Source organism: Corynebacterium matruchotii (genome assembly GCF_011612265.2).
GTDB lineage: Bacteria > Actinomycetota > Actinomycetes > Mycobacteriales > Mycobacteriaceae > Corynebacterium > Corynebacterium matruchotii.
In genome coordinates, this window is sequence record NZ_CP050134.2 from 1 (window position 1) to 461373 (window position 461373).

The following is a 461373-nucleotide window of genomic DNA, read 5'->3' on the forward strand; positions in this document are numbered from 1 at the left end:
CGCCCGACCCCTCCTCGGAATCGCCTACAGTCCCGATCTGTGCAGCATCATCCTGCGTCCCACCGGATAACCCGCTATCTATATGGGTTGCCATCGCATTGGCGGACGACCTAGCCGCGGATGTCGTACTGGAAATATCGCCACAACCAGCAAGATTCATGACAAGAACGAAACCGGCAATGCCGCCAAGGGGGCTTTATGCCATGTGGATTGATGAATCATCTCATCTCCTCTAGAAAAGCATGCTATAAACATGCGCTAATAAAATAACAAGATTATTTTAAGCATTTTGGGGCATCATTCTTTATGATTTCATATATGATTTGCTGTCTCATTCATGATTTTTACTAGCGTCAGCATGGTGCTTGAGTGAGCCAGCATTGACACTCTTGGTGCCAATTCCTGTGCTGATGCTGATGCAGCTTTCCGTAGCGGATTGCTTGGCGGCGGGCGGTTTCACAGTGGTAATGTCGGTATCAATGCTGCATCCCCCTTTACTTGCCTCCGTTGCCGAAATGTCGGTGGCTTCTTCGCCAAAGCCTCGACATTCCTGGTTTTTGGTTTCGTGGGGGTTGCTGGGGTTCCGGTATAGGCCCAGGCTGGAACCGCCCATATATCTACCGGCACATCCGCTATAAGCGCCACTCGTGTCATATCGCCATTGGTTGACAAGACTTCAGACTACTTACCTCTAATGGGGTTAGTGTCTTGTTGTATCTGTCCCATATCTAGTTGATTAGTTGTGTAGCAGCCCCATATGATTGCATACTGGTGGTTAATGCCATGAATAAAATTGCCCCGAACCGCTCTGATACTTTTTACTGACCCACCAACTAACCCAAATCTTAACTGTACAAACATTCCTACCTTTTCCCGCCACTATTCCTTCCCTTATCGCACCATCGGATAACACACAAGAAACACATCATGGACATAGCCAAACTTCGCACCATAGCATTGTTGATGCTCACGGCGTTTCTTGTGGTATCTTGCAGTAGCGCTGGGAAGAATGACGATCCAGACACAACCACCAGCGCATCTGCGGCGCCGCAGTGCCCAAAGCAGAAGCTTGACTTGGCGGAAACCGCCTTTGGCCTGTGGTTGCAGGGTAGAAAGATCCCGCAGCAGGAGGCAGGCTTGGCGTGGGATTTCGAGGTACTCGACAACCATTTCGACCCGTGCGCCAAGCTGAGCTGGGTGACCTTGCGGGGTGTGAGCCAGACGGTAGGGGGAAGAGCAGCAGTCTGCCTGGGATGATGCCACCCAAACCGTGGTGTTTTTCCACTACGACAAGTTGATTACCGACGTGCACCAGTTGGTGGCGCCGCAGATCGGCAAGATCAAGGTGGAGCCGGACACAATCACGGTGGAGTTCGCCGAGTTTTCCCCTAATTATCCCCGCGAATGGCATGGGGATTGGGAGGCTATCACCTATAAACTCAAGGGCGATAAGCTCGAACAAAAAACCGATCCGATTTTAGACATTCGGGCCCTAGACCTAGACTTCGGCAAGAACCCACCGCCGAGTTCCCACAGTGTGATTAGCCCCTATGGGAATGTGCACCAGAAACCATGGGATTATGAGGTGAAATCCGGGGTGTTGGCGCGGGTGCCTATGGATGATATCCAGATTTTGTGCGACATCGCCCACAACCTAACGAGATTCACTGCCAGAACCAGCAGGAATCCACATGGCCGCTCATCGCCCCACCCAATGATGATGCGGGTGCCGATCGTGGCAATGGTGACACCAACCATGCCCACATTATTTTCGGAACCCCAAACCAGTTCTACACGTCCTTTTCGTTCCCCAGCAATACCACCGCCGGTGAGCTCATTGCCGACGAGGCGGTGACCAAGGTCGGCCAGTACCTGATCGACACCCGGGCGCGACAACGTGAAGATTTCCAATAATGCGTTCACCGTCACCCTTGCCAGCGGCGTCGCGGTCGCCGAGCAGAAACCCCTGGTCAAGCTGGATACTTCCAGGTTCCCCAATAATTTAGCGCCGTGGGAATAGCCTGAAGCTTATCGACGCTCGAAGCGTGGGAAGATCCGCAACTAACAGTATTGTCCGTAGCGCTGTTCCCGTTCGGATTGGTCCAGCCGGGGAATGTCAATGAGCTGGTGGGGGAAGGCATGGGTTTTATTGATGAGCCGATCCTTGACGGTCAACCCGTCCGGGTTTTGGAAATCAATAGAACCGAAAGCCACCCGGTAGGAGTCGATTACTCCGGTGAGAACCCCCATACCCACATCTGCTGATAGTTTGGCGATCATGGTGAGGGTGCCGCAGCGCCCAATGGGTCGGGGGAACTGGGAGCGCCGGGGGAGGTTTCTTGCGCACCAGCACATGGTGCTACCGCCCCGGTGAGGGCGGCGGTGAGTGCGATGATGAAGATGGTTCTGTTTATGCGTGAATTCATGTGGGTCATTCCTTGTGATTGCTGCTTTACCATAAAGGTTAGTAGCTATTGCGGTTACCAATCATTGTCCTCGTCGTAGTCATAGTCATCTTCTTCGTCTTTGCTTGTGGCGGGGCTGGCGTATTCATTGAGGAATTGATCAAGAACCTCCCTACCAGTTTTAGCTTTTTCCCCGGTTTCATAGATTGTCCATTGCCCGGTACAAACCTCTAACACCTCAGCAAGCTCATCCCAAGAACAACCATGATGATAGGCACCGAGGGTTGCGTCAGCGGAGTCCTCGAAATCATCGGTAGTCATGAGATACCTCCGCAACGCGGGTAGAATGTTTTCTACGGGGGTGTTATCAACGAGGGACCAGTCGGTGGGTTGGATGTTGTCGTCGACGATGAATTCGTCGGTGACTTTTTCTTCGGTGTTGGCGTAGGGCATGAGCTCTGGTGGGGTGATAATACAGGTTGGGTCGCCGCTGCCGATCCGGCCAATCCCTCGGATATCAAGTGCTTCACTGCCAGCAAGGTAAGGCATAGGGTGTCGCTGTTCCGGGGGGATGGTGGGGAATGCTGCTAGCCACCATTCATAGAACATTTCAGTCCGGTCAGAAATGTTTAGCTTGGTATAGAAGAGACAATCAGGGCATAGCGGCGGAGTGTCGATAATAAACCCGGTTTCTCGTGCTTCTTGGATTTCTTCTTCGGTGAGTTGAGACCGGAGAGAAACCCTCGCTGGTTGGCGGCTAGTTCTCGGTAATTCATAATATGTTTTCTTAATATTGTAATGGGTAAACGTCGGCTAAATTATTAGGTATATCTTTTAATGGGTAAATTTGGTCTGCCCCGCCAAATATGAAGTGTGGCAGATGATCTATAGAGAGTCAATAGATGGCTTGCATGGGGGTATTGGTAAAATTTTTTCTGTTTGCCGATACATTTATATGTTTGTTGAATTGTTGCTTAATTTTGAGTTAATATGGATTAAATTTTGTAAGATTAGCTAATTTATCATTTGTGCTTTCACCTTTATGGGGTAGCTGTTATGGTGCATGATTTGTAAGATGGGTTGACCCTTGATGTGTTTAACGTCGGGTTTTAGTAAAAATTTACAAATAGTATTTGTTCCTGTCTATGGCCTTATGGGCTGACGTAGTGTAAATATTATCTTATTAGTTCTTGCGCTACTCACTTAGGGCTTCATTCCTGATTGGTGGCATTCGTATGGTTGCATCTCGGCGAAGAGGGTTGCAAGAAGGACTAGAAGACATGGGCCAGGACTTGGGGAAATGGTTCATCTTCTCAACATGCTTCCCAGGAGCAATTGCTCCAGCGTTAGCAGTATCTGATAAACTATCCAAATCTATTTTGGATAGTTTTGGAGCAACATCATCAGATACGTTCATAAAGATGACATCTTTTTCAGATAGCGGAGCTGGCCCGATTCTCATGGCTATTCTCGCAATTGTTGCAATGGCAGGTTCAATCATGCAACTTTTAGCGTTAATTATCAGGGCATTAATTCTACCTATTGCAGTAGGTCTTACTCCATTATTTGCGGCTTTATCTTTTAGTGAAGTGGGCCGGTCTGGATTACATCACTTGGTGTCATATACGATTGCTGCACTGGCGTTTAAACCAGTATGTGCGTTGCTGTATGCAGTGGTGCTATGGAATGTTACCCGACCATCACCAGCAACAGACCCTAATAGTATGTTGCCATTAATTGATGATGTTGTTAACGTTGTCATGATTGCGCTTACTGGATTAATCGCACCAACATTGGTGCGAATGTTGGTGCCGGCGGTCTCTCAGGCAGGGGGTGCAGGTGGGGGACAATTACTTGCTGGTGCAGCCTCCGCAGCTGGTGCTGCTGTTGGTGCTATTGGCGCTATTGCAGGTACAGCAGTTGGTGGTGGTATGGGGTCATTAGTTTCCGGGGCTTCTAATAATGGTGGTGCGAACAAGACTGGTGCCGGTGGTGGAGGTGATATTGCCTCTGCTGGTGCATCAACAGGTGGTTCCGGTGGTAGTGGTGGTTCATCATCCGGTGGATCTTCTGGCGGGGATTCTGGTGCTGTTGCTACAGGTGCTTCCGGTGGTAGTGGTGGTTCATCATCCGGTGGATCTTCTGGCGGGGATTCTGGTGCTGTTGCTACAGGTGCTTCCGGTGGTAGTGGTGGTTCATCATCCGGTGGATCTTCTGGTGCTGGTCAGAAAAAGAAGGGTCGGCTTAGTCGTATCAAAGGTAAATTAGGTAAATTCTCACAACGACCTTTTGATCGGTCATGGACAGGTCGAATTGAAGGTGCTGAACGGGGTGCTACTCGTGGACGCCGATGGGTTTCTCCGGTGTCGGATGCTGCTCGACGATCAGGTGGAGCAATTAGCTCATTTGAGAGTATGTTAGAAGCATCAGCTGGGCATCCAGGTCAAGTCAGAAGATAAGTCATTTTGAGGCGTATCTGGTGCACTGAGCATTGGTATAGGCCCTCACCTATACCGAAAGAATAGAGATTTCTGATTATTGTACCCATAAGAGCTTGAAACTTACTTAGTTGCTGGGGAAATAGGTTCAGGTGGTGGTTGGTAGAACATTATTCTTTGTATCGCGTTGATTGCCCGAATAGTTGTGGTTTGGGGGAGGCTGCAAGGGATTGCCAGGATCCGCTATGCCTTCATGTGGTCTATGGATCGTTTGATCACATACCAGATCTGGTTGATTCTCTTGTTGAATGTTTTCTGCCATTCTAGCAGGGTTTGCCTGGTCTCTTCTTCGGTGTGTCGCATTCTAAACCCACGTAACCTTTGTCTGCGGTGTGATGCCAGGGTGGTATGTGACCGAATAAACCAGTTTCTTACGGTGATGTCATGGGTTGATTCTAGCAATGGTTCGCAAATATAAAATATTTCGTCTGCTTGATCGGTGAGTGTTTTAAGGGTTATGCCCGGCTTTGTGGTGTTTTCCACTATATAAATTCTTAGTGTTCTTCTACCACTAACACAACACGAGGATCCATCGAGTACGTATAACCGTTGAGGGTGAAGATCCTTAGGTTGTGGTGAGGGCAGTAACACTACATTAAGCACTCAGTACATTGTTAATGGCTCTGGAGATGGTTGCCTGGGAGGTTTCAAAAATATTTACTGTCCAGGGTTTGTTACCACGTGTTTTCTTGCGGTTAGAGCATGATGATCTGCACATTAGTGAACACTCCCAAGGATGGTGGGCAGTGATGTGAGATACCTAGAAGCTTATTCAGCGTTCTCAAACATGACTAGTCTCTGTAGGTAAAGAAGACCAAGCTAGATAGCATGTTCTTTCTGATTTTCTGCCTGTTAATGAAGATGAGTTTTCCCAGCGGCTGAATAAGCTTCCTAATGTGGTGATGGGATTAGTTAATATGATGAGGAAGCTTCTTCAGTTGCTGGAAAGATCCATTCGCACTAAAAGATAACAAATCGGAATCGGAAAGAGCACATCATTGCCTTGTTTTTCCTTACTTCTATAGAGTCCACACTGGGGAGCATAAGTTCCCCAGCAACTCAATAAACTTCTACATCGAATAGACCCCGTATTTGACTGGTTTGTGTTGAAGGATGGCAAAGTCTGTAGTTTCGGATAGATTAACGATTAACTTTCCTTTGTACGTTTTCACCATTATCAGCCCTGGAAATTGATGTTCTTCAAGTTGCTTGAGTACGGCTTTGGCTTCTTTGCCCTCTATTTCGAAGGCTTCTCCACAATAATAAAGAGTGGCTCTCATTTCTTTTACCTCTTTTCTATAATCATTAATGAAGGCAAGTAGTATGGTTGTTATAGTTGTCTGCCGTGGTTGTTGTCATCATCGTCATCGTTACCATGATTTTCTTCCTCATCATCATATTGCGTCTCTTGTGTAGCTGCTTCTTCTGAGGATTGTTCTGGTTCTTCCTGATTTTCAGGAAGGAACTCATCAACCGCCACGTCATGTTCAAATCCTTTGCCAAGCATGTAATCCCCCCGCATTTCCTGCAACTTCTCAGGCAAATCCCCTACCTTAGACTTCTTCTCCCATACTCCTAAACCAGCCTCTTCCTCCCCCGGCACCCACATCTGCGGAGTCCTCGCAAACGTCCTTAATTCTTGCCGATAATCAGTTTCTCGCCGATGCGGCTCCATACAGTGAAAACACGGATCCAATAATCTTGACAGCCTCTCAAACACCTTCTTCAATGGATGTACCACCGAGCAATGTTGAATCAACTGCCGCTGCTCAAATCCCTTCCTCTTACGAGTATCCTCAGGCTTCTCCCCTTGAGGGGGCCGTATTCTGTCGGCTACAATATCCTCATTCCGTTGGGCTGCCTCCTTAAGGTCCTTTATTGTTTCTGGGGTGTGGAATGATTTCATATACGGGCGGCTGTTACTATTTGGCCTATGCTCAAATAGGTTATTCAAAGAGTTATGAAGATTCTCCATGTATTTAAGGCCACGTTGAATGGTATTTGAACTGATCGGGACATGAGAGGCCATAATCATTAAATCCCCCAAATCCTTCCACCTGGATGTCTCTCGATAGTTCCCTTTCCCAGTCATTAAACCCCTTAAATTCCTCTTCCATTGTTCTTCTCTATCATCGAGGGGGAATAATGCTGCAATTTTCCCGGCAATATATTTTCCAGGATCAATAAGTTTAATCGTGGTTGAGGCCCGAGATGAGATAAGCGGATCCTGGACTGTTAACGCTTCGGTATCCTGATATTCCTCAGGAACCCCTCGGATCGCATCTATTTTAATCTGGGTGTATTCTTTATCACCATCAAGCACCTGGATGACATAGGTGTCACCGTTTCGGCTTTTTGTTTTTCTAGCTTTGAGGATTTTGTAGGTGAATGGGTCGTCTTTATCCTGTGAGAGGGTTTTTTCAAGCAGGTGTTTCATTTCATGTTGCTTGAGTGAGGTAATAATATCAAGGTCTCTGGAGATCCGGCACCCCGGCACCCGGAACAACAGGGAAGTACCCCCACTGATAACAACCCTGCCTAAATGTTTCTTCCCGTCAGAAGGTTGGTCAGCGTAATGCGAGAGCTGCACCGCAAGATGTTGAGACAACACCTGCTGCCGAATATCATCTCGAAGTATCCTGGCAGCTCTTTCGTCTGTGGGTTGGTATTGCTCAGGGATGCTCGCTTCTATCTGCTCGACGATTTGATCGGCCTTATGCATGATGATCACCAATCATCATCGTCATCATAATCATCTTCTTCATCATCGTCAGCGTCGGTGCTGGGGCTAGCGTATTCATTGAGGAATTGATCAAGAACCTCCCTACCAGTTTTAGCTTTTTCCCCAGTTTCATAGATTGTCCATTGCCCGGTACAAACCTCTAACACCTCAGCAAGCTCATCCCAAGAACAACCCTCATCATAGGCGTCGAGGGTTGCATCAGCGGAGTCCTCGAAATCATCGGTAGTCATGAGGTACTTCCGCAACGCGGGCAAAATATTCTCCACGGGGGTGTTATCAACGAGGGACCAGTCGGTGGGCTGGATATTATCATCAACAATAAACTCGTCGGTGACTTTTTCTTCGATGTTGGCGTAGGGCATGAGCTCTGGTGGGGTAATGACGTACATTGGGTCACCACTGCCGATCCGGCCAATCCCTCGGATTCGAAGTGCTGCGCTACCTGCCATGTATGGCATGGGGTTTCGTTGCTCTGGGGGAATGGTGGGGAATGCTAGTAGCCACAACCAATAGTAAGTATCGCTGGTTGAGGATCCGCTAAGTTGGGTTTCAAAACCTTGCTTGGTATACAATAAATGTTCATTAATGATAAACCCGGTTTCTCGTGCTTCCTTGATTTCCTCTTCGGTGAGTTGAGACCGGAGGAGGAACCCACGCTGCCGAGCAGCTATCTCCCGATACGACATTATTACTTTCCTTATCTCTTCTAGGTCCCCTGATTGGGGATTACTTGTGCGGCTATATGCAGAATTTTTCTTGCGATAAATATGAAGTGTTGCAGATAATTCCGAGAGTGTCAATGACTCATTTCCATTGGGGGTGACGCCATTTTTGATGTTTTACCAGCATTTTTATATTCTCCGAATTATTTACTTAATGCAGAATTAGTACAAAGTAAATTTTGTAAGACTGGTTGAGTTATCGCTTATGCTTCCACCTTTATGGGGTGGTTGTTGTAGTGCGGAATTTACAAAGGGCAAAGGAGTAAATGTATTTGACGTTGTGTTTTAGCAAAAATTTACAAATGATTTTTATTTTTATCTATGGTGTTATGGATTAGGGTCGTGTAAATATAATCTTATTAGTTCTTACGCTACTTTCCTGAGACTTCATGTGTGATAGTTGCAGGTGTTAATAGTGTTTGCCTTCCTGTCATGCAGGTATTTTAGCAGTTGTATTTAATTGTAAGGAGTTATGTAATGGTCAATAAATATTGTTGTGTGTTGAGATGGGACGGTGCGGATAAATAGGTGAAAATGATATTATCTCATTTTCTATATAAATTAGAATCCTATTTTTAGGAGCTGTTACAACCTCCCCAATAAGAGTTGAAAAAGCAGGTAGTTAGCATGTCTGATATCAATGATGATCTTAGTATTCCAGTGCAATATGCTTTGGGAATGCCCTCACGACGCACCGGGTTGGGTGGGCTGTCCGTCCAAGTCACCATAGTGGGTTTTATCGGTGCGTTACTGCTCTTTATCTTTATTGCAAACCAGCAGATTATTCTTGGCATCATAGTTGCTGCGATATTTGGTTTACTTATGGCTGTTATGTCTTTTCGTCGGGCAAATAGGTCACTAGCTCAGTATGGGCAAATGATTTTTCAAGACTGGCAACGTCGACGTAACAAAGCAAACGTATATGTATCAGGGGAATTCTCTCGCGTACCAGGTGGGCATCGAAGGCTTCCTGGATTATTGGCTCGAACTGAAGCTATATCTGGCATTGATAGTAACGGAAGGGAATTTGTTGTGATCCTCGACAGACCTCGTCGTGAAGCGACAGTGCTTTTAGATGTGACTTTTACCGGTCAAATTGCGGTCACGCAAACTGAGCGGAATCTTATGACCGCGGAATGGGCACGTTGGTTGCAAACATTATCTTTAGCGGGAGATATCTTGCAGATGGCTGTGGTCATTGCTACCCGTCCCGGCACAGGTGCTTTAGTCGCTAGAGAGGTGTCACAGATTGTTTCAGATGATGCCCCAGAAATAGCAAAACAGATTATGTATGAAGCGGCACAAACAATCTCAATGACGTTACCTGAAGTAGTAGGACATATTGCCATCACTGTAAAACTATCGGCAGGTGTGATGGCGGATAATGACTTCATGTCCCAGCTAGCAACCCGGGTTCCTTCATGGGCAGCAACACTGGAATATGCCGGGATGGTTGCATTGCCAATGTCGTATGAACAAGCAGTGGCTCGCATTCATAGTTTCTATAATCCAGCAGCCGAAGCTGATTTTGAGGCACTAGATTTAATCAACCAACCACACGAAATGAAGTGGGAAGATGCTGGGCCGTCCATGGCAACTACCCAACCAAAATTCTATGAACATAATGGTGTTCGATCGCTTACCTGGGAAATGTCACAAGCGCCCCGGTCGACCTTTGAGGATAATCTTTTGCAGAATCTCATCGTGCCACATTCTCGGGTCAACAGAAAACGTGTAATGATCTGCTATCGACCATTTTCTGCTGGTGCTGGTGCAAAGAAGGTAGAAGATGAGCATAGAGATGCTATGGTTGCGGCGAATTCCTCAAAAAAGATTCGGTCTGCCAACGCTGAAATTCGTTTGGAACATACCGAAGCAGCCCGACGTGCACAAGCTCGTGGAGCACAATTGGGAAAATACTCACTCTTTGTGACTGCCACCATTGATGAATCCGCTGACATGCGACAAATTACACATGATATTGAACAGTTAGGAGCAGGATCATCAATACAATTGCAACTAATGAGGCGCCAACAAGATGTCGGTTTCCAGGTGACATGTGGTGTTGGTTTGATTCCATGGTCGAAAACCTCAACATCATCATGGTTATCAAGTAACTAGCAGAAAGATAATTTTACCAATGTGGTGGGCATCAAAATCTACAAAGACACATGTACCAATTTTAAAAGGATTAACAATTACGCAAGTGCGTGATGTTGGCGGTTTTGACATAGGTGTGATGTGGCAATCGCAATTTAAGCAAGCATCTGTGCTACTTGAAGGTCCTTTTGATACGGTATCAAATTATGAACTCTTAGAACTATGGCGAACACACATGGCGGAAAAATCTATAGTGGGATCCATATCTACCATCGCGCAACCAATATGCACGGGAATGCCAATGTATGCTCTAATAACATTTCTAACTCCTGGCATGCCCAAGGATGAAGCAGAAACATTGGTTGCAAAGGAAATATCAGATTGTTATGCTCCCTATACAGTAGATATTACATGGAATCCATTATCATTATTGGATGTAGCAGAATATTCATCTACTATTTGGGCGCCGAACACAGAAAATGTTGAGTTTCCGCCATTGGCAGAGCAAGTACAAGAAAGTCTTACGTCAATTACTTGTGATGATGTAACGCGTATTGTATACGATGTACTTGAGGATAATGCTATTAACCAGGAAATCAACTCTTTGGTGTCTACCGGTATACTGCGAGATTTTGAAGAAGTGTATCGGATTGAAGTAAATCGTCTTACAACTGATGCATTTCGTGAATCAGAAAAAACTGCACGATTATTCCGCAGATCTGGGATTCTAGTAATTGAAACCGCAGATGAGAATTCATGCGAACAACTAGCTAGTGAGATTATTGGTGCATTGTCGCCTAAAGCACGGTTACGAATAAGCAGAATGATCGGGCGACAACATTTAGGTGCGCTCTTAGCGGCAGGCATCCCCGCATATGGGTGGCAGTATAACGAACATGTGGCGAGCTAAGGGTTGCAGTCATGGTTAGAAAGAAGAAACAGAAAATAGATTACTTCGAACTGCATGAACAGATTATGCATGGTGATGCTACCCCTCCACCTATTTTCTCTATCAAAGGTTTTGGCTATGCTCGATGGCTGAGCCATAATAAAAAACATGTAGAAGACTCCAAGCATCAATTTAACATGGCTGGTGGTACAGAACCAGTGCGTGGTGAAAAATCATTTTCCAGATCGACGATGCGAGGTTTTTCTGGCCCCTGGTCGGGGCAAGCTGCAGTGGTGTCTGGGCCGCAGGAATGGCAAACCACAACGAATCTAGGTGCAGGTTTTAATCCTAATGTTGCTGGTGCTCCTGCACCAGCAATTGGTACTCCTTTAGGCGTCCATCCTATTACAGGCGCAGAAATATGTTGTGACCCATTGAGCTGGTTTCGTGAAGGAATCATCTCAAACCCATCATGTTTTGTGCTGTCGGTCCCGGGTAAAGGTAAGTCTACGTTAGTGCGCAAAATGTTAATGGGAGATGTAGCCCAAGGACATATTCCCATTATTGCTGGTGACATTAAAGGTGAATATGTAGGCTTTGTTCAACAAGTGGGTGGTCAAGTTATCACTATTGGGCATGGTGCAGGCACACTTAATCCGCTAGATGTTGGGGCGCTAGGGCGAGTGATTCCCCAAATCCGTAACAAATTAACAGAAATGGATAAGACTAAAGATAAAGAAGAATACAAACGTATTGAAGATACATTACATCGGGCCTTGGAGCAGGTGCATGGTCGACAAGTAACAATGGTGGCTACGTTAGTTGGTTTGGGCCGAAAAACTCCTATGAAGGATTGGGAGGCCATGCTTGTTTCGATTGCATTGCGAGAAATATATACACATACCAATATTGATTGGGAGCATCCACCAGTATTAGAAGATCTCATTAATCACCTAGAACAAGGATCTGATGAACTGTTTAAAAAAGGCCGAGCACGCACCCAGGAAGAATGGGATAACCGAATTGATAATTTACTATTGTCCTTAAACTCATTGCTTGATGGGCCAACTGGGCAAATATTTGCTGGTGAAACATCCTCACCCATTCACATTGGTGCAAATGCTGTTTGTATCGATGTATCAGCAATTGACCGTGGTGATGAAGCAATGAAGGCGGCGGTGATGATGGCATGTTGGTCAGCCGCCTTCGGCGCAATCGAGGCAGCACATATGCTTGCTGATGTTGGTCTTGCGAAACAACAGTATTTCTCAGCTACATTAGACGAACTATGGCAGGTGTTGGCAGCGGCTCCTGGTATGGTGCAGCACGTTGATGCGCTCACAAGGTTAAACCGTACTGATGCAACAGTGCTCAATATGATCACGCATACATTCCGTGATTTAGAGGCCTTATCTAATGAAGAAGATCGACAAACTGCTATGGGGTTTATTGAACGTGCAGGCATGGTTATTTGTGGTGGCTTACCTGCGAGCGAGTTAGATATTTTGCAATCTCGTTTAACTTTTACTGCGGCAGAAGCCGCTATGGTAGTGTCATGGTCCCGAGGAGTTCATCCAGGTAGGACTCGAAGTCGTAATGCTCGATCTGGGGCACTAGGCCGCGGTCAATTCATGATTAAACCTGCAAAAGATGGTACTCCGGGAATTCCAGTACAAACGATTTTGACACCAACAGAGGTGAAGCACCGTCTGCATGATACCAATGTTCGATTTGATGAGTATTTCTCCAAAGGCATACTATGAAAATAGTCGTTGGTATTCTTGCTTGTATCGCGGTAGTCTTCTTTCTTATCGTGGTAATATTTAGCGACGACGATTATGATGAGCTTACTAAAAATGGTTTTTCTTCATGTGTTGGGTCCAAACGATCAGGCACTATGGACAGCAGTGTGCCTGAAGGCTCATACAGTTATCCCGAAGCACATGCCTTAGATCACCTGACATCAGGATGGCGTACCCCAGATCGTCCAGATCATCGTGGATTGGATATCGCACAGGGGCCAAGCACCCCAATTCTTGCATTTGCTGATGGTACAGTTGCCCAAGCCGGACCAGCAACAGGTTTTGGGCAATGGATTGTGATTGATCATGAGTTTGGTGGAAAAAAATACTCCACAGTATATGGACATATTTTCCCCGAAGATATTTTGGTTGAGACCGGTGATGAAGTCAAAGCTGGTCAACATATTGCTAACCAAGGCTATAACGGTGAAGTAGTTCCTCCAGGGCCACAAGGGTCACATCTGCATTTTGAAGTGTGGGAGGGTGGTAGGCTTTCTGGTGGACATGACGTCGATCCGCAACCTTGGTTGAATAAAGCAGTAGAACCGAGTACAGGAAAACCAAAAACTGGTGGGAATTCTAAGATTTTCCTCATCGGTGATTCCCTTACTGAAGGCGCCAAATCTGACTTGGAAAAAGTATTGCCAGATGCATCTATTAATGCTAAAGTCGGTCGGCAATTTTCTGAAGGGTTAGATATTCTCAAACACACATCAACTCGTTATGAGGTGGTGATTTTAGCATTAGGCACTAACGGTGAATTCAGCCAAGATCAACTCGATGAAGCCATTGAAGCAACACATGGTGCTCGTGTGGTACTGACGACAGTGGCGGGGGCTAAGGTTTCTTCTGCTGCCAGTGTTAATAAACTGGTGCGAAAGAATGCTGATAAGGCTACTATTGCGGACTGGGAAAAGCGAGTTAAAGATAATTCTGGTCTTATTGGTAACGATGGGGTACATCCAACAACGCAAGGTCGCAAAGAATTCGCCTCTGTATTGGCGGAAGCTGCTAAGAATGCAACAAAAACTAATTCGACCTCGAAAGAGATTGAACTGCCACCTACAAGCAAACTAAAGTCAGAAGAGCACATGCAAAAAGATGCGATTCGGGTAGCTCGGGCTGCGGCAGTGAAATTCCCCAAGATTCAATCCATGGGTGGTTGGCGACCAGGTGATTCCCATCAAGACCATCCTGAAGGACGTGCCGTGGATTTGATGATTCCTCGGTGGGATACTGATGAAGGCAAAAAATTTGGTGACGAAGTACTTGATTATTTCCGTAGTAACGCTAAGCAATTTAATATCGAATACTTTATTTGGCGTCAGCAATTCATTCCAGCAGAGGGTGATGACGGATACACTATGAATGATCGTGGGAGTCCTACTCAAAATCACTACGATCACGTCCACATCACAGTCAAGGGTGGAGGCTACCCGAAGGAAGGCGAAAAATATTCACTTAATGGTGAAAAAGATTCATCACCAACAGGAAGCACTCATCGAACCAGTGATTGTGATAACGATGATGCCCCAGTCCATGTTGATGATGATCTGGATGCTACCGATATTCCACCAGAATATGCAAAGTGGTTTGAACGGTCAGCTGCCCAATGCAAACAGTTGCGTGCCCCGATCTTAGCCGCACTTTATCACCAAGAATCTGGTTTCAAACAAGGACTTGTATCTTCGACAGGAGCCCAAGGTCCAGGACAGTTTATGCCGGAAACATGGGCCGCATGGGGACGTAAGGTGGACGATAAGGGCAATGCTATTGGCCCACCTGGATCTGGTGATGTCAACGACATTGGTGATGCCACGATGGCATCAGGTCGGTTCTTATGCTCCATTGCTGAACAGAATGAGGAATGGAAGGCCGAAGGAAAAATCCATGGTGATGATACTGAACTAATGCTAGCCGGCTATAACGCTGGCCCAGGTGCAGTGCTTAATAATGGTGGAGTTCCACCATTTGAAGAAACTCAGCACTATGTCAAGATTATTCCCGAAAAAGCAAAACAATTTGAGAAGAAAAAGAAATAGGTGGCATGGAGAGATCATTATGGATTATCTCAAGAGATTCAGGTTAGTCATACTGATTACCAGCATGGTAATCATTGCAGTATTAGGAATTACCGTGGCTTTCTTACTAGGAAAAGAGCATAACACCACGGACACTTCACAAGAGCATGTGGGTGCCAGTGATCCAGCAGTTGATGAATTTGATCCACTTAATGATCCTGCTGTAGGTGCGCAATCCTTAGCTGCATCAATACTGTCGTATTCACCTGCGACAGACAAGTCTCCATCAGATGGGGCAAAGCGGGTAAAAGACCGACTCACTGGAAAATATCTTAAGGCTGCCGGAGACGATTCCGCGCCAAAGCCAAAGCAATGGAATACGTGGGCGCATGATAAATCCAAGATCCACACTGTTGTTAAGTTGCTGGATAATGTAGATATTCCTGCTGACGCAACTCAAGCAGTAATTCCGATACAAGCAAAAACATCTGTATGGCATGCTGATGGAGACCAAACCCCTATTAGGAAAAGCAAGATTAACGTTCACATGGTCAAAGAGGGAAACATGTGGAAGCTATCAGATATGGAATATCTCTCGGTATCGGAATAAAACTTATGACAGTGCCATCCCAATCATCTTTGCCAAAGCTACGACAAATCAGTTTAAGTATCTTTGTCGTATTAGGGCTAGTTATTTTATCAGGGTTGCGCTTTCCCATCTTGCATCAAGTATTTCAGGAGTGTCCAAAACTGCATGCTGCTACTGCGACGTTTGTAGCACTCTGCATTGGGGTAATACCGTTTATTCTTCTTGGTTCTATGGCATCAGCAACAGTGGCGATAATGATGACGCCTAGTCGATGGGCTCGAATTATTCCCGCGCACCCATTTGCCGCAATACTGATAGCTGCTTGTTGTGGGATGATAACCCCTAGTTGCGAATGTGCCTCAGTTCCATTGGCTAGACGAATGATGCTTTCTGGTGTGCCAGCAGGGGCTGCAATTACCTTCATGGTAGCGGCTCCATCGTTAAACCCTGTGGTGATATATGCAACTATGACGGCTTTCAACAGTTGGCAGATAGCAATGGCACGGTGGACTGCAGGACTAATGGCTGTTATCGGAGTGGGGATGATCGTAACATTCTTTGGCCATCGCGCTTTTAATAAACTAGTTCCAGTGGATGAGTTAGTATGCCATTCAGTAAGCCGGCAAAGAGTTTCGAAGAAAAATCAATGGTTACAAGCAATGAGCCATGATGCGCTATCCTCATTAACCTTTGTTATCATTGGTGCTGGTTGTGCCGCTATCGCTACAACATTACTACCACGATCATTCATGTCTGTTGTTCAGAACAACATTCTTATGGCGATTTTAGTCATGATGGGTTTAGCCATGATGTTATCTTTATGCTCGTTAGGGGATGCTTTTGTCGCAGCTTCATTTAGTGCATTACCTTTAGCATCACTACTTGTCTTTTTAGTTCTCGGTCCCATCATAGACTTGAAACTAGCAGCTTTAATGGATGGCATGTTGGGGGTGCAAGCAACGAAAGTAATTGCATTAGCAGGGGTATGTATGGCGTTAATATCTACCATTATTGTGGCAGGAATTTGGGGGTGGCTATCATGAAGTATTACCGTCGATATAGCAGTTCTATTCTGTTAGTTTTATTAGGGGTAGGGCTGTGCAGAGCAGTATGGTTGGAGAAATATCAGGCATGGGTATCATTGCCCCCATTGGTATTGATTCTCAGCGGTATCGGATTGTTTGCCCTTGGAATATTTCTTTTGCTATCCCCAACAGAATCATGCTGTGGTGATAATCATAGTATTCCATGGTACACCCCCTGGATGATAGGAGGTTTATGTACAGTGGTTATGGTCATTAGTCCACCCATGTTGTCAACAACCATGGTGCCCACAGCAAACTATGCGGTAGCAACTATGGGAAATCCCAATACATGGGAAGCATTAGGAACAGGAACTCCTGAATTGCCGCTATTTGAGGTTATTGCGAGGTCTCTCAAGCCTGCTGATCTGCGGCTTCAGGGGCGACAAGTGCGGATAAAAGGTCAGATAAGTACCACTAGCCAAAATGTACGCTTATTATCGAGAGTAACAGTAACATGTTGTGCCGCAGATGCACGGGTATATCGAGTTGAGCTTGACGATCCGTTGAAACATCTCCAAGATATCCACGATGGACAGTGGCTCATGAGCACAGTACGTCTCCAACCAGGCACAACCACTGAAAAACGCGAATGGATTCCTTTGGTCACGGTTATTAAAGTGAAGCCAGTGGAGATACAACCATACGATAAGAATAAATTATAGTAGGTGAGGAAAGAATGAAAAGAATGGGGCGCGATAATGCGCGTAATGCAGGAAACATTGGAGCAGATCCTAGAACTATCATGGGGATCGCTCTACTATCCATGTTCATTGTAGTCATTGGGTTGATCAATTTTGGTTTATGGGTATCAGTATCTATGACTGGAAAACCTTCAGCAGCAACAAAGAATCCCATCCGTAACACTATTGATACCCTTACCGGAAAAATCGAGTGGACAGCGGCTGCTACCTGGTCGGTCATCGGACTAATCTCAATCATTGTTCTGCTGGTCATCGTTGGGATTCGGATCTTTAAACCAGGGAAGAAGACTGCGCGTATTGATCATGCATCAAAGCATCTGGCAGCAAAGCGTGATATTGAATCACTATCAAAAAAGGCGGCGACGGCTAAGGCTAGGAAATGGATGCCAGAGAAAGATGCACTCGCACATCCTGGATTACGTTTAGGTAAGCTTCCAGGAACGAAAACTGGGTTGTATTCCACCTGGGAAGATCTGTATTTGGTGATTTTTGGTCCCCGCATGGGTAAAACAACATCACAAGTTATCCCAGCTATTGTGGATGCTCCGGGGGTAGTTCTCACTACATCTAATAAGCGTGACATCATTGATGACACGATTAAAATTACTGCGGCACGAGGCGAAGTATTTGTGTTCGATCCACAGGGAATCGCTCATGGATTTGAACAAGAACCATGGTTTTTCGACCCATTAGATATGGTGCGGCAAGATCCAGAGAAAATGGATGCCAGTGCCATGGCTCTGGCAGATATTTTTAAAACAGCGGAGATGGGTGCCTCATCAGGTAGCGATGATGCATTCTTCTCTACAGGTGGTCGAGATATTTTTGCTCATTTGCTATTAGCTGCGGCAATCTCAAACCGACCTATTTCTGATGTGTTTTTATGGGTATCAGATGATAATGATCGAACCCCTATCGAAATTTTGGCAGAAAATGGCGAGTGGCCACTTGTAACTGATGCGTTAGAGGCTCGGTATAATACCGTAGATGTCACACGGTCTGGGTTGTTTGCCCAAGCGCAACAGATGGCGGCATCACTAGGTCGGCAAGCTGCATCAAAGTGGGTGAATCCACGTTCGGATGCTCGACGGTTTAATCCAGATGAATTTGTGCGTTCTAAGAACAGCACGCTGTATGTTCTTTCAAAAGAGGGTGCAGATAATGCTGCTGCCTTGACGACGGCGCTCACAGCGGCAGTAATGAAAGCAGCAGAGCGTTATGGTGAAGAAAATGGTGGCCGTCTACCTATTCCACTGGTAGCACCACTAGATGAAGCGGCGAACGTTGTACGATGGCCAGAGTTACCGAAGCTTTATTCACACTATGGATCACGCTCAATCATTTTAATGACGATTTTGCAATCATATGCCCAAGGAGTCAGTGTGTGGGGTGAAGAAGGCATGGAAGCTTTATGGTCTGCGACAGCAATTTTGCTGTATGGCGGCGGGGTGCGCGACGAAAAAATGCTGGGTAAAATGGAAGCACTGATTGGTGACTATGAGGAGTGGGTAAAATCAGTGTCTATTTCTCAAGGACAACGCTCTGTGTCTTCACAGAAACAAGAAAAAAAGATCCTTACTGTATCGGAACTAGCTGCACTAGGCAGTAATCGCGCGGTAGTATTTGCGGCTAAACGACGGCCACTCATTGCAGAAATGGAACCTTTCTGGACCCGTGATTATTGGCCGGAAAAGATCCGTGATGCACTACCAAAAGAAAACTAAGTAAGAGGCGTATCATGAAGAACATCGAAGAGACAATATTTGAATCATTGAAGAATGATCTCCTGGACCATGTCAACAAAGAAATTATCGGTCAGACACGACAAATCTGTGAGGAACTTACGGGGGAGCCGCCATTCCTTGATGCCTTGTATGAGCTTGTTGATGCAGCTGAGGAAAGCATCCGTGCTGAGCTATATCCAAAACCGGTAAAACCAGTAAAGCCATCAAAGCCCGCACCTAAAAAATCACCGCGGTTTGCATCAATGTTTCAATTTGCAGAAGAATTTTTACTACCGACATATGGGACAACAAAGTCTCAGTCAATGCGTGTGGCATGGTCGCCAGAATGGTGGTCGCATCCTGAAGCCTTGACACGAATTGAGGCGTTATGGAAGCGATTTGAACAGCTACGGCTTAAAGATCCAGAAACTTATGTTGAAACATTCTTGCGGACTCATTGTGATTACCATATGAAGCGTCTCATGGATCCTAATGGCGTGTTTTCTCAATGCGTGAAAGGTGACTATCCTACTGTTCCGCTCCGTTCCAAGCCAAGAGAATCTGATTCTAAATAAGGAGAACTGATTATGCCCAATCTTGATCATCGTTTTGCTCGACGATTACGGATCCTTCGCCGTGTGGTATCCAAAGTAACAGTTGTGGATTTACATCAACGAACATTTGTTGCTGGGCCAGCATTACTGGAAAGATTTACACTAGGTGTGCTAGCAGCTGAGGGAGTGCGTGCGATAGTGGAGAATAATCATCTTTCCCGTGAGTTGGTGGGAGAAGAATTAAAAAGGCGTGGTTTATCTGAATCTGTGAATGCGTTGATGGCGGATGCGCAATCTTTGGAAACAGTTTCAGATATGTCAAGTGAACAAAAACTGGAGCAATTAGCTGCACAAATAGAAGGTAAAGGGATAACAAACAGTACTTTGGGTCATATTGGTCGTGTTATTGATTCAATTGAACCTGAAACAGGATACATGATTAACCCCACCATGATGTCCTCCCAAGAGCACCTGGATGATTTATATGCTACGAATGCTGATGACAGAGCCATTGACGCATATGTTGCTGGTGTGGAGATTACCAGTGAATCGCCCAGCACTAACCTACTTGCTGTAGATACAGATAATAAAGCTGCTGACGCTGAAACATTAGAACAAGAAGCTGATAGCACCCAGCATCTTACTCTTTAGGAAGTGAGGTGTATATAGTAAACCTGATATATTTCACTTGAAAGTTTGGTGGATCCTGTCTGTTCTTTGCAAACTAACCCTGAAGCAGGACTATCTGGACAATCAAAGAATAATGTTTCACCAACTGTTACCTGACCCCTGTTTTCCTAGTGACTGGAATAAGCTTCATTAATTCCAACAGGTTTGCGGTCAAATGTTGTGGTATGCATGAAGTATGAGTGATATCAACAATAATGAGATGGGCGCTGAAACCCCTAATAGGAATATTGGGTTTGCGGAATTCGATGTCATGAAGGATGCTCTGAGTGCGTTGAAGGCTACCTATATTCATAGGAAGGTTGCTGATGATAGTAGTGCTGCGGAAAAATGGTGGAGTGCTAAGTTTCAGGCTGTTAGGCAGCTTCTCAAAATGGTGGATGATAGTAATCCCGAGGAGATGCTTGCTGTTGCGAGGTTAGCTAATGCGGAAATTGCCATGATGGGTGGCATTGGGCTTCCCCCGGAAGAGCCACAAGATCCATCAGCGGATGAAGTATTATGACTAATCTTACCGCTAAAGATTTTCCAGTATCTGCTGAACAACAACAGCGTATCTTACAAGCATATTTGGAAGAGCTTCTTAAGAATGATGATCTTAAACCTCATGATATACCGCAGGTAGCGTTCATTGGTGGGCAACCTGGCTCGGGGAAGAGTAAGACCATCAATAATGTTCTCACGAACATGGGGGTGGGCTAGTAATAGATTCTGATGAGTTGCGATTACTGCATCCTGATATCAAGCGTATTTCACAATTAGACCCACTTCGAATGGATGTATTATCAAATGGTCCGGTGGGGGAATGGACAAAATCACTCATTACCTACGCTCGGGAACACAGATTCAATGTTATTATCGAAAACACTTTTGCACGTTCAGAGATCATGGCTGCAGAGGCTGAAAATTTTGAGCAGGCAGGATATCAGTGTTCATTTACTGCCCTTGCTGTTTTGGAATCGGTATCACGGTTAGGGATTGTTGACCGTTACCGGGCGGCCGTGCAGGGTGGTAACATTCCCCGGTGGACATCTGAGGTCTCTCACACCAGGAAGCTTATTCAGCGTCCCCAAACATGACTAGTCTCTGTAAGTAAGGAAGACCAAGCTAGATAGCATGTTCTTTCTGATTTTCTACCTGTTGGTGTAGGTGAGTTTTCCCAACTCCTGAATAAGCTTCCTTGTAAAATTTATTTTTCATTAATTTTGTACTAAGTAGCTGTTCGGTGAAATTATAAAGATGCTGGTCAGTTGGATGATTATTATGTCACCCCCTAATGTGGATTGGTTATTGACACTAGATAAAACATCTGCAACACTTCGTATTTAGCACAAGGAAACACTTCTATGTGATATGTAGATAGTTCCTATCAAAAACAATCATGAAAGGATATCTGATTATGTCGTATCGGGAGATAGCTGCTCGGCAGCGTGGGTTTTTACTCCGGTCTCAACTTACCGAAGAGGAAATCCAGGAAGCACGAGAAACCGGGTTTATTATTGAAGAAGATTTGGAAGCTACCTCATTACACTCCGAGCATATTTTCCGCACCCAGCTCAGTGAGTATTCGTACAATGACGGTGATTACTGGTTGTGGCTTTTAGCGTTTCCCACTGTTCCTCCGGAACGGCGAAATCCTATGCCTTATTATGCTGGTGCTAGGGCACTTCAAATCCGGGGGATTGGCCGGATCGGCAGTGGCGACCCAACTCGTATCAGCACTCCACCAGAGCTCATGCCCTACATCAATACGAAAGATTTTGCTGTTGAAAAATTTGTGGTTGATGATAATATCCAGCTCACCGATTGGTCTCTGGTTGATGATATTCCAGTGGAGAATATTCTTCCCGCGTTGCGGAAGTACCTTATGACTACTGATGATTTTGAGGACTCCGCTGATGCAACCCTCGACGCCTATGATGAGGGTTGTTCTTGGGATGAGCTTGCTGAGGTGTTAGAGGTTTGTACCGGGCAATGGACAATCTATGAAACTGGGGAAAAAGCTAAAACTGGTAGGGAGGTTCTTGATCAATTCCTCAATGAATACGCTAGCCCCAGCACCGACGCTGACGATGATGAAGAAGATGATTATGATGACGATGATGATTGGTGATCATCATGCATAAGGCCGATCAAATCGTCGAACAGATAGAAGCGAGCATCCCTGAGCAATACCAACCCACAGACCCGGATGGGATTAGGCAGCTTGAGAAGGATATTCGGCAGCAGGTGTTGTCTCAACATCTTGCGGTGCAGCTCTCGCATTACGCTGACCAACCTTCTGACGGGAAGAAACATTTAGGCAGGGTTGTTATCAGTGGGGGTACTTCCCTGTTGTTCCGGGTGCCGGGGTGCCGGATCTCCAGAGACCTTGATATTATTACCTCACTCAAGCAACATGAAATGAAACACCTGCTTGAGGAAACCCTCTCACAGGATAAAGACGACCCATTCACCTACAAAATCCTCAAAGCTAGAAAAACAAAAAGCCGAAACGGTGACACTTATGTTGTCCAGGTGCTTGATGGTGATAAAGAATACACCCGGATTAAAATGGATGCGATCCGAGGGGTTCCTGAGGAATACGATGATACCGAAGCGTTAGCAGTCCAGGATCCGCTTATCTCGTCTCGGGCCTCAACCACGATTAAACTTATTGATCCGGGGAAATATATTGCCGGGAAGATTGCGGCATTATTCCCCCTCGATTATGAGGGACAACGCAAAGAGACATCCCGGTGGAAGGATTTGGGGGATTTAATGATTATGGCCTCTCATGTCCCGATCAGTCCGGATACCATTCAACGTGGCCTTAAATACATTGAGAATCTTCATAACTCTTTGAATAAACTATTTGGGCATAGGCCGAATAGTGATAGGCCGTATACGAAATCATTCCGCATCCCGGCAGAATTAAACACAATCCGGAATGATGCCCAACGGAATGAGGATATTGTAGCTGACAGAGTGCAACCCCCTCAGGGGGAGAAGCCTGAGGATACTCGTAAGAGGAAGGGGTTTGAGCAGCGGCAGTTGATTCAGCATTGCTCGGTGGTGCATTCGTTGAAGAAGGTGTTTGAGAGGTTGTCAAGGTTATTGGATCCGTGTTTTCATCATATGGAGCCGCATCGGAGGGTAAACAAGTATCGGCAGGAGCTCAGAACGTTTGCGAGGACTCCGCAGATGTGGGTGCCGGGGGAGGAAGAGGCTGGTTTAGGAGTATGGGAGAAGAAGTCTAAGGTAGGGGATTTGCCTGAGAAGTTGCAGGAAATGCGGGGGGATTACATGCTTGGCAAAGGATTTGAAAATAACGTAACAATTAGCAAAAGATCTGAACATGGCATAATAATTAATAATGTTCTGCCCAAAGGGTATGGGACTAGTCAGAAACAGAAAAATGATAGTAAAGATATTAAAATAGATAATAAGAAACATCAGGAGAATGATAAGAAGCAAAACAACGCTCAATCTTTGTTGAATAATTACAATAAGTACAAGGGGGTAGATATGAGTTCATTAGAAAACAAGGTTGATGATCAAGCAGTAGGTGATTCAACGGGGAATCAGGAGCTAAATACTGATGATCAAAAGGAAAAAGGAGAAGTTTGTGAAGGTGAGGATGACTCACCCGAGAACCGTGATGACAACGATGATGATAACAACCAAGGCATGCAACTATAGCAACTACACGACAATATTATGCACTTCCCTGTTAGAAGTAGGAGCAGTGTACCGTTGTATAGCTGAGTAGATGAGTGTTGAAGCGTACCCGCGGTACCCTTAAAGCAGGACAGTGCCGAACCTGAGCTCTGGTGCGTAACGCAATAACACACCCAGCTTGGTCGGCACTCCCGTGACCTGATGCACTCTCATAACGCTTTGGAACAGTGACAATATGCACATCATCGCACACCGTGGCTTCAACGGCCGCTACCCGGAAATGAGCCCGCTCGCCTATGAACAAGCCCTCACACTCCCCATTCATGGCGTGGAATGTGACGTGCGGCTTACCCGCGACGGGCAGGTGGTGTGCACCCACGACCGCACTATGCAGCGGGTTGCCGGCGACCCCATGGTGGTATCGCAGGCAACCGCGGGCCAGTTGAAAAAGCTCAACATCGCCCAAACCTTTGCCCCCAACCCGGAGGCGCCCACCTCCTCCCGGTACCCGGCAGGTTTGCCACCAGCTGGACAGCCCCTGGTCCAGCACCTGCTCACCCTGGATGAGCTGCTCGACATGGTGTTCGCCACCGACGATAAGCACCTGTACATAGAGACCAAACACCCCAGCCGGGCCGGCCGGATGCTGGAGGAACAATTGGTGTTGCGGCTGCGCTACCATAATCTGTTGCAGAGTCGCCGCATTCACGTGATCTCGTTTTCGCACGTGGCGATGCGGCGCATGCGGGCGTTGGCCCCCAAGATTGAGACGTTTTATCTGCGCCGCGACTGGGAGGCCAGGGTGAACCCCAAGGATGTGCGGCTGTCTGCGTCGAAAGGCTTGGGGCTGTCGGTGGCGCGCGGGCACAGCAGCCCATGGCTGATCACCGACAATACTTATATGTGGACGGTGAACGAGCCGGCGGACATGGCGTGGGCCAGGGATCATGGTGTTTCGGTGATGGCCACGGATTTCCCCGACGTTGCCTTGGATGTGGTGGGATCGGGTAAGTTGTAACCCATGGCTAAACGGAAAAAGAATCAGGAGCAGCTGCCCGAGGGCATGAGTCGTCGTCAAGCAAAGTTGGCTGCTCGGGCCGCGGAGCGTGCCGCATTGGCGCGGGACCCGCGACCCTACGGGAACCTGCCGTTTGAGGCGGATTTGATTGCATTGCAGGAGTTCGTCCCGTCCGCAACGGTGAAAGTAGCGGTGCCGGGCGCGGAACGGGATGTGTACCTGTGCACCGTGCTACCCGGCGGTGGTGCGGTATTGGTGCGGGACGACGGCGCCTATGTGGCGTTGCAAACCCGCAACCAGTCGTATAATCCGCATCGGGATCTCACCCGGGCGCTGGAGTGGGCGATCACCGCCCAGCCGGGCGAGGAGTTGGAGTCAGCCGTGGCCGAGAACGTGGAGCCGAAACTCGACAAGCTCATCCCCGCCATGGCCCCCGAGGACATTAGGGTTTTCGACGATTTCACCTGGTGGATTCCCGCCGGCACTGAGGTCAACCCGCAGTATGCGCAGGCCATTAAGGCAGCCAACGATTCCGTGATGCCGTCGCGCCGCATCACCACCGACATCGCCGGTGCCGCCTGGTGGATCGACACCGGCGACAAGGCCCACATCCGGTGGGTGCGCACCGAAAACGAAGACAAGGTGGTTCGCGCCCTGGCCCGGATTGCCGCCCGCGGCGAGCTGAAGTTGGGCGAGGAAACCAAATTCGCCGGCGTGTTCCGCACCCACGGCATTGCCGTGCCGGTGTGGGACCTGGACCCGGATCGGGACTACACCAACTATGCCGCCGAGCTGAAACGGGTAGACAAGGCCATTCTCGCCGAGCTAGATAACGATGCGCAGCTGTCTTCGGAGGAACGCCGGCAATTGGAGAACATTAAGTCTCGTCAGGTGACCATTTAATAAAACAGGTAAAATTATCTAATTTTTCGAGAATTTTAGCGCATAACTAACGTGCTTGCGGAATAATGAACACTATCTTCCACATCGTCCGCTCCGTCACGAATAGGAAAAGTTATGAGCTTCGCCACTATTCTCGATACGCTCACCACTATTATTTGGTCGCCAGCACTGGTGTTTGTGTGCCTGGCCGTGGGGATTTTCTTCACCGTTAGCACGCTGTTCATGCAGATTCGCTGTATTCCCGACATGTTTCAGCAGATGGTGGGCAATGATGATTCCGAATCCGGGGTGTCGTCGTTTAAGGCCCTGATGATCTCCCTGGCCGGCCGGGTCGGCGTCGGTAATATTGCCGGGGTGGCTACCGCCATCGCCTACGGTGGCCCGGGTGCCGTGTTTTGGATGTGGATCGTCGCCATTTTCGGCGCCGCCACATCCTTCATGGAATGCACCCTCGCCCAGATATATAAGGAGAAAGACCAGGATACTGGTGAATATCGGGGTGGGCCGGCCTACTATATCGAAAAGGCTTTCCAGCACACGCGGGCCCGAAAATTCATGCTGGTGTACGCCATTATTTTCGCGGTGTGCATGGTGCTGTCCGGCGGATATTTCCTCCTGGGCATTCAGGCGAACGGGGTGGCCGACGCCATGCGCAACGCGTGGGGGATTAACGTGTGGCTCAGCGCGGCCGTGTCGGCGGTGCTGGTGGGCGTCATCATCATGGGTGGGGTGAAGCGGATCGCTAACTTCGCCTCCCTGGTGGTGCCGTTCATGGCCATCATCTATATCTTGGCCGCAGTCATCATCATGTTCGTCAATTTTCACCATATTGATGACGTGTTTTCCCTGATCTTCCGGTCGGCGTTCGACCGGGAGGCCATGTTCTCGGGGATGTTGGGGTCGGCCATCATGTGGGGCGTGAAGCGCGGCATTTACTCCAACGAGGCTGGTCAGGGCACGGGTCCGCAGTCGGCGGCCGCCGCCGAGGTGTCGCACCCGGCGAAGCAGGGTTTTGTGCAGGCGTTCGCCGTGTATGCGGGCACACTGTTTGTGTGCTCGGCAACCGCGTTCATCATTCTCTCGACTGACATGTATAAGGTGTTCGAAGGCGAAAGCCAGGACGGTCCGGTGCGTTACGCCGGCCAGCTTGCCGACGGCGTAGACGTGGGACCCGGCTTCGTCCAGGAGGGTCTCAATAGCTTCGTGCCCGGCATCGGCGCCGGGTTCGTGGCGTTGGCGATCGTGCTGTTCGCGTTCACCACGGTGCTGGCCTACTACTACATGGCGGAAACCAACCTGGCCTATTTCAACCGGTGGATTCCCAACCATAAGGTGCGGGTGTCGCTGCTCATCGGCCTGCGGGTGTTGGCGGTTGCCTCGGTGGTTATTGGCGCCACCACCACCCCGGGCAATGCGTGGGCCCTGGGCGACATCGGGGTGGGCGTGACCACCTGGCTGAATATCATTGCGATCACCATTGTGCAGATTCCGGCCCACAAGGCCCTGTGGGATTACCACCGGCAAAAGAAGGCTGGGCTCGACCCGGTGTTCGAACCGGAGAAGTTGGGAATCAAGAACGCGGACTTTTGGACGGTCCGGGCGATGGAAGAACGCATCGCGGCGAAGCGTGCGGCCGGCGACAGCGACAGTAACGACGAAATCGACGGTAAGTCCAACCCCCAATAATCGGTTTCTATGTGCCGATAGGTAAGCGCTTCTGTCGGAAATTAGCCCCAGATTAGGGTAATCTGGGGCATTTTTGTGACTTGGGGCTCATTAATGAGGTAGTTCATGCATAATGGGCAGATGTATTCCACATCACAAAGAATGGAGAGGTGCCATGAGTTTTGCTGCACTCCTCGAAACCCTCAATAGTGTTATTTGGTCGCCGGCACTGGTGTTCCTGTGTTTGGCGGTGGGGGTTTATTTCACCCTGACCACGCTGTTTCTTCAGGTTCGGTGCCTGCCCGACATGATGCGGCAGATTGTGAGCAATGAAAAATCCGGTTCCGGGGTGTCCTCCTTTGAATCCCTGATGATCTCCCTGGCTGGCCGGGTTGGCGTGGGGAACATCGCGGGGGTGGCGACCGCTATTGCGTTCGGTGGCCCGGGGGCCGTGTTTTGGATGTGGGCGGTGGCGCTGTTGGGGTCGGCCACGTCGTTTATCGAATGCACGCTCGCCCAGATTTATAAGGAGAAGGACCGGGACACCGGCGAGTATCGGGGCGGGCCCGCCTACTACATTGAGAAAGCGTATAAGCACACCCGGGCGGGGAAGTTCATGCTGGTGTATGCGGTGGTGTTCGCCGTGGCGATGATGCTGGCCACATCGTATTTCCTCCCCGGAATTCAGGCCAATGGGGTGGCTGCCGCCATGCATAATGCTTGGGGAACAGATGTTCGTATTAGTGCGGTGGTGTTGGGGATCCTGCTGGCGGTCATCATCATGGGTGGGGTGCGGCGGATCGCGAACTTCGCCTCCCTGGTAGTGCCGCTCATGGCGGTGGTGTACATCTTGGCGTCGATCGTGATCATGTTTGTGAATTTCGACCGGATTGACGACGTGTTTTCCCTGATCTTCCGGTCCGCATTCGACCAAGAGGCCATGTTCTCCGGGATGCTGGGCGCTGCCATCATGTGGGGCGTGAAGCGCGGCATCTATTCCAACGAGGCCGGTCAAGGCACCGGTCCGCAGTCGGCGGCCGCCGCCGAGGTGTCGCACCCGGCAAAACAAGGGTTCGTGCAGGCGTTTGCCGTGTACGTGGATACGTTGTTTGTGTGCTCGGCGACCGCGTTTATCATCATTTCCACCGACATGTATAAGGTGTTCGAAAACCAGAGTGAGGACGGCGCGGTGCGTTACGCAGGTAAGCTTGCCGACGGCGTGCCCGTGGGGCCCGGCTTCGTTCAGGAAGGCCTCAATAGCTTCACCAGCGGCATCGGCACGAGCTTCGTTGCGGTGGCGATCGGGCTGTTCGCCTTCACCACGGTGCTGGCCTACTACTACATGGCGGAAACTAACCTGGCCTATTTCAACCGGTGGATTCACAGCCGGCGGCTGCGGCTGGCATTCGTGTGGGGGCTTCGGGTGCTGGTGGTGGTGTCGGTTGTGGTGGGCGCCATGACTACCCCGGGCAATGCGTGGGCCCTGGGCGACATCGGGGTGGGCGCCACGGCCTGGCTGAATATCATTGCGATCGTGGTGCTGCAGATCCCGGCTCACAAGGCCCTGTGGGATTACCACCGGCAGAAGAAGGCCGGGCTCGACCCAGTGTTTGACCCAGAAAAACTAGGGATCAAGAACGCGGACTTTTGGGTGCAGGAGCGGAAGACATCCCAGTCACCTGCAGTCACGGCGGAGGCTTAGAATTGTTGCCGTAAGTATCGGTGCGACAAGAAGGGTGACCGCGTGGCGGACGTCGACAAGCTAGTAATAGCCGGGGAGATCGGGCGACAAACCGCCCTCGAATATCTCGAATACACTTTCGAACCTGGTGTGATGTATGCGCTCGCCGGCCGCAACGGTGCGGGCAAATCAACGCTGCTGCTCACCCTTGCCGGGGAGTTGGAACCCGTGTCTGGCGAGGTCACGTTTGGCGGGACGCCGCCCGGGGACGTGACCAACGCCGGCAACATTGTGCGCGTGAGCGACCCGATATTCTTGCCGGATCTATCGCTGGGGGAACACATCGAACTCATGCAACGTAAAACCAAAGTCGACCTGTCTGACGCGCTCGCCACCTGGCAGCTGGAGGAGCTCCTGCCCCTGCCGCCGGCGCAGCTTTCCAGTGGTCAGCGGCAGCGGGCATTCCTCGCCATCCAACTGTACCTGCCCACCCAGGTGCTGCTCATGGACGAGCCCGAACGCTACCTGGACACGCACTGGCAGCAATGTTTGACCACCGAACTGCGGAATCTCGCCAGTGCCGGGCGGATCGTGGTGGTGGCAACACACAGCGCCGACATGCTGGCCGCCTGCGACCATCGCATCGTGGTGGGGCACCATGGGTAAGCTTATCGACGCCCTCTACTACCTGGTGGTCACCGCCCTCATTGGTGGCTTCGTGGTGCAGGGCGCCCTAAAACTCACTCCCACCCTCGAACACACATTCGGCACGGCGGCGGCGCGGGTGCCGGATTCCTGGGCATTCCCCCTGGCAATTATCGGCCTGCTCACCCTTAACCTGCTCCTGGAACGAATCCTCCCACTTCGGGCGCTCTCCGAGGCGCATTGGGTGTATACCGCCCGCCCGGCGCGCCGCATGCCCGGGTTCGACGGGCTGTCGTGGGTGCAGTTGGGGCTGGTCGGCGCGGTTGCGGCCCTCGTCGGGATGGGGCAGGGCATGTGGTGGCAGTATGCGGTGATCGCGGTGCTGTCCCGATTCATGATGGGGATGCGTAACTGGACGCTCGCCCAACTGTTGGCGGCGGGGGTTACCCGGTCGGTGGGGTTGGGTGGCCTGTCCGTGCAGGATTCCGAACTGGTGAGCCAGGCGTTCGCCCAGTGCGCCATCACTAATAACCCGAAGGTGTGGTTGGCCGTGCGGCCGGCCGGAAACCCGTGGCTGCTGGTGGCGCGCAGATATGGGCGCCGGTTTTACCTCCCCCTGCTGGTGGTCATTATTGTGTGCCTGTCGTTGAGCATGGCGCCCACCTGGCCGCAGGTGGCGGCGGTGGTGTTCCTCCTGGCCTGGTCGATCTTGGGGGCGGGGGTGGCCCGGTGCGCCAGGTTTGGGATGTGGGGATCGCCGGAAACTGCGCGGGTGCTGTGGGTTGTGGTGGCAGGGCATGCCCTGGTTGCGGCCATGATTCTGTGGGTCACCTGGCGGGCGGTAAACCCGGCGGCCCTGGTGGCAACCGTGGTGATGGTGGTGTATGTGGGGGTTGTGCGGTCCCGGCCGCGGGCCGCCACCAGCGCGGAGGTTGTTGATTCCGGGTTGGGGGCGATGGTATCCCCCGACCTGATCGGCTACTACGGCAAGGGGCTGGTGGTGGCCCTGGTGGGTGCGGTGATTACCCTGGCGGCTATTTCAGGGAGTTAAATAATTGCTGGGAGCCTTCCTCGTCCCACAGCACCACGGAGCCCACATCATAGTTACCGAACCCACCCACGGGGACGGTTTCCGTGGTGACCCCGCTGCGCATTGCGAGTGCCACCCGGGCCAGGTTCCACACGTGGTCTTTTTCGCCCACGGTGAAGCTGCCGGTCACGGTGGTGATGGTGGGCAGGAGTCGGAATGGGTTTGCCAGGGTTCCGGCGGAGGACACCTTTTTGACGAGGGCGGCGAAGAATTCCCGCTGGCGTTGTACCCGGTCCAGGTCGCCCATGGCGGTGGCGCGGGTGCGCACGTAGCCTAGGGCGGTGGGTCCGTCGACTTTTTGGCAGCCTGCCTGAATGTCCAGGTGGGCGAGCGGGTCTTGGATGGGTTCCTTGGGGCACACTTCGATGCCGCTCACCGCGTCAACAACGTTGGCGAGCCCGCCCATGCCGATTTCCGCATAGTGTTTGATGCGCAGCCCGGTGGCTTCTTCCACGGTTTGGGTGAGGAGTTGCGGGCCGCCGAAGGTGAAGGCCGCATTGATTTTGTCCATGCCGTAGCCGGGAATGTTCACGTAGGAGTCGCGGGGTAGGGACACCAGGGTGGCCTTGCCGGTGAGGGGGATGTGCAGCAGCATGATGGTGTCGGTGCGCATGGACCCAATGTCCCCACCGGTTCCGAGGCGTTGCGCGTCTGCTTCGGACAACCCGGTGCGGGAGTCGGAGCCGACCAGGAGCCAGTTGGTGCCGCTGGTGGCGGCAATGTGCTGGGGTGGGTCGGCGGCCACCCGGTTGAGCCGACTATCGAGCCAGAACGTGCCGGCAACAGCTAGCACGAGCACCACGACCAGGGTCCAGGCCAGGCCGGAGAGGCAGCCGCGGGGTCGGAGTCGGGGTAGCCGGAAATTACCCAAGTTGCCCCAGGGGGATTGGTTTCCGGCCGGCCGGCGGCGTTGTTGCCCCTGTTGGGGGCGTCGCTGGGGTGCGCGTTGGCCAGAGTGTTGTTGGGGGTTTCGCCGTCCCTGCCCTTGCCGTTGGCCTTGCCCGGTGGTTCGGGGTCGACGCTGCCCCTGCCCCTGACTTTGCCGTCGTTGGCCCATGGGCGCACCATCCCGACCTAATTGTTGCGTCTCATAGTATTGCTGGGATTCGGCCGGGTCCGGAATGTATTGCTGTGGCCTGCCGCTTTGGCGTGGCTGCCCCTGCCGGGGTTGCTGCCCACCACCGGTTTGGCGAGGTTGCCGCGCCGGCTGTTGCTGCGGTCGTTGCGGCCGTTGTCCTCGCGGCGTGGTCCCCTCGCGGCCTCGGATGGGCCGACCATAACGATCTACCATGACAACCCCACCTGTACGATGTGCGATAGCATTGTGGTCACCTTTCTCGGATCCATAGGCCCAACAATAACGGGACACCAGCGAAAAATAGAACATTTGACGCTGGTCTTACCTGAATTATTCTTTAAGAATACCGTAACAGGGGTGGGTTAGAGTCCCAGGAAGCTCAAATGCCCTCGTAAGAGTGAGTAGCCCACGAACGCCACCGCGTCGATAAGAAAATGCCCAAGAATGAGCGGCCAGACTCGGCGAGTCTTCAAATAGTATGCGCCGAATATGAGCCCCATGATGATGTTCCCCAGGCCGGCTGACCAGCCCTGATACAGGTGGTAGCTGCCCCGCAGCACCGCGGAGAGCAGCAGGGCCACCCACGGGGGGATCCGCAATTGTTCCAGCCGGGTGATGAGCCACATCACCACAACGATTTCTTCGCTGAAGGCGTTCGCCGCCGACCAGATGAGCAACACGATGATCTCCCACCAGGCGTCGTCAAGCGTGCTGGGAACCACCTGCTTGCTGAACCCAAAATGCACCGCGGAAAGGTAGAACACCAGGCCGGGGATACCGATGAGCGCCGCCAAGCCCGCGCCTTCCAGGATTGCTTTGGGCTGCCACCGGGAAAATATCGACTCGCGCAGCAGGTACAGGGCTAGAAACCCCCAGCTAAACAGCATTGCTGAGCTACATAGCTGCATGGCCAGGTCAATCCAGGATGTGTCCGATTGGTGTTCCGCCAGCGTGGTTTGTTGCTGGTTGAGCGGCACCGGCTGCATGAGATCGCTGAGCAGTCGCAGGGCGGCCCGCATGCCGCTCAGTCCGAACGTCACCACCAGCACGATCGCAATCTCTTGCCGAATCCGCCTGGTGTCGGCCGGCTGGTCGGTTGCGGGGTTATTAGAAATAGTAATCATAGTGTTATTCGCCTATCAGAGTCACCATATAACGTAGCCGCAACCCCAAATAATTGGGCCGGCGACACCCGCAACGCGCCCACATGAATAGGCGTACGAATATTCTCAAACGGGAAAACCAATGCGCCCAAGCCTGCCATATTAAACATGGTTGCCCACGGCGTCCACTGGGTTTGCGCATAGAAATCAGATTCGGGCGACATGGCCCGAAAATACCCGATCGGCGGCGGATCAAACGCCAACATGGGGCTGAGCAGCACATCCACATCCCACGCCCGCAACACCTGCGACTTCACCGACATGAACTCGGTAATCACCGCCTCCTTCCGATGCTCCCCAATCCGGGACCCCCGATCCCGCAGCCACGACACCAACGGCGAGGCCTCACCCGTCACCTTCACCGACCGCAACGACAAAATATCGTGAAACGCCGCAAACGGGGCATCCCCATACGGCCGCCGCACCATCATCACATCATGCCCGGCCTTACTCAACGCCGACGCCGCCCGATCCACCGCCGAAAGCATGTGCTCCGAAACCTCAACCTCCGCATGCACCGGCTCGATCAGCACCCCCACCCGCAGCCGCGGCACCCGCGCCGGGACGGTGACATTATTCACATACGCCGAGTCGGTGAGCGTGCCGGCAAGAAACCCCTGCGCCACCGGGTTTGCGTTCCCCGTGTCGTGCGGCGGCTTATAGCCCACAATGCCCGTGCACGCTGCCGGAATCCGAATCGACCCCCCACCATCCGATGCGTGGGCCGCCCGCACCAACCCCCGCGCCACCATGACCGCGGCACCACCCGACGACCCGCCCGGCGTGTGCCCCGGCAGCGTGGGATTATCCGGGTGCGGCAACCCCACCGGTTCGGTGTAGGCGGTGAGTCCCAGCTCGGGGGCCAAAGTTTTCCCCGGAATAATGGCGCCCTGCCGCAGACAGCGGAGAAGAAACGGATCCGTTTCCGTCGCCATATACGTCCGACTCCGGTTTCCCAACGTGGTGGGCATGCCCGCAACATCCGATAAGTCTTTCGCCGGAATAATCCACCCAGAGAGCCGACCATACCCCCGCGACCGCCGGAGCTTTTGGGACCGTTGCGCTCGATGCTGTTGTGCTTGCAGCTGCGCTCGGGCGGCATCCGGGTCGAAATATGCGAAACCATGCTCCCGTGGGCTCAAAGCGGCCACGAGTGAGCTCAAACGACGAAGGGACTCAGGCATGTAGGTAGCGTACCTATTCATTACCGTAAGATAATAGTTATGAGTGTAACTGTGGCATATTTAGGACCCGCCGGTACGTTCACCGAGGCGGCGCTATGGGAATTCGCCCACCGCGGCTACCTGACCACCCCAGTTACCGACGCAAAAACAATGCTTGTCGACGCCACCCGCGGCGGGGGAGCAGGCTTGGAGGCGGGGGCTGGGGGCGCGCCCGCCGCATCCCCCGCCGATAATGTTATTCCTTTTCCCTGCACCAGCCCCCGGGAGGCCATTTCCGCGCTGCGTGCCGGGGACGCCGATTATGCGGTTGTGGCTATTGAAAACTCGGTGGATGGGTTTGTGACCCCCACCTTTGATGCCCTTGATGCCGATGGGATACAGATTTATGCCGAACTGGATTTACCCATTGCGTTCGCCATGATGATGCGCCCCGGAATGTCATTATCCGAGGTCACCACGGTCACCACCCACCCGGTGGCCTACCAGCAGGTAAAAACCTGGCTTGCCGACACCATTGGGGAGCACACCTTTGTGCCCGCCTCCTCCAATGCGGCCGCGGCGCAAATCGTGGCCGACGGTGGCGCCGACCTTGCGGCGGCTCCGGTCCGGTCGGCGGAGCTGTTTCACTTGACCGTGGTTGCGGAGAACATTGCGGACGTGGCCGGGGCCCGCACCCGGTTTGTGGTGGTGGGGCCGACCGGCATGTCGCCGGCACCTACCGGGGTGGACCGGACCGCGGTGGTGTTTACCCTGCGGAACGAGCCGGGGTCCCTGGTGGCCGCGTTGACGGAGTTCGCGGTGCGGGGCGTCGACCTCTCCCGAATTGAATCGCGTCCAATTGAAAACGGGTTGGGGACGTACCGGTTCCATGTGGATTTGAATGGGCACGTGACTCAACCCATGGTGGCGGAAGCATTGCGCGCACTCTATGTGCGGTGTGAGTCAATAAAGTTTTTAGGTTCGTGGCCGGCGGCCCCCACCGCATCTGAGCGTGAACGGCAACTTCACCACAATAATCGCTTGCTCGCGGAGGCCGAGTCCTGGGTTTCTGCGGCACAAACCGGAAGGATGATGTGACATGGTTGCACGCATGATCCTCATGCGACACGGGCGGACGTATTCGAATGCCCGAAAACACTTGGACACCCGACCCCCGGGTGCGGAGCTAACGGAAATCGGTCGCCAGCAGGCGTTTGATACGGGACGCCGCCTGCGGAACGTGACCTCGGACATTGGGCTGGCAGTGTGCTCGATTGCCATGCGGGCGCAGCAAAGCCTCAACCTGGCGCTGTTGGGCTATGGGGCGATGCCGCTGGATGTGCCGGGCGTGGGCAAGCCCAGTATCCCGGTGGAGGTTATTTTGGGTATCCACGAGATTTTCGTGGGCGCCGACTACGATGACATGGATTCCTCCGAAGCCCACCGCCAGTACAATATTGCGTTCGAAGGCTGGCAGTCCGGGGACTTGTCGGCGGGGCTCCCGGGTGGGGAAACCGCCGGTGAAATGCTGGACCGGTATGTGCCGGCATTGATGGCCGCCTACGAGCGCGCCAACGGCAAAGACCTGTTCGTAGTGACGCACGGTGCCGCGATCCGGGTGCTCTGCATCCACGCCCTTGCCGACCCGAGCATCACCGGCCCGCACATTGATAACGGTTCGTTGACTGTGATCGAACCGGTCGGCGAGTTCGGCCAGTGGCGTTGCCCCATGTGGGCCAGCAACGACTAGCCCGCTTTACGACGCCTAAAGCACCAGGCAGGCACGGGTATTCCATAGTGAGGAAGTAGGTTTGGATGCGTCCTGTTACATGCTTGGTGAAACGCGGTTGCCTCAGCGTTCTTACCCTGGTGGTGTGTCTGATCGTGATGGTCGTGTCTGCTGGGAAATACGCGGCGAATCGTCATTCATTCCCCGAGAACACCGCCAGTTGGGGGCAGTCAGGTAACTATATTATGGGATATGGTCCGGTTCGGGAACCATACCTTGATACAATCAAAAACACGTATCAAGTATTTTCTCCTGATGGAAAATGGCTGGATGAAACAACCCAACAAGGTAGTTATTATCCTATCGCTATCCCGACACGGCAAGGGTCATATCTCTATTTTGCTGATGCTATCAAACAGGCGGGTGAATACACCCATGAGATAAGCATTAATGCCCATGACCCTATCGAATATTCTAGTAATTCTGAGACTGGGACCTTTGGCGTCGCCGCTGTTAACGCTTCTTCAACAGAGTTCGCATACGACATTCTGACCTTGAAGAGTGATGGGAAATCAACCAAATTTTCCACCGATATTGTGCCTATTTCTTTAGCGGTGGGAAAAGATTATGCGCTAGTTGCGGGGTATTTATCGTCAGAAAAGCGGCTCTTATTGGTTGACGACCAAGGTCATGTGACAGAAACTAGTTTCCCCGATGAATACCGGCTTGATTCTCCATATTTCCCTTATTCATATGTTAATTATCTCGGGAATGATCGGTTTGAGATTCTGCAAGCGGATCGAGTGGTAGAAGGCGAGCGTGGTCATACAGTAGATTTCACCTCGTTTGAGGTTGAGTTGAAGAAGAACCATGCCAGCACTAAACATGTGTTATCCGTATCACATTTTACAAAGTCATTGCCTGAAGACTTTGTGTCCACCTATGCTCTTCGGCATGGTGATAGTGGTTATGTGACCGAGGATGGCCGAGTCTATGTTCACGAGCGTTTGAACAATAAGCCAACATTCACTGGGCAGTTAGAGGGATTCTCCAAAGAGAACCACGTTACAAATAATAATTTTATCCCTGTTAATTCTCGGTTCGGTGAACCATCATTTGGGATTCAAAGCAAAGACGCTGTTTCTATTCGATCGTGGTTTGAACCAAATAAGGTAATAGTGACGATTCCCCTCAGTAAGAATGCATGCTTCCTCGATGTTGACGAGGTTTGCAACCTCGCGTCGATAAACAGGGTTCCTTAGAATCCCTTGAAGCGAGGTGCGTCGGGTGTATGCGCTGCCAGAGTGCTGAACCTCATTGTGTAAGATGAAACCTGTTTATTACACCGATTATCAGTGATATGTGATGTGGTTAGACGCCAGGCGCCCGCATTCTTGGTTAGGGCGCCTTACCCCTATCGAGGCTGAAATAGGCAGACGGCTACATGCGGCTTCGCTATCATTAGTGTCATGAGCCAGCCTTTTAATCCACGTAGCCCCCAAAATAATCCCCGTAATCGGGACTATCGTATCGGTGATGCCGAACGTCAGAAGGCAATGGATGACCTAGGCAAACACTTTACCGCTGGTCGGTTGGATATCACCGAATACGATAATCGCCTCACCAACGTTGCAGAAGCAACCATGCGGTCCGATTTGATACCGATCTTCTCGGATCTCCCGGCCATTACTGATACCAACACCTCGGCCGCCATACCGCATGCCACCGGCATCCCTGAAGAAGACAAATTCAGCAGGAGCGAGATAGAAGAAAGCTACCGGTCTGGGAGACGCATCAAGCTGGGCGTTATGATACTCATGTTCATGGCTGCTGTGAGCTCAACCCTTATTCTGCAAGATAAGTTGGTAGCTTTCACAATGATGATGACATTTCTTGCCACGTTTGTTCTGTTGTATGTGATGAAGTTGGGGCCGAAGTCATGGCATCAGCCCAGCCCCCGCGCCTTGGCGCGGCAACGGCGACGGCAAATCGCCCAGGCCCAGGCCATGCAGGTGCAGGCCATGCAGCTCGCCCATGCCCAACAAATGGCGCAGCAGCGACTCGTCCGGCAACAACAGCAGGCGGAAATCACTAATGCTGCCTTGGAAGTGACCAACCAGTACGTCCAACGGCTTCGGAACCGCAACCGCTACCGCCGCTAATAATGGTAATCACAAAGAACAGCCACGTTCCGTTTTCTGCTGGTCAAGGCGTCAGATGAGGCTGAGGGCTCATTGGTAATCAAGTGGTTTTGATCCAGGACTTTGCGGGGAACGCCACGGCTGAGGTGTTTCGATCACATGTGACGGAGTATGTCCAACACAATAATATCGGATCTGAACAGTCCCCAAATCAAACGAATACTGCACATTGCGCTGGCATTATCCACATCAACTGGTGCACAATGATTATGGGGTGGCTACCCCACCTTTAGTAATGACGCGGAGATGATTGTTCGTTACTTTTCAGACCATCCTGGGATATCGCAAAGCCCGAAAATACCGGCGCGACTATGTGGGTTACCTTTTTCAAGACTACGCCCTCATCCCAGACCAAACCGTCTACGACAACATCAACCTAGCCGCCCGACCCAACAAAATCCTCTCCACCAAAGCAATGCTCACCCAGATTGCCCAGGCACTAGACCAGGTGGGGCTGGCCAGATGCGAGCACCGAACTCAGCAGCGGGTCGCCATCGCCCGACTCCTCGTGCGGCCGCCCAAGGTAGTGCTCGCCGATGAACCCACCGGCGCGCTCGACCACGACAACTCCCTGCGGGTCATTGCTCACCTGCGCGACCTTGCCGACGGCGGCGCAAGCGTGGTCGTGGCCACCCACTCCGACCTCGTGGCCGACTCCGCCGACCAACACATTAAGGTCGCATGATGTAGCAGGGGTGAGGCTACTGTCGGGAAGAGGACGGCACCGACTGCTGGCCCTGCCCCTGTTGCCCTTGCGCACCCACGGAATTCGGCACGGCGGCAGCGGGCTCACCAGCGGACACTGCCTCGCTGGTGGAGGCCGGCTTCTCCGGTAAGCTCATGTCGCTGTTCTTCCCATCATGACATTGCGACGTTGAAGCCGGCGACCGCATCACCACATAGGATTGGTCACCAAAATACCGGGCAAGCTTCGCATTCAAAGCGATCTCCACCCACTCCTTCTCCACCGAAGCAATCTGCGGTTCCAGCCATTCCCGCTGGTCATCGCGTCGGGTGTTTCCCTCCCCGTGGCTGACCGCCACCACCTTTGTGCCAATGAGGGTAACGGTAATGAAATGCTCCTGTTTGGCGGAACTATAAATATCTACCGAAGCAGACTGGTTATCCGTCAGGTCACCCCGGTAATGGATGACGGCGCGCACCCCATTCTCGGTGGTTGACAACGCCGCGCCGTCGATAAGCGGCAAATCGGCATTGGTGGCGGCAGAGGCGGGTTGCGAATTCCTACTATCGTCACGTTTTGCCTGGTAGGTGCAGGTTCGGTATAAACCAGGAACGCTTGCTGGGTTGCGGGACTCGCTAGGCGTGTCGATGATCTGCCTATTGCTTTGAGGGCTGCTCTGTGGCTGAACCTGCCGCGTTTCCTGCTCCTGTTTCTCTCGGCCCCCGGTTGTGCTGCATCCGGTGATTAGCAACGCCGCAACGAATATTGCAAGCAATCGTTTCATGGCCACTCCTCTCTTGCTTTTCGACGTTTCTCCTGGTTGAAAGCCCTATTCATTATTATGACACCCAAGGAACCCTCGAATGCTGTCCAACACGACCCACAAGCCTCACGAACCTGTGCGATTAATGTGGGTGACATTTGACAGTATCAATGGTTCTTCTGACGTGGTGCCAGAATCCCATATTTATTGGTTTTGATTATTTTGCCCTCGGTATTTTAAGGGGATACTTTTGTTGGTATTATTTTCGCTGTTGAGGGGACATGGTGAATTAAAATCAACCATGCTGGTGCAAGCCACTATGGGGAAGTGGTCGAAAATATGAGTTTTCCGCAATAATCCTCTCATTACCTAATTCCTTATGAAAATAATCCGTAACTTTATTCTATGGCACTTGCCCGCCCAGTAGGGGAGCGGGGGAGGCTGTCGACAATATGACTGCACAGTTTCTAAGCTAAAGATCGGGTTGGCGCCCAGGCGTTTAGGGTGCTGAGGGTGGGTGTGGTTGCTGTTTTCCGGAGGGCGGCAGCATATTCGATAAGCTTGGATTTCGACCAACAGCACTTCACACTGGCCTGCTGTACAAAGGTTTTCGGGCAGAATATGGGGTGTGGCTCCGCGGGTGCTGCACAAACCTGGCAAATTGTGCTGCACAGTTTCTAAGCTTGGATTCCCCTTGCGGGTGGGGGAGCATCTGGGGTTTTGGGGCATTCATGGTGCCCCGAGAATGGAAACCATGCTTAGGAAATGTGCTGTGTTGCGCTGAGGGGTTTGGGAAAGCTCGGGGTGTGTGGGAGGGGTGGGAGTGCGGTCGGTTTTCTGGGTTTGAGCTGTGTGTTTGCTTTAGCTGGGGTTCTGTTTAGCAGCCTAGGTTTCCTCAGGAAGAAAACTCCCCGAAACCGGAACCCCAGCTAAAGCAAACGCCCTGCCTGTTCTGGTTGGAGGTGTCCTAAGCTTGGGTTCCGTCCTTATGTGCAGTTTTGTAGGGTATCTGAATCGAGAAAGTCAAGCTTAGAGGATATGCAGCCGGATTCATTTAGCTTGGGTTCTGGTTTGTGGTGGGTGTGTTTCCTGGGCTTATGGTCTGGCCGGATGCGGAATCCTAGTTAAAGCGAGTCTAGTGTCAGGTCGGGCTCTGGCTGCATGTCTTCTAAGCTTGGTTTTTATTTGGCGTACCCTGTTGTCCCAGGGAGAATATTGGTTTAAAACTGGAGTCCAAGCTTAGAATACCTGATACCTCCACTCTTGTCCGTCGCAGCATAAGTTCCAAGCTTGGGTTCTGGTTGATAGCGCCCCAAATGCATGCTCTTTGGAGTAGAACTCAAGCTTAGGAGATGTGCAGTAAGGGTTGTGGAGACGTTGGAAAAGACGGCTGGTTTTGTGGTTTGAGCTGTGTGTTTGCTTTAGCTGGGGTTCCGGTTTTCGGGGAGTTTTCTTCCTGGGGAAACCTAGGCCGCCAAACAGAACCCCAGCTAAAGCAAAAGCCCTGCTTGGCGGGCTGCAAGAATGCTAAGCTTGTAGTCTGTGTTTAGGGGGTCTGGATCCATCTATTGGGTGCGGAACTCAAGCTAAAACGAAGCTGGTGCTGGGGCGGGGCTCTGGCTGCATATCTTCTAAGCTTGGTTTTTATTTGGTGCCTCTTGTTTGCCCAGGGTGAATGTTGGCCTGAAATTGAAACCCAAGCTTAGAACAAATGCTGCCGTAAGCAGGGTGGGGATATCAGACGTTCTAAGCTTGGGTTCTGGTTGATAACGCCCCAAATGTGTGCCTTTTGAAGTGGAACCCAAGCTAAAGCAAAAGCCCTGCTTGGTGGGCTGCAAGAACGCTAAGTTTGGGTTCCATGTCTAGGACTAGGGGGATTGGGGTGCTGCCGGATGGAACCCTAGCTCAAGTGCGTGCGGCAGGGTCGGGCCTGGGCTCAAACTCAGGCCTGAGGGTTGGCAAGATGAGATTGGCAAAACAAATCCCTCCGGGTGGTCTGGGTGCCACCGGGAGGGCGTCGTAAAGCGGAGGGAGGGAGAGAGGAGGATTAGCCGTAGCCTAGGCGGTGGAGATCGTCCTCATCCAAGCCAAAATAGTGGCCGATTTCGTGCATCACCGTAATGCGCACCTGTTCTATAAGCTCATCCTCGGACCAACAATAATCCTTCAGGGCCTGGCGGTAAATCGCAATCGTATCGGGCAGAAAACCCGTATGATCGAAAGTGCGTTTAGGCAACGCCACCCCGGTGTACTGGCCCAAGATATAGGGGGAGCGGGGATTATAGTCCTCGATCAGAAACACCACGTTTTTGATGTGCTCGTGCACCTCGTCGGGAATCTGGGCGAGGGCCTGGTCGACAAGCTCCTCGAATCGCTCGTCACTGATCTCCATCATGGGCATTCACCTCTACTGGGGTTTCGGCTGCACGGACTGAAGCGCCTCGGGGTTCACAATGGGGGCACGATCCGGGCGCTCCGCGGGCGGCTGCCCATTGATCGTGAACTGGCCCTTCACCGAGCCAGCCAATGTGCCCAGGTGGCCGTTGTCGTTAAACATGAGGGAACAGTTCACGCTGTGCGAACCGCGATCCCACGAATTTGCCGGAATCGTCGCCCACAGCGGCTGCAACGTGGACTTATAAAGCTGGTCGTCGCCACCAATGTAATCCTTCGCCGCCTGAGTGCACACCGTGCGCAGGTGATTATCCTGGTCCTCAATCGACGGGGTGTTATTGGGGAACACCTGCAACAAATCCACGATCTGGGTGACCTCCAACTGGTGAGGTTGCGCGCAATCAATCTGCTTTTCGGAGTTTGCGCCATCCACGGCCACGCACTCGCCCACCCCGAAAATCCGGGCCTGGTCCTGCTGCGCCACCTTGCCGTTGGTAGTAATCACCTTGCCCGCCTCATCCGTGGCCTGAATGCCACACAACAAGGTTCGGTCACCCGCATTCCAGGCGGCCTGCGGTGGCAAAATCGACGCCACCGAATACCGCCCCAATGGGTCGAACGTGCCCCCCAAATACTTCATCGTGGGGTCCATGCACAATTCCTCCCGCAATTGGGCCTGCCGGGTTGTATTCGGCATCGCGGCTTTCGCCCCAAACTCGGAGCTGGGGTAGGTGGATAAATCTTCCCGGGAGGAAACCTCAAACCGGTGGGGGCCGCCGCAGTCCGTTTGTTCGAAAGCGGTAATGGTGGTGCCGCTATCTTGCCAGGTAAGGCAAGATCCCGCATCCGCAGAAGTGAAGGATGCTACACCTGGTTTCGTGGATTTGCCGTCATCGGCCTTACTGGCGTGTGTGGTCTTCCCGTCACTGTTTTTTGTGGGGGACATCAGGTAGTAGCCTCCGAACGCCGCGGCGGCTGCTAATACTGCCACAATGAGAATGCGAAGGACATCCGTGGTACGCCAAGTTTTTTTCATAGTCCTTCTATTATGCTTTAGTAATCAGCGTGTGCAAAGCATAACGGTCGGTACGATACAGCGAGGAGCACCATTCGATGGGTTTCAGATTCGACCGGGAGAACCGCACCACCTTCAGGAGGGGGGTTCCCTTATCCACTTGCAGGAATTCTGAATCATCGCTGCCCGCTGCGATAGCGCTCACAATTTGTTCGGCGTCGGTGATAGGTACGTGATATTGGGCATCCAAAATGGCGTACACGGACTTGTATACGTCATTTTCCAGTAGGTCGGGGGCGAAAAGCGAGTTATACCAACCGTCATCAATGGAGAATGGTTTCCCATTGCCCAGCCGGAGGCGTCGTAGATGCGTGTGCGGCTTGGTCAACGGTGAATTGAAGAAAATCCGAATTTCTTCCGGGGCCGTTGTCCATGCCGAGAGCAAAATCTTTGATGAAGAGGTAATGTTTTGCGCCGCCATCTCGTCGGAAAAGCTGGCGAGATGTACTCGCGCCACCAGCGGCGAATGCGCAACGAATGTTCCTTTGCCGCGGGCGCGCCGCAGCTTACCGCTGGCCACAAGGTCGCCAATCGCCCGGCGCACGGTGATACGAGAAACGCCATATTGTTCCTCTAGCACTCGCTCACCCGGCAACATGTCGCCCGGGTTTAAGTAGTTAATGCATACGTCTTCGAGGATCTCCCTGAGTTGTTGATGTTTTGGAGCGTCACTCTCATCAGTCAGGGTCCTGATGGGTAGCTCCACAGGAGGATCAGTCATACCCTAATACTACTCCTAGCGGTCATAACCAGTACAGACCCCCCATAATTATGGGGCTACTTTTTGTTCATTTTCTTCCCCCCATAAGGTTGTTTCTAGGGGCTATGCTCCGACACCTTTACAACGACTTTACAACAAGTTCCGGGGGATCATCCATAACAGATAGACTAAAATGCATGATTGACCTGAAATTCCTCCGTGAGAATCCCGACCTTGTACGTGACTCCCAACGCACCCGCGGCGCTAACCCCATTTTGGTGGATCAACTCATTGCTGCCGACGAATCCCGGCGCGCTGCCATCAAAGCTGCCGACGAGCTCAAGGCCGAGCAGAACGCTTTTGGTAAGAAAATCGGCCAGGCTGCTCCCGAGGATCGCCCGGCACTGCTCGCTGGCGCAAATGAACTAAAGGCGAAGGTCAAGGCTGCAGAAGACGCGCGGAAAGAAGCCGAGGCGGCTGTGACCGATCTGCAGATGCGGATCGATAATATTGTTGAGGGGGCGCCGGCCGGCGGTGAAGACGACTTTGTTGTGCTCGAACATGTGGGCGAACCGCGTAGTTTTGACTTCACGCCTAAGGATCATTTGGATCTAGGAATCTCGCTCGGTCTCATCGATATGGATCGGGGCGCGAAGGTGTCCGGCGCCAGGTTTTATTATCTCACTGGCGACGGCGCGTTCCTACAACTCGCCATGTTGACTCTTGCCGCACAGAAGGCTCGGACTGCCGGATTCAAACTTATGATTCCCCCCGTTTTGGTGCGTCCCGAGGTTATGTCCGGTACGGGATTTTTGGGCGAACACGCGGAAGAAATCTATTATCTTGAACGAGATGACTTATATTTGGTGGGTACATCCGAGGTGGCTCTTGCTGGATATCACCAGGATGAGATCATTGATTTGAGTAATGGGCCGCGGAAGTATGCGGGGTGGTCGTCGTGTTTCCGTCGGGAGGCTGGCAGCTATGGGAAGGACACTCGCGGCATTATCCGGGTTCACCAATTTGACAAACTGGAAATGTTTGTCTATTGCAAGCCGGAGGAGGCTGCCGCCCAGCATCAGGAGTTGCTGGGGATGGAGCGCGACATGCTCTCCGCCATTGAGGTGCCCTACCGGGTTATTGATGTTGCCGGTGGTGACCTGGGATCTTCCGCCGCACGCAAGTTTGATACCGAAGCATGGGTTCCGACCCAGAATACGTATCGGGAGTTGACGTCTACTTCGAACTGCACGACGTATCAGGCCCGCCGGCTGCGTACCCGGTATCGTGATGAAGCTGGTAAGGCGCATATTGCGGCCACCTTGAATGGGACGCTCGCTACCACGCGGTGGCTTGTTGCCATTTTGGAGAATCATCAGCAGGCTGATGGGTCCGTGGTGGTGCCGGAGGCGTTGCGGCCGTTTGTGGGCAAGGAAGTGTTTGAGCCGATCCGCTAGGCGGCCTGTAGGTGGCGGGCTGTGGCCGGCCGGGAGGGGCGTCGACAAGCTTGATAAGTTCCAAAAAATGTGGGTAGGAAAACTGAAGTAGAAAGATTGTGCGATTTATGAAGGTACGTGCGGGTTGGCAGAAGCACGGAAGTTGGTATTGGGTGCGCCCCGGGTTCCGGCCCACTGCGCTCAATAAAGCCGAAAATCGGGAGATTTTCTATAACCAGATCGTCATCCGATTGATGAAAACTATGCTTCGGTTTCAGGGTATCCAAATGTCGGTTGCGGGAAGTGAGAATCTTCCCGACACGGGTGGTGCGCTCTTGGCCTTGAATCACACCGGCTATTTTGATTTTATTTTCGGGGGCACGGCTGCGAATCTGCACGGTCGCCGGCTGGTGCGGTTTATGGCCAAAAAAGAGGTGTTTGACGTGCCGGTGGTGGGGGCGTTGATGCGCAAAATGAAGCACATTCCCGTCGACCGGTCGGCCGGTGCTGGCACCAGTGCGCTTGATGCGGCGGTCACAAGTTTGCGGGCCGGTAACCTGGTGGGGATTTTTCCCGAGGCCACGATTTCCCGCAGCTTTGAGATCAAAGACATTAAGACGGGGGCGGCGCGGATCGCCAAGGAGGCGGGGGTGCCGTTGATTCCGGTGGTGTTGTGGGGTTCGCAGCGGGTGTGGACCAAGGGCCATAAGAAGCGTCTGGGTCGGCATCATTTTCCCGTGTGGGTGCAGGTGGGGGAGCCGCTGGCGCTCACCGGGGTGGTGGAGGACGATACCGCAAAGTTGCGGGAAACCATGAAGATCATGCTTGATAGGCTTCGTAGCGAATACGAAACTGAATACGGCCCCTTTCCCGGGGGCGAATATTGGCGGCCAGCAGCTCTTGGTGGAGGTGCCCCCGCTTTGGAGTAGGGCTTGGGAATACCGCCCTGGAATAGGAAAATACTCATTATGCCCACGCATCTTATAGTCAGTGACATTGACGGCACGTTCATCACCAGCGCGGAGCGGGTGACTCCCCGGCTGCGGGATGCGGTGACCCATGCCGCCACCAAGGACGCCGAGCTGGTGCTTGCCACCGGTCGTCCGCCGCGCTGGATCTACCCGGTGCTCGACCAGCTTCCCATCCGCCCCATCTGCATTTGCGTGAATGGCGCGGTGCTCTACGATTCCGACACCGATCGGGTGGTGACCGCCCGCACCCTGCCGCCGGCCACGCTGACCAGAATCATGCAGCTTATCGACGACGTGTTGCCGGTCAGCTACGCCGTGGAGCGGGTTGGGGCGTCGGCCTTCGATAAGTGTGAGGAATTATTCCTGGTCACCCCGGATTTTCTGCACCTGTGGGATTCGGAGGAGCATACGGTGGTGGATAAGACCGAGCTGGCGGCCAAATCCGCCGTGAAGCTTTTGGTGCGTAACGATCGTAAGACCGCATGGGACCTGTATCACCTGATTAAGCTGGTGGTGCCGCCCGAGTTGGCCCATATAACCTTCTCCACGGATGAGGGGCTATTGGAAATATCCGCGCCACAGGTGACGAAAGCCGCCGGTCTCATGGCGGTGGCCCAGTTTTATGGGGTGCCGGCTTCGGACGTGGTGGCGTTTGGCGATATGCCGAACGACATTGAAATGTTGCAGTGGGCGGGCCTGGGGGTGGCCATGGGGAATGCGGACGAGCGGGTGAAGGTGGCCGCCGATGAGATCACCACCAGCAATGATGATTTCGGGGTGGCCCGCGTGTTGGAGCGGCTGTTCCCATAGATTCCCATAGGGGCCTATAGGGCTTATAGGACCCCGGAGGTGCGCAAAAGCCCAACCCGTTAGGCTAGAGGACGGGTTGGGCTTTTGGCGGTTGTTGCTCGTTATATCGGAGACAACAAGTTTTTATTCTTCGGTTGTAACCGGGATATCGGCGTCGGTAGGTTCGGCGTTACCGGCGGCGGCACCGGTAGCACCGGTGGTCGCGTGGGCTGCGGCTTCTTCGCCGGCGGCCTCGCTGCCCGTGGCGGTAGCGGCCGCGGTGGGGGTTGCAGAGGTGGCGCTGTTGGCGCTGCTGGCTGCGGCGGCAATGTCGCTATCACCGGCGGTCGTCCCGGCCTGGACCGCATTATTGCGGGCGTTGCCCTTCTCGTTGGTCTTCACGTCGACTTTGCCGGTGGCGGAATCGTAGGTGGCGTACCCGCCCTCGAAATCGACGCGCACGAGTTCGCCATTAGCCTCTTCCTCGCTGACCGGCAACCCGAGCGGGCCCATGTCGAAGCCTTGCGCGGCCCAGGTGTCACCGATGGGGCCCCACAAAGCGTGGGTGCCGGTGGTGGGGGTGCCGACCACGATACCGTTCTCGAAGAAGGTGTAGGTGACCTCCTGGTCGTAACCGTTGGTGTAGGTCACCTCCTTGGTGCGAGCCTCGCCCAAGGAAGGATAGTTGGTATTGGCGGTGCGGAAAATCTGATTATTGCTCGATAGGGGTGCGAGCTTTTGGGCCAGGGAAATGATCTTGCCCAGGTCCAGGCCATTGATGATTTTGATGGTGCCCAGCTTGCTGAGCGTGCCGATCAGGCCACCGTTGGCGGACAGCACCTTGAGAATCAGTCCCACCAGCGAGTTGGAGTTATTGGTGTCGGACTTGTTATCCGACTTGCCTTGGCGTTGCAGCCCCTGCACCAGGGAGGCGGCATTATCGGCGCTCTTCTGGTTGTTATTGCTGACGCCCCGATTATTGGTGCCGGTGCCGGCATTGCTGCCACCGCTGTTATTGCTGTTATTGGAGGCGCCGTTGTTGTCGCCGGTGATGTCCTGGTCGATGGACTTGCCGCCCAGGGAATCGAACTTGGCCTTGGCGATTTGTCGAATCTGGTCCATCTTGGCGTAGGCGTAGTCACCGGGGCATTCGGTATTGCCGACGTCGCGGTGGGCGAAAATATTGGGTAATTCCACCTTGGTGCCATAGGGGTAGAACGTGAATTCGGTGCCCTCGGAGGTGTGGGTGCCCTTCCCTAGCGGGTCGATGCCCGCTACCTTGGCCCGCCAGCCGGCCAGCTCACCAACGCTTTTTATCATGACGTCGGTGGGTTCTTCCTCCTGGTAGTTGCCGAGCATGGAGATCGCCCAGGTGTTCTCATTGAAGCCGCCGGTGTGGGCGCCAATGACGGACTTATTCATGCCGCCGTAATGGCCCTCGTAGAGGTTGCCGAATTTATCGGCCAGGCTGTGGTAGCCAATGTCACACCAACCCAACTGTTGGGCGTGGTACTTGTAGATGCCGCGCACAATGCCGGCGGCCTCGTCCTCGCTGTAGTTATTCGACCCTGCGGTGTGGTGGATGACAATGGCAGACGTGTGGTCCGTGTATTCGGGTTCCTCACACCTGAGGGATTCGTCGGCGCCCCACTCGGCGCGGGAAATAACTTTGGGCAGGCCGTCGGAGTCGGCGGCGAGTTTAATGCCAGAGTCGGTGGGGGTGGATTTGCCGCCGTCGATAAAGACCGCGTTGAGGTCTTTGGCGGTTTTGTCTTTGAGCAGGTCAACGCCGGCTATAGACACCTGGACGGTGTTGGTGGGCTCGATGTAAATGAGGTCGGTGCCCTTGCGTTCGAAGGGTTTGGAGGACCCGTAGTCGAGGGGGTCGGTGTCGAACCATGGGGTCCAGGTTCCGTCGGCTCGTTGGCCGCGGACGAAGGCGGCGATGTCTTTTTTGCCGTCCCAGGTGAGGCCGAATTGGGAGAATGCCTCGTCGCGTTTAAATTCTTTGACGGTGCGGTTGGTGTTGCCATCGCCTTGTTTGCTGATGGCAGGGTCGTTGACGACGACGTTTTTGCCATCCGCCAGGCTGGCGGTGGTCATGGTTGGGTCGATGGGTTTAATGCCGTCTTCCTTGGTTTTTAGGATATTGGTGGCGGTTATTCCCACGGCGGCGCTGGCGAGTAATGCGACAGCCATAATGGTGGCTGTGACTGGCCGCGATTTCGCTGCTATGAGGCGGCGTCGTTGTTTCACTGTGGTCTCCCTGAGTTCGCGGATAACTTTAAATGTTTAGTTTAAGGTTAGTGACTCTAGTTAACAATAGTGCATTTATGTGAATAATGAAGCTAATGTTAAGGATGTTACTAATGCGAAATAGGGGGCGACCTGCGGAAAGCTGCCGAAAAAATTTTTTCCCAGGCGTGTCTCCCGCACAAAAATGTGACCAAGATAAAAATGTTTCCCAATTGTGGCTTTTCGACGCACGGTGCGGCGTCGAAAAGCAAGGTGATACGCTTAAGCACCATGAATACCTATGATCTGATTGTCGTCGGCTCCGGTTTCTTCGGCCTCACCATCGCCGAACAAGCCGCCTCGCAGCTCGGGAAGCGCGTCCTCATCATCGAACGTAGGAGCCACATTGGCGGCAACGCCTATTCCGAAGCCGAACCCGAAACCGGCATCGAAATCCACAAATACGGAGCTCACCTTTTCCACACTTCGAACAAACGTGTGTGGGACTATGTCAATCAGTTCACCTCATTCACCGGCTACCAACACCGTGTGTTTGCCATGCACAACGGCAGTGCCTACCAATTCCCCATGGGGCTCGGCCTCATTAACCAATTCTTCGGCCGCTACTATTCGCCCGACGAGGCCCGGGAGCTCATCCGCGAACAAGCCGCCGAAATCGACAGTGACGACGCCACCAACCTGGAAGAAAAAGCCATCTCCCTCATTGGCCGGCCCCTTTACGAGGCCTTCATCCGGGACTACACCGCCAAACAATGGCAAACCGACCCCCGCGAACTGCCCGCCGGCAATATCACCCGACTGCCTGTGCGCTACAACTTCAATAACCGCTACTTCAACGACACCTACGAAGGCCTCCCCGTCGACGGCTACACCGCCTGGCTGGAAAACATGGCCAACCACCCCAACATTGAAGTACGACTCGACACCGACTGGTTCGACGTCCGCGAAACACTACGCGCCGCTAGCCCCAAAGCGCCCGTAGTGTACACCGGTCCACTCGACCGATATTTCGAATACTCTGCCGGACACCTCGGCTGGCGCACCCTCGACTTTGAAACCGAAGTGCTCCCCACCGGTGACTTCCAAGGCACCCCAGTCATGAACTACAACGATGCCGAATATCCCTACACCCGCATCCACGAATTCCGGCACTTCCACCCCGAACGTGACGACCGCTACCCCAAAGACAAAACCGTCATCATGAAGGAATACTCCCGCTTCGCGGAAGAAGGCGACGAACCCTACTATCCCATCAACACCCCCGAAGATCGGGCCAAACTCCTCAAATACCGGCAGCTAGCCGAGGCCGAAACCGAAACCAACCGTGTCTACTTTGGCGGCCGCCTCGGCACCTACCAATACCTTGACATGCACATGGCCATCGCCTCCGCGCTGAGCATGTTCGACAACAAACTCAAGGCCGAACTCGAAACCAACTAACCTGGACTACTAGTGGATCAGACGGTTCTCGACTTCTTTGTCACCCGCCGCACCGGCGCCATAACCCATATCCTCATTGGGTTATCGGTCATATTCCGACCAGCGCTGGTGCTGATTTGGGCGTCGATCATCAGTGCGAAACTTTGGGGCATGCGCTACGCATTACTGCCATTATTCACCGCAGTCGCAACTAACATCATCTCCCCAATAACCAAACACATTGTGCACCGACCCCGGCCGCCCCTGAACCTCCAACTAGCCCCAGAATATAATTACTCCATGCCTTCCGGGCATGCCATGACTATCATCGCCGTTGCTACCGCCATCAGCCTCATCCCCCACAAACCCCGCTGGGCCACCAGGCTGGCCGGAGTCACCTGGGCAATCGCCATCATGGTCTGCGTCGCCCGCCTCTACCTCGGCGTGCACTGGCTCACCGACGTCCTAGCCGGCGGACTCATCGGTGCCGCAACCACCCTCGCCCTCCGATGGGGATACTCACAGAGAGCACAACCATAATGAGCAACCCCTGGCACCTCGCCCTCGACTACGGCACCATCACCACCGTCGCCGCCCACACCACCGGACCCACCGGTGCCATCGCAACATTACTGGTCACTCCCTCCGCAACATACGTCTCCGAAGACGGCACCATCATCACCGGCGACGCCGCCCACACCAACCGGCAAAACCACCCCGCCCGGTTCATCCCCTACCCCAAACGCTATATCGAACACGAATTCGTCCCCGTTGCCGGCGCCACCATGCCGCTCGCCACTATCATCGGCGCCACCTTCCGAAGCGCCCTTGATGCCGGCCGCGCCCAGCACGCCGGCCACCCACCCACCACCGTCACCATCACCCACCCCGAACCGTGGACCATCCCCGAGGTGATGACGCTCGTCGAAGCGGCGTCGACAAGCGGCATCAACCGCGACACCATCCGCATCATCTCCGAACCCCGGGCCGCAGCAATCCACAGCGCATCCGGCCCGCAAATAGCAATATGCGACTTCGGCGGCGGCACCCTCGATATCACCACCCTCCAGGCCGAACCCGCCGGCGACGTGCGCGTCACCGCAGCCACCGGCGACAGCAGCCTCGGCGGGCTCACCATTGACAACCTGCTCTACCAATGGTTCATCAGCCGCCTCGAACGCGACCACCCACACCTCGCCGCCGAGCTTCACGCGGCACCACCCCAAATCATGCGGGCCGTCGAGCAATCCATCCACAACGCCAAAGAACAACTCTCCACCGACACCGAAACCACCATCACCATTGCCATCCGGCGCCACCGCCACGACATCCACCTCACCCGCGCCGAATTCGAACACATTATCGCCAGTGTGATTGGGCGTGTCGCCGACCTCGCCCGCCCCCTCCTCAACTTCGGCACCCCCCTCTACCTCACCGGTGGCTCCGCCCGCATCCCCTGCCTGCGTACCCGACTCGAAAAAATCGCCTCCGTCACGCTTGTCGACGACCCCAGCACCGCAGTCGCCCACGGGGCAATCGCCGCCACCCAACTAGGCCTCACCACCCCCATCCGCGACCTCCACCACCGACGCCGTCACAGCGGCACCGAAGCATTCCCCGCCGTCAAACCCGCCACCCCACCAGAGCCGGCCGAAACCGAGGCCAAGGCTGAGGTCAAGGAACCCGCGGCGACCCCGACGGCTACCCCGGCGAATCAGGTTGAGCCGATAGCCCCACCCGAACTCCCCAACCCACCGGAGCCGGCTGCCCCCACAAAATCGAAGCCCAAAAAACGCCGCTACCTGCTGACAACCATCCTCGCCCTCATCTGCGTGGGCGTCCTCGCTGCCGCCGGATATTTCATCCTCACCCAGAAAAAGCCCGACAACACCGCGGCCCCAGCCCCCGCGGCGGCCACTTCCAAGCCGGCCCCCACCTCCACACTCGCATCCGCCGGAGTCACCACAACCCAACCAACCACATCCCCACACCCCACAGTTAGCAAGGTAGCCGCAGTCAACACCGAAAACGGTGACGCCGAAATCCCCCTCATCGAACGCTACAACACCGTCAACCAATTCCTGCCGGCAAAATTCGTCAACGCCTCCCAGAAATGCACCGGAAAAGCCGACGAACATGACAAATACATGCCCGTCCCCGTCTACAAATGCACCCTGGCAGAAGACCCCGACGCCCCCAAACTCGACCACGACGTGAGCGTCGGCAACTACTACTGGGTGCCCGGCGAACACGCCAAAGTCGCCCGAGACGAACTCGAATCCGGCAGGTCCACCCTGGCGAGCGACCTCAACACCCTCACCAGGATGCACATTCAAAAAGCCGACGGGGCCAAACCCGAAATCGGTGCGGCCTTCCCCAAATCCGACTGGGGATACATTTACGTCTACTATCCCAAAGACAACTTCACCATGTACTTCTGGCGCAACGGTATCCCCACCCGGGAACAGGTCGATGCCTACCTGAAATACATGGACATCACCCAGTAGACAGGTTTAGTAGGGGAGGAGGGCGATGGCTGGGTTGCCGGGTGGTTGTAGGCGGCCAGTGGTTGGTGTGTGGTCGGGTGGTCGGTGGCGGGTTTCCGCCCCGAGCGTTAGCTTGGGTTCCGACTTTTCTGGGATGTTTCCGGCTGATTGTGGGAGGTTTCCCAGCTAACGCTCAAACCGGGAAACTCCAGGAGGAAGCGTCGAAGAGGTGTTCAGGGAATCAGACCATCACCACGATTGCTAACAGCTGGGGTTCGCTCCAGGATGGTCAGAAATTAAGGACTTTGAACGCCAGTTTGTCGGAACCCCAGCTAACGCTTAAAACCATGACCGAGACAAACCCCGAGGAGACATCCGATCGCACGCCCGGCCTGCGTTAGCTTGGGTTCCCCACCTGGCGGGGTGATTTCGGGCCGCTCCAGGGAAGTTTCCCAGCTAACGCAGGAACCAAAAACCAGAAGAAACTTGTCAAAGTTGGTGTGCCCTCATTGTGTTGCCGGACCCTACCGAACGCGCGCACCATGTTGAGCCTCCCCAGCGCGTTAGCTGGGAAACCCCTTCAGATGGGCCAAAAATGAAGTGGCAAGAGCAGAAACCCAGCTAACGCGCGGGGCGGAACAGGGCGAAAGTAGGGAGATGTGGAACAAGGTAGGGTGTGCGGGGCGATGGGCTGGTGGCGGGAATCGGTTAGCTGGGATTCCCACCACGCCAGGCCAAAATGAGGCGTCGTTGAGACGAAACCCAGCTAACGCAATGAGGAAATGAAGAGGGGAAACATCCCACTTTGATGGTTCGGTTGAACTGGTTACGCTATAGGCCATCATGAAGAACACAACATTGGTGATGGGGATCCTGGCGGTCCTGGCTACCCTGAGCGGCTGCGGGATCGGCGACGCAGGCAGTGTCGGCGTCGGCGTGGGGAGTGAAGCCGGGTCCTATAATGCTGGGCGGGCGCGCCGGGAAGAGATCGTCACCACCAGGAATGCTATCGGGAGTGGGAGTGGTGAGGATCCGGCGTCGGCCTTTGGGGCGTCGACAAGCGGGGCGATCGTGTACTCACGATGCAGCTACAGCCAGCTCGACGAAGAAACCGGCGTCATGGGGGCGGTGCGACCGATTACCAGCGAGCTTGACGACGGGCTGCCGCTGGTCAGCAGCGCTGCGGTGACGGAATACGCCGGGCAGCAGCTTGGGCTGATTCAATACACCGGGGTGCTGCCGGCTGATCGGACCGTGACGTTTGCGCTGCTCAGCTCGCCGATGCGGGAACAATTTATCACCATCACCATGCGGGACACCGAGGTGCTGGCCGCGGACTATGGTGCCGGCGATCCCTTCGACGCGCAGACTGAGCAGATCGCGCTTGACCTTGCTGACGTGTCAGTCAAACCGGATGGGGTGCTGGTTGCCATGCCCTCGGACATTGCCTCGGCGTTTGGCGAGTCAACGATCGCCCTGTTGTCGTCCGATACTGTCACTTCACAATGCACGCAATAAAAATCGACCCCCGGGAATCCCTGGGGGCCGATATGGATGATGCTAGATTTTAGTTCTTCTTACGACGACCGAAGAAGATCAGTGCACCACCAGCAATCGCAGCAACCGCGGCGATTGCCAGCATAATCAGGATGCCGCTCACACCGGTGTTGGCCAGTGCGGAGTTGCTCTTAGCGGGGCTTGCGCTCTTGACATCCATCTTGGAGGTGTTGGGATCCTTGTGAGCCACACCCTTTTCCTTGGGCTCGGCACCCTTGGTGTTGGAGTTCGTGGCGTTCTTGTTGTTCGGATCACCAGCGGCCGGGGCAGCACCCTTGGTGTCGCTCTTCGGGTCGGCTGCGCCAGCCAGAGGAGCGGGGGCTGCGTTCTTGGCGAGAACGTTGAAGCCAACCGCGGTCAGGACCAAACCACCAACGGCGAGGGCGCCGAGAGCCAGGGCGCCACCGCAGTCAGCGCCGCTGGTGCTGCCAGCCAGAGCGGCGGAACCGTTCTTGTTCTCAGAGTCAGAGCCACCATTAGCGCCGCCGTTGCCTTGGCCCTTGCCTTCGCCGGAAGAGCCAGCGGTGGAGCCGCCGTTACCGTTGCCCTGGCCAGTGCCGTTGCCTTGGCCCTTGCCCTTACCTTCGCCGGAGGAGCCAGAGGTAGAGCCGCCATTGGTGTCGGAGGTGGAGTTAGCGTCAGACCCACTCTTGCCGTCGGAGCCACCTGCACCCTGGCCGTTGCCATTACCCTTGTTGTCCCCGGAGGAGCCAGCGGTGGAGCCCTTCTTGTCCTTATCCTTATCGGAAGAGGAGCCGGTGAGAGCGCCACCAGCGGAACCAGCAACAGCACCAGCATCGGAACCAGTCTTGGTGTCGGAGCCGCCATTGGCACCGCCGTTGCCACCACCATTGCCGTTACCGCCACCGGTGGAACCGCTTGTGGAGCCGTTGTTGTCCTTATTGTCGCCAGTGGAGCCATTTTGGGTGTTGGAGCCACCGTTACCGTTACCGTTGCCACCGTTGGTGGAACCGCCATTGCTGTCGGAACCACCCTTATCCTTGTCCTTATCGCCGCCGAAGAGGCTGGAGGAACCGGCAAACAGGTCACCCAGGGAACCCTTGTTCTTGTCTTCCTTCTTGGAAGAGCCACCGGCTGCGCCGCCGGAGAAGCACTTGGAGGAGCCAGCGAACATGGCACCGGCAGAACCGGTCTTAGCTGCGGAGCTATCGCTACTCATGTCCTGGTATGGCTGGTTGACGTAGATGGTTTGGTTCTCATCGTTGATATCGGCGTGCTTGGCGATGAGCTTTCCGTCGGGGCCATAGGCCTCTTCGAATACAACCAGGGTCTTGCCAGCGTAGCCCTCGGGGATTTCAAGCTCCAGGTGGACCTCGTCCTTTTCCTGGGTGGGTGTGAACTTCTTTTCTGACTTGATGTCGGTTGGAACGGCTTCAACAGTGTCAGTCCCCTCTTTGACTCGCCGCTCGTACAACTGACCCTTCAGGGTATATTCCTTACCGACGATCAGGCCCTCATAAGCCACGATGTCAACGATGGTGCCGCCCTTGGACTTCACCCGCTGCGAATGTTCGTCACCCTTCTTGCGGGCGGTGGTGGAGAGTCGGGCGTTGGTGCCTTTCCACTCAATATAGAGTTCGGCTTCCTTAGTCTTTTCCTTATCGTGGGTGACGATCAGGGTTTGATAATGGTTATTATTAGCGGTCGGGGAAATGATGAGGGCACCATTGACCTCGGAGGAAGCAGCCTTAGCAATTAGCTTGGCGGAACCTGCTTGTTCTTCGGCCTTGAAGTAGAACTCTTGGCCCTTCTTGATCTCATTGGCTGGGAACGCATTGCCATTCTTGTCGACAACCTGACCGGTTTCGGCGGTCACTTCCACGGAATCGGCGTTGGTGTCTAGGGTGAAAGGTCCGAAAGTGCCATTGGCTTGGCGCGTTGCACTGTCCTTGCCCTTGAAGCCGACCTGGAGGTCCACAGAGGTAGACTCCGCACGGCCCACGTTGGCGGGGCCGAGCAAGTATTCGTAGACTTTCTTGGCGTTTTGCTGTTCTTCAGCGGTACCTTGACCGTGGGCAAGACCCTTGTAGTTGAAGCCGGAGCCCAGGTTCCAGATGGCGGCCTGGGTTTGGGCGATCACAGACTGCTTGGAGACCTGAGTGGAGGTTACGCCAGCCTTTTGGAGTACGGTTTCATAACTGACGGCTGGGTAGCTATTGGCAGCGATCCAGTTGACCTTCCGGCGAACGGTTTCGTCCTTCTTAAAATTGTTATTACCGGGGAACTCAGACCACTTAGCAGCATAAGCATCATTGGTTTCGTGGAAGTTCACTTCCAACTCATTGCAGTATGCGAGACGTTTTTCGCTACCAGAAGTAGCGCTGAAGAGTTCGGCGAGGATGGTCTTAGAACCATCTGTAACTTTGTAGCCTTTTTCGTCCTCAGTGATGCTGAACTTGGCGCCGATTTCCTGTGCGCTTGCAGTAGGTGCTACGTGAGCTGCGCCAAAAAATAGTGACAACGCTGCCACTGCGCTGACCAGCCGCTTGGACCGGCCTTTATTGAGACTATGTTGAGAAAGCATTGACCCATCGTTTTCTGGCGACTCCGCTAGACGAGTCACCGATAAGGCGAACTTGATACCTGATAACGGATTCTTAAGGTGATGCGTTCGGCAATAACGCATGGTTCCTTGAACCGTTTCAAGAATTAGATGTTAATTGGAAAACCGATCCAAAAAAACTGCCCCAGAGGGGTGTGATTTGAAACCTAATCATACATATCAGTTATGCTAATCGGGCATTTTATGGGCCCGTAACCCACGAAATATCCCCCCGATGGGGAATTTGGGAAATATCCATATTTTAAGAGTGAAAACTAACTCATTTTCGATCCATTATTCACCAAAACAGCACTTTAACGCATTTATTATATAGGTATTAGGTGTATTAATGTTGTACATATGTTCGATCGTTGTTGTGGTTTTTAAAAACCGGAGGGGGTGATTTATGGGTTGATTAAAATGTTCTCATTTTCTTCATCGAGACCGAACCGTTACCATTTTCACTGGGATTTCTTTATAAAAATATCTCTAATTCTTACCTCAATCTAGGGGTTATGGGGGCAAATACCTACCCCCGTTTGGCGTCTTTGGGTATCGGTAGCTTTTGTGAAGCGATTAACGCCTATAGCCCGGCATAGATAAAATTTGGCGAATATATCGCGGTTATCCAGTAAAAAACCGTCGAACTCTTAGCCGTAGAAAAGGTTCTATTCATTTGGAATAAGAATTATAGAGCCATGGCTAGCAGCAAAAGGCTTACCTGAGAATTTAGGCGTCGAAAAGCGAGAAAGAAACCCGTCTAAATAAGTTTCCAATAATAAACCTACTTAAGGCGAATCATTGCTGGGTAAAACCATAATTACCACCCCAATTACCCACACTGATGTGGGGAGCTTAGCGGCAACCAGCAACTACGCACTACCCTTAGGGAGAAACTCTTATCCTAAGGATCTACCAGGAAGGTAACTTTATGAACGACTATCGGTTGCAGCGCTTCTTACTGCCTCGCGTTGGTGAGCCGCACGATGTGCGCATGTTGTACCTCATCGAATCCGAATACAACAAGCAACGCGCCATGTGGACCGACCGCAGCAGTATCACTATTACCGCCGGTAGCGAGGTCAGCTTTCTTTCCTACTTCAATGCCTTCCCCGCCAGCTATTGGCGACGCTGGTCCCAACTCGATTCCGTTATTCTTAAAGTCAGGGTCACCGGGGCTGCCCGCATCGACGTTTACCGCTCTAAATTCGACGGCGCCCGCATCGGGGTCGAGGGTAAACAGGTGAAAAATGGTGAGGTCGAATTCAACCTTTCCCTCGCCCCCTTCGAAATCGGCGGGTGGCTCTGGTGGGACATCACTGCCGAAACCGACGTGACCGTGGAAGAGGCCGGCTGGTACGCCCCCCACGCGCCCAAAGCGCAGACGCTTCCCGACGGCACCCAAGTTGGTCCTTTCGAACCGCGGGTGACCGTGGGCATTCCCACCTTCAACCGGCCTGACGACGCCGTTGCCGCTCTCGAAGCCCTCGCCCAAGACCCCGAAGTCGATGCCGTCATCGACACGATTATCATGCCCGATCAGGGTAATAAGCACCCCGCCGACCACCCCGGCTACAAAAACGCCGTCGCCCACTTCGGCGACCGATTCCACGAATTCCGCCAAGGCAACCTTGGCGGCTCTGGCGGCTACTCCCGCATCATGTACGAAGCCCTGGGGGACGGGCCGGCCGGCGCCGCCAAATCCCCCTACATTCTTTATATGGATGACGACATCGCTATCGAACCCGACTCCGTGCTGCGTGCCCTGGCCGCCGCCCGCTACGCTAAATCACCCATGCTCATCGGTGGCCAAATGCTTAACCTGCAAGAACGCAGCCACCTGCACACCATGGGCGAAATCATCAACCGGGGCGATTTCATGTGGACCTCCGCACCCCACGTCCACTACGACCACAACTTTGCCGCCCACCCGCTCTCCGACCTTGGCAAACCCGGCGACAAGCCCGATCACCCTAACTCCCGTGACCTGCACCGGCGCATCGACGCCGAATTCAATGGTTGGTGGATGTGCATGATTCCCCGGCTGGTTGCCGAAGAAATCGGCCAGCCCCTCCCGCTCTTTATTAAATGGGACGATGCCGAATACGGGCTGCGCGCCGCCCGCCACGGCTACCCCACCGCCACCTGGCCCGGCATTGCCATTTGGCACATGGCCTGGAGTGATAAAGACGACGCCATCGACTGGCAGGCCTACTTCCACCTGCGCAACCGCCTGGTGGTGGCCGCCATGCACCACGATGGTCCCATCGACGGCATCATCCGCAGCATGCTGAAAGCCACCATCAAACACCTCATGTGCTTGGAATATTCGACAGTGGCCATTCAATTGGAATCAATCAAAGACTTCCTCCAGGGGCCCGACAACCTGTTTGACATCCTGGAATCCTCCCTGCCCCGGATTGCCGCGATTCGGAAAAACTACTCCGACGCCGTCATCCTGCCCTCCGCCGCCGAACTGCCCCGCCCCACCGGCATCCCCGGCGTGCCTATCAAGGACATTGGCGGCCGGCTCGCCCCCCTGAAAAAGGCCGTGTGGCTGGCCAAAGGCATCAAACACTCCCTCAGCCGGGAAAACAAGGCACACCACGAGGTTCCCCAAGCCAACCTCGCCCCGATCGAGGCCCGATGGTTCTCCCTCTCGCGGGTTGACGGCGCCACCGTGGCCACCGCCGACGGTCGGGGAGTGGTCTTCCGGAAACGCGACCTGGCCCAGGCCAAAGACCTTTTCAAGCAGACCCGTGCCCTCCACAAGCAACTCCAAGAACGCTTCGAAGTGCTGCGGGTACAATACCGGGCAGCCCACCCTGATTTGGTGAGCCGGGAAAGTTGGGCGAAAATCTTTGAACCAGAAAAAGCTGGATCGGGAAAAGCCGCAACAGCGAAACCGGAAAAGCTAAACCAAAAAAGCTGAGTGAGAAAGAATAGCGATTAGTGAAAAACGAGTCTGACATCCTGGTGTCCCTCCAAGACCGCTTGGCGACACCCGGCATCTTCCGCATTGCTCGCGGTTTAAGCCACTTTGGGGAGCACTCCTTGGGGTGGTTGGGATTGGGATTTATCGGGGCGTTGGTGGATAAAAACCATCGCGGCCGGTGGTTCAAACTGATGGCGGCGGCGTTTGTGAGCCACGCACTAAGTGTCGTCGTCAAGCGAATTGTGCGACGGAAACGGCCGCACGATCCCCGCATTCAAGTGGGCGTAGGAACCCCCAGCGAGCTGAGTTTCCCCAGTTCACATGCGACATCGACCACGGCGGCGCTTGTGACGTTGGCGAAAATCACTAGGAATCCGTTGCCGCTGCTCGGGGTGCCAGTGATGATGCTATCCCGTATGGTACTTGGTGTTCATTACCCTACCGATGTGCTGGCCGGCGCAATTGTGGGGGCCGTAACCGCGCAGGTTATCGACCGGAAAGTTGCCGGCTGCGGCCAATGTGGGGTTCGTGGGGCGTAACGGAAAGAAGGATAGCTCATGAGCGAGAAGCCAGAGAAGTCAGAATCAGAGGCTGACACACAGGCCGGGTCGCTGCCCGAGGCTGAGGCAGGGTCCGAGGTGGCTGAGGCGGGGGCTGCCGAAGTCGCCGTTGACGACGCGGCGCAACCCCCGGCAACTCCGGCAACCCCGGCGGCGGAGTCAGCCGATGACACTCACGGGAAAAAACCGCCCAAAAATCTAGTAGACGCCATTATCAAAGGCCTGCGCCCCAAACAATGGGTGAAGAACGTGCTGGTCCTGGCGGCGCCGCTTTCCGCCGGCGCGGCTAAACTCTTCGCCACCAGCACACTTGTGGACGTTGCCATTGCCTTTGTGGCTTTCTGCTTCGCGGCATCTTCCATTTACCTTATTAACGATGCCCGCGACATTGAGGCCGACCGGGCGCACCCCACGAAGCGGTTTAGGCCTATTGCCTCCGGGATGCTGCCCCAGAAGCTGGCGTATGTGCTGGCAGTGGTCCTGATTCTTGCTGCGGTGGTGGTGAGCTATCTTGCATCATCCGGCCATGGGCTGGTGATCGTGATGGTGGTGTATATCGTGTTGCAGCTGGGCTATTGCTTCGGGTGGAAGCACCAGCCGGTGATTGATATTGCCCTGGTGAGCTCCGGGTTTATGCTGCGTGCCATGGCGGGCGGTGTAGCCGCGGGCATCTATCTGTCGCAGTGGTTCCTGTTGGTGGCCGCGTTCGGTTCCCTGTTCATGGCCGCAGGCAAGCGGTACGCCGAGATTCTGTTGGCGCAGGAGTCTGGCGCGAAGATCCGCAAGGCCTTGGAGGGGTATACCGTCACATACCTGCGGTTTGTGTGGACTTTGGCCGCCACCTCCGTGGTGATCGCCTACGCCCTATGGGGTTTCGAGATGGCCCGCCAGGCCGCTGGTACCGCCGCCGTGTGGTATCAGGTGTCCATGGTGCCGTTCACGGTTGCGATTCTTCGGTATGCGGCGGATGTTGACCGCGGTGCCGGCGGCGCCCCCGACGAGTTGGCGTTGAGCGACCGGACCCTGCAAATTTTGGCCGTGGCATGGCTGGCTTGTATAGGTGTTGCCGTGTATTTGGTGCCGGTTTTGGGCTAACCCCAGCCCGCTTTTCGACGCCACCTCCCGGCACCAGCCCATTCACCTCTCCCACGGGATCCCTCGCCTCCCGCCTCCCGGGGCCTCCTGCGTTAGCTTGGTTTCCGTCGATTTGGCCCGGTTTTAGCCTGCCTTAGGGAGGTTTCCCAGCTAACGCCCGAGCGGGACGTTTGGGGTGGGGCGAGCTGGCTTCACCTGGTTTCCCTGCGTGAGGTTGAGGAGGCCGGATTCCCGGCGTTGTAGTTTTCCGCTCTTTCCCTGGCCCGAGCGTTAGCTTGGGTTCGCGTTGGGGTGGCTCGGAAACCTGCCTGATTTTTACGATTCCCAGCTAATGGTTTGACGGCTCAACTTTGCGATTTTTCACGCCTAGAGATTCCATCCGGGAGTCTCGGATCTCACCATGGCATCCTCTGCTTCCTTTCTGCGTTAGCTTGGGTTCGCATCAACGCAGGCCGCTGTGCTCGGTTCCAGGGAGGTTTCCCAGCTAACGCTCAAGCTGGGAGCTTTGCCAGGTTTTGACCGGTGTGAAGCGTCAGGTTTGACGGGTCATATTCATTGTCTGTGGTTTTTCGCCCCTTTCCCGGCCCGAGTATTAGCTTGGGTTCGCGTTGGGGCGGCTCGGAAACCGGCCTGATTTTTACGATTCCCAGCTAATGGTTTTGGCAGGTTTGCCAGGCTGCCATGCTTGCCCCTCCTATAGGATTCCTCACCATATCCCCTCCTGCGTTAGCTTGGTTTCCGTTGGTTTGGCCCGGTTTTGGCCTGCCTCAGGGAGGTTTCCCAGCTAACGCTCGGGCCTGCCCGCGTCCGTACCCGCGGTGACCTGTGGCAGCCCACCGCGACGCCCGCCGCCCGGAACCAGCCTCAAGCCCCAACCCTAGGCGTCAAACCTCAAGCTCATTCCGTTGGGGGATGACGGATTCAAACTCGCCGCTTGCTAAGATATCTTCCTATGACCACAGCCCGCTCTCTCACCACGCTCTCCGGTGTTATATCAGCAGTCGTTGTTGCCGCCCTCGGGTTTTACGGCGGCTGGCAGCGCCGTTGGATGAGCGATGATGGGTTGATTGTGTTGCGCACGGTCCGTAATCTTCTCGCTGGGAACGGGCCGGTTTTTAATGCGGGGGAGCGGGTGGAAACAAACACCTCCACCCTATGGCAATACATTATTTATATTGGCGCATTGATAAGTGGTTCCCGGTTGGAGACTATTGCCTTGTGGGCGGCGTTGGTCTTCACCACTGTGGCCCTGTTCATTGCGGCCGTGGCCACTGCGAAACTCTATCAGGGCAATAATCGGCTGCTGCTCCTGCCTTTTGGGGGGATATTGTACATTTCGTTGCCGCCAGCCCGGGATTTCGCCACCTCGGGCCTGGAGTGGGGCCTGTCCCTGCTGTGGATTGCCACGTGGTGGTTCCTCATGGTTCAGTGGGTGGAGGATGCCAGGCTGCGGTGGGGGATTAAGTACAGCTATCTGTTGGCGTTTTGTTCGGGCTTGAGCTGGTTGGTGCGCCCAGAATTGGCATTGTATGGGGGCTTGTCGGGCCTGATGCTGCTGATTATGGATCGGAAAAATTGGTGGAAGATCCTCTTGGCGGCCATCCCGGTGCCGTTGGCCTACCAGGTGTTTCGCATGGGCTATTACGGCCTGTTGGTGCCGCATACCGCGGTGGCGAAGTCGGCGTCGGGGTCGCAGTGGGGTGATGGCTGGTTTTACCTCATGGATTTTGTGACCCCATACCATTTGTGGTTGGGGGTGCTCATTGCTGCGGCGGCTGCCGGGTTGCGGGTGTGGAACGCCACGCGGGAGGCGTCGATAAGCGTGAATCGACGCACCGTGGTCATTGGGTTGACGTGTGGGGCGGCGCTGATTCATTTCCTTTATGTGCTGCGCGTGGGCGGCGATTTCATGCATGGGCGCATGCTGCTGCTGCCGTTGTTCACGCTGCTGCTGCCGGTGAGCGTTGTGGTGATTGATCGGCAGCGGATTCCAACGACCGTGGCGGCTGCTGGGCTGTTTATCGCCGGCATGGGCTGGAGCTTTGCGACGGTCCTAGGTGGGCACCCCTACCAGCTTCCCGAGGGGGACGAAGCCCCGCTGCGCATCGTGGACGAGCGGATTTTCTGGCAGCTGGCCACCTACCGGGACCAGCCCACCCGCTACGCCGAGGACTTCCTCACCGCCCGCAATATGAATAATTTCGTGCCCATGCTGGAGCAGGGACGTGCCGCCCATGATGCCCAACTGTTTCAGATTCGCCTGAGTCAGCATCCTTTGGTGTTGTCGTGGGAGCCGCGGCCGCGCACCACCGAACACACCGACCTGGCCGACATGCCGCTGTCGCTTACCATGATTAATCTGGGCATGACCAGTATGAACGCCCCCCTGGACGTGCGGGTGCTCGACAATATGGGCCTGGCCAACCCCTTGGCTGGCCGCCAACCCCGGGTCGTCAATGGGCGGGTGGGGCACGACAAGAACCTGCCCTTGGAATGGCAGGTGGCGGATTCGGCCGTGCCGCTGGACGCCGTGCCGAGTTGGGTGGACAAAGCATATGTGAAGCGTGCCCGGGAGATTTTGTACACCCCGGAGTACCAAAAACTTTTCGCCTCGTACCGAAGCCCGCTCACCTTCAAACGCTTCCTTGCCAACATCAAATTCAGCCTGGGAGCAGGGCGGACCCTCCAGTTCCAGGAGGACCCGGCCGCCTACCAAGGCCCCCTGCCTGTAGTGGATCCGCTTCCGATAAATTGGCCTCGGGACATCAAATTAGATCCGGTTCGCTAGCGTTGCTAACCTCGATTGGGGGACGGTAGCACGATAGTTAAAAGCGATTCAAAAGTGTGAACGTTACCCAAGATTAGGGAAAGAGTTGCCCCCGGGGTAGCTGAGAACTGCCTTTAATTCGGCTGCGTGATTGTCGAAAAATGCCGGTGAAAATCGACGAAAAATCACCTGAGTTTCTCGCCCTATATACCCCAAGAAATTACCCCTGTAACCCAATATAGGTGTAGTGGGTGATTTTATTATTACTGCTGGTAGTGAATGAATTTGATAGGTCTGCTACCAAAATTTTGTGGATGGTTAGGTAACAAAATAGGTGGACTAATTTATATCCCTGTTATAAAGTTTAGGCATTTAGTTGGCTCTTTGCTGTGAACCACTACAAAACCTAAGAGCAAGAAGTTTCACGAGAAGTGAATTATCTGACCTGAATCATAGGAGAAGCATGAAGTTCATGACACGCGCGATAAAGAAGGTGGCGGCGGCTGTCACCGCAGTTGCCGCTGCTTCCGTTCTGGCGGTGGCGGGCCAGGGCGTAGCTACTGCTGGCCCGCGGGACTGGTTGCGTCCTGACGCCACCGGGGCTTGTGAATGGGATGGGGTTGGCTTCTGGGTTCAGCGTTGTGACGTGTTTTCCCCAGCCATGAACCGGAACATCACCGTGCAAATTCAACCGGCACAACGAGGCGGTAATGCTGGGTTCTATCTGCTTGACGGTGCTCGCGCCACCGAACGAGCAAATGCCTGGACCACCGACTCCAATGCCCCGGAGCTCTACGCTAACCACAACATCACCCTGGTGATGCCCGTTGGTGGTCAGGGTACTTTCTACCAAGACTGGCTACGGCCCGCTAACTACACCGGTGACGGCCCGCTGTTTAAGTGGGAAACCTTCCTCACCAAGGAACTCCCGGCTTACCTGGAGGGCAACTTCGGTGTTGCCAGGAACAACAACTCCATCGCCGGCCTGTCCATGGGTGGTACCGCCGCCCTGAACCTGGCAGCCCGCAACCCGGCAATGTTCAAGCAGGCCATGAGCTGGTCTGGCTACCTCACCATGTCCGGCCCGGGCATGAGCACCCTGGTGCGTCTAGCTATGCTGGACCTGGGCGGCTTCAACGTCAATAACATGTACGGTTCGATGTTCAACCCGAACCGGTACGAGAACGACCCCTTCTGGAACATGGGTGCCCTCAGGGGTAAGGACGTGTATATTTCCGCAGCCAGCGGTTTCTGGAGTGCTGACGACATCATGCGCTACGAAGTGAAGGACCGGATCACCGGCTCCATCCTGGAGGCGTTCAGCCTGTACACCACCACGCTGTGGGAGGCCAAGGCGCGCGCTGAGGGCGTGAATGTGACCGTTAACTATCCGGCAGCAGGCATCCACAACTGGTTGCAGTGGAACTACCAGTTGAACCTCACCAAGAACCGCGTGCTTGACGTCATGCAAGCTTGGTAATCCACACATAACGGAAAGAAGTCACCGGGGTATCGCAATTGTTGGGACTGCGATGCCCCGGTAGCATTTTGTCGGTTTACCGGTGCGCCGCACAGCAAGGCACTATGGCGCCTTTACACTTGGCAGGTAACATTTGTGAGCTTTTCGACGAATATTCCTGTGAGGCCGACAGACCGTTACAATCGCCAGGGCAGGGGAATCCCCGGTGAATCAGCTCAGTACTAAAAACTTGAAGGATTGAACATAATGCGTGTAACTCAACGTCGTTCCTACCAAATAGCCGCCCTTCCGGTGGCCATTGGCTTGGGAGTCTCCCTGCTATTTCCTCCCGCAGCGGTGGCGCAATCAACCACCAGCGCGAAGCCAACTAGCACGAGCACTAGCAAATCCCGTAGCAGTAATTCGTCAAGCTCAGGAAGCCTGGGGAGCTCCTCCCTGAATGGCTTGACCGACTACCTTGATACCAATGCAGTGGAACGCACCCCTATTCGCGTGGACGAGCGGCCCCAAATCAATGGTCTGCCCGATGGGGTGTCGGTGGAGCGTGTCAAGTGGATCACCGATAGGCGCATCGAACTGCAAATTAAGTCCAAGGTCATGCCGAAAGACGTGGTTAAGGTGCAAATGCTGTTGGCCCGCGATTGGCATTCCCAGCCGAATCGGAAATTCCCCGAGGTGTGGGCCCTCGACGGGTTGCGGGCCACCGACATTGAAAGCGGCTGGACTAGCGAAACCAACATTGAACAACTGTTCGCCGACAAGAACGTCAATGTGATCTTGCCTGTTGGTGGCGAATCCTCCTTCTACTCCGACTGGCAGTCCGAAGACAACGGCAAGCACTACATGTGGGAGTCCTTCCTGCTCAATGAGCTTATCCCCGTGCTGAAGAACGGCTATCGGGCCAATGGCGACCGGGCCATCTTCGGTCTGTCCATGGGTGGCACCGCCGCCATGAACCTGGCGGAACGTAATCCCGACCTGTTTAAGTTTGTGGGCTCCTTCTCCGGGTATTTGGACACCACCAGCCCCGGCATGCCCGATGCTATCCGCACCGCCCAACAGGATGCTGGCGGATACCACAGCGAGGCCATGTGGGGGCCGGACGGCTCCCAACAGTGGATCGACCACGACCCCAAGCTGGGCATTAAGGCGTTGAAGGGGATGAAGGTGTATGTGTCGGCCGGCTCCGGCCGGGATGATTTCGGCCAGCCGGGCTCCGTCGCAAAGCATCCGGCGAATGCCGCCGGTATTGGGCTGGAAGTTATTTCGCGCATGACCACCCAAACCTTTGTCGACTTTGCCCGCCGGGATGGGGTGGAAGTTACCTCGGTGTTCCGGCCCTCTGGCGTGCACGACTGGCCCTACTGGCAGTTTGAGATGGGGCAGGCCTGGCCGCACATCGCCGGGGCCCTTAACCTGTCGCAATCCGACCGCGGCGCCGACTGCACCCCCGTCGGGGCCATCGCCGAAGCCACCAAGGGCGGCGTCATCGGCAACTGCGTGAACAACGAATACGACGTGGCCGGCGGCAAGGGCCAGGACTTCACCAACGGTCGCGCCTTCTGGTCCCCGAACACTGGCGCCCAGGCCCTCTACGGCCGCATCGGCACCGTGTACACCGAGCTTGGCGGCCCCGGCTCCTGGCTGGGATTCCCCACCTCCACGGAACGCGGGCTCGCAAACGGTGGCCGGTTCGTCACCTTCGAACACGGCAATATCTACTGGACCCTGCAAACCGACGCCATTGCCGTGCCCACTGACATTGTGAACAAGTGGGGCGACCTCAAGTGGGAGAACGGTGACCTGGGTTACCCAGTGGCCGAAGCTACCGAACACAACGGTGGCCTGGTGCAGAAGTTCCAAAACGGCTACGTCACCCGTAACCCCAAGGGTGCTAATAACTGGGTGCGGGGCGCCATTGCCGCCAAGTACGGTGAGCTGCAAACCGCCAAGTCCAAACTGGGCTACCCCACCTCTGATGAGAAGTCCATCAACGGTGGCGCCTTCCAAGAGTTCGAAAACGGCAACATTTACTGGTCCCCCGCCACCGGCGCTCACGTTATCTACTACGGTGACATTTATAAGGCTTGGGGCGAAAAGGGCTACGAGCAGGGTGAATATGGCTACCCCACCTCCGATCAGGAGTCTGCTAGCGGTTCCATCACCTTCCAGGGTGGTAAAATGAGTCAATCCAATGGCAAAGTCCGCGAGGAGCGAAATTAGTGAAACGCCTGTTAGCGACAGGAATTTTTACCCTGTCCGTCATAACCGCTGGTGCTGGCCTCAGCGCCTGCGGTAGTTCCACCGTGAGCGATGATGCTACGGCATCCACGTCCAAAGCCCCCATCGCGCCCCTGAAGGGCTCCGGTGGTTCGGGTGCAACTTCAGGTGCGGCCGGGGCCTCCGATGGCGCTGGTGCCGGCGCTAGTGGGGCTAACGGGGCTGGTGGCTCCGGTGATGCCGGCGAGAGCGGTAACGCCGCCCCGCCGGCTGATGGGCCAGCCCAAGAAGTATCGTCCATTCCCACGCCGGCCCAACAGTTGAGCGATGCGGACAAGACCTACTTCGACGCCCTCACGGCTGGTGGTATTAAGGTGGAAGGCGCCGAAAACCAAATGATCGGCGCCGCCCAGGTTGTGTGCCAAAACCAATTCCCGCAGGCTGTGCAGGCAGTCGGTGGGCAATTGGTGGAGCAGAAGCGTACCTCGCTGTCGCCCGAAGAGACCGTTTCCCTGATTGAAACGTCGGCACGCAAGGCATATTGCTCTTAACGCCGATCCAAGGAAGTTCATGAAGAAAGTTCTCACCGTTCTTGCCGCGCTTGTGGTGATTGTTGTGGTTGCTGCAGGTGCGCAGCAATGGTTGAGTCAAACCAATAAGGGGGGGCCGGTCGGCCCGCCCGAAACCTCCGAAGCAACCATGGTGACCCAACCCGACCACTGTCCCCGGGTTGAGGTGCTTGTCGCGCCCGGCACGTGGGAATCCTCCAAGACCGATGACCCGTTCAACCCTACAGCGAACCCCAAATCGTTCATGTTGAACATTTCCCGGCCGTTGCAGGAAGCCTATCCGGCCCACGAGGTGAAGGTGTGGACCTTGCCGTACACGGCGCAGTTCAAGAACATTAACTCCCAAAACGAGATGCCGTATGACGAATCCCGGGAGGAAGGCATCGCCACCATGGAGACCGAAATGCGGGACGTGTTCCGGGAATGCCCCCTTACCGATTACATCCTCACCGGGTTCTCCCAGGGTGCGGTCATTGCTGGGGACATTGCCAATAAGATCGGCACCGGCACTGGGGTGGTTCCGGCGGAGCGGATCCGGGGCGTGGCATTGATCGCCGACGGTCGGCGGGAACCCAACGTGGGCCAGCATGTGGGCAACCCGGTCGGTGGTGTGGGTGCGGAAATCGCCCTACAACCCCTCAACCTGTTGGTGCAGCCCGTCGTGCCCGGCGCCACCATGCGGGGTCCCCGGCAGGGCGGCTTCGGCGCCCTGAACGATCGTACGTTCGAAATTTGCGCCCCGAACGATGCCATTTGTGACGCCCCCCGGGAGATCGGCAATGCCCTGGGCCGCGCCACCGAAATGGTGCAGGCCAATGGGGTGCACTCGGTGTACGCCACCAACCCCTATGTGATTCCCGACACCACCGCAAATCAGTGGGTTGTGGAATGGGCAAAGGGGCTCATTAACCGGTAACGATGATGTTTCGGCGACCGTCGAGGTGTTCGTCCCACCGTTCGTAGTAGGCGGTGATGGCGAGCACCTCGTCCCAGTTGAGGGTTCCTCGCTTTTCGACGCGCCGTCGGTGCTCAACCTCATCCGGGAGCACGCATTCGAATTGGATGAGCCTCGCCCGATGCTTTTCGGCCAGATCCCGGAATATGGCTCGGGTGTGGTGCATGGGGTTGACCGCATCAATGATCACGGTGCGGCCCAGTTCTAGGTTGTCGCCCGCCAGGTGGGCGATGGCCTGGTAGCCGTAGTCCTTGAGGTCGTTGTTGTCGGCCATGCGGATGAAGGGTGCCTCCAGGGTGTCGAGGCGGAGGTAGACGGCGCGGAGCGCGTCGGCAAGCGATCGTGCCTGGGTGGTTTTGCCCACGCCTGGTAGACCGGCGAAAACGATGAGTCTGCTCATGCCCCAAGTCTAGGTTGGAATTTGCTGTCAATTTGGGAGAATGAGAGTTCATTTTGCTCTGCAAGTAATACACTGGTGGCTGGTTACGATGGAGTAACCAGAAGCGCAATTTCAATCGATTTTATCGAGGAGACACATGGATTTACATGCGATTATCGGCCAGTTCTTCAACGAGAAAGGTGAGATCACCCTCCAGCCTGAGGTGACGCTCGCCGGCATGTGCGAAGTCCTTTACCAGACGGAGAAGGCGGCTGGCACCACTGGTCGAAAGACCTTGCGATTCTGGGATTTCTCGCAGTCCCGCGATGGGGAAATCGTGGAATACTCCCGTGACCAGATTAATACCCGCATTAAGGCTGTTGCGGCTAGGTTGCAGCAGGTGGGCACCATTGGTGACCGGGTGGCCATCCTTGCCAATAACTCCCCCGAATATGTGTTCGCAATGTTGGGGGCCATGTATGCCGGCATGGTGCCGGTACCTCTGTACGACCCCAATGAGCCCGGTCATGCCGACCACCTCAAGGCGGTGATTTCGGATTCCGCCCCCAAGGCTGTGCTCACCAATGCTCGGTCTGCCGGTGCGGTGCGGACGTTCTTCGCCGACATTCCCGGCCGGGAGCGGCCCCGCGTGCTGTCGGTGGATTCCCTGCCGGACTCCCTGGCTGAAAGCTTTACCAACCCCCTGGAAAACCCGGCCGCCCAGCAATTCCTGGCTGCTAGTGGCAAGCTGCCGGTGGACTTGACCGCCTTCCTGCAATACACTTCCGGCTCCACCCGGGTGCCGGCCGGCGTGGTGTTGACCAACCGGTCCATTCTCACCAACGTGCTGCAGATTTTCACCGCCGCCCAGTTGAAGACCCCCCTCCGACTGGTCACCTGGCTGCCGCTGCACCACGACATGGGCATCGTGCTGGCCACCTTTGTGACCATTCTCGGCCTGAACATGGACCTGATGTCGCCCCGCGACTTCATCCAGCAGCCCGCCCGGTGGGTGAACCAGTTGCACGCGGAGCATGAGGGCGAAAACGTGTATTCGGTTATTCCGAACTTTGCCATGGATTTGGCCATGCGCTACGGGCTGCCCGCCGCCCGCACGGATTTGGATCTGTCCCAGGTGGATGGCCTGATTTTAGGTTCCGAGCCGGTGACCGAAAAGTCCATGGAGGCCTTCATTTCGGCGTTTGCGGAGCATGGGTTGCATCGGGCTGCGGTGCGCCCCTCCTACGGCCTGGCTGAGGCGTCGCTGCTGGTCACGACGCCACAAACCCCGAATCGTCCCCTGATTAACTATTTTGATCGGGAGGCGCTGTCCGAGGGCCGCGGCGTGGTGGTTGCGCGCAATGAGGATTCGGTGTCGTTTGCCTCCAACGGCCAGGTGGTGCGTCCGCAACTTCTTGCGATTGTTGACCCCGAAACCCGCGCCGAGGTTCCCGACGGTACCGTGGGTGAGCTGTGGTGTTATGGCGCTAACATTGCCGCCGGCTACCTGAATCGCCCCGAGGAAACCGAAGAGACGTTCCATAATACCCTGGTGACCCCGTTGGCTGAGAATTCCCGGGCTTCCGGCGCGCCTGCCGACGCCCAATGGTTGGCCACCGGCGACCTGGCTGTCATTGTCGACAACGAGGTCTACATCACCGGCCGGCTCAAGGACCTCATCATCATCGCCGGCCGTAACCACTATCCGCAGGACATCGAGTACACGGTTGCTCACGCCTCGGCCCAAATCCGGCCGGCCGCCGTTGCGGCCTTCGCTGTTGAGGGCGATGATGTGGAACAGCTCATCATCCTTGCGGAGCGTGACCTTGACAAGGTTGAGGCCGATGATGTCGACGCTATTGCCGCCATTCGTGCCGCCGTCACGGAAGCTCATGGCGTGGTCCCTGCCGACATCCGTATCACCGCCCCGGACACCATCATCCGTTCTTCCGCCGGTAAGATTGCTCGCCGGGTGAACAAGAAGCACTATCAGGAGGCTGCCGCCGACTAGCGAAAGCTGTCCTCTCGGTGGGCCGGGTGGACCTGATGGGCCTGGCTTGTGTTTTGGCCAATGTTGCCAACGCTGCGAGCGAGCCAGGCCCTTTTCCACGTCCGGGTGCCTGGCGCCAGGGGCTCCAGGGGTAGTTTGTGATTGTGGTTTGTGTGGTTGGTCCGCTGGCTCGCTGGTCTACTGGTCCGCGTTAGCCCGTTAGCCCGTCAACCCGTCAGCCCGTTAGCTGGGTTTTGCCCTGTTTCGGCCTTGATCTGGCCTGTTTTCTGGGGAAACCCAAGCTAACACAGACTGGGGGGCGTAGGGAGAGGGCAAAACGAAGGTGCTGGGGTTGGTGGTTGGGAGGATCGCCGGTCGCTCACCATTGTTGGTGTTAGCTTAGACGTTCCGGTGGGATCGTGGCCTGTGGTTCTCCGCGGTCCGTTAACTCTTTGGCTGGGTTTTGCCCTGTTTCGGCTCTGATCTGGCCTGTTTTCGGGGAAAACCCAGCTAACGCTGGTGCCGGCGGTCGCAGAGGCAGTCGCTGCTGGCTGCAGCTGGGCGCAGCCAGCCACTTAGCAGGTGTTTGGCAGGCGCAGGTGCGCGCCAGAGGATGCTTCATGATGGGTGTTAGGGCCTCAACTCTCCCTAACTCTCTCTGATTCCTCGATTTCCCCTTTAGGAGGCATGCCAAAAGCCCCCGTCCCGGCTCACGCCACCCCCTTGAGCCCTCCCCCGAAACTTCCTAGGTTACCTTCGGCTCATCCGCTCCTCACGCAATTGCCACCAGGGCGGCGCCACGCTCAGGTTGACCAGCTGGTGTTGGTGGGGGAGCTGGTCATAGTGGATATGGGTGGTGAGATTGTTAATGTGGTTAATGAGCGCCGGCCCAATTTGGGATGGCGCGACCCGAAGAAAATAATATCCGTGCTTGGCAATACTTTGTTCGCGCGCAATTTGTTTTGCATATGTTTCCGCGCGTTGTTCGGGTGTGCCATGGTATTTGATGGCGCCGTCAATTTCAATTATGAGCCAATTATTGACGAGTAGATCCGCTCGATAGTACGTCGTAAAGCTTGGATTTTTGCTGGGGGTACTAAAAATCGCCTGCGCGTCCACAGTCAGCTTGGGTAGCGCGTGCGTGATGGCGTACCGCGCGTAAGTTTCCTGCACCGAATCAATCCCGTAGAGCGCCTGGGCGAGCACTTTGCAAGCTTTACGCGTGCCCCAACGCCCGTGGTGATGGTTCAGGTGTGCCCAAAACTTTTCTTTGCGACGTCCGAATCGGCGGATCGCGGCCTCCAGGAAAGCTAGTCCCTCCACCTCGCCATTCATGGCACAAATGTCTGCGAATGTACGTTCGATCGTGGTGACTCTGGTGCCATTAATTTCGGTGATGTCTTCCTCCGGTAAATCCGCGTACCGATAGTGAACAATGGCCGGCCATTGGGATCTAGAAGGGGGTTTCCGCTGCTCCTGTGGGGTGACGTCCACCAGGGAGCGGTGCGACTCATTGAGGATAGGGATTTTGTGAATCACTGCAGCCGCCATCCCACTGATGACCCCTTTCCGGAGGGATCTACCCACCGCTTCGACATTTGTTTCGAATCTCCGATAGGCTGGCGCTCGCCGGTAGGCCTGTCGATCAACCCACCAGAATCCGGCTAGTCGCATGTGGGTGTTGGTAAATTCGGGGGTGAGTTTTGCGGGCCGGTGCACTAGCTCCAGCGTTCCAGACCCGCATGATGGTGGCATCATTTCTACCATTTCTCCTGGTGAGAGGCGCTTTCTCTTTTAGCTTTACTCCTGTATTGCATACGCTGCAATGTGATGTTCGCCGTTTACCCCCGATCGTTTTCCGGTGGGTTGTCTGACCATTTTTATGGCCTTTGTTAGCTGCCGTATTTCCACCGGGTGCTACTTGTGGTGGGGGTGCTTGTGGTTCCGGGGTGGGTAATGGGGGAGGCAGGCCAGGGGTGAGTTGGGTGCAGCGCATGGTGTGCGGTGTGGCTGTCTGTGCACGCCGCGTTAGCTGGGGTTCCCGCCAAAATGGTCCAAGACAGGGCTGATTCAGGCGGTTTCCCAGCTAACGCGGCGGCGGCTGCCGCTGTGGTTGCTGCAACTGGTGGGTCCGGGCCCGGTGGGACTGGCGGGGTGAACATGTGGGAGCCGCGCCAGGGGAGCGAGCGAGGCGAGCGGTGGTCGTGGGCGTGGTTGTGGCTGTGGTGGAATGGTGTGCTGCCGGAGGTTTAGCTTGGTTTCCCTGGATTTGGGGTGGTTTTAGGCTGGTTTTAGGGAGAAACCCAGCTAACGCAACGAGCAGGGGGCGGCGGGTGCGGCGGGTGAGGGGGAAGGTGAGAGCGGGGCTTCTGGCGTCTGGGGCGGAGGTCCCGGTGGAGCCACCCCTGGCAGGCTCTCCGACGCCGCCGGCGGTGAAGGCCGCGGAGGGAGGGGGCCTAGGGGTTGGGAATTTACCCCCTTGAGGTCACCCCCTTGGGGCGTCGAAAAGCTAGGATCAGTAAACATGCAGCCTCTCAACATTTTGATTGTAGCCCCAGGTAAGCGCTAATGTTGCTCAGTGTTACGTTTACATGGAGTGAACGAGAGTCGATAGGTGAGTTTGAAACATCTAGTATGTTTCACTCGATATAAAATTATACGAATTGTGACTTTTGGGATTAGCTTTCAAGCGCGAGTGAAGGATTACGTTGACTGATCGAAATACGACACAGGAGCAGCCAGTCGGCGCCATGACCGTAGAACAATTACGCGAATGGCTTCGGCAATGGGTTATAAAAACCACCGGTTTGCCCGCCGAAGAGATTACCGATGACAAGCCAATGCAATCCTTTGGGCTATCCTCACGCGACGTGGTGATCCTCTCCGGGGAGTTGGAAAACCTGCTGGACAAGCAGCTCGACGCGACTATTGCCTACCAATATCCCACCATTCAGGCGCTCGCCCAGCAGCTCCTTGCCGGCGGCCCAGGCCTGGGGGCAGGCGCGCAGGGTGAACGCGCCGGCGCCGCCCACAACAGCCGCACCGCTCATGCCACTAGCGCCACCGACCCCAGCGTTCACGATATTGCCGTGGTGGGCATGGCCGCTCGCTACCCGGGTGCCCCCAACCTTACCGAAATGTGGCGACTCCTTGTTGAAGGCAGGGACGGCATTGGCCCGCTGCCCATTGGCCGCTGGTCGGAATACGCTAACGATCCCGTCATGAGCCGCCGCATGGAGGAAGTCAACCTCACCGGCGGCTACCTGGAGGACATTTCCGCGTTTGACGCCGAATTTTTTGGCCTATCACCACTGGAAACCGTGAACGTTGACCCCCAGCAGCGCCTGGTGTTGGAACTCACCTGGGAGGCCCTGGAGAACGCGCGGATTCCCGCTAATACCCTGCGCGGCAAGCCGGTCGGCGTGTATGTGGGTTCCTCTAATAATGATTACGGCATGCTCATTACCGCCGATCCCGCCGAGGCACACCCCTACGCCCTGACCGGCACCGCCAGCTCCATCATCGCTAACCGCGTGTCCTACGTGTACGATTTCCGCGGCCCCTCTATCAGCGTGGATACCGCCTGCTCCTCCTCCCTGGTCTCGGTGCATCAGGCTGTGCGCGATTTACGCGAACATAATGCCGATGTGGCGCTTGCCGGCGGCGTGAATATTTTGGCCGCCCCGTGGGTTTCTACCGCCTTTGGTGAGCTCGGCGTGTTTAGCCCCACCGGCAAGATTCACGCGTTTTCCGACGATGCTGACGGTTTTGTCCGCTCCGACGGCGCCGGCATGCTCGTGCTGAAACGGGTTTCCGACGCGCTTGCCGACGGCGATACGATCCTGGCCGTCATCAAGGGATCCGCCATCAATTCGGACGGGCATTCGAACGGTCTCACCGCCCCCAACCCGGAGGCCCAAGTGGATGTGCTGCAACGCGCCTACGCCGACGCCGGCGTGGACCCATCCCAGGTCGACTACGTAGAAGCCCACGGAACCGGCACCATTCTGGGCGACCCCATCGAGGCCACCGCCCTGGGCGCGGTTTTGGGCGCCAACCGCACCCCGGCCACCCCCACCCTACTTGGCTCCGCGAAAACCAATTTCGGCCACACCGAATCCGCCGCGGGCGCGGCCGGCCTCATCAAGGTGGTGCTGGCCATGCAACACAATGTGCTGCCGCCCTCCCTGAATTTCACGGAACCCAACCGTTATATCAACTTCGACGCCGAACACCTGGAGGTGGTGGCCGACCCCCGCGAATGGCCCAAATACTCCGGCACGAAACTCGCCGGCGTGAGCGGCTTCGGCTTCGGTGGCACCAACGCCCACGTGGTGCTCAGCGACTTCAACCCCGCCGACTATGGCCCCGAGGCGCAGGCCGTCCCCGCCGAGCCCGCCCTGGCCGGCGCCGAGGTTGCCCTGCCGGTGTCCGGCCTGCTGCCGTCCCGGCGCGCCCACCTGGCCGCCACCCTCGCCGATTTCGTCACCACGCTTGATGACACCGACCTGCCGGCATTGGCCCGCTCCGTCACCCGCCGCAACCACGCCCGCTCCCGGGCGGTCGTCCTGGCCGACACGGTGGCGGAGGCCACCAAACGGCTCCGCTATGTGGCCGACGGGAAGGTCGTCCAGGGCGTGGCCCTTGCCGACTCGCCGGCCCCCACCGGCCCGGTGTTTGTGTATTCCGGTTTCGGGTCGCAGCACCGCAAAATGGTCAAAGACCTGTTCGCCCATGCTCCCTTCTTCCGGGATCGGCTCACCGAACTTGACCGCATTGTCGATTTCGAATCCGGCTGGTCGATCCGGGACATCATCCTTGATGACGAACAAACGTACGACACGGAAACCGCCCAGGTGGCCATCACCGCCATCCAAATCGCCCTCACCGACTACCTCGCCACCTTGGGCGCCACCCCGGCGGCCGTGGTTGGTATGTCCATGGGCGAGATCGCCGCCGCCTACGCCGCCGGCGGCCTCAGCGCCGAGGACGCCATGCTCATCGCCTGCCACCGGTCCCGGCTCATGGGGGAGGGGGAAAAGTCCCTGCCCGAGGATCAGCTGGGTGCCATGGCGGTGGTGGAGTTTTCGGTGGAGCAGCTCGACAATTTCATTGCCGAAAACCCCGACTTTGCCGGCATTGAACCCGCCGTTTACGCAGGTCCGGGCATGACCACCGTTGGTGGTCCCCGGCAGGCGGTTCTTGATTTGGTGGCCAAGCTGGAGGCGGAGGAGAAATTCGCCCGGCTTCTTAATGTGAAGGGTGCCGGCCACACCAGCGCGGTTGAGCCTCTCTTGGGGGAGCTTGCCGCCGCCATTGCCGGGATTCAGGCCCACCCGGTGAGGCTGCCCCTGTTTAGCTCCGTGGATCGGGGCCGGGTGTACCAGCCCGGTGAGACCGTGCACGACGCCGACTATTGGGTGCGGTGTACCCGCCAGTCCGTGTGGTTCCAAGACGCTATCGAACAAGCATTCGCCGCCGGCCACACCACGTTGGTGGAGATCGCCCCGAACCCGGTGGCGATCATGGGCATGATGAACACTGCCTTCAGCGTGGGCAAGCCGGACGCCCAACTTCTTTACGCCCTCAAGCGGAAAGTGCCGGACACCCACACCATTCCGGACCTATTGGCCAAGCTGTATGTTGCCGGCGCCCCCATTGATTTCGCCGCCCTTTATGGGGCCGGGCCCATTATTGACGCCCCCACCATGCCGTGGAAGAAGCAGCGCTATTGGACTTCGGCCCGGCCGGCCGCCGGCGGCAGTTCCGGTTCCCTGCTGGGGCAGAAGGTGTCCCTCCCGGATGGCACGTTTGCGTTCCACGCGCTTGCGGACACGGTTCCGTCCCCGATCGCCCTCATGGAGGCGGTCGTCATGGAGCTCGCGCCGGGCGCTACGTTGGTTGCGGTGGAGGAGAAGGCCACGTTGCCGCCGTCGGGTGAGTTGTCGGTGTTGGCTTCCCGGAATTTGGGCGGGTTGACCATTGCGATTCACCAGGTGTTGGGGAACACGGTGATGCTTGTTGCCGAGGGGTTTGCTTCTTCCCTGGGTGGGAATGTGGAGCCGGTGTTGGGCACTCCCGCCGTGGTGGAGAGCCAGGAGGCGTCGGAGCCGCTGAGCGATAATGTGTCGTCGGAGTCGTTGAAGTGGGATCCGAACAGTGGGGAGACGGTGGAGCAGCGCATGCGGCTGATCGTGTCGGAGGCCATGGGCTATGACATTCAGGATTTGCCCGGCGAGTTGCCGCTGATTGACCTGGGGTTGGATTCCCTGATGGGTATGCGGATTAAGAACCGTATTGAGCATGATTTCTCCCTGCCGAGTTTGCAGGTGCAGGCGTTGCGGGATGCGTCGGTTGCGGATGCGGTCCGAATGGTGGAGGAGTTGGTGGCGGTGCAGCATGACACGCCGGCCCCCGAGCCTGTGTCCGCCAAGCCTGTCGACGCCCCCAAGGCGGCCGAGAAGCCCAAGGCCCCTGAGGAGCCTGCGGCTCAGCTGCAGGAGGAAAAGCCCACGGTTGCTGAGCAAGAAACGCAACCGGAGGGCGTCGTCAAGCAAGAAAAGAAAGCAACCCACGGGGTGGGTGTGGCGCCGCGGGACGCGTCGGAACGCCTCGTGTTTGCAACCTGGGCCGGGCTCACCGGGGCTGCGGCCGCCGGCGTCACCTCGGAATTGCCGGACATCACCCGTGATGTTGCCGAAAAAATTGCCGAACGTTTGAACGAACGCGCCAGCACGGAGATCACCGCCGACCAGGTGTTGGCCGCGGAAACTTTGGAGCCGCTCGCTAACCTGGTGCGGGAGGGGCTGGAGTCCGACGTGTCTGGGAACATTCGGGTGCTGCGGGAACGTCCGGCCGGATCCACAGCTCCGAGCGTGTTTTTGTTCCACCCGGCCGGTGGCTCCTCGGTGGTGTACCAGCCGTTGATGCGTCGCCTGCCGAAGGAGGTTCCCGTCTACGGTGTGGAGCGGTTGGAAGGATCCTTGGAGGAACGCGCCGCCGCCTACCTGGACGAAATCGAACGCTATAGCGATGGCCGGCCGGTCATTTTGGGTGGGTGGAGTTTCGGCGGCGTGCTGGCCTATGAGGTGGCACACCAGTTGCGGAACACCAATGTTGAGGTCGCCACCATCGCGTTGCTGGACACGGTACAGCCCGCCCACCCGGCGCCGGACACCATGGAGGAAACCAAGAAACGTTGGGAACGCTATTCCAAGTTCGCTAAGAAAACCTACAACCTGGATTTCCCGGTGCCGTACGAGATTCTCGAAACCGCCGGCGAGGACGCCCTGCTTACCATGATGGCGGAATTCCTGGCCAACACCGACCCGTCGGAGCATGGGTTGAGCGCCGGTGTGCTGGAGCATCAGCGGGCGTCGTTTGTGGACAACCGGATTTTGGATACGGTGGACATGCACCGCTGGCAGGATGTGGATGTGCCGGTCATGCTGTTCCGGTCGGAGCGCATGCATGACGGGGCTATCGAATTAGAGCCGGCCTACGCTGAGATTCATTACGACGGCGGTTGGTCAGCTATCGTAAATGATCTGGAGATTGTTCAACTGGCCGGCGATCACTTGGCCGTGGTGGACGAGCCGGAAATCAGCAAGGTGGGGCGTGCCTTGACCGAGCGTATTTCCCGTATCTCCCACATGTAAGTGCAAACTTTAGAGGTGATGATGAGTCTGGATACCACAGCCGGCAAGCTGGCGGACCTGCGCGCCCGCCTGGAGAAGGCACAAGACCCGGGTAGCGAAAACTCCCGGAAACGCCGCGATGAGGCGGGGCGCACCACTCCCCGCCAGCGCATCAACAGGCTGCTGGATTCCGGTTCGTTTGTGGAGATCGGGGCCCTGGGCCGCACTCCCGACGAGCCGGATGCCCCTTACTCGGATGGGGTTGTTACTGGTTACGGCCGGATTGATGGTCGCCCGGTGGTGGTGTACGCGCACGACAAAACCGTGTACGGCGGTAGCGTGGGTGTGACGTTCGGCCGGAAAGTGTGCGAGGTCATGGACATGGCCATTAAGATCGGCTGTCCAGTCATTGGTATCCAAGACTCCGGTGGGGCCCGCATCCAGGACGCGGTGACGTCGCTGGCCATGTATTCCGAGATTGCCCGCCGCCAGTTGCCGCTCAGCGGCCGCAGCCCCCAGATTTCCATCATGATGGGCAAATCCGCCGGCGGGGCAGTGTATGCGCCGGTGACCACGGATTTCGTCGTTGCGGTTGATGGTGAGGCCGAAATGTACATCACGGGCCCCGCGGTGATTAAAGAGGTCACCGGTGAGGTCATCACGTCCGCCGATTTGGGTGGGGCTCGCCAGCAGGAGCTCAACGGCAATATTTCCTATGTGGCCCACGATGAGGAGGATGCGTTCAACTATGTGCACGATCTTCTCGCCCGCCTGCCCCTGACCTGCCACGACCCGGGCCCGGTGTATGAGTGCCAGCCCGATTCCGAGGTTGCGTACACCCCCGAGTTGGATTCGTTCATGCCTGACGACACGAATGCCGGCTACGACATGCATGAGCTTCTCGCCCAGCTTTTCGACGACGCTGACGTGCAAGAGGTCCAACCGGGATTCGCCCCCAACATCATTACCGCCTTCGCCCAGGTTGATGGCCGATCGGTGGGGGTGGTGGCTAACCAGCCCATCGAATCCGCCGGCTGTATTGATGCCGACGCCGCCGATAAGGCCGCCCGCTTCATTCGCATTTGCGACGCCTACAACATCCCCCTGATCTTCGTCGTGGACACCCCCGGCTACCTGCCCGGGGTGCAGCAGGAAAAGGTGGGTCTGATTCACCGCGGCGCCAAGCTGGCGTTTGCCCTGGTGGAGGCCACGGTGCCGAAGGTTTCCCTGATTGTGCGCAAGGCTTATGGTGGGGCCTACGCGGTCATGGGGTCGAAAAACCTGTCTGGCGACATCAACCTGGCCTGGCCCACCGCCCAAATCGCGGTGATGGGGTCCGCGGCCGCGGTGGTGATGATCCAGGGCAAACAATTGGATGCCGCCCCGCCGGAGCAGCGCGCCTACATGAAGAAAGTCTTCATGGACTTTTACGACCAGAACATGACCAGCCCCTATGTTGCGGCTGAGCGCGGCTATATTGACGCCATGATTGAGCCCAACCAAACCCGCCTGGCCCTCCGGCAGGCCCTGCGCCAGTTGGAGACCAAGGAAGCGCACGACCTGCCGAAGAAGCACACCATTTCCCCCATGTAGGCCAGGGTGGGCGCGTAGGTGCCCGCCGGCGCCCGCCCTTCCCGATTACCCCGACCAGCCCATTTCCGTTAGCTGGGTTTCGGGGTTTTTCGTTTCCCTTGGGCCCCGATTTCCGCGGAACCCCAGCTAACGCTCGGGGGCCACGGGACGCTATACGGGGCTGATTTCCGTGAGCCGCAGCACCATTTGGGAGTCGCCAAAAACGGTGGGGCAATACTCAAACCCATACCGAAACTCGGGGGTTTCCACAGCAACCCCATCAGCGGTATGGGAGGTAGGAATATTCACACCACCCGCAAACAGCAGCACGGTGGTGGCCTCCTGAAGCGCAGACAGTGCGGCATTAATATCCGGTGCCCCATGCACAACCTCAACCTCGGGGATATTAAACTCCGTCATGCCCTGCGTGTAACCAATGGCGGTTTTCCCATCCGAATCCCCATTGAGAAGCACCCACACCTCGGTCATGGGGTGGGGCAGCGCCTGTTTAGCCATGGTGGTGAACAAATCCATGGGAACCAGGTGATCCGCCCCAAACCACATCATCGCAAACGCCGAACGAAACAGCGCACCTATCGACACCAGCATCTGCGACAACAACACCGCCAACCGTGGAGTGTTCCCAGCCGTAGGGCCGTCGGCAGCATTGGCGGTGTTCAGGTGGGTGACATCATCAATCGTCACTATCACATGCATTGCGTGCTGATGATTGAACGGCTCAGCCGCGGGCCACAACGGTGATTGCGGCAAGAGTTCCTCAGTCTGCTCAAACGGCTCCCGCGCGATGCTGCAGGTGATGAGCGCCCTGAAACCGGTGGCTGGTTCCTGATACTCAAACGACAGGCTGTCCGCCTCCCCCTCGGTGAAGACATCAATGTTACGGAACTCGCCTTGCTGCAGCAGTTGCGGCCAATCCTGCGTTATTTGCCGAATGACCGAATCGTATCCACTGGGCGGCTCGCTTTCGTGACAGCATAAGAGTGCGGTGATAGTCATGCTCCCCGATTGTATGCAACCCCCTACTGCCTGAGCCACCCTCCCGGCAGCCAAACCCGCCCGCAATCCGTTAGCTGGGTTTCGCCCAAAACCGGCCCATTTCATCCCCTGCAGGGCGGGTTTCCCAGCTAACGGCCTGGGGTCCAGGGGCCAAACACCGCCAGGGCACAGCACCGCTGGGCACCAGGGTGGGCGGCCGCGTCGGCGAGCGTTAGCTTGGTTTCGCTCCATCGGGCCCTGATTTTGGGCCCATCCTCACCGAAACCCAGCTAACGGAAACCACGGAGATCGTGGAAACCACGGGGATGCCCGCCAAAAAATCGTGACGTCAGTCATGGGTTTTATCCCATTCGCCTTGATAGTGTGAGGCCATGACTGTTGCTGGCCACACGCCGGGCTTCTATCTGGTGGCCTTTTCACTGGTGTCCGTGTTCCTCGTCATTATGGAACGCCTGGTTACCGGCTATCACACATTCCCATATGTTGTTGCCCAAGCCATTGTCGGCTGCATCCTTATCATCATTGCCGCCATCCTCACCCCCCGCTGGGCGAAAAACCCCGACAACACCCCCTTGGCCGTCGCTACCGCCATCGTCAACATTCTGCTCTTCATCATCGGTGACGTCACCATCTCCTCCAGCGTGCTGGCCGTGGCCCTGTGGGTGGTGTACCGCTCATTCAGCATGCGCGCCTGCCTAGGGCTCACTATCGCCTTCATAATCTTTTCGCCCATCCCCTATATATTGAGGCATCTGCCGGCCGAACGGGTCATCCGGGAATTCATTGGCGCCAGCATCCTCTTCATCCTGTACCTGTTCCTCGCCTGGTTTCTGGCATCCCTCGAAGCTGGCGCCGAACGCGAACGTGCCCTAGCAATCGAAGCCGCGGTGAGTAAAGAACAAACCGCCGCCGCCCGCATGCTTCACGACGGCCTAGGCCAGCAATTGGTCGCCATCACCATGTCCTTCAACGTGGCAAAAGCACTCAAACCCACCAACGAGGAAGCGGCCTGGCAAGAACTAGAGCACGCCCGCACTGTGACCAACCAAGCACTCACCGACCTACGACGCTGGGTGAGGGCCCTCGACCCACCAACCACACCCACCCCACACACCACCAACCAACTGGTAGAAATAATGAAATCGCTATCGCAAACCTTTTCGAGCACCGGCCTGGAGTTCCGCATCATCCCGCCATCTGAGGACCAACCCATCCCCACGCCCATAGGGGAAATCCTCCACATCGCCGCCCAGGAAGGCGTCGCCAACGCCCTCCGCCACGGCCACCCCACCGCAATCCACTTTCACCTCAGCACTACCGACGACACCGTCACCCTGATGGTGGAAGACCACGGCGATCCCACGGCCACGGCGTCGACAAGCGAAAAACCGGAAGGGTACGGGCTGCGCTCACTGCGGGAACGCGCGGAACACGCCGGCGGCACCGTGACCGCCACCCCCACACCCACCGGCTTCCAACTCACCACCATCCTGCCACTAAGGGAGGCCTAAACCATGACCGTACTCACTGACTGGGTGGTCGAACACATCCGCGCCGCCCTCCGCACTAGGGCAATGGTGCCCGGCGCCACTTACAGCGGCTACCAGCTCGCCGCCGACCTCGGCATATCCCGCAGCCCCGTCCGCGATGGGCTGCTGCGCCTCGCCGCCACCGGGCTCATCGAATTCACCCCCAACCGGGGCTTTCGCATCATCCAACCCACCGAAACCGACATCGCCGAAATCTACGCTCTTCGCATCGCCATCGAAGTCCCGGCCGCCCGGCGCGCCGCTCGCATACTCGCCAGCCAGCAGGGGCCCACTAGTCCCGTGGGGGACGTGCACGATTTCATCTTCGCCACCATCGGCTCGCGCCAGGGGAGCCGCATTCTCGCCCAACTCCGCGACCAGTTGCTCGCCGCACCCCAAATCCCCGGCCACGGCAGCGCGGACCACCAGGCCATCCGCAGGGCCCTCACCAGCTATAATAGTGAGGCTGCCGGCGAGCTTATGCGTCGCCACCTGGAACACGCCGCCCTGAGCCGGCTCACCATCGTGCTTGACGGCAATCCGGAGGCCGCCGCCAATCTGTGGCAGCGTGTCGAGGCGCCCGAGCCGGCGGGGGATGCCGCTAGGAGGCGGAGTTGTTGAATTCCTGGGCAGCCAACTGCCGCTGCACCTGATCCTTGCACTCTAACAGCACCCGGTGCAGCGCGCCGGGCAGTTCCGTCTCCAGAATTTCTTCGGTTTTGGCCACGGCCGCGGCGGTTTCCGGGTAGAGGCCGCGCACGATCCGGTTGGCGATTTCGATTGGGTATTCGGTCCAGATGTGGTTGAGGTTGGCGAAGAATTCCGCGGCGAAGTCGGGTGTGGCTGGCCGTGGATCGGTGGGGGCCCGGAAGCCGGCGATCAGGGCGTTGACCTCCTCGTTGGAGTAGTCCATGGCATGCAGGAGATCGTCGAAGGCCTGTTGTTTGGCGTGCGGGTAGGAGTACATTGCCTGGAGGTAGGCGGCCTGGCCGTCGAGGGTGTTGTCGGCTTCGCGTTCGGCGAGGAGTTCCTGGGCGGTCACATCGTCGTGGCTGGCCAGGGCCGCGATGATGCGCCACCGAATGTCGGGGGAGAGGACCAGGCCGGCGAGGTGGCCGCCTAAGAGTTCCCGGAGTTTTCGGGCGCTGCCTGGTTTGCGGTCGGCTGCCAGGGCGGTGATGGCGGCCCGGACGAGCACGAGTTGGGTGTCGGATCCGGGTTTTGCCTGGTACATGAGGTCCCAAAGGCTGTACACCAGGTCGGCGATGACGGTGGGGTCGGTGGTGAATTTCGTGGCGGCCACATAAGCATTGGCGAATACTTGTTCGATTATGCTGGGGTTGGGTTCGTTGGCCCCGTGGAGCATCACAATGTCGATGTAGTCTTGGGCGGGAAGTTCGGCGTCGCGGGTGAGATTCCAGAGGGCGGTCCAAATCACGGCGCGGGACACATTGTCGGTAATATTACCGAGCCGGGCTTTGATCGTGTGCAATGAGGTTGGGTCGAAGCCGATTTTTGCATAGGTGTGGTCGTTGTCATTGAGGAGGATGAGGTCGGGGGCGGGGAGGCCGTGGGCTTCGGTGAGTTCGGTGTTTTTGCCAGGGATGCCGGGGAGGCGAACGTCCATGCTGTGGTAGCGTTCGAGCGGGGCGCCGCGGAACAGGGAAACGGTGAGCCGGTGTGGGCGCGTCTGCGGTGAACCATTTTGCACGATGGAAAGCTGTTTGATGGTGTTCCCGGAGGTGGTGACTTCGGGAATGAGCTGGTCGGGCCCGGATGTGCGCAGCCACCGCTTTGGCCAGTCGTGGAGATCCTGGTCGGTGTGGTTGCCCAATGCGGCAATGAGGTCGTCGAAGGTGGCGGTGCCAAATGCGTGCTTGCGGAAGTATTCGCGGGCGGCCGCATAGAAATTATCGCGCCCAACAAAATGCACGAGCTGTTTTAATACGGCGGCGCCTTTGGTGTAGGTGATGCCGTCAAAGTTTTGGCGGGCCGCATCCACGTCGGGAATCTCCGCCTTAATGGGGTGAGTGGTGGGCAATTGATCCTGCACATAGGCCCAGTTCTTGCGGGTGCCGGCGAAGTCCGCCCAGGCATCCGTGAATCGGGTTGCGTGCAATGAGGCGTCGGCGCCCATGAATTCGGCGAAGGACTCCTTGAGCCAGAGGTCATCCCACCATAAGGGGGTAACGAGGTCGCCAAACCACATGTGGCTCATCTCGTGCAAAATGGTGTTGGCGCGGTGTGCGTGCTGCGCATCGGTTGCGGGCGAGCGGAAAATATAGGCCTCGGTGAAGGTGACCAGCCCCGGGTTTTCCATTGCGCCCAGGTTATATTCGGGGACGAAGATGGAATCATACTTGGTCCACGGGTACGGGAAATCGAAATTCTTATCGAAGAAATCCAGCCCCTGCTTGGTGACCTCCAGAATCTCCGAATCCACATGTTCTGCCATGGACGCCCGGGACCATACGCCCAGCTCAATCTCGCGCTTGCCGTCGGGGGAACGCCACGTGTCGCGCTGCGCCACATACGGGCCGGTGGCGAACGCCATGAGATAGGTGGACACCGGCGGCGTGGCCCTAAACGTCACGGTGTCCCCGTGGTCGCCCGCCTCCCGTGTGGTCTCGGGCTGATTGCTGAGCGCCACCCATCCTTGTGGCACCGTCATCCGTACGGTACATTGTGCCTTAAGATCTGGCTGATCAAAGCACGGAAAAATCCTGCGCGCATCGGAGGGCTCGGAATGGGAGTATAGGTAGGTGTTGCCGTCCTGTGGGTCGGTGAACCGGTGCAGCCCCTGCCCACTGCGCGAATACCGACTGTGCGCGCGCACATGGAGTGCGATTGGCCGCCCCACCAGCCCCGCCGGCACGTCAAGAACAATGCGTCCCCCCTTTTGCTCCCAGGGCACCGGGTTCCCATTAATGGTGACGGACTCCACAGACTCCCCCAGGTAGTCGAGGAAAATTTGTTCGCTTTTCGACGTTAATTTCACCCCAACCCCAACCGGGAATGTGGGGCTAGTGGTGGCCTCACCAAGATCAAGCTCAAGCTCGTAGGAATCAATCCGAAGGGAATCGGAACGGAAGGTGGCGTCGTATCGCGTGAGTTTTGCAAAGTCCATAACGTAAGGGTAGAGCAATTTTTTCCAAGCAGGTGACAAATGAAAAACATCTTCACATCAAGCTGGTTCGCGCTCACATTCGCGGCCCGCACCGCACCCCGAACCCTGGGTGCAGTCTTGCTGCTACAGCTGGTGTTGGCGGGTTTCCCGGCGGCCCAGGTGTGGCTGGTGTCGGCCCTGGGTCGGGCCATCGAAACCCGGTCTGCGCACACCTACGTGTTGGCGTTCTGTGTGGCCCTGCTCATTGCCGGATTCCTCTCATTGCAGGACATTTCCTCCCGGCTTGGTGACATTCTTCGGCTGAATATCGCCTGGATGGGGCGCAAAACCGTCGACCACAAGGTGTCCCGCCTACCCCCAGAACGGCTGGCACACACCGAAACCAACAAACAGGTGCGCCAAGCCCTGGAGGTGGTGTCCAACGGGAACCTGTCGGTGCAGGCTACGGCGGTCACATCCGTCATTTTCGCGGTCACGGTTGCGATTTCCTTGTTCGTGTCTATCGTCCAATTCAATGTGTGGACTGCCATGTTTACCATACTGGCGCTTATTCCCTCCCTGGTGGTGAACTTTTATTGCTCCCGCAGGCTGGCCGAACAGTGGGAACAAAACAACGACTACCACCGCCACGCAAACTACCTGTGTGAGCAAATGATCTATAAGGAGCCGGCCACGGAACTCGCCCTCCTCGACGCCCGCGAATGGTTCCGCGCCGAGGCCGAAACCTACCGCGACAAGGTGGCCAGCCTCGACCGCAGCGTGCACACCATGTACATCCGAACGGAGCTCTACAACTCCCTGGCCACAATCGCGTGCTTCGGGTTGGCGCTGCTCGCCTTCGTGCGCACCGACACACTCACCGCGGTGGATGCGACCGCCACCCTGGTGGGCATCTCCAGCGGCCTCTTCGCCATCCATAATGTCGGCTGGTCCGTGGGCATGCTCATGCAAGAAACCACCCCACTGCTCATGCTGCAACGGTTCTTCAACTCGCCCGAGGCGGAGCCGCCCCTTCCCGTAATAGAGACATCCGAACAGTTGCGCGTCGAAAAGCTGTTCGTTACCGATATTCTTTACGACGTCAACCTCACGGCCCGCCAAGGCCAACTCATAGCCATAGTCGGACTCAACGGTGCCGGCAAAACCACCCTCGTATCCGCCCTGGTCGGCACCCGGCCCATAGCCGCCGGCACTGTGACCATCGACGGGCACGACATCACCCACGCATCCTTCGCGGAGAAACACCGCTACTTTGGGATGCTGCCGCAGGACTATTCCCGATTCGGGCTCACCGTCGCCCAAAACCTCCGACTCGGCGGCCCGGGCGACCCCACCGAAGCCCTACGGATCTCCGGGGCGGATGCATTCGTCCACGACCTGGACCAGCAACTGGGCGAACAATGGGGAGGCGTTGGGCTGTCCGGTGGACAATGGCAGCGACTATCGCTGGCCCGACTCCGGCTTCGCAACCCCGGGATTTGGATTCTTGACGAGCCCACCAGCTCTATCGACGCCCACGGTGAGATGGAGATTTTTGCGGAACTGCGGCGCATCAGCGGCAATAAAATCGTGATCGTGGTGTCTCACCGGGCATCCACCCTGCGGATGATGGACAAAATCTATTTCCTGTCGAACGGCCGCATCACCGAATCCGGCACTTTTGACGAACTCTATGCCAAGGGTGGCGAGTTCACGGAATTATTTACCTCCCAAATCGAAGGCGTGGCCGGCGCAGCAGACCCGGCCGGACCGGTGGAAAACGAACAGCCCGCTGACTTGGGGAATCCAAGCGATTCAAGTGATTCGAGCGATTCGGAAGGCTGACCGGCTTCACCCGGTTGACACCGGCTGGTTTTGTGGGGTGAGCTGCGTGTTTGCTTTAGCTGGGGTTCTGGTTTTTGGGAGATTTCTTCCTGGGCGAACCGGGGCGGCTGGTCGGAACCCAAGCTAAAGCAAAACCCCTGCTTGGCAAGCTGCAAGCGTGCTGAGCTTGGGTTCTGATTCCAGTGGGTGGATTCGGGCCGCTGACGGAGGGAATCCCAGCTAAAGCGGGGCTGGTGTCCGGTCGGGGCCTGGTTGGGATCTAGCTGCAGGTGTTCTAAGCTTGGGTTCCGGGTTTTAACGTCCTAAATGCGTGCCCTTTGAAGTGGAATCCAAGCTTAGAGGATATGCGGCAAGGGTCGTGGAGGGTTTGGTCGGTATGGCCGGTTTCCTTGGTTGAGCTGCGTGTTTGCTTTAGCTGGGATTCCGGTTTTGGGGAGATTTCTTCCTGGGTAAACCGGGGCGGCTGGTCGGAATCCCAGCTAAAGCAAAACCCCTGCTTGTTAGGCTGCGTATCTTCTAAGCTTGGGTTCTGTGTGTAGGGAGCCTGAATCCGTCTGTTGGGTGCGGAGCCCAAGCTAAAACAAAGCCGGAGTTAGACCAGGGGTGCGGTCGGACTTTGGCTGCATATCTTCTAAGCTTGGTTTCTGTTTGATGCCGCTTGTTGGTCCAGGGGAATGTTGGTCTGAAATTGAAACCCAAGCTTAGAAGATGTGCGGCAAGGGTCGTGGAGGGTTTGGGCAGTACGGTCGGTTTCCTTGGTTGAGCTGCGTGTTTGCTTTAGCTGGGGTTCCGGTTTTCAGGAGTTTTCTTCCTGGGTAAACCGGAGTTGCCAAACAGAACCCCAGCTAAAGCAAAAGCCCTGCTTGGCGGACTGGGCCAAGCAGGGGTGGGGCAAAACAAATCCCTCCGGGTGGCTGGATCAGAGGCCAGGCCGGCCTTAGCCACCGGGAGGGCGTCGCAAAGCGGGGAGGGGTTAGGGCCGACGGCGAGCAACCAGCCGGCCAGCCGCGCGCCACCCGAGAAGCAGCAGGCCGGACATAGTGGTCGCCACAATAATGAACGAAATGTGGGGAACCGCTGCATGGCGCGCCGCCCAAATCGCCAAGCCGGTGAGCACGGTGACCAGCCACACAATCACACCATAACGGATGGCACCGCCGCCTGCGCCCCGGAGCGCAACCGTGGCAATCCCCGTCCCCACCAGGGAGCCTATGGCAAACGGCCAGAACGTGTCCGCAATCTGGGCGAGCCCCAAACCACCGTGGGCGGCCCGGGCTAGCACCGCAAACACCAGTACCGCAATAATGTCCGTCATCAACGTTTTCATGAACTCATACTTCCTACATGCATGCCACCGCGGGCAACGGAAATAAAATATGTCACCCACCCAATGATCGTAATCAATGCAAAGGAAATAATCCGGTAAACGAACACCACACCAAACGCCGACGAAGCCGTCATGCCCACCGCGACCAGGCTGCCAGTCATGGCCGCCTCCACCGGGCCTAGGCCTGCTGGCGTGATCTGTGCCGTGCCCACGATTTTCGCAGTGACAAACGCCAACACCACACCCAGCACCGTTGTGTTGTTTTCCACCGCCCGAAACCCCGGAAGCACATCCGTTACCGCCCAGACGCAGAGCCAAACCGCCACAATGTCGAACACCCAATTCATGAGCGACAGGAGGGTAACCCAGCTGAATTTGCCGGGAGTGAGCGATACCGCGTCAAGCTGCCCGAAATGCTCGTCAATGCTGTCGAGGATTTTTGTTGGTCGCCGGCGCACAATCCTGCCGGCCCGGATAATGACCGCCACCACAAACCGTTTTGCCGGCTCCGGGTGATTCGTGACCCACCACACCAGCAACGCTAGCCCCAGCATGATTGCCACCGACCCCAACATGGGCCATAGGCTGAAATCCGCTCCGAAGAAAAACACCGAAATCAGCCCCAGCGCAATCAGCCACACCGTGGACAGCGCCGCCGACACCACAATGAACCAGGAGGAAACCAGCACGTTGACCCCCCAATTGCGCATGGTGTGAAATTGGTACACCGCCGACAATGCCGCGCCTCCCGGGAATGTCGCCGACCAGGAGTTCGCAATAAATGTGAGCTGGAGTGTGTCCCGCGAGCGCACGTTGGCGCCGCCGGCATTGAGCAACGTGTGCATCACCTCAGCCATGACCACTATGGAGGCAATCACCGCGAGGAACGCGAGCACCAGACCGGTGGGTTTAGCACTTAAAACTTCCTGGTAGCCGGTGGCGAGGAACGGCATCTTGTCGCGCAGCAGCAGGGCCGCGATCCCCATGATGACCAGTGGTCCGAGGAATCGCACCCAGTTTTTCCAGCTGGCGCCGGTCTTGGGGTTCGCGGGATTTTCGTGGCTGACTGTCAAGAAGATCCTTTCTGTGGTGTTGGCGGTGCTAGTCTTCGGATTCTAAACGCTTGAGCAGTTCCGTGAAGGGCACTTGTTTTGTGTTGCGGCCGGTGGTGGGGGAGAAATGCCGGTGGGTACTGGGGTTGGTTGTGCGAGGCTTATCGAAACGCTGCGGCGGCAAGCTCCCTGTTGCCAACTCTATCGTTTCTTCCCGCCGCGGATGTTGGTTGCTTGGTTGATTGCTTGACGACGCCCGGTCCCGCTCCATTCGAACACTAGCACGGGAGTCTGGTTCGGGAATATTTGTTCGAGGCCGGCGCACTGGCCTGGCCGGCTGTCGTGGCTGGGCCGCCCGCGGCGGTTGAGGTTGGGGTCGGGGCGCCCGTTTTGGCAGTCCTGCCTGCCCCCGACCCCGACCTTGGCCCTGGCCCTGGCCCTGGTTCCGGGAAACTCGGTGCCCCAGCGCCCCGGCCGCGGACTTCACCCATGGGGGCGCCCACCAATTGTCGTCTTGCAGTAGGTGCATGACTGCCGGGACCAGCATCATTCGGATGATGGTGGCGTCGAAAAGCAGGGCGAAGATCATGCCAAAGGCAATGTATTTCATCATGACAATGTCGGAAAACCCGAACGCCCCGCACACCACAATCATGATGATGGCCGCCGCGCTGATAATCCCGCCGGTGTGGGCAGTGCCGAATTTGATGGCAACATCAGTGGCGGCGCGATGCTCGCGTGCCTCCACCATGCGCGACACCAGGAACACCTCATAGTCAGTGGACAGCCCATAAATGATTGCCATAATGAGCACCAGCACCGGACTCATGAGCGGGCCTGGGGTGAAGCCGAACAGGTTTGCGCCCACACCATCGACGAACATCCAGGTGAGTAGCCCAATGGTAGCGCCCATGCCCAACAGCGTCATGATGACTGCCTTTGCCGGCAGCACCAGTGAGCCAAACACCAGGGCCATGAGCACGAAGGTTGCGAGTACAATATAGAAACTCATCAACGGCAGTTTGTCGAACAAAGCCTCGATAGATTCGATTTCCAGGGCCGGGGTGCCGCCAACATATACCTTTACTCCGGGTGGCGGTTCTATCGCCCGGAGCTGGTCGACAACCGACTGGTTATGGGCTCGATCCACGATCCCCGCCGATAGCACCGTGATGCCATCTTTTGTGGCTGAGGTGGGGGTGAATCGTCCGGTTAGGCCCTCTACCTGGGCGGCCTGTTGGTACACCTGTACGAGTTGATCGTTGTCGGCGTTGGTGACCACCAGTTTGATGGGTTCCGTGCGGAATTCGGGAAATTCTCGATCGAATGTGCTTTGCGCCGTGCGCACCTGATTGGTTGGCGGCAAGTAGGTTTCGTTGATGCCACCGAATTCCACGTCGCCGATCGGAAGGGCCAACAACATGAGGCCACCGACAATGGCGCAGGTCACCCATACTGCATGCTGCATCGACCAGTTCGGTAGCCGATACCACCAGGTTTCGCTGAGCTTCTTCGATCCCTTCGACGCTGCGGCTGGCGCGGCTACGGCAGTGCGGGAGTGGGAGTAAGAGCGGGAACGCCCACGCCCCCCAGCGGAACGCTGCCCAGCCTGGCCACTTTGCCTGCCCCGACCCAAGGTGTGCGCAACCATTCCCGTTACCCCCGCCCACCTGGGTCGGCGCACCATGAACTTATCAATATTGTGCCCAAGCAGGCTAAATAATGCCGGTAGCATGGTCACCGACAGGACCGCCGCCAATCCCACGGCGCTGATCGCCCCGTACGCCACCGATTTCAAAAACGCCTGTGGAAACACCAACAACCCGGACAGGGCCACCGCCACCATGGCGGCGGAAAACACCACGGTCTTGCCCGCAGTGCCGGTGGCTCGCCTGACCGCGGTGCGCACATCCTGCCCGCCACCCCGGTTGAGTTCCTCCCGAAACCGGGACACCATAAACAGCCCATAGTCGATGGCTAGCCCCAGCCCCAAGAGGGTCACCACCGAGTGGGCAAACACATTGACCTGCGTGAACCCGGCCAGTATTGATAGCACCCCCAGGGACCCGACGATGGACAGGCCGCCCACAATCAGCGGCATGCAGGCCGCCACCAGGGACCCAAACACAACAAGAAGCAGCAATGCTACGGCTGGTAGCGCGTAGAATTCGGCCCGGCTAATATCCTGGCTCATGCCCTCATCCAGGGCATCCGCCACGGCCGTGGCCCCCGCTATCTGCGTCGATACGCCAGGAAACATCCTGCCGGCCCCCGCGAGTTGGACCTTGATGGCCCGGAAGTCTTTCAGGGTTTGGTCCCCGTCCCCTTTCAACGCGATTGCGGCGAAGGCGGTGCGTTTGTCTTGGCTGATGAGCCGGTCGACCCGCTTGTCGAAATAGCTGGTGATGTGGTCGATCTGGTCGGGGTGGTTGGCCAGAAGGTTGGTCAGGTATTCCTGGATGTGCCCAAACTCTGGTGACTCGTCAATGGTGCCGGTTTCGGCAGTAAACAGCAGGATGACGTCACCATTATTGTCACGGCCGAATGTTCGCGCTTCGATGGCGGCGGCGGTCGTGGAGTCGGAGTTGGGATCATCCCACCCCTCTTGGCTCATGCGGTCCGAAAGCCGCATCCCAAAGGTGAGGTAGAGCAAGATGATGACGGCAACAACTACGAGCGGAATAACACGTCGGTGCTGGTAGGCGAATTCACCCCAGCGAGAAAACATGGTGACAACATCCCTTCTACCGATCGTGCCTGGCTACTTGTCGGACAGCAGCATGGACAGCGGTCGGAATGGCTGCAGCCAGGCCCCGGTCGCTGGCAGATTATCCAGGCTGATGCGCGGCAGCGGCTCCCGGAACACGCCGGGGATTTCCTCCAGGTCCACGAATGTGAAGATTTCGGAGTTCACCGCCCAACTGGTGTGTTCGTGGAATCCCAAGATGGTGACCGGGATGCCTTCGTCGGCAAGCTCGGTGAGGAGTTCCCGGAAGTTTTGCCCATCCGCGCTGGCCACGATGACGCCGCGCAGTACACCTTCGGCGTGACGGTGACGAATGTGCGCCACCATGTCCGGGTCGACGTCGGTGTCCTCGGTGAGCTTGGGCTTGGCGAACACCGCGAACCCGACATTGCGCAGCGCCTCCACCCACGGCCGGATGGCGTCGGTGCCGTTTGGGGCCACATTGGTGAACACGGTGGCTTCGGCGGCGATCCGAACCCCGGTGTGGTGGGCTAATTCGCCCGCGCGGCCCAGCACCCACCTGCCGATGGCGTCAAACCGGGGCCGGTGGGCTGCGGTGGGCCGGGCACCCAAAATGGCGCCCAACCCCATGTCGATATTGGGGGCGTCCCACACCAATAGGAGCGTGTCGTCGCCCATTGGCTCGGGGGTTTCAGCTGTGGATCGTGCCGCGTGGGCGGGGTTCCCGGGATAAAATTCATTCGAACTCATGTACGCCTCCATAGGAATTCGGTGATGGTGTGGTCTTGGTCTAAACCTTTGCCCTCAAACTTAGTGATGACCTGCCGGTCGGTTAATTGTGGGCAGTCCGGCCAGGGCCACCCCATGTATTCCAGCTGTGGTTCCACCTCGGCGAGTTCGGCAATCCATGCAGCATAATCGGCATGATCGGTGGCAACGTGCAATACCCCACCGGGTTTGAGCCTGTTAGCAATGAGGTTTAATACGCCGGATTGAATGATGCGACGTTTGTGGTGTCGAGCCTTGGGCCACGGGTCTGGGAAGAAAATACGGACACCATCCACGGTACCGGGTTCGAACATGCGAGTGAGTACTTCTACGCCGTCGCCGCTAATCATGCGAATGTTGGTGATGTTCTCCCGCACGATGGCGCCGAGGAGTTTCGCCAGCCCAGACTTATATAGCTCTACGGCAATGATATTGGTGTCGGCCTCGTGCGGCGCCATGGCCGCGGTCGAGGTTCCGGTGCCGGAGCCGATTTCCACAATGGTTTTCGCCCCACTACGCCCAAACCAGTCGTCGATGTCGATAATCCGATCGGCGAGCGTGGTGCCGAGCGTGGGCCAATACTCGTCCCAGCGGGCGGCCTGATTATCAGTAAGCGACCCGCGTCGAAAGCTGACGCCGCCGAGTCGGGGGTAGTCCAGGTCGTTATGAAAAAGCTCATTGAAGTCGGTTTGTTGCGGTCTATTCATGCTGGTTTCCTGTCGGTAATCGGTAGGATTCTTAAGAGTAGTGGGGGTGAAGAAATGGCGCTAACTGGCACGCCGGATCGTCACTAAGCTTGTCGACGCCGGACCCTCGCGGTGGGGAAAATGACCGAAAATCACGCCAATTCCCCCCTGTTTAGGGGAATGAAAATGTGCTGTTTCGTGGTTATTGGGCCCCCGAAAGGGGCGAACGTCGATAAGTGAAAAAAGTTATTTCCGCTGGATAGGGCCCATTATGGTATAAATGGTTGTGATAAACCCACGGAATTATGACATTGGTCTCACCAGACCCGCCTACCTGGGGGTGATTTGGTCGCTACTGTTGAAAACGGAACCAAATATGACAGGAGGATTTAATGTCCAAAGTGGAAATCCCGGGACTTGTAGGCGAGGCTCCCACTAAGAATGAAGCATTGTTGCATTGGATTGCTGATGCTGCGAAATTACTCACGCCTGACGAGGTGGTCTTTGCCGACGGCTCACGAGAAGAATGGGACCGTGTTTCCCAAAAGTTAGTGGATTCCGGAACCCTCATTCGTCTGAACGACGAAAAGCGCCCCAATTCGTTCCTGGCCCGCTCCAACCCCTCTGACGTGGCTCGGGTTGAATCACGGACATTCATTTGCTCAGCCACCGAAGAAGGCGCCGGACCCACCAACCACTGGGTCGACCCGGATAAAATGAAAGCGGAAATGACCGAACATTTCCGGGGCAGCATGCGGGGCCGCACCATGTATGTGGTGCCGTTTGGCATGGGGCCGCTTGATAGCGACGACCCCAAGATCGGTGTGCAGCTGACGGACTCCGAATATGTGGTCATGTCCATGCGCATCATGACCCGCATGGGGCAGGCCGCGCTTGACCGTCTGGGCGACGGCGAATTCGTGCGATGCCTCCACTCCGTGGGTCATCCCCTAGAGCCGGGCCAAAAGGATGTGACGTGGCCCTGCAATGACACCAAGTACATCACCCACTTCCCAGAAACCAAAGAGATTTGGTCCTATGGTTCCGGCTATGGCGGCAATGCCATCCTGGCTAAGAAGTGCTTTGCCCTGCGTATCGCCTCCATTATGGCTAAGGAAGAAGGCTGGATGGCGGAGCACATGCTCATCCTGAAGCTCACCTCTCCTGAGGGCAAGAGCTATGGTGTGGCCGCAGCCTTCCCGTCGGCATGCGGCAAGACAAACCTTGCCATGATTACCCCCACTATTCCCGGCTGGAAGGCCGAAGTGGTGGGCGACGATATCGCTTGGATGCACCTGCGGGCGGATGGTTTGTACGCCATTAACCCCGAAAACGGGTTCTTCGGTGTGGCCCCTGGTACGAACTACGATTCGAACCCCATTGCCATGCGCACCATGGAACCGGGCAACACCATGTTCACCAACGTTGCCATGACCGACGATGGCGACATTTGGTGGGAAGGCATGACCAAGGAAAAGCCAGCTCACCTCATCGACTGGCATGGTAATGACTGGACCCCTGAATCCGATACTGATGCCGCTCACCCGAACTCCCGTTATGCGGTTCCGATTGAACAATGCCCGATCGTCGCACCCGAGTTCGAAGACGCTCATGGCATTAAGATCGACGCCATTCTGTTCGGTGGCCGCCGCCCCGACACCGTGCCGCTGGTGACGGAATCCTTCAGCTGGAACCATGGCACCATGATCGGCTCCCTGCTGTCCTCCGGCCAGACGGCTGCCGCCGAAGGCAAGGTTGGTGCCCTGCGCCACGACCCCATGGCCATGCTGCCGTTCATTGGCTACAACGCTGGCGACTACCTTCAGCACTGGGTGGACATGGGCAAGAAGGGCGGCGACAAGATGCCCAAGGTCTTCCTGGTTAACTGGTTCCGTCGCGGTGACGACGGTCGGTTCCTGTGGCCCGGCTTCGGCGACAACAGCCGCGTGCTGAAGTGGATCGTGGACCGCATCGAGGGCAAGGTTGAGGCCAATAAGACCGTGGTCGGCAACACCGCTCGTGCCGAGGACCTGGATTTGAACGGCATTGATTCCCCGCTGGCCGACGTGGAAGAGGCCTTGAGTGCCCCCGCGAAGGATTGGGCGAAAGACCTTGACGACAACGAGGCCTACCTGAAGTTCCTTGGCGACAAGGTGCCGTCCGAGGTTCACGAGGAATTTGCTGCTCTGCGCAAGCGCATTGAGGACGCCCTTTAACCCCTAATCAATCCACCAACCCGGCCCCGTCTGCTTCCCGCGGCGGGGCCGGGTTTTTGGTCTGACAGTTCGGTGGGCTGTTAAGCCGAGTGGTGGTGCCGGTTTTCTGTCGTTGAGCTGCGTGTTTGCTTTAGCTTGGTTTCCGGTTTTCGGGAGTTTTCTTTCTGGGTAAACCGGCGTGGCTGGTTGGAATCCCAGCTAAAGCAAAAGTCCTGCCTGTTCTGGCTGCATGTGTGCTGAGCTTGGGTTCTGGTTTGTGGTGGGGTATTTCCTGGGCTTATGGTCTGGTTAGATGTGGAAGTCAAGTTTAGGGGATGTGTGGCAATAGGTGGGTAGGTTTTCCTGGGTTAGGCTGTCCATTCGCTTAGCTTGGATTCGTCACCCAACAGGTAGAGTCAGGCCGTCAATAGACGGAACCCAAGCTAACGCGAAACTGATGTTAGGCCGGGAGATTGGCCGGGTTCTCTAGCTGCATATCTTCTAAGCTCGGTTTCTATTTGGTGTCGCTTGTTGGCCTAGGGAGAATATTGGCCTGAAATTGAAACCCAAGCTTAGAACAAATGCTGCTGCGGGCAATGGGGGTATCGGTTGTGCTGGAATTGGGCCCTGGTTTGAGGTGAGATATTCCTGGGTAATCTGGTATGGCTGGTTTTCTGGGGTTGAGCTGCGTGTTTGCTTTAGCTTGGGTTCCGGTCGATACCACCCTAAATCTGTGCCTTCCGAAGTGGAACTCAAGCTCAGCAGGTGTGCTGTCCGGCCAAAGTATGGTGGCTGCAAGAATGCTGAGCTGTACTTTCTCGATTCAGATGCTCTGCGCAGTCTTGTTCCCGATTAGAACCCAAGCTCAGCAGCTGAGCGACAGATGATGCGCAAGGAGCGTAGGAATGATACGTTTGTTCCCGGAGAAAACGTGGAAGAAATCTTGCGAGTGAACCAGGTTTTTCAGTATTTATGCAGCCCATAGAGGGCTGCAAACTTGCAGCTATCCATAGGGTGATGGGGGTAGCTCAGGGGTAGGGTCAACAATGCGGTGTTCGGACAAGTTTAAGCCTGTAGTTGACATTCATGGTGTGTACTTTGCAGCCCAGTTTCCTGAGAATCGAAAACCCCCGCGGTTTATACGCGGGGGCCAACGAGAAAGGAGGTGGTATTTATGCAGGTAACCATTATAAATATGGCTTCCCACCAGGTGAATACCGGAAATGAAAACGAATCCTTGATTGGACTCGTTTTTTATTCTAGGACGGAACCATCCCTAACGTCAAGCAATTACGCGGCTTTATTTTTGATTTAAATTGTGCTGGTAAACACAAAAATAAAGTTTTTCGCATATATAGTGGGCTTTTCATTTTATCTGCCCTCATTAGGTGTGGCTTTTTGCAACACAATCACAAGATTACTCACAAAAAATTCTCGGAAAACGGGCATTGAAACGAACCACCATGCCCACTTCGGGTGATAGCGGGGGAATAGGGTCACTACCTTGGTATTGGTCTGTGAAGCCCATCGAATACCGCTCGAACAGGACACGTCGAAAAGCGAAATACCAAATACATTTTTAGGCTTATGCCCATGCTTTTTAGTGTAATTGTCTCTGGCAAAATTTCCGCCAAGATAATGTGCCCAAAAGCCGGTTTCGTGGCCGCCAAAAGGGCCGAGCCACACGGTATAACTTAAAATTACGAGCCCGCCTGGTTTACATACTCGAAGCATTTCCTCCCCCATAACCCAGGGGTGGGGAATATGCTCGGCAACGTTTGATGAATATACAACGTCGAAGGAATTATTCCGAAACGGGAGCGCCATGCCATCGCCCCGTACCGAGTTAGCTACCGTAATCCCGGCCGCTGACATCTCCCCCACATCGGGTTCTAGGCCAATATAATCTGCGCCCTGGGCGGCAAATTCCGCCGCAAAATACCCCGGTCCACCCCCGACGTCTAATACCCGCGTCCCCGAGAGACCACAACCATGCGTGTCTCGATGAAGCGCCGTGACCAGCTCGCATGTGTCTTTTGCCAGGCGGGAATAGAAATAATCTGGGTCGGATTGCTCTTTCCGAACGTCGAGAAGCAATTGAATTGATCGTCGTAATGTGGCCCGTCGGCGAGTATGAAATAACCGAGTGTTCATGATGCATTAGGGTAGATGAAGTTATGAAGATCCTCTTGTTGTGCTGGCGTGATACCACCCACCCCCAAGGTGGTGGCAGCGAGCGATACCTTGAACATGTTGCCCGGTATTTGAGCGACCGCGGACATGAGGTGATTTATCGTACCGCCGCCCACACCGACTGTCGTCGTAAAAGTGTTCGAGATGGAATTACCTTCTATCGGGGGGGTGGAAAGCTGGGGGTGTACCCGCGCGCAGCAATCATGATGCTGTTGGGTCGGTGCGGTATCGGTTCGTTGAAAGACGTTGATGTTGTGGTCGATACGCAGAACGGTATCCCGTTTTTTGGACAGTTTTTTAGCGGGAAACCAACCGTGTTGCTCACGCACCATTGTCACCGCGAGCAGTGGCCGGTTGCGGGAAAACTCCTGGCCAGCCTGGGTTGGTTTCTTGAATCCCGGATTTCGCCGCGGGTGCATCGCAACACTCAGGTGGTGACTGTTTCGGCACCAAGCAAACAGGATCTTATATCGCTGGGGTTTCCCCCGGACAATATAACCATTATCCATAATGGTGTTGACCCCATCCCCGCGACCTTGCCCCAGCTAGAGGACGACGGTCGGATCCATATAGTGACGCTGTCGCGCCTGGTCCCCCATAAACAGATCGAACACGCAATCGATGCGGTGCGGGGTCTGCCCGACAACGTGGTGCTCGACATCATCGGTTCCGGCTGGTGGGAGGATAAACTCCGCGACTATATCGGTGCCGATCCGCGCATCACCCTGCACGGTCAGGTGACCGAGGACTATAAGCATGCGCTCCTCGCCCGCGCCGCCGTCCACCTCATGCCCTCCCGCAAAGAGGGGTGGGGGTTGGCGGTGGTGGAAGCCGCCCAGCATCGCGTGCCCACCGTCGGTTACGCCAGCGCCGGCGGCCTCCGCGATTCTATCGACGACGGGGCGACCGGGTTGCTGGTGTCCGACCCCATCGAACTCCAGGCCGCCCTGCAACGCCTGCTTATCGACGACGCCTTCCGCGCCGCCCTGGGTAGCGCCGCCCAATTGAAAGCCCAGGACTATTCCTGGGAGGAAACCGGCCGCAGGTTTGCCGACACCTTGGAGGCGATGGGGGAGGTGCCATCCCTGGGGAATCAGATGGTGTGATGGAAAATGTGTTTTCCGCCGATTATGCGTTTGCGCAAGACGTCATGGATGAGGTCGAGACCATCGTCGATCGGGTTGGTCCGCTGAGTTTTGTAAAAAACATTTTGCTCTTCTACCTGGAGGATCACGGGATTCACGATGGCGTGGTGTGGGAGTGCGTGGTGAATCTTTCCGAGTCGGCCCACGAGTCCCCTAGTTACCAAAAACACATGGATGCGTTGCTTGCCGAGTACGGTGATGACCGCTATCCCAAAGTTAGGCAGGATTCGGCGAATCTGCAGGCCTGTTTGATTGCGACCGGGTGCATTCTCGCTGGGCTGTCGGTGGCGGAGGCGCCGCTGGAGTTGCCCTACACGGTTTGTGGGCTGATCGTGGATTCGGACTGGGGCTTCGACAAGCTCCATGAGGGCATGATGCAGATGCTACCGCCGCCGGGCCACCACGCCGGCGACAATGGGGATGCACAGCCATGCTGCTAGCAGCCCCAGCCCGGCATAGAACCCACCATGGTGGGCCACCGGCTCATTGCGCAGATCAATGAGTTTTCCGTCGGCCACCACATGGGACACCCCCAACTTTGCCAGCTGGGCCATATCGCGTGCTTTCCACGCTGCCCTGGCGGCCACATACCGCGCTGAGGCGGGATCAACCACCTGGCCATCGACCACCAATTGGCCCGCCTCCACCGAGCCCACGGCCTTATACAGTGGATCAATCACGGTTCGGCCCGTGTAAACCACCAGGCCGGCCGAGTCCATGTTTGCCACATCCCCGGTCGGCTCTGCCGCCTGCACCTCTCGGACAATGGCGGGTTCCGGGAGTGGTCGTAACGCCATGAGTGCCACGGGGGCATCCGGTACCTGAAGTACCGCCAGGAGTGTCACCACCCCCGACACCACCCCGGACCTGAGCCGGGTCGGGCACGCCGCCCCGATCTGGCCCGCCGCAATCACCAGGCCCGGTATCAGGAATAACGCCAATTTTTGTGAGTCACGAAACAGCGCCAACCCCGGTACGTGAGCCACCAACCCCGGCCACCGCCACAGCAAGCAAAACACCAGCACCGCCATGGCAGACACCACCAGCCACCGCCGGGGAACCCACCGCACCAGGAGGGTTGTCAATATCACCCCGGCCACGGCGAACCCCACGTTCCGGGAGATCGGTACGGCCGCGGCGTTCCACATGCCTCCCAATCCCAGAAATGCTCCCAACGTGCCCACAAGCTTCTCCGGTCGGCCCAGAAACGCCGAGGTTCCGGCGGAGGTTGGTGGCGCAATCACACTGGGCACTAGCCATGGGAGAAGGCACAGGGTGCCGAAAACGGCCACGAACCGGCGTCGACAGGCGGAAACGAGGGCCACGATGAGCGCCACGAAGCCGCCGGTGGGGGTGAGGCTGCACACCCATACGGTTGCCACCTGCCAGGTGGGGCGGGTGCGGCACGCCACCACCGCGGGCAGCAACCACGCCACCATCGCCACGGACCACTGGCCCTGAAGCAGCCGCTCCACCACGAACGGATTCCACACAGTAACCGTGATCGCCGCCACCTGACGGAATGCAACGCTGTTCCGCCCAGCCGGCGACCGGGCCAAGGTCGCCAGAGTTGCCGCACCCCACGTACCCGCTGCGGCCGACCCCACCAGCAGCATCCGAACAAACCACGAGGCCGGAATAACCATTCCCACCAGCGCCAAGAGGCCATCCTGGGGTGCGTTTCGGGCCGGCAAATCCCCAAACCCTACCGCGCCGGCATGCAGGGCCGGGTGCCGCAACACCGCCATGTCGCGCAGTAGCAGCACGCCCGGCTGGAAGAGTACACCCAGTAACAGGACAATGAGGAAACCTGCGTAGCCAACGACCAGGTATTTCGCCACCGCAGCGGCCCTGGGTGGGGGTGCGGGACTCATGCTTTCGGTGAAGCTGGTGGCTCCGGCGGTGCGGTGGGCGTCGTCAAGCTAGTATTTTCTGCGCGGCGCACAATCTGGGTGTACCGCCAGAACCCATAAATCAACAGCGTGCCGGCCAGGTATTTCAGCACAAACGCCCCAAACCGCAGCCAATACATAATGCTCACCACCGGTTCCGCCCACGCCTTCGCGGAATCCTTCGTCTCCTGATTCCACGTTGTCGACGTGTGCAGTATAGTGCGATACATGTTCACGCCCTCTTGGGCGGTTTTCTCCGCGTCGGCGGAATCCATGGCGAAGAACAGGTGCATCTCCTCCTGCTCGTCCACAATCACCCCACTGGACGCCTCCACCCACAGGGTGCGGGTTGCCGTGTAAAACGGTGCCAGTGTGACACTGTTGTCGCTCCCCCCAGGATAGAATTTCGACTCCGGACCGGTGAGCAGCATATTTCCGATCTGCTCCCGCTGCTGCTGCGGCAGATCCGATTCGATAATCGTTTCGCCGGGGGCGTCGCTGATGTCGTCGGGGTGGTTGAACGAACGGGCGGCCGCCGATGCCAGATTCATGACCGGTAACTGTTGGTGAAACACAAACACATCACTGTCCGGCACTAAATCATTGTGGCCGCGGCGCTCGGTGCGCACATAATCCAGGGGGAACGCCGCCTGGGCGAACACGTCAAAATAGGAGTAAGAGCGGCGTTCCGTATTGAACGGTAGGAAATACTGCAATCCATCGCGGGCGAAGGTACCAGTGTTGAAGTTCACCCCGAACCCCCCGGTGGTGACCTCCATTTGTGAGGTAGGCAATAATATGGGATGGGCCGAGCCGCGCAATAAATGCAGTTTATCGGTGATATTGACGAGCGGGGACTGCGAATCTGTTCGAATAAGTTTTTGGGTAACGTCGAGTTGGGCGACGTTTTTCATCGGTTTCCCTTTGGTGTCGATCACCTGCCCTTTGGTGCTATTGAGCACTGTGGTCCACTGTGTGGTTGCCTCCGTAATGTAGCAATCGTTCCCATCTGATTCGGAACATGTTAGCGAGGGGTCGTAAAAGATTGTCGGTGCCGGTTCGGTTTGAATGGTTCGGGTAGTGTTAATGGGCAACGGTTTAATCGTGCTAATGACCAGCTCCGGGACGTTTTGCGCAATGATAAACGCAATAATGGCGCTCATAATGGTTACCACGGTGGCCCTAGGCACCCGCCGCTTCGCCTTTCGCTTCTTATCGACGCCCAAGGCTGCGGTAGTGCTGGTTGCTTCGGCCCTGGCCGCGGCGTCAGCGGTGGCCTTATCGCTGGTATCTGATCCCATGTTGGTTATTCCTATTCATTTATCATCTTTGCAAGAGACAACCATGAAGCACAAACCATTATCTCGACAACCTAATTAAGTAAGCTCAACAACAGTGTTTCCATCGTACCCACCATCAGCCCCAACCACATCGTCTTCACCACCCCAGGTGCCAGCGGGATCCCAGCACCGCCGGGGCTTCAAACCCCAGCTGGAGGGCCTCCGCGGGGTGTCCGCCGTGGCGATCATGACAACCCACGTTGCTTTCCAAACCGGCATAGATCCCCACGGTAATATCGGGGCGATTCTGGGCCGATTCGACTATTTCCTGGCGGTGTTCTTCGCCTTCTCGGCATACCTATTGTGGCGAGGAATGGACTTTCATCGGGGCATGTTGGTGACCTATTTTCACCGCCGGTTTTGGCGTGTTGTCCCAGCATACTGGGTATATGTGGTTGTGGTGCTAGCTCTCGTTCCAGAAGCATTTGGTGCCAGCTGGGTGTCTGTTCTCTCCACCTTATCTTTTACTCAAATATATCTGCCGGAAGGTTTTCTTGGTGGGATGACCCACCTGTGGTCCCTGTGCGTGGAGGTGGTGTTTTACCTGGTTATGCCCCTACTTGGTTGGGCGCTTCGGAATGTGGGGCCCGCAAAACGGATCATGGTGTTTTGCGGTTTGGCATTGCTTAGTCTGGGGTGGGCGTTTCTGCCGGTTGTGGCGGATTCTCCCCGTGAGCACGTGCCCAATATGCAGATCTTTTTTCCCGGGTTTTTCTGCTGGTATGCGGTGGGGTTGATCGCGGCCGAGGTGGAGGAGCTACGCCGCCGCCGCGGGGTGATGGACAAACCCGTGAAGGTATTCCAATACCGGTGGGCCTGGTGGCTGGTCGCGTTTTTTGTGATGTGGCTTGCCGGCCAGGAGTTTTTCGGACCGGTCGGGTTGGAGCATCCCTCGGCAGGTGAGTTTGCGTTGCGGGTTATTGCCGGGACGGTGATGTGTGCATGCGTGTTCCTGCCGTATGCGTTTCATTCGGCCCCAAGCTTTTTGGATTGGCGAATCATCTCATACCTTGGCAGGATTAGCTATTCGTTTTTCCTGTGGCATTTGGCGGTGTTGGGGGCAGTGCTGCCACTGTTGGGGATTCGCCCGTTTACCGGCGGTTTCTTGGTTGTGCTGCCGTTGACGTTTATCGGATCTTTCATAGTGGGATCCTGTGGGTATGTCTTGGTGGAATGGCCATTTCGGAGTGCCCGAGCTGCGAAACTCACCTTGCTGCGGATATTTCGTTGATTGTGGAAAACCTGGTGTCACTCTTGCTGAGCTGGGGTTCCGGTTTACCAGGGATTGCGAGGTTGGAATAATGGCGAACCCCAGCTCAGCACACCTGATATCCGGCCTCTTGCGCCCGGCTGCATAAGTTCTAAGCTTGGGTTTCGGGTTTGTGCCGGTGCGCGTCCTGGGCAAACAGGGGCAGCCGAATAGAAAACCATGCTTAGAAGGTTTGCGGCAGGATTATGGGGGGGCTCTGTGGATAGGGCTTCAGGTCTGCTTAGCTTGGTTTCCGTTCCGCGGAGCATGGTTTGAGGGGATATCAGCCGGAACCCAAGCTCAGCGAATGCGGCTTCATTATTGCTGAGCTTGACTTTCCCGATTCAGAAGCTCCACGCGGTTGTGCTTGAAACCGGAACTCCAGCTCAGCACACCTACTATTCCCTTTCCCGCCATGGCTGCAAAGGTTCTAAGCTTGGGTTCCGGATTTGGGTCGGTGCGCGTCCTGGGCAAACAGGGGCAGCCGAATAGAAAACCATGCTTAGAACATGTGCTGTAGGACATTGAGGGTTCGGTGTGGTTTCGGATTTGCGTTAGCTGGGGTTCCCACTAATGGTGGCCAAACTGCATGTCCTGTAGCGCCAAACCCAAGCTAAAGGATTGAGCTGTAGTTTGGGTTTTCCTGGACCTCTGGTGAAGCGAAGCGGCCGAAACCTCAGCTCAGTACGTTTGATACCCATCCTGCTGTTCCCGGCTGCATATGTTCTAAGCTTGGGTTCCGGGTTTAGGCCGATGCGTATCCTGGGCAAACGGGGGCAGCCGAATAGAAAACCATGCTTAGAAGGTTTGCGGCAGGATTGTGGGGGCTTTGTGGATAGGGCTTCAGGTCTGCTTAGCTGGGGTTCCGTTCCCGGCGGGTGGATTTGGTTCGGTTATGCGCAGAACCCCAGCTAACGCGAAGGCGCTGCCGCGGGGGTAGTGGTGGGTGATGGTGGGGGTATTTCGGGCCGGGAGGGCGTCGTCAAGCAGGGAAGAAAACGAGCACTGAAACCATAAGTTCAATGACTTGAACTTTTGCTTTGGGGGTGTCTAGAATGAGGATCGTGCAGAAGAAATATTTTGCCGGTATCCTTGCTGCTGCCCTCGCGTTGGCTGGTTGCAGCACTACCCCGACCGGAGCCGCTAACGCCAAAGGCATTCATGCCGTAGCCACCACCACCCAAATCTGTGACTACCTCACCCAGATTGCCAACAACGGCATGAAACTGGTCAAAACCGACTCCGCTGGTCACGAAACCACCAGTGGGGACGGCGACGTCACGTTAAACCTCACCTGTTTGCTCGCCCCCAACGCGTCTGCGCACGAGCACGAAATGACCCCGCAACAGATGAAGGCGCTGGCACAAGCCGATCTGCTCTTTGTTAACGGTGTCGACCTCGAACACTTTCTCGACTCGGCGGTGAAATCCTCCGGCTTTAAGGGAACCATGTCGGTCACCTCAGGGGTGTCCGAAGAGAAGGGCGACGGCTACACCGTTGAACTCGGCGACCAAAAAGTAGACGTCCGGCCGTGGCCGTTTGTCACGCCCGGCGAAAAGCCCGAATTCACCCACGATCCCCACGTGTGGACCGACGTGAAACAGGCCGACGTCCAGGTGTTTAACATCGGCACCGCTCTGGAGAAAACCCAGTCGGACAATCCTGCCGCTGCCGATAGCATTAAGGCCGCTGTCGAAAAATACGAGGCCCAGCTCACCCTCTTGGACCAGTGGGTTCGGGACTCCATTTCCAGCGTGCCGGAAGAAAACCGGGTGCTCTTCACCTCCCACGATGCCTTCGGCTACTTCGCTAACGCCTACGACGTGAAGTTCATTGGTGCCGCCCTCAGCGACTTCAACCACCAGCAAGACGCCACCGCGGAACACATCAACAAGGCCGCGGAAGAGGTCAAAGCATCCGGCGCCAAAGCCCTGTTCGCCGAGAACTCCAATAATTCCAAGTCGATCGAAGCCATCGCCCGGGCCGCAGGTGTGAAAGCCATCACTAACGACGATGCCCTGTACGGCGATTCGCTAGGCCCAGCCGGCAGCCCCGGCGAAACCTACATCGGCTCCATCATCCACAACGTCACCACTCTCGTGACCGCCTGGGACGGCACGCCCGCCCCACTACCACCCGAGATATCCAATAACGCCAAATAACCGCAACGAAGGGCACTACCCATGACACCCATGACCTCGCCCACCCCAGCCTCGACACCCGCCACATCGGCGCCGGCTGCAACGCCGGCTACGAAACCCCCGGTCCTGGTTACCGAAAACCTCGACCTGGGCTACGATGCCACCACCATTTTGGAAAACGTCAACCTCACCGTGGCCCCCGGCGCAGCCCTCGCGCTTATCGGCGCGAATGGTTCTGGCAAATCCACGTTGCTCAAAGGCATCCTGGGCATGTGTCGTACCACTGGTGTCTTGCGTTGTGTCAACAATATTGGGTATGTGCCACAACACCAGGATATTGATCCGAGTTTCCCCGTGACCGCCCAGGGGGTGGTGGCCATGGGACTGTCCGCCACCACCCCCTGGTGGCGCCGGGTTGATTCGAACAAAATTTCGTCGGCGCTTGCTCGGGTGAATTTGGAGCAGAAGGCCACGGAACGATTCGGTAGCCTGTCTGGTGGACAACGGCAGCGGGTACTTATTGCCCGGGCCATTGTCACCAATCCGGCTTTGATGCTGCTTGATGAGCCTTTCAATGGTCTCGACACTACAAGCAGAGATGTGTTGGTGCGGGTACTCACTGAGCTCAAGCAGCAGGGAACCGGGGTGGTGGTGTCCACCCACGACTACAGTCTTGCCGAACAACTATGCGAGCAAACCGCGGTTTTTGCCGATGGTCATGTTGCCATCTACGACACCGCCGACGCCCTGTTGCATCATGTTCGTTGATATTCTCACCCTCCCGTACCTGCAACGCCCTCTCATTTTGTTGCTGATCCTCGGAATCGTGGGCGGCAGCGTGGGGGTGCTCGTTAATTTGCGTGCCATGGAATTCAGTGTGGAGGCTTTGGTGCACTCCGTGTTTCCCGGCATGGTGGTGGGCTTGGCCCTAGGTGGGATTGATGGTATCGTGCCCGGCGCCGCCGTGGTGGCGGCGGTTGCCGCGGCGGCACTCACGTTTGTCACCAGGCGGGCCGCCGCCGAGGCCGGTACTGCCGTGGTGCTCACCAGTTTTTATGGGGTTGGCGTGGTGTTGAGTCTGGCCATTGGGGACTATTCCGGCCAGTTGGATGCGCTCATGTTTGGCCGGCTCTTGGATGTGACGGATACCCGGCTCATTCAGACCGCGGTGTTGAGCACTGCCGCGCTCGTGATATTGCTGGTGACGTGGCGGAAACAGGTGGCGGTGGCGTTTGACCGGAATTTCATGGTGGCGCAGCACATCAATGTGACCCTGATCGATGCTGCCCTCAATGCCGCGATCGCCGCCGTCGTGGTGGTGGCCAGTTCCGCGGTGGGAGTGTTGCTGGTGATCGGATATTTGATTATCCCAGGGGCGGCGGCCCGGCTCTTGGCCCGAACCATTCCGATGATGGTGGGGATTGCGGTTGCTGCCGGCCTGACCGCGGCGGTCATTGGGGTGGTGGCGATGAATGTTGATGTGGGGCATCAGATTAGCCCCCAGGCGGCGGTGAGTTTGTCGCTGGTGGCGGTGTTTGTAATAGCGATAGCCCTCAACACTCTTCGAACTACCGCTCGTTCGGCTTTCCGCAAGGCGGGGGCGGGGGCAAAAGTGGCTAAACCCGCGTCGCAAAGCTTGCAGAGCGAACAAAGCCCGCAGCAGGCACGGACCAAGGAGTAGCGACATGATAGGCATTCTCACCCTCCCCATTGCGGAAGTGGTCGCGGTCGGCGTGCTGCTGGGAATCGTGGGCGCGCTGGCGATCGTGGGCAAGCGGGTGTTTTTCTCCGAATCGCTCTCCCACGGCACGTTTCCGGGTGCGGTGCTGGGCGTGGTGATCGGCCAATTCATGGGGGCATCCAGCAGCAGCCTCAGCCTGTGGCTCTTTGTCGGCGCCGCACTGTTCTGCATCCCACTAGCGTGGTTGATGCGATACCTGGCCAGCCTGGAGGGGATTTCCCCCACCGCCGCCGCTGGGATCGTGCTGACGGTGGGCTATGCGCTGGGCGTGTTTCTGCTGCGCTGGTTCCAACCGCTGCCGCTCAAAGTGGAGGGGTTCCTCACCGGATCCCTCCTGGCCGTATCCCACACGGATGTGCTGTCAGCCGCAGCCATTTTAGTGCTCGCGGTAATAGCATTGGTGACCTGCGGCCGCCGCCTGGCATTTTATTATTTTGACCCCATAGCATTCCGGGTGGCGGTGCGGAATTCCCGCTGGTGGCTGGCCCTCATGGAGGGAATCACACTGGGCTTATTATGCGCAAGCATGGTGGTGGCGATTCCGGCGGTGGGCTCGATCCTGTCGATCGCCATTCTGGTGGCGCCGGCTGCGGGGGTGCAGGTGTTTGCGCGGAACTTCGCAGGGCTCATACTGTGGTCGGGCGTCGCTGGTGTGGGCATTGGGATCACCGGGCTGCTGCTGGCCGTGTGGCAGAGTTTATCGGCCGGCGGCATGGTCGCGGTGGTAGCAGGCCTGTTTTATTTAGGTTGCCGGTCATTAGGATGGATACTGTGCATGTCATGGACTACCCCGAGAAAACCCAAGATTACCTCAAGTGCATTTGGGATATCGTCGAACGAACCGGTGAGCCGGCGTCGTTAAGCGCGATTGCGGGGGCGTTAGCCCAGAAAACCCCGACTGCGAGCGAGGCGGTGAAACGGCTGGCGGCGCAAGGCCTGGTGGAGCATCAACGGTATGCGGGGGTGGTGTTGACGTCGGCGGGCCGGCAGGTGGCGTTGGCGATGGTGCGCCGGCATCGGCTGATTGAAATGTTTCTGGTTCGGGTGTTGGACTACTCCTGGGACGAGGTGCATGACGAGGCGGATTTATTGGAGCATGCGGTGTCCGACCAGTTTTTACGCCGGGTGGACGAAAAGCTGGGGCATCCGACCCGGGACCCGCATGGGGATCCGATCCCGGACGAGTCGGGGAATGTTGCGGAGCTGCCGAAACAGTCGTTGAATTCTATCGCGCCGGGGGAGCAGGTGGTGGTGGAGCAGATCCATGACGGTGATTCGGAGCTGCTGCGTTATTTGGCGGAGAACAGTATCACGCCGGGGGCGGTGCTTGCGGTGGTGCGTCCGCCGGTGGCGGGGCTGGTGCAGGTTCAGGTTCAGGATGAGCAGAGTGAGGACCAGGAGGTGGTGCCGATTTCGGTGTCTTCGGCTGCGGATATTCGGGTGAGCCACGCCGAAGACTGATGCACATGGTGATGACGGCAATAGCGCAGGCGCAGGCGAGCAGCGGCGAGTCGCCGGCATAGTTTGCGGCGGGCCAGGGGGCGCGGGCCAGCCACATGGCGGTCATGGTCATGGTGGCGGTGATGAGCAGCCCGCGGCCGATGAGGGTGTAGCGCAGCACCAGCCATGTGAGCGGTATGAGAATGAGGATGGGCCAGCCGGTGGTGAGCGCGAGCCCCCCGCAAACGATGACGGCGCCGTAGGTGCCACCGGTGATGTGCAGCACTTCGTGGCGAGCTTGTCGACGCCGGACCATGGCGACAGCGCAAAGTAGGGCGGTGATGCCGGCGGTAATGCTGCCGATGATGAGCCCCTGCCGGTAGGGGTGGTCGCCGGCGAAGCTCAGGTGGAATTCTCCACCATGGCCCGGTGGGACGATGAATGCCTGAATGCCGGAGTTGATGGTGGTTGGGGTGAGGGGTGTGCCGTCCAGGGTGCCGATGAGACCATCGTTGGCGGCCCGGTTGGTGATGATGAGGCGTTCACGGGTGGCGGGCTTGAGGTGGGTGAGCGGTGTGGTGGGGGCGCCGGTGGGGTCGAAACCCACCTCGGTCAGCTTCAGTATTTGCGCACCTGTTCGAATCTGGTGGACGCCGGGTGTGAGGGTAATGGTGTCGCCGCACTCGTGGCGGGCGCCGTCAACATAGACGCGTTGCACACAGGCGGACAGGTCTACCCGCACCCGCATGGTTCGGGGGACGGTGAAGCGGCGCTGCAACTGCTCCGTGTAGGAAAATACCTGGTTGAACACGAATTGCCGCACCTGCGGTGAGGTGTCGGGGACCGTGACGTTGCGGGTGATTGGGGCGTGGGCGATGGCGAGTTCGGCAACCCCGATGGGGGCCGCGGCTGCCCCCAGGGTGAGCCGCACCTTGGAGGCCATGCCGCCCGGTATGGGGATTTTTACTCGCTCACCAGTTTTCATGCGTTTGGTTACCTTCCGGTCGTCGGCGGTTACTATGACCTCGGCGCGCACAGGTTTGCTGGCGGTGAGTAATACCTCCAGCACCGGGTCGGCCAGGGGGGTGTCGGGTTGCAGTTCGATCCATTCGCCCCGTTGGGTTCCGGGTCGGGGCCACCAGGCGGTGGTGGCGAGTCCGTCGACCGCAGCGGTCACTGCCCGCCCGGGTCGGGATCCGGCGAAGCTGGTTGCATCCCCCGCCGACGACGAGGCCCGCACCTGCCCCCCGGATTCCACCACCTTGGTGAAGGGGCCAACGGACGGGTAGTCAATGACCCGATTGTGCACATCCTTGGCCTCGGCGGCGTCCGCCAGGGGTGCGGACACCGAGTTCAACGACCCATAGTTGCGGCCCACCAGCAGGGGAGTGTCGGTGACGATGCTTGCCCCCTGGCCCACCAGCCGATACGCCCCCGAACCCAGCAGCGCCAACGATTCCCCGCCGCCGGCAACCGTGGGGATGCGGTCGGAATCGACCACGGTCATGCCCAGGTTACGGTTGAGGATCACCACCTCCACCTCGCCGAATCGGTGGATTTTGGCTTGGGGAAAGAGGCGTTCCGCGGACATGTTTCGGGTGCTGCGCGCCAGGTCGTGTCGGACGATGACCGCCCCGATACCTAGTCGTGCCAGGTTCTCGGGGGTGGGGTAGGCGGATATCCCGTCCAGTCCCCGGATGGCTTCCGGCGTGACTAGGGGGATGGCGTCACGCACTGCCCACGGTACGTCTAACAGGGGCTGGGCCGGTTCGTCCCTGGTCCAACCCCAGGTTTGCCGGGCAAAGGAACTCGCCGGGAGAATAAGTGTTCGAGTGCCTTGGGCTTCGTGGTTGAGGAATTCGGCGGCCTTAGCCCAATAGTTGGGCACGGACCGGTAGGCGCCCAACGGCAGGAGCCGACCCGCCCAGGCCGGGGAGACTGCGGATACGCTGACCAAGAGAATCAGGGCCAGGGCGGCGGCCCGCCGCGGGTGGCGGGGCAGCCAGGCCGCGAAGAATTGCCGCGCCCCCACCGATGCCCCCACCGGTTTCGGCGGCCCGCTGGGGGCGTCGGGTTGGGTGAGTTTGGGGGCGGGAAATAGTTGCCAGAGCTGGGCGAATCCCACCAATAGGGGCAGCCGCACCAGGGGGTCGAATTTGTGGATGTTCCGCAGCGCCACCCCAGCCCCATCTAGAAACCCGGTGACGTGGTGGGCGCCGCCCAGCACGATGAGCCCTATCCCCAGCAGGGTGAACCAGAAACCCCGAAGGTTACGGACCCGGCTTAAGCCATAAAGCCCCAGGCCGGCCACTGCCAGGGTGAAAATAATCAGGTAGGGGTCCGTGGCCAGGGCGTGGCCGGCCTGCCGTTCGGCGTCCACAAACGGCGACCAGCTGGTGGTGCCGCGGAGGATTTCGGCCAAGTTCAACCACCGGGTGACCACGGTGGCGTTTTCAATATAGTCGGTGAATGGGCTGGCGTAGCGGCCCAAAACCAGGAGGGGCAGGATCCACCACAGGCTAATCAGCACCGCCCCCAGGCCCCACATCATGGTGAATCCTATGAGCCGCCACCGGAACGCCACCATGAGCCGCCACAGGAGGAAAATGCCGGCCGGGGTGCAGGCGGCCAGGGTGGCGGTGGCATTCACCGCCCCCATCATGCCAATGGCCAGCACCGACATGACGATGCTGCGCAGGGTGAGCCGGCGGGTGATGAGCGGCCACAACACCCAGGGAGCCAGCATGACCGGCCAGGTTTCCGAAGAAATGGTGGTGAGCGTGCTCAACACCCGGGGGGAAAGAGCATAAAGGAACGCGGCCCCCATGGCGAAGCCGGTGGTGAAGCTGCCGGCAAGCCCCCCCGAGGTGTCGGCTATTCGGCGGAGGAGCAGGAGGAACCCCGAATAGCCGACACCAAGTACCAGCCACCACCACAGGCGTTGGGTGAATGCATCCGGGAAGGCGTCGAAAAGCCAAAAAAACGCGCCGTGGGGAAATAAATAACCATATGCCTGGTTTTGGAGTTGCCCGAGGGTAAACGTGTCAGTCCAGGCGGATTGGGCGCCGGCGAGGAACCTACCGGGGTTGGCCAGTAGGTCGTGTTTCGTGTCGGCGGCGATATAGCCCAGGGGTTGAAAAAAACTTATCAGCCCCAGGAAGATCCAGCCGGTCAGGTGGCTGCCTCGCGGGCTGATAATGGTTGCGGACCGAAACGGTACGCAGTGCAGCAAATGTAATAGTGTTGGTTTAGTTATTGCGGGAACCATACTCCGGGTCGCCCAAAACTGGTCGGTCTATGCCTACCGCACCAGATTCGGGCAGGGAATGCGCTGTTGTGAAAATGGACACCCCCACCACGGCAACAATGCCCAGCGTGACACCAACCACAGCGCTCGCAATGGCTGGACCAAGCGTTCTACGGTTTAACGAGTCAGAGTCATAGGCCATAATTGCAAAGATAGCAGCATTCAAGCTTAGGGAAAATACCTTTGACGATTCTCACCTTAGAACGGGTGGGGTAACCAGGTGGGGTGTGGTGGGGGCATGGCGGAAACCCACCCGTATTATCGGTGGCGGCTAGCCGAACACGGAGGTGCGGCGATAGGTCAGTTCCGGTGGTTGCGGGCTGACCGGTGGGCTTACCTGCGCAGTCTTGGGGGCTTTCTGCCCTTTACGCCGCCGCCTCCCCAACGTTTGGCCGATCGCGGTAATAATCCCGCTCAACATAAACCCGATCGCTAGCCCCAGCAAAATGAGTTCAAATAGGGGCCGAGCCGGGTCCGAAATCCCCATGAGCAGCTGCATTCGGGTGTAAATGTAGCCCAAATACCAGAAATTAAAAAACAGGAAGACACTAAATAATATGAGGTAGGGGGCGGCGAATCGGGTGGCAATGCCCGGCCGGGGATCGCTGGAGGTAATGGTGGTGGCCATGAGCCCCAGCATGCCGCCCCACATGAGCTCGCACCCAATGATCGACATGCTGTATTGCAGCACTGGCGCCATGAGCTCATGTGAATTGGGGCTGATCGCAATGCTGAGGTAGGCGATAAACACGACAAAACCAATGCTCAATGCCACATTGCATGCCGTATATGAAACGCGCATTTGACTAACTTTCTCGCTTTACGACGACCGAAGGTTCCTTCTCTCCCATATTAACCCCCGCACCAGTTGAAACATGCCCAATACAGCCCCACCCAAAAATAACCAGATTGATGCTTCCAACAACGCGTTAATGCCTAACGGCTCCGCATAATACAGGGCATGAGTATTATTCGGTACGGAGGTGGCGAAAAACCCCAATCCCCACATGTTCACAATTGCGAACAGGCCCAACATAAACAGGTAGAACGGTCCGAACCGCTGCAATACCCCCACCGACCCGCCGGTGGGGAGAACACTATTTCGGGTGACCCCGACGGCGATGCTTCCGGTGATCCCGGCCGTCATCAATTCAAACCCCAGCAGCGCCATGACGTGATACCACAATGGCACCGGTGGTGCCGCAGTTTGGCCTATTGCAGTAGTGAAAACCCCATAAATAACAAGCCCAATGACCGTTACTGAACTCGTGATCTTCAACAGGGTGCGCATGGAAACCAACTTTCTGGGGAAAATGTGCATATAGTGTCCGGCCAAATGAAGTTATTGAAATGACAAAATTGCAATCACCTTTAGTTATGAGGTAGTGCGACTTTTATACATTAGCAGTTGTTAGAGGTCAGGGTTCGATGTGGATACCACACTAGTAGTGAAAGTTTTTACTATATATGCTTGGGATATGTTCGATTTCCGCAGGAGGGAAAACTACCCCCAAACTTGTTGAACCGTGGGTGATGCCCCAGGGGCGGGGGTACCAACACACGGGGAATGCGTGTTGAAGATTCCGCTGGTGAAAACGTTTCCAATACTGTAGAGGGCATGAAGAAATTTCCCGTTCTGGCCCTCCTGGTTGCGGTCACGGTAACAACCACCCTGGTGGGCTGCACCGATAATGCAACCGACCAAGCCGCACCAACGAGTGAAATAACCACCACCACGGCCCCGACGTCGACAAGCAGTGTGGCGCCGACAACTACCTCAACCACACCCGCCAACCCCGAACTGCGCACCAAGGTAGCGCAACTCATGATGGTGGGCGTCCGCAATTTCGATGACGCCCTGGCCGCGCTGGAGCAGGGCGCCGGCGGCATTTTTATTGGTTCCGACACCGAAGCCGCCATTCTCACCACGCCCGGGCGTGACATTGCCGAGCTCCACAACCGTGTCGGCCGGCCATTCGCCGTCAGCATCGACTTCGAAGGCGGGCGGGTACTCCGCCACCCCGAGGTGCTGGGAACCTTCCCCTCGCCCCGCACCATGGCCAAGGAGAAGAAACCCGAAGAGGTTCGCGGCATGGCCTACGACATGGCCACCTCGCTGGCCCGCCATGGCATCACCGTTGATTTCGCCCCCGTGGTCGATATTGACGGTGCTGGCCTGGAGGTTGTGGGTGATCGGGCGTTTAGCGACGACCCTGCCGTCGCCGCCGAATACGCCTCGGCCTTCGCCCAGGGCATGCTTGATGGTGGCGTCATGCCCGTCTTCAAGCATTTCCCGGGCCACGGCAGGGCCAGTGGTGACTCCCACCTGGGCACAGTCGTCACTCCGCCGCTGAATGAACTACAAAATTTCGAACTCGTCCCCTATCGCAGCATTCTGGCTACCCCCGGTGTTGGGGTCATGGTGGGGCACATGGCGACGCCAGGATTGGGCGACGGCAAAACCCCATCCTCTATCAACCCTGCTGCATATCAGCTGCTACGGTCGGGTAGTTACGAAGGCGGCCGTCCCTTCGACGGGCCGGTTTTCACCGATGATCTTTCAGGTATGAAAGCTATTAGTAACCAACTAACTCCGCAGGATGCGGCGGCTACCGCTATCATTGCTGGAGCCGACCAAGCCCTCTGGTTGACCACCGATGCGCTCCTGCCAGCGATCGACACCACCATGAAACGGATTGCTGAGGGAGCCTTAAGTGAACAAGATGTGTTCGCAAAAGCTGAGCGCGTAAGCCACTATCAGCGCTAGTGGGGGCAGAATAGATTCGAAAACACTAGGAATTGTCTACTACATTGGTAAGAGTGATCGAACAGGATACTGAGCTGACTTCAGGCAATATGCCGGCCCGATTCTTCGGCGGCATACTGCTTGGGCTTTTTGTGCTTTTGGGCACTGGTTACGGTGTCGATTATTTTCTCAGCCAAGGTACCATGCCCCGCGGCACCATGATCGGTGGCGTGCAGGTCGGCGGCATGAAACGCGCCGAAGCGAAAGAACTCTTGCAAAAAGAGCTTGCCGACGAAATTATCAAGCCCGTCACTATCACAGCAGGTCAACGCACCTCAATCATCGACCCTCGGGCGGCCGGCCTGAGGGTCAACTGGGATAAAACCTTAGATTCTGTGGAATCCCAATCACTCAACCCTATTAAACGGATCCTTGGTTTCTTTAAAGACACCGAGGTTCCTATCGTTTCCGACGCTGATCCGGCCAATTTCCGGCCCGCTGTCGATCGGGTCACCAAGGAGCTCAGCCCCGCACCCGTCGACGCCGGCATCGTGCTCACCGGCGGTCAAGTGAAAGTGGATCCGGCCCCCGCCGACGGCCAAACCGTCGACGCCGAACAGGTGGAAAAATCCATTCTCACCGGCTGGCTGAAACCCGGTGGTGTGAAGGAACACGCCACCATCTCCCACCCGAAATATGGGGAGAAACAGGTGCAGCCCATTGTGGAGGGTCCCGGGAAGAAGGCCGTGTCCGCGCCCCTGGTGCTGCACGGCCGGGACAATATTAATGGTGAAATCCCAGTCGATCGCATGGGTGAGGTGGTGACCTTCCGGCCCGAAAATGACGAGTTCAAGATCGACTTCAACTACGATCGGGCCCGTGAAATCTTCGCCGAAAAACTCATCACCACCGAAAAACCCCGGGTCAACGCCAATATTACGTTCCACGGCTCCGACCGCACGGTCACACCCCACAGCGATGGTGTGCACATCGACTGGGTGAAAACGTTCGACCACATCAACGAGCGCATCATCGCCGACGACCCCCGCACCTGGGACGCCACCTACATTGACGAACCAGCCAGCTTCACCACCGAAATGGCCAACGCCGCCACCTTCGACCAGGTGGTGGGCGAATTCACCACTGGCGGCTACTCCCAGGCGTCCGGCGTGAACATTGCCCGGGTGGCAGAAATGGTGGATGGCGCTATGGTCGCCCCTGGCGACACGTTCAGCCTCAACGGTTACACCGGCCCACGTGGCACCGCCCAGGGCTTCGTGGAATCCGGTATTATCATGAACGGTCACGCGGATAAGGCGGTGGGTGGTGGCATCTCCCAGTTCGCCACCACGCTCTATAATGCGGCCTATTTTGGCGGCATGGAGGACGTGACTCACACACCTCACAGCTACTATATTTCCCGGTACCCGGCCGGCCGTGAGGCAACCGTGTTCGAAGGCGCAATCGACTTGGCGTTTAAGAACACCAGCCAATACCCGGTGCGCATCGTGACCTCTGCTGGCGGCGGCCAGGTGACCGTGAAGCTCATGGGCGTGAAGGTGGTCAATGTGGAGTCCGTGAACGGCGGCCGTTGGGCTACCACACAGCCGAATACGATCAGCCTGTCAGGCAAAGATTGTTCGCCCTCCAGCGGCGCACCCGGGTTTACCACCTCCGATACGCGCATTGTGAAGGACCTCAACGGTAACGAGCTGTCCCGCAAAACCACCACGACGGTGTATAATCCCTCGCCCATTGTGAAGTGCACCTAACTCCTCACGCTTGACGACGGCCGGGCGGTGCCGGGTTTAGCGGTTGCCGGGATCAGACCCCAGCTCGGGTCTTGTGTATGGTCGCGTGCCTGGCTTCGGGGCGGGGAGATTCAAATTCGGTTTTCCTGCTTGATCTGCGCGTTTGCTTTAGCTTGGGTTCCGGCCCAGCGAGCCCTGAAAACTCGGAAATAATCACGAACCCCAGCTAAAGCAAAACCGCAGCTAGATTGGCTGTGAGGGGGTTGAGGGCGGTTGCAGGGAGTGCTATCAACCGGCACCCAGGCTAAAGCGCACGCGGCGCCAGGTCTGCCGCCGCTGCATGTTTGCTGAGCTTGACTTTCTCGATTCAGAAGCGTTGCTCGACTGTGTCTAGGAATGAAACTCTAGCTTAGGGCATGTGCAGCCGCAGTCATGGGTGTAATCATGTTAGGGGAAATACACAACCGGGAGAACCAAGATGCCATTGGACAAGAGCCAATTCTGTCTAGGCTCCAATTATTTCCAGCAAAGCAAGGAAGAACCTCCCTATCCTTGATTTCCAGCTTTTCCTTTTCTGTTCACGCCTATGCCTACGCCTACGCAGACGACTAGCTAGCGACATGTGAAGCTCCCTTCTTTCTGAAATGTTGGAAAAGAAACTATCTTCACGTCGAATATATGCCAGTGCATCACCACAATGCGTAGCGGAAATGATTTGTGTACACCCATGTGGTAGGTGGTGTGACTACCTGGAAATATTTGGGAAATCATTCAAAAAGACCAGGATATTTAAGGTAAACTTCAATATCCTGGTCAGCGTCCAGAACTATGCAGAAAACTCGAAGCCCAGCTATCGACCGGTTGTGGGGCGATAGCTGGGCTGGGCTGGCTGGCTCTCGGGATCCTTCAACATCCTTCAGTTAGGCTGCCAAGAATTCCGGGATGATGTTCTTATGGGGGGTGGGGGTGATCCCCAGGGCGTTGAGGAGTTTCCGCACCCGTGCTTCTACCTCGTCGCACATGGCATGGATGTCTGCCTTGGTGCTGATGTTTTTGGTGATGTTCCAGGTTTTCACGTCGTCACTGACGTGGGCATCGTCATCGAAGATGATGATTTCGTCGATATTGCCCAAGGTGTGAGGGTTGAAGTTCTTGGGTTTGAGGTCGTCGGTAGGGACGCCACGCTCGTTGAGAACTTCAATCACTAATGGATCAACATGATATGCCGGGGTCAAACCAACGGACCGGACGAACACCTGTTCGCCTCCGAGCCATCGGGTGTATGCCGAGGCGATTTGGGTTCGTGCAGCATTATCGTCGGAGACGAAGAGGATCCTGGAGGTCGGCAGGGCGTCGTCAAGCTTGCTGCCGCGGTGCTCATTCAGGGTCTGCTGCATAAATGCGTGCAAGGACTGGGATGGTTCAGTTTCGCCGGTCTCTGCTCGCTTGGATTCACCGGTGCGTTCCTGCGGTGTTTGCAGGAATGTAGTGAAAAGCTGCCCCCACCGAAGAGAGAGCTTTTTAGGCTGAAAATCAAGAATGGTCATGGCCGTTAGGCTCCTTTCTGTAGTGCGCTTTATGAAGTGCTAGATTTTCACTCCAGTCACCTCAATATCAGTAGTAAATAACTTTCAATCAACCTTACACCTAAAAATCGTTGGTAGGAACCAATGATTGTTCGTTTCCCGTGGGTTTATTGAATTGACATGTCCTCTATTGGCTATGAGCTGGTAATATAAAAAAGAAAAAATGTTGAAAATTTTCTAAAAAATATTCCCAAACCAATAGAAAACCATAAATTACTAGCTGTATTACTAGCTGCAAAAGGATTGCGAGTCAGGGGTCTGGCCCGCTGGAATTTTATTGAGCTGTTCAGCATAATCTGTTTGGCTAGTTTTCGCTGAAATCGACTCGCTGGCTGTAGATGGCCCGGCAAGAATAACCACAGGTAGCAGGTATGGCAGTCGTAGTGAAATGGAGTTGGTGCCTCAAAGTGCCATGGTGGTGTAGTGGTTATTACCGCAGGTGGATGCGCTGCTTTGTTGATATAGCATCATGTTGAGTGGCAAAATGCCAAAAAGTGTGAAGTGTGATGCCTGTCTGGAAAGGGGGGAATGTATAATTTTACTCACATTTAAGTAGTTGGTGCAAAAAATGCCCTGTACCAGTTCTGGATGGGGTATAAGGCAACGGAAGTGGAATGGCTAGAACGCCCATGCCTATTTACTTTCCATGGAAAGTATTGTTATGATGTGTCCCATGGAAAGCAAGTTCGTTACGGATGTTTCGTCTAGTTTCTGTTCTGAAATGTTGTTTTCTTCCCTCGTAAATGCACAAATTTGTGCCTGGTCCAAGATTGACAAAGCTGCCAAAATTGTCCCAGGGATGAATGCTGCGCGATACCTTATCCTCCAAAACATTCTTCATCATCCGGAAGGTTTGGGAGTGACTGGGCTTGCGCGGATACAGCGAATTACCGATGGGGCAGCGTCGAAACTGTGTGAACGTCTGGAATCAATTGGTTTGGTTATCCGGAAACGCCTTGAGAAGGACAAGCGTCGACAAGTCATTATGGTGACCCCTGAAGGACGTGCTGCGTTCGAAGAAGCTCGCACACATGTTGACGAGGCAACCACTCAATTCTTTTCTTCACTTACTACCGAAGAACATCTTCAGCTCATCGATATGCTTCGTCGGTTATCTTGTGGCGAAGAAAATATAGATCCCAAAGGAGATAAATAATGATAGCAACGACTAGTAAACAGCTCAGGAAGAGCCTCATTGTAATCATAACGATGGCATTGGGTTTCACCTGCCTAGTGGGGTGTGGACTGAAATCCGATCCTTTAGCAAACAATTCCAACTCGAAGGATAACCCAGGGGATGCGATTGTTGTGGGGAGCCAAGACTACTACTCCAACGAAATCATTGCCGAAATTTATGCGCAGAGCTTGGAGAAAAATGGGTATACGGTGCAGCGCAAATTCCGCATTGGGCAGCGGGAAGCCTACCTTCCAGAAATCGAAAAAGGTGGAATAGACGTATTTCCGGAATACACCGGGAACCTGCTCCAGTATTGGAAAAAAGACACAACAGCCCGTGATGAAACAGCCGTCTATGACGAATTAAAAACCGCTGTTCCTGCCGGCCTTACCGTTCTTAACGACGCTAAAGCCACAGACCAGGATGCCTATGTGGTCCGAGAAGACTTTGCCCATGAACATAATATTCAAAGCCTCGATAATCTTTCCGGGATTGACGAATTAACCCTTGGGGGTAACTCAGAGCTGGAAACACGCCCCTATGGCCCCACCGGGTTGAAAGAAACGTACGGCATTAACACCCGATTCGTGCCGATTGAAGATTCTGGCGGGCCGCTCACAATGAAAGCCCTGAAGGATGGCACCATTAACCTGGCTAAGATCAATACCGCATCACCGGATATTCATACCAATAACCTTGTGGTTCTTTCGGATCCCAAGCATTTGATGCTGGCATCGCATGTTGTGCCACTGGTTTCGGATCGACTCCCGCAGAAAGCCCAAGATGTTATCAACTCTATCCAGCAGAGCCTTACAGCGGAGGATCTTCTTGCCATGAATGTTGATAGTGTTGGGGGTGCAAAAGCCTCAGATATAGCCTCACAGTGGCTTTCCACTCATCAACAAAGCCAGTCGGCACTAACAACCACGTCAGGGGCGGAAGAAGCTCAGTGATTACCTTCGAATCGGTTTCGAAACAATATGGTTCCGCACCCGCAGTAGACAGTTTTTCCCTTGAGGTGCCTTCCCATGCGTGTGTTGCGCTTGTTGGATCCTCCGGTTGCGGTAAAACTACGCTTCTGAAGATGGTAAACCGCATGGTCACCCCGTCGTCAGGCCGCGTACTCATTGATGAGGTTGATGTGGCACAGCAGGATCCCATATCGCTGCGCAGGTCAATCGGTTATGTCATGCAAAGCGGCGGATTGCTGCCCCACCTTACTGTCGAAGCCAACATTAATACCATTCCGCGACTACTTGGTGCACCAGCATCATCGGATCGCATTCACCATTTGATGGAAAGCCTGGAACTGGACCCTGCTCTAGGGCGGAAATACCCCTACCAACTCTCCGGTGGCCAAGCACAACGGGTGGGGGTGGCACGGGCGCTAATTTTTGACCCCAATATTTTATTGATGGACGAGCCGTTTGCTGCGGTAGATCCCATCGTTCGGCATGGGCTGCAAGAAATGGTAGCCCAGTTGCAACGGGACTTTCATAAAACAATTATTCTGGTCACCCATGACTTTAGCGAGGCCTGTTTCCTGGGGGATACTGTTGCTGTTCTTAGCGTTCGCGCCCATATCGAGCAACATGCAACACCTCGTGAGATTCTGACTCACCCGGCAACCCCGTTCGTCGAAAAATTCATTCAAGCTACCAGGCCCTTGAAGGTGGATTAAATGAATTGGGTCATGCAAAATTCCAGCTTTATCGGCCAATTATTTTTGAACCATACTGTGCTGATTGTCCCCCCTCTGATTGTTGCATTCATCTGTGCGGTGCTCGTCGGGGCGCTGGGTGCCCAATATCCACGAGTGCAGGAAATAATCGGGGGAGCCTGTCAGCTGCTCTACACCATTCCCTCACTACCGTTGCTAGTGATAACCCCGATCTTTTTGGGGGTTTCCATTACTTCACCGGTAACTGTCATGGTGGCACTGGGTCTCTATGCTGTGGCGTTACTTGTTCGAACCAGTATCGACGCATTTGCCTCGGTGGATAACACTCATCTTCAGTCGGCAGAAACCTTAGGTTATGGGCCGTGGCGTATCACGTTTGGGGTTCGATGCGTGCTAGCCTTACCAGTCCTCATGGCTGGGCTGCGGGTCGCAACAATGTCAACAGTTTCACTGGCGTCGATTGGGGCATTGGTAGGGGTGTCGTCTTTGGGGACACTACTCACAGATGGTTTCCAACGTTCACTGACCGTCGAAGTTGTCACCGGGATCATAGCAATTGTGGCTATGGCTTTACTCTGTGACGCTATCCTCCGGTTTGCCACAAAGCTACTGACCCCCTGGGCGGAAAGGCTGCCTCAATGATTGCGGATGCCCTGTCGATTCTTATGGACCCACAACGTTGGGGCGGCGACTCCGGGTTCATTATGCGCAGTGAACAGCACATCGTATTAACACTCGTGGTACTCATCATCGGTTCGGTCTTGGCCATTCCCCTCGGAATCTGGTGTGCCCATGTGCGACCGGGGGAAGTGATCGCAAGCATCCTCATGAACAGTGCCCGTGCGCTACCATCCCTGGGGCTTTTGATCCTTTTTGGGCTCTGGTTAGGTGTGGGGGTGCTGGCACCTACCCTCGCGCTCATCGTATTGGTGTTCCCCTCACTGTTCATAGGAGCTTACTCGGGAATAATGGCTATCGACGCCGGGATCATAGAGAGTGCTCGTGCCACCGGCCATAGTTGGTGGCAGCAGGTACGGAAGATAGAAATCCCCTTGGCACTGCCGCTGATTGTGGGGGGCTTCCGGCAGGCTGCCCTCCTGGCAAGCTCAACCGCGACCTTTGTCGCCTACACATCAGATTTTGGATTAGGACGATATATTTTCGCTGGCTTGAAAACCCGCGACTATCCCCTCATGCTGTGTGGCTCACTGCTCGTTATCCTCATCACATTCTTCTTCGACCTCATTTTTGGCAGGCTTCAAGCCTTGACCCATAACCGTCCTTGGAAGGACCACTCATGAAAGCAATTGTTGTGCACCAACCCGGACCACCCGAGGTATTGTGCTATGAAGAAATTCCCACACCTGCTGTACGGCCAGGATGGTCGTTAGTGAAAGTGCAGGCGGTAGGCGTCAACCGGTCGGAAATATTCACACGTCAGGGGCTTTCCCCCACCGTTACCTTCCCGCGAATATTGGGAATTGAATGTGTAGGAGTCGTGGCGGATAGTACCACCCCCACCTTGGTGCCAGGGCAGAAAGTAGCGGCCCTCATGGGCGGCATGGGCCGAGAATTTGATGGGGGATATGCCGAATACGTTCTCCTGCCAAATGATCGGATTTGGCCTATCCACACCTCTTTCACCTGGGAAGAACTCGGTGCAGTGCCGGAAACTTTTGTTACTGCCCTGGGTTCGATGAAACAGTTGCAGCTTCGGGCGGACAGCCGATTGCTGGTGCGGGCAGCAACCTCAGGGGTGGGGGTAGCAACAATCCAGCTGGTCCGGGCGCTTTACCCGAATGCCGTGATTGCTGGAACAACCCGTAACGAATCCAAGTTTGACACTTTAAAAGCGTTAGGATGCGACGGGGTTATCCTGGAGGAAGCACATAATGTTATTCATTCCGATGAAAAATTTGACTGCGTTCTGGACCTGATTGGTCCGTCCGCGATTCGGCACTCATTTGCGGTGCTGAAGCGGGGTGGAATTGTGTGTAATACCGGTTTGCTCGGCGGGCAGTGGACGCTCGAAAACTTCGACCCGATTATTGACACTTGTGGTGGGTATTTGACTGGATACCATTCCGGTGATGCAACCGCCGACCTGCTGCAAGAAGCCATCACGATTATTGAGGACCATGCCATTGATGTGACGCCGCACAAAGTGCTCCCCCTGAAGGAAGCAGCCCAGGCGCATACCCTCATGGAGTCAGGTGCGGGCTATGGTAAATATGTGCTCCTACCAGAACACTAACTGTGTTTGATGCGCCAACGCAACGGCGTGAAAAACCCCATGCAAATCGCATGGGGTTTCTATTAAAGAGCCGATGACGGGAATCGAACCCGCGCCGCCTGCTTGGGAAGCAGGAGTTCTGCCATTGAACTACATCGGCAATAGTGGTTGCTACTTAAGGGCCAGGCCAATAGGCTGACCGGTTCACAACGAAGTACAGTTTAGCACTAAAAAATCCTGCGGGGGCAATTTAGGCAAGAAAAATGGGTATTTCCAGGTCAACGCCAGGTTGCAACCAGGCCATAACCCCAGGCGCTGGCACCCCAGCTGCCACGAGTGCTCCGATACTTCGACGCTTCATCGGCGTTCCTTCCCATTGGTGTGTTGGACTCCTATGCCGGGTTACACTAAAAAGGTGCTTTATTCCGATCGTGACATACGTGCAGCAATCGATGCCGGCGATTTAATTATCGACCCCTTCGACCCGGAACTGGTCCAGCCCTCCAGTGTGGATGTGCGCATGGATCGGCATTTTCGGGTTTTCAATAATTCCAAATACACCCACATTGATCCGAAACAGCAGCAGGATGATCTGACCAGCATGGTTGAGGTCGCCGAGGATGAGCCGTTTGTGCTGCACCCGGGGGAGTTTGTGCTGGGCTCCACACTGGAGCGGTTTGCGTTACCCGCGCACATGGCCGGCCGCCTGGAGGGCAAGAGCTCGCTGGGTCGGCTGGGACTACTCACGCATTCGACCGCCGGGTTTGTAGACCCGGGCTTTTCCGGCCGCATCACCCTGGAGTTGTCGAATGTGGCCAACCTGCCCATCACGTTGTGGCCGGGCATGAAGGTCGGCCAGTTGGCGCTGTTTAAAATGACGAGCCCCGCCGAAATCCCGTATGGTTCCAGCGTGCTGGGTTCGAAGTATCAGGGCCAGGAAGGCCCCACGCCGTCGCGCGCCTATCTGAATTTTTCCTGACTCGCTTATCGACGCCCTCCCGTGGGGGTGATAGGGGTGTAGAAAAGGAGCATTTTTATTGCTGAGTTTATCGCTTGGTAACGCTCAGAAATAGCCGGCAAAACCGGGGTAAAAATACGATTTTTGGCGCATAAAATCTCATAAAGGCTGGTATTTGCATCTAGTTATATTTAGTAAAATCTGGGGAAAATTTTATATTAGGGCTAGATTTGCTGATATGGAATAGTGAACCGGCTTAACGTCTCACGGTTTCCTGTTTAGGCTTACATACATGCGCAACAGTGGATTGAGAACCGGTACACGTCGACAAGCTGCGGTCGTGACCACCGCCGCATTATGCGCCATTATGGCGTTGGGATTGGCACCCCAGCCTGGTCACGCGCAGCAAGCAAACACCACCGGCTCCACCGTTGCTACGCCTGGTGGCGGGAATTCGGTCGGCACCCCGGCGGATGGTACTGGCGCCGGCACGGGCGCCACCGGCAATACCGGCACCACCAGCACGAGCACCACTGCCAGCACCGCGGGCGCGAGTGCGAGCAGCCAACCATCCCAGGAAACGGCCGCCCCGGCGACGGCCGATCCTTCAAAGGTGTCCACAAAAACCGATGATGTCCAGGAGACTAAAGAGGCAGCAAATGGCGCCACCGACCCGCAGAAAGCACCATTGCTAGTTCCGGGTGGTGCGATTGACGGCAAACTGTACCCCAAGCTGTTTCAGGATAAATTCACCGATACCGCCACGGCCCGCGGTCTGCTCCACTGGGATGTGGAGTTGAAGGAGGACGAGCGGCTTGCCTTCAGCTATATTGTGCCCCCCAAGCAGGGGATTCAGCGGATGGATTCAACCCTGCAAATCATCCCATTCATTATCGACCAGGAGGGCCATAATTGTGTGGCTCAAAAGAGCACCGATCAGGAAGATAACACGAATTTTGCCGCCCCATTTACGGGATATATTAGTTCCCCCAGGGTGGGCGGCCAGGACCAGGAGTGTAAGCCGGGCAAATTTAAAGTGTCTTTAGAGCGCCGGGGCGCCATTGAGCCATCCATGGAGATTCCATTCGAATTCATGTTGTGGAAGGTTCCCCGGACGTCGGAAGAACCAACGGCTGCGGCGTCGACAAATGCGACATTAGCCACGGATGATAGTCCCGCGGTGCCGTTGACCATGGCGGATGAGCGCAAGAATGCGAAATTAATAGGATCGGGAAACTATTCCGGCACGCTGGAGCCCAATAAACTGCAATGGTTCAAGGTTTTAGTGTCGGAGGGGCAGCGGTTGCATGTGGATGTGAATGCGTCGCCCATTGAGCTGGAGCGGAATGCGGACACCAGTCAGCCTATTTCGCTGGAGTGGCGGGTGGTGGGCCCTACGTTTAACCCGGTCATGACCACGGGCACGACCGATAGCGTGCCATACGATAATGTGTCGGTGTCGTCCAAGCAGGCCGTGGGGATCGAGACCGTCACCAATCCGATCCAGTGGCCGAACCTGGAGAAGGAGCAGGGCAGTGGTGTGGGCGAGTTCCTGTCTGGGGAGCAGTGGGTGGCGCTTCGGTATTACCGTCCGCAGGCCACGGCAAACACGCAACCGTTGAAGTTCACTATTTCGCTGGCGGTGTCGGGCACACCCTTGTCGGTACCGAAGTTTGTGGATAACCTCACCGGTCAGGCGGCTACAGACGCGAAGCGGCAAGAAGCTGTGGCCGAGGAGTCCCAGTCGAAAACATCACCAAGGTTTATGGTGCGCAGTAATTCCACCCCCGGCCAATTATGGACGTGGGCTATGGTTGCCGCAATAGTGGCAAGCATCGGCGCCGTGGGCGGGGTGGGGATCCTGCGCGGCCGGGGCAAGGAAGTGTCCCTGTTCCACTAGGGGCGCGTGGTACAGTATTGGTGCACCGGTGAGAAACGTAAGGAGGTGCACCTTGGCACAGCGCAATGCTGACCGGCGGATGTGGAAAATGAGCCCAGAACGACTGGAGGCACATCTGCAATTACGCAGCCGGGCGCGACGCGTCCCGGACAAAAAGAAACAAGCAAGCAAAAAGGCCTGCCGCCGAGGAAAGTGGCAGGCCTTTGGCCTCTCTTACGAGCTTATCGACGCCCCTACCGTGGGATTATGCGGTCGTCGGGGCGGGGTCCGCTACGGCCTCTGAATCAGCACCCTCATCGGTGGTGGTGTCGGCCTTGTTGCTGGTGTTCGGCACCGTGTATGCGGCAATCACCGTGGTGATGGGTACGGTCAGCGTGAGGGCGAGTGCACCAATCCCGGAACGCAGCATTTCGGTGGCTACAACGTCGCTGGTGAGGATTTGCACCAGCGGCCGTTCCGACACCGACAGCAGCAGCAGGAGTGGCAAGGATGCACCCGTGTAGGTAAGCACCAGGGTGTACACCATGGAGGCAATATGGTCGCGGCCCACCTTCATGGCCCCCAGGAATAGCCGGGCTGGTGATGCCTGCGGGTCTAGGTCGGCCAGCTCGTTGATGGTGGAAGCCTGGGAGATAGCGACGTCGTTGAGCACGCCCAGGGCACCAATGATGAACCCGCAGAGCATGAGGCCCTTCACGGACACGTCGGGAAGGTTCACAATGATGGACAGGTTATCGCTATTGCCGAGGCCACGAAGCTCGTTATTGTCGATGGCGATGGTGGCCAGCCATGCGGCAATGACGAGTGCTAAGAGGGTGCCACCAAGCGCCGACGCGGATTTCCAATTGAACCCGTGCACCATAAACACCACCAGCAGGAGGATTGCGGCCCCACTGACGACCGCCGCCGAAATTGGGGAGGCGCCCAACAGCAATATTCGGACGGTAAACAGCACCACCACAACCAGAGTGATGCCCAACCCCAGGAGGGCCCGCACGCCGCGGATCAGCGCAAACCCGGCGATCGCCGCCGCGATAATGAGTCCCCACAGCAGCAGCGGGTAAGTGCGTTGGAAGTCGCTAAACCCATACGACATGGCCCCATCGGCTGCCTTGTCCTCGATGAGGAGAATCCGGTCATTCTTGTGCAGCTCGGGCTCGCCGGGGTTGTGCGAATTAATCAATAGGGTGCGTTGCCCCTTGTTGGTGCCCGAGTCGATTTGGGTGATATACCACTGGCAGTTATTATCCGACCCGGGCGATTCCCGCGGCGAAGTGTCGAACACTCGGCCGACTTCCGACGACGTGCATGACCCTGGTTGGGTGAATAATACGGTGCCCTCAACCTGCGCATGACTCATGCTGAATGAGGTATAAAAATTCGGCGAAATATTGGGTTTTTTATCGCCCGGCCACATGGTGTACACGCCGAAAATGGTGCCGCCAACCCAGGCTGCAATAAACGCAACCAGCAGGATGCGCGTAAACGTCCAGGTCCGGGTCTTCGGTTTGCTTTGCTTATCGACGTCTACAGCTGGGCTTTCAGCCTCTGGTTTCCGCTGCGACCGGGGCACCCGGGGCTGCTTCGCCGGCTTGGCTGGTTTAGTTGGCTTCGCCGGCTGCTCCGAAGCCACGGGGGTAGCGGGGGTGGGTTGGGTAGGCTTGGTTCCCTTCGCCGGCCGGGGCTTCCGAACCCGCGGCCCCTTCGGGGTGGCGGGGGCAGCATCAGCAGGCTGTTGGGATACTTTCCGAACCGTCCGTTTGGCCGGGCGACCGGTACCCGCCGACTGCGGCGAGGACGATTGCGCCGCCTTGGTGGGGCGCACAGCTGGCTTTGCCTTTGCGGACTTCGACCCCTTTGCCGGTTGTTGGGCAGCGGGTGTGATGCGCTTCGACCGTCGATTCCGCCGAATCTCCGCTGGCGACTCTGGTTCGTTCTCTGACTCTGATTCTAATTGGTGGTTATGCCTACCCATCGGATCACTCCTACTGCTTGTAGCTGGACAGGAAATTTCCCAGGCGATCAATAGCTTCCGCTAATTCATTGGCCCACGGTAGGGTCACCACCCGGAAATGGTCGGGCTGTGGCCAATTGAAACCAGTCCCATGAACCAACAAAATTTTCTCGGCACGCAACAAGTCCAGCATCAATTGGGAATCATCGTGGATATCGTAATATTCGAGATCCAACTTAGGGAAAGCATACAACGCCCCCTTAGGCTTTACGCAGCTCACACCCGGAATTTCATTGAGTTTTTCCCACGTCACATCACGTTGCCTTGTCAGCCGGCCATGGGCGGAAGTCAAATCATAAATTGACTGCCGACCCCCCAAGGCTACCTGAATTGCATGCTGTGCCGGCACATTGGCGCACAAACGGGTGCTCGATAATAAATCCAATCCCTCAATAAAACCCCGGGCGTGGTCCTTCGGGCCAGTCAATACCATCCACCCGGCACGGTAACCTGCCACCCGATAAGTTTTCGAAAGCCCATTGAAAGTGATACACAGCAGGTCGGGGGCGAGGGAGGCAATGGATGTGTGGGTAGCATCATCGTAGAGAATCCGGTCGTAGATTTCATCGGCCAGGATAAGTAACCCATATTCCCGGGCTATTTCGACAATCTGTTTGAGTGTCTCTGGTGAGTATACTGCGCCGGTAGGGTTATTGGGGTTAATGACCACAATGGCTTTGGTGCGTTCGGTGATTTTGGCCCGCATGTCTGCTATGTCGGGGTTCCAATCGGCGGCCTCGTCGCAGATGTAGTGGACGGGTTTCCCACCGGCCAGGGACACAGCTGCGGTCCATAATGGGTAGTCAGGTGCAGGAATGAGTACCTCATCACCGTCGTTAAGCAAGGCTTGGGTGACCATGGTGATGAGTTCGGACACCCCGTTACCCAGGTAGACGTCGTTAATGCTGAATTTCGGGAACCCGGGTATCACCTCGTAGCGGGTGACCACGGCGCGGCGGGCGGTAATAATGCCTTTAGAGGTCGAATACCCTTGCGAAAATGGGAGGGCGGCGATCATGTCTTGCACGATCACGTCGGGGGCCTCAAACCCGAAAATGGCGGGGTTGCCGGTGTTGAGCTTGAGAATGCGATGCCCGTCAAGCTCTAATCTTTCTGCCTCCTCAGCCACCGGCCCCCGGATTTCGTAGAGCACATTTTTCATTTTCTCCGACTGGTCGAAGATGCGCCGGCGCTGAGGCCGGCGGAGTGGTGTGCGGGTTTCGGTGGGGGTTTCGACAGGCGCTTCAGTTGGGGTGTTGTGGGGTTCCTTGTTATTCATTCGTTAAATTTTGCCACTTTTTGCCCCAGTGCGCACACAGACATGTGCGGGTGAGGCAATGAAACTTATGAACGCCCCCACATGTGACATGCCCATGCTTTGGTGGGCTGACCCTCGGTTAGCGTCAATCGTTGTTATACCGCCATCGGATAACGCTGTACCGTAGTTGTTGTGGGTTGTATTGGTCCGTGGTCACCTGTTGTTGGGTGATTTGGATCTGCTGATATTGCTGGGAGGTTAGTTGTTGGGGATCGATCATTTGTGGCGGCTGTGGTGGTTCCGTGGGCTGCCCCAAAAATTTCACCCCCGCAACGACCAAGCCGACGAGAATCAGTGGGAGCAAGGCAAAGCCCAACAGGTACAGGAATGGGGTGATTGCCATACTGGCCAGCATAAACAGTGGCAGTAACATGAGGAACCGGTATAAGACTTTGGTGCGGTTTTCCGGTTTGTAGCCAGCGTTAGGGGGATAGAGGGGGGCGTTTGTCGTTGCGACTGGTCCTACCGATGGTGGGGGAGTGGGGGAGGGCGAAACTAGTGGGGGGAGGTCCGCGAAGACTGGTGCCAGGTCGGATTGCATGACTGCGTTGGTGATGCTGGCGAGCCGGTTGTCGTATTCGGTGACGTCAAGCCGGCCAGCGGTGAAGTGCTTCCCTAGAGCGTCCATTGCCTCTTGGCGCTCGGCGTCACCAATGCGGTAATCCCGGTTACCTGGGTTGATTGGGGGCACAGGCGATGTCATAGTACTAATAATAGTGAAGTTATTAGCGTGGGCGGCACTAGTATTGTCTGTTTATGTTGTTAAACATGTTTTGAATCTGTTGCTGCTGTTGTTGTCTCCAGCGGTATTGTGCGTATTCTTCGTTTGCCGCCTCATCTAAGAGAGCACGCTGCTGGAGGTTCAACTGGTTACTGAAATTCTGGTATACACGTTTGTATTTATCCACAGTAGCCATAGAAATTACAATAAGTGGTGCGATTAAGATCGGCATGGAAAATACGAATCCTGGAGGACCAGCAACGCCCAGACTGATGAGGAAAATAACGCCCAAAAGTATGGGTAACAGGATTATTACTAACGGGCTCATGGATTGTGCTTTTTGTGCCGCATGGCATGCCTTGAGCAATTGCTTGCCATCGTAGGCGGGGCCAGGCGCCGGAAGGTCGGCGAAGATCGCCACCAGGTGGGACCACATGGTTGCCCCCATGATGCCAACCATCCGGGTTTCATATTCCGTAGGCTGTAGCTTGCCAGCCGCATAATGCTGATCCAACGAGGTTTTCGCATGCCACCGTTCAATGTTCCCAATGGGATAATCCCAGCTAGCGAACTTAGAATTAGAAACAGGATCTCGGGGGTAGGGTGGGAGTGCCTGCGGATTCATACCTATCAATTGTAGTGGTGGGCTCCCGGTTGCCTGACCACACACTCGCACCCCATCACCGGCAGGTTATGAGGGGTGGTGTCGGTTGCGGAGTCGTTGGATGTATTGGTTGGCGACGTCCAGGGCGGCGTCGGTGATTTCTGCTTGTCGCTGTTGCCGGAGGGCTCGTTGTTGTGCCATTTGTTGCGCATTGGCGAGTTGTAGGGCCTGCACCTTCATGGCCTCAGCCTGGGCGATTTGCCGTTGCCGCTGGCGTGCCAGGGTGCGGGGGCTTGGTTGATGCCATGATTTCGGCCCCAGCTTCAGCACGTACAACATGATAACGGTGGCAAGAAAGACCGAGAATGCTATACCGCTTACAAACGTATTTGCAGGCATAGTGGCAAGGAAAGGGAGCAACATGAGCATCGTAATGCCCAGCTTGATGCGTTTCCCAGACCGGTAGTTTTCTTCTATCTCGTTGCTGGTGAATGCGGCCTCGTCGGGGAGTCCTGCGGCATGCGGTATAGTGACCGGGGTATTGGCATCGGTAATGGCTGGAAGATCCGAAAAGATTGGTATCAAATCAGACATCATGGTTGCTTCTGCAACGTTGGTGAGGCGATTATCGTATTCGGTGATGTCTAGCCTGCCGGCAGCAAAGTGTTTGCCTAGGTCATCCATTGCCTTTTGGCGTTCGGCGTCGCCGATACGATAGTCCTGGTTACGGGGATTGATTGGGGGCACAGACGATGTCATAGCACTAATAATAGTGAAGCGATTAGCGGAAGAGTCACCCGCATCAGCTGTTTATATTGTTTAGTCGCTGTTGTTATTGTGAGCATAAACGGATTGCCCGTACCTGTTCCGCAGCATGCAAGAACTCGCGTTGTTGGGGATTGAGCTGTTTGATGAAATTACAGCGTGCAATTCTGCTTGCTACCTCAGCACCTATTGCCATAATCCATGATAGTGCGGGCAATATCATGATTAGTGTGGGGTCACCAGACATGAATACAAATGACGTGAACGGAAGACACACTATGAACAAAAAAATAATCCCCACCATGAACGGTGTATAGCTCGTTTTCTGTGTTCTCCGGCATGCTTTGAATAGTTGGCCACCATCATAAGCGGGGCCAGGTGCGGGTAAGTCGGCAAAGACCGCTACCAGGTGAGACCACATTGTGGCCACCATGATGGCGGACAACCGGTTGTTATAATCCACGGGGTGCAGCCCACCAGCTGCATAATCCCAGCTAGCCAATTTAGAAACGGGATTTTGGGGATAGGGCTGGGTTACCTGCGGGTTCATACCTTCCAATGGTAGTGGTGGCTTTGTAGTTGCCTGACCACGTATCACATTCCTGGTAGATTGCTAGCGGCTGTGGCGGTTCCGGAGCCGTTGGACGTATTGGTTAGTCACTTCCAGGGCAGCGTCGGTGATTTCTGCTTGTCGTTGTTGCCGGAGAGCTCGTTGCTGCGCCATTTGTTGCGCGTTCGCCAGCTCCATGGCCTGTACCTGCATGGCCTGGGCCTGGGCGATTTGCCGTTGCCGCTGGCGTGCCAGGGTGCGGGGGCTTGGTTGATGCCATGATTTCGGCCCCAGCTTCAGGATGTACAACATGATGAATGTGGCAAGAAAAGCTATACCTGTTATACCGCTTATAAGCGTGTTTGTAGGCGGAGCGGCAAGGCAAGGGAGCAACATGAGCAGCATAATCCCCAGCTTGATGCGTTTCCCAGACCGGTAGCTTTCCTCTATTTCGCTGCTGGTGAATGTGACCTCGTCAGGGAGTCCTGCGGCATGCGGTATAGTGACCGGGGTATTGGCATCGGTAATGGCTGGAAGATCCGAAAAAATTGGTATCAAATCGGACCGCATGGTTGCTTCTGCGACATTGGTGAGGCGATTATCGTATTCGGTGATATCCAACCGGCCGGCAGCAAAATGCTTGCCTAAGTCATCCATTGCCTTCTGGCGTTCGGCATCACCGATACGATAGTCCTGGTTACTAGGGTTATTTTGGGGACTAAGCGGATTCAATGGCTGGTTCATGATACTAGCGATAGTGGTGTTTGATGATAGCGAAGCCGCATTTGTTTGCCTTAAAGGGTTGATCTACGATTGCGGCAGTCACATTCACTCGATTACAGACCCTGCCTCTGCATTACCTGGGTTGCCTGTGCCATAGCCATGCCACGTCGTTGCTCCCGCATGATCTTCCGTGGATTCGGATAATTCCACGATGCTGGTCCGAGCTTCATGAGGAACAAAGCGATGGCGACAATGAAGGCCACGCCCAGCATGAAGTTGCCAAGAAATTCGGACATACCAAGCATCATGAAGCTGGCCACGAAGGTTGCGAGCACAATACCAATCTTCATATTCCGACCCTTGCGATACAGCTGCATTGCTTCCACGGACGGCATGGCCGGCGTCTCCATGAGATCAATGGGTTCTGACACGGTGGCCGGAACATTGGCTGGGGTGGAAGGCGCCAACGGTAGGTCGTCGAAAAGCTGGGTGAGTTCGGACTTCATGGTTGCTTCTGCGATGGAAGTGAGGCGGGTGTCATACTCGTTCATGTCGAGGCGCCCGGAGGCAAAGTGCTTGCCCAGCTCGTCCATTGCGTGCTGACGTTCGGTATCGCTGATTCGGTAATCGGAATTGAATGTTTGGCTCATGCTTTTAAGCGTAACGATGCGTACGCCGATTGTCTGTTGGGGTTTGCCCTGAAATTTCCCCTAATAAACACATCGGCGTTTCCGCAGCTCAACGAGCATGAATACCCGGATACCCCTAGAACAGGTCAGGGTTGTTCCTGATCTTTATCAGTATCTTGACTGATGTCTTTGCTAGGCGGTACCATTGGTGGTTTGGCCATCGGCGGCTTCGCTACCGGCGGCTTGGCGACGGGCGGTTGCGCCACCGGGGGTTTTGCCGCGGGAGGCTTTGCGACGGGCGATGCCGCAGGCCTCGACCCAGGGGGCATCGCCCCTGGTGGGGTGGCTGTTGGTGGTTTCGCCACCGGGGGAGCAGCGGCAGGGGGCTTGGCCGTTGGCGGCGTAGGAGCGGGTGGCTTTGCGACGGGTGGACGTGCCGTTCCCGGGATCGTGGCCCCCGGGGCCACGGTTTTCGGCACCGAACCCCCAGGTGCGGCCGGTGCGGTAGGAGCTGTGGCTGCTGGGGGTCGAGCCACAGGAGGTTGCGCCGTTGGGGGTGCCGCCTTCGGAGGTGTTGCTTTCGGCATCGCCGCAGGTGGAACTGCGGATCCAGGTGCTGCTGCGCCGGGCACAGCAACACCTGGGGGAGTGGGTGTTGCCGGCCGGCCCCCAGGTGGTGTGGCCCCCGGAGGCGTCGCCGCTGGTGGGATCGCTGCACCAGGTGCTGCTGGTTTCGCTACCCCAGGCACAGCCGCACCCGGAATCGCCGCGCCGGGTGCGGCCGGCCGGGCTGTTGGTGGCGTTGCCCCCGGAGGCGTTGCTGCTGGTGGCATCGCCCCGCCAGGTATTGCCGCGCCAGGCGCTGGTGGTACCGTCGATCCGGGAATCGCCGCCCCCGGTGCCGCAGCCCCTGGGACTGCTGGCTTCGCCGCCCCAGGTGGGGCAACAACAGGAGAAACGCCAGGCTGTGGGGCCTTCCCCACAGCGGTCGTAGGTGACGCAGGTTTCGCCGGAGATGCCTGTGGTTTTGCGCTCTTTCCTGCCGGCTTCGGCTCCGGTTTCTCCTCCCGCTTCTCCCGGATAGGTGGTTGCAGGAACTGCTTGGGTCGCGGGTCCGGGAGGTGGCCGTCGACAAGCACGGAATCCCGCAACATCTGCGCAACATCTCGCACCGCCGGGGCTGGAGTAGCATCCGCGACCGCCTTCACCCCGGACACCATCATCGTATTGCAAAATGGGCAGCCCACAGCAATCTCCGCCGCGCCCGTCGCAACCGCCTCGGCGGCCCGATTCTCATTAATGCGCGTGCCCAAATTCTCCTCCATGAACATGCGCGCCCCACCCGCACCGCAACAAAAACCCTCGTTACGATTCCGCGGCATCTCCACCAAATCAGCCCCCGTGGCCCCCAACAATTCGCGGGGCGGATCGAACACCTTATTGTGCCGACCCAAGAAACACGGATCATGGTACGTGATCGGCTTCCGGTCCTTCGGACCCCGGGGAATAGGTGTGAGCAACTTATCCCGAACCAACCGGTTGAGTAGCTGCGTATGGTGGAAAACGTCGAAATAGCCGTCAAAATCTGGGTACTCGTTGCGGAACGTATTAAAACAGTGCGGACACGTCGTAATAATCTTACGCTGACCTTTGGGAACCCCAGAAAATACCCCGTTAAGAGTATCAATATTTTCCAGGGCCAATTGCTGGAACAAAAACTCGTTACCTGCACGCCGCGCCGGGTCGCCGGTGCAGCGTTCCGCCTTGCTTAAAACCGCGAACTTCACACCTGCTGTGTGGAGCAGCTCGACGACGGCGCGGGTAGTGCGCTTGCCATCATCATCAAACGCTCCCGCACACCCCACCCAGAACAAGTATTCGATATCATCGAAGCTTTTCGCATCCTCGCCGAACACCGGCACCTCAATGCCGTCACGGCGGGCCTCGGTAATCCACGAGGCGCGCTCCGCATTATTACGCCCCCACGGGTTGCCCTTGACCTCAAGGTTTTTAAACATCCCCACCAATTCGGAGGGGAAATCCGACTCGGCCAGCACTTGGAAGCGGCGCATGTTCACCACATGGTCGATGTGCTCAATGTCGACCGGGCATTGCTCCACGCAGGCGCCACAGTTGGTGCACGACCACAGCACATCCGGGTGGATAACATTGGACTCGCCCACGAGTTTGAGCAGGTCAACATCGGAATATGTGGTGTCGGTGGCAAACGTGTCCGGGTCCTGAAGGTAGGAAGCATTGGCGACGGCCGCATCCCGGATGTCGGTGACAAACAGCTTTGGCGACAGGGGCTTCCCGGTATTCCAGGAGGGGCATTGGGTCTGGCAACGACCGCATTCCGTGCAGGTTGCCGCATCAAGGAGCATCTTCCAGCTGGCGTCTTGGAGATGCCCAATGCCAAGGGAAGAATCCTCCTCAATGGTGTCGATCGTGAGTTCGGTTGTGCCGTCGTAAAGCGGCAGGACCTTACCCAGTGCGGGGGCGCCGTCGGGGTTGCGTTGGAAGAAAATATTGAAGAACGCCAGGAAGCGATGCCAGGCGACACCCCACGTGAGATTACGGGCCACCACCACTAACCACACCATGCCCACAAGCAGTTTGAACAGGGCAAAGACGCTCACCATTATGGGGCTGGCGGGGAGGAACCTGGCCAAGTATTGGGTGAAGAAGTCCGCCCACGGCGAGGCATGACCATAGGTGGCTATCTTCCCGGCCTTCACTAGGAGCATGCCGGCGCCCTCTAGGAAGATCACACTCTCCACAAAGAAAGCCGAAAGCGCGTTCGATCCGTAGAAGCGGGATAACCGCTCCCGCATGCCCGTCGACAAGCGAATGGCAAAGAGGAACCCAATGCCCAGGACGGTGCCGATCGCCAGGACCTCCTCGGCGAAATGATACAGCGACCACTGGGACAGCAGCGGCCACCCGCCAGCCGGGTTGAACGTTTGGATATAGGCTTCAAACCACACCAGCGACCCAATGAGGAAGCCCACCATCACAAACCAGTGGGCCACGGCAATGGCGGGACGCCGTATCAGCTCGGTGTGGAAAAACACCTCCTTGAGCACCTGCACCCCGCGGCGCACCGGCCTGTTTGTGCGGCCGGGTGCGGGTTGACCAGCGGCAATAAACAGATACAGGCGGCGGGCGGCGCGAATGAATAAAACCCACGCGGGCGCTGACAGCACAATGCCGAGCACCCCCATGATGAGCGTTGGTGTGACAGCCGGCATGGGGCAAAACCTCTATGAGTCGTAGCGGAGGGACGCGTAAAGTATATGCGTCTGCCCACACAACTGACCAAGAGGTTCCGCCGGTCTTTTCCGCTACGACGTTGTGAGCTGCACATCGCAGGCAACCCTTCGTTTGAATATATCTGGCACACTGGGGGACATGAAAATTGCTTTCCTAGGAACCGGCCGCATTCGCCAAGCATCTGATCGTCAACAATGATTATGAGGTGCGGGTCTGGAACCGTACGCTGGACAAAACCACTCCGCTTGTCGACGCCGGTGCCACCGCATACTCCACCGCCGCCGAGGTCGTTACCGGCGCTGACGTGGTGATTACGGCCCTGTTCGGGCCGAAAACCGTGCGCAGTGTGGTCATCGCCCCGACCTTATTCCCGCAGGTATTCCCTGGATCGACACCACCACCGTATCCCCTCAAGATGCCGAGGAATTCGCCACCAACGTTCCCACCTACATTGCCTGCCCGGTGGTTGGCACCCTGGGGCCGGCCCGTGCCGGAAAACTTGGTGTGTACGTGGGCAGCCCCGATCCGCAGCTGCGGGAGCTGGCTGCCGGCATTGTATCCCCCTGGGCGGACCCGAGCCGGTTGAAGTTGGTGGACTCCCAGCCCAAGGCTGCTATTGGGAAACTTCTCGCTAACCTGGCCCTAGCGATTAGTGCCGAGGGCATGAAAGAGGCTCTCCTGTTTGGGGACGCCACCGGCCTCACCGCGGCCGAAACCCTGGATCTGCTCGACTCCATTGGCTTGTCGTTTATGGCTAACCTGAAGCGTGATTTTGTGCTTGGTGACCGAAGCACCGACCCGGGTGATTTCACCGTCGACGCCCTGTGCAAGGACAGCAAGCTGATGCTGGACACCGCAGGCCAGGTGCTGCCCGGCATTCAGGCGGCGGTGGAATCCTTTACTATCCAACAGGATCATGGCCGGGGTGACCATGATTTTTCCGCCATTCTGGTGCACCGCTCCGAATAGGTGTGGTGCCGTGATTGGCCGTTGGTTGGGCGTCGACAAGCGTGCGGCTAGCGCAGCGCGGACACCCACCCCTTGCGGCCGTTATGCAGGATCGAACCGCGATAAATCCGGGCGCTCAGCCACAGGGCTGCGCCGGTCGTCGCCGCTAACAACACGTACGACGCCACCAGCTGCACGAGGGACATGTTATTAGCCGCATAGGAGATGGGTGTCAGGGTCGTAGAGAACGGGGGAATCCACGCCAAGACCTGCACAATTGGGCTCGATACGTTGAGGGAGCCGAACACGGCCGCATACATTGTTGCCATCATGAGAATCAGGATGGGCGACTGGGTGGATTGTAAATCCTCGGTGCGCGACACCATCGACCCGGCCGCCGCGTATAGGCTGCCGAAAAACAGCATCCCCAGGATGTAACCCACTATGAGCAGCGGAATCATGCCATAGCTGATGGTCGTGCCCTTGAGCAGGCCGGTGGACTGCACCGCAATCGCGCCGACCGTGATAATGATCGCCGTGCTGAGTGCTCCCATAATCAAACTGCCCAGGAGCTTCCCCGCCAGAAAATTCAGCGGCCGCACACTAGACAGGATGATTTCGATCACCCGAGACGATTTTTCCTCCGTCACCCGGCTGCCCACTATGGCTGCGAACGTCATAATGAATGTCATCATGATGAACACCCCAAGGTAGGTTGTGAACACGTTTGCCGCATCGATGTCCCTGCCCACATTCACCGTGGTGATGGCGGATGGCGGCGTGGCCTGACTGTACTGCTGTTCGGTGATATGAAGCTGCGCCAATGCTCGTTCCTGGGCCATGCGCTGCACTGCTGCGGTGACGGTGGTGACGAGGCTTTCGGAAGGCGCACCATCCGCCAATAAGTCGAACCCCTGATCGGTAGCAACCAATGCCGCATCCTTGCCGTCCCGTACTTGTTGCTCGGCGGCCGCCCGGTCCGGGGCGGTGGTCACGGTCAGATTATTTCCAGCCGCAAACGGTGCGGAGTCAACGCCCACCACCACAAGCTCTGGTAGTTGGTCCTGATTCTTCTGGTACCACGATGTGCCGAATATGGCTGCTATCACCACCACAAGCATGGTCACTACCGTAATCATGATGCCCTTGCTGCGCAGCAGCGCCCGGATCTCTTGACCCGCCACAATCTGAATGGTTTTCATGACACAAACTCCTTAAATAGGTCCACCAAATCGGGCACCCGCCGGGTAAACGAGTGCACCGGCCCCACCGCTAACGCCGCGGCGAGAATATCTTGATCGCTCACATGTTCGGGTTTTTCGATGATCGTCTGGCCAGGCTCCTCGGCGACGATTCGGCACCCCGTCGGGCACCATTCCTGCGCCGGCACGGGGGAGCCCACCTCGTATCGGGCCGGTCCCTGGGTGCGGAGCTCCATGACGGTGCCCTGTGCCCGCATTTCCCCGCCGCTGATGATCCCGACCCGGTCACACAACCGTTGCACCAAATCTAATTGATGGGACGAAAATATCACCGGTGTGCCCTGTTGAGCTCGGGAAATAAGCATGTCGCTCATCACCTGGACGGCGATGGGATCCAGGCCGGAAAACGGCTCGTCAAGCACTAAGACATCGGGATTGTGCACCAGCGACGCCGCCAGCTGCACCCGCTGCTGGTTCCCGAGACTCAGGTCCGTGAGTTGGCTGGTGGTTCGTTCCGCCAAGCCCAGCTGTTCCAAGAGCCCCTGGGCGTTCGTGGTGGCTTCTTGAATGCCAAGCCCGTGCAGCCGGGCCAGAAACACCAGCTGGTCCAGGATTTTCTCCTTCGCATACAGGCCCCGCTCCTCTGGCATGTAGCCGATATTGCGCCGGTTGTCGGCGGTGATGGGTTTGCCGTCCCACAGCACCTCACCGGCGTCAGCGGCGAGCACCCCCAGGATGATGCGCATCGTTGTGGACTTGCCCGCGCCATTGGATCCGACGAACCCGTAAATTTCGCCGGGTTTTACGGTAAGCGACACGTCGGTGAGCGCGGCAACGTCACCAAAATTTTTGCGTAAATTGCGTACTTCTAGAGTGGTCACTGATATCCTCCGTTTCCACTATCTGATTCACTTTCGGTACCTTCGGTGAAGGTGATGGCGTATGCGACCGTTGGTAATGTCATGGTAATGACGATAATGAGTGTGAGCAGGAGCGCGATGGTAAATGTCATCTGGACGGTTATTTCCGGTATGAATAGGGGGATGAACGCCAGCGCGTACACTATGGGAAGCATGAGATAGCCAAGCAATTTCAGCGATATTGACCGCCATGTGGTGATGACGGCGTATTCGTACTCGTCCAAAAAATCGTCGGGTGCCGAGTCTTTGAGCCTGATGCTGAAGCGCAATATCCGCAGCGCCATCATTGCGACCGGGGTGCAGAGCGCCCACACAACCAGCCAGTTCTGCCACCATAGCTGCGCCACGCAACAGGCCAGCATGACTGCTATCGTCAGGTAGTATACGACGATCAATGCTTTACGACGTCGTAACGTGCGCCACGTGAGAAACTTGGTTGCCGACAGGTCGTAGTATTTCTGCCACCGTTCCGCCCGTCGTAATTGGTAGCGATGAGCCCAAACGACCATGCGCTGTGTGAATTCACCCATACATAATCATCCCTGGTTATAGATGTGGGTGGACATGGGCTCAAACTGTTTTCGGCTGAACACCGCCTCGACTGGGAGTTCGAATACCTCGCAGATGCGCATGGCTAAATCCAGGCTGGGGGAGTGGTCGCCGCGTTCCAGGGCGCCAATGGTTTGCGGATTCACATCAACCCGAGCGGCCAATTGTGCACGAGTCATATCTCGTTCTGCGCGTAAAAGCCGCACACGATTAAAAATTGGAATTGTTGGGCGCTTCTTTGGGTTCATATGACCAATTGTTGTATAAACCCAACGCTAAGTCAAGGGTGCTCCACTTATGCCACCTATTATTGGTGGTGAGTCAGGGCTAGCGAAGTTTTTGGGCAAAGCCCCCGGCGGCCATGTGCATGAGCCTCAGGTTGGCAAGAAGGAACACACCAATGACCACCGTCCACACGGCCAACCACAATGGTTGAATCGGTTGCGTCATGATTGCGGCAACAATGATCGCCACCGATGGTACGAACAGTAGCACCGCCGTCCGGCTGCCCGGTGCCCAACCGGGAAAGCGTAGTGCCTCAAACGCATGTGGAATGAGATGCAGAGTAAAGGCAATAAATGGGGCTAACACAATCTCGATGGATCCGACAGCAATGCCGACCAACATGATGATGACGGAGAGTACGAACTCTTCACTGATCATCAGGGCAATGCTCTCTGTCGAGGGGTAATTCTTGTCACCACCTGTGACAAACATTTCGGCGGCGAATTTTTCGTCTTCACGATGCCGTTTGATATACGGCCGGACACAAATAATTTCCTCAAATTCATGCACCATAAACAGCGATATACCAATGAATGCGAGTGTGCCGAGTGCAAACATATTCCTATATATAGCAGAGTGGGGCGAAGACGCAACCATGGTTTTTGCCACATTTTGCCATATTTTGGGTGCGCCTGCCGACCTGGTAGAGCCTGGCCTGGTGCTGGGGATCGGGGCAGAATCGAGCGCTTCGAACTCCAGCTCAGTGAATATGAAGCTGGGGCGGTGGCTTGGCCTTTTCCGTTAGCTTGGGTTCTGGGTGAGAGTGCCCTAAATTCCTGCCTCTGGGGTGGAACCCAAGCTAAAGCAATTCTGGGGTTGTACCTGCTGGAGGTCGTCGGTGTCCTGCTGCATATGTTCTAAGCATGGTTTTCATTTGGTGGCTCTTGTTGACCCAGGAAGAATTTTGGCTAGAAATTGGAAACCATGCTTAGAGGTTATGCTGCGCTCTGGTAGGGCGGTGGGTATTGGATGTGCTGAGCTTGGGTTCTGGGGTTTCTCCAAATCTCTGGTGAGCCGAATTAGTTGGAACCCCAGTTCAGGAAACATGAAGCCGGGGAGGTGGCTTGGCCTTTTCGTTAGCTTGGGTTCTGGTTGAAAGTGCCCCAAATCCTTGCTTCTGGGGTGGAACCCAAGCTAAAGCAATTCTGGTGTTGTATCTGCCGGAGGTTGCCGGTGTCCTGCTGCACATCTTCTAAGCATGGTTTTCAAAATCTGCCGCTCCAAACCCCCAAGAACCGGCATGCCCGCCAGGGAAAGACCATGCTTAGAACATATGCAGTTGAGGCGGAGTAACGGGTATTAAAAGTGCTGAGCTTGGGTTCTGTTCCCTGGCATAATCTTATGGGGTATCTGAATCGAGAAAGTATAGCTCAGTAACTGTGCAGCCGTTTTATTAGGCTTGGGTTCCGAGTGATGACACCTCACCCTGCTTTTTACATGGAATGGAACCCCAGCTTATAAGATGTGCTGAGCTTGGGTTCCGGCTAATACATTCTCAAATCCCTGTCTCTGGAGCGGAACCCAAGCTAAAGCAGTTTCGAGGTCATGCCCAGAGGTCGCCGGTATCCTGCTGCATATGTTCTAAGCATGGTTTTCAAAATCTGCCGCCCCAAACTCCCAAGAGCTGGTATGCCCATCAGGGAAAGACCATGCTTAGAACATATGCAGCAGTTAGGCGCGCGGGTGGGTCAGCCCCTAGCATCTGTTCTAAGCATGGTTTTCATCCACCAGCCCCCGTTGCCCCAGGAAGAATAAGTGCCAACAACCAGAAACCATGCTTAGAACTTGTGCCGCCCCCTGGTCCTCCGGCGGGCATCAGAAGTGCTGAGCTTGAGTTTGCCACCAGCCCAGCCCTATATAGTCCCTAATGAACCAGAACCCCAGCTCAGCAAATATGCTGTTAGCGGAAGAATACCCACGATCTTGTCGAGGGCGTTCTAAGTCCAGGTGTTAGCCGGGAACGTTTAGCTTAGGAGCCAGCAGTTGCGGATTTACTGGTGGATTTACTGGTGTTTGAGCTGGTTTGACCTGGTTCGCTGTCACCCGGCTTCCCTCCAGGTGCGCCAGCCGGGGCACCAGACCTGCCGGGAGCGTCAGATGGCCCACCGTTACCGGAACCCGGCCCACCCGACCCAGCACCCGAACCGCCAGGCCCGCCTGAACCCGATCCACCAGGCCCGCCACCGGTCGGGCCGCTGCTCTTCTGTTGTGTCACGCTGCCTGCGTAATCATTGGTGGGATCCCGGTAGATCGTGTGGATGTGGCCCCACCCGGAGGTCTGCACCCCGGACACGGTGGCCCCGGCGTCGTTATCCTGGCTGGCCAGCTCGATATACACCTTGGGTCCAGAAATCTGGAAGTAAATCCCCTTCCCTTGAGACGTGTCATACACGGTTGCACCCGACCAATTCACATAGGTATCGTCCAGGGTCGCCGAGATCTGATCCATGGTTGCCTGCGTCGTTTCCGAGTCCGCCAGGTTTGTCCAGTTCGCAATCACCTTCAGCAGCAATTGTTTTTGCTCGTCGGTCAGTTCGGAGCCCTTGATCCCGGTGCCGGTGGGATAGTCACAGGTGTCGCTGGGTGCGCAGGTGAGGTTTTTCACCTCTTCACCCTGGTAGAGCTTTTGTTTTTGCTCGTCGGTGAGGGAGTTATAGAAGTCGAAAGCGGTTTGGTACATGTCGCCGAGGGCGGATTGGGTTTGCCCATTGCTGTCGGTGTAGGTGGTGGGCTGGGTGCCAAGGTGTGTGGGTGCGAATGTGATGGCGCCGTTGCTGAATGTGGCGTTGATACCCACGTGGTGGCCGCCGAATTGGATGGACCAGTCATTGGTGGTGCTGGGGCTGCCGAAGAATGCAATATTGTATTGGGTGTTGCCCAAATCGCTGGCGTTGGTGTTGTCTTTCAGGTACTGGTCGCCGGCCATGATGCCGGTGACCTTGGCGTATGCCTCGTCATTCAGCAGCGCCTTGAGTACTTTCAGCGCCGCCGCTCGTTGAGTTTCGCCCAGGTCGCCGAGTTTTATCCCGGAGCGTTCGACGAAGGTGACGGGAAAGTTGGACCAGGAGGTGGATTTGGTTTCGTCGTCGTAGTCGTAAAGGACTTGTTCTTTCTGCTCGTCGCTGAGGGTGCTCAGGAATTCCTCGGCCGCCTTGGCTGTGTCCGAGATGGTTTGGCTCGTGGTACCCTTGCTTGTCGACGTGGTGTCGGCCACCTGCCGGACGATAGAGGTCCCGCCCTGCGCGGTCGCGGTGTCGGTGGTACCGGTGGTGCAGCTGGCGATGGTGAGCCCGCCGGCCAAGATGAGGGAGGCGAGCGGGAAGGACTTTTTCCAGAATTTGTTACTCATGGGGATAACTATGCATTACCATCCTGTAGGTATCCCCTATGAATCACTGGAAGGATTATGCGACTTCGCTTTAAACGCAGACAGGTACGCCTCGGGCAATTTTCAGGGTGTGCCGCCAGTCTGCCAGGCTACGTCCAGTTGGCAGGTCGAGGGCTTCGAGCCATTCGGTGTAGGGGACGCTCTGTTCGTCGAGGTAGTCAGTCACATCGCGGTAGTCGGTGCGGTGCGACGGCCCGAAGACTGCGGTGGATACGGCGAATTGCGCGGCGAAGTCATGGGTGAAATCGGCCACGATAACGGCGTCGTAAAGCGGCCGAAGCTTGTCGACGCTCACCGCAACGTTGCCGAGTACCCGCACCGTTGACTTGGTGCGGCGGGGGCTGCGGTAGTGGAGGTCCAGGCCCAGGGGTGTGGGTGCGGCGTCGATCAGGTCGACGTGCAGTGGGACGGAACAACGCATGAGCAGATCAGAGGTGTAGAGACCGGCAGCGCCGGCGCCGATGACTGCGATACGTAGGTGAGGCATCAGAACCCCTTTCAAAGCTCTAGACTGATTTGTCTAGAATTTAGCACGGATCGGTCTATTTCTCGTCTGTATGGCCTAAACTGCCAGCTCATCACGTGAATAAAATTATAGACACCTTGGTCTACAATGAAACGATGATCCTTTACGTATCCGCCACCCAGGGCGAGGCAGCCCAGGTTCCCAGCGACTACCCACTCATTGTCACCGGCATTGGTATCATTCGCGCCACCTTGACGCTCACGGAGTACCTTGCCCGCGCCGACGAGCTGCCCGAGCGCATTATTAACTTCGGCACCGCCGGTTCCCTGAATGGTAATACCGGGATTTTCGAGATCGACCATGTGTTTCAACACGATTTCGACCACAAGGTGATCGAACAAATAATCGGAAAGCCCTTCCCCAACGGTATTGATCTGCCCACAGTGAGCACGCTTCCGACCGCGCATCTTGCCACCGGCGATAGCTTTGTCAATGACCCCGACACCCGCGCCCGGCTGGTGCAGCAAGCCCAGTTATGCGACATGGAGGGGTACGCCATTGCGTTCGTTGCCCAGCATTTCGGGATTCCCTGCACCCTCATTAAACAGGTGAGCGACAACGCCGATGACGCTGCCGCCGATACCTGGGTGGATGCGGTCGATCGCGGCGCCCAGGATCTCGCGGGGGCGATCCGAACGCTCAATCAAAGGCTCAACCGCCTATGACCGTGAGTGGGCGACCATTTCGTCCCACTCCACCACCTTTTTCCGTTCCCGCCCCTCGGCCGAACCGAGGCTGCGTTCGTGGGCGTCGAGTTTATGCCACCCATCCCAGGTGGTGTAGGGGATTCCCTGGGCCTCTAGGTATTCCGTGATGTCCCCGGTTGCGGTGCGTGGGGTCAGCCGGCCGGCCAGGGCGTCCGCTATCAGCATGTCCGTGGTTTCCTTGGCGTCGGATTTGGTGTTGCCGATGAGTCCGACCGGGCCGCGCTTGATCCACCCGGTGACATACACGCCGGGCACTATCTCCCCGGCCGGGTCCACAACATGCCCGCCATCGTTGGGGATGACCGCCGTGCCATGGTCGAAGGGGACGGCGGTGATTGCTTCGGACCGGTATCCCACGGCCCGGTACACTGCTTGGACTGGCCATTCGGTGAACTTGCCGGTTCCCTGCACATGCCCGGTGCCATCTAGTTCCATGCGTTCGGTGCGGAGCCCAACAACGTTGCCATCCTCGCCCAGGATTTCGACCGGATTTTCGAATAGGTGAATATGAAGGGTGTGCGGGGCATCCTTGGGCTCCCGCATCGCGTATTGCTCCAACGTTTGGCACACCAAGTCCTGGGATTTTGAGGCATGGCGCGCAGCAATGGACGCCTCGTCATAATCAATATCCTCGGGATCCACCACCACGTTGATGCTGGGGGAGTGGTCGAGTTCTTTGAGTTCGAGTGGGGTGAATTTGGCTTGTGCTGGTCCGCGTCGTCCGAAGATGTGGATGTGGGTGGCTTGGTTGGTTTTGAGGGTTTGGTAGACGTTGTCGGGGATTTCGGTGGTGTGGAGTTCGTTGGCGGTTTTGGCGAGGATGCGGGAGATGTCGAGGGCGACGTTGCCGACGCCGATGATGGCAACATGGGTGGCGGTGAGGTTCCAGGTGCGGTGGAATCGGGGGTTGCCGTCGTAGAAGCCTACGAAGTCTGCTGCGCCGTAGGATCCGTTGAGGTTTTCGCCGGGGATGTCGAGGTCGCGGTCAGCAACAGCACCAGTGGCAAGCAGCACGGCATCATAATATTCGTGGAGTTGTGCGATCGTGATGTCTTCCCCAATGTGAATGTTTCCCAGCAGGCGAATGGTGGGGGTATCGAGCACCCGGTGCAGGGACGCAATGATGCCTTTGATGCGGGGATGGTCGGGGGCGACGCCGTAGCGGATGAGGCCAAATGGTGCGGGCATTTGTTCGAATAGGTCGATATTGACGCCTTGTTTGGCTAGCAGGTCAGAGGCGTAGATGCCGGCGGGTCCGGCGCCGATAACTGCGACTCGAAGATCGGTAGGGCTGGTCATAAAATACCTTTCAAAACAATAGACCAATTGATAGACTGCTTGGTCTATAAAATGTAGGCAGTTACCGCGGTAAGCGCAAGAATTAAATTCAATTACACGTCAACAATAATTTTATTCACACTTTTTTAGTTGACGTTCCCCCAGTTCAAGACGGATTTTGTAAACAAAATCTGTCACTTACTGCTCGGTATTCTTGAAATAGACCAATCGGTACGGTTAGGTGGTTACCTAACAACCGTTACCGACGAAAATTAGCGCAATCATGACACCAAGCACCAGTACGAAGACCCGGCCGGCCCGCCAGAAAAAGCCGGAAGGCCAATGGAAAATCGACGGATACGACCCCTTAAATGATGACGAACGCATCAAGCAAGAGGCCGATGGCCTGTCCGCCAAGCAGCGGGTCATTGACATCTATTCCAAACAAGGGTTCGCATCCATACCGGCCGAGGATTTAGCGCCCCGGTTCAAATGGTTGGGGCTATATTCCCAACGCCGGCAAGACCTGGGTGGCGAGTACACCAGCAAGCTCACCACCAGCGAATTGCAGGACGAATATTTTATGATGCGGGTTCGGTTCGACGGTGGCCGCGTCACCCCCGACCAGCTGCGCGTCGTGGGCGAAATTTCCCGGGACTACGCCCGATCCACCGCCGACTTCACCGACCGGCAGAACATTCAACTCCACTGGATCCGCATCGAAGACGTCCCTGCCATTTGGGACAAGCTTGAGGCGCACAACCTGTCCACCCTCATGGGCTGCGGCGATGTGCCCCGCGTGATTCTCGGCTCCCCGGTGGCGGGCATTGCGGCCGACGAAATCATTGACGGCACTCCCGCCATTCAGGAAATCGTCGACAAGCACCTATTCAGCGGCGAATTCGTAAACCTGCCGCGGAAATACAAATCTGCCATCTCCGGCAATGCGCGGCAGGACGTCACCCACGAAATCCAAGACATTGCGTTTATCGGCTCCATCCATCCCGAACACGGCGCCGGTTTCGCCTGCTATGTCGGCGGCGGGCTGTCCACCAACCCCATGCTGTCGCAGGATTTGGGTGTGTGGATTCCCCTCGACCGGGTTGCCGACGTGTGGGCCGCCGTCGGCCGCATCTTCCGCGACTACGGCTATCGACGCCTCCGCAACCGCGCCCGCCTGAAATTCCTGGTCGCCGATTGGGGCGTGGAAAAATTCCGCCACATATTAGAAACGGAATACCTGGATGCGCCGCTTATCGACGGCCCCCCAGTGCCGCAGCACGACGGCTACCGGGACCATATTGGGATTCACCCCCAAAAGGACGGCAAATTTTATTTGGGAGTCAAACCCACCGTCGGCCATGCCAGCGGGGAACAACTCATTGCCATTGCCGACGTCGCCGACCGGTTTGGCATCACCCGCATCCGCACCACCACGGACAAGGAACTCCTCTTCCTCGACGTCGACCAGGCCGACCTGCAACCCCTATCCGACGCCCTGGCCGAAACCGGGTTGTACACCCACCCCTCCGAGTTTCGCCGCGGCATTATTTCCTGCACCGGCCTGGAATTCTGCAAACTCGCCCACGTCACCACCAAGGCCCGGGCCATCGAACTGGTGGACGAGTTAGAGCAGCGGCTGCATGATCTGGATGTTCCCCTGAAAATCTCCCTCAATGGTTGCCCCAACGCCTGCGCCCGCTCCCAAGTCTCCGACATTGGGCTCAAGGGCCAAATCGTCCGGGGTGAGGAAGGCTTCCAAGTGCATCTCGGCGGCGCCCTCGGGCTGAACTGGGGTCGGAAACTTCGGGGCCACAAGGTCACCTCCGCGGAACTCGGCGACTACATTGTGCGGGTCGTCGAAAAGTACAAACAGCAACGCCACGACGGGGAACAATTCCGCGAATGGGTGCTGCGCGCCACCGACGAGGACCTATCATGAGCCTCCGCCGCGCCCCCAACCCCAACCGCAACCATCCCCTGTACTGCCCCTACTGTGCCAGCGAAAACCTATTCCCCGATGTTGAGACCGAATTCGCCTGGAACTGCCGCGAATGCCTCCGCGTTTTCGCCGTCATGTTCTACGGCCAAAACGATCCGGGGCAGCGGCCCAAAGCCAGCCTCTCCACCGCCGACGCACTGAAAGCCTCACTTAACCATGACCTTTATCAACCTCACTAAACCAGCCACGGGCGATACCGACTACCAGGACCCCGACATCAGCCCCGCGGGACCCCGCACCACCACACCGCTCGACCCCGACACGGCCCGCCGCAACCAACAACTCGTCGACCAATACGCCGAACAACTGTACGATGCCCCCGCCGACGCTATTCTCGACTGGGCCCGCACCCACGCCCCCGGCGCGCTCATCGTCACCCTCAGCATGGAAAACACGGTTCTCGCCGAGCTTGCCGCCCACCATCTGCCCGAGGCGGATTTCCTATTCCTCGACACCGAATATCATTTCGCCGAAACCCTCGATGTTGCCCGCCAGGTTGCGGAACGCTACCCCAACCAGCGGCTGATTACGGCGAAAGCCCAGCTCAGCCGCGCCCAGCAGGATAAGGTGTACGGCCCCAGCCTGTATCTGACTCACCCTACCGCCTGTTGCCGCATGCGGAAGGTGGAGCCGCTCGCCGTGGCGCTCAGCCCCTATGTGGGGTGGGTGACTGGGTTGCGGCGCGCCGATGGTCCGACCCGTGCCACCGCCCCGGCGCTCAGCCTGGATCGGACTGGCCGGCTGAAGATTTCCCCGATCATCACCTGGACCCTGGAAGAAACCGAACAGTATATCGAGGCGCATGACCTGATTCGGCATCCGCTCACGTCCCAGGGCTACCCGTCGATTGGGTGCGCGACCTGCACGCTTCCCGTTGCACCGGGGGAGGATCCCCGGGCCGGCAGGTGGGCGGGGAACGCCAAGACCGAATGTGGCCTCCACACCTAAAACTAGAGAAGGAACCCTCAATGAGTGCCTCTGTGAAAACCCAGACACACCTATCACCCCATTTGAAAGCCCTGGAGGATGAGTCTATCCATATTCTCCGGGAGGTTGCCGGCCAATGCGATAATGTGGCCCTCCTGTTTTCTGGGGGTAAGGATTCCGTGGTGGTGTATGAGCTGGCCCGCCGCGCGTTCGCCCCCGCCGCCGTTCCTTTCGAACTGCTCCATATCGACACCGGCCATAATTTTCCCGAGGTCATTGAGTTTCGTGACCAGCTGGTGGCCCGCACCGGTGCCCGCCTCCGGGTCGCCTACGTCCAGGACTGGATTGATCGGGGTGACCTCAGGGAACGGCCCGACCATACCCGTAATCCGTTGCAAACCGTGCCCTTGGTGGAGACCATTGCGGAGCAAAAATATGACGCGGTTTTGGGTGGTGCCCGTCGTGACGAGGAGCGGGCCCGCGCCAAGGAACGGATTTTCTCCGTGCGTGACAGTTTTGGTGGTTGGGACCCGCGTCGGCAGCGCCCCGAGCTGTGGCGGCTGTATAACGCCGCCCACTTGCCCGGTGAGAACATTCGGGTGTTCCCCATTTCGAATTGGACCGAGGCCAATATTTGGCAATACATCAAGGCCCGGCGTATCGAGCTTCCCCCTATTTATTACGCCCACCAGCGGGAGGTGTTTTACCACGATGGCATGTGGCTTACTCCCGGCCCGTGGGGGAGTGGGCCGGTGGAAACCAAGTGGGTTCGCTACCGCACCGTCGGCGACATGAGTTGCACCGGCGCGATTGAATCCACCGCCACCACCATTGACCAGGTGATTGCGGAAATAACCACCACTACCCTCACCGAGCGTGGCGCCACCCGTGCCGATGATCGGCTGAGCGAATCCGCCATGGAAGACCGTAAAAAGGAAGGATATTTCTGACACATGGATACTCTCCGCTTCTGCACCGCCGGCTCCGTCGATGATGGGAAATCCACCTTTGTGGGTCGGCTCCTGCACGACACGAAGTCCGTTCTCGCCGACCAACTCGCCCAGGTGGAGCAGACTTCCGCCCGTCGTGGTTTCGCCGGCCTGGATCTTTCCCTGCTTGTTGACGGTCTGCGTGCCGAGCGGGAGCAGGGCATCACCATTGATGTGGCCTACCGGTATTTTTCCACCCCCAACCGCACGTTTATCCTTGCGGACACGCCCGGCCATGTCCAATACACCCGCAACACGGTTACCGGTATTTCCACCTCCCAGGTTGTGGTGTTGCTTGTCGACGCCCGCCACGGCGTGGTTGACCAAACCCGGAAGCATCTCACCGTCGCCGCCCTCCTCGGTATCCGCACCGTCATTCTTGGTGTGAATAAGATCGACCTGGTCGACTATTCCGAGGATGTGTTTCGCGCGATCGAGGGGGAGTTCCGGGCTGTGGCCGCCGAACTGGGGATCGCCGACCCCCACGCCATCCCGATTTCCGCACTGCACGGCGATAATGTGGTGGATGCGTCGCCTCGTCTGCCCTGGTATTTTGGGCCCACCATCTTGGAGTTGTTAGAAACCATTCCTGTCGACCCCGGCGATAGCAGCCTCGATTTCCGGTTCCCCATCCAATACGTGATCCGGGCCACCGACTACCGTGGCTATGCCGGGCAGGTCGCCACCGGCACCATTGCGGTGGGAGATACCGTCACCACTCCCCACGGTTCCACGACCGTGACCGCCATCGACACCACGGATGGGCCCGCCACCAGCGCGCACGCCGGCGACAGCGTGACGCTCCGACTGGCCGACGACATTGATCTCAGCCGGGGCGACCTGTTGGCCACCAACCGGCCCCCCAATATCCGTAGCTTCGCCGCCACCATCATCGGCCTGGATGACACCCTCGTCACCACCAATACTGTGGTGCATCTCCGCTACGGGACCAGCCTGGTCAAGGCCAGGGTCACCGACCCGGTTGCGGTCAATGATATTGTGCACACCGCCGTGGAGCTGCAGCACGATCTTCCCATCGACTCGTACGCGGCCCGTGGGGCGGTCGGATCGTTCCTGCTCGTCGACAACCACACCGGCAGCACGCTCGCCGCCGGCCTGGTCGCGTGACCCCCGCGTGCCCCGGTGCCGGCGTCCCTGGTGTGATCCTCCTGGCCCACGGCTCCCGGCATCGCCGCGCCGCGGCCGGCATCAACCAGCTTGCCGCGGCCGTTCACCGCCACACCGGCCGGCACACCGTGGCCGCCCACTTGAGTTTCCACGATCACACCTTCGACCATGCCTGCCACCAGCTGCGCAGCCGCGGCCACACCCGGGCCACCGTGGTTCCCCTCCTGTTCACCAACGCCTACCACCACACCATTGATGTTCCGAACACAGTGGCGAAAGAAGACCAACTCGACATCACCATTACCCCGGGGCTCGGCACCGGGCCCGCCGTCGCCGAACTGCTCCGAAGCCAAATCCCGGCCGGTGCCCATCCCATCCTCTACGCGGTCGGATCCTCACGGCCCGAAGCCAACCGGAGCGTCGAAAAGCTCGCCCACACCATCGGCGGCGAACCCCTCTTCGCCACCCGGGGCACCCCCACCGGCCGCACCCTCGACGACATCCGTACCACCCACCACCGAGTCCACATACTCCCCCTCTTCGTCTCCCACGGGCTCCTCCTCGACCAACTACGAACCCACCACCCACCAACCGAACACCTGAGCTATTCCCCGCCGCTCATGGGGAAGCTCGCAACCATCGTGAAACGGCGGTTACAATGCTCATCATCTTCGCAGGCGCATTCGCACAACTAGTCGATGGCGGCATCGGCATGGGCTTCGGCGTCACATCCACCACCATCCTGTTGCTCTCCATGGGGCCCGCCCAAGCATCCGCGGTCGTTCACGCCGCCGAGGTCGGCACCACCCTCGCCTCCGGGCTGAGCCACTGGCGGTTCGGCAACGTCAACTGGCGGGTCGTCCTCACCCTCGGGGTGCCCGGGGCTATCGGCGCCGCCACCGGCGCCACCCTCCTCTCCCACATTGCCACCGATTCCGCGAAACCTATCACCGCCATCATCCTCGCCCTCGTCGGCGTGAACCTCCTGTGGCGGTTCTCCCGTGGCGTTATCGCCCGACACAACACCCCCAAACCCTACCGAACCCCATTCCTCATATTCCTCGGCATTTTCGGCGGCCTGATCGACGCAACCGGTGGTGGCGGCTGGGGACCTATCACCACCTCCACCCTCATGTCGTTAGGGAAGGAGGAACCGCGCCGGGTGGTGGGCACAGTGAATACGGCGGAATTTTTGGTGGCGTCGGCCGCAACAATGGGGTTCACCCTGGGATTGTGGCAGGAATTACAGACCAATGCGGTGGCGGTGCTGTGCCTACTGTTGGGCGGAGTACTCACGGCACCGCTGTCGGCGTGGCTGATTCACCACATGAATCCCATCATCTTGGGTGGGTTTGTGGGGACGGCACTCATCAGCCTGAATATCCCACATAGCTGGCCCTACGCGGTGGTAGCGGGTGTGATTTTGACGTGGCGTGGGGTGCGCCGATCCCGGAAGGCACATGTGGTGATGAGCACCGAGGTGCCATGTGATGAATCTGACGATTTTCCCGCGGCGGGGGCGTCGACAAGCACGCAAACACGTGCGATGCTAGGTGCAGTGAATGGCATAAGCTCCGGCGTGAAGTAGTATTATAAGCTGCACAAACGATACGTACTTATCCCCTATCCGGGGTAGGGGTTTATTATTCGGTTACGTTATCGGGGCATGCTATTTTCGCAATGTTGTATACAGAAAGTTCATTGGATGTCTAGCAGCACGAAGGCAGATTCGCCGCCGCTCAAGGTACCGTCGGATAAGTGGTGGCACTTAAGCTTTGGTGGCCTCCTGGTTATCACCCTCATCACCTTCCTCTTTTGGTCTTTCGACTATGTGGGCCCGGAGGCGAATAAGGTTATTCTCATTACTACCATTGCGTTTGGCGTTTTTATGGCGTTCAACATTGGTGGTAATGACGTTGCTAACTCCTTTGGCACCTCGGTTGGTGCGGGCACGCTGACTATGCGGCAGGCGCTCGTCGTCGCCGCTATTTTTGAGGTGTCGGGTGCAGTGTTGGCCGGCGGTGAGGTGACCGAAACCGTCAAGAGCGGCATTGTGGATTTGGAATCCATCCACCTTGACGCCATGCATTTTGCATTCATCATGATGGCAGCACTATTGGGGGCGGCCGTGTGGCTGCTCATCGCAACCAAACTAGGGCTGCCGGTGTCCACGACGCACTCCATCATTGGTGGCATTGTGGGTGCATCACTCACCCTGGGGTTCTTTTTACACATTGGCGGCCTAGAAATGGTGCAGTGGGGCGAGATTGGTCGCATCGCAGTGTCCTGGGTGCTCTCCCCCGTATTGGGGGGGATTACGGCGTTTATTCTCTTCGGCGCGATCAAGCGCCGCATTTTAGTGTTTAACGACAAAGCGGACGCGGAGCTGCGCCAGATCAAAGAGGAACGCATTAAACTCCACAAAGATTTCAAATCTTCGTTCGAACGCCTCTCCGAGGTCCAGCAGCTTTCCTACACCAATGCCATGACGCGGGATGCCGCGCTGATTGCCGAACGTGATTTCGATCCGGAAGAGCTGGAATCCGACTATTATCGGGACTTGCACCGGCTCAACCAGCGGCGGGATTCGCTTAATACACACCGGGCGTTAGAAACTGGTGTGCCCCTCTTGGCAGCTGGTGGTGCGGTCATCATTGGGGCGATGATGATCTTCAAGGGACTCAAAAACCTCCACTTCGAAATGTCCGGCCTAGGCAATGGTTTGATGCTGGGCATGATCGCGGTCATGGTGTGGATGGCGGTGTTCGTGTTCGCCCGCACGCTGCGCCGGCAGGAGCTGTCCCGGGCAACGTTTACCGTGTTTTCCTGGATGCAGGTGTTTACCGCATCGGCGTTCGCTTTTTCCCACGGTTCGAACGATATTGCGAACGCTATCGGCCCGTTTACCGCGGTGTTGGATGTGCTGCGAACCAATAGTATCGAGGGTGGCGGCACGGTGCCGTCGGCGGCAATGATTATGTGCGGCGTGGCGCTGATCGCCGGTCTGTGGTTCATCGGCCGCTACGTGATCCACACAGTCGGCTCCGGGCTGACAAAAATGCACCCAGCCTCGGGGTTTGCCGCAGAATTGGCAGCCGCACTGGTGGTCATGGCGGCGTCGATGCTGGGCCTGCCGGTGAGCTCGACCCACATCCTGATCGGCGCGATCCTGGGCATCGGCATTGTGAATCGTTCCGCAAACTGGCGGCTCATGAAGCCGATCGCCCTGGCGTGGGTGATTACCCTGCCCGCCGCCGCGCTCATCGCCTCCTGCGCGGCCCTGACCCTGAACTTTATTTGGGGCTAGCCGCTTCTCGCTTGTCGACGCCCACCCGTGGGCGTGGGATTAACCCCTCGTCGCTGGCTCCCACCCCAGCTCCGGCGCCACATGCTGGGCAAAGTTCTCCAGAATCCGGGCGTTGACGGCAACCCCGGCCTGGTTGGGAATAGTGAGCATGAGGGTGTCGGCAGCCATGACCGCCTTATCATTCTTGAGCGCTTCGACAATCTTGTCCGGCGTGTCCACCAGGGTGCGGCCGAAGATTCCCCGCTGGTCGTCAAGCACCCCGATGGAGTCGTGGGATTCGCCACTGCCGGCCGGCCCAAAAATCTGGGCGTCACTGCCGTCGACGATGGGGAAGATCGGACGCGACACCGACACGCGCGGCTCCCAATCGTGCCCGGCCTTCTCCCATTCCCGCCGGTAGCGGGCGATTTGTTCCGCCTGGACATCACCCAACGAAGACCCATTGGTTTCGAACACCAGCGTGGAACTCATGAGGTTGACACCCTTGCGGGCGGCCAACTCCGCGGACGCATGGGTGGCGGCGCCCCACCAGATGCGCCGGTCGGCGCCGGGGGAGTGCGGCAGTACCGGCAGCTGGGTGCCTGAGCGGAACATTTGGGGATATTGCTGCTCAAAGGGGGCGGCGGTGGCCATGCCGTCGCCACGCAGGGCGGCCAGGAACGTGTCAAATTTTTCCGCCGCCAACGCGGCACCCTTGGGATCCTCCCGGGCCAGCTCCGGGCCACCGTAGCCGAAGGCCTCCCAGCCGCGCAGCGCGGTTTCCGGTGACCCGCGGGACACGCCGATGGCGATGCGCTGGTCGGACAGCAGGTCGAGGGCAGCCACCTCTTCGGCCAGGCCCAGGGGATTTTCGTACCGCATGTCGATCACCCCGGTACCAACCTCGATGGTGTTAGTGGTGGCAGCAATGGCGCTGAGCAGCGGGATGGGGGAGGAATACTGTGGGGCAAAGTGATGCACCCTAAAATACGCCCCGTTCACACCAAGCTCGTCGGCAATCTGCCCTAGTTCCACCGCCTGGTTGAGGGCTTCCTGGGCGCCATATTTGCCGGTCTTGTCAGGTTTTAGGCTGTAGTGCCCGAAACTCAAGAATCCGAACCGTTTCACGATGTCATCCTCCAATCATCTTGTTGATATGTCAACAATCTGGGGTAAAAATCCCCATGGCTGTTACCTCTAGGCACCTAGTGTAACCACCACCCCCACGAATTCATTCCCGCCCGGTTCATGCCAGTGCCCCGAACCGCATCCAGGTCCGGGGCACTCGTAGCTGAAGAACTGCCTCTAACTCTTCTCTGGGCTGGTCTTCCCCCACCGGGCCAGCCGCTGTTGGAACGCCTGGAACGCGCGTTGGGTGCTGGTCAGGTTGGCGTCGTCGGGTTGCTGGTCCGCACCATCGCCCTTACCCGACATGGCCTGGCCTTCCTTCGTGGCCATTTCAATATCGTCAATGGTGATCTCGCCGGCGCGTAGCGCCACCAGCTCGAAATGGTACCGGACCAGCACGGATAAGGTGGCGGCCACCGGGACGGCCAGGAATGCGCCAACCACACCAAACATGGTGGAACCAATGGTCACGGACAGCAGCACAATTGCGGCGTGAAGGTTCATGGCCTTGGACTGCAACACCGGCTGCAGAATATGCCCCTCCAACTGTTGCACCGCAATGATGATTGCTAATACCAGGAGTGCATTAGTTACCCCATTGGAAACCAGGGCGATAATAACCGCCAACGCGCCAGCAACCAGAGCACCAACAATGGGAATGAAGCTGGCGAAGAACGTAATCACGGCCAATGCCGGTGCCAGCGGCACGTGCAATATGAGCAGGCCAATGCAGATACAGCTGGCGTCGACAAAGGAAATAATGGCCTGCACCCGGATGAACCCAGAGAGTGTGTTCCAGATCCGGGTCAGCACTTCGGTCAGGTGCCAGCCGACATTATAGCCGGTGGTCCGGCGGATCATGGGCAGGAAGCCCTCGCCGTCTTTCAGGAAGAAGAATGTGAGCACCAGCATGAGCACGAACGTGACCACGATGGAGCCGGCCGTAGAAATGCCGCTGACCACCCGGGATGCAATATCGGTGACCCGGTTTTGCAGGAATGTGGAGATCTGGTCAATGATGTCGTTATAGTGGCCGAGATCAATATTGAGCGGCGGCCCTTGTATCCACTGTTGCAGCTGCTCAATGCCCTTGGTCGCCTGCTCGGCCAAATCCTTGGATTGGGTGGTGATGCTGGGGGCCATGGCGGTGAAAATGCCGCCCAAAATGGCGAAGAAGGTGATGAGGACAATCACCACCGACAGGGCGGAGGGGACCTTGTGCTTTCGCAGCCAGCGCACCGGTGGCCACAGCACGGTGGACACGATAATCGCTAACAGTACTGGTAGCAGACCTTCCCACACGAGTGCGAGGCCCCGCCACAACAGGTAGCCGGCGGCAACCATAATGATGAACCGGAGAGCCCAGCCGGCAGCCCAGCGGCCATCCTGGCCCAAAATAGCGGCTCGGTCGGTCTCGGCAAGTTCCGTGGTGACCTTGGGCTTATCTTCGATGGTGGCGTCGTCTTCCACCACGTTAGTGAGAAATTCCGCAGGATCGTCCGTCGGCGAAGCCGTTGCAGCTTGTCGACGCGCCGAATCCGCCTTATTCGGGGAATTTGGCGAATTTGTTGGTTTAGAGGGCGCATTTTTAGCGCGGCGTTTCTTAGTACTCATTGTGGCTTTAACTCTGCCACAAAAAATCGGCTACGGGAAGAAGAAATTTTTCCGTGTGGCGGTCTTGGTAACCATGGGCGTCGACAAGCCTAGCAGCAAAAACAGTAAAGTTGAGTGAATGTTACTCAATTTTGTTGACAGTGTAGGTGTGCTCTGGTAGGCTGACGTCAGCAAGTTGAGCGTGACAGGATCAACTTAAAGATAAAACTAGAATTACCATCTTACTCAGGAGGAATTTTTCATATGGGACGCGCAGTAGGCATTGACCTCGGCACCACAAACTCGGTCGTTTCCGCTTTGGAAGGCGGCGACGCTACCGTTATCGCTAACTCGGAGGGGTCCCGGACCACCCCGTCCGTCGTGGCCTTCACTAAGAACGGTGAAGTTATTGTCGGCCAGTCGGCCAAGAACCAGGCGGTCACCAACGTCGACCGCACCATTCGCTCCGTGAAGCGGCACATCGGTACCGACTGGAGCGTTGATATTGATGGCAAGAAGTACACGCCGCAGGAAATTTCCGCCCGGACGCTCATGAAGCTCAAGCGCGATGCTGAAGCATACCTGGGCGAAGAAGTTACCGACGCCGTTATTACCGTTCCCGCCTACTTCTCGGACTCCCAGCGGCAAGCCACCAAAGAAGCTGGCACGATCGCCGGCCTGAACGTGCTGCGTATCGTTAACGAGCCCACCGCAGCAGCCCTCGCCTACGGCCTAGAAAAGGGTGAGAAGGAACAAACCATTCTCGTCTTCGACCTCGGCGGCGGCACCTTCGACGTGTCCCTGCTGGAAATCGGCGACGGCGTGGTGGAAGTGCGCGCCACCGCCGGCGACAATAAACTCGGCGGCGACGACTGGGATCAGCGCATCGTCGACTGGTTGGTCGAAAAGTTCAAGGCATCCTCCGGTGTGGACCTGTCCAAGGACAAGATGGCCATGCAGCGGCTGCGCGAGGCCGCAGAGAAGGCCAAGATCGAACTGTCCTCCTCCCAAACCGCCAACATTAACCTGCCCTACATCACCGTCGACGCCGACAAGAACCCGCTGTTCCTGGACGAAAACCTCACCCGGACCGAGTTCCAGCGCATCACCCAGGACCTCCTGGACCGCACCAAGGCACCGTTCAACCAGGTGATTAAGGACGCCGGCATTGCCATCTCCGACATCGACCATGTGGTGCTGGTGGGTGGCTCCACCCGTATGCCAGCGGTCACGGAGATGGTGAAAGAACTCACCGGTGGCCGCGAGCCCAACAAGGGCGTGAACCCCGACGAGGTCGTGGCCGTGGGCGCTGCCCTGCAGGCCGGCGTGCTGCGCGGTGAGGTCAAGGACGTGCTGCTGCTCGACGTCACCCCGCTATCCCTCGGCATCGAAACCAAGGGTGGCGTGATGACTAAACTCATCGAACGTAACACCACCATTCCGACCAAGCGTTCGGAAACCTTCACCACCGCCGAAGACAACCAGCCTTCCGTGCAAATCCAGGTCTTCCAGGGCGAACGCGAAATCGCCCAGCACAACAAGCTGCTCGGCTCTTTCGAACTAGGCGGCATTGCCCCGGCACCACGTGGCGTGCCGCAGATCGAGGTAACCTTCGATATTGACGCCAACGGCATTGTGCACGTGACCGCTAAGGACAAGGGCACCGGCAAGGAAAACACCATCAAGATCCAGGACGGTTCCGGCCTGTCTCAGGAAGAAATCGACCGGATGATTAAGGACGCCGAGGCTCACGCTGAGGAAGACAAGCGGCGCCGTGAGGAGCAGGAAGTCCGCAATGGTGCGGAATCCCAGGCCTACCAAACCCGCAACTTCCTGAGCGATAACAGCGAAAAATTCAGCGATGATCTGAAGGAAAAGATCACTAAGGCAGCCGATGACGTCGACGAAGCCCTCAAGGGCGACGACATTGATGCCATCAAGGTGGCATTGGACAAGCTGAACGAGGCATCCCAAGAAATGGGCAAGGTGCTCTACGAGCAAGAAGCTGCATCCCAGGCCGGTGGCGCCACCGCCGCCGATGCTGGCAGCAAGTCCGGCGACGATAACGTGGTTGACGCTGAAGTTGTTGACGAGGATGGGGACAAGAAGTGACCGATGACAAGCCCGAGGTGGAGCGCGACGAGGATAACACCGACGTTGACGCCAACCCCAAGCTGATCGATCTCAGCTCCGACGCCAAGAAAGCCGCCAAGGATGCCGACCAGGACGCATCCAAGGACGCCGAAGCCACTGCTGATACTGCCGACGATGACGGTGACGCCGACGCCTTGGACGCAGGCATTGACACGGCCGACCTTGCCGAAGTGGCTGCCGCGCTTGATCAGGTGGCAGCTGACGCCGAAGCGGAATCCACCGAGCCCTCCCTTGAGGAGCAACTCGCGGAACGCACCAATGACCTGCAACGATTGGGTGCAGAATACGCCAACTACCGGCGCCGCACCCAGGCGGAACGCGAACAAGTGATCGAAAACGCCAAGGCGCAGGTGGTCATGCGATTCCTGCCCATTGTGGATGATTTCGGTCTTGCGGAACAGCACGGTGACCTGGCCGAAGGCCCGATGAAGGCCTTCCACGACAAGTTCATGAATGTGCTCGATGGTCTGAAATTACAGGCCTTCGGCGATCCCGGGGACGAGTTCGACGCCGAGACCTACGAGGCGGTCCAGGACATGTCCACCGGCGACACCAAGACCGTAGGCACGGTGCTGCGCAAAGGCTACAAGCTCAATGGCCGGTTGTTGCGCACTGCTATGGTGATTATTGCTGACCCACCTGCTGACTCCGAGTCAGAATCCGACGAGAGTTAGCACAACAAGAAAAGCGGGGCTCCATTCCGGGGTCCCGCTTTTCGACGTTCTACAGTGGCTCTATAGTGACCAAACCTTAGCGTGGGTGGCTAGCGTGGGCGCTGTTCACAGCCTACGCCGTCACCATCGTGGTCCAGGTTCCGGTCGTAGCCTGGTTCCCCATTTCGGATGGGTCGGCCCAGCTCATCCCATACCGCCTTGCAGTTGGGATAGTACTTCCCTTGGGGAGCCGGGGCGGGTGCCGGGTTGGGGTTGGGCAACCCCGGCAGGCCCGGGATGTTGATGAGATTTTGTTGGATGGCCCAGAAAATGCCGCCACCAATGAGGCCCAACAGGCTGACGACGCCGGCGATGATGCCAACGGTTCTGAGCGTCGGATTGGAGCTGGCCTTTTGGCTTTGGTTGGTGGTGTCGGCGGTTTGGGTGATTTCGGGCTGGTCGGCTTCCGCATTGGCAGTTTCCGCAACGTCGGACTCAGCGGCCGTGGTTGCCTCAGTCGTGGCTTCGGTGTTATTGGTGGTTGCGGTGTCCGCGGGGGCGGGGGCTGCCTCGGCTTCGGCGACAACCGTGGAGTCGGCGACCTGGGCGGCCGGGCCCGCGGGGGCGGCTTCTTGGGCGTTGGCGACAGTGCCAGATAGGCCCAAACTTATAGCAATTGTGAAGGTGACAAGTGTTTTACGCACACCCAGAGACTAGCAGTATTTTTCTACTATGAAAATAGTTTTTTATGTAAAATCGTGGCGTTCTACCTAATTTTAGGGGTAATTGGATTACCTGAGGGGAACCTGTAATATCAGGTTGGAGGTGGTAGGGTGCTGATCTTTTTAAGGTGGAACTTTTGCTACTAATTGCCGGTGGAATGATGATCTGCGATATTCTCAGACTCAGGCTTTTTAGGGAAATTTAATAAATGCAATGAGTATTTCCAATCTGAATGGTAAGATCAAACCCAGTTGGAGAGAAGATTTTTGTAAGGAGTTCCTATTATGAATGCGCTGAAGCGTCGCACTAAGGTTGCAGTGGTTGCCATGTGTACTGCATTGGCTGCCACCACCGTCACCCCGGCCGTTGCCCAGCCTCAGAATCAGAGCAGCATGGAGCGGATTGTAGCTATGAGTGAGCAAATGGGTGGTTTGTTGAGTACGGGTGTGGTTTTCCTTGTGTGGTATATCTCCTGCACGTTGAAAGATCCCCGGACCTGCTCTTGGTGATTGATCGGTAATTGATCTGCCTGGAACCTTCACTTATCACCATTAAGGAGTTCATTATGAATATGTTGAAGCGTCGCGCCAAGGTCACAGCGGTTGCCATGTGTGCCGTGTTGGCCGCCACCGTTACTCCGGCCACTGCCCAAACCACTGAGGCCACGACCCCGATCACTACCACCCAATCCACGGAGAATACGGCAAACGGGAGCTTGGATCAGCTGACCAAGGTTTTGCAGCTTAGCACTACTGCCGTGGGTGGGCTAGTTGTCCCATTCATCCAGAAGATCCTGGGTGCGTTTGACCGGTTAGGTTGTACCCTACGGGGCGAGTCTCCGTGTGATGTGGGCTTCGCGCGTCAGCAGCAGTAACGCTTACTGGCAGTTATCGGCGTGACCGACGCGCGCCATGTTGTACGCCCCAACCCATCTGATTATGGGTTGGGGTTTTCTTATGAAATAACTGTAGGTAAAAGTGATAAATGTAATGGTCAGGGCCAGTATTTCGGCGTTAGGCTGATGCTTAGTTGGAGAAGGAATTTGTTAATCGAAGGAGTTTATCGTGAATGCTTTGAAGCGTCGCATGAAGGTGACGGCGGTTACCGTGTGCGCGGTGATGGCGGCTGCCACCGTCACCCCGGTTGCTGCTCAAACTACTCAACCACAGCAGCCATCTCATCAGAGCAGCGTGGAGGACAAACTTGCGAGCATTAGCTCTCAAGTGTTCGGTGTATTGGGTACGGGGTTTATGGCCATCCTCTTTTTGCTGACCTGCTTCCGACCGAATAAAGGCCCTGAATGTAGCATCTAAAAACCAATGAAACCCCAACCATCCTTGTTGTGGTTGGGGTTTGTGGTGGAGGTTTGTGGCCCGTTTTGGTTACTCCGCAGGTGCTGGTGCAGCGCTCGAAGTCGGGGCTGGTGCCGGAGCCGGTGCCGGCGGTGCAAACGGGTTAGGAATATTGGTGGGCAGGCCTGGGATGTTCGGCAACTGAATGTTGGGGATCAAGTTTTGCTGAATGGCCCAGAAAATCCCGCCGCCAACAAGCCCTAGAACAGCGGCGATGGCGGCAATAATGCCGAGTGTTGAGCCAACGTTATTGCCCGACTTTTTGTTTTGGCCGGACTTATCCTTGTTGGACTGCTTGTCTTTGTCGGCGGATGGATCCTTGTCGGACTTATTGTCGCCCTTCGGGGGGACCACAGCCGGTGCGGAGGACGATGCCGCAGCTGAGCTTTGTGCCGCAGCGGGAGTGCTGGTCTTAGCTGCGGTTGTTTGATTATTATTTGCGGCTGCGGTGGTGGATGCGGCAGCGGAAGCATTGGTTGCTGGGGCTGCCGGCTGAGCGTTAGCAATAGTGGAGGCTGCGCCCAGGCTTAGGGCAATGGTGAAGGTGACAACTATTTTACGCATAGTCAAAAAGTAGCACTGAACCAATGATCTTCGATAGGTTTTTGTGTGAATTACCTAAGACTGGGGGTGATATAAAGCCTGGTGATTCTCTTCTTGCTTATCGACGTCCGCACGGCGTCGATAAGCGTTAGATATTAGCGAGGACGGCGTTCGCAACCCACGCCGTCACCATCCCGGTCGAGGTGGCGACCATAGCCGGGCTCATTGCTTCGGATCGGGCGACCAAGCTCATTCCACACGGCACGGCAGTTCTTGTAGCGCTTGCCGGAGGCAGCAGGTGCGGGTGCCTGGTGGCGAACCGGCTGAGCCTGGGCTTGGGCCTGTCGGGCTGGCTGATTTTGGGCAGGTGCAGGTGCGGGGGCCGGCTGTGGTGCCGGGGCTGGTGCAGGTGCCGGAGCTGGCTTTGGTGCGAACGGGTTAGGCAGGCCCGGGATGTTGATGAGGTTTTGCTGGAGGGCCCAGAAGATGCCGCCGCCAATGAGCCCTAGCACACCAACGATGCCAGCGATGACGCCAGCAACCCGCAGGGCAGGATTCGAACTAGCTTGCTGACTCTTATTGGCTTCATCAGCGGTTTGCGTGATTCCTGCCGGCTTCTTCTCATCCTTCTTGGAAGACAACGAAGAGCTGTTATCCGAAATTTCGGACTTATCCTCGGTCTTGGTTGCCTTATCCTTGTCTGCGGATTTCTCATCCTTGCTGCTGAGCTTGGAGGAGGACAGCTGATCCTTGATTTGGGAGCCCGGATCCACTTCCGGTTTCTCTGCGACTAGGCCCTCGTCGGAGGTAGTCTCGGCTTCGGCCTCAGAGGCTGCCGGCGCTTCGGGCTTTGTTTCCTGAGAGCTGCTGCTGGATTTGGCTTCGTCGCTGCCGGTCACGGTGGCGTCGGAGGTGGTGTTTTGGGTGGTTTGTTCCGTTTGGGTTACTTCGGCTTCCACGACCGGGGAAAGATCGGTGGTGGTGGTGTCTTGGGCATTAGCAATGGTGGAGGAGAAGCCCAAGCTCATGGCAATCGTGAAGGTGATAAGTGTTTTACGCACAACGAAAAATTAGCATCACGCACTTGCTTCCGCACAGCTTTTTTCATAAGTTCATTATCTCTTACCTAACTTTGGGGGGAATTTATTAATGGTCGCAGTTGTCATGCCCATAAAAATAGGGGCATTATACATTGATATTTCCTGGTAGAACCATTGCTGAACTGCAAATTTGGATTGGAGCGCGGAAGGTCTGCCTCGCAGAGCGTAGTAGGAAATTTGCTGAGCTAGAGTTGTGAATTTTGTTCGTATTTTATCTACCATCTGAATCGAGAAAGTACAGCTTAGAACTTCCGAAGCCCTGATGGTTGGGTCGTGCGTTAGCTGGGGAACGCCAGCAATCCCGCCAAGAATTGGTCGTTTTGTGCTGAACCCAAGCTCATGCTCGTCGGGTTGTCGCCCCAAGGCCTGCGGTCCGCCGCTCACACAGATTTTGGTGTTTGAGCGTCTTGCGCTGCGGTTTTGCTTTAGCTGGGGTTTGGGAAATTTCGCCCCTGTCGTGGTCGCCTGGGGAGGGTTTCCCAGCTAACACAAAACCGCTTGTCGACGGGGTGTTCAGGGGCGTATCTAGCCCAGTAGATGATGGGGATTGTCATGCCAGTGACAAGCCAACTTGGTGACGGGGTACGGCCAGAATGATGACGAAGACCGGCCGGCAATTTGCCAAGCGGAAACGCTAAAATGCCTGTTCAAAGCCTATTTTGATGGGAATGTAATGCATTACAAACGCCGTAACCTAGAACCTAGACCCTAGAACCTAGAAATAGGGGTAAAGGTTGTTGGAAACCTTTAGGTAGTAGGGGGTTATTCTTCGCTCAATTTTTCGCTCGCCTCCAGGCCTATATCCATGCGGCGGGTCACTTCGGCGGCGAGCTGCCTATTGGTTGCATCGCGCAACGCGCTGGAGATGCTGATCTCCTGGGCGTCAGTGGGGGAAAGGTAGCCGGTTTCGATGAGGCCGTCGATGGGGGATTTGCCGAAGGTTTTACAAAGCTTAATCACGTTTTCCGCCGAAATATGATTGCGCTTCAACTGGCGGCTGATGGTGCTGATATCGATGCCGGCAGCGGTGGCCGCTTGAGTGGGCAGGGGGGAGCCCGGCAGGCTTAAAATCCAATCCCTCATATTCATGGATTTCATTATGCTATACGTCCTTGGCCTGCGGAGATCGTGAAGCTTCAACCATTTTCGGGGCTATTATCCTTGATGATTGCTAAATAACTTGTAAAGTTCATGTCAATAGCGAAAAGGAGTTTTCATGTTTACCCGCGTTGATGATCGTCTGCACGACCACCCGAAATTCCTCAAATGCAGTCTGAGCGCCCGGGGACTGTGGATCACCGCTTTGTCCTGGGTGGGGGATAAACTCACCGACGGCTTCGTGCCCCACAGCTGCCTGGGGCGGTTGGGCGCCAGAAAGCGGGACGCTGACCGATTAGTGGAGGCGGGCCTGTGGGAGCGGGGCGAATGTGATGGCGAGCCCGGGTATTGGTTTCATGACTTTGAGGACTGGAACAAGGCCGCAACCCATGCTGAGGTGCGGAAACGCGCCGGCCAAAACCGGTCCCGGGTGTTGAAACACCGCACCCGACGCAGCGTCGTATACAAGCAGAGAACGCCGCAACCTACGGTCACGGGCACGACCCCCGCGGATTGGTCGACGCCGGAGGATCCGCGCTGTCGGGATCATGCGAAACTACCGCGGGAGCATGTACCGGCTTGTCGAGCATGTGGTCAGGCCAGACAGTGGTTCACCCAGCAGGCCATGGCGGAGAAGCAGGCGCGTCACGACGCTATTGCTTCATGTGAATATTGCGATGATCGGGGATTAGCGACCACCCAAGACACCGCCGGGAATGATGTGCTCATTCGATGTTCTCACAATGGTCCGCTGCCGATCATCCCCGCACCCGAGCCGGTTGTGCATAACCCGCCGCCTCCCGAGGTGCGGGCCTGGTTTGATAGGCAACACTCCACTAGACAGCCCGTTGTAGTACATTCTGCGTCAATGGAGTGAGCGTGATTCTTTACCCTAGCTAGAGACTTATTTAGTGGCTAGGAAAATATGATCCAATTATGTTTCTGGGAGGAGAGAAAACAAGTTAGATGTTTATGATTTGATGATTCGCTACCACTAGTACGAGGTTAGATAAGCTCAAATTTCATTGACCATGGACAGGTCTAGAGAGCATCCATAGATTGCTGGAATAGGTATGAGGAATCGAATAGGTAGCTTAATTTCCCCCGGAGTTTTCCCTCTAATTCTGTTGGATCAATGGTTTCACCAACGAGAGCTGTTGGATCGCTGATACTGATACCATATTCCCATGAAGAATAATCGCTTCGATTAACTAAGAAAAGCGAGAAGATGAATGGATCATCAGGCTGGCGACGCCAAGCGTTACTTTCCCATTGTCCATCGAACCACGAATAATCTAAATCACTTCTATTGCTTAGCCACACAGAAATTGGTATTTCATTGTTCTCATCGATCCCTTTGATTAATAGTATGGTGCTACTATTCCAATTCTCTGGGCGTAATCCCTCTTGGTCATTTTGTGGTAATATCGCCCGGTTGACATTCGGGCCTGCCAAAATTTTTAAATCATCCGCATACGTTTTAACTTCAGCAGCATCATTAATGGCTATGAAAGTAGAATCAATATATTGAGAACTGGCTAGATTGATATGTTTCATTAGCTCTTGTGGTACTTTGTTGAGTTCTTCTTCAGCAGTTAAATCACAATTATTTTCATCAATACGTAATACTGCTTGAGTGGATTTTAAACCAAGTGGTTGCCCTTCGCTTATAAGTTGATAATCGCGGACCCTGCTGTATTTATCATTATCTTGTTCGGACCATTCTAGTAGTTTCCATGAGTTATGCCCAGGGGCATAACGTGCGAAACGCTCGGAGCTGAAAAATGGATGTTCCATGACTGGTTGGAGAGTAATAGTGCGATCTTGAAAATAATGCGTATTTCCAAAAATTGAGTCTTTGGGATTGAAATCCTGGTAAACTTCGAGGTTTGCGCTCACACACTCATTATAGGTAAAGCTATAATTAGCATGCGTAGTGCGGGAATCAGGGGATGAACCGGTTTGTTGAATTTGGGTATCTTGTGGTTGCCATTTGCTGGATCTGAGATTATCAATGCACATTAGTCTGGATCCAGAGCTTACATCGTCGTAGTAATGGCCACATTTAAGATCAGTAGTTTCTTGGTAGAACTGCCATGAAGTTGTTAAGTACCCCAAGATAACATTTGTTCCGAGCATGATTCCTACCATATAAAATGATACGATCGGCATATAGAAACGTGATGGGAGAAGAATCATTATGGCCAATACGATGGTTAGAATGATACTTACAATTGTAAAGTTATGCCCCAAGGATTCATTGGTAAAATTGTATAATATTGCCAGAAAAATAAGATATATGCCTAGAGGAATCCATAACTCTTTAGAATTAAGTGCGGATCTCTTTTTTTGTTTATCTGGATCCGACACATCTAAGTAACATAGCCGAAGCAGTATAGCTCCCAATACAAACCCGATGATCATAGTGGTGATCTGGGTTATAGAGAAAGTTGTTATGCTGGCAGGCATATTACTGTATTCATTATAGTATGCTGGTAAAAATAATATGCTAGTAAGGATCGCACTTGTGGCAGCTATGCTTATAGCAGTGTATCTTGATTTTTCATTAGTTTTATCTTGTGCACTTAATACCGCATATTTGATCTGACTGCCAAGTGTAGCAATAATTCTTTCCTTGGCGGTTTTCCGTAATAAGGTTTTATTGCCAGCAGTAGCTAGGGCCAAGTCTACATTGAATGATGATCGTAAATCTCCTATGAGTTGTGAAAACTTACTTGTATCGACCAGAATAATCCACTGAAGTTCATTTGATTCGGCAATGCCACAAAACTGGAAATATAACTCTGATACATAGTCCATATCATTGTTATCAGGTTCTCCTAGAAAATCTGGCCATCTTATCTCTTGTCGTGCTAGGTCTGAAAATGGAATGCCGGGAGAGATAATGCCTCCACCCTCGCCAATTGCTGCAATAAAGATAATATCATTTGGTTCTGCTGAAGGGATCAGCCGTCCAAGTTTAAGGGTTTTAGCTAGCTGAAGAAATTGATTGTCTATGAGAAGTAAATAATAGTTATATTTCATGCTTTATGAAATCCCCTACATAATTCCTGCATAGTAGGTCTGTTGCTAGGATTCTCGTCAGAAGCGTTCTCGATAAGTCGGACAACATCTTTATCGAATGCTCTACGCAGAGGATTTAAATCAGTTGACCATAGGAAAGCTTCGCTAGGATTAACACCTTCATGGTAAAGCCTTATAGCTATAAGAGCTGCTTTATATACATCCGAAGCTTGTGTTTGTACTGATGCCCGTGCTTTCAGCTCTCGAATCCTATTCTCGTTACTATGGTTTTGCGCTAATCTTGCGATTTGGTCATCTAGAGCCTGTTTTTCTGGTGGGATATATGAACCTGTGTGTTTCTGCGGCATTGCGGAACCGCCGTATTGCCAACGATAGCTGTCGGTGTCGATAAAAGCGGGAGCGCAATGTTTTGCTTGACGATGAGGATCAGGAACGTATGCCAGAATATTATTTGCGCTAATGTCACCTATTACCCATCCTAGACGGTGGATGCGCATAAAATATGTGAATAGACGTTGTAGATACCGTTTTTTCCCTAATGAGGTCATCGGCTTGAATCCTTGTTCCGGACCAAGCTTCCGTATTCTTTTTTCGGTTTGGATCCATCTGTCAAGTGGAAATAATTGATTATTAGAGTCTGGTGCAGTTGGGTCAACCATTTGTACAATAACTTTACGCATGAGCAATCCAGTGGCCCCATCTTGGTCAACAACTGTGGCAAGGGGCCAAGCGGCTCGTTGGTCAATGTACGCTTTCTCGTCTCTGGACAGACGCTCATAAGCATTGACCATATAGTCTAATGCAATTTGAACAGCAATTGCTTTTCCATCCTGTTTAACAAAATCGAGATACTCCTTATATACAAATGGTCCTTGTAATCCTCTGATGGAATAATCTTTAGGAAGATCATAGACAGTGCCTTCACCTCCTGCACCGAGTGCATGCTCAATATTTAGCTCATTTCTGTTTATTTTTAGGCCCATACTATAATCATGCTCCGATCATCATGTGATTGAAAAGCAAGATATGATGTTATTTTTATTAACTCATATGCGGGTACAGGTTTAGCTAATTTGTCACACAAGTATACATCTATGCCTAGATCGGGTTTGCTAATGTCGTCACCGATGCCATCAGATGTAATGAATATGGCCTCATTCTTTGATATGGTTACCTGATTAATCAATGGATACTTTGGCCCCGGATCTTTAGGGAGAGCACAAACTTTTTCATTGAGCACAAAATCACCAGAAGGGGTTTCTTTGCCACTGCCTAAAAGGGTCATGGAATCGTTGCTGATGATAAAGGAATAACCATCTCCTGCCAAGGAAGCTCGAATACAGGACACTTGATCATTAATCTTTTTAGAATCAATGATTAAGACCTCAGCAGTTGTTCCAATCACCTTTGCAAGGTGACTATCAAGTTCTTGATCTTGTGCATCCTCAGCAATTTTGAAAGTCCTTTTTCCTCGGGCTCGTAATTCATTACGGACATGGTTTGTGATATCTTCCCAAGGCAGGTCTTCAGGATGAAAACCTTCATCGAGTTTTTTGCGTACGGATTTTACTATCTTTTGTGTCGCGTAATAGGACCCCTTATGTGAGAATTCAGCTTCCGAAACACCATCTGCGATAGAGCCAATAAGATAGCGACCATTAGCTGATACCCCAAATGCTACTGAGTCTTGTCGTACCTTCTTATTTTCTTCATGTGATAGCCCTCGGACGGCGACAATACCTATTGTTAGATTCTCGTGGACGATTACATCTGCAACGCATCCAGGAAAATAAGAATCATCCTTGTTGGACAACACGATCAATGGATCACGATTCGGAGCATTTTTTACATCTCCAAATGATGCAATACCTCGTTTTAATCCCTCAGCGATGATAACGTATCGATTTTTCTTTACAGTTTTCCTTGTTGGATGGTGAGAATTATCCTGGTTTTGGTTGAGTCTTGGACTATGGGTAATTGAACTGAGGCGGTCCTCTGGTCGATGTAAGGGTGATGGTGATGGAACCTCGTTTGTTTCAGAATTATATTGGAGGTTTTTACGGGACCTTGATGATGTATCAGTTGGGGACTGCGTAAATTCTTGCTCATCTGTGTAGCCGTAGGGTCCCTCACTGTCAGTTCTAATACTTTGGCATTCCTCTTTATTTACGGAGTCATCATTATTGGATTGCCATTCATCATGTCTATCATCAGTATCCATTGCTTGGTTGCTCTCCTTTTGGGAAAAGTTCTTCTTAATAATAATCCCCAATAAGCTCAGTAGTACTCCAATTATGAGTAGTATTATCACAATTATGGGAATTGCTATTGTTCCTATGTCAGGATAAGACGTGGAGGATGATGGCCGGGAGAAATTAAACAAATTCATCATCAACTTCCCATTCATCACTGTTGAACGTCTTTGGATCGACTATGATTTTTCCAGTCGGGTTATCACCTGCAGATGAACTCACAATGGAGCTAACAAGTGTGTTAAGGATCTCTTGGAGACGTTGTACAGCCCTTGTAGGATCCTTGGTGGCTGCGGCAAAGCCCGACCCCAATTTAAAAGCCCTAATACCTTCAAGGTTTGCATTTCCCACCCCAAAGGTGAAAAAGTTTGGTCGATAACGGAACCCTTCATCAGATAGTGCTGCCCAGGCGCGTGCACGTTCCTCCACATCTCCGATGTCTTCACCGTCCGTGATGAAAAATACCGTGGGGCGATGGATGCCTATTTCAGGCTTGCGTAGACTTTCAACCGCAACGCCCATTTCATTAAATACTGCCCAGAAAGCAGCAGCGAAGTTTGTGCCACCTTTCGCTACAAGTTGTGGGATGTTTTCAGAAAAAGCATCAATTTCACTTAGTGGGATGACGACTCTGGCTTCGTCGCAGAATTCGATAAGTCCTAACCGAAGTCGTTGATCGAGCACCGAGTATTTTTCACAGGCTTCAACGATGCCAGGTACAAGTTGGTTGGCCGCATCTAGGAGTGTACCGCCTCCTGGCTTCTCTTCTAGCATTGAATAGGACACATCAATAAGGAAGAAAACTGGCAAATAGGTTGCTTTATATTTCTTCATAATTCATTCCAATCATCGTAGGGTAAAAAGATAGGGGCTGCCGTATCAAATTAGCTAGAGTAACTGATTTGATAGAGCTATTATATATCTGGCTTTACCCCCGTGTCAGCCCCGTAAATTGGGGTAATTTTTGTTCTATATTTGAGTAATGGGGTCAATTTGGGGGGCATTAAATTTGATATTATTGGGGAGTAATATGGAAGCTTATTTGGTTTGGCTACTAGGGAAATACGGTTCGGATTCTCAAATTGCTAACACGCATGACCCTCTCTAGAAACAAAAACAGGCTGAATGACGTGCTCTTTCCAATCTGCTATCTATTGGTGTGGATAGATTTTCCCGGTAACTAAATAAGCTTCATGCTTCTGTTAAATCTTTCCATGGGCTAATATTAGTGGATTGAAGCTTGCTCGGCCGCTAGGTGGGAAATGCGATTCAAATTCCCAAAGTTATTAAGATGCAGAATTGTTTTGGGTGATAAAATAAAATGAGATAGATGGTGGATTTTTAGTAGTCTATCATCCAATAACGTGATCTATTTTCACGGAAACTTCTGAATAATATTTAACGATCTGTTGCTGGTAACTGTACCGCTGTGCCTGGGCCAGGTGTGATGCTTCGTTGGATCGCATCCTTCGCCTCAGCCCACGGTGCATAGCCATCCCACATGGCCGAAATGATGGTGGACCAGTGAAAAAGGCCGCGCCGTTTCAATAATTCCTCGTCGGAAAGGACGAACGTGTGAGCCCGACTGTTCGAAAGAGCGAAAAATTTACCGTCATTAGCCACCATGTACGCGAGGATACCACCATCACGAGGCGGTGTCTTGTAGTGTTCTATTGTTTCCAACCCAAGTGGGGTGTGCCGATGGGCCAGGTCAGACCATCGGCACACCCCACTTTCCCTGCCTCAGACTAACCACCGTTTTGCGCTGGTGGAGGCGGCAATGAAATTGCTGAAGGGGCCACCGGCGTCGGCAAGCTCCGGGAAGGTGCCGGATTCTACGATGCCATAACCGTTGGTGGGGTCGTCGTCAAGCTTGCCGAAAACAATGACCTGATCGGCATCCCGAATCGTCGACAGGCGGTGGGCAACCACAATCACGGTGCGACCGCGGGTGAGCTCCTTCATGACGGCGGTGATCGCCGCCTCGTTTTCGCCGTCGAGGGCGGAGGTGATCTCGTCGAGCAGCAGAATGGGGGCATCTTTAATAAAGGCGCGCGCAATGGAAACCCGTTGGCGTTCGCCGCCGGACAGCTTCAAACCACCCTGCCCCACCTGGGTGTCCCACCCGTCCGGCAGGGACGCGATCACTTGGTCGAGGCGGGCGGCACGGGCGGCGGCCTCCAGCTCCGCATCGGTGGCGTCGGGGCGGGCCATGCGCACATTCTCACGAATGGTTGTGTCAAATAGATACACATCCTGGAATACCATGGAAATATTGCGCATGAGTGTTGGGGTGGGAATATTGCGCACGTCCGCGCCGCCGATCTGCACGGAGCCGGAATCCAAGTCCCAAAACCGGGCGATGAGCCGCAGCATCGTTGACTTGCCACAGCCCGAGGGGCCCACCAGCGCCGTCATCGTGCCCTGCCGAGCCGTGAAATTCACATTGTGAACGACTTTCCGTTCCGGCACATAGCCGAAATTCACATCCGTCACGGTGATCGTGGTGGACTCCAGGTTGGTGACAGCCTGCTCCGGGGTCGGCTCGGGGAGCGGCTTAGCGGTGAGAATTTCGTTGACCGTGTGCAATGCCGCCTCTGACGCATGGATTTCCGTACCATACATGACCGACAGGGTGAGCGGCTGCACCACCCGCACGGAAATGACCGCGATCACAATATAGCTGATGGGGTCCAGGTCCATCCGAAGCATAAACACTAAACCTGCGATAATGACCAGGGCAAATGCCGTCTGAATAATGCTGGAATAGGCGATATTCGGCCGACCCTTCGCGCGCAATGATTCGTGGACCGTGTCGTTTTCCCGAGCTAGGGCGTCCTCCAACAATCCCCACCCCCGTTGGGTTACCCCATTGGCACGTAAAATCGGTTGTAGGCGAGCGTATTCAATGAGTCGTCCGGCAGAGTCGGCAGCCGCCTGCGCTTGGACCTCATCCACTTTTACGATGGATTTTTGCATGTACAACCAGCCCCACCGCAGCAATGGGACGCACGCAATCATAATGAGCGCCAGCCGCCAATCCACGATCAACACCGCAATCACGATGACCGCGGGGGTCACAAACTGCTTGACCAGGGCGGGAATAATGATGGAAGCAACATGCGATAAGGTGTCGATCTCCCGGGACATCGCGGACGCGATTTGCGCCTCCCGCTTGGCGTCGAACCAGCCCAGCGGCAGTTGCAAAGTGTGATCCGCAATCTTTTCGATGAGCGCATCGCACACGTCATACACGCTAATCCGGTAAGAACGCATAATGCCATAAAACTCCACCACAAACGACACCACGGCCAGCCCAACGAGCACCCCCAACCAGGTGCCCACCCGGGGTCCGCCGCCCAAAAGTTCCTGCAAAAACGGGATCATCATGGCCAGTGCGACACCCTGCAACACCGCCGACACGCTAAAAATGGCGATAAGCTGGCGCAGGTTTTTATCGTCAACAATGGTTCCTAACAGCCGCCACATTTACTTTGCCACCTCCTGTTGTTTCTCCCACATCGTGCGGTACGTTTCGCTGCGTTCCAGCAGCTCAGCATGCGTTCCCGTTGCCAGCACGCTTGTTTCGCTTGTCGACGCCGTTGGCTCGCCGATCACCGCAATCAGGTCCGCCGCGGCGATGGTTGCCAACCGGTGGGCGATAATAATGACCGTTTTGCCCTTCGCCAGGGCCGCCAGCGCGGCATGAATGTCCCGCTCCGACTGGGGATCCGTCTGGGCGGTCGCCTCATCCAAAATCAGAATGGGCGCGTTATGCAGATAGGCGCGCGCAATGGTAATGCGTTGCTTCTCACCACCAGACAGAAAACCGCCATCACCACCAATGACGGTGTCGTAACCATGTGGAAGCCGCATGATGCGGTCGTGAATGCAGGCGGACTTTGCGGCCTCGACGATCTCATCCCGGCTGGCCTGCGGATTTCCCAACGCAATGTTATTGGCCACGGTGTCATGGGCCAGAGCAATGTCTTGGAACACGATGGCTATTTGGTTGAGCAACCACTGATTGCTCACCTCCCGAACATCCAGGCCATCCACCTTGACCGCTCCGGCGTCCACGTCGTAGAACCTGGCGATTAGTCGGGCGATCGTGGTTTTCCCACCACCCGATGGCCCCACCAGGGCGGTGACCGAGCCTGCCGGAATCCGCAGATTCACGTTGCGTAAAATCGGGTTCTCGGGGTTATAACCAAAGCTCACATCGGTAAGCTCCACTTCACCCGGTTTTGGCCCCGGGCCATCGGTGTGCGGTCCGTCCGGCTGGTGGGGGATGTCCAGCAGGTCCGCCGTGTCCTGGGCCGCCTGGTTGGCGGTAAACAGGTGCTGCATGATTTGGACGAACTGCAAAAAGCCGACCGGCAGGCCCACCCCGACCATGAAGAACGGCAGGGCATAGGCGGGCTCTAACCAGTCTTTCGACACGAACCACACGGTCGGCGGTGCGATCGTCACCAAAATGACGGCTGGCTGGAAGAACGACGAAATGATCGCCATGGGCTTCCCTGACGCTGCCAACCACTGGTAGGAAATTTCCGCAAAATACCGCCTGGCCTTGTCAAACCGGGTGCGAGCGGTTGCTGCGGCCTGAAAGTTCTTGATCTCCTTAATGCCTTCCACCATTTCAACGGTGGCTGCCGACAATTCCGTTTTGGCGCTGGAAAATTGGCTTGTGGACTCGGTAAAACCACGCATCATGGTGCCGGTCACTACCACGAAGATAAGCACCCATACCCCAAGAATCAGCAGGGTAAGCTGCCAATCCACCCACATCAAATACCCGATTCCCACCACCAGGGCGGTGATGGAGTTCATGGCGTCCCCGGCCAGGTGCGCCACCAGCGTGTGAATCGCGGCGGTGTCGTCACACACCATTTTGCGAATAGACCCTGATGAGGTTTGATCTACCCGGCCCAAGGGAATCCGGCCAAACGCCTGAACAAGTCGGCGCCGCAGCTGGTAGCGCAGGTTCGCTTCGGAAATGTGCGTGACCCCCAACCCGATCCCGTACAGTAAACCATTGGCAAACACTGCAACAATGGCCACCCCGACCCACAACCATAGGGTGTCGCTTGGTGACCCGCGGAACCAATTGGCCGCTATCTCCGTGATTGCAATGTATGGCACGATGGCGCAGGTCCCACCAATGCTGGTGATGATCGCCGTGGTAATCATCGACTTCCGTGCTGGGGCAATGAGTTTTTTCACCCCGGGCTCTAGCATGAGTCATCCCCTCACATCAAGAGTATATAGACGTATTAGGTAAGCCTTAGTATACCGGTTTTGCTGGTTTCTAGGTGGGGGATTGGGAGTGGGGGCTCGGCGATGGGATGCGGTCGGTAGGGGACAGAGGCTGGTTGGCGTGGGTGTGGGCGGTGTGGTGGCGTGTGCGTGGTTGCACGGGCGTGGCACGCGTACGGTGGTGTGGTAGCTGCGGCGTGTGTGGCGGTCCCGGTAGTAGGTGTGCTGAGCTGGAGTTCTGGTTGTGGGGCTACGCCTAGCTTGGCGCCGAATCGGGAAAGTATAGCTTAGAACTTGCGCTGCTATTTTGTGGACAGCTTCGGTTGGTGGGTAGCATATTAGATGAGTTTGGGTTTTGGTCCTGGGTCGTCTTGTAAGGGGTTCCCGGATTGGAAACCAAGCTCAGAACAAATGCGGCAGATGCAAACGCTTCTGCTTCATAGGTGCTGAGCTGGAGTTCGTATAAAAAGCTATTCCTGAGTCTGGTAGCAAATTATGAACTCCGGCTTAGTGCTTATATGGCATGGTTGCGGCGAGTTTTGCCTCAGTAAACGATGAGGCTGCAAATCTGGTGGGCTGGGGTTTGTCGGTGTGGCTAGCTTCCAGAGGCAGTATTTCCAGCAAACCCTAGCCCACCAAACTTGAAGCCCGGTGGGGTTGATGGGTATCGGATTTCCTAAGCTGGGGTTTCGGTTTGGGGCGCTGGCGGTTCATGGACATTTGGGTGTAGCACATTCAGAACTCAAGCTCAGCAAATTAGAAGCCCTCGGTCGCGGCGGTCCAAAGCTGGTGCTTCACGTTATCTAAGCTCCACAACCCCGCGAATAGTTGATGCGCAGGCTTCCTGGAGCGGGTTCTGGAGCTTAGAACAAGTGTGGCCAGTTCCCAATGTGTGCTTCATGTCTGCTGAGCCTGGGTTTGGAGCTTGCTGCTAGCCGGTGGCGGATGGTAGTGGGTGTGCTGAGCTGGAGTTCCGGTTTTGCAGCCACTCCCAGCTTGGTACTGAATCGAGAAAGTATAGCTTAGAACAAGTGCAGCTGATGTGATGAGCTTCTGCTTCACGGTTGCTGAGCTGGAGTTCGTGCGAAATCCTGCCCTTGAGGCTAGTAAGAAACCGCGAACTCAAGCTTAGCGAACCAGAAGCCCTTGGCTGCGGCGGGGTAAAGCCGAGCTTCACACTATCTAAGCTCCACTCTCCAGGCTCTCCATCCAGAACCTCTGCACTCCTCCGCCCCCAAACCCCAGCTTAGGCATTCTGAAGTCTGTTACCAGTCTCGATATTTATAGGTTTATAGCATTTATGCCAGATTGTGCCCCCAAGGTAAAACCTGCTTTTTCCAGCCCTTTTCCAAAATTCAGACGTCTTACTTCTGTGACCTGCTTGACATTTTGAAAATTATATAGTATATTTTTCCTATGAATTTGGATACCAGGATGAAGAAATATGAATATGTAACCCGCACGTACCTCACATGCCGAATGCCGGTTATTGTTCGCCTTGATGGCAAGGCTTTCCACACGTTTACCCGCGGCTTGAAAAAGCCCTTTGACCCGGTTTTTAACAGTGCCATGGATGACACCATGCTGTACCTTGCCCAAAACAGTCAGAACTGCATGCTGGCTTATCGGCAGTCTGACGAGATTTCCCTGCTTCTCGTTGACTACGCCACCTTCGAAACCGCGGCATGGTTCGATAACAACATTTCCAAAATCGTGAGCATTACCGCCTCAATGGCAACAGCGGTGTTTAACGAGTCTTTCAAAAAGCACGCATTAGCCCAGCTAGAAACCGAGACGGATCAGAAATACTGCAATGCTTTACGACGCTGTATCGACAACCTTGCCCTCTTCGACAGTCGTGCCTTCAACATCCCCCGTGAAGAAGTAGCCAACTGTTTCTGGTGGCGCCAAAAGGACGCGATTAAAAACAGTATCGCTAGCCTGGGGCAAGCCCATTTCTCCCCGCGCGAGCTTCACGGAAAACACGGCCAGCAAATTCAGGAAATGCTAGAAACCAAGGGCATTAGCTGGGAGGATGCGCCCACGCCCCAGAAGCGGGGCGCCTGTGCTCTTCGGGATGACGAGGGCCAATGGCATGTCGACCATAACATTCCCGTATTCACCGAGGATTGGAACTACATTGACCGATTCGTTGATGTAGACCTGTAATCCCAAGCCTTCTCGCTATTCCCTGAATAGAGTCCCATCAAGACCGGGTCTTGATGGGACTCTTGTCGTTATGCTCGTTGTGGGGAAGCGTAACAATATGTATGTTAGCAGCTAAATAAGCCTTATGGTTCGGGATGCGTAGTTCCGGTTAGCGGATCGAGACCGCCGAGTTTCATTTCAAACTGCTTGTAGTTGGCAAGTGACGCAAAATGTCGGGAATACAGGTCACAGTCTTCGTGAATGTTGTCGTATAAAGTTGGTGCGACATCAACAATGTAGCGGATGGTTACCGCCAACTGGCCTTCCAAACAATCAGCCTTAACTCGTTCCTGGTCTTTCGCTATGCGTTCAACGCGCGCATATGCTTCTTCTTAGGTATCTGCATAGACGATATAAAAATCTTCGCGGAAGAAACTTGGTTGTGCTGCCATTGGGCTTGCTTCTAGCTCAAAGACCACGATGCCAATGTAGGGTCCATATGCGATAGCGTACCAAACCAGCAGCTCCATGGGGTCGAAGGGTATCGATTCTGCTGAGCTGGAGTTCCGGTTTGGGCCACTCTCGGCCCCTGGGCATATGGGTGCAGCAGGTTTGAAACTACAGCTCAGCACCTGTGAAGCATGGCTGTGGCAGGGAGTCGGTTGGCCATGCGCTGGGGCTGCAAGTTTGGTGGGCTTGGGTTTGCTGGTGCGGTTATGCCGTGGAGCTGGTTTTTCTACAAGTCCCAGCCCACCAAACCTGCAGCCTCGTTAGGTATCAGGTTTCCTGAGCTGGAGTTCCGGTTTTGGGCGTTTCCGGTTCCTGGTCCCATGGGTGCAGCATTTTTGAAACTACAGCTCAGCACTTGCGAAGCATGATCGTAGTGGGGGAGCCAGCGCGAAAAATATGATCTATACCACTTGATGTCGGGGTTGTGGGTGTTTGTGCCGGTAGTAGCAATTTTGCATGCGATGGTGGGGGAGAGGGCACACTTGCGGCATATCGAATAACGATATAACATATTGAATAACGATATATCGAAAAACGATATGCGGATGATTGTCGAAAGGAAGGAAATCATGAACATCATGAACGACACAGGTAAGGGTGCAACGGCATTGCGGGCTAGCCTGGGATTCCCCCTGTATGTGAGGCCTCGGTCGCTGCGGGGTCCGTTGCAAAGCTTGGTGCGCAACAGTAGGGGCAACTCGAAAAACAATTGCGCAAAACCAGGCGGGTTGGGTCGCCCCAACCGCCCGTCGTCAGACACTGCGACTCGTCGCGGAAGGACTACTGCCATGAAAGTCGTCAAAACTCTCACCATCATCATTGCGGTGATCGCCGTTCTGGCCGGCGCCATCACCTGGTTCTTTGGGCCAAGCTTGGGGGTCGCGCTGCTCGGCCGGCCGATCCTCATGATTTCCACGCCGCACCGCTACGGACAGGCCGCCATCGACATCGGCCGCAACTTTGCGATCTACGCGGACACTCCACAAGCCACCGCAGCCTACGAGGAAGCCAAAGCAGAAATTGCGAACGTCCATTCGGTTGAGGAAACCTACCCGATCATCAAGAAATACCTCAAGGTGGCTGGCGGGAAGCATTCCAATTTCCTTTCGCCGGAAGACAACGCAAACAGCGATGACTTGGGTAATGACTCCCCAACCGTAACCAAGAACGACAACATTGTTACCGCCATGCTTCCAAGTCTGAATCTTGGGCCGGTCGGACAAAAATATGCGGACATACTTGCGAACGGGTTGGCCGAAAATGTTCCGAATTCCTGTGGTGTCATCCTTGACCTCCGCAAAAACGATGGTGGCGACATGGGCCCCATGCTTGCCGGCGTCAGCGGACTCCTGCCCGATGGGACCCTCCTGAGCTTCAAGAGCAAAAACTCGACCAGCCCGGTCACCCTCAACAACGGCAGCATCTCCGGCGGCGGCACACCCACTACCGTGGGGCCGAAAGACAAGTTCCGGGTGCCGGTTGCCATCCTCACCAGCAACGTTACCGCCAGCTCCGGTGAAGCCACCCTCCTCAGCTTCCGTGGTCTGGAAAACACGCGCACATTTGGGCAGCCCAGCGCCGGCTATGCCAGCGGTAACCTGATTATTGACATGCCCGACGGTGCCGGCTTGATGGTCACTACTGCTAACGACGTGGCCCGCACCGGGGAAGAATTCTCCGAAGACCCGATCGCGCCGGACGTGTCAACCGACCGGCCGGAACAGGCAGCAACCGAGTGGTTGCATTCACAGTGTGGCCAATGACTGGCCTTGCCATTCGCCAATAAACCATCCGAGGCTTATTCACAACGGTGGAAAGTACACCCACACTTCCCACCAATCGAATAAGTCTCGAACTCAATTCACCAACCATGAGGGTAAGAATATTCACGTAGAATGAACATAATCAAGATGAATATATGCCAGTTAGGCAGCTAAAATAATGCGTTTCCAAGCCCAAGGAGGTTCAATAATATGAAATTGGGCAACATTTTCCGAGGACCAAAATGGCCCAGAGACGCCGCTGAATTTATCGCAACACATTTTGCGGACAAGAGCGTGACAGAATTCTTTGACGAACCACGCTTCGAACGATTCCTCTATCTCGCCAAAACCGAAACATGGGTCGAAGCCGCCCGGGAATATCGTGATGTCACGGGCGAAGACATTCAATCAAGCATTATTGCTGCCGAGGTGGCCCGCCGGACGTTCCGGTAGGCGAGAGTGTGGGGGAGGGGGTTTCAAGCTGGGGAGGGGAGCGGGCAAAGCTTGCTGAAATCCGCTGTTGGTGTGGGTTGCGCATGTGGTGGGCTGGGGTTTGAGTAACTTGTGACCTTGTGCGTCCTGATTGCACCGACAAACCCCAGCCCACCAAACTTGAAGCCTTGCAGGTTTGGAGGTAGTGGTTTTGCTGAGCTGGAGTTCTGATTTTGGGCGCTTTGGGTTCCTGGGCGTATGGGGGCAGCAGGTTTGAAACTATAGCTCAGTACTTGTGAAGCGTGGCTGCGGTGGTGAGTTTGTCGGGGCTGCAAACTTGGTGGGCTAGGGTTCGTTGGCGTGTTCATGCCGTGAAGCTGGTTTTTCTGCAAGTCCCAGCCCACCAAACCTGCAGCCCCGTAAAGTATCAGGTTTCCTGAGCTGGAGTTCCGATCTGCAGTCGGTAAGACCAGCAGCAACGAAAAACCAAGCTGTGTTGCCCTGAAGTTGCCCAGGTGCAGCCCTGCAGCCGCCCCTGAAACCGCCCCGAACCACATGGGGGAGGACCCTTGCGGCATATCGAAAAACGATATAACATATTGAATAACGATATATCGAGAAACGATATGCTTCTCGCGCAGATAAGCGGGAATTGCAGGAAGGACAAGGACTACGTCATGGACGTTGACAAAAAAGATCGCAACGAAATCCTCGTCGCCATGATTATCTACACACTGATGCTGGTGCTGCTGGGCCGTCGGCTACTCGATCTCGTGATCTGGCACCGGATTCCCCATTCCTTCGGGGTGCTGCTTGCGGAGCGGGCAGATGAGGGCATGATCCCGCTCTCCCTGGCTGACTCCGTCGCAAAGTCACTGCTCATTAGTGGTTTCCTGCTGTCGCTCCTGGGCATTGTTGTGGTGGCCACGACGCTGATTCTGCTGGCCCGGCAGCTGCTTAAGGGCCAGTTCTTCACCGCATATAATGTGAAATGCTTCACTATTGGGTCGCTGTCGCTTGGTGTCTATTTCCTGGGCGTTTTCGTGCAGAATATGGGGGCCAATGAGATGGCTGCAAAGCTGAATCTGCGCAGCTGGTTTGACTACTCCGAGGCACAAAGCTTGGATTATATTGCTATGTTTCTGTTCGTAGAAACATTGGTGCTGTTAGCGGTAGTGATTCGCCGCGGGATCTCTATGCAAGAAGACCAGGAAGGGTTGATCTGATTGGTAAAGCTACAAAGAGTGGTCTGCCACCTCGACCAACTCCTGGCCGAACGCGAAATGACGCTTGCCGCCCTCGCTGACCAGGTTGGGGTCACCGTCGCTAACCTGTCCGTGCTCAAGAATAACCGCGCCAAAGCCGTACGATTTACCACGCTTGTGGCGCTTTGCGACGCCCTCGACTGCCAACCTGGCGACCTCTTTACCGCCGAATAACCACCACTAATCCAGCTCGCCAAGCTTAACGATCGGTGAAGAAACCCACGGCTAGCGGCTGCGATGCGAGAACCTCGGAACCCAAAACCATAATTAGCACCTCTTCTACTTTTCTATGCTTGTGGCGATAGTAGATAAATTGCTACTAACGAGGGGATATGGGATCCATTGCAACCTTTCGTGCTAGAAAATACTCTAGGTAAATTCATGCAATAGAAATTGAATCTTACTATAAGATATCTGCGCTATTGCTTGCTCATTAGTGCAAATTTGGAGTAGTATTATTCCCTTTAGCGGGGAGTTTTAAACTCAAGTTTAGTAAAATTTAAGGATTTTTAACCCGGTTTCGACCCATCTTGCCGCGGGGTGCTAGCAAAAGTGATACAGCCATAATGTTGTGCTGCACTTCTGCTGATATTGCCGAAAAAAGCCCCCGATAGTATGTGCGCCTGTCAACTACCCCTATATGGTTACCCCTAGTGCTCTGCGAAAAATACCTGCTCAACGGCTTGTAATCGGCCTAAATTACCCCCAAAGATATAGCAGAACTGATATATATCAAATCTGCTATGGACATTGATTGTCACGTTCGTTATTATCGAAATCAGATCAAGAAAACAACAACAGAAACACCGGAAAGGAGCAGATCAGTGCGAAACCTAAGAAAGAATCGCAGAATGATTACCAATACTTCTTGACTAAGATTCAATGAGGTAGGTAATTCCTAAGAAAACTGACAGTCTTCATCCCTCGGCTCGTGGCGCATTGTCAGGCCTGTAAAAAGCGAGCCGTCACGGTCACCAATAGTCGTGACATACAAAAACCATTCACTCCCGAGATACTTGAAGGAATCTCTCATGAACGCCTCCACGGCCGTGCTTGACAGCACAATCCTCGATGAGCTCGACAAAGAGCTCGAAGCCCAAATCATCAAAGAGCTGGAACCGGAAATGTTCGGCCTCAGCCGCCTGCTTGGAAACAACGGGCGCTGGTGCACCATCACCAAAGAGTGCATGCCCTCCTGCAACTAACACAACACCCAAGAAAGAGGTTTTCACTATGAACCAGCAACCCTCCAACCACGATCGTGTCCAGAACTACTCGCAGGATGAGCTGCGAGCCATGATCGAAAACGAAGAAGCCGTCGACGGCGGCACTCACCCCAGCACCCTCATCCCCATTTCCATCGCTTTGTGCCCCACTACCCGGTGCAGCCGGCGGTGCTAAAGAGTAGGCTTGGTGTTCCACGGAAACTGCTGCAATCCTGAGAATCTGAAGGAGAAAAACCATGAAGAAATATACCAAACAAGAATGGGCATACACGACCATTGGCTTGGCGCTTGGCGTCGCGGTTGCTTTGTCCCTCGGCCAAGGCAACTACATGATGGGAGCGCTCTCCGCATTCTTTGGAATCTGCGGCTACTTATTGGCTAGGAAATCTGCCCGCAAGCAGTAGTTTCCTGCTTCGAGGGCGCAAGCCACCACCATTAAGGGCCCAGTTACTTCCGCTCTAGGTAACTGGGCCCTTTTTCTATCCTCAAATACATAACAACAGACTTAAAGGGATTAAGCATGCATTCCGAATTTCCCAATTACTATCATGTGTTGAGTAAATCGTTTAAGAAAACGTTGCTCAACCGCCTTACCTCCGCCGATCTCCCCGTGACCGGTACACTCATTGATGACGCCAATAACTGGTTCCTGTCACGAAGCGCAGAATTCGCCCAGCGTGCGCTTATCGATGCCTTTCACGCATGGCGGGAAACCACAGGTTATCCTGATAATGCCGAATCCAGCGCTGCCTATGATGAATTCAATAGGCTCCTCCTCGACCCCACCCAACGCACCGCCTTGGTGAATGACCGGTTCCCCAAGCTTGGCCAGCTGCAAGAAAGAGTGTTCTCCTATAGCGTCGACGCAGTTGTTGAGGCCGTCAAACGTTTCTATGAGGACCGTCCCCATCTGGCCATGCTGAACGTCAAGGCGGACGACACCATCGTTTCCCTGGGCTTTCATGGCGAAGAAACCCACAACCATGGCCGCACCGCCATCGTCGTCACTACCGACTCGGCTGTGGTCGTGTACAAGCCCCGCAGCGGCATGGGGGAAATCGCCATCGATATGGCATGTCGCCACCTGGGTGCGGCCCCATTCTCTCTGGTAGCGCCGACCATTGACATTGGGGACTACTGTTGGCAGCTCTTCATTAGCCCGCCGGCCACCGGCGTGGTCGATGTCCCCGCCTATATGCGGGCCGCCGGCACGCTGCTGGCCGCCTGCCATATTCTGGGCACTACCGACCTGCACGTCGACAATATTTGCTGCTCCTCGGCCGGGCTTCCTACCATCATTGATGGTGAAACCGCTCTCCAATTTCGGCTTCCAGCCGGCCTGAACCTTGACGCGACCGACGTGTTGGCCTCCGGCATGCTACCCACCGTGCTCTCCCGTAGCGAGTTCTGGCGGCACTTCTCTGGATTAAACTTCTTCCCTCATGAAAAGACCGCGACATGCGTGAAACATGCTGTCACCGATTCCGGCACCGACGCCGTGGCCTTCCTGCGGGTCAGTTACCAGCACCCCCGGCCGCCGATCGTTGCGGATCTGCAAAATATCGATCCGGCTCAGGCCATGGGGATCCTCATCGAAAGCTTCGAAAAGGCTCGGGTGCAGGCAGCATTATCGCCTACCCTGGCTGCCTATGTTCGGGATATGGAACGCGTCTTGCGTTGGCGCCAGGTACTGCGAGCCACCGGCACCTATCAGTCCTTCCTGGAGGCATCACTCATGCCGGCAGCCCTCGCTGGCCTGGATGATCCGCTCACGCTACTGGACAAGGGGCCGCGCGGTATGGTCGACGGTCCCACCATCGGCGTGCAGGAACGACTACAGCTTGCCGATGGCGATGTGCCGTTCTTCCAGATGGATGCCACCGGAAAAGTCTATGACGGTGCTGGACATCACGTGGGCCAGGCCTCCTTCACCGACCGGTTCTCCCTGCCCAGCAGTAGGTTGGCCGACTTCACCAGCATTGCTGGACCGGCCTACGCGCAGGTTCTCGACGCCAACGCCCACGCTCTGACCCTCCACCAGCCACTCGATACGGTTGCGCGAGTCACCGAGCCAGACATGCGACAAGAGATTTTGAAAAAATCAACTGCGCTACCCGACTCTGGGGGTGATCGGTGGCTCTGCTTCGGTATCGGTGACGAAGATCTCACCATTGAGGCTCAGTCCATTTCCTTCCTCATGAGCGACGGCACCTCCTGGGCGCTCAGTGACGCAGACGAGTTACAAAACCGGTGGGAGGAATTCGTGCGGGAAGCCCCCGAAGTCCCAGCAAACTTCGTGGGATTCGGCCCCGGAACCTCGCTGCTTGTCACCCAGAAAGCGGCTGGCGACGCTACGATCGTCGACAAGCTGCCCGGTGTGATGGACTCGATGGGCACCACCACTGATTTCCTCGGCGGCATTGACGCGGCGCTTGCCGCATTGGCGCACGTCACCGCCGATGTGAACCCGCAGCCGATCGTGAAGAGCGCCATGACGTTCATTGGGCACCAGCTGCAAGCCGCCCAACCCGAAACCAATGCCGGCATTGCCCACGGTGCCGCAGGCCTGCTGCTGGGCGCGCACGGGCTCGTGGAATTCAGCAGCGCCCGAAACTTGGTCGTACCCGACACCATTCGGCGCAGCATGGACACTATCGCCGACGGCATCGCCAAAACCGCGCTCACCATGCTTACCGACCCGAATATCACTAATGGCTTGGCCTGGTGCAACGGTGCCTCCGGTATCGCCGGTGCCCTCGCCATCACCGGGTACCTGTCCCACTATCCGGGTCTGGTCGACACTTATTTGACCGCCACCCAGGTGAAAACCACCGAACTCACCAGCGACAATGACCAAGCTGGTATCGACGTGTCCCTCTGCCATGGCCTGGCCGGCGCGCTGAGCACCCTGCAATTATTGCGTGATTTTGGGTACGCCGACCCGAAGACTGTCGACAAATTCCATGCCTATGTGGAGCATATTGCGCTCACCGCCCCCATCTGCTTCGGATACCCCAACAACATCCATGACATGGGGTATCTCAACGGCCTTGGTGGCACCTACCATGCGCTCTACCCCGAAAACCATGGGTCGATTCGGCCGCTCTTTGCCGGAAACTAGAGCCGCGATGAAAGGGAAGAAATTCGTATGAAGTACCAATTATTTCTGCAATCGCGCTCCGCCGAATGCGGCCTGGCGTGCGCCGCAATGATCCTGCGTCGGCTGGGCATCGACACCGACCTGCACCGGCTTCGCACCCAATACGAGGTTGGTCGGGACGGCATGTCCACCACCGCCATCCGGTTCCTCCTGCTCGACTTCAATGTCCCATCCTTCCAACACAAAGGGCGGGTCCGGGTCATCGGTGAGGCCCTCAAACAGGGGAAACAGGTTATGGTTCATGTTGACGGTGACCACTTCTGCCTTGTCGAAAGCGTCGACTCCCGATGGGTGCGGCTCGCCGACCCCGGCCGCGGCCGCGTCAAAATGAGCCGCGAGGATGCGATCCGTAAGATCGGTCGCACCTGGTGGATCATGCCCGACTCCGGCATGAGTACCGCCTTCCGGCGTGCCCGACTCATGTGCCGCGACCTGCGCACCTCCCCCTCGCTGCGCATCGTGAAACGAACCCTTGTTTCTCGGCCCTGGCTGCTGCTGGGTGTTTTCGCCCTCAGCCTCACCCTGCTTGCCGCCTCCGGGGGCGCGCCGCTCGTGATCTCTGCACTGGTCAACTCGCTGCAGGGCAAATCCGCCGCCCCCACCCAGGCCACAGCGCTTATGCTGGCGGCGGCGATCGTCACCTTCATTGGCCTGGCGGTGGGCCGAACACTTGTCGAGGCCCTGCTGCTCAAGGTGACCTCCAGGGAACTCAGCATCGAGGGCATCCGCCGCAATATGGGGGCGAAGCTGGAGTCGTTTTCCACGCACTCACCTGGGGAAATGATGTATTCGTTGGGGTCGGTTTCTATGGTTTCCACCGGACTGTTCACCAACGGCGTCACCACCGCGTTTAATGCGCTCACCGCCATCACCCTCCTGGGGGTGGTCGCCTTCCTCTGGCCGCTCATGGCCCTCGTGCTGGTGTTGGTGTTCTTCCTGCTCATCGGGGTTTTCACCCTTACTGTGGCTAAAATCACCCAATACGGTAGTGAGGAGGCGTCTGCCGGTGGCGCCCTTTCCAGCCAACAGCTGGAAATTATTGTCACTATGACGCCCATTCGGATGACTAATAGCATGGATTCCTTCTTTGACAAATGGTCTGTGGCCAACGAACGCTTCCTCAGCGCCACCACGAAGAAGGCCGTGTGGTCTGGCATCGGCGGCGCCACCACCATGGCGTTGACCGTGTTTGGGCCGCTCATTCCCCTGGTGCTGTCCACCCTGTTCCCCGACTCGGTGTCCGACCTGGGGGCCGTCGTTGCCTCCAGCGGACTGTTCTCGGTGTTCATCTCCGCCATCTCCCAGGTGTTTACCGGGGTCACCGGACTGGCCGGCGTGCAGGCTTCCATCGACCGGGTGGATGACCTGCTGCACATGCAACAAGATCCTATTGGCACCGAGGACCCCGGTTGTGCTACCCCCATCACCACCCACCAGGCCTCCTACCATTATCCAGGGGCGGCAAAGAATTCCCTGGACAAACTGGACTTCAGCATCCGGTGCGGAACCCACAACACCATCGTTGGCGCATCAGGCAGCGGCAAGTCCACGTTTGCCCGACTCATTACGGGGTTGGTGCAACCCTCGTCAGGTAGTATTCGAATCAATGGCATAGATGTTGCTGATATGTCACCAGAAGCGCGTGCTCGTCACATTGGCTTTGCCCCCCAGGAAAACTACCTGGTCTCAGGCACAATCCGGGATAATATCGCCTTTGGTCGAGACATTTCCGACAAAGAAATTTGGGCGGCCCTCAAGATCACCCAAATGGACTCCGTTGTGCGGGAACTCCCCCTCAAATTGAGCACCCCCGTTGGTGACATGGGTAGCGCCTTCTCCGGCGGCCAGCGGCAACGGTTCGCCCTCAGTCGAGCAATCGCCGGCAAACCATCGCTCCTTGTGCTGGATGAGGCCACCAGCGCCGTCGACGTGCCAACGGAACGTGCCATCACCGCTGCTCTCCGCGATTTGAATATGACCCTGATCAGCATTGCGCACCGACCCACTGCGGCTGGACCCGATGACACCGTTCTCCGCTTTACCGAGGACGGCACCATCGTCACCGAGTCTCCCGATTATCTCAAAAACTTGATGGAGAGCCGAGGTTAACAACCTATGACAACTGCAACAACAACTGCAACCAAAATTTCCGTTTCCCATCTGTACAAACGCTACGGATCGCACCAGGTCATTGATGACGTATCATTCGATGTTCAGGAAGGCCAAGTCACCCTGCTTGCCGGGCCAAATGGTGCCGGCAAATCTACCCTCCTGCGCATGATCTGTGGTCTAGACACTATCGACAAGGGCGACATCACCATCATGGGCCGGCACTACAGTCAGCTCTCCGACCCCAAACACACCATTGGGGCGCTTCTCGACGCCACCTGGTTGGATACCGCCCTCACCGCGGAACAAAACCTGCGGGTTCTCGCTGACCTGGCTGGCATCCATCGCCGTAGGGTTGCCAACTGCCTCGAAATGTGTGGGCTCACCAGCGTGGCCGGCCGCAAGGTTTCCGACTTTTCACTGGGCATGCGCCAACGCTGCGGCATTGCTGCTGCCCTGCTGGGGGACCCGGATCTGCTCATCCTGGATGAGCCGGTTAACGGCCTGGACCCGGCCGGCATGCGCTGGCTCAATGACTTGTTGGAATCCCACACTCAGGCCGGGGGGACCACGCTGCTTTCCAGCCATTTTCTTGCCGACTCCGAACTGATTGCCTCCCGGGTAGTCATTTTGGGCAAGGGCAAAACCCTGTGGGAAGGGTCGCTCGCCGAACTCACCGGAGGTGCCCGGCATACTGTGTTTGCTTCCTACGCCAATGATCTCATTGCGTCCCAACTGCATGCGATGTACACGGGCCTGGAGATCACCCCATTGGCCGATGGAAAAGTCCAGGTCAATGTGCCCCCAGAGGATGTGTCTATCGCTGCGCGAATTGCCGAGGTGGATTTGACGCATCTTACGGTTTCCCGTATCACCCTTGCCGAAGCATTCGAACAAATTTCTGAAGGACAGGTTGAATTTCAATGAGCACAACTCACTCTGCCTCCCGCATCACTTCCCGCACCGCCACCCGATCCATTCGCCGATCGTCGGTGCATCCGGCGGCCCACCCAATGCCGCACCCGTCGAAGCCTGCGCATGCCTCGGCATTTGCCGCCACCCAGCCTCCACTGTTGCGTGCCCTGCGTGGAGAATGGTCCCAGCTAAGATTTGATGCCGCCGGCTTCTACATTCTTCTGTTCACCACTGTGATTACGGTGGCTTGGTCGGCGGCCTCAAGTAATTTGGTGATCCGCTATGGTGGTGAGGATGCCGCCCCCTCGGCGCGGGCCGCCATCAGCGGAGTATTCCAATTCGCCATGTACGGCCTGTTCATTTGGATTGCCCGCTACCTGCTGCGTGAGGAACGCACCGGGTTTGCCAAGCTGAAACTGTTAAGCCTGCCCAATAGGTTTGCGATCTGGGTGGCCAAATGGGTGTGGTTAACCATCATTGCTATCGCATCCATGATGGTCATGGCAGTGTTATCCACCGCGGTCACGTTGGGCAGCCTGGCACTTACCGATCAGCCGTGGCAGCGGTTCGTTGGCGCGAGCGCCGCGGAGTACCTGAAGCTGGGCGTGATGATTACGATCATTGCCGTTGGCACTGTTGCGTTCGGGGTTGCGGTGGCCATTTTCACCAATAACTTGTCTTCCGCGCTCACCATGTTGTTCATGTGGGTGTTGGTGATTGAGGGCATGCTGAATGGCGCGGACGAATCCACCCGGATTCTTTATAGCCTGCTTCCGTTCAAGAACGGCACACGGGTGTTCGAAAATCCGCCGATGGAATGGTTCATGTGGAATTCCACCGTAAGCGTTGGGTACTTCTTGGTGGTGACGATTGGCTTGGCAGCGCTGGCTATCGCTTTCAATAAGTCCAAGATGACCCGGGACGAGTAGGGGGCGCGTGGATCATGACTCTCGAACGTGCAATCGCCGATAAGCTCCTTGCTCGCCTGCGGTCCGTCGCCGGGCCAGTACGGGATATTCCCCCAGAACGTTTCGTTTCAGAAGTGCGCAATCGAACGGCGGACTTTTTGACTCAGATTCCTATTGAACTCCGGCGGGCAGCTTCCGATGCCGTGTCCGACTGTTTGGGGCGCATCATTGCTGGCAATCTGTCGCGCGCCGACTTCGCCGCAGCCATGCACGACCAATTGCTGAAAATCGACGAGGTGGGGGAGTGGCCGCAGAGCGAGGTGGTGGCGGATGCCGCAGGCGGGCAATGGCGCAATGTGGTGGCCCAGATTGCCGGCCGCTGGTACAACGACCTAGCAGTCGCCTCCAAATATCGGGTTCGTAGCAATTCGGCGTTGGCGATTCGGCTGGTGATGGCCCACCGGCATGTTGGTGCGGCCGCGGCCCGCCTGGAGCAGCGCATCGCCGAAGAACTGCCGGACACCCCAAACCGGGTGGTTTTAGGATTGGGGGATGCCCATTCGCGGCAGCAGACTGTTGCCCGCGTGGAATTCGCGGATCGTCAGCTCATCTACCGGCCCCACTCCATGGCCACCGACCAGGTTATTGCTGACATTTGTCGGCTGGTGGGTGCGCCCGAACCGCCGCACGCCTTCGACATGGGGGATCATGGGTGGAGCGAGTTTTTGACCGCCGGACCGGGCGTGACCGATGAGGCCGAGTTTTATGCCGCTGTCGGCGCCTGGGCGGCCGTGGGCTATCTGTTTAATGCCAACGACTTGCACAATGAAAACTTCATTACGGTTGGCAACACTCCGCGGCTCATCGACCTGGAAACATTCTTCCAGCCCGAGTTTTCGTTCCTGATGGCGCCCAATAATCGTCGGTGGGCCAACTCGGTGCTGCCGATGGGGGTGCTGCCGTATCGGATCGGCTACGGTCCCGATTCGATTGATGTGGGTCTGGTTCGCAGCCGCCCCACCCCTGGGGCCCGGCATCCGTTCCCCTCGTTTATGGTGCGCACGCTTGACGACGGCTCCCGCACCTTCATCAAGGAGGACACCCTGCCCGCCGACCCGGAGGGCACGGTGTTCCTGGGCACCACCATCCCCGAGATTGATCGGGTGAAAGACCAGGTGAAATCGGCCTTTATCGACACCGCACAGCGAATCGTCGACAAGCTCGATGAGGTGCAGCAGATCGTGGCTGCGGCGCGGGGGATTCGTACCCGGGTGGTGCTCACGCCGACATTCCGGTACGCGCAGGTGCTTGCCACCGCCGGGCATCCTGCCATTGCGGACGACCCGTTCCTGTTCACGCTAGCCTGTGCGCAAATCAGCCTGTGGGGGAACGATGGCGTGTGGCGGTCGGAGTGGGCCGGCCTCATGAACGACGAGATTCCCCTGTTCACCATGGGCATGACGGATACGGAGGTGGTCCTGGGGGACGGTGCGCCGCTGCCGTTCCCCCAGGAAAAACCGGTGGCATCGGCGTCCCCGGCGGCACACCTGGAGTCGAAGCTTGCCGACGCCACCGCCAGTGGGCTAGCCGAACAGTGCCGGTGGCTCGAAACGTCGTTCGTGGGCCGCTACCCGGAGAACCGCATCCACGCTGCTACCGACAGTGCCCGCAACATGTCGCATCCCCGTTCGAAACTCGTGTCCCACATTGTCGACATGGTGTTGCAGGCCGCTGGCGCGAACGATGAGGCCGTGTTCGGCACCGATTTCTTGAGCGCCACGGTGGGGGAGGAATTCGACCGAAACTGGCAGGTCGGGCCGAGCAACGACGACTTCTATGGGGGAAGCGCCGGCACCCTGTACTTCCTGGCGCACCTCATGCAGCACTCCTACCGGCAATGGGTGCCTAGCGACCAAATCGAACAATTACTCGAAAAAGCGGTTGCGGGCATGGTTACTGCCACCACTCCGGAGCCGCCCCGAGCCGACTATCCTACCGGGCTCTGCACCGGCAGCAGCGGTCTGTTGCTGACCGCTGTGGCCTGCGGCGATGCCATTGGTTGGGTGTCCGGCGGGCGGGAACACATTGCCCGCCAGTGCGCCAATGGCGCGATCGCGGTGGCAACCCACGCCCGGAACGCCAACCTGGACGACATCAACGTGGATGCGATCAATGGGCTGGCCAGCCAGCTGCGCGCCTACGCCGAAATCGCCGAATACCTTCCGGAGGTTCGGCCCAACCTGCGGGAACTCGCCCGCGTCACCAGGCGAGTGACCCGAAAATGGTTACGCAACTATCCGGAGTCCCCCGACGATGCCGGCTACGCCCATTCGACCGCCGGCGTCCTTGACGCCTACCTTGCGGCCAGCCACCTGTGTGGGGCCACCGTGGACACAGTCCTGGTCGAGCAGCAGGTTCAGGCTATCCTTGCGGCCATTCATGCCACCGGGAACGTTTCCCAGGGCTGGTGTCACGGTATGGCCGGGTTCGGGTTCCTGGCCGCACACTTGTGCGATCACATCGACACCCGGGCGGCTGGCGAGTCGCTGCTGAGCGCCATTCGGCCTGGACTACTAGCACCAGTCGACCACCTGGGGCTGTCGGTGTGCCATGGGGTTGCCGGCCTCGCCGAATCGCTGATGAGCCTGTACACGGCGACCGGCGATGAGGAAATCTTGGACCGAGCCCGATATCTCATCGACGAGGCAATTCCCGCCGACCTGGTGGAGGACGGGCTGACCAAAGAAAACTATTCCGTCAGCCTCATGTGTGGGGTAGCCGGGGTAGGCCAGCTGCTCCTGTCCGCCCCGATCGTGGCTGCCCCCTGGCACCCCGTCGAACGAATGAATGTTCTATGGCAGAAGACCGCGTGATTTCCGCAAGTGTTACCATCGCTCTGGGCGGCCATGGGTGCGACACCAACCGCACGGTTGACCGTGCCTGGTGTGGCATCCCCGGTTGCCCCGATGATTCATGGGTGTGAAGAGCTCATGACACATCTGAATGAATGACTATGACGCCACTGGTTCCCCATTCCGGTGGCGTCATACTTTTGCGTGGCCGGCCACCGCTTGGGCGTCGATAAGCGAAATGCTAGCGGTAAGGTTGAGCGAATGTATATTCGAAAACTTCGGAATAATTGTTCGCTCATGGCGAACCAATGGTGGTGAATGGCGCGGAATGCGCTAAACTTTAGTCTGTTAGACTCAACTATGATAATAACTGGCAATAATACTGGAGGAAAACTTGGCCGCCAAGAATGAATGGGTAGACAAAGATTACTATGCTGACCTTGGTGTTACATCTAGCGCCTCGGATGCAGACATTAAGAAGGCCTATCGGAAACTCGCGCGCGAAAACCACCCGGATTCCCACCCGGGCGACGCGATCCGGGAGGAGAAATTTAAAAAGGTCGCTGAAGCCTATGACGTCGTGGGCGATCCGACCCGTCGGAAAGAATACGACGAGTTTAAGGAGATGCTGCGTGTCGGCGGTGGGTTTCGCGGCGGCGGCCAATCCTTTCAAGACTTCTCGGATATTTTTGGAGGAGGTCGTTCTACCGGCGGTTTTAGTGACATCTTCGGCGGTTCTTGGGGTGCTACTCGCCGATCGGCTCGGCCGACGCGGGGGTCCGACGTGGAGACGGAAATTACGCTAGATTTCCGCGAGGCAGCCAAAGGCACCACACTACCGGTCCAACTCACCGGCGACGCCCCCTGCGCCGCCTGCCACGGCTCCGGGTCCCGCACCGGTGCCACCAGCGCCTGCAAAAATTGCAACGGCACCGGGTACGTTACCGAAAACCGGGGCGCCTTCGCGTTCTCGGCACCCTGCCCAGACTGCGATGGCACCGGCAAAGTCATCACCGACCCCTGCCCGGATTGCCGCGGCACCGGTACGGTACGACGCTCCCGATCCATCACCGTGCGTATCCCTGCCGGCGTGGTTGATGGGCAGAAAGTACGGCTTGCCGGTCAAGGCGAAGCTGGCCCCCACGGCACGCCCGCCGGCGATCTATTCGTCACAGTTCACGTCCGACCCGACAAAGTATTCACCCGGGACGGCGACAACCTGGAGGTAGAGGTGCCGGTCTCGTTCGGCGAACTAGCGCTCGGCGGCACCGTGAGCGTGCCCACCCTGGAAAAACCGGTGCGGGTACGCATCCCTGCCGGCACCCCCGACGGCCGGGTGCTGCGGGTTCGGGGTCGGGGCGTCCCCAAACGCGATGGTAGCTTCGGCGACCTCTACGTCAAGGTGAAGATACGGGTGCCCAAGGACCTGACCGATGATGCGAAAGATGCACTTCGCAACTACATGGAGGCGGAGAAACACATGGGATTCGACCCCCGTGCCACCTGGGCCGGAAATGAGTCATGACCATGAAAGGCCCATCGAACTAGTAAACATGTGAGGGAGAACAAATCGACAATGTCCAAAAACAAAAACCAAGAGTCTATGGGCGAGGTTTTTGTGATCTCGGTTGCGGCTGAGTTAGCTGGCATGCACGCCCAGACTCTCAGAACATACGATCGAATGGGGTTGGTGACCCCCCAACGAACCAGCGGGGGTGGCCGCCGCTACTCCCGTGAGGATGTCGAGCTGCTCCGCACCGTGCAGCGGCTCAGCCAGGAAGACGGCGTCAACCTCGCTGGCATTAAGGCCATCATCCAACTCAAGAAAGAAAACGAAGAACTCCGCACCAAACTGCAGGAGGCTCGCGCCGAAAACGAGGTACTCAAACACAACCGGCATCGCGGCGAAATTGTGCACGTTCCCCGCTCCACCGCGGTAGTGATGTGGGAGTCTCGGCGGGGGTCGAGGCGCAAAAAGCAAAGCTAGCACCCATAATCTGCTGCGGTTCGCTCCTGCGGAGCCTTCCGCACCCAGTGGCCAATCACCCCGGGAACGGTGGCAGGCCGCGGGCCCAATAGTTCCTGCTGATTCTGGGTCTGCTCCACCCTCCGCAACACCCCTTTGACGGTGGTGCCGCAGGTGGCCTTACGACGCTTACCCCCGCCGCGGGAGCCCCGGCCACCCGGTGGGACCCCACCCATCATGGCGCCACCACCGGCAACGCCACCGCGACCAGTGGTGGCCGCACTCGTGCCGCCCGCGCCCGCGCTACCCATACGACCGCACGATTCTCGAAAGTTTGAGCTAACTCCCCGAGGGCCACCACCGCTGCCAGACGCCCCAATACCCGCGCCGCGCGGTGTAGCAAGCCTTGGCGCGCCGGGTAATCCGCCCAGTCCGCCGATGCCCCCGACCCCGCCATGACCGGTGGGCATCGGCCGACCACTCACACCACCTATCCCCGGAGCCGCGGGGGCCTGCCCACCACCAAGAGGGTTTGTGGAGTGGGCAGCCCCAGCACCTGTGATTTCCGCGGGCGGGGCATAGGCGGCGCGTTCGGTGGCTATTTGGTGAGCGTTTGTAGTTCCCGGACCACCATAGTGGCCGGGTGCCGGATGGTAATGGGGCGATATCCCGCCGCCACCGGGGGATGCGGGCATGTTCGCTGGGCCTATCTGTCCCGGTTGTCCCAATTGTCCCTGGTGGGGCGTGGTTGGGGGTGAACCGTATGCGTGTGGCGTGCGCTGGCCCGCGGGATTGGGGTGATATTGCTGGTGCACTTGCTCTACCCCGGAGGCCATGCTGTGGCGTAGTTGCTGCACCGTGGGGAAGTCCTGCCCCACCTGCTCGGTCATGCCGGCGACCCCACCACCGCCGCCACTGCCGGGGAGCGGCTGGGTGAGGTTTCGGGTTGCCGGTATGGCCGCTTGGATGGCCGGGCCGTACACGCTGTAGAAGTGGGTAAGGGCGAGTTTTTCGGTAGCAGTTTTCTCCACCGGGTCCTGGATGATGTCGGTAGCGGTTTTCATGGCGACCAAGCTGGGGGTGAAAGCGGCGGGAATGGTGGCCAGGTAGGTGACGGTTGCCGCCATGTGGGCGGCGTTTGCCGAGAATTGGGTGGCCACCTGGGCCATGTCGGTGATGACCCGGCAGGCTGCGTCCACGGCGGTACCGTCATTGGTGGCCTGGAGTTGGGCCGCGGTGTTGGTGAGCTGGGTGGCGATGGTGGCTGCTTCCGCAGACATGGTGTTCCACGACTCCCCGGCCTGGGCAGCCTGGCCGGTGTCAGTGCTGGCGAGCTTGGCGATGACGTCGGCAAGTGAGGCGTTCGGGGTGATGGCAGGTGTGGGGAAGCTGAAGTTGCCGAATCCGCCGTCGGGTCGGGCCGTGGCCAGGTCCTTGATGGCGTGGACCGCCCCACCCAGGTCACCGTGGGTGAACGCTTGCGCGAAGCCCAATTCGTGGTTTTCGAAAAGGTCATGGTTGCGCTCTAGATTATAACGGCCCCAGTCTATTTGCTGGGCAAAGTTTTTGAGGATAGTGAGGGCGCTGCCGGCACCGCCGGTGAGCACAGCGCCGTGGGCCGCCCCCAATGCCGACAGCTCCGGCATGCCCGAGTAGCCGGCGCCTAGGGTCGTGCCTTGGGCCAGCGTCGACGAGCGCTCCGTGGCATCGAGTATGCCCTGGAGATTTCCCGCGGCGCTGGTGAGGGAGGCAAAGTCAATGCGTAAATCCATGAAGAAATCCTTTCGTCGAGTAATAGGACTGAATGGGTGGGCATTATGGGGTTATTTCGGCGGTATCCGCAGGTAGCAGCGGTGGCAAGTGCCGCGTTGTAATCACACCAGCCCCAGGGGTTACCGGTGATATGTGGCGAGTTTGTCCCGCATGTGGGCCCGAAAATCCGGGTTGGTCAGATAGTCGTGGCCGCCGGTGCCCGTCCACACCTCCGTCGCACCGAATAGTTTGTCGGTCGGATCCGGGCCGTGCACCCCAAGGTCGGGAGTGTGCAGCATCCGGGCCGGGTCGGCGTCGTTGAGGGAGGAGATCACTTCGGGGTTGCTGCTATTGAGATGAAGGTTCCGCGTCGATCGGGTATTCATCCCGGGACTGCCTGCGTCGATAAGCACATCGGTTTCCAACCCACCCGGTCGTTGTGCCGCGGTGCCGAGCAGCACCGACCCGTAGCTGTGCCCCACGTCCATGAGCTGGGCGTCTGGGTATTTTGCGCGGAGTGCTTTCTTGTAGCTTTGGTAATCGTTGGCGGCCTTGTGCGCGTATCCGGGATGGATGCCGCTGAAGATGCCTTTTGGCGCCGCATAGTCGTACATGACCACCGCCACATCGCCCTTGCCCCGGTTGAGGTCCTCGTAAAAATCCGACACATTGGCCACGTTGGTGACGATCGTGTCCGGGTTGGAGGACGTCACCCCCTGGACCACGGTCACGATCGTTTTCGCCTGGGTGGGGTCGCCGAAAATCAGCGCCGCCTTACCGTTGATAACCTGTATGGCCTGGGGTTTCTTTCTCCCCGTGTGGTCATCCTGGCCAGCAATGTGGGGGTCGTCCACCAATGGGCGCACCTCGGGCCGAATATGTTCGAACGCTTGGGCGTTGAGTTGTTCCGGGGTGAGGCTGAGATCGTCCCCCAGGTACACGCCGTGGGGATCATTATGCTCGACCGCAATACAACCGATCTGGTGGGCGCACGTCTTGTCCAATATCAAACTGATGCCGTGCAGAAACATAAGAATTTGGTAGCAGATTGGAAGCGAGTCGATGGCCTTGTCGCCAAGGATAGCGCCGTGGTGAAGAGCTGCCGATAGCAAGGATCTCGCTCCCTGCCTCACCTTCTCGGCTGCTTTTTCGAGATCCCGTTGGGCGAGCCCCGTCTGGTACAACACCTGGGCCAGGTCGGCCGATTTCTGTGCCTGCGACGCATAGTCCGCCACCAGCGTTCCCAGGGTTCGCCGGCCGGCGTCGAAACCCGGGCCGGACAGGGAGTCGGCAAACACTGCTTCCCACCCCTGCTGTTGACTGTTCATAGCCGTCGTCGCGGCCTGCGCGAACTTCTGGTGCTCCGCTGCTGCGGCAAATAACTCCTCGGATTTCAGCGGGAACATGAGCGCCCGCCCCCAAGGCTCTGGCTGGTGTCGGCGTCGATACGGGTTTGGTCGCTAATGAACCGGTGCAGTTGAGTCAGATGATCCGCCACCGAATCGTCCGTGTGGGTGAGCGCCGACCCGAGCCTGGACTGGAACTGGGTGAGCGCCTGCGCTGTGTGGCTGGCCGATAATCCCGGGGTGGGCAGTGGGGTCGCAGGCTCGTGGGTGAAATGGGCATCGGGGTGAAATGATGTGAACGACATACCTTTATTCCACGCGCCCCATTATGCTGCGGCCACCCCACCTGAATAATTTTCAGGCTTGTGGAAAACCTCGCCGGCGACCTGGGATTTTGTGTCCATTACCGCCACACCGGGTCTGTGGAAAACTATTCGAACACAATAGCTAGACGCTGTCGGGCGGTGCGCTATGGCCCGGCTTTTGGGCTGCTTACGGCGTCGACAAGCGTTTAGTGGAAAACCCTAAATAAAATAGGCGCTCTGATAGTTTTGGGTTTGGATGAGTTCTTCGGGGGTGCCCCGGGTCAGTAGCTTCTTTTTGGTGCGCGCCACCAGCTTTTTCGGCCCCGTAATGATGATCTGGTGGCCCAGCCACGTGCCGAAACTAGCCACAATGGTGCCCACGTCACCCACCTGGGTGAGGTGCAGGCCCCGCGGTGGCTGGGATGATTCGGTAGCGCCCACCCACCAGGCGTCGGATTCGTGGGTGACTACCGGTTGAATAAACAGCCATGGTGCGGTGCTGGCCAGCTGCCACAGGCCTTGCAGCTCATAGAGCTCACCGGGATAGTCCGCGCTCAAAAATAGGTGGGTGTGTGGGGTGCGGCCCTTCATGAGCATGTCCACGATGATTGCGCGGGCCTCCGCCAGGCCAGTGCCGTGCGCAATGAGCAGCATGTCTTGGTCGTAGTCCAGGTTGTAGCCGCCGCCGGCCGCGGCAATGCGGATGCGGTCCCCCTGCCGGGCGGTAGACAGCAGTGACGGCGCGTGTACGTGAAACTCGATCTGGCCAGCATCGTTACAGGGGATGCTGGGGCTTAGATTGGTCCACCGGCCGCCCGAATAGTCGGTGTTGACGCTCAAATACTGGCCGGGCTCGTATTCGATGGGGGTGTCCACGATGAGCCGCACCACCGCAATATTGCGGCAGCGTTTTTCCACCTCGACAATTTGCCCAATGACCGGGTGGAAGGGACATAATGCGGCTGCTTCGTCCATGACCTCGGCGGCCTGTCGCACGGCTCGTTTGATAATGAACACATCGTAGGCGCTGATGTCGAGGCAATACCGATCCAGCACCGGCGAAATCGCATCCGCTAGTGGCCGGTAGCGGCGGAAACCATGGGCAGCTAAAATCTCTGTAACATCGCGCAAGTGTTCGATGGTTTCCGGGTAGAGATTGCCCTCATTATCTGAGCCGTGAAATAGTCCCACTAATGCGTCCCCGAGCGGATAATCAGGGCTTACGATTAATTGGGCATCGGGAACATAGCGGAAATATGTAGTGAATACCTCACGGGAAAAACCGTCGCCGATCAATCGTAGCTGGTCGGCTACTTGGTTTGGTGGGGTAGTTATCGTCACATTTAATATTCTAACCATTTGTAGTGGTTTAAAAAATAATGCGTGACTTTTGGTTCTGAAATAAGCGATAAACTCGAATTTTAAAAAGTAGAAGATTTATTAAAAGGGAACCCGCAAAAAGCATTGTTGTTATTGGAAATAATCATAATGCCAGCGTGCCAGCACTATTGATGGTTTGATGATTTACTGAAAACGGTGTGGGGCATGCGGCAGTCGGTCTGTGATTAATTTGCTTGTCGACGCCGGTTCTGGCCATGGTTGTAATGGGCTATAGAAATCGCATAAATTATAGGTCAGTGAACAAAATATATGCAATATTCATTATATGAACAGGTAGTGGCAGTGAAACCAGTGATTTTTCTGGCGGGCACGATTCACTAATGATAACCTAACTATTACCTAATGGGCTGCATTGATTCGAGAATAATCTAGCAATCGAAGGGCTAGATAGCCGAAAGCGGGGGTAGCTTTTGGGGTAATAAAATAATTGATTTCTGGTTTTCCTATTGAAATGCTTTGTATCTGGGCGGAACTTTGTTAAGTTGAACCCACATAACAATTGCTTGCTCAGGTTTCATTTCTCGTTCTTATGAAATGGGTGTGGGGCAGGGCGGCGCATGGACATATTGGGCATCGTGGTATCGCAACGGAATGGGATTGGCTGCTAATGTCGTCGAAAGCAAACTTAGGCTTTGTCAAAGCGGCTCTTAGGTTTGCCCCGGCCCTGCTGCGGACCCCGGCCTGGCGCCTCTCTGTCGTCTTCTTGACCGTGGTGGTGGCCGCAATCATGACCCTGATTATTAGTGTCACCTCGATGAAACTCAGCCCGGACCAGGAGCGTGAGTATTCCCTGGGGGTTGCCGACTACACAGCAAACATGCCGGACGTGCCAGTCCGCGGCTATAAGAAGCTCGACCTCGACCACCTGTCGACGCTGGGGCGAGTCGAACTCATCACAACCCTGCCGGTTACCGGATTAGGCTTGGTGGCGGAAGAGCACCGGGAACTGCGCGTTTCCGAAACACCGTGGGACGCCTCTCCGTACCCCAAACGGTATTCGCTTGCCGAGGGCCGATACCCATCCGCACCAGGCGAAATAGCTATTTCCACCGCCTTGGCTGCCGGTGGCGCCGTGGGTGGCGACGTGCGGATTGCGGTCCCCGGGGTGGATACCAGCTGGAAAATCACCGGCATTATTGCCGACAAATACCTTGACGATGCCACCATTTATGCGGCACCCGGCACGTTGAGCGATGCGTATCGCCGCATCGAAGACCTGACCGGCATCCCCCAATATCTCAGTGGGAGCCTGTACTGGTCGGCGCCCAGCCCGGAACCGGTATTGGCGCAGCTCAGGGTGCTTAATAGTATCTCTGCGGCGTTGCAGGAGCTGCCGGCCGCCACCAGCGCCCAGGTGCTGCTCAGCGCCGCCGATCTTCACGGTGACCGGCCGGCGCCCGGCGGGAACCCGGTGATTTATGTTTGGCCAGCAGTCCTCATGCCCGCACTGGTGGTGATTATGGCGATTCTGCTCTTGAGCGTCTGGCTGCGGAAACAACAGGTCACACTGGCGGCGATGGGAATCCAGGATTCGGCGCTGATCCTGGCGATCATTGGGGCGCTGATCATCATGGGGCTTGCGGCACTGGCGGTCGCATCCCTCATCGCCCTAGGTATTGGTACTGTTGTTCGAATAATCCTGTCGCGGGTATATGAATTACCGCTGTCCACCTTTGTATTCCCCTGGGGCCTGTTCCCGCTCTTCTGGTTATCCATCGCCGGCGGGATCGCCGCTGGCCTGGCGATCGCTGGGGGTTGGCCAAGACGAAAACGCAAGATAACGGTGGGGGTAGCGGGAACCACCTGGGTCATGGGCGGCATCGGCTGCCTCGGCTTTTTCGTGCTGAGTATACTCTTCCTATTCCCCGACATTCTTGACGACCAGAACCAAATCGTTGGCGCCAGCTTCGTGGTCATGGCCTCGGCACTTATGGCGTTGTGGCTCACAAAAACCCGGCGCCTATGGCCAGATTCCTTAGCCGGCGTGCTCAGTCGCCGCATGAAGGAACGAGACGCATTCAGCGGTGCCATCACCTGGTTACTATGCGGCGCCATCGTCGGCATCCCCCTGATGCTGGTCACCACGGCCGTGACTACCGAAAACACCATGAATCTCACGCAAATTGATAGCGTCCCGCCCAACACAGTCCGGGTCACCATGGCCGATCGATTGGGGAAACCCATGGAAATACCGGAACCACTCCAAGCCCAGGTTGACGCCGAGTTCCCCCAGCAACCCATTCGGATTCGGCGGGTTGCCGAGGAACAATCGGTACCGCCGCAAACCACTGTTCAGGTCGGCTTCGACGCGTTCCGAATGGGACAGCTCTGGGTATTCGAATCCGTGTCCGATATCGACTGGTGGTTGGGTGGGCTGAGCCCGGAGCAGAAAGTAGCTCTCAACAGCGGCGGAATCCTGGGCACCGACGCCCGCGATGGTGTGATCCCGGTGCACGTGTCGTCGCTAGACGGGACGACACGCACCGAAACGGTCACCGCCACCCCGGTGGAGCTGCCGCGCGAATACCTGGTAGGCATGAGTGTTCGAGCAATCGCGCTTCGATCCTTCGCCGAAACCCGCAACCTGCCGCTGGGTCCGGTATTTGTGGAGTACCCGAATCTCGACGAAGCCGCCCAAACACGTGCGGTGCAACAAAAACCGCAGTTTTCCATACTGAGTCTTGCCATTGATGTACACAACGAACTCCACCACATTTCCGTTCCCCCCGACCTGAAGGCATTGGTCCTGGTCAGCACCGTCATCATGGGCGTGTGGATTCTGGTGTTGGCCCTGGGGATCGCCGGGCGACTATCCAAACACCTCGACAGCCTCTTCGCCCTGGGCGTGAACCGTCGGTGGGCCGGGAAAGTATTAGCGCTCTCGCTCTTTCCCACCCTCATCCCGGCCATCCTCACCGGCATGGCCTCAGGATATGTGGGGGTGTGGATCCTGAAACTACGGCCGGTGCAGCAGACGGAGGCGCTGCCGGTCGCCACATCGTGGCCAACCTACGGGTTCGTCGCCCTCGGGCTGGCGGCGGCACTTGCCCTGGCGTTCGGGTTGGCGGTGCTGCGGATCTCCAGCGAAAAACGGAAATGAGGATTACACATGTCGGCAATCACCCTGGATAACGTGTCGAAACGCTACGGCGACGTTCACGCGCTGCGGCCGCTGTCGGTGGAGTTCCCCGCCGGGAAACTCAGCACCATCTTCGGCAAAAGCGGTTCGGGTAAAACCACGCTGCTGTCGGTCATCGCCGGTTTGCTGAAACCCACAACCGGCGCCATTTGGTACCAGGACAAGGATATTGCTGCGCTCACCAAAGACGAGTGTGCGGCGCTGCGTCGAACCGATATCGGGGTGGTGTTCCAAGACCACAACATCATCAACGAACTCACGGTGTTAGAGAACGTGCGGCTGCCGCTCGAAGCAAACGGCATGAGTCGAACCGCGGCAATAACGGCCTCGGAGCAGGCGCTGGCGAAAGTCAGCATCGGCCATCTTGGGCGCCGGTTCCCCGCCGAAATCTCCGGTGGGGAGCGGCAGCGGGTGGGTATCGCCCGGGCCATCGCGGGCACCCGAACCGTGCTGCTCGCTGACGAGCCTAGCGGCGCGCTCGACAGCGAGAACTCCACAAAACTCTTCGAACTGCTCCACCAGCTCACCCAGGAAGGCAGCACAGTGCTGTGTGTCACCCACGACCCGCTGGCGATTCAATACTCCGACCAGGTGTTCAGCATGGATGCCGGGGTCCTCAGCCTGATCAGCCACCACGATATTTCCCAAACCTACGATTTTTTGAGGTAAACATCATGAATTTCACCAAAACATTAGGCGTTGTAAGCCTCGCCTTGATCCTGGCAGCCTGCTCCAAACAGGCGGAAGAACAGCCTACGCCGTTCTTCGCTAACGTCCGGGAAAACTTCCCCAAGCAGGCAGTTTCCCCCGATGCCGCGGCCTGCAGCCAGGCGGTCGGGGTGGACAAGTCAGCGGCCTGCACCAAACTTGCGGACCTCTATGCGAAGCACGGGGTGACCACCGTGACCACTCAACCGCGGGGGTTGGAAACCATGGGCAATGAAACCTGGAATGTTGACATGAATATCGCGTTTGAGGCGAATGGTACCCAGTACTCGGTGCCGGTGAAATTACTGCTGGAAAAGGCCGACACCGAAACCGGTTGGAAAGTGCGAGAAGATGGCATCACCGCGCTGCACGACACGTTAGACATGCTGCTTTCTAAGTAGCCGGGCGCTTTTCGACGCCGCCGCCTGCGGCTAATGAAAACGGTTGTGCGGTAAAAGAGTATTGCCAGGTGATCCCTCCAGAACACATAATTTTTTGGCCCGTAACTGCATGGGCGGTATAGTCGACGGTGGTCATCGACCGTAACTGTCAGTAGTTTTAAGGAGGCTTACTGAAAATGACTTGCCATATCCATGAAAACCATCCTCATGTTCACGGCGAGAACTGCGGCCACGAAGCGGTCAAGCACGGCGATCACGTCGACTATCTTCACGACGGTCACCGTCACCGCGCCCACGAGGGCCACTGGGATGAGTGCGACGGTAAATAATCTAGCCGCTAGCCGCAGGTCCGGTTGTCATACTTGACGACGAACGGGCCTGCGGTTTTTCTATGCCTGCCGGCTGACCGGGGTGAGAACATCGCTCCCGGCGGGGGACATGAGGATCCTCGGGTTTGGGGGTAGGTCCCGTCAGGATAACGTCGTAAAGCCAAAATAACCAGCGAAAACAGAAAGTTGAGCCTAGGGGACTTAACTTTTTTGGAGGAGTGGTGTATGCTAGGAACAAACTTGAGTAATACCCGCTCAACCTTATGGTTGGTCGGACCTAAAATAGTGAGAACTGGTAAACAGGAATACGACAGAAAAGGACAATAATGAGCTCATTTAAACCAACAACAAAAACCCAAGAAGCATTACAAACCGCGTTGCAACAAGCCTCCGCAAACGGCAACCCTGACATTCGGCCCGCCCACCTGCTGGCCGCCATTCTCGGGCAAGAAGACGGCATAGCCGCGCCCGTGCTGCGCGCCACCGGTGTGGACCCCGAAACCGTCCGCAAGGAAGCCGAGGCGCTCGTGAAGGGGTATCCCAAGGCCGAAGGCTCCGGGCTGGCCAACCCCAACTTTAACCGCGACGGCCTCAACGTGCTCAACGCTGCCCAAGAACTCGCCGGTGAACTCGGCGACGAATTCGTCTCCACCGAAGTCCTCCTGGCCGCTATCGCCCGCGGGCAATCCGACGCCGCCGACCTGCTCACCAAACGCGGCGCCACCTACGACGCCATCAAAGGCGTCTTCCCCTCCGTCCGCGGATCGAAAAAAGTAACCACCGAAGACCCCGAGGGCCAATTCCAGGCGCTGGCAAAATACTCCACCGACCTCACCGCCCGCGCCCGCGAAGGCAAAATTGACCCCGTTATCGGCCGCGACTCCGAAATCCGCCGAGTCGTCCAGGTCTTAAGCCGCCGCACCAAAAACAACCCGGTGCTCATCGGCGAACCCGGCGTGGGTAAAACCGCCATCGTCGAAGGCCTCGCCCGCCGCATCGTCGCCGGCGACGTGCCGGAATCCCTCCGTGGTAAAACCCTCATCAGCCTCGACCTGGGCTCCATGGTGGCCGGCGCTAAATACCGGGGCGAATTCGAAGAACGCCTCAAGGCCGTCCTCGACGAAATCAAGGAAGCCGAAGGCGAAATCATTACCTTCATTGACGAACTTCACACCATTGTCGGTGCCGGCGCATCCGGCGACTCCGCAATGGATGCCGGCAACATGATTAAACCCCTGCTGGCCCGCGGCGAACTCCGACTGGTTGGTGCCACCACCCTCGACGAGTACCGCAAATACATTGAAAAAGACGCTGCATTAGAACGCCGGTTCCAACAAGTCTTCGTCGGTGAACCCTCCGTCGAAGACGCAATTGGCATCCTCCGTGGGCTCAAGGAACGCTACGAAGTCCACCACGGCGTGCGCATCCAAGACTCCGCGCTTGTTGCCGCAGCCACCCTGTCCGACCGGTACATCACCTCCCGGTTCCTGCCGGACAAAGCCATCGACCTGGTGGACGAAGCCGCCTCCCGCCTGCGCATGGAAATCGACTCCTCACCACAGGAAATCGACGAATTGGAACGCATCGTCCGCCGCCTCGAAATCGAAGAAATGGCACTGACCAAAGAAACCGACGCCGCCTCCCACGACCGCCTGGTCAAACTGCGGGAAGAACTCGCCGACCAGCGCGAACGCCTGGGCGAACTCAAGGCACGGTGGAATAATGAAAAGGCCGCCATCGACAAGGTGCGGGGTGTGAAAGAAGAACTGGAAAAGATGCGTCAAGCATCCGAAATCGCCGAACGCGACGGCGACTACGGCAAGGTTGCCGAGCTCCGCTATGGCACCATCCCCCAGCTGGAGAAACAGCTGGAGCAGCTGGAACAACAATCCCTGGCGCCCACAATGCTCTCCGAGGAAGTCACCCCCGATACCATCGCCGAGGTCGTGTCCGCCTGGACCGGTATCCCCGCCGGCAAAATGCTTGAAGGCGAAACCGAAAAACTCCTCCACATGGAGGCCGAACTGGGCAAACGGGTGGTCGGCCAACTCGACGCGGTGCAGGCCGTCGCCGATGCGGTTCGGCGTGCCCGCGCCGGGGTTGCGGACCCCAATCGGCCCATGGGTTCCTTCCTGTTCCTCGGCCCCACCGGTGTGGGCAAGACGGAACTCGCTAAATCCTTGGCCGAATTCATGTTCGATGATGAGCGCGCCATGGTTCGCATTGACATGAGCGAATACGCGGAGAAACACGCCGTCGCCCGCCTCGTCGGTGCCCCTCCCGGATACGTTGGCTACGACCAGGGTGGCCAGCTCACCGAGGCCGTCCGCCGCCGCCCCTACACCGTCGTGCTGTTCGACGAGGTGGAAAAGGCCCACCCGGATGTGTTCGACATTCTCCTGCAGGTGCTTGACGACGGCCGCCTCACCGACGGTCAAGGCCGCACGGTGGACTTCCGCAACACCATCCTGATCCTCACCTCCAACCTGGGTGCCGGCGGCACCCCAGAGCAGATGATGGACGCGGTGAAGAAGGCCTTCAAACCCGAATTCATCAACCGCCTCGATGACGTGGTGATCTTCGACCCGCTCAGCAAGGACCAACTCACCAGCATCGTCGACATCCAAATCCGGGATCTGGCCGAACGGCTTGCCAGCCGCCGCCTTACCCTCAAGGTTTCCGATGATGCCAAGGAATGGTTGGCCGACCGCGGCTACGATCCTGCCTACGGCGCCCGGCCGTTGCGTCGGCTCATTCAGCAGGCCATCGGTGATGCCTTGGCCAAGAAACTCCTGGCTGGCGAGATCCGCGACGGTGACACGGTCAACGTTACTGTGAACACCGCCACTGACAGCCTCGCCGTGGGCAAGTAGGAGTGAAATAGCCATATAGCACTGCGGCCCGTCCGGTCGCAGTGAAAAGCGATAAAAATCACCTACGAATTACCCCGGGATGGACATCACACCTATGTTTTGCGGGTGAACATAATCCACCTGGGGTAATGCTGGTTTTTTACCCAAAAACGAAAGCGGATTTCAACACACACGGACGTTATGGCACACCCGGCGCAGCGGGCGTCGAAAAGCCTAGAGTGCATGTTACAGGTTCGGCATCAAGTGCACCCTAAGATCAGTAATTATGACAGCCACCATCATCAGCACCGATGAACTCGAATATCGCGTTCGGACAGGCAAAAAGCAGATTGTCCTAGCTAGTCTATGGGAGCCGGACGAGCACAGTAACTATGAGCATTTCAAGGCGGGGCACATTCCCACCGCCCGGTTCTGCGACACCGCATTGGCACTCGCCGACATTCCCAGCGCATCCAAAGGCCGCAACCCCTTGCCCACCAAAACCATCCTGGAGAGGTGGTTTAAATATTGGGGGCTTGACGACACCCACGAGGTTATTGTTTACGACGACAAGCGGGGGTTTTTCGCTGCCCGCGCCTGGTGGACATTGAAGTGGGCGGGTGTGAGTAATGTGCGCATCCTCGATGGCGGGCAGCAGGAGTGGGTGCGCCGCGACTACCCGATGGCCGCCGGCCCGGGTAATCCTTGCGTCTACGACAATATTGTCCCCAGCTCCGGGCACATGCCCACCGCCACCATTCAGGATGTGAAGGCCCACACCGGGCTGCTCATTGATGCGCGAGAAACCAACCGGTTTGCCGGCCGTAAGGAATATTTGGATTTGAAGGCCGGCCATATTCCGGGTGCCATTAATATTCCCACCCGTTCGGTGATGAACCCGAAGCAGAGTTTTAAACCGGCCGAGGAGCTGCGGGAGATTTTCGCCAACCACGGTGTGACCCGGGATACCATTGCCGATGCCATCATCTACTCGGGTTCCGGCAACCACTCTGCGCAGGTCATTGCCGCTATGAACATTGCCGGCCTGGGCACGCCCCGCCACTATGTTGGCGGCTGGTCACAGTGGTGCGCTAACCGAAATAATCCGGTGGAGCGTGGCGTTTAACCACACGTACCGACAGGTTTTGCCAGGCATATTACCGAAAAACTATCCCACGAAAGCCGCGGTGGTTGGGATAGTTTTGTCATATTTGCCTTAGACTTAAAGGCATGTTTTTTGTACTTGCCGCCATTATTGTCGCCGGTCTCGGCGGCTATTTACTGTATCTTGATGCCCGCCGAAAGCGCGCCCAGGTGGCCGATGATTCCGAGCTTTACGACGATTCCGCTCAGGATTATGGCCCTGATCCTATAGAACCCGCCGGTGATGAGGCGGAAGCATTCGCCGACCACCACGATTTTGATGTGGGGCAGGGCCCGGTACGGGAAACCGATTATGGTCAGCCGGTTTCCCCGAAGCCTGCGGCCCGCCCGGCGCAGCCGGCGTCTCGGCGGGGGTCGGCGTATGGGCCGAATTCTGGGCGGCCGAACCTACCAAACCAGTCAAACCAGTCAAACCAGCCGGGCGGTCAGGTGGGCCAGCAGAACCAGCCAGGTCAGCCGGGGCAGCGGCGCCCGCGGCCGGCGGCACAGCGGCCCACACCACAGTCGGTGCCGCCGCAGCAGCCGGCCGCCCCGGAACGCCAGCCGTTCACCATTACAAAAACCCCGCATATCACCCGCCCCACCGGGGCTCGCGGCACCACCGGCGTCGCGGGTTCCGGCGGGGAGGCGGGTGCCGATCACGATGCCGACTCCCACGACGAGGAGCCTGGCGGTTCGGGGGGATTGGGCGGCGGGGTGGGAGGGCATGAGTCGCCGGACACCACTACCACCACTGGTCAGGCCCAACAACCTGCGGCCCAGTCTGATGCGTCGGTGGTACCGGCTGCGCGGGAGAAGAAAACTGTCGCCCCACCCATGGTGTTGCCTTCCGCCCATGCCCGGTTGCCGAAGTCGGCGTTCACCGGACTGTTGCGGTCCGCTACCCGGGCCCGCCGTAATTGGGCCCAAGAACACGAGTTTGAATACCAGAAGGAAGACCCCTACCTGAGTGACGAGTGGTCGCATGGGTTTGCCTCCAGCAATCTCACCGCCAAGGATGTGGTCAGTGGGTTTGCCGCTGGTTACGAATTATGGCTGGTAGATTTGGGCCAGGTGACGGTGATGGCCATGCGTCGTAAAGCTACCAGCGATGTGGTTATTGACATTCGCCGGATTTTGCAGTCGGACACATATAAGTTCGAAAACCTGGTGTCGGTGACCACGTTCCAGGGTTTCCACGTGTTTTCCAATAATCCCGGCGCGGCGCAGCGGTTCATTGACGACCGGGTGGGGACCGCGTTTGCCACAATGCCGGCGAAGGTGACCGCCATGTGGTTGGAGTCGAGTTGGGTGCTGGCTGCCACACCGAAGGGGAGCGTGGAGGAGGATTGGGACGCCATGATCCAGCCGTTGGCGCTGCTTGCGGATGCCGCCTATGTGTTGCCGCCGGCGCCGGGTGCGATGCCGCCGATCAGCTATCAGGATAGTGATCCGACCCGGGTGTTGCCGCAGGCCCCGGAGCTGCCGGAGGATGAGGATGAGCCGGAGGTGACCCCGCCGATGCCGCAGTTGCGGCCGAAGGAGGAGCCGGTGGTGTTGCCGTCGCGGGTGCGGGAGGAGTCGCGGGGGAGTGTGAATTCTCGGCAGGTGGGTATGGATGATGTGTCGCCGATTGCGGATGGGGGGAAGCCGGCGGATCCGAATGATTATTTTGGGACGCGGGTGATTCGGGACACGTCGCAGGGTCCGTCTATTTTTACCGATGGTAAGCAAAAGGATTAAAGTGGGGATTCATGCTGAATGAATCAACGTCAACCGGGGCGAAGAAACAGGAATTGGCCGAATTGGTGCGGGAGTTGGCCGTGGTGCACGGCAAGGTGATTTTGTCTTCCGGGAAGGAGGCGGATTACTACGTGGATTTACGCCGGGCCACGTTGGAGCATCGGGCGTCCCGGTTGATTGGGGAGTTATTGCGGGAGCTTACTGCTGACTGGGATTATGCCGCGGTGGGGGGGTTGACGTTGGGGGCGGATCCGGTGGCGACCAGCATTATGCATGCCGATGGCCGGCCGATTGATGCGTTTGTGGTGCGTAAGGAGGCGAAGAAGCATGGTATGCAGCGCCGCATTGAGGGCCCGGATGTGGCCGGTAAGCGGGTGTTGGTGGTGGAGGACACTACGACGACGGGGAATTCGCCGTTGACCGCGGTTGCGGCGTTGCGGGAGGCCGGCGCCGAGGTGGTGGGGGTGGCCACTGTGGTGGATCGGAATACTGGTGCTCAGGATGCGATTGCGGCTGCTGGTTTGGAGTACCGGTATGTGTTGGGGTTGGCGGATTTGGGATTGTAGCCGGTTGGGGTTTTGGGCATGAGTGCGAATATGGGTGAGTCGGAGGCGTCGGCGACGCCGGGTCCGACGGAGTGGGGTCAGGGCCAGCATGGTGTGGGCCCGTGGGAGGTCGAGCATCCGGGCGAGCCGGCCCCGGTTGATGATCCGCGTTATGACCCTGAGCTATTGGCTATGGGGGATCGTCGTAATGTGGTGGATGCGTATCGTTACCTGCGGCGGGAGGCGATTGTTGCGGATATTGATACGCGGCGGCATGCGTTGCATATTGCGATTGAGAATTTCGAAAACGACGCCAATATTGGTACTGTTGTGCGAACGGCAAATGCGTTTGCGGTGGATACGGTGCATATTGTGGGTCGGCGCCGGTGGAATCGTCGGGGGGCGATGGTGACGGACCGGTATCAGCATTTGCTGCACCATGACACCACGGATTCGGTGGTGGCGTGGGCTGCGGAGCACGGGTTGACGGTGGTGGCGATTGATAACACTCCGGGGAGTGTGCCGTTAGAGACGGTGGAATTGCCGAAGCGGTGCCTGTTGTTATTCGGCCAGGAGGGTCCGGGGGTGACGGCGGCGGCGCAGGCGGCGGCGGTGATGACGTGTTCCATCGCCCAGTTTGGGTCGACCCGGTCGATTAATGCGGGGGTGGCCGCGGGGATTGCCATGCATGCGTGGATTCGGCAGCATGCCGATTTGTCGTTGGCATGGTGACACGGCGGGGTGGCATATGGTGTGGTTCGGGGGTAGCTAGTTCATCTGAATGATTAGCAATGCATGCGTTATGGTGCGGTTGGTGTGCCGGGTTGTCACACTGGTGGGGGAGGAGTGAAAAATGTTGCAAGAATTGGAATTATGTCCAGCATATCCGTTATCTTTATGTTATATTTTTGAAAGTCCAGCTATATAGTTTATTGAGCTGTTTAACGACATATTTTCTTAAAATTAATTAGGTGACAGAAGCGGAGAATAATCAGTGAATGAAAAATGGCTCCATCGTGCCGACCTCGCTGAATCCGCCATCAACGAGCGTCATGCTAGCCGGGTGTGGGGTCTTCCCAACACGAATTTAGCGGTTGCCGCCTGGCCGCCGCACACGAAGGAAAAACTGTTTTACCGTTGGCATTATTGGTGGCAGGCGCATTATCTTGATTGCTTGGTTGATGCCGCCATTCGTCGCCCCACTAAGGCCCGTAAGCAGCGGATTCAGCAGACTATTACTGGTATTCGGGTGCGTAATTTAGGCCAGTTTACCCGCAATAATTATTATGACGATAAGTTGTGGTTGGCGTTAGCGTTGGGGCGGGCCCATAAGGTGCTGAATCCGCGGCGGACGAAAAAGAAGTCGTTGGTGGCGTTAGAGGAAAACATTTTGGACGGCATCGACCCGGTCATGGCGGTGCTGCCATGGCGGGTGGGGGAAATGTTTTTTAACGTTCCTACGAATGGTCCCGGTGCGATTCTGATGGCGCGCACCGGCCAGGTCGCCAAGGCGCGGTTTTTAGTGGATTGGGTGTTCGACGAGCTTATCGACGATCATGGGTTGGTGATGGATGGCATTCGCATGTCGATGAATGGGCCGGAAGTGGTGAAAAACCTGCACCCCTATTGCCAGGGGGTGATGATGGGTGCCTGTTTGGAATTGACGTTGCGGCTGCGGGAGTCGCCGGAAACCTATGAGGATTCCATGGCCTATCAGGCGCATGTGCGGAGTGTGTTGCATGCGGTGGAGAAAGACATGGCCACACCAACGGGGGTGATTAACTGGGATACCCGTGATGGTGATGGCGGCCTGTTTAAGGGGATTCTGGCCCGGTATTTAGCTGATGTTGCGGTGCGGCTGCCGGACGATAGTGAGGCTAATGTGGCGGCGAAGAAGCTGGCCCGGAAGCTGGTGCTGTCGAGTGCGGAAAGCGTGTGGAATCATCGCCTGGAGGTTGATGGGCTGCCGGTGTTTGCCTCTGACTGGTTGGGTGATGCGAAACTGCCGCATAATTATGGGTTGACGACGAAACCGTTGAGTGATTATGTGCGGTTGGTGCGGATTGATGAGCGGGATTTGTCGGTGCAGCTTTCCGGGTGGATGCTGTTGGAGGCTGCCGCGCGAATTTCGGCTGCTGACCCGGTGGAGGGAGAATAACCAGAGGTTTGTTTCTAACCCCAATCTTTTTCGTGAAAGAGGTTGGGGTGTGAGATTTGCGTCATGGGGGGTGGTGCGGGGGATAGCAGAAACCAGGTATTTTAAATAGGGTTTTAACTGTGGTTTTTTCTGGGTGCCTCAAAGAAGCTTCGGGAATGGCTGTAGCAGTCGAAAGCGGATGTCTGGCATTCAGCTTAAGATGACGAGTGTATCCATAACATCATATCGAGACACCGGATACTTTCTGTGGCTAAGATTTGACGTGTGGGAAACTGGAAGTGATTGGAGATCAACCTCATGACATACCCTTACAACAGCGGTCAGCAACCTGATTCGGTGAATAATCCATTTTTGGGTAGCCAACCGGGTGGTTTGGGGTCGCAGTATGACCCTAATGGTCTTGCCGCTAATCCTTCATATAGTCCCGATCCTGTAGCAGATTATGGTTATAATCCTACGCCTGTGGGGGGCACCGATTGGCAGCAGCCAGCCTCTGGCTATGATTACAGTGCACAATATGGGGTGCCTGTGCCGCAGCAGCAGCCACAATATGGGGTGTTGCCGCAGCAGCAACAGTATTATGCGGCGCCGCTCCAGCAGAACCCGCCGAAAGATAAAGCCATTGCTATCTTATTTTGCCTGTTCTTCGGTGTTTTTGGGGCGCATAATTTCTATACCGGGTTCAATGGGATGGGGGCGGCGCAGCTAGTGCTTTTGCTCGTGGGGTGGTTGTTTTCCTTCCTTCTCATAGGAATACCCTTGTTGATTGCGTTAAGCATTTGGGTATTTGTCGATTTGATTATGATTATCGCCAGCAGCGGACGGTTTGCTTATGTTTTCCGGCCCTGACCAGTAAAATTATTAGAATCCTCGCATGTGTCTTTCATGCGGGGACTACTTTGGGTTTAGGGCCGGAAAACCTATCGGCACATCCCAGGAACCAACTATCAGTTTGAGGAGAATACCGCACATGTCCGCTTCAACCGGCGGTGGCGCTGGCGACCCGTTTAGCAACTCTGCCCCCAGCCAGGCGCACGACCCGTTTTCCCAGGTGGAACCGGTGAAAACTGGGGACACTACTGTCCGAAAAGGCCAGTTCGACCCTTTCGGTACCACCAACCCCAGCACACCGGCTGATACCTTCGGCGACACCGCTGCCCCCGTGGCGCATCGCACTCCGGTGAGTGGGCCGTGGTATTACGTCATTCCGGCATTCGTGGCCGCCATGATTGCCGCGGTGCTCGCTATATTGGCGTTCGCTGTTGGTGGGAGCGCGACCGACACAATGTTCCACAATTATGCTATTTGCGGCTGGGTCATGGCCGGTATTGTGGGTTTCCTCCTGATTGGGATGCATATGCGGGCGGACAATCGTCGACAAGCGGAAAACTTCTATATCGAAAACCCCATGCAATATGTGCTCATGCGGGCCACCATTATCATTGGGTCGCTGGCGGTTGTGGGCACCGCGTTCGAAATCGCCTTGTGGTTATCAAAAACAGTCGGGTAAAAACGGGTAAAAAGGGAACCAATATGAAAAGTTTGACTGCACCACCTCTGTGGCGGATTCTCTCCACGTTCGCCGTTATCGCCATTATCGGCGTACTGGCCCTGCCCGGCGTAGTCCAGGCGGAAGACGCCGAAGTGTCCCCCTCGGGTAGGGAGAACATTAAAAAACTCAACACCTGCATTGACAATAAGAAAAAAGCCGACCTGATTTTCGTGATTGACGAATCGGCGTCGCTCAAGGGGCACGGCGGTAAACCCGCCACCGACCCCAATAACATACGTGTTCCCGCCATGCAGGACCTGGTCACTCAACTAGGAAAATTCGCCCAGGAAAGCAACGCGGACATTAATGTGAAATTGTCCGGGTTCGGTCAGGGCTACCGGTCGCAGCCAGACGTGTACGGTGGTTGGGTCAATGTGCGGGATCATGCGGGGGACCTCACCCCACCCATCCAAGGCTTCGACCAGCGCAATAATGATGTGTTCACCGACTACGGCACCGCCCTCAACGGCGCCATGGCGGACCTGGCCAGCCGACCCGACCCGGAAAGCTGTAAGGCCATCCTGTTTTTCACCGACGGGAAACTCACCGTCCAGGGGGATCAAAAGGCCGACATTGTGGCCCAGAAAGCCATTTGTTCCGCCGACGGGCAGGTGAAAAAACTCCGGGATGCCAACATTCAACTGTTCACCGTGGGCCTGATCCCCTCCGGGGAAGAATCGCCCGAGCAAATCCTGCGATCCATGTCGGAAGGCAACGACTGCGCCATCGACACCGTGCCCAATGGGGCGTTCTTCAACGCCGAATCCAATGCGGCATCGTTGTTTAGCGCCTTCCGATCCATTCTGCCGAACAATGCGGTGGTGGAACACCACGGCAATACAGCAAGTAAGATGCGGTTCATGCTGGACAATTCCATCACCGAGGTGCGAATCTCCGCGGTGCCAAATGAGATTGTCGACAATGATGCGCTCATCCCCGTGCTCATCACCCCCCGAGGCAAGGAAATCCCCCTCAAGGGCAGTTCTGCCTCTAACGATGATGTGAGTATCAAGGTAGAGCGGGGCGACAGCGTGCCCGGCATGGTAGACATCACCATGTCGAAAGACCAGGCCGGCGACTGGGCCGGGGAATGGCTCTTCGGCTACCAGGCCAAGGAGGGCACCAACACCCAATACTCGGCGAAAGCCCAAATCTTCCCCGGCCTCACCACCGTTGCTGAAGAACTCAACGACAAGGAAGTCATTGGGCTCAGCAATAACGAAGTCATCCACGTGGCCTTGGTGAATCGGGATGGGCAACCCCAAAAACTTGAAGGTGAAGCCAAACTGGAGGCAAAATTCGCCCCCGCCGACGGTTCCGAACCCATCAACCTCATTGAACCCACCTCCATCGGTGACGGGTTCCCCGTGGTTGTGCCGCTGAAAGTCATTGACAAGCCGTCGACCGGTGAAATCACCCTGAGCACCGCCATTGTGACCAAGGGCAAGGACAACAAGCCCGGCACCCAACTCACACCCGTGGTGGCCCGCTACCCGGTGGCAATCAGCCCTAGCAACTTCCCGAAGGTAGCTGGTCAGGTTGATATTAAAGTCAACCAGCTGGAAACCCAGGTGTCGGTCCCCGTGGAAGGCCCCGGCAAACTGTGGATTGACGAAAAAGCCACCGGCACGAAAATCACCACCCCGGAGGGAGCAACACCGCTGAAATTCGAAGCACCGAACAACAGCAGCGAAAAAGCCCTCACCCTTCAGGCCGGGCAAAAAGGCTCCCTGCCGCTGATTATCCGCACCGACAAGCTTGTCGACGGGCCAATTGCGGTCAATAGTTTAGTGAAACTGGAAAGCCTGAAAACCGGTGAAGACGGCGAAGTCGCCGTCCAATTCACCGGCACCATGCAGGCACCCGTGAACAAGCCCGTGTTTGCCGGCGTGTTCGTACTCGTGCTCATCCTGGCCATCCTCATCCCACTCATCATCCTCTACCTCATCAAATACCTCACCGGCCTGCTGGTGCAGTCCACCCTGCACGCCAAGAGCATCCCAGTGGCCATCAAGAACGGCCGGCTGGTTCGGGAAGATACTGGCCAAAACCTCACGTTCACTTTCGACGAACTCGTGCTCAACACCCCCGGGGTGAAACCGCAATCCCGCGAAGTCGTGCTCGCCGGCAAGAAAATCCGGGCCCGCTACGGGTTCAACCCGTTCAGCTCCGCATACGCGGCGGCGGAAGACGGTCCCTCCATCGGCAACCTGGGTCGGCAAGTCAAAGGCCGGGCAAAACTGCCGCTCGCCCTGCGCCGCACCTGGGTGCTTTACGCCGACAAATACACCAAGGACAAGGGCCAACTTCTTGTCATCGTCGACCCCAACATTCAACAACCCGACATTGATGCCCTCGCTGCCGAAGCCCAGGCCAAGGCCAAGGACTACTTCGACCGGTTCCCCGAGCCAGCCCCCGCCGACGCTGACGGGGCGGATGGGCCGCACGTCGCAGCGTCGCAAAGCGCGGGTGCGAAACCCGACCCCTTCGGTGGCGCCCCCAGCAAACCGCAACCGCCGCGCACCAGCCGGAACCCCCAGCCCAGCCGGGACGACGACGATGTGCACCGGACAGCGTCACTCGACCGGCCCACCGAAAACGATAGTAACGACCCGTTTGCGTAACCCACGCACCGAACGGAAAACCCCACGGAGGTAAGAGACAATGCGGAAGTTTTTAGTTGTCGGTTGCGGCGGCTCTGGAGCCAAAACCCAGGCCTACATGATGGACCAACTAAAAGCGCTCATGCGCAACATCGAACCCGAACGCACCGAACTGCCAAAATGCTGGCAATTCGTCACCATTGATGTGCCTCTTACCCCCGAAAACGGCCCCAGCAAACTCCCCAACGTCCCCCAGGCCGGGGGCCGCTACATCGGCATCGGATCCGCGCAACGCTACTCCACCTTCGACATTGGGGTTTCCAGCGAACTCGTCAACAATGGGGGCCTGAAAGAAATCGCCACCTGGGCCCCCGCCAACCCCGGCTCCATCGCCACCCCGGTCTCCGACGGCGCCGGCCAATACCGGGCCCTTGGGCGCATGCTCACCATCCCCGCCGTCAAAAAAATCCAGGAAGGACTCAAACTCTCCCTCGACGTCCTCAACAACGCCGAAACCATCAAAGAACTCAACGAACTTAACTACAAAATCACCGGCAAACGCGCCGACGCCAACCTGCAATCCCCCGTCATACTCATCATCTCCTCTATGGCCGGCGGCGCGGGTGCCTCCATGTTCCTCGACGTTTGTCGCATCCTCTCCACCCTCCCCAACTCCAAACCCCAACACACCGGCGTCTTCATGTTCACCCCCGAGGTGTTCTCCGAAATACCCAAAGAAATGATGATGGGCGCCTGGCCTAACTCGCTCGCCATGTTCGGCGAAGCCGTCGCCGCCCAATCCGGGGCCGCCGTCGAATCCGATACCGCACTGTTCTCCGCCCTCGGCATCAACGGCGCCAACGAACCCTTTACCTTCGCACGCATGTTCCCCATAGGCAACCGCATGGGTGACCAAGGCGCAGTCTTTGGTGACGGCAGCTCCAACGGGGTTTACCGCGGGCTGGGCCGCGCCCTCAGTGCCCTCATGTACTCCGAACAAGCATGTGAAAGCTTCGTCGCCTACTCCCTCGGCAACACCGGATCCCCCGACGCTAACCGCAACTATCTTGGTTGGGCCGAACCCAACGGCCTTCCCTGGGACGGCATGCCCTGGGGCACCATGGGTTTTGCTCAACTCTCTATGGGCCGCGACAAATACGCCGAATACGCCGCCCAACGCCTCGCCCGCTCAGCCTTCGACCGGCTCCTCCGCGGCCACCTCGACCCCGTCAACCCCGCCACCGCCGAAGAACAACTCAAAGCCCGACTCGAAGAACGACTCCCCAACGTCTTCACCTCCCTTAAATTCCTCCCCCAAATGCGGACGACCCAACCCACCGGCCACATGATCGGCCAATGGCTCCGCAGTATCTTCGGCCAAGAACTCGCCACCGCCGCCGACACCTGCGTCGCTACCCTTCGCAACAGCCTCCCCCAATACGTCGAAGGCCAACGCGGCCAAGAATGGGCTGCCGCCGTCTACGATCGGCTCGCCCACCCGGCCCTCGCCGCCACTATCACCACCGACCTCAACAATGCCGCCTACACGGCCATCTACGCCTACGCTGACGAACTCATGAACAACCTCATCAGCGTCTGCGAGGTAGAACTGGCAACCATGGGCGTCCCCTTCGTCGAAGCTGTCCTCAACGAAATCACCGACCTCATCCAACAACGCATCCTCCCCGCCCTCAACAACATCAGCCATAAAACCACCAACTACAATCCCCTCGCCAAACCCGGCCAAGTCGACGTCATACTCCAACCCATCAACGGTCGGGGCCGCGCTTACAACCTTGACGAAACCATGGGCGAAATCGCTTACGCCTACCGTGGCCAATTCGAAACCGGGTTCCTGTCCGCCCTCTCCCGCAACCTCATGCCCGTCCTCGACGACTTCCGCGTCTCCGGGCTCAGCCGGCTCGTCCGCGAAATCAACGACGCCCACGCCGACCTCATCGAAGCCGACCGGCGCAAAGATATCAACACTAACCTCGCCGACGTCTCCACCGACGACCCCGTGGCCTGGCCCACCGACCTCGACGAACGCATCAGTGACCGCTTCCACGGCTCCTACAACGAAATACTCATCACCGAAGTCGACTCCTTTCCCCAAGACTACGACTCTCACCTGGTCGAAACCGTTCGAGTCTCCGAACCCACCGTCTTCGACGTCACCCAAGCCTCCCGGCTTGCCGCCCGCTCTGTCATCCTCGGCGATTGGGAAACCACCGATGCCCTCAAAGCACCCAAAAACACCCTCGCCCCCCAACTCCGGCCCGAAGTCAAAGGCAACCGCGCCGGGTGGGTGTGTAAACACCTGCAAAACCCGCCTCTCGGGTCGGGCCTGCCCACCCGGGAATCCAGCCCGGCCGTGTTCCGGGCGCTCATCCGGCCCAAAAACCTCCTGGGCCGGGCCCGCATTTGGATCAACCGGCCCGGCTACCACTTCCAACGCTTCATCGGCATGGACCTGCGCTCCTACATGACCCAAGACCAGTCCGTGAACGATGTAGAATACCACGAGCGCATCAACCGGCTACGGGCCGCATTCGAAGTGGCATTAAGCCAGGCCCGGCCGCTGGCCGCCGTAAACGCCGCCATGGTGAACCTGGTGCACGGCACCGACGTGACCTACCGGTACAGCTTCTCCGAAATCCCCTTCCGGGACCTCAGCGCCGCCGCGGAACTGGGTTCCGTGCTTGACGGGGTGCAGGCGTTGGACAACCACACCAAGGACGTGTTCGAAAAATCCCTGTCGGACACGAAGAAAGTGCAGCACATCGACATTTTTGGTTCCTACCCGAACTATTCGCCGATCGTGTTCAGCTCGCTGCTGCCCCGCATCTCGGACGATTGGGCGTCCCGCATGGACCGGGTCAACGCCTGGAAACTGCGCCGGGCCCGCCCGCTCACCGGCGCCCTGCCGCTGTCAAACGACGAACGCAAGGCCATGGTGGCCGGCTGGATCCTGGGGCTGGCGGTCGGCCGCGTCCTGGTGTACAACCAGGGGGAGAAAGACGCCCGCGCCTACGTGTTTGATGCGAAGCACAACGAATGGTTGAAATTCCCCCACCCGCTACTCACCGAGCCGGGCAATATGCGGAACCCGGTGGACTGGATGCCGGCGGTCATTGAATCGGTGCTCTTGGCCTACGCGGATTCGCATAATAAGAACGGCCACGGCGGGCTGGCCGGGTCGCTCATTCCCTACCGGGTGCTGCGCGGCATTTACGACGACTCCAACTACCAGCCCACCAACAAGGATTCGGGTATCCAACACCCGGCGGTCAAGGTCATGGCGGAGTTTATGCGCACCGGCGTGTTCCCCGCCCGACAAAACGAAATAGTGGGCGAATCGATTGAAGAACGTGCACAATTGATTCGGGCGGCGTTGAATAAAACCAGTGCGGTGGCCAACCAATTCATCCCCAGCACCACGTTCGGGTTCCCGGGCGCGGCGGCGGCCAATAAACCCTGGGCGTTGCCGCCGGATCGGGAGTATGCGGCGAAAATGCCGTTCTATCGAGACTTCGCCCAGGATGTGGTGGAAATGTCGGCCCAATTGCATTCGCTTATCGACGAAGCCCAACGGGTGGCAGAGCAGCCGCAACAAACCCAACCGGTGTTTGATCCCAATCAGCATACTTCGGCGGCGCAGCCAAGCACGAACGCGCCGAAAGAATTCGACTTTGGTGGTGGCATACTATGACATACAACGGAAATGCCAATGTGATAATCCTGGGCCACGGGAGCGTGTTCGAAGAAATTCGATCGCACGTGGCCGACCTGGTGGCCATGAACCAGGTGCGTCGATCGTTTTGGATCGACACCGCCACCGGCCTGTCCGACGCGGCAGTGCGGGTGCTCGAATACCGTGATGGTGGCAGCCAGGCGTTTATCAACCTGGACCAGGCGTTACGGGAAATCACCGGCGTGAAATTGGTGATTGCCCTCGACACCCTGGACGACATATCGGATCGCCAATTCGACGCCCTCGACACGTGGACGTACGCAATTGAAACCCGGGTGTCTGGTCGGGTGTCCAAAGTACGGCTCTTGGTGCCCCGCCTGCCCCTGCCCACCACCCCGGTGGACTGGGATCGGTGGAGCGCCTGGTCCACCATAGCGATCGCCCCGGAGGATTCCGACAGCCCCCACTCATCCGCCAGCCCCATCAACCACGCCGACGACCCATTCACCGTGGCCAAGGTGGTGGCCCCCACCATTGTGAGTCTTGCCGGCCTGTGGAGCAGTTCGACCAGCGTACCCCTGTTGGAGGCCTCCGGGCAGGAAATTTCCTCCGGCCAAAGCGGCTCGTTCCGGCTGGCCCGCGCCTACCACCGCAGCGTGGACGCATCTGAAGTGGAAGAGGAATTACTCAAACGCGTCGTTGACATTAGCGAACAACTGCCGCTCACTAACCTGGCTGACGGCCGGCAGGCCGTGTACATTAACGATGCTGGCCCCGTGAACGAATACGCGGAACGCCTGCTGCACCAACACCACAGCAGTCTATTGAGCGCAATGATGCCGGAGAATAATCAGGGCACTATCCGGCAGGAGGGGTTTGCCGCGGTGCGGTCCTTCCTCAAGGAATTCTTCCTTGCCGTGGTGGGCACCCCCACCATGTGGAAGCAGGCCCTGACCAACACCGTGTCCGAGCGGGTGGCCAAGAACATTCAAAACGGCCTCTACGGGGAGAAATCCGTGGTAGAGGTGGTGATCGGTAACTCCTCCGGCAAGTCTGTGTCCCTGGATAACCTGCAAAACAGTTCGCTCATGATCCAGGAGCGCACCCGCCAACAAGGGTTTGTGGTGGAGCCGCCCCCCAGCCTATCGGTGCTGTGGGAAGGGTACACCAGTGCGGCACTCACCCTGGTGGATGGGGCGGATCGACTGCAAGACGACCTGGCCGGCCCCCGCGACCACAACGGCAACCCGGCAATTGTGCGCAAGGGAAATGATTCCGTGCCGGACGTGACGGAATCCTTCGACGGCTACCATCCGGTGCTGGCCGACATTTCCGGCATGTCCCCGGAGGATTCCCGGGTACTGCCCTTTGATGTGTATGGTGCGCAACGGTTTAAGAGCGAGTTGGATTACGCCCTGTCGCAAACCGCGGATGCCTCCGTGACCCGGGTTAATAATGAGTTTGCGGCCTGGCGGGAGAAAATGTCCACGAGTTTCGCCTGGCGCACTGGGGAAAAACTCCTCGGACTCCTGGATCAGGCCCGGACCAATGCCCGGAACTCCTGGTATCGGCTGGGCGAATTGCAGCACTATCTGAAGGAACTCACCAGCCGGGACTATGATGCCGAAAACCGGAAGCTGGCCAAAACCCTTCGGTATCTCACTTTTACCTGGGTGGTGTTGTTCTTCATCGAGATTTACTGCACCGGCCGTTACTACCAGCCGGATTGGCGGTTCTTCCTGCCCAGTTGGGAAGGCATCGACTGGCGGTGGGCCTTGTTCCTGGTGTTCATCACCACGGTTGTCATCATGGGTATCCAAATGCAGATTTTCATGCGCGCCAGACGCGGCATCATTGATGAGATCGAACGCAAGAAACTGTTGGAAAGCAACCTCACCATTGCGAGCGATAATTATCTCAATGCGAATAATGACGTGGTGCGGATCGCCTCGGCCTACTATCAGTTCTTGTCGTGGAGTACCCTGCTGGGGCGGGTAATATCCCAACCGTTCGGCAAACCCCACAAGGAGGCGTCGGCCCCACCCATCCCCACCGATGGCATGCCCCGCTCCACCCAGTTGGGGCGCGCCGTTGTGGATGATAACGCCATGGTGTCCCTGGTGAATGATGTGCGGTCGAAAATGTTCCAAACCAGTTGGGCAGGCACCGCGCTCACTGCCTTTGTCGATGATGTGTTTACCATCATTAAGCAGAAGGAGGGCATTAACCCGTCCCGCATCAAGGAACTGTATGGGCAGCCGGGGTTCCGCAGCAATTCCACCCTGGACCGGTTGTGCACGTGGGCCATTGGGCCGGAAATGGCGGCCCGGGACCGGATCCACGAAAATTGGGAAACCGCCATTTCCGACCAGTCGGTCATCGCCCACATCAACCAGGCCCTCAACACCGTCGAATACTACGAAAATAATGAGCTGAAGCGGGTTCCGCGGGAACAATTCCTGTTCGCCTTGCAACAGGCGGACGTGTCCCAGTCGCGGTTCTCGAACGCATCGGTATCCCCGGTGGGGGTGAACCGGGGGGCTACAAATGTGGAGCCGGCGTTCTCCCACACGGACGCCAAAGATCCCTCCAGCGCCAACCTCACCCGGTTTGTCACCGTCTCCCAATTCGGTCCGGCGGTACCATTGGGGTACCTGGTGGGCACCGGGAAGGCCCGCACCAGTGGGCCGGTGGAATTCCACGTCCCCGACTCGGCAGACACCCAGACCAACCCGTTTGGCCTGGGGGGAGCTGGTGCACCCAGTTTCAATTTTGATGACTCGGACGGGACGATTTAAGCAAGAGGGTAGATTTATAGTGGCTCAGTACAACACAATTTCCGCGATTCCGTTTCCCGACCTGTTAAAGGTGTCCAGCCTGGTCAACCCCACCCGGGCGAATATTACCGAGGTTCTCCAAGGCTACCCCGATGAGGTCGTCGATAAGCTTGTGGCATTATTAAACGGGCATGCGGACCAGGACGAGTCCGATGAGCTTGTCGACGTCGAACCGGTGGAGCCGCCCGTGGATCACCAACCCGATCACGACACCCAGGAAACCGTGGTGTTTGATCGACCCGACACCATTATCCACAATGCGCAACAGTCCGCCGCCGTGTTCCAGTCGGAGCCTGCCGGCGCCTACCGCAGTGGGACAAAACAGTCGCTGTTCCAGGACTTCGAGGAAACATCCGACCACGACGCGCCAGCACCCCAGGAGGCGGAACCCGCCGACGTGCCCATGAACCCCATACCCTCCGACACCACCCTGGACCAGGACGTGAGTCGGAAAACCACGTCCACGGATGCGCCACACGGCGACCCCGAGCCCGCCGGCGATACCAACCAACCACCGGTGACGCAGGCACCCGACACGCAGCAGACCCCGCCCGCCGCTACTCCGGCCCCGCCGGCCACGCCGCCAGCCCCACCTGCGGCGACCACCGCGTCAACAAGCACCAGCAGAGGTGGTTTTTCGCTCGCCGCCATGCTCAAGGCCGCCAAAGACGCCGAAATAGAGCGGCAGCGCCGGGTCGACCCCAACGATTTTGAAGACATTGATCGTAGCTATTTCGCCGACTACGACTGGAGCACGCAGGAAGTCACCCGCGACACCGTCCACATCATTCCCGAAAACCTGTACAACACCGATGACGGCGCCGACACGCCCCCCACCATGCTCATTTATTGGGATCCTGTCGACGTCCCCGACGACCAGATTGTGCTCTACCTGTTGGTTGGGGATGATTTCGAACAGGAACCCAGCCCCGAAAACGGTCACGAACTTGTGGTAACTCGGGGGACTGCCTTCCGGGAAACCATCAACGAGGATGCCGGCATGCGCCATTACATGGTGTGGGCATATATCGCACCGGAAGCGAATCCAAAGCAGCTGTTGAAGGTTCAGCCCGTGTTCGTCGGTGAAAACGCCATTGCCCTGCCGCCCTCGGATTTGAAGGTGGTGGAATCTGACGGCGTGGTCACCGGCACATGGACGCCGAAACGGGGTCACGCCAACGTCATGGTGTACGTGCGGCAATCTTCGGACCGGCGGCCATTGGACTCACCCGAAAACCGGTTGCGAGACAAGGTGGATGCCCGTGGCTTCAGCTACACCGTGCCTGTTCGCGGCGTCACCTATGATTTCCAACTGTTTCCCGAAATCGTTTTCCGGGGCAACACCATGCGGGGCGTGGGCGGCGAGGTGCGCCAACTGACCATTAGCGCCAACATTCAGCAGATCGAACTGCTCGAAGCCAGCCTCATGGTGCGGGAGGAAGGCACCCGCGGGTCCGGCAATGACACCATCCTGCTCAGCTATATTCATCCCCCCACCGGTGAGGTCAAAATCTACCTCACCAAAACGGAACCCGCCCCCGACCTGATTGGCCAGGAGGTGGACAGCAGCTACCTCGACGACGACGATGCCCTGGGCAACACCGAATGGAGTAAATCCTACGAGGGTGACCCCGGCGAGGAAATGATTAAGGAACTCTCGTGGCCGGCCGGCTGGTCGCAGGTGTATTGCGTGCCCGTCAACGTGGTAGGGGAAAAATCCATGGTGGGCGAGCCCAAGCAGATTCGCCGCGTGGAATCCATTAAAGACTTCGACCTGATCCAACGGGTAGACAGCCAACTCATCACATTCGACTGGCCCAGTGGGGCACAAATGGTGGAGGTACGGCAGGAACAAAAACCCATGCTGGAACTCACCGAGGACGACTACCGGCGGCAGGGCGGCATTCGCCTGCACCTCAACCCGCTGCACGACAAGGTGACCCTGCTGCCCAAAGCCATTCACGAGGGCCGCTACACGAAGGCAGATCATGCCACCAGCAAAGACTACCCCGGCCTGAAACTGTACGCCTACAAGATTGAGGTGCCGCAGGAGCCGGGGGAGGGTGTGCTGCCGAAACTGTGGATTTGGCGTGAGGATTTAGAAGACCGAAACCAGGCCCCCCGATTCTCCCTGGTGTACCGGTCAGATCGTCTGCCACTCTATAACGAGGACGGGGAGGAAGTCATCCGGTGCGCCCTGTCCAACGATCAGCGGGGCGCTCCCGGGGAGCCCGCGCCGTTTTTGAACCCGGATACGTTGGCCCACGGGTTTGACAAGGCAAAATCGTGGGGCGAGTATTGGTTGATTGATTTGCCTTCCGAGGGGCCGAACGCGAAAACCAGTGGGTTTATCCGGCTATTTATCCAGCCGGATTCGGATGATGCGGCAACGGAAAAAGGTGCGTCGCGGGTACTCATTGATGATGAGGCCATTGACTCGTTGAATCTGGATGATGGTAAGTGGTCTGCTTATTTCTACCAGCGAGGTTATTAAAGAGTTAGTGAAGTTAAGGGATGAGTGATAATGGCAGGGGCATTTAGTTTTGCATCGTTTTCTCGTACCGCGGGACGAAATGGTGGTTGGGGCATTGGTGAGCTCAAGGGGGATATCACGCTCGACCAGGCCCATCGGTTACGGGAGTTGATTCCGTCGTCGATTAATGATGGTGTCGACCCGGGGAATTATCCGTCGAAGGAGGTGGTTGCCCAGCTGACCCGGCGGTTTGCGTGGCTGCCCAATGGGGATGCTGGTCCCGGGTTTTCGTTTTATGCGTCGGCGCAGGCGGGGAAGGATTCCACGAACCGCCCCGGCAACGTCTTTACCTTCGTACAGGTGTGCGATGATGATTCGATGGGGGTGTATCAGCCCACGGAGTTTTTATACTCCGAGGAGATTCCCATTCCGTTTGGCAAAAACCAGGTGGATCGCGCCGAGATTCCCGAAAGGTTAATGCTGCCTGGCCCGATCACGCCGGAGGTTTTAGACCATTTCCTTGATGGATGGTCGGGTAGGAGCCCGCTGCCGCTGTATTTTCAGGCGGTGACGCCGGCAGATCGTCGCAGGCTCGCCCAAGCTATTGCCGCAGCTACCGCCATAAAACAGGTGGTGTTGGCCTGTCCGCTGGCGGAGTCTGCCCTGTGGGTGGCGGCGGTGGCGCGCAGCACGGCGTATTCCCGCGACTTTAGCTTTTCGACGTTCGAAACAGCGGACCGTATCGAATACATTCTCCGGGCCGGGTGCAAACTCAGCATCGTGGATGTGGCCCACGCCCACCACGTGGCCCCCAAAGTGGCGGCTATGGATGCCTTGTTTATTAGGTCGGATGACCCGGACTGGGCGGAGCTAGAAAGCTACGAATCGAACGAAAATTCGGATTTATTATCCATGGAGATTCCCAGCCTGGACGCCGGCCCCATGGGTGGTGCTGCCGCCGATCTGGCGGCAGGCGGCGGGCTGCTGCCTGGTGCGGAGCTGTCCACGGTGGATTTGACGAAGCTGCCGGAATTATCGACCCTGTCGGAGCAGTCGGTGCTGGATTACCGGTTGCAGCCAGCATTGGGGGGTGCGACCACGGATTCGTTGCAGCAAAACTTCAACACCCAAACCATGCCCCTCAACAGTAGGGTGATGGGGTTAGAAGAGTTCGAACGGCAGATTATTGAATCCCCGGAAATCTACTCCTACCTGCGTATCCTCAATGAGTTGGACGATAATCTAACGTCGTGGGCGGCAAAACTGGTACGGGTGCACGAGCTGCTCACCCTGGATCCGAACGACGCCACCGGGCTGCATGTGCGCTCGGCGTTTTTGGCGTTGGTGCTGTTGGAGGGGGTGCCGCAGTATTGGTCCGGGGTGCACAGTTTCGTGCATCTTACCGCGGAGGAAAAAACCACCCTGGTGACCACGGCAAAGAATTATGTGGTGCAGCTTCTCATGACGTATCAACTGTCCCGCGATAATTGGGAGCAGCGCATATCCGAAACCAACACGTATTACGATAATCTGGATTTGGTTGGGTTATTGGAGGCGGTGAAAACCCAGGTGCTTGCCGAGTTGAAAACCGAATCAGTCCACCATCATCCCCCGCAATACTAGTTTTAAAGGATCATCGTCATGGCGCCTAACACCATTATCTTGGGCAATAATGAGTCCCACACCATTGCGCTTGGCAGCTTCATTCGCCTCAAGGCCTGGATCATGCCCGATGATCTCAGCGGCATTAAGCTGGAGGTCAGTGGGGATGTGAGTTATAACCGGTCCAATGATGCCCAACTGTATGTGACCGACTGCCGGGGTCGGGTGGAGATCATTGTGAAGCCGGCGTCGGGTGGGGAATTCCCGCCAGACCATTCCGTGATTCTCATGGTGGACCAACCAACCGCGGGGGAGCATATTTGCCTGGAGTTTGAGGAAGCCCGGGTGGATGGGGCCGCGGAACGGGTTCTGGGGGAGATTACCCCGGTGGATGAGGATTTTGTGCTGGTCAAACGTTACCAGTCCGGTGATGGCGGTAACTTGCCCCGGGAGGCAATGACCGTGGTGTCGGCGTTGCGGGCCCAAGGGGTGTCGCACACCAGCACGAAAAGTTTGCAGGTGGTTTTTGATGCCACCGCATCAATGAATGCGTCGGTGGCGCCGGATGACCTGGAGATCGTGAATAATGTGATCCGGGGGATCGCCTACCACCTGGATATTGATGTGGCCGGCGACCTGCAGTCGCAATTGGGGTTGTACCAGGCGGAAGCTCCCTCCCGGGTGGGGTCCCCGACAATGGCGATCAACCCGCAGGTGTCGGTGGCGGTGGTGACTAATTCGCCTAGGCCCTACATGTCGACGTTTCCGGTCCCTACCTTGGTGTTTGTGGTGGGCAACCAGGCCACCCCGGAGGCCTGGGTGTACCAGAAATCCTATGGGGAGAGTCAACCGTTGCACATCATTGTGATTGATGATGCGCAAAAAGAGGCACTACAATCAGGCAATCATGCGGCCTTTCACCATTATGCGACCGTGGTGCAGGCTGCGCTTAATGCGTCGACAAGCGTCGGCGATAACCAGCCCGCTAACCCGTTCGGAGGTAACTAATGTTTGCCAGGTGTCCAGAAACCTATAAGCCTTTAGAGCCAGGTCAAACCACCACCTATAATGGCAACCCATTATTACCGGGTTGGGAGGACTCCGTCACGCATTGCGTGGTCATGGCGGGGGCGCGCGCATCCGGGAAGAGCCTGTATTTGGCGGTGCTCATTAAACAGTTAGAGCTCATGGCATTGCAGCGGTTCACGCGCGTGACCATTAAGGCCGCCGACGAATCTACCCGCCAACGTTATAAGGAGAACTATGAGCGCCCCCTGTATGAGGAAATGAAACACATGGCGCCCACCCCCACCAGTGCCAATGTGGACGCCTACCAGCGGGACCCATTCATTTTTAAGCTCGGCAAATGGCCGGACGCCAATAATGATCTGCGGGAGCACTATTTAGTGATCCGCGACGTGGCGGGCGAAGATTTGGAAAACCCCAACCTGGACCCCAATTCCATGGAGTTTTTTCGCTACGCCGACCTAGTAATTTTCTTGTTCGACCCCACCCGGGTACGCAGCATTGCCCCCTACCTGGAGGGCATGTATGCTCGGCAAAGCCAAACCGGTGGGGAGCCAGAGCGAGTGCTGGATAATATAGCTCGATTGATTGGCGACGAGCGGCCTAAACTCGCGGTGACGATTGCTAAGTTCGACATTTTGCAGTCGCTGGCGAAAAAGAGCGTGCAGGATAATAAGTGGAAAAGCATCATGGCCAATGAGGGGGCGGCGTTTAGCCGCGACACCGGCTGGAGCTACCAGTACCACAACCAGTGGATTCTGCACCTGGAAATCCAGTCCCTGCTGCGGAAATTTGAGGCCCACGAGCTGCTCAATACGATCGAGGAATTATACGCTAACGAGCCCAGCAAATACTCCTATTTCGCGGTGTCCGCGCTGGGTGAAGCCCCGAAAGGCCAGGACTTAGACCGCAAGGGCATCGCCCCCTACCGGGTGTTGGACCCGGTGCGGTGGCATTTGGGCCGGTTTGGGGTGCTCATGGGTAAGGAAGACACATATCAATGAGTCAACAACATCCGTTTGACGACCCCTTCGCCGCCGACCCCGGGCCGGCCACATACGTGCCTTCTGCGGGGCATGATTATTCCCGCTCGGTGGTCAGCCATACCGGCCGCAGTTTCCGCCCTGGGTTTCGCGCCACCTCGGGGTTGAACGCGCCACTGTTATTGTGGGCAGCCAGCGCCTGCTACATGCTGGAATTATGCTATATCCTGTGGCTGGTGTACCGGGTTTACGAGGAATCCCACAGAATTAATTCCATTGCGGGCGCCCTATTATTCCTCCTCATCGCCGGGGTGACGACACTGGTGGTGGGCATGATGAAAGCCCAACTGTGGGGCAGGTGGGGGCTGGTCGCGGTCACCATAGTGGGGATTCTCGTCGTGGTGGTTCCCGACCTGTGGCCGATCACCCTGTTGGGCATCGGCGGGGCGATTCTCGCGTGGCTGCCGAGCAATAAATACTGGTTCGGCTACCGGTAGCTCATGCTTGACGACGCACCAAGGCAGCTGGTCATGAGCTCATGAGAAGGTGTTACTGTGGCACGACGATATAGTCAGATTGATCCGTGGTTCATTCAGCGTGGGTATAAGCGTGTAGGTACCCGCATGTGCTATTACCGGTTGAAGCAGGGTGATTTATTGTTCGAATTGTCTATCACTGCTTCGCCGTCAAAATATGATCATACGAAATGGAGTACACATATCACATATTATGCGTCGTTGCCGAAGTTTGGGAAGCTGCACGTCGAATTACAGAAGAACAGTAGCTTTTCACCTCCACCGACAGGGCCTAACAGTAGTTTTAAGGGATTGTTTGCGACGTCTAGGAATTATGTACCAGGTCAGCGTGGATTTCCGTGGGTGAGGCGTTTTCTTCATCTAGAGAACGAGACGATTGGCCCAACGTGGTGTAGTTTGTTGCGGCAGTTTGATCGTGATTTGCCGATAGCGTGGGCGGATTTAAGTGTTGCCGATGATCTTTACGAGCAGATGTTCCAGAGTAAATATTGGGCTTGGTACGATTTACTCCATGGGCAGTTATTTACATTGCTGCACCAGCAGCGGTGGGATGATGCCCTAGAACACGTCCATTCCTGGACCGAGAAGGACATCAACCCTCAAGGATTCGAAGCAGAACCTGGCAAGTGGACCGCCCAAGAAGAATTGGATAACGCCATTCGGTTGGTAACGGAATACGTCGATAAGCACAGGAAATAGGGGAGGGGAGTGACGCCCGCACCTTGGGGCGTCGACAAGCTCACAATTTATGCTGGGCGCGCAGCTTCAACGCATCATTGAAATAGCCGATCGAATCATATAAATCCGCCGCCTCATTCAAAAGAGTGATGCGCGATCGTTCCTGGCCCGCCTCCTGGCACAACCCCGCCAACTCGATACGCGACAGGATATAATTCACCTGCGACTTCGTATCCAACTGATTAAACGGGAACTCCTTAGGGATCGACAGCAATAGGTCCGCGGCCTGCACCTTATTCTTAAACCACGAACTCAACTGGGAAAAACTACGAGTTGACCACAAAGCCTGGGCAATCACCTCGGTGTAGCCCTGCTTGAGCAGCTCGCGGGAATACCGGTAGGCGTCCTCCGCCGCCGCCAGCGCCGCCACATTATCCCTACTCAATTGTGCCCAACGTATCTTCTTATTGGCGGCATCCAGCGACGTGGTGTAATCCTCCATCCGAGCCGCATACGTCCGCAACAGGTCGAACCTACGCAACGCATCCAACTTATCGCGCCGGGGATCAAACTCCAGGGTTGCGAACTGCTGCAACGCAAAATACGCGGTCCGGTCACTCAAGAGCTCATATATGCCCACCGGCGCCGTGGACAATAGTGCATACCAACCCGCCAGGGCCGCATCATAATCCGAATACTGCTCCTTATTATCAGAGCGGAACAGGCGCTTATTCATACCCGAATCAATATCCCCAAGAAACCGGATACTGGCGGGCCGATTCAACCGCAATTCATTTTGCGCAACCTTAATGATAAGGGGGATGAGCTCCGACACATCTGTTGCACTCATGCCATCGAAATCCTGGATGAAATCGGATGCTGTCACTCCCAATGGGGTTAACGCGAGCCGATTATTCACCAATGCGTCACCAAAATACTTGGCAATATTGACCCCGGTGGTAGCAGTCCGTGATGGCGCCGCCTGCTGTGGTTGCTGCGATGGCGGGGCGGTGTGCTGCTCTGTGGTAGTCGACCCCTTGAGTGGGGTGGCGTCAGGCTCGGCGGCAGCGGCAGTGCGGGTGTCATCGGAATCAGTAGCGTATTCCATTATGTCTTCCGCTAAGCCCCCCTCCCAATCTCGTTGATCGGCGGCCTTCTTGCCCTCCAGGAGCGTCACCAACGCCTCAATATCGACCGGCCAGGTGTCCGTGCGTTCCTGCAACCTATACACGTGTTCGATAATGGCATCGGCCTCCCGGTAATCCCCGGCATCAATCAGGCTGCGAATATGGTGGGCAAAACCCAACAATATTTCCGTTAACGTGTTCGAATACACGCCGTGGGTGATGCGCACCGACCCCATCCAATACAACACCTCTTCGGGGGTGGCCTTCACCGGGAGATATTTGTCCTGCAATATTTGGTTGAGCATGAGCCCATCTTTGCTGCGGCTCTCTAATATCTCGGCCAGATAGTTGAAATGCTCGGGAAAGTATTCCAGCACGTCGGCCGGCAATTGGTGCGGGTCGATAAAAATAAGTGGGGCGAAAGCCAACACCGATTCGGGGTAGGGGCGTTTGAGACACCGATAAAAGTTATTCACCATCAATTCAATATCAGTGTCACCCGTAATGATCGGTGGTGGTTCTACAATCCCTCGCATGGAACATAATTTTAAAAGAAAATCGGGCCCAAAGCCTATCTTGACCCCACAAAGGCCCCACTAGTGTGTCACCGGGTCACGCTACCATCTCCGTGCTGCCACTATGCCACCCACCGGTGTGACGCGGCCCGTCCATCATGTCCATGCCACCCCGCATTCTAGGGGAGGCACAATGTCATGGGTTGCGGGGGATAATCATGAGTGGGTCGCCCGCATTAATATGCCCTGGCAGCGACACCTTGGGTGCCGGCTTAAACGACCGGGATGCCCGATAATTAGTGATGACCACTGGCGAAGAAATGTCTCCACCACCAGCATTATTAATGGCATCCAGGTCGAATTCACACAGCAGATCCCCCGCGGTGACCTGCTCACCCACGCCCACCGCAACCCGGAAATGCTTACTGCTCAACTTCCACGTTTTAATACCAATATGGATGAGGATCGTGACCTCCGGTCCGGCCTCCGCACCCCCAGCACCGTTAGGGTTGAGCGCCTTGATCGTGTACGCATACCCAAACGAATTAATGGCCACCACCGTGCCGGTCACGGGTGCGTACAGGCGGCCCTCGTTCGGCTCCACCGCGTAGCCTTTGCCCACCAGGCCGCGGGCGAAATTATTATCCGACACGTGCGATAGGGGCACCAGTCTGCCACTGAACGGAGAATACACCACCAGGCCCTCCGCGGAGGGTGTTGGTGGGGGCGTCTCTGCGGTTGGTGCGTCGTCCGGGTGTTGGGCGTGATTGTCGAACTCGGCGAAATGCTGCTGCAACACATTCACCTTCGCCACCTCGATGCCATAGGCGTCCTGCACCGCCACAAGATGGTGAAACAGCTGCCGTGCGTGCGCCAACTCCCCACAGCCGGCCAGCCCCATCACCTGGTGCTGATACCCCAAAAGCACCCCGGGTATGTCCGATCGGTACATGGCATGAGTGACGCGAATAACCCCCACCCAGTACAACAATTGCATGGCGGTGAGGTTAAACGGGAACCCATTTTTCAGTCGGGTCTCTAAAAACTTTGAGGCCTTCGAACGGTTGGTGAGCAGCTGGGTGAGCTCCGAATACTTCCCCGGGGCATCCTGAAAAAACTTTGCGGGTAGGTCGCGGGGGTCGATAAAGAGCAGGACGCAAAAATGCGTCAAACTTGGCGACTGCTCATAGTCCGCCAACGCTTGAGCAACCTTCCGGGGGTTAGTTGCGCTCGATGCAACGTGATTGAGAACGAAGATTTCACGCATGGATCCAATACTACTTGTCGTCCTTAGTAGAAGCCGTGATTGACCTAGAAGTTATGTTAACCGATTACGTGGTTATCATGATAAGCGGGTCGCCGGCATTAATCTGTTTCGTCGAACTAAAACTAGGGATGGGTCGGATAGTGCCGTTGCCCGCATAATTCTTAATCACCACCGGCGAACTACTGTTATGGTCATCGTTGCTGTTCATGGCCTCCATGTCGAACTCGCAGAGGGTTTGTTTGGCGGCCACCTGCGCCCCGTCGCGCACCGCCACCTGAAAATAATCGTTACTCAGATCCCACGGGTGGGCACTAATATGGATGAGCACCTCAACATCCGCCCCCAGCGGGTCCACGGTTTTCAGCCGATATGCCCCACCATGCGACGTAATCGCGGTAATCGTCCCCGCCGCCGGTGACTGTAGCGTGCCCTCACTGGGGTAGATCGCATAGCCCTTGCCCGCATATTTCTCCGCAAACGACTCCGAAACCTGCGATAACGGCACCAGCTGCCCGGTAAATGGTGAGTAAATAATGACCGCGTTCGACGCTCGATGCGCCTGCTTATCGACGGTTTCCGCATGGCGAATATAGTGGTCTAATTCCTCTAGCTTCACCACCTCGGCGCCGTATTCTTCCTGCGCCGCGGATAGTTGCTGAAATAGCTCCCGGGCTGCATCACGTTTTCCCCGGCCCACCAGGCCCAGGATCTGTAGTTGATAGCCGGCCAGCACCCACGGTATGTTCGTCTGGTAAATCCCATGGCATACTCTAAGCACCCCAGTCCAATACTGGAGTTGCCACGTGGATAAGGTAAACGGGAAACCCTGGGAGGCGTGATCCTGCAGAAACGTCGCCGTCTGCTCCGAATCCACCAAGAGCTGGGTGAGCTCGGTAAACCGCCCCGGCACGTCGTCAAGCACCGTGGCCGGCAGGTCCGCCGGGGGAATGAACAGCAATGTGCAAAAATTGGTAAGATTCGGTGTGCTTTGATACTCTGCTACTGCTCGTTCCACCATTTCTGGGTCACTATTCCGCGACATGATGTGGCCCAACACAAAGCTTTCATTCATGGGGGATAATACTACTAGTTTTTAGCATCACCGGTTATGCCAACCGGTGCGCTCCGCATACTCCGCCACACACTGCCGATACGGTTTAAACAACCGCTCACCTTGCGTGGCAAGGCTCTTGGCGAGCCGTTCAATCTTCTGATTAGTCTTCTTATCCGTCCACCCCAAAGTCGCGGCGATCTTCTTGACCGGGGGCACTTCCTTGGTGTTGTGCTGAAACTTGGCCAGGATCTTCAGTAGCTGCTCCTGCTCCTCATTAAACCGCTGCGGCAGCACCGTCAAATCCCCAGACACTGCCCGCATTTTCGACGGCCTATTCATCACATGCACCGGAATCAAAACCATCACCGTGTAGCTTCGGGTCTGCGTGGAAAACGTGATTCGGCTTTCACCCGGTGGCAGCGATGTTACCGACTTTGGCCCCATGGTGGTGACCGCATGGGAATGTTGCAGGTTTGGGGTGATAGTAAGCGGAAGATAGCTGCTTTTATTTCCAATCATCCAGGTTGAACCGTTATGCCAGACCACAAACATGACCCGGTGCAGATTCACATCATCGGCCCCAATCCGCACATTACCCTCGCGGCCCACATGTGCTTCCTGGTTTGTACGAAACACCTGCCTGTGGTTACGGGCAACGCTGATAATAAGCTCATCCTGGTGTGATGCGGGCATGGTTTATTTCCTCCTATGTGCATATTGGTAGCTGCTCCAATGTTCGCTTGGCGTTCCGCGCCTGCACCGAAATCGCAAACTCGGACAAATCTTCCTTCGGAAGCAATAACGCCTCATCACCACTGTCGGATAACAGCACCTCAGCATTGCACTTTACGCCGTTCAGCACCCATCGGTTCTCGTTATGGGAAAAATTCGCCATGGCATCCCGATCTTCCTGGGAATTATATCGGTACACCCACACCCGCTGCCGGTAGTTTGCGCAATCCAGCCCCAAACGCTGACTATTCGCCACCGCTTGGCATTTCATGCCATCCCACCCAGTATCATCCGGGCCGGCTGGTAATAACTCGGGAAACACCTTGGCGACCTGCGCCTGCTCCTCCGGCCACGTCGTCGAACTGCGGGACGTTTGCCGGCCAGCATCGGTGGGGTGATGCAATATCATCGTTCCCGCCACCAGCGCCACTGCTATGACGGCTGTCGCCGTGCCCCAAACCCCCACCCGCATCCGATACCGCCGTGGATCCGCGGACTGCAAGGCTCTAATAAAATCCGTTGCCTTCCGGTACCGCCGTGCCGGGATCGTATCCAACGCTCGCGCAAACACCCGCTGAAGCGGCCGCCCCATCAGCCGTAACCCCGGGGGCATGGTCGACCGTATGTTCGGAATCATCCGGTTTGTTGTTTGCCACCCCGTGGTGCTCATCGTATTCCGCACCTTATCCAACGACAGCATCTCATACGCAATCAGCGCCAACGCATAATTATCCCCGGACTCGCTCGGCGTCGAGGTCGGCTGATAAAACTCCGGCGGCACATAATTCGGCGTTCCCAACTGCAAACTCAAATCAGAATAGCTTGTCGTATCCGTCGACAAACTAATCCCGAAATCCGTCAATAAGCTTTTCGACGGGGAATCGCTATCCGCCGGAACTAAAATATTCGCCGGTTTAATATCCCGGTGAATAATCCGAGGATTCGCCTCAAAATGCAAATAATCCAACGCCTCCGCAATAGGCTGCAATAACTCCACCGTCTCCTCGACGGTAAACGGCCTATTCTGCTGTTGCCGTTGGGCAATAAGATGCGCCAGATCCGTGCCCTCTACATAATCCATGACGTAATACAACTGTCCATTGGGTAAGGAACGCCCAGAATGAACTTGTACGATCGCCTGATGCCGCAGTTTCGCTAGATTTTGCATTTCCTTTTTGAACCGGGCGGCCAAATTTAACCCCGAAAGATGGGAGGGCAAGGCCTTAATTGCCACAATTTTTTCCAGGTTGGCGTCCTTTGCCTTATAAACAACCCCCATGCCACCTGCGCCAATGGTCTCTAAAACCTCAAAGTCCTGTTTCACCAGGTGTGCAAAATTGTCTTCTTGCACCATGTTCTCCGATCTTTAACAGCTAAGAGCCGTGGGGAACGTTCCCCAAAAACATACCCTGCTCAAATCTCAAAGTTTATACTAATGTTTGAATCATTACTGCACCTTATCACCTACTTTTGGAAAGAAATATCATGACCTCTTGGCACCCCAACCGCGGCGATGATTCCCCCACGACCACATCGGCAATCTTGGGCGTCGATAAGCAAGACATGATAATGCCTAAACAACGTCGGAATTGGGGGCTTATCATCGCTATCATTGTCAGCGGTGTCCTCCTCGGCGGAATCGGTGCGGCTGGCGTATCCATCTATCAGCACGTCACCAACACCACAACCGCGCTCGGCGGCGTGGCCACAACCACCCCCGCGACCGCCACCAGCGCCGGAAATAATGTCCCCTACGCCGCCCGCAGCGGTCGCAGCGGCAACCCCACCGTCACCGTTACGGCAACCGCAACCCCGGAACCCCAGGCAGAAGCCCGGACCGCCACCCAACTCAGCGGTGCCACCATTCCCTGTGACGGCCGCGGCGTCCTCATTATCCACTCCATCGTCGACACCGGCCAAGATATCGCCGCGGAAGCCAGAAGCGTGCTCACCGCCAACCCCGGCGCTCAACTGCTCCAACCCGGCGCCTGCTCCTCATTGCGGGCATCCCTCGACGGTAATGACGTATACGGCATTGTTATTGACTACGGTTTTGACACCGATAGGTTGTGCCGTGCCGCCGCCAGCATCGGCGGAAACCCCCGCACCATGAATAACAGCGGCGACTTCACGTCCCCCTGCTGATGAAACGAGACACACCATGAGTAACTATTATCAATCACCCAATAATTCCCAACCATTCGGGCCCGCACCCCAACCCCAACAACAACCAGTGATTATGGTTGCCGCAAATAGGAATAGGGCTCTCGGCATCATCATGGTGGTGCTGATGGTTCTGCTCGTGGCGGTCCTGGGACTCATCGGATGGCTGTATTTCAACCGCACCTACCAGGGGCACGCCCCAGTACTGCTCAAAAACCAGGATGAGATTGAAACCACCGCCCCGGTCAATAATGCGGCACCCGCACCCCAAGCGGCAGCACCCGCCGCGCCGGTGACCGTCACTGTGCCTGCCCCCGCCGGAAACAGTGGTGCATCAAATAGTTCCAACTCTGGAAGCAGCAGCTATGATGCGTTAACCATTCCTGCCACCCGATGCAGCAACTACGCTTACGCCGGCACAAACGGAAGCGATTTCGTATCCGTATGCAATGACGGGGGCTACACCTACAAGGCATACGTGAACGACGGCTACCTGGAGCGGCCAGCCAGCGCTGGTGGCTCGGGACGGTTCGTGGTAGACGCCAGCCCCCACACCATTACCGTCTCTGGGGCGGCCGTGTTTGTCCAAGACTCTAGCGGCAATACGGTTCTTACCGTCCCCATGACCAATTGGCGTGGCTAAGACAAAACTACATATATAGGCACATATCCGAAACGAGACACACCAATGAGTAGCGCCATGCCCCACGGTCCCCATCAACCATCCTCCATGATTGTGGTTGCTCCCAACAGGAACCAGTCCATCATGGTTGCCAGCATCATTATCATGACGATCCTCGTGATAGTGACCGTAGGATTGTTGCTGTGGATCCTCGTAAGTGGCAGGGCAGCTACCCACCAGGAGCACGATTCGGTACTGCTCCAAAACCAAGAGATGGCCACTACCTCAGCGGACCAGGCCCCACCACGGACGGTTCCGGTGCCGGCAGCCCCTGTTGAGGTGTCGACAAGCACAAATAGTGGGGGAAACGCGCCGGAACGAAGCTACGACAGTCTCACTGTTGCGGCCACGCGGTGCGGCAGCTACGACTATGCGGGCATGGCGGACTATTACGGCAGCTACGTGTCGGTATGCCGGTCGGGTTCGAAATATCTTTACCGGGCACATACCGAGAACGGTGACTTGGAATTACCTGCCTCCAAAGTCGGTTCCGGCCACTACATAGTAGGCGCTGATCCCCACATGATTACGGTCCATGAGGGGATCGTCACGGTCACGGATTCCAATGGGGACATCGTTCGTACCATCCCCCTTTACGACTGGAAATACGAATACTCAAAATATTCAGGATAGAAAAATAATGAATAACCCATACAACTACTCCAACCCTAACCCCAACCGGCCCCGGCGCCCATACGAACCATTACCCCAACAATCACAGCAACCGCAGCGGCCACAACAACCACAACCCCAGCAGCGCCCGCAACAACCCCGGCCCTGGCCACCACAATATCCACAACAGTCTTGGCCACCCCAACCACCACAACAAGTATGGCGGCCACCGCAAAACCCGCCGCCGCAACGCCAACAACCCCCGCAGCAGGTTCCGCAGCGGCCGCAACAATCACAACCCCCACAGCGGCCGCAACCCTCGCAACGGTCGCAGTCATTACCCCGCCCACAGCAGGCTCCGCAACAGATTCCGCAGCGCCCGCCGCAGCAACCAGCCCAACCGGTTCGTGGGGGCTACCCACTCCAGCCGCAACCCCCGCTGCCCCAAACCCAACAGTTGCAACGACCCCCGGGGCCGCGGCAATCTGCAGGTTTCCAACAACTCATCCAACAGATAGAACACCAGCTTTTACAGGCGAAAGGCCAGCTAGCCCAATGGTTCGTGCGTGGAAAACGCTACCTGTCATCAGATGCGAAACCTAAACTCACCCAACAACTGTCGCGCGGAAAACCCTACCTTGAGCGACAACAACTCCGGGTAAAAACCGCGTGGTCCGCCCTTTCAACCAAACTGCAGGGCATGCTCCGGCCGGCCACCTACGTTGGAGGCGGAATGGTGGCGGCCATGGTGCTACTCATTATCCTTGGGACATTACTAGATAACACACCAAGCAGCTCCACCGCGAAATCATCTGGCTACACCTATGACGACATCACCATCCCCGCCACTTGGTGCGACAACGATAACTATGTTTATGCCGCAACAAACGGCAAGGACTACCTATCTGTGTGCAAAACCGACTCTGGGTATTTATTCCAAGCCCTGTCGGATGATGGTCTCACCGAAGGGGAGGCCAAAAAGGTGGACTCCTCCTATGTGGTCAACACTGAAAACCATGTTGCCGTTTTGGAAAAGGACACCATGACCATTACGGACACCAACGGTAACGTGCAGTCGGTTGTTTCGCTCAACCGTTGGCTCTCCAAATAACGGTCATGCTTTTGACGTGGTCTAGGTGATATACACCACCGCATTAATGCCACCGGTGCAGGTCACATACTGGCTGTTATCGGTGCAGTTCATCTCGTAAAGCTGCCCGGTCACCGGGGAAACAACATGCAGCGTCTGCGTCGTGGACTTAGACAACTGGTATTGGATCAAGAACGACTTCTGTACCTCGGAAGCGAACTCGCTACTGGTGACCGATGAGCCCACATATGCGTTCTCGAATTTTCCGCCTGGCGAATTGCTCCACGCGCTCGCATTCGCCGGAACCGCCCCGGCCGGCAACGCCGGGGATGTTGGCCGATTCACCTTCGTCGGCGCGGTGGTCCGACCCTGATTATCAGGCACCACCCGATTCTGATTCTCCGATGCGCTGTTCGACGTATTCGAACCCAAGAACGGGATATTAATAACCCCCGTGAGATGCAGCACAACAGGAACGCAGATAAGCAGCAGAATTGTCATCACTACCAGGAGTGCAATCAACAACCCGTGTACGGAATTATTGGATTGGGGCGGGGTCATCTGCGCCTGCTGATACTGTGGCTGATACTGTGGCTGCTGATAATCTGGGGAATATTGCTGCATGTTTGGTCCCTGGGAATACTGTTGTTGGAAGTATGGGCCCTGCTGCGGGGGCTGGGTAGGCTGCGACGGGGGGACAGTCATTGCGGAACTGTCCGATACTCTTTCAAACGAATCTGTATGGTACGAACGCTCCACGGATTGCGAATCATCGGCAAAACTATCATCAGCCCCTGCAGCATCATATTCCTCATCCTCAACCCGAGGAAACTGAGTGGTTTCCGCAGCCGATGGTGATGACGGCGTCTGACTGTGAGCCGAAGACGCATCATCAGGGTCTGGCGGGTACTGGCTTGCCGGGCCGGCAAGCGACTGCGACTTTTCTGACATAAAACTGAACCTAACCTATAATTTGGTCGATATTCTTAGGTCATGCCACTAAAGAAGTAACAAGCACCCTCAAGATACCAACGACTCGGGGGTAACAGAAATGGGGTAGTAAAACCACAAGATAGTGTATGTGCTTATTGTGTCACAAAAACTCATGCCTGCAAATACTTAGCCGCCAAACTTAATGCATACTGCCCACTTTGATAATTATCGGCTACCACCATTACCGCAATCCCATATGGCTTTGGCCCCGGCATGAGCCCGAATTGCCGCACTACATAGCCATTTTCTGGCTCCGGGCCCCAGCCGCCCTTAAAGACCGCGCCGGGAATAGTGCCTAGCCCATACCGTTGATCGGCGGCGATATTGCTCATGGCTACGAGTACGTCGCTGCCGCCGGCGATGGTGCTCATGTGTTCCGCGAAACCGGCCTGGTCGATGAGTCGCCATTGTGTTTGACCGAAGGCTGAAAAGCCTGGCCGTAAAACTTGTGACTGCGTGTGGGTCGTAGCGTCCCCACCATCACGTAATACCTGGTCGGTGGCACTTGCCGCGGTAGTGGGGGAGCCCAATGATTCCCATAATGATGCGGCAGCCTGATTATCGCTGGCGGTAATAGCCGCCCACATGTTCGATTGTGTGATAGCAGAATTATTCCGTAACGCCGCGATTGCTACTGGTACCTTTGCCGTGGACCATGCTGGGCCCGTGCTGATTGATCCCGCCGCTTCGGTGCTGGTGGCAATGCCGATCTTAGCGCCCGTTTGCTGTTCCACCTGCGTCACAATTGTTTGCAGCTTATCGACGTTCGGGCTTGTAGGTCCCGGCGCGGGTAATGGCGTATCCGGTTGTGTGACAATCGGCGTGGTAGGGGTTGCAGGTTGCGGTGGGCGTGTGGGCAGGGCGCAACTGGTTACGCCTATCACAATGGTTGGTATGAGCAACACGGTGAGGAGGGCACGACGCATGGCTTAATCATAAACGTGCGGGCGTCGAAAAGCTGGTTAATGACGCTGTTGCGCCAACATCTCGTGGCGGAAATCGTCGATCACCGACGTTAATTCCTCTAGATCATCGCGGGTGAACCGGTAGTTCATTGCCGCATCCTCCTCGTCTGCGGCCATATTCGCCTCCATGACGGTGATATGTCGCCATAACTGCTGGGCCCGTATGTGATCGCCTAGTTTGCGCAAGGCCCCCCACTGCCAGCGGTAGCCGCCTATAACATCGGCATTATTGCCGGTCATGAGCCCGTGTGCCACGCGCCGCACCCCCAAAAAATACTGCATTTGCGCGTGCGACAGCGTGAATGGAAACAGTTCGGGATTCTCCTGCTCGAACAGGTCGTGGGTGCGTTGGTACCCCAAATACACTTTGAGACGCTGCAATTCTGATCCAAAATCGGCCCGCACTCTATGTGGGAGCCGATCCGGGTCAACAAACGCCAAAAACAGTTGCCGACCCACAGGATCATCGGGGTAGTCTGCCCCAGGTAGTGTGGGAAACTCTGTGCCCAAAATGGCATCAAGATGGCTGGTCATGGGTTCAATACTAGAGATTATTTGCTTCGGTGGCCGGGCGGTGGTCACCAATGGGGGTTCGCATTATTGCATGCTCAACCACCGTATGGGGGACTCAATCGTGATATGTAGTGCCCGAATGTGTGGTTTTTCACCCATAAATACTCTAACGCTCGTGGCTTGTTGCTGGCATAATTGAATTCGGTACGTCACTGACCCCCAATATGGGTAGTGACTGTCACAATCAGTTTTCGGTTTCCGCCGAAATAACAATCTCTTTGGAGGATGATATATGCCAATCGCAACCCCTGAGGTCTATAACGAGATGCTCGATAAGGCAAAGAAAGGTGGTTTTGCCTTCCCAGCTATCAACTGCACCTCCTCAGAAACCATTAACGCCGCACTTCGTGGTTTTGCCGAGGCAGAATCCGACGGCATCATTCAATTCTCGACTGGTGGTGCTGAATTCGGCTCCGGCCTTTCGGTGAAGAACAAGGTAGCTGGTGCTTGTGCCCTAGCAGCCTTCGCCTACGAAGCTGCCAAGCACTACAACATTAACATTGCTCTACACACCGACCACTGCCAAAAGCATGTGCTTGATGAGTATGTTCGTCCGCTCATCGCCATTTCCCAAGAGCGAGTCGACCAGGGTTTGCCCCCGCTATTCCAGTCCCACATGTGGGACGGCAGCGCCATTCCGATTGATGAAAACCTGGTCATCGCCCAAGAACTCCTGGAGAAGGCCCACAAGGCCCATATCATCCTCGAAGTGGAAATCGGCGTTGTCGGTGGTGAGGAAGATGGCGTGACTGCTCACGCTGGCGCTAACTTCTACACCTCCCCGAAGGACTTCGAAAAGACCATTGATGCCATCGGCACCGGGGAAAAGGGCCGCTACCTGCTGGCCGCTACTTTCGGTAACGTCCACGGCGTGTATAAGCCCGGCAATGTGAAGCTACGTCCCGAAGTGCTCCTTGAAGGCCAAAAGGTAGGCCGCGCCAAGCTCGGTCTCCCCGACGATGCTCTGCCCTTCGACTTTGTCTTCCACGGCGGCTCCGGCTCCGAGAAGGAGAAGATCGAAGAATCCCTCGGCTATGGTGTCATCAAGATGAACGTGGACACCGACACCCAGTACGCCTTCACCCGGCCCGTCGCCGGCCACATGTTCACCAACTACGATGGTGTGCTCAAGATTGACGGTGAAGTGGGCAATAAGAAGGCCTACGATCCGCGTTCCTACATGAAGCTTGCCGAGCAGGGCATGGCTGACCGTGTGGTCGAAGCCTGCACTGACCTGCACTCCATTGGGAGCACCCTCAACAAGTAACATAATGTGACGGTTTCTGACCAGCACCTTTCGGCGCCACCACACATAGGTTGTGGTGGCGCTTTGATCGTCGATAAGATAATAAAAACCTATACTTTATGTCTTTTTACTGACTCTCACCAGGACCCATGCCGAACCCAGTACCCAAACAAGCCAGCTACGCCAAATCCCGCATCCATGAGGGGTGGATGCGACTGCAAACTAAATGGTTTTACATCCTCCAAGTCGCCATTGCCGCCGGTGCTGCCTACTGGGCTGCCCATGTTGTATTCGGGCACGACATTCCCTTCTTCGCCCCCATGGCCACCATTATTGTGCTCTCCACCACCGGTGGTGAACGCTTTCGACGCTCCGTCGAGCTCGTGGTCGGCGTCAGCCTTGGGGTGGGGCTCGGTGATCTCATCATCGCCAACATTGGTAGTGGGACGTGGCAGATAGCCGTCGCCGTTGGCATCGCCATCGCCCTCGGGACCTTTATCGACCGCAGCGTGCTCCTCGCCAATCAGGCGGGTTTCGCCTCCGTGCTGGTAGCCACCATATCCCCACCCGGCAGTGCGGACGGAATCGAACGCATGACCGACGCCTTTATCGGTGGTGTGGTCGGGCTCATCGTTATCGGACTCTTCCCCGAATCCCCCCTGCGGGCCGGCCGGCGGGAAATCGCCCGACTCATGGGCATTACCTCCAATGTGCTCCGGGATGTGGCCGCTGCCCTCCACAGTGGCGACATCATCGTGATCCGTCATGCTCTCCAGAACGTTCGCGGTACCCAAGGCCGCATCAATAACATGATTGCCGCAACAAAAACGGGGGAAGAAAACCTGTCCGTTAGTCCCATCTTGTGGCGGCAACGCGGCAAGATTCGATCTCTGAAACGCATACTGCACCCCGTTGATAATGCCATCCGTAACACCCGGGTGCTCGCTCGTCGCGCGCTTGTGCTCTCCGAAGACAACGACACGGTTTCCGAAGAACAAATCGCCATCATCTCCGAACTCTCCGACATCGCAGCGGAATTAGAACGCTTGTTTGAGGGTGTGGATCGGGGGCATGAGGTCATGCCACAACTCATTAACCGACTCCGTAAACTGGGCAGCCGCGTTGGCCTAGAAATCGCCGAAGGGCGCGTGCTCTCCGCGCAGGTCATCCTGGGCCAATCCCGATCCATCATCGTGGACCTGCTGCAAATCTGTGGCCTATCGCGGAAATCGGCTGCGGCGGTACTGCGCCCCACCTCGCAGCACCCGGCCCAACCCCCAGAAATCTGGGATATGGATATCGAAGACTAGTCGTTAATACCCAAGGGGCATAGGGCTACCACTGGGAATACTGGTAGCGCCCGGAATATTGGAGATACCTTGGAGCGTCGAATGGATCATGCTCATGAGAAACGCAAACCAGCTGAGGAACGCTATGAACGCGATCACCGCAACAATGACCTGGATGATGATAGCCCATATGCCGAACTTCTTGGCCCGCTGCGCCGTATCAAGGGCACCGTTGTAGTCGCCGACAGCCCACAGAACATCCACCCGTGACGATAAAAGAATTGCGGCGAGGGCCAGCGGGAAAAACCCGAAAATACAGGAGAGCACGGACAACACTAGGTAATCATTCGGTTTGCCCGACATTGGGGCTTGCCGGGAGGCACCCTGGAGCGGGAGGCTTGTCGCACCCGTACCATAGTTGGAGTCGAAACCCGGCTGATAACTGTTGGTCATGAGATCACACTCGCCTTCGAGTAGAAGTTATTGGTCACATGTGAAAGCCATAGGACGAATGATTTGTTCCCGGCCATATTTTTGGTTCACATAGTTCGGATTGTATTCCGTGATACGGACATGAAGAAGCTTATTCAGCCGCTGGGAAAACTCATCCACAGAAACAGGTAGAAAATCAGAAAGAAAATGCTATCTAGCTTGGTTTTCCTTACCTGCAGAGACTAGTCATGTTTGGGAACGTTGAATAAGCTTCTAGATGCGACAGGGATGTTATTACCCCCAATATGATTGAATCATTGACTTCTCAGGTAGCATTTGCCAAACTTCATAAATGTATAGGGGATACCAATTGAATATGAAATAAGAACGTGAGTATTTTTCATGAAATCGCTAAATAAAAAACTAGTTTCGGTTGTCGCATCTGTGGTCATTGCGATGGGGGTGATGGCACCTGCCGCACATGCGCAAGATCCCACCGGATCCACTGGGCGGTGCGGAACATTAATTGTTCTTCCGCGGGTGTTGGCACAGCTAAGCATGGATTATATGTATGCGTTATTTGTCGCTTTTGAGGTTTTAAGTGGTTACAAGAGTTTTTATGATAAAGAAGCTGATTTGCTTCCCGAACAAGCTCGCAATGCTCCCCGTTGGTTCCGGGAAAGCGTAACAACAATACCATTTATGGACGAAGCTACGCGGGAACGCCTCTATAGTCAGTATTGTTTGTAAAACCTTAACCCCAGCTCTCAATAAGTTTCATTTTTCAGAAGATCGGCGTGAGCTTCATTGTTCTTGATCGAAATTTCGATACCTCAGATGGGAGTGTTTCACCATGTCGTGGTTGCCTGTGGGTGATGGTGTTGTTGATGAGCGTGGGGTGTTGGAGTTTTTTGAGGAGGTTGATCCGGAGGATATCCAGGTGAGGGTGGTGATTCCTAAGGGGTTGAAGTGGCCGGTGTCACCGGTGTTAGCTTCGGTGCTTGTGACGTCGTTGAAACTTCTGGTCGAGAACGGGAAAATTGGTTTAGCTAGGGTAATTGAGGATTTTGATCGGGGGGATGTTTTTGATTTTTTAGGTATTGCGCCGCGGGAGTTGAATGCGTATGTGGCGGAGGGGAAGTTACATCGGGCTGCTGATGAAATAGATGATGAAATTTATTTTCGTGAGGAGTTGTTGGTGTTGCGGCGTGAGCGGCTTGTTGAGGTGGCGCCAGTGACGAATCTTCGGGTTTTAAGTGTTTATGCGTCTCGTGGTTTGGGGGCTTATGGTGGGGATGTGGTGGCGTTTGGTCGTGATGTGTTTGAGTGGGTGGTGCTTCCTGCTGATGGTTCGGTGGTGAATATGCCGATTTTGCGGAGGAATATGGAGTATCACGAGGAGCGGTTTGGGGATTGTCGGGTGGAGGTGACGACTCCGCGGGGTGAGGTGCCGATGTCTTCGGTGTTGTGTGAGTGTTTGCGTCGGGTGTTGTGGTCGGTGTTGCGTAATGGGATGGTTGAGGTTGCGGGGGTGCCGCGGTTTGTGGCGATGTTTGATGCGCAGGTGCTTGCTTCGACGACGGAGAAGGGTGTGGAGGAATTGGTTGCTTGTGGTGAGGTGGGGGTGAGGTGGGTTGATGGGAAGCGTCGGTTTGATCGGGAGGATTTGCTTGCGAGTGCTCGTCGGGAGCGGCAACGTCAGCATGATGCGTATGAGCGGTTGCGGCAGTTTGACTTGGATCATCCAGAGGTATGGCAAACGTATTTCAATCCTCAATATGGTGCCGATTCCGAAACCACAGAAGAAACCTAAATCAGGGCTGAACCACCTGAGCATCCCGCAAATGGCGGTAAAACGTGACCCGCTCCACCGGTCGTTTCCGGGACACGCCATCCACCATCACCCGCAACGACTCGCCGCCAGCCTGCAACGCCCGGCCCACCAGCCGGGAGCCTTCGGCAATCGAACCGTACTCGTTTTCGAACCGGCCAAACAAGCCCCGGCGCATCGGCATCACCGGGGTGTCCAACACAAACCCGGCCAACCCGGGCGCATCCACCAATGGCTGCACCCGGGCCCCAAAAACCCCGGTGCGGGGAATCCGCCGACCAGACTGGTGACGAGCTAAAACATCATCATCAACAATGATTTCGGCGGTGAGCTCCCGATTCTCCCAATCCGAAACCGAAGCCCGGCCCGCCACAGCAGTGGCGGCATCATCCCGAATAAGCGGCAGCGGCCGCACTCGGCCAGAGGCCGCACAATCGAACTGCTCTTCGATACTCAGATTGGTAATGCCCCAATAGTCGGCGGTGGGGGAGTCACCAGTGGTGGGGACGAATCCCACCTCCACCCACATTGTGTCGGCCCGCATGAGCCGGGTCAGCACCGCCGACAAGGCCGCATCCGAGCCGACAACAACCACCCGGAGCGGGTCACTAATCGGCTGGGGGGCATATTGGGGGGTACCCAAATGGGCCACATCGGGTTGGGCTGCGATCTCCGCCAAACTGGGGGTCGGGTCCTCCGGCAACACCTCGGCGGCCAGTGAGTCCAGGGCTTTCAACTCCTGGCGAGTGGGTACGGCACCGACGTCGATAAGCTGTGTGGACGGGGAGACCGCAATATCAGTGCCGCAGCGCAGCACCACTAGTCGCATTACTGGGCGAACCGGGTATCGGGGAACTTCTTATCCAGCGACTCAAAGAAACTCATGGAGGTAGCAATACCGCAGTCGAGGGATTGTTTGAGCTGCAAATCGCTGACCCCGTATTCCATGTCAATGTTCAGCTCGGTACGCACCCGCACCGCACCGGCGTCGTCCACCGTGACATAGGTCTTCGGCCACAGCTTATCGCGGTTCCAATCATTACACAGATCCACGAGGCGATCACGCATCTCGATCGGCGCGGTGACCTGCCAAGCACCCCGCACCACCAGGATTTCCCGCTTCTCGCCGGTGGCCAGCAGCACAAACCCATTGCCGTCAAAGTTGATGAACACGTCACCATCATCGTCACGGTTAAACATCAGTTCTTTTGCCCGTAAATAGGCGGCGATCCGGTCGGCCGACAACGGCTGCACAACATCTTCCCCAGAGGTGGGAATGATCCGCTCCACGCGGCCGGAAATGCTGGGGTTGTTTTCGCTCTGGTCGTTTTGGTCAGTCATGTGTAGTCCTTCAAGAGTCTTGTTGTGATTCACCATGGTGCAACAGGAATTTTTACCATGGAGGAGGCGTAATAAATATACCGGAAATATCCCTGATTAATTTTAGGGGAATTTTCCGATAACCGGTATTACGCAAACCCGGTTAAGGGTAAGGATTCCGGGTGAAAGATTGTTCAAACGTACTTTCCAGTGAGACTTTACCCTTCTTTGACTTCACTACCAGTCCCGTCTTCGTGATATCAATCGTGGCATCGTCATTAACAATCTGAAACGTGCCGGTATCGGTGTCGCTGGAGGTCACCTCTTTGCGGTAAATTTCCGGCATATAGTCGTGCGTGTAATACAGCTTGCCGGACTCCGCGGACTCGCAAATGAGAACATGCTTTCCACCGGTCGAAATCGACGCAAACTTCCACTTGTCGTTGGCTAAACAGCCCAGCGAATTAAACCCGGTCGCTTTTAGCCCCGCATCCGACACAAGTTTGCGGTACGCTTCCTCCTCCGCCGATACCGAGGTAGTTGTGGGGGTGGTGCTGCTTGCCGACGTCGAAGTCGAAGAGGTGGTTGTTGCCGATGTTGCGCTCGTGCTTGTCGACGTCGCAACGCTTGTCGACGTTGTTGGCACCGCCACCGGCGTTGGTGGGGCGGCTGCCTGGGTGCGGTGCTGCATCAATAACACCACCACGACGGCGGCCAAGGCCACAATGGTGAGAATCAGAAAAATAATCACCGCAATGAGCGCACCCCGGCCGCGGCGTTTCTTCTTCGGCGAAGGCGGGGGTGTGGGGGGCGCTACCGGCTCAACCGGGATGGTGGGGTCGGGCGGCGGCTGTGACTGTTGCGATTGCTGATAGTGGGCGTGAATCACCGACTCATCAATCTGGCCGAACTCGGCGGTCGGGGGCGTGGATTCCACCGGCTGAACTGGGGGAATCCGACCATCGTCGCCATATCGACCGTAGCGGCTATAAATATCGTCGTAAATGTTTTTAGGCTTATCTCTGTCATCGGACATCTATCAACATCTCTCATGAAAAACTCTGCTACTACTTATGCAGGCTACTGCATTTTCCAGTTTGCCCGTCGAAAAGCAGGTGTAGAACGGGCCAAGCAAGGTAGAATGATGCAACGTCTTCACTGGATATAAGTTAAGGACGTGTTACTTTCATGGCAGCAATTGTCATTGTCGGTGCCCAATGGGGCGACGAGGGTAAAGGGAAAGCCACCGACATCCTCGGCGGCTTAGTCGACTATGTGGTCAAACCCAACGGTGGCAATAACGCCGGGCACACGGTAGTTGTCGGCGGCGAAAAATACGAGCTCAAACTGCTTCCCGCCGGCGTGCTCTCCGAAAACGCCACCCCCATTCTCGGCAACGGTGTGGTCATTAATCTCGAAGCCTTGTTTGCCGAAATTGATGGGCTCACCAGCCGCGGCGCCGACGCCTCCCGGCTGCGGATCTCCGCCAATGCCCACCTGGTTGCCCCCTACCATCAGGTACTCGACCGGGTGCAAGAGCGATTCCTCGGCAAACGCGCCATCGGCACCACTGGCCGCGGCATCGGGCCCGCCTACGCGGACAAAGTATCCCGCGTGGGCATTCGCGTCCAAGACATTTTCGACGAATCCATTCTGCGGCAAAAAATCGAATCCGCCCTGGACGTGAAAAACCAAATCCTGGTGAAACTCTATAACCGGCAGGCCATTGACGTGGAAGAAACCGTCCAATACTTCCTCAGCTACGCCGACCGACTGCGCCCCATGGTCATCGACGCGGAACTCGTACTCAATCAGGCCCTGGACGCTGGGAAACACGTGCTCATGGAGGGCGGCCAAGCCACCATGCTCGACGTGGACCACGGCACCTACCCCTTTGTGACCTCCTCTAACCCGACCGCCGGCGGCGCCTGCGTCGGCTCCGGGGTGGGCCCCACCCGCATCACCAGCTCCCTCGGGATCATGAAGGCCTACACCACCCGGGTGGGGGCCGGCCCATTCCCCACCGAACTCTTCGACAAATGGGGCGAATTCTTGCAGGCCACCGGCGGGGAAATCGGGGTGAACACCGGGCGGAAACGCCGCTGCGGCTGGTACGACTCGGTCATCGCCCGCTACGCATCCCGGGTCAATGGGTTCACCGACCTCTTCCTCACCAAACTGGACGTGCTCACCGGCATTGGGGAAATCCCCATCTGCGTGGCCTATGACGTGGACGGGGTGCGGCACGACGAGATGCCGCTCACCCAATCGGAATTCCACCACGCCGTGCCCATCTACGAAACCATGCCCGCCTGGGACGAAGACATCACCGGGTGCCGCAGCTTCGCGGACCTGCCGGAAAAAGCCCAAGACTACGTGCGGCGCCTCGAAGAACTCTCCGGGTGCCGAATCTCCTACATCGGGGTTGGGCCGGGGCGGGACCAAACAATCGTGCTTCACGACGTCATGGCCTAACCGATTCGCGCGCCGGCGGAGCAGGGCTTCTGGCCGGAGCACTCGACCGGGATCTGGTCGCACTTATCCTACATTAAGCAGCAATTCTGCTGAATAACCTGGGGTGATTCCGGGGGCGAATGGGGTAATAGCTAGGAAAAACCCACGCGGAAAGCTTAAAATTGCAATCAAATATTCAGCTGACTGTAAGAGTGTGGGATTGTGGTTTTAGAAAAGCTTTCCTTAGACCCGGTCATCGTGGGAACCCTATCGGTGGTGGCCGTCGCCGTGCTATGGCTCATGGGGGTGCGCGGCGCCGACCTGGCCGCCGCCGGCATCCTCATTGTGGGGGTGATGACCCTCTTCGGCGATCGCTATCCCATCATGCGAGTCGCGGTCCTCGTCGGATCCGTCGTCGTATTCATAGCAATCATGACCGGGGTCATTCCCAAGACAGTTCCGCCGCTCATACTGTTATCCGCGGTGCTGCCCTGCGTGGTATTGGTATACTCGCGGCCACTCTATTCGAATGAGGATACGGAATCAGCCGACGATATGGAGGAGGCAATTTGGTAAGAACCAGGAAAACATCGCCAAGCAAAAGCTAGAATAGCATGTATGTATACTCCGCAAACGATTGGGACACCACTCACCCAGGGGGCCCTGCGCGTCATGCTATTAGGGTCGGGGGAGCTGGGGAAAGAGGTGGCAATAGCCTTTCAACGACTTGGCGTCGAAGTGCATGCAGTCGACCGATACGAAAACGCCCCCGCCCACCAAGTCGCCCACTTCGCCTATAAAGTTGACCTGACCGACGGAAAAGCCGTTGCGGAGCTTGTGGACTATATTGACCCACATTTCATCGTGCCCGAAATCGAAGAAATCGCCACCGCTACCCTGGTGGAATTAGAAGATTCCGGGCGCACCGTCGTCCCCACCGCCCGAGCCACCCGACTCACAATGAATCGCCAACGCATTCGAAAACTAGCGGCCGTGGAACTGGGATTGCCCGTCGCTGCCTACTGGTTTGCCGACGATTTTGACGATTTCCGGGCCGCTATCCGCCACGCGGGTTTCCCCTGCATAGTCAAACCCATTATGAGCACCTCTGGTAGAGGACAAACCGTAGTCCGCAGCGAAGACGACGTGCTACTGGCCTGGGAAACCGCCCAAACCGGGGGTCGACCCGAACGAGTAATCGTCGAACGCTTTATCGACTTCGACTTCGAAATCACCCTTCTGGTGGTGCGCTCCATTGATCCCACCACCGGCGAACTCGCCACCTGGTTCTGCGAACCCATCGGCCACCGCCAAGACGCCAGCGGCTATGTGGAATCCTGGCAGCCCATGCCGCTCTCACCCGCTGCCCTCGACTCGGCTAGGTCCATCGCCGCCCGCATCACCAATGCCCTCGGCGGCCGCGGCGTATTCGGCGTGGAACTCTTTATCTCCGGGGACGAAGTGTATTTCTCCGAAGTATCCCCCCACCCCCACGACACCGGCATGGTGACATTAAGCACCCAACGGGTCGACGAATTCGCCCTCCATGCGCGGGCAATCCTCGGGCTTCCCATCGACGTGACTTGCATTTCCCCCGGCGCCTCGGCGGTCATCCATGGTGGCACCGACGCGACCGGCCCCCACTACAGCGGGTTGGCGTCGGCGCTTGCGGTGCCGGAAACCGACGTGCGGCTCTTCGGCAAGCCCGAATCGTTCGCCATGCGACGTATGGGGGTGGCGATCTCGACGGCGGAAGACGTGGTCACCGCCCGGAAGCGGGCCACCGAAGCGGCCAGCTATGTGCACGTGTCCGGCCGGCCTGTAGACCGATCCGTCCCCTCCTAGTCGTGGCTTTGGTGGCGGGCGTGGACCACCATGTCCTCCCACTCCACAATCTTCTTCCGCTCCCGGCCCTCGGGGGCGCCCAACTCCCGCTCCGCATTATCCAGGCGATGCCACCCCGCCCACGTGGTGTAGTCCACATCGTGGTCGGTGAGGTAGGTGATGATATCCGATGGGTCGGGGTGTAGCGGTTCCGGCAGGTTGCCGGCATCATAGTCGGCCAGGAGCATTTCGATCGTTTCCTTGGCGTCGGATTTGGTGTTGCCGATGAGCCCGACCGGGCCGCGCTTGATCCACCCGGTGGCATATAGGCCCGGGATGGGGTTGCCGGAGTCGTCGAGAACGTGGCCGCCGTCATTGGGTATAACGGCCTTGGCTTGGTCGAATGGGACCTCTGGGACTGGATCCGACCGGTAGCCCACGGCCCGGTATACCGCCTGGACTGGCCACTCGGTGAATTTGCCGGTGCCGGTGACATTGCCGGTGCCATCTAACTCCATGCGTTCGGTGCGGAGCCCAACAACGTTGCCGTCTTCGCCCAGGATTTCGACCGGGCTTTCTAAGAAGTGGATGGTGAGTTTGTGGGGTGCGCCCTTGGGGTCGCGCATGGCGTATTGTTCCAGGGTTTGGCACACCAGGTCTTGGGATTTTGAGGCACGGCGGGCGTTGATGCTGGCTTCGTCGTAGTCGATGTCTTCCGGGTTGACGATGACTTCAATGGTGCGTGAGTGGTCGAGTTCTTTGAGTTCGAGTGGGGTGAATTTGGCTTGTGCTGGTCCGCGTCGTCCGAAGATGTGGATGTGGGTGGCTTGGTTGGTTTTGAGGGTTTGGTAGACGTTGTCGGGGATTTCGGTGGTGTGGAGTTCGTTGGCGGTTTTGGCGAGGATGCGGGAGATGTCGAGGGCGACGTTGCCGACGCCGATGATGGCAACATGGGTGGCGGTGAGGTTCCAGGTGCGGTGGAATCGGGGGTTGCCGTCGTAGAAGCCTACGAAGTCTGCTGCGCCGTAGGATCCGTTGAGGTTTTCGCCGGGGATGTCGAGGTCGCGGTCAGCAACAGCACCGGTGGCGAAGACGATAGCGTCGTAGTATTCGTGCAGCTTTTCGACGGTGATGGTGGTGCCGATCTCGATATTGCCGAGGAACCTCACGTTGGGTTTCTCCATGACGGCATGGAGGGAATTCACGATTCCTTTAATGCGGGGATGGTCGGGGGCGACGCCGTAGCGGATGAGGCCAAACGGTGCGGGCATCTGCTCAAACAGGTCGATTTCCACGGTGCGGCCGGACTTCATGAGTAAATCAGAGGCATAAATACCAGCAGGGCCAGAACCAATAACGGCTACCCGGAGGGGGCGGGAAGAATTCATCGAGATCCTTACGGGAAACGAGGTGGATGATACGTGTCGGCACTTAACTTTAGCTGGTTGACGAATAGATGATGAATCAAATGTCATTTGGCGCTTTTTCCGTCGCTAGTAGCGTCGAAAAGCAAGCCCGAAACCTGTACACTTATGGGGTGTCTCACAGTTTTTAGCGGAGCTCATTTTTCATCACAATTTCAGAAGGGACTAGCTTGTGACCCAAACAACGCATTCGGTGTTATTGACCGCGATCCGCCGTCGCCTTGACCAGGCAGAAGTGGCGGAATTCGCCGCCGCGTTAGGCCTTGACATCACGCCGCTCGTGCCAGCAGGGCACGATGAACCGACCATTGCGGACGTGCTGAAACATGCGCCGGCTGGTCCCGTTCTTTACACCGGTACCGGCAACCTTAACTTTGATGCGCGGGCCGCTGCGGCGTTGGGTGTGCCACTGGTGCTACAAACCCCGTCGGAATCGTTGTCGACCGCATTGGCGCGCGTTGAGGCCCGCGACCTGGGGGCATCGATCGCGGCAATCATCATGGGCGACCAGCCGCTCACCGCGGCGGTGACGGCGGCGCAAGAAACCCCGGCCGAAATCGTGATGACCGCAGACGTGTTCGAAAACTGGTTGTTGGGTATGGCGAAAAAGCATCGCGCCCACATTGTGCTCCCCGAGGGTGACGACGATCGGATCCTCACCGCGGCCGGCATCCTCTTAGCGGAAGACGCATGTGACCTCACGATTCTTGGTGTGCCTGAGGAAGTGGCCGCCCGGGCCGCGGAACTGGGGGTTACGCTGGATGGCGCCACTCTGGTGAACCCGTGGGCGGATGATGATCCCCACCGAGAAGAATTCGCACAACAATTCTATGAGCTGCGCAAAACTAAGGGGGTGAGCCTGGAGCAGGCGCGGGAAACCATGACGGACATCTCCTATTACGCCACCATGATGATCCACAATGGGCTGGCGGACGGCATGGTGTCTGGCGCATCGCACACCACGGCGCACACCATTAAACCCTCCTTCCAGATCATTAAGACCAAGCCGGGCGTGTCCGTGGTGTCCTCCGTCTTCCTCATGGTCATGCGCGGCCGGCTCTGGGCCTTCGGCGATTGCGCGGTCAACCCCAATCCCACCGCGGAGCAGCTCGCGGAAATTGCGGTGGTGTCCGCGGAAACCGCATCCCAATTCGGCATTGACCCCCGGGTGGCTATTCTCAGCTATTCGACGGGCACCTCCGGCAGTGGGCCAGACGTGGACCGGGCTATGGCTGCCACCCGCATGGCGCAGGCCAAGGCCCCGGAATTGCTGGTGGATGGGCCGTTGCAATTCGATGCGGCCGTCGACCCGGTGGTGGCGGCGAAGAAACTCCCCGAATCGCGGGTGGCTGGGCAGGCCAATGTGTTTATCTTCCCCGACCTAGAGGCTGGTAATATTGGGTATAAGACCGCGCAGCGGACCGGACACGCCCTGGCGGTGGGCCCCATTCTTCAAGGTTTGAACAAGCCGGTCAACGACCTGTCGCGGGGTGCAACCGTGGCGGACATTGTGAATACGGTGGCGATCACCGCCATCCAGGCTGCCAGCAGCAAGGAAGCAGGGGAGGAATAAGAATGTCGCTGGTATTGGTGCTTAACTCTGGATCATCGTCCATTAAATTCCAGCTGGTGGACCCGGACCAACACGCCACGGATGAGCCCTTCGCCTCCGGACTGGTCGAACAAATTGGCGAACCAATGGGGCGGGTGACGCTTAAACATGCGGGCGAAAAGCATGTGGTAGAAGCCCCCATTCCCGACCACACGGTTGGTCTGGACCTGGCGTTCAAACTCATGGCCGAACACGAATGCGGCCCGACCGATGTGGAGCTCGTGGCCGTGGGGCATCGTCTTGTGCACGGTGGCCTGGTGTTCAGTAAACCGGAACTCATCACCGACCAGATCGTCGACCTGGCCCGCAGTCTCATCCCATTGGCCCCACTACATAACCCGGCTAACATTGATGGCATCGAGGTTGCGCGCAAACTCTTGCCCGATGTGCCACACGTGGCGGTGTTTGATACCGGCTTCTTCCACGGCATGCCGCCGGCCGCGGCGCTCTACGCCGTGGACAAAGAGCTGGCGGCCGAAACGGGTGTGCGTCGATACGGCTTCCACGGCACCAGCCACGAATACGTGTCCAACAAGGTTGCCGAACTCATGGAGCTGCCCAAAGCGGCCATCAACCAAATCACCCTCCACCTCGGCAACGGGGCATCCTGCGCCGCTATTAAAGGCGAGCAGCCCATCGACACCTCCATGGGCATGACCCCCCTCGCCGGGCTGGTCATGGGCACCCGGTCCGGCGACGTTGATCCGGGCATTGTCTTCCACCTGCACCGCACCGCGGGCATGCCCATCGACGACATCGACGAACTATTAAACAAAAAATCCGGGGTGAAAGGCATCGCTGGGGTCAACGACTTCCGTGAACTCCGCCGCATGATCGAGGAAGAAAACGAAGACGCCTGGCTGGCGTACAACATCTACATCCACCAGCTGCGCCGCTACATCGGGTCCTACATGATCTCCCTGGGTCGGGTCGACGCCATCACCTTCACGGCCGGCGTGGGCGAAAACGACAGCTTTGTGCGCGCTGACGCCCTGGCCAACCTGGAAATGTATGGCATCAAGATCGACCCCGAACGCAACGCCCTGCCTAACACTGGGCCGCGGCTGATCTCCGCCCACGACTCGGTGATTAAGGTATGGGTGGTGCCCACCAATGAGGAGCTCGCCATCGCCCGCTACGCCAAAGCATTCGCCTAATCGGCAGCTTTACGACGGGGGCAGCATGAGAAAAAATCAGGTGGGTGCCCCCGTCGGCCAAACCCTCATAAGAATAATAGGACTGGGCGGAACAAGGTTTTTGGTCAAGAAATTCGGAAATCTTGACCAAAAATTTACCTAAAAATCCCAAACTGGGATAAGGCCAACAAAACCCTGAAAATCACCTAAGTTCCCTGGTGGCGGGGTGTACCTTTAATGGCATGAGCAGCCTCATTGATGCCTACGCCCGACTAGCGCCCCGCGCTAGCGAGCTCCTGCTCACTATTAAAGAAATCGGCATCAACAAAATCGAGCTGGCCACCCGACTCGACGTGTCCAGTGCCACCGCCAGCCTCATGATCTCCGTGTCCAAAGCCTTCACCCCAGAAGAACTTGGTCAGGGGGTTGGACTCAGCTTCGAAAAATTCCGCATCATTGCCACCAGCGGAAAGAAAATCGCCAACCCCGACATTAATCGGGAACAATTCCGAAACGACCTCATAGAAGCTGCCCACGAACTTAGTGTTGACGAACTCAAAGAACACATCGTCGACAAGCTAGCAGCATTAAACAAAGGGTACAATCGTGCGCGCAAATGGCACCTACGCTACGCCGCCACCGCCGACCCTGACGGCATGAGCCACATGCTCATGAAAATGCCCGCGGAACAAGCCGAACAGCTACGCACCTCACTCACCCCCGAAGCCCGAACCCTCGTGCAGCAAGGTGCCGCAGTCGATGAAGCCGAAGGCCACGCAAAAGCTTTAATACGGCGGGTGCTCCACGGTTATGACCTCACCAAACTCGAACACGTCGAAGACTGGGAAGACCCCAACAATCCCCGAGACCTTCGGCAACGCCCCTGCATCATTATTCCCGACTGGGAGCACACCGCCCACATTGATGGAACCGTTGTCGACACCAATGGTGTTGTCATCCCTATTAAAGACTTGGTTGATCGTCGAATAGCTAAATACGGGTTCGCAGTCACCGTCTATAATGACGCCAACGGTGTTATGCGGCCCCACGACGTCCTCCCCATTAAACGACTCGCCGACGCCGACGACCGGTTCATCAGCATCCTGTCGCACCTCGTCTGCCAACACCCCGACTGCCGGGTGCCGGCCGTGCGCTGCGAAATCCACCACATCCAATCCTTCGCTTCCGGCGGGCCCACCACCCCGGAAAACCTGTGCCCTCTCTGCCGCGTCCACAACCTCCTCAACGATGATAAACCCGACGAAATCCGGCACGGGCGCGTCTTTAATGACCCCAAAACCGGGCTCACCTGGTATGAAATGCCTGACGGACGGATCCGTCGCAACCGAGCCCGCAGCAACGAACGCGGCCTCAGCGCCTACTGCGCCCGCATGTGCAAAGAAGCACTCACCGAACTCCACCGGCCCGGATGGATGCCACCCAGGCCACCCCGAGAATAAGCAGCCAAAACCATTCCTTTAATAGGCCGTGGCCAACAGGGTTACCGGCCCTAAAACCATGTCCGAGGCCGAATCTTATTGCTCGTATCCACCAACTGATACCGGTGAGCCGCCGTTGGAGCGCTTCGCGCCTGTAGCCGCAATGCCCGCTCCAACCCCCGCCGCAGCCCTAACTGGGTAAACGGATAATCAAACAAATCATTCCGGCTCGCCGAAGCCTCAAGCCCCTCCAACCGCAACCAATGCAACGCCGCATTAAGGACCGCGATCTGTACCTGCAAAAACCGCGGCTCATTCGTGGGAATCTCCTCCAACCGGCGGGCAGCCCGACGAATCCGCTGCTCATTAGGCACATCCGACACCAGGTACAACACGCTCGTCAACTCCGCCATCCGCCGATGCATTGACGAAGCCGGTACCTTATCCAACGCCTGCACCGCCACATCCACCTGCCGCTCCGCCATTAACTGCCGCGCCAGGCCAAACCCCGAACTCACCGTCGCCGGATTCGTCGCCCACACCAGCGAATAAAGATAAATCGCCTTATACCGCAACACCGCCGGGTCCTGCGTCAAATGAGTCCACAGCCCAGCCAGTTCATTCACAATCTCACCCTTTAATGAGGCCACCTCAATAGCCGTGGCTGGCTGCAATAATGGTTTATTGTCCATGCCCTTCGACTGCAAAATCAACTCGCACACCGCCGCCCGGGCCAATTTTGGGGCCGCCTCCCCCGGCAAAATATTAAACACCTTATTAAAGGCATCCTGGGCCGGGAGGAAATCGTCGAGAAGCAAACTGGTGATCCCCGAATACCATTGATACCGCCAATCATCGCCCAGCGACGACTCTAGCTTTTTCAACCAATCCTTGCTCTCCGTGGTAAACCCAAGATCTAATAGGGAGCGAATAATGCCCAAGGGGATCTCCTTGCTCTGCGCAAACTTCTCCCGCGCCATGGCCTCCCGCATCGTCTCCAACGCCTCCGACGGCTCAGTGTAACTAGAGCCCGCAATCATTGCCGCGCCCGGATCACTACGGTCTAATAGGGGCACATGCAGGGCAGCCACCACCTCCGGCGGGGTAATACGCACACTCCGCTCAATACCATCAATAAGCTGATCCGTTTTGAACACAATATGCTTCGTGCCAAATGTGGAACGCTGCGGCGAAAACAATGAATGCTGCGCCGGAAACTGCCGACCATCATGCACCGCAAGATATTCCCGTAACACCCCATACAACTGGGTTGTCAACTCCTGCACCGTGGAAAACCGCTGCTTCGGATCTGGGTCCGTGGCCCGCCTTAATAGGCGGTAGTACGACAAATACTGTGCAAACAGCGGCTCCTCGTCCGGGCCAGGCAACCCCGGCGCGTATGCCCCATCCTTCTTCGGCATATTAATGGTCATGGCGGCCAGGGTGCGGCCGACGGTGTAAATATCACTGGCCACACTGGGGCCCTCAGTAGCCACCTCCGGGGCCTGAAACCCCTTCGTGCCGAAAATATAACCAAACGCCCCAATGCCGGTGACCGCACCCAAGTCGATCAGCTTGACTTGGTCTTCTGTCACGATAATGTTGTCCGGTTTGAAATCGTTGTACACTACGCCGCGCGCATGCAAATACTCCAGCGCCGGCAAGGTTTCCAAAATATATCCGATGGCGATGTCGATGGCGAACACCCCGCCAGGTTGCTCTTGACGACGCTTACGCAACGACGGACCCGGCACATACTCCATGACAATAAAACCGGCCGCCACCCGGGGGTCATCAATAAAATTGTAGGCCTTCACAATCACCGGATGGGTGATGTCGGCTAAAAACTCGCGCTCCGCAATGGCCGCCCCAATATCATGCGGATTCCCCGACCCTATTAAACCTTTGAGAACCACAACCCGGCCGGACACATTCTGATCCTGCGCAAGATAAATCCAGCCCATGCCACCATGGGCAACCACCCCTAAAATCTTATATTGGTTAGCAACAATATCGCCTTCCTTTAATAGGGGAGGTTCCAGGTTTGTGGTGGCCGGATCCATGAGGCGGGTTTCTTTAATAGGGACGAAGGGGAGCCGAACCATGCCATTCGCAACTGACCTGCCCTCCCGGGTGGTGCTGCGTCGGGAACGAAACGTGTTTAATGCTTCGGTGCGGGACCTGGCAGATGGGTCGGGGAGGGGATCGTCGTCATCGTCGTCAAAGGGATTGAAGGGTGCGGCCGCCGTATTAAAGGTATCGTCATCGTCGTCGAAGGGGTTGAAGGGGACCGCTGCGGTTTGCGGTTGGGTGTGGTCGGCTGTGCTGTGTGGTTGGGTGTGGTCGGTGTCGGTCATGGGCGTTGTGGGGTTTCTTTGCGGTAGTGGGTGGCCGGTGGGGTTTGGTCGGGAAGGTAGGCGCTAAACCAGTGATTATAATATTTTTGCCAGGTGCCATCACCGTAAATGCGTTCCAGGGTGGCGTTGATTTGCCTAATGAGGCCGTCGGTGTGGTGTCGGTAGCCGGGTTTGGCGGTGGCAATGCCGTAGTTTTCGTTGCTGAGCGAACCGCCCTCGATGGTGGTGAAGGGGTCTTGAGCGGACATGCCGGACAGGATAACGTCGTCAGTGATGACCGCACTGGCCTGGTTTTGCTGCATGACAATGAGGCAGTCTGCCGACGAGCGAACGACGACGAGGTCGCTGGTGGGCGCTAAATTGCGGGCGTAGTGGATGCCGGTGGATTGGCTAGTGACGCACACCGGGCGGCCGCCGATTTCGGAAATTCCTTTAATAGCGGAGGATTTGTGGACCAGGATTTTTGTGGAGCCTTTGAGGTAGGGGGTTGAGAAAAATACTTGGTCTTGGCGGTCACGGGTGATGGAGAGCGTGCGGATGGCCATGTCGATTTGGTGGGATTCGAGGCTGTCGATCCAATTGGCGGAGTCCACATAGCGGAATTCGATTTTGGTGGGATCGCCAAAAATATCGGCGGCGATTTCTTTCGCAATGTCCACTTCGAATCCTTGGAGTTCCCCGGTGATGGTATTGCGGAAGGATAAGAGGTTTTGGGACTGGTCGATGCCAACAATGAGGCGGCCCCGGCTGATGATCTCCGGTACCCGCTCTCCCGGCGACCGATTATCGGGGGCTAAACTCCCTAATAGGTTGGTGGTGATGATCTTATTGGGGGGTTCGGCGCCGGCCCGCTCAATGGTGGCCCCCTGGGGGAGGGGCACGAAAGGGAGGGAGTCGCTGGTGGGGGCGGTGGCGGTACTGGTTTCGGGGGTGCGGGCACAGCCGGCGGTGAGACTGACGATGAGCAGTAGGCAGGTGAGGAGGATGCGGTTGGTCATTAGAGGTATTCCTGCAATCGGGGTCGGATGCCCAACCAGAGGCAAAATACTGAGAGGAGGGACAGCATGAGGACCATGGTGGAGACAAAGGTGGAGGCGGCAATGCCCTGGTTGATGTAGGAACGCATCGTGCCGCGGGTGGCGTCGATAAGCGTGGCGAGCGTGCTATCAAGCTTGGGGTAGGAACTTTCCTCATTGGTTTGCAGGGCCAGGCGTTGGGCGCGCTCGTAATCGCCGGCGTCGAGGGCGGCAATAATGTGGTTATGCGCATCCACCCACCGGCCCAACGCGATTCGGGCGGCATCGGCGGTGGGCCCAGAAAACCCAGCCAAGGTTTTTTCCACACTGTGGGCGGCGGCCTCGAACGTGTTCGTGGAATCCTCTAATGATTGCCGCCACACCAAGGCCAGCATTTCCTGCGTGCGGGCCTGCTGCGCCATCACCCGCGCGTCCGTGAGGGCGTTCAACGGCGCCGCGGCCCGCTCGTAGCCCAAGGATCCGGTGCGCCACGTGATTGCGTTCGCCGTCCCACCCCACAACGTGGCCACCACCATGAGCACCGACGCGCACAACATCCCCCTATTAAGGCGCCGGTTCGTGATGCCGGCCAACCAAATCTGTCCCACAAGCAACGCTATGAGCGCCACAACCAGCCCAGTCAGCGGCACCCACAATGGTTCCGTCAGCGCTTTTTGTTGCTTGTCGACGTTCTGTCCAGTCAAAACATTCAACTGGGAGGCCGCTGGCAACAGATCTTCCCGCATCAGCGTTGACGCCTCCGACATGTAGGCCACCCCCATCGGATTCCCCTGCTGATTATTCGCCCACGCCGTCTCCACCAGCCCCGTGTACACCGGCAGTTTCTGGGACAAGTTCTCTAATAGGGCGAGCTCCGGGTCCCCCGTATTAAAGCCTGTGGCCGCCTGGGCGATCGCCTTCCCCGCCCGCTGGTAGGACCGCGCATAATCCGACCTGGATTGGGAGGAAGCATCCCCCACCAGCACGAAACTGGATGAGGCGGCCGTATCCGCCGCCGACAGGTTCGCGTACAGGCTTTGCGCCACATAGTTCACTGGCTCCGTGTTATTAATGAGTGTGTCAAAACTGGCGCGCCGCTCTGCCGCCATGGTCGACATGGACCAGCCCGCCGAAGTGATAATCACGCTGAGCAGCACCACCATGGTGGTCATTTTGCCGGGCGTGGTGAGTAAAAACCGGATAAACTGTTTCGCCCACCGGCGGGGATAGCGCACATACCCGTACCACAGACGACGTGCAATCGTGCGCCGCCGAGTCACCTGGTCTAACCACTGGTCCTGGGTGACAGGGTGTGGTGGAGTCATTCGGTCAGTGCTCACTACTTGGGCCTCAACAGTTTGAATTGGTATTTGTTTAAAGGATAGAGGATATGCAAAACCGAATGGCTTACGGGTGCGAGGTGGTGTTGTGCGCGGCGACGGTGACGGTTGGGTCGAAACCCCCATTGGCCCCAGGTGGGGACGGTATGGTGCCGCTGGATTACTGCTGTATTCCGTGAATAATGTGGGGGAGATCGTGATTCTGCTACAACACCGGGCGACGTGGGTGGCGCAGGGGGACACGTGGGCGCTGCCCGGCGGCGCACGGGACAGCCACGAAACCCCGACCCAGGCGGCCCTGCGCGAGGCCTGGGAGGAGGCGGGTATCCCGCCGGCAGGGGTGCGCGTCGACAAGCAGAAAACCACGGCGGTGGCTGGGGCTTGGTGCTACACGACCGTGATCGGCTTCATAAAAAATCCTTTAATAGGGGAGGGGAATGCGGAAGCACACGAACACCGGTGGGTACCCATAAACGAAGTAGACACCTATGATCTTTTACCCGGATTTGCTGCTGCATGGCCCGAACTGCATAAATGTGTGCAAGAATTGCTGATATGATTCAAGTGCAAGGCTTATCCAAACAATATGGGCATGTCCGCGCCGTTGACGACCTATCCTTCACCGTACAATCAGGCATTGTTACAGGATTCCTTGGGCCCAACGGCGCCGGTAAATCGACCACCATGCGCATGATCCTCGGGCTGGACACCCCCACATCGGGCACCGCGCTTATCGACGGGGTCCACTACACCAGTATTAAAAAACCCCTCCACAAAGTGGGGGCCCTGCTGGATGCGAAAGCCGTCCACCCCAACCGTAGCGCCTTCGACCACCTCACCTGGATCGCCCAATCTAATGGCATACGCAAATCTAGGGTCATGGAAGTCCTCGACATGGTGGGACTTACCGGGGTCGCTAAGAAAAAGGCCGGTGGGTTCTCCCTCGGCATGGGACAACGCCTTGGCCTAGCCTCTGCACTACTCGGTGACCCGGAAATCCTCATCCTCGACGAACCCGTCAACGGCCTCGACCCGGAGGGCATCCGCTGGGTGCGGGAACTCTTGCGCGCTCTGGCCGCCCAGGGCCGCACCGTGCTGGTCAGCTCTCACCTGCTGAGTGAAATGTCGCAAACTGCCGACCATCTCATTGTTATTGGCCGCGGCAAACTCGTGGCCGACAGCTCCACCTACGACTTCATTAAAAAACACTCGGCCACCACCATTCTGGTGCGCACCACCGACAACAATCGCATGGCCGAAGTGCTCACCGCGGCCGGTATCGAATTCACCAAGGAAGTGGACGAAGAAAACCGGCCCACCCTCCACATCCCCGAACAAGACCCGGCCCACATTGGCCACATTGCCTTCGTGAACAAAATCGAACTGCAACTCTTGGGCGAACGCCACGCCTCCCTGGAGGAAGCATTCATGGAAATCACCGGCCATGCCGTCCAATACCAAGCCAAGGAAGGAAACTAACCCCATGAATACTTTTCTTTCCGAATGGACCAAACTCGTGTCCACCAAGGCCATCTACTGGACCACCGGCCTCTTCCTATTCTTCGGCGTCGGGTTCGCCGCGGTCTACGGCCTGGATGTGCCGGCCGACCCCATGGTCAAACTTTGGACCGGCATGGACATCCGCATTATTAAAGCAACCTCCGTCGTGGCCGCCGTGGCCGCTCTCAGCTTCTTCGTGACCATTGTGCAGGCCACCATGGTGGTCACCAGCGAATACCGCCACAACTACCAGTCCGTAAGCTTCATGGCCACCCCCAACCGGCTCAAGGTGGTCATGGCCAAATGGTTCCTCTACTCCATCTTCATTGCCATCCTCACCTTCGTCACCGTCCTGGCCAGCCTCTACATGACCAAACGAGTGTCCGGTGAGCTTTCCTCCACCCTGCCGGTGTGGTCCGATGAAGGCGCCATCCACGTTCTGTGGGGCTACCCGGTGGCCGCCGTGCTGCTTGTCACCTTCACCCAGGGCGTGTCGTGGCTGCTGCGCCAAACCGCCGGCGCGATATCCATCATGGGCCTGTGGTTCTTCGCCCTGGAAAACCTTTTGGGACTCCTGCCCAAAGTGGGCAAATATATCGTCAAATACGGGCCCATTAATAACTTCAACGCCTTCCTCACCAAAACCTCCATTGATGACATCCAATGGGATTACAACGGCTCTATTGCGTATTTCGGTGTGTGGGCGGTAGTCATCTTTATCGCCGGGGCGATCGTCGTGAGGCAACGCGACGCTTAGAGCTTTTCGACACCCCAGGGTACAATAACGCCCGCTATGTCTGAAAAACCTATCACACTCACTGGCGGCCTTCTGGCCGGCCTGGCCCTGCTCTCCGCCGCAGGGCCGTTTTCTATCGACATGTACTTGCCCGGGCTGCCGCAACTCGGCCGCGACCTGGCCACCACCAACGCCCAGCTCACCCTCAGCGGGTTCATGATCGGCATGGCCACCGGCCAGCTCATCATCGGCGTGCTCTCTGACACCTTTGGCCGGAAACGCTTCATCGTCGGCGGCGCCGCCCTGGCCCTTATCACATCCCTGCTGTGCGCCATCGCCCCAAACATTGGCGTGCTCATCGCCGCCCGCTTTCTCCAGGGGCTCGGATCCGGCGCCTGCGTGGTCCTCGCCCGCTCAATTATCCCCGACATCACCAGCGGTGTCGCTGCCGCGAAAGCGTTTAGCTGGATGGGTATCATCAGCGGCATCGCCCCCGCCGCTGCACCCGTTCTGGGCTCCCTGCTGGTGTCCTCCTTGGGCTGGCGCGGTATCTTCTACGTGCTCGCCGGCATCGCCGCAGCCCAGCTCCTCGTGGCCCTCTTCGTCATCCCGGAAACCCGACCGCCGGCCAACCGCACCCCATTAAGCTTCGGATCGTTCACCGCAGTCATCAAGGAACCCGTGTTTGTCCGATACGCGCTGGTCGTCGGTTTCGGATTCGCATCCATGTTTGCCTACATATCCGCATCCTCCTTTGTGATGCAGGAAATCATGGGGCTCAGCCCCCAAATTTTCGCACTCGTGTTCGGCACCAATGCGCTGGGGCTCATGGTGGGCGGCGCCCTCAACACTCGCCTATTAGACCGGTTCCCCGCCGCCGCCATCCTGAAAATCGCCCTCATTATCATGACGGTGGCAGCCACCATAGTGCTGGTTTGCGCCCTGACTGGCCTGCCCCGAATCCCGTTCTTCCTCGCCCTGTTCTTCGCCGTCATGCCGCTATCCCTCGTCATGGGAAACGCCACCGCCCTGGCGGTAGCGGCGGTGCGAACCCGCGCCGGGTCGGCCTCATCGGTGATGGGGTTTGGGCAGTTCCTCCTGGCTGGCCTGGTGTCCCCACTCGTGGGCATGGTCGGCGGCAGCCAGGCCGTGGGCATGGGGGTCTGCATGGTGGGGGCCGCCGTGGTGGCGGTGATGATGTTTGTGCTAGCCCGCCGCGCCGACTAATAGCATTTCGTGAGGGAGGCCTGGGCCAGGCTGCACACCGCAGATTTTTGCAGCTTCCATTTGCCGTCCAGGTATTGGAAACCGGAGTTGGGGAAGGTCCATGAACCCCAGTTGCCGGGGAATGCGACGGTGATGGTGGCGGTGGCGTGATCGCCGGTCTGCACAATATCGGTGACGTCGAGGCTGGGCTGCCCGGTGGTGTTCCGCATGCGGACTATCTCGCTGAGGGTGGTGCGGGCGGTTTTGCCGTCCGCCGCCCATTCGGCGCGGTCTACCTGGCTGGCGCCGGGGTCGGTGGCGGCGCCAATGGCGTCGAGCAATTGTTCCTCGGTGGCGACGGTGGTTTGCCGGGTTTGCGCGGCGACCTGCCCCGCCCCCGCGGCCTGACCTGTGGCTTGTTGCGGTTGGGTTTGGGCTGCCGTCCCCTGGGCTTGGCCGGCGCGGGCCGTGGGCTCCGGGGTGCAGGCGAGGGCGCTGGCTTGGGCGCGGCTTGTCGACGCGCTTGACGACGTAGCGGCCCGCGAACTGGTGGCGGACGCGCTGGTGGAGGCACCGGTCTTTCGGGTGCTGGTGGCCGCTGTGGTGGTGGTTTTCTTTGCCGCATTTTCTTCCATCACGGCCGCAAGCCGCGCTATTCGGGCCTCGTCACGTTCATTGCCGTATTTGAGGGTGTAGAGGGCCGCCACGGCGGTGATGAGTGAGGCCACCGACATCACTACGGCCGCGATTGTGAGGATGGTGAGTTGTCTAGAATTATTGTTCTCGCTCATAGGTTCTATTCCTTGTACTGTTGCGGGAACAATCGCGCAACAACAGACATGTCATTAGGTGAAAGCCTTAAGAGGTCAGAATAATGTCATCTAAGGTTGCTTATCAAGACGCTAAAAATACCCCTATAATATTTTGCTACCAAAGTGAGTGGGGCATTATGGAAAGGAAGGTAAGGATAAATCAGCGTTTTTGGTGATGACCTGTGGTTAATTCAGAAGAACTATCACCACCCGGCCGGCTACCCCCGAAAGGGTGGCGTCGACAAGCTTATTGCAGCGCCGATGTGAGCCGCATGATGTTATCCACATAGCGTCGGGCATAGCTGCGGTTATTCCACTCATCCAGCGTCAACTCGGTCGAATTGCGCAGGTATTCATTGGTCAAATCGTCGAGCTGCGCAATAATATTGCCGCGGGTTATCATGAGCGAGACCTCATAATTCAGGCCAAAACTGCGCATGTCCATGTTCGACGACCCGACCGCCCCCACCGCATCCGGCGAATCCGGGTCCGCCAGCACATACTTCGAATGCAAAACATAGGGCGCCTTATACAGGTAGATGTGCACCCCGGCCTCTAATAATGCCTGGTAATAGGAGGATTGGGCGTGGCCAACCGCGAACTGGTCCGCCTGTTCGCTCACCAAAAGCTCCACCCGTACCCCGCGGTAGCAGGCCGACGTCACTGCCTCCAGCATGGATTCGTCGGGGATGAAATACGGTGAGCACATCACCAACCGTTCCTTGGCATGGTGAATGATGGAATTAAACATGCGTAGGTTCGGCTCCGTCGAATACCCCGGACCCGACGGCACTAATTGCACCACATTGACCTGATCGTGGTCGATCTCGGGATGCGCCTGGTCTACGATTTCTAAAAGCTCGTCCGACTCCATGAGCCAGTCCACCGCAAAGATCGTATTCATGCTGGCAATGACCGGGCCCGACAGCTCCACCATCACATCAACCCAATGCCGCCCCTCCCGGATATTCTTGGGCATGAGATAGGAAGAATCAATCATATTGAGGGAGCCCAGGAACCCCCGCTCCCCATCAATAATCAGCATTTTCCGGTGGTTGCGCAGGTCTGGGCGGCGCCATCGCCACCGCAGCGGCAACAGGGGCAGCATCAAATACCACTCCACCCCAATGGCGTCCAGCCGGTGGCCCAACTTATGAAACCCCGGGTATTTTCTGGACCCAATATGGTCCAGGAGCAGCCGCACCTTCACACCCCGCTGCACCGCCCGGGCCAGCGCCCGGAAAAACACATCGGTCGTGTTATCCCAGGCCACAATGTAAATCTCCACATGCACATAGTGTTTGGCCTTGTCCACAGCCTGGGCCATTGCGGCAATGGTTTCCTCATAGTTGGAATGCACGCCATGGTTCGTCCCCGTGACCGCCGGCATGGCGGTGAGGGTGCGGTTGAGCTTAATAACGGAAGCCAACTCTGGGTTGAGGTTCACCACCCCCTCCGGGTAGTCCGGCACATTCTTGTGCACGTTAATGATTTGCTGCGTCGCTGCCTCCTGCACCCGGTGCCGCCGCTGATTAATATAGGGAGAACCCATAGATAAAAACAGGGGCAATCCCAGGTATGGCAGGGCTAGAATCACCAAGAGCCACGCATTCGACGATGATGGCCGCCGGTTTTCCGGCACAAACCCAATGGCCACCAGCTTGATGCTGTAATCAATGATGAGACCAATTGTTTGCCATTGACCTAGTTCGATATTGATGTTCATGCGATATCACCACCGGTTTCCGTCGGAGCATCGTGGGAATCCGCGGCTGGGTTCGCAGTTGTGCGTGCCGCCGCGCCAGCACCGGCCGCGGCGCCCGTGACGATGGGTGCGTCGTAGTCGTAATCCACCACCACCGGCGCGTGATCCGAGGCGCCTGTCCCGGAACGCTCCGCCACATCAATGAAACTGCCGGTTGCGTGCAGCCCGCGGGCCAATTGGAAGTCGATGAGCATGCCCTCGTTCTTGGGGAACCGGCCAGCCTTATAATCCCAATAGCTGTAACCGCTGGTGGGGGAGGTGACCGTCAGGCCGGCTTCGATGAGCCCGGCAAACGCCTGCCGTTCCGCCTCGGTGACATGGGTGTGGTCAATGAAAGCGGTGATGTCCCACACATTGGCGTCGGTGGGAGCAATATTGAAATCGCCTCCCAACACCAGCGGTTGGCTGCTTGGCTGCTCCGGGTCGCCCGCCTGGTCTTCCACATGCCGGGCCAGGGCATCAAGCCACCGGAGCTTATAGTCGTAATGCCGATCCGCTATCGCACGTCCGTTCGGAACGTAGAGGGACCAGACTCGCACCCCACCGCAGTCCGCGGAAATGGCCCGGGCCTCCAGGTTTTGCGGCTTCTTGGGGTCTTTAGCAAAACCCGGCTGGTGGGGAAAGGACGTTTGGATGTCGGCAAGCCCCACTCGGGAGAGGATGGCTACCCCATTCCACTGGTTGAGGCCATGGTGCGCAATCTCGTAGCCGGGGAACGCATCGAATGGAAACTGTTTGTCCTTACACTTGGTTTCTTGCACCAATAGCACATCAATATCAAGGCGGGCGAGGGCCGCCACTATTCGATCCACGCGGGTGCGGACGGAGTTTACGTTCCAGTTAGCAATGCGCATGCTTGCTACATTACTAAGAAGTCTCCGGGTTTTTCAGCAGGCCATAACGATGTCGGTGATGTTCCAGAAATCCAAGTTTGGTATACAGATTAATTCCCGCCGTATTCGAAGCAATAACCTGTAAATATGCGGTGTGCGCCTCGTGCGCGAGCCCCCAATTCAGCATGTGGTTTCCCAACTGCGTGCCCAGCCCTTGCCGCCGATACTCCGGCGCCACCTCCACCGCTGAATAGCCCAGGTAGCCGTCGGTGATGGTCCCGCGTGTAATCGCCACGGTCCGCCCGTCGATAAGCAATCGCCCAAACCCCATCTCCCCATCAATTTGGGTACGCAATAATTCCAGCGCCCGGCGGGGGAGCGGCTTGCCCCGAAAATGGTAGAGCCGCAGCCAATCGTCATCGGGTTGGGTGTCGATGCGGAACTCGGCATGCTTTTCGACGCTCACCTCGTCGCCCAACTTCCGCGCCATCACAATAATCTCCGGGCCCAGCCGTTCGACCAGCTTTTCGACGACCCGGCCAATGCGCTCCGGGATCAACACCAGCGGCGGCAACCCATGGCGGGAATAAAACTCGTGAATCTCCGCCACCGGCACCGGATCGAACAGGGCTGATGGCCCCAACGGCGCCGCCGAATTCGACCGTTCGGTAATGCCATCCCCGGCACGCAACAGCCACTGGCCCACCTGCCGGTGTTCGATACCCGGAAATGCTTTCGAATACGCCACCTCCAATTTGCGGATATCAGAGTTGCGGATCGTGCGGGGGCTGAGCTTTTTCACGATCTTAATGTCCGCCGCCGGCACCACAATGCCATTCTTGAACGAGGGCATGCCCCCAATGTCTTGGGGTCGGATAACGGTTTCGGTGGGGGTGACACTCACAATATGGCCGATGATGTCAGAGAATTTATCCTCCATCTCGGGGGCGATGCGGCGCAGCACCACCCGGTCGCCTGGTTGCACCTCGTCGCTGCGGAAAATCCTAGACATCGTCGTGTCCAAACGGGTCGGGGTCAACACCTGGCATCCAGGTGAGGCCGGCATCGGGGGTCCAGCCTTCGCGTTTGATGGCCTTTTTCCCAGCGCGTTTCCACCGGCCTTGGAGCACATCGGCGTAGACGAATCCGTCGAGGTGACCGACCTCGTGTTGGAAGCAGCGGGCCAGAAAACCGGTGCCTTCCTCCGATACTTCTTCCCCGTTTTCGTTGAGCCCGGTGACTTTTGCCCAGGTGGCGCGGCCGGTGGGGAAGCTGAGGCCGGGGAGGGAGAGGCAGCCTTCGTCGTCGGAGCCGTCGACGGCGGGCATGCCTTCGGGTATGTCCGAGGTTTCGAGGACCGGGTTGATGAAGCAGCCGCGGTGGATGACGCCCTCATCGTCGGGGCAGTTATAGACGAAAATGCGTTTTCCCACCCCGATTTGGTTGGCTGCCAAGCCCACACCGTGGGCTTTCTCCATGGTCTCGAACATATCGTCGATGAGTTCGCGGAGAGTGTCGATCGGTTCTGTCACAATCGCAGTTGGTTGATGTAAGACGGGAGTACCGTAAATAACGATGGGACGTACAGTCATGTCATACAGTGTAAACATGCTTGAGCCGATAGATCTGCTTGCCTTTGAAGAAACCGCTCCAAAAAGTATTGGGGCAAAGGAGGACGCCATTCGCACTCAGTTGGGGTTGAGCCCGGTACGCTATTATCAGCGCCTTAATATAGCCATTGATCTACCCGAGGTTATGGCACAATATCCCCAGCTCACTGCGCGGCTACGGCGCATCCGCGACCAGCGCGCCACTGAGCGCACAACCGGCTTAAGTAAGGAAACCGACTATGCCTGATATACAACCCCAGCGTGAACTGCCCTTGCGGGGAGTAGCCATGATTTTGATATCCGTCGCTTTGCTTTTGGCGATGTGGGGAATTTATTCCATGACTGGTGGGAAGTCCGCCAAGGTGCATAATGCCGCCAGTACCGATAGCGCTGCAGCCAGTGTTGCGCCTGCTCAGCCGGCTGCCCCGGCTGGTCCTGTTACTAGCGCTCCCGGTGTACCGGCCCCGAGTTCGGGCGCTCCGGCGCCGGCCTCGGCCCCGGCTGGTGCTGCGGCTTCGGGTGCCGTCGCCCCTGGCGCCCCGAGTGGTGCGACTGCCGGGACTGCTGGCGCTGCGGGGGCGTCGACAAGCGCCGGCGATAAATCGGCGGTGACCGTGCATGTTTTGAATAATTCCACCATCCAGGGGCTGGCGGCGAAGGCGAAGGAGCAGTTGACCCGTCAGGGCTATCGGGTCGGGCAGGTGGGGAATTATTCACGCTCGGTAGTGCCACAGAACACGGTTTATTACACTGATAATGAGCAACAAGCCCGCGAGCTTGCCGAGAAGGTCGGTGGGGTTGCGCAGCAGCGTCCGGCGGATTTACCGGCGGAGACAGCTGGACCGGGTTCCCTTGTTGTGGTTCTAGCCACGAGTTTTAATTAAAGATAAGGTTTTTATGCAAGAGTTTCACGCCTCCGCACAGCCGACCCTTGGGGTGGAATGGGAGGTGGCCTTGATTGATCCTGTCACCCGCGACCTGGTTTCCCGTGCCGCCGATGTGGTGGCTTTGGTGCAGGCCGAGCATCCCGAGATTCATTTGGAGCGGGAGTTTCTCGCTAATACGGTGGAGTTGGTGACGCCGGTGTGCCACACGGTGCCGGAGGCGGTAGCGTCGCTGCGGGTTGCGTTGGATGCGGTGAAGGCAGCGGCGGATTCGTTGGGGCTGAAACTGTGGGGTTCGGGTTCGCACCCGTTTTGTGACTTCCGCACGCAGCCTACCAGCGATAAGGGCCATTATTCGGAGATTATTGAGCGCACCCGCTATTGGGGCAATCAAATGCTGATTTGGGGGATTCACACCCATGTGGGTATTTCCGATAAGGAGCGGGTGTGGCCCATCATCAATGCGTTATTGACGAAGTTTCCGCATTTATTGGCGTTGACGGCCAGCTCCCCGGGTTGGGAGGGGATTGATACTGGTTATGCGTCGAATCGGACGATGTTGTATCAGCAGTTGCCGACCGCCGGGTTGCCGTACCAGTTTCAGTCTTGGTCGGAGTGGGAGGACTATATGCGTGACCAGGATCGTTCCGGGGTGATTAATCATACTGGCAGCATGCATTTTGATATTCGCCCGGCGGGAAAGTGGGGGACTGTTGAGGTGCGGATTTGTGACTCCACTTCGAATCTGCGGGAGTTAGCGGCGGCGGTGGCGTTGACGCATTGTTTGGTGGTGCACTATGACCGCATGCTGGATCGGGGGGAGGAGCTGCCGAGTTTGCAGGATTGGCATGTGGCGGAGAATAAGTGGCGGGCGGCTCGTTATGGGTTGGATGCGTTGGTGATTACGTCGCGGGCGACCGAGGAGCGGTTGGTGACGGACGAGTTGCGGGATTTGGTGGCGGAGTTGTCGCCGTTGGCCCGCGAACTTGGTTGCTACGATGAGCTCCAATTGGTGTTGGAGATTATCGACACAGGTGCCGGTTACCAACGTCAGCGGGAGCTGTTTCAGCAGCATGGTTCGTGGTATCCGGCTGTGGATGCGACAATTGCGGAGATGTATCGCTGAGTGCTTGTCGACGCGTTTCCGTGCGGCGTCGGCCGTATTGGCCAAAGATACCGTACACACAGTAGCCGACGATAATCATCAGGCCGGTTCCTAGGTACCAAATATTATTCGGATCCAGGCTGGTTGCGGTGTGGGGGCTCACAAAATACGTCATGTGCGGTGCCAATAGTGCGAATGATGCGATGGTGGTGGCAAATTGCTGCAGGTTGCTTCGGCCGAGATTTCGGGTGAGTAGCGCGAACAGGGGGATGATCCACACCCAGTGGTGGAACCAGGAGAACGGGGACACGAGGCAGGCCCCGATACCGCCCAACACCATGGCCCACCCCATATCGTTGCGTCGTACCGCCAACCAGATGGCCAGGATGACCAGTGCAAACACTATAATCACGGCCACTAACCACCATTGTGGAATGTGGAGGACTCGTTCCATGACGGAGCGGAGCGATTGGGCGCCGGGGTTGGCGTGGATCCCGACCCGGGAGGAGTCTTTAATGGCCCAGGTCCAGAAGCGGGTGGCGTCCGGCACGAATAACCAGCCGATAAACACGGTGAGTAGGAAGGTGCCAATGGTGGTGGCCACGGCCCGCCAGCGGCGTTCGATGATGAAGATGATAATGAAAAACGCTGGTGTGAGCTTTAGCCCGGCGGCCAGCCCCACCCCAACTCCGGCCCACCGGTTTCGGTTTTTCGGCAGGAAGTCGAGGGCTACGAGGAACATGAGGACGAGGTTGATTTGCCCATAGAAGAAGCTGCCGTGGATGGCATCGAAGCCGAGTGATCCTATGGTCAAAAACAGTGCTGGAAGGAATTCCTTATAGATGAGCCATAGGACTATAAGGAGCCCCAGGGCGTTGAGTCCTTGCCACATGATGGTGCCCTCTAGGGGGCCTATGAGCGGTAATACCCGAAATAATGTGCCGGCGAACGGTGGGTAGGTGAAGGGTAGACCTGGGAGGAAATCGCCGCTGTAGAGGCTGCGACCATGATTGAGTGCTTCCCCGGCCAGGCGATAAATGTGGAAATCCACCGGGTCTATCAGGAAGACGGTCAGGAGTTTCGGCACTGTGTAGAGCTCGACAACCATGACCCAGGTAGCAAAAATCGACAAAGGGACGAGGGTGCCTAGCATCTTTCTCATAAAACAAGGTTATTAAAAAATAACCGCCGTGCGGTGGGAGGCACGACGGTTATTGGTGAAACTACCCCTATGTGTGTAGTAAAAATGCCGCATTACTTAACGCAGCCGCGGCTGACTGGGAGCGAGTGCCCCCAAAACCCATGGCCCACCGCTCATCTTTGTTGTGACACACCCGAATGAACGTGACGGTTGCTTCGAAAATGTCGTATTGGTGGAACGAGCAAATCTCCACCCGCCGACCGGCGGTCGCCAAGAGTTGGGTGGCGGCTTGGACCGGGCCTGAGGCGATAATGTCGTGGCGGGTTTCCCCGGATCGGGTCTTTATTGCCGCGGTGTAGTGAACTACTCCACCGGGCAGTTTTTCCTCGGAGAGGAATTGTAGCCGCAGGTCAGGGGTGGGGGAGTAGGTGGCGGCAAAGGTGCGCCACTGGAGGCCGTGGGCCTCTTGGCGCAACCCTCGGGGAAGCTGATGACCGAACCTGGCCAGGAATGGGTCGTCAGCGAATCTCCGCGTGGTTGAGGTGCGGCGGGGCTCCAAACCGAAATATATGCAGCGATTCTTATTGATAGCGGTAGCGATGGACATGTCGGTTCCTTTAGAAAAAATACAGTTACTCACAAAATGTTTTTATTTCTGGCGTGGCCGCCTATGGTGGGGCAATGCCACGCCAGAAAACTCTCGGCTAATGGTGAACCGCCATAGTCGTTGGGTTCCTTCGTGTGGGAACAAAACGCTACGTGATACAAAACAATAATCCGTACCACAATAAAAAGCAAAACGGAAGCCGTTTTTGGCTTCCGTTAAGTGCCCCCGCATGGGGGTGAATGTTGGGCGGTCTTATGAATGGTATGTGAGGAGGAACGCGGCCTCCGCAATGGCAATATTTTCAATCTCGGTGGGATCCACCGACTCATTGGCAGAGTGGATGGTGGTTTGCGGCTCCTCCACTCCGAAGAGAGTCAGCTCCGCCGAGGGGACGGCGTCGATAAGCTCGGCGCACAACGGAATCGAGCCGCCTGCGCCAACCAACGTCAATTCCTTATTGTCATAGGCGCCGCGCAGACACTGGATAAACGTGGTGACCGCCGGGCCCTCAATATTGGACGAGAACGGATTATTCACATCCGACACCTGCACGCTCAGGCGAGCATTCCACGGCACATGCGAACGCAAATGCTTCGTCACGGCGGCCGCCACCTCGGAGGCGTCCATGCCCGGCGGCACCCGCAGATTCAGCTTTGCGCTTGCGGTTGCCGGCACCGCATTCACAGCCTCGGAAACCGGCGTGGACGTAAACCCGGTGACCGTGATCGCCGGCCGCGCCCACACCATGTCCGCCGGATTATCCGCCGAGGTGCCCATGATCTCCACCCCGTCCAGCACCCCGGCATCCTTGCGGAACGTCTCGGGATCATACTGGGCCCCCGACCACTTCTGGTCCACATCCACGCCGTCAATCTGGACGCGGCCATGCTCGTCCCGGAAGGAATCAATGAGGCGAATGAGGGCGGCGGTCGCATCCGGGGCGGCGCCACCAAAACTGCCCGAATGCACCGGGTTTTGCAGGGTATCCACCTGCACGGTGATCTGCGCCCCGCCCCGCAGCGAGGTGGTGAGGGTCGGCTCGCCCACCGCCGCATTGCCCGTGTCTGCGATGAGGATAACATCGGCGGCAAACAGCTCCGGCCGGGCCTTGATGAGCTCCGAAAGCTCCGCCCCGCCTTGTTCCTCCGACCCCTCGATGAGCACCTTAATTCCCAGGTCGGTGCCGCCCAGCTCGTTGACGGCACGTAGCGCGGCCAGGTGCATGACAACGTTGCCCTTGCAGTCCGCAGCCCCCCGTGCATACCAGCGGCCATTCCGCTCGGTGAGGGTGAATGGATCTGAATCCCACTTCGACGGGTCGCCGGCGAGCACCACATCGTAGTGGCAGTACAGCAGGACGGTGGGGGCGTCTCCCTTCGCAGGCTTGGAGGCGATGAACAGTGGTGCCGGCGTGTCCTCCTGGTATGTGGTGACCGTCAGCCCCACAGATTCGAATGCAGCCTTGACCCATGCGGCAGCGTGCGCGTGCTCTTCCACAAGCTCCGGCACTCCCTGCACAGAATTAAAGGATGTGATTTCCTTGAGGTCCGTGAAAATCCTATCGCGTTGCCCGGTGACGATAGGTCGCACCTTGGCGATTGTTTCTGTAGTCATAACTGAAAAGTGTAGTTGGGTCCCAGTATGTGCGGGGCCGGTTTCGCATTGCTTATCGACGCCCTCCCGGTTCAAAGCGGCCCGATCTTCCCTCTGGGAGTTGTGTGCTGCGTTTTGTAGGATTAGTGCCCGGATTCGGGGCCAAATCTTGAGATATAGCAGCACAGTGCTCACCCATACGCACCGTGAACCTCGCAGCCCCGGAGAAGTGTGCTGCGATATCTCCAACCAAGAGGTGAATCTGGGCCCAAAATAGGCAATATCGCAGCACACATCCCTGGGCTGTGAGTCATTGAACTGGTGAGTGAACCACGTCACGTTCCTCTGATTCGGGGTTTGGGTTGTCTGACGAGTACTGTGCTGCGATATCTCGCAAATCGAGTCCCAAGCCCGGCCGAAAATCCAGATATCGCAGCACACTACTTTTGATGCGCCGGCGGGCGCGGGTGAGTGTGGGCGAATATCGGTGAGTGTGGGGGGACGCCGGCGGACGCAGTTGTGTGTGCTGCGTTTTGTGGGATGAGGGCCTGGATTCAGGGTCGAAAATCCAGATATCGCAGCACAGTAGGCGAAACGCCTGGGGTTTCTGGGGCTGGAGGTGAAGGAGGGTCGCTTGGGGTTAGCCCGGGTCGGTGGGATCCAGCGAGGTTGCGTGGGCGCGGCCCGGGCGCGGCGTGCGGGGCTCGGAGGCTGGTGCCGGGAGGTGGGCGTCGACAAGCGAAGGTAGCACAAAACGCAATGGAAAGTTCGCCCTAAGCGTATTTCCTTGCACTCGGGGCTAGCGACTGCTAAAACGGATTTAGCACTTGAACAAGGACAGTGCTAACTAACAATCGGACAGAACATATATTAAGGAGTAACCCATGGCAAAGATCATTGCCTTTGACGAGGAAGCCCGCCGGGGCCTGGAACGCGGTCTCAACACACTGGCAGACGCAGTTAAGGTCACCCTTGGCCCCAAGGGCCGCAATGTGGTGCTGGAGAAGAGCTGGGGCGCCCCCACCATCACCAACGATGGTGTGTCCATCGCTCGGGAAATCGAACTCGAAGAACCCTATGAGAAGATCGGCGCCGAGCTGGTCAAAGAAGTAGCCAAGAAGACCGACGACGTGGCAGGTGACGGCACCACCACTGCTACCGTTCTGGCCCAGGCACTTGTGCGGGAGGGCCTGCGCAACGTGGCTGCCGGCTCCAACCCCATGGGCATCAAGCGCGGCATTGAAAAGGCCGTGGATGCGGTGACTAAGCAGCTGCTCGATAGCGCCAAGGAAGTAGAAACCGAGGAACAGATCGCTGCCACCGCCGGCATTTCCGCAGCCGATCCGGCCATTGGCGCCCAGATCGCTAAGGCAATGTATGCCGTGGGTGGGGGCAAGCTGAACAAGGAATCCGTCATCACGGTGGAAGAATCCAACACCTTTGGTGTGGAGCTAGAGGTCACCGAGGGTATGCGCTTCGACAAGGGCTATATCTCCGGTTACTTTGCCACCGACATGGAGCGCCTGGAAGCCGTGTTGGAAGATCCGTACATTCTTCTGGTTTCCGCCAAGGTCTCTAATATTAAGGACCTGCTGCCGCTGCTGGAGAAGGTCATGCAGACCGGCAAGCCGCTGCTGATTATCGCCGAAGACGTGGAGGGCGAGGCCCTGTCCACCCTGGTCGTGAATAAGATTCGCGGCACCTTCAAGTCCGTTGCCGTCAAGGCTCCTGGTTTCGGTGACCGCCGCAAGGCACAACTCCAGGACATGGCCATTTTGACCGGTGGCCAGGTCATTTCCGAGGAGGTGGGCCTGTCCCTGGAGACCGCCGACCTGCCGCTGCTGGGCCGCGCCCGCAAGGTTGTGGTGACCAAGGACGACACCACCATTGTGGAAGGTGCCGGCTCCCAAGACCAGATTCAGGGCCGGGTGAACCAAATCCGCGCCGAGATCGAGAACTCCGATTCCGAATACGACCGTGAGAAGCTGCACGAGCGTCTGGCTAAGCTGGCCGGCGGCGTGGCCGTGATTAAGGTTGGCGCCGCCACCGAGGTGGAGCTGAAGGAACGCAAGCACCGCATCGAGGATGCTGTCCGTAATGCTAAGGCTGCTGTGGAAGAGGGCATTGTTGCTGGCGGCGGGGTTTCCCTGCTTCAGGCAGCTCACGTGCTGGAGAACGACCTGGACCTGAATGGTGACGAGGCTACGGGCGTGAAGATTGTCCGTGAGGCACTCTCTGCCCCGCTGAAGCAGATCGCTTTCAACGCTGGCTTTGAGCCGGGCGTGGTCGCCGACAAGGTGTCCCACCTGCCCGCCGGCGAGGGCCTGAACGCCGCCACCGGTGAGTATGTGGACTTGATGGCCGCCGGCATTAATGACCCGGTGAAGGTGACCCGTTCTGCCCTCCAGAATGCCGCTTCGATCGCCGCACTGTTCTTGACCACTGAGGCTGTGGTTGCCGATAAGCCTGAACCGCCGGCAGCCCCCGCAGTGCCTGGTGCTGACGAGATGGGCGGCATGGGCTTCTAAGCTTTACGACGCCCTTACGTCGGAAACCCCCCGCGTCCCTCCCCAAATGGGTGGGGTGCGGGGGGTTTATGTATAAGGTCACAAACCCCATGTGATTGGGGGGAATATGGGGCTTCAGGTTTGTGTCTTTGTCAGTTGATGGGCGCGGTTTTCCCTTGGTTATCTACCCCTAAATAGGGGAGATTGACGAAATTTTAACCCTAAATTTCCACGAAATCGGTCGCTCATTGTACGTTAATCTTTCCGGGGCGCACCCGCTTATGTATTCTGCTATTTCTGACTTATGTTCACCTTATTAACGCAGTTCAAATGGGGTTGTAGAAGATCTGCATGGGAATGTGTGGTCGAAAAATAATATTACGACTTGATTAAAGAAAACTTGACGATCTGGAATTCTATGGGCAGAATAAAAACCAAGACATCCGAAGCGGTGTCCACAAACTGGAAAAATTTTGGCCACAGAATTGTCATTGTTGGCCCCGTTGGAGGAGAGTATTTTTATGGATTACGGACAAATTGCTGAGCAGCTTGGCAACTTCAAGAAGTTCGCTGAGGCCATTGGTGGTATCTTCACCGAGCTACCCAAGTTCCTCAACAACCTTGACAGCTTTGTTGGTGGTGGCCGCGGTAGCTCTGAGCTCGGCGAGACCAGCAGCATTCTGGGCAGCAGCAAGTAAGATTTTCGGAAAAACTGATCTTTAAAATATAAAAGGAGAATTGGACAATGGAACATCAAGGCTCTCTGGCTTCGCCCCTCGGTACCTGGGTTGCTCTTTCTAACGACGGCATCATCGGCACCTTCATCAAGGACCTACTGTTGCCGCTAGCTAAGCTCGCTGGTTGGGCAGGCGACCTGGCTTCCCTGGCGAAGTAAATCGCAAATAGTGAATAAAACCCGTCTGCGCATGTTGGGAGCTGCGGACGGGTTGTTCTCATATTTCGGCTAAGCTGGGCTAGGATGAACAGCTTGGATTTTGATCTCGAAACAGAGTGGCCCGAGTTGATGAAACTACTCACGCCACCCCAGTATTTTGCTATACGCAGAGCCATTGCGGCGGCCTGGCATGAAGGCTGGGACCCCAACCTCATGGATGTGGAGCTTCTGGTGCGCTATATCCGTAATGAGGGAGAATTACCGCTGCCCGCACCTATAGACGGGCCGGAAACAGAATATGTCTTTGACACCTGGGATTCCTACTTCCAGCTGGGTGATCTTGGCCTGCCCGTTTTTATTAACTACTACAATGAAACCAACCCGCGGCTACTCCAACACAAGGAATTCCTCGCGGTGTGTGCTCGTAGTATCGAACTTGACTTGGGGCTTGCCACCATTGACCCCACCTTCGATGCCGCTCACCTTCAGACCATTCACTATTATCTCTTTGGTGACGTCTACCCGTGGGCCGGCAGGTTCCGCACGGTGAATATGAGTAAACCCGGGGGTGTAGCCTTTGCTGATTGCCAAAACGGGGAGGTCGAACGCTACCTCGATGACGTGCACCGGATTGCGGTAGAAACCCCCTGGTATCAGCTGTCTGGTCTTCAGTTCGTCGAAAAGTCCGCGGAGCTTTTCGCCTATCTCAATCAGGCCCACCCATTTCGGGAAGGCAATGGCAGGGCGGCGAAGACCTTTATGTGTGCGGTGGCTGCCGGGTCACCATACGATTTCGACTTCATGCGGGTCAACCCCATGGTGTGGAACCAGGCTTCCGCTGGCAGTAGCCCAGAACCATTCGAATACCACCCACACCCGGAAGCCTTGGTTCCGGTGTTTGATGCTGTGACAATTAGCCGTTAAAACATCCCGAATCGGGGTACTATCAATTTATGGCTGACTCTGATAACGATCTTCCCGTCATTGACCTTGCCGCAACCGAGGGGTACATCGTCGACGACACTGACGAAGACGATCCAGTGCTCCTCGCCCCGGATGGTACCCCCATTGATACGTGGCGGGAGAACTATCCATACCAAAACCGCCTCACCAGGGATGAGTATGAGCACACCAAACGTGCCCTGCAAATCGAATTACTGAAATGGCAGAATTGGACTAAAGACACCGGTCAGCGCCATATAATCCTCTTCGAAGGCCGGGATGCAGCCGGCAAAGGGGGCACTATTAAACGCTTCAATGAGCATCTCAACCCCCGGGGGGCGCGCACCGTGGCCCTGGAAAAACCCTCCCCTAGGGAGTCCACCTCCTGGTACTTCCAGCGCTATATCCAGCATTTTCCCTGCGCCGGTGAGATAGTGTTTTTCGACCGCTCCTGGTACAACCGCTCCGGGGTGGAACGAGTGATGGGGTTCTGCACCGAATCCCAGCATGCCGAGTTTCTGCGTGAGGTTCCCATGCTGGAGAACATGATCCTGGGCTCGGGGATTTCCCTCACCAAATTCTGGTTTTCAGTATCGCAAAAGGAGCAGCGCACCCGGTTTGCGATTCGCCAGGTGGATCCGGTGCGGCAGTGGAAGCTGTCTCCCATGGATTTGGCGTCGCTAGACAAGTGGGACGATTACACCCGCGCCAAAGAAGAGCAGTTCCGATACACGGATACGGATGAGTCGCCCTGGATTACGATCCGCTCCAATGATAAGAAACGCGCCCGGCTCAATGCCATGCGGTTTATTTTGAGTAAATTCGAATACACGAATAAGGACCACGATTTGGTGGGGGAGCCGGATCCCCTGATTGTGATGCGGGGGCGTGACCAGATCGGTGATTGAGGTTAGACGACCCTGGGTGGGCGTCGTCAAGCGTGAAGCTGCTAGTCTGCCTCGGCGGCAATGATTGCGTGGGCTAGTTTGCGTAAATGCTTGAGCTGCTTCGATGTGGACTCGTACAGGGCGGAATCCTCGGCCTGATTTACTAATTTACTGAGCTCAGCCTGCTGCCGCCGCCCGCGTTTTGTGGCACGCACAATCTGGCGCCGGCGATCCTTGGAATCCCGCTCCCGCTTCACCCAGCCCTTTTTCTCCAGGGCGTCCACGAGCCGCACCATGTCGGACGCATCATACGCAAGCACCTCGCACAACGCGGATTGGCTGGTGGCGTCCGTGGACATGAGGCAGCTCAAAACCCAATACTCCCGCAAGGACACGTGTTTCGCCGAAATTTGGGACTCCACCGCGTCCCGGGTGCGCCGCCGCAGCCGTTCCAATTGAAACGACGGCGATTCCAGCAGCTCGGTGGGGATCTCTAAATCAGCCATATGTTTAATACTAGGGTACGAAACCCGCCACAATAAAACCCCCACACTGTGATGGTGCTGGGGGTTTCACAGGGTTTGAGGCTTGTGTGCCGCGTTTAGATGATGGATTGGGTGGATGCGATAGACACTGCGATGCTGGCTTGCTGGCCGGATACGGTTGCTTCGCTGCTGTTGCCCTTCTGGTCCTTCTTGAACAAGTCGGATAGGAATCCGAAGGGATCGCGGTGGGCATTAAAAACGCTGTTCAACGTTTACTCCTCACTTATTCTATTGTGGTTTGTTGGCAATGGGTGTGCCGATAATTCACCTCTCACTAAACCCTTAAAATTGACAAACCGCAACTACGAAAATTCATATATAGCATTGGGGCGATAATATGATTCCGCCCCCGCGGGTTATTTCTTGCTGACCTGCGTTTTTCTCTGCTTCACTGGTGGTAACTGTGGGGCGTGGATCACTGTTCGCGTTAATGTGATTTTGATTAATATACCCTGAATTTCCCTCGCTTTTCGACGCCTAAAGCTCCCTCTCCCCAACCAAGTCGCCCACCCCTATCCCGCTTGGCCCGTTTGGCCGGGCGCCGGCGCGCGGCCACGTCCGCTCTTGCCCTGTCTGCTTTGGTCGGACATCACCTGATTTCACCTCACCCCACGCCCACTCACCGTGCGTGCTGCGATATCTGGGTGTTTGCCTCCAGATCCCCGCCCTTCTTCAACAAAACGCAGCACACTCCTGGGGTGTTTGGTGTTGCTCGCTGAGTGCTGCATTTTTTGAAGCGTTGGTGGGGTGTGGAGGGGGCTGATTTGGTTGGTGTGTTGAGCACTGTGCTGCGATATTGGGGTTTTGGGTTGGGTTCGAGGCCTGATTCGTACGATATCGCAGCACACACAGACGTGGGGTGTGATTTGCTGCCTGACGACGTCTCCCACCTCCCGGCAGGGCGGCTCATGCCGTACTGCGCTGTGTTGTGTGCTGCGTTTTCTAGGAATACAGGCTGAAATGGGGTCCTAAAACCCCAATATCGCAGCACACAGGACGGGACCCCAGGGGCTCCAGGGGTTTCTGATGCCCCAGGGGCTCCAGGGGCCTAGGCGTTCCTGGAATTGGAGGGAAGGATAGGAACGTGAGAAACCCCGCTCGACAGAGGCATGGGTAGGGGCGAATGTCTCGCGCTCTGTGGTTCAGTTCCCTTGATGAGGTCTGATGAGTACTGTGCTGCGATATCTAGATTTTTGGCCGGGTTTGGGGCTCGATTTGCGAGATATCGCAGCACACTACTTTTGAAGCGCTGTCGGGCGTGGACAAGTGTCAAGGTGTGTGCTGCGTTTTGTGGGATGAGGGCCAGGATTCAGAGCCGAAATTGAAGATATCGCAGCACAGTGCTCACCCATACACGCCGTGAACCCTGTGTAGTCCTGGCCCTGGCCCGGGCCCGGGTTGTGTGCTGCGATATCTCCCGCCAGGAGGCGAATCTGGGCTCAAAACAGGCAATATCGCAGCACACAGGACGAGGGTTTTGCGGGTTTCTGAGACTCGTGTGGCTTGCGGGGTTTGTGTGGTTGCCGGTGAGGGAGGGGCGGAATCTGATAGTGCGACAATGCGGTAAACCCCGCTCGACAGGGGAGCGGGGCGGGGCCTGGCGCGGCGTGGCGGTGCGGCGGCAGGCGAAGGCGGGCTGGCTGCGGCTGCGGCTATGCGGTGGGCAGGCCGGCAGCAATCCAGGCTTCGGTGCCGCCGGAGATGTTGTGGATCGTAAAGCTTTGGGGCTTTAGGTGGGACTCCAAGGCTTCAGCGGCCTTAGCGCTGCGGCCACCTAGTTGGCAGATCACATAGACGTCCCTGGAGGTGTCTAATTCCCCGGAGCGCTCCACCACGGAGCCGAGGGGAATGTTGATGGCGCCTTGAGCATGTCCCTGCGCATACTCGGAGGGTTCACGTACGTCAATGATTTGGGCGTCTGCTGGTACTTCGGATACGGTGACGTTGTTCATCTTCTATGGGGCTTCTTTCAATGAGCGGGGTGAGAGACCAGCGCCATATGCAGGTAGCTGGCCTCTCACCCCGGGCGGTGGGCGTCGTAAAGCTTAGGACTTGTAGCGGGCGATGGCTTCGGCGTGGATCTTTTCTGCCTCAGCTTTATTGCCCCAGCCGGATCCCGTAACTTCCTTGTTCGGCTCCAGGTCCTTGTAGTGCACGAAGAAGTGCTCGATCTCGTCGCGCTGGAACTGGGAAACATCCTCGATATCCTGCAGGTGGGCCCAGCGGGGATCGTCAATGACACACAGGAGCTTGTCGTCGCCGCCGGCCTCGTCGGTCATCTTGAACACACCGAGCACACGGGCGGGCACGATCACACCCGGCAGCACCGGCTCAGGCAGAATCACGAGGGCATCCAGTGGATCGCCGTCCTCGCCGAGGGTGCCGTCAATGAACCCGTAGTCGAGCGGATAGGCCATGGGGGTAAACAGGTAGCGGTCCAGGTAAATCTTGCCGGTTTCGTGGTCTAGCTCGTATTTATTGCGGGAACCCTTGGGGATTTCGATGGTTACTTCAATGCTCATGCGGCACTCCTTTGCAGCTGTGTGGTGGGCTTTCCACCCTCGGATATTCTACCCCGCTATGCGCTGCGTTAGTCTATAAGAGATGAAAAACGCAAAATGGTGGGTGGCGACCGCAGTGGCCACCGTAGCAGTGGTAGCAACTGCGGTGACCGGTGTGATTGTGACCGATAAAAACCGGCTCTATTACGATCCAGCGCCACAGCTTGTCGACGCTAAACCTGTCGCATTCCCCCTCAAAAAACCGGATGGCGAACCCAACCTTGCCAACCTCGCCCCCATGCTTGACGACGCGCGCCTCGGCAAAGCCTCTATCCAATTCCGGGATGTGACCACCGGCAACGTTGTGCTGGCCAAAAACCCGCAACTGCCCCTCTTACCGGCATCCTCCACCAAGGTTTTGACCGTCAGCGCAGCGCTTCTCAAGCTCGACCTGGATGATAGAATCACCACCCGGGTTGTGCAATCCGGGTCCGATATTGCCGTCATCAAGGCTGCCGGCGATGTCTGGATGACCTACGAAACCATCAAAGACCTGGCCGAACAAATACGCAAAAACCTCCCTGGCGTGAAGCAAGTCCAGATCGACACCTCTGCCTGGACCGCCCCCAGCTTTATAGAATCCTGGGGACGCGAAAACATTACCGAAGGCTTCATTGCCCCCATGGAACCTGCCATGATCTACGGTGCCCGCCTGAACGGGGCCCGCAGTGGGGATGTGCCCAGGTCAAACACCCCGGCGCTCGACGTGGCTGGTGCCGTGGCCCGGGAACTCGGCGTGACCGCGTTCTCCAAGGCCGAAGGCACTGTCCCTGCGGGCGAGGGCGTGAAGGAGTTGGCCAAGGTGGAATCCCCAACCCTGCGGGAGCGCATTGAAAAACTCATGGAGACCTCGGATAATGTCATGGCCGAGGCCGTGGGCCGGGAACTCAGCGGCAGCGATCCGGTGGGTGAAACCCTCCGCATCTTGGGGGAGCATTTCCAAATTCCTGCCGACCTGAAAATTTTCGATAATTCCGGCATGTCCAAAGCTAATCGAATTCCCGCCGAATTCCTGGACTCCCTGATGTTCGCCGCCGCCAAGGACAACTCCCGGCTCTCGGCCATCCTGGCCACACTCCCGGTTGCGGCCGGGACTGGCACCCTGGAATCACGCTACACAACCCTGCGGGGGCGCGGATATGTTCGAGCCAAAACCGGCACCCTGACTGATACTTCTGCCCTGGTGGGGACAATATTATCCGAATCCGGCCGAGTGTACACCTTTGCGATTATCTCCAATGACGCTCCGATCCTGGAGGCGCGGTCGGCCATGGACGAGCTGGCCAGTGCGGTCCGATCCAGCTAGCTAGGCATTCGTAGAGGGAGGGGATGCCAATGACATCGCGGGAGGAATCGGCGCCGCTTGGGCGAGGGCGAGGGTCGGGTTTGGGGCGGAGGCCGGCGCAGGCGCAGGCGCCAGGACAAGCGCAAGCAGGGGCGAAGCCGGCACCGGGACAGGCAGGAGAACCGCCGGCACTAACACAACAGGTACAGACACCCGCACTGGCGGCACCAGCAGGTTCAGGGATGCCCCGGCGCCCCCAGCCCTTCTGGCCGGATCGCAGCCCGGCCTTCCTGAAGCTGCGTCGAGCAGTGCGGGCATTGGCTTCTTCGGAGGATCCGGTACTGATTGGGCTGTCCGGCGGCGCGGATTCCCTCGGCCTGGTCGCGGCGGCTCTGGCGGAGGGGAGAGATGTGTTGGCCCTGTGTGTTGACCACGGATTGCAGCCGGATTCCGCGACGGTGGCGGATCGGGCGGTGGCGATGGCCCGCAGCCTGGGGGCTGAGGCTCGGAGTGTGAAAGTGCAGGTCAAGCCGGGGAATATTGAGGCCCAGGCGCGAGAGGCTCGCTACAAGGCGCTCATGACCGCCGCCGCGGCGGAGAGTAGGTCGGTTTGGGTGGCCCACACCATGGATGACCAGGCGGAAACCTATCTGCTGGGCAGTCTTCGGGGCCGTGCGGTGGGGATGCCGGTGTCCGGCACTGTGATCCGTCCGTTTTTGAGCGTGCGCCGGGCGGACACGGTTGCGGCCTGCGCGGAGTTGGGGCTTGAGGTGTGGCATGACCCCATGAATGCTGATCCGCGGTTTCGCCGCGTGCGGGTGCGCACCGAGGTTTTGCCCCTGCTTGCAGACATCCATGGCGGCGACCCGGTGCCTCCCCTGGCAGCGGCCGCGTCCCTGGCGCGTGATGATGCCGCGGCCCTGGATGCGCAGGCGATTGCTACGGCTCAGGTTGCGGAGATTGCCTGCCTGCCTGTTGCGTTGCGTCGTCGCGCGTACCTGGCGTTGGTGGATGCGCCCCTGGGGCCGCGGCATTTGGAGGCGATTGATTCCCTGGTGATGGATTGGCATGGTCAGGGCCCGGTGGCGGTGGCGGGGTTCCAGGTGCGTCGCCAGGGTGCGGAGCTCCGCGTTATTCCTCGTAGCACATAAGCATAAGCCTGCCCGTTGCTGTGTTGTGTGCTGCGTTTTCTGGTTTTTGGGCCCGCCCCGAGCCCTGTTTTGTTCGATATCGCAGCACACAGGCCAGGTTTTGCGTCTGCCCCTAGGTCATCCGGCAGGTACTGTGCTGCGTTTTCTGGTTTTTAGGCCAGGTTTGGGCTCTGTTTCGCCTAATATCGCAGCACACAGACGCGGGTCTTGCTTTATGCTTGTCGACGCTCACCTGTCGGCACCTCATCCTCACCCCCTCACCTGTTGCCGATGTCTCATTCTTTCCCTGCCCGCCGCCCTCGCCGATCTGTGTGCTGCGTTTTCTGGTTTTTGGGCCCGCCCCGAGCCCTGTTTCACCCAATATCGCAGCACACAGGCAGGGTTTCGCGTCTGCCCCTAGGTCATCCGGCAGGTACTGTGCTGCGTTTTCGGGGAATTAGGAGTGCAATAGGGCTGAAAAAGCCAGATATCGCAGCACACAGACCAAGAAGGGATGCTGTGTGGATGGAGGCACAGGTGCTAGGCGCGGATGCGGGCGCCAGGGTTCGGGGTGTGTGGAGGTGTGTGGAGGCGCGTGGAAGCGCGTGGAAGCGCGTGGAAGCGGCACATAGGGTCTGGGAGAGGGGCTGCGGGAATGCTGTATGGGGTGAGGGCTAGCCGGAGAAAAGCGCTCTCACCAGGGAATATAGGTAGCATATTTACTATTGATGGCAAAAATAATAACAGTTTGGGAACAGTCCGTAGAAATAGTTGCCAAGTAGTGTGGCACGCGGGCAATCTGGAGGTAGCCGACAACTTACCCACCCCTCATGCCCATACGTAGGTGCATTATGACCCCCACATCACGTCCCGACCCCCATCTGGAAAATGTGCTGCGGCGAATGCCGGATGCCCCAGCTGCCCGGAAGAAGGTCACCAGCAGGCCGGGGTGGTATAGGGCCAATGTGGAGGTGACCCGGCGGGTTTATGTGGATCGGGGCTGGTTCAATGGGTTGCGGAACTTTGAGCGTCGTAAAGTGAGAGCGTGGGCGGTTGCGCGCAGTGTGAAAACCGCAGTGCTGTGTGGAATGTCTGCGGCGGAAATTTATGGCCTGCCCATTCTTAACCGGAACCAGTACGAGAACGTGGAACTGTGCCTGCCCGAACGTCGGCGGCCGCCCAGCAGGCGGAAGTGGCGAGATCACACCGTCTATCGGGACAAATACCTCGCACAGGCCGATATTGCCATGGTCAATGGGGTGTATGTCACCACCATTCCCCGCACTTATGTGGATATTCTGCTCTACCACGGCGAGCTTGAAGCCCTCGTGTTTATCGATGGCGCGCTGCACGAAAGACGCACCACCCGCACTGAATTGCACCGCTACCTTGCGAGCAGACGTGGCCAGTGGGGGATTCGGCGGGCGCGAAACCTGCTTGACGACGCCACCGGGCTGGCCGAAAGCCCATACGAAACCGTGGCGCGCTGGCTGCTGCGTGGGGTGGAAAAACAGCTCGGTATCACCGAAATCGTGCCGCAAGCCTGGTTCAGTACCCGCTCGCGCCAGGGAAAACTGCAGCGACGCCGGGTAGATTTGCTGGTCAATGGGTTTCTTGTCATTGAGATCGATGGGCTTATTAAATACGACGAACGATTTTTGCAGGAACGGGGGGTAACGTATCGGCAGGTTATGGAGGATGAACGGTATCGGGAACGGCAAATCCAAAACCAGGGATACCAAGTATTGCGACTAGCTCCGGGGGAGGTGTGGCGCGATCTTATTGCTAAAGTGACGGAAATCATGAAGCAGAACCCTCAGCGAGTTTCGCCAAAGAAGCACTTTCTGCCGTGGGCGGCTTAGGCAATAAATTTGGGGCGATAAATAGGGGTGACGGGCATGGGCGAAGCATGCGCGGATTACAGGTAGTTTGCTGGTAGGGCGCTGGTGGGGTGCGGGAAGCACCTGGGTGTACCTCAAGTGGTTGGTAATGGCCTTCTAAACATGGCAGACTTTGGAGTATTGCGATTTTATTACAATTCTGTGAGAGGGCCTGCGATAAGCATGACTATTCTGCAAAATGATAAAAACTTCGACGTGCCACCGAACCGCTACGGCGATGACGTGGAATCCGTCCTTATCAGCAAGGACTCGCTTCAAGCCCGCATTCAGAAAATGGCCGATCAGGTTTCCGACAAATATCGTGACTCCGAAAACGACCTGATTTTAGTGTGTGTGCTGAAAGGGGCGGTGTTCTTTATCACCGATTTCGCGCGCGCACTGACCATCCCATCGCAGGTAGAGTTTATGGCAGTGTCATCCTATGGGAATTCCACGACATCATCTGGTGTGGTGCGAATCCTCAAAGACTTGGACCGTAATATTGCGGGTCGAGATGTCCTCATTGTCGAAGATATTATCGACTCTGGTCTGACCCTCAGCTGGCTAGTGCGAAACCTCAAAAACCGCAAGCCCAAGTCTTTGGAGGTGGTGACATTGCTGCGTAAACCCGAGGCCATCACCGCTAAGGTTGATCTCTTGGATGTTGGGTTTGATATTCCCAACGAATTCGTCATTGGTTATGGTCTCGACTATATGGAACGCTACCGTGACCTGCCTTGGGTGGGAACCCTCCAACCACGTGTGTATGCGGAGAGCTGACACGGGAACTACTGCGCGCCATGGGAACGTTAAATCGTTAAAGTATGCACGAAAGTATGAAAACAAAGCCAATAGGTGAGTAAACGTGAAGAATAAAAAAATTATTCAAATTGGTGCTATCACGGCGATAGCGCTAATTTCCCTCTATCTGATTTCCCTATTGAGCTCCACCACCCGTGGTTTCGTCAATGTGGAGACCTCAGTGGCCATGACGCAATTAAAGAAGAATAACGTCACCGAGGCCAACATTGATGATCGGGAACAACGCCTCCGCCTCAAACTCAAACAGGGTATTGAGCATGATGGTAAACAGAACGTTACCGAAATCATGACGCAATATCCGGCGCGGACCTCCCCAGACATTTTTAAAAAGGTAGAGGCCTCCAAAACCGATAAATTTACCACCAATGTCACCCAAGACAGCATCCTCGTGCAGATGTTGAGTTATATCCTGCCCATGCTCATTGTCTTTGGGCTGATTTTATGGTTCTTTAGTCGCATGCAAGGCGGGGGCATGGGCATGTTTGGGTTCGGCGGCAACCGCGCCAAAGAACTCACCAAAGACATGCCCACCAATACCTTCGCCGATGTTGCTGGTGCCGACGAAGCTGTCGACGAGCTCCAGGAGATCAAGGACTTCCTCCAGGACCCCTCCCGCTATGAGGCCCTGGGGGCGAAAATCCCCCGCGGCGTGTTGCTCTATGGCCCGCCGGGTACCGGTAAAACCCTCTTGGCCCGCGCCGTTGCCGGGGAGGCCGGCGTGCCGTTCTACTCCATTTCTGGTTCCGACTTTGTGGAAATGTTTGTTGGCGTGGGCGCATCCCGGGTCCGGGACCTCTTCAAGCAGGCTAGGGAAAACAGCCCCTGCATTATCTTTGTCGACGAGATTGATGCCGTGGGTCGCCAACGCGGCTCCGGCATGGGTGGTGGCCACGATGAGCGGGAACAAACCCTCAACCAGCTGCTTGTTGAGATGGATGGCTTCGGCGATCGTGAAGGCGTGATCCTCATGGCCGCCACCAACCGGCCCGACATTCTGGACCAGGCGCTGCTGCGGCCTGGCCGGTTCGACCGGCAGATTCCGGTCACCAACCCCGACCTCAAGGGTCGTGAGGCCATCCTCAAGGTGCACGCCGAGGGCAAGCCGTTTGCCAAGGATGTGGATCTGGCCGCGCTCGCCCGCCGCACTGCCGGCATGTCCGGCGCCGACCTGGCCAATGTGCTCAACGAGGCTGCCCTCCTGACGGCACGCATTGGGGGCAATGTTATTACTGCCGACGCCCTAGAGGAGGCCACCGACCGGGTGATCGGCGGCCCCCGCCGCTCTTCGAAGGTCATTTCGGAGAAAGAAAAGAAAGTCACCGCATACCACGAGGGTGGCCACACCCTGGCCGCTTGGGCCCTCAAAAATATCGAACGTGTGTACAAGGTCACCATTTTGGCTCGCGGCCGCACCGGTGGGCATGCCATGACCGCCCAGGAAGATGACAAGGGCATGTATAACCGGGATGAGCTCTATGCCCGGTTAGTGTTTGCCATGGGCGGCAGGGCCGCCGAGGAGCTGGTGTTTGGTGAGCCCACCACCGGGGCCAGCGCCGACATTGAGATGGCCACGAAGATCGCCAAGTCCATGCTGGTGGAGTATGGCATGTCCCCCTCGCTGGGTATGGTGAAATACGGTGACGAACAGGGTGATCCATTCATGGGCCGCGGCGGTCAGGGGCAGCTGGAATACTCCCAAGACACGGCGGCCCTCATCGACCGGGAAATGAAGTTCCTGCTGGACAAGGCGCATTCCGATGCCTACGAGATTTTGTCCGAGTACCGGGATTATTTGGATAAGCTGGCGGAAAAGCTCCTGGAGAAAGAAACGCTGCGCCGGCCGGATCTCGAAGCGCTCTTTGATGGAATCACCCCGCGGGAAGTCGGCGAGGTATTCCCGGGTGAAGACTATCGGTTCCCCCGCCAGGTTGGTCGGGAGCCGGTGAAGACCCCCACCGAGCTGGCTATCGAACGGGGCGAGGAGCCACCGAAGCCGTTTAGCCTGCTGGAGGCTTCCAAGGCGGCCCGCGCTAAGCGGGCAGCCGAGTTGGAGGCGATGAAGCGGAAAGAAGAAGCTGGACTGGCCGGCGCCGGGGCAGGAGCTGGCGCCGGGGTCGGTGCGGGTGTAAACGCGCCCAATGGATTTGGCGCAAACTTTAATTCTGGCGGCCCCGGTGGTCCTGGCGGCCCGAATGGTGGCAGCCCCCAGGGTGGGCCCAATGGGCTCAACGGCCCTGGTAGTGGCCCCCAAGGGCGTGGTGCCGGGCCACAGCCACAACAACCACAACAGTCGCAGCAACAACAGCAGCCACAGCCGCAGGTGCCGCAGAACCATAATGGCCAGCAGGGCGGCTCGCATAGCGCCGGGGCTGAGGTCGGGTCTGGTGCCGGCAATAATCAGAAGCAGAAAACATCACTGTCCCGTTCCGTGCTGGGTGCGAGCGCCAGGCGGCTGATTGAACGGCCCAATAGCGACCGGAGTGATCGAGGTACCCGAGGCGATCGGGGCGGCCGGAGCGATGGCTTGGGTGGATCCCTAGGCGGGGCACACGATAAAAGCCAACAGCAATCCGTTTCCCAGAATGCGGCTGGCATGCCGCAGGGGCCGGCGTCGCAAAGCCCGCAGGGAGAGAAGCCTGGTGAGCGGCGTTACGCAGGAAGCCCGCCGCCCGCTGGTTGGACGGTACCGGGGGATCGCGCCAATAACCCCTACGCGAATTCGGCGCAGCGTCACAGCGCGCCGGTGCCCCCGGAGGAGGAGATTGGTTTCCGCCTCCCGGAGAATGAGCGCACCGAACACCCGTGGCGCGATGAGGAGCCGAAAACCGATTCTTCGTCGCAGTCCCAGTCTCAATCTCAGTCGCAGCATTTCCGCAGCTGGGACAAGCAGATGCGGGATAACCAGGCGACTGACATTTTTGACCGGTTCCCCAATGATGACGACAAGAGCGAAGGAAAGCACCGTTAATGGCACAAGAGTTCGAACGGGCTGAGCCTGGTTGGGAGCAGTCGTCGGTGTCACAAGGGGTGGATCATGAGCGGGCGGAGCGTGCCGTCCGGGAGCTCCTCTTGGCCATCGGCGAGGATCCCGACCGCGAGGGGCTGCGGGAAACCCCTGCTCGGGTGGCGCGTGCCTATGCCGAGATTTTCGCCGGTCTGCACACGGACCCCACCGCCGTGCTGGATCGCACTTTTAGCGAGGATCACCGGGAACTCGTGGTAGTGAAGGATATACCTATCTATTCCACCTGCGAGCATCATCTGGTGCCGTTTTTTGGCCGGGCGCACATCGGCTACATTCCGGGGGAGTCCGGCAAGGTGATCGGTCTGTCCAAGCTCGCACGGGTGGTCGATCTGTTTGCCAAGCGTCCACAGGTGCAGGAGCGCCTCACCCGTCAAGTAGCAGATGCGTTAGTGACTAAGCTGGAGCCGCATGGGGTGATTGTGGTGATTGAATGCGAACATTTGTGCATGGCCATGCGGGGGATTCGTAAGCCGGGAGCGGCTACGGTAACGTCCGCGGTACGTGGCGGTTTTGCGCATTCCGCGAAGTCGCGGGCCGAAGCATTAAGTTTGATCCGGGAGTAGATAAGTGTTCGAACAAACGGGTCGCCGCACCCAGGTGATGGGAATTCTCAATGTGACCGAGGATTCCTTCTCTGACGGTGGGCGCTATATTGACTTCGACAAAGCTATCGAACACGCATTCGCATTGCGTGATGCGGGTGCGGACCTCATTGACGTGGGCGGCGAATCTACCAGGCCGGGGGCGGTGCGCGTGCCCGAAGCGGTCGAACATGCGCGCGTCATCCCGGTCATCACAGAGCTGAGTCGGGCGGGCATTGTCACGTCCGTGGACACCATGCGGGCGAGTGTCGCGTCCGCTGCCGTTGCGGCCGGGGTCTCCCTCATTAATGACGTTTCCGGTGGTCAGGCCGACCCCGACATGCTGCGGGTCATGGCCGAAGCGCAGGTTCCCGTCTGCCTCATGCACTGGCAAACCGACCGTTTCGGCGATGCGTCCGGGGCGCATCATGGGGAGCACATCATTACCGATGTTCGAACGCATTTGTTATCGCTTGTCGACGCCGCAACGCGGGCGGGAATCGACCAGTCCCGAATCTGCCTCGACCCCGGCCTCGGCTTCGCCAAGACCGCCGACAATAACTGGAGCCTATTGCATCACCTGGACCAGATCCAGGCCCTGGGCTTTCCGCTGCTCATCGGCGCCAGTCGAAAACGCTTTCTCACGGAATTGGGCGGCGACCGGGACGCCGCCACCGCCGCGGTGACCGCCATCGTCGCCCACCAGGGGGTGTGGGCGGTGCGGGTGCACGACGTGGCCGGCTCCGCCATGGCAGTGCGGGTGGCAGAAAGGATACGCTCTGGTGGCCGATCGAATTGAACTGACCGGGCTGAAAGCCCGCGGCTATCACGGGGTATTCCCGGAAGAAAACCGCGACGGCCAGGAGTTCCTGGTCGACCTCATCTGCTGGCTCGACGCCACCCGCGCCGTGGAGACCGACGACGTGGCGGACACCATCAACTACGCGGACTTGGCTGAGATCGCCCACCAGGTCATAACCGGGCCGCCCTATAATCTTATTGAAAAAGTAGCTGGTACCATTGCCAATATCATCATGGCGCGCTATGAGCAGCTGTATGCGGTGGAGGTAACCGTGCATAAACCCCAAGCCCCGATCCCGCGGGATTTTACGGATGTGGCAGTGGTGGCCCGCAGGTCCCGGAGGCGCATATGATTCGGGCCGTGTTATCCATTGGGTCGAACATGGACGACCGCTACGCACTGCTAGAAACTGTATTCGAGGAGTTCCGGGATGAAACCATTGCTCAGTCCCCAATCTACTCCACCCCACCTTGGGGGGTGCCGGACCAAGACGAATTCCTCAATGCGATCCTTATCGTCAATGTGGCCCAAACTCCCAGGGAGCTATTGCGTCGTGGGCAACACCTAGAGGCGGCGGCGGAACGCCGGCGCACCCGCAAGTGGGGGCCCCGCACATTAGACGTGGACATTATTCAAGTGATCGACGCCAATGGTGTCGAACTGGTGTCCGAGGACCCGGAGTTGATTTTGCCGCATCCCTGGGCGCGGCACCGGGCGTTTGTATTGGTGCCCTGGTTGGCGGCCGACCCGGAGGCCCGGTTGCTGGGGGTTCCGGTGCGGGAGATCGTCGAAAAGCTCGATATTGCGGACGTAGAGGCGGTGGTTGAAGCGTGAAAACCACCTCAATAACCGCTCTCGTGGGGGTGGGCGGATTTTGCGCCGCCGCCACATTGATTGCAATACAAAACCTCTATAATGTTATGTCCACCGTTCCCATCTCTGTGGGGCTCACGCTCCTCATTATGGCCGTCTTGTGCTGCATGTTAGCCTGGCGGGTCAAAGGGCAAATCAAAGACAATCGAATCGGTTTTGATCGTAGCCAACTAGAACCCACTCGGGTGGCAACCTTTCTTATCATTGGGAAAACATCGGCATGGACGGGGGCAATTTTTTCCGGAATCTATGTGGGCATGGGAGTGTATGTCATTCCCCGAATGGGCGACCTTGTTGCCGCAGCTAACGACGCTCCCGGTGTGATTACCGCCGCCATTGGGGGCGTGGTGTTATGCGCCGCCGGACTGTGGTTAGAACGTGCTTGCGCCGCCCCGCCTCCAACAGATGGTGATAGTGTCAGGTAGCTTGGTATTTATGAGTGTGCTATCAGAAGACCATGGCTTCGCACAACAGGACGATGCCCCCGCGACCCGCGACACCGGCCAGCTCCTTTTAGTTGGCCTGGTTGTTTTAGCGCTGGCTGCCAGTGTCATCATGATGCTCACTGGCAATATCAACCTGCTGAAAGTCGCGTTGCTTGCCGCATTGTGGGCCGCTGTTTTCGGCATCTTCCTTACGTATTTCTATCGCAATAAACTCAGTGAACAAAAACTAGAACACGAAAACCAGATCGAACAGGCTCGCCTGGCATTCCACGCGGAACAGGCGGCGCGAGAATTAGAATTAGAACAACGAATTACCGAAAAAACTAACGACGCTACGCAGGAGACCCTCGACAAGATCAAGGATCAATTAGACAACCTGCGGAGCCAATTAGAAATGCTCTCCGGAGTGAGCTTCGAAGAACCCACCATGATTAGGGCCGAGGCGCACCGAATCAAAGAGATTAAAGAAATCAGTGCTAGCGACGGCATGGACTATGGATCCGTGGATTTTGATACCACCACATCCGACCACGAGATGGCCGAGGACTACCGTGAGTCCGATGATGTTTCGGTCGATTCCGACCAGTTCAATAATGCCAGGTTTGGGACTTATCCCACCTTTACCGGCTCCGGCAGCAATGCCACCGACATGACCGACGTGTTTAGCCATGTCCCGGATCCCGAACCGGAATTCGACCCCGATGCCGAGTGGGATGAGTCCAAACACTTTAGCGAATTTCCGGTCGAAACTGCCACGAATAATTCCAATATGGAGGACTCCGCCGTCGACGGTGAGCCCATCCCTACCGACTACGATCTTCCCAGCTATGGCTCCTGGGAGGGCAGCCGCTATGCTTCGGAAAACTCCGAAGACGCCGAGGTGGAGGAGCCCACCGGGTCATTCCCAGCCAACGCCGACGCCAACGCTAATGCCAGCGCCGGTTCCAGCGGCAGCGACAGCGGCCGTAGCGGTGGCGCCCATTCCAGCCCCGACAATTCCGGTGCGTCTACCAGCGGGTATGGTGCCGATTTCAGTGCCGCTCGCCTGCAAAACATTTACGGTCGAAGCGCTGCTTCCTCCCAGGCGACCCAGGGATCCCGGGCCGCACAGGGCGCCCAGGGGTCGCAGTCTTCGGGTGGTCACACAAGCCACAGGGGCAGCGATTCCTTTGCATTCGGGAATTCCAGCAATGCAGCAAACGCCAACGCCGGTGAAGCCGACAGCCGCGACACCACCAACGCCCGCAGCAATGACGCTAATACCCCCAATCGGGCGACCTACCCGAATTTCGCCATGCCTAGTGGCTCACAGGAAAACACCGACTACTCGGCCTCGAATCAAGACAATCGGGGCAGCCACCGCAGCGGCGGGCATTCCACGGATTCCAACCAGACCGGCTTCAGCTACTCCAACTATGGGTCCAGCGGATATTCCTCCCCCGACTATTCCGCCCCGGCCGCCGATTCGAACAATGATTCGGCCGCCACGGTGTATGAAGCTCCCAGTTCCTCAGGGTCGTCGTACGCCTCCCCGAACTGGTCGTCGACAAGCCCGGCGGTGGGGGATTCCGCGACCACCGACTCCACCGATTCCGCTGGTCGTCAGCAGGACACCGGCAGTTGGCGGCAGCGGGTGGCTGCCGGGTCGACCCCGAGCGAGGGCGGCGGGCGGCGTCGTAAGCAAAGCGAACCCGAGCCGGAGCCACAGAACCACCGGGGCTCGCACCGGCGACCCGAACAAGAAGCCGAAGATACGCGGCACGGGCGGCGGCGTCGGGACGAAGGCGGCGGGCTGAGCGTCGCGGATCTGCTGCGGCGAAATGACGGCTAATGACCCAGCAACCATACCGTAGGCCGCCTAGGCTACGCATCGCACAACTCGGGGCCATATTTGATGCTAGGGATTTCATGCAAGGACTGCGGGCCCAGGGCCATGCGGTGTTTGGGGGACCGCATGCCGTGCCGCAAGCCGACATGGTTGTATTCAAGCTGACTGCCGTGAAATCGCTGGTGTCACGTGTGCGGCCCGGACAAATTCTGATCCTGGTCGATTTCTGCCATTCGCTTGAGGTGCTCGAACCATTGGCGGCCCAAGGTTGTCACACAATTGTGCTCATGCCATTGGCGCCCAATCGCTATGCTTTCCTGGCGGACCAGGAAATATCTACTGTCATCATGGAGCTCCTCACTACGGAATTAGCAAGCGTGTGTGAGCATGTTCCCGCGGAGCGGCAGCAGGAATTTGTTGCCGGTTTTGTGCTCAGCCAGCTTGCCAGCGAGGTATATCAGCTTGGGGCCACGCTACAAGACCCCAGCGGAAACTCGGTGAGCAGCATACTCGGTCCCAATTCTGAACCGGCCGAACCGCCTAGACTTGCCAAGCAAGATTTGCCGTCGTGGCTATCAATAACACCACACCAGCCCAAGCAGCAGGATTCGCAAGAGCAAGAGCATCCTGACACTAATGCCGCGCAATCCGAGCAGTCGCAGGAGCCGCACGAGGACGAACGGCCGCTGCTGCCCAGGCAGCTTCTCAGGGAACACCATCTTGCCTGGTGCGCCGAGGCGTTGCCCACTGACCACGCACGTTCCGTGTTTTACACCCTGCTCTACTATGGTTTGTTGCAACACAACACCAAGCCGGAAAATCTGGTGGCATGGGCAAAGAAGCAACAGGAGCGGTACGGTGGCCTTTGAGCGTCGACAAGCAACACGCATAACCAGCGCCCGTCACATAGCAATGTTGGCGAGCGTCATGAAGAAACAGGGCACGCCCGTGGTGCTCGTCCCATTAACAACCAGCATCCACGCCGGCCATCGCGCCTTGGTCCGTGCCGCTCAACGCATCCCTGGCGCGCTAGTCATTGTTGCTATCCATCCCGATGTTGATTGCACTCCGCTTATCGACGCCCGGGTGGACGCGATCTTCACCTACACGGATGCCGAACTGTGGCCCAGCGGCCCCCGAACGCTGGTGAACAGTCCGCTGAGTCAAGCTGCCGGTGGCGCGGGTGCTGGCGTGCCGGTTACCCGAATAATGGCGTTATTGGGAATTATTGGCCCAACGGATTTGGTGCTGGGGGAGAAGAATATTCGCCAGTTGGTTCAGGTGCAGCAGGCGATCACTGACTTGCATTACCCGGTTGTGGTGCATGAAGTGCCGACGGTGCGCACGTCGGAGGGGCTGCCGGTGTCGAATCGTTATGCAGATATTCCGCCCGCGGATCACGATAAGGCGGTAGCGGTGTCGGCCAGCCTGATTGCGGGGACGTATGCGGCGCAAGATGGTGCGGCCGCGATCCTGGTTGCGGCTCACGAGGTGTTGGCGGTGGCTGGGGTGGAGCCGGACGAGCTGGCGCTCTATTCACTCATGCTGGGCCCGGCCCCGGAGTCAGCCCCAGAAGCAGGGGACGCCCGCCTGGTGGTGAGCGCTACGGTGGGTGGGGTGTGCATTACCGACAGCGTGCGAGTGGTCTTGGGGGCCAAGCCGCACTGACCGGATCTTGACTGGCCCTGGGTAGCTGGGCGCCTATGCCCCAATACTCTTCATACCGCCAACCTTCTGCCCTCCGGCCCCAGTCGGCGCTAGCGAAGAGTCACTCGGGCAGTTGTTCCATTTCGGCCCGGGTGGGCGGGTTGGCGCCAACCCGGGTGCAGGTCACGGCGGCGGCCCGGGCGGCATAGCTGGCGATTTCCGCCCAGTCTTCACCCGTAAACTCCATGGTCTTGTTCCGAACGTTCTTTCCCCCGGTGCGGCGGTGGATTTCGGCCAGTAAACATCCTATGACCGTGTCGCCGGCCCCGATGGTGTCAGCCACTTCGATGGTGGGGGCGGTTACTTCGATGGTTTGCCCATTGAAGTGCACAATCAACCCATCCGGCCCGCAGGTGATTACCTTGATGGGGGCTTCGGGCTGGTCGAGGAACTCCTCTTCTTCGTCGGAAAGCTTGAGCAGGTCGACGGAGGGGAGGAGGGAGTACAGGAAATCGCTGTGGGCCTTGGTGGCGTAGAAGGGCCGAATGTTGGGGTCGAGGGCAATGAATGTGCCGTCGCGGTGCAGGTTTTTCAGGAGGGCGGCGTAGCGGGATGCGCCGGGTTCGAGGGCGAGGGAGACGGTGCCGAAGCAGGCGATGTCGGTGGTGAGGTCGGCGGGCGGGTCGACAAGCCGGTCGGCGGTGCCGTCGATATAGAAGGAGTAGGAGGCGCTGCCATCAGGGTTGAGGGAGGTGACGGCTAAGGTGGTAGGCTCTTGACCGCGCTGCACCAGGGAGGTGTCCACGTTTTCGCTGGTGAGGCGGTCGACGAGGGCGTCCCCGAAGTTGTCGGTGGAGACGCGGGAAAGAAATTGGGTGGGTTCTCCTTGGCGGGCCGCGGTGATGGCGACGTTAAACGGGCCGCCACCGAGGGCTGGCGTCAGGGGAAGTAATCGGGGATTGGTGTTGGTTGAGGAATGGATGGGTACGAGATCAACAAGGCCTTCGCCGCAGACAGTAATCATGCTTATTAGTTTAATGAGCTGCGGCTGTTGCTGTGGGGTGTTGGTGAAATGTGCTAGGTGCACTATTGTTTAATTGCGTGACTGACGCAAATCAAACCTCAAAGAATCGCCAGATGCCGGAGCAGCAACGGATCCGTCGGGAGAAACGGGAGAAGTTGCTTCAATCCGGTGGTGAGGCGTACCCGGTGATTGTGGATCGCACAATCTCTATCACTGATTTGCGGGATAAGTATGTGGTGTTGGCTGAGGGGGAGAACGAGCCGGAGTCGACTCCTGCCCATGCCGTACCGGTGACGTATTTGCGGGCTGGGGATGAGACCACGGATGAGGTGGCGATTGCCGGCCGGGTGTTGTTTATTCGTAACACCGGCAAGTTGTGCTTCGCCACTATCCAGGAGGGGAGTGGCACGCAGATTCAGGCAATGCTGTCGTTGGCCGAGGTGGGCCCGGATTTGTTGGCGGCGTGGAAGTCGGATGTGGATTTGGGCGACATCGTGTCGGTGCGGGGCCGGGTGATTGTGTCGAAGCGGGGCGAGCTGTCGGTGCTGGCCTCGTCATGGCATATGGCGGCGAAGGCTCTGCGGCCGCTGCCGGTGGCGTTCGCCGATATGAGCGAGGACATGCGGGTGCGGCATCGTTACACGGACCTGATTATGCGGGAGAAGGCGCGGGAGAATGCTCTGACCCGGATTAAGGTGATGCGGGCGCTGCGGAATTATTTGGAGTCCCAGGGGTTCCTGGAGGTGGAAACCCCCATGTTGCAGACTTTGCATGGTGGTGCGGCGGCCCGGCCGTTTGTGACGCATTCGAATGCGCTCGATATTGATCTGTATCTGCGGATCGCCCCGGAGCTGTATTTAAAGCGCTGTGTTGTCGGTGGTATCGAACGGGTTTTCGAGGTGAATCGGAATTTCCGTAACGAGGGTGTGGATTCCTCCCACTCCCCGGAGTTCGCCATGTTGGAGACCTACCAGGCGTGGGGCACCTACGATGATTGTGCTGAGCTCATTAAGAACCTGATCCAGGATGTTGCCATGGAGGTTTTTGGTTCCACAACGGTGACGTTGGCCGATGGCTCCGAATACGATTTGGGTGGTGCGGAGTGGCCCACGATCGAAATGTACCCGTCGCTCAATGAGGCGTTGCAGCGGAAGTTCCCAGGTCAGCCCGAGGTGACGGTGAATTCGACCGTGGCTGAGTTGCGCGAGATTGCGGACGCCGTCGGCTTGGACGTGCCGGCCAAGGGCGGTTGGGGCCACGGCAAGCTGGTGGAAGAGCTGTGGGAGTTGTTGTGCGAGGATCAGCTGGAAGGGCCGATTTTTGTGCGGAATTTCCCGGTGGAGACCTCCCCCTTGACCCGCCAGCACCGGAGCGAGCCGGGGGTGACAGAGAAGTGGGATTTGTATGTTCGCGGGTTCGAACTGGCTACCGGTTATTCCGAACTTGTTGACCCGGTGATTCAGCGCGAGCGTTTCGAGGACCAGGCCCGTCTGGCTGCGGGGGGCGATGAGGAGGCCATGGTGTTGGATGAGGATTTCCTGGCCGCCATGGAGCAGGGCATGCCGCCGACCGCGGGCGCGGGCATGGGCATTGATCGCCTGCTCATGGCCCTGACTGGTTTGGGTATCCGCGAAACCGTGTTGTTCCCCCTGGTGAAGCCCGAGCGCGACAACTAGCCCCCCGCTTTACGACGCCGCAAGCGTGGGCACTCCATCCCCATCACACATCCCCGTGGTGGGGTGTTTTCGTGGACGGTGTCACATGCCGGGCACTGTGCTGCGATATCTGGATTCTAGGCCGGTTTCAGGCCCTGTTTTGCCCAATATCGCAGCACACATCTTCCGGGAGTGGGGTGAGGGTTGCGGTGTATCGAATTAGTTGGTGGGGCATGTCACGTAAATTTATGTTTCAAGGTTGGGCGCTTGGGACCCAGGTCATCTGACAAGTACTGTGCTGCGTTATCGCCTGTTTTGGGGCTGGATCCGGCCTTTGGAGTGAGATATCGCAGCACACACCCCGGGCGTGGGGTCGGGGATGCCGGAGAGTTGACTCTCTCCCGTTCAACCCGGGTCATCTGACAAGTACTGTGCTGCGTTATTGCCTGTTTTGGGTCCGGATCCAGTCTCTGGGATGAGATATCGCAGCACAGTGCCCAGGGACAGGGTTGGAGTGCTCGGTGGTTGGGGGTCTCCCGTCCGACCCGGGTCATCTGACAAGTAGTGTGCTGCGATATCTGGATTTTGGGTCGGTCTCAGGCCCTGTTTTGCTCAATATCGCAGCACACTACCCGCGGTTCCACATCCCTGGAGGTCCGGAGATCGGAGCCCGGCCCACGCGCCGGGGCGGGCGTCGAAAAGCGCGAACTATTTCGGGGATGTTCGGTGGCGCGCGTACTGTTTAATTGGATAGAAGGCAGAAAGGAAATATATGGATATGGACAACCCGGGGCTCACCAGGGAATCCAAGCTTGTGCTCGGTACCCTCGTGCTTGCCGCAACTGTGATGCTGCTGAATGAGACCACGCTGTCGGTGGCGCTGCCGGTCATCATGGACAGCTTCGGGGTGACCGCTGCCACCGCGCAATGGCTCACCACCGGTTTCATGCTTACCATGGCGGTCGTGATCCCCACCACCGGGTTTGTTATTGAGCGGCTCACCACCCGGCAAGTCTTTATCACCGCCTTCGTGTTCTTCCTGGGCGGCACTCTGGTGGCGGCCCTCGCCCCTGTCTTCCTAGTGCTGCTGGGCGGCCGGGTGTTGCAGGCCGCCGGAACCGCGCTGATTATGCCCCTGCTCATGACCACCGTCATGAATGTGGTGCCCCCTAGCATGCGCGGTTCCTTCGTGGGCATGATGTCCGTCGTGATTTCGCTTGCCCCCGCGTTCGGCCCCACCGTGTCCGGGTTCATCCTCAACTATTTCAGCTGGAATTTCGTCTTCTGGTTCATGGTTCCCTTCGTCGTATTCATCCTGCTGGTGGGGGTGAAATACATTAGTAACGTGGGGGAATCCACCGAAAAACCATTCGATATCATATCGGTGCCATTGGCGGCCATCGGGTTTGGCGGGCTTGTCTACGCGCTCAGCGACATTGAAACCCTCATGGCCGGCAGTTTCGTCCCCATCATTGTGGGGGTGGCCGCCATTATTGCGCTCGTCGCATTCGTGCTGCGGCAGCTCAGCCTGGGCAAACGCGATCAGGCTTTCCTGGACCTGCGGGTTTTCGCGGTCCCGGGTTTTGCTATTGCTATCGTCCTCGTCATGGTGATCTTTGGCTTGCTTCTGGGGCTGGTCACCGTGCTGCCCATCTACCTGCAAAAAGCCATACTGGTCACTACGGCGGTGTCCGGCCTGGTGGTCATGCCCGGCGGGCTACTTCAGGGTCTTGCCGCCCCCTTTATTGGTCGGCTCTACGACCGGGTTGGGGTTCGACCCCTCATGATCCCCGGCATTATTGTCGTGGCCATCAGCACCGGGCTTCTCACGTGGGCCGCCTACCAGCGGTTTGGTCCCATCGCCATGGCCATGCTGTATGTGCTGTTTGAGGTCGGTATTGCGTTCGGCATCACCCCGCTGTACACCGCGTCGTTAAGCAGCCTGCCCGCACACCTGTACAGCCACGGTTCCGCCACCCTATCCACCGCGCAGCAGCTCGCCAGCGCCATCGGGGTCGCTATTCTCGTCGCGGTGCTCACCCAGCAAACAAACAGCAAGGTAGCCGCCGGTGCTCCGCTTGTCGACGCTACAGCCCACGGCGCAACCAGCGCATTCCTGGTCGCCACCATCTTGGCTGTAGTAGCTGTACTATTAAGCTTCTTCATTAAACAAGCCAAAAACTAGCAGCTGTTCGCTACAGGCGTACACCAACAAAAATCCCCAATCACCAGCGACAATAGCGAAAAAATTGGGGGCTTTGACGTGCGGCGTGTCTCATAAGCTGGTTCAAAATTATGAACCGCTATAGAGTTGGGAACATTACAACTATTAGTACAGCTTAGGAAGTGAACATGTTCGAGCGTTTTACCGACCGTGCTCGCCGCGTCATTGTGCTGGCACAAGAAGAGGCACGCGGTCTCAACCACAATTACATCGGCACCGAGCATATCCTGCTCGGCCTCATCCACGAAGGCGAAGGCGTGGCCGCTAAAGCCCTGGAATCCATGGGCATTTCTTTGGAAGCCGTGCGTCAAGAAGTAGAAGAGATTATCGGCCAAGGTACCGAGCCTCCGGTGGGCCATATTCCTTTTACCCCCCGCGCTAAGAAAGTCCTGGAACTATCCCTGCGCGAAGGCCTGCAAATGGGCCATAAATACATTGGCACCGAATTCCTCCTGCTTGGCCTCATCCGTGAGGGCGAAGGCGTGGCCGCCCAGGTGCTGGTGAAGCTTGGCGCCGACCTGCCCCGAGTGCGGCAGCAGGTTATCCAATTACTGTCCGGTTACGAAGGCGGCGACAGCCCCGAAAACACCTCCAACGACAGTAATGACGCTATCGGTGCTGGTGCGGGCCCCGGCGCCTCCAGTTCCCGTGGCTCCCGTGGTGCCGGCGAGCGCTCCACCTCCCTGGTGCTGGACCAGTTCGGTCGGAACCTCACCCAGGCTGCTAAGGAAGGCAAACTCGACCCCGTGGTGGGTCGGGAACAAGAAATCGAACGCATCATGCAGGTGCTGAGCCGGCGCACAAAGAACAACCCGGTGCTCATCGGCGAACCCGGCGTGGGGAAAACCGCCGTGGTGGAAGGCCTCGCATTAGACATTGTGAACGGCAAGGTCCCGGAAACCCTCAAGGACAAGCAGGTGTATTCCCTGGACCTGGGGTCGCTAGTGGCTGGCTCCCGCTACCGTGGTGATTTCGAAGAACGCCTGAAGAAGGTGTTAAAGGAAATCAACCAGCGCGGCGACATTATCCTGTTCATTGACGAAATCCACACCCTGGTTGGTGCGGGCGCGGCCGAGGGCGCCATTGACGCGGCCTCCCTGCTAAAGCCCAAGCTGGCCCGCGGCGAGCTGCAAACCATTGGCGCCACCACCCTCGACGAGTACCGCAAACATATTGAAAAGGACGCTGCCCTAGAGCGCCGGTTCCAGCCGGTGCAGGTGCCCGAGCCCTCCGTGGAAATGACGATCAATATTCTGAAGGGCCTGCGGGACCGGTATGAGGCCCACCACCGGGTGTCGATCACCGATGGCGCCTTGACCGCCGCCGCGAACCTGTCCGACCGGTACATCAACGACCGGTTCCTGCCGGATAAGGCCGTCGACCTCATCGACGAGGCCGGCGCCCGCATGCGTATCAAACGCATGACCGCCCCCGAGGGTATTCGGGAAATGGATGAGCGGATCACCAAGGTGCGGCGGCAAAAAGAGGCCGCCATCGACGCACAAGATTTCGAAAAGGCCGCCGGGTTGCGTGACCAGGAGCGCCAGTTGACCGAGGAGCGCCGCGAGAAGGAAAAGCAGTGGCGCGCCGGGGAGCTGGACGACATTGCCGAGGTGGGCGAGGAGCAAATCGCCGAGGTGTTGGCCCACTGGACCGGGATTCCCGTGTTCAAGCTCACCGAGGAAGAGTCCTCCCGCCTGCTCAATATGGAGGATGAGCTGCATAAGCGCATCATTGGTCAGGAGGATGCGGTCAAGGCGGTGTCCCGGGCGATTCGCCGTACCCGCGCCGGCCTGAAGGATCCGCGGCGTCCCTCCGGTTCGTTTATTTTCGCTGGTCCCTCCGGTGTGGGTAAAACCGAGCTTTCGAAAGCGCTTGCGAACTTCCTGTTTGGTGAGGATGACGCCCTGATCCAGATCGACATGGGCGAGTTCCACGACCGGTTCACCGCCTCCCGCCTGTTCGGTGCGCCCCCCGGCTATGTTGGCTACGAAGAGGGCGGCCAGCTTACCGAAAAGGTGCGGCGTAAGCCGTTCTCCGTGGTGCTTTTCGACGAGATTGAGAAGGCCCACAAGGAAATCTACAACACTCTCCTCCAGGTGCTGGAAGACGGCCGGCTTACCGACGGTCAAGGCCGCATTGTCGATTTCAAGAACACGGTCCTGATCTTCACCTCCAACCTTGGTACCCAAGACATCTCCAAGGCTGTGGGCATGGGCTTCAGTGCGGTTGGCGAGCATGATGCTGACGGCCAGTATGAGCGCATGAAGAACAAGGTCAATGACGAGTTGAAGAAGCATTTCCGCCCCGAATTCCTCAACCGTATCGACGACATTGTGGTGTTCCACCAGCTCACCAAGGAGCAGATTGTAGAAATGGTCGACCTGTTGGTGGGCCGCGTCGAAAAGGCCCTGGCAGCCAAGGACATGGGCATCGAACTCACGGAGCAGGCCAAGAACCTGCTGGCCGCCCGTGGTTTCGACCCGGTGCTGGGTGCCCGGCCGCTGCGTCGCACGATTCAGCGCGAAATTGAAGACGTGTTGAGTGAAAAGATCCTCTTCGGCGAGGTCGGCGCAGGTGAGATCGTCACCGTGGATGTCGAGGGTTGGGATGGCGATGCCAAGCACAACGACAAGGCCACGTTCGTATTCACTCCCCGGCCGAAGCCGCTGCCGGAGGAGCTGGAATTGCAGGCCACGGCCCCGGCCGCTGTGGAGGCCAAGCCGGTGGGGGCATCCGACTCCGCCGCCGGCACCAGCACCAGTGATTCGGTGACTCCCCGGCACGCCGCCGAGGACTAACAAACTAGCGGGCTAGCGGAGCAGCACCAGGATCGGGGCTGCTCCCGCGGAAACGATCATGAGGAGCATGATGAACTCCACCATTCCGGTCCGGGGCAGGTCCCGGACCAGGGGATGGCAGGGGGCCTGGTGATCCGGCGATAATGCCACCTTGGCCCAAAACACCGAGGCCAAGAGGAGGGCACAGCCCACACCAATCACATACCCCCAGGTGGTGTCGATAAGCGAGGCGAGAGCCCCAAGGCCGACGGCACCTAGCACCAGCCCGGCTTGCACCGGCCAGAGCCGCCACCCGAAGTCTGACCACAGGGCCAGGCCGGGGCGATCGTCGCGGCCGACATACACGAAGCTTACTACCAGCCACAGGGCTGCCCCATGGCAGAGGGCGGCCGGCAGTGACATGCCGCGGACCAGTGCCATGGGGAAGAGCGCCGCAATCAGGCACACGAGCCCGAAGTACCCTACTGGCATGACCACCCGGGTTGCCGGCCGGAGGAGTCGGCGGCGCACATCGAATTCGAAAAACTGCCACACCCCGCCGCGTCGGGGCGTTACCGCGATCGCCCCAGCCCTACGAAAATGTTTGCGTTGCGGCATGTGGGCCACCGTTCTGGGGATAAGCAGGCCGGCCGTGGTTCCGACCCCGACGCCCACCACCGTGAGCGCCAGCGCCACCCAATTACTGTTGGCCGCGGCGACAAGAACCATGCCCCAGAACGACACCAGACAGAATCCGAAGGCCAGGCAGCTGGGCAGCAATTGGCGTGCGGTCAGGGCGATGGGCGGCGTGACCAGGGCCGACGAATACCGGCGGGTCATGCTGAATGGGATGCCGGTGCATACCAGGAGGGCGAGCAGGCATTGCGGCCCGGTTGCCGATTTGGTGAAGAACACGCCAGCGTAGAAGGCGATGAGGAATTCGGTGAGCGGCCCAACACCGTTCGATTCGCGCCCATAGTGTTGGCGCAGCAAGAGCATGGTCATTATTCGCCCCGCCCGCCCGCCGCCGACCCTGCTGCCGGGCTGGCTTCCGACCCTAAACCCGGTTTCGCCTCAGTTTTCACCCCGCCCGGATCGGCTAACCAATCTGCCTGGCAGTCGGTGAATTCAGCCCCAGATAGTTCCATGAGCCGGGTGAAGGGGTCGTTGCCCAGCACCGCGCTGGGTGCGCCCTCCGCCACCACCTCCAGGTCGGCCATGACTTCGATTGTGTCGCACTGTTCGGCAATGGTGAAGTCCTGGGTGGAGATGGTCACCTGGTGCCCCAGATTGCTGATGCGGCGCAGTATCCGCAGGATCCGAGCCCGAGAGATCGCGTCCACCATTTCCAGAGGCTCATCAAGATACAGGTGTTGTGCCGGCTTGATGAACACTATGGCCAGGGCGGTCTTTTTGTAATTACCGGCAGAATAAGTACTGATGGCGCGGGTCGTACCACCGTCGATAGCAAGTTCGTCACACAGGATGGTGGCTCTGCGTTTCGCTTCGGCGCGCGGCAGCCGATGCATCCTGCCCAGCCGGTGCAGTAGCTCGTGCGCGCTGACTTCGATGGGAATGATGGGGTTGTCGGGGACGAATTGCGCGGCCCCCGGCGCGTGTTGGGCATAAAGGTTCTTGAGTCGGGTGGTTTTCCCGGAGCCGTTGATGCCGATGAGCCCGGTTATCACAGGTAGATCCTCTTTCTAAAAAATATTGTGGCTGGGTGCAGCGTACTATATTTTGATTTCTAACAATTGGTTTCTGGCAGTCGTTGCCCGGGGTTTTTATGGTTGATGCCAGGTGCGGCGGAGAGTTCACAGGTTGGATCGGGAAAATTCGAGCGAATTTCGGGAGGATTAGAAGCCTTCTGCCACGAATTATTCAGTAATGCTCTTTATCATCATAGGCAGTGATCGGTTCACTGAATAAGGAATCGGCTACGCAAATAACACGCACCTACGACATTGAAGGAGACAAATCATGCGTGCGTTTTCTAAGACCAGCAAGTTGGCGATCATCGGCGGTTCCCTGGCGGTTGCCCTGGGGACTGGTGCCCTGGCCGCCCATGCCCAAAACGCCACCGATGCGCCCGCGGCGTCCGCAAGCGCCAGCCAGCTGCCGGGTAAGGACCGCGACAAGGGCAACAAGGACGACAAGGGTCCCGCCGAGCTGGCCAAGAAGCTGGGCGTGAGCGAGGACAAGTTGAAGGAGGCCATGGATTCGCTGCGTTCCGAGGGCTCCGGCGAGCAGAAGGGCGAGCGCCCCGATAAGTCCGCCATGGACCAGAAGCTTGCTACCGCCCTGGGCGTTGATGTTTCCAAGGTGGAGCAGGCCATGTCTGAGATGCACAGCGAGCGTGAGGCGGAGCACCGCACCGAGTTGTCGTCTCGCCTTGACGAGGCAGTGTCCAAGGGCACCTTGTCGTCGTCCGATAAGGATTCCGTGCTGAAGGCGTTTGATGCCGGCGTCCTTGGCGGTGGCCCGGAGCGCGCTGCTCAGTAATCAGTTCCCCCCGCTTTACGACGCCGCAAGCGGGGGCCATCATCTCACACCCCGTCTGGTTGGCTTCATTCGGTTGGTCGTGATTTTGTGTGTGCTGCGATATTTGGGTTGCAGGCCGGTTGTGAAGCTTCATTCGGCCAATATCGCAGCACACTTCACCTCACCTCGTGGTGGGGTGCTTTTTTATGGGCGGCGTTTGCGTCGGGCACTGTGCTGCGATATCTGGGTTTTGGGCCGCCTCCAGGGTCCATTTTGTTCAATATCGCAGCACACATCTTCCGGTGCGGCGGGGTCTCCCGTCTAACCCGACTTGTCTGATGAGTAGTGTGCTGCGTTATTGCCTGTTTTGGGCTTGGATTCGGCCTCTCGGGTGAGATATCGCAGCACACACCCCGGCCGCGGGGCTAGGGATGTCCGGGAGTTGGGCCCTCCCGTCCGATTTGGGTCGTCTGACAAGTAGTGTGCTGCGATATCTGGTTTTTAGGCCTCCTCCAGGCCCTGTTTCGGCCAATATCGCAGCACAGTACTCGTGGTCCCGGATCTCGGGGTCGAGTGGGGCGAGGTTGCCAGCCTGGTTCACGCGCCTGGGGGAGCGTCGTAAAGCAACAGGGGGCACATGCGCATCAGCAGTAACAGCGAACTGCGTGCGCAACTCGCATCATATTATGATTGGGTGCAATGAAAATTAGGAAGCCAGTGCTTCTGCGATGGGAGTGTCCCCACCGGACATAGTGATGACCTTGCCCACGGTCTCTGGGATCGTAATGATTGCCGCCAGGGTTGCGGCCACATCATCCATGCTATTGCCGCGGGGCTCTGCCACATCCACGGCGATGCGACCCGTGCCCGGGGTGTCCTCCAGAGGTCCCGGCTGCAGGATCGTGTAGTCCAGGTCGCTGTGGTGGACCAGCCAGTGGTCGGCAAAGAACTTCGCAATGTAGTAATCCGACAGGTCCGCCAGGATTCCTTCGTTCCACCGCTCCGGCTGTAACGCATACACCGTGCTCAACATGACAAACCGGGGTACCCCGGCCGCCTTAGCCGCCTGGATCAGTTTGACCGCGCCAAACGCATCCACCTGCAACAAATTCTTCCCCCGCGACCCAGCAGTGAAATAGATAACATCCGGTTGCACGGACTTCACCGCCTTGGTGATCTCCGGTAGTGGGGCGGTCAGGTCGAGCGCCACCGCATTGGGGGCCTCCGCGTTCCGCACGCCGGCGTACACCGTGTGGGATTCGGAGAGTAACGCCATGAGTTTGGTGCCAACGCGACCGTTAGCACCAACAATAAGAATCTTCATGCGGCCTAAGTGTATAGATTGCGATAATCCTTGGGGAGAGCGCCACCCCGAAAACGGGCAAGCAGATGTTCTAGGACGGCGTTCCCCGGATTCTCACAGTAAGCCCGAATCCGCTTTTCAGCATCGCTCAGGAAATTAAAAGTAAACCCTGCGGCTTACAGAAGGTCATTTCCATTTTCTGCCCAGTCATGCCGCCTAATCTTATTATTAATGTTCTTAAGAGCCCTCATGCTCCACCGATGATCCTAAGGAGATTCCTAATGCGTACCCCCTTCGCTAATAAGAAACTCGTTCTTGCTGGTAGCTTCGCTGCCCTCGTTCTCGGTGTCGGTGCTACCACCGCCTATGCGCAATACGCCGCAATAAGTAGCGAATCCCCCGTGGCGGCAACCAGTCTCCAGCCCGCTCGCGCCACCGAATTATCCGGCTTGGGAGTCACCGCCGATATTCCGTCCGAACAGCTGCAAACGGCCGACCCCACTAACACCGCCCAACGCGCCGAACTGGTGAAACAGCTGGATAGGGCGGTAGCCGCCGGTGTCATATCCCCAGCCGGCAAGGATCGGGTGCTCAAGGAGTTCGACGATGGCACACTGATCCTCGGGCCCAGCAATCCTGCTGCCGGACAAGCCGCCAACCAGCAACAAAGCACCCCTACCTCTAGCGATTACCTCGACGCGGCATAGCACCTCGCTTGTCGACGCCCTACAGTGACGAGCGCGGGCTTTGATAGTTGCCGCAATCATTCCGAGCCGGCTCGCCCCGGAACCGGGCCAACAAATACTCCATGGAGGGCTGAATATCCTCCCAGCTCGACAGCGCGTGATTAATACCCGAATTGATCGTGGGCGTCACCCGCGGCAGCGCCGATTGCGTCGCCGACACCGTGGCCCCGGCCCGACAATACTTGTCGGCCAGGCGTGCGACCTGATCCGTGGGAATAATATCGTCAGATCGGCCGGTCATCATAAAAATCGGGGTGCGTGGCGGCTTTTTCCCCAGGCTATTGCGTTTCAAAGTTTCGGCAATCACCGGCTCCTGCTGTACTACCTCCTTGAACGTGATGCCGGTCTTCGTGAACACATTCGACTTCATAAACCCGTACTTTCCCACCGAATCAATCACGCAACTCGTGGCAACCGTCTGTAAATATCGGTGCCCCGCATCCGACACGTGCCGATCCACCGCCGCCCGAAACTGGGCGTCGCGTGCCGAAAACCCATTGATGGCCATCCCCAGCACCCCGCTGATCGACGACCCATCCACCGTGGTGAACACCTCAAACAAATCCGCCGGCGGCGCCCCCGCATAGGTTCCCACCAGCCGCACATCCGGGGCGTACTCCTCCGCCAGTTCCGCGGCCGCCGCCACGGCGCCCCCACCCTGCGAATACCCGTGCAACCCCACCGGGGAATCCAGCGGTGCCTTCGCCACCCGCAGGCCTGCCCGGGCCGCATCCAAGACCGCATGCGCCTCTTCCGCCGCATTCACATATGTGTGAATCCCCGGCGTGCCCAACCCAATATAGTCGGTGACAATCACCCGCAACCCTAGCGACGCCGCATAATACTGGATCGGCAGCTCGTAATTCACCGACATTGCCGTCGTAGACACCGCCCCCACCAGCCACGGCCCCCGCGAGGGGGCGCACATGTCCCCCTGGCCGCGCGTCCCCGGTGCGAACACCACGGTCCCTATCGCCGGTCGGTCGGGTTCGATCACATACCCGGATACCGCCACCGGTTTTCCGTCCTGGTCGGTGGATGCATACAGCATTTTTGTGGCCCGGGTGTTGTCGACCGGTTGGGTGCGTAGGACCGTGCCGGGGGCTTGCGGGTGGGTGGAAAACTGTGCGGGAGGTTGGTAAAAATCATCATTGTCGGCAGTCGCAGCAGCAGGGAACATGGCTGAGACGGCGAGGAAGATGATGGACCATACGCACATAGTTTTCTTTGCCATGGTGGCTTATTGTAGAGGGTTATAAGCGTGGTAAGCCAGTCCGGGTGGTGCGTTTGGGTGGGGCTAGCTGGGGACTAGTTGGGTAAGCGGAAGCCGCCGGCGACTTCCCGCGCGAGGCCGTCGTCAAGCAGGGAAGTGAGCGCACGGTTGCGTTGCGTGCCATCCGCCCACACGGCTTCGATGCGTTCGAGCGGTACTATGCCGTCGGCTGCGCGGAGTTCCGCCATGATGAGTCCTCGGACCTGGCGGTCTGTGCCGGCAAATTTTTGCACGCGGCGGCTGGGGCGGCGCGGGGTCACGATCGACCCGCCGGCCACCCATAGGCATGACGACCGGAGAGGACAGTCACCACATTTGGGGGTGGTGGTGCAGATGAGTGCCCCGAGCTCCATGATCGCCGTGCTGAATTTTGCCGCGTCCACGTCCCCGTCGGCGTCTGGCAGTAGGGATTCCATGACCGCCAGTTCCCGTTTCGACGGGGATCGTGGCTCGTATTCGCCGTGGTAGAACCGGGCGAGCACCCGTCGCACATTCGTGTCCACCACCGGCACCCGCTGCCCGTAGGCGAATGCGGCAACGGCCCGGGCGGTGTAGTCGCCGATGCCGGGCAGGGCCAACAGGTCGGTCACATCTTCCGGCACCACGCCATTGTGGTGCGCCACAATCTGTTGGGCGCATTCGTGCAGGCGGAGCGCGCGCCGCGGGTACCCAAGACGCCCCCAAGCGCGTAGCACATCGTCAATGCGGGCCGCGGCGAAGTCAGTGGGGGTGGGCCAACGGTTGATCCACCCCAACCATATGGGTTCCACGCGGGCGACCTGGGTTTGTTGGCTCATGACCTCGCTGAGCAGCACACCCCACGCGGAGGTTTCCGGGGTGCGCCAGGCAATGTCGCGGGCGTTGGCGGCAAACCACGCGGGGAGCCGGCGGTGTAGGACGGTTCGAAGCTCGGCGGACTTTTCTGGGGTTACGGTAACTGGTGTGGTCATGATTGCTAATAATCTATCCGCAACCTATCCATCGGTGCCACAATAATACTATGACTACAACACCCAGCAGCCCGTCTGAGGCCCGCAATCCAAAACTTGTGTGGGACAACCTGCTCGCCGGTAACGCCCGATTCGCCGCGGGGAAACCACTGCATCCCAACCAGAGCGTGAACCGCCGCGAGGAGTTACGCATGGGGCAATCCCCCCGGGCGGCCGTTTTTACCTGCGGTGATTCCCGGGTCCCCGTCGAGTTGCTTTTCGACGTGGGACTCGGCGACATTTTCACCATCCGCACCGCCGGGGAAGTGGTCGACGCCGCGGTGCTGGCGTCGCTAGAGTTCGCCGTTGAGGCGCTCGCCGTTGAGGTGCTGGTGGTGTTGGGGCACGAATCCTGCGGCGCGGTCAAGGCAGCCGCGGCGGTGGCGCTCGATGGCGCGGAGGTGCCGACCGGCCACCAGCGCACCATTGTGGAGCAGATCATGCCCAGCATTCTTTCGGCGAAAAGCGCCGGGAAGCATACTCCTTTCGATTTTGAACGCGCTCACGCGGAGGCGATCCGCAGCAAGATCATGGGTATTTCCCCAGTGATTAAGGAGGCGGTTAAGAGTGGTAAGACCGCGTTTATCGCCGCCCACTACAGCCTGGCGGATGGGTCGATCGACTACCTCTCCGTCGAAGGTGTGTAACAGGGGAAGGTAACAGGCGCACAACAGCACAAGCCTGACACACGCAAAAGGGGGTAACAAATTCATAAAGCAGTGTAGATCACACGGTTTTGCAACACACCGAGGAAGCTCCGCTGAATCCCGTAATTTTAGCTTTAGGCTTTAAGCGTGGATCGCCGAAATAATTACCCCCGTCGCCCGAATATACGCAGCGCCGCCCGTCCCAGCTACGACGGGCGGCCCCTACCAGCGGAAGTGTATTACCGCCGGCGGCGTCTCGCTGCCCTCTTCGCGCTGTTAGTGATTATTGGCGTGGTCGCCACCCTCCTATTTATAAGGAGCAACCACGAGTCCGCGACGGTGGCGGTGACGGAACCCATCGCATCCACACCACGCGCCACCGGGGGTGCCCCCGCAACCCCCACTGGTAGCCCTAAAGCTACTTCCGCTTCTGGTGGTGGGGCTGGCTCCGAGCCGGCCGCCGAGGTGGCCACGGAAGTCGCCACCACACCCGGCACGGCGGCCGGCACCCGCACCGGCGGCACCGGCGGGGCAAGTGGTGCGGGCGGGAAGAAATCCGTCACACACACCACCGCCGCAAGCGATGACGCCCAAGCCGACGACACCAAGGATGACGACGCCGAGTCGGAGGCCGCGCAGGCCAAAGACACCTGTGACCTTTCCGACCTCAAGATCGAAGCTTCCACCGACCACTTCAGCTACGAGGAAGGCCAACTCCCCAACCTCTACATGAAGGTCGCCAACCCCACCAAGGCCGACTGCATCATCGACCTCACCGACAATGTGATCCGGTTTGAGATCTACACCATGGACACCAACCAACTCCTATGGTCCGACGTTGACTGCAACGACCCGGCGGAAACCGGCAAGCAAACCTTCAAAGCCAACTCCGAGCGTTACTTCAAGGTGCAATGGTCCCGTACCAGCTCCGCACCCAATGCCTGCATTGATCGGGAGCCCGCCCCCGCCGGCGACTACTACATGCATGCGGCCATCGGCAAGCTCCACACGGAAGAAGGCGTGGTGCACTCCGACGCATTCACCTTCAACCTGCAATAATGCGCTAACCACCCGGCTTTTCGGCGATCACCCAATTATTGAATAAGCCGCAGCGCGTCGTGGATCGTGGCAACCTCCACCACCCGCAACCCCGGCAGGGCAGAATTATCCACATCCGACCCCGCCGGTATCACCGCCTGCCGATACCCCAGCCGTTTCGCCTCCATGAGGCGGCGCTGCACGTTAGGCACCCGCCGGATTTCCCCGGCCAACCCCACCTCACCCAACACCACTGTTTTCGCTGGCAGTGGTTTTTTCGTTATCGCACTCACCGTGGACATGGCAATGGCCAGGTCCGTGGCCGGCTCACCCACCTTCATGCCCCCAACCGTGGCCACATACACCTCGCTCGTGTGGGTGCGCCGACCAGCCCGGGCCGCCAACACCGCCAACACCATGGGCACCCGGGTGGCGTCAAGACCGGTGACGGCGCGCCGGGGATTTTTCGACTCGGTGGGAACCACGAGGGCCTGAACCTCGGCGACAATGGGTCGCACCCCATCCATGGCGACGGTGACCGCGGTGCCGTCCGGGGTGGCGTCCCGGTGGGACAGAAACAGGCCGGATGGGTCGGGTATCTCTTTAATACCATCGGATTGTTGTTCGAAACACCCCACCTCGTCGGTGGCGCCAAACCGGTTTTTAATGCCGCGCAGCATGCGCAGACTAGAGTGCCGGTCGCCCTCAAAATTCAGCACCACATCAACCAGGTGTTCGAGAACCCGGGGGCCGGCAACATTCCCGTCCTTGGTGACGTGCCCCACCAGCAGCACGGGGATGCCGGTGGTTTTCGCCAGGGTGGTGAGGGCCGCGGTCACCGCCCGGGATTGGGCGACGCCCCCGGCAACCCCTTCCACATCGGTGGCGTTCATGGTTTGGACCGAGTCCACAATGAGCAGGCTGGGTTTGAGCTGGTCCACATGCCCGAACACCACATCGAGGTTGGATTCCGCCGCAAGATACAGCGAGTCGTGCAGCGCGCCGGTGCGTTCGGCCCGCATGCGCACCTGCCCGGCGGATTCCTCGGCGGTCACATAGAGGGCGACCCGGTCGAGTTTCGCCCACCGGCTGGCGACCTCCAGAAGCAGCGTGGATTTCCCCACCCCGGGTTCGCCCGCCAACAGCACAACGGATCCGGGAACAATGCCGCTGCCCAACACCCGGTCGAGCTCCCCAATGCCGGTGGTTTGGCTGGTGGCTTTTGTTGCGGAAATGGTGGTGATTTTTTGGGCGGGGGAGGTTGGCGTGAGCCCCTTGGTGACCACCCCGGTGGTTGCCGCCTGGGTGGCGCTGCCGGCTGCGGCGGGTTGGTGTTCCTGCATGGATCCCCAGGTGCCGCACTCCGGGCAGCGGCCCAACCATTTGGGGCTGGAGTATCCGCATTCGGTGCAGCGGTGAACAGGGCGAGGTTTTTTGGCCATGGACTTACCCTAGACCATGCGGCGGACATCTGGTTTCACCCCTCGCTTTACGCCTGCTTTACGACGATCCAAGGTGGGCAATGGGCCTGTCGTATGCATGTTCTAGACATGTTATTGATGGTGATTATGTATTCTGGTGATGCGTAGCCCAATATCATTGTGATTGTTCGCAATTATTTTCTTATTACCGGAAAGATGAATGTTGATGATATAGAGCTATTGTTATTTGACACTAAGGATTCTTTGTGATTTATAGTGCGGCATGGAAATGTGTATCATTCGTATGATTTGAATGGGAAAGCATGTTCTAATTATTAACTCCAGTAATGGGTTTACTTGGCTCTCGTGGCGGTAAAGTCCTGTCTATTTTTCTACTGTTAGTTATTTTCAAATAGTATCGCTCGCCTATCATTGCTAGAATTTTTCATTTCTGCAGCTTAAATAATCTGTATCGTTTTTTGAGTGCGGTAGCGAATATGTGACGTCGGGATATATAAATTATTTTTTATAGGTCAGTACGAACGTTATAACGGGGGTAAAGCTTATTAATTGTGTTTTCGGATAAGCAAGGGTTAATTATGAGGTAAGATGTCCTGGTAGTGTGATATGTTTTCCTTAAAATTGCTGGTTGGTGCATGTCGCTTAGGTGTTCGATTCGTACCCCCGTGCTGTTGTTGAGGGGTGGACGGTGTGACGGTGCGTGTCGTAGGGTCGCAGATGTGTTGATGTTCTCAGCATTGCACATCCAAGGTAAGTTCTATTTTTGGGAGTAAGTCATGAAGGCGAAACTTCGTTTGTGGCGTGGGGGGGGGGACGCTGATTCTGGCGGCTGGTCTCGCGCTGGGGTCTGCTCCGGTGGTGTCTGCTGCTGGTGCTGAGGTGGATCTTGATGTGGTGACGAAGGTGGTTACTGCGTATCAGGATTTGTTGGATTCGCATTGGACGGATTCGAATTGTTCGTTGTCGAGTTGTGTGAATGCTAGTAGTTCGGTGTTTGCATCGTCGGGGGATAAGAAGTCTCAGCGGGGGTCGAGTTTTGGGGGTTCATCGAAGGATAACCGGGATGAGAGGAAGGATTCCGGCGAAAACCCGAAATTCACTCAGGCGGAATCTGCTTTATTGCAGGTGCGGGATGCTATGAAAGATTTTGGTTTGCCGATCAAGACTGCGAAGAGCACGATCAAGGTGACAGATGCCAAGATGAATGCTGATGGGAAGGTAACAGTTTCCGTAGCTGTGGGTACGACAAAGACCTACGGAGATGGAGATGGTGAACCTAGTTATATGGTTGATAGCCATACGTTGACGTTGTCCCCGAATCCGGAGAATTTGTTTGCTGTGGTTGAGGATACGATTGATCCAATACCTGCGAATGATACGCCTGGAGAACGTCCTACAGATGTAGAGTTCAATGAAGTTCCGCTTGATCGTATCCTTGGGCGTGAGTCAAATGGTGAGAATCGTCCGGTGGCTGATACCGCTGGTGCAGAGTTTTCATTATTGCCTGCGCATAAAGAGCAGGAGTCGGTGGGCATGCAGACTGTGGCTAATGAAGAAAAACACTCAAGGCCTGATGTGAAGAAGATGATTGGGTATGCGCTGCATTGGACCAGCCCGGCAGTTAACCCCAATCCAGACGTAGATGTTATGGAGGAACAGTTTCCTAGGTTTGATGTGAACTGTACGAATTTTGCTTCCCAGGTATTGCTTGCGGGTGGGTGGAAACCGAGGGATAGTAAAAAGATTGGGTTGACAGACCGGGTTCGTGACCCCGATGCGTGGTCCCCAAATGCCATTCCCCTGGTCCAAAAAGCCACTCACACGTGGTCTGCTGCCCAGAATTTGTATGGTTATGCAAAGAAGCATAGCAGCTATTATGATTTGCCGCAAGGAGAACAAGCTCAGTCTTCAGACTTGATTTTTGTGGATTGGGATCCTGATGGCAAGGCTGATGGAGAATTGGATCATACGATGATTGTGACAGGGATGGTTCCTCTTAAGAGGGAAAAGAAAGGCACCCCATTTACTTCTTTCGCGACTCCAGCGATCTCGCAGAAAACAAAAAATCGGCATAATATTCCGCTTTATGAATCTGTTGAGATTGCCCGCACCCATGGTAAAAAACTTGATAAGATTAAATGGTATGCGCTAACTTCTCGTCCTCAGTAGCGAATAATCATTTAGTATTGCTTTGATCAAGCTTATTCGGGCGTATCGCTAGGAAAAGAACACACCGATAAATAATAAACTATCCTATCTATTAGGAATAGTAGTTCGCCATCTACTAGTGTAATAAGTTCCTTGTGCGTATGCCCGAATAAGTTTAGTTGAAAATGGCATCTACCTTGGTTTATTAGTTCTTAAAGAGAGGCTGCATATTGGGAAGGCTGGACTATACTTCCCAGGTAACTGGATAAGTTTCCATACATTATGGACATAGTCGCATGAAGAAAAAACTTATTATTGCTTTGGTACTGTCTTTATGGTTTACAAGTGCGTATTGGCTTGGTAGTTATTATCGGCGTGCGCAGGTAGCGGGCGTTGCGATACAAAAATATGTAGATGTGCTTGATGCTGAGTCGACGGATCCGCAGTGCACCCTGGAGCATTGTCCGAATTCTAGTAAGTCACTTCCTGGGATGCCGGAGGATAGGGCACTGTTTACGAGCAATGAGCAATTTAATGTGGAAATGAAAGATTCACCAACAGGTCCTGCTACAGCTACCGAGTTTGCCGTTAAACATGTGACAAAGAAAGATAACGGAATGGTGGAAGCTATTGTGTATGGGACAACCACTAAATGTTATTTTCCTGGAGACATCGGTAGCATTTCGGATCTCTTTCGAATTACTTTAGCCCCCAGTACCATCAAGGGTGAGTATGTTGTTATAGAGGACAAGCGTCTTGGGGATACAGAAAATCCGGTGCCATACGCTAGGACCCTTTACAAGGGTAAAAATAAAGGGGAACCATCCTGTTCTTGGAAGTCAAAAGCTTCATAAGGGGGCGTAAAACAATGAATCTGCTTTCTAGAAAGCCATGAGAATGATAAAATAAGGCTTCCTGCTGGTGTGATATGTTTTCTTTAAAAATTCTATTGGGAAGCCGATCTACCATCATTTGCTAGATGGTCGCGGGTGTGGTGCTAGATGATGAAAGTATTGGCGCATTGGGACAAGCTTGTGGTCGTTGGGATAATGGCGTTCCTCACGGTGGTGCTCGTGGTCGGCTATGTCATTTCCGAGCGGCAACAGTATAGGATATTGCACCCGGCCTATTCCGAACAGTATTCCGCTGGTTCGGCCATTAATCAGCTGGTTGGTGCGACAATAGAGAACTATGAGTCGGTCATTGATGCGGAATCCCAAAACCTGGATTGCACCTTGCAGCACTGCGAAACCTCCAGCAAATCAATCCCGGGGTGCCGGCAGATCGGGCGCTGTTTACCGAAGCGGAACGATTCCTCTTGGGATGGTGGCCGGGTGCCGAGCCTGCTAGTACCATTCGCATCTACAGTGTGGCACAGCGGCCCGACAAGACAGTGGAAGCCATCGTCGATGTGACAATTACCAAATGCGCCTATCCAGAAACCAAAAACCCATACATGATTGTGACCGATCCTCACCGGATGATTCTTACGCCCAGTACCTTGAACCAGTACGAATATGTAGTGGTCGAAGACGTGATTTTAGACCGGCACGAGTCACAAGAATACCCCGAATCCTTCCAGCCACTCTATGTGGGGAAAGGCAAGGAAGCACGATGCTAGCAGCCTCTGTGAAGAAGCGTCACGGGGACAGGTGGGTGGTGTTCGGACCACTATTCCTGGTCCTGGTGGCAGTGGCCGTGAGCTGCTATTTCTACGAGGACGAAGTGGTTCCCACGGATAAAATGGTGTTCCAAAACCAGTATTCTGCTGGCCCGGAAGTGGATCGGGCGGTTGGTGAAGCAATAGGAAAATACGTGTCAGTTCTCGACGCGGAATATATGGATCATGATTGCTGGGTGGATGATTGCCCACGATCGAGTAAATCAATTCCCGGGGTGCCGGAGGATCGAGCATTATTCACAACGCAAGAGCGTGCTAACCTCGAAGGCCATCGGGGTAGGCGAGCCATGGATCGCGGACCGGTGAGCAGGGTGCGGTTGTACAGTGTTGCGCAGCAACCCGATGGGATGATGGTTGCCATTGCAGAGATTACTACTGTTAAATGCCTGTATCCGGGTAGTAAGGATCCTTACAGCAGTAGTTCCGATTATTATCGGATGATCCTTACTCTTAGTCAGGAAGGCTATGTGGTATTGCAGGATTCCAGCATCGATCCGGTTCGGGAGCGGTTACCCGAGGGGTTTCATTCCTTGTACCATAACACAGTAAAGAAACCCGAATGTGCTAGCACGTGATCGTATGAAGAAAAACATCATTATTGTTTTGGTACTGTCTTTATGGTTTATGAGTGCGTATTGGCTTGCTAGCTATTACCGGCTGGCCCAGGTAGCAGGCGTTGCGATACAAAAATATGTGGATGTGCTTGATGCTGAGTCGACGGATCCGCAGTGCACCCTGGAGCATTGTCCGAATTCTAGTAAGTCACTTCCTGGGATGCCGGAGGATAGGGCACTATTCACTAGCAATGAGCGGTTCAATGTGGAAATGAAATATTCACCAACAGGTCCTGCTACAGCTACCGAGTTTGCCGTTAAACATGTGACAAAGAAAGATAACGGAATGGTGGAAGCTATTGCATATGCTACAACCACTAAATGCTATTATCCTGGGTCTGCTAGGCCTTACGGTAGTGCTACGGATCTCTTCCGAATTACTTTAGCTCCCAGTACTATCAAGGGTGAATATGTTGTTATAGAGGACAAGCGTCTTGGGGATACAGAAAATCCGGTGCCATACGCCAGGACGCTTTACAGGAGTAAAGATAAAGGGCATCCATCCTGCTCTTAGAGGTTCGTTTGGCTAGAAGATTACCCAGGTGCATTTATGGGAAGAAGCTATACGTTAGATGGTAAATTGTGCAATGCATGTTATCTAGCGTGTCCTTATCGGATTTTCTACCTGTTGGTGTGAATAGATTTTCGCAGCGGCTGAATAGGCTTCTCTTATTCTTCAAGAGGTGGTTATGTGCTGGTGAGTCAGATTATATTTTCCAAGTGACCGGATAAGCTACTATCGTTATGAGCATAGTCGCATGAAGAAAAATATCATTATCGTTTTAGTACTGTCTTTATGGTTTACAAGTGCGTATTGGCTTGGTAGTTATTATCGGCGTGCGCAGGTAGCGGGCGTTGCGATACAAAAATATGTAGATGTGCTTGATGCTGAGTCGACGGATCCGCAGTGCACCCTGGAGCATTGTCCGAATTCTAGTAAGTCACTTCCTGGGATGCCGGAGGATAGGGCACTATTCACGAGCAATGAGCGGTTCAATATGGAAGTAAAAGGTCCTGCGACAACCACCGAATTCGCCATCAAACAAGTAACAAAGAAAAATGATGGAACGGTGGAAGCTATGGCGTACGTGACAACCACTAAATGCTATTTTCCTGAAGATGCTAGACCTTACGGTAGTGCTACGGATCTTCTTCTAATTACTTTAGCTCCCAGTACCATCAAAGGCGAATATGTTGTTATAGAGGATAAGCGCATCGGGGATACAGAAGATCCGCTGCCGCCGCACGCCCCAACCCTGTACAGAGGCAACCGCAAAGCCGACCCGCCCTGTTCCGTAGGCTCCCGATAAGATGATTGCGCACAAGAATACTACTGTGGTGAATAAGAAATTTGTCGCCATTGGTTTTCTCCTGTGGTTGGTCAGTGCCGTGGCCTATGTGCTTCACGCGGTGCCGTTCTATTCCGAGGAAGAGCGCCAACGCATCCGTGCGGTAGGGGCTGCCGTCGAAAAGTATGAGGCGATCTTAGACGCCGAATGGACGGATGAACACTGCACCCTAGAGCATTGCCCCAACTCCAGCAAGTCGCTGCCCGGCATGCCGCCGGATCGGGCGTCGTTGACCACGCACGAACGCACCAACATGGAGCGGCACGGCCCCTATGCGCATCTCCAGCCGGTGACCACCATGAATATTTTTCGGGTGACCGCACGCGACGACGGGACGGTCGAGGCGCTCACCCAAACTACCGTCACCAAATGCTACAGCCCTGCCGACGCCGACCCCTATGGCAGCGCCTTGAATTTCTATGCGATTACTCTGGCGCCCAGCACGATCCGCGGCGAATACGTGGTCGTGGACGACGTGTATTACGACGTCTTGAAGCACCCATTGCCGGTCGATGCCAGCCCGGTGTATGTTGGCGAGCCGAAAAGCCCGCCACCATGCGCCTGATCCTCATGATAAAATCCTTAAACTACCCCCATTTGTACTTAGTAAAAATTTAACCTTGATGGTTGTTATGGGAATCATGTATAAAATTGCCTTCAGCTGCATTATTGGTTAATTAAAGCCATTTCCCAAGCATAACGATAGGTTTACCAAAGGTAGAAGTTTACCTAACTGTAACGGTATTTTAATTATTTTTAAGCTTCGAAGGCTTTTCTTCTAGCCAACTCTTATATTATAGTTAATTTATATTTGAGCTTTGACTAATAGGAGACGCATGATGAAAAGGGTAAGGCTGGCGTACCTGACGGGGGCGTTGACTGTGCTCATCAGTATGCTTGGTGCGCCAGCGTTGGCCGTCGCAGACACGATTATTTCCACCGCTCCATCCAATACCGCCGAGAATTATTTAGATCCCCACTCTGCTGTCGAACTGAACCGCGATCAACAAGCCATTATGCCTAATTTTATTAAAGAATTTCTCAATTATGGCGATGATGCGTTTGTGTTAAATATGGGGGCCATTATCCTAGTGGTCATGGGGATTGTGCTGTTATTCCTGGCTTGTTGGGGTTATAAGCGTCCGGTCAAACGATAGCAACGAAACTACGCAATCTCTCAAAGAGGTACACTCCAATCGTGCTAACGAACCCCCGTTCGAGAGGGTGGGGGTCGTGGGTGGCGCGAGATTTTTATCAGTGAGCAGCCCCGAACCGATCGTGCCCCTAATGTCGGTGCCCCCAAATACTGGGTGGGAAAACTTGTTCGAATGAACTGTGGATTGGGTGCGGGCATAAGAAAATCCCGAGGCTAGAGGTAAGCCAGACAGCCTCGGGATATTATCTGCAATCAGTAATTCTGTATTCTACTCACTATTAGCGGCGCTCGTGGTCGTCGTGGTAGTGGTGCTCGTCTCACTTTCATGGTGGGCCTCGGCGCCGGTCTGCCGATTCACCTTGCCGGACTCCAACACCGGTGCGGCCACGGCAGCCCGGGCGGTCACCTGGCCGGAATCGAAATCAAACACCACATCCTTCGTGCCGCCCAGCGGGAAACCGGGATTATCCGCGGTCGTGGTCACATGGGTGACGCAGGCGCCTTCCGGCTCGGTCAGCTTTGCCATCTCCGAGGGAATACCACCAACCAGATTGCAACCGGCCTTAAACTCGGTGGTGCCATCAATGGCGACCTCCTGGCCGTCAATCGTGATCTTCTCTAACTTATGGGTGGCGTCCCGCTTCTTGTCCTGGTTGATGGCGGTGAACTTCACTCCAGTCTCACCATCTTTGGTCACGTGAATGGTGACATCCCGGACGGCGATAGTATTATCGCTAGAGTTCACTGAAGCACCATCGACGGCGGCAACCTGATCCGATGTTTGGGTGATTTGGCCAGCAGAGCAAGAAGCCAGCAATAGCGCAGAAGTGGCCGCAATAAAAATCTTCAGGGGCTTCACGTGTTCATCCTCCATCGGGGGTAGGGATCGTTAATCTTTTTACACCTTAGTCTGTTTTCCTTGGTAGCACACAGTCAAAACCCAACAGATAAAACCAAACGGGGTGAACCAAAAGGGGGAGATTTGGGTTTGGAATCTCACATTTGATCCGTCGAAAAGCAAAGAAAACCACCGTGGCATGCTAAAATCGGCCGGTAACTGTCTTTGGGAGGAACATTTTATGGAATTCAAGGTGGGCGACACTGTTGTTTATCCCCATCATGGTGCGGCCGTAATCGAAGCGATCGAACAGCGGGAAATGGGTGGTGAAACCCTGGAATACCTCGTGTTGCAAATCCACCAATCCGATCTTGTAGTCCGGGTACCCTCGAAGAACGCCGAGACAGTCGGCGTGCGCGACGTCGTGGGCGAGGCCGGGCTGCGGAAAGTCTTCGGCTTCCTGCGCGAAACCGATGTGGAAGAGGCCGGTAACTGGTCCCGCCGATTCAAGGCAAACCAGGAACGCCTCGCATCTGGCGACGTCAATAAAGTAGCCGAAGTGGTGCGGGACCTGTGGCGCCGCGACCAGGGCAAAGGCCTATCCGCCGGAGAGAAACGCATGCTCGCCAAGGCCCGGCAGGTGCTCGTGGGTGAACTCGCCCTCGCCGAAATCAAAGACGAAGCCAAAGCCAACGAACTACTCGCCGAAGTCGACGCCACCATCGTGCGCCACCGGCTTCAGGGTGGCGACGACACCCCCGAACCCAAACACCCACAGCCAATCATCGACGAAGACGATACCGATCTCGACGACCTCAACTTCGACGACTAACCCATGCCCACAAACCCCATGGTCATCGCCATCATCGCCGCAGCCGGCCAAGGCGCCAGGCTGGGGGCCGACCTGCCCAAAGCCTACGTGGAATTAGCCGGCCAGACCCTCATGGAACGCAGCGTGCGCGCCATGATCGACGCCGGGGTCGACCACATCATCGTGGTCATCATGCCCGCCATGGAAGAAACCGCCCGCCGCATCCTCGCCGACTACCCCGATGTGCAGCTAGTGCACGGCGCCGGCGAGCGCGTCGACTCCGTGTGGCGGGGCATCCAGGCCATCCCCACCACCGACGACGATGCTGTCGTGCTCATTCACGACAGCGCCCGCGCACTCACCCCACCCGACATGATCCGCCGAGTCACCCAGGCCGTCACCGGCGACGTTCAGGCGGTCATCCCCGTGCTGCCGGTCGCCGACACCATCAAACGGGTCGCCGCCACCGTGGTTGTCGACACCCCGGCGCGCGCCGACCTGCGGATCGTACAAACCCCCCAGGCCTTCCGGCTCGGGACCCTCCGCGAGGCCAATCAAACATATTTTCGGGACCCGAGTTTTACCGTCACCGATGACGCCAGCCTCGTCGAACACCTCAATATCCCGGTGCATTGCGTGCCCGGGGACCCACTTGCCATGAAGATCACCACACCCATCGACCTTACGTTAGCTGCCGCATTATTATGATCATTCCCCGTGTAGGTATCGCCGCCGACGCCCACCAGATTGAGGCCGGAAAACCCTGCTACATCGCGTGTCTTCACTTCCCGGACGTTGCCGGGTGCGAGGGGCATAGCGACGGCGATGTGGTGGCCCACGCCATGGTTGACGCCCTGCTGTCCGCCGCAAACCTGGGGGATTTGGGCAGCTTCGTCGGCGTGGGTCGCAAAGAATACGACAACGTGTCCGGGGAGCGACTCTTACGGGAGTGCCGCGAGCTCCTGGAGTCGAACGGGTTTTCAATCGGGAATGTGGCTGCCCAATTGATTGGGCAAACCCCGAAGCTGGGGCCGCGCCGGGAGGAGGCGGAAGAAAAGATCAGCGACATTGTGGGGGCGCCCGTGTCGGTTTCCGCAACAACCACGGATCACATGGGGTTTACTGGCAGCGGTGAGGGTCGGGCCGCCATTGCTACCGCCGTGGTGTGGGTGGCCGACAATTCCTGACCAAGACTTGACCGAGCCCCGACCCGGCGTCGATAGGCGCGTCGAAAAGCAAGCATCTACTACACTGGGACGTGTGACTTTACGCATATTCGACACCCGAACCCGCAGTCTTCGTGATTTCGTCCCGCTAACCCCAGGGCGCGCCACCATGTATCTGTGTGGCGCCACCCCGCAAACGAACCCACATATTGGGCATGTGCGCAGCGGGGTTGCCTTCGACATTGTGCGTAGGTGGCTCATGGCGTCGGGCTATGATGTTGCGTTTGTCCGTAACGTGACCGACATCGACGATAAGATTCTCACCAAGGCTGCTGAGGCGAATCGCCCCTGGTGGGAATGGGTGTCTACTTACGAACGAGCCTTTAGCCACGCCTACGACATGTTGGGCGTGCTGCCGCCGTCCGTGGAGCCTCGCGCTACCGGACACATGACCCAAATGATTACCTACATGCAGCGGCTTATCGACGCCGGTTTCGCCTACCCCGCCCAGGGCTCCGTCTATTTCGATGTGGCCGCCTGGTCGGCCGCGGACGGCTCCGACTATGGGTCGCTGTCCGGCAATAACCTTATCGACATGGAGCAGGGCGAAACCGACAATGTGGGCAAGCGCAGCCCGCAGGATTTCGCCTTGTGGAAGGCGGCGAAACCGGGGGAGCCCTCGTGGCCCACACCGTGGGGTGATGGCCGGCCGGGCTGGCACCTCGAATGCTCCGCCATGTCCACCTGGTATCTGGGCCCCGAGTTCGACATTCACGGCGGTGGCCTCGACCTGCAATTCCCCCACCACGAGAACGAGATCGCCCAGGCGCATGCCGCCGGCGACGGGTTCGCCCGCTATTGGATGCACAACCACTGGGTGACCATTGCCGGGGAAAAGATGAGTAAGTCGTTGGGTAACGTGCTGTCGGTGCCGGAGATCGTGAAGCTGGTGCGGCCGGTGGAATTGCGCTACTACCTGGGGTCGGCCCATTATCGTTCCGTGTTGGAGTACTCCCCGGACGCGTTGCAGGAGGCGGCCCAGGGATACCGGCGTATCGAAAGTTTTGTCGAGAAAGTGGATGATCTGCCCGGCCAGCCGCCGGTGCCGGTGGGGGAGTGGACCGATGCGTTCGCCGAGGCCATGAACGACGACATTGGGGTGCCGCGGGCACTCGCCGAAATTCACAACACTGTTCGGGCCGGCAATAGTGCCCTGGCCATGAGGGATTATGGTGAGGCCCGCAGGATGGCCGCCCGGGTGCGGGCCATGACTGAGGTGTTGGGTTTCGATCCGCTTTCCGACCAGTGGCAGGACGGCGAATCCGTGCGGTTCGACGCGCCCATGGTGGCGTTGGATGCGCTGGTCCAGGAGGAGCTGGATCGGCGCGAGATTGCCAGGTCGGTCAAGGACTGGGAGACCGCCGACGCGGTGCGTGACCGCCTGCTGGAGGTGGGGATTATTGTCACCGACACCCCCGAAGGCCCAACCTGGTCGTGGGTGCCCTGAGCCACCAAGCCATCCTCGGCGCCGCCATGGCGTGCGGCCTGGGCCCGGCCGAACTAGTCGAATTGTTGAATCAAGGAATAATCACATATGTCTGGAAACTCTAAAAATCGTCCCGGTATCCGTAAAACCAATAAAAAGGGTGCCGTGAAGGGATCTGGTGGGGCGCGTCGCCGTGGCCTTCGGGGCAAGGGGCCCACGCCGAAGGCCGAGGATCGGGTGTACCATGCCGCCCATAAGCGCAAGCTGGAGCGCCAGCGGCGCGACCAGGGGCGGCACGACCGAAGCGCCAGCACCGAGCTGGTGGTGGGCCGCAACCCGGTGATCGAATGCTTGCACGCCCGGGTGCCGGCCACCGCCCTGTATATTGCGCAGGGCACCCGCAATGACGATCGGCTTACCGAGGCGGTGCAGCTGGCCCACAGCCGGTCGATTCCGCTCATTGAGGTGCCCCGCATAGAGCTCGACAGCATGACTGGTAATGGGCTGCACCAGGGGGTGGGGTTGCAGATTCCGCCGTTCGAGTACGCCGATGTGTTCGACCTCATCGGCACGGTTGCCGACAGCAAGGAGCAGGGGATGATCGTGGTGCTCGACAACATCACCGACCCCCGGAACCTGGGGGCGGTGATCCGGTCTACCGCGGCTTTCGGTGGTCAGGGTGTGGTCATTCCCGAGCGGCGGTCCGCGTCGGTGACGGCTGTTGCGTGGCGCACGTCGGCTGGTACCGCGGCCCGGCTGCCGGTGGCAAAGGCCACGAATATCACCCGGACCCTCAAGGAGTTTCAGCAAAACGGCTACCAGGTTGTGGGCCTGGACGCGGGTGGGGACACCACCTACGATTCGTACGATGGTACCGGCCCGGTCGTGATCGTGGTCGGCTCGGAGGGCAAGGGGCTGTCCCGCCTGGTTCGGGAAACCTGCGACGTGCTGGTTTCGGTGCCCACCACGTCGTGGGTGGAGTCGCTGAATGCCTCTGTGGCCGCCGGGGTGGTGCTGAGCGAGTTCTCCCGGCAGCGCCGCGCCGCCGGCGTGAAACCGTCGGAATCGTAAAGGCAGCGATGAATAAACCACTGCTGGCCACTGGCGTGATCTTCCTGTCCTTCGGCGTGCCGTTGGTGATTCTATGGCTGGTCGTGCACCTGTACCCGGGCGCCGGGTGGATTATCACCTGGTCGCACGTGTGGTATTTGCTGGTGTATCCGGTGCTCGCCAGCGCGGCCAGTAGCGCCGGCCGACTCATTCCCGGGCGCGCCGGGGTGGTGGTTCAGGAGGTGTTAGAGTTCGCGGCCTGGTGCATGTTGTGCTACTACCTCATGGCCCCGGTGGGGGCGGCGCTCGCGGCCGCGTGCAGCTGCTGGTTTTACGTCAAACTCATGACCCCCATGGTGGCGAAGACCCTGCGTCCCCTCAACGAGGCCCCCTGATTCTTGCTTGTCGACGCCGCTATCGGGGGAGTTCGTCGATGAATTGGCTGAAGAGCTTTGCCGCGTCCACCGACTCGTTTGCGGGGCCGAGGAATTCGGAGGTGACGCATCCGGGCCCGGGGACCACGTGCCCCGTGTTCGGCAGCGTGACGAGCCGCACCGGGGCGGCGTCCCCGTTGAGTCGCCGATAATAGTCGGCTGTGGCCTGCGCCGATTGGGTGCCGCCGCGCACGGTGCCGCCCGCTATGGGTGCGATGGGGTCGGATTCCCCGTGGATGAGGAGTAGGGGAGTGGGCCGCCACCGGTCGGTGGTTGGGGGTGCGGGGAGGAAGTTTTCTGGTGTTGGTTGGGTTGCGGCGATGACGAGGGCGGCGTCGAAAAGCCCGGGGGCTTCGTGGAGCAGCCGGTAGATCATGTGCCCGCCGTTGGAAAAACCCGCCCCAAACACCCGGCCCGTGCATTCGAAACTGTGTACGAATTCCGTGAGATATTCTACGTCGTTTGTGCCTAATTCCCGGGTTTTTTCCTGCAAAAGCCTCCGCCCATCATTCCAATGTCGCGCAACCCCCTCAGGATAGGCCACTGACATGCCTAAATGCTCGAATCGGCGGTTGGTAAACCTGCGGGTTACCGTCGCCGATTGGGTGGATCCATGCAACCACACTAAGAGATCATCACGGTGACCCCCCGACGCCGGCCCCGGTACAAAGCCATATCGACGAGACCCGAAAACACGCATATCCATACCCAGAGCATATCTGCATTGCCCCCACTGGTGGGGGGCGTTCCCTGCTGAAATGAACAATTTTTCCACAATCTGCAGATTTATAAGAAATCTTTGCGTCTTTCCACTAAGTTGTGTGGCATGGCAAAACGCAGCGCACGTAGAACTTCTCTCGCCTCACTCGCCGAAGAACTAGGTGTGTCCCGAACGACAGTCTCCAACGCATACAACCATCCGGAACAACTTTCCGAAGATTTACGAGTCCGCATTCTCGACACCGCCGAACGACTAGGCTACCCAGGGCCCGACCCGGCCGCCCGCTCTCTTCGCATGAAACGCGTCGGCAGCATTGGCGTGCTCGTTACCGAACATCTCGCGTATGCATTCGAAGACATGGCATCGGTTGATTTCCTCGCCGGCCTGGCCGAAGCATGCATTGGGTTTCAAACCACCCTCACCCTGGTCCCCGTGGGGCCCACCGCAACCAATCCCTCCGCCGCATTACAGCTGGTCAACTCGGCCGTGGTCGACGGTTTCGTCGTCTATTCCGTTGCGAAAAACGACCCCTATTTAGAAGCAACCCACACCCGGGGCCTCCCCACGGTTGTGTGCGATCAACCTATTGACGACAACCGATTCCCATTCGTCGGCATTGATGAGGGCGGCGCCATCGCCCCCGCCGCCCAGGCGCTTGTCGACGCCGGCCACCGCCACATCGGCATCCTCTGCCTCCGATTGTGCATCACCGACAACGACGGCCTAGTCACCCCCGAACGGGTGGAAGATGCGCAGCATCATGTGCAACAAGCCCGGGTGCAGGGGGCCCTCCGTGTGTTTGCCAACGCCGGTATTGCCACCCACACCATCCCCATTATCGAACGGCACACCAACACGCCCGAAGCCACCTACGCCGCTGCGAAAGAACTCCTCACCAACTACCCGGACATCACCGCAATCCTGTGCACCGCCGACACCATGGCGCTCAGCGCCATGCAATACGCCCACGACCACGGCATGAGCATCCCCAAAGACCTCTCCATCACCGGATTCGACGGCATCAGGGAGGCCCGCATGCGGGGCATCGCAACCGTTGTGCAACCCAATAGGGCCAAGGGTGAATACGCCGGCCACACCCTCATGCACATGATCGACGGCGAATATTATGATGACAAAACCACCCTAGACGTTGCCTTCCACCCCGGCACCACCATTGGCCCGCCGCGCCGCCGCTAGCTGGGCAAAAAACTCCCCGGCACCGGACACGTCCGGCACCCGATACTGTGCCTTCGTGTCCCCAGGCCCCACCTTCACCGACAGATCACCCGGGCCCAACACCGCAAACCCATCCTCGTCGGTGCGGTCATCCCCCACAAAAATCACCGCCGTGGCCCCCAACTGTTTCCGGGCTATGGTAATCCACGTGCCCTTGGTCATGTCAATTGCTGCCCCCTCCACAATCCACTTGCCCGGCTTCAAATGCGCCCCCGGAATATCAGCATGGCTGGCCCGCTCATATATTTCGGCGGCCTTCGACTCGTCCGTCGCCCGAATCAAATGCAACACCCGATGGTAGGGCTTATACTCCACAAACGCCCCCTCCACCTGCGCCGCCAACTCCTCAAATGTCGTGGTGATCTGGTCGAGCACCGCCTGCTGCTCAGCCGTCAACGCCCGAATTTTCCCAATGTTCGATTCCGCACCGTGCGAACCCGCCAAAATCAAGTCGGTCTCATCAAACCCGGTGACCTGCTTCAACCCCTCCGTATGCCGGCCGGACAGGATCGCCACCTCGGTATCCGGCAACGCCGCCAACTCCTTGAGGGCCCGTTCCGCGGTGGGATTTGTGGACACCGCATAGGCGTCAGTATTGAATTCGGCAAGCGTGCCATCATAATCAGAAACCACCAACAACCGTGGTGTTGCGGCCACAGCGGCCAATGTAGCATCCAAGTTCATACAGTCAACACTAATGCACCAGCCGCAGCGCCGGAGCATCGTCGTAAAGCTCGCTGCCGCTCACCGTCAGCAATAATTCGCCCCCGGTCGGCCGGGACACCGCGAAATCATGATGCTCAAAAAACTGCACAATCGCATCGTGCACAAACCGAATATGCCCCGTGCACTGATCCTCATCAACCTGCCGATACGACACCTTCTCCACATGCAACGCATCACCATCAACCGAATTTGCCGGCTTGCCCGCCTGCGTAAAACTCACCGTCCCCTGCAACGGGGCGCATCCGGTAAACCCGCTAATGGTCGTCGCCCCAAAATTCACCGCAACCGCGCCCGCCACCGCATCCGGCACCGTCGCCGGATAATTCGGGGTCGTATACACCCCAACCACCTGCCATGAGGTGTCCGCAATCTCCTCCTGTTTCGCCCCACACCCCTGGAGGGCAAACCCGGATAACAGCACGGCACACACAACAGCAACGGTTCGACGCATGCTCCTATCCTAAGGTAAGGCAGCGTAAAAACGCGGTTGCCCACACATTCACATCGTGACTAATTACCTGCTCATGCATCCGCAGCATCCGCGCCTGCTTCTCCGCGGGCGACGCCAACAATGCCGCCAACAGCTGCTGCTTTATCGACTCCACATCAAACGGATTACACAAAAACGCCTCCGATAATTCCTCAGCCGCCCCCGCGAACTCGCTCAACACCAGCGCACCGGAACCATCACCATGGCAGGCCACATACTCCTTCGCCACCAGGTTCATACCATCCTTAAACGGCGTGACCAGCATAATATCCGCCGTGGCGTAGAGCTTCACCAACCGTTCCCGATCAAACGACTGGTGCTGGTACAACACCACCTGCGACCCCAACGACCCAAACCGGCCATTGATCCGCCCCACCGCCTGCTCAACCATGTTCCGGGTTCGCCGGTAATGGTCAATCCGCTCCCGGGAGGGCGTCGCAATCTGCAAAAACACCGTTCGGGGCGGCATCATACCCGCCTTGTGCAGCTCCTCCAACGCCTGCAGCCGCTGCAAAATCCCCTTGGTGTAATCCAGCCGATCCACACCCAAAATGATTTGGTCGAGATTCCCCAGTTCAGCCCGCACCTCGGTCTTATCTATATCCACCAAAAACGGCGTGGGGTCAATGGCAATCGGAAACGCCCCAATCCCCACCTGCCGGTCGTCTGACGTGTGCACGTGGGCGGTAATGTCCCGCACCGACACCGTGCCGGACACATCATGCTCCGAATAGTGTGCCACCACGTGGAGGAAATTCCGGGCGTTCGACGCCAAATGGAATCCAACCATATCCGCCCCCAACACCCCGGTGAGGATTTCTTCCCGCCACGGCAACTGCCGGAACAAATCGGGGGCGGGAAACGGAATATGCAGGAAAAACCCAATGGTCAAATCGGGTCGCAACTCCCGAAGCATGCCGGGCACGAGTTGCAGCTGATAATCCTGTACCCACACGGTGGCATTGGGGGCGGCAACCTGGGCCGCGGTTTCTGCAAACTTCTGGTTTACCCGTTGGTAGGCGTCCCACCAATTGCGGTGATACCTGGGGGTCACAATCAGATCATGATACAGCGGCCACAAGGTGGCATTAGCGAACCCCTCGTAAAACTCCTCATAGTCCGACTGGGAAAGACTCACCGGGTTGAGCAGAATCCCCGACTCGGTGCGGAACGGTTCGGGGGCCTCCGTGGTGGTGCCGGGCCAACCAATCCAACAACCATGATGCTGCGCCAACACCGGGGTTAGCGCAGCAACCAGGCCGCCGGGGCTGGGCGTCCACACCGGCGCACCATTATCGTCATAGTGCAAATCGACGGGCAGCCGGTTGGCAACCACCACAAAGTCATTCATTTATGCCTTCTTCGTGGTCTTTTTAGTAGTCTTCTTCGCGGCCTTCGTGGCTTTCTTTGTGGTTTTCTTGGCGGTGGCTTTCTTCGTTGCCTTCTTAGTAGCCTTTTTCGTGGTTTTCTTACTGCGCTTCGTGGTCTTCTTCGGCGCTATAGTATCCGCATACTCCGCATAAACCTTCTTATACGACAAGCCTGCGGGCTCGACACCCAACATGCACATCAATGTCACACCGTCGAAAAAGTTTTCCGCATAAGACGCGACAACCTTGCGGGCAGCGGCAGCGGTTTCCTCCTCAACGGCGTGCAAGGGCTCCGCTGGGCTGCGGGTATCAGTGACCTTTGGTGGCAAGGGGCCGCCTCCTTCATTATCAGAAACTCCAAGCTATGCAAAACCAATATCTTACGCTATTTCGGCCCCGAATGTGAACCAAACTGCGGTCGACGAAATGCGCGGTAGAACGTGATCTTCGGCGGGCGACGCAGCTTCCGGGCCGCCCACTCACCCAACACCACACCGGACGCCAACGCGGCCGCCACCGACAGCGCCACCGCCATATTGGCGAACCCCACCAACAGCTGATTATTCAGCGCCGCATACATGCCCCGATACAACGCCAGCCCCGGCAGCATGGGGGTGATACCGGCGACCGCGGTGAGCAGCGGCGGAATGAGAAACCGCCGGGCCAGCAGGCCGCCACCGAACCCAATAGTGGTGGCGGCAATCGCGGCCGACGTGATATGCGACATGCCCAACACCAGCATGGATACGTAAAACATGCTGGTGCCAACCGCTGCCGTGGCCCCCGCAACAAACACCGACGACAGTTCCGCATAGCAGGCAATAGCGAAGCTTATCGACGCCGCGGCCCCGGCCATAATCCCCACCAGGGCCATGGTCGTGGTCGGCTGGTGCAGCGGCTCCAAGGGGGGTAGGGAAATCCCCAACCACCCCGACGCCTGAATCCCCGCACCCACCCCGGCCACAATCGCGCTGGTCAGCAGGAACGTTTCAAAGAACCGGGCGCTCGCCGTCACCGGTGCCCCGGTAATACCATCCTGCAACGACTGCACCAACGATAGGTTCGCCAACATCACCACAATGCCGGCCGCAATAATATGCGACGGGGTCACATTATCCGGCGACCAGGAATATGCGACAGCAGCCAACAAGGTGGCGATAAACCCACCAAACACATTATGAAAAAACGGCGGCAGCTTCTGCCGGCGCAACACCGCATCCATACCAATGATGACCACCCCAATGAGAAACGACACCACCGCCGGCAACCAACCCCCACCAATCATGACCGACACCAATGCGGCCAACCCACCCCACCCCACCAGGGAAGTCTTAAACCCATAGGATGCCGGCGACCGATACAGGCCATCCAAAATCTTCGTGGCAATATCCGGGGATGTGGCGCCCGCCTGAATAGACCGAATAAGCCGGTCCACCTCGCTCAACTTCGAAAAATCCGTCCGCATATTCGACACCACCCGAAACACGCTGACGGGAAGCTTCCGCTCCACACCAATGGTGGTGAACACGGTAATGGTATTCAGCGTGATATCCACATGCATATAGTGCAAACCATAAGCAGAGGCCACCGCATGAACCTGCACCACAGTATCCCGGTTTGAGGTGCCAGAAGCCAATAAAATATCACCAACCCGTGCAGCCAAATCCATGACACCGGCAACCTGGGCGGGATCGGTCAAATCCACCGGGGCTAATGGTGATGGGGGTGGCGCGGCCTTGGCCGCGTCAATCGTGGCAATGCGGCCCCCACCCGTAGCCAGACGGCGCAGTACAGTAAAAACCGAGCTCACAGCAGGATTACCACCATTCCATTATCGTCATTACCTCAAGCGTAATGCATGAATACGGATTGAACGATGATAGCGCCTCATAGCCTTATTGTCCGCCACATTGGATTACCGGCAAAGTTTTAGTACTATTCACCTCGTGCCAGTTTTCATTCTCGGCATGTGCTGGAGTGGCGCAATTGGTAGCGCAACGGTCTTGTAAACCGTAGGTTGTGGGTTCAAGTCCCATCTCCAGCTCCACTGAAGAAAATTGATAGGCCACCCGTGTTTTCACATACGGGTGGCCTTCATCTCTTCACAGAGCATCCAAATAAATGGCGTGTGAATTGATGACCGCGTTGCCTCCACTCTAGCGGCCACATCACGCCGGGACCAATGATATTTATCATGAATATGCGCATTGCTCATGGGGCCACGAGAAGAACCGGCTGCATGTTTGCTGAGCTGGGGTTCTGGTGGGTGGACAGCAGAAAAAGCTGGGGTTAGCTACAAACTAGAGCTCAGCGAATGTGCTGAGCTTGATGTTCTCGATCCAGCGTGGGTGAACCGGTACCACCAAACCTCAAACCCCAGCGCAGCACTACAAAACCGGTCAAAATTGAATCACGGGCCACCTGCATCGGCGGACAGGTGACCCGTGGTTCTCCACAATGGAAAGCGGTCGATTCCTCATTGTAGAAGCCCTATAACACCCGAACAATGATATTTATCATGATGTTTAGACCAGATTCTGCGAGATTACGGTCGCATGCTTTCGCGGAAATACCCAGAACCTGGACCAGGACCCGAACCTGCCCGGGAAATAACCGAGAGGAGAACACAAAAATGATTGACGGCATCTATGATGTTGCATTCCGTTATACCCGGGATGCCAGATGGGAAGCATATGCGCTCTCACATTCAGCCTACGGCTTCGGCGATACCCTGGCGGAAGCCCGGAAAGACATCACCGAGGCGCTCGCCCTGCTAGTGGAACAACCCGAAAACCGCATACGCCTCAACGAGTACCATGAGCGACTCATCTCTGCCGCTGACGAGCATCACGCCGATGTGTGGCTCCGCGTCCACCACGATGCAGATCCCAACTGTGCACTCTCGCGCCGGGAGATTGTTGGCAAGCTCCAGAACGAACCCGACGCATGGGGCAGTTTCGATAACGGCTTGTCACTCAACGGTGACATCATCGTGCTGGCATGCCTGCCCGACGATATACTCGGTGACGTTTTCGCACAGGTGGCCAGCGCCCACCGACTCTACCTGGCTGTTCCCTACCCCAATCGGCTTTGTCTGCGGCGTATGCATACCAATGAGGCCACCGGCCGGACACCGGAATCCGAAATCAACATCGCATCCTTCAACCTGGGCGCAGGCTCCACCGTCGATGACTTCATTCGAGTAACAAGCGCCGACCACAACCACGATGCTACCCGCGAGGAATACCTAGTGGCCTAGCCCGGCGACCTCCCGCCCCTCACCGCCGGCATGTCGGCGGCCGCAGCGCGCTCATAACAAACAGGTTGCCGAATGCGAGATACGCAATCCCGAGCAGCGGATTGCTGGGAAGCAGGTTGCTGCCCGCGGCTATCCATATCCCCGCCGCGGCAAAAAATATCGCAAACGCCCAACCCAGGAAGCGAGAAGCAGTCATGCGCCACCACGGTCGGGGCGCATTCCCCTCGGCCATGGTGCGAAACCTCCTGCTTACAACGTAAAGAGCCACAAGCCAAACGATGCCCACGACAGTGTACTTGGCCACTTCACTCATGTCGGTTCGCGGGGTCAGCATGAGCGAAACGCCCACAGCCAGCAACATCGTGGCAAAAATCATTATTGCCTTTAGGAAATTGGAATAAATATAGGTTCTCCCCAATTGCATGGTGTCACCTCGTCGATAGTCATGGGGTTATAACGATAATGCTAAGCGCATCGCGTTAGTGGTCAGAGTTCGACCCTGACACCGGCCGGCATTCGAACTCACGTACTATGACAGTTGATGCCTATGACCCCCACGACAATGACCCTCAAACCCACGGTGCCAGTTCGCCTTACCCTCATCATCCCGGGCGTTGCCATCATCGCTGCCCTCGTCGCCTACTTCCACTGGACACCGCCCACCATCGTCGCCGCCTTGGCCGCGCTCGCGCTTATCGGATGGGCGGCGTGGGGCTGCACCGTTCGGATCACCGTCGACGACACCACGGTATCGCTGGTGGCACCCCTATGGTCGCGGGAAATCCCCCTCGAAAGCATCGAATCCGTGCAGGTCATCCCCGACGGCGGTCACAACCGCGGGTGGGTGAATTGGATCGTCACCAAGTCGCGCGCCGGGGTGCGCATCAACGCTGGCGGCACTGCGGCGGTAGTCATCGCCGCGCGTGCTGAAACCTACACAATCGTGTGCCCCACGCCCGAACAGGCGAGGTTATGCGCTCAGCTTTTCGACGCCTAAAAAGGGGGAAAATCTAACCCTAATGGGTGAAGCGAATTGCTAATAATCATTACTTTTATGGTGAATATAATATGTCAGACAATGCTGAAATGGTATGAGGGGGTAAAAATAGTCACCCCTGATACAAATGATTCTAAGAGGATCATTGCCTGATTTTTTCCATAGGTAAGAGAAAAGTCATTCACCAGCGGTAGTTAGCGAATTGTTATGTTGCGGTTAGTATTTGTTATTGATTTGCAACGTTTATGTAAAAGCGTGTCACCATCAAGGAAAAGAGCTGGTTATCTAAGATATTGGCCTGAGGCTCTGTGAGAAAGGTTTGATATTACCTGTGGTATTAATGGGGAAGAATATAGGCTGTATGCTGGGATATTCTCACCTCTTACACCCCCATCATTTACCCCCTATTTACATTCTTTTTAAATTTGATACCGTCAGCATGAGTCTGAAATATTCATTTTTCTTTTCATTTTCGCAGGAATGCTTTATGAAAGAATTTTCATCTTTCCAGGAACGGTTTATGAGTAAAAAAATTGCGCTGGCTTTTGCCGCATCGTGCCTGACCGCTGTCGCAGCGGTCGTTCCGGTAGCTGCATCGGCTCAGGACTTGGGTTCCCTGACGGACCTATCCAGCTTGTCGGTATCCCTGTTTGATGGCCCCCAGAAACAGCCGTCGCCAAGCCCGAGTGCCGCCCCGTCGACCAGTGCAAGCGCTGCGCCGTCGACGTCAACTACCGCGCCCTCAGAACCCGCACCGGTCGTGCCCGAGCCGACAGTACCGCCGCGTCAGGTCAGTGAGAAAACCGACTACGATGCCCAGGTGGGGGCATTCCGCAAGTACTTGATGGGGCCGGCGGGGAAGCAAACTTTCAATGTGAGTATCGCCACTGGCGAGAACGCTTCCGGCTACCTCTTGGTTGCGGGTAACCACTATAACCGGATCGTCGCGGGCCAGGGTTACACTCCATCGGGTCGGGAGGACACCGCAAACCTGGATAAGCTGGTCAAGCAGCATAATTGCGACGCCGATGATAACGCTTGCGGCACCAAATTGCAGCAGGACATCGCCAAGAATTTCACCAATTTTAAGGGTTTCGCCGAGAAGTCTGTGGCGCTGGCGGTGGCAAACTACTACGGTTACCGGACGCAAGACTAGACGTAAGGAGTCGCATTACAAGCGTAAGGATTGATACTTTAGAATTTCCTTCCCACTCATAATCCCCATCGCACGCAAAGGTGCGGCGGGGATTATGGGGTTTTCAGGTATTGGTCAATCCGTTATTTCTTGTGGTTATATGTAGCAAATCACGGGATAATATTGGCGTATTTTAGGGCTGGTCTTAGTAATCGTCTGGCTTGTGTTAATGAAGAAGTCTAATGTTACTCATGTGATTATTTAGCGATGGTGCGAAAAAGGTCTCAAAAATATTTCGCTTCCGTATTCTGGCAGCATAATGGGGTCGACCATCCCACCAAGGTGGCCGACACACCCCATAACGGCCGTCATTTAACGAACTTTTCAGGCATGATCGAATACATGCAGCCCGTCGAATTCGAACAACGCAAAAAAGAAATCCTCCGCCTCTTAGAAGAACAAGAACGCCTATTTGAAGCCGAAAAACACCGCATCGAAACGGAATTTGCAGAAAAGACCAAAAAGCTAGAAGAAAGCCACCAACAAATCGAGGCCATACAACAAACCATTACCGAGGCCCAAGAACGCGGGGAATCCCTCGACGTGGTGCTCGCCGAAAAACCCGAGCCCATGGTGGTGCCCGAGGAATTCACCGAACTCCACGAGGCCCTGACCCACAAACACGCTAGTTAAACACCCCGGACCGTCGCCCCAAAATTCGATATAGCCGCATGTATTTCCCCAGCCCCCGAGGGCGACGAATCTTCCGGGCGATCCACTCCCCAAACACCACCCCAGCCGACAACGCCATTGCCGTCGACATGGCAATCGTCAGATTGCTCAACCCCACCGTCAATTGGTGATGCAGCATCCCATACATGCCCCGATAAATCGCCAACCCAGGCAGCAGGGGAGTCACCCCGGCAATCGCCACAATCAGGGGAGGCACCTGATAGCGGCGGGCCAAAAGCCCGCCAATGAGCCCGATCAACGTGGCGGTCAACGCCATCGCCATCACGTCGTCAAGCACCGTGGGCAGCAACATGAAATAAAACACGCTCGACCCCACGAGCGCCGTCAACCCCGACACCCCAACCGACAACCAGTCGGCGTAACACGCCCGAGCGAACGCGGCGGACGCCACCGCACCGCCCAGCACTCGAATCGTGGCGCTGGCCAGGTTCGGGGCTGCAATAGTTTCCATCGGTGGCAGCGGCACATGCAACAGCACCGACACCTCGATGCCGATCGCCACCCCGGCAACCACCCCGCCCGTAATCAGCATCGTGTCGAAAAACCGGGCGTTCCCCGTCACCGGTGCAAACGACACCCCATTATGAATCGCCTGCACCAGCGTCAACCCCGCCAATAGCGCGATAATGGACGTGGCAATCACCATGCTCGGCCGCAACAATAACCCCACCATGAGCCCGGCGTGATACACGGCAGACGCAAACACCGCCGCACAGAACCCACCCGCCACATTCTGGAAAAACAGCGGCAATCCCCGCCGACCCAACACCGCCGCTAACCAAATCACCAGGCCAGATGCCACCGTCGACGTCGTGGCCGCCCACACGTCACCGCCGAGGAGCAGGGTCACCGCGCCACCCAACACCATCCAACTGCACACCACTCCCACCAGCCCCAACGAGGGCGGCGCTGTGATAATGGCATTCAGTCGCGCCTGCGCGTCGACAAGCGAAGCCCGGCCCGAAAGAATATCCCGAATCAGTGTGTCTACCCGGCGTAGCCGCAGAAAATCCTGCACCGGTGCCGGCATCACCCGCACCACCGTCACCGGATTCCGGCGCGAATCGGCCACATAGCTGAATAATCGGATGCGCGTGTACGTCAGATCCACGTGGCAGTGAAACAGCCCATACGCCTCGGTCACCGCCACCACCTGGTTTTTCGCGTCGAAATTCGTGGTCCCCGCCGCAATCAGCACCTGGCCGATGCCCGCCGCGACCCCCAGCACCGCCGACACCTGCTCGTGGCTGGTTAAATCGACCGGTGCAATGGGTGCGAGTGGCGGGCTGGTCGCCACGTCAACCGTCGCCTGCGGCATCGCTTTTCGACGCCCAAACATGCGCTGCTCCTTACGCTTCGACCTTGGTCGGCTCCTTGACCTTCACCAATACTAGGGCCCCGGCTAAGAGGATGACCGCGATCCCGAAAATGCCCGCCCGGTCCCCACCGAAAAGCATGCTGAACAGGGAGAATGCCGCGGGGGCCATCCAGCTGACGGCCCGGCCGGTGGTTGCGTATAGGCCGAACATTTGCCCCTCATAGCCGGGTGGGGCCATGCGGGACAGGAACGTTCGTGACGATGATTGTGCCGGGCCCACGAAGAGTGTCAAAATCAGCCCGTAGATCCAGAAGTTTGTGGGGCCGGATACAAAATAGAGGATAAAGCACATGGCGATCATGGAGACCAGCGACACCATAATGACCGGTTTCGGCCCGAAAATATCGTCGAAGTAGCCGCACACCACCGCGCCGAGGGCCGAAATCAGGTTGGCGGCGATCCCGAAGATGAGGACGTCGCCGGCGTCGAGCCCGTACACCGAGACCGCTAGGATGGCGCCAAAGGTGAACACCCCGGCCAGGCCGTCCCGGAAGATTGCCGAGGAGATGAGGAAGAAGACCGAGGACCGGTCTTTGCGCCACAGTCGCCGGAGGGTGTGCCATAGTTCCTTATAGGATTCGACAAAACCATCCGAACCTATGTTCGGATTTGGTGCTATTTCCGGCACCCGGAACATGACCGGCAACCCAAAGACGAGAAACCATAGGGCGGACATGATGGCCACCAGGCGCACATTCAGGCCACCCTCCGTGGAGATGTGCAGGTAGCCGCCGTCGTCGGCGATGAACCCGAAGTAACAGATGAGCAGCAGGAAAATGCCGCCAAAATAGCCCAGGGCCCAACCAAAACCGCTCACCCGGCCAACATTTTTTTCGGTGGATACCTGGTTGAGCATGGCGAAATAGCTCACCTCGCCCAACTCGTAGGTCACGGATCCTATGGCCAGGATGGTGATTCCCAGCCAGAAATAGATGGGGTCGTCGTTGCGGATGAAATACAACGACAGCATGATGATGATGGTGATGAGCGTCCACACCCGGACGCTTCGGCGTCGGGTGCCGCGGGCGTCGGATCGTTGACCAATGACCGGTGCCAGCAGGGCGATAAACATGCCGCCAATGCCAATGGCGATGGCTAACCAGGTGGTGGGGGTGAATCTAGAGTCGATGGTTTTTCCCACGGAATCCGTCAGGTAGACGGAGAACACGAAGGTAATGAGCACGGCATTAAATGCCGCCGACCCTAAATCCCAGAGGCTCCACAACACCACCGTGGTTTTGTCGGTGCGCTGTCCGGTGAAGTTAGTTGTCATGAAAGACACTTTACCCAGGATCGGGGTGAAACAACATGAGTGCTTGCTGAGTCAATTGTTGCCGCTGCTGAGGTGATAGGGAAAACCCGTTGATATGATCGTGAACCCATAGGCCGTCCGCGATGATTTGTAGCAGGTAGTGGTCGGAGTCGTCCGGTGAGGCGCTCCATCGGGCCATGACGTCGAGCCAGGGTTGGAGCATTTCCGGGTTGTCGGCGGCGTCCAGAGTCATGCGTAAGTCCGCCAGGGTGGCAGATTGCGACATGACCAGGAAACTTGCGCGGATTCGTTCCCGCTCGCCTACCTCGTGCGCGGGCCCGCCCGCCAGCTCCACCATTTTTTCTTCCCATTGCGCGGCCAGAAACCGGTTGATTTCGAGCAGTAATGTTTGCCGGGATGGGAAATAGTAGATGAGCCCCGACTTGCTCAGGCCCGATTCCGCCGCCAGCGACTCGTAGGTGAGGGCGGCGAGTCCCTGCTTTTCGACGATCGTCATCGCCGACCGTAGTACATGTTCTTTTTTACTCGTGCGCATAGTCGGTTTCTTTCGGATTATTGTGGAGGAGCCATGCCGTGATGCCGGCAACCGTGGCCGAAACGGCCGCCACTACCAGCATGACCAGGGTGAACCCGGAGTTGAATGCGGCGTAGGCGGCGTCGAAAAGCTGCGGGTTGGCCAGGCCGGATTCAAAGCTGTCGGCAACCTGGGCGGGGGCGAACCAGGAATAAAATAATTGCATCAACGAACCTAAAACCGCCACCGATAGGAGCGTTCCGAACTCATAGGATACTTCTTCCATTGCGGAGGCCATGCCGGAGTAGCGTGGATGGGCGGAGCCGATGATGGCGGTCGAGGACACGGACATGACCAGGCCGGCGCCGGCGCCCGCGGCAATGAGGCTGCCAATGAACAGCCCGAGGGAATCAGTGCCAATCGCCCACATGCAGAGGGCGGCGCCGGCGGCGATAATGGCGAAGCCGCCACTGATGAGGGGTCGGAACCCGATTCTGCTGAGCATGATGCCGCCCAGGACCGAGGTGGGGATCGCGGCGATGGCCCCGGCCGCGGTGACGAGTCCGGCCGCCAGGGGTGTGAATCCTTCGCCCAGCTGGAATCGTTGGGTGGTCAGCAGTTCGGTTCCTGACAGGGCAAACATGGCAAACCCCGCGCTGAGGACGCCGGCGGTGAATACCTTGTTCTGAAACACCGTGAGCACCAGGAGGGGTTCGGCGAGGAATCGTTGCCGGCGGGCAAACAGCCAGCCGCCGCCGATGAGGGCTGCGGTGGCGCCGCCGATGATCCCCAGGTCGATGGGGGAGTGGGTGGCCTCTTTGATTATCATGACCAGGCCCATCATGGCCACCATGGCCCAAAACGATGAGAGGAAATCCCATTGTCGCTCGGGGTTGGGCGCGTTGGGGGGTGCGATGGTTGTGGTGCCGATGACGGCAATAATCACCACGGGAAGGTTGATGAGGAACACGGAGCCCCACCAAAAATGTTCCAGGAGGAGTCCGCCGATGACCGGCCCGGAGGCGGCGCCCAGGGTGGCGGTGGCGCCCCAAATCCCGATGGCGGTGTTGCGTTCTTGCACGTTGGTGAAGGTGGTACGCAGCAGCGACAGGGTGGCGGGCATCATGGTGGCGGCGCCAATGCCGAAGAGGGCTCGGGCGGCGATGAGGATTTCAGGGTTGGGGGCGAAGGCGGCCACGAGTGCGGCAACGCCGAAAATACTGAGGCCGATTTCGAACATTCGGCGATGACCGATCTTATCCCCCAGGGTTCCGGTGCCGAGCAGGAGGCCGGACAGGACCAGGGGATACATGTTGATGATCCACAGTGCTTCCAGGCTGGTGGTGTGCAGGCTGGTTTTCAGTGTTGGGAGCGCGGTGTACAGGATGGAGTTATCGACGCCGATCATAAACAGGCCAAGGGAGATAACCCCAAGGAAGACCCATCGGGTGGAATTTTTGTTGGTGGTGGCCACATCCATGAGCCGTAACTATACCGAACGTACGTTACAGTTATCAAACTCACAGAACGATATGGTGATAGTAAATCAAAGTGCGAATTAGGCGTCAGTAAGGAACAATGAACCGTATGAAAGAAAACTCCACCAAAGTGCTCGTTGTCGACGATGAGCCCAACATTGTCGAATTACTCACCGTCAGCCTCAAATTCCAGGGTTTTGAGGTCGCCACCGCCACCTCTGGCCTGCAGGCGCTTGAAGTCGCCCCCGAGTTTAAGCCCGACGCCTTCATCCTTGACGTCATGATGCCCGGCATGGATGGTTTCGAACTTCTCCCCAAGCTGCGTGCCCTAGGATTCGAAGGCCCGGTCCTGTTCCTCACCGCCAAGGACGCAGTGGAACATCGCATTCACGGCTTGACCATTGGTGCCGACGATTACGTGACCAAGCCGTTCTCCCTGGAAGAGGTGATTACCCGCCTCCGGGTGATTCTGCGGCGCGGCGCCCAGGTTGCCGAGGAAGTCGAGGACGATAATGTGCTTACCTACGACGATTTGGTGCTGAACGACGACACCCACGAGGTCACCAAGGGCGGCACCGTGGTGGAATTATCCCCCACCGAATTCAACCTCCTGCGCTATCTCATGCTGAACGCGGAGGTGGTGCTGTCGAAACCCAAGATCCTCGATAACGTGTGGCACTACGATTTCGGCGGCGACGGCAATGTGGTGGAATCGTACATCTCCTACCTGCGTCGCAAAATCGACACCGGTGATGTGCCCCTGATTCACACCGTGCGTGGTGTGGGCTATGTGCTGCGGAAACCACGGGTATAACAGTATTTCAAGGAACGATCTGGCATGACACAAGAACTCCAAGAAACGCCGCAAGAATCGCAACAACCGCGAGAGCCGCAGCCGGAGTCGTCGCAAAGTAAGAAAAAAGCAAAGAAGGGCGGGCGGGCCCAGCGGGGACAACGAATGGGCATACCGCTGCGAGTTTCCCTGCTTTTTGTCACCGTCATCGTTGCCGGTGTCGGGCTGCTAGCCAGTGCCGTCGCCATCCAACAAGCCATGTATGAGGTGGCGTTTTCGCGGGTTGACGAGGACTTGGAGTGGGGGTTGAAAGGGTGGGCGCGCAACGAACAACTGTACCAATACGACGATCGGTATGTGAGCGTTCTACCCTCGGATTTTTTCGTTTACCGGCTCTATAAAGAAGGCGAATATCGGGTACAAAACGGCTATAAAGAGGTTTCGTTGCCCGCCATGCGGGAAATACAATTCGACGGCAAAGCCCACACCGTCAAATCGCAGGATGGGCAAACCGACTGGCGGGTACTCGCCGGCACCTATGAGGACTCCATCATTGTTATCGGCAAGCAGGTCCGCAACGAACAAATCCTGCTGAATAAGCTCGTGGCCGGCCAAATCCGCATCGGCATCGCCGTGCTATTCCTGATCGGAGTGCTGGGCTACTTCGTGATCCGACGCACCCTGGGGCCCCTGCGGAAAGTGGAGGAAACCGCCAAGGCCATTGCCAACGGCGACCTGGATCGCCGCGCCCCCGTGCTGCCGGAAAACACCGAGGTTGGTGCCCTTTCTCATTCCATGAACGTGATGCTGGAGCAGCTTCAGGCATCCATCGTGGAACTGCAATCCAAGGAAACCCAAATGCGGCGCTTCCTAGGTGACGCCTCGCACGAGTTACGCACCCCACTGACCAGCGTCAAAGGGTACGCGGAACTATACCGGTCAGGTGCCACCACCGACGCCACCATGGTGATGAAAAAGATAGAGGAAGAGGCCGCCCGCATGAGCTTACTGGTGGAAGACCTGCTCAGCCTCACCCGCAGCGAAGAAGCCCGATTCGACGAAGCCCCGGTAGACATGCTGGCCCTGGGATTGTCAGTGGTGGGGTCGCTTCGGGCCGCCTACCCGGAGCGCAGCATCGAGGTGGATGCCAAGGCGACCGACATGCCCATGGTGATGGGGGACACGGCCCGGCTGCACCAGGTGCTCACCAACCTTATTGTCAACAGTCTCAAACACGGTGGCGAGGAAGCTAAAGCGCGATTGAGTATCGACACGGATGATAACCACGTCATACTGGAGGTTTCCGACGACGGCGTGGGGGTACAGGAAGCCGACCTGCCACACATTTTCGAACGCTTCTACCGGGCGGACACGTCCCGAACCCGGGCGACCGGTGGCTCCGGGTTGGGGCTGGCGATTGTGAAAACTATCGTGGAGGCCCACCAGGGCGCCATTAGCGTCGAAAGCACTGTTGGCGAAGGCACCTCGTTCCGCATTGTGCTGCCAAAACTAGCCTCCTAGATGGTCCCGGTGCCCAGCGGCGCAGGGGTGCAGGCGGTGGGTCAGGTTAGGCGGACTCGGCGGGGTTCGTCTTGGCGAGCTCGGCGCGCAGCGCGCTGGCGGCCGCATCCATCTTCGCCGGGTCGGTGTCATTCATGCCGATGACCTTCGAGAAGTCATAGTCGCTCATCTTGCTGGTGGGGAACACGTGAATATGGGTGTGAGGCACATCAAACCCGGCGATGATATACCCCGCCCGTGGCGCATCAAACACCTTGATGATCGCCTGACCGACACGCTGCGCCACGGCATTGAGCTTCGCCCACACCTCCGGCGGCAGGTCCGTCCACCTATCCACCTCCTGCACCGGCACCACCAGGGTGTGCCCATAAGCCAACGGTTCGATAGTGAGAAACGCCACAATATCGTCGTCGCGGTACACAAACCGGCCGGGGATCTCACCACGAATGATCTTGCTGAAAATACTAGACATGGTTTCCCAGCTTACCGGCACCCGGCGGGCATGCGTCGCACACATATGCCGATCCATAACGGCCTGAACAGCATCCTTTACAATAATGAACCATGCGCATTCTAGTACTTGGTTCGGGCGCCCGCGAACACGCCCTAGTGTTAAGCCTGTTTCACGATCCCGCCGTCGACGATATTCACGTTGCCCCCGGTAACGTCGGCATGAAACCACTGGCCACACTCCACAGCGAGGTCACCCGCATCGACGATCCGGACACCGTGGTGGCGTTGGCGCGCGACATTGCCGCTGACCTGGTGGTCATTGGCCCGGAAATTCCCCTGGTGGCGGGGGTTGCCGATGCGCTGCGATCCGCAGGGTTTCTGGTGTTCGGGCCCAATAAGGCAGCTGCCCGCATCGAGGGCTCCAAGGCATTCGCCAAGGATGTCATGGCCGCGGCCGGGGTGCGAACCGCCCGCAGCGAACAGCTGACCAGCGAGCTTTCCGACAGTGAGATCGAATCCGCCCTGGACCGCTTCGGCCCGCACTATGTGGTCAAGGACGATGGACTGGCCGGTGGCAAAGGAGTGGTGGTTACCGACGACCGCACCGCGGCCCGGGCACACGTGGATGCGGTCCTGGCGGCGGGCAACCCCGTGCTTTTGGAGTCATTCCTGACTGGCCCCGAAGTGTCCCTGTTTTGTTTAGTCGATGGGGAAACTGTGGTTCCCTTAATCCCCGCTCAGGATCACAAACGGGTAGGAGACGGCGACCAAGGCCCCAATACGGGTGGGATGGGGGCGTACTGCCCGCTGCCCTGGCTGCCGGCCGATGGGGTGCGCCGAATTGTGGACGAGGTGTGTGTGCCGGTGGCAAAAGAACTTGTGCGGCGGGGGTGCGCCTATTCCGGTCTGTTGTATGCCGGGTTGGCTTGGGGGCCGGACGGTCCCGCGGTGGTGGAATTCAACTGCCGCTTCGGCGACCCTGAAACCCAGGCGGTCTTGGCGCTGCTCAAAACCCCACTTGGCGAGGTCCTGCATGCCGTGGCGGCGGGGACACTGGCCGACCTGCCGCCACTGGAATGGTACGACGAGTATGCGGTCACCGTGGTGTTGGCCGCCGAAGGCTACCCAGAGCACCCCCATTTAGGTGAGGTGATTACGGGTGCGTCAGACAAGAGTGCGGTTCGGCATGCCGGAACCGCCTATAACGAGGCGGGGGAGCTGGTTTCTGCCGGCGGCCGGGTGCTCAACGTGATTGGCACGGGGGCAACGCTTGCCGACGCTCGGGATGCGGCGTACTCGGTCTTGTCCGAAATTACCCTCCCTGGTGGCCACTACCGAAGCGACATTGCCCTGCCGGCAGTCCTGGGTAATATTTCAGTCTAAAAACAGCGATTTAAGCCGCCCTGAATTTTCGGGGCGGTTTTCTTATTTTATTTATTTTTTGATGACACGCACAATATTCACGTCCTTTGCGGATTTAGTGTTACGATTTTTCCGGAGGAGAAAGATTTGCAACTATTGTAAAATACAAATAACAAACTAAGAAGGCTATCAGGTTTCAACCCGTACGGGGTGAACCGAAATTGCCCCCGTTGACAGGAAACATAAGCTGTTCTTTTCCGATTTATGCAGGAAGAACGGGTTGTATTCGCCTGTAAAACTTTATGTTAAGCAGCTTAATTGCTAATTAAGAATGCCCCGGGTTGTTGTTGACACCAATATGCCTTGTTAGACTTTTTCCGAAGGATTTACTTGGGCGGTAAAACACGTGTTTCCGCTTAAAAACAGGGAAGGAATTGCATATGTACAAACCTGTATCTATGCGGAGGACAGCAACTGCATTGGTAGCTGGTGTTGCGGTCTTCTTTAGTGGTTTGGTAGCTACCCCGGCATACGCACAAAATGCCACCGACAACGCCAATATCACCATCACCGAACTCAAGGTCACGAACGACGCCCAGAATGGCGCCGACGAGACCCTGACCGTATGGGATAACGCCACCTTCAACGCCAAGTGGAAGGCAGAAAATGGGGTTAAGAACGGTGAGAAGTTCACCGTTAAGTACCCGGCAGAATTCCAGGTCTATGCATCACAAGACTTCAAGCTGGTGGACAAGAACGGCACCGACGGCGGTGACTGCAAGGTTGTCTCGGATGAGCAAACCATCGAATGTACCTTTAACAAGGAGTTCGAGGGCCGCGACAACGTTGAAGGCACCCTGACCACCCAGCTGCAGGCCAAGCAAACCCGCGATAGCCGCGACGTTGAGCTGGAGGTCAACCACAAGCAAACTACCACCGGCGCTAAGCTGCCCGGCAAGGGTGTCGGTATTGGTGAATCTCACAACCGTCTGCCCAAAGACATCACCAAGTTCGGGTGGTACACCATCCAGGGCGACGAGGGCTACTGGGTCATCAACATGCCCGGCAAGGACCTGGCCGAATCCAACCAGGAAACCATCCACGTTGAAGACGAGCTGACCGGCTATGGCCACCAGTACAAGAACTGCAAGGTCGACTTCAACGAGTATGCTGCTACTGACAGCGGCAACGACTACAGCATCGACAAGCAAATTGCCGACCACGATAGCCAGGTGAAGAACCTCAATTGCAGCGGCACCAAGATCAGCTTCGACCTGAAGCGTCCTGCTGGTGGCTGGAAGGCCGACAGCTACTACCGTGCTTCCTACAAGTCGCAGACCGCCGATGGCAATATCGCCCCGGCCGGGGAGAAGACCATCAACAAGGCAAACGTCCTGGGCAAGGAAGTCACTTCCACCATCCAGCGTGACCAGTACAGCTCCGGCACCATTCAGGGTGTGAAGCGTCAGTCCTTCGAGGTCAAGAAGACCCTGACCGAACAAAGCCCCACCAGCAAGGTGCCGACCGACACCAAGTTCACCATTCAGGCTGCCTATAAGGCCAACGGCAAGGACGAAACCGAAAAGATCGAGGTTGGCCTGGACGGCACCCCGGTTTCGGGCAAGAAGGAACTTCCAGTTGGGACCGAAGTGACCCTCTCCGAAATCGAAATGCCGAACGTGGACGGCGTGACCTGGGGTGAGCCCAAGTTCACCGCCACCGACAACGGTGATGCCGGCAACGTGACCGTTGCCCCCGACGGCAAGTCCGCAGTGGTCAAGATCAAGGACGGCGGCAACGTTGGCGTGACCGTGACCAACACCATTTCCTCGGTTACCCCACCTCCGCCCACCAATGGTGGCGGCAACGGCGGCGGTAATGGCGGTGGCAACGGTGGCGGTACCGGTGGCGGCAACAGCAAGGGCAAGTCCGACTCTGGTTCCCTGAAGGACTCCGGTTCCTCCGGCGGCCTGCTCGGCGCCCTCCTGGGCGGATCCTCGCTGCTCAGCGGCTCCTCCTCCGACAAGAGCGGTGAAAACGGCTCCGCTAACGGTTCCTCCGGTGGCGCAGCAGCATCCCAGAGCGGTGGCGCTGCAGCATCCCAGAGCGCTGGTGCTGGGGCAAGCGGTGGTGCCGCAGCCTCCAAGAGCAAGGACAGCTCCGTAGCCGGCTCCCTCGGCGGTGCTGACAAGAGCAAGGAGAATGGTTCCCTCGGCGGTGCCCTTGGTGGCTCCGACAAGAGCAAGAGCAGCGAAAGCGGCTCCCTCGCAACCGGCTCCGTGTCCTCCCTGCTGAACGGCTCCTCCAACTCCGGCCTGGGCAAGTGGGCTTTCCTCCTGCTGCTCGTGCCCGTGCTGGCCGGTGGCCTCGCCCTGCTGCTCGGCGCAATCCCGGGTATGGCTTCGCCGTTCCAGGCTCTGCAACAGCGCCCGAAGGACAGCAACACCCAAAACAAGGGTCCGAACAAGGACAATAACACCAAGGGTCAGGGTCCGAAGCAGGACAGCGACACCAAGGGTAAGACTCCTAACGACAAGGCCCTGGATCAGGGTGGCCCGAACCAAGGCAAGAACCTCGGCGAGAAGTAATACTCAATAAGTAATACCTCTTGACGCTGATCTTCCAGCACTAAAACCCCCGGTGGCTAAAACGCCCCGGGGGTTTTAGCATGGGGTAATGAGTTTTATTAGTGAGCGCAGCGCCACCGTCGCCCCATTCCGCGTCATGAAAATCCTTGGGGCTGCCCACAAGCGTGACGATGCGCTGGTGCTCTGCGTCGGCCAGCCCGCCACCAGCGCCCCCACCCCAGTGATCCGCAGCGCCCACCACTGGCTTGATGCCCACACCCTGGGCTATACGCCGACGCTTGGCATCCCGGAGCTGCGGCAGAAAATCGCCGAATACCACAACGCCAACCCGGATAATGTGGTGGTCACCACCGGTTCCTCCGGGGCCTTTGTCGCCCTGTTTCTCGCGGTCCTCGACCCGGGCGATACCATCGTCATGACCCGGCCCGGTTACCCCGCCTACCGCAATACCCTGGCGGCCCTCGGCGCTCACATCATCGACCTGCCCTGTGGGCCAGACACCCGCTTCCAGCCCACCGTCGACAAGCTTGCACACATACAGCCCACCCCCAGGGCGGTCATTGTGACCAGCCCCGACAACCCCACCGGCACGATCATCGACCTGGAGGAGCTGCGCCGCATTGCCGGCTGGTGCGAGGAGGTTGGATGCCTGCTCATTTCCGACGAAATCTACCACGGCATTTCCTACGGTCGGCCCTGCGCGTCCGCCCGCGACTATTCCCACCGTGCCGTCACCGTCGGCAGCCTTTCGAAATATTTTTCGATGACCGGGTGGCGGCTTGGTTGGCTCATCGTTCCCGATGATCTGGTTGAACCGCTGGAAAACCTCGAAGCCAATCTTGCGCTCTGCCCACCCGCGATCTCCCAATACGCCGCCCTGGAGGCCTTCACCCCGGAGTCGCGCGTTGAGCTTGACGCCCATGTCGCCGACTATGCGCGGGCCCGTGACGTGCTGCTACAGGAACTACCCAGCATGGGCTTGGGGAACTTTGCCCCACCGGATGGTGGTTTTTACCTCTATATTGATATCTCCCACCTCACCGATGATTCAGAACAATGGTGCGACCAGCTACTGCATGACACCGGTGTGGCCATCGCCCCGGGGTGGACTTCGACCCCATTGATGGTCACAAATACGTTCGAGTTAGTTTTTGTGTATCCCTGGAAACTATTCGGGCGGCGTGCGACCGGCTTCGACAATGGCTAGGGTAGCCGCAACCGTAGCGTCGTCAAGCCACGGTGGAATGGGCTGGCCAATATAACGCCGCACCAGCGAATAGGGGCACCAATAGATGGCCAGAGTCATGCGTTCGACCAGTTCCGGCGACGTGGTGCCGTAAAACTCTTGGGTGAGGTCGCGACACTTCGCCCACGCCGAATCGTTGATGTGGAGCACCTCGTTCCGTAGCTCCACCGGTGCGGTAGCAATAAGATCCGCATGCCGGAACAGGGTCATGACCTGCGCATCAATGGGATGATTGCGGCAAAATTGGGGAATGTGACGGCTGGTGGCGGCAATGTCGGGCGCGGCCAGCAGCCCCACATGAAACCGCCGGATTGCCCGCAGCCACAATCGGATGAGTAAATGATCGCGGGACGGAAACCTATGGTAGATCGAACCGGTAGGCGCCCCCACCTCGGTGGAGATCTGCGCGATGGTGACTTTTCCCCCATGCTTTTCGACGGCTCGCGCCGCGCCGTCGAGAATACTATCTTCGGTGAACCGCACTGGTCTTGCCATGGTTCATAAGTGTAGCTACCCTGGAAATTATGAGTTTTAGAAATAGGATTCTATTTCGATGGTTGCCGTGGGCCTGCCTCATTGTTGTGATTCCCTCGGCCCTTTGGCGAATCGCCATGCTGTGCGGTGTAAGCACTGGATTTGCTGAGACGAACCTATATCGGGGCAGCCTTGGCGGCACCGTCTATGTGCTCACCCTTGAAGTGGTGCAGCTTGCTGCCGCATCCGCCTGCGTGTACCTCGCGTATGCCAATACCATTCGCTACGGTCGGCTGCCACTCATCATTGGAGGGATAGGTAACCTGCTGTTGTACTACATAATGGGATATTTCGTGATTATTCTGATCCGCTATTCCCAAGGCGCCGACGTATGGACCCCCATGCGCGGCATGGACGCCACCCAACGCCTGTGGCTTTACATTGCCTACGTTCCCTTCCTGACATGGCCGCTGGTTCTCACCGGGGCGCTATTTGGCTACCAGGAGCGTCGAAAAGCGCAAAAGCATGAAATAATGACCATGTGAAGAAACAGATTGCAAATGTGCTCGCCAACCGTTACGCCTCCGCCGAGTTAGTCGATCTTTGGAGCGCCGAAACCAAAATCATTTTAGAGCGGCAACTATGGATCGCCGTGCTCAAGGCGCAGCGCGATCTGGGCGTTGATGTGCCCGCCGAGGCCATCGCCGCATACGAAAACGTGATCGACAAGGTGGATCTGGAGTCTATCGCCAATCGGGAGAAAATCACCCGCCACGACGTCAAGGCCCGCATCGAGGAATTCAACGCGCTGGCCGGCTACGAGCAGGTGCACAAGGGGATGACCTCCCGCGACCTCACCGAAAACGTGGAACAGCTTCAGGTGTACCGATCCCTAGAGCTCATCCGCACTAAAGCTATCACCGTCGTGTTGCGGATCGCCGAGCGCGCCGCCGAATACGACACTCTGGTCATGGCTGGGCGCTCCCATAACGTGGCGGCCCAGGCTACCACCTTAGGCAAGCGGTTCGCCTCCGCCGCCGAGGAACTCCTGGTGGCCATCGAACGCATCGAAAATCTGATCGAACGCTACCCGCTGCGGGGCATCAAGGGTCCCATGGGTACCGCCCAGGACATGCTCGACCTCATGGGCGGGGACGAGACCAAACTTGCCGAACTGGAATCCCGCATCGCCACCCATCTCGGCTTCGCCCGGGTCTTTGACTCCGTGGGCCAGGTATATCCCCGCTCCCTCGACTTCGACGCCCTTTCCACCCTGGTGCAGCTCGGGGCCGGGCCGTCGTCGCTCGCCCATACCATTCGGCTCATGGCCGGCAACGAGACCGTCACCGAGGGTTTCAAGGAAGGGCAGGTGGGGTCGTCCGCCATGCCGCACAAAATGAATGCCCGCAGCTGCGAGCGCGTGGGTGGGCTGCAGGTGATCCTGCGCGGCTACCTCACCATGGCCGCCGACCTGTCCGGCCAGCAGTGGAACGAAGGCGACGTATTCTGCTCCGTCATCCGCCGGGTGGCTCTGCCCGATGCCTTCTTTGCCCTTGATGGCATGTTTGAAACCTTCCTCACGGTGCTGGCGGAATTCGGGGCGTTCCCCGCCATGATCGACCGGGAGCTGGAACGCTACCTGCCGTTTTTGGCCACCACTCGTATCCTCATGGCGGCGGTGCGGGCCGGCGTGGGTCGGGAAACCGCCCACGAGGTCATCAAGGAAAACGCCGTGGCAGTGGCCCTGAACATGCGGGAAAACGGTGGCGAACAAGACCTCATTGACCGCCTGGCCGCCGACGACCGCCTGCCGCTGACCAAACAGCAGCTTGACGACGCCCTGGCCGACCGGCATGCCTTCATCGGTGCTGCGGAGTCGCAAACCCATCGGGTGATCGACCGGGTGCGCGCATTGGTTGCGCAATACCCACAAGCCGCTGATTACGTTCCTGGCGAAATCCTCTAGATTTGCCATAGGCACACTTGGGGGTAATCTTCCTGAGAGGAATATTTAGGTGCTACTCGGTGTTTCCCGCCACATTTGGCGGCATCCCCAGGAAACTGGGGGTAATCCTAAGATTTGGGAAGAAAAACGGCAGAAACTATTCCTCGTTTTACAGCTCACGTTTCCTTAAGGTATGTGAGCTATCTAGCAGCGAACACGTTTGGCTACCGCTGGGAAACGGATAGGTCTACACTCATTCCTTATGCGTCCTGAACTTTCCCAGTACAATCACGTCTCCGCAGGAAAAGTGCGTGAGATTTACGAGATTGACGATGACACGTTGCTGATGGTGGTCTCCGACCGCATTTCGGCATATGACCACATTCTGGACCCCGAAATTCCGGACAAAGGGCGGGTGCTCACCGCCATGAGCATGTACTTCTTTGATCACATTGATTTTCCGAACCATCTTGCCGGTGATATCGACGATATGCGCATCCCCGAAGAGGTGCTGGGGCGGGCAATCGTGTGTAAGAAACTCAAAATGCTGCCCTTTGAATGTGTGGTACGTGGCTATCTTACCGGCTCCGGTTATAAGGAATACCTAGCTACCGGCAGCGTGTGTGGCATCCCCCTCCCCGAGGGGTTGGTCGAGTCGTCGAAGTTGCCCGAACCGATCTTCACGCCCGCGACCAAGGCCGACCTTGGTGACCATGACGAGAATGTTACCTTCGAACAAGTCGTCGAGAAGCTAGGTGAGCGTCGTGCCACCGAACTGCGTGATGCCAGCATCAATATTTATAAGCAGGCGGCAGAACTCGCCGAGGCCAAAGGGATCATCCTGGCCGACACTAAATTCGAATTTGGGGTCGATCGTGACGGCACACTCGTGCTTGCCGACGAGGTACTCACGCCGGATTCCTCCAGGTACTGGCCACTCGAAGGCTACGAACCCGGCAAGGTGCAGCCCAGCTTCGATAAACAATACGTCCGCAACTGGCTTACCAGTTCTAAATGCGATTGGCAGGTAGATTCCAATGCCACCCCGCCACCGCTCCCCGGATCCGTGGTCGAAGCCACCCGGGAACGCTACGTGGAGGCATTCGAACGTATTACCGGGGAAAAGTTTTCGCGGTGGATTGGTTGCTGCGTATAGGAATCCCGTAACCATGTACCATCGGATTCCATGACGTTCACCGAACCAATCGCCCCGGTACACCCCGTTACCCGCACCCACCACAATATTAGTTTTATTGATAATTATGAATGGTTGCGGGATAAGGAATCCGCCGAAACCACCGCCTATTTAGAGGCCGAAAACGCCTACACCGCGCAGGAAACCGCTCAGCTGAAAACCCTGGAGGATAATATTTTCCAGGAAATCAAATCCCGCGTGAAGGAAACCGACATGTCGGTGCCTACCCGCCTGGGCCGCTACTGGTACTACGGACGCATGGAGGAGGGGAAATCATACGGTATTTCCGCCCGCGTGCCCGTTATTGAGGATTGGGTGCCGCCGGTGGTGTCCGAAACCGGTTCCCTGCCCGACGAGGAAATCTTGCTCGACGCCAACCAATTGGCCGAAGGCCACGACTTTTTCTCCCTGGGCGCCTCCACCGTAGATGATACCGGTCGCTACCTGGCCTATTCCACCGACACCGAGGGGAATGAACGCTTCACCCTCTACATTAAGGACCTAGAGACCGGGGAACTCCTCGACGATGTGATCGACAATGTATTCTACGGTGTCACCTGGGCGGGTACCGATTATCTTTTCTACACCCGCGTCGACGACGCCTGGCGGTCTGACTCCGTGTGGCGTCACAAGGTCGGCACCCCCGCGTCCGAAGACGTTCGGGTGTTCCACGAGGAAGACGAACGCTTCAACGTGGGGGTTGGCTCCAGCCGTAGCAAGCGCTTCCTCATTATCGAATCCAGCTCCAAAGTCACCTCCGAATCCTGGGTGCTGGAACTCGACAACCCCACCGGGGAATTCCGGGTTATTCGCCCCCGCGAACATAATGTCGAATACTCTGTCTCCCACGCAGTCCTGTCGGGCAAGGACGCCTGGCTGATCGTCCACAACGCCCACGGTCCCAATTTTGAACTCGGCTGGATGTGGACCACCGATACCCTGGGCAGCTTCGACGACCTTCGGGTGCTGGTGCCACACCGCGATACCGTCCGCATCGAAGGCGTCGACGCCTACGAACACCAACTCGTGATCGGCTACCGTCGGGAAGCCATCAGCCGCGCCGGCGTAATGAAGCTGGACCAGGGAAACCTCACCGAATTCGTCGAACTTGAGTTCCCCGAAGAGCTCTACACCATTGAAGTTATGGGCAACCCCGAATGGGACGCCCCCGTGCTGCGCCTGGCCTACTCCTCCTACGTCACCCCCACCCGCATCTACGACTACACCGTCGCCACCGGCGAACTGCGGCTACTCAAGGAACAAGAAGTCTTGGGCGGCTATAACCCGGACGACTATGTGGCCAGCCGCGTGTGGGTCACCGCAAGCGATGGGGTAGACATTCCCGTCTCCCTGGTGCATCGCCGTGACGTGGACCTTTCCCACCCCAATCCCACCATCCTCTACGGCTACGGTTCCTACGAAATCTCCCTCGACCCGGGATTCTCGGTTGCCAGCCTCTCCCTCATGGACCGGGGCATGATCTTCGCGTTCGCCCACGTCCGGGGCGGCGGTGAGCTCGGCCGCCACTGGTACGACAACGGCAAAATGCTGCACAAACGCAACACCTTCACCGACTTCATCGCCGTTGCCGATTACCTGCTCGACCACAACCTCACCACCCGGGATACCCTCGTGGCCCTGGGCGGCTCCGCGGGTGGCCTCCTCATGGGTGCCGTCGCAAACCTGGGCGGCGACCGGTTCAAGGCCATCGAAGCCAACGTTCCTTTCGTCGACCCGCTCACCTCCATGCTCATGCCCGAGCTGCCGCTCACCGTCCCCGAATGGGAGGAATGGGGTAACCCCCTGGCCGACAAAGACGTCTACGACTATATGGCCGGCTATGCCCCCTACGAAAACATTGAGGCAAAAACCTACCCCAATATTCTCGCCCTGACCAGCATCAACGACACCCGGGTGCTCTATGTAGAGCCGGCGAAATGGATCGCCCAACTCCGGGCCACCGCCACCGGTGGCAAATTCCTGCTCAAAACCGAAATGGCCGCCGGCCACGGGGGCGTGTCTGGCCGCTACGAAAGCTGGCGGCAAACCGCCTTCGAATACGCCTGGCTCATCAATCAAGCAACCGGAAAGGTCGAATAAATGAGCGACTTCTATGATATTTCTGTCACCCTCGCCGACGGCACCACAACCACCATGGGCGGTTGGGCCGGACATGTGTTGCTGATTGCTAACCCGGCGTCGACAAGCGCCCACGCCGATATCCTCGCCGAACTGTTTACCGACTACGCCCCCCGCGGTTTCTTTGCCCTCGGCACTTATGACGCTAACGACGCCGGTGGCGCGGACACCCCGTTCCCCTATCTCACCCACGCCGAAGAATTATTCGAATACCTGGGCGAGGGCGACACCTTCGTCGTCGACACCAGCGGCAGTGTGATCGGCCGATTCGATGCTGCCGTCGAACCCGACGAGCTGGAGATCACCGACCTCATCGAAAGCAACTTGCCTATTTAACGCCAGATCACACCGCACAATTTAGGTCGCGCATAGCACATACGGGTAAGCTGTTGGCTTGGATAACCCAACCCACATGTGAGGAGCTTCAAACGTGGCCCGTGTTGTAGTCAATGTGATGCCTAAAGCGGAGATTTTGGATCCCCAAGGGCAAGCCGTGGTTCGAGCCCTAGGACGCATCGGCGTCGAAGGCGTCGCCGATGTTCGCCAGGGGAAACGCTTCGAAATCGAAGTATCCGACGAGGTAACCCGCGAACAAGTCGAAAAAATGGCCGAAGTGCTCCTGGCCAACACTGTCATCGAAGACTTCGACGTGATTTTCGAGGCATAGGGGCATAATGAGCGCAAAAATCGGAGTAATCACATTCCCCGGCACGCTTGATGATGTCGACGCCGCCCGCGCCGCCCGTCTCGCCGGAGCCGAAGTCGTAAGCCTGTGGCACGCCGACGCCGACCTGAAAAACGTCGACGCGGTAGTTGTCCCAGGCGGTTTTTCTTATGGCGACTACCTGCGCAGCGGCGCTATTTCCGCCCTGGCACCCGTCATGCAATCCGTCATCGACGCCGCCGGCCGGGGCATGCCTGTTCTCGGCATTTGCAATGGCTTCCAAATCCTCACCGAAGCCCACCTTTTGCCCGGCGCGCTCACTCGCAACCAGGGCCTGCATTTTCACTGCACCGACGCCTACCTGACGGTGGAGAACAACACTACCGCCTGGACCAACACCCTGGAGGTGGGCCAGAAGATCCTGATCCCTTCGAAACACGGTGAGGGCCGTTTCCAGGCGGCACCGGAAACTGTGCGTGAGCTAGAGGCCGAGGGCCGGGTGGTGTTCCGCTACACCGATAACTACAACGGTTCCGTGAATGCGATTGCCGGCATTACGAATGAGACCGGTCGGGTGGTTGGGCTCATGCCGCACCCGGAGCACGCTGTGGAACTGCTCACCGGGCCCTCCCTGGATGGCCTGCAACTCTTCCTCTCTGCCGTCGGCAGCATCGCCGCCTAGCCTCTTGGCCCGATGGCCCAACCCGGCAGACCGATCCGCAGGCCCGGCTTGGCCTATCGTGTGACCCGTTCTGAGGCTTCGCGGGTTCCAGGCCTCGCTGGTCCGGCTCGCCCCAGATCCTTCTAGTCCGTCCCGGCTCGCGCCAGGCTCTTGGCCTTGATGGGTCGATAAAAAATTTCAGCCGCATAGTTTAGCCGCATGAGAATGCGTGAGAAAGGCATAACCCAAGCAATGACTACCTTCAACGACACTGTGGCGGCGGCCCAGGCCAACCCGGACCTGGAGCAGCCTTACGCCTCCTTAGGGCTCAAGGACGATGAATACGCCCGCATTAAGGAGATCCTTGGTCGTCGTCCCACCGATGCGGAATTGGCCATGTATTCCGTCATGTGGTCCGAGCATTGTTCGTATAAATCTTCGAAAGTGCACCTGCGGTATTTCGGGGAAACTATGACCGAGGAAATGAGCGAGAAAATCCTGGCCGGCATTGGGGAGAACGCCGGCGTGGTGGACATTGGTGGGGGTAATGCGGTCACGTTCCGGGTGGAGTCCCATAACCACCCCTCCTATGTGGAGCCGCACCAGGGTGCTGCCACTGGTGTGGGCGGTATTGTGCGCGACATCATGGCCATGGGGGCTCGGCCCATTGCGGTGATGGACCAGCTGCGGTTCGGCCCCGCGGACGCGCCGGACACATCCCGGGTGCTGCCGGGGGTGGTTGATGGTATTTCGCATTACGGTAACTGCCTGGGCCTGCCGAATATTGGTGGCGAAACCGTGTTCGACGAATCCTATGCGGGTAACCCACTGGTGAATGCGCTGTGCGTGGGCACGCTCAAGGTGGATGATTTGAAGCTGGCGTTCGCCTCCGGCTTGGGCAATAAGGTGATGCTTTTCGGCTCCCGCACCGGGCTTGACGGCATTGGTGGGGTGTCGGTGCTGGCCTCGGACACGTTTGAGGAGGGGGCGGAGCGGAAACTGCCGGCGGTGCAGGTGGGGGACCCGTTTGCAGAAAAGGTGCTCATTGAGTGCTGCCTGGATTTGTACCGCGCCGGGGTGGTCGTGGGTATTCAGGATTTAGGGGGTGCCGGGTTGGCGTGTGCCACATCGGAGTTGGCCGCCGCCGGCGATGGGGGCATGGAGATTGATTTGGATGCGGTGCCGTTGCGGGCGGAGAATATGCTGGCTGCGGAGATTTTGTCGTCCGAGTCGCAGGAGCGCATGTGTGCGATTGTGCGGCCGGAGGATGTGGCGCGGTTCCGGGAGATTTGTGCGCATTGGGATGTGACGTGCGCGGAGATCGGTGAGGTGACCGATGGTGAGCATTTGTTGATTCGGCATCGGGGTGAGCTGGTGGTGGATGCGCCGGCGCACACGATTGCCCATGAGGGTCCGGTGTATGAGCGGCCGTGGGCGCGTCCGGAGTGGCAGGATGAGGTGCAGCAGTTCCAGGGGGTGGAGAAGCCGACGGATCCTGAAGCCGTGAAGGCGGCGTTGTTGGCGATGGTGGGCTCGCCGGCGCTGTGTTCGCGGGCGTTTATTACGGACCAGTATGACCGTTATGTTCGGGGGAATACGGTGCAGGCGCAGCATGCGAATGCCGGGGTGTTGCGTATTGATGAGCAGACGCATCGGGGGGTGGCGGTGTCGGCGGATGCGTCGGGCCGATACACGAAGCTGGATCCGAATATGGGTGCGAGGTTAGCGTTGGCTGAGGCGTACCGGAATGTGGCGGTGACGGGTGCTCGCCCGGTGGCGGTGACGAACTGTCTGAATTTTGGTTCCCCGGAGGATCCGGCGGTGATGTGGCAGTTCCGTGATGCGGTTCATGGCTTGGCGGATGGCGCGAAGGAGCTGGTCATCCCGGTTTCTGGCGGTAATGTTTCGTTCTATAACCAGACGGGTTCGGAGGCGATTTTGCCGACACCGGTGGTGGGCGTGTTGGGGGTTATTGATGACGTGCGGGAGAGTGTGCGCAATAAGTTGGGCACGGTTTCTGGCACGGAGGAGCTGTATTTGCTCGGCCAAACGTTCGACGAGTTTGGTGGGTCGATTTGGCAGCAGGTGTCTGGCGCCGGTTTGAGCGGGCTGCCGCCGCGGGTGGATTTGGCCAATGAGGAGAAGCTCATGGAGTTTTTCCAGCAGCCTGGTGTGGTGTCGGCGGCGCATGATGTGTCCGAGGGGGGTGTGGCGCAGGCGATCGCGGAGCTGGCGATTTACTCGAACAAGGGTGTGAGCCTTGATGTTTCGGGGGTACATGATGACGTGTTCACGGCATTATTCTCCGAGTCGGCGTCGCGGGTGGTTGTTGCTGCTACGGATGGCGCTGCTGTGGTGCGGCGGGCGCAGGAGCTTGGTATTCCGGTGGTGAAGATTGGGGAAACTATTGACGAGCCGGTGGTGCGTGTCGAAGGCCAGTTCGAGGTGCCGGTTGCGGAGTTGACCCGGGCGTGGACGGAGACGCTGCCGCGACTGTTCAGCCATGCCGTGGGGGCGAACTCGGTGGTTTAGGCTTGTCGACGCAAGAAAAAAGGCCGCTGAACGCGGTCTTTTTTCTTGGTTAGCGCCTAGGCGGCTTGGGTGAGCATTTTGTCGAGGACGTCTTGCTCGCCCCGGTACCAGCGGCGAATTTTCAGTTCTTTGGGGCCGTCGAGGATGAGATCGAATCCCACATCGTTGGGGTTGACCTTTTCGTCGTCGATGGCGCAATAGGCGGCCCATTCTAGATTGGCAAGGGCGTCTCTGAGCCAATTGCTTATGAGCTCGTGGGAACTGATAAGAATGTGTTCATTGAGGGCGGCCGCCTGGTCGATGGCTACTTGGCGGGCGAATTTAGCGGGGTTAATGGCGAGCCGGAAGGGGAGGCAGTGGACGCCTTCGTATTTATGGGCGTAGAAACCTTCTTCGCTTTCTAATTGGGTTTGGTAAAACACCACCCAATCGTCGATAAGCATGGGGGTTGGTACCTGGAACCCGCAGAATTCGGACAGCACCTGTGTGAAGGTACTCACGAGGGCAGAATGTGCTTTGGTGAAATGAATGAGTGTCATTTTGTTGCGCTCCTTGAATAAGTGGTGCGGCTATTTTTGGGATATCGGCACCAAGTTTAATGTGATTTGTGGGGTGCCTATGGTGGGGATCTTAGTCGGGGTGGGGGTGGGGGTGTGGTTATTACGGTGGGAATAAGGTCTTCATTGCCCACTACGGTTTTAAACCGGGAAAATCCTAAAAAAATGGCTCTGAGAGGCCATTAAGGTAAATCTTGGATGAAAATAAGAGGGTGACCGGGGCTGGTTGTATTGCGTTGGACAAAGTGGTAGTTTTCCAGCAGTAATATTGCTTAAGTAAAGTTATGTGACTATCGTGGTTGTTGTGTTTACTGTGTCGCATGATCGTCGTGGGACAAGATTGGAGGTAGGAGCCCATGTTCTTAAATTTTTCCCAAACCCACCCGCGTCGGCGTGTCGCATCCCGGCAACCCCGCACAATAACACCATTGCCCCTCCGAAGTCTCACGTTAGCGAGAAAATATGGCTGAAATCACTACCGCAATTAAGGGGTAACCAGCCTAACCACCACCAAATTTGCAATGATGCGTATTGTGGAACCTAGGTTACGGGACAGCCACGAACACCAAACACCAAAAACTTGATACAAGCTTGGCAGCGCATTTCTTTGGGGAAGGAGAAGTGCGCTGTCATTTCCTTTCCCACCCAGTTGCCCTCAACCCGGCAGGATAACGTCGACAAGCACGACGACACATGCGCAGGCTTGGGGGGACGTGCTAAAAACAAACCTTATGGCCCCCACACCCGACCCACACGAACTCCGCGACGCCCTTCAAACCGTCCACCCCTGGCTTATCGACGCCTCTCAGGCGACCCCACCCCGGCCCGCCATCGCCCACGCTGTCCGCCTCAGCGTCACCTACCTGAGCCACCTTGCCCCCGGACACGCCGTCGAGGTACGCGTTCCACCATTTGCCGCCACCCAATGTATTGCCGGCCCTCGACACACCCGAGGCACCCCACCCAACGTGGTCGAAACCGACCCCGCCACCTGGCTCCGGCTCGTGACCGGACTCGACACCATCACCGACAATCCGGCCGTCACCAGTTCCGGCACTCGCGCCGGAGAAGTCGCGGACTGGTTGCCGCTGGTCCGCTTGTGACGTTATAAAGAATCACTCGTGATGGTCTAGCATTGTGGTCGTGACACACAACGAGGCACAAAATAATCAGTCCTTATTAGATGATCTGGGGGAACAACCGCCCCGCGAAGAATGTGGCGTATTCGGTGTGTGGGCACCGGGGGAAGAAGTGTCGAAGTTAACATACTTCGGCCTTTTTGCATTACAGCACCGGGGACAGGAGGCTGCTGGCATTGCCGTCGGCGATGGACAGCAGGTCGTGGTGTACAAGGATTTGGGCCTGGTCTCGCAGATCTTTGATGAGCAAACCCTCGACTCGCTTCGCGGTGACGTGGCCATTGGGCATACCCGCTATTCCACAGCCGGCGGTGTCACCTGGGAGAACTCTCAACCCATGTTTCGGGTGGCCCCCAATGGCACCGATGTGGCCTTGGCGCATAACGGAAACCTGGTGAATTACCTGGAGCTCTTGGATGAGGCCGACGAGAAACAGTTGGTGCATAAGCAGAATCATCCCTCCGACTCCGACGTGATGACCGCCCTGCTTTCCCACCAGATCGGTGACGGTCATGGGCTGTTGTCGGCCATGCGGGACCTGCTGCCGCGTGTCAAGGGCGCGTTCTGCCTCACTATCACGGACGGCCATACCCTGTTTGCCGCCCGCGACCCGGAGGGGGTGCGGCCGCTGTGCCTGGGCCGGTTAGATAAGGGGTGGGTGGTTGCCTCCGAAACCTGTGCGCTGGACATTGTGGGGGCATCCTTCGTGCGGGAGGTCGAGCCCGGGGAAATGATTTCCATTGATGAAGCTGGTATCCGTTCGGAGCATTTCGCTGCCACTCGCCGGAAAGGCTGTGTGTTCGAATACGTGTATTTGGCCCGCCCGGACTCCACCATTCGGGGCCGTAACGTGAACGAGTCCCGCCTGGAGATCGGCCGCCGCCTGGCGCGGGAATACCCGGCCGACGGGGACCTGGTGATTCCTGTGCCGGAGTCGGGGGTGCCTGCCGCGGTTGGCTATGCCCAGGCGTCCGGGATCCCCTTCGGCCAGGGGCTGGTGAAAAACTCCTATGTGGGGCGCACGTTTATTCAACCCTCAGACACGCTTCGCCAGTTGGGTATCCGGCTGAAACTTAACCCGCTGCGGGAGGTGTTGCAGGGGAAACGCCTGGTGGTGGTGGATGATTCCATTGTGCGTGGTAACACCCAGCGGGCGCTGATCCGCATGCTGCGGGAGGCCGGCGCGGCGGCGGTGCATGTGCGCATCGCATCACCGCCAGTGAAATGGCCCTGCTTCTACGGCATTGACTTTGCCAGCCCGGGTGAGTTGATCGCCAACGCCGTGACCAGCGATAATGAGGCGGAAATGGTGCAGAGTGTGTGCACCGCTATTGGGGCGGATTCGCTGGGGTTTGTGTCGACGCAGTCAATGGTGGAGGCCACGAAGCAGTCGCGGGAAGAGCTGTGTTGCGCCTGTTTCGACGGGGTATATCCGCTGGGTCTTCCGGCGGGGAATCCCAATGCGGAGTTGGTGTCGGCATTGCAGCGGGGTTCCTGCGGTAGCATTGATTAGCTGCCGAAATATTGCCCACTTTGATCGAAGGAAAAGGATAATAATGACCGATTCTGCACAGTCGGATGCCACTGTCTCCTACGCGGCCGCGGGGGTGGACATCGAGGCGGGGGACCGGGCCGTGGAATTATTTGCCCCACTGGCCAAGAAGGCCACCCGGCCTGAGGTTCGGGGCGGTTTGGGCGGATTCGCCGGGCTGTTTGCCCTGGGTAACTACCGTCAGCCGTTGTTGGCCGCCGGCTCCGATGGGGTGGGTACGAAATTGGCGGTCGCCCAGGCTATGGGCAAGCATGACACCATCGGCATCGACCTGGTGGCCATGTGCGTGGATGACTTGGTGGTGTGCGGGGCGGAGCCGCTGTTTTTACAGGACTATATTGCCATCGGCAAGGTGGTGCCCGAGCATGTGGCCGATATCGTGTCCGGCATTGCCGAGGGCTGCGTGCAGGCCGGGTGCGCCCTCCTGGGTGGGGAGACCGCGGAGCATCCGGGGGTCATGGAGCCGGGGGAGTACGATGTGTCCGCTACCGCCGTGGGCGTGGTGGAAGCCGATGAGCTGCTGGGCCCGGATCGGGTGCGGAAAGACGACGTGGTGATCGCCATGGCCTCCTCCGGCTTGCATTCGAACGGGTATTCGTTAGCGCGGTATGTACTACTGGAAAAGGCCGGGTTGCTTCTCGACGCCTATGTGGAGGACTTGGACCGCACCCTGGGGGAGGAGCTTTTGGAGCCCACCCGCATTTACGCCAAGGACTGCTTGGCGTTGGCCGACGAGTGCGAGGTGCACACCTTCTGCCATGTCACGGGTGGGGGCCTGGCCGGCAACTTGGCCCGGGTCATCCCGACTGGGCTGGTGGCGGAGCTGTCCCGCGGCACGTGGGTGCCGGGGCCGATTTTCCGCCTGATCCAAAACGTGGGCAAGGTGCCGCAGGCTGAGATGGAGAAAACCTTCAACATGGGGGTGGGCATGGTGGCAGTGGTGGCCCCAGAGGATCGGGATCGGGCCTTGGCCATGCTTACCGCCCGGCACATTGATGCGTGGGAGTTGGGGACCATTCGAGATGCCGATGATCTTCAGGCTCCCGGTGCGGTGGTGCTTACCGGCGACCACCCGGGCTATTAACCAGTAGTTTTGCCGGGTGAGGGCGGGCGTGGCGTGCGTCGGCCTAACCCGTGTGCCCCTGCCGGCATGAAAAACCACCGACGGACACACTTCTCCTCGGAAAAGTGCCCCATCGGTGGTTTTTACCAGCGCTGATAGCGACTATGACTTGGATTCTTGTTCCTTGATCCAGTCGGCGTATTGGGAGTATGCGTCTGCGTACTCGTCGTACTCGTCATCCTGGTGGGATTCGGCTTCGGCGCGTTTCGGGGCTGCTTTGCCCGCAAGTTCGCGCTGGAGTGAGTCGAGATCCATGGTTGGAGTGTTGTACTTCAGCTGGCGTGCAACCTTGGTCTGCTTTGCCTTCGCGCGACCGCGTCCCATGGTTATGACCCCCTTGGTACTAAGCGGAGCATCCCTAGGGAATGAAAATGCTCCGTGGGCTTTCAAATCATCACAGTATGTTTTCCTGTATGACACAATAGCCTGAATTACATAATTTTGCCGCAACGAGCTGTTGACCTTGAGAAATATCCGGCAAAATCCCAGCACCGGCCCAAAACCGGTCCCCCTTTTATGAGGTGGCGCAAGTGGGGCCGGAATTATGCGGTGTGGTTATGAATAGCGCGATTATTGCTGAGTTTCGCTCCCACGCAGTCGGTTAATTGCGACCCGGCCGGCTTGGGATTGTTCTTCCGCCGGAATGAAATCCGGGTCCACAAGGATTGCGGATTCCCCGGCCATCAGCGCCTGCGACGTGAGGGCGGCGCGTTTGAGGAGCGCCAGCGCGATGGGCCCGAATTCGTGGTCATGGATGACGGTTCCAATGCGCCCCACCGTCCGTTGCCGGCCTGTTGCTGGTCCCATCACGATGGGGGTGCCGGGGGTGGGCAGGGTGGGGGCGGAGCCATCGAGGTGCACGAGCGTCAGTAGCCGGGGTGGCCGCCCCAGGTTTTCCACCCGCGCCACGGTTTCCTGCCCGCGATAGCAGCCCTTGTCCAGGTGGACGGCGGCAATGCGCTCACCCCGGTTAATGAGCGCCGGCACCTCGTGCGGTATCGACTTGTCATCAAGGTCAAGGCTGCGTTCCGGCAGGCCCGCCCGCACCCGTTCGGCGGTGTACGCCATGAGTCCCATCGGTTCGATTCCCTGTTCGATTATTCGCTTTGCGACGTCGACAAGCGCACCCCGGGGCACAAACACGTCGTGCCGCACCCAGGCGCCAAACGGCAGCTGGCGGGAAAACTCGCCGCCCACATCTGGCACCTCGGCGCCAATGATGCTCAAGATCCCCAGATCCGTGACGGTGATCTCCACCTGCGACCAAAACACCATTGCGCGCAAATAATCCACCAACGATTCCGCATCCACCGCGGAGATGTCCAGGTAAAACGCATCCTTTACCTTGGTCACATCCAGGTAGTGCAGGATCCGCCCCTGACCATCCAAGTTCAGGGCACTGGCGCTGAACCCGTCGGGAACATCGTCGAGTTTTTGGGAAAGCAAATTATGCAGAAACGTGGCGGCATCCGGGCCTGACACCCGAATGACCGTGCGATGCGAACGGTCCACCAGCGCGCCCGTGGCACAATGCCGTTGTTCGGTGAGCGGATTTCCATAATGCCAAGCCACCCCCATATGGGTGGGGTGTTGGTCGGTGTCGCCGGGTGGGGTCGCCCCCGGCACTGTTTCCAGTAACGGTGAAGAAGAATTATTGGTCACAGACTCGATCGTAGTGCCTCACGCACGGCATAATCAGACCTATGAGTTCCTCTGGTAAGCGAAAAATGTCCCCCATCATTTTCGCCGTGGAACCGTTCGGCGGTTCCGTCCGTGACCATAATCCCAACCTTCCCCTCGTTTTCTGGGACGATGCCGCTGTTACCCGTGGCGATGGTGTGTTCGAAACCCTCCTTCTCCGGGATGGGCGCATCTGTAACCTCGACCGGCATGTATCCCGATTCCTCGCATCCGCGAAACTCCTCGACCTACCCGAACCCAATATCGACGGCTGGCTGAAAGCCACCATCATGGCCGCCGAAAAATGGCGCAGCCACACCACCGACGACGCCTCCTGCGTGTGGATGTACACCCGCGGCCGGGAAACCACCGGCATCCCCAGCGCCTGGCTCACCATCCGCCCCCTATCGCCCACAGCACTGCACCAACGTGCCCATGGCGTGGCCGTCATGACCAGCCCCCGCGGCTATCACATCGACCCCCCGGAAACCACCGAAGCCGTCCCCTGGCTTGTTGTTGGCGCGAAAACCCTCAACTATGCCGCCAACATGGCGGCGCTCCGCTGGGCCCGCGCCCACGGCTTCGACGATGTGATCTACACCAACGGCGACATCGTACTAGAAGGTGCCACCTCCACCGTCATCACTGTGCGCGGCAAAAAAATCCGCACCCCCACTGCTGGCGGCGATATCCTCCCCGGTACCACCCAGGCCGCCCTATTCGAATATGCGACCGAACAAAAATGGCGGTGTAAAGAAAAACAGCTCGTCCTCGACGACCTGTTTCGGGCCGACAGCGTGTGGCTCGTGAGCTCGGTGCGCATCGCCGCCCGCGTCACTCGCATCAACGACCAAGAACTCCCAGCCCCCGCCAACGAGGCAGAGATCCGGGAGCTCATCGAGGCCGCATTAACCAGTAACCTAACCAATCACCCGTGATAATTCGGCAGACATGCGTGGGTGGTATTCCCCATCCACCATGCGCTCATCCACCCACCCCAGGTTATTATTCGGCATCAGGCCAAACAGGCGTTTGCCCGCACCCAAATTCTTTGGTCCGGTTGTGGTCACCAACGTTGATGCCGACGTGATTTCCCACGCCCGTTCCTTGATCGGATTCCCATAGAAAATCTCCACCACGCCTGTTGAATGCGCCACCACTACTTCGATCTCGTCCTTGCCGGTGATTCGCCAGAAACCAGTCTCCCGGTGGTCGAGGCCTACCTGATTCCCCTCGTCGTCAAGCTTCCACACCCGAGACGAATATGTCAGATAATTCTCGCCATCATGGGCGAAAATAATCTGTTGCCCAAACTGGGTGGGTTTCGCATCCGCATCCGTGTGATCCAACGCCTGGCCGGTGCCCCGCCACACCCCCACGAGCGGCAACAACGCTAATAACCCATCATGCAAACTGGGGCCCTCCCGCAGGTTTGCCGTGTCGTCAGGAATCGGTAAATCCCCCAACCCGGGAATATTCCGATGCGCCGTTTCTTTCCACTGCTCAGCAGCTAAGTTCACCGCATCACTACCCCCCAACGAAATCTTTGGAGCGTCAGTCGGCTCCTCATGGGGTTCATTATTTACCATGTCATCACTCATAACCTTTAACCCTAGCAGCATGGCACACTATGGTTGTGTAGGTGCGACTGCTGCTAATTTCCAACCCGAACTCCACCACTCAAACCCCGGAGCTCTTCCGCCACATCATCCCCACCCTCCGGGGCGTGACCGGACTTCACCTCACCACCTACTTCACCCACCACCCTGGCCACGCCACCGAATTATGTCACAATATCACCAACGCGGATTACGACGTGGTGGTTGCTATCGGCGGTGACGGCACCGTTAACGAAGTCATCAATGGACTCTTGGGGCCAGCACCCACTCCCCGCACCAACATCCCCACCCTTGCGGTCATCCCCACCGGTTCCGCCAATGTTTTTGTCCGCGCCCTCGGCTTCCCACCCGAACCCATCCACGCCACCGAAGCACTCGCCCACACCCTCGAACATAACCTCAAACGCACTATAGACCTCGGCATTTGGCAAGACCACTGGTTTGCCGTGAACGCCGGCTTCGGTATCGACGCCGACGTCATTGCCACCATGGACCGGGCCCGCCGCCGCGGCTTTGCCGCCACACCCCTGCGCTATATTCGCGTCACCTACCGGGCGTGGCGCCGCGCCCGCAAATACCCACCCACCATCAACGTGCGGGGCAAAGACCGAAACGGCGCCACCAAAACCGCCCGCAACCTGCCCTTCTGTATCATAAGCAACACCAACCCCTGGACCTTCCTTGGGCCCCTCCCCGTCATCACCAACCCCCGCAACTCTTTCGACGTCGGCCTTGGTGTTTTCGGAATTAATAGCGTCGCCGGCCTCGCCGGCATCCTCGCAGTCCTCCAAATGCTTGGTGCAAACATGATCACCCCCATCGCCCAATGGTTGGAAAAACGCACTTTCGTATTCGACGACGCCATGGAAGTCACCTTGGATTGCGCCACCCGGCAACGCTTCCAAGTCGACGGCGAATACGCGGGCGAGCACCAATCGGCCACCCTCACCGTCCTCCCCGACGCCATCGAGGTCTACGCCCCCAAAGAGAAAATCCCCACCAAACCCCTCTCCTGGATAAAACTCGGACTCAGCTTCTTCGACATTCGCCTATAACCAACGCTACATCGGCTCACACCACATCGGCTATGACGACTAATCATCCGAAACAGGTGCCAAATCATCCATGCTCACCACCACATTCCGCTGCTGCGACTCAAAATACACCGTCCCTCCAGCCGCTGACACATAGCTCGCCTGCTTCGACAATGGCAACGTTGTGGTATCTAATTCCCACCGAAATGCCCGAAAAATATCATCATCCGACAACTTGTCATTCTGAGTGTCATCCAACTTGCTGCGATCTGTCACCGTTATCGGCGACAACAAAAACATTTTCCCCTTTAACCGCAGTTCCGCAACCACTGTCACCGGCCCAGTAAATCCCGGCGGCGTCCCCGTCAACTTCACTTCTGACGCCGCACTCCCCGCCGGCGAAATATCATACGGATTCGAAATATCCAGATCGGTAATCCCCATTGGGCGACCCAAAGACACCGCATCAAAATTCACCCCCCGGGTAATCAACGCCGCCTTCGCCCCCGCAACATCACCGGCCAATAGCCGATCCGCAGACACCTCCACATCAGTAATCGTGGTATGCGTCCGCAACAACCCAAACGGCTTCACCTTCACATCCGTCACACTCACATACATTGACGGCACCACACCCGTAATAAAATTCGACACAAACGGCAACCCCCCAAAATACGCCTCCGGCGCAAACCCCAAATGCGAATGCTCCGCCACCCGCTGCGACAATAACCGCTCACTCCGTGCCGCTATCGCCGTATCAACCACCCACATCGCCACCAACACGCCCACCAACACAGCCGTGAGCACCACAACCGTGTGCCGTCGAAGTTTCATCACCCCTCAATAGTGCCACACTCGCTACGCTTGAAAAGCATGGAACTCACCGTCACACGCGAACTTCACCCCGACCAACTCCCCGCTATCCACGCCGTCCTCGACGCAGCCACCAGGCACGATGGGATCGCGCCACTCTCCGAACAATTCCTCCGCGGACTCACCAACCCCCAACACCACCATTTCCTGCTTTACGACGACACGACCATCGTGGGAATCGCCGCCTACGATGGCGAAACCGCCGAACTCGCAGTCACCCCCACCGCCCGCCGCCACGGCGGCGCCACCCTCCTTATCGACCTCATGGGCCATAAACCCCTTTGGGCCCACGGCAACCTCCAACCCGCCCAACACTTCGCCCGCCATCTCGGCTATACCCCCAGCCGGGAACTCCTTGTCATGGCCATCGACGGTGATCCCCTCACCGCCGCCACCGCCTACCAGTTTCCCGACGGTGTAGAACTTCTCGATCTCCCCACCGCCTACGACCGCTACGGTAGTGAAACTGTCGACCAACTCTGGCTGGAAGCCAATAACCAAGCCTTCTCCTGGCACCCCGAACAAGGCGGCTGGGACTTGGATCGCCTCAACCAGGCCCGCGATACCGACTGGTATCGCCCAGACGACGTGCTCACTTTGTGGGAAAACAGCAAACTCTTAGGTTTCCATTGGGTGAAACGCCACGGCGATCTGCGCGCCGGGGCCAAGGGGGAAGTATATGTGGTGGGTCTGGGTGATGCCGGCCGGGGCCGAGGATTGGGTGGCCCTTTGGTAAACGCCGGAATAAATCGCCTGGTAGCCGAGGGGGCAAGTCTAGTGTTCCTCTACGTGGAGGCGGATAACAAGCCCGCCCTACGGGCCTACCAGGATGTGGGTTTTGTTGTTGTTGAACATCATGTTTTGTACACACGGAGCTGAGATGGACTTAAATCGGGGGTACTTCAGACCAGCCATTATTTAAGTAAATTTAAGCTTATATGTGCAGTTAGGACGCCTCTAATCTTACTGATAGGGGGTAAAGTCGCTGCGCACAGCGTTATGTCGCTACTAATGCTGGCGCCCCTGTCTGATAATCTTCTTATTTAACGATGTGAGCAAGCTTCGTTTTGCCGTGTCTTTTCTTTATTTTCGTTAAAGGAGAGATGGGTTACTCGTAAGCGAGACAAATGTTAAGAAGATAAGGAGAATGCAGTGGGTAAAACCGTAAGTTTTAAAATTTACGCGTTTATAGCCTCCGTGCTGCTGGTATTGACCGCGGGAATGATGAACGTCCCTACGGCTCATGCTGATGAAGAGAAGACGGTCGATATTGACAACATCACTATCGACCAGACCACCCCGCTGAAGCAGTGGGATTCATTTGGTGTTCAGTGGGACTGGAGCGCCAAGAATGGCGTGAAGGCTGGCCAGAAGTTCACCATTCAATTCCCCAAGGAAATTGCCGTCAAGGGCACCTTCGGCATTAAGCTGGTGGATGGTGCCGTTGAGGGTGGTGACTGTGTTGTAGACGGTGGCAATAACCAAGTTGTCTGTACCTTCAATGACAAATTCGAAGGCAAAGACAATGTGCACGGCATGGTGAAGGTCCAGGCTCAGGCCATTAAAACCACCGATAACAGCAACGAGCCCACCCTACCGTTCGAAGTGAACAGTAAGGTTGTCAACGTTACCCTGCCCGGGCCGCATGGCGGCATTGGTCCCGCTGACGTGAAGACTCCCGACAAGACCAACAAGGATGGTTGGTTTACCTCCAAGGACGGTTCCAAGATTGAGTGGCGTATCGTCATGCTGGGTAAGGACCTGGCCAATATATCCGGCGATGTGGTCATTAACGACTCGATCAGTCTTAAGAATGGTGCGGTGGGTCACAAGTTCATCGCCGATGGCCTGCTCGCCGTGGAATACACGTCCGACCCGGCACAGCTCGCCGAGCCGTCGGCCAAGGGTGAGAAGTTGCAGGTCACCCAGGATATTGCGGCCGATGGCCTGAGCCAAAAGCTCACGCTGAAGAAGCCAGCTGGTGGTTGGCAGGCCGACCGGTTCTATAACGTGTACTACCAGTCGCAGTCTGCCGATGGCAAGGAATCGGCCGTGGACACCACCGTGGGCAATCATGCCAAGATCGAAGGCCTTCCCGCTCAAAACCTGGTTCAGAATGTTACCCGCAAGCAGTTCGGTAGCGGCACCATCACCGGTGTTAACCGTGGCACCTTCGAAGTGAAGAAGGTTCACGACCCGGCAACCCAGCCCGCCGAGCTGCAAAATGGCACGAAGTTCACCGTCAACGTCGACATCCAGTCGCCGCAGGCCTCGTTCAACAAGAACTACGACATTCAGGTTCCACTGAACGGTGACATCGTCAAGGGTGACGTGTCGCTGCCCAAGGACACCAAGGTGACCCTGACGGAGAAGCTGCCCACCAACGATGCCAAGTTCACCTATGGTGACCCGAAGTTCGCCGCCACCACCGCCAGCGATGGCAACGTGGAAATCAAGGACAACGGTAAGACCGCCGTCATCACCATCAGCGACCAGCGCAACGTGGGCGTGACCCTGACCAATAAGGTCACCGCTAAGCCGCAGGTTGGTACCGTGAAGCTGGCCAAAAAGCTGGTGTGGAAGAACAGCGGCAACGCCTTCACCGAGGCTAATGCCACCGCGCAAAACTTCAAGGTGAACTATGTGTGCACCAAGGACGGCAAGGACGTGAAGTCCGGTGAAGTGACCCTCAAGGGTGACGGCACCGAGGCCGCTATCGCCGACGTTCCGTTGGGTGCCGCCTGCTCCTTCACCGAGGTGGCCCCGGCCGCACTGCCCGGCTTCAACTGGGAAGGCAACCTCTTCCAGACCGCTTCCGGTGAAGTTTCCAAGGACAAGCCGTTGGTTGTGGCCGTCACCAACCCGCTGGTGACCCTGACCAACAAGTACGCCACCGCTGTGGGCACCTTCAAGGTCGTCAAGACACTGAAAGCCACTGGCATCACTGTGCCGAGCACCAAGAAGTTCTCCTTCAACTACACCTGCACCAAGGACGGTGCGGCTCTCGCCGAGCACACCAACAAGAAGCTGGAAGTGACCGGCGCTGGTGAGGTCGTGTCCCCGAACATCCCGGTTGGCGCATCTTGTACCGTGACCGAGGATCGGGAATCCGCCAAGATTGACGGCGCTACCCTGACCGTTGTTGAGGGCGCTGCCGTGACCATCACCGCAGGCACGGTTCCGTCCGTGACCATCGCCAACACCTACGTCAAGGATGAAGGCGACTTCACCATCACCAAGCGGCTGGTTGACCCCGATGGGGTTGCTGGCGGTAAGACCTTCGACTTCGCTTACGTGTGCACCGCCGCCGGCAAGCAAGACATCAAGGGCGAACTGAAGGGCATTCCGGCTGGCGGGTCGAAGACCAGCGAAAAGATTCCGGCCGGCTACTCCTGTAAGATCACCGAAACCGGTGCGAGCGTTGCCAATGCCGATCTGAAGACCACTGGCCTTGACGATGTGACCATCGTCAAGAACAGCACTCAGACCGTTGAGGCAACCAACACGTACTCCCAGTGGAAGGGCGTCGTCAAGCTCAGCAAGTCGCTGACCGGTACCGGTAAGGAACTCGCCAAGAACAAGGAATTCCAGGTTGGCTACAAGTGCGTCAAGGCCGACAAGACGACCAAGGAAGGCAAGCTGACCGTGAAGGCCGGCACCCCGGTCGAGGTCAAGGACGTTCCGGTTGGTTCCGTATGTACCTTCACCGAAGACAAGGCACAGGCAACTGTGGAGGGCGCAAGCCTGAACGAGCTTGACTCCACCACCGTGGCAACCGCAACCGTGGCCGACAAGGACGCAACCGTTGCTGCAAACCTGGTGAACTCCTACCACGAGTTGGGCGCGGTAGCTGTCACCAAGGCCGTGCAGGGTACCGCCGCTGGTTCCTCGGATTCCAAGAAGGAATACACCATTGTCGCCGAATGGCAGCACAACGGTAAGACCGAAACCAAGGAATTCAAGGTCAAGGCTGGCGAAACCTACACCGATCTGCCGAAGCTGCCGGTGGGCACCCAGATCACCCTGAAGGAAAAGCTGCCTGAGGGCAATGTGTTCAGCACCTGGCAAACCCCTGGCTACACCTCTGACACCAAGGATGCCGTGAAGGACAACGGTGACGGTACCGCAATCGTGACCGTGCAGGCTGGCACCGGCGCCAAGGCCACCCTGGTCAAGGTGACCAACACCACGAACATTCCGTGGTACTGGTTGCTGGTTCCGCTGATCCCGCTGGCTGGCGCAGCTATCCCGGGCGCTCCGGCACCGCAGGGCGGCAAACCGCAGGGTAACGCCCCGCAGACCCCGGGTGCACAGGCTCAGGCTCCTTCGGGCGCACAGAAGCCTGGTGCCAACCCGGCCCAGAACGTGCAGTCCCAGCAGCCCAATGGCCAAAAGCAGCAGGTCCAAGGCCAGAAAGCCCAGAATAAGGGTCTCGCTAACACCGGTGCTTCGGTACTGTGGGTTATCGCGGGTGCGCTTATTCTCGCAGTGGTTGGTGCGGTATTGGTTCTTCGCAGCCGGCGCCGTAACAACGACTAATAAGTAAACAAGAAAACCAGCTCCCATTCGTGGGGGCTGGTTTTTTCTTGTCTACCTGAGGTTCTAAACCTACCGGTGCTCCTAGCTTGTCGACGCCTGAAGTGGCTGGCCTGGCCCGCTTACTGCGCCAATAGCAAGGCGTTGGGAAGGTTATTCCACACGTGGACCCCTATGGGCATGTACACATTACGGTCGAGCGCATAGATCAGGCTAAAGGACAGACCCATGGCCGAATAGACGCAGAGATTGACCCATTCGGAGGCGGTAAACCCATGCATGTGGATGAGGCCGAATGAGAGACTAGAGATGGCGATCGCCGCCCACGTGGGGATGTAGCGTTCTAGGAAACCAATGAGGAACTGCCGGAACACGAGCTCTTCCACGATAGGGCCGGCCACGCCGACGCCTAAAACCACGAGGAACGGTAGCGCATTGCCGTTACCCAGTTCTGCAACCCTAGTTTCGTTCTGGGATGTTTCGGTGATGAACCCGAAGATTTTCAGAAGGAAACCGGTGATGGTCGTGAGAATGTTCATCCCTAGGAAGCCGGCACACACCACAATAATGGAGCGAATCTTGGTTTCCCACACCTGCTTGGTGGCGGTGAGCAGCACAAGCCGGTACGCCACTATCCCATCAATGGCGAGCACCACATAGATAGCCAGTCGGGCATTGTCGGGAAAGAAAGTAGACAGGCGTAGGGGAAAGAGCAGCACGTAGGTGATAAGAAAGAACCCGATGAGGAATGTTTTCTCTGAAGGCTCCGTGATGGCCTTTGTGAGGGCCTGTTTCATGGTGGGATTATCATTATTGTCGGTCATGGTAAAAACGGTACTCACATGGTGTTATAGTGCAATAAATTAACCCCCATAATGAGATACGATCACCATTGCGAACTGCTGAAATACTAAAACCACGGGTGCACCAGTATGGTCGGTGGTCCGCGCAGCGGTCGGATAAATATTGTGTGCCACTGATGTGTGTGGTGGGTGGATCACACGCCTATGGTGTCGACAAGCGAAAACCGCGGTACGCTAAAAGAAAACCATCTTTGATATGCAATAATGGGAGGCATACTCATGGGCAGTCCTCGATATGGGTTGGCGTTTATAGAGATTGATTCTGGCGACCGCAGCATCAACAGTGCGGAGTTGCAACATGTGCTCTCCATGCTGGTGCTCACCTATCTTGATTCATCCAATTGCATTAATATTCGCCCTAGTTTCGGTGGCGGGTTGGTCGCCACCATGCACCTGCCCACGGCGATCATCGACATCATCAACACCAACATTGATTATGTGCGGCGAACCGCACGGCTACCAGCGGATTTCAGTTTGGAGCAATTGGATCTGCTGCGCATGGTCGCGCTTTTCGGTGGTCCGGATACGCACATTAAATTCAATACCACACTCTACCCGGCGCAGCCACTCGACCAGCATTATTGTGACTGCGTGGATCGGGCGCGGGCCACCCTGGTCACGAACACCATTGGATCGCTCCAGGGGGAGCTGTATTCCTATCTTGGCCGTGACCACGTGATGGCCGTGGGGCTGGAGCTTGCCAATCGGGATGTCATCGAAATCGACTATGACCCCTATGCGTTTCCCACATTTTCCGTGGCGATCGAGGGCATTGTGAACCTGCATGGCATTATCCAAACCCACCCGGATAGCGGCCGGCCCATGCGCATTAAGCTCCGTAGATTTAATTTGGTGCAATAGTTTTCTGTGCTTGTCGACGCCTGTCGACGCCGCAAGCACCGTGATCCGTCCGTGGGGAGTTTTGCGTCCGGGCCCATTGATAGACTGCGGCTATGTCTTATGATTTTTTATTATATGAGCCGGAGCGGACCCCCGATGGTGGCCTGGTTGCCCCGCCGCGGTTCTTTGCCGACCATGATTTCCTGGCCGATCGTTGGAGCAGTAAGGAGACGATTTTTTCTCTCCCCCTCAGGGCGGCCCAGGCGGAGCTTTGTTCCGATGACGCGCTCACGTTCGAATATCTTGACGTTGTGATTGAGGGGGATCGGTGCCTGTGGGTTCCGGTCGCGTATCAGTGGGCGGAGGAGGCATGGCAGCGGCTGGAGCGATTGGCGGTCCGCCACCATTTGGGACTGGCGGATATCAGCAGCGCGTTTGTTGTCTGCTACGGGGATGAGGATCCCGCCTATACGGTTCAGACCGATCGGTGGGACAACATTGCGTTTTCCCGCGCCAGCCTGCTGCCCAGCCTGGAGTATTTGTGCGAAGATAGCACCGAGCGCCGATTCTATATTCTTTCGGAACATGATCGTGACGAGCACTATATCCAGACGATAATGATGGCTAATTTATCCTATGAGGTGCCGGAATTCGCGTCGACGGCGCAGTGGTGGGTGGAATACCGGGAAGGCGACGGCGACCACCACTATGGGGCGCCCGCGGCCACCATGGTGGATGTGGTGCGCATGTTTGACCAGTGGCTGGCCAAGTCCGAGGAGTTTTCTTCGCACCCGTGGACCAAAATGGATTTTTAGCCTGCTGGGGTGTGCTGTCTGGTTAGCCGCCGGAGTGCATGATGTCCGCGCCTTTGGGAACGGTTTCGTCTTCGGGGTCGTCGAGCCAGCCTTCCGGCAGAATGACTTTTGCGGGGGAGCCCTGCCGACCCCGAACCCCGTCCGCGTCGGTGGCCAGCGCCGGGGATTCCCGCCAGGGTTCCAGCGCCGCCCGCAGATCCGCTAGGGTTTTAATTGCGGACAATTGTGCCCGGAGGGGCCCGCCCACTGGGAAGCCACGCAGATACCAGCCCATGTGTTTGCGCAGGTCCCGGCAGGCTTTATCCTCCCCATCGTAGTGGGTGAGCAGTTCCGCGTGGCGGAGAATGATCCCGGTGACCTCGCCAAGCGTGGGTTCTGGGGGAATGTCAACGCCCCGTAATGCGGCGGATAGTTCGGCGAAGAGCCATGGCCGGCCTAGGCAGCCGCGCCCCACGACCACCCCGTCGCAGCCGGTTTCGGTCATCATTTTTTGGGCGTCGGTCGCCTGGAAAATGTCTCCGTTTCCCAGCACCGGGATGCCGGTGTCCGCCAGGTGTTCCTTGAGTGCCGCGATCTGGGACCAGTCGGCGGTGCCGGAGTATCGTTGGGCGGCGGTGCGGGCGTGCAGGGCCACCGCTGCTGCGCCCTCGGCCGCGGCGATTCGGCCGGCGTCGAGGTGGGTGTGGTGGTCGTCGTCAATGCCGATGCGGAATTTCACCGTGATGGGAATGTTGGTGCCGGCCACGGCCTTTACCGCCGCGGCCACAATATTGCCGAAGAGGCGGCGTTTATAGGGGAGGGCGGAGCCGCCGCCACGGCGGGTGACCTTGGGGACTGGGCAGCCGAAGTTCATGTCGATGTGGTCAGCCAGGTTATTGTCGGCCACCATGCGGGCCGCCTTATACGTATATTCCGGGTCGGTTGTGTAAAACTGGAGGGAGCGTGGGTGTTCGTCGGGGCCGAAGGTTGTCATGTGGCGCGTTTTCTCGTTGCCTTCGACAAGAGCCCGGGCGGTAATCATTTCGCATACGTATAGGCCCGATACCGTTCCGGTTTTCGCTAGCTCCTGTTCGCGGCAGAGAGTGCGGAATGCCACGTTGGTGACGCCAGCCATGGGGGCCAGAATCACGGGGGAAGCTAACTTGATGGAACCGATTGTTAAACTCACGGTTGTCATTGTCCCCGATGCCGGCCGGGGCGGAAAATTTCCAACGCCGACTCATTGTCGAATACCAGAGAAAAGGGGTAGTAGCGGGGGTAGCTTGTGGGTTGGTGCGTTGGGTGATTTTGGGCCATTGTTGCGGTGTTTTGGGAAGTAATTACGGAAATTCACACATTGACCCACCGTTTTACGTTAATGTGGTCTCCGTAACTAAAGATTTCTGCTTTAGGGGTACTCACAACCCTGTGGGCGGAGTTTCATAGGAGGAATTTCATGTCGGAACGCATTGCGAATGCCAAGCTTGCGGGCAAAGTCATGTCGGCTGATGACGCCGCCCAGTTCGTGAATCATGGCGATAAAGTTGGCATTTCGGGCTTCACCGGTGCTGGTTACCCGAAGGTGCTTCCTGCCGCTATTGCGCAGCGGGCCAAGGAAGCCCATGCCCGTGGCGATGAGTTTATGATTGACCTGTTCACCGGTGCTTCGACCGCTCCTGACTGCGATGGGGTGTTAGCTGAGGCGGATGCGGTTCGGTTCCGCACCCCCTACCAGTCGGATCCGATGATGCGCAGCAAGATCAACGATGGCACCACGCTGTATGCGGATTATCACCTGTCCGAGTCGGGCATGTATGTGGAAGAGGGTTTCTTCGGCACGATGAACGTCGCCATTGTGGAGGCGGTTCGGATCACCGAGGATGGTGCGCTCGTCCCGTCGTCGTCTGTGGGCAATAATGTGGAGTATTTGGATGCGGCTGAGAAGATCATTATCGAGGTGAATTCGTGGCAGTCCCTGGAGTTGGAGGGCATGGCCGATATTTACCGCATTACGCCGCTGCCGAACCGTCAGCCGATTCCGATTACGAGCCCCGGCCAGCGCATTGGCACCACCTATATTGATATTGACGTGGATAAGGTGGTTGCGGTTGTCGAGACCGAGTTGCCGGACCGCAATGCGCCGTTTAAGCCTGTCGACGAGCAGTCGAAGCAGATTGCCGGCCACTTCCTGGATTTCTTGGAGGGTGAGGTTGCCGCAGGTCGGCTGACCTATGATGGTTACCGCATGCAGTCTGGCGTGGGGAATGTGCCAAACGCCGTGATGAGTGGTCTGCTCGATTCCAAGTTTGAGAATATTCAGGCCTACACCGAGGTGATTCAGGACGGCATGGTTGATCTCATCGATGCCGGCAAGATGACGGTTGCCTCGGCCACGTCGTTCTCGCTGTCGCCGGAGTATGCGGAGCGGATGAATAATGAGGCCTCCCGGTATTCCAAGCAGATTATTCTGCGCCCGCAGCAGATTTCGAACCACCCGGAGGTGATTCGCCGGTTGGGGCTCATCTGTAGCAATGGCCTGATTGAGGCGGATATTTACGGCAATGTGAATTCCACCAATGTGATTGGTTCCCGGATGATGAATGGTGTGGGTGGTTCGGGTGACTTTACTCGTGCCGGCTGCATTTCGTCGTTCATCACCCCGTCGTTCGCCAAGGGCGGCGACATTTCGGCCATTGTGCCGTTCGTGTCGCACGTGGATCACACGGAGCAGGACGTCAAGGTGGTCATTACCGAATATGGCTACGCTGACCTGCGTGGTTTGGCGCCACGGCAGCGGGTGCCGAAGATGATTGCGCTGGCTCACCCGGATTACCGGCCGCTTTTGGAAGAGTATTATGAGCGGGCTTTGAAGCTGGCCACGGATCGGAAGATGCTGCAAACCCCGCACGATCTGGCCACGGCCTTCTCGTTCCATCAGCGGTTTGCCGAGACCGGTTCGATGAAGAAACAGTAAATTGCGGCGGGGGTGTGAGCGACATGCGATTGCATGCGAGAAAATTCGTGGCACCCCCAAAAAGTACTGCAATTATGCTATACACATAGGTTTTCTGTGATTATCCTGACTTTACCTCAAGATAATTGCAGTCAATCTAAAATTGTTACAAAAAATTGATTAAAAAACGCAAAAGTGTGACTGGCTCTCATGAGTAACAGCTAGGCTGTGGGGCGTTAGAAAACAATGGTGTTCTTGCCCCGAGGAGCTGGTACTTATGCGACCGCAGTCACGCTGGATTATGCGAATGGTGGCTGGTCTGTGCGTTAGCATGCTGTTTGTCACGACGCAAATACCTGCTGCTCAGGCCATGGATTTGCCGGATACTAGTAGCGGGTCAAGCTTCCTCTCATTGCTAAGTAAGTTTTTCAGTAATAACAAAACAGAGGAACCTGAGCACGCTTCTGAAGAAAATACCGAGCTGACCGAACGGAAACTTACTGGTAAAACCCCGAAAGCGGAGAAGATAGAGGAAAGCTTCGATACTGCTGTTGTGGGGAGTATTTCGGCGGCGCAGGCCCTGAATACCGCCAAGCAAAACGTGGTGGTGACGGACGGATATACCAATGTGCGGTTCGTCCGTGACGTCGACAAGCAAAAGGGCGCCGATGCCACGGTGACCATTGCCGGAGTGACGTATGGGGCCAAATTCGACGAGGTTGTGCCGCTGCTTGCGCTCGGCGCGGGCGGCGGTGATAACACCCGTGAACTGCAGAAAGCCGTGGATTTGGCGGCGCAGCGGGGCTTGGGCGTGACGTTGAGCCCGGCCCAAAAATATGTGGTGACGGATCAGATCACCCTGCCCAAGGGGCTGCAATATTTCGACGCCAAGGGTGCGCAGATCACCGCGAACATGCGGGGCCAGGCGGACGCACCGAAGTCCGTGTTTGCTACCACCCGCGACACTGTGGGCTGCAAGATCACTGACATGACGCTCAACCTGGCGAGCGCCCCCTACACGCGGGGTGTCATGATTGACGGTGGGGAAAACATCGAGGTCAGCAAGATTGTTTTTAACCATTTGACGTATCGGGCGGTGGAAATGTCCGCCACCGATCGCCTGGTGAAGAATATCACTGTCGCCGATAATTTCATCAATAACACCGAGGGGGAGCGGGCCCAGGTGGGGCATTCGCTGTCGATCGTGGCCACTGCCACCAGGGACGAGTCCGATAACCCGGTAAAGGGGAGCCGCAGCCCAGTGTGGGAACGGTATGCGACTAATGGCACGGTCAGCCGGCCGATCGCGGGTTTTACCGGGCTGACCATTATCAATAATCGCATTAGGGGCGGCTATTATGGCATTAGTTTCTCCGGGGTGAGCGACAGCGTGATCCGCGGCAATGATGTGACGGCCAATACCCGCAATATTTCCATCCAAAACAGCAGCAATAATAATCTGGTGGAGCAGAATCAGCTCACCAATAGCATTTCCTCCGGGGTGCATATTGCCTACGATTCGGATAATAATGTGGTGCGCGACAATACGATTTCTTCGGATGTGTCCGTGGGGCAGGGCTTATTGCAGGCATACCAGGGGTGTGACAACACGACGTTTGAGCATAATTCCGTGACGGTAAAGGGGGACGCTAAGTCCAGCCCGAGCTGGATCTTGCTGGTGGGCACGGATTCGCATAACACCAAGTTTGTGGGGAATAGGATAGACGGGTGGGCGAAGCGGGCCATGGTGGATGTGGAATCCATCTGGGATGGCCGGTCGTCGGAGACGAATCTGCGCAAACCGGGCCCCAATGAGCATTCCTATATTCCCGATAAGAATGGTGCGCCCAGTCCGGTGGATAATCCTAAGGAACCCTACCATGGTGGTAGGGGAGACTTAAACGGCACTGTGATTTCGGGAAATGAATTTACGCCGCGGAATAAAAACGCTCCTGTGATTTATGTTGGTGCCGAGGTTTCCCCCGGTAGGAGCGGCAAGGAACGGTTGATTGGTAACATTAATGACGCGGTGATCGCCGACAATGTGATTGTGGGCAATCAGTTTTCGGAATTGTTAACCACGCACACAGGTAAACTGCCGGGCATTGGTGAGGCCAAGATTCATTTCAAAAATAGTAGCGTGGTCAAGCGCTAATCTGGCCCCATTAGAGATATTCGCGCAGCCAGCGGATGGCGGGAAATATAATTCCGGGAAGAATCACCCACATGGGCCAGAAATAGTAGATCTTTCCAACGGTGAGGCATACGCCCAACCATATGGCCAGGTTCATGGCGACGGCGATGAACCACAGGACAAAAAGGGATTTTATGGCCAGATCCAGCGCGCTCTTCTTACCGTCGGTGCTGGTGGCGCCACCAGTTAGGTCACCAGGGACCATGGAGGTTCCCGCCGACCGCCTGGCGAGCTCCGCGTGTGCTACCTGCGAGGTTGCGGGGATATTGCTGAGCGCCAGGTCGGCGAGCCGATCGTATTCCGCAAGACTGATTTCGCCGCGCCCTACCGATTCTTGCAACTTAGTGAGGTATTCCTGCGCTAGTCGTTCGTCTTCGGTCATGATAAATCCTGTGGTTGGTAGTGGTTTCTATTGCTTACAGCTTATCGACGCCCTTTCGGTCCTTCCGCATCATCCCTAGAGAATGTGCGATTTGTCATGATTTCCTGACGAATAAGGGGGTAACCAAAACAAAAAACGGGCGCAAAATGACACAGAACAGGAAAATGTGATGCATATCATACCTAAAATGGGTAGTGCCTGTTTAGCCGCTGGTTTGAGATGTGATATAGACCCTACTCACGACTGGAAAAACCGGCCAAAATGGCAGGACCGGGATGCGGATTATAGCCTTGAATGCGGGGAAATATTCGGCAATAAGGAAAAGCCATGAGAGAGTTTATAACTGAACGTTGGACACACATACTGGCAGATAGTTGGCAGCACCTCAGCCTAGTGGTGCAATGCCTCATCCTGGCCACCATCATTGCGGTGGTGTGTGCCGCGCTCAGCTATCAGCACCCACGCCTTGCCGCGCTGGCCAATAACGTGTCCACGGTGGGACTTACGATCCCCTCCTTCGCCCTCGTGGGCATCCTCATCATTCCTTTCGGATTTGGTGTGCTGCCAGCGGTGATCGTCGTCACGTTCTTTGCGACGTTGCCCATTTTGCGGAATGCGGTCGTGGGCCTATCCGAGGTGGACTCCAACATCGTCAGCGCCGCCCGCGGCATCGGCATGAGCCGCTTCGACACGTTTTTCCGGGTGGAACTGCCGCTGGCCTGGCCGGTGATCCTGGCCGGCATGCGCGTGTCCGCCCAAATGACCATGGGCATTGCTGCCGTCGCCGCCTATGCGCTGGGGCCTGGCCTCGGCGGTTATATTTTTTCCGGCCTGTCCCGACTTGGGGGCGCCAACTCTTTCGAATCCGTGGCAACCGGCGTGATTGCCGTTGTCATTCTTGCACTTCTGTTAGACCTCGCACTCATCCTGCTGGGACGTTTCACTATTTCAAGGGGCATCCGTGTCTAATCAACTTACCGACCAGATCGAATCTACCGACCTGACCAGCGACTCCGGTGGTGGCGCTGCCATCCTATTGGAAAACGTGACCAAACGTTACGGCAATAATAAACCCGCCGTCGACCAGCTCACCTTGGAAATTCCGGCCGGCAAAGTAGTCATGTTCGTCGGCAAGTCCGGCTGTGGTAAAACCACCACCCTCAAACTCATCAACCGACTCATCGAACCCACCGAGGGGCGGATCTTCATAGGTGGCGAAGATGCCAGCAGTATGAACGGCGATAAACTCCGCCGCAATATCGGCTATGTGATCCAATCCGGGGGCCTCTTACCGCACCTCACGGTGGGCGCCAACATTGCCATTGTGCCGAAAATGCTGAAGTGGGACAAGGCCCGCATTGCTCAGCGGGTAGATGAACTTCTCACCATGGTTTCCCTGGACCCGGAAACCTATAGGGACCGCTACCCGAAGGAACTCTCGGGCGGTCAACAGCAACGCATCGGCGTGGCCCGCGCCCTGGCCGCCGACCCGCCGGTGCTCCTCATGGACGAACCCTTCGGCGCCGTCGACCCGATCACCCGCCAACGCCTCCAGGACGAGCTCATCAATATCCAATCCGAGCTCGGCAAAACCATTGTGTGCGTCACCCACGACTTTGACGAGGCCGCCAAGCTGGGCGACTGGATTGCCGTCTTCGACGAAGGCGCCCGCATCGTGCAATACGACACCCCGGAACGCATCCTGGGGGAGCCCGCCGACGATTTCGTGGCCGACTTCATCGGCGCCGGCGCCGGCCTGAAACAACTCAACCTGGCCCGCGTCGGCGACGCCGACCTCATCACCCCGGCCTTCGGGCAGCCCGGGGACGATGCTGCCGTCATCCTGAAAGAGGTGGAGCGCCTAGGCCACGACCATGCGGTTATCCTCGACAATCATAACCGGGTGCTCTCCTGGCCCAGTCGGAAACAACTGCGCCGCATGACCACCATTACCAACTATCGGGAGGATGATCTGCCCGTGGTGGGGCTCAAATCCTCCCTCAACGATGCCCTGGACACCATGCTGGTCGCCAACTCCGGCGCCGCCCTGGTCGAAGGCCCCCGCCGGAAATTCCTCGGCATCGTCAATGTGGAAACCGTCATGAACGCCATCACGGAGTTGCGCAGCACCACCTCCGACGAAGACACCCCCCTGGGCAATAACGAGGGCGATATCCCCGAAGAGGTGGTGGCCCGCGTGGGTGCATCAGATACCCCGGATACGCCGGCCACACCTGAGGACTAGGGAGGACAGGCCCATGCAAACCACAAAATCGAACTGGTGGCAAGGGCTCACGGTGCAGCCCATTGTCATTCTTGCCATTCTCATCGCCCTCATAATTTGGTTGAGCACGGCACAATTCACCAATACCGAATTGGCTACCCTCACGCTGTCGAACCTGCTCAACCTCACGGTGCAGCACCTGGAACTCACCGCGGTCTCTATCGTGGTGGTGCTCATTATTGCCATCCCCTTGGGGATTCTGCTCACCAGAAAACCACTGCGGTGGCTCACCACCCCCGTCATGTCCCTGGCCAACCTGGGGCAGGCCGCCCCCGCCATTGGTCTGGTGGTGCTCATCGCCTTCTGGCTCGGGTTCGGCTTCACTACCGCGGCGGTTGCCCTCATCCTTTACGCCTTCCTGCCAGTGCTGAAAAACACCATGGTCGGCCTGGACGCGGTTGACCCCAAACTGGTGGAGGCCGGCCGGGGCATGGGTATGAGCGCCGTCCAGGTGCTGTTCCAGATCGAACTCCCCCTGGCGGTGCCGATCATGCTGGCCGGCATCCGCACCGCCCTGGTGCTCCTGGTGGGAACCGCAACGCTCGCCACCTTCGTCGACGGCGGCGGCCTGGGCATCCTCATCACCACCGGCGTTAACCTGGCGCTCAATCGGGTGCTCATCACCGGGTCGCTGCTCGTGGCCCTCCTCGCCCTGGCGGTGGACTGGATCGCCCGAGTACTCGAACACACGCTGCGGCCGAAAGGACTATAACCATGAAGCTCACAAAGATACTCAGCATCCTGGTCATCGGCTGCACCCTCGCCCTCGCGGGCTGCGGGCTCCGGCCCTCCGCCTCGGTCATCCCCAACCTGCACCCGGCCGCCATCCAACCCGTTCCCGGTGCGGAAGGCAAACGGGTGGTCATCACGTCGAAAGCCTTCACCGAACAGCTCATCATGGGCAAAATAGCGGTCTACATTGCGGACGCGGCGGGGTTTCGGGCCACGGACATGACGGGGGTTCCGGGGTCGCAGCCGGCGCGGAAACTCCTGGAGTCGGGCCAGGCGCAAATCCTCTACGAATACACGGGGACGGCATGGCTCACGTATTTGGGCCACGAAACCGGCATTCCCGACCAGAAGAAACAATGGCAGGCGGTGTACGAGGCGGATTTAGCCAACGGGCTCACCTGGTCGAATCCGACACCGCTCAATAATACGTATGCGTTTGCGGTGCGGCGCGAATATGCGGAGCAGCATCATCTCACCAAGCTGAGCGATATCGCAAGCTTGCCGGTGTCGGAGCGCACCATGTGCGTGGATGCGGAGTTTAATTCCCGTTTGGATGGGCTCAACCCCATGCTGGAAAAATACGGTATTCCGCGAGGCACGCCGGAGGGGATTCCCGAAAAGAATATTTCGCTCATGGACACGGGCACGATCTACCAGGCGACGGACACGGGCGCCTGCAACCTGGGTGAGGTGTTTACCACGGATGGCCGGATCCAGTCGCTGGATTTGGTGGTGTTAGAGGATGATCGGCAATATTTCCCGGCCTATAATGCGGCGCCGGTGTTTAATTCGGAGTTTTTGGCACAGTACCCCGAGATTGCGGACCGGTTTGCGCAGGTCACTAGGCTGCTTGACGACGACACCATGCGGTCGTTGAACCTGAAGGTGGACGTGGATGGCGAGGATCCCGGCACGGTCGCTTTGGATTGGCTGGTCGAACAGGGGTTTGTGTCGAGGTAGCGGCTACATGATGGCCCAAAAATAGGTGTATACGCCTTGGGCCACCAGGATGCCGGGGACGAACGTGAGGCTGATGAGCACGTCAATGGTGGAAATGATCTTTGACAGGCGGGCCTCTTGCAATTCGTCGAGGCTGAGGTTATTGATCGATATGAATAGCAGGGCAATGACGATGAGTGTGCTGGCGAATACCACCCAGACGAGATAGTTGTCGGCTTGCCACCAGGGGGTGGGTGGTTTGGCCCAGTGGTGTTGGCCGAAGTGGGTGAGGGCGGCGGCGGTGAGGGCTATTCCCACCCCGCCAGCGGTGAGCAGGGGGGCGATGATGCGGGCGTCGGCGAAGCCGTGGCTGCGGAGCATGAGGATGAGGGCGAGGCAGGCGGCGGGGATGGCCTGCTGCCAGTAGGGGCTGCCCACCAGAGTAATGATGTCCAGGAGTGCGAGTGCGGTGGCGGCCCACACGAGCCCCCGGCTGAAGGCTTCGCTGCGGCGGGCGGTGGTGTGAATCTTGGTGCGTTCGACCGGGTCGCCGGTGTCGTTGCGGCGCAGCATGGTGGGCAGCCCGGTGGCGTTGAGGGCGACGGTAGGGGCGATGAGCAGCAGGAGTATGGGCGCCCAGGCGCCCCAGGCGGCGACGGCGAGGGGCCGGACGGGGAACAGGAAGGCGACGCCGAGGCCGGTGAGGACGACGGTGAGGATGGTGAATGCGACCACCCCAGCAGTGTCGTTGCGGCTATCGGCGCCTTGGCCTTGTTGATTGGGGCGGCGTCTGCCAGCAAGGAAGGCGGCAATGATGCCGCCCAGGCTGGTGGCGGCCAGGGTCCAGGTGATGCGCGCCGGGGTGGTGGCGTTGGGTATGAGGGTGGTGGCAGGCCAGGTGGTGGCGGCCGCGGCTATGGGGACGATGATGCCGGCCCACCGCAGCCAGGGGTGGGCCCTAGAGGCGGCGATGATGATGCTGGCGAGAGTGATGATGCCGATGGGGGCGAACACCCACGGGCTGGTCTGGCTGGTGGGGGTGAGGGTGCGGGGGAGCAGGATGAGGAAGAGTAACCCTAAAAGGGTGAGCCCGCAACAATATAAGCCATTCGAACGTATGGCCGATGACCAGCGCCATTGGTTGTCGTCGATGGTGGTGCGAATCTCGCTTAAAATATCGTCAACAAACGGGGCCTGGGCGGCGTCCGAAGCCCGCGTTAAATATAGGCGTTGACCATCAATAATGCCGGATTCCGACAGGGAAATGTCGGGGTTGATCCGCCCATTAATGGGGGAGGACAGGGCCCAAGTGAACACATCGGTGACGGATTCCCCCGGCTTGGCGTGGGATTCGGTTACCGGGTGGAACAGTTGGATGATTTCGTCGATAAAATCCACCACCGGCCGCTGGGCCGGTAGACTAACATCTAGCTGCTGATTCTCCCAAAATATACTCAGACGAACAAATACTGAACTCATTTTCGCATTAAGATTTCCACTATCAGGGCCCGACAATCTGACTAGTAGTAAGGATATATGAGCACTCGCATAGTACACCGGCCCGCCCGGCTGCATAAAAAAATTAAAGCAGATAAACCTATCGAAATCGCCGCGGTGCCCACCATTCGTGGGGGTGGCGGTGGCGGCGTGCTCATGGCACTCATGCCCATCGTTGGCGGGGCCGGCATGGTCATGATGATGATGTCGTCCGGCAACCCCATCCGCATGGCCATCGGCTCGGTCATGATCGTCGTGGTCCTCTTCACCGCCATCGGCGCGTTCGCCCGCAACCGCACCGGCAAACGCAAACAGGCCGAAGACGACCGGGTGCGGTTCATTGAACACCTGGGTCAGGTGGAGCAGGAAATCCGGGAACGCGCCCAAACGCAACGCTCAGAAGCCCTCATGCGTAACCCGGCGCCGGAAATGCTGGCGGATGTGGTGCGCGACCCCTACCGGATTTGGGAACGCCGCCGCGGCGACGAAGACTTCCTCATCACCCGCATCGGCAGCGGCATCGGCGAGCTCGCCACCCACGTGTTTGTGAAACCCACCAACGACCCTATGGCGATCTCCGAGCCGATCGCCCAGGCACACCTCGACCGCATGCTGCGCCGTACCCGCACCATCGAGGGCCTGCCCATGTCCATCCCGGCGCGCGGCGTGATCTCCCTGGTGGGTCCGCTAGAGCAAACAACCGCCGCCGTGCGCTCCATCGTGCTCCAAGCGGCCGTGTTCCACGCCCCCGACGACCTGCGCATTCACGTCGCCCAACCATATGATGGTGATTGGCTTCTCTGGCTGCCGCACATCCTGTCCCCCGAGCTTTTCGACGGCCCTATCGGCAAACGCGAAGTCTCCCACGATGAGGAATCCGCCACCGAACTCGTGGAGGAAATCACCTCCCGGGTGGAAGAACTCGCCGAAAAATCAAAATACCGGGAGGCCATCCTCGACCGGCCGTTCTTCATGGTGATTGTTGACATGGACACCCCGCACGGCAAGTGGGTGGCTGGCCAGCTTTCCGCGCTGCCGAGCGTGGCCAGCGGCCGCATGGTGCTGCTCGCCATGTCCTCCTCCCAATACCTGGAGCCCTCACACGTGGACGTCCGCGTCCTCCTCGAAGACGACAACACGTTCGAAGTGCAGCTCCTATCCCGCGGCGAAATCCAAGAACCCGCCGAGGGAGAAGAAGGCTATGTCGAACGCATGCTCTACGGTGGTAGGAAAGGCACCCTGGACATCATCCCCATCAGCCTGGCGGAAGCCATCACCCGCCAACTCTCCCCGCTGCGCCTCGTGGAAGACGCCACCCCCGACGCGCCCCTGGAACAAACCATCGCCCTGGACGCCATGCTGGGCATCCAAGACTTCGCCACCTACAGCATCGAAGAAGCCTGGAAACCCCGGTCCACCGAGGACTTCCTCAACGTGCCCTACGGCATTGACTCCGAGGCGAAACCCATCAAGCTCGACATCAAGGAATCCGCCAAAAACGGCATGGGCCCCCACGGCCTGTGCGTCGGCGCCACCGGCTCCGGCAAGTCGGAGGTGCTCCGCACCCTGGTGCTTTCCCAGGTGATCTGCCACCCGCCGGACCAGCTTTCCCTCGTGCTTGTCGACTTCAAGGGTGGTGCCACCTTCGCCGGTCTGGAACCCTTGCCCCATACCGCGGCCATCGTCGATAACTTGGAGGACGCCGCTGGCCTCGTCGACCGGCTCCACGACTCCATCCTGGGTGAAATCCAACGCCGCCAACGTGTCCTCCAGGCCGCCGGCAATCTCGCCAATGTGGGGGAATATAACGAGTTACGCAACCAAGGCAAGGTCACCGACCCCCTACCGGTGCTCTTCGTTGTCATCGACGAGTTCGGCGAACTCCTGGCGGCCAAACCCGAATTCGTCGACCTGTTCGTCCAAATCGGCCGCATTGGCCGGTCCATCGGCGTGCACCTGCTGCTCGCATCCCAACGGCTTGAAGAGGGCCGCCTTAAGGGCCTGGAATCCTACCTGTCCTACCGTATCGGCCTGCGCACCTTCTCTGCGCAAGAATCCCGATCCGCCATCGGATCCACCGCCGCCCACGAACTGCCGCCCATTCCCGGCTCCGGCTATCTCAAGGTTGACCCGGAAATCTTCGAACGGTTCAAGGCCGCCTACGTGTCCGGCCCCTACGAGGCCGCGGCGGTGGCCACCATCCGGGAGCTCCCACCCGTGCCCATGCCCCTAGAGCTCGCCAACACCACCGAGGCGTGGCTCAGCCGCAAAGAAGAACTCCATCGCACACAATTAGAAATGTCGGCTGTGGCACCAAAAACCGACAAAACCACCCTCGACCTTGTGGTATCCCGGCTCACCACCGCTGCCGAAAAAACCCGCCAAATCTGGCTCCCACCCCTGCCTGAACACCTCTCCTTCGACGGCGTGCTCACCAACATTGACGTCCACCCCGATACCGGGCTCGGCGCCGACCGGGAAGGCTACCTGCACGTTCCCATGGGCATCAAAGACAAACCCCTCACCCAATGGCAGGGCCCCATGGTGCTCGACCTCGCCGGCGCTGGCGGTAACGTCGCCATCCTTGGCGCCCCCCAAACCGGCAAAACCACCGCGCTCCGCTCCCTCATCCTCGGCGCTGCCCTCACCCACACACCCCACGAAGTCAACTTCTACATCGTCGACATGAGCGGCTCCGCTTTCGGCTACCTCGCCCAACTGCCTCACGTCGGCGATGTGGTTACCCGCTTCGACGAGGACAAACTCCGACGCACCATCGCCGAAATGGAAGCCTTCCTCCACGAACGCGAAACCCTGTTCGAACGCCACCAAATCTCGTCGGTGCAACAAATGCGTGACATGCACGTCCAAGGCCGTCTCCCCGAACTCTTCGCCGCCGATGTTTTCCTGGTCGTCGACGGGTGGGGCACCATGCGGAAAGACTATGACGACCTGGCGGAAACCGTCGAAAAGCTCGCACAACGCGGCCTCGGCTACGGCATCCACATCATCTTCGGCACCGGCCGCTGGCCCGACTTCCGGCTTCCCGTCCAAGCCGTCATCGGCACCAAAGTCGAATTTCGGCTCAACGACTCCCTCGACTCCTGCGTCGCTAAACGCGTCAACGAAAAACTCGCCAACGAAACCACCGGCCGGTGCATCACCAGCGACGAACTCATCAGCCAAGTCGCACTCCCCATCATGGACAACCCCAGCCTCGTCCACGAAGCCACACCAGAAGCCCTGGTCAGCGCCATCAACCAGGCCTGGGAGGGCCGCAGTGCCCCCGCCGTGCGCATGCTGCCCGAACTCATCACCTACCGCGACCTCATCCACCAACACCAGGGCCACGAACCCGCCCTCGTCGGCATCGCCGAATCCAACCTCAGCCCCGTCCACTTCAACCTCAACCGGGACCAACGCCACCTCATTGTCATCGGCGACTCCCAAACCGGCAAAACCTCATTCCTCAAAAACATCATCGCCGAGGTGTGCCGCGGCAAAAAGTCCCGCTTCGCAGTCTTCGGCATCGTCGACCTGCGCCGCTCCCTGCTGGGATTCCTCACCGACGACGACCCCCAGTTCGGCGGCTATGCTGGCATGCGCGCCGGGGTGACCCCGCTGGTTGAGGGCATTAAGGGGATTTTGGACAGCCGCCTGCCGCCCGATAATGTCACCGTGGAGCAGCTTAAGAACCGTTCCTGGTGGTCGGGCCCGGAAACCTACCTGGTGATTGATGATTTCGACATGATTGAGGGCAGCGGCAACCCGCTGAAACCGTTGGTTCCCTACCTGCCGCAGTCCGAGGATCTGGGCCTGCACATTATTGTGGCCCGCCGCAGTGCCGGTGTGTCGCGCAGCTCGTATGATCCAGTCATGCAGGGGTTGCGGGAGGCCGGTGCGAACGGGATTCTGCTGTCCGGTGACCGTCAGGAGGGTTCCGTGTGGCCGAAAGTGTTTTTGAAGAAGCTTCCCCCGGGCCGGGCCCAATGGGTGACACGCTCTGGCAAGCCCCAAATGGTGCAGCTGGCCTTTTACGATCAGGAGGGTCGCAATGGACTTTAATCGACACGGTGTTCCCGGCTGCCGGCTGCTCCATCAACGACACGTACGAACATTTCATCGACACATGGCGGGATGTGACCCTCACCGATAGTTCCTTTACCAGCATATTGACCTTAAAAGGCACCGTGAACCTGAATGGCAACGACTATTACGCTGTGGCGGACCTGGACCCGGTGACCGGGGAAGTCATGCTGCTGGACCTTAATTTCCCCGAGCATCGGAACGACGAGTGGGACACCATTGAGGGCATCGAGTTGCAGACCTGTTCGGCCCGGCTGCTCGCCGCCCGCCTGTCCCTTCTCGACCCGCCCGCCTATTTCAACCTGCCATGCGTGGAGTGGCCGAAGGCGCACATGGCATTCTTCGTTTTCGAAGACGTTCCCCGCACCATTTGCTGGTACAAAGCTTGACGACGCCCTAAGCCCCACGGTTGTATGACCCCATTGGGAAGACGACCGTGGGGCTTTCTTATGGGCACTCATACAGGAAGTCTGACCAATTTTTATAGCTTAAGGTTTTAGGGCGAAAATCCGTATGTAAATGCCGAATTCATCATACTATATACCCCAGTAAGATGCCTGATGACCTCGATAACCAAGCATTGAGCATGGGTATCAAAATTACTGGGGGGAAGTAAATGGAAATCTAAATGCCTTCTGAAAAGTCAATAATAAATTCGAACGGTATCCCAAAAATAAAAAATTGATAGGTACATTGTAGTGATAGCGCAAGAGATAAACGATTCTTTGAGGAGGACGTCGGTGGCCGAACAGGTTCTAGAAAAGGCTATAGAACTCAACCCGAATGTACCCAGACCAAACTTCCTGTGGTACATCAGCCTGCCACTGGCGCCCTGGAAATTCCTCGACACCCATCCCGCCCATGCTGACACGTGTATTGATCGGTTGTCGGGGGATTTTGTTCCTGGTATGCGGTTGCGTGCCGGGGATCGGAGGGTTGTTCGGCGTAGGTTGGGGGAGGTTATTGCTGCTGCGCAGGAGGCTGGGGTGCTTTTGGGGCTGGTACTACCCGGGGTATTAGAGTCGGGGGAGGTGTCGTCTGCTGCGGTGCTATTGCGGTGGCATAGTGTGGCGCCGGAGCGCGCATGCGTGGATCCGGTGATTTCGAAGTTTTCCCGTGATAATCCTCAGATAGAGACCCTCGACGGGGGTGGCGAGTTTGTGATAGTGGAGCGAGAATCCATGTCAGGTTCTGTGACGGATCGTCGCAAGGTGTTCCACGTAGAGGGGTTTGTGCCGGTTGTAGGCTCGTCATGGTTTTTGGTGATAAGCGCGTCGGTTCCTGAGGTGGAGATGGTTGGTGATGTGCGGGCTGTGGTGGAGCGGATGATCCAATCCCTTCGAGTGTATCCGGACATAACCGACCAGCCACTGACCCAAGAATTCGGCCATGAGGCCGGGGACGCGTATTTCACACCAGACGGTGCAGTTTTAGTAAGCGAAGGAGTTTAATTGTGAGCGATCATATCCAAGTCCCCATGATGCATCTGCACGAGATAGCCACCAAATTTGCGTCGATGAAAACAGAATTAGATGGCACCGAGCAGAGCGCTACGGAACTCCACGGGGTGGACGCCAACGACGGCCACCTTGTTGCTACCGCAGTCACCGACTTCCTATCCGAATGGAAGCAATCCCGGAAAACCCTCAACGAGAACATCGGCATCCTCGGCGAGGTTTCCGGCAAGATCGCCGACCTGGTGATCGGGTTCGACACGGATGTGTCAAAGTCTATCGGTGATGCCGCCGCAAAGATGAGGGAGAACAAGTAATGGCTCAAGACTATTTTGCATTTCGGGACTCGACGGCGGATTCGGCTGGCTCCGATATTTTTACGACAATGAATGAAATCAAGCAGACGTTGGCCACCAACCGAACAGCAATCAACAATCTTAAACCCGAGTGGGTATCTGTCGAGGCCGACGCATATTACGACGGTATCACCAAGTGGAACGAGGGGGCCGATGGGCTTGCCGACGTCCTCGACAATGTGAAGCAAACCCTCCTCGGGGTGAAAGACGGCACGGGGGACGTCAAAAAATCCATCGGGGAAATCCTCGATGCAACTAAATAACCCAGAAACCCTAAGCGAAAGGAAATAATCATGGCAGGTCAAGAATCTTTGTCAGTGGAGCATGGTGCGGTCAGCTCCCACGTGGCCTCACTCCAAGCTCATCACAGCACCTTGCAGGGCCAATCCAGCAAGTTCCTCTCGGCCATCGAGCCGCTCAAGGGCTCCTGGAAAGGCGATTCCGCTAACGCCTGGGATCAAATGACCCAGGCTTGGAATGAGAACATGACGAAGGTCACCCAGGCGCTCGACCAATTGACCGGTCGTGTCGACGAGGCCGGCAAGGCCTACACCCAGGGTGAACAAGACCAAACCTCCGCCCTGCAGCAGCGGTTCGCTGGCATGCAATTCGACGAGGGCAACATTCTGTAGGAAAGGATAAAACTCATGAGTATTTTTTCTTATAACAATTCGGATGCGGAAAACGCAAGCGGTGACATCAAGAACGTCATCAGCGAAATCGAAGGCACCCTGAGCGACATGGACGGGGACATGAACAAACTGGGCGCCGCCTGGGAAGGCAGCGAGCAAGAAGAATACCAGCAGATTCACGGCAAATGGTCGTCCTCGGCCCAGAACATGCGGGGCATCCTGGAACAGATCAGGGGAGCGCTGGACGAAAACTCCTCCAACGTTTCCGAAATGCGCGGCCGGGCCTCCAACGCCATCAGCGGCCAGTAACGAACACAGGTAATCAATAACTTCTAGCAGCAAAGGTGACGCATCGTGCCGGTTCTCCCACTTAAGCCCTTCCTGGCATACAAAGAAAGCGAATTCAAGATCGGCGGGAACACCGCTGAAGTGTTTGATTTCGCCCGACGGTGGAAAACCTTTGCCGATAATGCGCTCACCTGCGCTAGCAACCTGCGTTCCATTAACGACGGCGGCTTCCTCGGCAGCGAAGGCGACAGGTATAAGCAGCTGATTAACAGCGACTTTCCGTCACACTTGACGACGACCGGGGAGGCCCACAACGGCGTGAGCACGGCCGTGCACCAATACGCCGAAGCCCTCACCACGGCGCAAACCCAGATGAATACGCTCATCACGACTGCCTCGGTGAACCACGCCGCAGTGCAGACCGCGGTCGCTAACTACAACGCGTGCGAAATCAACCTGGCCCGCGCCGTAGTGACCGCCCAAGCCGCCACCACGACGGCGGCCGCCACCGCGGTGGTTCCCGGCGTGAACGTGGCCACCGCCAGTGCCGCCGCAACGGCGCAAACCGACCTGACCGCAGCCCAAACCGCTTTTGAAGCCGCCAAGACCGAGCACACCCGGGCCACCACCACCTTCAACGCCGATGTGACTACGGCCTCAACCATTAAATCCACCCTGAGCACCGCAGTGAATTCGGCCGTGACCTCTATCCGGTCGCAGGCCAAGAAACGTTTCGAAGAAAACCCCGGCTGGTTAGAGGAAAAATGGAACGACTTCAAAGACTGGGTGAGTGAACACGCCGACGTTCTGAGCATGATCTCCGATGTATTGCAAACGATCGGTGGATTGCTCATGATGATCCCGTTCCCGATCTTTACCGCTATTGGCGCCGCTCTTCTTGTCGTGGGCGTGGGCTTAAAAGCCATATTGGCGCTGACCGGTAATTGCTCATTGCTTGAGTTTGCCTTCGACGTAGCAACATGCGTTCCGGGTGGAAAGGCGCTTAAAGCATTGAAAGCGGGAGGGACTGCGCTTAAGGGGGCAAAACCAGCAAAAGCAATATCTAAAGCATCAAGCACGGCATCAAAAGCATCCAAGGCATCGAGCACAGCATCTAAGGCGTCTAAGGCATCGAATGCGGCATCTAAAGGGGAGAAGTCCGCACAGAAGGCATCGAAGACTGCTTCCCGAGGTAATTCATGCAAATCTCCTGGTGGAGAGCCAATCGATATGGCAACCGGTGAGATGATTAACTTTGTCACCGATGTGCATATTGATGGCATGTTGCCGATGGTGGTGGACCGGAATAATAGTTCTGATTTGGATACGAGTATGGTGTTCGGTCCTGGGTGGAACACGTCGTTGGATACGCGCATTGAAGTCTGCCCCGATAAGATTCTAATGATGTCCCCCGATGGGGCCATCCTAGAATTCCCGCCGGCACCGGCAGATGGTGCTGAGGTGGTGGCGAATGGTCGTCCGTGGCGGTTGTCGTTTGTGGATGGTGCGTATCGGGTGCGGAATATTCAGGAGGGTATTACTTGGGTATTTGCAGTTACGGGTAGTGAGTTTGGGGATCGGCGCCCTGATGCCCCCATCCAAGACTTCAACGTCACTGGCGATGCGCCAAAGAACGTTGTCCACCAGGTTGAAGACACCGAAGTATCCAACTCGTTTGTGAATGTGTTGTCACCGGGTTCGGTGGCGGATGCGTTTGGCCTCAGCGTGGAGATTCGTCTTTCCTCGATTGTTCATCATTCTGGTGCGTGGATCGAATACGACTATGAGCAAACCACGGGTCACCTGGTATCCATGCGACGGAGTGATGGCACTACTCTGGAATTCAAATGGCATAACCGAGTCCACCGCCTGCTATCCATTTGGGTGAAAAACGAGGAAACTCATCCAGATGAGGAGCCGATGCGGCTCGCATCCTACAACTATGATGGCAAGGGTCGACTCCTGAAGGTAATTAATTCTGCTGCTGGGGCGCTGCGTTATTACTACGATGATGCGGACCGTCCTTGCCGGTGGACGGATCGGAATGGTTACTCTTACTATTATCGGTTCGATGACCAGGGCCGGGTGGTATCCCAGGTGGGGTCCGGCGGCATGTTCCCGAATGTTGTCATCTGGTTGCCGGATACCGGGGATGACGCGCCAGAAGACGGCACAGTGTGCGTCATCTTGGAGTGCGCGGGTGAGTTCCATGGGGATCCCGCGGAGATTGGTGACTCGTGCATTAATGAATACTTCGATCGGTTAGAGAATTTGCCTTTGGCCAACCTCCTGCGTGAAAAAGGGTTAGTTGGTGCCGGTTTGACCGGCCGGGGCCGGACGAGTGCGCGGGATGATGAGACCTGGACTATTCCGGAAGAATTGCTTCACGACGAGTTCCTGGGAGACATTCGCCCCACGGTGTACCGATCGACGCCTGCGGGAGATGTGTGGCGGATCGTCACTGCGGAGGGCATAGTCACGGATTGGGATCACGACCAACATCACCAGATCACTCGTCAAATGACAAATACCGGTGTAGTGACTGTTCTTGAACGTGATGAATACGGAACCATTACCCAGATTGATTACGGTGATGGGACAACAGAAACTATTGTTCCTGGTGCGTGGGGTGAACCTGTCAGGGTTATTGGTCGGGATGGGCTTACCACTGAGTATGAGGTTGATCCTGCTGGGTTTGTGACGGCAGTAACAGATCCTGCTGGTATTCGGTTGGAGTATGAATACGAGTGGCGGGCAACAGGATTGGTACCGTTAGCGATGATTGATCCTCAGGGGTTAGTGCAGGTCACGGAGTGCGATAACGCCGGTCGGCCGCTGGTATCGGTGGATCCCGCAGGCAGGCGCTCTTCCGTGATTCGAGATGTTCGCGGCTTTATCGTTGAAACCATTGACCCTGTCGGTAATGTGACCAAGGTGGAATATTCCCCAGAAGGATGGGCCACAAAGATTATTAACCCGGATGGGAGTGAACGGTCTGCTTCCTATGACGGGGAAGGTAACCAGATTACGGCTACTAACGAAGCAGGCGTGACGACTACAGCAAAATATACAGTGTTTGATAAGGTTAGTGAGATTGTTGCTGCTGATGGTGGGGTGACTCGGTACACGTACAACACACAGATGGAGCCCATCACGGTGACGAATGCGGATGGGCATGCATGGCGGTTTGAATATGATTGGGACGGGGAGGTCATCAAAGAGACCGATTATAACGGTCTTGTGACTGAGACCCGCAGGTCACGGGATGGTTTGCGTGCAGACATTATTAATGGGGAAGGAATCGTTACTACCCATTATGATGCTTTCGGCCGTTTAACCGAAGTACATGAGATTGATGATGTGGTGCGGTTTACCCGAGACAAGTTGGGGGAGATTACCCAGGTGTCAAATAAGTGGTCAACCGTTGATTATCAGCATGATGAGTATGGGCGGACCATTTCAGAAACAACAACCCTATATTCCGGGGAACAGACAACGATTAACCTGTCCCATAATCCGAATGGCGTCATTGATTCGGTTTCGCATGTGCTGCCTGATGAGCGGGTAATTTCCGAGAAAACCCGGTTTAGTGAGGGGGGAGATGTATGCGAACTAGCATATTCTCTCGATGGTAAAGAGGTAGCGGTTGCCGGATTAGGCGTTGATGCTCTTGGCCGCAGGTCGTGGATTACTGTGGATTCCACAGTTCGCAAGCTCAAGTTTGATAAGCGAAGCCGGGTTGTCTCGGAAACCATGGTGAAGCTCGGCGGGGAAGCCGCGACAACAAGCATCGTTGATCGGGCGTTTTCGTGGCGTGTGGATGATGTGTTGGAACAGGTAAAAGACGCAGTTCGGGATACCACAACAGATTATGTGGTGGATTCTTTGGGGCGGATTACCAGTGTGACGCATGTGGATGCTGCGCGGGATCAGAAACCATCGGAGTCGTATGGGTTTAGTCGGGCTGGTATGTTGACGAAACTTCATCCTGATACTTCTGCTAAGTGGGCTGATGATGTGGATTTGTATGGTGGTACGATGCCGCGGCAAATCGGTCGGACTACGTTTACTTATGATAAGGCTGGTCGTGTGACGCAGACGGTGACGAAGCGGTTGTCGAAGAAGCCGTTGGTGAAGCATTTCTATTATGGTTCCGGCACCCAGCCAGTAGGTTATGAGGATTCGGATCACCCTGGTGTTGGTTGGCGGTATTTGTATGATGGCCTGGACCGTCGGGTTGGTAAGGAACAGATTGATACTGTTACGGGGGATGTGCTGAGCCGTACGGTGTTTATGCATCAGGGGAACCGGCTTTTCGGCGAGCAACGCACAGTGAATGCGCATGAACCGCGTTTGGTGGGCTCAGGCAAGTTGTGGCCTGTTGACTCATGGACTGGTGATGTAATGGGCCAGATTGAGATTGCTGCTTCGAGTGGCCCTGTTGATGGTTGGTCGCAGGATCAGGTGGATGCGGTGTTTTACGCGATGATCAGTGATTTTGCTGGTGCGCCGAGGGAGCTTGTCGACGTTACTACTGGTGGGATTGTTGGTTATAGTAAGCAATCACTGTTCGGGAAACGCACTTGGTTTGGTGAGAAGTCTTCGCCATTGTTGTTTGCTGGCCAGTATGAGGATGCTGAGTCGGGGTGGGTGTATAACCGGTTCCGGTACTATAATGCTGCGTTTGGCATGTATAACGCACAGGATCCGTTGGGTGTTGGACCGAATTTGGCTAGCGCGCAAGCGTATGTGGATAATCCTACTACCTGGGTCGATGTTTATGGTTTAAGCCACTCGCAACCGAGTAAAAAAGCTCAACAACTTGCGCAGAACCGGGCGCAAGGGAAGAAAGCTGAGGCTGATGTTCGCAAAGTCATGCAGGAAGAACTTGATGCAGCCAATAAAGCGGATCCAGCTGGTGCCGGAAAGCGAGGTATTGGCGAACAAGTTGCAATGAAGACATCAGATGGCAGCCCTACTCGCCCAGATTTCACAATAACTAACGGGCAGAATCAATATAAGGTGTTTGAGGTTAAGAGCGGAAACGCTGGTCTCTCTAATGGTCAAACAGCTATGCAGCGGGATCTCAGTAGCGGTAAGCCTGTGGAGGTCCGTGCTACCTCCCGCGGTGAAGGTATTGGTCTTTCCCAAGGAGATAAGTTCACAGGTACTTATAGCGTAGTGCGGCCTGATCAACCCGGGGCGCTTAATAACCTGCGCCAAACATTGCAGCAATTCTGGAGCCCCCCGGCCAAATAGTAAGGTTTGTATCGTGGCGAAGGTATATGCGCAGATTGATCCGTGGTTTATCCAGCGTGGGTATAAGCGTACTGGTGTTCGGGATTGTCGTTATGCCATAAGACAGAATGATCTGCTTTTTGAGCTGCATATTTCCGCCACCCCCATGCCGGACGATCCCGACCACTACAGTTCCATCGTGTTCTATAGCGCCATGATTCCGGCATTGGGGAAGCTTCATACCGCATTGTTACAACACAGTAGTGTGAGCGGCACCCCGGTGGGGAACTATAAGGGGAAATTCGCTACGTCTTCGGGTGATTCGCCCTGGCTCAATCGCTTTCTCTACCTTGAGAAAACCACCATTGGTGATAATTGGCAGCAACTCTTGGACCAATTTGAGTATGACCTGCCCATCATTTGGTCCGAGTTGGCCGACGCCCCAGACCTGTATGCGGCGGTAGACGTCGACAAGCATTGGACCTGGTTTAAAAATAATCGGGGTAAACTCCTCGTCTTGCTGTATCAACAGCGGTGGGATGAGGCGTTAGCGCAGGTGTGTTCCTGGACTGTTGCGGACGTAAATCCCCAGGATCTGCCGCCCGAGCCGGGCAAATGGACCGCCCAGGAGGAGCTGGATAACGCCGTCAAGGTTGTCACGGAGTACGTCGATAAGCATCGGTAAAACGCTTATCTACGCCGGAACGAAAAACGACCAACCCCCAATTTTCGGTGAGCAACATACGGTGGACGTGAACGAACCTCACATGGTTGGGGTCGGAACGCTATGGCCAGTTAACCCAATAACAGACGAAATCCTGGGGCAAATCGAACTCGCCCCCAGCGGCTCACCAGATTCAACGTTTTACGCGATGATCAGTGATTTTGCTGGTGCGCCGAAGGAGCTTGTCGACGTTACTACTGGTGGGATTGTTGGTTATAGTAAGCAATCACTGTTCGGTAAGCGTGCTTGGTTTGGTGAGAGGACTTCACCATTGTTGTTTGCTGGCCAGTATGAGGATGCTGAGTCGGGGTGGGGTGTATAACCGATTCCGGTATTACAACACTACGTTTGGCATGTATAACGCGCAGGATCCGTTGGGTGTTGGGCCGAATTTGGCTAGCGCGCAAGCGTATGTGGATAATCCTACTACCTAGGTCGATGTTTTAGGTTTGGCATCGCATCCGAAGGATAGTGCCGCGGATAAAATTTCTCGTAAAATAGAGGAAATTAAAGGACGTCCAGATACCCGTCCTGGTCACAAGACTCATTCCAAGCTGCAACAGTATGAGGCTCCTGGTGGATATGAGAGGGCTAAGGATGACTTTTATGACATGATCAAGGACACAGATGCTGTAGTTACTTCGCCTAAGGAAGGAATGCATCTTGCTACTTTCCCTGGAAGGAAAGGAATGTCTGTTAATGTTCGCAAATTCAGTTCAGATTCAAGGCCAACGCTACAGGCTGTCCTTAGTAAGAATAAGTACTACAAGATTAGGTATGATGATTAATTTCCCGAAGCCATAAGGGATTGTTGCTGTTGTTTTTGAGGGATAACGTTGCAAAAATGAAAAGACTACGTGGCGATGATTTAGCAAGGGCTATAGTTATCCGAGATAGAATTTCCCACGGGCAAACCACCTTTTCGCGTCAGTGGATTGTCGATGCCCAGGTGCGTGTGATGGCTGCCGAAAATTTTATGCACTTTGAGGAAACTGAAACCGTACAGTTCTCCAATGCCTTCAAAGTGGCGGGGATTCAACAACTATTCGCTGTTACCAATGATGATGACCCTCATTACATCCATCATGCTGCCATTGTTGATTCCACCCCAGATGATTTTGAGGATTTATCATTAACAGCATTTGTTGGCGAGTTTTTCATTTTGTTTTCCCAAGATGAGCGGCATGCTGTGTTATTTTCCCCAACGGGGGATTTTAAACTCATTGCGGGTCCCCGAGAGTTTCTTCTTAGTATTTATCCTGATCTTCATGCTCAGCGAAATAAATTTATTGATTTCGCACACGCCCAATTGTCATACCCCCATACCATAGGTTATGAGCTTGGAATGCAACGAGCCATCCGATACATGGATTGGTTGAACTAGAATTCTCCATGGTCTAAGTAACTATTCTGAACCTTAAAGACCAATAAAGCAGATTGTGGTTGTGGCTTATTCGTGGCGGATCTTTCTGATGCTTGTGAGGTATTTCCAGTGCAGCCTATGTGGTTGGTATCTGTGAGTGAGCTTGATCTTTGGATTGAGATGATGGTGTGTATTGGTCAGAAGCGTTAGATTGCAATCTTGATTGGCACTATGTTCCTGATCAGGAGAAATATCCATGATAACTATCCCTGATTCTGATCGCCCTCTAGCAGCAGCCCTAGAGGCAAAGGGGCTGCCATACCCATTGCCTGACCGGTGGGAAGACCCCGACCCGGAGATGATACGTGCCTACATTCATGCTGCTCAAGACGTCGTAACGGCTCCAGGCATGGATTTGGAGCTTATCACCGATTTTTCGGCGGCGATTCTGGAGCACATAACAACGAAGTATCGTGACTGTTGGGATGACATGGTGACCGCGTATTTTGCGGCGCTAGCAGGGATTGAGCGTAGCCAGTTTGCTTTTTGGTTAATGCAGGCAGCAGGGGCTAGCAAGAAGTATGTTGCGCGTGTTCTTGATGTGGTATTAGCTGAAGACCCGGCTCTGATCTGGGATTTCTTGCCATGGCTATTTGTGCGGATCAACCAAGAACAGTGGGATTTGTTGGCACCAAATCTGACAGATCCTGTGTTATCAGAACGAATTGTGAATTTCATCCGCCGTAACCGTTCCCGCATTGAAAAGAAAGGTGTGACGCCATGGATTCCTGGTGTTGAGCTATAACTAGATGTTGTGGCTTGTCCAGTGAAGGAGGATCATGATGGTGGATTTTACGAGGTCTGGGATTCCTGGGTTTTCGGTGACTGATTCGTTTGCTGATGTGAAGCAGCGTCTGGATGATGTGCGTGAGGATCATGATTTCGGCTATGAGTCTGTGAGGGGTTATCTTGAGCTAGGTGGGAATCGTTATCTTGCTGGTATTGATCAGAATCCAGTGACGCATGGTATTGAATCTGTTGAGCTGCGAGAATTATTCAACGGGGATACATTTGAGGGTATCGCGTTGGGGGAGATGTCGGCTCAGGAATTTGCTGGTGAACTTGTGAAGATCGGTTCCGTCCCTATCATGGAGATCGAGATGGTTTGGTGGCCTGTGGAGCGTGTGTCCTTTTTCTTGTATGAAGATGTGCCTAGTGCGATTGGTTGGTGGGGTAAAGATCTTACAATTGACAAGGTGAAGGCTATTTTTGCTGGGCGGATAGAGGACTTAAATCCTAATGTGTATCACTTTTACAAGCCATAGCCTTGAATAAGCCTTCTTCTGACAAACCCGAGCCTTCCGTCAAATAGTTAAGGTTTGTATCGTGGCGAAGGTATATACGCAGGTTGATCCGTGGTTTATCCAGCGTGGGTATAAGCGTACTGGTGTTCGGGATTGTCGTTACGCCATAAGACAGAATGATCTGCTTTTTGAGCTGCATATTTCCGCCACCCCCATGGCGGATGATGAGGAATCCAACTACTTGGATGGATCCGCTAGGTCTTCATCCGAAAAGGAAACTGCCGGATAAACGCCCTATTCAGCCAGACGCGGACAGACCGCTTCGTGCCGGAAAATACAAAGATTTAGGCACAGTAGGCCATAACTCTACCCCTGATTCAATTGTGTCATTGGAGCGCCATCACATTGTTAGCCAAGATACTTTGAAAAAACAGGACAAAACCCTAATGATGCTCTTGCTATCCAGATGACTCCCAGTCATCATCAACAGACTATGACTTATGGATCAAGCAAACAGGCTAAAGCTCATCGTGAGGTTGAGCATCAAAGGATAGAGGGGGTAATGAGCCTGATGTCGTCTTAGACGAGCTAGTACGTGTTGAAGCCATGGGGGTGATAATGTGGGCAGTGCCTATGAGGCCTTAGAGTTGTATATTAAGAATGGCCTTCATCAGCCATAAGTGAGGATCATGATGATGGATTTTACGAGGTCCGGAATTCCTGGGTTTTCGGTGACGGATTCGTTTGCTGATGTGAAGCAGCATTTGGATGATGTGTGTGGGCATAATGATTTCGGTTTCGAGTCTGTTAGGGGATACCTTGAGCTAGAGGGTAAGCGTTATTTTATGGGTGTTGATCAAAATGAGGTAACGCATGGTATTGAATGTGTTGAGGTGCGGGGGTTATTCGAAGGGGACACGTTCGAAGGTATCGCGTTGGGTGAGATGTTGGCCCAGGAGTTTGCTGGTGAACTAGCGAAGGTTGGTTCCACTCCCATCATGGAGGACTATACAATTTGGTGGCCTGATGAACGTGTGTCCTTTTATGTGTATGAGGATGTGCCTAGTACGATCTGTTGGTGGGGTAATGATCTTACGAATGACGAGGTGAAAGCTATTTTCTCCGGCAAGATAGAAGATTTAGACCCTAATCAGTATCACCTTTATAGCCCTGAATAAGCCTTCATAATGTTGGTGTGTTCTGGAGGTTGAGTGATGTTTGTGGGGTATGGGTTTGAGCGGGATTTTGCAGATAAGGCTTGTACTCTGGAACATGTGATATCTCAAGTGGGTGCAGGCATGGGGGTGTATGTGTTTTTGCAGTTGTCTGAGGTTTCGGAATTTGTGGAGATGGCGCAGCAGTATAAAGGTCATGTGGTGTGGGTTGAGGATGTTGCATCTGGCCCATTGGGGTTTTTAGTAGATAATCCGGTTGTTGGTCTTATCGAATTTCGTGGTTCCGTGCCAGATTCTGACCCCGCCGGGGCGTTTTTCTCGATAGATTTTCCGCATGGTGGTGTGGTGATGGTTTCGGCTGTGGCGGATTTTCCTGCGAGGGTTCGGCCGGTTTTGGTTGAGGAATGTCGTCCGGTGGATGGTGTTGGTGAAGAATCCGGTGATGTGGTTGCTAGGTTGATGCAGGCTGGTGCGTTTTTGGTGTATCGCCTGGATTTTGCGGGTGCGGCTGGGTTTCTTCAAGAAGAAGTGTTCATTGACACGAATAATCGTGGGTTAGTATCCGGGCTTTTATAACCATCCATGCGGTATTCCCTGGTTATACACATGGCGATTCAATGGTTCTGATAAACCGTAAGTGAGGATTGTGATTATGGATTTTACTAAATCTGGAATTCCTGGGTTTTCGGTGACTGATTCGTTTGCTGATGTGAAGCAGCGTTTGGATATTGTGCGTGCTGGTAATGATTTCGGTTTTGAGTCTGTGATGGGTTACCTTCCGCTAGACGGTAAACGTTATCTTATGGGTGCAACTCAAAATCCAATGACGTATGATATTGATAGCGTTGAGCTGCGGGAACTATTCAAAGGGGACACGTTCGAAGGTATCGCGTTGGGGGAGATGACAGCGCAGGAGTTTGCTGGTGAGCTTGTGAAGATTGGTTCTGTTCCTATCATGGAGGATACTGGAATCTGGTGGGTTGATGAGCGTGTGTGTTTTTATGTGTATGAGGATGTGCCTAGCACGATTTGCTGGTGGGGTAAAGACCTCGTAGATGATGAGATAAAGACTATTTTCTCCGGCAAGATAGAAGATTTAGACCCCAACGTATACCACCTATATGAGGCAGAAGAATAAACTCCCACTGGCCAGATCCCAGGTAGCTACGCTGAACCTTACAGCGCCAATGAGGTAGATTGTTGCATCACCCACCAAAGTCCGGTGGTTCACTGAAGCGAGCATAAAATAAGCCTTGTTGCCAGTCTTTCCGGCCTGCACCCCACCATTGGGCGGTAAACTAGGGCCTCATATTGTAATCAACCAATAGCGATCGGAAAGGCTGAAACCCCAATGTTTGTGCTCAATTATCTTGCCGTCCCCGCCACCGAATTCGACCGGTTAGCCGCGGACGATGACCAGGTTGATGCCGTGCATGAGCTGCTGGAATCAGCGGAATACCCCACCACTGATATCGACAAGGCGTGGGGTCCGCTCAGCATGGTGGTGGGGGAATCCCCAATAATGGGCGCAATAGCCGGAACCCAAGAATGGGATGAAGAAGTCACCGCCAACCCGCCGACCCTGGTGGCGGAGCAGGCCGCGGCATTGGCCGCCGCGGACGGGGCCCAGCTGGCCGCCGCAGCCAACGAGCTCGATTCTGACACCCCACCCGAATACGTGGCTGATGCGGTGGCGGAGCTCACCCGGTTCTACCAGGCCGCCGCCAACCGGGGTGACGCCATTATCATTGTCGTCAACTAGGGGGATCCGCCGGCGTGAGGCGTCGTCAAGCGTGCGGTAAAACTGTAGGGATGACGACTCATCGAATCCTGACGCCGGATGTGGCGCGGGGCATCATGCTGCTGGCCATTGCGGTCGCCAACTCCGTGACCGTGTGGGCAACCAACATTGACAACCCCATGGTGGGCACCCACATTGGCATAGTGATGAACGATTCCCTCTGGGACAAAATCGCCATCATGATCGGCGCCATGTTCATCCACGTTCGGGGCCTGCCCATGTTCGCCACCCTCTTGGGTTATGGCATGGGCATGATCCTGGTGCGGGAATACCACAGAAAGAACCCCTACAAGCGGATCCTGGCCCGGCGCTACGCGGCACTGGCCGCCATGGGGCTGATCCACCTCGTGTTTCTGTTCTTCGGGGACATCATGTTCATGTACGGCATTCTCGCCCTGCACGTCACCATGATCGCCAACCGCAGCGATCGGCTCCTCCTGACCGTGGCCGGCGTGCTATGGATTGCCGGCGGTGGGGTCACGGCGGCCCTCACCCTGCTGGGGTGGACCGGCACGAGCGCCTACGGCCTGGGCTATGTTGAAGACCAATTGGTCATGGGTGAAACATTCCTCATGACGTTCCCCGTCCAATATGTATCGTCCGCCACCACAATCATGCCCGCCATCCTGGTGGGTTTCGTCGCCGGCCGCCGCGGCATGCTGGAAACCCCCGAACCGTACCTGCGGATCATGCGCTGGTGGGCGATCATCGCCGTGGCCGTGTGCTTCATCGTTGGCATCCCCCTGGGGTTGGCCAGCATGGGGGTCATCGGGGGTGAACTCGTCTGGTCTGCAATCAATCGGGTTGCTGGACTTGTGACCGGTCCAGGTTTGGTGGTGTTACTGTTCTACCTGTCGCGGTGGTTGCAGCAGCACCATAAGCAACACGTATTGCCGGTGCGCATGTTGGTTGCGCTGGGCCGCATGTCCATGACCGGCTATGTTCTGCAATCCGTGCTGTTTACCGCACTGGTACTGCCGTGGGGGCTGGGTTTGGGGTCCGGTAGCGGTGCCGCAGTCGCAATGCTGATGGGGGTTGCGGTGTGGTTTCTGACCCTCATTATCGTTTACGCCTGGTCCCTGACGGGTCGGCGAGGCCCCCTCGAAACCATACATCGACGCTTAGGCTATAGCCGCCCAACGACCGCTTTACGACGGTATAATGGGAGGTCATGAGCTTTGATTCGAATGCTGACATCATCGCTGGTGTGTCATTGGGAGGAATAACGCTCCTCGACCCCATTGCTATCCACTGGGAGTACATCAACGAACATTTTTTTCATCGCTATGGTGATAACCTGCCCTATCACATGGACAACTACCACACCATCACCTACCGGCTTGACGACTTCGCGGTAGAACTTCACGTTCACGCCCCCACTGGTCTCATATATAAGCTTTCCACCTTGCCCACTTACCGCGGCAAATTTCACGACGCCGTCGGCATTGGTACCCCCATTCGGGAGGTAGATCTGGAGCTAGAGTACGACGACACCGAATCCGGTTTCCGGTTTCCCGACCATCCGGGGATCCTCCTCGAACCTGACATCCCCCACCCGTGGCCCTCGGCGTTCCCACACCTTAACGTTGATCGCATCACCGTTTTTAACGAGGACTATATCGAAAAGGCGCCCAGCCTCACCCGTCGCTAGGAGGAGAAATATCCTTCCCAAGGCGGTGCCGTCGTCAAGCTGCATGCCCAACACTGAAGGGCATGACGAATAACCGAATTCTCACCCCAGACCTGGCGCGCGGTTCGGCGCTGCTGGGCATCGCGGTTGCTAATGCGGTGACCGTGTGGACAACAAATATCAACCATCCCATGCCAGGTCACATTGGAATCATTGCTCATGATTCACTGTGGGACAAAATCGCCATCATGATCGGCGCAATTTTCGTTCACGTCCGTGGCCTGCCCATGTTCGCCACCCTCCTGGGCTACGGCGTTGGCATGATCTTGGTGCGGGAACAACGCAACGGAAGCCGGTACAAGCGAGTCCTCACCCGTAGGTACGCCACATTGGCGCTCATCGGCGTGCTCCACATGATTTTCTTGTTTTACGGCGACATCATGCTCACCTACGCGCTCATGGCGCTCACGATCGTGCCGCTGGCCAAATACAAAGATAAAACTCTCATCATCGTAACGTGCGTGCTCTACCTCGCCAGCACCGCGTTTTTCATTCACTCCATCTTGTCGCCCACGGGAGAAGACCGGGCCAACCCGTACGGGCACGGCTACTTCGTGGACCAGCTGGGCCCCGGCACCTTCCTGGTGCAGGCAACCCCCATCATGTATCTCCTCGATATCATCACCGTCCTGCCCATGGTCCTGGTCGGATTTATCGCCGGCCGCCGTGGCATGCTGGAAAACCCCGAACCGTACCGGCGGCTCATGCGCTGGTGCGCGGGGCTGGCCGTGGTGGTCAGCTTCGGCCTGGGCATTCCCCTCGGGCTGGCCAGCATCGGCGTGATCGGTGGTGAACCCGCCTGGTTTACCCTCAACCAACTGGTTGGTCAGCTCGTGGGTTTGGGCATGATTGCCTGGGTATTTTATATCGCACAATGGTTACAGCGCCGGGGTTGGGTCCACACCCTGCCGGTGCGTATGTTGGTTGCGTTGGGCCGCATGTCCATGACCGGATATGTGCTGCAATCCGTGCTGTTCATTGCCCTGGTGGTGCCCTGGGGATTCCTCGGCCTGGGCTCCGGCAGCGGCGCCGCGGCCGCAATGTCCGTCGGGGCCGGCGTGTGGCTGCTCACCCTGATCTTCGCCTACACGTGGTCCCGCACCGTCAGCAAGCGCGGGCCCCTGGAAACCCTGCACCGGCGCATCGGGTACAGCAAAACATCCCGGGCGGCGATCCTCCCCGCGGCGGAGCAAAATCCTCCCACGGAAGGTACCCAATTCCTTACCGGTGCGACATCATAACAATCATGATTCGTGGCGTAACACTACTCATAGCCATCATGTCCACCCTCATGTTGGTCGCCAGCCCATCGCTTCTGTTCGGCGTGGAATGGGGGTTGATTATCATCATGGCTGTGGCCGGCTGGTTGTGGCAGAAACACCCCCTGACCATGGGCATCATTATGATCGGCTGCCTGGGAATCATGCAGATTCTCTTCCTGTGGCGACTCCCGAACAACATGGGGATCTCCCCGGCATTCCTGCTCGCACCCATGATCCTCTACCAGTGGGCGCGGGACAAACGTCTGGAACCACGATGGCCCCAAGGGCTCGCTCTGCTTCTCGCGGCGGCATCACTCGTCTCGCCCTTGATGTGGCGGGTCCACCAGTACGATTTCGGCTACGGCCTCATCCGAATCCACGGCATTGACCTTGTGGTCACAATGGTGGCGCACTGGGCAATCATCGGCGCAATATTCCTGTGGGGCAGGTCGAACCGCACAACAGAAATCACCCGGGAACGCGAGGCGGTGCGTGAAGCCCGGCTGCTGGAACGCAACCGCATTGCCGCGGAGGTTCACGATGCCCTGGCGCACACCCTCACCCTGATTCGCATGCAGGCATCTGCCGGCCTGTACGCCCCGGAACAGGCACCGGACATATTACGCAGCATCCAAGAAATATCCGGGGCCGGCATCACCGAAGTGCGGGCCATCGTGGCAGCACTCCGCAGCGACGACATCCCCGACACCATGGACATGAGCGATGTGATCCGCCGATTCCACGACAGCGGCCTCGACATCACCGCCCGAACCGACCCGCTCACGGACCTGCCGATCCGCCTGCGGCTGGCCATCCACCGGATCGTGACCGAAACCCTGGTGAACGTCGTCAAGCATCAAGAAAACCCGCAGGTAACCGTGGACATTGCGGTGGGGGAGTGCGTGACGATTACTGTGGTTTCCCATGGACCCAAAAAACCGGACAGCAGCGGCACCGGCGTGGGGTTGCCCAGCCTCGACGAGCGGGCGCAGGCGGTCGGTGGCACATTCGAATTCGCCTTCGACGGGCACACCGCCACAACAATTGCGCAACTCCCCCGGGAAACACCATGACCGTTAAAATCCTCATTGCAGACGATCAAGTTCTCCTCAGCCGCGCCTTAGCGACGATCCTAGGGTCCCAACCCGACCTGGAGGTCGTTGCCACCGTCCACGACGGCCAAGCCGCAGTCGACACCGTAGCCCACACCCCCGTCGACCTCATACTCATGGATGTGCGCATGCCAAAACTTGACGGTGTGGCCGCCCTGAAGAAAATCCGGGCCAAACCCAACCCGCCCAAAATAGTCATGCTCACCACCTTCAACGTGCCCGACACCGTGAAAGCGGCCCTCACCGCCGGGGCGAACGGGTTCCTCCTCAAAGACGCCGACCCGGAAACCCTCATCGAATCGGTACGAACCGTCGCCGCCGGTCAAACCGTGCTCGCCGCCGACGTCGTGGGCCACATTCTTCCCGGCGCGCTCACGGTCGCCGCAGACACCCTGCCCAGCCACGTCCAGCAGGGATTATCGCTGCTCACCCCCAGGGAAATGGAGGTGCTGCACGCCATTGGGGAGGGCAAAACAAACGCGGAAATCGCCGCGGAACTGGTGATTTCCGCAACCACGGTAAAAACCCACGTGAGTAACCTGCTGGCCAAGGTCCATGCCCGGGATCGGGTGGCGCTGGCGATTATTGCCCGGAAAGTGGGGCTTTAAACCCGGGCGGGTGCTGCTCAACGCGGCCTATGGTTGAGGGCGTATTCAATCCCGTACTCGTTGGAATGGTCAATATAGTCCTCATCGTAGATGGTGATACAACCAACGCCAAGCACTGGGGAATCCTCCGGCCAGGAGTTTTCTAGGTCGGGTTCGAATAAAATGCCGGGGGTGCCGGGGATGTAAAAGCCGGATTCCACGTCGTCGAATTTTATGTCAATGTTTAAATCGTGGATTTGGTAAATGGGCATGCCCACACTAATGGACTTTTTGAACTTGCCACCATAGCCGGGCAGTGCCACCAGTTTATAGATGAGCCCGGTGAGAATATGCACATGAAGCTCAATGGCATGATTCACCAGGGTGTATACTGCCGTGTGATACCCATCGAGCCGGTATGTGGGAGTGACTGTGGGAACAGTGGTATAGGTACTGTCGAGGGCATCCCAATACGTGGTGACATGATCCAGCAGCTTCACTCCGCCGAGCGATGTACCGGCGATGATCTCGGCATCTGAATCGAAACACATATCCGCCTACTTCGACCTATCTAGCTAATACAACTTATTGTCCTCCCTAATTGTACCTTTTTGTCTTAGCGGAATGGGCTGGTGCAGCTAGATGGATTGTGTGAGCCGGGTTTTTCGCTCCGGGTAGAGGCGCGATAAGAATCGGTGGTACATGCTCAGTGCCTCCGGGGAAGTCTTCACGGTAATCTCCTCCCTGGCGGTGGTTCGGGTGTCGACTTCGGGCAGGGCCACGGCGCCGGCAGCCAAGGCCTGTTTACTCGTCGCCCCTACCAATATGGGGGTAACCGCCCCCGCTTGTGCCCGGTGTGCAAGCGCGTGATCCCCATGGTACAACCAACTGAAATCGGTGGTGTGCTTGTCGGCAAGCAACACCACATGGTTTGCCAGTTCGGTGCCGGCAAAAATAAGTTCGTTACTGGTGGTAAACGGCAGGTCAATGATGACGGTGGGCCACCGGTGCTGGATTCGGGGCAGTACCGCCTGTAGGTCGGTGGGGCTTATCGGTTTCGGCTGCGACATGCTCACGGCCAGGGTGGGCACCTTGCCGGTGCAGTCGACGAATGCGGCAACCTGTTCGCGTTGCAGATCGTGGGCGGACTGGTTGACGAGCCCGAAAAAGTCCCCACCCCGGTGGGCGCCGAGTGCGGCCCGCACCGGCTGGTTCATGCCATCGGTGTCGATAATGGCCACGGGGTTTTCGGACACGGCATTGACCAGCTTGGCGATCAGTGCCGCGGTGGGGGTGGTGAGAATCCGATCGTCTACTGCGGCCACGGAAACAATCAGGGCCCTGTCGGTGTCGTACGGTGGTATTCGACCAGCCTGTGCAAGACCATCGGACCAGTACAATCGCCGAATAAAGTGGGGAGTGAATCGAAACGACACGAGCTACCCTCCTTTATGTTCGAACATGGGGTTACAGTAGAGTTACAACCTATAGGATATAGAGTCTAGCCACAGCACGGCACGATTTGGGGAGATACTTTTTATGAACGACCAACCCGGAAACAATGCCAATATGCCCGCCTGGTTAAGCGTTGCCCGCCAGAATAACACCACACCCGCACAACAGCAGGACCCTGTATCTCTCCAACCGCAACAACCCCAACCACAGCCCCAGTCGCAACAGCAGCCAAAGCCGAACCCGCAGCCGGAAACCCCACAACAGTCCCCGCAACAACAGCAACAATCCCAGTCGGAACAGTCACAGCCCACATGGCGGCAGCAACAACCACAACCGCAGCCGGAACCTGCGGCCGAGCCGGAACCCCTACCCAAACCGGTGCCGGAGCCGAAAGACCCACCAACCACACAACCACAACAACAGTCGCGGCAGCAGCGGCAGCAACAGTCGGAATCCCGTGGTTCCCGCCACAGCACCCCCTACGGGAATGACACACCATACATGTATGAGCAGGCACCCCTGCCACCAGGCCCATTCCCACCCTCCGAACTCCCGCCGGCCCCATCATCGCGCACTGCCGGGTCGCAGCAGGTTACGCAGCCACAACAACCACCCCAACCCCCAACCGGGCCACCCACCCAACAACAACCAGCCGTCACCCCTACCAGCCCGCCACCAGAACCCCCACCCAGTTCGATAGTGGGCAAGCATTCCAGCCCCGGCCAATACGACCTCACCCCGCCGAACGCGCTCAACCAGTCGGTCATCGTCAACCCGGTGAAGCGCGCCCCCAAGGGCGGCTGGCGGAAATTCGTCCACGGCATGACCGGCGGCTACATCAACCCGGGAGACTCCGCCCGCAACGCCAGGGCGGATGAACTATTACAACGAATCCAAACACCCTTACGAGGCGACTACCGCATTGCCGTCATGTCCCTCAAGGGCGGTGTGGGAAAAACCACCACCACGGTCACCCTGGGTGGTGTGTTCGCTAGCCTGCGCGGTGACCGGGTCATCGCCATCGACGCCAACCCCGACCTTGGGACATTAGCGCAGCGTGTGGCCGCGCCGGGCCCGTCTACCATTCGGGATTTGTTGGCGGCCACGGATACGTCACGGTATCCGCAGGTGCGGTCGTATACCACGCAGGCGAAGTCTCGCCTGGAGGTGATTGGTTCGGAACGCGACCCGGCGTTTTCCGAAAGTTTTAGCGAAATGGATTATCGGCGGGCCATTGATATTTTGCAGCATCACTATAATGTGATTCTCACGGATTGCGGCACCGGGTTGATGCATTCGGCCATGGCCGGGGTGTTGGATTTGGCGAACACGTTGATTCTGGTCAGCTCCCCCGCGCTTGATGGTGCGCAATCGGCTTCGGCGACGTTGGATTGGTTGAATCTGCACGGCTATGAGCAGTTGGCGGCGAATTCCGTGGTGGTGATTTCCGGCGCACACCCGGGGCAGGCCACGATCGACATGGACCAGCTCATTAGCCATTTCCGGTCGCGGACCCGGGCGGTGCAGGTGATACCGTTCGACCGGCATTTGTCCGAGGGGGCGGTTGTGGATTTGGATCTTATTTCGAAAAACACCATGCGGGCCTATAAGGAGCTTGCGGCTATTGTGGCGGAGGATTTCGACCGGTGGCATCGACACTCGTCAGGCGAGCAGTGATGAAACGCATCGCTATTGTGGTTTGTTGCTGCTTGACGACGACCGCCTGCGTGGATCGGTTGGAGCCGCCGCTGCCGCCCACCCACCGGCAGATTGAGCAGGTGCAGGACTGGTCCCATAAGCGTTCCGGCCCTTACGATATTCCCGAAACGGCACTGCGGGCCTATGCTTACGCGGCGTGGGCCGTCGCAAAGCAAAAGAACTGTAACCTGGGTTGGCCGACGTTGGCGGCGTTGGGGGAGTCGTTGAGTAATCATGGGCGTGCGAATGATTCCCAGCTGGGTGATGATGGCACCACGACCGTCCCGCTGCGCGGATTGAATCTGTTTGATCCCGCGCACCCGCAGGAGGTTGCCGACACCGACGCCGGGCTTTTCGACGGCGACCCCACCAAGGACATTCCCATTGGTCCATTGCAGATCATGCCCAGCAGATGGGAGCAGTTCAACGCTGCTGTCGAACCCGATGCGAAACCCAACCCGGATAACATTAATGATGCTTCGTTGACGCTGGCCGGGTTTTTGTGCTCCGTGGGTGACCCGAGCACCCCCGACGGGTGGGCCAATGGTGTGCAACAGATCAATGCGAATCCAGAGTTTGTCAAGCATGTTCATGCGATCGCAAAGAAGTATTCCCGATGATGAAAAGACTCGTTTTATTGGTGGTCCTGTGTGGGGCATTGGCGGGCTGTGGCGAACCCGGGTCGGCGAAGGAAAAACCCGTGGAGCAGGTCATTCCGCCTCTGGGTAGGCTGCCGGAGTTGCCGCAATCGTATACGCCGCCGCCCTCGACGGAGAAGAAACCCGAGCCGGCGCCGCAGCCTGCGCCTCAACCCGTGCCGTCGCAGCCGCCGGTGACGGTGACACAAACCGTGGCGCCCACCCCCACCCCGGCGCCGCCACCACCGGCGCCGGCGCCCGCACCAGCACCCCAACCCGCCATCACTATTCCACTGCCGCGCGGCTTCTGATAGGAGAAACCATGACCACCCCCAACATTCCCGGTGGCCCGGCCACCTCGGCGAAGCCCGGCCGGAAAACCGCCGATCAGCAGCCGAAACGTGACCATCGGGCCGCGGTGCAGGCGCATAAGCTGCGCATGAATCTTGCCATTACCGCGCTGCGGTTCGGCAAGTACGAGCCGGTCATGAAGCCGCGGTCGCCCATGATTTTGTACGCTTCGGCGATCATTGCCGGCATTTCCATCGTGGCATGCATCGGTGGGGCCAAGCTCATGCAAATGTTTTAAAAAACCACCATTGTGGTGGGCTTGAGCTTGGGATTTCCCAAATGGTGCGGGATAAGCTACAATTTTCTACTGTCGTCAACACAGATTACGGCGGGGGCCTTTAGCTCAGTTGGTAGAGCTACGGACTTTTAATCCGCAGGTCGTGGGTTCGAACCCCACAGGGCCCACAATGATAACCCTCACCCACAAGCTTTTGGGTGGGGGTTTTAAGCGTTACGAGGGGAGAACGAGATGGATATTTATGCCTACCAACGGCCATTGGGGCGCATTGCCGACGATGAGAAACTGCGGAACCGGTTCATTGAACTATATGATGCGAAAACCCACCAGCAGATCGTCCAGTTTTGCCGCGATTATGCCCGTCACCTCCATAATGTTGCGGGTTTTCCCTACCCCTACCATGAGGATATTGCGGACGCCGATGCTGGCATGCGGCGGTGGTTGGCTGGCGAGGCAAACTACCATGAGGCCCGCAACTGTAGCTTCCGCATCGGTCGGCTCGCTAAGGAAACAACCGATCCGGTGACGGTGCGGTTTCTGCGTACCATGGCTCAAATAACGGCCAGCCCACACGTGAAATACCATGGATTGTGGGCAACAGATTTCGCGGTGACTTTTATCAATACCCAAAAACCGGGGGACATGGCGGCGGTTCGTGCCGAGCGGGAACACCAAATCACCCTGCTGTCAGCACTATAAACCCTGCGGTTTCCCCTACGATGCGGGTAATACATGGTTGCGCTGGTGTACGTGACATAGGCTAAGAACATGAACGGGATCACTATTGGTGAAAAATAGATCCCGTAGTGAAGGAGCCACAGAATGTTTTCCCAACGGATCACCATGATGCGACAGCAATTCTTTATATTATTGGCATCAATGGTGGTGGTTTTGTCCGGCACTATCGCCTATTTCGCCTACCATAACCTCACCTATGATCGGGCCCGGACGCGGCAGATCCGCCACGCGGGGTTCGTCGAAAAGCAAGCGGTACTGCCCGATAAGTCGGTGATAAATTATGGCGAGGGGCCCAACAACGGCATTCCGCTGCTGCTCATCCACGGTCAGCAGGTGTCATGGCAGGATTACTCGCAGGTGCTCACCGAACTATCCAGCCGCTACCATGTGTTTGCGGTGGATTGCTATGGGCACGGCGGTTCCAGCAAAGACCCGAAAAAATACACCGCGCGGGCAAACAGCGACGATATCGTGTGGTTTATCAATAATGTGGTGAAAGACCCAGTTGTGGTTTCCGGCCATTCATCCGGCGGGCTCATTGCGACGCTCGTGGCGGCCACCGCACCCGACATGGTCCGCGGCCTGGTCATCGAGGACGCGCCATTCTTTTCGACGGAACCCGACCGGGCGCCCAAAACCTTCGCCGGCCACGGCTTCAAAGACATGCACGACTTCCTCGCCAGCGGCGAACCAAACTTCACCCGCTATTCACTGGAACACACCTACCTCGCCCACCTGTTCGGGGAGAAAAACTTTGACAACCTAGTCAGAAAGCCCGCCCTGAAACGCCTGGACAGGCGGCCGCATGAAATACCGCGGGTTTGGTATTACCCGCCCGGGTGGAAAATCAACGAAATCTACGACCTCACCGCCAACATGCAGGACGGCACCGGCAGCTACGATCTGCGCTTCGGGGACACCTTCTACGATTACTCCTGGTTTACGGACTTCGACCAGGTAGAAACCCTGCGCGCGGTCACCTGCCCCTCCGTGCTGCTGCACGTGGGCCCCGACGCCAAGATTGGCAGCTACTACGACGACAATGGGGTGCTGCTTTCTGCCATGGATGACAAGGATTCCCAGCGCGTGTACTCGCTCCTGCCGGAACAACACCGCATGCTTATCGACAACGTGGACAGCGGGCACGATATTCACGCCGAAAAACCAGACATTTTCATCTACGCCGTGGACGTTTTAGCAGAAAAATGGGGGTAGTAAAATTGCTTGCAATGGTATGTGTGGCTGGTTTGGTTATGGGGGTGATGGTAACGGGGGCACCTGAAAACCAGCCCTGACCTGGATCGTTCTATACTGACGATATCGCCTGCCTCGATAAGTCAAAGGAGTTCCCATGAGCATAACCAATAGTCCTATTCGTATCAGCCGGTCGTTCAAAACGGGGGGAACCCTGCTCACGGATAATAACTCCTGGAACCGGGACGGCGACCACGCCGCTAGAGTGTTTTCCGCCAACGGGGGCATGTGGTACGCCGAAGGCGGCAACGATGACATTCATGTCACCCACATAACCGGCGGGGACGAAGCCCTCCACGTCAACTGCGCGGTGCTCAACCCGAAACTGGTCGAAGGCGCGCAGCGCGACCTGGGCATAGACTTCAGTAAACGGGTCGCCAACAAGGAGGACTACCGGCTGATCAGAATAGCCACCCCCACCCTGTGGGATTCCCTGGCGGTGACGATCCTGCGCCACGCGGTGCAGGCGGGAAAGGCACAGCACTCCATTAAAAAACTCCGAGAGCACATGGGCGAAAAAGTCACCCACGATGGCGGCACCTACTACCTCATGCCCACCCCGCAGCGCATGCTGGACGCGACCGACGCCCAACTCAACCGCCTGGGCCTGTTCTTCTTCAAATCCGCCCTGAAGGCCGCCGCCGCATGGTGCCTGAACACCGATATTGACCTGCAAACCGTCTCCCACGAGGAGCTTTTCCACGACCTCCTCATGATTCCCCGCGTGGGGCCTTGGACCGCCGGCGTAGTCGTGTGCGACGTGACCAATGATTTCTCCTACTACCCGCTCGATGACCGCACGATTTTCTCTCGGGTGCGGGAACTCAGCGCCAACGACTGGCCCGCCGACCGGCACAGGTTCGCCGACGAATGGCGTCGACAAGCAGGCGATAACCTCAGCAGCTATACGACGATGGTGCTCGCCAACTGGGGGGATCAAGCCGCATAACTCACCCGAAACACCGTGGCATCCCGCACCGGATACCATTCATTTCGGCGCGGGTCGAGGAACACGGCATTCGGCGGAATGTCCGTGGGCTGCCGAAGCTTGTCGACGTCTTCCGCCGCGAGACCAGTCAACGTGCCGTCTGCGATCATGCGCTTCATCGCCCAAAACCCATACCAGTCGTTCATGATCGAATACGTTTGGGCATCGTCTCGCCCGTCAATGGTCAACAGATAACGGTGCTGTTCAAAATACCGCCAATCATTGAACGTGAGCAGCTCCTTGGTGAAGGGATGCCAATAGGGCCGTACATCAGCATTATCCATGGTGATTTCATGCCGCCATATTTGGCCCCTGGCAGGTCCACGCAAAATAATGGCGGTGTAAATATTGCAACCATCGTCAGAGAGAAACGCCATTCCCCGCAATGCCGGCTCATCGAAATTCTTTTGCAGATAGTCGATCTGTTCCTCGGTGATCGCATCATATTCCGCAGCCGTGGTGGCATTATCCAGCCGTGTATAGAACGATTCGGGCACGTCCGCGATCAGCGGGTTCTCTGGGGTGAATGGAAAATCCTGGGTCCAATCGGGATCTTCACGAGTGTACGCGCCGGGGTCGAGGAAAAATTCGCAGATCATGCTGTCGAGCAGCAGGTAATCACCCGTGAATTTGTTCTCGTTGGTGTCATCCAGGAGAAACGCGCGATAGTCGGCGGGGAGTGGTTGGCCCAGTTGTGCTTCGGCTTCTGCAACCCGAGCGGTGAGTTCTGATTGGTTCATGTGTCCTCACGAAAATTTGATGTGTGCGGGAAGGATATTGAGACGTCACTACTACATGGTGCTTGCTGGGAATACAATGCCGTTTCGAACTGGGTGCCATTCATCCGAGAATTGGTCGAGGAACATGGCGCTTTCGGGAATATCATCAACACATGTGACTTTTTCGATTTCTTCCTTGGTCATGCCGGTTAATTTCTCCTCAATAAGCATGGCCATTATGGCACTTCGCCCTTCTTTGCTCTCCAGGGGATAAGTCCAGGAGTACTCCCACAAATTTCGTAGATTTTCGCGTGCTGCTGTGAGCCGATAACGATACTTATCAAAGAACTGCCATTCCGTAAACGATAATGGCTCATTAGTGAATGGGCGGAAGTGTGGTTCGATGGTGACAGAAAAGGCATCCACCTCGCACCACCACACCTGGCCTGCGGCCTCGCCCCGTAACACCAGGAATGAATACATACAGCACCCATTATCGGCGACGTAGACGATTCCGCGTTCCATGGGCTTGAGGAAGTTCTCTACCATGTAATCAAAGGATTCATCGTAGAGCGCATTATATTTATTACTGTCGTGTTCCACTTTCTCGGCATGAACTGCACGCTTGTAGAATTCCCTAAGAGGGGAGTCATCTACCGGATGTTCCAGGCTGAACGGAAAATCCTTCGTCCAATCAAGCTCGCAATAGAGAAAGTCCTCTGGGGCAATGAAGAATCCCCACTCGCCGGCGTCTTCATTGGCGTCATCCAGGAGAAATGCCCGGTAATCGGCGGGAAGTGGTTGGCCCAATTGGGCTTCGACTTGTTCGACTTGGGCAAGAAGCATTGGCTGGCTCATAGCGACCTCGCAAAAATACTATGCACGCAGAAAAGCCCACCACAGTGTGGTGTTTCACCCATTGGCACCCATGAAATCCGCACGTCTCATAGCCTTCCAGCGTACATATTTATAACCTTCACCATGAAGGTAACAAACGGGTCGGACATCTATGGGCGGCGAGGAAAATTAAGACAAAGACACACCAAGGTCAGTGAGCATGTTCTTGCCGCTGGGGGTTAATTTTACGGCACGACTATCCTTCACCCTGGTAATCCATTTATGGCGGAAGAACTGCTTGCAAATACGCACGCCGAGCGCCCCACCCATATGAAATTGGCGTTCAGTGCAGTCAAGACAAGGCTTGAGAGAAAGCCGTTCCGCATGTTCCACTCCCCATGTCCTATAAAACTCAGCCGCCTGCACCGTCAACTGCCAATGAGCGGTGATAAAATCATGGTCAATAAAGCATTCGCAGAGGCGCACCCCAAGCACGCCAGCAAGATGGCTATAGCACGTGCGAGCCTGGACCACCGCACTATTCGCCCGGCTCGCATGAAGGCTTTGCGGCGTTGGTAATGGCGTTGGCGAAAGCGCCCCCAACGCCTCGATGAATTCCGCAGTGCGACTATTAGCTAACTTGACGTAGCGATGCCTTCCCTGCCTAACATCGTGAACGATCCCAGCCTCCACAAGCTTGTCGACGTGCTCCGTTGCGGTTGACCGTGATAAATGCACATAGCGGCCTAGCTCACCAACCGTCCAAGCATTACCATTCATGAGCGCAGCACACATAGCTGCACGAGATTGGTCAGCCAATACCTTGCTAATGATGGAAATATCAGGTGCTGATTCCGAAAAATACCGCTTAGTCATCACATCCCAACCTACCGTGCTCATTGTTCGGCCCACACCGAACAAAACCAGTCCTATAGTCAATCTTGTTCGTTCCAATTCTCCGAATGAAGGAAGGCTATATGTCGCTGCGAGTGGTGGAAACATGATGCGTCAGGAAACCAAACGCCTTGCCACCATAACGGTGCTGCTAGGGTTCTTCGTCATCATGCTTGACACCACCATTGTGAACGTGTCACTTGCACATATAGGCAAAGATCTTCATGGCACTACGGCATCATTACAATGGGTTGTTGACGCCTATACGCTCTCATTTGCCGCATTATTATTGAGCGCCGGTACTGCGTGTGATCGCCTTGGTGCTCAACGAATATACCTGTTCGGACTAATCCTCTTTGCATTATTTTCTATTGCCTGTGCGCTATCACCATCAATGGAAATCCTCATCAGTGCCCGAGCACTCCAAGGGGTTGGCGCCGCAATGGTGGTACCTAGTTCCCTTGCTTTAATCTCTGAAATGTATTCCGACCATAAAGAACGCGCAAAAATAATTGGATTATGGGGAGCAGCCGGTGGCATAGCCGCAGCACTTGGCCCAATCATAGGCGGAGTACTGGTTTCAACGACAGGGTGGCGAGCCGCATTTTGGGTCAATATCCCCATCATTGGCGTGCTTGCCATTCTCACGATATCTTTCATCCCCAGGCGGGTACCCCAAGCCAGCAACAGCTTTGATGTTTTAGGGCAGACAACATCAATTATCAGCCTGTCTCTACTGACATACCTCGTGATTACTTGGGGTGAACGTGGCTGGAATACTACACAACTGCCAGCATTATTGATGGTTCTGCTATGCATGGGGTTATTCCTCATCATTGAATGGAAAAATCCCACCCCGATGCTGCCATTAACGCTCTTCAAGACCCAAGCATTTAGCATCTCATCAATAGTTGGTTTTTGCCTTAACTTCAGCTTCTTTGGTCAACTTTTCGTGCTCTCGCTCTATTTCCAAAAATATTTAGGATGGTCGCCATGGATAGCTGGTTTAGCAATGGTGCCACAAGCAACATCGGCCATCGTTGCATCACCATTAGGAGGCAGGTTCTCTGCCAAATTTAACCCTTACTCCGCAATGTTTGTTGGCCTGAGCGTGGGGGCACTAGGCTTCTCAAGCCTGGTTGTTATCAACGAGAGCACCCCCTATGTTCTGGTTGCACTGCTAACATTTTGTGCCGGTTTCGGAATGGCATTCGCTATGCCGGCTGCAACCTCAGCGGCAATTAATGCCGTTCCGTACGAGTTTGCAGGCATAGCTGGTGGCATTATAAATGCTGCACGTCAAACAGGAAGCGTGTTTGGGGTCGCCATATTAGGCATCATGATCGCCGAAGGGAATTTTCTGGCAGGTTTCCATCATGCGGTTCTCATGGCGGGAGGTGTGTTTGCATTAGCTGCAGTACTTGTGATGCTGGCCAGCAGGCATCCTTCGTGAACATTGAAGCTTATTCAGCGTTCCCAAACATAACTAGTTGTAAGTAAGGAAGACCAAGCTAGATAGCATGTTCTTTCTGATTTTCTACCTTTTCGTGTAGATAAGTTTTCCCAGCGGCTGAATAAGCTTCTAAGTCGTGTGTAGCCGAATATACTGATGGATTACATTTTTCTCGAAGATGAACAAGATTCGTTCTAACTCATGTTTGGTGATTTCCTGTGATGGGATCCAACTTTCTTTTTCTGGATCATAAAACTCAGCTTTTTTACAAATATCACTTAATCTTCCAATTGTATCGATATTTTCTTCCGATATATTTCGGAGCATATTAACCGCTAACATAACTTTCATTATTCTCTTATAGTGAGGAATGATGAGAGGATCTAATCCCAGAGATTCATCTACTTTAGATGCTATAGTTTCATTGGAGCAACTCTTCATTTTAGCATTAACAGATTTTATGTATGAAATAATACCTTGCATATTCTTTTCAACGTACTGCTTTATATTGATAGTTGTTGGTAAGTGTGAAGCGTCCAATGCTGAATCTATCAATGAGTATTTTTGTTTCTCTGTCAAATTATCTTCAAAACATTCTAGAAAAATATTTGGATATACTGATATTATTTTTTCCAGTAAGTGCTTGATATTATCATAGCTATTTATTTTGCCGGAAAGGTAGTTATTTTCCCTTTCTCCATCATTAAGTAAGCGTTTTAGGACTGCGTTGATGAATTCTATTCGGATTGTTTTGTCGCTTTGTGGTTTGAATTCAAAAAAGTGTTTTGCGTCATTTAATATAGAGGAGAGTAGTTTTTCATCATTAGAGAGATATAGCATTAAGTCTACGTTTAAAGCCCCTTTTAGATTGCCGTGTCTGTTTTCAATACGGTTTAACTGATAAGTAATCTCTTTCGCTTCTTGTTCGGTAAGGCGAAGATCGATATCAGGTTGCCTTGTTGCTAGATTTTTTATAATAAAATTAAATACCTTAATGTTGGTAAATTCCTTAGTGAATATGGATGAATATGCATAAAAGTTCCTATCCATATAACCAGAATACATTAATTCAAAAGTGATTTGATCGAGGAAGAATAGTTTATCAATAAAACTTTTGAAGCTATCTACCTTCTCTTGCATATTTTCTGGTAGTGTAGATCCTCCGTAGTCATGCCTATGGTGAAGAAAGCTGGAAATGCTCTCAATATAGTTTATTGATTTGATGCTGGTTATCATTGCTTGATAATTATTTCCTATTTTAACGGTTAATTCATTTGCAACTAATTTGGAAAAAATATTACTGCCAAAATCATCAATTATATTATCGGAAATGATATGCTCATTGCGGTCAATTAATGAAATTGCGGTTCTATTGTGGGGTAGATTGGGATCAAGGGTCTCTTCCCATAATTCAACTTCTGTAAAGTCATCAAATCTTTTTCCCTTAATAGATAAACTGCAAAAAGATGAATCAACCTTGTATTCTTTGTCGATTTCTACCCTTAAGCTATCACTAAGTTTCTTGAATAGCTCCTGGCTCATTATTTTGAATTCCAGCTTCATTGTTAAGAATTTTATATTAATTTTGTCAATGTTGCTTGCCCCTATCTGTATCTTTTCGTAATCAGTAAGGTGAGTATTTTTATATACTATAAATGCGAAGAGGTAATTGGCATGATCTTCTAAAAAATCTGCTGTCTCTTTATTATTACCCCAAGAAGTAAATATCTGTCTAGCAAATGTTTGAAATTCTGAAACAATATTTGCCAATAGACGATAATCGGAAATTTCAGAACCAACGATTTCTAATAGTTTTTGATTTATTGCTATGGGAAATGCACTATTATCTATCAGCTGTTGTAGATACTTATAAGCATTGCGTGATGTGCTGAAGGGGACAATTGGCACAATAACATCAAAAAACTTTGTCCGATTTTCAATTTCAAGTTGATGGAAATATATTACATTGTTGTCTTCGTTTTTCCCTTTAGTTCTATGCTCAAATATGCTATCTCGTGTGGTATAGAGAAACTTAACAGGGGGATTCTTCTGTTCTGTAAAACGTTCTTGTCCAAGTGAAATGTTGATGAGCTCATTCAATTCATGTAGGGCATCAAAGATGTAGGGGTTGTCAAACCTATCCAGGTCCTCGAAGATGACAAGATTGGTCCCAGATACCTCAAAGTAATAGATGATCTCATTGAGATATTTGTCAAAGTAGTTGGAGTCATTCTTGTCTAACTCAAGTTTTGTTGGCCCAAGTTCTAGCCCTTTAATCGTGGGTTTATCAACCCATATCCAATCAATGTAGAACGTTAGTCCCCACGAGATAGCCTGAACCATAGCAGGTTGCCAATAGCCCCATAAACTTCCTCCCTGAGACCAATGCCAATGCCAGTCTGGTTTAGCTAAAAGCCAAAATATAAAAGTTAAAATTGCAGCTAATATGAAGCATACGGTTGCTTTCTGGGCTGTTGTGACATGCGTAATCCTACGATATTGAGAACCACGCATCTTCCGTGGATTGCTTCGATATAGGAGCTGTTTCACTATTTCCCGCTGGATCTTGTCTGTACTGTCATCCCTGGAATCAGAATCGTCTGCTATTTGAATCGTAGGGAGTGAAATAGTGATTGGTCGAATCTTTTTGAGCTCTTTCGAAGAGTGGATTCTCTCAATCAAACCTTGAATAACGCTACTCTTACCGGTCCCATAGCCACCGGTCAGGGCTATATTTCTGACTTTGGGATTGCGAACTGCTTGTTCTAACTTCTCCACATAGAGACCATGATGTTTTTCATCATAATGTGGGCTAAGCACTATCAATTCCGATGGAGTATCAGAACTCTGTTCCTCCTGAGCCGGTGAATCCGCCACATCATCCGATTTTTTATCAATACTCTTGCCATCTTGGTCTGGCTGTTTGGAAGCCTCAGAATCAGATGCCTCCTGCTGGGAATCTGGATCGGTTGAAGCATCAGAACTCTGTTCCCCTTGAGCCGGTGGGTCCGCCGCTTTATTAATACTCTGGCCACGCTGATCTGGCTGCTTAGAAGCCTCGGAATCGGATGTTTCCTGCTGGGAATCTGGATCGGTGCTCATGTGCCTAACAAACAGTTCTCTATGTTCTTGTGGTTAACATCAATAATTCTAGACGCTCGCCATCACAACTTTGGTGGAAACCAATACCCTTTTATAACCACCTGTGTACCTGCTGGCAATAGCGTCGATAGGCGTCGCCAAACTCCTCAGCCATGCGCAGCTCCTCGATCGGAATAATCAGCCCATTCATCACAACGAACCCCAACAACGGGCACCCCAGTGCCAACCAGGAACCACTCGCCAACGCGCAACCACATAACGCCACCACATAGGCCACATACAGCGGATTCCGCGACCACGAAAACGGGCCAGTCACCAGCAACCGCGATGGCGCATCAATCGGATTCGTCGATGTCCGCGCCTGCCGCAGCGCACTCATAGTTGCTGCAATTAGTACCAATGCCACACCAATCATGGCAACACCAACCCACCGCAACACGGTCGGAAACACGACCGCGCCGGGCCACAGCCAAGCCGTCGCAAACGCCAACCCGCCCAGGCCAAACAAGCATGCATCGGGAACATGATTGAAAAACGTTGGCAGCCAGGACAACTCCCTCTGCATACACACCATCGCTACCACGCCCTCCGGTAGTCGGAACGCGGGCTTCCCGGCGCTATCGTTAGCACGCAATTGGCCTGCGGTTCCCGTGTGGTCCGGGCTCGTTGCTGCGGGGTTGGGTCCATAGTCCCATTATGCCTCCCAACTTGTGGCGAAATTATTGCATGCAAACTACCGGTGGGGGAGCAGTGATGAACGCCGCCGGGAGCCATGGAATTCCTCGGTATCCGTGGCCTGAGCCGTCCTTGCAATGAGGTCATTCGGGAACCCGCTAGGTAGGGCGTTGGTAGGACAATAAATACCGGTAGTACACGCCCCGCCGAATCCGGGCGCCGGGCAGAATCTTTGCGGCAGCCGCCCGGATCTCCGCCAGACTCTCCCGAGGCTGGGCCACCCGCACCCCAATGTCCCGCGCCTCCCGGTGCAGGGCCGACCCTATCGAAGCCACCGGAACCGACAGGGCCGATATCACCCAGTCCGCCACCGATTTCCGGGCCGATAGCCCCACCACCAGAAACTGGCCGCCGGGCCGCAGCAGCTGGCGGACCCGGTACAGGGTTGGTTCCAGCTCCATGTGGTGCAGGGACGCCACCATGGTAATCAGGTCGAAAGACTGGTCGGTGGACAGGTCGTCGAAAAGCTGCGTGAGCAACGTGGCCTGCGGCAGTCGTCTGCGCGCCCGGGCAATGCTTGACGGGTCGGGGTCGATACCAACCAGGGTGGTGCAGTACGGCGATAACCGTTCTAGCAGCAGGCCCTCGCCGCAGCCCACGTCGAGCGCGGCAAGCCCAGAGCGGCCGGCGATCTGCCGCAATATCCAGGGGTGATACGCCGAATTATGATTCCAATATTCCGCGCCATCAACCCCACTAGACATGAATGGACCCCTCCACAATGGTCCTCGTGGCGCCCCCAACCCACACCGTGTCGGTGGCGTCATCAATATTGATGTGCACCAGCCCATTGCGGCCCACATTGCCGCCCTGCCGCACCATGTAACTGCCCTTCGCCTTCCCGGTGCGGGCAAACCACTGCGCCACCGAAGCATTCAGACTACCGGTCACCGGGTCCTCCGCAACCCCCACCCTGGGTGCGAACGCCCGAATCTCCCAACCATCAAAAGACCTACCAATAACGCCAACCATCAGCGGGCGGGAATGCAGGAAATTGGGCCGTATCGACCGCACCACATCCGCCGACTCCACCTGAAGCACCGCCCAACCGGGACCATTATCCACCCACTGGTGATCCAACACCCGGGAAATCCCCAACGCTGTCATGTGCTCCGACAGGTCCTTGGATTGTAGCGGGCCGGAACGCAGCGTGGGCGGTGCGGCAAAATGCCACGACCCATCCAATTTTCGCAACTGCACCAACCCCGCGCCGCACTCCTGCACCAATTCTGTCCGGTCCGAATCGCCCACCCATGCATGCGCCGACCCTAGCGTGGGGTGCCCGGCGAACGATAACTCCGCATTGGGCGTGAAAATCCGCAGCCGATAGTCGGCCCCCGGCTGGGTTGGGGCGAGTAGAAACGTGGTTTCGCTCAGGTTCGTCCACCGAGCAATACGCTGCATTGCCGCATCGGTTAACCCGTCGGCATCGTGAATCACCGCGACCGGGTTGCCAGCAATGGGGGTTGCGCCGAAAACATCGACTTGCGAAAAATTCCTCATGATGTCAATTGTGACACAACTAGTGCTATTGCTGTCCCTATTGGTCCGTGAATATGCTCATAAATACCTGAAATGACCAGTGGTTTTGTCAATGCGTACCGCTTCAAGTATAGTTTTCGACAGCTGCGAAGCACACTGTTGTGACGCACTAGCTCCCATCGTCTAGGGGCCTAGGACACCGCCCTTTCACGGCGGCGACACGGGTTCGAATCCCGTTGGGAGTACAAAACCTCTATGTGTGGAATTTAAAGGCTTGATGGTTTCCATGGTGGTGATCCTTTTCGGCTGGAATCCGCATATAGAGTGTTTTAACTCAATATGGCCCTGTGGCGCAGTTGGTTAGCGCGCCGCCCTGTCACGGCGGAGGTCGCGGGTTCAAGTCCCGTCAGGGTCGCACATATGGCGAGAAGAATACACAATCTTCTCGTCATTTTCGCATTGCCGGGTAGGCGAGTGCGCTATTTCCCGTGCGGGACCCGGTTGCGGTGGGGGAGTGTGGGCGCAAACCAGGCCGCAAACCACGGCGTGAGCCATCATTCTATCCGGCATGTTACCAGCGGATTTGCCTATGTTTCGCCCCGCTGTGTATTGTTATCAATCGTGCACACGCATGCATCACGGCCCTGTGGCGCAGTTGGTTAGCGCGCCGCCCTGTCACGGCGGAGGTCGCGGGTTCAAGTCCCGTCAGGGTCGCTGGCTGGTTTTCCAGCCAAGTGGCGCGGTAGCTCAGTCGGTAGAGCGTCCGCCTGAAAAGTGGAAGGTCACCAGTTCGATCCTGGTCCGTGCCACAACGAAACCCCAACAGTAATGTTGGGGTTTTTCGCTTGTCGACGCCCCACCGGTGGGAGGTTTCCCGCTTTGGGCGTCGTAAAGCTAAAAATTATGCGTTATTCGACGCCCCAGATCGAGCCCGTTCGGATTGCGTGGGGCGCTCGGCCGGTGTCGCCTTCTCGGAGGACTTCGGCGTGGGGTTCTTCTTGGGCTGCGCCGACACCTCAACCGGCAGATTCAACATGGCGGTGAGGCTATCAACAGCCTGTTGACATACCTCTTCCTTCGACGGCTTCGACATGGACCTCGAATAAACATAACTGTTGAGCGTCACCGACAGCCTGCCGCGATTCGTCACCACACCGGCACTGCACTCGCTATCCCGACTGGCTTCCGTAAACTGGTCGAAAACATACACATTCTCCGGCTTTGTCACCTTGAGACTGCTCAAATCCTTACCGTGCTTTATCACATCATCGTATTTGGAATTGTCGGTAGTAATCGACAACATGCTATAACTGTCATCCTTTTCCGGGCTCTTCAATATGCAGTTGACAGCATAATTACTCGATTCCTTATCCGGGAGATGCTGTAACTCCCACCCCAGGCTTTGCCACTGCTCCTTCGTGATCTCCTCACAGGGGCTAAAAAGCATATTGCCCTGCTCTTCGGGGGCGAACGACCCCGCCCCGAGCGCCTTAGCGAACGTGTCACCCTTCTGAACATTCTGACCATTCCGGCCATTCTGCTCCGTGGGTAAACTCCCGGGGCCAGCCTGGGGTTGCCCCTGAGGCGCACCCGTGCCCGAGCCGCCGAACAGCGATGATGACGTCATTGTGGGAACGGCACACCCGCTAAGCAGTAGTACGCCTACAGTGACGAGGATGGAACGGAATGTACGCATGAATTCATCTCCCATTCGAATGGTAGGTTGTTTGCTTACAGCCTAAGTGTCGGGTTACCCACGAATCGAATTATTACCCCATGGTTACGCCAAACACGCAGGTAGTTGTTTTATTTATGGGGGCACCCCGTGGGTTTATTGGAACAATTTTGCTTATGGATAATGGTTGGTGGGTCGGTTATTTATGAAGCACGTTTTCCAACCCCTCCGCTTTAAGATCGCTGATCGCCATGAGCTGGTCCGCGGCCCGCTGGCAGGCCTGCTCCTTCGTGGGCTTCGCCGCTTTCTCTCCCAACCGCAAGGTCAGATTGAGCCGACCCCGGTTCGTCACCACACCAGCGGTGCATTCGTCCTCCGCAAGATCGGAATTCTTGTCGTAGAAATAGACATAATCCGGCTTATTTGCCTTGATATTCACAATATTTTTACCAATGTCCGGGGTGAGGAAATCAAGGTAATCCACGGCAATTTTCACAGCCTCGCCCGCATGCTCTCCCTCATCGGTGCTCGCCAGGAAACATTCGTATGCGTCCCCCTGGTCAGGACCAAGCTTGAGAGTCGGCTGCTCACCGCTCTTCACCTTGAGCTTTAACGATTCCCACTGCTTCTTCGTGATTTCCTTGCACGGGTTGAACGTTTTGTGAACCGCCTCATCATCGTCGAACTTGCCCACCCCAAGCTTTTGCCGGAACGTTTCGCCTGCCGACGCCGAATCGGCGGGCTTTGTGGGTTTCGCGCCAGATACGCTTGGCGACGCCGCCGAGGTCGTCGGCGCTGGGGATGCTTGGACGGCCTGGGACGTGGGAGGCGCCGATGCTGCTGTGGGCGGTAACACTGGTAGGTTAAAAATCCCCTCCAAAACATCCACCGCTTTCTGGCAGGTTTTCTCCGCAGAAGGCGGAGCCACCTTGTTGGAAAACTCGCCATACGACACCGCGACCCGGCCCTGATTCGTCACGGTGCCTGCCGAACAAATATCCCGGTAAGGCTTGTTTGAAGAATACAAGTACACGTAGCTTGGCTTGTTGATCTTCACATTATTCAGGCGCTCACCTTTCTCCAGCTCCTCGCTGAGCGGATTAAAATTCCCCGTAATGATCGTGGACTGGGCCGGTTCCGTCTGCTCCGGGATCACCTTGAGCGAACATATTGTGGACGATTCGGTGGTGCCGTCGTCTACCCGATTCACCTGCAACCCCAACGATTTCCACTGCTCCTCAGTCACCTCACGGCACGGGTTAAATGCGGGTTGGCTGTGCTGCTCGGGGCTAAATTTCCCAATCTCCAGTGCCTCACCAACCGTGCGGCTAGCAAAGGAATCCTGCTTCCCCGCATCGGTGGTTTTGGCATCGGTGCCGGAATCGCCGCTGTCTGAACCCTGCGATTGCGCCGTACCGGACGGTTGCGGATCACCGGAAGCCGATTGCGGCAGCACCGACGTTGGCAAAGCGCAGCTGCTGAGCAGCACAATGCTGGCGGTGGCAAGAATAATACGGGCATGCCTCAACATCATGATTACGCTCCGCTCGTACTCGGGGCGGACTCGGGCGTGGATTCCGGCGCCTTCGGGGCTTCGGAAGTCTCGGGAGCATTCGAACCCGCCGGTGCATCACTGGGTGACTGCGCCTTCGGGGCGGATTCCGGTGCGGCCTTTTCCGTCGACGGTTTGGCAGTCTTCTCCGCCGGGGGCTCATACTTGAGAGCCAAAATGGCCTGCATCTTATCCACCACCCGCTGGCATGCCTCTTCCTTCGAGATCGACTCCGTGGCTATCTTATTTCCATAGTTGAGGGTGAACCGGCCGCGGGAAGTAACCACGCCCACCGAACACTGCTTTTCCTTAGCGTTCGGTGAATCTATGAGATAAAAATTCTCGGGTTTATTGACTTTAATATGATCCAACGGGGTCATGTGCTTCATTTGCCCCTCCAAGGGATTAAACGTGGATTCCGCCACCAGCATTTCCTGGAACTCCTTGTCGCTGTCCCCGGTGCGGTAAAAACATGAATAGTAAGGGGGAACATCCTTAGCGACATTAAGTTTGGGGTCATCAAATGGCACAAGTCCGAGGCTCTTCCACTGCTCCGCGGTGATCTCCTCGCACGCATTAAAGATTCCCAAACTACCCCGAAGCTTGTCCTGCGGCTTATACTCGCCAACACCAAGTACCTTCGCAAACGTGGGCACCTGCGAGTCTTCCGGCTTCTCCGAACCAGTGGGATCTGTCGGCTGCGACGGTTGCGATGTTTGCGGTGGTTGTGGTGATTGGGCGGGATCCGTTGGGTGCGCCGGGGTGGCAGGGGTTTCTGGCTTTTCCGGGTTCGCGGGGGACTGCTGCGGCGCCGGGGCATGAGAGGAAAAACCTGGTGCCGGCTGGAATTTCAGCTCCGGCCCCGCCGCCACCGCGTGGGCTGCTGGCTTTACCGGGGTTGTTGGGGCTTCAGACCCCGGTGCGGGTGTGGGTTCCGGTGCCGGATTTGCTGCCAGAGCAGCGGTTATGGGCATGTCTAAGATTGTTTGCAATGAATCAACCGCGGTCTGGCACACCTTTTCCTTGCCGGTGGTGGAGGAATCCATGAATGGGCTTTGATAATCAAATGTGATCCGGCCCCGCTTAGTCATGACCCCCGCACTGCACTTTTGAACCTTATCTGAATTAGTGGTGGAAGATTCGGCGTCGTGAATATAGTATCCTATCGGCCGTTTCACATTGAGCTTATTTAAATCCTCCCGGGCCTCCCGCACCCCCTCAAGCTGGGTCACCTCATCATAGCTTTTATAATTCACCGAAAGATGCCCCGAACCCAGCTGTTTCCCGGGTATTCCTTTGAGGAAGCAGTAAAACGATGAACCGGCAATGTCTTTTAACTTATTGACATTCATATTTTCCAGATCATCTTGATTACTTGAGGCGGAATCTACTTTCCACCCAATCTCCCGTAATTGCGGTAGGCCTATGTCGCCGCCGCACGGCCGGAAAAGACCATACGCTGTCGAATCGGGAGCATACATGCCAGCATTGAGCATTTCCCCAATAGTCACATCTTTTGGTGGATGAGCCTCCGACTCCTGCTGTGCGGTGGTGCTTTCCGCCGGAGCTGCCGGATCGGCGGGGGGATTATCATCAGAGTTGTTGGTGAGGGAACACGCAGTGAGCGTCGCAACCCCACAGGCGATAATTATTGTGCGAATAGGTCGCATAAAACATCAAACTCCCAGTTCGTTTGCGATAAATCGTTAGCTATAGACTAAAGTCCGCCACCTATCCAAATGTTCCTCAGACGTGTTCCGCTACCCCCACGCATGTATCAAATATGCAGGTGATGATCGTATGTGTGGGGGTAATGGGTGACTTATTCCATGTGTAGTGGATTCTCCAAAGCCTCGGCCTTTAGATTGCTGATCTCCAACAACCGATCCACGGCCCGTTGGCAAGCCTGTTCTTTCGTCGGCTTGGACCCCGCCGAGCCCTGCAAGTTTGCAGTCACTGCCATCCGACCGCGATTCGTCTCTGCGCCAGCTGAGCATATGTTTTCCGCGGTATTACTTTTTTCCTCAAACAGGTAAATATAATCAGGCTTATTTACCTTGACGTTCACCACCAGCTTGTCGAAGCTCATTTGTAATGCGTAGGTCGTATAGTCAGCACTGACCCGGAATTGTTCGGTAGGCTCTTCACCCCCAGGATTATTCCGCACCTGACAAGTCTTCCGTGATTGGTCTTCTGGCAAGCCATTTATTGGAGATGATTTTATTTCCTTTTCGACCTTGAGGTCGAGGCTCAGCCACTGTTCCCGCGTGATTTCGGTGCATGCGTTGAAAGTTTTGCGGGGCAGATCGGTGATCCGAAACTTCCCCACGCCCAGTTTCTCCCCAAGGGTCTGGCCTGTTGGGACATTATTGCTTGTCGACGCCGGAGGCTCCGGAGCTGTCGATGTCGCCGGCGGTGGCGTTGGCTGCGGGGTTGCAGGCTCTGCTGAGGGATCCGTTGGTGTGGTGGGTGGGGCCGATGCTACCTGAGCCTGAGCCGGGAGCTGAAACATTTTCTGCATAATATCTAGTGCTTGTTGGCATATCGGCTCGATGGATGAGGTTTTGTCGTCCCTATATTCGTAAACTTGCACGGCAACCCGTCCCTGATTCGTTACGGTTGCTGCCGTGCACTTATTTTTTTCATCTTTAGGCTCAGTATAAAAGTACACATAATCCGGCCTCTTCACATTGACATCATCCTGGCGCTTAGCATCTTTTAGTGCTTCCTTGATGCCACGAGAATCCGCCGTAATGGAGATGCCTTTGACGTCATTCCCGGTTCCCTTTACCTGGCATAGCGTTGGAGTCATGAATACCGGTGAATCTGTCTGAGGATCGTACGGTTTTGCCTCCAGCCCCAATGATGCCCACTGCTCTTTTGTGAAGTCCCGACACGGATTAAAATACTCCTGGCCATTTTGCTCTGGAAGATACTTCCCGATCTCTAATACTTCACCAATGGTGTGGTTAGCAATGCTTTTAGCACCGGCAGACTGGGTATTCTCGGCTGCGGGGGCAGAGGATTGGGAAGCCTCGGCTTGCTCCGCCACTGACGACGTCGGCAGCGAGGTGGGGAGGACGCAGCCACTAAGCGCTAAGATACTGGTGGCACTGGCTGCGGCCAGAAAAACTCGCGGAAATTTGAACAACATAATCATGCTCCATTACGAGGTAGGTTTTGGCGTTACTACTGGTGGCTCATACTTCAACCCAAACATAGCTTGCAGCCGATCGACGGCCCGCTGGCAGGCCTGTTCCTTGGTGATGCGCGGTTGCGGATCACCATCACCCTGCACGTAGGTTGCCGTGACTCGGCCCAAGGAGGTAACAACATTAACGCTGCATCGCCACTCCCGGGGTTTGGTGGAATCTGTAAGGGTATAGGTGTCCGGCTTATTTACGACGACCTTATCGAGGGGGATTCGTTCTTTTAACTGTTCATCAAGGGTTTTATACGTTACTTCTATGAGAAGCCCTTCCAGCGGTTTATCGTCGTGGTCCCAGAGAATACAGCGGGGAAAATATTCATCAGTAACAGTGCTGTCGGGCTTCGCTACCTGCCAGCCTAAACTCCGCCACTGTTCGGCAGAAATCTGCGTGCATGCGTTAAAGATCGGGGGAACCTGATCCTGCGGCCGATAGTCACCGACACCAAGCACCTGTGTGAATGTTGGCGATGGTGGTGCCGGTGCCGGTGCTGGTGGAGAGGCTGGGGCGGGACTCGGTTGCGGTGGGGGAGCGGCAGCTGGTGCTGCAGCTTCCGGACTTGGTGCCGGTGCGGGGGCAAACACTGGTGTGTCCAGGATTCGCTGCAACGAATCCACCGCGGTCTGGCACACCTTTGTCTTCCCCGTGCGGCTCTGGTCGATAAACGGACTTGTGTATCGGAATGCGATGCGACCCCGCTTCGTTAGCACCCCCGCCATACAGGTGCCTGGAAGAGCTGAATTCTCGGCTGCGTAAACATAAAAACCCTTGGGCTTTTTCACCTCCAGGGTGCTGAAATCCTCCCGATCACCCCGAGCATTATCAGTGCCAGTTTCCTTGTCGTACCCCTCAAAATTTACGCTGAAGGATGCGAAACCCAGATTCTTCCCAGGAATCGCCTTGATATTGCACAATGAACCATACCTCGAAGGCTTGTCGTCATGCGAAACTCTCTCCCGATCTTCAACATTCCACCCGAGCTCCTGCCATTGCTCCGCGCTGATTTCTGCGCATGGTCGGAATGTGCCAAACGCATTTGACTCCGGGTGGTACAACCCGGCGTTCAGGAATTCCCCAACTGTGACATCCTTCTGCGGGTGCTGTTCCTCTGCTACCTCCTGCGGCACAGCGGACTTTGAAGTAGTAACCGGGTCTGGAAGTGGGGTGGGAGTAGGGCTATGAAGTGGCGGAACAACTATGGCGCAGGCCGTGAGAGGCAACAAAGCGCACAAGGCAACTGTCGCACGAAATAATCGCATGATTATTAAACTCTTACTCTATTTGTGGTGAATTATTAACTATAGACTAAGGCCTCACAGTTGCGTTTATGTTCCGCATCAATCATTCGCTACCCCCATATGGGCGAAATATTCCCACCACATTGGGGTAGTTTGGGGATGAGACCTCTCAATTCATAAGGAGCTGATTCGTGAACTGGGTCGAACACGCAATATGGTGGCACGTCTATCCCCTCGGATTCGTCGGCGCGCCCATCCGAGAACCAGAACAAGGCATCCACCACCGGTTACCGCGACTAACAAACTGGTTAGACTACGCCGTTGAACTAGGCACATCAGGACTGCTTCTGAATCCCATTTTTGCCTCCGACAGCCACGGCTACGACATCAACAACTATTTTGAAATCGACCCCCGCCTCGGCGACCAAGCCGACCTCGACGTATTTCTCGCCGAATGCAAAAACCGGGGTCTCCGCGTGCTTTTCGACGGAGTGTTCAGCCATGCCAGCAAACACTTCGATCACCCCGAACTCTTCGACCTACAACCAGACGGCACCCCCAACGTTTTCGAAGGACACGAAAACCTCCTCCGGCTGAACCACAGCAACCCCGCAACCGTCGACTTTGTAGTCAAAGTCATGACCCATTGGCTCGGTCGCGGCATCGATGGCTGGCGACTCGACGCCGCCTACTCCATCGCTACCGACTTCTGGGCACAGGTCATCCCCCGGGTCAAAGAGCAATACCCCGACGCCTGGATCATGGGCGAAGTCATCCACGGCGACTACAACGGATTCGTCGAACAATCGAAAGTAGATTCGATCACTGAATACGAACTATGGAAGTCCATCTGGTCTAGTATCAGCAACAAAAACTTCTTTGAACTCGACTGGACCCTACAACGACACAACGACTTCCTCCACCACTTCACCCCCACCACCTTCATCGGCAACCACGACGTCACCCGCATCGCTAGCTACGTCGGAACCGACGGCGCCGCCCTAGCACTCGCCATCCTCATGACCGTCGGCGGCATCCCCACCATCTACTACGGTGACGAACTCGGCTACCTCGGGGTCAAAGAAGAACGCCCCGGCGGTGACGACGCAGTCCGGCCCGAATTCCCCGAACACCCAGGCGAACGCAACCACATGTACCGAACCCACCAAGACCTCATCGGACTCCGGCGCCGCAACCCCTGGCTCGTCCACGCCACCACCGAAACCCTCACCCTGGAAAACCCCCACATCGCCTACCGCAGCAGCGCTGACGGTCACCACATCGACGTGAACATCAACCTCGACGCCACCCCACCCCAAGCACACATCACAGACGAAACCGGCGCCACCCTATGGTCGTCGACAAGCTAAAGGAGCAATAATGACGAAAGTTACCCACGACACCACCGCGGAACGCTACCTCATCACCGTCGACGGCCGCGACGCCGGATACGCCGACTACATCCAAGGCGACGGCGTACGCGACTTCCACCACACCGTCATCGACCCCGAATTCCGCGGCCAAGGACTCTCAAAACCACTCATCCAGGCCGCACTCGACGACACCCGCGCCGCCGGCGACAAAGTACGCCCACTATGCAGCGCAGTCGCCGGATTCATCGAGAAACACCCCGAATACCGGGACCTCGTTCAACCCTAAATGTAATAATCCGGGTCCACCAGCTTGATCCGCTCCTCAGGCTGGCGGGGCCGAGTCTTCGCCGGAATCCCAATCGCAATATGATGCGCCGGCACATCCTTAGTCACCACCGCATTCGCCCCGATCGCCGAACCAGTACCCACGGTAATCGGGCCCAACACCTTAGCACCCGCACCAATTGTGACATTATCCTCAATGGTCGGGTGTCGCTTCGTTTGAGTGAGCACCTGACCACCCAACGTCACCCCGTGATACAACATCACACCATCACCAATCTCGGTGGTCTCCCCAATGACAATCCCCATGCCATGGTCAATAAAAAACCGACGACCAATCTTCGCACCCGGGTGAATCTCAATACCAGTCAAAAACCGCATGAACTGCGACAACACTCGGGCTAGACCCCGGAACTCCCGCACCCATAACCAGTGAGCCACCCGATGCGCCCAAATGGCATGCAAACCGGAATAAACAATCGCGTTCTCTACATCCCCCCGGGCGGCCGGGTCATGATCCCGGGCATTGGCTAAATCTTCTTTAATGCTTGAAATAATCTTGAACATGCTCTTTCACGAATGATTGGTTGTAGGACAATTTCTGGAGTTACCAACACACAACAACAGTGCGCGCCGGGATATTCCTGTCGGGAGACACCGACGCGAAACCTACCGCATAGCCGGCATAGAAAAACTCCCCTCGCTGGCAATGTTGGCGAGAGGAGCTAGGTACGTTGCGTGACGCGATATTAGCTGCGAATATCTTCGTACAGCACGGTGGAAACGTAGCGCTCACCAAAATCCGGGATGACGGTCACAATGGTCTTACCCTCGTTTTCGGGGCGAGCCGCCAACTCCAGGGCGGCCTTCACATTGGCGCCCGCGGAGATACCACCAAGAATGCCCTCGGATGCGCTCAAGGCCCGTGACGTGGCGATAGCGTCCTCGTTAGAGACGGTCAATACTTCTTCATAGATCTTCTGGTTTAAGACCTCAGGGATGAAGTTAGCACCCAATCCTTGGATCTTGTGCGGGCCAGCCTTGCCGGTGGTCAGCAATGGGGATGCCTCGGGTTCGACTGCGTACACCTTGATGTCAGGATTATGCTTCTTCAGAGCTTCGCCGGCGCCGGTTACGGTGCCACCGGTACCGATGCCAGCCACGAAAACATCCACATTGCCGTCAGTGTCGGCCCAAATCTCCTCGCCGGTGGTCTTGCGGTGAATCTCCGGGTTGGCGGCATTGGCGAACTGGCGGGCCAGGATGGCGTTACCGCGCTCGGCAACGATCTCGTTTGCCTTGTCCACAGCACCCTGCATGCCAGCGGAACCCGGGGTGAGCACGATCTCTGCACCGTAGGCGCGCAGCAGCACGCGGCGTTCCAGCGACATGGTTTCTGGCATGGTCAACACCACGTTATAGCCGCGGGCGGCGCCCACCAGGGCCAGGGCGATACCGGTGTTGCCGGAGGTGGCCTCCACGATGGTGCCACCCGGTTTGAGCTCGCCGGCAGCCTCGGCGGCATCCACAATTGCCTTACCGATGCGGTCCTTCACCGAGTTTGCCGGGTTGAAAAACTCCAGCTTGACCAGCACATTGCCGGGTAAATCCTTATCCAACCGGTTCAGGCGGACCAGGGGGGTGCCGCCGATGGTTTCGAGGATGTCGTTGTAAATCTTGGCCATGTAAAACTGCTCCTTGCCATGGAAAATGATTACATAAGAGTAAAGACTGCGGACAAGTATAACAGAAAACTAGACTGCTATGTCTAGTCAAGTGCAGACCAACTTGTCTATATTAGTAATAAGCAGTGGGTTAAAGACTGTTTGACCATTTTGTCAAATAGCATAAGCGCTTCCCCTGTCGCTTGACGCTTGTGCCTACTTGCTTTACGACGGAAAAACATCACATTTGATGGGGGCGACGATAAGGGGGAGAATTCTTTGGAATTTTGGTGTTTCGGTCCGGCCAGGGATAGGTTGGGCGATTAGTGTGAGTAGTACTTGTCATAATGCGGTGCGGATCGTGGCTTGGTGAATTATTCCGATTGGATTATAAATCCTGGTTTAATGATGTAAATTGCTGATTTGCTGGTCGTTGACCTCAAGTAATGGTCTAATGTAGATCGATTCAGAAGCATGGTTGTGGCAACCACTCATCGGCAATTTCTATGCCGAGAGCCCAGTTTTTTAGTGACTTTTAGCACTTTTTTGGCGAGTTTTTCGCGTGCAGATTTTTGGTTTTTGGGTACCGATTGTTGGATTTTGTGGCAAATTGTCCGGCTCTCACTAACCGCAAAAAGTGCTGTTTTTTCCCGTAGAAAGCATCATTATTGAGGGCAAAAATACGTCAGACTACCCGCAAATGAGTGCCCCTGTTAGGGGTGAAGTCTCTGCTAGAACCATATTTTGTGACCCTAATCATTCGTAGGGGGTTGGGGTAATTCTCGTTGTGTCATTTTGATTTTTATTCATGAGAATTTATGTGAAAATTGGGGCTATTTTGTCCAAAAGTTACCCCCACCGGGTGTATCAAGTGGACATCATGGGAGAAAAACGGGCATTTCGATTCACTTTCGCTACCCCCTATCTCATGGTTATAATTTCCAAAGTTGCACACCAACGCTTACCGCACCGCGCGGGGGTGTACGGCTGGTGGCAGAAAACTTGTTTCTCTTTGTTGAAGCAAACTGTTAACTGGCTCTGAGGGTGGACACGTGTCTCCATATATTTAGATTTTTAACCAAACTTATATGGAAATGTAACCAACTTTAGGGTGAGTGCGATTTGAAGTAACAAGGAACCATGCGCTACACACAGGAGGAAAATGGTGGAGATTCAGCGTATGAAAGATGACGAAGATGCCGTGCGCTCAGCATTGTCGTCGCTTAAAACAGCAACGGGTATTCCAGTAACGATGTATGCAACGGTTTTGGCGGATAATCGGTTGCAGATCAATCAATGGGTGGGGTTACGAACCCCGGCACTGCAAAACCTTGTCATTGAGCCAGGCATTGGCGTGGGCGGCAGGGTGTTGACCACTCGGCGACCGGTTGGTGTCTCGGACTACACCCGTGCCAATGTGATCTCCCATGAGCTGGATACCTACATCCAGGACGAAGGGCTGCATTCCATTGTTGCCGTTCCCGTCATTGTTACTAGGGAAATCCGTGGGGTACTTTATGTCGGTGTTCACTCTCCTGTTCGACTGGGCGATAAGGTCATCGAAGAAGTCACCATGACCGCCCGCAGCCTGGAACAGGATCTGGCAGTCAATGCTGCCGCTCGTCGTGCCGAAGGGGTTCGTGGTGGTGCTGCCCCCAAGCAAGGCCGCATGATGAATGGTGCGGAATGGGAACAGATTCGTTCCACCCACTCCAAGCTTCGCATGCTTGCCAATCGGATTGAACAAGATGATATCCGCGCGGAACTAGAAGATTTGTGCGACCAAATGGTGGCTCCGGTTCGAGTCAAACAAACCACCAAACTATCCGCCCGGGAACTCGACGTGCTCTCATGCGTGGCCCTTGGTCATACCAACGTCGAGGCCGCGGAGGAAATGGGAATTGGCGCCGAAACCGTGAAAAGCTATTTGCGTTCCGTCATGCGTAAGTTGGGCGCGCACACCCGTTACGAAGCAGTGAATGCCGCTCGCCGGATTGGAGCATTGCCATAAGAGCTATATCCATATCTAGGTAACCTACTGTCGAAAAAGGTGGGGCTGGCGTACTTGCCGGTCCCACCTTTACGTGCGCTTATATGATTGGTGTTACTCCATTAACGCTCGCCGCCGGGAATCCATTTCACATCGTTTGCGTCATTGGTCACCCGGCACAAGATAAACAACAAATCGGACAACCGGTTGAGGTATTTTGCCGGTAGAACCGATGTGGTGTCGGGGTGGGATTCCACCGCCGACCATGCGGCCCGTTCCGCCCGCCGAGCCGTAATCCGGGCAATATGCAACAGCGACGCCGTGGGGGTGCCGCCTGGCAGAATGAACGAATCGAGTTTGGGTAGCGACTCGTTATAGGCGTCGCAATCCTGTTCGAGACGGTCAATGTATTCCTGCGTGATTCGCAGCGGCTTATACCCCAAATCCTTATCAGTGACGGGGGTGGCTAGGTCGGCTCCGGCGTCGAAAAGCTCATTTTGGACGCGCCGCAGCGTTGCTGCAACCTTGTCCGACGGGGAACCCAGGGAAAGCGCCACGCCGATATGAGCGTTGACCTCCTCACAATCGGCGTAGGCAACAAGGCGAGGATCGGTTTTTGGTACCCGGGAAAAATCGGACAAACCAGTGGTGCCGTCGTCGCCGGTGCGGGTATAGATTTTGGTGAGATGAACAGCCATAACACCAAAATACGCGAATACTTCGATATGCTGGGCTGTTGTGAAGGATCGATTTTTGGTGACAGGCGGCGCACGCCTGGAAGGCTCAGTAAAAGTAAGCGGCGCAAAGAATAGCGTGCTGAAACTCATGGCGGCGGCGCTGCTGGCAGAGGGCACAACCACACTTACAAACTGCCCGGAAATCCTTGACGTACCGCTCATGGCGGAAGTCCTCAGAGGCCTGGGCTGTGAGGTCTCTGTTGACCACGAAACTGTCCGCATCACTACCCCCGCCACTGTGAGCTCCGATGCCGATTTCGACGCCGTGCGACAATTCCGTGCCTCGGTGTGCGTGCTTGGGCCGCTCACATCCCGAACCGGTCGGGCCGTGGTGGCGCTGCCCGGTGGCGACGCCATTGGCAGCCGTCCGCTAGACATGCACCAATCCGGTTTGGAAAAGCTGGGCGCCACCACCTACATTCGCCACGGTGCTGTGGTAGCCGAAGCTACCAAGCTTGTGGGGGCCGAAATCGAACTGGATTTCCCCTCCGTGGGGGCCACCGAAAACATCCTGACCGCCGCGGTGTTGGCCGAGGGGCGCACGGTGCTGGAGAACGCTGCCCGGGAGCCGGAAATCGTCGACCTCTGCGTCATGCTGCGGCAAATGGGGGCGCAGCTGACCGGTGAAGGCTCACCCACCATCGTGATCGACGGGGTGGACAAGTTGTATCCCACGCAGCATGAGGTCATCGGCGACCGAATCGTTGCCGGCACCTGGGCCTATGCGGCGGCCATGACCAGGGGCGATATCACAGTGAGCGGGATCGCGCCCCGACACCTGCATCTTCCACTGGAGATGTTGAAGTTTGCCGGTGCCCAGATTTCCTCCTACGAAAACGGTTTTCGGGTGAACATGCCGCACCGGCCCAAGGCCGTTGACTACCAGACGCTTCCGTTCCCCGGCTTTCCCACGGATTTGCAGCCCATGGCCATCGGCATTTCGGCCATCGCGGAAGGCACCTCTGTTATCACCGAAAACATTTTCGAGGCCCGGTTTAGGTTTGTTGACGAAATGATGCGGTTGGGTGCGGACGCCACGGTTGACGGGCACCATGTGGTGCTGCGCGGCGTGGAACAATTATCGTCCACTCCGGTGTGGAGTTCGGACATTCGAGCGGGCGCCGGCCTGGTGTTGGCCGGGCTGTGCGCCGATGGCGAGACCGAGGTGCATGACGTGTATCACATTGACCGGGGGTATCCGAATTTTGTGGAGAACCTCCAACAATTGGGGGCCAAAATTGAACGGGTCTCCGGGCCTGCGGACCCAGCCCCCAGATAGTCTTAGGCTTAGCCGGCGTCGGTGCTTAGGTGGGGTTAGGCAAGCTGCATGCGGGACCACCGGGCATAGGTGAGACCGGCGAATCCTGCCGATAATGCCAGGAAAACCAGCAACTGTGGCGTGGTTGTCGGAATGATCTGTAACGCCCACAATGCCGGGACTGCCGGTGGCATCCAGCCGCTATTAGCACCCAATAAGGTGCCAAACTGGCCGAGAATAATCAGCGCAAGGGCGGTGCCGCAGCCGGCGATAAGGGAACGAGTGCACACGGAAACCCACGCAATAATAGGGGTTGCGAGGAGCGTGAGTACTCCCAACACGAGAAACCGTAGGATGTGTGCTTCCGTGGGGAAGCCAAAGCGGAATCCCACGGCGAGCAGCAGCATCACGATGGCGAGTAGCAGATGAGTGACAAGGGTCCATGCTGCATAAACCAGGAATTTGGCTGTCATAGTGATGTGCCGACTCATCGGCAGCATGGCCAATCCGATGGCGGTGTTATCCATAAACTCTCGGGCATATATCCAGGCGATCATGGTGCCAAAACCCAATACTTCCGCAGCCGCCGTGATCTGTGTCGCTACAAAGAAGAACCCATTCTCATCATGAGTGGCGGCAGCTCCCCCCTTAGCGAGAATGACCGGATTGTTGTGGGCGATAGCGATCATCATTGCCGAAACAATAAGCGGGATTCCGGTCAGCATTGCGCCGGTGATTCCCCGTGCCGTTGCGGATTTTGTTACCTTGAGGGTCTCGACTTTCATTGTAATTATTAACGTCGAGTGACGAAAAGATGACATAGAAACTCTCCCAACTTATCGCTTAATTGTCTACATTGGCGTTTGATTGATCGTCTGAAAGAATGGCCTGAAAGAAGCAGTTTTCCAATTGTGGGGTGGTGGGGGACAGTTCCGTAATGATGCGCCCGGAATTTACCACGACAATGCGGTGAGCAATGGCTGCCACCTCGTCCAAATGGTGACTGCTGACCACCACGCTACATCCCGCGGCCGCTCGCTCTTTCACGACGGTGCGCAGGGTGACTATTCCCATCGGATCAAGAGCATTGGTGGGCTCGTCAAGCACGATAAGTTGCGGCTGATGCTGAAACACCCCAGCTAAACCCACTCGCTGCTTGTTTCCTAGCGATAGTTTCCGAAAGGAGCGATTGCGGTATGGTTGCAGCTCCCACCGGTTGATGGAGTCGGTAACGCGCCCAGGGTCGATGCCATATAACCAAGCATGCATGCGTAGGTTTTGAGCCACGGTCAGCTCGGGATAGCAAAACGGCGCGTCGATAAGCTGCCCGATATCGCCATTGCCCACGGTGCGGCGAACCGTGCCGGCGGTGGGGTGGATGAGGCCGAGCGCGAGCCGTAACAGTGTGGTTTTGCCGGCGCCGTTGCGGCCGATGAGCGCAACGATCTCGCCTGCCGCCACCGAAAAATTGAGGCGAGTAATGCCGCGGCTTGTCACCGTAACGTTGTGCAGCTCAAGCATGAGTGCCCGCCAAAGCATGTAAAACACCGCGCAACGTCGGCATGAGCGGCCGATTGATGTGTGTACTCCAATCTATTAACGCCCTGGTCAGCCCAGCAATGACTGCGGTTGCCAACGCGGTTGCCGTGAGCTTGTCGACGCCCCGGGCAGTCAACGCCGTGGCGATCGCGGTAATTGTTTCGTCATTGCTGTGGATTGCTGCCGCTGCCAATTCGGGATTCTCGGCCACGATGCGCAGCCGGGTACGCAATCGCTCTTCGACGTCTGGGGTGAAGGTGTCGAGAAGCGACTGGATTCCGGCGGTGATTGCGCGAAGCGGTGCTTCCTTGGCTGGGCGCTTTTCGACGGCTTCCGCGATCGCCGGATCAAATGGATCCTGCAGAATCAGCGACTCCTTGGTGGGGAAATGGCGGAAGAGTGTCATCTGGCTTACCTCGGCAACAGCCGCGATTTGCGCGGTGGTAGTGGCGGAATATCCCTGGTGAGTAAAGAGTTCCAGGGCGGCCAATTGTATGTGCGTGTGGGTCCGATCCCATTTAGGTGAGGGTGTCATGATGCATCAGTCTCCATGCCCGCTATCTTACACCATAATGTTAGTCACTAACATTATGGTGTAAGTGTTGTACGCTTGATGTCCAGGTTAAAGAAAATGTGCTTCTGAGCTGTGCGTTTGTAATTGTTCTGGTTGTGTGTGTAAATTTGTGTGAGTCAGCGAGGCGGTCGCCAAGCTGATGACCAGCGAAGTTGACAAGTTTTATGCTTGTTGGCTAAACTGACCAAGGTTGCTTTGCGCTTACGGCTTTTAAAAGTTGGAGGCGGGAGTATGCCAGTGTTGTTTGAGAACTCGATAGTTGTGTCATTTGATGAAACGAATTATTGTTTGAACATGAACGCGAACGTGGGCACCAAATAGTTATTGATAGTTGTTGGTGTTTGTTGTTTGTTGTTGTTTTGTTGGTTTCTTTGTTTTTTGCCTGTAATTTTTTGTTTGTTTTTTTGGAGAGTTTGATCCTGGCTCAGGACGAACGCTGGCGGCGTGCTTAACACATGCAAGTCGAACGGAAAGGCCCCCACTTTTTTGGTGGGGGTGCTCGAGTGGCGAACGGGTGAGTAACACGTGGGTGATCTGCCCTGCACTTCGGGATAAGCTTGGGAAACTGGGTCTAATACCGGATAGGACCATGGTTTAGTGTCTCATGGTGGAAAGATTATTGTTTTGGTGCAGGATGAGCTCGCGGCCTATCAGCTTGTTGGTGGGGTAATGGCCTACCAAGGCGTCGACGGGTAGCCGGCCTGAGAGGGTGGACGGCCACATTGGGACTGAGATACGGCCCAGACTCCTACGGGAGGCAGCAGTGGGGAATATTGCACAATGGGCGCAAGCCTGATGCAGCGACGCCGCGTGGGGGATGACGGCCTTCGGGTTGTAAACTCCTTTCGTTAGGGACGAAGCCACACCTTTTTTTGGGTGTGGTGACGGTACCTTTGTTAAGAAGCACCGGCTAACTACGTGCCAGCAGCCGCGGTAATACGTAGGGTGCGAGCGTTGTCCGGAATTACTGGGCGTAAAGAGCTCGTAGGTGGTTTGTTGCGTCGTCTGTGAAATTCCGGGGCTTAACTTCGGGGTGGCAGGCGATACGGGCATAACTAGAGTGCTGTAGGGGAGACTGGAATTCCTGGTGTAGCGGTGGAATGCGCAGATATCAGGAGGAACACCGATGGCGAAGGCAGGTCTCTGGGCAGTAACTGACGCTGAGGAGCGAAAGCATGGGGAGCGAACAGGATTAGATACCCTGGTAGTCCATGCTGTAAACGGTGGGCGTTAGGTGTGGGGACCGGTTTGGTTTCTGTGCCGTAGCTAACGCATTAAGCGCCCCGCCTGGGGAGTACGGCCGCAAGGCTAAAACTCAAAGGAATTGACGGGGGCCCGCACAAGCGGCGGAGCATGTGGATTAATTCGATGCAACGCGAAGAACCTTACCTGGGTTTGACATGCACCAGACGGTTGTAGAGATACGTACCTCCCTTTGTGGTTGGTGTGCAGGTGGTGCATGGTTGTCGTCAGCTCGTGTCGTGAGATGTTGGGTTAAGTCCCGCAACGAGCGCAACCCTTGTCTTATGTTGCCAGCACTTTGGGTGGGGACTCATGAGAGACTGCCGGGGTTAACTCGGAGGAAGGTGGGGATGACGTCAAATCATCATGCCCTTTATGCCCAGGGCTTCACACATGCTACAATGGTTAGTACAACGCGCTGCAAACCTGTGAGGGTGAGCGAATCGCTGAAAGCTAATCTCAGTTCGGATTGGGGTCTGCAACTCGACCCCATGAAGTCGGAGTCGCTAGTAATCGCAGATCAGCAATGCTGCGGTGAATACGTTCCCGGGCCTTGTACACACCGCCCGTCACGTCATGAAAGTTGGTAACACCCGAAGCCCATGGCCTAACCACCGTTTTTTGGTGGGGGGAGTGGTCGAAGGTGGGATTGGCGATTGGGACGAAGTCGTAACAAGGTAGCCGTACCGGAAGGTGCGGCTGGATCACCTCCTTTCTAAGGAGAATAGAGTATTTGTTTTGTCGCCTGGGTGCTGGTTAGTACCTGGTGGTGACAAGTTTTTGTCATTGTTTGGTGTCTGGTTTGGGCGCCTGGTGGTGGCAAGTTTTTGTTTGCAGGTGAAGACAGGTATCGCACGCATTTCATGTGTGTGGTTTTGGGAGTTGATGAAACAAAGGTTTTTGCGGTCTTTCAGCCTTGTTGGTTGTAAGGGTTTGAGCAAAGCGTGTTTGTGTTTTCGTTTGTTTTGTTGTGTGGCATGCTGTTGGGTGTCTAGAGCAGCACGAGTGTTGTTCTATGGATCACCCCTGGTGAGCAAGGCCTTTTTGCTGGTTGCGGCCCGTGTGTTTGGGTTGTGTCTGGTGGGTGTTGTGTGTGGGGTGGTGTGTTGTGTGAGAACTGTATAGTGGACGCGAATGCGATAAAAATAGCAACGATAATTGTGTTGTTGTTGTTTGTTTTTTCTTTTTTGTGGTTTTGTTCTTGGTATTTTTTGTTGTCTGTGCGTGAAAAATGTGTGTGTTTTTTGTTTTTTAGGCGCATGGTGGATGCCTGGGTATGCTAAGCCGATGAAGGACGTGATAGGCTGCGTTAAGCCTCGGGGAGTTGCCTGATGAGCGTTGATCCGAGGGTGTCCGAATGGGGAAACCCGGCCATGGTTATGTGTGGTCACCCGCCAGTGAATGAAATAGTTGGTTGGGGGGTTACGCGGGGAAGTGAAACATCTTAGTACCCGTAGGAGGAGAAAACAAGAGTGATTCTGCTAGTAGTGGCGAGCGAACGTGGATAAGGCTAAACCGTGTGCGTGTGATACCGGGTAGGGGTTACGCATGCGGGGTTAGAGGAGCACGGCGTATCAGTTCTACCTCGGCTGGTGCTGTTGTTGGTGTGTGTTAGTGGAAGTGGTGTGGAATCGCCTGCCAGAGACGGTGAGAGTCCGGTACACGAAAACACTCGCTTGCGGGGTTGTTGTGTTTCCTGAGTAGCGGCGGGCTCGTGGAATCTGTCGTGAATTTGCCGGGACCACCCGGTAAGCCTAAATACTTAGCATGACCGATAGTGGAGTAAGTACCGTGAGGGAATGGTGAAAAGTACCCCGGGAGGGGAGTGAAAGAGTACCTGAAACCATGTGCTGATAATCCGTCATAGCCCCCCCTTTTTTTTGGGTGGGGTGGTGGCGTGCCTTTTGAAGAATGAGCCTGCGAGTCAGTGGCATGTTGCGTGGTTAACCATGAGTGTGGGGAGCCGTAGCGAAAGCGAATCCTAATTAGGGTGTGTGTGGCATGTTCTGGACCCGAAGCGGGGTGATCTACCCATGGCCAGTGTGAAGCAGAGGTAAGACTTTGTGGAGGCGCGAACCCACTTAGGTTGAAAACTGAGGGGATGAGTTGTGGGTAGGGGTGAAAGGCCAATCAAACTCCGTGATAGCTGGTTCTCCCCGAAATGCATTTAGGTGCAGCGTCGCATAGTGTGCTTGTTGGAGGTAGAGCTACTGGTTGGTTGAGCGGGACGATAATCTTAGCAACATCAGCTAAACTCCGAATGCCAGCAATGTGGGTGCGGCAGTGAGACTGCGGGGGATAAGCTCCGTTGGTCGAGAGGGAAACAGCCCAGATCGTCGGTTAAGGCCCCTAAGGGTGTGCTCAGTGGGAAAGGATGTGGGATCGCGAAGACAGCCAGGAGGTTGGCTTAGAAGCAGCCATCCTTGAAAGAGTGCGTAATAGCTCACTGGTCGAGTGGTTCTGCGCCGATAATGTAGCGGGGCTTAAGTACACCGCCGAAACCGCGGCAACACACGTAAAGGTGTGTTGGGTAGGGGAGCGTCGTGCATGTGTTGAAGCTATTTGGTGACAGGTGGTGGAGTGTGTGCGAGTGAGAATGCAGGCATGAGTAACGATTGATGTGTGAGAAACATATCCGCCGGATGACTAAGGGTTCCTGGGTGAAGTTTGTCTTCCCAGGGTGAGTCGGGGCCTAAGGCGAGGCCGACAGGCGTAGTCGATGGATGACGGGTTGATATTCCCGTACCCGTGTGCGTGCGACAAGTGATGAATCTTATGGTACTAACCGCCCGCTTGTTTCCGCTGATCTTTTTGGTTGGTGGTTTCAGGTGCGTGGGATCTTCGTGGGTAGTAGTCAAGTGATGGGGTGACGCAGAGTGGTAGCTAGGCTTCCTTATTGGATTGGAGTGCAAGCGTGTGGCCTGTGGGGTTGGGAAATCCGCCCCGCATATGAGGTGAGGCGTGATGCGGACACCATGTTGTGGTGGTAGTTAGTGTGCCTGTGCTGTCTAGAAAAGCCTCTAGCGAGTGCGTGCATGGCCCGTACCGGAAACCGACACAGGTGGTCAGGTAGAGAATACTAAGGCGTTCGGGTGAACTGTGGTTAAGGAACTCGGCAAAATGCCCCCGTAACTTCGGGAGAAGGGGGACCATTACTGGTTGCTGACAGCGAATTGGCTGGTGGTGGTCGCAGAGGAGAGAGGGAAGCGACTGTTTATTAAAAACACAGGTCCGTGCGAAAACGTGGAAGTTGAGGTATACGGACTGACGCCTGCCCGGTGCTGGAAGGTTAAGAGGACCCGTGAGTGCATCTTTGTGGTGTGCGAGGCGGAGAATTGAAGCCCCAGTAAACGGCGGTGGTAACTATAACCATCCTAAGGTAGCGAAATTCCTTGTCGGGTAAGTTCCGACCTGCACGAATGGCGTAACGACTTCCCTGCTGTCTCAACCACAGGCCCGGTGAAATTGCAGTACGAGTAAAGATGCTCGTTTCGCGCGGCAGGACGAAAAGACCCCGGGACCTTTACTATAGCTTGGTATTGGTGTTTGGTCATGCTTGTGTAGGATAGGTGGGAGACTGTGAAGCCGCAACGCTAGTTGTGGTGGAGTCGCAGGTGAAATACCACTCTGGTGTGATTGGGTACCTGAACCTTGGCCCGTGATCCGGGTTGGGGACAGTGCCTGGTGGGTAGTTTAACTGGGGCGGTTGCCTCCTAAATGGTAACGGAGGCGCCCAAAGGTTTCCTCAGTCTGGTTGGCAATCAGATGGTGAGTGTAAGTGTATAAGGGAGCTTGACTGTGACACTGACGGGTGGAGCAGGTGCGAAAGCAGGGACTAGTGATCCGGCACCTACGTGTGGTTGTGGTGTCGCTCAACGGATAAAAGGTACCCCGGGGATAACAGGCTGATCTTCCCCAAGAGTTCATATCGACGGGATGGTTTGGCACCTCGATGTCGGCTCGTCGCATCCTGGGGCTGGAGTAGGTCCCAAGGGTTGGGCTGTTCGCCCATTAAAGCGGCACGCGAGCTGGGTTTAGAACGTCGTGAGACAGTTCGGTCTCTATCCGCCGCGCGCGTTGAAACTTGAAGAAGGCTGTCCCTAGTACGAGAGGACCGGGATGGACGTACCTCTGGTATGCCAGTTGTCACGCCAGTGGCATGGCTGGTTAGCTACGTGCGGGAGGGATAACCGCTGAAAGCATCTAAGCGGGAAGCCTGTTTTGAGATGAGGTTTCTGTTGAGGTTCCCTGTAGATGATGGGGTTGATAGGCCAGGGCTGTGAGCATGGTGACGTGTTGGAGGTGACTGGTACTAATACACCGACACAAAAAACACCTAGTGTGTGTGGGCAACAAAGAAATGTGTTGCCGGGAGCATGTGTTTGCCGCAAAAAGAAGAATGATTATTGTGTTTGTGTTTGTTGTACAGTGTTTGACGCAACACGCTGCCCGTACCCTGTTGGGGTGTGGGGGTGGTTTGTTTCAAATTGGGTTTGTGTTGGTGGTTTTAGCGTCGAGGGTACGCCCGGTCCCGTTCCGATCCCGGTAGCTAAGCTTGACTGCGCTGATGGTACTGCAATCGTGGGGTTGTGGGAGAGTAAGACACCGCCAACACACCAAACTTAATATCTACATAATATGTGGGGTGTGCCAAAATCCTCCAAGAGGAGGAGGGCGGCACACCCCACACACTTTTTATGCCCTCCCTTTTTCTATTTGCGTTGGAGTGCACTCCAAGGGCTAGGGTAGGGGGCTATGGACTACCTCACTATTAGTAGCGTCGCAAAGCAAACTGGGCTCAGCCCAGACACGCTACGCTGGTATGAACGCGAAGGCGTACTACCGCCCACCCAGCGCACAAGCAGTGGGCAGCGCGTCTACGACGAGAAAACCATCAAACTAGTAACACTCGTTGCGCGACTCCGCCGAACCGGTATGCCCGTCGCGCAAACCCGAAAATTCTTAAACCTCTTTGCGGAAGGCGCCGCAAGCCACGGCCAACGCATGGCCCTGCTGGAAGAACACAAACAGCGCGTCCAAAATCAGATCGACCAACTCCAGGATGACCTAGGTGCAATCCAGGCGAAAATCGACCACTATGCAGAACTCATCGAACAAGGCCTGGACTGCAATAATCAACTCATCATTGACGAAACCATCCTCGAACAACAACGGAAGCTCTCATGATCCCCACCATTACCCTTGGCGATAACCTCACAGTCAGCAAGCTCGGCTTCGGCGGCATGGCCGTCACCGATGCCTACGGCTCAACCCCTGACGAAGTAGCGAAACAAGCCATCCACACCGCACTCGACGCTGGCATCACCTTCATCGACACCGCCGACGTCTACGGCGAACCCCGTCCCAACACCACCGGCCCCGCCGGCACCAACGAAGAACTCATTGGCGAGGTCCTCGCCACCACAGGTTTGAAGCGCGACGAAATACAACTGGCCACCAAATTCGGCATTGTCGGCTTCGACCTGGAAAATGGCATGAGCGTCCGCGGTGACCGCGAGTATGTGCGCGAAGCCTGCCACAACTCCCTACGCCGACTCGGCGTCGACCACATCGACCTCTACTACATGCACCGCCGCGAACTCACTCGCCCCATCGAAGAAACCGTCACCGCCATGGCCGAACTTGTGGCCGAAGGGAAAGTGCGGCACATCGGGCTTTCCGAAGTCACCGCCGACGAACTCCGGGCAGCCCACCGCATACACCCCATCACCGCGGTACAAAGCGAATGGAGCATCTGGTCCCGCGACGTCGAACACCACGTGGTGCCCGCTGCCAGCGAACTCGGTGTCGGCTTCGTCCCCTACTCCCCACTGGGGCGCGGCTTCCTCACCGGAACCCTCCAAAAAGATCGTGTGCAATCATCAATTCTTGCGGCGCAGCCCCGCTACGACCAGCACTACGATGACAACCAGGCCATTGTCGCCACCATCCAGGACATAGCCGCCGAATGCGAAGCCACCGCAGCCCAAGTCGCACTCGCCTGGCTCTGGCACCAAGGCACTGCCTACGGCCTGCCGGTCGTTCCCATCCCCGGCAGCCGCCGCAGCGATCGAATCCACGAAAACGCCGCCGCCGTAGACGTCCACCTGACCGGCGAACACATGGCCCGCCTCGATGCGGCACTCGCCACCGTGCACGGTGGCCGAAACTTCACCTTCACCGACGACGACTGGATTTCCAGCGGCCGGGAATAAACATCCTGGCCCCGGACCCCGGTCCACAGGGCTCAAGCCCGGCCGCGATGAGCTATTCCAGCTCTAGCCGGCGGTACCGATTCACCGCCGCAAAAATCTCCTGCCGCCGGGGCCGGGCATAAAGCCCCGGATGCCCATTATGCGGAGACAGGGCATCAATCCCCTGAACATCCATTTCCCGGCACACGTCATCAACAAGCTCTGCCAGGTCACTGCGGCCATCCGACCATTCCATAATCATGTCGAATGTGTGAGCGAGACCGCTCACCTGGGCGGCGTCGACAAGCTGCGTGACCGCGGACAAATCCACCTCCTGCTTACCGTAACGGATAGCATTCGTGCCTGCGGCCTTTGCCGGCTTCCGCTCCAACCGCTGCTTCCGCAACCGCCGCCGCGGCTCCGGGCCGAACACCTTCGACGCTGCCGGCGCCGTTGGGTCATAATCCGCCAACTCATGTGCCGCCGACGTCACATCACTGGGCACATACGAATTCATGGCAATCACATAATCCGCAACATCAAAAAACGCGCCCGAACCGCCGGCAACCAAAATCGTCGACACCCCCTTTTCCGTAAACAACGGACGAACCCGCTGCACAAACGGGGTGATAGGCTCATCCTTCGCGGGAATCAGCTGTTGCATCCGCTCGTCCCGAATCATGAAGTTCGTGGCAGACGTATCCTCATCAATGAGCAACGTTGATGCGCCCGCGGCCACCGCCTCCATGAGGTTTGCCGCCTGCGACGTCGAGCCGGAAGCATTCGCCGTCATAAACGACCGCGTGTCCGTGCCCGACGGCAGATTATTAATGAACGGGGAAATATCCACCCCGATCACCGGCCGACCATCCTCCGCCCGAATCGTCGTGGCATCCGCCCGCGTAATCACCCACTCCCGGCCATCACCCGTAATATGCGGATACACCCCCTGTTCAATTGCATGCAATAATGTTGATTTGCCGTGGTAGCCGCCACCGATAATCACCACGATCCCTTCAGGAATCCCCATGCCCGTCACCGTACGCCCACTGGGAAGCGTGATCGAAACTTCGAGCGATTTCGGGCTGGTAAACGGCGTTGCTCCCTGTTCCAACGGTAGGTCCGAATTGCCCGCCTGCCGTGGCAAAATCGCCCCATTGCCCACGAATGCCACCAGGCCCAGGTCGGCAAGCTGCCCCCGCAGCGCCTCCTGGTCCCGCAGCAACGTAACCTGCGCCGTTGCCGCATCCCCGTCCAGGTTTCGGTACAACAGTGCCTGATCCACCGCATCCGGCAGGTCCTCCGTGAGCATTCGCGCCGCCGCATGCCCGTGAATCCGCCGACCCCCAGCCGGCAGCTGCACCGTGATTCGTGCCTCAATGGTGTGCTCTGTGATTCGAATGTTAGTGCGCTCAAGGATGGCCTGTGCCGGCCAACCAATGCTTATCGAGGACTCCCGCGTGGCGGCATGAAACTCCCGCATCAAAAAATCACTCATGGCCAGCCGGCCTTGGGCGTCGTCAAGCAACTCTGGGGGAATACCAGCGGTTTTTCGGTCAAGAATGATCCGCATCAACGACGGCGGCGCATAGGGATCCGATTGGATACGATCAATCGACAGGGTGAAATTGCCCATGTCGTAACTGCCTTTGAGACTCTTATAGGCGCCGTAACTTTTACCATCGAGTGAACTGACAGTGCGTCGGAGATCCTGATTGCGATAAGACATGACGCCATGGTACGGGATTTTCTATCGGTCGCGGGTTGTCTAGGTGGATAACCAGCGGGGATAGCGGCATCGCGTGGTCACGGGGGTAGCGATCATTCCACCCTAGCGACGCAATCACCTACCATAGAAACCGGTCAAATCAATAACATACATTTGGGAAAAGGATATCTGATGTATTCGAAAATTCGTGCAGCTGCCATCTCTGGTATTGCTATTACGCTGATGGTCATAGGGGCACCGTTGGCGCAGGCACAGGGTCTGCCGCAGTTGCCGCCGCTGCCGAACATCAACCCGGAGACCGCTATCGGCACCATCTTTGGGTCGCTGAGCTCCATGGCGGTCGTGTATCTCTTGGTGGGCACTGTCTATAACTATTTTGCCCGCCAGAACGGTAAGAAACAATACGACGGCTCGTACATTCCCAAGTTCTAGCTTTGCAATTATAACCGCGCACATTGCGCATAATGCCTCATCGGGGCAGCACATCGCTATGCTTTCGAGGAAATGATATGGCTAAAATTCAAAGTGCTGCTCGCGCAGTGAAATTGGTGAAAACCTATGGCACTGGGGACACCGCGGTCGAGGCACTCAAGTCGATTTCGATTAAATTCCGCAAACAACAATTCACCGCCATCATGGGCCCGTCCGGTTCGGGAAAATCCACGCTCATGCACTGCATGGCCGGTCTGGATCGTGTCACCCGGGGTGCTACCTTCATCGGTAACACGGATCTGTCCCAGCTCAACGATCGGCAGATGACCGCTTTGCGACGAGACCGCCTGGGGTTTATCTTCCAAAGCTTCAACCTGGTGCCCACACTCACCGCGGCCGAAAACATCACCCTGCCGATGAATATTGCCGGCAAACGTGTCGACAAAAAATGGTACCGGGAGGTGACCACCAGGCTGGGATTGGCGGAGCGGCTGAAACACCGTCCGGCGGAACTGTCGGGTGGCCAGCAACAGCGGGTGGCCTGCGCCCGGGCATTAGTGGCCCGGCCGGAGATCATATTCGGTGACGAACCCACCGGTAATCTGGATTCGAACTCGTCCGCGGAGGTGCTGGACATCTTACGGACCGCGGTCGATGTGTACGATCAGACCGTAGTTATTGTGACGCATGACCCCACGGCCGCATCATATGCGGATCGAGTGGTGTTTTTGGCGGATGGCAAAATTGTGAGGGCATTATCGTCGCCCACGGTGGAACAGATTCTTTGGGTGATGGGCCAACTGGAAACCAGGGGGTGACTCATGGGGCGTCATGGTATGCCGAACGATCCACAACATGACCCAAGGCACAAACACCATAATGGGCGGCGTGCCAGGCAACAGGATGCGTATGAGGACGACTACGAAGAGTGGTCAGACCAAGCGGACTATGTCGAAGATCAGGCCGACGATATAGATGACACGGACTCGGCGGACTATGACGACTATGCCTATGCGGACTATATAGACGACGCCGACGAGGCATGGGACGAAGACGACGAGTGGGACGACGAGGACGAATGGGAAGAACCCGTCGAATGGGGTGAGGCGCCCAAGAAAATCAAAACCCCCAGCGGGCGTGCCACCATGCTGAAACTGAGCGTCCGCTCCATCATGGCGCACAAGCTTCGTCTGCTGCTTAGTGTTGTCGCGGTCATGTTGGGTACCGCCTTCGTGGCCGGTTCCATGATGTTCACTGCCTCGCTCAACGCCGTGTTCGACTCCACGGTCGAAGACACGTTCGCAGGTGTGGATGCGGTCATCACCCCGGATCCGGCCGCGATCATGGCCGAGGTGGCCCAAAACCCCGACGCTGCGGATTCCCTTGGGGGCATTCGGCGGTCGCTGCTCGACGAGCTGCGGAACGACCCCGAGATCAAAAACGTCGTGATTCAGGACGGGGTGCGGCTCATGCTGGCGGACGCGAACCGGAAACCCTTCCAGACCCGGAACGGTAGGGTGCGGGTCGTGCCCTGGTACGACGAGAACTCCGCCGTGGGTGTTGGCAATAGGCTCATCACCGGCAGCCTGCCCGAAAACCCCGACCAGGTGCTCCTTAACAAGCAGGCCGCCCAAACCTATAACATCAAGGTGGGCGATACCGTTGTGGTGATCGACCCGCAGAATCAGCGGAACATGACTGTCACCGGCATTTTCGCCCCGGCAAAGGCCAGCGCCGAGCTAGGCGCCAATATCACCCTTGCCATTCCCGAAACCGATTTCCTGGACCAGTACACTGATGGCAAAACCGTCAAGTCTTTAGCTGTGTCGGGTAACACCAAACACGGTGCAGAGCTGGTCGACTACCTTAAGGGCAAATACCAGGGTGTGAAATACCAGTTGGGGAGCGAGTTGGCCGCCGAGCTCAATGGGGCGATTCGGGATGGGCTGAAGTTCATTAACTATTTCCTGGTGGCCTTCGGTCTCATCGCCCTCTTGGTGGGCACGTTTATTATCGCCAACACGTTCGCCATGATTGTGGCGCAACGGTTGCAGGAGTTTGCCCTGATGCGGGCCTTGGGTGTGTCAC

399 protein-coding genes, 7 tRNA genes, 3 rRNA genes and 7 pseudogenes (1 of these 416 only partly in view) are annotated in these 461373 nt (G+C 56.7%); 265 read left to right on the forward strand and 151 right to left on the reverse strand.

Annotated features, from left to right (window positions below; translation table 11 throughout):
* Positions 1-331 precede the first annotated feature (331 nt).
* On the reverse strand, positions 332-613 hold the full coding sequence (locus tag HBA49_RS00005; RefSeq protein ID WP_208634954.1) for a hypothetical protein: 282 nt from the start codon (positions 611-613) through the stop codon (positions 332-334).
* A gap of 314 nt (positions 614-927) precedes the next feature.
* Here HBA49_RS00005 and HBA49_RS12810 point away from each other — a divergent pair, with 314 nt between their 5' ends.
* The 3 genes from HBA49_RS12810 to HBA49_RS13090 are packed head-to-tail and all read left to right on the forward strand — an operon-like array spanning position 928 to position 2020.
* Entirely contained in the window at positions 928-1257 is a 330-nt protein-coding gene (locus HBA49_RS12810; RefSeq protein ID WP_244248373.1) for a hypothetical protein, read from the forward strand.
* Positions 1258-1270: 13 nt separating this feature from the next.
* Complete coding sequence (locus HBA49_RS12815; RefSeq protein WP_244248374.1) at positions 1271-1855, forward strand: hypothetical protein; 585 nt, start codon at positions 1271-1273, stop codon at positions 1853-1855.
* A 42-nt stretch (positions 1856-1897) separates the two neighbouring features.
* A complete protein-coding gene (locus HBA49_RS13090; protein WP_279633427.1) occupies positions 1898-2020 on the forward strand; it encodes a hypothetical protein in 123 nt (40 codons plus the stop codon).
* A 41-nt stretch (positions 2021-2061) separates the two neighbouring features.
* Here the strand turns inward: HBA49_RS13090 and HBA49_RS12820 are convergent, their stop codons facing one another.
* From HBA49_RS12820 to HBA49_RS00020, 3 genes and pseudogenes are all read right to left on the reverse strand, one after another.
* A complete protein-coding gene (locus HBA49_RS12820; RefSeq protein ID WP_244248375.1) occupies positions 2062-2280 on the reverse strand; it encodes a hypothetical protein in 219 nt (72 codons plus the stop codon).
* Positions 2277-2426, reverse strand: coding sequence for a hypothetical protein (locus HBA49_RS12825; protein WP_244248376.1), 150 nt, complete (start codon positions 2424-2426; stop codon positions 2277-2279). Before HBA49_RS12825 ends, HBA49_RS12820 begins: the two co-directional genes overlap by 4 nt.
* A 54-nt stretch (positions 2427-2480) precedes the next feature.
* Positions 2481-3181, reverse strand: a pseudogene (locus HBA49_RS00020) (hypothetical protein).
* A gap of 504 nt (positions 3182-3685) precedes the next feature.
* Between HBA49_RS00020 and HBA49_RS00025 the strand changes: the two are divergent.
* A complete protein-coding gene (locus HBA49_RS00025) occupies positions 3686-4864 on the forward strand; it encodes a hypothetical protein (protein ID WP_005525099.1) in 1179 nt (392 codons plus the stop codon).
* Between the two features lie 1109 nt (positions 4865-5973).
* On the opposite strand, the gene HBA49_RS00030 is transcribed toward HBA49_RS00025, so the two are convergent.
* From HBA49_RS00030 to HBA49_RS00040, 3 genes are read right to left on the reverse strand one after another with little or no spacing between them, the layout of a single operon-like run.
* Entirely contained in the window at positions 5974-6183 is a 210-nt protein-coding gene (locus HBA49_RS00030) for a hypothetical protein (protein ID WP_040431619.1), read from the reverse strand.
* Positions 6184-6233: 50 nt separating this feature from the next.
* The gene (locus HBA49_RS00035; RefSeq protein WP_112767126.1) at positions 6234-7625 is read right to left on the reverse strand and encodes a nucleotidyl transferase AbiEii/AbiGii toxin family protein; all 1392 of its coding nucleotides are present in this window, start codon (positions 7623-7625) and stop codon (positions 6234-6236) included.
* Between the two features lie 5 nt (positions 7626-7630).
* Positions 7631-8332, reverse strand: coding sequence for a hypothetical protein (locus HBA49_RS00040; RefSeq protein WP_005524974.1), 702 nt, complete (start codon positions 8330-8332; stop codon positions 7631-7633).
* A gap of 663 nt (positions 8333-8995) precedes the next feature.
* Between HBA49_RS00040 and HBA49_RS00045 the strand changes: the two genes are divergently transcribed.
* The 20 genes and pseudogenes from HBA49_RS00045 (at position 8996) to HBA49_RS00145 (ending at position 31143) form a co-directional block, all read left to right on the forward strand.
* Complete coding sequence (locus HBA49_RS00045; protein WP_005525454.1) at positions 8996-10489, forward strand: SCO6880 family protein; 1494 nt, start codon at positions 8996-8998, stop codon at positions 10487-10489.
* A 19-nt stretch (positions 10490-10508) separates the two neighbouring features.
* Positions 10509-11378 (forward strand): hypothetical protein, encoded by an 870-nt coding sequence (locus tag HBA49_RS00050; protein WP_005525297.1) that lies wholly within the window; start codon positions 10509-10511, stop codon positions 11376-11378.
* Between the two features lie 11 nt (positions 11379-11389).
* Positions 11390-13120 carry a hypothetical protein gene (locus HBA49_RS00055; RefSeq protein ID WP_005525018.1) on the forward strand — a complete coding sequence of 577 codons (1731 nt, stop codon included), beginning with the start codon at positions 11390-11392 and terminating at the stop codon, positions 13118-13120.
* On the forward strand, positions 13117-15201 hold the full coding sequence (locus HBA49_RS00060; RefSeq protein WP_005524985.1) for a VldE C-terminal domain-containing protein: 2085 nt from the start codon (positions 13117-13119) through the stop codon (positions 15199-15201). Before HBA49_RS00055 ends, HBA49_RS00060 begins: the two co-directional genes overlap by 4 nt.
* A gap of 19 nt (positions 15202-15220) precedes the next feature.
* Positions 15221-15790 carry a hypothetical protein gene (locus HBA49_RS00065; protein ID WP_005525373.1) on the forward strand — a complete coding sequence of 190 codons (570 nt, stop codon included), beginning with the start codon at positions 15221-15223 and terminating at the stop codon, positions 15788-15790.
* 5 nt (positions 15791-15795) lie between these two features.
* The gene (locus HBA49_RS00070; RefSeq protein ID WP_081455674.1) at positions 15796-16812 is read left to right on the forward strand and encodes a permease; all 1017 of its coding nucleotides are present in this window, start codon (positions 15796-15798) and stop codon (positions 16810-16812) included.
* The gene (locus tag HBA49_RS00075; RefSeq protein ID WP_146743648.1) at positions 16809-17516 is read left to right on the forward strand and encodes a TIGR03943 family putative permease subunit; all 708 of its coding nucleotides are present in this window, start codon (positions 16809-16811) and stop codon (positions 17514-17516) included. The genes HBA49_RS00070 and HBA49_RS00075 overlap by 4 nt, the downstream gene beginning before the upstream one ends.
* A 23-nt stretch (positions 17517-17539) precedes the next feature.
* Positions 17540-19279 (forward strand): TraM recognition domain-containing protein, encoded by a 1740-nt coding sequence (locus tag HBA49_RS00080; RefSeq protein ID WP_005525064.1) that lies wholly within the window; start codon positions 17540-17542, stop codon positions 19277-19279.
* A gap of 14 nt (positions 19280-19293) precedes the next feature.
* A complete protein-coding gene (locus HBA49_RS00085) occupies positions 19294-19854 on the forward strand; it encodes a DUF4913 domain-containing protein (RefSeq protein WP_081455673.1) in 561 nt (186 codons plus the stop codon).
* A gap of 12 nt (positions 19855-19866) precedes the next feature.
* Entirely contained in the window at positions 19867-20484 is a 618-nt protein-coding gene (locus tag HBA49_RS00090; protein ID WP_005525142.1) for a hypothetical protein, read from the forward strand.
* Positions 20485-20698: 214 nt separating this feature from the next.
* Positions 20699-21025 carry a hypothetical protein gene (locus HBA49_RS00095; protein WP_040431627.1) on the forward strand — a complete coding sequence of 109 codons (327 nt, stop codon included), beginning with the start codon at positions 20699-20701 and terminating at the stop codon, positions 21023-21025.
* A pseudogene (locus tag HBA49_RS13205) lies at positions 21022-21599 on the forward strand (zeta toxin family protein). Before HBA49_RS00095 ends, HBA49_RS13205 begins: the two are co-directional and overlap by 4 nt.
* 320 nt (positions 21600-21919) lie before the next feature.
* A complete protein-coding gene (locus HBA49_RS00110) occupies positions 21920-22633 on the forward strand; it encodes a hypothetical protein (protein WP_005524829.1) in 714 nt (237 codons plus the stop codon).
* A gap of 5 nt (positions 22634-22638) precedes the next feature.
* A complete protein-coding gene (locus HBA49_RS00115) occupies positions 22639-24201 on the forward strand; it encodes a nucleotidyl transferase AbiEii/AbiGii toxin family protein (protein WP_112767125.1) in 1563 nt (520 codons plus the stop codon).
* A gap of 214 nt (positions 24202-24415) precedes the next feature.
* A complete protein-coding gene (locus HBA49_RS00120) occupies positions 24416-25198 on the forward strand; it encodes a glycerophosphodiester phosphodiesterase family protein (RefSeq protein ID WP_005525336.1) in 783 nt (260 codons plus the stop codon).
* Between the two features lie 3 nt (positions 25199-25201).
* Complete coding sequence (locus HBA49_RS00125) at positions 25202-26101, forward strand: DUF5926 family protein (protein ID WP_005525159.1); 900 nt, start codon at positions 25202-25204, stop codon at positions 26099-26101.
* A gap of 114 nt (positions 26102-26215) precedes the next feature.
* Positions 26216-27787 carry an alanine/glycine:cation symporter family protein gene (locus HBA49_RS00130; protein ID WP_005524791.1) on the forward strand — a complete coding sequence of 524 codons (1572 nt, stop codon included), beginning with the start codon at positions 26216-26218 and terminating at the stop codon, positions 27785-27787.
* Positions 27788-27941: 154 nt separating this feature from the next.
* The gene (locus HBA49_RS00135) at positions 27942-29468 is read left to right on the forward strand and encodes an alanine/glycine:cation symporter family protein (RefSeq protein ID WP_005525434.1); all 1527 of its coding nucleotides are present in this window, start codon (positions 27942-27944) and stop codon (positions 29466-29468) included.
* A gap of 42 nt (positions 29469-29510) precedes the next feature.
* Positions 29511-30113, forward strand: coding sequence for an ABC transporter ATP-binding protein (locus tag HBA49_RS00140; protein WP_005525276.1), 603 nt, complete (start codon positions 29511-29513; stop codon positions 30111-30113).
* The gene (locus HBA49_RS00145) at positions 30106-31143 is read left to right on the forward strand and encodes a hypothetical protein (RefSeq protein ID WP_005524809.1); all 1038 of its coding nucleotides are present in this window, start codon (positions 30106-30108) and stop codon (positions 31141-31143) included. Before HBA49_RS00140 ends, HBA49_RS00145 begins: the two co-directional genes overlap by 8 nt.
* On the opposite strand, the gene HBA49_RS00150 is transcribed toward HBA49_RS00145, so the two are convergent.
* From HBA49_RS00150 to HBA49_RS00160, 3 genes are all read right to left on the reverse strand, one after another.
* Positions 31127-32473: an LCP family protein gene (locus HBA49_RS00150; RefSeq protein WP_005525149.1), complete on the reverse strand. Its 1347-nt coding sequence runs from the start codon at positions 32471-32473 to the stop codon at positions 31127-31129. The two genes, HBA49_RS00145 and HBA49_RS00150, sit on opposite strands and share 17 nt — an antisense overlap.
* A gap of 149 nt (positions 32474-32622) precedes the next feature.
* Positions 32623-33384, reverse strand: coding sequence for a CPBP family intramembrane glutamic endopeptidase (locus HBA49_RS00155; protein WP_005525478.1), 762 nt, complete (start codon positions 33382-33384; stop codon positions 32623-32625).
* Positions 33381-34607 carry an amidase family protein gene (locus tag HBA49_RS00160; protein ID WP_005525242.1) on the reverse strand — a complete coding sequence of 409 codons (1227 nt, stop codon included), beginning with the start codon at positions 34605-34607 and terminating at the stop codon, positions 33381-33383. The genes HBA49_RS00155 and HBA49_RS00160 overlap by 4 nt, the downstream gene beginning before the upstream one ends.
* Before the next feature lie 39 nt (positions 34608-34646).
* Between HBA49_RS00160 and pheA the strand changes: the two genes are divergently transcribed.
* The 5 genes from pheA to HBA49_RS00185 all read left to right on the forward strand — a co-directional run bounded on the left by pheA (position 34647) and on the right by HBA49_RS00185 (position 39201).
* Positions 34647-35684, forward strand: coding sequence for a prephenate dehydratase (gene pheA / locus HBA49_RS00165; RefSeq protein ID WP_005525078.1), 1038 nt, complete (start codon positions 34647-34649; stop codon positions 35682-35684).
* Position 35685: 1 nt separating this feature from the next.
* Positions 35686-36336, forward strand: a complete 651-nt coding sequence (locus HBA49_RS00170) for a histidine phosphatase family protein (protein WP_005524954.1) — start codon at positions 35686-35688, stop codon at positions 36334-36336.
* A 65-nt stretch (positions 36337-36401) separates the two neighbouring features.
* Entirely contained in the window at positions 36402-37577 is a 1176-nt protein-coding gene (locus tag HBA49_RS00175; protein ID WP_040431638.1) for a hypothetical protein, read from the forward strand.
* A gap of 207 nt (positions 37578-37784) precedes the next feature.
* Positions 37785-38477 carry a DUF1707 SHOCT-like domain-containing protein gene (locus HBA49_RS00180; RefSeq protein WP_005525210.1) on the forward strand — a complete coding sequence of 231 codons (693 nt, stop codon included), beginning with the start codon at positions 37785-37787 and terminating at the stop codon, positions 38475-38477.
* 289 nt (positions 38478-38766) lie between these two features.
* A complete protein-coding gene (locus HBA49_RS00185) occupies positions 38767-39201 on the forward strand; it encodes an ATP-binding cassette domain-containing protein (RefSeq protein WP_005524996.1) in 435 nt (144 codons plus the stop codon).
* 16 nt (positions 39202-39217) lie between these two features.
* Here the strand turns inward: HBA49_RS00185 and HBA49_RS00190 are convergent, their stop codons facing one another.
* The 4 genes from HBA49_RS00190 to HBA49_RS00205 all read right to left on the reverse strand — a co-directional run bounded on the left by HBA49_RS00190 (position 39218) and on the right by HBA49_RS00205 (position 44154).
* Entirely contained in the window at positions 39218-39985 is a 768-nt protein-coding gene (locus tag HBA49_RS00190) for a putative periplasmic lipoprotein (RefSeq protein ID WP_005525498.1), read from the reverse strand.
* 2026 nt (positions 39986-42011) lie between these two features.
* Complete coding sequence (locus HBA49_RS00195) at positions 42012-42359, reverse strand: metallopeptidase family protein (protein WP_005525009.1); 348 nt, start codon at positions 42357-42359, stop codon at positions 42012-42014.
* 12 nt (positions 42360-42371) lie between these two features.
* Positions 42372-43394 (reverse strand): septum formation family protein, encoded by a 1023-nt coding sequence (locus HBA49_RS00200; protein WP_005524875.1) that lies wholly within the window; start codon positions 43392-43394, stop codon positions 42372-42374.
* Positions 43395-43404: 10 nt separating this feature from the next.
* Positions 43405-44154 (reverse strand): GntR family transcriptional regulator, encoded by a 750-nt coding sequence (locus HBA49_RS00205; protein WP_005522494.1) that lies wholly within the window; start codon positions 44152-44154, stop codon positions 43405-43407.
* 176 nt (positions 44155-44330) lie between these two features.
* On the opposite strand from HBA49_RS00205, the gene serS reads away from it, so the two are divergent.
* From serS to HBA49_RS00220, 3 genes are all read left to right on the forward strand, one after another.
* The gene (gene serS, locus HBA49_RS00210; RefSeq protein WP_005522495.1) at positions 44331-45590 is read left to right on the forward strand and encodes a serine--tRNA ligase; all 1260 of its coding nucleotides are present in this window, start codon (positions 44331-44333) and stop codon (positions 45588-45590) included.
* A 107-nt stretch (positions 45591-45697) separates the two neighbouring features.
* Positions 45698-46498, forward strand: a complete 801-nt coding sequence (locus HBA49_RS00215; RefSeq protein WP_005525005.1) for a lysophospholipid acyltransferase family protein — start codon at positions 45698-45700, stop codon at positions 46496-46498.
* A 39-nt stretch (positions 46499-46537) separates the two neighbouring features.
* Entirely contained in the window at positions 46538-47350 is an 813-nt protein-coding gene (locus HBA49_RS00220) for a Cof-type HAD-IIB family hydrolase (RefSeq protein ID WP_005522499.1), read from the forward strand.
* Between the two features lie 123 nt (positions 47351-47473).
* Here the strand turns inward: HBA49_RS00220 and HBA49_RS13095 are convergent, their stop codons facing one another.
* Positions 47474-49585: an N-acetylmuramoyl-L-alanine amidase gene (locus tag HBA49_RS13095; protein ID WP_005525135.1), complete on the reverse strand. Its 2112-nt coding sequence runs from the start codon at positions 49583-49585 to the stop codon at positions 47474-47476.
* A 270-nt stretch (positions 49586-49855) separates the two neighbouring features.
* On the opposite strand from HBA49_RS13095, the gene glf reads away from it, so the two are divergent.
* From glf to HBA49_RS00245, 4 genes are all read left to right on the forward strand, one after another.
* Positions 49856-51025 (forward strand): UDP-galactopyranose mutase, encoded by a 1170-nt coding sequence (glf, locus tag HBA49_RS00230; RefSeq protein ID WP_034995840.1) that lies wholly within the window; start codon positions 49856-49858, stop codon positions 51023-51025.
* Between the two features lie 12 nt (positions 51026-51037).
* Entirely contained in the window at positions 51038-51544 is a 507-nt protein-coding gene (locus tag HBA49_RS00235) for a phosphatase PAP2 family protein (RefSeq protein ID WP_005525220.1), read from the forward strand.
* Positions 51544-53511 carry an Hsp70 family protein gene (locus tag HBA49_RS00240; protein WP_005525048.1) on the forward strand — a complete coding sequence of 656 codons (1968 nt, stop codon included), beginning with the start codon at positions 51544-51546 and terminating at the stop codon, positions 53509-53511. Before HBA49_RS00235 ends, HBA49_RS00240 begins: the two co-directional genes overlap by 1 nt.
* Positions 53512-54333: 822 nt before the next feature.
* Positions 54334-55008 (forward strand): cytochrome D1 domain-containing protein, encoded by a 675-nt coding sequence (locus HBA49_RS00245; protein WP_005525453.1) that lies wholly within the window; start codon positions 54334-54336, stop codon positions 55006-55008.
* 49 nt (positions 55009-55057) lie between these two features.
* Here the strand turns inward: HBA49_RS00245 and HBA49_RS00250 are convergent, their stop codons facing one another.
* Positions 55058-57592, reverse strand: coding sequence for a VaFE repeat-containing surface-anchored protein (locus HBA49_RS00250; RefSeq protein ID WP_005525262.1), 2535 nt, complete (start codon positions 57590-57592; stop codon positions 55058-55060).
* Between the two features lie 949 nt (positions 57593-58541).
* Here HBA49_RS00250 and HBA49_RS00255 point away from each other — a divergent pair.
* From HBA49_RS00255 to HBA49_RS00290, 8 genes are all read left to right on the forward strand, one after another.
* The gene (locus tag HBA49_RS00255; protein ID WP_005525278.1) at positions 58542-60542 is read left to right on the forward strand and encodes a glycosyltransferase; all 2001 of its coding nucleotides are present in this window, start codon (positions 58542-58544) and stop codon (positions 60540-60542) included.
* Between the two features lie 20 nt (positions 60543-60562).
* Positions 60563-61084, forward strand: coding sequence for a phosphatase PAP2 family protein (locus tag HBA49_RS00260; RefSeq protein ID WP_005525101.1), 522 nt, complete (start codon positions 60563-60565; stop codon positions 61082-61084).
* Positions 61085-61102: 18 nt separating this feature from the next.
* Positions 61103-62200, forward strand: coding sequence for a decaprenyl-phosphate phosphoribosyltransferase (locus tag HBA49_RS00265; protein ID WP_005522518.1), 1098 nt, complete (start codon positions 61103-61105; stop codon positions 62198-62200).
* Positions 62201-63152: 952 nt separating this feature from the next.
* Positions 63153-64988 (forward strand): arabinofuranosyltransferase AftB family protein, encoded by a 1836-nt coding sequence (locus HBA49_RS00270; RefSeq protein ID WP_005525329.1) that lies wholly within the window; start codon positions 63153-63155, stop codon positions 64986-64988.
* Between the two features lie 442 nt (positions 64989-65430).
* Positions 65431-66447 carry an alpha/beta hydrolase gene (locus HBA49_RS00275; RefSeq protein ID WP_005522520.1) on the forward strand — a complete coding sequence of 339 codons (1017 nt, stop codon included), beginning with the start codon at positions 65431-65433 and terminating at the stop codon, positions 66445-66447.
* A gap of 246 nt (positions 66448-66693) precedes the next feature.
* The gene (locus tag HBA49_RS00280; protein WP_005524865.1) at positions 66694-68670 is read left to right on the forward strand and encodes an alpha/beta hydrolase-fold protein; all 1977 of its coding nucleotides are present in this window, start codon (positions 66694-66696) and stop codon (positions 68668-68670) included.
* On the forward strand, positions 68670-69218 hold the full coding sequence (locus tag HBA49_RS00285; RefSeq protein WP_005522522.1) for a DUF732 domain-containing protein: 549 nt from the start codon (positions 68670-68672) through the stop codon (positions 69216-69218). The genes HBA49_RS00280 and HBA49_RS00285 overlap by 1 nt, the downstream gene beginning before the upstream one ends.
* A 19-nt stretch (positions 69219-69237) precedes the next feature.
* The gene (locus HBA49_RS00290) at positions 69238-70152 is read left to right on the forward strand and encodes a cutinase family protein (protein WP_005524788.1); all 915 of its coding nucleotides are present in this window, start codon (positions 69238-69240) and stop codon (positions 70150-70152) included.
* On the opposite strand, the gene HBA49_RS00295 is transcribed toward HBA49_RS00290, so the two are convergent.
* Positions 70142-70591 (reverse strand): P-loop nucleotide/nucleoside kinase family protein, encoded by a 450-nt coding sequence (locus HBA49_RS00295; RefSeq protein ID WP_005525131.1) that lies wholly within the window; start codon positions 70589-70591, stop codon positions 70142-70144. The two genes, HBA49_RS00290 and HBA49_RS00295, sit on opposite strands and share 11 nt — an antisense overlap.
* Before the next feature lie 136 nt (positions 70592-70727).
* Between HBA49_RS00295 and HBA49_RS00300 the strand changes: the two genes are divergently transcribed.
* Positions 70728-72581 (forward strand): FadD32-like long-chain-fatty-acid--AMP ligase, encoded by a 1854-nt coding sequence (locus HBA49_RS00300; RefSeq protein WP_005525476.1) that lies wholly within the window; start codon positions 70728-70730, stop codon positions 72579-72581.
* A gap of 729 nt (positions 72582-73310) precedes the next feature.
* On the opposite strand, the gene HBA49_RS00305 is transcribed toward HBA49_RS00300, so the two are convergent.
* Entirely contained in the window at positions 73311-74111 is an 801-nt protein-coding gene (locus HBA49_RS00305; RefSeq protein ID WP_225866021.1) for a hypothetical protein, read from the reverse strand.
* A gap of 498 nt (positions 74112-74609) precedes the next feature.
* On the opposite strand from HBA49_RS00305, the gene HBA49_RS00310 reads away from it, so the two are divergent.
* From HBA49_RS00310 to HBA49_RS00320, 3 genes are all read left to right on the forward strand, one after another.
* On the forward strand, positions 74610-74813 hold the full coding sequence (locus HBA49_RS00310) for a hypothetical protein (protein ID WP_126299114.1): 204 nt from the start codon (positions 74610-74612) through the stop codon (positions 74811-74813).
* 497 nt (positions 74814-75310) lie between these two features.
* The gene (pks13, locus tag HBA49_RS00315) at positions 75311-80218 is read left to right on the forward strand and encodes a polyketide synthase Pks13 (RefSeq protein WP_005525091.1); all 4908 of its coding nucleotides are present in this window, start codon (positions 75311-75313) and stop codon (positions 80216-80218) included.
* Positions 80219-80239: 21 nt separating this feature from the next.
* Complete coding sequence (locus HBA49_RS00320; RefSeq protein ID WP_034995851.1) at positions 80240-81790, forward strand: acyl-CoA carboxylase subunit beta; 1551 nt, start codon at positions 80240-80242, stop codon at positions 81788-81790.
* A 150-nt stretch (positions 81791-81940) separates the two neighbouring features.
* On the opposite strand, the gene HBA49_RS00325 is transcribed toward HBA49_RS00320, so the two are convergent.
* Positions 81941-82786, reverse strand: coding sequence for a hypothetical protein (locus HBA49_RS00325; protein WP_005525146.1), 846 nt, complete (start codon positions 82784-82786; stop codon positions 81941-81943).
* 371 nt (positions 82787-83157) lie between these two features.
* Between HBA49_RS00325 and HBA49_RS00330 the strand changes: the two genes are divergently transcribed.
* Both HBA49_RS00330 and HBA49_RS00335 read left to right on the forward strand, forming a co-directional pair.
* Positions 83158-84297: a sensor histidine kinase gene (locus HBA49_RS00330; RefSeq protein ID WP_005522540.1), complete on the forward strand. Its 1140-nt coding sequence runs from the start codon at positions 83158-83160 to the stop codon at positions 84295-84297.
* A gap of 3 nt (positions 84298-84300) precedes the next feature.
* Complete coding sequence (locus tag HBA49_RS00335; RefSeq protein WP_005522542.1) at positions 84301-84936, forward strand: GntR family transcriptional regulator; 636 nt, start codon at positions 84301-84303, stop codon at positions 84934-84936.
* Here HBA49_RS00335 and pepN read toward each other — a convergent pair.
* Positions 84917-87442, reverse strand: coding sequence for an aminopeptidase N (pepN, locus tag HBA49_RS00340; protein ID WP_005524840.1), 2526 nt, complete (start codon positions 87440-87442; stop codon positions 84917-84919). The two genes, HBA49_RS00335 and pepN, sit on opposite strands and share 20 nt — an antisense overlap.
* A gap of 39 nt (positions 87443-87481) precedes the next feature.
* On the opposite strand from pepN, the gene HBA49_RS00345 reads away from it, so the two are divergent.
* Entirely contained in the window at positions 87482-89266 is a 1785-nt protein-coding gene (locus HBA49_RS00345) for an ATP-binding cassette domain-containing protein (protein ID WP_005522545.1), read from the forward strand.
* 973 nt (positions 89267-90239) lie between these two features.
* Here HBA49_RS00345 and HBA49_RS00350 read toward each other — a convergent pair.
* From HBA49_RS00350 to trmB, 5 genes are all read right to left on the reverse strand, one after another.
* Positions 90240-90593 (reverse strand): DUF3054 domain-containing protein, encoded by a 354-nt coding sequence (locus HBA49_RS00350; RefSeq protein ID WP_005522550.1) that lies wholly within the window; start codon positions 90591-90593, stop codon positions 90240-90242.
* The gene (locus HBA49_RS00355; RefSeq protein ID WP_050773689.1) at positions 90590-91579 is read right to left on the reverse strand and encodes a lysylphosphatidylglycerol synthase transmembrane domain-containing protein; all 990 of its coding nucleotides are present in this window, start codon (positions 91577-91579) and stop codon (positions 90590-90592) included. The genes HBA49_RS00350 and HBA49_RS00355 overlap by 4 nt, the downstream gene beginning before the upstream one ends.
* A gap of 115 nt (positions 91580-91694) precedes the next feature.
* Positions 91695-94373, reverse strand: coding sequence for an MMPL family transporter (locus HBA49_RS00360; protein ID WP_005524968.1), 2679 nt, complete (start codon positions 94371-94373; stop codon positions 91695-91697).
* Positions 94374-94406: 33 nt separating this feature from the next.
* Positions 94407-95030 (reverse strand): NYN domain-containing protein, encoded by a 624-nt coding sequence (locus tag HBA49_RS00365; RefSeq protein ID WP_034995988.1) that lies wholly within the window; start codon positions 95028-95030, stop codon positions 94407-94409.
* Between the two features lie 68 nt (positions 95031-95098).
* Positions 95099-95827 carry a tRNA (guanosine(46)-N7)-methyltransferase TrmB gene (trmB, locus tag HBA49_RS00370; RefSeq protein ID WP_005524959.1) on the reverse strand — a complete coding sequence of 243 codons (729 nt, stop codon included), beginning with the start codon at positions 95825-95827 and terminating at the stop codon, positions 95099-95101.
* Positions 95828-96198: 371 nt separating this feature from the next.
* Between trmB and HBA49_RS00375 the strand changes: the two genes are divergently transcribed.
* Positions 96199-98022 carry a phosphoenolpyruvate carboxykinase (GTP) gene (locus HBA49_RS00375; protein WP_005525258.1) on the forward strand — a complete coding sequence of 608 codons (1824 nt, stop codon included), beginning with the start codon at positions 96199-96201 and terminating at the stop codon, positions 98020-98022.
* A 1350-nt stretch (positions 98023-99372) separates the two neighbouring features.
* Here the strand turns inward: HBA49_RS00375 and HBA49_RS00380 are convergent.
* A complete protein-coding gene (locus tag HBA49_RS00380; protein WP_005524921.1) occupies positions 99373-100155 on the reverse strand; it encodes a class I SAM-dependent methyltransferase in 783 nt (260 codons plus the stop codon).
* A 23-nt stretch (positions 100156-100178) separates the two neighbouring features.
* On the opposite strand from HBA49_RS00380, the gene HBA49_RS00385 reads away from it, so the two are divergent.
* Complete coding sequence (locus HBA49_RS00385) at positions 100179-101300, forward strand: glycosyltransferase family 4 protein (RefSeq protein ID WP_005525359.1); 1122 nt, start codon at positions 100179-100181, stop codon at positions 101298-101300.
* The gene (locus HBA49_RS00390; protein WP_146743647.1) at positions 101297-101779 is read left to right on the forward strand and encodes a hypothetical protein; all 483 of its coding nucleotides are present in this window, start codon (positions 101297-101299) and stop codon (positions 101777-101779) included. The genes HBA49_RS00385 and HBA49_RS00390 overlap by 4 nt, the downstream gene beginning before the upstream one ends.
* Here the strand turns inward: HBA49_RS00390 and HBA49_RS00395 are convergent.
* Both HBA49_RS00395 and HBA49_RS00400 read right to left on the reverse strand, forming a co-directional pair.
* Positions 101723-103213 carry an MmpA family trehalose lipid delivery protein gene (locus HBA49_RS00395; protein WP_050773680.1) on the reverse strand — a complete coding sequence of 497 codons (1491 nt, stop codon included), beginning with the start codon at positions 103211-103213 and terminating at the stop codon, positions 101723-101725. The genes HBA49_RS00390 and HBA49_RS00395 overlap by 57 nt on opposite strands.
* On the reverse strand, positions 103210-104532 hold the full coding sequence (locus HBA49_RS00400) for a porin PorA family protein (protein ID WP_005522596.1): 1323 nt from the start codon (positions 104530-104532) through the stop codon (positions 103210-103212). The genes HBA49_RS00395 and HBA49_RS00400 overlap by 4 nt, the downstream gene beginning before the upstream one ends.
* Positions 104533-104626: 94 nt before the next feature.
* Between HBA49_RS00400 and HBA49_RS00405 the strand changes: the two genes are divergently transcribed.
* The 6 genes from HBA49_RS00405 to HBA49_RS00430 all read left to right on the forward strand — a co-directional run bounded on the left by HBA49_RS00405 (position 104627) and on the right by HBA49_RS00430 (position 111163).
* Positions 104627-105802, forward strand: a complete 1176-nt coding sequence (locus HBA49_RS00405) for an acyltransferase family protein (RefSeq protein WP_005525240.1) — start codon at positions 104627-104629, stop codon at positions 105800-105802.
* A 1073-nt stretch (positions 105803-106875) separates the two neighbouring features.
* The gene (locus HBA49_RS00410; protein ID WP_005525007.1) at positions 106876-107982 is read left to right on the forward strand and encodes a metal ABC transporter substrate-binding protein; all 1107 of its coding nucleotides are present in this window, start codon (positions 106876-106878) and stop codon (positions 107980-107982) included.
* A 21-nt stretch (positions 107983-108003) separates the two neighbouring features.
* Complete coding sequence (locus HBA49_RS00415; protein WP_005525430.1) at positions 108004-108729, forward strand: metal ABC transporter ATP-binding protein; 726 nt, start codon at positions 108004-108006, stop codon at positions 108727-108729.
* Positions 108719-109642 (forward strand): metal ABC transporter permease, encoded by a 924-nt coding sequence (locus HBA49_RS00420; protein ID WP_005525274.1) that lies wholly within the window; start codon positions 108719-108721, stop codon positions 109640-109642. The genes HBA49_RS00415 and HBA49_RS00420 overlap by 11 nt, the downstream gene beginning before the upstream one ends.
* Before the next feature lie 4 nt (positions 109643-109646).
* Positions 109647-110564 carry a metal ABC transporter permease gene (locus HBA49_RS00425; RefSeq protein WP_005525186.1) on the forward strand — a complete coding sequence of 306 codons (918 nt, stop codon included), beginning with the start codon at positions 109647-109649 and terminating at the stop codon, positions 110562-110564.
* The gene (locus tag HBA49_RS00430; protein ID WP_112767095.1) at positions 110474-111163 is read left to right on the forward strand and encodes a metal-dependent transcriptional regulator; all 690 of its coding nucleotides are present in this window, start codon (positions 110474-110476) and stop codon (positions 111161-111163) included. The genes HBA49_RS00425 and HBA49_RS00430 overlap by 91 nt, the downstream gene beginning before the upstream one ends.
* Positions 111164-112454: 1291 nt before the next feature.
* On the opposite strand, the pseudogene HBA49_RS12835 reads toward HBA49_RS00430, so the two are convergent.
* The 4 genes and pseudogenes from HBA49_RS12835 to HBA49_RS00445 all read right to left on the reverse strand — a co-directional run.
* Positions 112455-114410: pseudogene (locus HBA49_RS12835) on the reverse strand (alpha-(1->3)-arabinofuranosyltransferase domain-containing protein); the annotation flags it as partial.
* On the reverse strand, positions 114391-114591 hold the full coding sequence (locus HBA49_RS00435; RefSeq protein WP_034995989.1) for a DUF2613 domain-containing protein: 201 nt from the start codon (positions 114589-114591) through the stop codon (positions 114391-114393). The gene HBA49_RS00435 and the pseudogene HBA49_RS12835, both read right to left, overlap by 20 nt.
* A 129-nt stretch (positions 114592-114720) precedes the next feature.
* Complete coding sequence (locus HBA49_RS00440) at positions 114721-115251, reverse strand: hypothetical protein (protein WP_040431658.1); 531 nt, start codon at positions 115249-115251, stop codon at positions 114721-114723.
* Positions 115252-115269: 18 nt separating this feature from the next.
* Entirely contained in the window at positions 115270-115740 is a 471-nt protein-coding gene (locus tag HBA49_RS00445) for a hypothetical protein (RefSeq protein ID WP_225866023.1), read from the reverse strand.
* A gap of 327 nt (positions 115741-116067) precedes the next feature.
* Here HBA49_RS00445 and HBA49_RS00450 point away from each other — a divergent pair, with 327 nt between their 5' ends.
* Positions 116068-117216 (forward strand): glycoside hydrolase family 3 N-terminal domain-containing protein, encoded by a 1149-nt coding sequence (locus HBA49_RS00450; RefSeq protein WP_370443788.1) that lies wholly within the window; start codon positions 116068-116070, stop codon positions 117214-117216.
* 89 nt (positions 117217-117305) lie between these two features.
* Positions 117306-118967: a VanW family protein gene (locus tag HBA49_RS00455; protein ID WP_050773690.1), complete on the forward strand. Its 1662-nt coding sequence runs from the start codon at positions 117306-117308 to the stop codon at positions 118965-118967.
* An 899-nt stretch (positions 118968-119866) separates the two neighbouring features.
* Here the strand turns inward: HBA49_RS00455 and HBA49_RS00460 are convergent.
* Complete coding sequence (locus HBA49_RS00460) at positions 119867-120493, reverse strand: arsenate reductase/protein-tyrosine-phosphatase family protein (RefSeq protein WP_005524895.1); 627 nt, start codon at positions 120491-120493, stop codon at positions 119867-119869.
* Between the two features lie 712 nt (positions 120494-121205).
* On the opposite strand from HBA49_RS00460, the gene HBA49_RS00465 reads away from it, so the two are divergent.
* Genes HBA49_RS00465 through HBA49_RS00490 form a run of 6 tightly spaced genes read left to right on the forward strand, consistent with a single transcriptional unit; the run spans position 121206 to position 125644 of the window.
* Entirely contained in the window at positions 121206-121688 is a 483-nt protein-coding gene (locus HBA49_RS00465) for a MarR family winged helix-turn-helix transcriptional regulator (protein WP_225866024.1), read from the forward strand.
* Entirely contained in the window at positions 121688-122662 is a 975-nt protein-coding gene (locus tag HBA49_RS00470; RefSeq protein ID WP_005522627.1) for an ABC transporter substrate-binding protein, read from the forward strand. The genes HBA49_RS00465 and HBA49_RS00470 overlap by 1 nt, the downstream gene beginning before the upstream one ends.
* Complete coding sequence (locus HBA49_RS00475; RefSeq protein ID WP_005525059.1) at positions 122659-123390, forward strand: ABC transporter ATP-binding protein; 732 nt, start codon at positions 122659-122661, stop codon at positions 123388-123390. Before HBA49_RS00470 ends, HBA49_RS00475 begins: the two co-directional genes overlap by 4 nt.
* Positions 123391-124032, forward strand: a complete 642-nt coding sequence (locus HBA49_RS00480; protein WP_005524826.1) for an ABC transporter permease — start codon at positions 123391-123393, stop codon at positions 124030-124032.
* A complete protein-coding gene (locus HBA49_RS00485) occupies positions 124029-124691 on the forward strand; it encodes an ABC transporter permease (protein ID WP_005524794.1) in 663 nt (220 codons plus the stop codon). The genes HBA49_RS00480 and HBA49_RS00485 overlap by 4 nt, the downstream gene beginning before the upstream one ends.
* The gene (locus HBA49_RS00490) at positions 124688-125644 is read left to right on the forward strand and encodes a zinc-binding dehydrogenase (RefSeq protein ID WP_005525350.1); all 957 of its coding nucleotides are present in this window, start codon (positions 124688-124690) and stop codon (positions 125642-125644) included. Before HBA49_RS00485 ends, HBA49_RS00490 begins: the two co-directional genes overlap by 4 nt.
* Before the next feature lie 68 nt (positions 125645-125712).
* On the opposite strand, the gene HBA49_RS00495 is transcribed toward HBA49_RS00490, so the two are convergent.
* Positions 125713-125783, reverse strand: a tRNA-Gly gene (locus HBA49_RS00495).
* Between the two features lie 255 nt (positions 125784-126038).
* Between HBA49_RS00495 and dcd the strand changes: the two genes are divergently transcribed.
* The 3 genes from dcd (at position 126039) to HBA49_RS00510 (ending at position 128764) form a co-directional block, all read left to right on the forward strand.
* A complete protein-coding gene (dcd, locus tag HBA49_RS00500) occupies positions 126039-126602 on the forward strand; it encodes a dCTP deaminase (protein ID WP_040431775.1) in 564 nt (187 codons plus the stop codon).
* A 271-nt stretch (positions 126603-126873) separates the two neighbouring features.
* The gene (locus tag HBA49_RS00505; protein WP_225866025.1) at positions 126874-128481 is read left to right on the forward strand and encodes a hypothetical protein; all 1608 of its coding nucleotides are present in this window, start codon (positions 126874-126876) and stop codon (positions 128479-128481) included.
* Between the two features lie 79 nt (positions 128482-128560).
* Positions 128561-128764, forward strand: a complete 204-nt coding sequence (locus tag HBA49_RS00510; RefSeq protein ID WP_081455675.1) for a hypothetical protein — start codon at positions 128561-128563, stop codon at positions 128762-128764.
* Here HBA49_RS00510 and HBA49_RS00515 read toward each other — a convergent pair.
* The 9 genes from HBA49_RS00515 to HBA49_RS00555 all read right to left on the reverse strand — a co-directional run bounded on the left by HBA49_RS00515 (position 128726) and on the right by HBA49_RS00555 (position 139056).
* Positions 128726-130114 carry a YibE/F family protein gene (locus HBA49_RS00515; protein WP_370443789.1) on the reverse strand — a complete coding sequence of 463 codons (1389 nt, stop codon included), beginning with the start codon at positions 130112-130114 and terminating at the stop codon, positions 128726-128728. The genes HBA49_RS00510 and HBA49_RS00515 overlap by 39 nt on opposite strands.
* A 352-nt stretch (positions 130115-130466) precedes the next feature.
* On the reverse strand, positions 130467-131774 hold the full coding sequence (locus tag HBA49_RS00520; protein ID WP_005524866.1) for a pyridoxal phosphate-dependent aminotransferase: 1308 nt from the start codon (positions 131772-131774) through the stop codon (positions 130467-130469).
* 124 nt (positions 131775-131898) lie between these two features.
* Positions 131899-132516: a DUF1707 SHOCT-like domain-containing protein gene (locus HBA49_RS00525; protein ID WP_040431661.1), complete on the reverse strand. Its 618-nt coding sequence runs from the start codon at positions 132514-132516 to the stop codon at positions 131899-131901.
* 37 nt (positions 132517-132553) lie between these two features.
* On the reverse strand, positions 132554-133159 hold the full coding sequence (locus HBA49_RS00530) for a DUF1707 SHOCT-like domain-containing protein (RefSeq protein ID WP_005525182.1): 606 nt from the start codon (positions 133157-133159) through the stop codon (positions 132554-132556).
* A 66-nt stretch (positions 133160-133225) separates the two neighbouring features.
* Positions 133226-133897 (reverse strand): DUF1707 SHOCT-like domain-containing protein, encoded by a 672-nt coding sequence (locus tag HBA49_RS00535; RefSeq protein WP_040431664.1) that lies wholly within the window; start codon positions 133895-133897, stop codon positions 133226-133228.
* Positions 133898-133970: 73 nt separating this feature from the next.
* On the reverse strand, positions 133971-134453 hold the full coding sequence (locus tag HBA49_RS00540; protein WP_040431779.1) for a DUF1707 domain-containing protein: 483 nt from the start codon (positions 134451-134453) through the stop codon (positions 133971-133973).
* A gap of 63 nt (positions 134454-134516) precedes the next feature.
* Positions 134517-135197: a DUF1707 SHOCT-like domain-containing protein gene (locus HBA49_RS00545; protein WP_005525244.1), complete on the reverse strand. Its 681-nt coding sequence runs from the start codon at positions 135195-135197 to the stop codon at positions 134517-134519.
* Between the two features lie 92 nt (positions 135198-135289).
* Complete coding sequence (locus HBA49_RS00550; protein ID WP_005525466.1) at positions 135290-135826, reverse strand: DUF1707 SHOCT-like domain-containing protein; 537 nt, start codon at positions 135824-135826, stop codon at positions 135290-135292.
* A 125-nt stretch (positions 135827-135951) separates the two neighbouring features.
* Complete coding sequence (locus tag HBA49_RS00555; RefSeq protein ID WP_005524880.1) at positions 135952-139056, reverse strand: (Fe-S)-binding protein; 3105 nt, start codon at positions 139054-139056, stop codon at positions 135952-135954.
* Positions 139057-139216: 160 nt separating this feature from the next.
* Between HBA49_RS00555 and HBA49_RS00560 the strand changes: the two are divergent.
* A pseudogene (locus tag HBA49_RS00560) lies at positions 139217-140047 on the forward strand (NAD(P)-dependent oxidoreductase).
* Positions 140048-140094: 47 nt separating this feature from the next.
* Here HBA49_RS00560 and HBA49_RS00565 read toward each other — a convergent pair.
* The 7 genes from HBA49_RS00565 to HBA49_RS00595 all read right to left on the reverse strand — a co-directional run bounded on the left by HBA49_RS00565 (position 140095) and on the right by HBA49_RS00595 (position 146857).
* The gene (locus HBA49_RS00565; protein WP_005524898.1) at positions 140095-141228 is read right to left on the reverse strand and encodes an ABC transporter permease; all 1134 of its coding nucleotides are present in this window, start codon (positions 141226-141228) and stop codon (positions 140095-140097) included.
* A complete protein-coding gene (locus HBA49_RS00570; RefSeq protein WP_005524824.1) occupies positions 141225-142109 on the reverse strand; it encodes an ABC transporter ATP-binding protein in 885 nt (294 codons plus the stop codon). Before HBA49_RS00570 ends, HBA49_RS00565 begins: the two co-directional genes overlap by 4 nt.
* Positions 142106-142678, reverse strand: coding sequence for a hypothetical protein (locus tag HBA49_RS00575; protein WP_005525352.1), 573 nt, complete (start codon positions 142676-142678; stop codon positions 142106-142108). Before HBA49_RS00575 ends, HBA49_RS00570 begins: the two co-directional genes overlap by 4 nt.
* A 6-nt stretch (positions 142679-142684) precedes the next feature.
* Positions 142685-142945 (reverse strand): helix-turn-helix transcriptional regulator, encoded by a 261-nt coding sequence (locus tag HBA49_RS00580; RefSeq protein WP_005525203.1) that lies wholly within the window; start codon positions 142943-142945, stop codon positions 142685-142687.
* A gap of 79 nt (positions 142946-143024) precedes the next feature.
* Positions 143025-143540 carry an HXXEE domain-containing protein gene (locus HBA49_RS00585; RefSeq protein ID WP_040431666.1) on the reverse strand — a complete coding sequence of 172 codons (516 nt, stop codon included), beginning with the start codon at positions 143538-143540 and terminating at the stop codon, positions 143025-143027.
* Positions 143541-144951: 1411 nt separating this feature from the next.
* Positions 144952-146331: a DUF3500 domain-containing protein gene (locus HBA49_RS00590; RefSeq protein ID WP_005525076.1), complete on the reverse strand. Its 1380-nt coding sequence runs from the start codon at positions 146329-146331 to the stop codon at positions 144952-144954.
* 70 nt (positions 146332-146401) lie between these two features.
* Positions 146402-146857, reverse strand: a complete 456-nt coding sequence (locus HBA49_RS00595; protein ID WP_005525349.1) for a hypothetical protein — start codon at positions 146855-146857, stop codon at positions 146402-146404.
* Between the two features lie 134 nt (positions 146858-146991).
* Between HBA49_RS00595 and HBA49_RS00600 the strand changes: the two genes are divergently transcribed.
* On the forward strand, positions 146992-147561 hold the full coding sequence (locus tag HBA49_RS00600; RefSeq protein WP_005524827.1) for a nucleosidase: 570 nt from the start codon (positions 146992-146994) through the stop codon (positions 147559-147561).
* On the opposite strand, the gene HBA49_RS00605 is transcribed toward HBA49_RS00600, so the two are convergent.
* Positions 147556-148902 (reverse strand): FAD-dependent oxidoreductase, encoded by a 1347-nt coding sequence (locus HBA49_RS00605; protein ID WP_005524793.1) that lies wholly within the window; start codon positions 148900-148902, stop codon positions 147556-147558. The two genes, HBA49_RS00600 and HBA49_RS00605, sit on opposite strands and share 6 nt — an antisense overlap.
* A 262-nt stretch (positions 148903-149164) precedes the next feature.
* Between HBA49_RS00605 and HBA49_RS00610 the strand changes: the two genes are divergently transcribed.
* The 8 genes from HBA49_RS00610 to HBA49_RS00645 all read left to right on the forward strand — a co-directional run bounded on the left by HBA49_RS00610 (position 149165) and on the right by HBA49_RS00645 (position 157234).
* Positions 149165-150823, forward strand: a complete 1659-nt coding sequence (locus HBA49_RS00610) for a nitrite/sulfite reductase (protein ID WP_005525387.1) — start codon at positions 149165-149167, stop codon at positions 150821-150823.
* Complete coding sequence (locus tag HBA49_RS00615) at positions 150820-151062, forward strand: hypothetical protein (RefSeq protein WP_005522673.1); 243 nt, start codon at positions 150820-150822, stop codon at positions 151060-151062. Before HBA49_RS00610 ends, HBA49_RS00615 begins: the two co-directional genes overlap by 4 nt.
* A complete protein-coding gene (locus tag HBA49_RS00620; RefSeq protein WP_005525345.1) occupies positions 151040-151831 on the forward strand; it encodes a phosphoadenylyl-sulfate reductase in 792 nt (263 codons plus the stop codon). Before HBA49_RS00615 ends, HBA49_RS00620 begins: the two co-directional genes overlap by 23 nt.
* Positions 151832-151851: 20 nt before the next feature.
* Positions 151852-152760 carry a sulfate adenylyltransferase subunit CysD gene (cysD, locus tag HBA49_RS00625; protein WP_005524966.1) on the forward strand — a complete coding sequence of 303 codons (909 nt, stop codon included), beginning with the start codon at positions 151852-151854 and terminating at the stop codon, positions 152758-152760.
* Between the two features lie 3 nt (positions 152761-152763).
* Positions 152764-153927: a sulfate adenylyltransferase subunit 1 gene (locus HBA49_RS00630; RefSeq protein WP_005525144.1), complete on the forward strand. Its 1164-nt coding sequence runs from the start codon at positions 152764-152766 to the stop codon at positions 153925-153927.
* The gene (locus HBA49_RS00635; protein ID WP_225866026.1) at positions 153924-154622 is read left to right on the forward strand and encodes a sirohydrochlorin chelatase; all 699 of its coding nucleotides are present in this window, start codon (positions 153924-153926) and stop codon (positions 154620-154622) included. The genes HBA49_RS00630 and HBA49_RS00635 overlap by 4 nt, the downstream gene beginning before the upstream one ends.
* Complete coding sequence (locus HBA49_RS00640; protein ID WP_005525438.1) at positions 154586-155515, forward strand: sulfite exporter TauE/SafE family protein; 930 nt, start codon at positions 154586-154588, stop codon at positions 155513-155515. The genes HBA49_RS00635 and HBA49_RS00640 overlap by 37 nt, the downstream gene beginning before the upstream one ends.
* 117 nt (positions 155516-155632) lie before the next feature.
* Positions 155633-157234 (forward strand): inorganic phosphate transporter, encoded by a 1602-nt coding sequence (locus HBA49_RS00645; RefSeq protein WP_005522687.1) that lies wholly within the window; start codon positions 155633-155635, stop codon positions 157232-157234.
* Between the two features lie 39 nt (positions 157235-157273).
* Here the strand turns inward: HBA49_RS00645 and HBA49_RS00650 are convergent, their stop codons facing one another.
* Together HBA49_RS00650 and HBA49_RS00655 are read right to left on the reverse strand one after the other, a co-directional pair.
* The gene (locus tag HBA49_RS00650; protein WP_005524991.1) at positions 157274-158341 is read right to left on the reverse strand and encodes an LLM class flavin-dependent oxidoreductase; all 1068 of its coding nucleotides are present in this window, start codon (positions 158339-158341) and stop codon (positions 157274-157276) included.
* A 177-nt stretch (positions 158342-158518) separates the two neighbouring features.
* A complete protein-coding gene (locus HBA49_RS00655) occupies positions 158519-159955 on the reverse strand; it encodes an AI-2E family transporter (RefSeq protein ID WP_005524817.1) in 1437 nt (478 codons plus the stop codon).
* 243 nt (positions 159956-160198) lie between these two features.
* Here HBA49_RS00655 and dnaK point away from each other — a divergent pair, with 243 nt between their 5' ends.
* Both dnaK and grpE read left to right on the forward strand, forming a co-directional pair.
* On the forward strand, positions 160199-162046 hold the full coding sequence (gene dnaK / locus HBA49_RS00660; protein ID WP_005525196.1) for a molecular chaperone DnaK: 1848 nt from the start codon (positions 160199-160201) through the stop codon (positions 162044-162046).
* Positions 162043-162762, forward strand: a complete 720-nt coding sequence (grpE, locus tag HBA49_RS00665) for a nucleotide exchange factor GrpE (protein ID WP_005524982.1) — start codon at positions 162043-162045, stop codon at positions 162760-162762. Before dnaK ends, grpE begins: the two co-directional genes overlap by 4 nt.
* An 89-nt stretch (positions 162763-162851) precedes the next feature.
* On the opposite strand, the gene HBA49_RS13100 is transcribed toward grpE, so the two are convergent.
* Positions 162852-163445, reverse strand: a complete 594-nt coding sequence (locus HBA49_RS13100) for an excalibur calcium-binding domain-containing protein (protein ID WP_005525432.1) — start codon at positions 163443-163445, stop codon at positions 162852-162854.
* 584 nt (positions 163446-164029) lie between these two features.
* Here HBA49_RS13100 and HBA49_RS00675 point away from each other — a divergent pair.
* Positions 164030-164338 (forward strand): hypothetical protein, encoded by a 309-nt coding sequence (locus HBA49_RS00675; protein ID WP_005525030.1) that lies wholly within the window; start codon positions 164030-164032, stop codon positions 164336-164338.
* A gap of 190 nt (positions 164339-164528) precedes the next feature.
* Positions 164529-164777, forward strand: coding sequence for a hypothetical protein (locus HBA49_RS00680; RefSeq protein ID WP_005524785.1), 249 nt, complete (start codon positions 164529-164531; stop codon positions 164775-164777).
* Between the two features lie 69 nt (positions 164778-164846).
* Here the strand turns inward: HBA49_RS00680 and HBA49_RS00685 are convergent, their stop codons facing one another.
* The 3 genes from HBA49_RS00685 to HBA49_RS00695 all read right to left on the reverse strand — a co-directional run bounded on the left by HBA49_RS00685 (position 164847) and on the right by HBA49_RS00695 (position 167548).
* A complete protein-coding gene (locus HBA49_RS00685; RefSeq protein WP_005522705.1) occupies positions 164847-165380 on the reverse strand; it encodes a hypothetical protein in 534 nt (177 codons plus the stop codon).
* Between the two features lie 134 nt (positions 165381-165514).
* Positions 165515-166420, reverse strand: coding sequence for an excalibur calcium-binding domain-containing protein (locus tag HBA49_RS00690; protein WP_005525218.1), 906 nt, complete (start codon positions 166418-166420; stop codon positions 165515-165517).
* An 801-nt stretch (positions 166421-167221) separates the two neighbouring features.
* Positions 167222-167548, reverse strand: coding sequence for a transcriptional regulator (locus tag HBA49_RS00695; RefSeq protein WP_225866027.1), 327 nt, complete (start codon positions 167546-167548; stop codon positions 167222-167224).
* Between the two features lie 127 nt (positions 167549-167675).
* Here HBA49_RS00695 and HBA49_RS00700 point away from each other — a divergent pair, with 127 nt between their 5' ends.
* Positions 167676-168434, forward strand: coding sequence for a hypothetical protein (locus HBA49_RS00700; protein ID WP_005524864.1), 759 nt, complete (start codon positions 167676-167678; stop codon positions 168432-168434).
* A gap of 164 nt (positions 168435-168598) precedes the next feature.
* Here HBA49_RS00700 and HBA49_RS00705 read toward each other — a convergent pair whose 3' ends face one another.
* From HBA49_RS00705 to HBA49_RS00735, 7 genes are all read right to left on the reverse strand, one after another.
* Positions 168599-170602 (reverse strand): hypothetical protein, encoded by a 2004-nt coding sequence (locus HBA49_RS00705; protein WP_005525301.1) that lies wholly within the window; start codon positions 170600-170602, stop codon positions 168599-168601.
* Positions 170599-171585 carry a hypothetical protein gene (locus tag HBA49_RS00710; protein WP_005525107.1) on the reverse strand — a complete coding sequence of 329 codons (987 nt, stop codon included), beginning with the start codon at positions 171583-171585 and terminating at the stop codon, positions 170599-170601. The genes HBA49_RS00705 and HBA49_RS00710 overlap by 4 nt, the downstream gene beginning before the upstream one ends.
* A complete protein-coding gene (locus HBA49_RS00715) occupies positions 171576-172823 on the reverse strand; it encodes a protein phosphatase 2C domain-containing protein (RefSeq protein WP_225866028.1) in 1248 nt (415 codons plus the stop codon). Before HBA49_RS00715 ends, HBA49_RS00710 begins: the two co-directional genes overlap by 10 nt.
* Before the next feature lie 154 nt (positions 172824-172977).
* On the reverse strand, positions 172978-173688 hold the full coding sequence (locus tag HBA49_RS00720) for a vWA domain-containing protein (RefSeq protein ID WP_005525399.1): 711 nt from the start codon (positions 173686-173688) through the stop codon (positions 172978-172980).
* Positions 173689-174252: 564 nt separating this feature from the next.
* Positions 174253-174480, reverse strand: coding sequence for a hypothetical protein (locus tag HBA49_RS00725; RefSeq protein ID WP_005525169.1), 228 nt, complete (start codon positions 174478-174480; stop codon positions 174253-174255).
* 117 nt (positions 174481-174597) lie between these two features.
* A complete protein-coding gene (locus HBA49_RS00730) occupies positions 174598-176343 on the reverse strand; it encodes an ABC transporter ATP-binding protein (protein WP_005524979.1) in 1746 nt (581 codons plus the stop codon).
* Positions 176344-178095: an ABC transporter ATP-binding protein gene (locus HBA49_RS00735; protein WP_005525461.1), complete on the reverse strand. Its 1752-nt coding sequence runs from the start codon at positions 178093-178095 to the stop codon at positions 176344-176346.
* Positions 178096-179547: 1452 nt separating this feature from the next.
* Between HBA49_RS00735 and HBA49_RS00740 the strand changes: the two genes are divergently transcribed.
* Positions 179548-180282: a tRNA(His) guanylyltransferase Thg1 family protein gene (locus tag HBA49_RS00740; RefSeq protein WP_005525492.1), complete on the forward strand. Its 735-nt coding sequence runs from the start codon at positions 179548-179550 to the stop codon at positions 180280-180282.
* Between the two features lie 122 nt (positions 180283-180404).
* Here HBA49_RS00740 and HBA49_RS00745 read toward each other — a convergent pair.
* A pseudogene (locus HBA49_RS00745) lies at positions 180405-180791 on the reverse strand (DUF4288 domain-containing protein).
* A gap of 549 nt (positions 180792-181340) precedes the next feature.
* On the opposite strand from HBA49_RS00745, the gene HBA49_RS00750 reads away from it, so the two are divergent.
* From HBA49_RS00750 to HBA49_RS00815, 14 genes are all read left to right on the forward strand, one after another.
* Complete coding sequence (locus HBA49_RS00750) at positions 181341-182534, forward strand: S41 family peptidase (RefSeq protein WP_225866029.1); 1194 nt, start codon at positions 181341-181343, stop codon at positions 182532-182534.
* A 210-nt stretch (positions 182535-182744) separates the two neighbouring features.
* The gene (locus HBA49_RS00755; protein WP_005525105.1) at positions 182745-182987 is read left to right on the forward strand and encodes a hypothetical protein; all 243 of its coding nucleotides are present in this window, start codon (positions 182745-182747) and stop codon (positions 182985-182987) included.
* A gap of 656 nt (positions 182988-183643) precedes the next feature.
* Positions 183644-184192 (forward strand): hypothetical protein, encoded by a 549-nt coding sequence (locus HBA49_RS00760; RefSeq protein ID WP_005525497.1) that lies wholly within the window; start codon positions 183644-183646, stop codon positions 184190-184192.
* An 18-nt stretch (positions 184193-184210) separates the two neighbouring features.
* Complete coding sequence (locus HBA49_RS00765) at positions 184211-184405, forward strand: helix-turn-helix domain-containing protein (RefSeq protein ID WP_005525452.1); 195 nt, start codon at positions 184211-184213, stop codon at positions 184403-184405.
* A gap of 857 nt (positions 184406-185262) precedes the next feature.
* Entirely contained in the window at positions 185263-185436 is a 174-nt protein-coding gene (locus HBA49_RS00770) for a lichenicidin alpha family lanthipeptide (RefSeq protein WP_005522761.1), read from the forward strand.
* 28 nt (positions 185437-185464) lie between these two features.
* The gene (locus tag HBA49_RS00775) at positions 185465-185632 is read left to right on the forward strand and encodes a class II lanthipeptide, LchA2/BrtA2 family (protein ID WP_005522762.1); all 168 of its coding nucleotides are present in this window, start codon (positions 185465-185467) and stop codon (positions 185630-185632) included.
* A gap of 61 nt (positions 185633-185693) precedes the next feature.
* On the forward strand, positions 185694-185861 hold the full coding sequence (locus tag HBA49_RS00780; protein WP_005522764.1) for a hypothetical protein: 168 nt from the start codon (positions 185694-185696) through the stop codon (positions 185859-185861).
* Between the two features lie 116 nt (positions 185862-185977).
* Complete coding sequence (locus HBA49_RS00785) at positions 185978-188578, forward strand: DUF4135 domain-containing protein (protein WP_005525272.1); 2601 nt, start codon at positions 185978-185980, stop codon at positions 188576-188578.
* Between the two features lie 27 nt (positions 188579-188605).
* Positions 188606-190726 carry a peptidase domain-containing ABC transporter gene (locus HBA49_RS00790; protein ID WP_005522766.1) on the forward strand — a complete coding sequence of 707 codons (2121 nt, stop codon included), beginning with the start codon at positions 188606-188608 and terminating at the stop codon, positions 190724-190726.
* A 6-nt stretch (positions 190727-190732) separates the two neighbouring features.
* Positions 190733-191653, forward strand: a complete 921-nt coding sequence (locus HBA49_RS00795; protein ID WP_005524878.1) for an ATP-binding cassette domain-containing protein — start codon at positions 190733-190735, stop codon at positions 191651-191653.
* On the forward strand, positions 191650-192570 hold the full coding sequence (locus HBA49_RS00800; RefSeq protein ID WP_225866102.1) for an ABC transporter permease: 921 nt from the start codon (positions 191650-191652) through the stop codon (positions 192568-192570). Before HBA49_RS00795 ends, HBA49_RS00800 begins: the two co-directional genes overlap by 4 nt.
* A 14-nt stretch (positions 192571-192584) precedes the next feature.
* On the forward strand, positions 192585-195422 hold the full coding sequence (locus HBA49_RS00805; RefSeq protein ID WP_005525162.1) for a DUF4135 domain-containing protein: 2838 nt from the start codon (positions 192585-192587) through the stop codon (positions 195420-195422).
* A gap of 373 nt (positions 195423-195795) precedes the next feature.
* The gene (gene dnaJ, locus HBA49_RS00810; protein ID WP_005522771.1) at positions 195796-196926 is read left to right on the forward strand and encodes a molecular chaperone DnaJ; all 1131 of its coding nucleotides are present in this window, start codon (positions 195796-195798) and stop codon (positions 196924-196926) included.
* Positions 196927-196977: 51 nt separating this feature from the next.
* The gene (locus tag HBA49_RS00815) at positions 196978-197388 is read left to right on the forward strand and encodes a heat shock protein transcriptional repressor HspR (RefSeq protein ID WP_005525485.1); all 411 of its coding nucleotides are present in this window, start codon (positions 196978-196980) and stop codon (positions 197386-197388) included.
* On the opposite strand, the gene HBA49_RS00820 is transcribed toward HBA49_RS00815, so the two are convergent.
* From HBA49_RS00820 to HBA49_RS00835, 4 genes are all read right to left on the reverse strand, one after another.
* A complete protein-coding gene (locus HBA49_RS00820; protein ID WP_005525265.1) occupies positions 197385-199139 on the reverse strand; it encodes a hypothetical protein in 1755 nt (584 codons plus the stop codon). The two genes, HBA49_RS00815 and HBA49_RS00820, sit on opposite strands and share 4 nt — an antisense overlap.
* 120 nt (positions 199140-199259) lie before the next feature.
* A complete protein-coding gene (locus HBA49_RS00825; RefSeq protein WP_005524808.1) occupies positions 199260-200525 on the reverse strand; it encodes an alpha/beta hydrolase in 1266 nt (421 codons plus the stop codon).
* Positions 200513-200770, reverse strand: a complete 258-nt coding sequence (locus tag HBA49_RS00830) for a hypothetical protein (RefSeq protein ID WP_005522781.1) — start codon at positions 200768-200770, stop codon at positions 200513-200515. The genes HBA49_RS00825 and HBA49_RS00830 overlap by 13 nt, the downstream gene beginning before the upstream one ends.
* Positions 200771-200989: 219 nt before the next feature.
* Positions 200990-202111 carry a ferredoxin reductase domain-containing protein gene (locus HBA49_RS00835; RefSeq protein WP_005525020.1) on the reverse strand — a complete coding sequence of 374 codons (1122 nt, stop codon included), beginning with the start codon at positions 202109-202111 and terminating at the stop codon, positions 200990-200992.
* Between the two features lie 667 nt (positions 202112-202778).
* On the opposite strand from HBA49_RS00835, the gene HBA49_RS00840 reads away from it, so the two are divergent.
* Genes HBA49_RS00840 through HBA49_RS00850 form a run of 3 tightly spaced genes read left to right on the forward strand, consistent with a single transcriptional unit; the run spans position 202779 to position 206419 of the window.
* A complete protein-coding gene (locus tag HBA49_RS00840; protein WP_225866103.1) occupies positions 202779-205271 on the forward strand; it encodes an ABC transporter permease in 2493 nt (830 codons plus the stop codon).
* 9 nt (positions 205272-205280) lie between these two features.
* On the forward strand, positions 205281-205979 hold the full coding sequence (locus HBA49_RS00845; protein WP_005525427.1) for an ABC transporter ATP-binding protein: 699 nt from the start codon (positions 205281-205283) through the stop codon (positions 205977-205979).
* Positions 205980-205984: 5 nt separating this feature from the next.
* Positions 205985-206419 (forward strand): hypothetical protein, encoded by a 435-nt coding sequence (locus HBA49_RS00850; protein ID WP_005525446.1) that lies wholly within the window; start codon positions 205985-205987, stop codon positions 206417-206419.
* Here the strand turns inward: HBA49_RS00850 and HBA49_RS00855 are convergent.
* Positions 206412-206555, reverse strand: coding sequence for a hypothetical protein (locus HBA49_RS00855; protein ID WP_162019691.1), 144 nt, complete (start codon positions 206553-206555; stop codon positions 206412-206414). The two genes, HBA49_RS00850 and HBA49_RS00855, sit on opposite strands and share 8 nt — an antisense overlap.
* A 40-nt stretch (positions 206556-206595) precedes the next feature.
* Between HBA49_RS00855 and HBA49_RS00860 the strand changes: the two genes are divergently transcribed.
* The 18 genes from HBA49_RS00860 to HBA49_RS12850 all read left to right on the forward strand — a co-directional run bounded on the left by HBA49_RS00860 (position 206596) and on the right by HBA49_RS12850 (position 233194).
* Positions 206596-206748, forward strand: a complete 153-nt coding sequence (locus HBA49_RS00860) for a hypothetical protein (protein WP_162019687.1) — start codon at positions 206596-206598, stop codon at positions 206746-206748.
* Positions 206749-207074: 326 nt separating this feature from the next.
* Positions 207075-209621 carry an ATP-dependent chaperone ClpB gene (gene clpB, locus HBA49_RS00865; RefSeq protein ID WP_005524841.1) on the forward strand — a complete coding sequence of 849 codons (2547 nt, stop codon included), beginning with the start codon at positions 207075-207077 and terminating at the stop codon, positions 209619-209621.
* 265 nt (positions 209622-209886) lie between these two features.
* A complete protein-coding gene (locus HBA49_RS00870; protein ID WP_005525496.1) occupies positions 209887-210726 on the forward strand; it encodes a sulfurtransferase in 840 nt (279 codons plus the stop codon).
* A gap of 104 nt (positions 210727-210830) precedes the next feature.
* Entirely contained in the window at positions 210831-212486 is a 1656-nt protein-coding gene (locus HBA49_RS00875) for a hypothetical protein (protein ID WP_005525219.1), read from the forward strand.
* An 11-nt stretch (positions 212487-212497) separates the two neighbouring features.
* Positions 212498-213052 carry an orotate phosphoribosyltransferase gene (gene pyrE / locus HBA49_RS00880; protein WP_005525072.1) on the forward strand — a complete coding sequence of 185 codons (555 nt, stop codon included), beginning with the start codon at positions 212498-212500 and terminating at the stop codon, positions 213050-213052.
* 18 nt (positions 213053-213070) lie between these two features.
* On the forward strand, positions 213071-213763 hold the full coding sequence (locus HBA49_RS00885; protein WP_005522809.1) for a TrmH family RNA methyltransferase: 693 nt from the start codon (positions 213071-213073) through the stop codon (positions 213761-213763).
* A gap of 262 nt (positions 213764-214025) precedes the next feature.
* Complete coding sequence (locus HBA49_RS00890; protein ID WP_005522812.1) at positions 214026-215189, forward strand: glycoside hydrolase family 76 protein; 1164 nt, start codon at positions 214026-214028, stop codon at positions 215187-215189.
* A 282-nt stretch (positions 215190-215471) separates the two neighbouring features.
* On the forward strand, positions 215472-216038 hold the full coding sequence (locus tag HBA49_RS00895; protein ID WP_005525358.1) for a TM2 domain-containing protein: 567 nt from the start codon (positions 215472-215474) through the stop codon (positions 216036-216038).
* A gap of 121 nt (positions 216039-216159) precedes the next feature.
* Positions 216160-216699, forward strand: a complete 540-nt coding sequence (locus HBA49_RS00900) for a hypothetical protein (RefSeq protein WP_005522814.1) — start codon at positions 216160-216162, stop codon at positions 216697-216699.
* A 23-nt stretch (positions 216700-216722) separates the two neighbouring features.
* A complete protein-coding gene (locus HBA49_RS00905; protein ID WP_005525060.1) occupies positions 216723-219365 on the forward strand; it encodes a vWA domain-containing protein in 2643 nt (880 codons plus the stop codon).
* A gap of 40 nt (positions 219366-219405) precedes the next feature.
* Complete coding sequence (locus HBA49_RS00910; protein ID WP_005522816.1) at positions 219406-223056, forward strand: tubulin-like doman-containing protein; 3651 nt, start codon at positions 219406-219408, stop codon at positions 223054-223056.
* Complete coding sequence (locus tag HBA49_RS00915; RefSeq protein WP_005522817.1) at positions 223053-225836, forward strand: hypothetical protein; 2784 nt, start codon at positions 223053-223055, stop codon at positions 225834-225836. Before HBA49_RS00910 ends, HBA49_RS00915 begins: the two co-directional genes overlap by 4 nt.
* 19 nt (positions 225837-225855) lie before the next feature.
* Positions 225856-228369 (forward strand): SaeA-related protein, encoded by a 2514-nt coding sequence (locus tag HBA49_RS00920; protein ID WP_005525423.1) that lies wholly within the window; start codon positions 225856-225858, stop codon positions 228367-228369.
* Positions 228370-228399: 30 nt separating this feature from the next.
* Positions 228400-229971, forward strand: a complete 1572-nt coding sequence (locus tag HBA49_RS00925; protein ID WP_005524888.1) for a GAP1-N2 domain-containing protein — start codon at positions 228400-228402, stop codon at positions 229969-229971.
* An 18-nt stretch (positions 229972-229989) separates the two neighbouring features.
* Entirely contained in the window at positions 229990-230958 is a 969-nt protein-coding gene (locus HBA49_RS00930; RefSeq protein ID WP_005525056.1) for a hypothetical protein, read from the forward strand.
* Positions 230958-231980: a hypothetical protein gene (locus tag HBA49_RS00935; RefSeq protein ID WP_005524804.1), complete on the forward strand. Its 1023-nt coding sequence runs from the start codon at positions 230958-230960 to the stop codon at positions 231978-231980. The genes HBA49_RS00930 and HBA49_RS00935 overlap by 1 nt, the downstream gene beginning before the upstream one ends.
* A complete protein-coding gene (locus HBA49_RS00940; protein WP_005522826.1) occupies positions 231977-232456 on the forward strand; it encodes a hypothetical protein in 480 nt (159 codons plus the stop codon). Before HBA49_RS00935 ends, HBA49_RS00940 begins: the two co-directional genes overlap by 4 nt.
* A gap of 381 nt (positions 232457-232837) precedes the next feature.
* Positions 232838-233194 (forward strand): hypothetical protein, encoded by a 357-nt coding sequence (locus HBA49_RS12850; protein ID WP_225866104.1) that lies wholly within the window; start codon positions 232838-232840, stop codon positions 233192-233194.
* A 40-nt stretch (positions 233195-233234) separates the two neighbouring features.
* Here the strand turns inward: HBA49_RS12850 and HBA49_RS00950 are convergent, their stop codons facing one another.
* The 5 genes from HBA49_RS00950 to HBA49_RS00970 form a co-directional block, all read right to left on the reverse strand.
* On the reverse strand, positions 233235-234836 hold the full coding sequence (locus HBA49_RS00950) for a hypothetical protein (protein WP_005525089.1): 1602 nt from the start codon (positions 234834-234836) through the stop codon (positions 233235-233237).
* Positions 234837-235011: 175 nt separating this feature from the next.
* On the reverse strand, positions 235012-236082 hold the full coding sequence (locus HBA49_RS00955) for a PTS sugar transporter subunit IIA (RefSeq protein WP_040431689.1): 1071 nt from the start codon (positions 236080-236082) through the stop codon (positions 235012-235014).
* Positions 236083-236146: 64 nt separating this feature from the next.
* Entirely contained in the window at positions 236147-237154 is a 1008-nt protein-coding gene (locus tag HBA49_RS00960; RefSeq protein ID WP_005525369.1) for a PTS sugar transporter subunit IIA, read from the reverse strand.
* Between the two features lie 27 nt (positions 237155-237181).
* A complete protein-coding gene (locus HBA49_RS00965; RefSeq protein WP_005525367.1) occupies positions 237182-237829 on the reverse strand; it encodes a hypothetical protein in 648 nt (215 codons plus the stop codon).
* 13 nt (positions 237830-237842) lie between these two features.
* On the reverse strand, positions 237843-239222 hold the full coding sequence (locus HBA49_RS00970) for a serine/threonine-protein kinase (RefSeq protein WP_005524815.1): 1380 nt from the start codon (positions 239220-239222) through the stop codon (positions 237843-237845).
* A 131-nt stretch (positions 239223-239353) separates the two neighbouring features.
* Here HBA49_RS00970 and HBA49_RS00975 point away from each other — a divergent pair, with 131 nt between their 5' ends.
* Genes HBA49_RS00975 through HBA49_RS00985 form a run of 3 tightly spaced genes read left to right on the forward strand, consistent with a single transcriptional unit; the run spans position 239354 to position 241346 of the window.
* Positions 239354-240013: a hypothetical protein gene (locus HBA49_RS00975; RefSeq protein ID WP_005524910.1), complete on the forward strand. Its 660-nt coding sequence runs from the start codon at positions 239354-239356 to the stop codon at positions 240011-240013.
* A gap of 16 nt (positions 240014-240029) precedes the next feature.
* Positions 240030-240674 carry a hypothetical protein gene (locus HBA49_RS00980; protein WP_005525124.1) on the forward strand — a complete coding sequence of 215 codons (645 nt, stop codon included), beginning with the start codon at positions 240030-240032 and terminating at the stop codon, positions 240672-240674.
* Between the two features lie 57 nt (positions 240675-240731).
* Positions 240732-241346, forward strand: a complete 615-nt coding sequence (locus HBA49_RS00985; RefSeq protein ID WP_225866105.1) for a hypothetical protein — start codon at positions 240732-240734, stop codon at positions 241344-241346.
* Positions 241347-241381: 35 nt separating this feature from the next.
* Here HBA49_RS00985 and HBA49_RS00990 read toward each other — a convergent pair whose 3' ends face one another.
* Together HBA49_RS00990 and HBA49_RS00995 are read right to left on the reverse strand one after the other, a co-directional pair.
* Complete coding sequence (locus HBA49_RS00990) at positions 241382-241663, reverse strand: hypothetical protein (RefSeq protein WP_040431691.1); 282 nt, start codon at positions 241661-241663, stop codon at positions 241382-241384.
* Positions 241663-241848, reverse strand: a complete 186-nt coding sequence (locus tag HBA49_RS00995; RefSeq protein ID WP_005525147.1) for a hypothetical protein — start codon at positions 241846-241848, stop codon at positions 241663-241665. The genes HBA49_RS00990 and HBA49_RS00995 overlap by 1 nt, the downstream gene beginning before the upstream one ends.
* A gap of 39 nt (positions 241849-241887) precedes the next feature.
* Between HBA49_RS00995 and HBA49_RS01000 the strand changes: the two genes are divergently transcribed.
* Positions 241888-242436: a hypothetical protein gene (locus tag HBA49_RS01000; RefSeq protein WP_112767199.1), complete on the forward strand. Its 549-nt coding sequence runs from the start codon at positions 241888-241890 to the stop codon at positions 242434-242436.
* 21 nt (positions 242437-242457) lie between these two features.
* Here HBA49_RS01000 and HBA49_RS01005 read toward each other — a convergent pair whose 3' ends face one another.
* The 3 genes from HBA49_RS01005 to HBA49_RS01015 all read right to left on the reverse strand — a co-directional run bounded on the left by HBA49_RS01005 (position 242458) and on the right by HBA49_RS01015 (position 244907).
* Positions 242458-243366: a hypothetical protein gene (locus HBA49_RS01005; protein WP_005525473.1), complete on the reverse strand. Its 909-nt coding sequence runs from the start codon at positions 243364-243366 to the stop codon at positions 242458-242460.
* A gap of 152 nt (positions 243367-243518) precedes the next feature.
* On the reverse strand, positions 243519-244334 hold the full coding sequence (locus tag HBA49_RS01010) for a hypothetical protein (RefSeq protein ID WP_005525043.1): 816 nt from the start codon (positions 244332-244334) through the stop codon (positions 243519-243521).
* A gap of 36 nt (positions 244335-244370) precedes the next feature.
* Positions 244371-244907, reverse strand: coding sequence for a hypothetical protein (locus HBA49_RS01015; protein WP_005522850.1), 537 nt, complete (start codon positions 244905-244907; stop codon positions 244371-244373).
* 271 nt (positions 244908-245178) lie between these two features.
* On the opposite strand from HBA49_RS01015, the gene fbaA reads away from it, so the two are divergent.
* Positions 245179-246213, forward strand: a complete 1035-nt coding sequence (gene fbaA / locus HBA49_RS01020) for a class II fructose-bisphosphate aldolase (protein ID WP_005522852.1) — start codon at positions 245179-245181, stop codon at positions 246211-246213.
* A gap of 128 nt (positions 246214-246341) precedes the next feature.
* A complete protein-coding gene (locus tag HBA49_RS01025) occupies positions 246342-247502 on the forward strand; it encodes an FUSC family protein (RefSeq protein ID WP_005525488.1) in 1161 nt (386 codons plus the stop codon).
* 3 nt (positions 247503-247505) lie between these two features.
* On the opposite strand, the gene HBA49_RS01030 is transcribed toward HBA49_RS01025, so the two are convergent.
* Positions 247506-247934 carry a CD225/dispanin family protein gene (locus HBA49_RS01030; RefSeq protein ID WP_005522855.1) on the reverse strand — a complete coding sequence of 143 codons (429 nt, stop codon included), beginning with the start codon at positions 247932-247934 and terminating at the stop codon, positions 247506-247508.
* A 381-nt stretch (positions 247935-248315) separates the two neighbouring features.
* On the opposite strand from HBA49_RS01030, the gene HBA49_RS01035 reads away from it, so the two are divergent.
* Positions 248316-248663 (forward strand): hypothetical protein, encoded by a 348-nt coding sequence (locus tag HBA49_RS01035; protein WP_146743668.1) that lies wholly within the window; start codon positions 248316-248318, stop codon positions 248661-248663.
* A 103-nt stretch (positions 248664-248766) separates the two neighbouring features.
* Positions 248767-249726 (forward strand): hypothetical protein, encoded by a 960-nt coding sequence (locus HBA49_RS01040; RefSeq protein WP_005524891.1) that lies wholly within the window; start codon positions 248767-248769, stop codon positions 249724-249726.
* 1 nt (position 249727) lies between these two features.
* On the opposite strand, the gene HBA49_RS01045 is transcribed toward HBA49_RS01040, so the two are convergent.
* From HBA49_RS01045 to HBA49_RS01055, 3 genes are all read right to left on the reverse strand, one after another.
* Positions 249728-250573: a hypothetical protein gene (locus HBA49_RS01045; protein ID WP_005525268.1), complete on the reverse strand. Its 846-nt coding sequence runs from the start codon at positions 250571-250573 to the stop codon at positions 249728-249730.
* Positions 250573-251085, reverse strand: a complete 513-nt coding sequence (locus HBA49_RS01050) for a type III secretion system chaperone family protein (protein WP_005525455.1) — start codon at positions 251083-251085, stop codon at positions 250573-250575. Before HBA49_RS01050 ends, HBA49_RS01045 begins: the two co-directional genes overlap by 1 nt.
* 142 nt (positions 251086-251227) lie before the next feature.
* A complete protein-coding gene (locus tag HBA49_RS01055; RefSeq protein WP_005525389.1) occupies positions 251228-252100 on the reverse strand; it encodes a hypothetical protein in 873 nt (290 codons plus the stop codon).
* A gap of 152 nt (positions 252101-252252) precedes the next feature.
* On the opposite strand from HBA49_RS01055, the gene HBA49_RS01060 reads away from it, so the two are divergent.
* The 3 genes from HBA49_RS01060 (at position 252253) to purT (ending at position 255363) form a co-directional block, all read left to right on the forward strand.
* Positions 252253-253539 (forward strand): adenylosuccinate synthase, encoded by a 1287-nt coding sequence (locus HBA49_RS01060; protein WP_005524843.1) that lies wholly within the window; start codon positions 252253-252255, stop codon positions 253537-253539.
* A 201-nt stretch (positions 253540-253740) separates the two neighbouring features.
* Positions 253741-254094, forward strand: a complete 354-nt coding sequence (locus HBA49_RS01065; RefSeq protein WP_005522863.1) for a hypothetical protein — start codon at positions 253741-253743, stop codon at positions 254092-254094.
* 42 nt (positions 254095-254136) lie between these two features.
* On the forward strand, positions 254137-255363 hold the full coding sequence (gene purT / locus HBA49_RS01070; RefSeq protein WP_005522864.1) for a formate-dependent phosphoribosylglycinamide formyltransferase: 1227 nt from the start codon (positions 254137-254139) through the stop codon (positions 255361-255363).
* Here the strand turns inward: purT and HBA49_RS01075 are convergent.
* Positions 255360-256730, reverse strand: coding sequence for an FAD-dependent oxidoreductase (locus HBA49_RS01075; protein ID WP_005525184.1), 1371 nt, complete (start codon positions 256728-256730; stop codon positions 255360-255362). The genes purT and HBA49_RS01075 overlap by 4 nt on opposite strands.
* Before the next feature lie 208 nt (positions 256731-256938).
* Between HBA49_RS01075 and pta the strand changes: the two genes are divergently transcribed.
* From pta to HBA49_RS01090, 3 genes are all read left to right on the forward strand, one after another.
* Positions 256939-258339: a phosphate acetyltransferase gene (gene pta, locus HBA49_RS01080; protein ID WP_005525347.1), complete on the forward strand. Its 1401-nt coding sequence runs from the start codon at positions 256939-256941 to the stop codon at positions 258337-258339.
* 2 nt (positions 258340-258341) lie between these two features.
* The gene (locus HBA49_RS01085; protein WP_005522878.1) at positions 258342-259535 is read left to right on the forward strand and encodes an acetate kinase; all 1194 of its coding nucleotides are present in this window, start codon (positions 258342-258344) and stop codon (positions 259533-259535) included.
* A 221-nt stretch (positions 259536-259756) separates the two neighbouring features.
* The gene (locus HBA49_RS01090; protein WP_005522879.1) at positions 259757-260974 is read left to right on the forward strand and encodes an HNH endonuclease signature motif containing protein; all 1218 of its coding nucleotides are present in this window, start codon (positions 259757-259759) and stop codon (positions 260972-260974) included.
* A 50-nt stretch (positions 260975-261024) separates the two neighbouring features.
* Here the strand turns inward: HBA49_RS01090 and HBA49_RS01095 are convergent, their stop codons facing one another.
* The 3 genes from HBA49_RS01095 to HBA49_RS01105 are packed head-to-tail and all read right to left on the reverse strand — an operon-like array spanning position 261025 to position 265651.
* Positions 261025-263310, reverse strand: coding sequence for a serine/threonine protein kinase (locus tag HBA49_RS01095; protein ID WP_005525093.1), 2286 nt, complete (start codon positions 263308-263310; stop codon positions 261025-261027).
* A complete protein-coding gene (locus HBA49_RS01100) occupies positions 263307-264308 on the reverse strand; it encodes a transporter substrate-binding domain-containing protein (RefSeq protein ID WP_005524942.1) in 1002 nt (333 codons plus the stop codon). The genes HBA49_RS01095 and HBA49_RS01100 overlap by 4 nt, the downstream gene beginning before the upstream one ends.
* A complete protein-coding gene (locus HBA49_RS01105) occupies positions 264308-265651 on the reverse strand; it encodes a hypothetical protein (RefSeq protein WP_005525445.1) in 1344 nt (447 codons plus the stop codon). The genes HBA49_RS01100 and HBA49_RS01105 overlap by 1 nt, the downstream gene beginning before the upstream one ends.
* Positions 265652-265754: 103 nt before the next feature.
* On the opposite strand from HBA49_RS01105, the gene HBA49_RS01110 reads away from it, so the two are divergent.
* Genes HBA49_RS01110 through HBA49_RS01125 form a run of 4 tightly spaced genes read left to right on the forward strand, consistent with a single transcriptional unit; the run spans position 265755 to position 269129 of the window.
* On the forward strand, positions 265755-266225 hold the full coding sequence (locus HBA49_RS01110) for an NUDIX domain-containing protein (RefSeq protein WP_040431794.1): 471 nt from the start codon (positions 265755-265757) through the stop codon (positions 266223-266225).
* On the forward strand, positions 266222-267145 hold the full coding sequence (locus HBA49_RS01115; protein ID WP_005525484.1) for an ABC transporter ATP-binding protein: 924 nt from the start codon (positions 266222-266224) through the stop codon (positions 267143-267145). The genes HBA49_RS01110 and HBA49_RS01115 overlap by 4 nt, the downstream gene beginning before the upstream one ends.
* Before the next feature lie 4 nt (positions 267146-267149).
* Positions 267150-267923 (forward strand): multidrug ABC transporter permease, encoded by a 774-nt coding sequence (locus HBA49_RS01120; protein WP_005522894.1) that lies wholly within the window; start codon positions 267150-267152, stop codon positions 267921-267923.
* Between the two features lie 36 nt (positions 267924-267959).
* Positions 267960-269129 (forward strand): multidrug effflux MFS transporter, encoded by a 1170-nt coding sequence (locus HBA49_RS01125; protein ID WP_005525181.1) that lies wholly within the window; start codon positions 267960-267962, stop codon positions 269127-269129.
* Here the strand turns inward: HBA49_RS01125 and HBA49_RS01130 are convergent.
* The 5 genes from HBA49_RS01130 to HBA49_RS01150 all read right to left on the reverse strand — a co-directional run bounded on the left by HBA49_RS01130 (position 269126) and on the right by HBA49_RS01150 (position 274110).
* Positions 269126-269899 carry an MTB12 C-terminal domain-containing protein gene (locus HBA49_RS01130; RefSeq protein ID WP_005524896.1) on the reverse strand — a complete coding sequence of 258 codons (774 nt, stop codon included), beginning with the start codon at positions 269897-269899 and terminating at the stop codon, positions 269126-269128. The two genes, HBA49_RS01125 and HBA49_RS01130, sit on opposite strands and share 4 nt — an antisense overlap.
* 268 nt (positions 269900-270167) lie before the next feature.
* Positions 270168-271646, reverse strand: a complete 1479-nt coding sequence (gene cls, locus HBA49_RS01135) for a cardiolipin synthase (RefSeq protein WP_005522070.1) — start codon at positions 271644-271646, stop codon at positions 270168-270170.
* A complete protein-coding gene (locus tag HBA49_RS01140; protein ID WP_005525443.1) occupies positions 271643-272539 on the reverse strand; it encodes an exodeoxyribonuclease III in 897 nt (298 codons plus the stop codon). The genes cls and HBA49_RS01140 overlap by 4 nt, the downstream gene beginning before the upstream one ends.
* A gap of 13 nt (positions 272540-272552) precedes the next feature.
* Positions 272553-273530, reverse strand: a complete 978-nt coding sequence (locus HBA49_RS01145; RefSeq protein ID WP_005524800.1) for an N-acetylglutamate synthase, CG3035 family — start codon at positions 273528-273530, stop codon at positions 272553-272555.
* The gene (locus HBA49_RS01150; RefSeq protein WP_034995931.1) at positions 273523-274110 is read right to left on the reverse strand and encodes a peptide deformylase; all 588 of its coding nucleotides are present in this window, start codon (positions 274108-274110) and stop codon (positions 273523-273525) included. Before HBA49_RS01150 ends, HBA49_RS01145 begins: the two co-directional genes overlap by 8 nt.
* Here HBA49_RS01150 and HBA49_RS01155 point away from each other — a divergent pair.
* The 3 genes from HBA49_RS01155 to HBA49_RS01165 are packed head-to-tail and all read left to right on the forward strand — an operon-like array spanning position 274109 to position 276138.
* Positions 274109-274375: a DUF3263 domain-containing protein gene (locus HBA49_RS01155; protein ID WP_370443787.1), complete on the forward strand. Its 267-nt coding sequence runs from the start codon at positions 274109-274111 to the stop codon at positions 274373-274375. The genes HBA49_RS01150 and HBA49_RS01155 overlap by 2 nt on opposite strands.
* Positions 274368-275012: a LytR C-terminal domain-containing protein gene (locus HBA49_RS01160; protein ID WP_005525245.1), complete on the forward strand. Its 645-nt coding sequence runs from the start codon at positions 274368-274370 to the stop codon at positions 275010-275012. The genes HBA49_RS01155 and HBA49_RS01160 overlap by 8 nt, the downstream gene beginning before the upstream one ends.
* Before the next feature lie 13 nt (positions 275013-275025).
* The gene (locus HBA49_RS01165) at positions 275026-276138 is read left to right on the forward strand and encodes a glutamate--cysteine ligase (protein WP_005524822.1); all 1113 of its coding nucleotides are present in this window, start codon (positions 275026-275028) and stop codon (positions 276136-276138) included.
* Here HBA49_RS01165 and HBA49_RS01170 read toward each other — a convergent pair.
* The 3 genes from HBA49_RS01170 to HBA49_RS01180 all read right to left on the reverse strand — a co-directional run bounded on the left by HBA49_RS01170 (position 276035) and on the right by HBA49_RS01180 (position 279479).
* On the reverse strand, positions 276035-277279 hold the full coding sequence (locus HBA49_RS01170; protein ID WP_081455677.1) for a glycosyltransferase 87 family protein: 1245 nt from the start codon (positions 277277-277279) through the stop codon (positions 276035-276037). The two genes, HBA49_RS01165 and HBA49_RS01170, sit on opposite strands and share 104 nt — an antisense overlap.
* A 67-nt stretch (positions 277280-277346) precedes the next feature.
* Entirely contained in the window at positions 277347-277865 is a 519-nt protein-coding gene (locus HBA49_RS01175; RefSeq protein ID WP_005524919.1) for a hypothetical protein, read from the reverse strand.
* 252 nt (positions 277866-278117) lie between these two features.
* Complete coding sequence (locus HBA49_RS01180) at positions 278118-279479, reverse strand: dipeptidase (RefSeq protein WP_005525479.1); 1362 nt, start codon at positions 279477-279479, stop codon at positions 278118-278120.
* Between the two features lie 863 nt (positions 279480-280342).
* Here HBA49_RS01180 and groL point away from each other — a divergent pair.
* The 5 genes from groL to ppk2 all read left to right on the forward strand — a co-directional run bounded on the left by groL (position 280343) and on the right by ppk2 (position 284710).
* Complete coding sequence (groL, locus tag HBA49_RS01185; RefSeq protein ID WP_005522098.1) at positions 280343-281986, forward strand: chaperonin GroEL; 1644 nt, start codon at positions 280343-280345, stop codon at positions 281984-281986.
* A gap of 500 nt (positions 281987-282486) precedes the next feature.
* Positions 282487-282663, forward strand: a complete 177-nt coding sequence (locus HBA49_RS01190) for a PorH family porin (RefSeq protein ID WP_005525319.1) — start codon at positions 282487-282489, stop codon at positions 282661-282663.
* A 47-nt stretch (positions 282664-282710) separates the two neighbouring features.
* Positions 282711-282860 (forward strand): hypothetical protein, encoded by a 150-nt coding sequence (locus HBA49_RS01195; protein WP_005522101.1) that lies wholly within the window; start codon positions 282711-282713, stop codon positions 282858-282860.
* An 84-nt stretch (positions 282861-282944) separates the two neighbouring features.
* Positions 282945-283784, forward strand: a complete 840-nt coding sequence (locus HBA49_RS01200; protein WP_040431699.1) for a Fic/DOC family protein — start codon at positions 282945-282947, stop codon at positions 283782-283784.
* Between the two features lie 29 nt (positions 283785-283813).
* Positions 283814-284710 (forward strand): polyphosphate kinase 2, encoded by an 897-nt coding sequence (gene ppk2, locus HBA49_RS01205; protein ID WP_005522104.1) that lies wholly within the window; start codon positions 283814-283816, stop codon positions 284708-284710.
* A gap of 41 nt (positions 284711-284751) precedes the next feature.
* Here ppk2 and HBA49_RS01210 read toward each other — a convergent pair whose 3' ends face one another.
* From HBA49_RS01210 to HBA49_RS01225, 4 genes are all read right to left on the reverse strand, one after another.
* On the reverse strand, positions 284752-285195 hold the full coding sequence (locus HBA49_RS01210) for a MarR family winged helix-turn-helix transcriptional regulator (RefSeq protein ID WP_005522106.1): 444 nt from the start codon (positions 285193-285195) through the stop codon (positions 284752-284754).
* 95 nt (positions 285196-285290) lie between these two features.
* Positions 285291-285443 (reverse strand): hypothetical protein, encoded by a 153-nt coding sequence (locus HBA49_RS01215; protein WP_005522108.1) that lies wholly within the window; start codon positions 285441-285443, stop codon positions 285291-285293.
* A gap of 1443 nt (positions 285444-286886) precedes the next feature.
* Positions 286887-287186, reverse strand: a complete 300-nt coding sequence (locus HBA49_RS01220) for a rhodanese-like domain-containing protein (RefSeq protein WP_005522112.1) — start codon at positions 287184-287186, stop codon at positions 286887-286889.
* Between the two features lie 93 nt (positions 287187-287279).
* The gene (locus tag HBA49_RS01225) at positions 287280-287756 is read right to left on the reverse strand and encodes an inorganic diphosphatase (protein WP_005522113.1); all 477 of its coding nucleotides are present in this window, start codon (positions 287754-287756) and stop codon (positions 287280-287282) included.
* 82 nt (positions 287757-287838) lie between these two features.
* Between HBA49_RS01225 and HBA49_RS01230 the strand changes: the two genes are divergently transcribed.
* The 13 genes from HBA49_RS01230 (at position 287839) to HBA49_RS01290 (ending at position 302135) form a co-directional block, all read left to right on the forward strand.
* A complete protein-coding gene (locus HBA49_RS01230) occupies positions 287839-289101 on the forward strand; it encodes a D-alanyl-D-alanine carboxypeptidase/D-alanyl-D-alanine-endopeptidase (protein ID WP_005525362.1) in 1263 nt (420 codons plus the stop codon).
* 221 nt (positions 289102-289322) lie between these two features.
* Complete coding sequence (gene tilS, locus HBA49_RS01235; protein ID WP_005525252.1) at positions 289323-290231, forward strand: tRNA lysidine(34) synthetase TilS; 909 nt, start codon at positions 289323-289325, stop codon at positions 290229-290231.
* An 830-nt stretch (positions 290232-291061) separates the two neighbouring features.
* Entirely contained in the window at positions 291062-292072 is a 1011-nt protein-coding gene (locus tag HBA49_RS01240) for a hypothetical protein (protein WP_005525046.1), read from the forward strand.
* 201 nt (positions 292073-292273) lie between these two features.
* On the forward strand, positions 292274-292870 hold the full coding sequence (gene hpt / locus HBA49_RS01245) for a hypoxanthine phosphoribosyltransferase (protein WP_005525097.1): 597 nt from the start codon (positions 292274-292276) through the stop codon (positions 292868-292870).
* Positions 292871-292955: 85 nt separating this feature from the next.
* Positions 292956-295880, forward strand: coding sequence for an ATP-dependent zinc metalloprotease FtsH (gene ftsH / locus HBA49_RS01250; protein WP_005525228.1), 2925 nt, complete (start codon positions 292956-292958; stop codon positions 295878-295880).
* Entirely contained in the window at positions 295880-296500 is a 621-nt protein-coding gene (folE, locus tag HBA49_RS01255; RefSeq protein WP_005525318.1) for a GTP cyclohydrolase I FolE, read from the forward strand. Before ftsH ends, folE begins: the two co-directional genes overlap by 1 nt.
* Positions 296501-296537: 37 nt before the next feature.
* Positions 296538-297317, forward strand: a complete 780-nt coding sequence (gene folP / locus HBA49_RS01260; RefSeq protein ID WP_040431799.1) for a dihydropteroate synthase — start codon at positions 296538-296540, stop codon at positions 297315-297317.
* On the forward strand, positions 297301-297672 hold the full coding sequence (folB, locus tag HBA49_RS01265) for a dihydroneopterin aldolase (RefSeq protein ID WP_005525417.1): 372 nt from the start codon (positions 297301-297303) through the stop codon (positions 297670-297672). The genes folP and folB overlap by 17 nt, the downstream gene beginning before the upstream one ends.
* Positions 297672-298154 (forward strand): 2-amino-4-hydroxy-6-hydroxymethyldihydropteridine diphosphokinase, encoded by a 483-nt coding sequence (gene folK, locus HBA49_RS01270; protein ID WP_040431801.1) that lies wholly within the window; start codon positions 297672-297674, stop codon positions 298152-298154. Before folB ends, folK begins: the two co-directional genes overlap by 1 nt.
* Positions 298151-298618: a DUF3180 domain-containing protein gene (locus HBA49_RS01275; RefSeq protein WP_005522129.1), complete on the forward strand. Its 468-nt coding sequence runs from the start codon at positions 298151-298153 to the stop codon at positions 298616-298618. The genes folK and HBA49_RS01275 overlap by 4 nt, the downstream gene beginning before the upstream one ends.
* 10 nt (positions 298619-298628) lie before the next feature.
* Positions 298629-300470 carry a DUF6779 domain-containing protein gene (locus HBA49_RS01280; RefSeq protein ID WP_005525290.1) on the forward strand — a complete coding sequence of 614 codons (1842 nt, stop codon included), beginning with the start codon at positions 298629-298631 and terminating at the stop codon, positions 300468-300470.
* Entirely contained in the window at positions 300470-301336 is an 867-nt protein-coding gene (locus tag HBA49_RS01285; protein WP_146743667.1) for a hypothetical protein, read from the forward strand. Before HBA49_RS01280 ends, HBA49_RS01285 begins: the two co-directional genes overlap by 1 nt.
* 58 nt (positions 301337-301394) lie before the next feature.
* The gene (locus HBA49_RS01290) at positions 301395-302135 is read left to right on the forward strand and encodes a pantoate--beta-alanine ligase (RefSeq protein WP_225866115.1); all 741 of its coding nucleotides are present in this window, start codon (positions 301395-301397) and stop codon (positions 302133-302135) included.
* Between the two features lie 100 nt (positions 302136-302235).
* Here the strand turns inward: HBA49_RS01290 and HBA49_RS01295 are convergent, their stop codons facing one another.
* Positions 302236-303201: a carbohydrate kinase family protein gene (locus HBA49_RS01295; protein WP_005524917.1), complete on the reverse strand. Its 966-nt coding sequence runs from the start codon at positions 303199-303201 to the stop codon at positions 302236-302238.
* A 50-nt stretch (positions 303202-303251) separates the two neighbouring features.
* Here HBA49_RS01295 and lysS point away from each other — a divergent pair, with 50 nt between their 5' ends.
* The 3 genes from lysS (at position 303252) to HBA49_RS01310 (ending at position 309818) form a co-directional block, all read left to right on the forward strand.
* The gene (gene lysS / locus HBA49_RS01300) at positions 303252-304814 is read left to right on the forward strand and encodes a lysine--tRNA ligase (RefSeq protein ID WP_050773684.1); all 1563 of its coding nucleotides are present in this window, start codon (positions 303252-303254) and stop codon (positions 304812-304814) included.
* 751 nt (positions 304815-305565) lie between these two features.
* Positions 305566-306978 (forward strand): DHA2 family efflux MFS transporter permease subunit, encoded by a 1413-nt coding sequence (locus HBA49_RS01305; RefSeq protein WP_005522138.1) that lies wholly within the window; start codon positions 305566-305568, stop codon positions 306976-306978.
* Positions 306979-307145: 167 nt separating this feature from the next.
* The gene (locus HBA49_RS01310) at positions 307146-309818 is read left to right on the forward strand and encodes an ATP-dependent Clp protease ATP-binding subunit (protein ID WP_005525421.1); all 2673 of its coding nucleotides are present in this window, start codon (positions 307146-307148) and stop codon (positions 309816-309818) included.
* A 12-nt stretch (positions 309819-309830) separates the two neighbouring features.
* On the opposite strand, the gene HBA49_RS01315 is transcribed toward HBA49_RS01310, so the two are convergent.
* Both HBA49_RS01315 and HBA49_RS01320 read right to left on the reverse strand, forming a co-directional pair.
* A complete protein-coding gene (locus HBA49_RS01315) occupies positions 309831-310802 on the reverse strand; it encodes a hypothetical protein (RefSeq protein WP_005525482.1) in 972 nt (323 codons plus the stop codon).
* Positions 310802-311476: pseudogene (locus HBA49_RS01320) on the reverse strand (ATP-binding cassette domain-containing protein); the annotation flags it as partial. The gene HBA49_RS01315 and the pseudogene HBA49_RS01320, both read right to left, overlap by 1 nt.
* A gap of 301 nt (positions 311477-311777) precedes the next feature.
* Here HBA49_RS01320 and HBA49_RS01325 point away from each other — a divergent pair.
* Positions 311778-312299 (forward strand): hypothetical protein, encoded by a 522-nt coding sequence (locus HBA49_RS01325; RefSeq protein ID WP_005525251.1) that lies wholly within the window; start codon positions 311778-311780, stop codon positions 312297-312299.
* Positions 312300-312984: 685 nt separating this feature from the next.
* On the opposite strand, the gene HBA49_RS01330 is transcribed toward HBA49_RS01325, so the two are convergent.
* Positions 312985-313602 carry an NAD(P)H-binding protein gene (locus HBA49_RS01330; protein WP_005524931.1) on the reverse strand — a complete coding sequence of 206 codons (618 nt, stop codon included), beginning with the start codon at positions 313600-313602 and terminating at the stop codon, positions 312985-312987.
* Positions 313603-313862: 260 nt separating this feature from the next.
* Here HBA49_RS01330 and HBA49_RS01335 point away from each other — a divergent pair, with 260 nt between their 5' ends.
* A complete protein-coding gene (locus HBA49_RS01335) occupies positions 313863-314288 on the forward strand; it encodes a hypothetical protein (RefSeq protein WP_005524870.1) in 426 nt (141 codons plus the stop codon).
* Between the two features lie 19 nt (positions 314289-314307).
* Here HBA49_RS01335 and HBA49_RS01340 read toward each other — a convergent pair whose 3' ends face one another.
* Together HBA49_RS01340 and HBA49_RS01345 are read right to left on the reverse strand one after the other, a co-directional pair.
* Positions 314308-315561 carry a lipase family protein gene (locus tag HBA49_RS01340; protein WP_040431708.1) on the reverse strand — a complete coding sequence of 418 codons (1254 nt, stop codon included), beginning with the start codon at positions 315559-315561 and terminating at the stop codon, positions 314308-314310.
* 74 nt (positions 315562-315635) lie between these two features.
* The gene (locus HBA49_RS01345) at positions 315636-316550 is read right to left on the reverse strand and encodes an HhH-GPD family protein (RefSeq protein ID WP_005525026.1); all 915 of its coding nucleotides are present in this window, start codon (positions 316548-316550) and stop codon (positions 315636-315638) included.
* Positions 316551-316600: 50 nt separating this feature from the next.
* On the opposite strand from HBA49_RS01345, the gene HBA49_RS01350 reads away from it, so the two are divergent.
* Positions 316601-317236 carry a carbonic anhydrase gene (locus HBA49_RS01350; RefSeq protein ID WP_005524844.1) on the forward strand — a complete coding sequence of 212 codons (636 nt, stop codon included), beginning with the start codon at positions 316601-316603 and terminating at the stop codon, positions 317234-317236.
* 147 nt (positions 317237-317383) lie between these two features.
* The gene (locus tag HBA49_RS01355) at positions 317384-318295 is read left to right on the forward strand and encodes a hypothetical protein (protein WP_005525351.1); all 912 of its coding nucleotides are present in this window, start codon (positions 317384-317386) and stop codon (positions 318293-318295) included.
* Between the two features lie 35 nt (positions 318296-318330).
* On the opposite strand, the gene radA is transcribed toward HBA49_RS01355, so the two are convergent.
* A complete protein-coding gene (gene radA, locus HBA49_RS01360; protein WP_005525334.1) occupies positions 318331-319716 on the reverse strand; it encodes a DNA repair protein RadA in 1386 nt (461 codons plus the stop codon).
* 858 nt (positions 319717-320574) lie between these two features.
* On the opposite strand from radA, the gene HBA49_RS01365 reads away from it, so the two are divergent.
* The 9 genes from HBA49_RS01365 to HBA49_RS01405 all read left to right on the forward strand — a co-directional run bounded on the left by HBA49_RS01365 (position 320575) and on the right by HBA49_RS01405 (position 326665).
* Entirely contained in the window at positions 320575-321885 is a 1311-nt protein-coding gene (locus HBA49_RS01365) for an amidase domain-containing protein (RefSeq protein WP_244248378.1), read from the forward strand.
* Positions 321886-322160: 275 nt separating this feature from the next.
* Positions 322161-322718 (forward strand): hypothetical protein, encoded by a 558-nt coding sequence (locus HBA49_RS01370; protein WP_040431712.1) that lies wholly within the window; start codon positions 322161-322163, stop codon positions 322716-322718.
* 147 nt (positions 322719-322865) lie between these two features.
* Entirely contained in the window at positions 322866-323279 is a 414-nt protein-coding gene (locus HBA49_RS01375) for a hypothetical protein (RefSeq protein ID WP_005525160.1), read from the forward strand.
* Positions 323276-323485 (forward strand): hypothetical protein, encoded by a 210-nt coding sequence (locus tag HBA49_RS01380; RefSeq protein ID WP_005524836.1) that lies wholly within the window; start codon positions 323276-323278, stop codon positions 323483-323485. The genes HBA49_RS01375 and HBA49_RS01380 overlap by 4 nt, the downstream gene beginning before the upstream one ends.
* On the forward strand, positions 323479-324120 hold the full coding sequence (locus tag HBA49_RS01385; RefSeq protein ID WP_005525483.1) for a hypothetical protein: 642 nt from the start codon (positions 323479-323481) through the stop codon (positions 324118-324120). The genes HBA49_RS01380 and HBA49_RS01385 overlap by 7 nt, the downstream gene beginning before the upstream one ends.
* Before the next feature lie 4 nt (positions 324121-324124).
* Positions 324125-324673 (forward strand): hypothetical protein, encoded by a 549-nt coding sequence (locus tag HBA49_RS01390; RefSeq protein WP_040431714.1) that lies wholly within the window; start codon positions 324125-324127, stop codon positions 324671-324673.
* Positions 324674-324917: 244 nt separating this feature from the next.
* The gene (locus tag HBA49_RS01395) at positions 324918-325469 is read left to right on the forward strand and encodes a hypothetical protein (RefSeq protein WP_005525003.1); all 552 of its coding nucleotides are present in this window, start codon (positions 324918-324920) and stop codon (positions 325467-325469) included.
* Between the two features lie 28 nt (positions 325470-325497).
* Positions 325498-326073: a hypothetical protein gene (locus HBA49_RS01400; protein ID WP_146743666.1), complete on the forward strand. Its 576-nt coding sequence runs from the start codon at positions 325498-325500 to the stop codon at positions 326071-326073.
* Positions 326074-326344: 271 nt separating this feature from the next.
* Positions 326345-326665 carry a hypothetical protein gene (locus HBA49_RS01405; RefSeq protein ID WP_040431718.1) on the forward strand — a complete coding sequence of 107 codons (321 nt, stop codon included), beginning with the start codon at positions 326345-326347 and terminating at the stop codon, positions 326663-326665.
* Positions 326666-326932: 267 nt separating this feature from the next.
* Here HBA49_RS01405 and HBA49_RS01410 read toward each other — a convergent pair whose 3' ends face one another.
* Entirely contained in the window at positions 326933-327538 is a 606-nt protein-coding gene (locus HBA49_RS01410) for a hypothetical protein (RefSeq protein ID WP_040431720.1), read from the reverse strand.
* A gap of 205 nt (positions 327539-327743) precedes the next feature.
* Between HBA49_RS01410 and HBA49_RS01415 the strand changes: the two genes are divergently transcribed.
* The 6 genes from HBA49_RS01415 (at position 327744) to HBA49_RS01440 (ending at position 332410) form a co-directional block, all read left to right on the forward strand.
* A complete protein-coding gene (locus tag HBA49_RS01415) occupies positions 327744-328334 on the forward strand; it encodes a CarD family transcriptional regulator (protein ID WP_005525028.1) in 591 nt (196 codons plus the stop codon).
* A 3-nt stretch (positions 328335-328337) separates the two neighbouring features.
* Positions 328338-329021, forward strand: coding sequence for a 2-C-methyl-D-erythritol 4-phosphate cytidylyltransferase (ispD, locus tag HBA49_RS01420; protein ID WP_005525130.1), 684 nt, complete (start codon positions 328338-328340; stop codon positions 329019-329021).
* The gene (ispF, locus tag HBA49_RS01425) at positions 329018-329500 is read left to right on the forward strand and encodes a 2-C-methyl-D-erythritol 2,4-cyclodiphosphate synthase (protein WP_005525157.1); all 483 of its coding nucleotides are present in this window, start codon (positions 329018-329020) and stop codon (positions 329498-329500) included. The genes ispD and ispF overlap by 4 nt, the downstream gene beginning before the upstream one ends.
* A gap of 73 nt (positions 329501-329573) precedes the next feature.
* Positions 329574-330986, forward strand: a complete 1413-nt coding sequence (gene cysS / locus HBA49_RS01430; RefSeq protein WP_040431722.1) for a cysteine--tRNA ligase — start codon at positions 329574-329576, stop codon at positions 330984-330986.
* 87 nt (positions 330987-331073) lie between these two features.
* Positions 331074-332036, forward strand: coding sequence for a 23S rRNA (guanosine(2251)-2'-O)-methyltransferase RlmB (gene rlmB / locus HBA49_RS01435; RefSeq protein ID WP_005522171.1), 963 nt, complete (start codon positions 331074-331076; stop codon positions 332034-332036).
* Positions 332037-332044: 8 nt separating this feature from the next.
* Complete coding sequence (locus tag HBA49_RS01440; protein ID WP_005524828.1) at positions 332045-332410, forward strand: hypothetical protein; 366 nt, start codon at positions 332045-332047, stop codon at positions 332408-332410.
* Between the two features lie 19 nt (positions 332411-332429).
* Here HBA49_RS01440 and HBA49_RS01445 read toward each other — a convergent pair whose 3' ends face one another.
* Positions 332430-333155, reverse strand: a complete 726-nt coding sequence (locus tag HBA49_RS01445; RefSeq protein WP_225866125.1) for a CE1 family esterase — start codon at positions 333153-333155, stop codon at positions 332430-332432.
* Between the two features lie 120 nt (positions 333156-333275).
* On the opposite strand from HBA49_RS01445, the gene HBA49_RS01450 reads away from it, so the two are divergent.
* On the forward strand, positions 333276-334367 hold the full coding sequence (locus tag HBA49_RS01450) for a LacI family DNA-binding transcriptional regulator (protein ID WP_005525178.1): 1092 nt from the start codon (positions 333276-333278) through the stop codon (positions 334365-334367).
* Here HBA49_RS01450 and otsB read toward each other — a convergent pair.
* Genes otsB through thrE form a run of 5 tightly spaced genes read right to left on the reverse strand, consistent with a single transcriptional unit; the run spans position 334314 to position 338802 of the window.
* The gene (gene otsB, locus HBA49_RS01455; protein WP_040431724.1) at positions 334314-335090 is read right to left on the reverse strand and encodes a trehalose-phosphatase; all 777 of its coding nucleotides are present in this window, start codon (positions 335088-335090) and stop codon (positions 334314-334316) included. The two genes, HBA49_RS01450 and otsB, sit on opposite strands and share 54 nt — an antisense overlap.
* A 10-nt stretch (positions 335091-335100) precedes the next feature.
* Entirely contained in the window at positions 335101-335583 is a 483-nt protein-coding gene (locus HBA49_RS01460) for a hypothetical protein (RefSeq protein ID WP_005524935.1), read from the reverse strand.
* Positions 335584-335587: 4 nt separating this feature from the next.
* Positions 335588-336973: an alpha,alpha-trehalose-phosphate synthase (UDP-forming) gene (locus HBA49_RS01465; RefSeq protein ID WP_005525436.1), complete on the reverse strand. Its 1386-nt coding sequence runs from the start codon at positions 336971-336973 to the stop codon at positions 335588-335590.
* Positions 336974-337321, reverse strand: coding sequence for a hypothetical protein (locus tag HBA49_RS01470; protein WP_005525119.1), 348 nt, complete (start codon positions 337319-337321; stop codon positions 336974-336976).
* A gap of 56 nt (positions 337322-337377) precedes the next feature.
* Positions 337378-338802 carry a threonine/serine exporter ThrE gene (thrE, locus tag HBA49_RS01475; RefSeq protein ID WP_005525292.1) on the reverse strand — a complete coding sequence of 475 codons (1425 nt, stop codon included), beginning with the start codon at positions 338800-338802 and terminating at the stop codon, positions 337378-337380.
* A 161-nt stretch (positions 338803-338963) separates the two neighbouring features.
* Between thrE and HBA49_RS01480 the strand changes: the two genes are divergently transcribed.
* Together HBA49_RS01480 and HBA49_RS01485 are read left to right on the forward strand one after the other, a co-directional pair.
* Positions 338964-339039, forward strand: a tRNA-Thr gene (locus HBA49_RS01480).
* A 585-nt stretch (positions 339040-339624) separates the two neighbouring features.
* Entirely contained in the window at positions 339625-340251 is a 627-nt protein-coding gene (locus HBA49_RS01485; RefSeq protein WP_005525280.1) for a hypothetical protein, read from the forward strand.
* Positions 340252-340270: 19 nt separating this feature from the next.
* Here the strand turns inward: HBA49_RS01485 and HBA49_RS01490 are convergent, their stop codons facing one another.
* Positions 340271-340447: a hypothetical protein gene (locus tag HBA49_RS01490; RefSeq protein WP_155808085.1), complete on the reverse strand. Its 177-nt coding sequence runs from the start codon at positions 340445-340447 to the stop codon at positions 340271-340273.
* A gap of 351 nt (positions 340448-340798) precedes the next feature.
* Between HBA49_RS01490 and HBA49_RS01495 the strand changes: the two genes are divergently transcribed.
* The 3 genes from HBA49_RS01495 (at position 340799) to HBA49_RS01505 (ending at position 343076) form a co-directional block, all read left to right on the forward strand.
* Positions 340799-341248 carry a hypothetical protein gene (locus HBA49_RS01495; RefSeq protein WP_005524798.1) on the forward strand — a complete coding sequence of 150 codons (450 nt, stop codon included), beginning with the start codon at positions 340799-340801 and terminating at the stop codon, positions 341246-341248.
* A 520-nt stretch (positions 341249-341768) separates the two neighbouring features.
* Entirely contained in the window at positions 341769-342404 is a 636-nt protein-coding gene (locus HBA49_RS01500; RefSeq protein WP_126299253.1) for a hypothetical protein, read from the forward strand.
* A 246-nt stretch (positions 342405-342650) separates the two neighbouring features.
* A complete protein-coding gene (locus HBA49_RS01505; RefSeq protein WP_040431729.1) occupies positions 342651-343076 on the forward strand; it encodes a hypothetical protein in 426 nt (141 codons plus the stop codon).
* On the opposite strand, the gene HBA49_RS01510 is transcribed toward HBA49_RS01505, so the two are convergent.
* Genes HBA49_RS01510 through HBA49_RS01525 form a run of 4 tightly spaced genes read right to left on the reverse strand, consistent with a single transcriptional unit; the run spans position 343069 to position 347781 of the window.
* The gene (locus HBA49_RS01510) at positions 343069-344475 is read right to left on the reverse strand and encodes a threonine/serine exporter family protein (RefSeq protein ID WP_005524813.1); all 1407 of its coding nucleotides are present in this window, start codon (positions 344473-344475) and stop codon (positions 343069-343071) included. The genes HBA49_RS01505 and HBA49_RS01510 overlap by 8 nt on opposite strands.
* A 10-nt stretch (positions 344476-344485) precedes the next feature.
* Positions 344486-345787, reverse strand: coding sequence for an MFS transporter (locus HBA49_RS01515; RefSeq protein ID WP_005522191.1), 1302 nt, complete (start codon positions 345785-345787; stop codon positions 344486-344488).
* A gap of 10 nt (positions 345788-345797) precedes the next feature.
* A complete protein-coding gene (locus HBA49_RS01520) occupies positions 345798-346322 on the reverse strand; it encodes a TetR/AcrR family transcriptional regulator (RefSeq protein ID WP_005524876.1) in 525 nt (174 codons plus the stop codon).
* Positions 346309-347781, reverse strand: a complete 1473-nt coding sequence (locus HBA49_RS01525; protein ID WP_005524862.1) for an MFS transporter — start codon at positions 347779-347781, stop codon at positions 346309-346311. Before HBA49_RS01525 ends, HBA49_RS01520 begins: the two co-directional genes overlap by 14 nt.
* A 107-nt stretch (positions 347782-347888) precedes the next feature.
* Here HBA49_RS01525 and HBA49_RS01530 point away from each other — a divergent pair, with 107 nt between their 5' ends.
* Both HBA49_RS01530 and HBA49_RS01535 read left to right on the forward strand, forming a co-directional pair.
* Positions 347889-348593 carry a response regulator transcription factor gene (locus HBA49_RS01530; RefSeq protein ID WP_005522194.1) on the forward strand — a complete coding sequence of 235 codons (705 nt, stop codon included), beginning with the start codon at positions 347889-347891 and terminating at the stop codon, positions 348591-348593.
* A gap of 24 nt (positions 348594-348617) precedes the next feature.
* Positions 348618-350093 carry a sensor histidine kinase gene (locus HBA49_RS01535; protein ID WP_005525247.1) on the forward strand — a complete coding sequence of 492 codons (1476 nt, stop codon included), beginning with the start codon at positions 348618-348620 and terminating at the stop codon, positions 350091-350093.
* A gap of 46 nt (positions 350094-350139) precedes the next feature.
* Here HBA49_RS01535 and HBA49_RS01540 read toward each other — a convergent pair whose 3' ends face one another.
* Positions 350140-350565, reverse strand: coding sequence for an HIT family protein (locus tag HBA49_RS01540; RefSeq protein ID WP_040431809.1), 426 nt, complete (start codon positions 350563-350565; stop codon positions 350140-350142).
* A 92-nt stretch (positions 350566-350657) separates the two neighbouring features.
* Here HBA49_RS01540 and purD point away from each other — a divergent pair, with 92 nt between their 5' ends.
* From purD to HBA49_RS01555, 3 genes and pseudogenes are all read left to right on the forward strand, one after another.
* Positions 350658-351929, forward strand: coding sequence for a phosphoribosylamine--glycine ligase (gene purD, locus HBA49_RS01545; protein WP_005525085.1), 1272 nt, complete (start codon positions 350658-350660; stop codon positions 351927-351929).
* A 419-nt stretch (positions 351930-352348) separates the two neighbouring features.
* The gene (locus tag HBA49_RS01550) at positions 352349-354496 is read left to right on the forward strand and encodes an Ig-like domain-containing protein (protein WP_225866126.1); all 2148 of its coding nucleotides are present in this window, start codon (positions 352349-352351) and stop codon (positions 354494-354496) included.
* Positions 354497-354584: 88 nt separating this feature from the next.
* Positions 354585-355708 (forward strand): annotated as a pseudogene (locus HBA49_RS01555) (pyridoxal phosphate-dependent aminotransferase).
* Here the strand turns inward: HBA49_RS01555 and HBA49_RS01560 are convergent.
* Entirely contained in the window at positions 355665-356237 is a 573-nt protein-coding gene (locus HBA49_RS01560) for a TetR/AcrR family transcriptional regulator (protein WP_040431732.1), read from the reverse strand. The pseudogene HBA49_RS01555 and the gene HBA49_RS01560 sit on opposite strands and share 44 nt — an antisense overlap.
* Before the next feature lie 29 nt (positions 356238-356266).
* Here HBA49_RS01560 and HBA49_RS01565 point away from each other — a divergent pair, with 29 nt between their 5' ends.
* From HBA49_RS01565 to purL, 8 genes are all read left to right on the forward strand, one after another.
* Complete coding sequence (locus HBA49_RS01565) at positions 356267-356761, forward strand: hypothetical protein (RefSeq protein WP_146743665.1); 495 nt, start codon at positions 356267-356269, stop codon at positions 356759-356761.
* The gene (purB, locus tag HBA49_RS01570) at positions 356758-358182 is read left to right on the forward strand and encodes an adenylosuccinate lyase (protein ID WP_005525339.1); all 1425 of its coding nucleotides are present in this window, start codon (positions 356758-356760) and stop codon (positions 358180-358182) included. The genes HBA49_RS01565 and purB overlap by 4 nt, the downstream gene beginning before the upstream one ends.
* Positions 358183-358423: 241 nt before the next feature.
* Positions 358424-359317 (forward strand): phosphoribosylaminoimidazolesuccinocarboxamide synthase, encoded by an 894-nt coding sequence (locus HBA49_RS01575; protein WP_040431734.1) that lies wholly within the window; start codon positions 358424-358426, stop codon positions 359315-359317.
* 30 nt (positions 359318-359347) lie between these two features.
* Positions 359348-361456: a S9 family peptidase gene (locus HBA49_RS01580; protein WP_005525270.1), complete on the forward strand. Its 2109-nt coding sequence runs from the start codon at positions 359348-359350 to the stop codon at positions 361454-361456.
* On the forward strand, positions 361457-361831 hold the full coding sequence (locus HBA49_RS01585) for a hypothetical protein (protein WP_005522209.1): 375 nt from the start codon (positions 361457-361459) through the stop codon (positions 361829-361831).
* Between the two features lie 94 nt (positions 361832-361925).
* A complete protein-coding gene (gene purS / locus HBA49_RS01590; protein WP_005524796.1) occupies positions 361926-362162 on the forward strand; it encodes a phosphoribosylformylglycinamidine synthase subunit PurS in 237 nt (78 codons plus the stop codon).
* A 7-nt stretch (positions 362163-362169) separates the two neighbouring features.
* Positions 362170-362841: a phosphoribosylformylglycinamidine synthase subunit PurQ gene (gene purQ / locus HBA49_RS01595; RefSeq protein ID WP_005522211.1), complete on the forward strand. Its 672-nt coding sequence runs from the start codon at positions 362170-362172 to the stop codon at positions 362839-362841.
* A 231-nt stretch (positions 362842-363072) separates the two neighbouring features.
* The gene (purL, locus tag HBA49_RS01600; protein ID WP_005525487.1) at positions 363073-365352 is read left to right on the forward strand and encodes a phosphoribosylformylglycinamidine synthase subunit PurL; all 2280 of its coding nucleotides are present in this window, start codon (positions 363073-363075) and stop codon (positions 365350-365352) included.
* Between the two features lie 56 nt (positions 365353-365408).
* Here the strand turns inward: purL and HBA49_RS01605 are convergent, their stop codons facing one another.
* Positions 365409-365891, reverse strand: a complete 483-nt coding sequence (locus HBA49_RS01605) for a hypothetical protein (protein ID WP_005525141.1) — start codon at positions 365889-365891, stop codon at positions 365409-365411.
* 749 nt (positions 365892-366640) lie between these two features.
* Here HBA49_RS01605 and HBA49_RS01610 point away from each other — a divergent pair.
* From HBA49_RS01610 to purM, 3 genes are read left to right on the forward strand one after another with little or no spacing between them, the layout of a single operon-like run.
* On the forward strand, positions 366641-367012 hold the full coding sequence (locus HBA49_RS01610) for a sterol carrier family protein (protein WP_005525348.1): 372 nt from the start codon (positions 366641-366643) through the stop codon (positions 367010-367012).
* 34 nt (positions 367013-367046) lie between these two features.
* The gene (gene purF / locus HBA49_RS01615; RefSeq protein WP_050773687.1) at positions 367047-368561 is read left to right on the forward strand and encodes an amidophosphoribosyltransferase; all 1515 of its coding nucleotides are present in this window, start codon (positions 367047-367049) and stop codon (positions 368559-368561) included.
* A gap of 43 nt (positions 368562-368604) precedes the next feature.
* Complete coding sequence (gene purM, locus HBA49_RS01620) at positions 368605-369684, forward strand: phosphoribosylformylglycinamidine cyclo-ligase (protein WP_005522220.1); 1080 nt, start codon at positions 368605-368607, stop codon at positions 369682-369684.
* Positions 369685-369825: 141 nt separating this feature from the next.
* On the opposite strand, the gene HBA49_RS01625 is transcribed toward purM, so the two are convergent.
* Positions 369826-370047: a DUF3073 domain-containing protein gene (locus tag HBA49_RS01625; protein WP_034995954.1), complete on the reverse strand. Its 222-nt coding sequence runs from the start codon at positions 370045-370047 to the stop codon at positions 369826-369828.
* 246 nt (positions 370048-370293) lie between these two features.
* A complete protein-coding gene (gene ygfZ / locus HBA49_RS01630; RefSeq protein ID WP_005524988.1) occupies positions 370294-371385 on the reverse strand; it encodes a CAF17-like 4Fe-4S cluster assembly/insertion protein YgfZ in 1092 nt (363 codons plus the stop codon).
* A gap of 41 nt (positions 371386-371426) precedes the next feature.
* On the opposite strand from ygfZ, the gene HBA49_RS01635 reads away from it, so the two are divergent.
* Positions 371427-372341, forward strand: a complete 915-nt coding sequence (locus HBA49_RS01635; RefSeq protein WP_370443786.1) for an aminodeoxychorismate lyase — start codon at positions 371427-371429, stop codon at positions 372339-372341.
* On the opposite strand, the gene HBA49_RS01640 is transcribed toward HBA49_RS01635, so the two are convergent.
* The gene (locus HBA49_RS01640) at positions 372324-373004 is read right to left on the reverse strand and encodes a heme-binding beta-barrel domain-containing protein (protein WP_005525451.1); all 681 of its coding nucleotides are present in this window, start codon (positions 373002-373004) and stop codon (positions 372324-372326) included. The genes HBA49_RS01635 and HBA49_RS01640 overlap by 18 nt on opposite strands.
* A gap of 41 nt (positions 373005-373045) precedes the next feature.
* On the opposite strand from HBA49_RS01640, the gene HBA49_RS01645 reads away from it, so the two are divergent.
* Complete coding sequence (locus HBA49_RS01645) at positions 373046-374077, forward strand: diacylglycerol/lipid kinase family protein (RefSeq protein ID WP_005525495.1); 1032 nt, start codon at positions 373046-373048, stop codon at positions 374075-374077.
* Positions 374078-374116: 39 nt separating this feature from the next.
* Here the strand turns inward: HBA49_RS01645 and HBA49_RS01650 are convergent, their stop codons facing one another.
* On the reverse strand, positions 374117-374890 hold the full coding sequence (locus tag HBA49_RS01650) for an LmeA family phospholipid-binding protein (protein ID WP_040431736.1): 774 nt from the start codon (positions 374888-374890) through the stop codon (positions 374117-374119).
* A gap of 39 nt (positions 374891-374929) precedes the next feature.
* Between HBA49_RS01650 and mshD the strand changes: the two genes are divergently transcribed.
* Complete coding sequence (gene mshD, locus HBA49_RS01655) at positions 374930-375808, forward strand: mycothiol synthase (protein WP_005524893.1); 879 nt, start codon at positions 374930-374932, stop codon at positions 375806-375808.
* A gap of 273 nt (positions 375809-376081) precedes the next feature.
* The gene (locus HBA49_RS01660) at positions 376082-379468 is read left to right on the forward strand and encodes a DUF5979 domain-containing protein (protein ID WP_005524811.1); all 3387 of its coding nucleotides are present in this window, start codon (positions 376082-376084) and stop codon (positions 379466-379468) included.
* 119 nt (positions 379469-379587) lie between these two features.
* Here the strand turns inward: HBA49_RS01660 and HBA49_RS01665 are convergent, their stop codons facing one another.
* On the reverse strand, positions 379588-380307 hold the full coding sequence (locus tag HBA49_RS01665) for a CPBP family intramembrane glutamic endopeptidase (RefSeq protein ID WP_244248379.1): 720 nt from the start codon (positions 380305-380307) through the stop codon (positions 379588-379590).
* A 240-nt stretch (positions 380308-380547) separates the two neighbouring features.
* Here HBA49_RS01665 and HBA49_RS01670 point away from each other — a divergent pair, with 240 nt between their 5' ends.
* The gene (locus tag HBA49_RS01670; RefSeq protein ID WP_005525365.1) at positions 380548-381189 is read left to right on the forward strand and encodes a hypothetical protein; all 642 of its coding nucleotides are present in this window, start codon (positions 380548-380550) and stop codon (positions 381187-381189) included.
* Positions 381190-381281: 92 nt separating this feature from the next.
* Positions 381282-381983 carry a hypothetical protein gene (locus HBA49_RS01675; RefSeq protein WP_040431740.1) on the forward strand — a complete coding sequence of 234 codons (702 nt, stop codon included), beginning with the start codon at positions 381282-381284 and terminating at the stop codon, positions 381981-381983.
* Between the two features lie 22 nt (positions 381984-382005).
* Here HBA49_RS01675 and dusB read toward each other — a convergent pair whose 3' ends face one another.
* A complete protein-coding gene (gene dusB, locus HBA49_RS01680; protein ID WP_174888108.1) occupies positions 382006-383151 on the reverse strand; it encodes a tRNA dihydrouridine synthase DusB in 1146 nt (381 codons plus the stop codon).
* Positions 383152-383418: 267 nt separating this feature from the next.
* Here dusB and HBA49_RS01685 point away from each other — a divergent pair, with 267 nt between their 5' ends.
* Both HBA49_RS01685 and HBA49_RS01690 read left to right on the forward strand, forming a co-directional pair.
* Positions 383419-384936: an acetyl-CoA hydrolase/transferase family protein gene (locus tag HBA49_RS01685; RefSeq protein WP_005522240.1), complete on the forward strand. Its 1518-nt coding sequence runs from the start codon at positions 383419-383421 to the stop codon at positions 384934-384936.
* Between the two features lie 256 nt (positions 384937-385192).
* Positions 385193-387070, forward strand: a complete 1878-nt coding sequence (locus HBA49_RS01690) for a right-handed parallel beta-helix repeat-containing protein (protein WP_225866112.1) — start codon at positions 385193-385195, stop codon at positions 387068-387070.
* A 10-nt stretch (positions 387071-387080) separates the two neighbouring features.
* On the opposite strand, the gene HBA49_RS01695 is transcribed toward HBA49_RS01690, so the two are convergent.
* Positions 387081-387491: a hypothetical protein gene (locus tag HBA49_RS01695; protein WP_005525034.1), complete on the reverse strand. Its 411-nt coding sequence runs from the start codon at positions 387489-387491 to the stop codon at positions 387081-387083.
* Positions 387492-387818: 327 nt separating this feature from the next.
* Between HBA49_RS01695 and HBA49_RS01700 the strand changes: the two genes are divergently transcribed.
* The 4 genes from HBA49_RS01700 to HBA49_RS01715 are packed head-to-tail and all read left to right on the forward strand — an operon-like array spanning position 387819 to position 391467.
* On the forward strand, positions 387819-388460 hold the full coding sequence (locus HBA49_RS01700; protein ID WP_005525360.1) for an ABC transporter permease: 642 nt from the start codon (positions 387819-387821) through the stop codon (positions 388458-388460).
* Positions 388453-389736, forward strand: coding sequence for an ATP-binding cassette domain-containing protein (locus HBA49_RS01705; protein WP_005525161.1), 1284 nt, complete (start codon positions 388453-388455; stop codon positions 389734-389736). The genes HBA49_RS01700 and HBA49_RS01705 overlap by 8 nt, the downstream gene beginning before the upstream one ends.
* A gap of 13 nt (positions 389737-389749) precedes the next feature.
* Entirely contained in the window at positions 389750-390487 is a 738-nt protein-coding gene (locus HBA49_RS01710; RefSeq protein WP_005522249.1) for an ABC transporter permease, read from the forward strand.
* A 2-nt stretch (positions 390488-390489) separates the two neighbouring features.
* Positions 390490-391467: a glycine betaine ABC transporter substrate-binding protein gene (locus tag HBA49_RS01715; protein ID WP_005525128.1), complete on the forward strand. Its 978-nt coding sequence runs from the start codon at positions 390490-390492 to the stop codon at positions 391465-391467.
* 3 nt (positions 391468-391470) lie between these two features.
* Here the strand turns inward: HBA49_RS01715 and HBA49_RS01720 are convergent, their stop codons facing one another.
* Entirely contained in the window at positions 391471-392925 is a 1455-nt protein-coding gene (locus HBA49_RS01720; protein ID WP_081455678.1) for an EsaB/YukD family protein, read from the reverse strand.
* Between the two features lie 57 nt (positions 392926-392982).
* Between HBA49_RS01720 and HBA49_RS01725 the strand changes: the two genes are divergently transcribed.
* From HBA49_RS01725 to HBA49_RS01835, 23 genes are all read left to right on the forward strand, one after another.
* A complete protein-coding gene (locus HBA49_RS01725) occupies positions 392983-397008 on the forward strand; it encodes a type VII secretion protein EccC (RefSeq protein WP_005524944.1) in 4026 nt (1341 codons plus the stop codon).
* A gap of 8 nt (positions 397009-397016) precedes the next feature.
* Positions 397017-397418 carry a hypothetical protein gene (locus tag HBA49_RS01730; RefSeq protein WP_040431742.1) on the forward strand — a complete coding sequence of 134 codons (402 nt, stop codon included), beginning with the start codon at positions 397017-397019 and terminating at the stop codon, positions 397416-397418.
* A gap of 351 nt (positions 397419-397769) precedes the next feature.
* Entirely contained in the window at positions 397770-398480 is a 711-nt protein-coding gene (locus HBA49_RS01735) for a hypothetical protein (protein WP_005524951.1), read from the forward strand.
* Between the two features lie 2 nt (positions 398481-398482).
* A complete protein-coding gene (locus tag HBA49_RS01740) occupies positions 398483-398800 on the forward strand; it encodes a hypothetical protein (protein WP_005525420.1) in 318 nt (105 codons plus the stop codon).
* Positions 398800-399102, forward strand: coding sequence for a WXG100 family type VII secretion target (locus HBA49_RS01745; RefSeq protein WP_005525225.1), 303 nt, complete (start codon positions 398800-398802; stop codon positions 399100-399102). The genes HBA49_RS01740 and HBA49_RS01745 overlap by 1 nt, the downstream gene beginning before the upstream one ends.
* A 30-nt stretch (positions 399103-399132) precedes the next feature.
* On the forward strand, positions 399133-399471 hold the full coding sequence (locus tag HBA49_RS01750; protein WP_005522262.1) for a WXG100 family type VII secretion target: 339 nt from the start codon (positions 399133-399135) through the stop codon (positions 399469-399471).
* Positions 399472-399486: 15 nt separating this feature from the next.
* On the forward strand, positions 399487-399780 hold the full coding sequence (locus tag HBA49_RS01755) for a WXG100 family type VII secretion target (protein WP_005524992.1): 294 nt from the start codon (positions 399487-399489) through the stop codon (positions 399778-399780).
* Positions 399781-399825: 45 nt separating this feature from the next.
* Entirely contained in the window at positions 399826-405018 is a 5193-nt protein-coding gene (locus HBA49_RS01760) for a DUF6531 domain-containing protein (protein ID WP_005525302.1), read from the forward strand.
* A gap of 13 nt (positions 405019-405031) precedes the next feature.
* Positions 405032-405682 (forward strand): hypothetical protein, encoded by a 651-nt coding sequence (locus tag HBA49_RS01765; RefSeq protein WP_005525038.1) that lies wholly within the window; start codon positions 405032-405034, stop codon positions 405680-405682.
* Between the two features lie 67 nt (positions 405683-405749).
* Positions 405750-406043: a hypothetical protein gene (locus HBA49_RS01770; RefSeq protein ID WP_174888107.1), complete on the forward strand. Its 294-nt coding sequence runs from the start codon at positions 405750-405752 to the stop codon at positions 406041-406043.
* Between the two features lie 522 nt (positions 406044-406565).
* On the forward strand, positions 406566-407105 hold the full coding sequence (locus HBA49_RS01775; RefSeq protein WP_225866113.1) for a hypothetical protein: 540 nt from the start codon (positions 406566-406568) through the stop codon (positions 407103-407105).
* Between the two features lie 235 nt (positions 407106-407340).
* Entirely contained in the window at positions 407341-407889 is a 549-nt protein-coding gene (locus HBA49_RS01780; RefSeq protein WP_005525282.1) for a hypothetical protein, read from the forward strand.
* A 37-nt stretch (positions 407890-407926) separates the two neighbouring features.
* Positions 407927-408409 carry a hypothetical protein gene (locus HBA49_RS01785; protein WP_005525491.1) on the forward strand — a complete coding sequence of 161 codons (483 nt, stop codon included), beginning with the start codon at positions 407927-407929 and terminating at the stop codon, positions 408407-408409.
* 61 nt (positions 408410-408470) lie between these two features.
* On the forward strand, positions 408471-408677 hold the full coding sequence (locus HBA49_RS01790; RefSeq protein ID WP_040431747.1) for a hypothetical protein: 207 nt from the start codon (positions 408471-408473) through the stop codon (positions 408675-408677).
* 406 nt (positions 408678-409083) lie between these two features.
* Positions 409084-409566, forward strand: a complete 483-nt coding sequence (locus HBA49_RS01795) for a hypothetical protein (RefSeq protein WP_005525151.1) — start codon at positions 409084-409086, stop codon at positions 409564-409566.
* A gap of 96 nt (positions 409567-409662) precedes the next feature.
* Positions 409663-410139, forward strand: coding sequence for a hypothetical protein (locus tag HBA49_RS01800; RefSeq protein WP_225866114.1), 477 nt, complete (start codon positions 409663-409665; stop codon positions 410137-410139).
* Positions 410140-410215: 76 nt separating this feature from the next.
* Entirely contained in the window at positions 410216-410701 is a 486-nt protein-coding gene (locus HBA49_RS01805; protein ID WP_005525442.1) for a hypothetical protein, read from the forward strand.
* A gap of 213 nt (positions 410702-410914) precedes the next feature.
* Positions 410915-411325, forward strand: coding sequence for a DUF1877 family protein (locus HBA49_RS01810; RefSeq protein ID WP_005525331.1), 411 nt, complete (start codon positions 410915-410917; stop codon positions 411323-411325).
* A gap of 50 nt (positions 411326-411375) precedes the next feature.
* Entirely contained in the window at positions 411376-412539 is a 1164-nt protein-coding gene (locus tag HBA49_RS01815; protein WP_005525150.1) for a DUF418 domain-containing protein, read from the forward strand.
* The gene (locus HBA49_RS01820) at positions 412536-413015 is read left to right on the forward strand and encodes a hypothetical protein (RefSeq protein ID WP_005522298.1); all 480 of its coding nucleotides are present in this window, start codon (positions 412536-412538) and stop codon (positions 413013-413015) included. Before HBA49_RS01815 ends, HBA49_RS01820 begins: the two co-directional genes overlap by 4 nt.
* Before the next feature lie 62 nt (positions 413016-413077).
* Positions 413078-414295, forward strand: a complete 1218-nt coding sequence (locus HBA49_RS01825; RefSeq protein ID WP_005525139.1) for a DUF418 domain-containing protein — start codon at positions 413078-413080, stop codon at positions 414293-414295.
* Positions 414296-414300: 5 nt separating this feature from the next.
* Positions 414301-415389, forward strand: coding sequence for a sensor histidine kinase (locus HBA49_RS01830; RefSeq protein WP_005525024.1), 1089 nt, complete (start codon positions 414301-414303; stop codon positions 415387-415389).
* Positions 415386-416036, forward strand: coding sequence for a response regulator (locus HBA49_RS01835; protein ID WP_005524790.1), 651 nt, complete (start codon positions 415386-415388; stop codon positions 416034-416036). Before HBA49_RS01830 ends, HBA49_RS01835 begins: the two co-directional genes overlap by 4 nt.
* Before the next feature lie 17 nt (positions 416037-416053).
* Here the strand turns inward: HBA49_RS01835 and HBA49_RS01840 are convergent, their stop codons facing one another.
* A complete protein-coding gene (locus tag HBA49_RS01840; RefSeq protein WP_005522302.1) occupies positions 416054-416566 on the reverse strand; it encodes a hypothetical protein in 513 nt (170 codons plus the stop codon).
* Positions 416567-416653: 87 nt separating this feature from the next.
* Positions 416654-417451: a hypothetical protein gene (locus HBA49_RS01845; RefSeq protein WP_005525148.1), complete on the reverse strand. Its 798-nt coding sequence runs from the start codon at positions 417449-417451 to the stop codon at positions 416654-416656.
* Between the two features lie 103 nt (positions 417452-417554).
* On the opposite strand from HBA49_RS01845, the gene HBA49_RS12855 reads away from it, so the two are divergent.
* From HBA49_RS12855 to HBA49_RS01885, 8 genes are all read left to right on the forward strand, one after another.
* Positions 417555-419147: a MinD/ParA family ATP-binding protein gene (locus HBA49_RS12855; RefSeq protein WP_005525494.1), complete on the forward strand. Its 1593-nt coding sequence runs from the start codon at positions 417555-417557 to the stop codon at positions 419145-419147.
* On the forward strand, positions 419147-419788 hold the full coding sequence (locus HBA49_RS01855) for a lysozyme family protein (protein WP_040431750.1): 642 nt from the start codon (positions 419147-419149) through the stop codon (positions 419786-419788). The genes HBA49_RS12855 and HBA49_RS01855 overlap by 1 nt, the downstream gene beginning before the upstream one ends.
* Positions 419785-420117, forward strand: coding sequence for a hypothetical protein (locus HBA49_RS01860; RefSeq protein ID WP_005525224.1), 333 nt, complete (start codon positions 419785-419787; stop codon positions 420115-420117). Before HBA49_RS01855 ends, HBA49_RS01860 begins: the two co-directional genes overlap by 4 nt.
* 11 nt (positions 420118-420128) lie before the next feature.
* The gene (locus tag HBA49_RS01865; protein WP_005525062.1) at positions 420129-420395 is read left to right on the forward strand and encodes a hypothetical protein; all 267 of its coding nucleotides are present in this window, start codon (positions 420129-420131) and stop codon (positions 420393-420395) included.
* Positions 420396-420489: 94 nt separating this feature from the next.
* Positions 420490-420562: transfer RNA gene (locus HBA49_RS01870), tRNA-Lys, on the forward strand.
* Positions 420563-420626: 64 nt separating this feature from the next.
* Positions 420627-421094: a putative immunity protein gene (locus HBA49_RS01875; protein ID WP_005525103.1), complete on the forward strand. Its 468-nt coding sequence runs from the start codon at positions 420627-420629 to the stop codon at positions 421092-421094.
* Between the two features lie 123 nt (positions 421095-421217).
* Complete coding sequence (locus HBA49_RS01880; RefSeq protein ID WP_005525266.1) at positions 421218-422348, forward strand: alpha/beta hydrolase; 1131 nt, start codon at positions 421218-421220, stop codon at positions 422346-422348.
* 136 nt (positions 422349-422484) lie between these two features.
* Complete coding sequence (locus tag HBA49_RS01885) at positions 422485-423336, forward strand: DNA glycosylase family protein (protein WP_005522339.1); 852 nt, start codon at positions 422485-422487, stop codon at positions 423334-423336.
* Here the strand turns inward: HBA49_RS01885 and HBA49_RS01890 are convergent.
* The 3 genes from HBA49_RS01890 to HBA49_RS01900 form a co-directional block, all read right to left on the reverse strand.
* Complete coding sequence (locus HBA49_RS01890; protein WP_005525287.1) at positions 423324-424115, reverse strand: SMI1/KNR4 family protein; 792 nt, start codon at positions 424113-424115, stop codon at positions 423324-423326. The two genes, HBA49_RS01885 and HBA49_RS01890, sit on opposite strands and share 13 nt — an antisense overlap.
* 51 nt (positions 424116-424166) lie before the next feature.
* Positions 424167-424952, reverse strand: a complete 786-nt coding sequence (locus HBA49_RS01895) for an SMI1/KNR4 family protein (protein ID WP_005524940.1) — start codon at positions 424950-424952, stop codon at positions 424167-424169.
* A gap of 168 nt (positions 424953-425120) precedes the next feature.
* Positions 425121-425807 (reverse strand): ArsR/SmtB family transcription factor, encoded by a 687-nt coding sequence (locus tag HBA49_RS01900; protein ID WP_040431752.1) that lies wholly within the window; start codon positions 425805-425807, stop codon positions 425121-425123.
* Between the two features lie 124 nt (positions 425808-425931).
* Here HBA49_RS01900 and HBA49_RS01905 point away from each other — a divergent pair, with 124 nt between their 5' ends.
* Complete coding sequence (locus tag HBA49_RS01905; protein WP_112767177.1) at positions 425932-427278, forward strand: MFS transporter; 1347 nt, start codon at positions 425932-425934, stop codon at positions 427276-427278.
* 129 nt (positions 427279-427407) lie between these two features.
* Here HBA49_RS01905 and HBA49_RS01910 read toward each other — a convergent pair whose 3' ends face one another.
* From HBA49_RS01910 to HBA49_RS01925, 4 genes are all read right to left on the reverse strand, one after another.
* Positions 427408-430380: a YobI family P-loop NTPase gene (locus HBA49_RS01910; RefSeq protein WP_005524890.1), complete on the reverse strand. Its 2973-nt coding sequence runs from the start codon at positions 430378-430380 to the stop codon at positions 427408-427410.
* A 91-nt stretch (positions 430381-430471) separates the two neighbouring features.
* Complete coding sequence (locus HBA49_RS01915) at positions 430472-430945, reverse strand: methyltransferase family protein (protein WP_040431754.1); 474 nt, start codon at positions 430943-430945, stop codon at positions 430472-430474.
* Between the two features lie 268 nt (positions 430946-431213).
* Complete coding sequence (locus HBA49_RS01920) at positions 431214-431819, reverse strand: class I SAM-dependent methyltransferase (protein ID WP_005525227.1); 606 nt, start codon at positions 431817-431819, stop codon at positions 431214-431216.
* Positions 431812-432618: a PhzF family phenazine biosynthesis protein gene (locus tag HBA49_RS01925; protein WP_005524994.1), complete on the reverse strand. Its 807-nt coding sequence runs from the start codon at positions 432616-432618 to the stop codon at positions 431812-431814. Before HBA49_RS01925 ends, HBA49_RS01920 begins: the two co-directional genes overlap by 8 nt.
* A 151-nt stretch (positions 432619-432769) precedes the next feature.
* On the opposite strand from HBA49_RS01925, the gene HBA49_RS01930 reads away from it, so the two are divergent.
* The 4 genes from HBA49_RS01930 to HBA49_RS01945 all read left to right on the forward strand — a co-directional run bounded on the left by HBA49_RS01930 (position 432770) and on the right by HBA49_RS01945 (position 433406).
* Positions 432770-432842, forward strand: a tRNA-Glu gene (locus HBA49_RS01930).
* A 96-nt stretch (positions 432843-432938) separates the two neighbouring features.
* Positions 432939-433012 (forward strand) — tRNA-Asp (locus HBA49_RS01935).
* A 225-nt stretch (positions 433013-433237) separates the two neighbouring features.
* Positions 433238-433311: transfer RNA gene (locus HBA49_RS01940), tRNA-Asp, on the forward strand.
* A 22-nt stretch (positions 433312-433333) separates the two neighbouring features.
* Positions 433334-433406: transfer RNA gene (locus tag HBA49_RS01945), tRNA-Phe, on the forward strand.
* Between the two features lie 92 nt (positions 433407-433498).
* On the opposite strand, the gene HBA49_RS01950 is transcribed toward HBA49_RS01945, so the two are convergent.
* From HBA49_RS01950 to HBA49_RS01970, 5 genes are all read right to left on the reverse strand, one after another.
* On the reverse strand, positions 433499-434293 hold the full coding sequence (locus HBA49_RS01950) for a DUF3558 family protein (RefSeq protein WP_225866141.1): 795 nt from the start codon (positions 434291-434293) through the stop codon (positions 433499-433501).
* 178 nt (positions 434294-434471) lie between these two features.
* Entirely contained in the window at positions 434472-435806 is a 1335-nt protein-coding gene (locus HBA49_RS01955; protein WP_005524987.1) for a DUF3558 family protein, read from the reverse strand.
* Positions 435807-435808: 2 nt separating this feature from the next.
* Positions 435809-437494 carry a hypothetical protein gene (locus HBA49_RS01960; RefSeq protein WP_005522375.1) on the reverse strand — a complete coding sequence of 562 codons (1686 nt, stop codon included), beginning with the start codon at positions 437492-437494 and terminating at the stop codon, positions 435809-435811.
* A 152-nt stretch (positions 437495-437646) separates the two neighbouring features.
* On the reverse strand, positions 437647-438978 hold the full coding sequence (locus tag HBA49_RS01965) for a DUF3558 family protein (protein WP_005525221.1): 1332 nt from the start codon (positions 438976-438978) through the stop codon (positions 437647-437649).
* A gap of 12 nt (positions 438979-438990) precedes the next feature.
* The gene (locus HBA49_RS01970) at positions 438991-440292 is read right to left on the reverse strand and encodes a DUF3558 family protein (protein ID WP_081455679.1); all 1302 of its coding nucleotides are present in this window, start codon (positions 440290-440292) and stop codon (positions 438991-438993) included.
* Positions 440293-440462: 170 nt separating this feature from the next.
* Between HBA49_RS01970 and HBA49_RS01975 the strand changes: the two genes are divergently transcribed.
* Together HBA49_RS01975 and HBA49_RS01980 are read left to right on the forward strand one after the other, a co-directional pair.
* Positions 440463-441641 carry an alpha-amylase family protein gene (locus HBA49_RS01975; RefSeq protein WP_005524943.1) on the forward strand — a complete coding sequence of 393 codons (1179 nt, stop codon included), beginning with the start codon at positions 440463-440465 and terminating at the stop codon, positions 441639-441641.
* Positions 441642-441651: 10 nt separating this feature from the next.
* Positions 441652-441930, forward strand: a complete 279-nt coding sequence (locus HBA49_RS01980) for a GNAT family N-acetyltransferase (protein WP_005525465.1) — start codon at positions 441652-441654, stop codon at positions 441928-441930.
* Here HBA49_RS01980 and epsC read toward each other — a convergent pair.
* Positions 441927-442493 carry a serine O-acetyltransferase EpsC gene (epsC, locus tag HBA49_RS01985; protein ID WP_005525457.1) on the reverse strand — a complete coding sequence of 189 codons (567 nt, stop codon included), beginning with the start codon at positions 442491-442493 and terminating at the stop codon, positions 441927-441929. The genes HBA49_RS01980 and epsC overlap by 4 nt on opposite strands.
* Before the next feature lie 182 nt (positions 442494-442675).
* Positions 442676-443611, reverse strand: coding sequence for a cysteine synthase A (gene cysK, locus HBA49_RS01990; protein ID WP_005524941.1), 936 nt, complete (start codon positions 443609-443611; stop codon positions 442676-442678).
* 1141 nt (positions 443612-444752) lie between these two features.
* Between cysK and ramA the strand changes: the two genes are divergently transcribed.
* Entirely contained in the window at positions 444753-445601 is an 849-nt protein-coding gene (ramA, locus tag HBA49_RS01995; protein ID WP_005522386.1) for an acetate metabolism transcriptional regulator RamA, read from the forward strand.
* A gap of 101 nt (positions 445602-445702) precedes the next feature.
* Here ramA and HBA49_RS02000 read toward each other — a convergent pair whose 3' ends face one another.
* Positions 445703-446278: a cob(I)yrinic acid a,c-diamide adenosyltransferase gene (locus HBA49_RS02000; protein ID WP_005525415.1), complete on the reverse strand. Its 576-nt coding sequence runs from the start codon at positions 446276-446278 to the stop codon at positions 445703-445705.
* Between the two features lie 40 nt (positions 446279-446318).
* On the opposite strand from HBA49_RS02000, the gene murA reads away from it, so the two are divergent.
* Positions 446319-447596, forward strand: coding sequence for a UDP-N-acetylglucosamine 1-carboxyvinyltransferase (murA, locus tag HBA49_RS02005; RefSeq protein WP_005524886.1), 1278 nt, complete (start codon positions 446319-446321; stop codon positions 447594-447596).
* A gap of 35 nt (positions 447597-447631) precedes the next feature.
* On the opposite strand, the gene HBA49_RS02010 is transcribed toward murA, so the two are convergent.
* From HBA49_RS02010 to HBA49_RS02020, 3 genes are read right to left on the reverse strand one after another with little or no spacing between them, the layout of a single operon-like run.
* Positions 447632-448360 (reverse strand): ABC transporter permease, encoded by a 729-nt coding sequence (locus HBA49_RS02010; protein ID WP_005525154.1) that lies wholly within the window; start codon positions 448358-448360, stop codon positions 447632-447634.
* 58 nt (positions 448361-448418) lie between these two features.
* Positions 448419-449096, reverse strand: coding sequence for an ABC transporter ATP-binding protein (locus HBA49_RS02015; RefSeq protein WP_005525288.1), 678 nt, complete (start codon positions 449094-449096; stop codon positions 448419-448421).
* Complete coding sequence (locus HBA49_RS02020; RefSeq protein WP_005525338.1) at positions 449089-449649, reverse strand: TetR/AcrR family transcriptional regulator; 561 nt, start codon at positions 449647-449649, stop codon at positions 449089-449091. Before HBA49_RS02020 ends, HBA49_RS02015 begins: the two co-directional genes overlap by 8 nt.
* Positions 449650-450089: 440 nt before the next feature.
* Between HBA49_RS02020 and HBA49_RS02025 the strand changes: the two genes are divergently transcribed.
* The 5 genes from HBA49_RS02025 (at position 450090) to HBA49_RS02045 (ending at position 457145) form a co-directional block, all read left to right on the forward strand.
* A 16S ribosomal RNA gene (locus HBA49_RS02025) occupies positions 450090-451645 on the forward strand.
* Positions 451646-452169: 524 nt separating this feature from the next.
* Positions 452170-455266 (forward strand): 23S ribosomal RNA (locus tag HBA49_RS02030).
* Between the two features lie 161 nt (positions 455267-455427).
* Positions 455428-455544 (forward strand): 5S ribosomal RNA (gene rrf / locus HBA49_RS02035).
* The 16S, 23S and 5S rRNA genes sit together here, the layout of an rRNA operon.
* Positions 455545-455685: 141 nt before the next feature.
* Positions 455686-456117 carry a MerR family transcriptional regulator gene (locus HBA49_RS02040; RefSeq protein ID WP_005525815.1) on the forward strand — a complete coding sequence of 144 codons (432 nt, stop codon included), beginning with the start codon at positions 455686-455688 and terminating at the stop codon, positions 456115-456117.
* Positions 456114-457145 (forward strand): aldo/keto reductase, encoded by a 1032-nt coding sequence (locus HBA49_RS02045; RefSeq protein WP_005526114.1) that lies wholly within the window; start codon positions 456114-456116, stop codon positions 457143-457145. The genes HBA49_RS02040 and HBA49_RS02045 overlap by 4 nt, the downstream gene beginning before the upstream one ends.
* 52 nt (positions 457146-457197) lie before the next feature.
* On the opposite strand, the gene HBA49_RS02050 is transcribed toward HBA49_RS02045, so the two are convergent.
* Positions 457198-458853, reverse strand: a complete 1656-nt coding sequence (locus HBA49_RS02050; protein ID WP_005526278.1) for an ABC-ATPase domain-containing protein — start codon at positions 458851-458853, stop codon at positions 457198-457200.
* Between the two features lie 171 nt (positions 458854-459024).
* Between HBA49_RS02050 and HBA49_RS02055 the strand changes: the two genes are divergently transcribed.
* From HBA49_RS02055 to HBA49_RS02065, 3 genes are all read left to right on the forward strand, one after another.
* Positions 459025-459285: a hypothetical protein gene (locus tag HBA49_RS02055; RefSeq protein WP_005520563.1), complete on the forward strand. Its 261-nt coding sequence runs from the start codon at positions 459025-459027 to the stop codon at positions 459283-459285.
* Between the two features lie 77 nt (positions 459286-459362).
* Positions 459363-460103, forward strand: coding sequence for an ABC transporter ATP-binding protein (locus tag HBA49_RS02060; RefSeq protein WP_005520564.1), 741 nt, complete (start codon positions 459363-459365; stop codon positions 460101-460103).
* 327 nt (positions 460104-460430) lie between these two features.
* A protein-coding gene (locus tag HBA49_RS02065) for an ABC transporter permease (protein WP_040432096.1) crosses the window boundary here: on the forward strand, positions 460431-461373 show its 5' portion. It continues 1664 nt past the right edge of the window; 943 of the gene's 2607 nt are visible here — the first part of the coding sequence; the start codon lies at positions 460431-460433; the stop codon falls past the right edge of the window.

What these genes read in the sequence shown, in the direction of transcription:
- HBA49_RS01840 (WP_005522302.1), bottom strand. Translation starts at nt 416,566, where the DNA reads ATGTGTTTCGATTCAGATGCCGAGATCATCGCCGGTACATCGCTCGGC.
- mshD (WP_005524893.1), top strand. Translation starts at nt 374,930, where the DNA reads ATGGAACTCACCGTCACACGCGAACTTCACCCCGACCAACTCCCCGCT.
- HBA49_RS00750 (WP_225866029.1), top strand. Translation starts at nt 181,341, where the DNA reads ATGAACATCATGAACGACACAGGTAAGGGTGCAACGGCATTGCGGGCT.
- HBA49_RS00540 (WP_040431779.1), bottom strand. Translation starts at nt 134,453, where the DNA reads ATGAACCCGCAGGTAACCCAGCCCTATCCCCAAAATCCCGTTTCTAAA.
- HBA49_RS01860 (WP_005525224.1), top strand. Translation starts at nt 419,785, where the DNA reads ATGATGAAAAGACTCGTTTTATTGGTGGTCCTGTGTGGGGCATTGGCG.
- HBA49_RS00200 (WP_005524875.1), bottom strand. Translation starts at nt 43,394, where the DNA reads ATGAAAAAAACTTGGCGTACCACGGATGTCCTTCGCATTCTCATTGTG.
- HBA49_RS00985 (WP_225866105.1), top strand. Translation starts at nt 240,732, where the DNA reads ATGCCCCACGGTCCCCATCAACCATCCTCCATGATTGTGGTTGCTCCC.
- HBA49_RS00035 (WP_112767126.1), bottom strand. Translation starts at nt 7,625, where the DNA reads ATGCATAAGGCCGATCAAATCGTCGAGCAGATAGAAGCGAGCATCCCT.
- pks13 (WP_005525091.1), top strand. Translation starts at nt 75,311, where the DNA reads ATGACCGTAGAACAATTACGCGAATGGCTTCGGCAATGGGTTATAAAA.
- HBA49_RS01285 (WP_146743667.1), top strand. Translation starts at nt 300,470, where the DNA reads ATGACCCAGCAACCATACCGTAGGCCGCCTAGGCTACGCATCGCACAA.
- HBA49_RS00255 (WP_005525278.1), top strand. Translation starts at nt 58,542, where the DNA reads ATGAACGACTATCGGTTGCAGCGCTTCTTACTGCCTCGCGTTGGTGAG.
- HBA49_RS01220 (WP_005522112.1), bottom strand. Translation starts at nt 287,186, where the DNA reads ATGAACAACGTCACCGTATCCGAAGTACCAGCAGACGCCCAAATCATT.
- HBA49_RS00460 (WP_005524895.1), bottom strand. Translation starts at nt 120,493, where the DNA reads ATGACCATTCTTGATTTTCAGCCTAAAAAGCTCTCTCTTCGGTGGGGG.
- HBA49_RS02010 (WP_005525154.1), bottom strand. Translation starts at nt 448,360, where the DNA reads ATGAAAGTCGAGACCCTCAAGGTAACAAAATCCGCAACGGCACGGGGA.
- HBA49_RS00420 (WP_005525274.1), top strand. Translation starts at nt 108,719, where the DNA reads ATGTTCGTTGATATTCTCACCCTCCCGTACCTGCAACGCCCTCTCATT.
- HBA49_RS01900 (WP_040431752.1), bottom strand. Translation starts at nt 425,807, where the DNA reads ATGACTAAGCGGTATTTTTCGGAATCAGCACCTGATATTTCCATCATT.
- HBA49_RS00130 (WP_005524791.1), top strand. Translation starts at nt 26,216, where the DNA reads ATGAGCTTCGCCACTATTCTCGATACGCTCACCACTATTATTTGGTCG.
- HBA49_RS00630 (WP_005525144.1), top strand. Translation starts at nt 152,764, where the DNA reads ATGGATACTCTCCGCTTCTGCACCGCCGGCTCCGTCGATGATGGGAAA.
- pheA (WP_005525078.1), top strand. Translation starts at nt 34,647, where the DNA reads ATGAGTGTAACTGTGGCATATTTAGGACCCGCCGGTACGTTCACCGAG.
- HBA49_RS00915 (WP_005522817.1), top strand. Translation starts at nt 223,053, where the DNA reads ATGACATACAACGGAAATGCCAATGTGATAATCCTGGGCCACGGGAGC.
- HBA49_RS00280 (WP_005524865.1), top strand. Translation starts at nt 66,694, where the DNA reads ATGCGTGTAACTCAACGTCGTTCCTACCAAATAGCCGCCCTTCCGGTG.
- pyrE (WP_005525072.1), top strand. Translation starts at nt 212,498, where the DNA reads ATGCTGAATGAATCAACGTCAACCGGGGCGAAGAAACAGGAATTGGCC.
- HBA49_RS01540 (WP_040431809.1), bottom strand. Translation starts at nt 350,565, where the DNA reads ATGTCTAGTATTTTCAGCAAGATCATTCGTGGTGAGATCCCCGGCCGG.
- epsC (WP_005525457.1), bottom strand. Translation starts at nt 442,493, where the DNA reads ATGTTCAAGATTATTTCAAGCATTAAAGAAGATTTAGCCAATGCCCGG.
- HBA49_RS01230 (WP_005525362.1), top strand. Translation starts at nt 287,839, where the DNA reads ATGAAAAACGCAAAATGGTGGGTGGCGACCGCAGTGGCCACCGTAGCA.
- HBA49_RS00245 (WP_005525453.1), top strand. Translation starts at nt 54,334, where the DNA reads ATGAAGAACACAACATTGGTGATGGGGATCCTGGCGGTCCTGGCTACC.
- HBA49_RS01045 (WP_005525268.1), bottom strand. Translation starts at nt 250,573, where the DNA reads ATGCGACTAGTGGTGCTGCGCTGCGGCACTGATATTGCGGTCTCCCCG.
- HBA49_RS02055 (WP_005520563.1), top strand. Translation starts at nt 459,025, where the DNA reads ATGTATTCGAAAATTCGTGCAGCTGCCATCTCTGGTATTGCTATTACG.
- HBA49_RS01810 (WP_005525331.1), top strand. Translation starts at nt 410,915, where the DNA reads ATGTTTGTGCTCAATTATCTTGCCGTCCCCGCCACCGAATTCGACCGG.
- HBA49_RS00760 (WP_005525497.1), top strand. Translation starts at nt 183,644, where the DNA reads ATGGACGTTGACAAAAAAGATCGCAACGAAATCCTCGTCGCCATGATT.
- otsB (WP_040431724.1), bottom strand. Translation starts at nt 335,090, where the DNA reads ATGAACTTGGATGCTACATTGGCCGCTGTGGCCGCAACACCACGGTTG.
- HBA49_RS00950 (WP_005525089.1), bottom strand. Translation starts at nt 234,836, where the DNA reads ATGCGAGGGATTGTAGAACCACCACCGATCATTACGGGTGACACTGAT.
- HBA49_RS01015 (WP_005522850.1), bottom strand. Translation starts at nt 244,907, where the DNA reads ATGACCAGCCATCTTGATGCCATTTTGGGCACAGAGTTTCCCACACTA.
- HBA49_RS01030 (WP_005522855.1), bottom strand. Translation starts at nt 247,934, where the DNA reads ATGACCAACAGTTATCAGCCGGGTTTCGACTCCAACTATGGTACGGGT.
- HBA49_RS01310 (WP_005525421.1), top strand. Translation starts at nt 307,146, where the DNA reads ATGTTCGAGCGTTTTACCGACCGTGCTCGCCGCGTCATTGTGCTGGCA.
- HBA49_RS00265 (WP_005522518.1), top strand. Translation starts at nt 61,103, where the DNA reads ATGAGCGAGAAGCCAGAGAAGTCAGAATCAGAGGCTGACACACAGGCC.
- HBA49_RS00805 (WP_005525162.1), top strand. Translation starts at nt 192,585, where the DNA reads ATGACTCTCGAACGTGCAATCGCCGATAAGCTCCTTGCTCGCCTGCGG.
- HBA49_RS00735 (WP_005525461.1), bottom strand. Translation starts at nt 178,095, where the DNA reads ATGCTAGAGCCCGGGGTGAAAAAACTCATTGCCCCAGCACGGAAGTCG.
- HBA49_RS01905 (WP_112767177.1), top strand. Translation starts at nt 425,932, where the DNA reads ATGATGCGTCAGGAAACCAAACGCCTTGCCACCATAACGGTGCTGCTA.
- HBA49_RS12820 (WP_244248375.1), bottom strand. Translation starts at nt 2,280, where the DNA reads ATGATCGCCAAACTATCAGCAGATGTGGGTATGGGGGTTCTCACCGGA.
- HBA49_RS00855 (WP_162019691.1), bottom strand. Translation starts at nt 206,555, where the DNA reads ATGACCACCGTCGACTATACCGCCCATGCAGTTACGGGCCAAAAAATT.
- HBA49_RS01050 (WP_005525455.1), bottom strand. Translation starts at nt 251,085, where the DNA reads ATGACTGACCAAAACGACCAGAGCGAAAACAACCCCAGCATTTCCGGC.
- HBA49_RS01510 (WP_005524813.1), bottom strand. Translation starts at nt 344,475, where the DNA reads ATGTTTGGGCGTCGAAAAGCGATGCCGCAGGCGACGGTTGACGTGGCG.
- HBA49_RS00470 (WP_005522627.1), top strand. Translation starts at nt 121,688, where the DNA reads ATGATAGCAACGACTAGTAAACAGCTCAGGAAGAGCCTCATTGTAATC.
- HBA49_RS01950 (WP_225866141.1), bottom strand. Translation starts at nt 434,293, where the DNA reads ATGCGTACATTCCGTTCCATCCTCGTCACTGTAGGCGTACTACTGCTT.
- HBA49_RS00820 (WP_005525265.1), bottom strand. Translation starts at nt 199,139, where the DNA reads ATGGATTTACGCATTGACTTTGCCTCCCTCACCAGCGCCGCGGGAAAT.
- HBA49_RS01725 (WP_005524944.1), top strand. Translation starts at nt 392,983, where the DNA reads ATGAGCACTCGCATAGTACACCGGCCCGCCCGGCTGCATAAAAAAATT.
- HBA49_RS01610 (WP_005525348.1), top strand. Translation starts at nt 366,641, where the DNA reads ATGGCCCCCACACCCGACCCACACGAACTCCGCGACGCCCTTCAAACC.
- HBA49_RS00410 (WP_005525007.1), top strand. Translation starts at nt 106,876, where the DNA reads ATGAGGATCGTGCAGAAGAAATATTTTGCCGGTATCCTTGCTGCTGCC.
- folP (WP_040431799.1), top strand. Translation starts at nt 296,538, where the DNA reads ATGGGAATTCTCAATGTGACCGAGGATTCCTTCTCTGACGGTGGGCGC.
- HBA49_RS00290 (WP_005524788.1), top strand. Translation starts at nt 69,238, where the DNA reads ATGAAGAAAGTTCTCACCGTTCTTGCCGCGCTTGTGGTGATTGTTGTG.
- HBA49_RS01635 (WP_370443786.1), top strand. Translation starts at nt 371,427, where the DNA reads ATGAGTTCCTCTGGTAAGCGAAAAATGTCCCCCATCATTTTCGCCGTG.
- HBA49_RS00085 (WP_081455673.1), top strand. Translation starts at nt 19,294, where the DNA reads ATGAAGAACATCGAAGAGACAATATTTGAATCATTGAAGAATGATCTC.
- HBA49_RS00480 (WP_005524826.1), top strand. Translation starts at nt 123,391, where the DNA reads ATGAATTGGGTCATGCAAAATTCCAGCTTTATCGGCCAATTATTTTTG.
- HBA49_RS00990 (WP_040431691.1), bottom strand. Translation starts at nt 241,663, where the DNA reads ATGACTGCGACCGTTGCGAGGGTTGCGGCCGCTGTGGGGGTTGTGATT.
- HBA49_RS00935 (WP_005524804.1), top strand. Translation starts at nt 230,958, where the DNA reads ATGTTTGCCAGGTGTCCAGAAACCTATAAGCCTTTAGAGCCAGGTCAA.
- HBA49_RS01970 (WP_081455679.1), bottom strand. Translation starts at nt 440,292, where the DNA reads ATGCGATTATTTCGTGCGACAGTTGCCTTGTGCGCTTTGTTGCCTCTC.
- HBA49_RS01485 (WP_005525280.1), top strand. Translation starts at nt 339,625, where the DNA reads ATGATTGACGGCATCTATGATGTTGCATTCCGTTATACCCGGGATGCC.
- HBA49_RS01305 (WP_005522138.1), top strand. Translation starts at nt 305,566, where the DNA reads ATGGATATGGACAACCCGGGGCTCACCAGGGAATCCAAGCTTGTGCTC.
- HBA49_RS01530 (WP_005522194.1), top strand. Translation starts at nt 347,889, where the DNA reads ATGAAAGAAAACTCCACCAAAGTGCTCGTTGTCGACGATGAGCCCAAC.
- HBA49_RS00490 (WP_005525350.1), top strand. Translation starts at nt 124,688, where the DNA reads ATGAAAGCAATTGTTGTGCACCAACCCGGACCACCCGAGGTATTGTGC.
- HBA49_RS00940 (WP_005522826.1), top strand. Translation starts at nt 231,977, where the DNA reads ATGAGTCAACAACATCCGTTTGACGACCCCTTCGCCGCCGACCCCGGG.
- HBA49_RS00270 (WP_005525329.1), top strand. Translation starts at nt 63,153, where the DNA reads ATGACCACAGCCCGCTCTCTCACCACGCTCTCCGGTGTTATATCAGCA.
- HBA49_RS01345 (WP_005525026.1), bottom strand. Translation starts at nt 316,550, where the DNA reads ATGACCACACCAGTTACCGTAACCCCAGAAAAGTCCGCCGAGCTTCGA.
- HBA49_RS00400 (WP_005522596.1), bottom strand. Translation starts at nt 104,532, where the DNA reads ATGGGATCAGATACCAGCGATAAGGCCACCGCTGACGCCGCGGCCAGG.
- HBA49_RS00275 (WP_005522520.1), top strand. Translation starts at nt 65,431, where the DNA reads ATGAAGTTCATGACACGCGCGATAAAGAAGGTGGCGGCGGCTGTCACC.
- HBA49_RS00150 (WP_005525149.1), bottom strand. Translation starts at nt 32,473, where the DNA reads ATGGTAGATCGTTATGGTCGGCCCATCCGAGGCCGCGAGGGGACCACG.
- HBA49_RS00955 (WP_040431689.1), bottom strand. Translation starts at nt 236,082, where the DNA reads ATGCGTGAAATCTTCGTTCTCAATCACGTTGCATCGAGCGCAACTAAC.
- HBA49_RS00095 (WP_040431627.1), top strand. Translation starts at nt 20,699, where the DNA reads ATGAGTGATATCAACAATAATGAGATGGGCGCTGAAACCCCTAATAGG.
- HBA49_RS00605 (WP_005524793.1), bottom strand. Translation starts at nt 148,902, where the DNA reads ATGACCAGCCCTACCGATCTTCGAGTCGCAGTTATCGGCGCCGGACCC.
- HBA49_RS01625 (WP_034995954.1), bottom strand. Translation starts at nt 370,047, where the DNA reads ATGGGACGCGGTCGCGCGAAGGCAAAGCAGACCAAGGTTGCACGCCAG.
- HBA49_RS00300 (WP_005525476.1), top strand. Translation starts at nt 70,728, where the DNA reads ATGGATTTACATGCGATTATCGGCCAGTTCTTCAACGAGAAAGGTGAG.
- HBA49_RS00960 (WP_005525369.1), bottom strand. Translation starts at nt 237,154, where the DNA reads ATGAATGAAAGCTTTGTGTTGGGCCACATCATGTCGCGGAATAGTGAC.
- HBA49_RS00900 (WP_005522814.1), top strand. Translation starts at nt 216,160, where the DNA reads ATGTCCGCTTCAACCGGCGGTGGCGCTGGCGACCCGTTTAGCAACTCT.
- HBA49_RS01505 (WP_040431729.1), top strand. Translation starts at nt 342,651, where the DNA reads ATGGTGCGAAAAAGGTCTCAAAAATATTTCGCTTCCGTATTCTGGCAG.
- HBA49_RS00080 (WP_005525064.1), top strand. Translation starts at nt 17,540, where the DNA reads ATGGGGCGCGATAATGCGCGTAATGCAGGAAACATTGGAGCAGATCCT.
- HBA49_RS02015 (WP_005525288.1), bottom strand. Translation starts at nt 449,096, where the DNA reads ATGCTTGAGCTGCACAACGTTACGGTGACAAGCCGCGGCATTACTCGC.
- radA (WP_005525334.1), bottom strand. Translation starts at nt 319,716, where the DNA reads ATGGCCAAAAAACCTCGCCCTGTTCACCGCTGCACCGAATGCGGATAC.
- HBA49_RS00190 (WP_005525498.1), bottom strand. Translation starts at nt 39,985, where the DNA reads ATGAAACGATTGCTTGCAATATTCGTTGCGGCGTTGCTAATCACCGGA.
- ramA (WP_005522386.1), top strand. Translation starts at nt 444,753, where the DNA reads ATGGTGGAGATTCAGCGTATGAAAGATGACGAAGATGCCGTGCGCTCA.
- HBA49_RS00975 (WP_005524910.1), top strand. Translation starts at nt 239,354, where the DNA reads ATGACCTCTTGGCACCCCAACCGCGGCGATGATTCCCCCACGACCACA.
- HBA49_RS00295 (WP_005525131.1), bottom strand. Translation starts at nt 70,591, where the DNA reads ATGAGCAGACTCATCGTTTTCGCCGGTCTACCAGGCGTGGGCAAAACC.
- HBA49_RS00350 (WP_005522550.1), bottom strand. Translation starts at nt 90,593, where the DNA reads ATGAAAACGTTGATGACGGACATTATTGCGGTACTGGTGTTTGCGGTG.
- HBA49_RS01865 (WP_005525062.1), top strand. Translation starts at nt 420,129, where the DNA reads ATGACCACCCCCAACATTCCCGGTGGCCCGGCCACCTCGGCGAAGCCC.
- HBA49_RS01280 (WP_005525290.1), top strand. Translation starts at nt 298,629, where the DNA reads ATGAGTGTGCTATCAGAAGACCATGGCTTCGCACAACAGGACGATGCC.
- HBA49_RS01700 (WP_005525360.1), top strand. Translation starts at nt 387,819, where the DNA reads ATGAGAGAGTTTATAACTGAACGTTGGACACACATACTGGCAGATAGT.
- HBA49_RS01580 (WP_005525270.1), top strand. Translation starts at nt 359,348, where the DNA reads ATGACGTTCACCGAACCAATCGCCCCGGTACACCCCGTTACCCGCACC.
- HBA49_RS00110 (WP_005524829.1), top strand. Translation starts at nt 21,920, where the DNA reads ATGTCGTATCGGGAGATAGCTGCTCGGCAGCGTGGGTTTTTACTCCGG.
- HBA49_RS01965 (WP_005525221.1), bottom strand. Translation starts at nt 438,978, where the DNA reads ATGTTGTTCAAATTTCCGCGAGTTTTTCTGGCCGCAGCCAGTGCCACC.
- HBA49_RS01100 (WP_005524942.1), bottom strand. Translation starts at nt 264,308, where the DNA reads ATGACCAACCGCATCCTCCTCACCTGCCTACTGCTCATCGTCAGTCTC.
- HBA49_RS00640 (WP_005525438.1), top strand. Translation starts at nt 154,586, where the DNA reads ATGCTCATCATCTTCGCAGGCGCATTCGCACAACTAGTCGATGGCGGC.
- HBA49_RS01895 (WP_005524940.1), bottom strand. Translation starts at nt 424,952, where the DNA reads ATGAGCCAGCCAATGCTTCTTGCCCAAGTCGAACAAGTCGAAGCCCAA.
- HBA49_RS00795 (WP_005524878.1), top strand. Translation starts at nt 190,733, where the DNA reads ATGACAACTGCAACAACAACTGCAACCAAAATTTCCGTTTCCCATCTG.
- HBA49_RS12810 (WP_244248373.1), top strand. Translation starts at nt 928, where the DNA reads ATGGACATAGCCAAACTTCGCACCATAGCATTGTTGATGCTCACGGCG.
- HBA49_RS00450 (WP_370443788.1), top strand. Translation starts at nt 116,068, where the DNA reads ATGAAGAAATTTCCCGTTCTGGCCCTCCTGGTTGCGGTCACGGTAACA.
- HBA49_RS00615 (WP_005522673.1), top strand. Translation starts at nt 150,820, where the DNA reads ATGAGCCTCCGCCGCGCCCCCAACCCCAACCGCAACCATCCCCTGTAC.
- HBA49_RS01520 (WP_005524876.1), bottom strand. Translation starts at nt 346,322, where the DNA reads ATGCGCACGAGTAAAAAAGAACATGTACTACGGTCGGCGATGACGATC.
- HBA49_RS00775 (WP_005522762.1), top strand. Translation starts at nt 185,465, where the DNA reads ATGAACCAGCAACCCTCCAACCACGATCGTGTCCAGAACTACTCGCAG.
- HBA49_RS01450 (WP_005525178.1), top strand. Translation starts at nt 333,276, where the DNA reads ATGGCAAAACGCAGCGCACGTAGAACTTCTCTCGCCTCACTCGCCGAA.
- HBA49_RS00695 (WP_225866027.1), bottom strand. Translation starts at nt 167,548, where the DNA reads ATGAATATGAGGGATTGGATTTTAAGCCTGCCGGGCTCCCCCCTGCCC.
- HBA49_RS00815 (WP_005525485.1), top strand. Translation starts at nt 196,978, where the DNA reads ATGTCCAAAAACAAAAACCAAGAGTCTATGGGCGAGGTTTTTGTGATC.
- purD (WP_005525085.1), top strand. Translation starts at nt 350,658, where the DNA reads ATGCGCATTCTAGTACTTGGTTCGGGCGCCCGCGAACACGCCCTAGTG.
- folE (WP_005525318.1), top strand. Translation starts at nt 295,880, where the DNA reads ATGGCACAAGAGTTCGAACGGGCTGAGCCTGGTTGGGAGCAGTCGTCG.
- HBA49_RS01535 (WP_005525247.1), top strand. Translation starts at nt 348,618, where the DNA reads ATGACACAAGAACTCCAAGAAACGCCGCAAGAATCGCAACAACCGCGA.
- HBA49_RS00065 (WP_005525373.1), top strand. Translation starts at nt 15,221, where the DNA reads ATGGATTATCTCAAGAGATTCAGGTTAGTCATACTGATTACCAGCATG.
- HBA49_RS00115 (WP_112767125.1), top strand. Translation starts at nt 22,639, where the DNA reads ATGCATAAGGCCGATCAAATCGTCGAACAGATAGAAGCGAGCATCCCT.
- HBA49_RS00535 (WP_040431664.1), bottom strand. Translation starts at nt 133,897, where the DNA reads ATGACATCGTCTGTGCCCCCAATCAATCCCCGTAACCAGGACTATCGT.
- HBA49_RS01195 (WP_005522101.1), top strand. Translation starts at nt 282,711, where the DNA reads ATGGAACATCAAGGCTCTCTGGCTTCGCCCCTCGGTACCTGGGTTGCT.
- HBA49_RS00545 (WP_005525244.1), bottom strand. Translation starts at nt 135,197, where the DNA reads ATGAACCAGCCATTGAATCCGCTTAGTCCCCAAAATAACCCTAGTAAC.
- HBA49_RS00240 (WP_005525048.1), top strand. Translation starts at nt 51,544, where the DNA reads ATGAGCAACCCCTGGCACCTCGCCCTCGACTACGGCACCATCACCACC.
- HBA49_RS00885 (WP_005522809.1), top strand. Translation starts at nt 213,071, where the DNA reads ATGAGTGCGAATATGGGTGAGTCGGAGGCGTCGGCGACGCCGGGTCCG.
- HBA49_RS01055 (WP_005525389.1), bottom strand. Translation starts at nt 252,100, where the DNA reads ATGTCCGATGACAGAGATAAGCCTAAAAACATTTACGACGATATTTAT.
- HBA49_RS00740 (WP_005525492.1), top strand. Translation starts at nt 179,548, where the DNA reads ATGAAGAAATATGAATATGTAACCCGCACGTACCTCACATGCCGAATG.
- rlmB (WP_005522171.1), top strand. Translation starts at nt 331,074, where the DNA reads ATGTCTGGAAACTCTAAAAATCGTCCCGGTATCCGTAAAACCAATAAA.
- HBA49_RS00730 (WP_005524979.1), bottom strand. Translation starts at nt 176,343, where the DNA reads ATGTGGCGGCTGTTAGGAACCATTGTTGACGATAAAAACCTGCGCCAG.
- HBA49_RS01785 (WP_005525491.1), top strand. Translation starts at nt 407,927, where the DNA reads ATGGTGGATTTTACGAGGTCTGGGATTCCTGGGTTTTCGGTGACTGAT.
- HBA49_RS01155 (WP_370443787.1), top strand. Translation starts at nt 274,109, where the DNA reads ATGTCATACAGTGTAAACATGCTTGAGCCGATAGATCTGCTTGCCTTT.
- HBA49_RS01120 (WP_005522894.1), top strand. Translation starts at nt 267,150, where the DNA reads ATGAATACTTTTCTTTCCGAATGGACCAAACTCGTGTCCACCAAGGCC.
- HBA49_RS01890 (WP_005525287.1), bottom strand. Translation starts at nt 424,115, where the DNA reads ATGAACCAATCAGAACTCACCGCTCGGGTTGCAGAAGCCGAAGCACAA.
- HBA49_RS01225 (WP_005522113.1), bottom strand. Translation starts at nt 287,756, where the DNA reads ATGAGCATTGAAGTAACCATCGAAATCCCCAAGGGTTCCCGCAATAAA.
- HBA49_RS01375 (WP_005525160.1), top strand. Translation starts at nt 322,866, where the DNA reads ATGATGAAAGTATTGGCGCATTGGGACAAGCTTGTGGTCGTTGGGATA.
- HBA49_RS01650 (WP_040431736.1), bottom strand. Translation starts at nt 374,890, where the DNA reads ATGAAACTTCGACGGCACACGGTTGTGGTGCTCACGGCTGTGTTGGTG.
- HBA49_RS00090 (WP_005525142.1), top strand. Translation starts at nt 19,867, where the DNA reads ATGCCCAATCTTGATCATCGTTTTGCTCGACGATTACGGATCCTTCGC.
- HBA49_RS00860 (WP_162019687.1), top strand. Translation starts at nt 206,596, where the DNA reads ATGACTTGCCATATCCATGAAAACCATCCTCATGTTCACGGCGAGAAC.
- HBA49_RS00770 (WP_005522761.1), top strand. Translation starts at nt 185,263, where the DNA reads ATGAACGCCTCCACGGCCGTGCTTGACAGCACAATCCTCGATGAGCTC.
- HBA49_RS00180 (WP_005525210.1), top strand. Translation starts at nt 37,785, where the DNA reads ATGAGCCAGCCTTTTAATCCACGTAGCCCCCAAAATAATCCCCGTAAT.
- HBA49_RS00145 (WP_005524809.1), top strand. Translation starts at nt 30,106, where the DNA reads ATGGGTAAGCTTATCGACGCCCTCTACTACCTGGTGGTCACCGCCCTC.
- HBA49_RS00320 (WP_034995851.1), top strand. Translation starts at nt 80,240, where the DNA reads ATGAGTCTGGATACCACAGCCGGCAAGCTGGCGGACCTGCGCGCCCGC.
- HBA49_RS00310 (WP_126299114.1), top strand. Translation starts at nt 74,610, where the DNA reads ATGGTCCAAGACAGGGCTGATTCAGGCGGTTTCCCAGCTAACGCGGCG.
- trmB (WP_005524959.1), bottom strand. Translation starts at nt 95,827, where the DNA reads ATGAATAGACCGCAACAAACCGACTTCAATGAGCTTTTTCATAACGAC.
- HBA49_RS01605 (WP_005525141.1), bottom strand. Translation starts at nt 365,891, where the DNA reads ATGACACTCATTCATTTCACCAAAGCACATTCTGCCCTCGTGAGTACC.
- HBA49_RS01560 (WP_040431732.1), bottom strand. Translation starts at nt 356,237, where the DNA reads ATGGCAAGACCAGTGCGGTTCACCGAAGATAGTATTCTCGACGGCGCG.
- HBA49_RS00220 (WP_005522499.1), top strand. Translation starts at nt 46,538, where the DNA reads ATGCCCACGCATCTTATAGTCAGTGACATTGACGGCACGTTCATCACC.
- HBA49_RS00505 (WP_225866025.1), top strand. Translation starts at nt 126,874, where the DNA reads ATGCGCAACAGTGGATTGAGAACCGGTACACGTCGACAAGCTGCGGTC.
- HBA49_RS01210 (WP_005522106.1), bottom strand. Translation starts at nt 285,195, where the DNA reads ATGGCTGATTTAGAGATCCCCACCGAGCTGCTGGAATCGCCGTCGTTT.
- HBA49_RS00465 (WP_225866024.1), top strand. Translation starts at nt 121,206, where the DNA reads ATGGAAAGCAAGTTCGTTACGGATGTTTCGTCTAGTTTCTGTTCTGAA.
- HBA49_RS00395 (WP_050773680.1), bottom strand. Translation starts at nt 103,213, where the DNA reads ATGAGTCCCGCACCCCCACCCAGGGCCGCTGCGGTGGCGAAATACCTG.
- groL (WP_005522098.1), top strand. Translation starts at nt 280,343, where the DNA reads ATGGCAAAGATCATTGCCTTTGACGAGGAAGCCCGCCGGGGCCTGGAA.
- HBA49_RS00135 (WP_005525434.1), top strand. Translation starts at nt 27,942, where the DNA reads ATGAGTTTTGCTGCACTCCTCGAAACCCTCAATAGTGTTATTTGGTCG.
- HBA49_RS01915 (WP_040431754.1), bottom strand. Translation starts at nt 430,945, where the DNA reads ATGCAGAGGGAGTTGTCCTGGCTGCCAACGTTTTTCAATCATGTTCCC.
- HBA49_RS00530 (WP_005525182.1), bottom strand. Translation starts at nt 133,159, where the DNA reads ATGAATCCGCAGGCACTCCCACCCTACCCCCGAGATCCTGTTTCTAAT.
- serS (WP_005522495.1), top strand. Translation starts at nt 44,331, where the DNA reads ATGATTGACCTGAAATTCCTCCGTGAGAATCCCGACCTTGTACGTGAC.
- HBA49_RS00155 (WP_005525478.1), bottom strand. Translation starts at nt 33,384, where the DNA reads ATGATTACTATTTCTAATAACCCCGCAACCGACCAGCCGGCCGACACC.
- HBA49_RS01040 (WP_005524891.1), top strand. Translation starts at nt 248,767, where the DNA reads ATGTCGTGGTTGCCTGTGGGTGATGGTGTTGTTGATGAGCGTGGGGTG.
- HBA49_RS01370 (WP_040431712.1), top strand. Translation starts at nt 322,161, where the DNA reads ATGAAGAAAAAACTTATTATTGCTTTGGTACTGTCTTTATGGTTTACA.
- HBA49_RS00780 (WP_005522764.1), top strand. Translation starts at nt 185,694, where the DNA reads ATGAAGAAATATACCAAACAAGAATGGGCATACACGACCATTGGCTTG.
- HBA49_RS01585 (WP_005522209.1), top strand. Translation starts at nt 361,457, where the DNA reads ATGAGCGACTTCTATGATATTTCTGTCACCCTCGCCGACGGCACCACA.
- HBA49_RS01005 (WP_005525473.1), bottom strand. Translation starts at nt 243,366, where the DNA reads ATGTCAGAAAAGTCGCAGTCGCTTGCCGGCCCGGCAAGCCAGTACCCG.
- purT (WP_005522864.1), top strand. Translation starts at nt 254,137, where the DNA reads ATGTATACTCCGCAAACGATTGGGACACCACTCACCCAGGGGGCCCTG.
- cysD (WP_005524966.1), top strand. Translation starts at nt 151,852, where the DNA reads ATGAGTGCCTCTGTGAAAACCCAGACACACCTATCACCCCATTTGAAA.
- HBA49_RS00060 (WP_005524985.1), top strand. Translation starts at nt 13,117, where the DNA reads ATGAAAATAGTCGTTGGTATTCTTGCTTGTATCGCGGTAGTCTTCTTT.
- HBA49_RS00040 (WP_005524974.1), bottom strand. Translation starts at nt 8,332, where the DNA reads ATGTCGTATCGGGAGATAGCTGCTCGGCAGCGTGGGTTCCTCCTCCGG.
- HBA49_RS01190 (WP_005525319.1), top strand. Translation starts at nt 282,487, where the DNA reads ATGGATTACGGACAAATTGCTGAGCAGCTTGGCAACTTCAAGAAGTTC.
- HBA49_RS01690 (WP_225866112.1), top strand. Translation starts at nt 385,193, where the DNA reads ATGCGACCGCAGTCACGCTGGATTATGCGAATGGTGGCTGGTCTGTGC.
- HBA49_RS01240 (WP_005525046.1), top strand. Translation starts at nt 291,062, where the DNA reads ATGACCCCCACATCACGTCCCGACCCCCATCTGGAAAATGTGCTGCGG.
- hpt (WP_005525097.1), top strand. Translation starts at nt 292,274, where the DNA reads ATGACTATTCTGCAAAATGATAAAAACTTCGACGTGCCACCGAACCGC.
- HBA49_RS00875 (WP_005525219.1), top strand. Translation starts at nt 210,831, where the DNA reads ATGTTTTTTGTACTTGCCGCCATTATTGTCGCCGGTCTCGGCGGCTAT.
- HBA49_RS01395 (WP_005525003.1), top strand. Translation starts at nt 324,918, where the DNA reads ATGAAGAAAAATATCATTATCGTTTTAGTACTGTCTTTATGGTTTACA.
- HBA49_RS01500 (WP_126299253.1), top strand. Translation starts at nt 341,769, where the DNA reads ATGAGTAAAAAAATTGCGCTGGCTTTTGCCGCATCGTGCCTGACCGCT.
- HBA49_RS01165 (WP_005524822.1), top strand. Translation starts at nt 275,026, where the DNA reads ATGCAAGAGTTTCACGCCTCCGCACAGCCGACCCTTGGGGTGGAATGG.
- HBA49_RS01710 (WP_005522249.1), top strand. Translation starts at nt 389,750, where the DNA reads ATGCAAACCACAAAATCGAACTGGTGGCAAGGGCTCACGGTGCAGCCC.
- HBA49_RS00980 (WP_005525124.1), top strand. Translation starts at nt 240,030, where the DNA reads ATGAGTAACTATTATCAATCACCCAATAATTCCCAACCATTCGGGCCC.
- HBA49_RS00250 (WP_005525262.1), bottom strand. Translation starts at nt 57,592, where the DNA reads ATGCTTTCTCAACATAGTCTCAATAAAGGCCGGTCCAAGCGGCTGGTC.
- pepN (WP_005524840.1), bottom strand. Translation starts at nt 87,442, where the DNA reads ATGGACTTTGCAAAACTCACGCGATACGACGCCACCTTCCGTTCCGAT.
- HBA49_RS01405 (WP_040431718.1), top strand. Translation starts at nt 326,345, where the DNA reads ATGATGAAAAGGGTAAGGCTGGCGTACCTGACGGGGGCGTTGACTGTG.
- HBA49_RS01880 (WP_005525266.1), top strand. Translation starts at nt 421,218, where the DNA reads ATGTTTTCCCAACGGATCACCATGATGCGACAGCAATTCTTTATATTA.
- HBA49_RS00575 (WP_005525352.1), bottom strand. Translation starts at nt 142,678, where the DNA reads ATGGGTGAATTCACACAGCGCATGGTCGTTTGGGCTCATCGCTACCAA.
- HBA49_RS01385 (WP_005525483.1), top strand. Translation starts at nt 323,479, where the DNA reads ATGCTAGCAGCCTCTGTGAAGAAGCGTCACGGGGACAGGTGGGTGGTG.
- HBA49_RS01875 (WP_005525103.1), top strand. Translation starts at nt 420,627, where the DNA reads ATGGATATTTATGCCTACCAACGGCCATTGGGGCGCATTGCCGACGAT.
- HBA49_RS01085 (WP_005522878.1), top strand. Translation starts at nt 258,342, where the DNA reads ATGTCGCTGGTATTGGTGCTTAACTCTGGATCATCGTCCATTAAATTC.
- HBA49_RS00610 (WP_005525387.1), top strand. Translation starts at nt 149,165, where the DNA reads ATGACACCAAGCACCAGTACGAAGACCCGGCCGGCCCGCCAGAAAAAG.
- HBA49_RS00385 (WP_005525359.1), top strand. Translation starts at nt 100,179, where the DNA reads ATGAAGATCCTCTTGTTGTGCTGGCGTGATACCACCCACCCCCAAGGT.
- HBA49_RS00850 (WP_005525446.1), top strand. Translation starts at nt 205,985, where the DNA reads ATGAATTTCACCAAAACATTAGGCGTTGTAAGCCTCGCCTTGATCCTG.
- HBA49_RS00355 (WP_050773689.1), bottom strand. Translation starts at nt 91,579, where the DNA reads ATGGGGATCGCGGCCCTGCTGCTGCGCGACAAGATGCCGTTCCTCGCC.
- HBA49_RS01955 (WP_005524987.1), bottom strand. Translation starts at nt 435,806, where the DNA reads ATGATGTTGAGGCATGCCCGTATTATTCTTGCCACCGCCAGCATTGTG.
- HBA49_RS00555 (WP_005524880.1), bottom strand. Translation starts at nt 139,056, where the DNA reads ATGCCGGCTGTCACACCAACGCTCATCATGGGGGTGCTCGGCATTGTG.
- HBA49_RS00380 (WP_005524921.1), bottom strand. Translation starts at nt 100,155, where the DNA reads ATGAACACTCGGTTATTTCATACTCGCCGACGGGCCACATTACGACGA.
- HBA49_RS00050 (WP_005525297.1), top strand. Translation starts at nt 10,509, where the DNA reads ATGTGGTGGGCATCAAAATCTACAAAGACACATGTACCAATTTTAAAA.
- HBA49_RS00510 (WP_081455675.1), top strand. Translation starts at nt 128,561, where the DNA reads ATGTGGAAAATGAGCCCAGAACGACTGGAGGCACATCTGCAATTACGC.
- HBA49_RS00170 (WP_005524954.1), top strand. Translation starts at nt 35,686, where the DNA reads ATGGTTGCACGCATGATCCTCATGCGACACGGGCGGACGTATTCGAAT.
- HBA49_RS01200 (WP_040431699.1), top strand. Translation starts at nt 282,945, where the DNA reads ATGAACAGCTTGGATTTTGATCTCGAAACAGAGTGGCCCGAGTTGATG.
- HBA49_RS00825 (WP_005524808.1), bottom strand. Translation starts at nt 200,525, where the DNA reads ATGTTCCCGCTGAAATCCGAGGAGTTATTTGCCGCAGCAGCGGAGCAC.
- HBA49_RS01315 (WP_005525482.1), bottom strand. Translation starts at nt 310,802, where the DNA reads ATGACCATGCTCTTGCTGCGCCAACACTATGGGCGCGAATCGAACGGT.
- HBA49_RS01390 (WP_040431714.1), top strand. Translation starts at nt 324,125, where the DNA reads ATGAAGAAAAACATCATTATTGTTTTGGTACTGTCTTTATGGTTTATG.
- HBA49_RS01675 (WP_040431740.1), top strand. Translation starts at nt 381,282, where the DNA reads ATGTCTTATGATTTTTTATTATATGAGCCGGAGCGGACCCCCGATGGT.
- HBA49_RS01290 (WP_225866115.1), top strand. Translation starts at nt 301,395, where the DNA reads ATGAAGAAACAGGGCACGCCCGTGGTGCTCGTCCCATTAACAACCAGC.
- HBA49_RS00910 (WP_005522816.1), top strand. Translation starts at nt 219,406, where the DNA reads ATGCGGAAGTTTTTAGTTGTCGGTTGCGGCGGCTCTGGAGCCAAAACC.
- HBA49_RS01805 (WP_005525442.1), top strand. Translation starts at nt 410,216, where the DNA reads ATGGATTTTACTAAATCTGGAATTCCTGGGTTTTCGGTGACTGATTCG.
- HBA49_RS00550 (WP_005525466.1), bottom strand. Translation starts at nt 135,826, where the DNA reads ATGAGCCAAACATTCAATTCCGATTACCGAATCAGCGATACCGAACGT.
- HBA49_RS01835 (WP_005524790.1), top strand. Translation starts at nt 415,386, where the DNA reads ATGACCGTTAAAATCCTCATTGCAGACGATCAAGTTCTCCTCAGCCGC.
- HBA49_RS00045 (WP_005525454.1), top strand. Translation starts at nt 8,996, where the DNA reads ATGTCTGATATCAATGATGATCTTAGTATTCCAGTGCAATATGCTTTG.
- HBA49_RS00965 (WP_005525367.1), bottom strand. Translation starts at nt 237,829, where the DNA reads ATGCCCGCATCACACCAGGATGAGCTTATTATCAGCGTTGCCCGTAAC.
- HBA49_RS00595 (WP_005525349.1), bottom strand. Translation starts at nt 146,857, where the DNA reads ATGCCTCACCTACGTATCGCAGTCATCGGCGCCGGCGCTGCCGGTCTC.
- HBA49_RS01010 (WP_005525043.1), bottom strand. Translation starts at nt 244,334, where the DNA reads ATGCGTCGTGCCCTCCTCACCGTGTTGCTCATACCAACCATTGTGATA.
- HBA49_RS00700 (WP_005524864.1), top strand. Translation starts at nt 167,676, where the DNA reads ATGTTTACCCGCGTTGATGATCGTCTGCACGACCACCCGAAATTCCTC.
- HBA49_RS00075 (WP_146743648.1), top strand. Translation starts at nt 16,809, where the DNA reads ATGAAGTATTACCGTCGATATAGCAGTTCTATTCTGTTAGTTTTATTA.
- HBA49_RS00565 (WP_005524898.1), bottom strand. Translation starts at nt 141,228, where the DNA reads ATGAAAACCATTCAGATTGTGGCGGGTCAAGAGATCCGGGCGCTGCTG.
- HBA49_RS01715 (WP_005525128.1), top strand. Translation starts at nt 390,490, where the DNA reads ATGAAGCTCACAAAGATACTCAGCATCCTGGTCATCGGCTGCACCCTC.
- HBA49_RS01465 (WP_005525436.1), bottom strand. Translation starts at nt 336,973, where the DNA reads ATGAATGACTTTGTGGTGGTTGCCAACCGGCTGCCCGTCGATTTGCAC.
- HBA49_RS01960 (WP_005522375.1), bottom strand. Translation starts at nt 437,494, where the DNA reads ATGCGACCTATTCGCACAATAATTATCGCCTGTGGGGTTGCGACGCTC.
- HBA49_RS00655 (WP_005524817.1), bottom strand. Translation starts at nt 159,955, where the DNA reads ATGAGTACTAAGAAACGCCGCGCTAAAAATGCGCCCTCTAAACCAACA.
- HBA49_RS01685 (WP_005522240.1), top strand. Translation starts at nt 383,419, where the DNA reads ATGTCGGAACGCATTGCGAATGCCAAGCTTGCGGGCAAAGTCATGTCG.
- HBA49_RS01090 (WP_005522879.1), top strand. Translation starts at nt 259,757, where the DNA reads ATGAGCAGCCTCATTGATGCCTACGCCCGACTAGCGCCCCGCGCTAGC.
- HBA49_RS01755 (WP_005524992.1), top strand. Translation starts at nt 399,487, where the DNA reads ATGAGTATTTTTTCTTATAACAATTCGGATGCGGAAAACGCAAGCGGT.
- dnaK (WP_005525196.1), top strand. Translation starts at nt 160,199, where the DNA reads ATGGGACGCGCAGTAGGCATTGACCTCGGCACCACAAACTCGGTCGTT.
- HBA49_RS00685 (WP_005522705.1), bottom strand. Translation starts at nt 165,380, where the DNA reads ATGCGTAAAATAGTTGTCACCTTCACCATTGCCCTAAGCCTGGGCGCA.
- cls (WP_005522070.1), bottom strand. Translation starts at nt 271,646, where the DNA reads ATGAACATCAATATCGAACTAGGTCAATGGCAAACAATTGGTCTCATC.
- HBA49_RS00925 (WP_005524888.1), top strand. Translation starts at nt 228,400, where the DNA reads ATGGCAGGGGCATTTAGTTTTGCATCGTTTTCTCGTACCGCGGGACGA.
- HBA49_RS00600 (WP_005524827.1), top strand. Translation starts at nt 146,992, where the DNA reads ATGATCCTTTACGTATCCGCCACCCAGGGCGAGGCAGCCCAGGTTCCC.
- tilS (WP_005525252.1), top strand. Translation starts at nt 289,323, where the DNA reads ATGCCCCGGCGCCCCCAGCCCTTCTGGCCGGATCGCAGCCCGGCCTTC.
- HBA49_RS00675 (WP_005525030.1), top strand. Translation starts at nt 164,030, where the DNA reads ATGAATATGTTGAAGCGTCGCGCCAAGGTCACAGCGGTTGCCATGTGT.
- HBA49_RS00840 (WP_225866103.1), top strand. Translation starts at nt 202,779, where the DNA reads ATGTCGTCGAAAGCAAACTTAGGCTTTGTCAAAGCGGCTCTTAGGTTT.
- HBA49_RS00335 (WP_005522542.1), top strand. Translation starts at nt 84,301, where the DNA reads ATGACCGTACTCACTGACTGGGTGGTCGAACACATCCGCGCCGCCCTC.
- HBA49_RS01795 (WP_005525151.1), top strand. Translation starts at nt 409,084, where the DNA reads ATGGATTTTACGAGGTCCGGAATTCCTGGGTTTTCGGTGACGGATTCG.
- HBA49_RS00720 (WP_005525399.1), bottom strand. Translation starts at nt 173,688, where the DNA reads ATGAAGAAATATAAAGCAACCTATTTGCCAGTTTTCTTCCTTATTGAT.
- ispF (WP_005525157.1), top strand. Translation starts at nt 329,018, where the DNA reads ATGATCATTCCCCGTGTAGGTATCGCCGCCGACGCCCACCAGATTGAG.
- HBA49_RS01640 (WP_005525451.1), bottom strand. Translation starts at nt 373,004, where the DNA reads ATGAGTGATGACATGGTAAATAATGAACCCCATGAGGAGCCGACTGAC.
- HBA49_RS00160 (WP_005525242.1), bottom strand. Translation starts at nt 34,607, where the DNA reads ATGCCTGAGTCCCTTCGTCGTTTGAGCTCACTCGTGGCCGCTTTGAGC.
- HBA49_RS01035 (WP_146743668.1), top strand. Translation starts at nt 248,316, where the DNA reads ATGAAATCGCTAAATAAAAAACTAGTTTCGGTTGTCGCATCTGTGGTC.
- HBA49_RS01495 (WP_005524798.1), top strand. Translation starts at nt 340,799, where the DNA reads ATGACCCCCACGACAATGACCCTCAAACCCACGGTGCCAGTTCGCCTT.
- HBA49_RS00585 (WP_040431666.1), bottom strand. Translation starts at nt 143,540, where the DNA reads ATGTTTGCACTCGGCACACTCGCATTCATTGGTATATCGCTGTTTATG.
- HBA49_RS00710 (WP_005525107.1), bottom strand. Translation starts at nt 171,585, where the DNA reads ATGGGCCTAAAAATAAACAGAAATGAGCTAAATATTGAGCATGCACTC.
- HBA49_RS00070 (WP_081455674.1), top strand. Translation starts at nt 15,796, where the DNA reads ATGACAGTGCCATCCCAATCATCTTTGCCAAAGCTACGACAAATCAGT.
- fbaA (WP_005522852.1), top strand. Translation starts at nt 245,179, where the DNA reads ATGCCAATCGCAACCCCTGAGGTCTATAACGAGATGCTCGATAAGGCA.
- HBA49_RS00030 (WP_040431619.1), bottom strand. Translation starts at nt 6,183, where the DNA reads ATGAGAGCCACTCTTTATTATTGTGGAGAAGCCTTCGAAATAGAGGGC.
- HBA49_RS00375 (WP_005525258.1), top strand. Translation starts at nt 96,199, where the DNA reads ATGTCCAAAGTGGAAATCCCGGGACTTGTAGGCGAGGCTCCCACTAAG.
- HBA49_RS00175 (WP_040431638.1), top strand. Translation starts at nt 36,402, where the DNA reads ATGCGTCCTGTTACATGCTTGGTGAAACGCGGTTGCCTCAGCGTTCTT.
- HBA49_RS12855 (WP_005525494.1), top strand. Translation starts at nt 417,555, where the DNA reads ATGAACGACCAACCCGGAAACAATGCCAATATGCCCGCCTGGTTAAGC.
- HBA49_RS01830 (WP_005525024.1), top strand. Translation starts at nt 414,301, where the DNA reads ATGATTCGTGGCGTAACACTACTCATAGCCATCATGTCCACCCTCATG.
- HBA49_RS00485 (WP_005524794.1), top strand. Translation starts at nt 124,029, where the DNA reads ATGATTGCGGATGCCCTGTCGATTCTTATGGACCCACAACGTTGGGGC.
- HBA49_RS01025 (WP_005525488.1), top strand. Translation starts at nt 246,342, where the DNA reads ATGCCGAACCCAGTACCCAAACAAGCCAGCTACGCCAAATCCCGCATC.
- HBA49_RS01175 (WP_005524919.1), bottom strand. Translation starts at nt 277,865, where the DNA reads ATGTCCATCGCTACCGCTATCAATAAGAATCGCTGCATATATTTCGGT.
- HBA49_RS01885 (WP_005522339.1), top strand. Translation starts at nt 422,485, where the DNA reads ATGAGCATAACCAATAGTCCTATTCGTATCAGCCGGTCGTTCAAAACG.
- HBA49_RS01415 (WP_005525028.1), top strand. Translation starts at nt 327,744, where the DNA reads ATGGAATTCAAGGTGGGCGACACTGTTGTTTATCCCCATCATGGTGCG.
- HBA49_RS01525 (WP_005524862.1), bottom strand. Translation starts at nt 347,781, where the DNA reads ATGGATGTGGCCACCACCAACAAAAATTCCACCCGATGGGTCTTCCTT.
- HBA49_RS01515 (WP_005522191.1), bottom strand. Translation starts at nt 345,787, where the DNA reads ATGACAACTAACTTCACCGGACAGCGCACCGACAAAACCACGGTGGTG.
- HBA49_RS01160 (WP_005525245.1), top strand. Translation starts at nt 274,368, where the DNA reads ATGCCTGATATACAACCCCAGCGTGAACTGCCCTTGCGGGGAGTAGCC.
- HBA49_RS00005 (WP_208634954.1), bottom strand. Translation starts at nt 613, where the DNA reads ATGGGCGGTTCCAGCCTGGGCCTATACCGGAACCCCAGCAACCCCCAC.
- HBA49_RS02040 (WP_005525815.1), top strand. Translation starts at nt 455,686, where the DNA reads ATGGACTACCTCACTATTAGTAGCGTCGCAAAGCAAACTGGGCTCAGC.
- HBA49_RS01170 (WP_081455677.1), bottom strand. Translation starts at nt 277,279, where the DNA reads ATGAGAAAGATGCTAGGCACCCTCGTCCCTTTGTCGATTTTTGCTACC.
- HBA49_RS01325 (WP_005525251.1), top strand. Translation starts at nt 311,778, where the DNA reads ATGCGTGCGTTTTCTAAGACCAGCAAGTTGGCGATCATCGGCGGTTCC.
- ispD (WP_005525130.1), top strand. Translation starts at nt 328,338, where the DNA reads ATGCCCACAAACCCCATGGTCATCGCCATCATCGCCGCAGCCGGCCAA.
- HBA49_RS00025 (WP_005525099.1), top strand. Translation starts at nt 3,686, where the DNA reads ATGGGCCAGGACTTGGGGAAATGGTTCATCTTCTCAACATGCTTCCCA.
- HBA49_RS00125 (WP_005525159.1), top strand. Translation starts at nt 25,202, where the DNA reads ATGGCTAAACGGAAAAAGAATCAGGAGCAGCTGCCCGAGGGCATGAGT.
- HBA49_RS00120 (WP_005525336.1), top strand. Translation starts at nt 24,416, where the DNA reads ATGCACATCATCGCACACCGTGGCTTCAACGGCCGCTACCCGGAAATG.
- HBA49_RS01980 (WP_005525465.1), top strand. Translation starts at nt 441,652, where the DNA reads ATGACGAAAGTTACCCACGACACCACCGCGGAACGCTACCTCATCACC.
- HBA49_RS01180 (WP_005525479.1), bottom strand. Translation starts at nt 279,479, where the DNA reads ATGACTACAGAAACAATCGCCAAGGTGCGACCTATCGTCACCGGGCAA.
- cysK (WP_005524941.1), bottom strand. Translation starts at nt 443,611, where the DNA reads ATGGCCAAGATTTACAACGACATCCTCGAAACCATCGGCGGCACCCCC.
- HBA49_RS00845 (WP_005525427.1), top strand. Translation starts at nt 205,281, where the DNA reads ATGTCGGCAATCACCCTGGATAACGTGTCGAAACGCTACGGCGACGTT.
- HBA49_RS00725 (WP_005525169.1), bottom strand. Translation starts at nt 174,480, where the DNA reads ATGGTGGCTAATGACGGTAAATTTTTCGCTCTTTCGAACAGTCGGGCT.
- HBA49_RS01410 (WP_040431720.1), bottom strand. Translation starts at nt 327,538, where the DNA reads ATGGAGGATGAACACGTGAAGCCCCTGAAGATTTTTATTGCGGCCACT.
- HBA49_RS01925 (WP_005524994.1), bottom strand. Translation starts at nt 432,618, where the DNA reads ATGAGGAATTTTTCGCAAGTCGATGTTTTCGGCGCAACCCCCATTGCT.
- HBA49_RS00345 (WP_005522545.1), top strand. Translation starts at nt 87,482, where the DNA reads ATGAAAAACATCTTCACATCAAGCTGGTTCGCGCTCACATTCGCGGCC.
- HBA49_RS01440 (WP_005524828.1), top strand. Translation starts at nt 332,045, where the DNA reads ATGAATAAACCACTGCTGGCCACTGGCGTGATCTTCCTGTCCTTCGGC.
- HBA49_RS01575 (WP_040431734.1), top strand. Translation starts at nt 358,424, where the DNA reads ATGCGTCCTGAACTTTCCCAGTACAATCACGTCTCCGCAGGAAAAGTG.
- HBA49_RS00455 (WP_050773690.1), top strand. Translation starts at nt 117,306, where the DNA reads ATGCCGGCCCGATTCTTCGGCGGCATACTGCTTGGGCTTTTTGTGCTT.
- HBA49_RS00930 (WP_005525056.1), top strand. Translation starts at nt 229,990, where the DNA reads ATGGCGCCTAACACCATTATCTTGGGCAATAATGAGTCCCACACCATT.
- HBA49_RS00195 (WP_005525009.1), bottom strand. Translation starts at nt 42,359, where the DNA reads ATGATGGAGATCAGTGACGAGCGATTCGAGGAGCTTGTCGACCAGGCC.
- HBA49_RS01825 (WP_005525139.1), top strand. Translation starts at nt 413,078, where the DNA reads ATGACGAATAACCGAATTCTCACCCCAGACCTGGCGCGCGGTTCGGCG.
- HBA49_RS01720 (WP_081455678.1), bottom strand. Translation starts at nt 392,925, where the DNA reads ATGAGTTCAGTATTTGTTCGTCTGAGTATATTTTGGGAGAATCAGCAG.
- HBA49_RS01550 (WP_225866126.1), top strand. Translation starts at nt 352,349, where the DNA reads ATGTACAAACCTGTATCTATGCGGAGGACAGCAACTGCATTGGTAGCT.
- HBA49_RS01150 (WP_034995931.1), bottom strand. Translation starts at nt 274,110, where the DNA reads ATGACTGTACGTCCCATCGTTATTTACGGTACTCCCGTCTTACATCAA.
- HBA49_RS01125 (WP_005525181.1), top strand. Translation starts at nt 267,960, where the DNA reads ATGTCTGAAAAACCTATCACACTCACTGGCGGCCTTCTGGCCGGCCTG.
- HBA49_RS01115 (WP_005525484.1), top strand. Translation starts at nt 266,222, where the DNA reads ATGATTCAAGTGCAAGGCTTATCCAAACAATATGGGCATGTCCGCGCC.
- HBA49_RS01095 (WP_005525093.1), bottom strand. Translation starts at nt 263,310, where the DNA reads ATGACCGACACCGACCACACCCAACCACACAGCACAGCCGACCACACC.
- HBA49_RS01335 (WP_005524870.1), top strand. Translation starts at nt 313,863, where the DNA reads ATGCGTACCCCCTTCGCTAATAAGAAACTCGTTCTTGCTGGTAGCTTC.
- HBA49_RS01910 (WP_005524890.1), bottom strand. Translation starts at nt 430,380, where the DNA reads ATGAGCACCGATCCAGATTCCCAGCAGGAAACATCCGATTCCGAGGCT.
- HBA49_RS00525 (WP_040431661.1), bottom strand. Translation starts at nt 132,516, where the DNA reads ATGACATCGCCTGTGCCCCCAATCAACCCAGGTAACCGGGATTACCGC.
- HBA49_RS02020 (WP_005525338.1), bottom strand. Translation starts at nt 449,649, where the DNA reads ATGACACCCTCACCTAAATGGGATCGGACCCACACGCACATACAATTG.
- HBA49_RS00520 (WP_005524866.1), bottom strand. Translation starts at nt 131,774, where the DNA reads ATGAATAACAAGGAACCCCACAACACCCCAACTGAAGCGCCTGTCGAA.
- purL (WP_005525487.1), top strand. Translation starts at nt 363,073, where the DNA reads ATGACTACCTTCAACGACACTGTGGCGGCGGCCCAGGCCAACCCGGAC.
- HBA49_RS00360 (WP_005524968.1), bottom strand. Translation starts at nt 94,373, where the DNA reads ATGTTTTCTCGCTGGGGTGAATTCGCCTACCAGCACCGACGTGTTATT.
- HBA49_RS00785 (WP_005525272.1), top strand. Translation starts at nt 185,978, where the DNA reads ATGCATTCCGAATTTCCCAATTACTATCATGTGTTGAGTAAATCGTTT.
- HBA49_RS00325 (WP_005525146.1), bottom strand. Translation starts at nt 82,786, where the DNA reads ATGACTATCACCGCACTCTTATGCTGTCACGAAAGCGAGCCGCCCAGT.
- HBA49_RS02060 (WP_005520564.1), top strand. Translation starts at nt 459,363, where the DNA reads ATGGCTAAAATTCAAAGTGCTGCTCGCGCAGTGAAATTGGTGAAAACC.
- HBA49_RS00365 (WP_034995988.1), bottom strand. Translation starts at nt 95,030, where the DNA reads ATGGGCGACGACACGCTCCTATTGGTGTGGGACGCCCCCAATATCGAC.
- HBA49_RS00800 (WP_225866102.1), top strand. Translation starts at nt 191,650, where the DNA reads ATGAGCACAACTCACTCTGCCTCCCGCATCACTTCCCGCACCGCCACC.
- HBA49_RS00440 (WP_040431658.1), bottom strand. Translation starts at nt 115,251, where the DNA reads ATGCGCGTTTCATATACGGCATGCAATGTGGCATTGAGCATTGGTTTT.
- HBA49_RS00970 (WP_005524815.1), bottom strand. Translation starts at nt 239,222, where the DNA reads ATGGTGCAAGAAGACAATTTTGCACACCTGGTGAAACAGGACTTTGAG.
- HBA49_RS00645 (WP_005522687.1), top strand. Translation starts at nt 155,633, where the DNA reads ATGTCTAGCAGCACGAAGGCAGATTCGCCGCCGCTCAAGGTACCGTCG.
- HBA49_RS00205 (WP_005522494.1), bottom strand. Translation starts at nt 44,154, where the DNA reads ATGACTGATCCTCCTGTGGAGCTACCCATCAGGACCCTGACTGATGAG.
- HBA49_RS00415 (WP_005525430.1), top strand. Translation starts at nt 108,004, where the DNA reads ATGACACCCATGACCTCGCCCACCCCAGCCTCGACACCCGCCACATCG.
- HBA49_RS01820 (WP_005522298.1), top strand. Translation starts at nt 412,536, where the DNA reads ATGAGCTTTGATTCGAATGCTGACATCATCGCTGGTGTGTCATTGGGA.
- HBA49_RS02050 (WP_005526278.1), bottom strand. Translation starts at nt 458,853, where the DNA reads ATGTCTTATCGCAATCAGGATCTCCGACGCACTGTCAGTTCACTCGAT.
- HBA49_RS01775 (WP_225866113.1), top strand. Translation starts at nt 406,566, where the DNA reads ATGAAAAGACTACGTGGCGATGATTTAGCAAGGGCTATAGTTATCCGA.
- HBA49_RS01350 (WP_005524844.1), top strand. Translation starts at nt 316,601, where the DNA reads ATGACTACAACACCCAGCAGCCCGTCTGAGGCCCGCAATCCAAAACTT.
- HBA49_RS02045 (WP_005526114.1), top strand. Translation starts at nt 456,114, where the DNA reads ATGATCCCCACCATTACCCTTGGCGATAACCTCACAGTCAGCAAGCTC.
- lysS (WP_050773684.1), top strand. Translation starts at nt 303,252, where the DNA reads ATGCCGGAGCAGCAACGGATCCGTCGGGAGAAACGGGAGAAGTTGCTT.
- HBA49_RS00620 (WP_005525345.1), top strand. Translation starts at nt 151,040, where the DNA reads ATGACCTTTATCAACCTCACTAAACCAGCCACGGGCGATACCGACTAC.
- HBA49_RS01750 (WP_005522262.1), top strand. Translation starts at nt 399,133, where the DNA reads ATGGCAGGTCAAGAATCTTTGTCAGTGGAGCATGGTGCGGTCAGCTCC.
- purM (WP_005522220.1), top strand. Translation starts at nt 368,605, where the DNA reads ATGACCGATTCTGCACAGTCGGATGCCACTGTCTCCTACGCGGCCGCG.
- HBA49_RS01105 (WP_005525445.1), bottom strand. Translation starts at nt 265,651, where the DNA reads ATGACTCCACCACACCCTGTCACCCAGGACCAGTGGTTAGACCAGGTG.
- HBA49_RS00870 (WP_005525496.1), top strand. Translation starts at nt 209,887, where the DNA reads ATGACAGCCACCATCATCAGCACCGATGAACTCGAATATCGCGTTCGG.
- HBA49_RS01670 (WP_005525365.1), top strand. Translation starts at nt 380,548, where the DNA reads ATGGGCAGTCCTCGATATGGGTTGGCGTTTATAGAGATTGATTCTGGC.
- HBA49_RS01130 (WP_005524896.1), bottom strand. Translation starts at nt 269,899, where the DNA reads ATGAGCGAGAACAATAATTCTAGACAACTCACCATCCTCACAATCGCG.
- HBA49_RS00830 (WP_005522781.1), bottom strand. Translation starts at nt 200,770, where the DNA reads ATGTCGTTCACATCATTTCACCCCGATGCCCATTTCACCCACGAGCCT.
- HBA49_RS01075 (WP_005525184.1), bottom strand. Translation starts at nt 256,730, where the DNA reads ATGAATTCTTCCCGCCCCCTCCGGGTAGCCGTTATTGGTTCTGGCCCT.
- HBA49_RS01140 (WP_005525443.1), bottom strand. Translation starts at nt 272,539, where the DNA reads ATGCGCATTGCTAACTGGAACGTAAACTCCGTCCGCACCCGCGTGGAT.
- HBA49_RS01340 (WP_040431708.1), bottom strand. Translation starts at nt 315,561, where the DNA reads ATGGCAAAGAAAACTATGTGCGTATGGTCCATCATCTTCCTCGCCGTC.
- HBA49_RS01920 (WP_005525227.1), bottom strand. Translation starts at nt 431,819, where the DNA reads ATGTCTAGTGGGGTTGATGGCGCGGAATATTGGAATCATAATTCGGCG.
- HBA49_RS00055 (WP_005525018.1), top strand. Translation starts at nt 11,390, where the DNA reads ATGGTTAGAAAGAAGAAACAGAAAATAGATTACTTCGAACTGCATGAA.
- HBA49_RS00705 (WP_005525301.1), bottom strand. Translation starts at nt 170,602, where the DNA reads ATGAAATATAACTATTATTTACTTCTCATAGACAATCAATTTCTTCAG.
- HBA49_RS00580 (WP_005525203.1), bottom strand. Translation starts at nt 142,945, where the DNA reads ATGAACCCAAAGAAGCGCCCAACAATTCCAATTTTTAATCGTGTGCGG.
- clpB (WP_005524841.1), top strand. Translation starts at nt 207,075, where the DNA reads ATGAGCTCATTTAAACCAACAACAAAAACCCAAGAAGCATTACAAACC.
- HBA49_RS00715 (WP_225866028.1), bottom strand. Translation starts at nt 172,823, where the DNA reads ATGGATACTGATGATAGACATGATGAATGGCAATCCAATAATGATGAC.
- HBA49_RS01780 (WP_005525282.1), top strand. Translation starts at nt 407,341, where the DNA reads ATGATAACTATCCCTGATTCTGATCGCCCTCTAGCAGCAGCCCTAGAG.
- HBA49_RS00590 (WP_005525076.1), bottom strand. Translation starts at nt 146,331, where the DNA reads ATGAGTAACAAATTCTGGAAAAAGTCCTTCCCGCTCGCCTCCCTCATC.
- HBA49_RS02000 (WP_005525415.1), bottom strand. Translation starts at nt 446,278, where the DNA reads ATGGCTGTTCATCTCACCAAAATCTATACCCGCACCGGCGACGACGGC.
- HBA49_RS00330 (WP_005522540.1), top strand. Translation starts at nt 83,158, where the DNA reads ATGACTGTTGCTGGCCACACGCCGGGCTTCTATCTGGTGGCCTTTTCA.
- HBA49_RS00790 (WP_005522766.1), top strand. Translation starts at nt 188,606, where the DNA reads ATGAAGTACCAATTATTTCTGCAATCGCGCTCCGCCGAATGCGGCCTG.
- HBA49_RS01815 (WP_005525150.1), top strand. Translation starts at nt 411,376, where the DNA reads ATGACGACTCATCGAATCCTGACGCCGGATGTGGCGCGGGGCATCATG.
- HBA49_RS01445 (WP_225866125.1), bottom strand. Translation starts at nt 333,155, where the DNA reads ATGGATATGCGTGTTTTCGGGTCTCGTCGATATGGCTTTGTACCGGGG.
- HBA49_RS01330 (WP_005524931.1), bottom strand. Translation starts at nt 313,602, where the DNA reads ATGAAGATTCTTATTGTTGGTGCTAACGGTCGCGTTGGCACCAAACTC.
- HBA49_RS00905 (WP_005525060.1), top strand. Translation starts at nt 216,723, where the DNA reads ATGAAAAGTTTGACTGCACCACCTCTGTGGCGGATTCTCTCCACGTTC.
- HBA49_RS00305 (WP_225866021.1), bottom strand. Translation starts at nt 74,111, where the DNA reads ATGGCGGCTGCAGTGATTCACAAAATCCCTATCCTCAATGAGTCGCAC.
- HBA49_RS00425 (WP_005525186.1), top strand. Translation starts at nt 109,647, where the DNA reads ATGATAGGCATTCTCACCCTCCCCATTGCGGAAGTGGTCGCGGTCGGC.
- HBA49_RS12825 (WP_244248376.1), bottom strand. Translation starts at nt 2,426, where the DNA reads ATGAATTCACGCATAAACAGAACCATCTTCATCATCGCACTCACCGCC.
- HBA49_RS00755 (WP_005525105.1), top strand. Translation starts at nt 182,745, where the DNA reads ATGAAATTGGGCAACATTTTCCGAGGACCAAAATGGCCCAGAGACGCC.
- HBA49_RS01565 (WP_146743665.1), top strand. Translation starts at nt 356,267, where the DNA reads ATGAGTTTTAGAAATAGGATTCTATTTCGATGGTTGCCGTGGGCCTGC.
- HBA49_RS01855 (WP_040431750.1), top strand. Translation starts at nt 419,147, where the DNA reads ATGAAACGCATCGCTATTGTGGTTTGTTGCTGCTTGACGACGACCGCC.
- HBA49_RS00215 (WP_005525005.1), top strand. Translation starts at nt 45,698, where the DNA reads ATGAAGGTACGTGCGGGTTGGCAGAAGCACGGAAGTTGGTATTGGGTG.
- HBA49_RS01490 (WP_155808085.1), bottom strand. Translation starts at nt 340,447, where the DNA reads ATGACTGCTTCTCGCTTCCTGGGTTGGGCGTTTGCGATATTTTTTGCC.
- glf (WP_034995840.1), top strand. Translation starts at nt 49,856, where the DNA reads ATGAATACCTATGATCTGATTGTCGTCGGCTCCGGTTTCTTCGGCCTC.
- HBA49_RS00435 (WP_034995989.1), bottom strand. Translation starts at nt 114,591, where the DNA reads ATGGCCTATGACTCTGACTCGTTAAACCGTAGAACGCTTGGTCCAGCC.
- ppk2 (WP_005522104.1), top strand. Translation starts at nt 283,814, where the DNA reads ATGGCTGACTCTGATAACGATCTTCCCGTCATTGACCTTGCCGCAACC.
- HBA49_RS01060 (WP_005524843.1), top strand. Translation starts at nt 252,253, where the DNA reads ATGGCAGCAATTGTCATTGTCGGTGCCCAATGGGGCGACGAGGGTAAA.
- HBA49_RS00445 (WP_225866023.1), bottom strand. Translation starts at nt 115,740, where the DNA reads ATGCGCACCCTGTTGAAGATCACGAGTTCAGTAACGGTCATTGGGCTT.
- HBA49_RS01460 (WP_005524935.1), bottom strand. Translation starts at nt 335,583, where the DNA reads ATGCGTCGAACCGTTGCTGTTGTGTGTGCCGTGCTGTTATCCGGGTTT.
- purQ (WP_005522211.1), top strand. Translation starts at nt 362,170, where the DNA reads ATGAGCGCAAAAATCGGAGTAATCACATTCCCCGGCACGCTTGATGAT.
- HBA49_RS01145 (WP_005524800.1), bottom strand. Translation starts at nt 273,530, where the DNA reads ATGTCTAGGATTTTCCGCAGCGACGAGGTGCAACCAGGCGACCGGGTG.
- HBA49_RS01695 (WP_005525034.1), bottom strand. Translation starts at nt 387,491, where the DNA reads ATGACCGAAGACGAACGACTAGCGCAGGAATACCTCACTAAGTTGCAA.
- HBA49_RS01745 (WP_005525225.1), top strand. Translation starts at nt 398,800, where the DNA reads ATGGCTCAAGACTATTTTGCATTTCGGGACTCGACGGCGGATTCGGCT.